At 66.2% G+C, this 451,137-nt stretch carries 428 protein-coding genes, 10 tRNA genes and 6 pseudogenes (2 of these 444 cut by a window edge); 242 read left to right on the top strand and 202 right to left on the bottom strand.

Annotated elements, in window-relative coordinates; genetic code table 11:
- The 12 genes from HZ989_RS09470 to HZ989_RS09415 form a co-directional block, all read left to right on the top strand.
- On the top strand, positions 1-801 hold the 3' portion of the coding sequence (locus HZ989_RS09470; RefSeq protein ID WP_209320601.1) for a UbiD family decarboxylase. The gene continues 726 nt to the left of window position 1, outside the view; the window shows 801 of its 1,527 coding nt (coding positions 727-1,527); its start codon lies beyond the left edge, outside the window; the stop codon is at positions 799-801.
- Positions 802-833: 32 nt separating this feature from the next.
- A complete protein-coding gene (locus HZ989_RS09465; RefSeq protein WP_209320600.1) occupies positions 834-1,373 on the top strand; it encodes a hypothetical protein in 540 nt (179 codons plus the stop codon).
- Positions 1,370-1,948, top strand: a complete 579-nt coding sequence (locus HZ989_RS09460; protein WP_209320599.1) for a hypothetical protein — start codon at positions 1,370-1,372, stop codon at positions 1,946-1,948. Before HZ989_RS09465 ends, HZ989_RS09460 begins: the two co-directional genes overlap by 4 nt.
- Complete coding sequence (locus tag HZ989_RS09455) at positions 1,945-2,517, top strand: hypothetical protein (protein ID WP_209320598.1); 573 nt, start codon at positions 1,945-1,947, stop codon at positions 2,515-2,517. Before HZ989_RS09460 ends, HZ989_RS09455 begins: the two co-directional genes overlap by 4 nt.
- Complete coding sequence (locus tag HZ989_RS09450) at positions 2,514-3,131, top strand: hypothetical protein (protein WP_209320597.1); 618 nt, start codon at positions 2,514-2,516, stop codon at positions 3,129-3,131. The genes HZ989_RS09455 and HZ989_RS09450 overlap by 4 nt, the downstream gene beginning before the upstream one ends.
- A 93-nt stretch (positions 3,132-3,224) precedes the next feature.
- Positions 3,225-4,994, top strand: a complete 1,770-nt coding sequence (locus HZ989_RS09445; RefSeq protein ID WP_371812885.1) for a M14 family metallopeptidase — start codon at positions 3,225-3,227, stop codon at positions 4,992-4,994.
- 3 nt (positions 4,995-4,997) lie between these two features.
- On the top strand, positions 4,998-5,420 hold the full coding sequence (locus tag HZ989_RS09440) for an MAPEG family protein (RefSeq protein ID WP_209320595.1): 423 nt from the start codon (positions 4,998-5,000) through the stop codon (positions 5,418-5,420).
- Between the two features lie 39 nt (positions 5,421-5,459).
- A complete protein-coding gene (locus HZ989_RS09435; RefSeq protein WP_209320594.1) occupies positions 5,460-6,806 on the top strand; it encodes a TldD/PmbA family protein in 1,347 nt (448 codons plus the stop codon).
- Entirely contained in the window at positions 6,803-7,597 is a 795-nt protein-coding gene (locus tag HZ989_RS09430; RefSeq protein WP_209320593.1) for a 3'(2'),5'-bisphosphate nucleotidase CysQ, read from the top strand. Before HZ989_RS09435 ends, HZ989_RS09430 begins: the two co-directional genes overlap by 4 nt.
- Positions 7,598-7,623: 26 nt before the next feature.
- Entirely contained in the window at positions 7,624-7,878 is a 255-nt protein-coding gene (locus HZ989_RS09425; RefSeq protein ID WP_209320592.1) for a DUF4170 domain-containing protein, read from the top strand.
- A gap of 49 nt (positions 7,879-7,927) precedes the next feature.
- On the top strand, positions 7,928-8,158 hold the full coding sequence (locus HZ989_RS09420) for a hypothetical protein (RefSeq protein ID WP_209320591.1): 231 nt from the start codon (positions 7,928-7,930) through the stop codon (positions 8,156-8,158).
- Positions 8,155-8,370, top strand: a complete 216-nt coding sequence (locus tag HZ989_RS09415) for a hypothetical protein (RefSeq protein WP_209320590.1) — start codon at positions 8,155-8,157, stop codon at positions 8,368-8,370. Before HZ989_RS09420 ends, HZ989_RS09415 begins: the two co-directional genes overlap by 4 nt.
- Positions 8,371-8,373: 3 nt before the next feature.
- Here the strand turns inward: HZ989_RS09415 and HZ989_RS09410 are convergent, their stop codons facing one another.
- Positions 8,374-9,039: a beta-lactamase hydrolase domain-containing protein gene (locus HZ989_RS09410; protein ID WP_209320589.1), complete on the bottom strand. Its 666-nt coding sequence runs from the start codon at positions 9,037-9,039 to the stop codon at positions 8,374-8,376.
- A gap of 91 nt (positions 9,040-9,130) precedes the next feature.
- Here HZ989_RS09410 and HZ989_RS09405 point away from each other — a divergent pair, with 91 nt between their 5' ends.
- The 4 genes from HZ989_RS09405 to lpxK are packed head-to-tail and all read left to right on the top strand — an operon-like array spanning position 9,131 to position 13,929.
- Positions 9,131-10,957: an ABC transporter ATP-binding protein gene (locus HZ989_RS09405; protein ID WP_209320588.1), complete on the top strand. Its 1,827-nt coding sequence runs from the start codon at positions 9,131-9,133 to the stop codon at positions 10,955-10,957.
- A 1-nt stretch (position 10,958) separates the two neighbouring features.
- The gene (locus HZ989_RS09400) at positions 10,959-11,645 is read left to right on the top strand and encodes a lysophospholipid acyltransferase family protein (RefSeq protein WP_209320587.1); all 687 of its coding nucleotides are present in this window, start codon (positions 10,959-10,961) and stop codon (positions 11,643-11,645) included.
- Complete coding sequence (locus HZ989_RS09395) at positions 11,642-12,925, top strand: 3-deoxy-D-manno-octulosonic acid transferase (RefSeq protein ID WP_209320586.1); 1,284 nt, start codon at positions 11,642-11,644, stop codon at positions 12,923-12,925. Before HZ989_RS09400 ends, HZ989_RS09395 begins: the two co-directional genes overlap by 4 nt.
- Positions 12,922-13,929: a tetraacyldisaccharide 4'-kinase gene (lpxK, locus tag HZ989_RS09390; RefSeq protein WP_209320585.1), complete on the top strand. Its 1,008-nt coding sequence runs from the start codon at positions 12,922-12,924 to the stop codon at positions 13,927-13,929. The genes HZ989_RS09395 and lpxK overlap by 4 nt, the downstream gene beginning before the upstream one ends.
- On the opposite strand, the gene HZ989_RS09385 is transcribed toward lpxK, so the two are convergent.
- Positions 13,914-15,230 carry an amidohydrolase family protein gene (locus tag HZ989_RS09385; RefSeq protein ID WP_209320584.1) on the bottom strand — a complete coding sequence of 439 codons (1,317 nt, stop codon included), beginning with the start codon at positions 15,228-15,230 and terminating at the stop codon, positions 13,914-13,916. The two genes, lpxK and HZ989_RS09385, sit on opposite strands and share 16 nt — an antisense overlap.
- A 149-nt stretch (positions 15,231-15,379) precedes the next feature.
- Here HZ989_RS09385 and HZ989_RS09380 point away from each other — a divergent pair, with 149 nt between their 5' ends.
- The gene (locus HZ989_RS09380) at positions 15,380-16,033 is read left to right on the top strand and encodes a murein L,D-transpeptidase catalytic domain-containing protein (RefSeq protein ID WP_245162331.1); all 654 of its coding nucleotides are present in this window, start codon (positions 15,380-15,382) and stop codon (positions 16,031-16,033) included.
- Positions 16,034-16,036: 3 nt separating this feature from the next.
- Here the strand turns inward: HZ989_RS09380 and purD are convergent, their stop codons facing one another.
- Positions 16,037-17,314 carry a phosphoribosylamine--glycine ligase gene (purD, locus tag HZ989_RS09375; protein ID WP_209320582.1) on the bottom strand — a complete coding sequence of 426 codons (1,278 nt, stop codon included), beginning with the start codon at positions 17,312-17,314 and terminating at the stop codon, positions 16,037-16,039.
- Positions 17,315-17,362: 48 nt separating this feature from the next.
- On the bottom strand, positions 17,363-17,518 hold the full coding sequence (locus tag HZ989_RS09370) for a hypothetical protein (RefSeq protein ID WP_209323159.1): 156 nt from the start codon (positions 17,516-17,518) through the stop codon (positions 17,363-17,365).
- Between the two features lie 64 nt (positions 17,519-17,582).
- On the opposite strand from HZ989_RS09370, the gene xseA reads away from it, so the two are divergent.
- Positions 17,583-19,172, top strand: a complete 1,590-nt coding sequence (gene xseA / locus HZ989_RS09365; protein ID WP_209320581.1) for an exodeoxyribonuclease VII large subunit — start codon at positions 17,583-17,585, stop codon at positions 19,170-19,172.
- A 15-nt stretch (positions 19,173-19,187) separates the two neighbouring features.
- On the opposite strand, the gene gatB is transcribed toward xseA, so the two are convergent.
- Positions 19,188-20,690, bottom strand: a complete 1,503-nt coding sequence (gatB, locus tag HZ989_RS09360) for an Asp-tRNA(Asn)/Glu-tRNA(Gln) amidotransferase subunit GatB (protein ID WP_209320580.1) — start codon at positions 20,688-20,690, stop codon at positions 19,188-19,190.
- 104 nt (positions 20,691-20,794) lie between these two features.
- On the opposite strand from gatB, the gene HZ989_RS09355 reads away from it, so the two are divergent.
- From HZ989_RS09355 to HZ989_RS09345, 3 genes are all read left to right on the top strand, one after another.
- Entirely contained in the window at positions 20,795-21,187 is a 393-nt protein-coding gene (locus HZ989_RS09355; RefSeq protein ID WP_209320579.1) for a hypothetical protein, read from the top strand.
- Positions 21,188-21,421: 234 nt separating this feature from the next.
- A complete protein-coding gene (locus tag HZ989_RS09350) occupies positions 21,422-21,763 on the top strand; it encodes a hypothetical protein (RefSeq protein WP_209320578.1) in 342 nt (113 codons plus the stop codon).
- 232 nt (positions 21,764-21,995) lie between these two features.
- Entirely contained in the window at positions 21,996-22,382 is a 387-nt protein-coding gene (locus HZ989_RS09345) for a hypothetical protein (protein ID WP_209320577.1), read from the top strand.
- A gap of 5 nt (positions 22,383-22,387) precedes the next feature.
- On the opposite strand, the gene gatA is transcribed toward HZ989_RS09345, so the two are convergent.
- The 3 genes from gatA to HZ989_RS09330 all read right to left on the bottom strand — a co-directional run bounded on the left by gatA (position 22,388) and on the right by HZ989_RS09330 (position 24,763).
- A complete protein-coding gene (gene gatA / locus HZ989_RS09340; RefSeq protein WP_209320576.1) occupies positions 22,388-23,866 on the bottom strand; it encodes an Asp-tRNA(Asn)/Glu-tRNA(Gln) amidotransferase subunit GatA in 1,479 nt (492 codons plus the stop codon).
- A complete protein-coding gene (gene gatC, locus HZ989_RS09335; RefSeq protein WP_209320575.1) occupies positions 23,867-24,154 on the bottom strand; it encodes an Asp-tRNA(Asn)/Glu-tRNA(Gln) amidotransferase subunit GatC in 288 nt (95 codons plus the stop codon).
- Between the two features lie 87 nt (positions 24,155-24,241).
- A complete protein-coding gene (locus tag HZ989_RS09330; protein ID WP_209320574.1) occupies positions 24,242-24,763 on the bottom strand; it encodes a hypothetical protein in 522 nt (173 codons plus the stop codon).
- Between the two features lie 73 nt (positions 24,764-24,836).
- On the opposite strand from HZ989_RS09330, the gene ruvX reads away from it, so the two are divergent.
- The 4 genes from ruvX to pyrC are packed head-to-tail and all read left to right on the top strand — an operon-like array spanning position 24,837 to position 28,505.
- Positions 24,837-25,304 (top strand): Holliday junction resolvase RuvX, encoded by a 468-nt coding sequence (gene ruvX, locus HZ989_RS09325; protein ID WP_209323088.1) that lies wholly within the window; start codon positions 24,837-24,839, stop codon positions 25,302-25,304.
- Positions 25,304-26,227 (top strand): AEC family transporter, encoded by a 924-nt coding sequence (locus HZ989_RS09320; RefSeq protein WP_209320573.1) that lies wholly within the window; start codon positions 25,304-25,306, stop codon positions 26,225-26,227. Before ruvX ends, HZ989_RS09320 begins: the two co-directional genes overlap by 1 nt.
- A gap of 23 nt (positions 26,228-26,250) precedes the next feature.
- Positions 26,251-27,231, top strand: coding sequence for an aspartate carbamoyltransferase catalytic subunit (locus tag HZ989_RS09315; protein ID WP_209320572.1), 981 nt, complete (start codon positions 26,251-26,253; stop codon positions 27,229-27,231).
- Positions 27,228-28,505 (top strand): dihydroorotase, encoded by a 1,278-nt coding sequence (gene pyrC / locus HZ989_RS09310; RefSeq protein WP_209320571.1) that lies wholly within the window; start codon positions 27,228-27,230, stop codon positions 28,503-28,505. Before HZ989_RS09315 ends, pyrC begins: the two co-directional genes overlap by 4 nt.
- On the opposite strand, the gene HZ989_RS09305 is transcribed toward pyrC, so the two are convergent.
- Positions 28,506-29,426 (bottom strand): glycerophosphodiester phosphodiesterase family protein, encoded by a 921-nt coding sequence (locus HZ989_RS09305; protein WP_209320570.1) that lies wholly within the window; start codon positions 29,424-29,426, stop codon positions 28,506-28,508.
- Between the two features lie 132 nt (positions 29,427-29,558).
- Between HZ989_RS09305 and plsY the strand changes: the two genes are divergently transcribed.
- The 3 genes from plsY (at position 29,559) to topA (ending at position 34,049) form a co-directional block, all read left to right on the top strand.
- The gene (gene plsY / locus HZ989_RS09300; protein WP_209320569.1) at positions 29,559-30,200 is read left to right on the top strand and encodes a glycerol-3-phosphate 1-O-acyltransferase PlsY; all 642 of its coding nucleotides are present in this window, start codon (positions 29,559-29,561) and stop codon (positions 30,198-30,200) included.
- Positions 30,197-31,279, top strand: coding sequence for a DNA-processing protein DprA (gene dprA / locus HZ989_RS09295; RefSeq protein ID WP_209320568.1), 1,083 nt, complete (start codon positions 30,197-30,199; stop codon positions 31,277-31,279). Before plsY ends, dprA begins: the two co-directional genes overlap by 4 nt.
- A 136-nt stretch (positions 31,280-31,415) precedes the next feature.
- On the top strand, positions 31,416-34,049 hold the full coding sequence (gene topA / locus HZ989_RS09290; protein ID WP_209320567.1) for a type I DNA topoisomerase: 2,634 nt from the start codon (positions 31,416-31,418) through the stop codon (positions 34,047-34,049).
- A 339-nt stretch (positions 34,050-34,388) separates the two neighbouring features.
- On the opposite strand, the gene HZ989_RS09285 is transcribed toward topA, so the two are convergent.
- Together HZ989_RS09285 and HZ989_RS09280 are read right to left on the bottom strand one after the other, a co-directional pair.
- Positions 34,389-34,778, bottom strand: a complete 390-nt coding sequence (locus HZ989_RS09285; RefSeq protein ID WP_245162521.1) for a tellurite resistance TerB family protein — start codon at positions 34,776-34,778, stop codon at positions 34,389-34,391.
- Between the two features lie 180 nt (positions 34,779-34,958).
- Complete coding sequence (locus tag HZ989_RS09280) at positions 34,959-35,144, bottom strand: YdcH family protein (RefSeq protein ID WP_209320565.1); 186 nt, start codon at positions 35,142-35,144, stop codon at positions 34,959-34,961.
- Positions 35,145-35,638: 494 nt separating this feature from the next.
- Between HZ989_RS09280 and HZ989_RS09275 the strand changes: the two genes are divergently transcribed.
- A complete protein-coding gene (locus HZ989_RS09275) occupies positions 35,639-36,718 on the top strand; it encodes a TerC family protein (protein ID WP_209320564.1) in 1,080 nt (359 codons plus the stop codon).
- 47 nt (positions 36,719-36,765) lie between these two features.
- Here HZ989_RS09275 and HZ989_RS09270 read toward each other — a convergent pair whose 3' ends face one another.
- A complete protein-coding gene (locus HZ989_RS09270; RefSeq protein WP_209320563.1) occupies positions 36,766-37,635 on the bottom strand; it encodes a LysR substrate-binding domain-containing protein in 870 nt (289 codons plus the stop codon).
- A 96-nt stretch (positions 37,636-37,731) separates the two neighbouring features.
- Here HZ989_RS09270 and HZ989_RS09265 point away from each other — a divergent pair, with 96 nt between their 5' ends.
- Positions 37,732-38,703 carry a sodium-dependent bicarbonate transport family permease gene (locus tag HZ989_RS09265; RefSeq protein ID WP_209320562.1) on the top strand — a complete coding sequence of 324 codons (972 nt, stop codon included), beginning with the start codon at positions 37,732-37,734 and terminating at the stop codon, positions 38,701-38,703.
- Between the two features lie 49 nt (positions 38,704-38,752).
- On the opposite strand, the gene HZ989_RS09260 is transcribed toward HZ989_RS09265, so the two are convergent.
- Entirely contained in the window at positions 38,753-39,406 is a 654-nt protein-coding gene (locus HZ989_RS09260; RefSeq protein WP_209320561.1) for a DUF2490 domain-containing protein, read from the bottom strand.
- A gap of 287 nt (positions 39,407-39,693) precedes the next feature.
- Positions 39,694-40,308: a phosphoribosyl-AMP cyclohydrolase gene (locus tag HZ989_RS09255; RefSeq protein ID WP_209320560.1), complete on the bottom strand. Its 615-nt coding sequence runs from the start codon at positions 40,306-40,308 to the stop codon at positions 39,694-39,696.
- Positions 40,309-40,366: 58 nt separating this feature from the next.
- Between HZ989_RS09255 and HZ989_RS09250 the strand changes: the two genes are divergently transcribed.
- From HZ989_RS09250 to HZ989_RS09230, 5 genes are all read left to right on the top strand, one after another.
- Positions 40,367-41,569, top strand: coding sequence for a sensor histidine kinase (locus HZ989_RS09250; protein ID WP_209320559.1), 1,203 nt, complete (start codon positions 40,367-40,369; stop codon positions 41,567-41,569).
- 1 nt (position 41,570) lies between these two features.
- The gene (locus HZ989_RS09245) at positions 41,571-42,191 is read left to right on the top strand and encodes a response regulator transcription factor (protein ID WP_209320558.1); all 621 of its coding nucleotides are present in this window, start codon (positions 41,571-41,573) and stop codon (positions 42,189-42,191) included.
- On the top strand, positions 42,188-44,131 hold the full coding sequence (locus HZ989_RS09240; protein WP_209320557.1) for a PAS domain S-box protein: 1,944 nt from the start codon (positions 42,188-42,190) through the stop codon (positions 44,129-44,131). The genes HZ989_RS09245 and HZ989_RS09240 overlap by 4 nt, the downstream gene beginning before the upstream one ends.
- Positions 44,128-44,556, top strand: a complete 429-nt coding sequence (locus HZ989_RS09235) for a response regulator (RefSeq protein WP_209320556.1) — start codon at positions 44,128-44,130, stop codon at positions 44,554-44,556. The genes HZ989_RS09240 and HZ989_RS09235 overlap by 4 nt, the downstream gene beginning before the upstream one ends.
- A 192-nt stretch (positions 44,557-44,748) precedes the next feature.
- Entirely contained in the window at positions 44,749-45,471 is a 723-nt protein-coding gene (locus HZ989_RS09230; RefSeq protein WP_245162330.1) for an alpha/beta hydrolase, read from the top strand.
- Between the two features lie 3 nt (positions 45,472-45,474).
- On the opposite strand, the gene HZ989_RS09225 is transcribed toward HZ989_RS09230, so the two are convergent.
- Positions 45,475-46,719 (bottom strand): class I SAM-dependent RNA methyltransferase, encoded by a 1,245-nt coding sequence (locus HZ989_RS09225; RefSeq protein WP_209320554.1) that lies wholly within the window; start codon positions 46,717-46,719, stop codon positions 45,475-45,477.
- A gap of 147 nt (positions 46,720-46,866) precedes the next feature.
- Here HZ989_RS09225 and HZ989_RS09220 point away from each other — a divergent pair, with 147 nt between their 5' ends.
- Complete coding sequence (locus HZ989_RS09220; protein ID WP_245162329.1) at positions 46,867-47,433, top strand: glycine zipper 2TM domain-containing protein; 567 nt, start codon at positions 46,867-46,869, stop codon at positions 47,431-47,433.
- A gap of 160 nt (positions 47,434-47,593) precedes the next feature.
- Here the strand turns inward: HZ989_RS09220 and HZ989_RS09215 are convergent, their stop codons facing one another.
- A complete protein-coding gene (locus HZ989_RS09215; protein ID WP_209320553.1) occupies positions 47,594-48,319 on the bottom strand; it encodes a TlyA family RNA methyltransferase in 726 nt (241 codons plus the stop codon).
- Positions 48,319-49,209, bottom strand: a complete 891-nt coding sequence (locus tag HZ989_RS09210; RefSeq protein WP_209320552.1) for a LysR family transcriptional regulator — start codon at positions 49,207-49,209, stop codon at positions 48,319-48,321. The genes HZ989_RS09215 and HZ989_RS09210 overlap by 1 nt, the downstream gene beginning before the upstream one ends.
- Before the next feature lie 126 nt (positions 49,210-49,335).
- Between HZ989_RS09210 and HZ989_RS09205 the strand changes: the two genes are divergently transcribed.
- Together HZ989_RS09205 and HZ989_RS15255 are read left to right on the top strand one after the other, a co-directional pair.
- On the top strand, positions 49,336-49,896 hold the full coding sequence (locus HZ989_RS09205; RefSeq protein WP_209320551.1) for a carboxymuconolactone decarboxylase family protein: 561 nt from the start codon (positions 49,336-49,338) through the stop codon (positions 49,894-49,896).
- Between the two features lie 68 nt (positions 49,897-49,964).
- Positions 49,965-50,096, top strand: coding sequence for a hypothetical protein (locus HZ989_RS15255; RefSeq protein WP_256435869.1), 132 nt, complete (start codon positions 49,965-49,967; stop codon positions 50,094-50,096).
- Here the strand turns inward: HZ989_RS15255 and HZ989_RS09200 are convergent.
- From HZ989_RS09200 to HZ989_RS09185, 4 genes are all read right to left on the bottom strand, one after another.
- Positions 50,093-52,873 carry a valine--tRNA ligase gene (locus tag HZ989_RS09200; protein WP_209320550.1) on the bottom strand — a complete coding sequence of 927 codons (2,781 nt, stop codon included), beginning with the start codon at positions 52,871-52,873 and terminating at the stop codon, positions 50,093-50,095. The two genes, HZ989_RS15255 and HZ989_RS09200, sit on opposite strands and share 4 nt — an antisense overlap.
- A 264-nt stretch (positions 52,874-53,137) precedes the next feature.
- Complete coding sequence (locus HZ989_RS09195) at positions 53,138-53,722, bottom strand: DUF2497 domain-containing protein (protein WP_209320549.1); 585 nt, start codon at positions 53,720-53,722, stop codon at positions 53,138-53,140.
- Positions 53,723-53,848: 126 nt separating this feature from the next.
- Positions 53,849-55,342: a TolC family outer membrane protein gene (locus HZ989_RS09190; RefSeq protein WP_209320548.1), complete on the bottom strand. Its 1,494-nt coding sequence runs from the start codon at positions 55,340-55,342 to the stop codon at positions 53,849-53,851.
- A gap of 132 nt (positions 55,343-55,474) precedes the next feature.
- Positions 55,475-56,104, bottom strand: a complete 630-nt coding sequence (locus HZ989_RS09185; RefSeq protein ID WP_209320547.1) for a protein-L-isoaspartate O-methyltransferase — start codon at positions 56,102-56,104, stop codon at positions 55,475-55,477.
- Positions 56,105-56,262: 158 nt separating this feature from the next.
- Between HZ989_RS09185 and HZ989_RS09180 the strand changes: the two genes are divergently transcribed.
- A tRNA-Cys gene (locus HZ989_RS09180) sits at positions 56,263-56,336 on the top strand.
- Positions 56,337-56,568: 232 nt separating this feature from the next.
- On the opposite strand, the gene HZ989_RS09175 is transcribed toward HZ989_RS09180, so the two are convergent.
- On the bottom strand, positions 56,569-57,375 hold the full coding sequence (locus tag HZ989_RS09175) for an RNA methyltransferase (protein ID WP_209320546.1): 807 nt from the start codon (positions 57,373-57,375) through the stop codon (positions 56,569-56,571).
- Between the two features lie 65 nt (positions 57,376-57,440).
- Between HZ989_RS09175 and HZ989_RS09170 the strand changes: the two genes are divergently transcribed.
- Positions 57,441-57,515, top strand: a tRNA-Asn gene (locus HZ989_RS09170).
- A gap of 21 nt (positions 57,516-57,536) precedes the next feature.
- Here the strand turns inward: HZ989_RS09170 and HZ989_RS09165 are convergent.
- A complete protein-coding gene (locus HZ989_RS09165; protein ID WP_209320545.1) occupies positions 57,537-58,271 on the bottom strand; it encodes a hypothetical protein in 735 nt (244 codons plus the stop codon).
- 84 nt (positions 58,272-58,355) lie between these two features.
- On the opposite strand from HZ989_RS09165, the gene HZ989_RS09160 reads away from it, so the two are divergent.
- Both HZ989_RS09160 and HZ989_RS09155 read left to right on the top strand, forming a co-directional pair.
- On the top strand, positions 58,356-58,961 hold the full coding sequence (locus tag HZ989_RS09160) for a TIGR00730 family Rossman fold protein (RefSeq protein WP_209320544.1): 606 nt from the start codon (positions 58,356-58,358) through the stop codon (positions 58,959-58,961).
- Between the two features lie 144 nt (positions 58,962-59,105).
- On the top strand, positions 59,106-59,426 hold the full coding sequence (locus HZ989_RS09155) for a hypothetical protein (protein WP_209320543.1): 321 nt from the start codon (positions 59,106-59,108) through the stop codon (positions 59,424-59,426).
- Between the two features lie 46 nt (positions 59,427-59,472).
- On the opposite strand, the gene gltX is transcribed toward HZ989_RS09155, so the two are convergent.
- Positions 59,473-60,822, bottom strand: a complete 1,350-nt coding sequence (gene gltX / locus HZ989_RS09150; protein ID WP_209320542.1) for a glutamate--tRNA ligase — start codon at positions 60,820-60,822, stop codon at positions 59,473-59,475.
- Between the two features lie 127 nt (positions 60,823-60,949).
- Between gltX and alr the strand changes: the two genes are divergently transcribed.
- Positions 60,950-61,990: an alanine racemase gene (gene alr / locus HZ989_RS09145; RefSeq protein WP_371812877.1), complete on the top strand. Its 1,041-nt coding sequence runs from the start codon at positions 60,950-60,952 to the stop codon at positions 61,988-61,990.
- 126 nt (positions 61,991-62,116) lie between these two features.
- Entirely contained in the window at positions 62,117-64,093 is a 1,977-nt protein-coding gene (locus tag HZ989_RS09140; RefSeq protein WP_209320541.1) for a M61 family metallopeptidase, read from the top strand.
- Here HZ989_RS09140 and HZ989_RS09135 read toward each other — a convergent pair.
- From HZ989_RS09135 to rpsL, 16 genes are all read right to left on the bottom strand, one after another.
- Complete coding sequence (locus HZ989_RS09135; RefSeq protein WP_209320540.1) at positions 64,090-64,770, bottom strand: type 1 glutamine amidotransferase domain-containing protein; 681 nt, start codon at positions 64,768-64,770, stop codon at positions 64,090-64,092. The genes HZ989_RS09140 and HZ989_RS09135 overlap by 4 nt on opposite strands.
- A 136-nt stretch (positions 64,771-64,906) precedes the next feature.
- Positions 64,907-65,293, bottom strand: coding sequence for a 50S ribosomal protein L7/L12 (gene rplL / locus HZ989_RS09130; protein ID WP_077355097.1), 387 nt, complete (start codon positions 65,291-65,293; stop codon positions 64,907-64,909).
- Positions 65,294-65,358: 65 nt separating this feature from the next.
- Positions 65,359-65,874 carry a 50S ribosomal protein L10 gene (gene rplJ, locus HZ989_RS09125; protein ID WP_209320539.1) on the bottom strand — a complete coding sequence of 172 codons (516 nt, stop codon included), beginning with the start codon at positions 65,872-65,874 and terminating at the stop codon, positions 65,359-65,361.
- A gap of 313 nt (positions 65,875-66,187) precedes the next feature.
- Positions 66,188-66,688 carry a DUF2059 domain-containing protein gene (locus tag HZ989_RS09120; RefSeq protein WP_209320538.1) on the bottom strand — a complete coding sequence of 167 codons (501 nt, stop codon included), beginning with the start codon at positions 66,686-66,688 and terminating at the stop codon, positions 66,188-66,190.
- Between the two features lie 136 nt (positions 66,689-66,824).
- On the bottom strand, positions 66,825-67,514 hold the full coding sequence (gene rplA / locus HZ989_RS09115; protein ID WP_209320537.1) for a 50S ribosomal protein L1: 690 nt from the start codon (positions 67,512-67,514) through the stop codon (positions 66,825-66,827).
- Positions 67,515-67,516: 2 nt separating this feature from the next.
- Complete coding sequence (rplK, locus tag HZ989_RS09110) at positions 67,517-67,948, bottom strand: 50S ribosomal protein L11 (protein ID WP_013269214.1); 432 nt, start codon at positions 67,946-67,948, stop codon at positions 67,517-67,519.
- Between the two features lie 309 nt (positions 67,949-68,257).
- Positions 68,258-68,839 carry a transcription termination/antitermination protein NusG gene (gene nusG, locus HZ989_RS09105; protein WP_209320536.1) on the bottom strand — a complete coding sequence of 194 codons (582 nt, stop codon included), beginning with the start codon at positions 68,837-68,839 and terminating at the stop codon, positions 68,258-68,260.
- A gap of 21 nt (positions 68,840-68,860) precedes the next feature.
- Complete coding sequence (gene secE, locus HZ989_RS09100; RefSeq protein WP_209320535.1) at positions 68,861-69,172, bottom strand: preprotein translocase subunit SecE; 312 nt, start codon at positions 69,170-69,172, stop codon at positions 68,861-68,863.
- 80 nt (positions 69,173-69,252) lie between these two features.
- Positions 69,253-69,328: transfer RNA gene (locus tag HZ989_RS09095), tRNA-Trp, on the bottom strand.
- 117 nt (positions 69,329-69,445) lie between these two features.
- Positions 69,446-70,780, bottom strand: a complete 1,335-nt coding sequence (locus tag HZ989_RS09090; RefSeq protein ID WP_209320534.1) for a hemolysin family protein — start codon at positions 70,778-70,780, stop codon at positions 69,446-69,448.
- A gap of 100 nt (positions 70,781-70,880) precedes the next feature.
- Entirely contained in the window at positions 70,881-71,012 is a 132-nt protein-coding gene (locus tag HZ989_RS15250; RefSeq protein ID WP_256435868.1) for a hypothetical protein, read from the bottom strand.
- 129 nt (positions 71,013-71,141) lie between these two features.
- Complete coding sequence (locus tag HZ989_RS09085) at positions 71,142-72,752, bottom strand: carboxylesterase/lipase family protein (protein WP_209320533.1); 1,611 nt, start codon at positions 72,750-72,752, stop codon at positions 71,142-71,144.
- Between the two features lie 163 nt (positions 72,753-72,915).
- Positions 72,916-74,106, bottom strand: coding sequence for an elongation factor Tu (tuf, locus tag HZ989_RS09080; RefSeq protein ID WP_209320532.1), 1,191 nt, complete (start codon positions 74,104-74,106; stop codon positions 72,916-72,918).
- 54 nt (positions 74,107-74,160) lie between these two features.
- The gene (gene fusA / locus HZ989_RS09075; protein ID WP_209320531.1) at positions 74,161-76,242 is read right to left on the bottom strand and encodes an elongation factor G; all 2,082 of its coding nucleotides are present in this window, start codon (positions 76,240-76,242) and stop codon (positions 74,161-74,163) included.
- Positions 76,243-76,390: 148 nt separating this feature from the next.
- Complete coding sequence (rpsG, locus tag HZ989_RS09070) at positions 76,391-76,864, bottom strand: 30S ribosomal protein S7 (RefSeq protein WP_209320530.1); 474 nt, start codon at positions 76,862-76,864, stop codon at positions 76,391-76,393.
- Between the two features lie 71 nt (positions 76,865-76,935).
- The gene (gene rpsL, locus HZ989_RS09065) at positions 76,936-77,310 is read right to left on the bottom strand and encodes a 30S ribosomal protein S12 (RefSeq protein ID WP_013269204.1); all 375 of its coding nucleotides are present in this window, start codon (positions 77,308-77,310) and stop codon (positions 76,936-76,938) included.
- A 363-nt stretch (positions 77,311-77,673) separates the two neighbouring features.
- Between rpsL and rpmG the strand changes: the two genes are divergently transcribed.
- Positions 77,674-77,841: a 50S ribosomal protein L33 gene (rpmG, locus tag HZ989_RS09060; RefSeq protein WP_013269202.1), complete on the top strand. Its 168-nt coding sequence runs from the start codon at positions 77,674-77,676 to the stop codon at positions 77,839-77,841.
- Between the two features lie 95 nt (positions 77,842-77,936).
- Here rpmG and HZ989_RS09055 read toward each other — a convergent pair whose 3' ends face one another.
- The 3 genes from HZ989_RS09055 to HZ989_RS09045 all read right to left on the bottom strand — a co-directional run bounded on the left by HZ989_RS09055 (position 77,937) and on the right by HZ989_RS09045 (position 80,695).
- Positions 77,937-78,356: a hypothetical protein gene (locus HZ989_RS09055; protein ID WP_209320529.1), complete on the bottom strand. Its 420-nt coding sequence runs from the start codon at positions 78,354-78,356 to the stop codon at positions 77,937-77,939.
- A gap of 584 nt (positions 78,357-78,940) precedes the next feature.
- Complete coding sequence (locus tag HZ989_RS09050) at positions 78,941-80,305, bottom strand: PleD family two-component system response regulator (RefSeq protein WP_209320528.1); 1,365 nt, start codon at positions 80,303-80,305, stop codon at positions 78,941-78,943.
- Between the two features lie 6 nt (positions 80,306-80,311).
- A complete protein-coding gene (locus HZ989_RS09045; RefSeq protein ID WP_209323085.1) occupies positions 80,312-80,695 on the bottom strand; it encodes a response regulator in 384 nt (127 codons plus the stop codon).
- A gap of 118 nt (positions 80,696-80,813) precedes the next feature.
- Here HZ989_RS09045 and HZ989_RS09040 point away from each other — a divergent pair, with 118 nt between their 5' ends.
- Positions 80,814-82,073: a DNA polymerase IV gene (locus HZ989_RS09040; RefSeq protein WP_209320527.1), complete on the top strand. Its 1,260-nt coding sequence runs from the start codon at positions 80,814-80,816 to the stop codon at positions 82,071-82,073.
- A 23-nt stretch (positions 82,074-82,096) separates the two neighbouring features.
- Positions 82,097-82,837, top strand: coding sequence for a polysaccharide deacetylase family protein (locus HZ989_RS09035; protein ID WP_209320526.1), 741 nt, complete (start codon positions 82,097-82,099; stop codon positions 82,835-82,837).
- Here HZ989_RS09035 and HZ989_RS09030 read toward each other — a convergent pair.
- The gene (locus HZ989_RS09030) at positions 82,834-83,760 is read right to left on the bottom strand and encodes a hypothetical protein (protein WP_209320525.1); all 927 of its coding nucleotides are present in this window, start codon (positions 83,758-83,760) and stop codon (positions 82,834-82,836) included. The genes HZ989_RS09035 and HZ989_RS09030 overlap by 4 nt on opposite strands.
- Positions 83,761-83,873: 113 nt before the next feature.
- Between HZ989_RS09030 and HZ989_RS09025 the strand changes: the two genes are divergently transcribed.
- Positions 83,874-84,332 carry a RidA family protein gene (locus tag HZ989_RS09025; protein WP_209320524.1) on the top strand — a complete coding sequence of 153 codons (459 nt, stop codon included), beginning with the start codon at positions 83,874-83,876 and terminating at the stop codon, positions 84,330-84,332.
- Positions 84,329-85,486 carry a GNAT family N-acetyltransferase gene (locus HZ989_RS09020; RefSeq protein WP_209320523.1) on the top strand — a complete coding sequence of 386 codons (1,158 nt, stop codon included), beginning with the start codon at positions 84,329-84,331 and terminating at the stop codon, positions 85,484-85,486. Before HZ989_RS09025 ends, HZ989_RS09020 begins: the two co-directional genes overlap by 4 nt.
- A 27-nt stretch (positions 85,487-85,513) precedes the next feature.
- On the opposite strand, the gene HZ989_RS09015 is transcribed toward HZ989_RS09020, so the two are convergent.
- Complete coding sequence (locus HZ989_RS09015; protein WP_209320522.1) at positions 85,514-86,740, bottom strand: DUF418 domain-containing protein; 1,227 nt, start codon at positions 86,738-86,740, stop codon at positions 85,514-85,516.
- A 241-nt stretch (positions 86,741-86,981) separates the two neighbouring features.
- Between HZ989_RS09015 and HZ989_RS09010 the strand changes: the two genes are divergently transcribed.
- The 3 genes and pseudogenes from HZ989_RS09010 to HZ989_RS09000 all read left to right on the top strand — a co-directional run bounded on the left by HZ989_RS09010 (position 86,982) and on the right by HZ989_RS09000 (position 89,814).
- A complete protein-coding gene (locus tag HZ989_RS09010; RefSeq protein WP_209320521.1) occupies positions 86,982-87,368 on the top strand; it encodes a hypothetical protein in 387 nt (128 codons plus the stop codon).
- An 89-nt stretch (positions 87,369-87,457) separates the two neighbouring features.
- A complete protein-coding gene (mutL, locus tag HZ989_RS09005) occupies positions 87,458-89,311 on the top strand; it encodes a DNA mismatch repair endonuclease MutL (RefSeq protein WP_209320520.1) in 1,854 nt (617 codons plus the stop codon).
- 36 nt (positions 89,312-89,347) lie between these two features.
- A pseudogene (locus tag HZ989_RS09000) lies at positions 89,348-89,814 on the top strand (low molecular weight protein-tyrosine-phosphatase).
- On the opposite strand, the gene HZ989_RS08995 reads toward HZ989_RS09000, so the two are convergent.
- The 3 genes from HZ989_RS08995 to HZ989_RS08985 are packed head-to-tail and all read right to left on the bottom strand — an operon-like array spanning position 89,787 to position 92,663.
- A complete protein-coding gene (locus HZ989_RS08995; protein ID WP_209320519.1) occupies positions 89,787-90,581 on the bottom strand; it encodes a MerR family transcriptional regulator in 795 nt (264 codons plus the stop codon). The pseudogene HZ989_RS09000 and the gene HZ989_RS08995 sit on opposite strands and share 28 nt — an antisense overlap.
- A gap of 18 nt (positions 90,582-90,599) precedes the next feature.
- On the bottom strand, positions 90,600-91,190 hold the full coding sequence (gene rsmD, locus HZ989_RS08990) for a 16S rRNA (guanine(966)-N(2))-methyltransferase RsmD (RefSeq protein ID WP_209320518.1): 591 nt from the start codon (positions 91,188-91,190) through the stop codon (positions 90,600-90,602).
- Between the two features lie 3 nt (positions 91,191-91,193).
- Positions 91,194-92,663: a pseudouridine synthase gene (locus HZ989_RS08985; protein ID WP_209320517.1), complete on the bottom strand. Its 1,470-nt coding sequence runs from the start codon at positions 92,661-92,663 to the stop codon at positions 91,194-91,196.
- A gap of 12 nt (positions 92,664-92,675) precedes the next feature.
- On the opposite strand from HZ989_RS08985, the gene tadA reads away from it, so the two are divergent.
- The gene (tadA, locus tag HZ989_RS08980; RefSeq protein WP_209320516.1) at positions 92,676-93,128 is read left to right on the top strand and encodes a tRNA adenosine(34) deaminase TadA; all 453 of its coding nucleotides are present in this window, start codon (positions 92,676-92,678) and stop codon (positions 93,126-93,128) included.
- Positions 93,129-93,172: 44 nt separating this feature from the next.
- Complete coding sequence (locus tag HZ989_RS08975; RefSeq protein WP_209320515.1) at positions 93,173-93,577, top strand: MliC family protein; 405 nt, start codon at positions 93,173-93,175, stop codon at positions 93,575-93,577.
- On the opposite strand, the gene HZ989_RS08970 is transcribed toward HZ989_RS08975, so the two are convergent.
- From HZ989_RS08970 to HZ989_RS08960, 3 genes are read right to left on the bottom strand one after another with little or no spacing between them, the layout of a single operon-like run.
- Complete coding sequence (locus HZ989_RS08970; protein ID WP_209320514.1) at positions 93,574-94,161, bottom strand: GNAT family N-acetyltransferase; 588 nt, start codon at positions 94,159-94,161, stop codon at positions 93,574-93,576. The two genes, HZ989_RS08975 and HZ989_RS08970, sit on opposite strands and share 4 nt — an antisense overlap.
- Positions 94,158-95,264, bottom strand: coding sequence for a 3-dehydroquinate synthase (aroB, locus tag HZ989_RS08965; protein WP_209320513.1), 1,107 nt, complete (start codon positions 95,262-95,264; stop codon positions 94,158-94,160). Before aroB ends, HZ989_RS08970 begins: the two co-directional genes overlap by 4 nt.
- Complete coding sequence (locus tag HZ989_RS08960) at positions 95,261-95,827, bottom strand: shikimate kinase (protein ID WP_209320512.1); 567 nt, start codon at positions 95,825-95,827, stop codon at positions 95,261-95,263. Before HZ989_RS08960 ends, aroB begins: the two co-directional genes overlap by 4 nt.
- A 101-nt stretch (positions 95,828-95,928) precedes the next feature.
- Between HZ989_RS08960 and HZ989_RS08955 the strand changes: the two genes are divergently transcribed.
- The 3 genes from HZ989_RS08955 to HZ989_RS08945 all read left to right on the top strand — a co-directional run bounded on the left by HZ989_RS08955 (position 95,929) and on the right by HZ989_RS08945 (position 98,155).
- The gene (locus HZ989_RS08955; protein ID WP_209323084.1) at positions 95,929-96,831 is read left to right on the top strand and encodes a tyrosine recombinase; all 903 of its coding nucleotides are present in this window, start codon (positions 95,929-95,931) and stop codon (positions 96,829-96,831) included.
- 18 nt (positions 96,832-96,849) lie between these two features.
- Positions 96,850-97,074 carry a DUF1902 domain-containing protein gene (locus HZ989_RS08950; protein WP_209320511.1) on the top strand — a complete coding sequence of 75 codons (225 nt, stop codon included), beginning with the start codon at positions 96,850-96,852 and terminating at the stop codon, positions 97,072-97,074.
- A gap of 133 nt (positions 97,075-97,207) precedes the next feature.
- Positions 97,208-98,155, top strand: coding sequence for an acetyl-CoA carboxylase carboxyltransferase subunit alpha (locus HZ989_RS08945; protein ID WP_209320510.1), 948 nt, complete (start codon positions 97,208-97,210; stop codon positions 98,153-98,155).
- On the opposite strand, the gene HZ989_RS08940 is transcribed toward HZ989_RS08945, so the two are convergent.
- Both HZ989_RS08940 and lipB read right to left on the bottom strand, forming a co-directional pair.
- Entirely contained in the window at positions 98,152-100,008 is a 1,857-nt protein-coding gene (locus HZ989_RS08940; protein WP_209320509.1) for an ABC transporter ATP-binding protein/permease, read from the bottom strand. The two genes, HZ989_RS08945 and HZ989_RS08940, sit on opposite strands and share 4 nt — an antisense overlap.
- 82 nt (positions 100,009-100,090) lie before the next feature.
- Positions 100,091-100,789 carry a lipoyl(octanoyl) transferase LipB gene (gene lipB, locus HZ989_RS08935; protein ID WP_209320508.1) on the bottom strand — a complete coding sequence of 233 codons (699 nt, stop codon included), beginning with the start codon at positions 100,787-100,789 and terminating at the stop codon, positions 100,091-100,093.
- A 75-nt stretch (positions 100,790-100,864) separates the two neighbouring features.
- Here lipB and HZ989_RS08930 point away from each other — a divergent pair, with 75 nt between their 5' ends.
- The 9 genes and pseudogenes from HZ989_RS08930 to HZ989_RS08885 all read left to right on the top strand — a co-directional run bounded on the left by HZ989_RS08930 (position 100,865) and on the right by HZ989_RS08885 (position 108,165).
- On the top strand, positions 100,865-101,116 hold the full coding sequence (locus HZ989_RS08930) for a FliM/FliN family flagellar motor switch protein (RefSeq protein WP_209320507.1): 252 nt from the start codon (positions 100,865-100,867) through the stop codon (positions 101,114-101,116).
- A gap of 109 nt (positions 101,117-101,225) precedes the next feature.
- Positions 101,226-101,552, top strand: a pseudogene (locus HZ989_RS08920) (four helix bundle protein).
- A 97-nt stretch (positions 101,553-101,649) separates the two neighbouring features.
- A tRNA-Leu gene (locus tag HZ989_RS08915) sits at positions 101,650-101,734 on the top strand.
- Positions 101,735-101,801: 67 nt separating this feature from the next.
- Positions 101,802-103,205, top strand: a complete 1,404-nt coding sequence (gene mgtE / locus HZ989_RS08910) for a magnesium transporter (RefSeq protein WP_209320505.1) — start codon at positions 101,802-101,804, stop codon at positions 103,203-103,205.
- Positions 103,206-103,304: 99 nt separating this feature from the next.
- Complete coding sequence (locus tag HZ989_RS08905; RefSeq protein WP_209320504.1) at positions 103,305-104,885, top strand: lysozyme; 1,581 nt, start codon at positions 103,305-103,307, stop codon at positions 104,883-104,885.
- Positions 104,886-104,926: 41 nt separating this feature from the next.
- Positions 104,927-106,096 carry an isovaleryl-CoA dehydrogenase gene (locus tag HZ989_RS08900; RefSeq protein WP_209320503.1) on the top strand — a complete coding sequence of 390 codons (1,170 nt, stop codon included), beginning with the start codon at positions 104,927-104,929 and terminating at the stop codon, positions 106,094-106,096.
- Between the two features lie 40 nt (positions 106,097-106,136).
- Positions 106,137-106,772, top strand: a complete 636-nt coding sequence (locus HZ989_RS08895; protein ID WP_209320502.1) for an exopolysaccharide biosynthesis protein — start codon at positions 106,137-106,139, stop codon at positions 106,770-106,772.
- 74 nt (positions 106,773-106,846) lie between these two features.
- Positions 106,847-107,482 (top strand): exopolysaccharide biosynthesis protein, encoded by a 636-nt coding sequence (locus HZ989_RS08890; RefSeq protein WP_209320501.1) that lies wholly within the window; start codon positions 106,847-106,849, stop codon positions 107,480-107,482.
- A gap of 59 nt (positions 107,483-107,541) precedes the next feature.
- Positions 107,542-108,165 carry an exopolysaccharide biosynthesis protein gene (locus HZ989_RS08885; RefSeq protein WP_209320500.1) on the top strand — a complete coding sequence of 208 codons (624 nt, stop codon included), beginning with the start codon at positions 107,542-107,544 and terminating at the stop codon, positions 108,163-108,165.
- 407 nt (positions 108,166-108,572) lie between these two features.
- Here the strand turns inward: HZ989_RS08885 and HZ989_RS08880 are convergent, their stop codons facing one another.
- The 3 genes from HZ989_RS08880 to flbT all read right to left on the bottom strand — a co-directional run bounded on the left by HZ989_RS08880 (position 108,573) and on the right by flbT (position 110,338).
- The gene (locus tag HZ989_RS08880; protein ID WP_209320499.1) at positions 108,573-109,400 is read right to left on the bottom strand and encodes a flagellin; all 828 of its coding nucleotides are present in this window, start codon (positions 109,398-109,400) and stop codon (positions 108,573-108,575) included.
- Between the two features lie 183 nt (positions 109,401-109,583).
- Positions 109,584-109,955 (bottom strand): flagellar biosynthesis regulator FlaF, encoded by a 372-nt coding sequence (gene flaF, locus HZ989_RS08875; RefSeq protein WP_209320498.1) that lies wholly within the window; start codon positions 109,953-109,955, stop codon positions 109,584-109,586.
- A complete protein-coding gene (gene flbT, locus HZ989_RS08870) occupies positions 109,949-110,338 on the bottom strand; it encodes a flagellar biosynthesis repressor FlbT (protein ID WP_209320497.1) in 390 nt (129 codons plus the stop codon). The genes flaF and flbT overlap by 7 nt, the downstream gene beginning before the upstream one ends.
- A 339-nt stretch (positions 110,339-110,677) precedes the next feature.
- Here flbT and HZ989_RS08865 point away from each other — a divergent pair, with 339 nt between their 5' ends.
- The 5 genes from HZ989_RS08865 to HZ989_RS08845 all read left to right on the top strand — a co-directional run bounded on the left by HZ989_RS08865 (position 110,678) and on the right by HZ989_RS08845 (position 114,411).
- The gene (locus tag HZ989_RS08865; RefSeq protein ID WP_209320496.1) at positions 110,678-111,550 is read left to right on the top strand and encodes a MoxR family ATPase; all 873 of its coding nucleotides are present in this window, start codon (positions 110,678-110,680) and stop codon (positions 111,548-111,550) included.
- A gap of 110 nt (positions 111,551-111,660) precedes the next feature.
- A complete protein-coding gene (locus HZ989_RS08860; protein ID WP_209320495.1) occupies positions 111,661-112,542 on the top strand; it encodes a methyltransferase type 11 in 882 nt (293 codons plus the stop codon).
- A 158-nt stretch (positions 112,543-112,700) separates the two neighbouring features.
- Positions 112,701-113,294: a YfbR-like 5'-deoxynucleotidase gene (locus tag HZ989_RS08855; RefSeq protein WP_209323082.1), complete on the top strand. Its 594-nt coding sequence runs from the start codon at positions 112,701-112,703 to the stop codon at positions 113,292-113,294.
- Positions 113,295-113,297: 3 nt separating this feature from the next.
- A complete protein-coding gene (locus tag HZ989_RS08850) occupies positions 113,298-114,233 on the top strand; it encodes an NAD regulator (RefSeq protein WP_209320494.1) in 936 nt (311 codons plus the stop codon).
- A gap of 88 nt (positions 114,234-114,321) precedes the next feature.
- Positions 114,322-114,411, top strand: a tRNA-Ser gene (locus HZ989_RS08845).
- A gap of 419 nt (positions 114,412-114,830) precedes the next feature.
- Here the strand turns inward: HZ989_RS08845 and HZ989_RS08840 are convergent.
- A complete protein-coding gene (locus HZ989_RS08840; protein ID WP_209320493.1) occupies positions 114,831-116,495 on the bottom strand; it encodes an MFS transporter in 1,665 nt (554 codons plus the stop codon).
- Between the two features lie 233 nt (positions 116,496-116,728).
- Between HZ989_RS08840 and HZ989_RS08835 the strand changes: the two genes are divergently transcribed.
- Positions 116,729-118,171 carry an alpha/beta hydrolase domain-containing protein gene (locus HZ989_RS08835; protein ID WP_209320492.1) on the top strand — a complete coding sequence of 481 codons (1,443 nt, stop codon included), beginning with the start codon at positions 116,729-116,731 and terminating at the stop codon, positions 118,169-118,171.
- Here the strand turns inward: HZ989_RS08835 and HZ989_RS08830 are convergent.
- Positions 118,159-118,764, bottom strand: coding sequence for a TetR/AcrR family transcriptional regulator (locus HZ989_RS08830; protein ID WP_209320491.1), 606 nt, complete (start codon positions 118,762-118,764; stop codon positions 118,159-118,161). The genes HZ989_RS08835 and HZ989_RS08830 overlap by 13 nt on opposite strands.
- Before the next feature lie 85 nt (positions 118,765-118,849).
- On the opposite strand from HZ989_RS08830, the gene HZ989_RS08825 reads away from it, so the two are divergent.
- The 3 genes from HZ989_RS08825 to HZ989_RS08815 all read left to right on the top strand — a co-directional run bounded on the left by HZ989_RS08825 (position 118,850) and on the right by HZ989_RS08815 (position 123,789).
- Entirely contained in the window at positions 118,850-120,505 is a 1,656-nt protein-coding gene (locus tag HZ989_RS08825) for a GMC family oxidoreductase (protein ID WP_209320490.1), read from the top strand.
- A gap of 37 nt (positions 120,506-120,542) precedes the next feature.
- Positions 120,543-122,033 carry an aldehyde dehydrogenase family protein gene (locus HZ989_RS08820; RefSeq protein ID WP_209320489.1) on the top strand — a complete coding sequence of 497 codons (1,491 nt, stop codon included), beginning with the start codon at positions 120,543-120,545 and terminating at the stop codon, positions 122,031-122,033.
- 97 nt (positions 122,034-122,130) lie between these two features.
- Complete coding sequence (locus tag HZ989_RS08815) at positions 122,131-123,789, top strand: carboxylesterase/lipase family protein (protein ID WP_209320488.1); 1,659 nt, start codon at positions 122,131-122,133, stop codon at positions 123,787-123,789.
- A gap of 5 nt (positions 123,790-123,794) precedes the next feature.
- Here the strand turns inward: HZ989_RS08815 and HZ989_RS08810 are convergent, their stop codons facing one another.
- Both HZ989_RS08810 and HZ989_RS08805 read right to left on the bottom strand, forming a co-directional pair.
- Positions 123,795-124,856: a GntR family transcriptional regulator gene (locus HZ989_RS08810; RefSeq protein ID WP_245162520.1), complete on the bottom strand. Its 1,062-nt coding sequence runs from the start codon at positions 124,854-124,856 to the stop codon at positions 123,795-123,797.
- Positions 124,857-125,313: 457 nt separating this feature from the next.
- Positions 125,314-127,626: a TonB-dependent receptor gene (locus HZ989_RS08805; RefSeq protein ID WP_209320486.1), complete on the bottom strand. Its 2,313-nt coding sequence runs from the start codon at positions 127,624-127,626 to the stop codon at positions 125,314-125,316.
- Between the two features lie 288 nt (positions 127,627-127,914).
- Between HZ989_RS08805 and HZ989_RS08800 the strand changes: the two genes are divergently transcribed.
- From HZ989_RS08800 to HZ989_RS08780, 5 genes are all read left to right on the top strand, one after another.
- Complete coding sequence (locus HZ989_RS08800) at positions 127,915-130,008, top strand: tannase/feruloyl esterase family alpha/beta hydrolase (protein ID WP_209320485.1); 2,094 nt, start codon at positions 127,915-127,917, stop codon at positions 130,006-130,008.
- Positions 130,009-130,115: 107 nt separating this feature from the next.
- A complete protein-coding gene (locus tag HZ989_RS08795) occupies positions 130,116-131,771 on the top strand; it encodes a tannase/feruloyl esterase family alpha/beta hydrolase (RefSeq protein WP_209320484.1) in 1,656 nt (551 codons plus the stop codon).
- 88 nt (positions 131,772-131,859) lie between these two features.
- Positions 131,860-132,894 (top strand): hypothetical protein, encoded by a 1,035-nt coding sequence (locus HZ989_RS08790; RefSeq protein WP_209320483.1) that lies wholly within the window; start codon positions 131,860-131,862, stop codon positions 132,892-132,894.
- Positions 132,891-133,241 (top strand): nuclear transport factor 2 family protein, encoded by a 351-nt coding sequence (locus HZ989_RS08785; protein ID WP_209320482.1) that lies wholly within the window; start codon positions 132,891-132,893, stop codon positions 133,239-133,241. Before HZ989_RS08790 ends, HZ989_RS08785 begins: the two co-directional genes overlap by 4 nt.
- 1 nt (position 133,242) lies before the next feature.
- On the top strand, positions 133,243-134,802 hold the full coding sequence (locus HZ989_RS08780; protein WP_209320481.1) for an NAD(P)/FAD-dependent oxidoreductase: 1,560 nt from the start codon (positions 133,243-133,245) through the stop codon (positions 134,800-134,802).
- A 10-nt stretch (positions 134,803-134,812) separates the two neighbouring features.
- On the opposite strand, the gene HZ989_RS08775 is transcribed toward HZ989_RS08780, so the two are convergent.
- Together HZ989_RS08775 and HZ989_RS08770 are read right to left on the bottom strand one after the other, a co-directional pair.
- A complete protein-coding gene (locus HZ989_RS08775) occupies positions 134,813-135,613 on the bottom strand; it encodes an SDR family NAD(P)-dependent oxidoreductase (protein ID WP_245162328.1) in 801 nt (266 codons plus the stop codon).
- On the bottom strand, positions 135,610-136,836 hold the full coding sequence (locus tag HZ989_RS08770) for an MFS transporter (RefSeq protein WP_245162327.1): 1,227 nt from the start codon (positions 136,834-136,836) through the stop codon (positions 135,610-135,612). The genes HZ989_RS08775 and HZ989_RS08770 overlap by 4 nt, the downstream gene beginning before the upstream one ends.
- Before the next feature lie 99 nt (positions 136,837-136,935).
- Here HZ989_RS08770 and HZ989_RS08765 point away from each other — a divergent pair, with 99 nt between their 5' ends.
- The 4 genes from HZ989_RS08765 (at position 136,936) to HZ989_RS08750 (ending at position 140,729) form a co-directional block, all read left to right on the top strand.
- Positions 136,936-137,964 (top strand): amidohydrolase family protein, encoded by a 1,029-nt coding sequence (locus HZ989_RS08765; RefSeq protein WP_209320480.1) that lies wholly within the window; start codon positions 136,936-136,938, stop codon positions 137,962-137,964.
- Positions 137,965-138,289: 325 nt separating this feature from the next.
- The gene (locus HZ989_RS08760; RefSeq protein ID WP_209320479.1) at positions 138,290-139,366 is read left to right on the top strand and encodes an amidohydrolase family protein; all 1,077 of its coding nucleotides are present in this window, start codon (positions 138,290-138,292) and stop codon (positions 139,364-139,366) included.
- A 74-nt stretch (positions 139,367-139,440) separates the two neighbouring features.
- On the top strand, positions 139,441-139,875 hold the full coding sequence (locus HZ989_RS08755; RefSeq protein WP_209320478.1) for a hypothetical protein: 435 nt from the start codon (positions 139,441-139,443) through the stop codon (positions 139,873-139,875).
- Complete coding sequence (locus HZ989_RS08750) at positions 139,872-140,729, top strand: fumarylacetoacetate hydrolase family protein (RefSeq protein WP_209320477.1); 858 nt, start codon at positions 139,872-139,874, stop codon at positions 140,727-140,729. The genes HZ989_RS08755 and HZ989_RS08750 overlap by 4 nt, the downstream gene beginning before the upstream one ends.
- Here the strand turns inward: HZ989_RS08750 and HZ989_RS08745 are convergent.
- Positions 140,726-141,385, bottom strand: coding sequence for a TetR/AcrR family transcriptional regulator (locus tag HZ989_RS08745; RefSeq protein WP_209320476.1), 660 nt, complete (start codon positions 141,383-141,385; stop codon positions 140,726-140,728). The two genes, HZ989_RS08750 and HZ989_RS08745, sit on opposite strands and share 4 nt — an antisense overlap.
- 163 nt (positions 141,386-141,548) lie before the next feature.
- Here HZ989_RS08745 and HZ989_RS08740 point away from each other — a divergent pair, with 163 nt between their 5' ends.
- Entirely contained in the window at positions 141,549-142,427 is an 879-nt protein-coding gene (locus tag HZ989_RS08740) for an SDR family oxidoreductase (RefSeq protein WP_209320475.1), read from the top strand.
- A 111-nt stretch (positions 142,428-142,538) separates the two neighbouring features.
- Here HZ989_RS08740 and HZ989_RS08735 read toward each other — a convergent pair whose 3' ends face one another.
- From HZ989_RS08735 to HZ989_RS08705, 7 genes are read right to left on the bottom strand one after another with little or no spacing between them, the layout of a single operon-like run.
- Positions 142,539-143,252, bottom strand: a complete 714-nt coding sequence (locus HZ989_RS08735; RefSeq protein ID WP_209320474.1) for an SDR family oxidoreductase — start codon at positions 143,250-143,252, stop codon at positions 142,539-142,541.
- Positions 143,243-144,070 (bottom strand): SDR family NAD(P)-dependent oxidoreductase, encoded by an 828-nt coding sequence (locus tag HZ989_RS08730; RefSeq protein ID WP_209320473.1) that lies wholly within the window; start codon positions 144,068-144,070, stop codon positions 143,243-143,245. The genes HZ989_RS08735 and HZ989_RS08730 overlap by 10 nt, the downstream gene beginning before the upstream one ends.
- Positions 144,071-144,091: 21 nt before the next feature.
- On the bottom strand, positions 144,092-144,904 hold the full coding sequence (locus tag HZ989_RS08725) for an SDR family NAD(P)-dependent oxidoreductase (RefSeq protein WP_209320472.1): 813 nt from the start codon (positions 144,902-144,904) through the stop codon (positions 144,092-144,094).
- Positions 144,904-145,818: a VOC family protein gene (locus HZ989_RS08720; RefSeq protein ID WP_209320471.1), complete on the bottom strand. Its 915-nt coding sequence runs from the start codon at positions 145,816-145,818 to the stop codon at positions 144,904-144,906. Before HZ989_RS08720 ends, HZ989_RS08725 begins: the two co-directional genes overlap by 1 nt.
- A gap of 27 nt (positions 145,819-145,845) precedes the next feature.
- The gene (locus HZ989_RS08715) at positions 145,846-146,604 is read right to left on the bottom strand and encodes an SDR family NAD(P)-dependent oxidoreductase (RefSeq protein ID WP_209320470.1); all 759 of its coding nucleotides are present in this window, start codon (positions 146,602-146,604) and stop codon (positions 145,846-145,848) included.
- Positions 146,601-147,983, bottom strand: coding sequence for an MFS transporter (locus HZ989_RS08710; protein WP_209320469.1), 1,383 nt, complete (start codon positions 147,981-147,983; stop codon positions 146,601-146,603). The genes HZ989_RS08715 and HZ989_RS08710 overlap by 4 nt, the downstream gene beginning before the upstream one ends.
- A complete protein-coding gene (locus HZ989_RS08705) occupies positions 147,980-148,198 on the bottom strand; it encodes a ferredoxin (protein WP_209320468.1) in 219 nt (72 codons plus the stop codon). Before HZ989_RS08705 ends, HZ989_RS08710 begins: the two co-directional genes overlap by 4 nt.
- Before the next feature lie 147 nt (positions 148,199-148,345).
- On the opposite strand from HZ989_RS08705, the gene HZ989_RS08700 reads away from it, so the two are divergent.
- The 3 genes from HZ989_RS08700 (at position 148,346) to HZ989_RS08690 (ending at position 151,350) form a co-directional block, all read left to right on the top strand.
- Positions 148,346-149,722 (top strand): aromatic ring-hydroxylating dioxygenase subunit alpha, encoded by a 1,377-nt coding sequence (locus HZ989_RS08700; protein ID WP_209320467.1) that lies wholly within the window; start codon positions 148,346-148,348, stop codon positions 149,720-149,722.
- A 31-nt stretch (positions 149,723-149,753) separates the two neighbouring features.
- Complete coding sequence (locus HZ989_RS08695; protein WP_209320466.1) at positions 149,754-150,335, top strand: 3-phenylpropionate/cinnamic acid dioxygenase subunit beta; 582 nt, start codon at positions 149,754-149,756, stop codon at positions 150,333-150,335.
- Positions 150,336-150,423: 88 nt separating this feature from the next.
- Positions 150,424-151,350 (top strand): zinc-binding dehydrogenase, encoded by a 927-nt coding sequence (locus tag HZ989_RS08690; protein ID WP_209320465.1) that lies wholly within the window; start codon positions 150,424-150,426, stop codon positions 151,348-151,350.
- 53 nt (positions 151,351-151,403) lie between these two features.
- Here the strand turns inward: HZ989_RS08690 and HZ989_RS08685 are convergent, their stop codons facing one another.
- Positions 151,404-151,952 (bottom strand): glutathione peroxidase, encoded by a 549-nt coding sequence (locus HZ989_RS08685; protein WP_209320464.1) that lies wholly within the window; start codon positions 151,950-151,952, stop codon positions 151,404-151,406.
- Between the two features lie 120 nt (positions 151,953-152,072).
- Here HZ989_RS08685 and HZ989_RS08680 point away from each other — a divergent pair, with 120 nt between their 5' ends.
- Positions 152,073-152,471 (top strand): limonene-1,2-epoxide hydrolase family protein, encoded by a 399-nt coding sequence (locus HZ989_RS08680; protein ID WP_209320463.1) that lies wholly within the window; start codon positions 152,073-152,075, stop codon positions 152,469-152,471.
- Between the two features lie 105 nt (positions 152,472-152,576).
- Positions 152,577-153,857 (top strand): cytochrome P450, encoded by a 1,281-nt coding sequence (locus HZ989_RS08675; RefSeq protein WP_209320462.1) that lies wholly within the window; start codon positions 152,577-152,579, stop codon positions 153,855-153,857.
- Positions 153,858-154,001: 144 nt separating this feature from the next.
- On the opposite strand, the gene HZ989_RS08670 is transcribed toward HZ989_RS08675, so the two are convergent.
- A complete protein-coding gene (locus tag HZ989_RS08670; RefSeq protein WP_209320461.1) occupies positions 154,002-156,428 on the bottom strand; it encodes a TonB-dependent receptor in 2,427 nt (808 codons plus the stop codon).
- Between the two features lie 257 nt (positions 156,429-156,685).
- Here HZ989_RS08670 and HZ989_RS08665 point away from each other — a divergent pair, with 257 nt between their 5' ends.
- Positions 156,686-157,459 carry an SDR family NAD(P)-dependent oxidoreductase gene (locus HZ989_RS08665; RefSeq protein WP_209320460.1) on the top strand — a complete coding sequence of 258 codons (774 nt, stop codon included), beginning with the start codon at positions 156,686-156,688 and terminating at the stop codon, positions 157,457-157,459.
- Here HZ989_RS08665 and HZ989_RS08660 read toward each other — a convergent pair.
- The 3 genes from HZ989_RS08660 to HZ989_RS08650 all read right to left on the bottom strand — a co-directional run bounded on the left by HZ989_RS08660 (position 157,456) and on the right by HZ989_RS08650 (position 161,235).
- Positions 157,456-158,355, bottom strand: a complete 900-nt coding sequence (locus HZ989_RS08660) for a fumarylacetoacetate hydrolase family protein (protein WP_209320459.1) — start codon at positions 158,353-158,355, stop codon at positions 157,456-157,458. The genes HZ989_RS08665 and HZ989_RS08660 overlap by 4 nt on opposite strands.
- Before the next feature lie 18 nt (positions 158,356-158,373).
- Positions 158,374-159,996: an AMP-binding protein gene (locus HZ989_RS08655; protein WP_209320458.1), complete on the bottom strand. Its 1,623-nt coding sequence runs from the start codon at positions 159,994-159,996 to the stop codon at positions 158,374-158,376.
- A 216-nt stretch (positions 159,997-160,212) separates the two neighbouring features.
- Positions 160,213-161,235 (bottom strand): NADPH:quinone oxidoreductase family protein, encoded by a 1,023-nt coding sequence (locus HZ989_RS08650; RefSeq protein ID WP_209323079.1) that lies wholly within the window; start codon positions 161,233-161,235, stop codon positions 160,213-160,215.
- Positions 161,236-161,638: 403 nt separating this feature from the next.
- On the opposite strand from HZ989_RS08650, the gene HZ989_RS08645 reads away from it, so the two are divergent.
- The 6 genes from HZ989_RS08645 to HZ989_RS08620 all read left to right on the top strand — a co-directional run bounded on the left by HZ989_RS08645 (position 161,639) and on the right by HZ989_RS08620 (position 166,560).
- Entirely contained in the window at positions 161,639-162,433 is a 795-nt protein-coding gene (locus tag HZ989_RS08645) for an enoyl-CoA hydratase/isomerase family protein (protein ID WP_209320457.1), read from the top strand.
- Between the two features lie 32 nt (positions 162,434-162,465).
- Entirely contained in the window at positions 162,466-162,864 is a 399-nt protein-coding gene (locus tag HZ989_RS08640; RefSeq protein WP_209320456.1) for a Zn-ribbon domain-containing OB-fold protein, read from the top strand.
- The gene (locus tag HZ989_RS08635; protein WP_209320455.1) at positions 162,861-164,051 is read left to right on the top strand and encodes a thiolase family protein; all 1,191 of its coding nucleotides are present in this window, start codon (positions 162,861-162,863) and stop codon (positions 164,049-164,051) included. Before HZ989_RS08640 ends, HZ989_RS08635 begins: the two co-directional genes overlap by 4 nt.
- A gap of 48 nt (positions 164,052-164,099) precedes the next feature.
- Positions 164,100-165,068 carry a lactoylglutathione lyase gene (locus HZ989_RS08630; RefSeq protein ID WP_209320454.1) on the top strand — a complete coding sequence of 323 codons (969 nt, stop codon included), beginning with the start codon at positions 164,100-164,102 and terminating at the stop codon, positions 165,066-165,068.
- An 83-nt stretch (positions 165,069-165,151) separates the two neighbouring features.
- Positions 165,152-165,592, top strand: coding sequence for a carboxymuconolactone decarboxylase family protein (locus HZ989_RS08625; protein ID WP_245162326.1), 441 nt, complete (start codon positions 165,152-165,154; stop codon positions 165,590-165,592).
- Positions 165,589-166,560: a DMT family transporter gene (locus tag HZ989_RS08620; protein ID WP_209320452.1), complete on the top strand. Its 972-nt coding sequence runs from the start codon at positions 165,589-165,591 to the stop codon at positions 166,558-166,560. Before HZ989_RS08625 ends, HZ989_RS08620 begins: the two co-directional genes overlap by 4 nt.
- Before the next feature lie 10 nt (positions 166,561-166,570).
- Here the strand turns inward: HZ989_RS08620 and HZ989_RS08615 are convergent, their stop codons facing one another.
- Both HZ989_RS08615 and HZ989_RS08610 read right to left on the bottom strand, forming a co-directional pair.
- On the bottom strand, positions 166,571-167,758 hold the full coding sequence (locus HZ989_RS08615; protein WP_209320451.1) for a thiolase family protein: 1,188 nt from the start codon (positions 167,756-167,758) through the stop codon (positions 166,571-166,573).
- The gene (locus tag HZ989_RS08610; protein WP_209320450.1) at positions 167,755-168,645 is read right to left on the bottom strand and encodes a 3-hydroxyacyl-CoA dehydrogenase; all 891 of its coding nucleotides are present in this window, start codon (positions 168,643-168,645) and stop codon (positions 167,755-167,757) included. Before HZ989_RS08610 ends, HZ989_RS08615 begins: the two co-directional genes overlap by 4 nt.
- Positions 168,646-168,903: 258 nt before the next feature.
- Here HZ989_RS08610 and HZ989_RS08605 point away from each other — a divergent pair, with 258 nt between their 5' ends.
- From HZ989_RS08605 to HZ989_RS08585, 5 genes are read left to right on the top strand one after another with little or no spacing between them, the layout of a single operon-like run.
- Positions 168,904-170,055, top strand: a complete 1,152-nt coding sequence (locus tag HZ989_RS08605; protein ID WP_209320449.1) for an acyl-CoA dehydrogenase family protein — start codon at positions 168,904-168,906, stop codon at positions 170,053-170,055.
- Positions 170,055-171,074, top strand: coding sequence for an acyl-CoA dehydrogenase family protein (locus HZ989_RS08600; protein ID WP_209320448.1), 1,020 nt, complete (start codon positions 170,055-170,057; stop codon positions 171,072-171,074). Before HZ989_RS08605 ends, HZ989_RS08600 begins: the two co-directional genes overlap by 1 nt.
- Positions 171,067-171,867, top strand: coding sequence for a crotonase/enoyl-CoA hydratase family protein (locus HZ989_RS08595; RefSeq protein ID WP_209320447.1), 801 nt, complete (start codon positions 171,067-171,069; stop codon positions 171,865-171,867). Before HZ989_RS08600 ends, HZ989_RS08595 begins: the two co-directional genes overlap by 8 nt.
- Positions 171,868-171,874: 7 nt before the next feature.
- The gene (locus tag HZ989_RS08590) at positions 171,875-173,011 is read left to right on the top strand and encodes an acyl-CoA dehydrogenase family protein (protein WP_209320446.1); all 1,137 of its coding nucleotides are present in this window, start codon (positions 171,875-171,877) and stop codon (positions 173,009-173,011) included.
- A gap of 33 nt (positions 173,012-173,044) precedes the next feature.
- Positions 173,045-173,824 (top strand): SDR family oxidoreductase, encoded by a 780-nt coding sequence (locus tag HZ989_RS08585; protein ID WP_209320445.1) that lies wholly within the window; start codon positions 173,045-173,047, stop codon positions 173,822-173,824.
- Here HZ989_RS08585 and HZ989_RS08580 read toward each other — a convergent pair.
- The 3 genes from HZ989_RS08580 to HZ989_RS08570 all read right to left on the bottom strand — a co-directional run bounded on the left by HZ989_RS08580 (position 173,821) and on the right by HZ989_RS08570 (position 175,775).
- A complete protein-coding gene (locus HZ989_RS08580; RefSeq protein WP_209320444.1) occupies positions 173,821-174,804 on the bottom strand; it encodes a fumarylacetoacetate hydrolase family protein in 984 nt (327 codons plus the stop codon). The genes HZ989_RS08585 and HZ989_RS08580 overlap by 4 nt on opposite strands.
- A 9-nt stretch (positions 174,805-174,813) precedes the next feature.
- On the bottom strand, positions 174,814-174,969 hold the full coding sequence (locus HZ989_RS08575; RefSeq protein ID WP_209320443.1) for a hypothetical protein: 156 nt from the start codon (positions 174,967-174,969) through the stop codon (positions 174,814-174,816).
- Positions 174,970-175,124: 155 nt separating this feature from the next.
- On the bottom strand, positions 175,125-175,775 hold the full coding sequence (locus HZ989_RS08570) for a TetR/AcrR family transcriptional regulator (protein WP_209320442.1): 651 nt from the start codon (positions 175,773-175,775) through the stop codon (positions 175,125-175,127).
- 65 nt (positions 175,776-175,840) lie between these two features.
- Here HZ989_RS08570 and HZ989_RS08565 point away from each other — a divergent pair, with 65 nt between their 5' ends.
- From HZ989_RS08565 to HZ989_RS08555, 3 genes are read left to right on the top strand one after another with little or no spacing between them, the layout of a single operon-like run.
- The gene (locus tag HZ989_RS08565; RefSeq protein WP_209320441.1) at positions 175,841-176,572 is read left to right on the top strand and encodes an SDR family NAD(P)-dependent oxidoreductase; all 732 of its coding nucleotides are present in this window, start codon (positions 175,841-175,843) and stop codon (positions 176,570-176,572) included.
- Between the two features lie 24 nt (positions 176,573-176,596).
- Complete coding sequence (locus tag HZ989_RS08560) at positions 176,597-177,895, top strand: acyl-CoA dehydrogenase family protein (RefSeq protein ID WP_209320440.1); 1,299 nt, start codon at positions 176,597-176,599, stop codon at positions 177,893-177,895.
- Positions 177,892-178,956 (top strand): phosphotransferase family protein, encoded by a 1,065-nt coding sequence (locus tag HZ989_RS08555; RefSeq protein ID WP_209320439.1) that lies wholly within the window; start codon positions 177,892-177,894, stop codon positions 178,954-178,956. Before HZ989_RS08560 ends, HZ989_RS08555 begins: the two co-directional genes overlap by 4 nt.
- A 50-nt stretch (positions 178,957-179,006) precedes the next feature.
- Here HZ989_RS08555 and HZ989_RS08550 read toward each other — a convergent pair whose 3' ends face one another.
- Complete coding sequence (locus HZ989_RS08550) at positions 179,007-180,524, bottom strand: amidohydrolase family protein (RefSeq protein WP_245162325.1); 1,518 nt, start codon at positions 180,522-180,524, stop codon at positions 179,007-179,009.
- On the opposite strand from HZ989_RS08550, the gene HZ989_RS08545 reads away from it, so the two are divergent.
- Positions 180,504-180,914, top strand: a complete 411-nt coding sequence (locus tag HZ989_RS08545) for a VOC family protein (protein ID WP_209320438.1) — start codon at positions 180,504-180,506, stop codon at positions 180,912-180,914. The two genes, HZ989_RS08550 and HZ989_RS08545, sit on opposite strands and share 21 nt — an antisense overlap.
- Positions 180,915-180,932: 18 nt before the next feature.
- Here the strand turns inward: HZ989_RS08545 and HZ989_RS08540 are convergent, their stop codons facing one another.
- A complete protein-coding gene (locus tag HZ989_RS08540) occupies positions 180,933-181,769 on the bottom strand; it encodes an IclR family transcriptional regulator (RefSeq protein ID WP_209323077.1) in 837 nt (278 codons plus the stop codon).
- Positions 181,770-181,880: 111 nt separating this feature from the next.
- On the opposite strand from HZ989_RS08540, the gene HZ989_RS08535 reads away from it, so the two are divergent.
- On the top strand, positions 181,881-182,414 hold the full coding sequence (locus tag HZ989_RS08535; protein ID WP_209320437.1) for a PaaI family thioesterase: 534 nt from the start codon (positions 181,881-181,883) through the stop codon (positions 182,412-182,414).
- 61 nt (positions 182,415-182,475) lie between these two features.
- Here HZ989_RS08535 and HZ989_RS08530 read toward each other — a convergent pair whose 3' ends face one another.
- The 5 genes from HZ989_RS08530 to HZ989_RS08510 are packed head-to-tail and all read right to left on the bottom strand — an operon-like array spanning position 182,476 to position 188,661.
- Positions 182,476-183,684 carry an NAD(P)/FAD-dependent oxidoreductase gene (locus HZ989_RS08530; protein WP_209320436.1) on the bottom strand — a complete coding sequence of 403 codons (1,209 nt, stop codon included), beginning with the start codon at positions 183,682-183,684 and terminating at the stop codon, positions 182,476-182,478.
- 34 nt (positions 183,685-183,718) lie between these two features.
- Entirely contained in the window at positions 183,719-185,119 is a 1,401-nt protein-coding gene (gene lpdA / locus HZ989_RS08525) for a dihydrolipoyl dehydrogenase (protein WP_209320435.1), read from the bottom strand.
- 4 nt (positions 185,120-185,123) lie between these two features.
- On the bottom strand, positions 185,124-186,410 hold the full coding sequence (locus HZ989_RS08520) for a dihydrolipoamide acetyltransferase family protein (RefSeq protein WP_209320434.1): 1,287 nt from the start codon (positions 186,408-186,410) through the stop codon (positions 185,124-185,126).
- A 3-nt stretch (positions 186,411-186,413) separates the two neighbouring features.
- On the bottom strand, positions 186,414-187,427 hold the full coding sequence (locus HZ989_RS08515; protein ID WP_209320433.1) for an alpha-ketoacid dehydrogenase subunit beta: 1,014 nt from the start codon (positions 187,425-187,427) through the stop codon (positions 186,414-186,416).
- Positions 187,428-187,431: 4 nt separating this feature from the next.
- Positions 187,432-188,661 (bottom strand): thiamine pyrophosphate-dependent enzyme, encoded by a 1,230-nt coding sequence (locus HZ989_RS08510; protein WP_209320432.1) that lies wholly within the window; start codon positions 188,659-188,661, stop codon positions 187,432-187,434.
- Positions 188,662-188,852: 191 nt separating this feature from the next.
- Here HZ989_RS08510 and HZ989_RS08505 point away from each other — a divergent pair, with 191 nt between their 5' ends.
- Both HZ989_RS08505 and HZ989_RS08500 read left to right on the top strand, forming a co-directional pair.
- Entirely contained in the window at positions 188,853-189,323 is a 471-nt protein-coding gene (locus HZ989_RS08505) for an Lrp/AsnC family transcriptional regulator (protein ID WP_209320431.1), read from the top strand.
- A gap of 235 nt (positions 189,324-189,558) precedes the next feature.
- Entirely contained in the window at positions 189,559-190,833 is a 1,275-nt protein-coding gene (locus tag HZ989_RS08500; RefSeq protein ID WP_209320430.1) for a TadE/TadG family type IV pilus assembly protein, read from the top strand.
- 145 nt (positions 190,834-190,978) lie between these two features.
- On the opposite strand, the gene HZ989_RS08495 is transcribed toward HZ989_RS08500, so the two are convergent.
- The 4 genes from HZ989_RS08495 to HZ989_RS08480 all read right to left on the bottom strand — a co-directional run bounded on the left by HZ989_RS08495 (position 190,979) and on the right by HZ989_RS08480 (position 196,769).
- A protein-coding gene (locus tag HZ989_RS08495) for an IS5 family transposase (protein ID WP_209320429.1) occupies positions 190,979-191,736 on the bottom strand; the annotation gives its coding sequence in 2 pieces (ribosomal slippage) (positions 190,979-191,403 and positions 191,403-191,736; 759 coding nt in all).
- A 505-nt stretch (positions 191,737-192,241) separates the two neighbouring features.
- Positions 192,242-192,934 carry an IS6 family transposase gene (locus HZ989_RS08490; RefSeq protein WP_209320428.1) on the bottom strand — a complete coding sequence of 231 codons (693 nt, stop codon included), beginning with the start codon at positions 192,932-192,934 and terminating at the stop codon, positions 192,242-192,244.
- 91 nt (positions 192,935-193,025) lie between these two features.
- Complete coding sequence (locus HZ989_RS08485; protein ID WP_209320427.1) at positions 193,026-193,412, bottom strand: response regulator; 387 nt, start codon at positions 193,410-193,412, stop codon at positions 193,026-193,028.
- Positions 193,413-193,415: 3 nt separating this feature from the next.
- Positions 193,416-196,769: an EAL domain-containing protein gene (locus HZ989_RS08480; protein WP_209320426.1), complete on the bottom strand. Its 3,354-nt coding sequence runs from the start codon at positions 196,767-196,769 to the stop codon at positions 193,416-193,418.
- Between the two features lie 136 nt (positions 196,770-196,905).
- Here HZ989_RS08480 and HZ989_RS08475 point away from each other — a divergent pair, with 136 nt between their 5' ends.
- Positions 196,906-197,352 carry a response regulator gene (locus HZ989_RS08475; protein WP_209320425.1) on the top strand — a complete coding sequence of 149 codons (447 nt, stop codon included), beginning with the start codon at positions 196,906-196,908 and terminating at the stop codon, positions 197,350-197,352.
- A 3-nt stretch (positions 197,353-197,355) separates the two neighbouring features.
- Positions 197,356-198,636 carry a TadE/TadG family type IV pilus assembly protein gene (locus tag HZ989_RS08470; RefSeq protein ID WP_209320424.1) on the top strand — a complete coding sequence of 427 codons (1,281 nt, stop codon included), beginning with the start codon at positions 197,356-197,358 and terminating at the stop codon, positions 198,634-198,636.
- A gap of 60 nt (positions 198,637-198,696) precedes the next feature.
- Here HZ989_RS08470 and HZ989_RS15190 read toward each other — a convergent pair.
- Positions 198,697-198,915 (bottom strand): annotated as a pseudogene (locus HZ989_RS15190) (IS6 family transposase); the annotation flags it as partial.
- A 281-nt stretch (positions 198,916-199,196) separates the two neighbouring features.
- On the opposite strand from HZ989_RS15190, the gene HZ989_RS08465 reads away from it, so the two are divergent.
- Positions 199,197-200,153: a helix-turn-helix domain-containing protein gene (locus tag HZ989_RS08465; protein ID WP_245162324.1), complete on the top strand. Its 957-nt coding sequence runs from the start codon at positions 199,197-199,199 to the stop codon at positions 200,151-200,153.
- Between the two features lie 6 nt (positions 200,154-200,159).
- Here the strand turns inward: HZ989_RS08465 and HZ989_RS08460 are convergent, their stop codons facing one another.
- A complete protein-coding gene (locus HZ989_RS08460; RefSeq protein ID WP_209320423.1) occupies positions 200,160-202,373 on the bottom strand; it encodes a TonB-dependent receptor in 2,214 nt (737 codons plus the stop codon).
- Between the two features lie 117 nt (positions 202,374-202,490).
- Here HZ989_RS08460 and HZ989_RS08455 point away from each other — a divergent pair, with 117 nt between their 5' ends.
- The 9 genes from HZ989_RS08455 to HZ989_RS08415 are packed head-to-tail and all read left to right on the top strand — an operon-like array spanning position 202,491 to position 213,617.
- Positions 202,491-203,402, top strand: coding sequence for an SDR family NAD(P)-dependent oxidoreductase (locus tag HZ989_RS08455; protein WP_209320422.1), 912 nt, complete (start codon positions 202,491-202,493; stop codon positions 203,400-203,402).
- A 58-nt stretch (positions 203,403-203,460) separates the two neighbouring features.
- Positions 203,461-204,927 (top strand): carotenoid oxygenase family protein, encoded by a 1,467-nt coding sequence (locus HZ989_RS08450; RefSeq protein ID WP_209320421.1) that lies wholly within the window; start codon positions 203,461-203,463, stop codon positions 204,925-204,927.
- A 23-nt stretch (positions 204,928-204,950) separates the two neighbouring features.
- Positions 204,951-206,099: an acetyl-CoA C-acyltransferase gene (locus tag HZ989_RS08445; RefSeq protein WP_209320420.1), complete on the top strand. Its 1,149-nt coding sequence runs from the start codon at positions 204,951-204,953 to the stop codon at positions 206,097-206,099.
- Positions 206,100-206,101: 2 nt separating this feature from the next.
- Positions 206,102-207,790 carry an aldehyde dehydrogenase family protein gene (locus HZ989_RS08440; RefSeq protein WP_209320419.1) on the top strand — a complete coding sequence of 563 codons (1,689 nt, stop codon included), beginning with the start codon at positions 206,102-206,104 and terminating at the stop codon, positions 207,788-207,790.
- A complete protein-coding gene (locus HZ989_RS08435; RefSeq protein ID WP_209320418.1) occupies positions 207,787-209,013 on the top strand; it encodes a thiolase family protein in 1,227 nt (408 codons plus the stop codon). Before HZ989_RS08440 ends, HZ989_RS08435 begins: the two co-directional genes overlap by 4 nt.
- A complete protein-coding gene (locus HZ989_RS08430; protein ID WP_209320417.1) occupies positions 209,010-210,497 on the top strand; it encodes a class I adenylate-forming enzyme family protein in 1,488 nt (495 codons plus the stop codon). Before HZ989_RS08435 ends, HZ989_RS08430 begins: the two co-directional genes overlap by 4 nt.
- Positions 210,494-212,209 (top strand): class I adenylate-forming enzyme family protein, encoded by a 1,716-nt coding sequence (locus HZ989_RS08425; RefSeq protein ID WP_209320416.1) that lies wholly within the window; start codon positions 210,494-210,496, stop codon positions 212,207-212,209. The genes HZ989_RS08430 and HZ989_RS08425 overlap by 4 nt, the downstream gene beginning before the upstream one ends.
- Complete coding sequence (locus HZ989_RS08420) at positions 212,206-213,159, top strand: nitronate monooxygenase family protein (RefSeq protein ID WP_209320415.1); 954 nt, start codon at positions 212,206-212,208, stop codon at positions 213,157-213,159. Before HZ989_RS08425 ends, HZ989_RS08420 begins: the two co-directional genes overlap by 4 nt.
- Complete coding sequence (locus tag HZ989_RS08415; protein ID WP_209320414.1) at positions 213,156-213,617, top strand: PaaI family thioesterase; 462 nt, start codon at positions 213,156-213,158, stop codon at positions 213,615-213,617. The genes HZ989_RS08420 and HZ989_RS08415 overlap by 4 nt, the downstream gene beginning before the upstream one ends.
- A gap of 45 nt (positions 213,618-213,662) precedes the next feature.
- Here HZ989_RS08415 and HZ989_RS08410 read toward each other — a convergent pair whose 3' ends face one another.
- A complete protein-coding gene (locus HZ989_RS08410; protein ID WP_209320413.1) occupies positions 213,663-214,880 on the bottom strand; it encodes an acetyl-CoA acetyltransferase in 1,218 nt (405 codons plus the stop codon).
- Between the two features lie 12 nt (positions 214,881-214,892).
- Entirely contained in the window at positions 214,893-216,413 is a 1,521-nt protein-coding gene (locus HZ989_RS08405) for a carotenoid oxygenase family protein (RefSeq protein ID WP_209320412.1), read from the bottom strand.
- 133 nt (positions 216,414-216,546) lie between these two features.
- Here HZ989_RS08405 and HZ989_RS08400 point away from each other — a divergent pair, with 133 nt between their 5' ends.
- On the top strand, positions 216,547-217,734 hold the full coding sequence (locus HZ989_RS08400) for an acyl-CoA dehydrogenase family protein (protein ID WP_209320411.1): 1,188 nt from the start codon (positions 216,547-216,549) through the stop codon (positions 217,732-217,734).
- Between the two features lie 79 nt (positions 217,735-217,813).
- Here the strand turns inward: HZ989_RS08400 and HZ989_RS08395 are convergent, their stop codons facing one another.
- Positions 217,814-220,132 (bottom strand): TonB-dependent receptor, encoded by a 2,319-nt coding sequence (locus HZ989_RS08395; RefSeq protein ID WP_209320410.1) that lies wholly within the window; start codon positions 220,130-220,132, stop codon positions 217,814-217,816.
- 357 nt (positions 220,133-220,489) lie between these two features.
- Here HZ989_RS08395 and HZ989_RS08390 point away from each other — a divergent pair, with 357 nt between their 5' ends.
- The 5 genes from HZ989_RS08390 (at position 220,490) to HZ989_RS08370 (ending at position 225,306) form a co-directional block, all read left to right on the top strand.
- Positions 220,490-221,848 carry an MFS transporter gene (locus HZ989_RS08390; RefSeq protein ID WP_209320409.1) on the top strand — a complete coding sequence of 453 codons (1,359 nt, stop codon included), beginning with the start codon at positions 220,490-220,492 and terminating at the stop codon, positions 221,846-221,848.
- A complete protein-coding gene (locus HZ989_RS08385; RefSeq protein ID WP_209320408.1) occupies positions 221,845-223,476 on the top strand; it encodes an AMP-binding protein in 1,632 nt (543 codons plus the stop codon). Before HZ989_RS08390 ends, HZ989_RS08385 begins: the two co-directional genes overlap by 4 nt.
- A gap of 31 nt (positions 223,477-223,507) precedes the next feature.
- A complete protein-coding gene (locus HZ989_RS08380; protein WP_245162323.1) occupies positions 223,508-224,446 on the top strand; it encodes a helix-turn-helix domain-containing protein in 939 nt (312 codons plus the stop codon).
- Between the two features lie 93 nt (positions 224,447-224,539).
- The gene (locus HZ989_RS08375; RefSeq protein ID WP_209320406.1) at positions 224,540-224,941 is read left to right on the top strand and encodes a nuclear transport factor 2 family protein; all 402 of its coding nucleotides are present in this window, start codon (positions 224,540-224,542) and stop codon (positions 224,939-224,941) included.
- Complete coding sequence (locus HZ989_RS08370) at positions 224,938-225,306, top strand: nuclear transport factor 2 family protein (RefSeq protein WP_209320405.1); 369 nt, start codon at positions 224,938-224,940, stop codon at positions 225,304-225,306. The genes HZ989_RS08375 and HZ989_RS08370 overlap by 4 nt, the downstream gene beginning before the upstream one ends.
- A gap of 69 nt (positions 225,307-225,375) precedes the next feature.
- On the opposite strand, the gene HZ989_RS08365 is transcribed toward HZ989_RS08370, so the two are convergent.
- The 5 genes from HZ989_RS08365 to HZ989_RS08345 form a co-directional block, all read right to left on the bottom strand.
- Positions 225,376-226,857 (bottom strand): AMP-binding protein, encoded by a 1,482-nt coding sequence (locus HZ989_RS08365; RefSeq protein ID WP_209320404.1) that lies wholly within the window; start codon positions 226,855-226,857, stop codon positions 225,376-225,378.
- 23 nt (positions 226,858-226,880) lie between these two features.
- Positions 226,881-227,717, bottom strand: a complete 837-nt coding sequence (locus HZ989_RS08360; protein WP_209320403.1) for a DUF1295 domain-containing protein — start codon at positions 227,715-227,717, stop codon at positions 226,881-226,883.
- Positions 227,718-227,747: 30 nt separating this feature from the next.
- On the bottom strand, positions 227,748-228,506 hold the full coding sequence (locus HZ989_RS08355; RefSeq protein WP_209320402.1) for an SDR family oxidoreductase: 759 nt from the start codon (positions 228,504-228,506) through the stop codon (positions 227,748-227,750).
- Positions 228,507-228,515: 9 nt separating this feature from the next.
- Positions 228,516-229,046 carry a nuclear transport factor 2 family protein gene (locus tag HZ989_RS08350; protein ID WP_209320401.1) on the bottom strand — a complete coding sequence of 177 codons (531 nt, stop codon included), beginning with the start codon at positions 229,044-229,046 and terminating at the stop codon, positions 228,516-228,518.
- An 82-nt stretch (positions 229,047-229,128) separates the two neighbouring features.
- Complete coding sequence (locus HZ989_RS08345; RefSeq protein WP_209320400.1) at positions 229,129-230,151, bottom strand: hypothetical protein; 1,023 nt, start codon at positions 230,149-230,151, stop codon at positions 229,129-229,131.
- Between the two features lie 139 nt (positions 230,152-230,290).
- Between HZ989_RS08345 and HZ989_RS08340 the strand changes: the two genes are divergently transcribed.
- From HZ989_RS08340 to HZ989_RS08330, 3 genes are all read left to right on the top strand, one after another.
- Positions 230,291-231,253 carry an SDR family NAD(P)-dependent oxidoreductase gene (locus HZ989_RS08340; protein WP_209320399.1) on the top strand — a complete coding sequence of 321 codons (963 nt, stop codon included), beginning with the start codon at positions 230,291-230,293 and terminating at the stop codon, positions 231,251-231,253.
- Positions 231,254-231,365: 112 nt separating this feature from the next.
- Positions 231,366-231,755 carry a nuclear transport factor 2 family protein gene (locus HZ989_RS08335; protein WP_209320398.1) on the top strand — a complete coding sequence of 130 codons (390 nt, stop codon included), beginning with the start codon at positions 231,366-231,368 and terminating at the stop codon, positions 231,753-231,755.
- 659 nt (positions 231,756-232,414) lie between these two features.
- On the top strand, positions 232,415-234,571 hold the full coding sequence (locus HZ989_RS08330) for a TonB-dependent receptor (protein ID WP_209320397.1): 2,157 nt from the start codon (positions 232,415-232,417) through the stop codon (positions 234,569-234,571).
- A 272-nt stretch (positions 234,572-234,843) separates the two neighbouring features.
- Here the strand turns inward: HZ989_RS08330 and HZ989_RS08325 are convergent, their stop codons facing one another.
- Positions 234,844-236,100 carry an MFS transporter gene (locus HZ989_RS08325; protein WP_209320396.1) on the bottom strand — a complete coding sequence of 419 codons (1,257 nt, stop codon included), beginning with the start codon at positions 236,098-236,100 and terminating at the stop codon, positions 234,844-234,846.
- A 265-nt stretch (positions 236,101-236,365) separates the two neighbouring features.
- Here HZ989_RS08325 and HZ989_RS08320 point away from each other — a divergent pair, with 265 nt between their 5' ends.
- The 5 genes from HZ989_RS08320 to HZ989_RS08300 all read left to right on the top strand — a co-directional run bounded on the left by HZ989_RS08320 (position 236,366) and on the right by HZ989_RS08300 (position 242,973).
- Positions 236,366-237,682, top strand: coding sequence for a serine hydrolase (locus HZ989_RS08320; RefSeq protein ID WP_209320395.1), 1,317 nt, complete (start codon positions 236,366-236,368; stop codon positions 237,680-237,682).
- A gap of 126 nt (positions 237,683-237,808) precedes the next feature.
- Positions 237,809-238,849, top strand: a complete 1,041-nt coding sequence (locus tag HZ989_RS08315; protein WP_209320394.1) for a cupin domain-containing protein — start codon at positions 237,809-237,811, stop codon at positions 238,847-238,849.
- 45 nt (positions 238,850-238,894) lie between these two features.
- Positions 238,895-239,968 (top strand): ester cyclase, encoded by a 1,074-nt coding sequence (locus HZ989_RS08310; RefSeq protein ID WP_209320393.1) that lies wholly within the window; start codon positions 238,895-238,897, stop codon positions 239,966-239,968.
- A complete protein-coding gene (locus tag HZ989_RS08305) occupies positions 239,965-240,585 on the top strand; it encodes a hypothetical protein (protein ID WP_209320392.1) in 621 nt (206 codons plus the stop codon). The genes HZ989_RS08310 and HZ989_RS08305 overlap by 4 nt, the downstream gene beginning before the upstream one ends.
- 120 nt (positions 240,586-240,705) lie before the next feature.
- The gene (locus tag HZ989_RS08300; RefSeq protein WP_209320391.1) at positions 240,706-242,973 is read left to right on the top strand and encodes a TonB-dependent receptor; all 2,268 of its coding nucleotides are present in this window, start codon (positions 240,706-240,708) and stop codon (positions 242,971-242,973) included.
- A 66-nt stretch (positions 242,974-243,039) separates the two neighbouring features.
- Here the strand turns inward: HZ989_RS08300 and HZ989_RS08295 are convergent, their stop codons facing one another.
- From HZ989_RS08295 to hisD, 5 genes are read right to left on the bottom strand one after another with little or no spacing between them, the layout of a single operon-like run.
- The gene (locus HZ989_RS08295; protein ID WP_209320390.1) at positions 243,040-243,801 is read right to left on the bottom strand and encodes an HpcH/HpaI aldolase/citrate lyase family protein; all 762 of its coding nucleotides are present in this window, start codon (positions 243,799-243,801) and stop codon (positions 243,040-243,042) included.
- Positions 243,798-244,952 carry a cobalamin-independent methionine synthase II family protein gene (locus tag HZ989_RS08290; RefSeq protein ID WP_209320389.1) on the bottom strand — a complete coding sequence of 385 codons (1,155 nt, stop codon included), beginning with the start codon at positions 244,950-244,952 and terminating at the stop codon, positions 243,798-243,800. Before HZ989_RS08290 ends, HZ989_RS08295 begins: the two co-directional genes overlap by 4 nt.
- Positions 244,949-245,647 (bottom strand): alpha/beta fold hydrolase, encoded by a 699-nt coding sequence (locus HZ989_RS08285; RefSeq protein WP_209320388.1) that lies wholly within the window; start codon positions 245,645-245,647, stop codon positions 244,949-244,951. The genes HZ989_RS08290 and HZ989_RS08285 overlap by 4 nt, the downstream gene beginning before the upstream one ends.
- Positions 245,644-246,681 (bottom strand): LacI family DNA-binding transcriptional regulator, encoded by a 1,038-nt coding sequence (locus tag HZ989_RS08280; protein WP_209320387.1) that lies wholly within the window; start codon positions 246,679-246,681, stop codon positions 245,644-245,646. The genes HZ989_RS08285 and HZ989_RS08280 overlap by 4 nt, the downstream gene beginning before the upstream one ends.
- Before the next feature lie 3 nt (positions 246,682-246,684).
- Entirely contained in the window at positions 246,685-247,989 is a 1,305-nt protein-coding gene (gene hisD, locus HZ989_RS08275; RefSeq protein ID WP_209320386.1) for a histidinol dehydrogenase, read from the bottom strand.
- A 214-nt stretch (positions 247,990-248,203) separates the two neighbouring features.
- Between hisD and HZ989_RS08270 the strand changes: the two genes are divergently transcribed.
- The 3 genes from HZ989_RS08270 to HZ989_RS08260 are packed head-to-tail and all read left to right on the top strand — an operon-like array spanning position 248,204 to position 251,513.
- Positions 248,204-248,932: an SDR family NAD(P)-dependent oxidoreductase gene (locus HZ989_RS08270; RefSeq protein WP_209320385.1), complete on the top strand. Its 729-nt coding sequence runs from the start codon at positions 248,204-248,206 to the stop codon at positions 248,930-248,932.
- Positions 248,929-249,906 carry an ester cyclase gene (locus HZ989_RS08265; RefSeq protein WP_209320384.1) on the top strand — a complete coding sequence of 326 codons (978 nt, stop codon included), beginning with the start codon at positions 248,929-248,931 and terminating at the stop codon, positions 249,904-249,906. Before HZ989_RS08270 ends, HZ989_RS08265 begins: the two co-directional genes overlap by 4 nt.
- Positions 249,903-251,513: a sodium:solute symporter gene (locus HZ989_RS08260; RefSeq protein ID WP_209320383.1), complete on the top strand. Its 1,611-nt coding sequence runs from the start codon at positions 249,903-249,905 to the stop codon at positions 251,511-251,513. Before HZ989_RS08265 ends, HZ989_RS08260 begins: the two co-directional genes overlap by 4 nt.
- A 335-nt stretch (positions 251,514-251,848) precedes the next feature.
- Here HZ989_RS08260 and HZ989_RS15340 read toward each other — a convergent pair whose 3' ends face one another.
- Together HZ989_RS15340 and HZ989_RS15335 are read right to left on the bottom strand one after the other, a co-directional pair.
- Positions 251,849-252,022: a DDE-type integrase/transposase/recombinase gene (locus HZ989_RS15340; protein ID WP_371812868.1), complete on the bottom strand. Its 174-nt coding sequence runs from the start codon at positions 252,020-252,022 to the stop codon at positions 251,849-251,851.
- A 36-nt stretch (positions 252,023-252,058) separates the two neighbouring features.
- Positions 252,059-252,334, bottom strand: a complete 276-nt coding sequence (locus tag HZ989_RS15335; protein WP_371812867.1) for a hypothetical protein — start codon at positions 252,332-252,334, stop codon at positions 252,059-252,061.
- Positions 252,335-252,551: 217 nt separating this feature from the next.
- Here HZ989_RS15335 and HZ989_RS08250 point away from each other — a divergent pair, with 217 nt between their 5' ends.
- From HZ989_RS08250 to HZ989_RS08235, 4 genes are all read left to right on the top strand, one after another.
- Positions 252,552-254,174: an alpha-amylase family glycosyl hydrolase gene (locus HZ989_RS08250; protein ID WP_209320382.1), complete on the top strand. Its 1,623-nt coding sequence runs from the start codon at positions 252,552-252,554 to the stop codon at positions 254,172-254,174.
- Between the two features lie 361 nt (positions 254,175-254,535).
- Entirely contained in the window at positions 254,536-255,597 is a 1,062-nt protein-coding gene (locus HZ989_RS08245; RefSeq protein ID WP_209320381.1) for an alcohol dehydrogenase catalytic domain-containing protein, read from the top strand.
- Complete coding sequence (locus tag HZ989_RS08240) at positions 255,594-256,436, top strand: alpha/beta hydrolase family protein (RefSeq protein WP_209320380.1); 843 nt, start codon at positions 255,594-255,596, stop codon at positions 256,434-256,436. The genes HZ989_RS08245 and HZ989_RS08240 overlap by 4 nt, the downstream gene beginning before the upstream one ends.
- A complete protein-coding gene (locus HZ989_RS08235) occupies positions 256,433-257,875 on the top strand; it encodes an MFS transporter (RefSeq protein WP_209320379.1) in 1,443 nt (480 codons plus the stop codon). Before HZ989_RS08240 ends, HZ989_RS08235 begins: the two co-directional genes overlap by 4 nt.
- A gap of 125 nt (positions 257,876-258,000) precedes the next feature.
- Here the strand turns inward: HZ989_RS08235 and HZ989_RS08230 are convergent, their stop codons facing one another.
- Both HZ989_RS08230 and HZ989_RS08225 read right to left on the bottom strand, forming a co-directional pair.
- Positions 258,001-258,831: a phytanoyl-CoA dioxygenase family protein gene (locus HZ989_RS08230; protein ID WP_209320378.1), complete on the bottom strand. Its 831-nt coding sequence runs from the start codon at positions 258,829-258,831 to the stop codon at positions 258,001-258,003.
- Between the two features lie 84 nt (positions 258,832-258,915).
- Complete coding sequence (locus HZ989_RS08225) at positions 258,916-259,725, bottom strand: AraC family transcriptional regulator (protein WP_209320377.1); 810 nt, start codon at positions 259,723-259,725, stop codon at positions 258,916-258,918.
- Positions 259,726-259,821: 96 nt separating this feature from the next.
- On the opposite strand from HZ989_RS08225, the gene HZ989_RS08220 reads away from it, so the two are divergent.
- On the top strand, positions 259,822-262,005 hold the full coding sequence (locus HZ989_RS08220; protein ID WP_209320376.1) for a GH92 family glycosyl hydrolase: 2,184 nt from the start codon (positions 259,822-259,824) through the stop codon (positions 262,003-262,005).
- A gap of 223 nt (positions 262,006-262,228) precedes the next feature.
- Here the strand turns inward: HZ989_RS08220 and HZ989_RS08215 are convergent, their stop codons facing one another.
- Positions 262,229-262,771: a hypothetical protein gene (locus tag HZ989_RS08215; RefSeq protein WP_209320375.1), complete on the bottom strand. Its 543-nt coding sequence runs from the start codon at positions 262,769-262,771 to the stop codon at positions 262,229-262,231.
- Between the two features lie 127 nt (positions 262,772-262,898).
- On the opposite strand from HZ989_RS08215, the gene HZ989_RS08210 reads away from it, so the two are divergent.
- Positions 262,899-263,237: a type II toxin-antitoxin system RelE/ParE family toxin gene (locus HZ989_RS08210; RefSeq protein ID WP_209320374.1), complete on the top strand. Its 339-nt coding sequence runs from the start codon at positions 262,899-262,901 to the stop codon at positions 263,235-263,237.
- A gap of 1 nt (position 263,238) precedes the next feature.
- Positions 263,239-263,553: a DNA-binding protein gene (locus HZ989_RS08205; protein WP_209320373.1), complete on the top strand. Its 315-nt coding sequence runs from the start codon at positions 263,239-263,241 to the stop codon at positions 263,551-263,553.
- Positions 263,554-264,010: 457 nt separating this feature from the next.
- Here the strand turns inward: HZ989_RS08205 and HZ989_RS08200 are convergent, their stop codons facing one another.
- On the bottom strand, positions 264,011-264,781 hold the full coding sequence (locus HZ989_RS08200) for a nuclear transport factor 2 family protein (RefSeq protein ID WP_209320372.1): 771 nt from the start codon (positions 264,779-264,781) through the stop codon (positions 264,011-264,013).
- Positions 264,782-264,871: 90 nt separating this feature from the next.
- On the opposite strand from HZ989_RS08200, the gene HZ989_RS08195 reads away from it, so the two are divergent.
- Positions 264,872-265,252 (top strand): helix-turn-helix domain-containing protein, encoded by a 381-nt coding sequence (locus tag HZ989_RS08195; protein ID WP_209320371.1) that lies wholly within the window; start codon positions 264,872-264,874, stop codon positions 265,250-265,252.
- Positions 265,253-265,398: 146 nt separating this feature from the next.
- Here HZ989_RS08195 and hflX read toward each other — a convergent pair whose 3' ends face one another.
- The 6 genes from hflX to dusB all read right to left on the bottom strand — a co-directional run bounded on the left by hflX (position 265,399) and on the right by dusB (position 272,794).
- A complete protein-coding gene (hflX, locus tag HZ989_RS08190) occupies positions 265,399-266,709 on the bottom strand; it encodes a GTPase HflX (protein ID WP_209320370.1) in 1,311 nt (436 codons plus the stop codon).
- Between the two features lie 133 nt (positions 266,710-266,842).
- Positions 266,843-267,088 carry an RNA chaperone Hfq gene (hfq, locus tag HZ989_RS08185; protein ID WP_131249128.1) on the bottom strand — a complete coding sequence of 82 codons (246 nt, stop codon included), beginning with the start codon at positions 267,086-267,088 and terminating at the stop codon, positions 266,843-266,845.
- A gap of 110 nt (positions 267,089-267,198) precedes the next feature.
- Entirely contained in the window at positions 267,199-268,062 is an 864-nt protein-coding gene (locus tag HZ989_RS08180; RefSeq protein ID WP_209320369.1) for a D-amino-acid transaminase, read from the bottom strand.
- Positions 268,062-269,468: a sigma-54 dependent transcriptional regulator gene (locus tag HZ989_RS08175; RefSeq protein WP_209320368.1), complete on the bottom strand. Its 1,407-nt coding sequence runs from the start codon at positions 269,466-269,468 to the stop codon at positions 268,062-268,064. Before HZ989_RS08175 ends, HZ989_RS08180 begins: the two co-directional genes overlap by 1 nt.
- A gap of 9 nt (positions 269,469-269,477) precedes the next feature.
- A complete protein-coding gene (locus tag HZ989_RS08170; RefSeq protein WP_209320367.1) occupies positions 269,478-271,739 on the bottom strand; it encodes a PAS domain-containing sensor histidine kinase in 2,262 nt (753 codons plus the stop codon).
- A complete protein-coding gene (gene dusB / locus HZ989_RS08165; protein WP_209320366.1) occupies positions 271,736-272,794 on the bottom strand; it encodes a tRNA dihydrouridine synthase DusB in 1,059 nt (352 codons plus the stop codon). The genes HZ989_RS08170 and dusB overlap by 4 nt, the downstream gene beginning before the upstream one ends.
- Before the next feature lie 64 nt (positions 272,795-272,858).
- On the opposite strand from dusB, the gene HZ989_RS08160 reads away from it, so the two are divergent.
- Complete coding sequence (locus HZ989_RS08160; protein ID WP_209320365.1) at positions 272,859-273,992, top strand: bifunctional 2-C-methyl-D-erythritol 4-phosphate cytidylyltransferase/2-C-methyl-D-erythritol 2,4-cyclodiphosphate synthase; 1,134 nt, start codon at positions 272,859-272,861, stop codon at positions 273,990-273,992.
- On the opposite strand, the gene HZ989_RS08155 is transcribed toward HZ989_RS08160, so the two are convergent.
- Positions 273,960-276,302, bottom strand: coding sequence for a fused MFS/spermidine synthase (locus tag HZ989_RS08155; protein ID WP_209320364.1), 2,343 nt, complete (start codon positions 276,300-276,302; stop codon positions 273,960-273,962). The two genes, HZ989_RS08160 and HZ989_RS08155, sit on opposite strands and share 33 nt — an antisense overlap.
- Before the next feature lie 146 nt (positions 276,303-276,448).
- Between HZ989_RS08155 and HZ989_RS08150 the strand changes: the two are divergent.
- Positions 276,449-276,652: pseudogene (locus HZ989_RS08150) on the top strand (2-C-methyl-D-erythritol 2,4-cyclodiphosphate synthase); the annotation flags it as partial.
- A 9-nt stretch (positions 276,653-276,661) separates the two neighbouring features.
- Here the strand turns inward: HZ989_RS08150 and HZ989_RS08145 are convergent.
- Complete coding sequence (locus HZ989_RS08145) at positions 276,662-278,965, bottom strand: spermidine synthase (protein ID WP_209320363.1); 2,304 nt, start codon at positions 278,963-278,965, stop codon at positions 276,662-276,664.
- An 87-nt stretch (positions 278,966-279,052) separates the two neighbouring features.
- Between HZ989_RS08145 and HZ989_RS08140 the strand changes: the two genes are divergently transcribed.
- Together HZ989_RS08140 and HZ989_RS08135 are read left to right on the top strand one after the other, a co-directional pair.
- Entirely contained in the window at positions 279,053-279,547 is a 495-nt protein-coding gene (locus HZ989_RS08140) for a CinA family protein (RefSeq protein ID WP_209320362.1), read from the top strand.
- Positions 279,548-279,594: 47 nt separating this feature from the next.
- On the top strand, positions 279,595-279,792 hold the full coding sequence (locus HZ989_RS08135) for a sulfurtransferase TusA family protein (RefSeq protein ID WP_371812866.1): 198 nt from the start codon (positions 279,595-279,597) through the stop codon (positions 279,790-279,792).
- On the opposite strand, the gene HZ989_RS08130 is transcribed toward HZ989_RS08135, so the two are convergent.
- Positions 279,758-280,684 carry a YihY/virulence factor BrkB family protein gene (locus HZ989_RS08130; RefSeq protein ID WP_209320360.1) on the bottom strand — a complete coding sequence of 309 codons (927 nt, stop codon included), beginning with the start codon at positions 280,682-280,684 and terminating at the stop codon, positions 279,758-279,760. The genes HZ989_RS08135 and HZ989_RS08130 overlap by 35 nt on opposite strands.
- A gap of 189 nt (positions 280,685-280,873) precedes the next feature.
- Between HZ989_RS08130 and HZ989_RS08125 the strand changes: the two genes are divergently transcribed.
- Positions 280,874-282,193 carry a diguanylate cyclase domain-containing protein gene (locus tag HZ989_RS08125; protein WP_209320359.1) on the top strand — a complete coding sequence of 440 codons (1,320 nt, stop codon included), beginning with the start codon at positions 280,874-280,876 and terminating at the stop codon, positions 282,191-282,193.
- Positions 282,194-282,214: 21 nt separating this feature from the next.
- Here HZ989_RS08125 and HZ989_RS08120 read toward each other — a convergent pair whose 3' ends face one another.
- Entirely contained in the window at positions 282,215-283,465 is a 1,251-nt protein-coding gene (locus HZ989_RS08120; protein ID WP_209320358.1) for a glycosyltransferase, read from the bottom strand.
- 305 nt (positions 283,466-283,770) lie between these two features.
- On the opposite strand from HZ989_RS08120, the gene HZ989_RS08115 reads away from it, so the two are divergent.
- Positions 283,771-286,953 carry an autotransporter domain-containing protein gene (locus HZ989_RS08115; protein WP_209320357.1) on the top strand — a complete coding sequence of 1,061 codons (3,183 nt, stop codon included), beginning with the start codon at positions 283,771-283,773 and terminating at the stop codon, positions 286,951-286,953.
- Positions 286,954-287,045: 92 nt separating this feature from the next.
- Here HZ989_RS08115 and HZ989_RS08110 read toward each other — a convergent pair.
- The 3 genes from HZ989_RS08110 to clpX form a co-directional block, all read right to left on the bottom strand.
- A tRNA-Val gene (locus tag HZ989_RS08110) sits at positions 287,046-287,122 on the bottom strand.
- A 118-nt stretch (positions 287,123-287,240) separates the two neighbouring features.
- Positions 287,241-289,643, bottom strand: coding sequence for an endopeptidase La (lon, locus tag HZ989_RS08105; protein ID WP_209320356.1), 2,403 nt, complete (start codon positions 289,641-289,643; stop codon positions 287,241-287,243).
- Between the two features lie 286 nt (positions 289,644-289,929).
- A complete protein-coding gene (gene clpX / locus HZ989_RS08100; protein ID WP_209320355.1) occupies positions 289,930-291,195 on the bottom strand; it encodes an ATP-dependent Clp protease ATP-binding subunit ClpX in 1,266 nt (421 codons plus the stop codon).
- Between the two features lie 183 nt (positions 291,196-291,378).
- Here clpX and HZ989_RS08095 point away from each other — a divergent pair, with 183 nt between their 5' ends.
- Positions 291,379-292,026 (top strand): HAD-IB family hydrolase, encoded by a 648-nt coding sequence (locus HZ989_RS08095; RefSeq protein WP_209320354.1) that lies wholly within the window; start codon positions 291,379-291,381, stop codon positions 292,024-292,026.
- A 5-nt stretch (positions 292,027-292,031) separates the two neighbouring features.
- On the opposite strand, the gene HZ989_RS08090 is transcribed toward HZ989_RS08095, so the two are convergent.
- From HZ989_RS08090 to tig, 4 genes are all read right to left on the bottom strand, one after another.
- The gene (locus HZ989_RS08090; RefSeq protein ID WP_209320353.1) at positions 292,032-292,352 is read right to left on the bottom strand and encodes a hypothetical protein; all 321 of its coding nucleotides are present in this window, start codon (positions 292,350-292,352) and stop codon (positions 292,032-292,034) included.
- A gap of 149 nt (positions 292,353-292,501) precedes the next feature.
- Positions 292,502-293,143: an ATP-dependent Clp protease proteolytic subunit gene (locus tag HZ989_RS08085; protein ID WP_209320352.1), complete on the bottom strand. Its 642-nt coding sequence runs from the start codon at positions 293,141-293,143 to the stop codon at positions 292,502-292,504.
- A 98-nt stretch (positions 293,144-293,241) separates the two neighbouring features.
- Positions 293,242-294,135, bottom strand: coding sequence for a hypothetical protein (locus HZ989_RS08080; protein ID WP_209320351.1), 894 nt, complete (start codon positions 294,133-294,135; stop codon positions 293,242-293,244).
- 130 nt (positions 294,136-294,265) lie between these two features.
- Positions 294,266-295,609 (bottom strand): trigger factor, encoded by a 1,344-nt coding sequence (tig, locus tag HZ989_RS08075; protein ID WP_209320350.1) that lies wholly within the window; start codon positions 295,607-295,609, stop codon positions 294,266-294,268.
- Positions 295,610-295,788: 179 nt separating this feature from the next.
- Here tig and HZ989_RS08070 point away from each other — a divergent pair, with 179 nt between their 5' ends.
- Positions 295,789-296,490 carry an MBL fold metallo-hydrolase gene (locus HZ989_RS08070; RefSeq protein WP_209320349.1) on the top strand — a complete coding sequence of 234 codons (702 nt, stop codon included), beginning with the start codon at positions 295,789-295,791 and terminating at the stop codon, positions 296,488-296,490.
- A 3-nt stretch (positions 296,491-296,493) separates the two neighbouring features.
- On the opposite strand, the gene HZ989_RS08065 is transcribed toward HZ989_RS08070, so the two are convergent.
- Positions 296,494-296,784, bottom strand: coding sequence for a hypothetical protein (locus HZ989_RS08065; RefSeq protein WP_209320348.1), 291 nt, complete (start codon positions 296,782-296,784; stop codon positions 296,494-296,496).
- Between the two features lie 96 nt (positions 296,785-296,880).
- Between HZ989_RS08065 and HZ989_RS08060 the strand changes: the two genes are divergently transcribed.
- Both HZ989_RS08060 and HZ989_RS08055 read left to right on the top strand, forming a co-directional pair.
- The gene (locus tag HZ989_RS08060) at positions 296,881-297,027 is read left to right on the top strand and encodes a hypothetical protein (protein ID WP_209320347.1); all 147 of its coding nucleotides are present in this window, start codon (positions 296,881-296,883) and stop codon (positions 297,025-297,027) included.
- Positions 297,028-297,125: 98 nt separating this feature from the next.
- Entirely contained in the window at positions 297,126-297,353 is a 228-nt protein-coding gene (locus tag HZ989_RS08055) for a general stress protein (RefSeq protein ID WP_209320346.1), read from the top strand.
- Between the two features lie 65 nt (positions 297,354-297,418).
- On the opposite strand, the gene egtB is transcribed toward HZ989_RS08055, so the two are convergent.
- The 3 genes from egtB to HZ989_RS08040 all read right to left on the bottom strand — a co-directional run bounded on the left by egtB (position 297,419) and on the right by HZ989_RS08040 (position 301,366).
- Entirely contained in the window at positions 297,419-299,578 is a 2,160-nt protein-coding gene (gene egtB / locus HZ989_RS08050) for an ergothioneine biosynthesis protein EgtB (RefSeq protein WP_209320345.1), read from the bottom strand.
- Positions 299,579-299,706: 128 nt separating this feature from the next.
- The gene (locus tag HZ989_RS08045; protein WP_209320344.1) at positions 299,707-300,921 is read right to left on the bottom strand and encodes an acyl-CoA dehydrogenase family protein; all 1,215 of its coding nucleotides are present in this window, start codon (positions 300,919-300,921) and stop codon (positions 299,707-299,709) included.
- 139 nt (positions 300,922-301,060) lie between these two features.
- A complete protein-coding gene (locus HZ989_RS08040) occupies positions 301,061-301,366 on the bottom strand; it encodes an SCP2 sterol-binding domain-containing protein (protein WP_209320343.1) in 306 nt (101 codons plus the stop codon).
- Positions 301,367-301,529: 163 nt separating this feature from the next.
- Between HZ989_RS08040 and HZ989_RS08035 the strand changes: the two genes are divergently transcribed.
- The 12 genes from HZ989_RS08035 (at position 301,530) to HZ989_RS07980 (ending at position 315,592) form a co-directional block, all read left to right on the top strand.
- Positions 301,530-301,621 (top strand) — tRNA-Ser (locus HZ989_RS08035).
- A 411-nt stretch (positions 301,622-302,032) separates the two neighbouring features.
- A complete protein-coding gene (locus tag HZ989_RS08030) occupies positions 302,033-302,725 on the top strand; it encodes a fumarylacetoacetate hydrolase family protein (protein ID WP_209320342.1) in 693 nt (230 codons plus the stop codon).
- 10 nt (positions 302,726-302,735) lie between these two features.
- Positions 302,736-303,365 carry a maleylacetoacetate isomerase gene (gene maiA / locus HZ989_RS08025; RefSeq protein WP_209320341.1) on the top strand — a complete coding sequence of 210 codons (630 nt, stop codon included), beginning with the start codon at positions 302,736-302,738 and terminating at the stop codon, positions 303,363-303,365.
- 9 nt (positions 303,366-303,374) lie between these two features.
- On the top strand, positions 303,375-304,598 hold the full coding sequence (locus HZ989_RS08020; protein WP_209320340.1) for an NAD(P)/FAD-dependent oxidoreductase: 1,224 nt from the start codon (positions 303,375-303,377) through the stop codon (positions 304,596-304,598).
- 204 nt (positions 304,599-304,802) lie between these two features.
- Positions 304,803-306,437, top strand: a complete 1,635-nt coding sequence (locus HZ989_RS08015; protein WP_209320339.1) for a TldD/PmbA family protein — start codon at positions 304,803-304,805, stop codon at positions 306,435-306,437.
- A 22-nt stretch (positions 306,438-306,459) separates the two neighbouring features.
- Positions 306,460-307,791: a TldD/PmbA family protein gene (locus HZ989_RS08010; protein WP_209320338.1), complete on the top strand. Its 1,332-nt coding sequence runs from the start codon at positions 306,460-306,462 to the stop codon at positions 307,789-307,791.
- A gap of 31 nt (positions 307,792-307,822) precedes the next feature.
- A complete protein-coding gene (locus HZ989_RS08005; protein ID WP_371812864.1) occupies positions 307,823-308,530 on the top strand; it encodes a DUF4159 domain-containing protein in 708 nt (235 codons plus the stop codon).
- Positions 308,531-308,558: 28 nt separating this feature from the next.
- Positions 308,559-309,557 (top strand): MoxR family ATPase, encoded by a 999-nt coding sequence (locus tag HZ989_RS08000; RefSeq protein ID WP_209320336.1) that lies wholly within the window; start codon positions 308,559-308,561, stop codon positions 309,555-309,557.
- A gap of 8 nt (positions 309,558-309,565) precedes the next feature.
- Complete coding sequence (locus tag HZ989_RS07995) at positions 309,566-310,453, top strand: DUF58 domain-containing protein (RefSeq protein WP_209320335.1); 888 nt, start codon at positions 309,566-309,568, stop codon at positions 310,451-310,453.
- Positions 310,450-311,604 carry a BatA domain-containing protein gene (locus tag HZ989_RS07990; RefSeq protein ID WP_209320334.1) on the top strand — a complete coding sequence of 385 codons (1,155 nt, stop codon included), beginning with the start codon at positions 310,450-310,452 and terminating at the stop codon, positions 311,602-311,604. Before HZ989_RS07995 ends, HZ989_RS07990 begins: the two co-directional genes overlap by 4 nt.
- Entirely contained in the window at positions 311,601-313,772 is a 2,172-nt protein-coding gene (locus tag HZ989_RS07985) for a DUF4175 family protein (RefSeq protein ID WP_209320333.1), read from the top strand. Before HZ989_RS07990 ends, HZ989_RS07985 begins: the two co-directional genes overlap by 4 nt.
- A complete protein-coding gene (locus HZ989_RS07980; protein ID WP_245162322.1) occupies positions 313,769-315,592 on the top strand; it encodes a hypothetical protein in 1,824 nt (607 codons plus the stop codon). Before HZ989_RS07985 ends, HZ989_RS07980 begins: the two co-directional genes overlap by 4 nt.
- Positions 315,593-315,601: 9 nt before the next feature.
- On the opposite strand, the gene HZ989_RS07975 is transcribed toward HZ989_RS07980, so the two are convergent.
- Complete coding sequence (locus tag HZ989_RS07975) at positions 315,602-317,047, bottom strand: amidase (RefSeq protein ID WP_209320332.1); 1,446 nt, start codon at positions 317,045-317,047, stop codon at positions 315,602-315,604.
- A 131-nt stretch (positions 317,048-317,178) separates the two neighbouring features.
- Between HZ989_RS07975 and HZ989_RS07970 the strand changes: the two genes are divergently transcribed.
- Both HZ989_RS07970 and HZ989_RS07965 read left to right on the top strand, forming a co-directional pair.
- Positions 317,179-317,658, top strand: a complete 480-nt coding sequence (locus tag HZ989_RS07970) for a glycohydrolase toxin TNT-related protein (protein ID WP_209320331.1) — start codon at positions 317,179-317,181, stop codon at positions 317,656-317,658.
- Positions 317,655-317,933, top strand: coding sequence for a hypothetical protein (locus HZ989_RS07965; protein ID WP_209320330.1), 279 nt, complete (start codon positions 317,655-317,657; stop codon positions 317,931-317,933). The genes HZ989_RS07970 and HZ989_RS07965 overlap by 4 nt, the downstream gene beginning before the upstream one ends.
- A gap of 104 nt (positions 317,934-318,037) precedes the next feature.
- On the opposite strand, the gene mntR is transcribed toward HZ989_RS07965, so the two are convergent.
- Positions 318,038-318,472 carry a manganese-binding transcriptional regulator MntR gene (gene mntR, locus HZ989_RS07960; RefSeq protein ID WP_245162321.1) on the bottom strand — a complete coding sequence of 145 codons (435 nt, stop codon included), beginning with the start codon at positions 318,470-318,472 and terminating at the stop codon, positions 318,038-318,040.
- A 227-nt stretch (positions 318,473-318,699) separates the two neighbouring features.
- Between mntR and HZ989_RS07955 the strand changes: the two genes are divergently transcribed.
- The gene (locus HZ989_RS07955) at positions 318,700-320,067 is read left to right on the top strand and encodes a pectate lyase (protein ID WP_209320328.1); all 1,368 of its coding nucleotides are present in this window, start codon (positions 318,700-318,702) and stop codon (positions 320,065-320,067) included.
- Between the two features lie 60 nt (positions 320,068-320,127).
- Here HZ989_RS07955 and HZ989_RS07950 read toward each other — a convergent pair whose 3' ends face one another.
- The 3 genes from HZ989_RS07950 to HZ989_RS07940 all read right to left on the bottom strand — a co-directional run bounded on the left by HZ989_RS07950 (position 320,128) and on the right by HZ989_RS07940 (position 324,641).
- On the bottom strand, positions 320,128-320,619 hold the full coding sequence (locus tag HZ989_RS07950; RefSeq protein WP_209320327.1) for a low affinity iron permease family protein: 492 nt from the start codon (positions 320,617-320,619) through the stop codon (positions 320,128-320,130).
- A 50-nt stretch (positions 320,620-320,669) separates the two neighbouring features.
- Positions 320,670-322,106: an amidase gene (locus HZ989_RS07945; RefSeq protein ID WP_371813000.1), complete on the bottom strand. Its 1,437-nt coding sequence runs from the start codon at positions 322,104-322,106 to the stop codon at positions 320,670-320,672.
- A 306-nt stretch (positions 322,107-322,412) separates the two neighbouring features.
- Complete coding sequence (locus tag HZ989_RS07940; RefSeq protein ID WP_209320326.1) at positions 322,413-324,641, bottom strand: S9 family peptidase; 2,229 nt, start codon at positions 324,639-324,641, stop codon at positions 322,413-322,415.
- 284 nt (positions 324,642-324,925) lie between these two features.
- On the opposite strand from HZ989_RS07940, the gene HZ989_RS07935 reads away from it, so the two are divergent.
- Positions 324,926-325,741: a ferredoxin--NADP reductase gene (locus HZ989_RS07935; RefSeq protein ID WP_209320325.1), complete on the top strand. Its 816-nt coding sequence runs from the start codon at positions 324,926-324,928 to the stop codon at positions 325,739-325,741.
- Positions 325,742-325,888: 147 nt separating this feature from the next.
- A complete protein-coding gene (locus tag HZ989_RS07930) occupies positions 325,889-326,221 on the top strand; it encodes a chorismate mutase (protein WP_209323073.1) in 333 nt (110 codons plus the stop codon).
- Positions 326,222-326,318: 97 nt separating this feature from the next.
- On the opposite strand, the gene HZ989_RS07925 is transcribed toward HZ989_RS07930, so the two are convergent.
- Both HZ989_RS07925 and HZ989_RS07920 read right to left on the bottom strand, forming a co-directional pair.
- Entirely contained in the window at positions 326,319-326,672 is a 354-nt protein-coding gene (locus tag HZ989_RS07925; protein WP_209320324.1) for an Hpt domain-containing protein, read from the bottom strand.
- On the bottom strand, positions 326,672-328,087 hold the full coding sequence (locus HZ989_RS07920; RefSeq protein ID WP_209320323.1) for an amino acid permease: 1,416 nt from the start codon (positions 328,085-328,087) through the stop codon (positions 326,672-326,674). Before HZ989_RS07920 ends, HZ989_RS07925 begins: the two co-directional genes overlap by 1 nt.
- 196 nt (positions 328,088-328,283) lie before the next feature.
- On the opposite strand from HZ989_RS07920, the gene HZ989_RS07915 reads away from it, so the two are divergent.
- Positions 328,284-328,359: transfer RNA gene (locus tag HZ989_RS07915), tRNA-Lys, on the top strand.
- A 110-nt stretch (positions 328,360-328,469) separates the two neighbouring features.
- Here HZ989_RS07915 and HZ989_RS07910 read toward each other — a convergent pair.
- From HZ989_RS07910 to HZ989_RS07880, 7 genes are all read right to left on the bottom strand, one after another.
- On the bottom strand, positions 328,470-328,991 hold the full coding sequence (locus tag HZ989_RS07910) for a hypothetical protein (protein ID WP_209320322.1): 522 nt from the start codon (positions 328,989-328,991) through the stop codon (positions 328,470-328,472).
- Between the two features lie 13 nt (positions 328,992-329,004).
- A complete protein-coding gene (locus HZ989_RS07905) occupies positions 329,005-330,405 on the bottom strand; it encodes an MBOAT family protein (protein WP_209320321.1) in 1,401 nt (466 codons plus the stop codon).
- 1 nt (position 330,406) lies between these two features.
- Positions 330,407-331,174 carry a GDSL-type esterase/lipase family protein gene (locus HZ989_RS07900; protein ID WP_209320320.1) on the bottom strand — a complete coding sequence of 256 codons (768 nt, stop codon included), beginning with the start codon at positions 331,172-331,174 and terminating at the stop codon, positions 330,407-330,409.
- Positions 331,175-331,206: 32 nt separating this feature from the next.
- Positions 331,207-332,091 (bottom strand): DUF459 domain-containing protein, encoded by an 885-nt coding sequence (locus tag HZ989_RS07895; protein WP_209320319.1) that lies wholly within the window; start codon positions 332,089-332,091, stop codon positions 331,207-331,209.
- Positions 332,092-332,184: 93 nt separating this feature from the next.
- On the bottom strand, positions 332,185-333,249 hold the full coding sequence (locus tag HZ989_RS07890; protein ID WP_209320318.1) for a peptidase: 1,065 nt from the start codon (positions 333,247-333,249) through the stop codon (positions 332,185-332,187).
- A 91-nt stretch (positions 333,250-333,340) separates the two neighbouring features.
- Positions 333,341-333,751, bottom strand: coding sequence for a DUF2177 family protein (locus HZ989_RS07885; protein ID WP_209320317.1), 411 nt, complete (start codon positions 333,749-333,751; stop codon positions 333,341-333,343).
- A gap of 10 nt (positions 333,752-333,761) precedes the next feature.
- Positions 333,762-334,796, bottom strand: a complete 1,035-nt coding sequence (locus tag HZ989_RS07880; RefSeq protein WP_209320316.1) for a cyclopropane-fatty-acyl-phospholipid synthase family protein — start codon at positions 334,794-334,796, stop codon at positions 333,762-333,764.
- A gap of 179 nt (positions 334,797-334,975) precedes the next feature.
- Between HZ989_RS07880 and HZ989_RS07875 the strand changes: the two genes are divergently transcribed.
- The 6 genes from HZ989_RS07875 to HZ989_RS07850 all read left to right on the top strand — a co-directional run bounded on the left by HZ989_RS07875 (position 334,976) and on the right by HZ989_RS07850 (position 340,101).
- Positions 334,976-336,337 carry an NAD(P)/FAD-dependent oxidoreductase gene (locus HZ989_RS07875; RefSeq protein WP_209320315.1) on the top strand — a complete coding sequence of 454 codons (1,362 nt, stop codon included), beginning with the start codon at positions 334,976-334,978 and terminating at the stop codon, positions 336,335-336,337.
- A gap of 53 nt (positions 336,338-336,390) precedes the next feature.
- On the top strand, positions 336,391-337,263 hold the full coding sequence (locus tag HZ989_RS07870; RefSeq protein ID WP_245162320.1) for a DUF1365 domain-containing protein: 873 nt from the start codon (positions 336,391-336,393) through the stop codon (positions 337,261-337,263).
- Positions 337,264-337,350: 87 nt separating this feature from the next.
- Positions 337,351-338,055, top strand: coding sequence for a CoA transferase subunit A (locus HZ989_RS07865; RefSeq protein ID WP_209320313.1), 705 nt, complete (start codon positions 337,351-337,353; stop codon positions 338,053-338,055).
- The gene (locus HZ989_RS07860; RefSeq protein WP_209320312.1) at positions 338,048-338,458 is read left to right on the top strand and encodes a carboxymuconolactone decarboxylase family protein; all 411 of its coding nucleotides are present in this window, start codon (positions 338,048-338,050) and stop codon (positions 338,456-338,458) included. The genes HZ989_RS07865 and HZ989_RS07860 overlap by 8 nt, the downstream gene beginning before the upstream one ends.
- Positions 338,458-339,117, top strand: coding sequence for a 3-oxoacid CoA-transferase subunit B (locus tag HZ989_RS07855; protein ID WP_209320311.1), 660 nt, complete (start codon positions 338,458-338,460; stop codon positions 339,115-339,117). Before HZ989_RS07860 ends, HZ989_RS07855 begins: the two co-directional genes overlap by 1 nt.
- 93 nt (positions 339,118-339,210) lie before the next feature.
- Positions 339,211-340,101, top strand: a complete 891-nt coding sequence (locus tag HZ989_RS07850) for a toxic anion resistance protein (RefSeq protein ID WP_209320310.1) — start codon at positions 339,211-339,213, stop codon at positions 340,099-340,101.
- On the opposite strand, the gene HZ989_RS07845 is transcribed toward HZ989_RS07850, so the two are convergent.
- From HZ989_RS07845 to HZ989_RS07790, 13 genes and pseudogenes are all read right to left on the bottom strand, one after another.
- Positions 340,080-340,156, bottom strand: a tRNA-His gene (locus tag HZ989_RS07845). The two genes, HZ989_RS07850 and HZ989_RS07845, sit on opposite strands and share 22 nt — an antisense overlap.
- Before the next feature lie 154 nt (positions 340,157-340,310).
- Positions 340,311-341,015 (bottom strand): energy transducer TonB, encoded by a 705-nt coding sequence (locus HZ989_RS15275; RefSeq protein WP_209320309.1) that lies wholly within the window; start codon positions 341,013-341,015, stop codon positions 340,311-340,313.
- Between the two features lie 14 nt (positions 341,016-341,029).
- Positions 341,030-341,467, bottom strand: coding sequence for a biopolymer transporter ExbD (locus HZ989_RS07835; protein ID WP_209320308.1), 438 nt, complete (start codon positions 341,465-341,467; stop codon positions 341,030-341,032).
- Between the two features lie 5 nt (positions 341,468-341,472).
- Entirely contained in the window at positions 341,473-342,354 is an 882-nt protein-coding gene (locus HZ989_RS07830; RefSeq protein WP_209320307.1) for a MotA/TolQ/ExbB proton channel family protein, read from the bottom strand.
- Positions 342,355-342,759: 405 nt separating this feature from the next.
- Positions 342,760-342,835 (bottom strand) — tRNA-Phe (locus HZ989_RS07825).
- 61 nt (positions 342,836-342,896) lie between these two features.
- Positions 342,897-343,064 (bottom strand): DNA gyrase inhibitor YacG, encoded by a 168-nt coding sequence (locus HZ989_RS07820; RefSeq protein WP_209323072.1) that lies wholly within the window; start codon positions 343,062-343,064, stop codon positions 342,897-342,899.
- 5 nt (positions 343,065-343,069) lie between these two features.
- A complete protein-coding gene (locus tag HZ989_RS07815; RefSeq protein ID WP_209320306.1) occupies positions 343,070-344,098 on the bottom strand; it encodes an RNA-binding protein in 1,029 nt (342 codons plus the stop codon).
- Entirely contained in the window at positions 344,095-344,673 is a 579-nt protein-coding gene (locus tag HZ989_RS07810) for a nucleoside triphosphate pyrophosphatase (protein WP_209320305.1), read from the bottom strand. The genes HZ989_RS07815 and HZ989_RS07810 overlap by 4 nt, the downstream gene beginning before the upstream one ends.
- 7 nt (positions 344,674-344,680) lie before the next feature.
- Entirely contained in the window at positions 344,681-344,902 is a 222-nt protein-coding gene (gene infA / locus HZ989_RS07805) for a translation initiation factor IF-1 (protein ID WP_013269122.1), read from the bottom strand.
- A 149-nt stretch (positions 344,903-345,051) separates the two neighbouring features.
- A complete protein-coding gene (locus HZ989_RS07800) occupies positions 345,052-346,878 on the bottom strand; it encodes an SGNH/GDSL hydrolase family protein (protein WP_209320304.1) in 1,827 nt (608 codons plus the stop codon).
- Between the two features lie 88 nt (positions 346,879-346,966).
- A complete protein-coding gene (serA, locus tag HZ989_RS07795) occupies positions 346,967-348,223 on the bottom strand; it encodes a phosphoglycerate dehydrogenase (RefSeq protein ID WP_371812999.1) in 1,257 nt (418 codons plus the stop codon).
- 156 nt (positions 348,224-348,379) lie between these two features.
- Positions 348,380-348,856, bottom strand: a pseudogene (locus HZ989_RS15330) (HAD family hydrolase); the annotation flags it as partial.
- Between the two features lie 51 nt (positions 348,857-348,907).
- The gene (locus HZ989_RS07790; protein WP_209320302.1) at positions 348,908-350,353 is read right to left on the bottom strand and encodes an SDR family oxidoreductase; all 1,446 of its coding nucleotides are present in this window, start codon (positions 350,351-350,353) and stop codon (positions 348,908-348,910) included.
- A gap of 149 nt (positions 350,354-350,502) precedes the next feature.
- Between HZ989_RS07790 and HZ989_RS07785 the strand changes: the two genes are divergently transcribed.
- Positions 350,503-351,444, top strand: a complete 942-nt coding sequence (locus HZ989_RS07785; protein WP_209320301.1) for an Hsp33 family molecular chaperone — start codon at positions 350,503-350,505, stop codon at positions 351,442-351,444.
- Between the two features lie 8 nt (positions 351,445-351,452).
- Here HZ989_RS07785 and HZ989_RS07780 read toward each other — a convergent pair whose 3' ends face one another.
- The 8 genes from HZ989_RS07780 to HZ989_RS07745 all read right to left on the bottom strand — a co-directional run bounded on the left by HZ989_RS07780 (position 351,453) and on the right by HZ989_RS07745 (position 358,901).
- Positions 351,453-351,866 carry a type II toxin-antitoxin system VapC family toxin gene (locus HZ989_RS07780; protein ID WP_209320300.1) on the bottom strand — a complete coding sequence of 138 codons (414 nt, stop codon included), beginning with the start codon at positions 351,864-351,866 and terminating at the stop codon, positions 351,453-351,455.
- Positions 351,863-352,159, bottom strand: coding sequence for an AbrB/MazE/SpoVT family DNA-binding domain-containing protein (locus tag HZ989_RS15325; RefSeq protein ID WP_209320299.1), 297 nt, complete (start codon positions 352,157-352,159; stop codon positions 351,863-351,865). Before HZ989_RS15325 ends, HZ989_RS07780 begins: the two co-directional genes overlap by 4 nt.
- A gap of 68 nt (positions 352,160-352,227) precedes the next feature.
- Positions 352,228-352,917, bottom strand: coding sequence for a phosphate regulon transcriptional regulator PhoB (phoB, locus tag HZ989_RS07770; RefSeq protein ID WP_209320298.1), 690 nt, complete (start codon positions 352,915-352,917; stop codon positions 352,228-352,230).
- Between the two features lie 13 nt (positions 352,918-352,930).
- Positions 352,931-353,668 carry a phosphate signaling complex protein PhoU gene (gene phoU / locus HZ989_RS07765; RefSeq protein WP_209320297.1) on the bottom strand — a complete coding sequence of 246 codons (738 nt, stop codon included), beginning with the start codon at positions 353,666-353,668 and terminating at the stop codon, positions 352,931-352,933.
- Positions 353,665-354,633: a phosphate ABC transporter ATP-binding protein PstB gene (gene pstB, locus HZ989_RS07760; protein ID WP_245162317.1), complete on the bottom strand. Its 969-nt coding sequence runs from the start codon at positions 354,631-354,633 to the stop codon at positions 353,665-353,667. Before pstB ends, phoU begins: the two co-directional genes overlap by 4 nt.
- 4 nt (positions 354,634-354,637) lie before the next feature.
- Positions 354,638-355,933 carry a phosphate ABC transporter permease PstA gene (gene pstA, locus HZ989_RS07755; RefSeq protein ID WP_209320296.1) on the bottom strand — a complete coding sequence of 432 codons (1,296 nt, stop codon included), beginning with the start codon at positions 355,931-355,933 and terminating at the stop codon, positions 354,638-354,640.
- A complete protein-coding gene (pstC, locus tag HZ989_RS07750) occupies positions 355,926-357,368 on the bottom strand; it encodes a phosphate ABC transporter permease subunit PstC (protein WP_209320295.1) in 1,443 nt (480 codons plus the stop codon). The genes pstA and pstC overlap by 8 nt, the downstream gene beginning before the upstream one ends.
- A 150-nt stretch (positions 357,369-357,518) precedes the next feature.
- Complete coding sequence (locus HZ989_RS07745; RefSeq protein ID WP_209320294.1) at positions 357,519-358,901, bottom strand: ATP-binding protein; 1,383 nt, start codon at positions 358,899-358,901, stop codon at positions 357,519-357,521.
- Between the two features lie 176 nt (positions 358,902-359,077).
- Here HZ989_RS07745 and HZ989_RS07740 point away from each other — a divergent pair, with 176 nt between their 5' ends.
- Positions 359,078-361,363 carry an ATP-binding protein gene (locus HZ989_RS07740; protein ID WP_209320293.1) on the top strand — a complete coding sequence of 762 codons (2,286 nt, stop codon included), beginning with the start codon at positions 359,078-359,080 and terminating at the stop codon, positions 361,361-361,363.
- Between the two features lie 6 nt (positions 361,364-361,369).
- On the opposite strand, the gene HZ989_RS07735 is transcribed toward HZ989_RS07740, so the two are convergent.
- Both HZ989_RS07735 and aceA read right to left on the bottom strand, forming a co-directional pair.
- Positions 361,370-361,579, bottom strand: a complete 210-nt coding sequence (locus tag HZ989_RS07735) for a hypothetical protein (RefSeq protein WP_209320292.1) — start codon at positions 361,577-361,579, stop codon at positions 361,370-361,372.
- Positions 361,580-361,599: 20 nt separating this feature from the next.
- A complete protein-coding gene (aceA, locus tag HZ989_RS07730) occupies positions 361,600-362,880 on the bottom strand; it encodes an isocitrate lyase (protein WP_209320291.1) in 1,281 nt (426 codons plus the stop codon).
- 160 nt (positions 362,881-363,040) lie between these two features.
- On the opposite strand from aceA, the gene HZ989_RS07725 reads away from it, so the two are divergent.
- Genes HZ989_RS07725 through HZ989_RS07715 form a run of 3 tightly spaced genes read left to right on the top strand, consistent with a single transcriptional unit; the run spans position 363,041 to position 365,125 of the window.
- Positions 363,041-364,468 carry a short-chain fatty acyl-CoA regulator family protein gene (locus HZ989_RS07725; RefSeq protein ID WP_209320290.1) on the top strand — a complete coding sequence of 476 codons (1,428 nt, stop codon included), beginning with the start codon at positions 363,041-363,043 and terminating at the stop codon, positions 364,466-364,468.
- A 40-nt stretch (positions 364,469-364,508) separates the two neighbouring features.
- A complete protein-coding gene (locus HZ989_RS07720) occupies positions 364,509-364,847 on the top strand; it encodes a hypothetical protein (RefSeq protein WP_209320289.1) in 339 nt (112 codons plus the stop codon).
- Positions 364,844-365,125, top strand: coding sequence for a type II toxin-antitoxin system RelE/ParE family toxin (locus HZ989_RS07715; RefSeq protein WP_209320288.1), 282 nt, complete (start codon positions 364,844-364,846; stop codon positions 365,123-365,125). The genes HZ989_RS07720 and HZ989_RS07715 overlap by 4 nt, the downstream gene beginning before the upstream one ends.
- On the opposite strand, the gene HZ989_RS07710 is transcribed toward HZ989_RS07715, so the two are convergent.
- Complete coding sequence (locus HZ989_RS07710; RefSeq protein WP_209320287.1) at positions 365,104-365,265, bottom strand: hypothetical protein; 162 nt, start codon at positions 365,263-365,265, stop codon at positions 365,104-365,106. The genes HZ989_RS07715 and HZ989_RS07710 overlap by 22 nt on opposite strands.
- A 318-nt stretch (positions 365,266-365,583) precedes the next feature.
- Positions 365,584-366,594, bottom strand: coding sequence for a YafY family protein (locus HZ989_RS07705; RefSeq protein WP_209320286.1), 1,011 nt, complete (start codon positions 366,592-366,594; stop codon positions 365,584-365,586).
- A 91-nt stretch (positions 366,595-366,685) separates the two neighbouring features.
- Between HZ989_RS07705 and HZ989_RS07700 the strand changes: the two genes are divergently transcribed.
- Positions 366,686-366,910, top strand: a complete 225-nt coding sequence (locus tag HZ989_RS07700) for a hypothetical protein (protein ID WP_209320285.1) — start codon at positions 366,686-366,688, stop codon at positions 366,908-366,910.
- Positions 366,911-366,912: 2 nt separating this feature from the next.
- Here the strand turns inward: HZ989_RS07700 and HZ989_RS07695 are convergent, their stop codons facing one another.
- Positions 366,913-367,332 (bottom strand): DUF1801 domain-containing protein, encoded by a 420-nt coding sequence (locus tag HZ989_RS07695; protein WP_209320284.1) that lies wholly within the window; start codon positions 367,330-367,332, stop codon positions 366,913-366,915.
- Positions 367,333-367,346: 14 nt separating this feature from the next.
- Complete coding sequence (locus HZ989_RS07690) at positions 367,347-368,450, bottom strand: acyltransferase (protein WP_209320283.1); 1,104 nt, start codon at positions 368,448-368,450, stop codon at positions 367,347-367,349.
- A gap of 385 nt (positions 368,451-368,835) precedes the next feature.
- Between HZ989_RS07690 and HZ989_RS07685 the strand changes: the two genes are divergently transcribed.
- Positions 368,836-370,122: a lytic murein transglycosylase gene (locus HZ989_RS07685; protein WP_209323070.1), complete on the top strand. Its 1,287-nt coding sequence runs from the start codon at positions 368,836-368,838 to the stop codon at positions 370,120-370,122.
- Between the two features lie 130 nt (positions 370,123-370,252).
- Here HZ989_RS07685 and cysS read toward each other — a convergent pair whose 3' ends face one another.
- A complete protein-coding gene (cysS, locus tag HZ989_RS07680; RefSeq protein WP_209320282.1) occupies positions 370,253-371,662 on the bottom strand; it encodes a cysteine--tRNA ligase in 1,410 nt (469 codons plus the stop codon).
- A 153-nt stretch (positions 371,663-371,815) separates the two neighbouring features.
- Between cysS and folE the strand changes: the two genes are divergently transcribed.
- Both folE and HZ989_RS07670 read left to right on the top strand, forming a co-directional pair.
- Positions 371,816-372,430, top strand: a complete 615-nt coding sequence (gene folE, locus HZ989_RS07675; RefSeq protein ID WP_209320281.1) for a GTP cyclohydrolase I FolE — start codon at positions 371,816-371,818, stop codon at positions 372,428-372,430.
- A gap of 148 nt (positions 372,431-372,578) precedes the next feature.
- Positions 372,579-373,016, top strand: coding sequence for a biopolymer transporter ExbD (locus HZ989_RS07670; RefSeq protein ID WP_209320280.1), 438 nt, complete (start codon positions 372,579-372,581; stop codon positions 373,014-373,016).
- 62 nt (positions 373,017-373,078) lie between these two features.
- Here HZ989_RS07670 and HZ989_RS07665 read toward each other — a convergent pair whose 3' ends face one another.
- Complete coding sequence (locus tag HZ989_RS07665) at positions 373,079-374,536, bottom strand: mannitol dehydrogenase family protein (protein ID WP_209320279.1); 1,458 nt, start codon at positions 374,534-374,536, stop codon at positions 373,079-373,081.
- Positions 374,533-375,948, bottom strand: a complete 1,416-nt coding sequence (gene uxaC / locus HZ989_RS07660; protein ID WP_209320278.1) for a glucuronate isomerase — start codon at positions 375,946-375,948, stop codon at positions 374,533-374,535. Before uxaC ends, HZ989_RS07665 begins: the two co-directional genes overlap by 4 nt.
- A 261-nt stretch (positions 375,949-376,209) precedes the next feature.
- Here uxaC and HZ989_RS07655 point away from each other — a divergent pair, with 261 nt between their 5' ends.
- A complete protein-coding gene (locus tag HZ989_RS07655; RefSeq protein WP_209320277.1) occupies positions 376,210-378,660 on the top strand; it encodes a TonB-dependent siderophore receptor in 2,451 nt (816 codons plus the stop codon).
- Positions 378,661-378,783: 123 nt separating this feature from the next.
- Positions 378,784-379,806 carry a LacI family DNA-binding transcriptional regulator gene (locus tag HZ989_RS07650; protein ID WP_209320276.1) on the top strand — a complete coding sequence of 341 codons (1,023 nt, stop codon included), beginning with the start codon at positions 378,784-378,786 and terminating at the stop codon, positions 379,804-379,806.
- Between the two features lie 3 nt (positions 379,807-379,809).
- Here the strand turns inward: HZ989_RS07650 and HZ989_RS07645 are convergent, their stop codons facing one another.
- The 4 genes from HZ989_RS07645 to HZ989_RS07630 form a co-directional block, all read right to left on the bottom strand.
- Positions 379,810-381,057 (bottom strand): MFS transporter, encoded by a 1,248-nt coding sequence (locus HZ989_RS07645; RefSeq protein ID WP_209320275.1) that lies wholly within the window; start codon positions 381,055-381,057, stop codon positions 379,810-379,812.
- Entirely contained in the window at positions 381,032-382,009 is a 978-nt protein-coding gene (locus tag HZ989_RS07640; RefSeq protein WP_209320274.1) for an ROK family protein, read from the bottom strand. The genes HZ989_RS07645 and HZ989_RS07640 overlap by 26 nt, the downstream gene beginning before the upstream one ends.
- Positions 382,006-383,829 carry an alpha-amylase family glycosyl hydrolase gene (locus HZ989_RS07635; protein WP_209320273.1) on the bottom strand — a complete coding sequence of 608 codons (1,824 nt, stop codon included), beginning with the start codon at positions 383,827-383,829 and terminating at the stop codon, positions 382,006-382,008. Before HZ989_RS07635 ends, HZ989_RS07640 begins: the two co-directional genes overlap by 4 nt.
- Positions 383,830-383,909: 80 nt before the next feature.
- A complete protein-coding gene (locus tag HZ989_RS07630; RefSeq protein WP_245162316.1) occupies positions 383,910-385,016 on the bottom strand; it encodes a CaiB/BaiF CoA-transferase family protein in 1,107 nt (368 codons plus the stop codon).
- Positions 385,017-385,515: 499 nt separating this feature from the next.
- Between HZ989_RS07630 and HZ989_RS07625 the strand changes: the two genes are divergently transcribed.
- Positions 385,516-386,013, top strand: coding sequence for a nuclear transport factor 2 family protein (locus HZ989_RS07625; RefSeq protein WP_209320272.1), 498 nt, complete (start codon positions 385,516-385,518; stop codon positions 386,011-386,013).
- An 8-nt stretch (positions 386,014-386,021) separates the two neighbouring features.
- On the opposite strand, the gene HZ989_RS07620 is transcribed toward HZ989_RS07625, so the two are convergent.
- Together HZ989_RS07620 and HZ989_RS07615 are read right to left on the bottom strand one after the other, a co-directional pair.
- Positions 386,022-386,447 (bottom strand): DUF305 domain-containing protein, encoded by a 426-nt coding sequence (locus HZ989_RS07620; RefSeq protein WP_209320271.1) that lies wholly within the window; start codon positions 386,445-386,447, stop codon positions 386,022-386,024.
- A gap of 53 nt (positions 386,448-386,500) precedes the next feature.
- A complete protein-coding gene (locus HZ989_RS07615) occupies positions 386,501-386,776 on the bottom strand; it encodes a metal-sensitive transcriptional regulator (protein WP_209320270.1) in 276 nt (91 codons plus the stop codon).
- Positions 386,777-386,877: 101 nt separating this feature from the next.
- Between HZ989_RS07615 and HZ989_RS07610 the strand changes: the two genes are divergently transcribed.
- The 10 genes from HZ989_RS07610 (at position 386,878) to HZ989_RS07565 (ending at position 395,646) form a co-directional block, all read left to right on the top strand.
- On the top strand, positions 386,878-389,232 hold the full coding sequence (locus HZ989_RS07610; protein ID WP_209320269.1) for a heavy metal translocating P-type ATPase: 2,355 nt from the start codon (positions 386,878-386,880) through the stop codon (positions 389,230-389,232).
- A 69-nt stretch (positions 389,233-389,301) separates the two neighbouring features.
- Positions 389,302-389,664 carry a copper homeostasis periplasmic binding protein CopC gene (gene copC / locus HZ989_RS07605; protein WP_209320268.1) on the top strand — a complete coding sequence of 121 codons (363 nt, stop codon included), beginning with the start codon at positions 389,302-389,304 and terminating at the stop codon, positions 389,662-389,664.
- A gap of 1 nt (position 389,665) precedes the next feature.
- Positions 389,666-390,583 (top strand): copper homeostasis membrane protein CopD, encoded by a 918-nt coding sequence (gene copD, locus HZ989_RS07600; protein WP_209320267.1) that lies wholly within the window; start codon positions 389,666-389,668, stop codon positions 390,581-390,583.
- A 72-nt stretch (positions 390,584-390,655) separates the two neighbouring features.
- Complete coding sequence (locus tag HZ989_RS07595) at positions 390,656-390,934, top strand: hypothetical protein (protein WP_209320266.1); 279 nt, start codon at positions 390,656-390,658, stop codon at positions 390,932-390,934.
- Positions 390,931-391,371 (top strand): Spy/CpxP family protein refolding chaperone, encoded by a 441-nt coding sequence (locus HZ989_RS07590; protein ID WP_209320265.1) that lies wholly within the window; start codon positions 390,931-390,933, stop codon positions 391,369-391,371. Before HZ989_RS07595 ends, HZ989_RS07590 begins: the two co-directional genes overlap by 4 nt.
- Positions 391,372-391,444: 73 nt before the next feature.
- Positions 391,445-391,933: a sigma-70 family RNA polymerase sigma factor gene (locus tag HZ989_RS07585; protein ID WP_245162315.1), complete on the top strand. Its 489-nt coding sequence runs from the start codon at positions 391,445-391,447 to the stop codon at positions 391,931-391,933.
- Between the two features lie 130 nt (positions 391,934-392,063).
- Positions 392,064-393,863: a copper resistance system multicopper oxidase gene (locus HZ989_RS07580; RefSeq protein WP_209320263.1), complete on the top strand. Its 1,800-nt coding sequence runs from the start codon at positions 392,064-392,066 to the stop codon at positions 393,861-393,863.
- Entirely contained in the window at positions 393,863-395,011 is a 1,149-nt protein-coding gene (locus HZ989_RS07575; RefSeq protein ID WP_209320262.1) for a copper resistance protein B, read from the top strand. Before HZ989_RS07580 ends, HZ989_RS07575 begins: the two co-directional genes overlap by 1 nt.
- 16 nt (positions 395,012-395,027) lie before the next feature.
- Positions 395,028-395,411 carry a copper resistance CopC family protein gene (locus HZ989_RS07570; protein WP_209320261.1) on the top strand — a complete coding sequence of 128 codons (384 nt, stop codon included), beginning with the start codon at positions 395,028-395,030 and terminating at the stop codon, positions 395,409-395,411.
- Positions 395,412-395,421: 10 nt separating this feature from the next.
- Positions 395,422-395,646, top strand: a complete 225-nt coding sequence (locus HZ989_RS07565; protein WP_209320260.1) for an ammonium transporter family protein — start codon at positions 395,422-395,424, stop codon at positions 395,644-395,646.
- A 64-nt stretch (positions 395,647-395,710) separates the two neighbouring features.
- Here the strand turns inward: HZ989_RS07565 and HZ989_RS07560 are convergent, their stop codons facing one another.
- A complete protein-coding gene (locus tag HZ989_RS07560) occupies positions 395,711-396,010 on the bottom strand; it encodes a toxin-antitoxin system, antitoxin component (protein WP_209320259.1) in 300 nt (99 codons plus the stop codon).
- Positions 396,011-396,391: 381 nt separating this feature from the next.
- On the opposite strand from HZ989_RS07560, the gene HZ989_RS07555 reads away from it, so the two are divergent.
- The 9 genes and pseudogenes from HZ989_RS07555 to HZ989_RS07515 all read left to right on the top strand — a co-directional run bounded on the left by HZ989_RS07555 (position 396,392) and on the right by HZ989_RS07515 (position 405,169).
- A complete protein-coding gene (locus HZ989_RS07555) occupies positions 396,392-396,793 on the top strand; it encodes a hypothetical protein (protein ID WP_245162314.1) in 402 nt (133 codons plus the stop codon).
- 48 nt (positions 396,794-396,841) lie between these two features.
- A pseudogene (locus HZ989_RS15320) lies at positions 396,842-397,474 on the top strand (TolC family protein); the annotation flags it as partial.
- A gap of 416 nt (positions 397,475-397,890) precedes the next feature.
- Positions 397,891-398,154 carry a TolC family protein gene (locus tag HZ989_RS07545; protein ID WP_245162515.1) on the top strand — a complete coding sequence of 88 codons (264 nt, stop codon included), beginning with the start codon at positions 397,891-397,893 and terminating at the stop codon, positions 398,152-398,154.
- Positions 398,151-399,407 carry an efflux RND transporter periplasmic adaptor subunit gene (locus HZ989_RS07540; RefSeq protein WP_209322985.1) on the top strand — a complete coding sequence of 419 codons (1,257 nt, stop codon included), beginning with the start codon at positions 398,151-398,153 and terminating at the stop codon, positions 399,405-399,407. Before HZ989_RS07545 ends, HZ989_RS07540 begins: the two co-directional genes overlap by 4 nt.
- Positions 399,408-399,421: 14 nt before the next feature.
- Positions 399,422-402,598, top strand: coding sequence for an efflux RND transporter permease subunit (locus HZ989_RS07535; protein ID WP_209322984.1), 3,177 nt, complete (start codon positions 399,422-399,424; stop codon positions 402,596-402,598).
- Positions 402,595-403,323 carry a HupE/UreJ family protein gene (locus HZ989_RS07530; protein WP_209322983.1) on the top strand — a complete coding sequence of 243 codons (729 nt, stop codon included), beginning with the start codon at positions 402,595-402,597 and terminating at the stop codon, positions 403,321-403,323. Before HZ989_RS07535 ends, HZ989_RS07530 begins: the two co-directional genes overlap by 4 nt.
- Positions 403,324-403,336: 13 nt before the next feature.
- Positions 403,337-404,047 (top strand): transmembrane anchor protein, encoded by a 711-nt coding sequence (locus tag HZ989_RS07525; protein ID WP_209322982.1) that lies wholly within the window; start codon positions 403,337-403,339, stop codon positions 404,045-404,047.
- Positions 404,048-404,291: 244 nt separating this feature from the next.
- Complete coding sequence (locus HZ989_RS07520) at positions 404,292-404,915, top strand: hypothetical protein (protein ID WP_209322981.1); 624 nt, start codon at positions 404,292-404,294, stop codon at positions 404,913-404,915.
- Positions 404,912-405,169, top strand: coding sequence for a transcriptional regulator (locus tag HZ989_RS07515; protein ID WP_209322980.1), 258 nt, complete (start codon positions 404,912-404,914; stop codon positions 405,167-405,169). Before HZ989_RS07520 ends, HZ989_RS07515 begins: the two co-directional genes overlap by 4 nt.
- Positions 405,170-405,192: 23 nt before the next feature.
- Here HZ989_RS07515 and HZ989_RS07510 read toward each other — a convergent pair whose 3' ends face one another.
- Complete coding sequence (locus HZ989_RS07510) at positions 405,193-406,521, bottom strand: MFS transporter (RefSeq protein WP_209322979.1); 1,329 nt, start codon at positions 406,519-406,521, stop codon at positions 405,193-405,195.
- Between the two features lie 97 nt (positions 406,522-406,618).
- Between HZ989_RS07510 and HZ989_RS07505 the strand changes: the two genes are divergently transcribed.
- Together HZ989_RS07505 and HZ989_RS07500 are read left to right on the top strand one after the other, a co-directional pair.
- Positions 406,619-406,894 (top strand): metal-sensing transcriptional repressor, encoded by a 276-nt coding sequence (locus tag HZ989_RS07505; RefSeq protein WP_209322978.1) that lies wholly within the window; start codon positions 406,619-406,621, stop codon positions 406,892-406,894.
- A 7-nt stretch (positions 406,895-406,901) separates the two neighbouring features.
- Positions 406,902-408,026 carry a nickel/cobalt efflux transporter gene (locus tag HZ989_RS07500; protein ID WP_209322977.1) on the top strand — a complete coding sequence of 375 codons (1,125 nt, stop codon included), beginning with the start codon at positions 406,902-406,904 and terminating at the stop codon, positions 408,024-408,026.
- 165 nt (positions 408,027-408,191) lie between these two features.
- On the opposite strand, the gene HZ989_RS07495 is transcribed toward HZ989_RS07500, so the two are convergent.
- On the bottom strand, positions 408,192-408,434 hold the full coding sequence (locus HZ989_RS07495; RefSeq protein ID WP_209322976.1) for a helix-turn-helix transcriptional regulator: 243 nt from the start codon (positions 408,432-408,434) through the stop codon (positions 408,192-408,194).
- A 378-nt stretch (positions 408,435-408,812) separates the two neighbouring features.
- Here HZ989_RS07495 and HZ989_RS07490 point away from each other — a divergent pair, with 378 nt between their 5' ends.
- From HZ989_RS07490 to HZ989_RS07475, 4 genes are all read left to right on the top strand, one after another.
- The gene (locus HZ989_RS07490; RefSeq protein WP_209322975.1) at positions 408,813-409,301 is read left to right on the top strand and encodes an RNA polymerase sigma factor; all 489 of its coding nucleotides are present in this window, start codon (positions 408,813-408,815) and stop codon (positions 409,299-409,301) included.
- Between the two features lie 10 nt (positions 409,302-409,311).
- Positions 409,312-410,295 (top strand): FecR family protein, encoded by a 984-nt coding sequence (locus HZ989_RS07485; protein WP_209322974.1) that lies wholly within the window; start codon positions 409,312-409,314, stop codon positions 410,293-410,295.
- 93 nt (positions 410,296-410,388) lie between these two features.
- Complete coding sequence (locus tag HZ989_RS07480) at positions 410,389-413,346, top strand: TonB-dependent receptor (protein WP_209322973.1); 2,958 nt, start codon at positions 410,389-410,391, stop codon at positions 413,344-413,346.
- Positions 413,347-413,555: 209 nt separating this feature from the next.
- Positions 413,556-415,793: a prolyl oligopeptidase family serine peptidase gene (locus HZ989_RS07475; RefSeq protein WP_209322972.1), complete on the top strand. Its 2,238-nt coding sequence runs from the start codon at positions 413,556-413,558 to the stop codon at positions 415,791-415,793.
- Here the strand turns inward: HZ989_RS07475 and HZ989_RS07470 are convergent.
- The 4 genes from HZ989_RS07470 to HZ989_RS07455 all read right to left on the bottom strand — a co-directional run bounded on the left by HZ989_RS07470 (position 415,686) and on the right by HZ989_RS07455 (position 419,352).
- Complete coding sequence (locus HZ989_RS07470; RefSeq protein ID WP_209322971.1) at positions 415,686-417,416, bottom strand: asparagine synthetase B family protein; 1,731 nt, start codon at positions 417,414-417,416, stop codon at positions 415,686-415,688. The genes HZ989_RS07475 and HZ989_RS07470 overlap by 108 nt on opposite strands.
- A 23-nt stretch (positions 417,417-417,439) precedes the next feature.
- Entirely contained in the window at positions 417,440-418,078 is a 639-nt protein-coding gene (locus HZ989_RS07465) for a lasso peptide biosynthesis B2 protein (protein ID WP_209322970.1), read from the bottom strand.
- Between the two features lie 58 nt (positions 418,079-418,136).
- Complete coding sequence (locus HZ989_RS07460; protein WP_209322969.1) at positions 418,137-418,481, bottom strand: hypothetical protein; 345 nt, start codon at positions 418,479-418,481, stop codon at positions 418,137-418,139.
- A gap of 73 nt (positions 418,482-418,554) precedes the next feature.
- Complete coding sequence (locus HZ989_RS07455; RefSeq protein WP_209322968.1) at positions 418,555-419,352, bottom strand: GntR family transcriptional regulator; 798 nt, start codon at positions 419,350-419,352, stop codon at positions 418,555-418,557.
- Between the two features lie 87 nt (positions 419,353-419,439).
- Here HZ989_RS07455 and HZ989_RS07450 point away from each other — a divergent pair, with 87 nt between their 5' ends.
- The 18 genes from HZ989_RS07450 (at position 419,440) to HZ989_RS07365 (ending at position 432,982) form a co-directional block, all read left to right on the top strand.
- The gene (locus HZ989_RS07450; protein WP_209322967.1) at positions 419,440-419,946 is read left to right on the top strand and encodes a helix-turn-helix transcriptional regulator; all 507 of its coding nucleotides are present in this window, start codon (positions 419,440-419,442) and stop codon (positions 419,944-419,946) included.
- Complete coding sequence (locus HZ989_RS15315) at positions 419,861-420,274, top strand: helix-turn-helix transcriptional regulator (protein WP_371812989.1); 414 nt, start codon at positions 419,861-419,863, stop codon at positions 420,272-420,274. Before HZ989_RS07450 ends, HZ989_RS15315 begins: the two co-directional genes overlap by 86 nt.
- A 76-nt stretch (positions 420,275-420,350) precedes the next feature.
- The gene (locus HZ989_RS07440) at positions 420,351-420,965 is read left to right on the top strand and encodes a lytic transglycosylase domain-containing protein (protein WP_245162492.1); all 615 of its coding nucleotides are present in this window, start codon (positions 420,351-420,353) and stop codon (positions 420,963-420,965) included.
- Between the two features lies 1 nt (position 420,966).
- Positions 420,967-421,266 carry a TrbC/VirB2 family protein gene (locus HZ989_RS07435; RefSeq protein ID WP_209322964.1) on the top strand — a complete coding sequence of 100 codons (300 nt, stop codon included), beginning with the start codon at positions 420,967-420,969 and terminating at the stop codon, positions 421,264-421,266.
- Positions 421,266-421,448 (top strand): hypothetical protein, encoded by a 183-nt coding sequence (locus HZ989_RS07430; RefSeq protein ID WP_209322963.1) that lies wholly within the window; start codon positions 421,266-421,268, stop codon positions 421,446-421,448. Before HZ989_RS07435 ends, HZ989_RS07430 begins: the two co-directional genes overlap by 1 nt.
- Positions 421,441-421,776 carry a type IV secretion system protein VirB3 gene (locus HZ989_RS07425; protein ID WP_209322962.1) on the top strand — a complete coding sequence of 112 codons (336 nt, stop codon included), beginning with the start codon at positions 421,441-421,443 and terminating at the stop codon, positions 421,774-421,776. Before HZ989_RS07430 ends, HZ989_RS07425 begins: the two co-directional genes overlap by 8 nt.
- Entirely contained in the window at positions 421,769-424,144 is a 2,376-nt protein-coding gene (locus HZ989_RS07420) for a VirB4 family type IV secretion/conjugal transfer ATPase (protein WP_245162491.1), read from the top strand. The genes HZ989_RS07425 and HZ989_RS07420 overlap by 8 nt, the downstream gene beginning before the upstream one ends.
- Positions 424,141-424,869 (top strand): type IV secretion system protein, encoded by a 729-nt coding sequence (locus HZ989_RS07415; RefSeq protein WP_209322960.1) that lies wholly within the window; start codon positions 424,141-424,143, stop codon positions 424,867-424,869. Before HZ989_RS07420 ends, HZ989_RS07415 begins: the two co-directional genes overlap by 4 nt.
- Entirely contained in the window at positions 424,866-425,081 is a 216-nt protein-coding gene (locus HZ989_RS07410) for a hypothetical protein (protein ID WP_209322959.1), read from the top strand. The genes HZ989_RS07415 and HZ989_RS07410 overlap by 4 nt, the downstream gene beginning before the upstream one ends.
- 11 nt (positions 425,082-425,092) lie before the next feature.
- The gene (locus HZ989_RS07405) at positions 425,093-426,013 is read left to right on the top strand and encodes a type IV secretion system protein (RefSeq protein WP_209322958.1); all 921 of its coding nucleotides are present in this window, start codon (positions 425,093-425,095) and stop codon (positions 426,011-426,013) included.
- Position 426,014: 1 nt separating this feature from the next.
- A complete protein-coding gene (locus HZ989_RS07400; protein WP_209322957.1) occupies positions 426,015-426,209 on the top strand; it encodes a hypothetical protein in 195 nt (64 codons plus the stop codon).
- Entirely contained in the window at positions 426,206-426,889 is a 684-nt protein-coding gene (locus tag HZ989_RS07395; protein WP_209322956.1) for a virB8 family protein, read from the top strand. Before HZ989_RS07400 ends, HZ989_RS07395 begins: the two co-directional genes overlap by 4 nt.
- On the top strand, positions 426,886-427,713 hold the full coding sequence (locus tag HZ989_RS07390; protein ID WP_209322955.1) for a TrbG/VirB9 family P-type conjugative transfer protein: 828 nt from the start codon (positions 426,886-426,888) through the stop codon (positions 427,711-427,713). Before HZ989_RS07395 ends, HZ989_RS07390 begins: the two co-directional genes overlap by 4 nt.
- Entirely contained in the window at positions 427,710-428,840 is a 1,131-nt protein-coding gene (gene virB10, locus HZ989_RS07385) for a type IV secretion system protein VirB10 (RefSeq protein WP_209322954.1), read from the top strand. The genes HZ989_RS07390 and virB10 overlap by 4 nt, the downstream gene beginning before the upstream one ends.
- Positions 428,840-429,847, top strand: coding sequence for a P-type DNA transfer ATPase VirB11 (gene virB11 / locus HZ989_RS07380; protein WP_209322953.1), 1,008 nt, complete (start codon positions 428,840-428,842; stop codon positions 429,845-429,847). The genes virB10 and virB11 overlap by 1 nt, the downstream gene beginning before the upstream one ends.
- Complete coding sequence (locus HZ989_RS07375) at positions 429,813-431,630, top strand: type IV secretory system conjugative DNA transfer family protein (RefSeq protein ID WP_209322952.1); 1,818 nt, start codon at positions 429,813-429,815, stop codon at positions 431,628-431,630. The genes virB11 and HZ989_RS07375 overlap by 35 nt, the downstream gene beginning before the upstream one ends.
- Complete coding sequence (locus tag HZ989_RS07370) at positions 431,627-432,232, top strand: LPD7 domain-containing protein (protein ID WP_209322951.1); 606 nt, start codon at positions 431,627-431,629, stop codon at positions 432,230-432,232. Before HZ989_RS07375 ends, HZ989_RS07370 begins: the two co-directional genes overlap by 4 nt.
- Positions 432,233-432,367: 135 nt before the next feature.
- On the top strand, positions 432,368-432,982 hold the full coding sequence (locus HZ989_RS07365) for a class I SAM-dependent methyltransferase (protein ID WP_209322950.1): 615 nt from the start codon (positions 432,368-432,370) through the stop codon (positions 432,980-432,982).
- Between the two features lie 263 nt (positions 432,983-433,245).
- Here HZ989_RS07365 and HZ989_RS07360 read toward each other — a convergent pair whose 3' ends face one another.
- On the bottom strand, positions 433,246-434,244 hold the full coding sequence (locus HZ989_RS07360) for a relaxase/mobilization nuclease domain-containing protein (RefSeq protein ID WP_245162490.1): 999 nt from the start codon (positions 434,242-434,244) through the stop codon (positions 433,246-433,248).
- Positions 434,241-434,762 (bottom strand): MobC family plasmid mobilization relaxosome protein, encoded by a 522-nt coding sequence (mobC, locus tag HZ989_RS07355; RefSeq protein ID WP_209322949.1) that lies wholly within the window; start codon positions 434,760-434,762, stop codon positions 434,241-434,243. Before mobC ends, HZ989_RS07360 begins: the two co-directional genes overlap by 4 nt.
- 217 nt (positions 434,763-434,979) lie before the next feature.
- Between mobC and HZ989_RS07350 the strand changes: the two genes are divergently transcribed.
- A complete protein-coding gene (locus HZ989_RS07350; RefSeq protein ID WP_209322948.1) occupies positions 434,980-436,830 on the top strand; it encodes a hypothetical protein in 1,851 nt (616 codons plus the stop codon).
- Between the two features lie 87 nt (positions 436,831-436,917).
- Here the strand turns inward: HZ989_RS07350 and HZ989_RS07345 are convergent, their stop codons facing one another.
- Entirely contained in the window at positions 436,918-437,214 is a 297-nt protein-coding gene (locus tag HZ989_RS07345) for a DUF736 domain-containing protein (protein WP_209322947.1), read from the bottom strand.
- Positions 437,215-437,651: 437 nt separating this feature from the next.
- Here HZ989_RS07345 and HZ989_RS07340 point away from each other — a divergent pair, with 437 nt between their 5' ends.
- From HZ989_RS07340 to HZ989_RS07330, 3 genes are all read left to right on the top strand, one after another.
- Positions 437,652-438,422: a hypothetical protein gene (locus tag HZ989_RS07340; protein WP_209322946.1), complete on the top strand. Its 771-nt coding sequence runs from the start codon at positions 437,652-437,654 to the stop codon at positions 438,420-438,422.
- A gap of 43 nt (positions 438,423-438,465) precedes the next feature.
- Entirely contained in the window at positions 438,466-439,089 is a 624-nt protein-coding gene (locus tag HZ989_RS07335) for an isoprenylcysteine carboxylmethyltransferase family protein (protein WP_209322945.1), read from the top strand.
- Between the two features lie 61 nt (positions 439,090-439,150).
- Positions 439,151-439,387 carry a DUF2188 domain-containing protein gene (locus tag HZ989_RS07330; protein WP_209322944.1) on the top strand — a complete coding sequence of 79 codons (237 nt, stop codon included), beginning with the start codon at positions 439,151-439,153 and terminating at the stop codon, positions 439,385-439,387.
- 26 nt (positions 439,388-439,413) lie between these two features.
- On the opposite strand, the gene HZ989_RS07325 is transcribed toward HZ989_RS07330, so the two are convergent.
- From HZ989_RS07325 to HZ989_RS07295, 7 genes are all read right to left on the bottom strand, one after another.
- Complete coding sequence (locus HZ989_RS07325; RefSeq protein ID WP_209322943.1) at positions 439,414-440,535, bottom strand: hypothetical protein; 1,122 nt, start codon at positions 440,533-440,535, stop codon at positions 439,414-439,416.
- Complete coding sequence (locus tag HZ989_RS07320) at positions 440,519-441,439, bottom strand: HEPN domain-containing protein (protein ID WP_209322942.1); 921 nt, start codon at positions 441,437-441,439, stop codon at positions 440,519-440,521. Before HZ989_RS07320 ends, HZ989_RS07325 begins: the two co-directional genes overlap by 17 nt.
- A gap of 42 nt (positions 441,440-441,481) precedes the next feature.
- On the bottom strand, positions 441,482-442,879 hold the full coding sequence (locus HZ989_RS07315) for a hypothetical protein (protein WP_209322941.1): 1,398 nt from the start codon (positions 442,877-442,879) through the stop codon (positions 441,482-441,484).
- A gap of 117 nt (positions 442,880-442,996) precedes the next feature.
- Complete coding sequence (locus HZ989_RS07310; protein WP_209322940.1) at positions 442,997-443,845, bottom strand: hypothetical protein; 849 nt, start codon at positions 443,843-443,845, stop codon at positions 442,997-442,999.
- A gap of 112 nt (positions 443,846-443,957) precedes the next feature.
- Positions 443,958-445,460: a hypothetical protein gene (locus tag HZ989_RS07305; RefSeq protein ID WP_209322939.1), complete on the bottom strand. Its 1,503-nt coding sequence runs from the start codon at positions 445,458-445,460 to the stop codon at positions 443,958-443,960.
- Positions 445,461-445,468: 8 nt separating this feature from the next.
- Positions 445,469-445,720, bottom strand: a complete 252-nt coding sequence (locus tag HZ989_RS07300; protein WP_209322938.1) for a hypothetical protein — start codon at positions 445,718-445,720, stop codon at positions 445,469-445,471.
- Positions 445,721-445,805: 85 nt separating this feature from the next.
- On the bottom strand, positions 445,806-446,792 hold the full coding sequence (locus tag HZ989_RS07295) for a hypothetical protein (protein WP_209322937.1): 987 nt from the start codon (positions 446,790-446,792) through the stop codon (positions 445,806-445,808).
- 83 nt (positions 446,793-446,875) lie between these two features.
- On the opposite strand from HZ989_RS07295, the gene HZ989_RS07290 reads away from it, so the two are divergent.
- The gene (locus HZ989_RS07290) at positions 446,876-447,508 is read left to right on the top strand and encodes a hypothetical protein (protein ID WP_209322936.1); all 633 of its coding nucleotides are present in this window, start codon (positions 446,876-446,878) and stop codon (positions 447,506-447,508) included.
- 63 nt (positions 447,509-447,571) lie between these two features.
- Here HZ989_RS07290 and HZ989_RS07285 read toward each other — a convergent pair whose 3' ends face one another.
- The gene (locus HZ989_RS07285) at positions 447,572-449,581 is read right to left on the bottom strand and encodes a ParB/RepB/Spo0J family partition protein (protein WP_209322935.1); all 2,010 of its coding nucleotides are present in this window, start codon (positions 449,579-449,581) and stop codon (positions 447,572-447,574) included.
- A 342-nt stretch (positions 449,582-449,923) separates the two neighbouring features.
- On the opposite strand from HZ989_RS07285, the gene HZ989_RS07280 reads away from it, so the two are divergent.
- Both HZ989_RS07280 and HZ989_RS07275 read left to right on the top strand, forming a co-directional pair.
- Entirely contained in the window at positions 449,924-450,517 is a 594-nt protein-coding gene (locus HZ989_RS07280; protein WP_209322934.1) for a hypothetical protein, read from the top strand.
- A 53-nt stretch (positions 450,518-450,570) separates the two neighbouring features.
- Positions 450,571-451,137, top strand: the 5' portion of a protein-coding gene (locus HZ989_RS07275) for an ImmA/IrrE family metallo-endopeptidase (RefSeq protein WP_209322933.1). The gene runs 549 nt beyond the window's last position; only the first 567 of its 1,116 coding nucleotides appear in the window; the start codon lies at positions 450,571-450,573; its stop codon lies beyond the right edge, outside the window.

Raw genomic sequence — 451,137 nt, 5'->3', positions numbered from 1 at the left:
CCGGTGCCCGATACCCTCAGCGAATACCAGTTCGCCGGCCTGATGCGCGGCGCCAAGGCCGAGCTCGTGGCCTGCAGGACCGTGCCCCTGATGGTCCCCGCCCAGGCCGAGATCGTCCTGGAGGGCCATGTCCTGCTGGACGAGCACGCGCCCGAGGGGCCCTACGGCGATCACACCGGCTACTACAATTCGGTCGAGACCTTCCCGGTGTTTCAGGTCAGCGCCATCACCATGCGCCGCGACCCCGTCTATCTGACCACCTTCACCGGCCGCCCGCCCGACGAACCCAGCGTGCTGGGCGAGGCGCTGAACGAGGTCTTCATCCCCCTGCTGCGCGCCCAGTTTCCGGAGATCACGGACTTCTGGCTCCCGCCCGAGGGGTGCAGCTACCGGATCGCCGTCGTGTCGATGAAGAAGGCCTATCCGGGCCATGCCAAGCGGGTGATGCTGGGCGTCTGGAGCTATCTGCGCCAGTTCATGTACACCAAATGGGTCATCGTCGTGGACGACGACATCGACGCCCGCGACTGGAAACAGGTCATGTGGGCCATGGCCACCAAGATGGATCCCGCCCGCGACATCACCCTGATCGAGAACACCCCGATCGACTATCTGGACTTCGCCAGCCCCGAGAGCGGTCTGGGCTCCAAGATCGGGCTGGACGCCACCGACAAATGGCTGCCCGAGACGAAGCGCGAATGGGGTGAGGAAATCCGCATGGACCGCGCGGTCGTCGACCGCGTCTCGGCCATGTGGGACCGCCTCGGTTTGCCGGGTGACGGCGCGCCGATCTGGAAGTAGCTTCACCGTTCAGGCTGCGGTCGGGGGGCCGGTTGAGCGCGTTCGAATTCGTCTTCACCTTCTACAGCGTCATGCTGGGCCTGGCGGCCGCCAATGTCGCCACCGGCTTTGCCGACATGTGGCGGGAACGTCAGGTGGTGGCCGTGGGGTTCTGCACGCCCCTGATTGCCGGCATCGTTCTGCTGGGCGTTATGAATACCTGGCTCAGGTTCTGGGGCTATCAGGACACTGAGGTCCTGACGCCTTGGCAGTTGATCGGCATCGTCGCCCTCGCCACGCCCTACATCTTTATCAGCCGGGCAATGTTCCCCGTCGGAGGTGCAGGAATCGGTCTCGAGGACCACTATCTGGCGCATCGCCGAACGATCCTGCTGGTCCTCGCCCTGCCCCCTGCGGTGGCGATGATCCGAACCGCGACCCTGCTCGGCGGTCTGGCGCCCGATTGGGACCTGGCCTGGACCGCTTTCCGCTTCCTTGGGCCGCTCGCCTTGATGCTGTTTCCGGGGCGGTCAGCCAACCGACTGGGACTGGCGTTCATCCTTGTCTGGATGATCGTGGGCCTGTTCCGATGAGCGCGTTCGAATTCTTCTTCACCCTCTACGGGCTGGTTCTGGGCCTGTCAGTGGTTGAGGTCGTGGCGGGGATTTCCCGTCTGGTCCACGACTCCCGGGGCGTCCGGATCGGCGTGCTGACGCCCCTGCTGGCCCTTGTGCTGCTCACGGACCTGTGCGGTTTCTGGCTGGCCGCCTACAGACTCTACAGTGATCGTCCGCTGGACTATGACGTCATCGTCCTGAGCCTCGGTGCGGCGTCGCTCTATTACGTCGCCGCCTCGGTCGTGTTCCCCCGGGACCTGTCGCGCGAGCCCGATCTGGATGCGGTCTATTTGCGCCACCGCCGGTTCGTCATGATCGGCATTGCGGTCGCGGGGCTGGTGATGTTCGAAGCGATCCCCGCCCTGACGCCGGCAGGGCGCGCCGAACGCCTCGCCTTCTGGCTGGACCTGTCGCAAAGCTGGCAACCGTTGGGCTTCTTCGCCTGTGTCGCGGCCATTTCGCTGACCCGGAACAAGCCGGCCAATATCGGCCTGCTGCTGCTCCTGATGGCCGTCAATGTCGCCTCTTTCCTGAGATGGCCGCCCCTGTGAGCGCGTTCGAGTTCTTCTTCACCCTGTTCGGCCTGATTCTCGGGCTGGCGGTGGCGGTGGTGATCGGCGGGCTGAGCGACCTGTTGCGCGCCCGGAACCACATCCCCATCGGGCGCCTGACGCCCATGCTCGCCGTCGTGGTGCTGTTCGACGTGGCGGCCGCCTGGATCAGCACCTGGACCGGCCTGTCCGATGTGCGCGTGGCCCACGGACCCTTCTTTGCCGCCCTGGTCGTGGCGGGGCTCTATTTCTTCGCGGCCTCGATGGTCTTTCCCAAGGATGACGGCGAGTGGGCCTCGCTCGACGACTACTATATGGGCCATCGGCGCGCGGTCCTCGGGTCGCTGCTGGCCGCAAACATCGGAGTCGTGGCCATCGAGGCGGCGACGGCCGGGCGCTGGATGGCGATCATCGACCATTTTGCCCGGACAGGACCGGCATCGGCCCTGTGGTGGCTGATCCTGACCCTACTCGTTGTCATTCCGGGTCGACGTTTTCAGCGAGTCGGCCTTGGCCTGCTGCTTCTGATCGACGCCTATGCGGCCGTTGCCCTGTGGAATCCGCAATGAGTGCCTTCGAATTCTTCTTCAGCTTCTACGGCCTGTTGCTGGGCCTGTCGGTCGCCGCCATCGCCACCGGTCTGGCGCTTGCGATCCAGAACCGCAGGACCATGCGGATCGGCTATCTCACGCCGTTGCTGGCAACCTTTGTCGCTCTGGATATCGCCAGCTTCTGGGACTTCGCCTGGACGGTCCTGAGGGACGCTCCGTTCAGCTACGGCCTGCTGGTCATGGGGCTGATCGTCGCCCTGGTTTATTTCGTCGCCGCATCCCTGGTGTTTCCCTATGCGGCCACCGAGGGGCAGTCGCTGGACGACCATTTCTGGGCCAACAAGCGCACGGTGCTGTTGCTGACCACCGTGGCCAATACCCTGGCTCTTTGCCTCGCCCTGCCCTTCGTGCTCGCCGCGCCGGACGGTGCCGTGCTGGCGTTTGGCTATGGCTTCAACCTCCTCCTCTATGTCCTGCTGATTCTGCCGGCAGCCCTGGCCAAAAGGCCGCGCCTGTTCGTCATTCTGACCACGCTCCATATCGGCCTCTATCTGGCGATCGCTGTGACGTCCGTTCTCGCGCCGTCCCTGATGACGATGCCCGAAAGCACGCCGCCTGCTGCGGCAGGCTGACCCTTGTTGTTCACGGTCAATCGCGCGACGACGGTCCCCATGCGCCCCCTGCTTTTCGCCGCGGCCCTTGCGGCCCTGTCCCCGAGTCCCGTGATGTCCCAGTCCGTCTCCAACACCGCCCCCTGGGACCAGCCTTTCCTGCCCCCGGCCCTGGAATGGGACGGAGCCAGTCGCACCTTGCTGGTGGACGCCACCAACCCCTGGATCACGGATTTCGAGCGCGACCCGGCGCATGATTTCAGCCCCGACTACGCGACGACCCGCGCCTGGTTCGACCGCCTCGACGCCGCCTCGGACCTGATCCGTATCGAGCCGTTCGGCACCTCTCCCGAGGGCCGCCCGCTCTATGCCGTCATCGCGTCCCGCGACGGCGCGACCCTCGATCCCGCCAAGCCGGTCCTTCTGGCCCAGGCCGGCATCCATCCCGGCGAGATCGACGGCAAGGACGCAGGCATGATGCTGCTGCGCGACATCGCCTTCGGCGATAAAGGCGACCTGATCGACCATGCCAACCTGGTCCTGATCCCGATCCTGTCGGTCGATGGCCACGAGCGGGCCTCCCCCTACAGCCGTCCGAACCAGAGGGGCCCGCGCATCCAGGGCTGGCGCAACACCGGCACCAACCAGAACCTGAACCGCGACTTCATGAAGCTGGACCAGCCCGAGATGCGGGCCCTGCGGACCTTTATCAACAGGTTGAATCCTGACCTCTACCTCGACATCCACGTCACCGACGGCATGGATTACCAGTACGACGTCACCTATGGCTTCAATGGCGAGTTCGATGCCTACAGCCGCTCGCCCGCCTCGTCCGCCTGGCTGGACGATGTCTTCAAGCCCGCGATCAACGACGCGCTGGAAGCCGCCGGTCACATTCCGGGACCGCTGGTGTTCGGCATCGATGACCAGAACCCGAGGGCCGGCCTGAACGATGGCGGACTGGGCGAACGGTTCTCCAATGGTTGGGGCTCGGCCGCCCATATCCCGACCGTCCTGATCGAGAACCACAGCCTGAAGCCCTATGAGCAGCGCGTCCTGGGCACCTATGTCTTCATGGAGGCGTCGCTGCGCCTGCTGGCCGACCAGGTCACACCGCTTCGCTCGGCCATCACGGCCGACCGGGCCCTGCGCCCCGCCGAGATCCCCGCCAACTTCGAGCCCGACCCGGTCCCGCATCAGACCCGCACCTTCAAGGGCGTGCTTTACGAGACCTACGCCAGCCCCGCCTCGGGCCGACAGGAGGTCCGCTGGCTGGGTCGCCCGGACCCGGTGGAATGGCAGCTCCCCTACTACGGCTCGCGCCCGTCGCTGAGCCTGCACCGACCGACGGCCTACTGGGTGCCCGCCTATCGCACCGATCTGATCGAGCGCCTGCGCCTCCACGGCCTGGCGATGGAGACGCTGGAGGCCGCGCGCACGGTTTCGGTCGAGATGCTGCACCTGAACGACCCGACGCTCGCCCCGCGTCCGAACGAAGGCCACGTCCCGGCCAGAGTCTCGGACGTCACGCCCATGATCCGCGACTGGACGTTCGCGCCCGGCTCGGTCCGCGTCCCGACCGATCAGCCGCTCGGCGACATCGCCGTCCTCCTGCTGGAGCCTCAGTCGTCCGAGAGCTTCTTCGCCTGGGGCATGTTCCCGGAGGTTCTCAGCCGGGTCGAATACATCGAGGGCTATGCCATCGCCCCACTGGCCGAGGCCATGATGGCGGCCGATCCTGCCCTGAAGGCCGAGTTCGAGGCGAAGCTCGCCGCCGATCCCGCCTTTGCCTCCAATGCCGAGGCACGGCTGGGCTGGTTCTATGAACGAACCCCGTTCTATGATGACCGCTACCGCCTCTATCCGGTGGCGCGCGAGAACTGATCCATGGCCTTGCTGACCGAGATGACCGCCGCCCAGGCCACCGCGCTGTGGACCGGCCTGATGGTGCTACTGATGGTGTTCCTGGCCGCGAGGGTCATCACGAGCCGTCGCGCCAACCGCGTGTTGCTGGGCGACGGCGGCAATGCGGAACTGGCCCTGGCCGCACGGGTCTTCGGCAATGCGTCCGAATACATTCCCGCCGGCATCGGAGCCATCGTGGCCCTGACGCTGCTCGGCATCCCCGGCCTGGCCATCCATGTGATCGGTGGCATGCTGTTCCTCGGGCGTCTGATCCACGCCTTAAGCCTCAGCAACAGAAAGCCCACGATCGGGCGGGTCGTCGGCATGAGCCTGACCCTGCTGGCCCTGCTGGGTGCCGGGTCGATGCTGGTCGTCCACGCCTTCGTCGGCAGCCCTCACGGCTAGGGCCGTTGCGGCTGGCGCACGGGTCCGCCATATCGGGCCATGCCTGACAATCTGACGCCCCCCGACCTTCTCCACGACCTGGTGGCCGCCGCCCTGCGGGCCGGGGCCGACGCCGCCGAAGCGGTCACGGCCGAGCGTGCGTCCCTTTCGGTGGGCGTCCGCAACGGCGTGCTGGAAGACGTCGAACGCGAGGAAAGCCGCGACCTCGGCCTGCGCGTCTTCGTCGGCCGCCGCCAGGCCTCGGTGTCCGCCTCCGACCTGTCGCCCGGCACCCAGGCGCGGCTGATCGAGCGCGCCGTGGCCATGGCCCGCCTGGCGCCCGAAGACCCCTATGCCGGTCTGGTGCCCGCCGACCGGCTGGCGCGCGGCCCCTTCGCTGACCTTCAGCTGCACGACCCGTCCGGGCGCTCCGCTGCCGAACTGGAACAGGTGGCGGCCGAGACCGAGGCGGCGGCCCTCGCTGTCCCGGGCGTTGCGCGATCGGAAGGCGGCCATGCCTCGACTTCCTCCAGTCGCTGGCGGCTGGTCACGTCGGAAGGCTTCGACGGCGCCTATGCCGCGACGGGATTCGCCCTCGGGGCCGGCGTCATCGCCGAGAAGGACGGGGCCATGGAGCGCGGCGGCGAAAGCCGCTCCACCCGCTGGCTGTCCGACCTGCCCGGCGCCGGCAGCATCGGTGCCGAGGCCGGTCGCAAGGCCGTCGAACGCCTCTCACCCCGCAAGATCGCCTCGACCACGGCTCCGGTCATCCTCGATCGGCGCGTCGCCGGTCAGGCCCTGTCGCCGCTGCTGGGGGCCATCTCCGGGCCGTCGATTGCGCGCGGCATCTCATTCCTGAAAGACAGGATGGGCCAGCCGGTGCTGCCGCGCGGCGTCAGCCTCGTGGAGGATCCCTTGCGCCTTCGTGGCCTCGGCTCCGCGCCGTTCGACGACGAGGGATCGCCGGTAGAGGCCCGCAATCTGGTCGATGACGGGGTCCTGACCACCTGGCTGCTGAATACCTCTGCCGCCGCGCAGCTGGGTCTGGAAAGCACAGGCCATGCCTCGCGCGGGCTGGCGGGTCCGCCCGGCGTCTCGACGCACAACGTCCATCTGACGCCCGGCGACCTCGACCGCGACGGGCTGATGAAGAGCGCGGGCACAGGCCTGATCATCACCTCGATGTTTGGCCCGTCGCTGAACGCCAACACCGGCGACTGGTCCGCGGGCGTGTCGGGCCTGTGGTTCGAGAACGGCGAGATCGCCTGGCCGGTCAGCGAGATCACCGTCGCAGGCAACCTGATCGACCTGTGGGCCCGTATGGTCCCCGGCTCGGACCTGGAGTTCCGGTCCAGCTTCAACAGTCCGTCCCTGCTGATCGACGCCGTCGCCATCGCGGGCAAATGACCGACCTCGACTCCGACCTTGACCTGATCCGCGCGGCTGCCCGGCGCGCCGGAGCCCTGGCCGAGGCCGAGCGCGATCGGGGACTGCGCATCGATCGCAAGGTCGGCGGCTCCCCGGTCACCAGCGCGGACCTTGCCGTCGATGCCATGCTGAAGGCCGATCTGCTGGCGGCCCGCCCCGACTACGGCTGGCTGTCGGAAGAGACACCCGACACGTCCGACCGTCTGTCGAAATCCCGGATCTTCGTCGTCGATCCCATCGACGGCACCGTCGCCTTCATGAAGAAACAGCCCTGGTGGTGTGTCCCCATCGCCATCGTCGAGGACGGCGCGCCGATCGCCGCCGTCATCCATGTGCCGGCCCTGAACGAGACCTTCGAGGCGACCCTGGGCGATGGGGCGAGGCTCAACGGTCGCACCATCATGGCTTCCGACGTCGATACCCTTGATGACGCCGCCGTCCTGGCCGATGCCCGCCTGATGGAGGGGCCGCACTGGCCCGAGCCCTGGCCGTCCATGCGCTACGAAAAGCGCAATGCCCTGGCCTACCGCATGGCCCTGGTCTCGTCGGGGGCCTTCGACGCCGCCATCGCCCTGACGCCCAAATGGGACTGGGACGTCTGTGCCGGAGCCCTGATCGCCACCGAGGCCGGCGCGAAGGTCAGCGATCATCATGGCCGACCCTGGCGGTTCAACCAGCCGGACCCGCGTCAGGCCAGCCTGGTCTGCTCGGCTCCGGCGCTCCACCCGTTGATCCTTCGCCGCACAGGGCCTATCCCGCTGGCCACCTGATCCGCCGCTCCCCCGGAAAGCCATCCATGACCGACGCGCCCAACTCTGCCGACCCCCAGTTGCTCCACCTCGTCATCGGCGGAGAGCTTCGCCACCTGGACGCCCCCGTGTTCCGCGACCTGTCCAAAGTCGAGTTTGTCGGGGCCTTCCCCAACTATGCCGAGGCCAAGGCGGCCTGGAAGGCCAGGGCCCAGGCCACGGTGGACAATGCCCACATGCGCTTCTTCATCCTGCACGCCCACCGGATGATCGATCCGCGCGGCGAGACGACCGGCGGCTGAACCCTCTTCATAATCGGCGAATGGCCTCTTCGACCAAAGGAGCGACACGATGATCCCGATCCTTATCGTTCTCGGCCTTCTGGCCGTCGGCGTCGCCATCGTCGCCCTCGCCACCCGACGCGCCCCCGGTGCCAGGTCGACCCCGGTCGATCCCGAAACGGGGTGGAACGATCCAACGACGCCCGCGCACGCGGTCAGGACTGACGACCCCTTTGCCCATGCGCCCCCGCCGGAGCCTTCGGTGCCCGGGCCGACCCGGACGTCCGGAGCGCACGCATGACGGTGTTCGGGACAACTCTGGGGGCCGAACAGATCGCCGGCCTCATCGCGCTGCTGGCCACGCTGGTCCTGTGGATCGCCGCACTGGGCCACGAGCGGGGCTATGCCCGCTGGTTCAAGTCGTGGGAAGCGGCGCGCAAGGCACGCCACGATGCCGAACGCGGCATCCAGCCACCCCCCTCCGACAAGCCCCCGACCGGCCCCTGGGGCTGAAGCCTACTCCCGCTTCAACAGCCGCTCCGTCAGCAGGGTCCCCCACCACGACGCCCGGAACCGTGTGCGCATCGCCCGGGGATCATAGGCGTCCGACTCGACCCACTCCAGGAAACCCACGCCGGTCGACGCCACCTCGTCGATGTAGGTCTCGACGAAATAGTCCAGCACGCCGGTCAACCCCTCCCGGCTGTGCAGATACCGCTTCGACAGCTCCTGCCGTGCGACCGAGATCGGCTCGCCCAGTCTGAAATGCCGGTAGAAGACCGCCATCAGCCCGGCCCGGTCCGCGCCGGACTTGCAGTGGATCAGGGCCGGATATTCGATCGAAGCGAACAGGTCCCGTGCCCGGCGCACCCGATCCTTCGACGGCGGATCGCGCGAATCGAGCGGGGCATCGATCAGGGTCAGGCCCAGCCGATCACACGCCTCCTTCTCCAGCCAGTAGTAGCCTTCGTCCCGCGCCCCGCGCAGATTGATGACCGTCCTGATCCCGTGCCGGGCCCAGCCTTCCAGCTGGCGCGGCGACGGCTGATTGGTGCGCACCAGATCCGGCCCGATCCAGTGGGCGTTCGAAAACGCCAGACGCAGAAAGGCGTGATCGTTCCAGAAGAAGTCCCGTCGCGCGGCCGCCAGCCCGTCCGGGGTCGAGACATCAAATCGCGCCATGGCCGTGAAATAGGCGATGGATGGCTCTCCGTCATCCCGTCCCGACGACCGAACGCTTGACTTGCGACCCCGGCCGTCCGACCTCGGGCCGATGAGTTCGCCCGTATCCGACGAGAAGGCCCCTCTGCGCCCTTTGCTGGCGCGGATCTGGCGTGACTACCTCTCGCATCACAAGGCGGCGCTGTTCACCTCGATCCTGTGCGCCGTCGCGGCGGGCGGCCTGAACGCTCTGACGCTGAAGCTGCTGGAGCCGGCCATCAACGGGCTGTTCGTCGATCCGGACGCGCCCATCAGGCTGTGGGGCCTGTTTCCCGTTCCGCCCGGCCAGACCCTGATCTGGATCCCCACAACGATCGTCGCCGTCGCCTTCCTCTGGACCCTCGCTTCGCTGGGCCAGGCCGCCCTGGTCAACCGGCTGGGTCACGGCATCGTCGGCGATATACAGGTCCGGCTGTTCGGGGCCATGATCCGCGCCGACCTGGCCCGCCTGCGCAGCCAGCACACCGGCAGCTTCGTGTCGTCGGTCCTGTTCGACGCCAATCTGGTTCGCGAGGCCTTCACCTCGGGCGTCGTCAACTACACCCAGAACGCGGTGACATTGCTGGCCGTGATCGTCGGCATGGCCTTCATCGACTGGCAGCTGACCCTGGTCGTATTGCTGGGCGTCCCCTTGATCAGCTTCGTGCTGCGACGGTTCTCCAAACGCACGCGCAAGGCCACGGTCGGCGCGATGAAGGAGACCGAAAGCCTCTCAACCGCCCTGATGGAAAACCTCGACGGGGTTCGCCTGATCAAGCTGGAGAACCGCGAGGCCGCCGAACAGGCCCGCGTCGGCGACGTCGTTGCCCGCCGCCAGAAGCACGTCATCAAGAGCGCCGACAGCCGTGCCTTCGCCGGGCCTTTCAGCAACCTCGTGGCCATGATCATCGTCGCCACCGTCATGGCCTATGCCGGCTGGAAGTCCCGCGACGGCGAGATGAGTGTCGGAGCCTTCGCCGCCTTCATCGGCCTGCTGATGCTGGCGGGCCAGTCGCTGCGTCAGGTGGTGAACCTGCAGACCGTGATGATCGAGGGCCTGACGGCTGCGCGTCGCCTGTTCGCCTCGCTGGATATCGAGCCGGAAATCCGTCAGGCCGCATCGCCCGTCCTTCTGCCCGAAGGCCCGGCCACCGTCGTGTTCGACCAGGTCTCCTTCGCCTATTCGTCCACGGCCCCGACGATATCGGACGTAGCCCTGACAGTCGCGCCGGGGGAGACGGTCGCCCTGGTCGGCCCGTCCGGTGGCGGCAAGTCGACCCTGCTCAGCCTCCTTCCGCGCTTCTACGACGTCACCGGCGGCTCCATTACCATCAACGGGGTCGATCTGCGCGACCTCAGCCTGACCGACCTGCGCGCCCGCATCGCCCTGGTGACCCAGGAGCCGTTCCTGTTCGACGACACCATCGCCGCCAACATCGCCTACGGCCGCCCGGGCGCGACGGTCGAACAGATCGCCGCGGCCGCCCGGTCCGCGGCCGCTCATGACTTCATCACTGCACTGCCGGAAGGCTACCAGACCCGTGCCGGCGAGGCCGGCATGCGCCTGTCTGGCGGCCAGCGTCAGCGAATCGCCATCGCCCGCGCTTTCCTGAAAGACGCACCCATCCTGCTGCTGGACGAGGCAACCTCTGCGCTCGATACCGAAAGCGAAGCCCTGGTACAGGTCGCGCTGGAGAGATTGATGGCCGGTCGCTCGACGTTGATGATTGCCCACAGACTGTCCACCGTTCAGCACGCCGACCGCATTCTGGTGCTCGAGGCCGGCCGCATCGTCGAGAGCGGCACCCATGCTGCGCTTGTCAGGAAAGGCGGTCTCTACAGCCGCCTGGCGCGTCAGCAGTCGCTGGACGGCACGCCCGCCGTCGCTACGGTCGCGTGACGTGCGGCCCCTTCGCAACCCGATCATCCAGATCATCCTGTCGTCCGTCCTGGCCGCCTGGATGCGGTTCTGCTTCGCCACGATCCGCTGGTCATACGAGGGCCGCGAGCATGCCGAGGGCGTCTGGGCGGCAGGCGGCGGCGTGCTCTGCACCTTCTGGCATTCGCGCATCGGGCTCTCGCCATCCTGCTGGCCTCTCGACAAGGCACAGCCCGCCAAGGCCCTGATTTCCCTCAGCCCCGATGGCCAGTTCATCGCCAGGGCCGTGGCGCTGCAGGGGTTTCCCGCCGTGCGCGGTTCGTCCGCCAACAAGGACAAGGCCGATGCGGCCAAGGGCGGATCCCGGGCCCTTCGCGACGGGCTGAAACAGCTCAGGATCGGGGCGCTCGCCGTCACGCCAGACGGTCCACGCGGACCGGTGCGGGTGATGGCCGAGGGCCTGCCGCTGATGGCCCGGATGTCCGGGGCACCGGTCCTGTTCATCGGCATGAGCTGCAATCCGGCCGTCCGCCTGAACAGTTGGGACCGCGCCCTGCTGCCCCTGCCCTTCGGCCGGGGAGCCATCGTCTATGACATCGCCCGTTTCCCCCCTGGAGCGGCCCTCTCGGACGTGACCGGCCCGTGGACCGGGCGGCTGACGGCCGTGGAGGCCCGCGCCGACGCGATGACGGGGCTGGAGCGGCTGTGACTTTGCCGCTCGCCGTCTATCGGCTGCTGACCCGCCTGCTGGAGCCCCTGGCACCGCGCCTGCTCGACGCCCGCGTCAAACAGGGCAAGGAGGACGCCGTCCGGGTCGACGAACGCCTCGGGGTCTCGCGTCTCGCCCGACCCGATGGCGACCTGGTCTGGCTGCATGGCGTCAGTGTGGGCGAGACCCTGTCGCTGCTGCCCGTGGTAGAGCGCTTGGTGGAGAGCCGCCCGGACCTGACGGTGATCGTCACCTCCGGCACGGTGACCTCTGCCGACCTGCTGGCCCGGCGCCTTCCGCCCGGCGTCATCCATCAGTTCGCCCCCGTCGATGGCCCGGATGCCGTCGCCGCATTTCTCGACCACTGGAGACCCTCCCTGGGCGTCCTGGTCGAGAGCGAGCTGTGGCCCAACCTGATCCTCGGCGCAGGCGCACGAAGGATTCCGCTGGCCCTCGTCAGCGCGCGGATCACCGAAAAGACCGCCCAAGGCTGGGGCCGCATTCCCGCGTCGGCGCGAGAACTACTGAAGGCCTTTGCCCTGATCATGCCCCAGGACGAGACCTCGGCAGATCGCCTGAAAGCGCTCGGTGCGCGCATCGACGGTCAGGTGAACCTGAAGCTCTCCGGTGGGCCGCTGCCGCACGACACGGCTGCCTTCACCACCCTCAGCGCCGCCATCGGGGATCGGCCGGTGATCGTCGCCGCCTCGACCCATGAGGGCGAGGAAATCGCCATCGTCCGCGCCCTCGATCGCCTCGCCGAACGCCTGTGCCTCATCATCGTCCCGCGCCACCCCGCGCGAGGGCCCGAGATCGCCACCACCCTCACCCGCGACGGCTACCGCTTCGCCCTGCGGTCCCGGGATGCCATGCCGGATGGCGAGACCGACCTCTATGTCGCCGACACCCTGGGCGAACTCGGCCTTTTTCTGCGTCTGGCCGACGTGGTCGTCATGGGCGGCTCGTTCGGCCCGGTCCTCGGTCGCGAGCCCTGGGGCGGACATAATCCGCTTGAGCCCGCCCGGCTGGGCAAACCCGCCGTCACCGGCCCCGACGCCTCGAACTGGCAGGCCGTGACCGCTGACCTGTCCTCAGCCGGTGGCCTGGCCGTGGTCGCCACACCGGGCGATCTGCCGGGCGTGGTATTGCCTCTGCTGAGCGATCCCTCCGCTGCCCGCGCCATGGGCGACCGGGGCCGCCGCGCCGCTGCAGAGGCGGGAGCCGGTCTGGACCGGCTGTGGGAGGCCCTGCAGCCCCTGCTCCCCCCGGTGCGCCGATGACCCTGTCCACGCCACGCTGGTGGTATGAACGGCATGGCCGCCATGGCCGCGTGGCCCGCACCCTGCTGAAACCCGTCTCCTGGATCTGGACCGCCGCCACCGCACGGCGGATCGCCCGTGCCACCCCCGTGGACGTCGGCATCCCGGTCCTCTCCATCGGCAATCTGACCGTCGGTGGATCGGGGAAGACCCCGGTCGCGCGGGAGGTCCTTCGGCTGCTCCGCACCGCAGGTATCGAGGCCCAGGCCCTGTCGCGCGGCTATGGCGGCCGTCTGGACGGGCCGGTCCGGGTCGACCCCGCCGTTCACACCGCCGCCGATGTCGGCGACGAACCCCTGATGCTTTCGGCAGAGGCGCCGGTCTGGATTGCCCGAGACCGCGTCGCCGGCGCGCGGGCCGCCGTGTCGGAGGGGGCTCGGGCGCTGGTCCTCGACGACGCTCACCAGAATCCGTCCCTGCACAAGACGCTCAGCCTGCTCGTCGTGGACGGCGAAACACGCGAGGGCGAATGGCCCTTCGGCGACGGGTCGGTGTTTCCGTCCGGCCCGATGCGGGAACCCATGGCGGCCGGTCTGGCCCGGGCCGATGCTGTCGTCGTTCTGCTGCCGGCCGACGCCCCGCCCGCCGATCCCGAACTGCTGGCGACCTTCGGTGCCCTGCCGACCTTCATCGCCCGTCTGGAGCCCGCCCAGGCCCCGCCCGCCGGTCCTCTGGTCGGGTTCGCGGGGATCGCCAAGCCGTGGAAAGTCGAGCGCGCCCTGAAGGCGGCTGGGGCCGAACTCCCCGACTTCGTGCCCTTCCCGGACCACGCCGCCTACCGGCCCGGGGATCTCGCCTTCCTCGCCGATCGCGCCGCCGTCTTCGACGCCGGTCTGATCACGACCGAGAAGGACTGGGTCCGTCTGCCGCCCGACTGGCGGACCCGCGTCACCTCATGGCCCGTCGCCGCCCGGTTCGAGGACGAGGCGGGGCTCAGGGCCCTGCTGGCTCACTCCTCGCGATAGACGACCCCGCCCTTCATCACGAAGGCCATGTGCTCCAGCCTGGTGACGTCGGTCAGCGGATCGCCCTCGACCGCCACGATGTCCGCAGGCATCCCGACCGCGATCCGACCCGCCTCGCCGGAAATCTGCAGGTGGGCCGCCGCGACATTGGTCGCCGCCTGGATCGCTTCCAGCGGCGACAGACCCGCCCGCACCAGCAGCGCGAACTCCTGGGCATTGTCGCCATGCGCCGAAACCCCGGAATCGGTCCCGAACGCGATCATGACCCCGCCGTCATGGGCCCGACGGGCCATGTCCACCATCTTCGGCCCGACCTCCAGCGCCTTGGCGGTCTGGGCCGGGGTGAAGAAGTTATCCGGCCCCGAGGCGACCCGTGCCACGAAGTCGCCCGCCAGCAGGGTCGGCACCAGATAGGCCCGGTGCGATCGGAACAGCCGGATCGATTCGTCGTCCAGATAGGTGCCGTGTTCGATCGAATCCCCGCCGGCCTCGAGGAAGGCGTTGATGCCGTCGGCTCCGTGGGCGTGGGCGGTCACCTGGCGACCCATCCGGTGCGCCACCTCGACGATGGCGGCCAGCTCGGCGTCCGTGAACTGCTGGGCCAGACCGGCAGCGGTATTGGACAGCACGCCCCCTGTTGCGGTGATCTTGATGATGTCGGCCCCGGCCCGGACCTGCAGCCGAACCGCCCGCATGCAGTCATCTGCGCCGGAACAGACGCTCTCGGGCGACAGCAGGTGCATGATGTCGTCGGTATAGCCGTTCACATCTCCATGTCCGCCATGGATCGATACGGATGAACCGGCCGCGATCACACGCGGTCCCACCACATCGCCCCGCCGGATTCCGTCGCGCAGCGCGAAGACGGCATCGTTGTTGCCGCCCAGATCGGCCACAGTGGTGAACCCGGCCATCAGCGTGCGCCGCGCGAACCCTGCCCCGATGATCGCGCTGTCTGCGGAATCGCGCGTCACGGCGTCCAGACGCCCCGACGGGCTCTGCTGCGACGTCAGATGCACGTGGCTGTCGATCAGGCCGGGCAGCACGAACGAGTCGCGCAGGTCGACCACATGACCCTCGCCGACGAAGCCGTCGCGGATTTCGGTGACCCGATTGCCGACGATCACGAGAGTTTTATCGCGCAGCACAATGCCGCTTTCGGGGTCCGCCAGAAGCCGCCCCGCCTGAACGAACGTGGTTTCGCCCGCCGCGGGTAAAGCCTGTGAGGTGGGGCCCTGCTGCGCCTGCGAAGAGCCTGCGATGGCCATGACGGCCATCGCGGCCACGAGTGCGAACTTCATCGATCTCTCCCCTTTTGTGTGGTCTCGACCATACGCGGGTCGGGAACAGAACCAAGGTCGCCCTTGAACGCGGGGCCGGATTTGTGAAACAAGTCGTTACTTCGGACAAACCGCTACGAGGGCGTCGCATGCGGCTATCGAGACGAGGTATGATTCTGGGCGGGTCGGCGATGCTCGCCGGTTGCGCCTCGGCACCCGCCGCCGTCACGCCGATCGTTCTGGCCCAGGCTCCGGCACCCCGTCCCCTGGCCCCGATCCCGCAGATCACCCCGCCGCCGCTCGACCCCCAGCGCCTGGTCCGCCCCGCCCTGATGGCCAGGGCCATGGCCGCCCTGGACGTCCATCACCCGCGCATCCCGCTGCGCGACCGGATGTACCTGGTCGATTTCCAGAAATTCTCCGGCGAGGAACGCCTCTATGAGGTCGATCTGATCGCCGGACGCGTCACCGCCTTCCGCACCTGCCACGGCCGCGGCTCCGACCCGGACCATTCCGGCTATGCCCGTACCTTCTCCAACCAGCCCGAGAGCTACATGTCCTCGGTCGGGGCCTTCGCCACCGCCGGGGCCGGCTGGGGATCGCAGCAGGGACCCAACGTCCTGCTGGACGGCCTCGAATACACCAACAACCTGGCGCGCGACCGCGCCATCATCGTCCACGGCGCGGACTATGCGGACCCCGCCTTCCTGGCCCGCGAGGGCAAGCTGGGCCGCAGCTACGGCTGCTTCTCCACCGCCCACACCGACCTGCCGATGCTGCGCGAGCGGATGGGCGAGGGCCGGCTGCTGTACGCCGCCGTCTGACGCCTACTTACGCTCCAGCGCCCGCCAGCCGATGTCGGTCCGGTTGAAGCCGCCCGGCCAGTCGATCATCCGCACCGCCTCATAGGCCCGCTCGCGCGCCTCGACGATATCCTTGCCCTCGGCGCAGATGTTCAGCACCCGCCCGCCGGCAGCCGTCAGCCTGCCGTCCGCGTCGCGGTGCGTCCCGGCGTGGAAGACCTGCACATGCGGGCCGAAGTCCTGCTCGGCCCCCTGGATGATCGTCCCCTCGGTCGGGTGGTCGGGATAGCCCTTGGCCGCCATCACCACGCAGATCACCGTCCCGGTCTTGAACACCGGCTCCGGTAGCCCCGACACATCCCCGAGCGCGCAGGCCAGCAGATAGGGCACGATGTCCCCCGCCATCCGCATCATCAGGACCTGGCATTCCGGGTCGCCGAAGCGGGCGTTGAACTCCACCACCCGCGGACCCTCGTCCGTCGACATCAGCCCGGCATAGAGCACCCCGCGATAGGGCGTCCCCTCCAGAGCCATGGCCTCCAGCGTCGGCTGAACGATCCGCTGGTTCGCCGCCGTCACCAGCGCCTCGTCGAACACCGGCGCGGGCGAATAGGCCCCCATGCCGCCCGTATTGGGCCCCAGGTCGCCGTCGAAGGCCCGCTTGTGATCCTGGGCTCCGCCGAACAGGACCGCGCGCTGGCCGTCGCACAGGGCGAACAGGGAGCCCTCCTCTCCCTCCATGAACTCCTCGATCACGACGCGCGCCCCGGCTGCCCCGAACCGGCCGCCCAGCATCCGCTCGATCTCGGCCTCGGCATCGGCCCGATCCGGGCTGATCGCCACGCCCTTCCCTGCCGCCAGCCCGTCGGCCTTGATCACATAGGGCGGCTTGAACACATTCAGCGCGGCCCTGGCATCCGCGACGCGGTCATAGACGCCATAGTGGGCCGTCGGGATCGCGTGCCGCGCCATGAAGGCCTTGGAAAAGGCCTTGGACGTCTCGAGTTGTGCCGCCCCGGCCGTCGGCCCGAAACAGGGAATGCCCGCCGCGTTCAACCGGTCGGCCAGCCCGGCCTCCAATGCCACCTCGGGACCGACCACCACCAGCCCGACCTTCAGCTCGCGCGCCAGTCGCGTCAGCCCCTCGGCGTCGCTGGCCTTGTAGTCCGACAGACAGGTCGCGACCCTGGCCATGCCGGGATTACCGGGCGCGCAGTAAAGCGTGTCGACCAGAGGCGACCGGCTGATTTTCCAGGCCAGGGCGTGCTCACGCCCCCCCGATCCGACGAGCAGGATATCCATGCCCGCGCAATGGCCGCGCCACGCCGGGCGGTCAAGGGCAGTGGGGCGTCAGAGGACTGCGGATGCCACATAGACGACCGCGCCCAGCAGCACGATCGCCATCAGGATCAACCAGATCGACACCGACGGATTGCCGCTGCGCCGGGCCAGATCGCGCTCGCGTGGGTCGTCGGTCTCTCGGGGAGGCATACGTTCATCGCTCATGACCGGGAAGCATAATCCCAATGCGGTGGTTTGCGCACGCGCCAACGCGCCATAGACTGCCCCCATGACCGACGACTACGTCTTCGCCGGGCCCGCCGAGGCCAAGCCTGCGCCCGCACGGGACAACAATCCCCCCCTGTCGATCTCCGAACTGTCCTTCGCCCTGAAGCGCACGCTGGAGGACCGGTTCGGCCATGTGCGGCTGCGGGGCGAGATCTCCAAGGTCAACCGCCACGCCTCGGGTCACATCTATCTGACGCTGAAGGACGACAAGTCCGCCATCGACGGCGTCGTCTGGAAGGGCTCCACCCGCGGCCTGGGCGTCCAGCCCGAGACGGGGCTGGAGGTCATCGTCACCGGCAAGATCACCTCCTATCCCGCCCGGTCCAGCTACCAGATCGTGATCGAATCGATGGAGGCGGCGGGGGCGGGTGCCCTGCTGGCGCAGCTGGAGCGGCTGAAGGTCAAGCTGTCCGGGGAAGGCCTGTTCGAGTCGGGCCGCAAACGCCCCATTCCGCTCTACCCCCGCATCATCGGCGTCATCACCAGCCCCACGGGGGCGGTCATTCGCGACATCCTGCACCGCATCGCCGAACGCTGGCCCTGCCATGTGATCGTCTGGCCCGTGGTCGTCCAGGGCGACGCGGCCTGTGGCCAGGTCGCGGCCGCCATCCGGGGCTTCGACGCCATGAGGCCGGACGGTCCCATCCCTCGCCCCGACCTGCTGATCGTCGCGCGCGGCGGCGGCTCGGTCGAGGATCTCTGGGGCTTCAACGACGAGGGCCTCGCCCGCACCGTGGCCGCCGCAACCCTCCCGATCATCTCGGCCGTAGGGCATGAGACCGACACCACCCTGATCGACTTCGTCTCCGACCGCCGCGCGCCCACGCCGACCGGCGCGGCCGAGATCGCAACGCCGGTGCTGGCCGACCTGCGGGCTGCCGTCACCGACCTCGAGCGCCGCCTCGACCGCGCGGGCGCTCGCCTGCTGGAGGATCGTCGCGTCCGCCTGCGCGCCGTCGCCCGGGGCCTGCCCGCCCGGCCGGAGGAACTGGTCGCTTTGGCCCAGCAGCGCCTCGACCATGCCGCCAGCCGTCTGGGGTCTGGCCTCGGACGCAATGTCGAACGGCATCATCGTCGGCTGGTCGGGGTCGGAGGCCGGTTCTCGTCCCGCCTGCTGGACCGCGCCGTCGAACAGCGAACGGCCCGACTGGACGGACAGGGCGGCCGTCTCGTCGCCGGTCTGGCCTCCAACGCGGCCCGGCATGAGCGTCGGCTGCTGCAGGTCAGCGGCAGACTGTCCCCCGCCCCGCTCCAGCATCGTCTGGAACAGCGCACGACCCGTCTGACGACCGCGACCGCCCGCCTTGATCGCCTTCCGCACCAGATGATCGATCGCGCCTCCGACCGCCTCGCCGCCCTCGCCCGCGCCCTTGCGAGCCTGGACCCCCGTCGTCCCAAACCTGGCTTCGCCCGGATCGATGACGAAACCGGACAGATGATCGCCTCCGCCGCCGCCCTGTCGCCGGGTCAGGCCGTCACCCTGAACTTCGCCGACGGAACCCGCGCGGCGACCATCGATGGCGCTGCGGCCGCTCCCAGATCGTCGATCAAGCCCCGCCCCGGCCCCGTCGACCAGGGCCGTCTGTTCTGATCGGCGAGAAGCCGTCTACAAACCCAGTCTGGCCTTCAGGATTTCGTTCACGCTGGCCGGGTTGGCCTTGCCGCCGGTGGCCTTCATGACCTGGCCGACGAACCAGCCGATGGCCTGGGGCTTGTCGGCGACCGCAGCGGCCTTGTCCGGATTGGCGGCGATGATTTCGTCCACCGCCTTTTCGATGGCCCCTGTGTCATTGACCTGGACCAGGCCGCGCGCCTCGACCACCTGACGGGGCGAGCCCTCGCCGGACCAGACGTGGTCGAACACCTCCTTGGCGATTTTGGAGGAGATGACCCCCTCCTCGATCAGGGCCACCAGCTCGCCGACATGGGCGGCAGGCAGCGGGCTCTGCGAGAAATCCTTGCCGTCCGCCGCCAGCCGCGCCGACAGCTCGTTGGTCACCCAGTTGGCCACCAGCTTGGCATCGCGCCCCCTGGCGGCCGCCTCGAAATAGTCCGCCTTGGCCTGCTCGGAGATCAGCACCACGGCGTCGTACTGAGACAGCCCATAGTCCGCAATCAGCCGCCGACGCTTGTCGTCCGGCAGTTCCGGCAGGTTCGCGCGGATCTCGTCGATCCAGGCCTGTTCCAGTTCAAGCGGCAACAGATCAGGATCGGGGAAATAGCGGTAATCGTTCGCTTCTTCCTTCGATCGCATGGACCGCGTCTCGCCGGCGGTCGGATCGTAAAGCCGGGTCTCCTGAACGATCTTGCCGCCGTCCTCCAGGATTTCGATCTGACGCCGGGCCTCATAGTTGATGGCCTGGGAAATGAACCGGAACGAGTTCACATTCTTGATCTCGCAACGGGTCCCCAAATGGCTGAAGTCACCCGTCGCCTTGAATTTTTCATAGTTTCCAGCGCGGCACACGGACACGTTCACATCAGCCCGCAGGTTGCCCTTCTCCATATCCCCGTCGCAGGTCCCCAGATAGATCAGGATGGTCCGGATCTTCTTGACGTAGGCGACCGCCTCCTCCGGCGACCGGATGTCCGGGCGCGAGACGATCTCCATCAGGGCCGTGCCCGCCCGGTTCAGATCGACATAGCTCTCCGTCGGCGACAGGTCGTGGATCAGCTTTCCGGCGTCCTGCTCCAGATGCAGCCGCTCGATGCCGACGTTGAAGAACGACCCGTCCTCGGCCTCCACTTCGACGACGCCTTCGCCGACGATCGGGAAATACAGCTGGCTGATCTGATAGCCCTGCGGCAGGTCGGGATAGAAATAGTTCTTCCGGTCAAACTGGCTGCGTTTGTTGATCACGGCCTTCAGCCCCAGCCCGGTCTTCACCGCCTGTTCGACGCAGTGGCCGTTCAGGGTCGGCAGCATGCCGGGAAAGCCCGCGTCTATCAGCGATACCTGCTCGTTCGGCCCCGCGCCGAAACCGACGGCCGCGCCGGAGAAGAGTTTGGCCTTCGACGCCACCTGGGCGTGGATCTCCAGCCCCATGACGATTTCCCAAAGGCCGGTGCGGCCCTGGATGAGCCTGGATGTCTCGAGCGTGTCAGTCATCGAACCAGATTAGCGCTCCGGGCGGAAATGCGAAAGTTCCTGTCTTGAGTGCGTCACGATTTCCGGGTCATTCTTCGTCCGATCTCCAACCAGGACCCTCTCGGATGCTGAAAGCCATCCTCGCCACCGCCGCGCTCGTCGCCGCTGCCACCGCCGCCTCGGCCCAGACCGCGCCGGCCACGCCGCCGGCCGACCAAGCCGCGGACGCGGCCCTCGCCACCCTGCCGCCCCTCGACGCCACGCTCAAGGACATCGCCGCCCTGCCGACCATCAACCACTCGATCAAGGCTCTGCTGGCCAATCCGGCCACCGCCTTCGTGCTCGAAAAGCACCTGCCCGGCGTGTCCCAGCATCCCGACCGACCCCTGTTCGAGGGCATGAACCTCCAAGAGGTCGCGGACCTGTCCGGCGGTGCCGTCGTCACCCAGGCGATCATCGCCGCCATCGACGCCGATCTGAATGACCTGCGCGGCCTCTGGAGTGAAATCATTCGGTGAAACCGGACTGGTCCTCAACGCCCGAGGATCAGTCCCTCACCACCAGCGGTCGGCCCTGCCCACGGCCGATTTGCAGGGCCCTGCTCTGGCCCTGGATCAGATTTTGACACTTGGTCCAGGTGTCGGTCGGGGTCACTAGCTGGCCGCGCAGGGGCCGAGGCGGAACGTTCTGTCTTGAGTGCGTCACGATTTCCGGGTCATTCTTCGTCCGATCTCCAACCAGGACCCTCTCAGATGCTGAAAGCCATCCTCGCCACCGCCGCGCTCGTCGCCGCTGCTACCACCGCCTCGGCCCAGACCGCGCCGGCCGCACCGCCGGCCGACCACGCCGCGCACGCGGACCACGCCGCCCTGCCGACCGTCAACTCCTCGATCAAGGATCTGCTGGAAAACCCGACCACCGCCGCCGTGCTCGAAAAGCACCTGCCGGGCGTGTCGCAGCATCCCGCCCGACCCCAGTTTCAGGACATGACGCTTGAACAGGTCGTGCCCATCTCTGGCGGCGCCCTCACCCAGACGATCGTTGACGCCATCGACGCCGATCTGAAAGCCTTGGCCGCCCAGCCCGCCCACTGAGTGAAACCGGACTGGTCCTCAACGCCCGAGGATCAGTCCCTCACCACCAGCGGTCGGCCCTGCCCACGGCCGATTTGCAGGGCCCTGCTCCGGCCCTGGATCAGATTTTGACACTTGGTCCAGGTGTCGGTCGGGGTCACTAGCTGGCCGCGCAGGGGCCGAGGCGGAACGTTCTGTCTTGAGCGCCTCAAGAACCACCTGTCATCCTTCGCTTTGTTTCGAGAGGATACCCATGAGCAAATTCGCCGCCGCCCTGTCCGCCGTCGCCCTCGTGGCCGGCACTCCCCTCACCGCCTCGGCCGTGCCGACAGTCATTGCGACCCAACACGTCTGCTCGGTGGATCATCAAATCGAAGCGACAAAATATCAACCGGTGTGTTGGGCTGTTGTCGAGAGGTACTGGCCCTCCATCAATCGTTTAATCGATGAGAGGTGGGAGGAGTATAGGAAAATGACTATCACTGAGCTTAATAGAAGTCTTGTAAACCATGGACCAGTCTCTGGCGTATTCCCCATGACCTTTGAGCAGTGGCGAGACTTGGACGAAGAATTTCGTCATATGGATGAGTTCGCCTGGCGCTCGTCGATGGAATACCATCATCCTAATGAGGTCCATTAGTGCGCCTACCACCCCGTCTGCGGCCGGACCAAAAATCCGGCCGCGTTTTCCAGCGCCGCGCCCACCTGGAAGACGGTCGCCTCGTCCAGCGCCTTGCCGATCACCTGAAGACCCAGGGGCAGGCCGTTGGAATCCAGACCCGCAGGCACGGAAATCCCCGGCAGGCCGGCCAGATTGGCCGTCACCGTGAAGACGTCGTTCAGATACATCGTCACCGGGTCGATCTGTTTGTCGCCGATAGCGAAGGCGGCTGACGGGGTGGACGGCGTCAGGATGGCGTCCACCTGGCCCCAGACCCTGTCGAAATCCTCGGCGATCCGGCGGCGCACCTTCAGCGCCCGGACATAGTAGGCGTCGTAGAAACCCGCCGACAGCACATAGGCCCCGATCACCAGCCGCCGCTTGACCTCGGTGCCAAAGCCCTCGGCCCGGCTGGTCTCGTACAGATCCGTCAGGGACGAGGCCTTTTCCGCCCGGTGCCCGAACCGCATCCCGTCATAGCGGGCCAGGTTCGACGACGCCTCGGCGGGGGCCACGATATAATAGGTCGGCAGGGCGTATTTGGTGTGCGGCAGGCTGATGTCGACGATCTCGCAGCCGGCGTCCTTCAGCCAGGCCACGCCCTGATCCCACAGGGCCTGGATCTCGGCGGGCATGCCGTCCACCACATACTCGCGTGGCACCCCGATCCGCAGGCCCTTAACCGACTGGCCGACCGAAGTGGTCCAGTCCGGCGTCGGGACATCAAGGCTGGTGGAGTCCTTCACATCGAAAGAACACATGGACCGCAGCATCAGGGCCGCGTCCTCGACCGTCTTCGTGATCGGCCCGGCCTGATCCAGAGACGAGGCGAACGCCACCATGCCGAACCGGCTGGCCCGGCCATAGGTCGGCTTGATCCCGACCGTTCCGGTGAAGGCGGCGGGCTGGCGGATCGATCCGCCGGTGTCCGACGCCGTCGCGGCCAGGCACAGGTCCGATGCCACCGCTGACGCCGACCCGCCCGAGCTTCCGCCCGGGGTCAGGTCTGCGTTCGAGGCCTTTGATTTCCAAGGGTTCAGGACCGGCCCGAACGCAGAGGTCTCGTTCGACGAGCCCATGGCGAACTCGTCCATGTTCAGCTTGCCCAGCATTACCGCCCCGTCGCGCCACAGGTTGGCGGTCACGGTCGATTCATAGGGCGGCACGAACCCGCGCAGCATGTTGGACCCGGCCGTCGTCTGCACGCCCTCGGTGCAGAACAGGTCCTTGATGCCCAGCGGCGCGCCTTCCAGGGCACCGGCGTCGCCCGAGGCGATCCGCGCGTCGGAGGCTTTGGCCATCGCCATCGCCTTGTCGGCGGTCACCTGGACATAGGCGTTCAGCGTCGGGTTGGCGGCCTCGATGTTCGAGAGGAAAGCGCGTGTGATCTCCTCGGACGAAAAGGCCCTGGCCTTCAGCCCGTCGACCGCGGCCTTCAGGGTGAGCTTGGTCAGGTCCGACATCTATTCGACCACCTTGGGCACGACATAGAAGCCGTCGGCAGACTTCGGCGCATTCGACAGCACCGCCTCGACCCGCGCACCGTCGGTGACGACGTCGTCGCGCAGCCGCAGCGGCTGGGCGACGTTCGACGTCATCGGCTCGACGCCCGCCACATCGACCTCGTTCAGCTGGTCGATCCAGGCCATGATGGCGTTCAGTTCGCCGGCCAGGGGCTCCAGCCGGTCGTCGGGGGTCTTGATGCGGGCGAGGTGGGCGACCTTCCTCACCGTCGCGGCGTCGATGGCCATGCGGCCCTCCAGTCGAGAGGTTTAGCGGGCGGGATTAGCCGCCCGCCCCCCGACGCACAAGGACCGCCCCGCACAAGTTGCCGCCCGTCAGGACGCAGGCGTCACCGTGATCGACGTCGGGGTCTCGCCCTCGGCCGGCACGGTCCAGGACACGATCACCTTGCGATGGCGGCTGCCGATCTCGGCCGTCGCCTCGTTCAGGGTGCTCTCGTGCAGGTCAAGGTCGACCCGCCCTGCCGAGGACGACAGCACGGTGTAATCCAGAAAATCGCCCAGCCTGAACACGGCCCATCCATCTGCGGGACTGCCGAAGAAGGCGATGTAGCTGTACAGGCCGTTCATCGCCGGATCGCCGCCGGCGGTGCCGAACATCTTGGCCCCGTCCTCGGCCACCCAGTCGACCCGCACGACGCTGGCGGCCGACATCAGGCCGTCGTCCCCGGCCTCCACGGACAGGGTCTTGGGCGCGCCCGCTGCGGTCAGCGGAGCGGCTTGCGGGGTGGCGGCCGCCTCCGTCGTCGTCGTGACCTTGACCTCCGGCTGGGCATTGCAGGCCGTGGCGGCCATCACGCCGGCCAGGGCGGCGGCCAGAACCCGGTAACGCGACATGGATAGCCCTCCGTTGTGGTTAAGGGCACCCTCGCCTTTGACAGCCGGAATGGCAACGCCTACCGCCCCGACTGTGCCCGTCCTGAATCTCACCGACCTCGCCGCCGCCTGCCCGCCCGACACCGCCTGGATGGGGCTGGACCTGGGGGAGACGACCATCGGCGTGGCCACGTCCGACACCTCGCGCATGATCGCCAGCCCGCTGGAGCTGATCCGCAAATCCAGATTCACGGCCGAGGCACAGGCCCTGTTCAGGCTGATGGACCACAGGAAGGTCTCGGCTCTCATCATCGGCCTGCCGGTCAACATGGACGGCACCGAGGGGCCCCGCGCCCAGTCCTGTCGAGCCTTCGCCCGCAATCTGGAGCGGTTCCGGCCGGTCAACGTGGCCTTCTGGGACGAGCGCCTGTCCACCTCGGCCGTCGAGCGGTTCCTGATCGGGGAACTGGACCTGTCCCGCAAACGCCGTGCGGACGTCGTGGATCGCACCGCCGCCGCCTGGATCCTCCAGGGGGCGCTGGACCGGGTCAGGAACGGCTGATGCTGGCCCTGATCGCCGGCGTCGTCCCGGTCTTTATCCTGATCGCCATCGGATATGGCCTGCGAAAATCCGACTTCCTGCCCGACGCCACCTGGCGGCCGATCGAGAAGCTGTCGATCAACCTTCTGTATCCCGGCTTCCTGATCCCGGCGATCTGGAACGCCGACCTGTCGGGCGCCAGCGCGGGCGCGGCGGGCGGATCGGCGGTCACGGCCGTCCTCATCGTCGGCGCACTGACCCTGCTGGCCAGGCCGCTGCTGAAGATCGACGGTCCGGCCTTCACCAGTGTGTTCCAGGGCACCATTCGCTGGAACAGCTTCGTCTTCCTGCCGGTCATCCAGTCCGTCTACGGGGCCGAGGGCCTCGCCCTGGCCGCTGTCATGATCGCTTGCATCATCCCGGTGACCAACATCGCCTGCGTCGCCGTCCTGGCCCGCTGGGGCACCGACCAGCACGGTGTGTCGCCGCTGGCCCTGGCGAAGGCCATGCTGGCCAATCCGATCCTGGTCGCCTGCCTGACCGGGCTGGCGCTGAACGTCCTCCACGTCCCGCCCATCCCGGGTATTTCCGACACCTTGAAGCTGCTGGGCGGTGCCGCCCTTCCGCTGGGCCTGATCGTCGCGGGCGCGGGCCTGAGTTTCGCCGAGGTGGCGCGGCGCAAATGGACCGTCGTGGGCGTCACCGTGGTCAAGCTGATGGTCATGCCGCCCCTGATGTGGGGCCTGTGCGTGCTCTATGGCGGCGACGAACTGGCCCAGGCGACCGCCCTGCTGTGCGGCGCAGCGCCCGGCGCGGCGGCCGCCTATCTGCTGGCCCGTCAGATGGGCGGCGATGCGCCCCTGATGGCCGGGATCATCGCCCTGACCACGGTCGGCAGCGCGCTCGGCATCCCCGTGGCCCTCGCCCTGTTCCATCTGGCGTAAGACCCGTCTATAGCCGGGCTTTGATGACCCATACCGCTGTCGCCGCCGACCTGATCGCCGACCGGCTGGTCCCGTTTCCGAAACCCCATTTCCTGGCCGCGGGCGACCTCAATCCGCCGTTCACGCTTGCCCTGCTCGATCTCGCCGACGTCTTCGTCGATCTGAACCGCGAATCGACCAAGGGGCTGGACCTGCTGCGCGGCCGCACGGTTCTGAACCTGTTCTTCGAGAATTCGACCCGGACGAGTTCCTCGTTCGAGATCGCGGCCAAACGGCTGGGGGCGGACGTCGTCACCATGCCGGTCCAGGCCTCCTCGGTGAAGAAGGGCGAGACCCTGATCGACACCGCCGTTACACTGAACGCCATGCGCCCCGACATCCTGGTCGTGCGCCATTCGGCCTCCGGCGCCGCCGCCCTGTTGTCGCAGAAGGTCGGCTGCGCGGTCGTCAATGCCGGTGACGGTCGACACGAACATCCCACCCAGGCTCTGCTGGACCTGCTTAGCCTGCGCCGCGCGTTCGGCGATGTCGGCGGCCTGACGGTGGCCATCTGCGGCGACATCGCCCACAGCCGGGTCGCGCGCTCCAATGTCGCCCTGCTGTCGATGATGGGGGCCCGCGTCCGCCTGATCGGCCCGCCGACGCTCGTCCCCGGCGACGCCGATCGCTGGGGCTGCGAGGTCTTCCACGACATGCGCGAGGGGCTGAAGGGCTGCGACGTCGTGATGATGCTGCGCCTGCAGCTGGAGCGGATGGACGGGGCGCTCGTCCCCTCGACCCGCGAGTATTTCCGCTTCTGGGGCCTGGACCGCGAAAAACTCGCCTGGGCCAACCCCGGCGCGAAGGTCATGCATCCCGGGCCGATGAACCGGGGTGTGGAGATCGATTCCGACGTCGCCGACGACCTGACCGTCTCCCTGATCCAGGATCAGGTCGAAATGGGCGTCGCCGCCCGAATGGCCGTCCTCGCCTCCCTCTCGACCCGGCTGGAGGGCGCGGCATGACCAGCCTCTCGATCGTCAACGCCCGCCTGCTGGATCCCGCCTCGGACTATGACGGTCCCGGCGCGGTCCTGATCGAGGACGGCGTCATCACCCATGTCGAGCGCGGCCCCGCGACGCCCACGGCAGATCGCGTCATCGACGCCGGGGGCCTGTGCCTGTCGCCCGGCCTGATCGACATCCGCGTCCGCACCGGCGAGCCGGGGGCCGAGCCCAAGGAGACGCTCAAGTCCGCCAGCCTGTCGGCCGCCGCCGGGGGCGTGACCACCATCGTCATCCAGCCCGACACCGACCCCGCCGTCGACGATCCGGCCATGGTCGACTTCATCCAGCGTCGGGGCGCGGCCCTGAATCTGGTCAACGTCCGCGTCGCCGGGGCCGCCACCCGGGCCCGCGACGGAAAGCGGATGGCCGAGATCGGCCTGATGCACGAGGCCGGCGCACTCTATTTCACCGATGGCGACCACGTCATCGCCGACAGCCGGGTGCTGTCGCGGATCATGGCCTACGCCTCGGCCTTCAACGCCCTGATCGCCTGCCGCCCCGCCGACCCCTGGCTTTCGGAAGGTGCCGTGGCCACCTCGGGCGAACTGGCCACCCGGCTCGGTCTGTCCGGCGCGCCCGCCATCGCCGAACGCATCCAGCTGGAGCGCGATCTCGCCCTTGTCGAACAGACCGGGGCCCGCTTCCTGGTCGACCAGATCTCCACCGAGGCGGCGCTCGAGGTCCTGGCCCGCGCCCGGGGGCGGGGACTGGAGGTCGCGGCCAGCGTCTCGATCAACCACCTGTGCTTCAACGAGATCGATATCGGCGACTACCGGACCTTCTTCCGGCTGGACCCGCCGCTGCGTCCCGAGAGCGATCGCCGCGCCCTGATCGAGGCGGTCCGCGACGGTCTGATCGAGGCGATCACCTCGGCCCACACCCCCGCCCCCGCCGAGGACAAGCGCCGCCCTTTCGCGGAAGCCGCGCCGGGTGCCGTCGGTCTGGAGACCCTGCTGCCGGCCGCCCTCGGCCTGCATCACGAGGAAGGCCTCGACCTGCTCGACGTGCTGCGTCCCCTGACCCACGGCCCCGCGACCCTGCTGGGCCTCGACGCCGGCACGCTCGCCCCCGGAGCGCCTGCGGACCTGATCCTGTTCGACCCCGCCGCCCCGGTGGTTGTCGATGCGGCGACGCTGCGGTCGAAGTCGAAGAACTCTCCCTTCGACGGCCGCCGCCTTCAGGGCCGCGTCGAGATGACGGTCGTCGGCGGGCGGACCGTCTATTCGACCTGACTAACGCGCGCACCGCCCCACTGCCGCCAGTTCCGCACCCAGCACGCCCTTCACCGCCAGAGGCGCGTCGGTCGCGATCACGGTGACGCCCTGCTCGAACAGCGCCCGATACTCCGACACATCCCCATCGGCCGCATAGACGTCGTCCAGCCGTCGCCCCGGTGCGCCCAGGGTTCCGAACTGCGCCTCCACGCCCCGCTCGCCGACCGCTCGCCACAGAGCGGGCCTGGGCTCGCCGGCCCCTGTCCAGGCCAGGATCTGCGCCGCGTTCAGACCGTCCAGACCGGAGACATCGTCCAGTCCGGCCGAGATCATCATCTCGGGGGCCAGGGCCGCCACCGCCCGCGCGCTTTCGGCCGTATAGGTGATCAGGATCACCCGCGCCTGCGCCCCCGAGCGCCGCACCTGATCCACGACCTGACGCGCCAGGGCCAGGGTCGCCGCCTCGCTGGACGGCTTCAGATCGATCGAGGCGATGGCGCCGACCCGCCCGGCCGCCGCCAGCGCCTCCTCCAGCGTCGGCGGGGCGGCATCGGTCAGCGTGCCGTCGGGTGCCCTCAGCCGCGCGGCCTTCACCTGGGCCAGCGTATTGTCCGCGACCCGCCCCCGCCCCGTCGTCGTCCGGTCCAGACTGTCGTCGTGCATCATCACCAGCACCCCGTCCCGGGTCAGGGTCGCGTCCATCTCCAGGATCGCGCCTGGAATGGCGCGCCCGGTCGCCTCGATGGCCTGGATGGAGTTCTCCGGCTGATCCTCGCCCGACTGGGCCCGGTGCGCCGAGATCGCGATACCGCCACGCTCGCGCACGCAGTCGAAATAGGCAGCCAGCTGTGGGGCGGATGCGGGTGCAACCGGCGGCGCGCCAGCACATCCGGCGACGGTCGAAGCCATCAGAACGGTCGCAAGCGAAAGACGGATCATGGCAACACCGGAAGCAGCAGCGGATTGAGGCCCTCATATCCTTCGATCGGATCGCCCGTAACCCCTTCCACCCTTGCTCCGGACCCGCCGCCGACGCATTGTCGCCACGCACGTCTGGCGGGAGTGAATCGGTTGCAGGATCTGGTCGGCCCAGCGCTCTTCACGCTCGGCCTCGTCGCCGTGGGCGGCTATCTGCTGGGCTCCATCCCCTTCGGCGTCCTCATCACCCGCGCTGCGGGGACCGGTGACGTGCGCAACATCGGATCAGGCAACATCGGAGCGACCAACGTCCTGCGCACCGGCCGCAAGGACCTGGCGCTGGCCACATTGCTGCTGGATGCCGGAAAGGGCGCCGTCGCCCTGCTTCTGGCCCGCCATTTCCTGCAGTCGGACGCCGCCGGAGCCATCGCGGGCGGTGCGGCCTTCCTGGGTCACCTGTTCCCCGTCTGGCTGGGCTTCAAGGGTGGCAAGGGCGTCGCTACCTTCTTCGGCCTGATGATCGCCGCCTGCTGGCCCCTGGGGCTGATGGCCGGGGCGACCTGGCTGATCGTGGCCTTCCTGCTGCGCTATTCGTCGCTGGCCGCGCTCGTGGCCGCCGCCGCCGCACCGCTCTACGCCCTGTTGCCCCTCCCCGCCCTCGGCCTGCCCGCTGCCCGGCCGATCTTCGTCCTGGCCATTGCGACCGCTGTCCTGATCTACATCCGCCACCACGAGAACATCGCCCGCCTGCTGAAGGGCGCGGAGCCGCGGATCGGGGCCGCGAAGAAGGCGTGAACCTGCCCGAGGCCGAGCGTTTCGCCCGCCTGCGCCTCGCCCGCGCCGACCGCGTCGGCCCCGTCTCCTTCCGCCAGCTGCTGGATCGCTTCGGCACTGCCGTCCGCGCGCTGGACGCCCTGCCCGACCTCGTCCGCAAGGGCGGCGGTCACGGCTACACCCTGCCCGACCCGACCCGCATCGAGGCCGAACTCGCCGCCGGCGACCGGGCCGGAGCCCGACTGCTGGTCCTCGGCGACCCCGACTTCCCCGCCATGCTGGCCGCGCTCGACCCGCCGCCGCCGCTGCTCTGGACCCGTGGAGACGTGGCCCTGCTCTCGAAGGAGGCCGTCGCCATTGTCGGGGCTCGCATCGCCTCCGCCGGTGGCCAGCGCATCGCGCGTGGCCTGGCGCAGCAGCTGGGCGAGGCGGGCTTCGTCATCGTCTCCGGCCTCGCGCGCGGCATCGACGCCGCCGCCCATTCAGGATCCCTGCCGACCGGCACCGTCGCGGTCCTCGGCGGTGGCGTCGATGATGTCTATCCGGCCGAGAACGCCACCCTCTATGACCAGATCGTCGAACAGGGCTGCGTCGTATCCGAAAGCCCCATGGGGGCCCATGCCCAGGCCCGCGACTTTCCCCGCCGCAACCGCATCATCTCCGGTCTGTCGCGCGGTGTGATCGTGGTGGAGGCCGAGCTGCGCTCCGGCTCGCTGATCACCGCACGGCTGGCGGGGGAACAGGGGCGCGACGTCTTTGCCGTCCCCGGCTCGCCGCTGGATCCGCGCTCCAGGGGCCCGAACGAACTGCTGCGCCAGGGGGCCATCCTGTGCGAGGGCATCGACGACGTGCGCCGCGCCTTCGAGACCCTGCGGACCCTGCGCGAGCCCCCGGCCGACAACCCGTTCCCCGACGACTTGGAAGACCTCGATCCCGCCTTCCTCGATCGCGTCGCCGCCCTGCTCTCGCCGACGCCCACACCGCGCGACGAGATCGCCCGCGCCCTGGGTGCCCCCATCGGCAGCGTCGCCGCCGCCTTGCTGGAGCTCAGCCTCGCAGGCCGTGCCACCCTGCTGCCCGGCGGGTCCGCCTCGACCTGAGCCCGGGTCAGCCCCGCCGAATTCAGTCGCGAGGCGCGACCCATTGTGACGGGAATATCGCGGTGCGGAACAGCCTGATTGACTTAAGGCCCGCGCCCAACCACGTTCTGCCCCCCTCCTCCCAGACTGAGCCGCAATGAATCTCGTCATCGTCGAGAGCCCCGCCAAGGCCAAGACCATCAACAAATACCTCGGCCCGGGCTTCGAGGTCCTCGCCTCCTACGGCCACATCCGCGACCTTCCGTCGAAGGACGGCTCGGTCAAACCGGACGAAGATTTCGCCATGGAGTGGGAGGTCGACGCCCGCGCCTCGACCCGCATGTCGGAGATTGCCGCAGCCGCAAAACGCGCCGATCGCGTCATCCTGGCCACCGACCCCGACCGCGAGGGCGAGGCCATCAGCTGGCACGTTCTGGAGGTTCTGAACAAGAAGAAGGCGCTGAAGGACACGGCCGTCGAGCGGGTCACCTTCAACGCCATCACAAAGTCGGCCGTGCTGGAGGCCATGGCCAATCCGCGCCAGATCGACATGGAACTGGTCGAGGCCTACCTCGCCCGCCGCGCCCTCGACTATCTGGTCGGCTTCACCCTGTCGCCCGTGCTGTGGCGGAAACTTCCGGGTGCCCGGTCGGCGGGTCGGGTACAGTCGGTGGCGCTCCGCATCGTGGTGGACCGCGAGCTGGAGATCGAGCGCTTCCGGCCCCAGGAATACTGGTCGATTGAGGCCGATCTGGTCGCCGACAGCCCGCCCTTCACCACCCGTCTGGTCAAGCACGCCGGAAAGCGGATCCAGCGCCTGGACATCAAGGACGAGGCGACCGCCCACGCCGCAAGGGCGGCCATCGAGTGCGGCGATTTCACGATCCGATCGATCGAGAAGAAGCCCGTCCGACGGTTCCCCTCGCCGCCCTTCACCACCTCCACCCTGCAACAGGAAGCGTCGCGCAAGCTGGGCTTCGACGCCCAGCGCACCATGCGGGCGGCCCAGAAACTGTACGAGGGCGTCGACGAGAGCGGCGGTCTGATCACCTATATGCGGACCGACGGCGTCCAGACGACACCCGAGGGCATCGCCCAGGCCCGCGACGTGATCGGCGAGACCTTCGGGCCCACCTTCGTCCCGGCCGAAGCCCGCTATTACAAGACGAAAGCCAAGAATGCCCAGGAAGCGCACGAGGCGATCCGCCCGACCAACATCGCCCGCCGGCCCGACTCCCTGCGCCTCGAATCCGACCTCCAGCGCCTGTATGAGCTGATCTGGAAGCGGATGGTCGCCTCCCAGATGGAGGCCGCGCGCCTCGACCGCACCACGGTCGACGTCGAGACACCGGACGGCCTGACCGGCCTGCGCGCTACAGGCCAGGTCGTCACCTTCGACGGCTTCCTCGCGGTCTATGAGGAAGGCCGCGACGAGAAGCAGAAGGGCGCCGAGTCCGAAGAGGACGACGACACCGCTCGCCTGCCCGCCCTCAAGGAAGGTGCGAAGGCCAGGGTCGAGGCGATCCGCACCGACCAGCACTTCACAGAGCCGCCGCCCCGCTACTCTGAGGCCACCCTGGTCAAGAAACTGGAAGAACTCGGCATCGGCCGTCCCTCGACCTATGCCTCCATCCTCACCACCCTGCGTGACCGTGGCTACGTCCGCATGGACAAGAACCGCTTCATTCCCGAGGACAATGGCCGCCTGGTCACCGCCTTCCTTGAACAGTTCTTCGGCCGCTGGGTCGAATACGACTTCACCGCCGCGCTGGAGAACCAGCTGGACGAGGTCTCCGCCGGGGACATGGACTGGAAGGCGCTGCTGCGCGAATTCTGGTCCAGGTTGAAGCCCGCCACCGCCGCCGTGCTGGAACGCCAGGGCGTCATCGACGAACTCGACACCGCCATCGGCCCCTTCCTGTTCCCGGAGAAATCAGATGGTTCAGACGCGCGGCTGTGCCCGCTGTGCAAGACCGGCCATCTGCATCTGAAGGCCAGCTTCAAGATGAAGTCCTCCTTCATCGGCTGCTCCAACTATCCCGAATGCCGCTACACGCGCGGCTTCGGCGCGGGCGAGAATGCGGGCGACGAGGTCGGCGGCGACCGCGATCTGGGCATCGACGAAGCGACCGGCCTGGCCGTGTCGCTCAAGATCGGCCGCTTCGGCCCCTATGTCGAAACCGCCAATCCCGGCGAGGACAAGCCGAAACGCTCCTCCCTGCCCAAGGGCTGGTCACCGGCGACCCTGACCCTGGAACAGGCCGTGCGCCTGCTGGCCCTGCCCCGCGCCGTCGGCGATCACCCGGAGGACGGCAAGCCGATCACGGCCGGTCTGGGCCGTTACGGACCCTTCATCCTGCATGATGGAACCTATGCCAATGTCGCGGATATCGATGAGGTTTTTGACATTGGACTGAACCGCGCCGTGGTCCTGCTGGCCGAGAAGCGGGCCGGTGGGTTCAAGGGTCGTGGTGCCGCCGTGGCCCCGCTGAAGGATCTGGGCGCCCACCCGGAAACGGGTGACCCGGTCCACGTCATGTCCGGCCGGTTCGGGCCCTATGTGAAGTCGGGCAAGATCAACGCGACCCTGCCCAAGGGCACTGCGCCCGAGGACATGACCATGGAGATCGCCGTGCCGCTTCTGGCCGCCCGCGCCCTGGTCGCGCCCAAGGGCAAGAAGGCTCCGGCGAAGAAGGCCGCGCCAAAGGCGGCCGCGGCGAGGAAACCGGCCGCGACGAAAAAGCCCGCGGCCCGGAAGCCACCGGCGAAGAAGACGACCACGAAGGCCTGATCCCGCTCCCGGAGGGAGAGGGATCAGGGAATTCATGTTGTTTCGCTGTTCCGTTCAGTCAGAGCAGAAGCGGCGTGTCTTGCGTGGTCAGACCGGCCTGGTCAGGACGTCGTGGGTCAAAAAATCCATGGTTCAGGGCTTCGCCCAGGTTCCGCGATCAGACGCGGATGTCGAAGGTATGCCGGCTGGGCCGGCGGATGAGTGTGTCGGCGGTCAGAGCACGGGGGGCATCGACGGGTCGATCCGTCGCCGTGCTTTGGTGCGCGGCGACCCTTCCGGTCATCTGTGAGAGTTGAACCGCCCAGGCGTAAGCCATCTGGCTCGATGGTGCTCCGACCCTCATCGTCTCTCTCCATCGTTGGGGACCAGGTCGTAGGGCGCCGGATCAACATCCAGGAGTTCGCAGAGCCGCAGGATCACGGCCCGCTCCTCGGCATCGAAGCCACCGTCCGCTTCAGCGACCGAACAGGCGGTTTCGATCAACAGGCGCGACGGACCGGGCTGGCCCCGCAGGCGCGACACGGCGACCTCCGCCGTCGCCTCGCCGTCATCGACATCGCGGTCAAACCTGTGGTTCAGCGCTTCGAACAGGACCAGGACGTCGTCGATGCCGAAAAAGGCGATGGTCGGGGAGCTCCGCATGCGATCGATCATGCGGTTGCGCTCGTCCGACGTGACCCAGCCGTCCGCTTGGGCCACCATGGCGCAGCCGGCCACGACCGCATCCATCTGAATCACGTCGCCGGGGGTCCAGACCTCGTCTGGGTCGATCCGAGGGTATCGACGTAGCGATCTGTTTGATCCGGGCATTCAGGCCTCCTGTCGTGTCGCCGGTGCGTCGGCGATGCGTGTTGATGTTGGGGAGCGATCGGGGTCGGCGGCCGGGGAAAGCCACCGACCCCTCGCTCGCTAGTGCGACGCGGACGACATCTGGCGGTCACCGAAGACGGCAAGCCGGTCCTTGATGGCCAGCTTCTTCTTCTTGATGCCCGCGATGGTGCGGTCGTCCGGGCGCGGTCGCGCCCTCTCGTCGTTTAACGCCATCTCAAGCAGGGCATGAAGTCCCCGCAAACGGCGCGCCAACACGATAGACATGGAGCCTCTCCTTCTCTGAAGGGGAGCGCTCGAAGCCGAAGCCGTCGGTTCGATGGGGGAAAACAACCGGACCCCGTCATCGAGCGCACCCGATGCGATCCGACATCACGATCACAATGATCGTCAGAGGGGCCCGGGCCGCTCAATCACGCTGCGCTACACGCGATGGGAATGCCAATAAGAAATCATGATGGCTGCCATGAGATGGCATTATGGAGTCAGTGCGATGGACCGAAGACTGACTTGTGATGGCATGTTTATAGCCCCATCACGATTATATCCTGACGACAGCGCGCAGAGACTGACAAGAGCGTCAGAAAAACTGACCCGATTCAGTCCAACTGACATCAGGTCTTGACGTAAAGGCGATCTACAGTCATTACCGCGACCTCCACGGGTCCGGGCCCCTCTGGCAGCCGAGGCGTCGGCTGCGATGTCGGATCCCCGAATGGATGGCGCAACGCGGCGCTTTTTGCAGATTTCAGGGGTGCGGGATGTTTGAATCCCTTCCGTTTTTCGATGCGACCTATGTCGGTCAGCCGGTCTGGCTCTGGATCGCCTTCCTGACCTTCATCGGTTTTCTGCTGTGGATCGACCTCGGGGTCGTGAACAACAAGGACGGGGTCGTCTCCGCCAAAAAGTCTGCGGCCATGTGGGCGTCGTTCGGTTCGATCGCTATCGCCTTTGGGGCCTATGTCTACTTCGTGTATGAGCCCGATCCGGTCTACTACATGAGCCCGGATAATCTCAATCAGCAAGCCCTTCTGCAGTATTTTACGGGCTATCTGCTGGAAACGGCGCTGGCGTTCGACAACATCTTCGTCATCGGGATGATCTTCACCTTCTTCGCGGTACCACGCCAGTATCAGCACCGTGTGCTGTTCTGGGGTATCATGGGTGCGATCGTGTTCCGTGCGATCTTCATCTCTCTCGGCGCGGCCATCGTGAATGAGTTCACATGGGTGCTGTTCATCTTCGCCGCCTTCCTGATCTTTACGGGATGGAAGATGATCTTCGGCGGCGATCACGAGATGGACCTGAATCAGAACCCCGTCCTGAAGTTCCTCAGGAAGCGGATGCGGATCACCGACACCATCGACAACCATAATTTCTTCGTCAAAAGGCCCGATCCCAAGGGCACGGGTCGGCTCGTCCTGTTCGCGACCCCGCTGTTCCTGGCCCTGGTCATGGTCGAGGTGGTGGACGTCATCTTCGCGGTCGATTCCGTGCCGGCGATCTTCGCGGTCACGAAAGACCCCTTCATCGTCTACACGTCCAACATCTTCGCGATCCTGGGCCTGCGGTCGATGTATTTCATGCTCGCCGAAGCCGTCGCCCGCTTCAAATATCTGAAGTACGGACTGTCGATGGTTCTGGTGCTGATCGGGGTCAAGATCATCTGGAACTTCGGCCTCTACAAGGCATGGAAGGACATGACCGGCAAAGAACTGGTGCCGTATCTCGAGCCGCAGTGGTCCCTGATCGCGACCCTCGCCTTGATCGGCGGCTCGATGCTCTATTCCTGGATCAAGACGCGCGACACCAGAGATCAACCGGACCGTCCGGCCCATTGAGGTTCCCTGTCGTGGCCGGGATCGTCCCGGCCATGACAGTCCCCGCGTCAAGACGCCGATGGGCCGCGCTCCAGGGCACGAAGAACCTCCTGTGACAGCAGCTCGGCCGGGCCACCCATGGAGCGGGTGGACACCAGGGCGATCTCGCTATCGCTGAGCGGCGGCAGGGGCTCTCGCAGAACAGTCAGGTCCCGCGTTGCCATGGCGGCCGGCAGGACTCCGACCCCGAGGCCGGCTCTCAGCGCCGCCATCTGGCCCGCGAGACTGGGCGAGGTGAAGGAGGCGCGAAACGCCAGGCCGGCCCCCTCCAGCGCCCCCAGCGCCCGCTTGCGATAGATGTCCGGCGCGGGGGCGATGATCAGCGGCAAGGGCGAGGCTTCCAGGATCGAGGGGTCCAACGCCACCCAGACCAACGGCTCGCTCCAGACCCGTACGCCGAGTTCGGGCCCGACCGGCTCCCGCTTGATCAGGGCGAGATCGAGCAGGCCGCGCGACATCTGGTCGAGCAGATTCGCCGTGTAGTCGCACGTCACCGCCAGCTTGATGCGCGGATGGCTACGCGCGAAGGCACCCAGAATGCCCGGCAGATGCATGGTCGCGACGTCCTCCGGGGCCCCGAACCGCACCTCCCCCTCGAGATCGCCGTCGCCCAGGGTGGCGACGATCTCGTCATTCACCCGCAACAGATGGCGCGCCTGCGGCAGCAGCCCGGCTCCCTCGGTGGTCAGGGCGAGATCCTTGCCGCCTCTGGCCAGAAGCGGGGAGCGCAACTGATCCTCCAGTCGCCGGATCTGCAGACTGATCGCGGGCTGGGTGCGTCCCAGCAGGGCCGCTGCTCGGGTGAAGCTCCCGGTCTCCACCACGGTCACGAAGGCGCGCAGGAGGTCCAGGTCGAGATTGACCAGTCGTGAAGGCACGGCATGAGCCTTGGTTATGGGTCCTATAAGTCGAATAAACTGGCATGCTGAACGCGTCGAGGCCAGAGGAAGCGACCTTTGGAACCCGCCGCCCACATGCCCGACCTCACCGCCAGTCTTGCCCTTCTGACCTCGCCCGCGATTCTGTTCTTCTTCGTGGGCGCTCTTGCCGCGTTCGCACGATCGGACCTGGCAATCCCGGAACCCATCGCCAAGGCCCTCTCGCTGTATCTGATGCTTTGTATCGGGTTCAAAGGCGGGGTCGAAGCGCGCGCGGCGGGACTCGACGGCGACTTCCTGAGCGCCGCCGCCCTCGGCGTTGGACTGAGCGCCCTGATGCCCGTGGCGGCGCTGGAGGTGCTGCGCCGCCTGCCCCGGCTTGACCGCGCCACCGCCTGCGCCCTCGCCGCCACCTACGGTTCTGTCTCTGTGGTGACCTTCGCGGCGGGCCAGGATCACCTCACTGCGGTCGGTCTTCAGCCTGGCGGCTATATGGCAGCCGTCCTCGCGCTCATGGAGACGCCTGCGATCCTCACGGCCCTGATCCTTTTGAACGGAGCCGGGCGCGGAGAGCCGGGTCGTCGCCGGGCGGTGCTGCGCGAGGTCTTCGTCGGTGCCGCGACTGTCATGCTGCTTGGCAGTTTCGCCGTCGGCCTCGTCTCGGGCGCGCCGGGGCTCGTCCGCCTCGAGTTGTTCGTCGGCCCGTTGTTCCAGGGCGCGCTCTGCTTCTTCCTCCTCGACATCGGTCTGATCGCGGCGCGCCGCCTGATGGAGGGAGGACGAAAGCTCAACGCCGGAATCGTCGCCTTCGCCCTCCTCTTCCCGGTCGCATCGGCGGCCGTCGCCTTGGGTCTGGCCTGGATCATCGGTCTGGGCGCGGGAGACGCCGCTCTGTTGACCATCCTGGCGGGCTCGGCCTCCTATATCGCCGTACCGGCAGCCATGCGGCTCGCCGCACCGGAAGCGGACGCCGGCGTGTTCGTCACCGCCTCGCTGGCGATCACCTTCCCGTTCAATCTCACTGTGGGCATAGCCCTCTATACGGCCGCCGCGCTCTGGCTCTGGTAGTCCTCGAGGCGGTCCAGGTCTGGAAGCGTCCGGCGATGGGACGCCAACCTCAAAAGTTGACGGTCAAACCGACAAAGGGCGCATGACCAACGCGGTCCTCGGCCCCGTCGCGGATGTCCTGCTGGCGAAGATAGCCCAGGCTCACGTCATATCGGCCGTAGCTCCGTTCGAAGCCGACAAAGGTTCTCAAGCCGGTCAGACCCGTTTGCCCGCCAGGCTCGGTGTTGCGGAGCGTCACAAAGACCTCTGCGTCCCCGGTCAGCGCCCATCCGTCCTCGCTGTCTGTCAGAGGTATCGTTGTCCCGACACGCTGTCGCAGCCTCACGCCCGTCTGAGGGTCGACGTCGATGAAGCGCTGCTCAAGCCTCGTGCGAAACTCCAGCGGCCCCCAATCGTAGCCCACCTGTTGCAGCAGCCGTACCTCCCGCACGTCGGGACCGTTCCAGCGCTGCTCGACACCCACGCTCCATTCGCGGCCCGCGCCATCCTCCCGGTTCAGCCACAGGCGCGCGAAATAGGTGTCGTCGCGCGGGTCCTGGCGCAGTCGCTGGGCCGTCTCCAGTTCGACGGAGGTCCGATCGTCGATCGGCTTGACGAAGGCCGGGTTGAACCAAAACTCGCCGTCCTCGTCCTGGGCGACGGCGGGAGCCGCCGCGACCAGAAGACCGCCGACGGCAAGAAGGGTGACCTTGAACGCATGCATCGTGATGTCCTGAAGAACGGAACGGCGGAAGTTGGAGAGAGCGCCGTCGCTGGGAAGGGGTGGAGCCGGAGGGGTTTTCCCTCCGGCCCCGGACCTTGGAAGCGGGAGCTGACGCCCGCGCTGATGACCCAAGGATTGAGAGCGTACCCGGAGCGGCGGCGTGGGCACCCACCTCATCGTTGAGGATGGAGACATGCGTCACGCCGGCGCCAACCCGGAGCCTGAAGCCGCCGTCCATGGCCCGGTGATATCCGGCCATAACCGTCGCGGGCAGGATGATCGCGTCGTCAGTTCGGCGCGTAGGGGAGCGAGGAGTGGTGCAGGACGATGCGAAGGGCACCGTTCGCGTCGCGCACCCAGCCCCAGGTCTTGTTGACGGTGGTGACCTCGCCAGCGTCATTGGTCAGCATGACGTTGCCAGTCGAGATGGCCGTGGTGCCATTAATGACGACGACAGCGTTGTCGATCTCATAGGAGCGCCAGCCTTTGAGCGCGAACCCGGTGTCGCCAGGGAAGCGGCTGTTGCCGCCGACGAAATAGGCCAGAGCGCTTTCACGGGTGGCGCGGAAGGTCGTGTCGCCATAGGCAAGCGTGGGCTTGAAGGCCACCGGACCCAGATTGTAGCCATAGGCGGTATCGAGGACCTGACCCGCGAGACGGGTCGCGGCGACCTGACCGTTCGCCTTGTACTCGGTGGCGATTGCGACCAGGGCGTCACCCCACGCGCGCTGGGCGGCCTCGACCTCGGCCACGGTGATCGGCGCGGCGGCCGGGGCGGTGGTGATGGTGGCCACCGCATACGAGTCCGTCCGGGAGGCCACAGACGAAGCGGTCGGTTGGGCAAGGGCGGAGCCGGCCACCAGAAGCGCGGTCAGGGCGGTGAGGGTGAAGGTCTTGCGCATCGGAACGTCCTTTGAGGGAGCCGCGGGTCGCGGCGACTGACGGAAGATGTCGACAGCCATGCTTGCGCACATCAGCCGGTCGGCAGGCCAGATGACCTATGCCGTTCGGCATATGACGGCTCCCCGGATCTCGGCTAGAATCCCGGGCTACCGCTGGAGATTTTCGCGCTTGTTCAACGATGCCACCTCGCTCGGCCTGGACCTCCGGTCGCTGTTTCGCGACTCCGAGGCCCGCGCGGCCCGTCTCAAGCTATTGATCGAGGTCAGCCGGGATCTTGCCACCGCCGACGTCGGCAATCTCGACGACGCCGTCGCTCGCGCCGCCCGGAGAGCGGCGTTGTTCGCAGGGTATGCGGTCGGTAGCGTTCAGGAAAAGTCCGGGCCTTCAGAGAACGACGCCTTCGTGGTCCCCCTGACCACATTGGCCGAACGTGGCCGTCCAGACGTAAGCCTCGTGTTCACCACGCCGATGAACCCGAACGCGGTCACCACCCAGGAGGACGGCGACACCTTGCGGCTGATGGTCGAGATGATCGAGGCGCGACTGACCGTGGACCTGCAGCGACGCAAGGAAGCTGAATTGCTTGTGCGCCTCGAACGGCGCGAAAAGGAACTGGAACAGGTCCTGGCGCGCGTGGTCAACACCCAGGAGAGCGAGAGGGCTGCAATCTCTGCAGACCTGCACGACGGCGTCGCCCAACAGATCGCAGCACTTCACCGCCGGCTGGAACTCGTCCATCTGGACCTGGCTCCGATCGACAGCCGCGTCGCCAGGGACGTTGAGACACTGATCGGCGTCTCCCGCAAGGCGGTGACCGACCTCAGAGGGGTCATCGCCGGTCTGCGTCCGCCCAGTCTGGACGACCTCGGTGTCGCGGCGGCGCTACGGGAAGAGGCGCGTCGACTCCAGGGTGCCGGCCACAGGGTCGAGGTTTCCGAGCGAATAGGCGGGCGACTGCCACCCTGGCTCGAGACCCTCCTTTTTCGCGTAGGCCAGGAAGCCTTCAACAACATCGCCAAACATGCTCCGGGTGCGACCGTGGCGCTCAATCTCACCACCTTGCCCGACCAGAGTGCCATCGTGCTCACCGTCGAGAACGTCGGCGGTTTTGCATCGGACGCCAGAGGCGAAGGCGAGACACCGCGTTTCGGGCTCGAGATGATGAGAGAGCGATTGCTCTCCGTCGCCGGGACCCTCGAAGCGGGTCCAACCCCAAACGGCTTTCGCATCAGCGCGCGCGTTCCCCTGGCGGGCGTCTGAGATGCGTATTCTGATCGCCGACGACCACGAACTGACCCGCGCGGGACTTCGCGCCGTCATCGATCGCGAGCCGGACCTTGAGCTCATCGATGAAGCGGATACGGGCGAAGCCGCTGTGGAGCGATGCGCCGAAGGCGACGTGGATGTCGCGATCCTCGACATCCGGTTCGGCCCCGGGATGACCGGTCTGGAAGCCGCGCGGCTGATCCTGGAACGCGCAGACACGCGCGTGCTCCTGCTGACCTTGCACGACACGGCCGAATATGTCCGCAGCGCCCTCACGGCCGGTGTGACCGGATATGTTCTGAAGGACGCCGGGCGCGAGGAGCTGCTCCACGCCATCAGGGCCGTGGGTGAGGGTCGAACGGCCCTGCCCGGCGACCTTCTGCGCCTGGCCGTGTCGCCTGCTACCGGGCCCAGCGACAGTGACCTGGCGCGTTTGACCCCCCGGGAACGAGAGGTCCTCGCCCTCATCAAGGAGGGACTGACCAACAAGGCGATCGCGCGCGAGCTCTGCATCAGACCGGGAACCGTCAAGGTTCACGTCGAAAAGGTCATCGCCAAGCTTGGCGTCAGCGACCGGACCCAGGCTGCGGTCTTCGCGGCGCGAATTCTGCCGTGACGGCCGCCTCGATCTGGACGAGAGGCGGTCGGGCCTGGGCCGATCTGGGGCTCGGGCTGAAAGGCTTTATCGTCGTCGCCCTGCCCCTGGCGATCCTCCTGGCCGGCATCGGTGCCCTGCATCTGTCGGCCCGCGCCGAGGCGGAGGCCGAGGCGCGGGTGCGTCTGACCTTCGCCATCCAGCGCGACATTCACGAAGTGCATGCCCTTCTGGCCGAGGCGGCGAGCGGCGTGCGCGGCTATCGCCTGACCGGCCGCCAGGCTTTCCTGGAACCCTACATCAAGGCAGAGGCCCTTCTGCCCACCACTCTGGATCGTTTGCGCGGAACCGCGCGGGATCCTGAAATCCGCCGCCGTCTGGCACGGGTCGATGACCTGGTGGTGCTCAAGCGCGACGGGCTTGCCCAGCTCGCCTCCATGCCCGGCGCGGGGACCGCGATCGGGATGGAGACGCAGGCCGTGACCCGCGCTCTGATCGCCAACAAGGCGGTGCTTGACGCGCTACGGGCCGAAATCGAGGCCATGCAGCGTCGTGAGGTCGAACTCCTTGCGGAACGCCAGGCGCGAGCGGACGCGGAGCGCAGGCGGACCTGGACCCTGACGGCAGTCCTCGCAGGGATCGGTTTGTTGGGGGGATTGGCCGCGGCCCAACTGCTATTCACGGGGATCGTCCGTCGCGTGAGGAGTCTGGAGCGCGACGCCGAGCGGCTGGAACGCGGCGTCCCATTAAGTTTGGTCGATGAGGCCCAGGACGAGATCGGTCGGCTGGCCCGCAGACTGGTCCAAGCCGGCAACCTGCTGCGGTCGCGCGAGGCTGCGCTTCGCGAGGGCGAGGAGCGGTATCGCCGCGTGATCGAAGGCGTTCGCGATTATGGAATCTTCGCTCTGGACGTCGACGGTCAGGTCGTCAGCTGGAACACTGGAGCCGAGCGCATCAAGGGTTGGACGGCTGAGGAGATCCTCGGTCGCCACTTCTCGAACTTCTATCCCCCGGAGGCGCGCGAGGAGACACCCGTCCGGTTGCTGGAGATCGCCAGCAAGGACGGCCGGGTCGAGGACGAAGGCTGGCGGGTGCGCCGCGACGGCGGGCGATTCTGGGCCAATGTCGTCATCACCGCCCTGCGCGATGAGGATGGAACCTTGACCGGTTTCTCCAAGGTCACGCGCGACATCACCGAGCGGCGCCGCGCTGAGGAAGCCCTGGGCCACGCCCGGGCAGAGGCAGAACGCGCCAGCCGCGCCAAGAGCGAGTTCCTGTCGCGAATGAGCCATGAGCTGCGCACGCCTCTGACCGCTATCCTTGGTTTCAACCAGTTGCTGGGCATGGACGGCGAGACCATGACGGACGACCAACGCCACGCCGTGGATCAGATCGCCAATGCCGGCGGGCACCTTCTTGCCATGATCGAGGAGGTACTGGACATCGCCCGGATCGAGGCCGGGGGACATGCCCTGACGCTCGAGGCGGTCACCCTGGGCCCTGTCCTGGACGACGTCCGTAACCTTATCGGCCCCCAGGCCCAGGCCGCGGGCGTGGACATCCGCATTGAGGGCAAAACAGGTGGTGTCGCCCGAATTGATCGCCGGGCAACCGTACAGATTCTTCTCAACCTGCTTTCCAACGCTGTGAAGTACGGACCTGCGGGAGGAACCGTGACGGTCGGCGTCGTCGATGAAAGCGACCGCCTTCGCGTCGAAGTGGTTGATGAGGGCCCGGGCGTTCCGGACGCTTTCATCACCCGGCTGTTCACGCCGTTCGATCGACTGGACGCCGAGCGCTGGAGCGGTGCCGAAGGGTCGGGCCTGGGACTCGCCCTCTCGCGCGGACTGGCCCAGGCCCAGGGGGGCGACGTGGTCTATCGTCCTCGCGGAGATCGGTCCGGCGCAGTATTCACACTGGACCTGATCAACGCCTCATCCCTGACCGGAGACGCCGAATGAGGATTGTGCCTGATGATGCCGCGCTGAAGTCGAGGCGGATCCTGGCCGTCGATGACGAGGCGGCAAATCTGAGTCTGGTCGACCGGGCGTTTCGAAGAGAGGGGTTCACCAACATCGCGACCTTCCTCGACGCCAGGGACGCCCTGGCCGATTTCGCGAAAACGCCGCCGGATCTTGTCTTGCTGGATCTGATGATGCCGGGCTTCGACGGTTATGAGCTTCTCGAGAGTTTTCGTCGCCTGACTGCGGAGACCGACTATCTGCCCATCCTCGTGCTGACGGCGGATTCGACGATGAACGCGAGGCTGCGGGCGCTGTCGCTGGGTGCGAACGACGTTCTGCTGAAGCCCTATGATGTGGCGGAACTGCTCATGCGGAGCTGGGTGCTTCTGGACACCCGGCGCAGGTTCAGAAGGCTGACTTGATCCCGCCCCGCAATGTGGACACCCGGATAGCATTCTGTTGCTATTCCAAGCTGAACCCGGATGGACACCATGTTGAACTTCGTCGTCAGGCCGTTGTCCGCTCTACTCCTTATCGGTCTCGGCGGCTGCCTCTCTGTCAACGTCCCTGAGGATAACTTCTTCTACCCCGACACGCGAGTTCGGGCTGCGGGCATGACCCTGCCGAACGCCCCGCCGCCGCCGGGTTCCGAGAGACTGACCTGGTCGTATGCGGGCGGCTCCATCGGGGCGACCCGCGTGCGGATGACGGCTGCGCCGCGCCCGCTGATCCTGTTCTGCGGTGGCAATCTGTTTCGGCGGTCCAGCGGCGGGGCCGTCGCTGCGCGCGAGCTGAGCCCGTTCGGCGATGTGCTGATGTTCGACTATCCCGGTTATGGCGAGACCGTTGGCACGGCCGACTTCGCCGGCTTCGAGGCGGTCGGCCGGGCCGTGGCGCGCGAAGCAAGGACCATAGCCGATACCGAAGGCCGCCCGCTGATCGCCTGGGGCCATTCGCTGGGCGGCATCGTCTGCGCCGCCATCGCCAATGAGGTAAATGCCGAAGCCCTGGTGCTGGAGACCACCACGCCCACGGCCCGCGCCGCGATCGACGAAATGGTCGGACTGGCTCGCCCTCTGGTCCGTGTTCGCATGGCCCCGGCCCTGACGGCCGTCGACGTGCCTGGTTCGCTGGACGGCTATCAGGGACGAATCCTTGTGCTGGAGGCCGGCAAGGACACGACCCTGCCGCCCGCCCTCAGCCGCCGACTGGCACGGGACCTGGGCGCGCGCGGCCATGAGGTCCAGACCCTGGTCTTCCCGGAGGCCGGTCACTCCGACATCGGCCAGCAGCCGGACTATGAATCGCGCGTCGCCGCCGCCCTGGCCGGCGACTGAGATTCAGCGCCGGAACACGCCCACCAGCTCGACATGGCTGGACCACAGGAACTGATCGACGGGCGTCACCTTTTCCAGCCGGAACCCGGCATCGATCAGCACCCGCGCGTCACGGGCGAAGGTCTGGGGGTTGCACGACACCCCCACCACGACCGCCGCCTTCGTTCCGGCGATCTGGGCCGTCTGCTCGATCGCCCCCGCGCGCGGAGGGTCAAAAACGATGGCCTCGCAGGCCTTCAGGTCGAACGGCGTCAGCGGTCGCCGAAACAGGTCGCGCGCGTGGGCCTCGATGGGCTTCATGCCCTTCGCCGAGCCGATCCCGACCTTCAGCGCCGCTATGCCGCCCGCCGAGGAGTCCGCCGCGATCACACGTGCCACCGTCGCCAGAGGAAAGGTGAAGGTGCCCGCCCCGCAGAACAGGTCGGCGACGACCTTCGCACCCTTCACCGCCGCCACGGCCCGCGACGTCATCGCCGCCTCCGCCTCCGGCACGGCCTGCAGGAAGCCGCCGGCCGGCAGGGGCACGGTCGCAGGCCCGAAGACCACCCTCGGCTGTCGCGCCATGACCAGGGTCTCACCCGCCAGGCTCAGCCGGGCAAGGTCACCCTCACCCGCCGCCCGGATGGCCTGCAGCTGCCGGTCGGCCGACAGTCCGCCCGATCGTCGCTCGACCCCCGTCACATCGACATCCAGCCCGTCCAGCGTCCAGGTCACATGCAGGGTCGGGGCCGACTTCGGACGCTCCAGTAAGGCCGCCGCCACCCGGGCCAGTACCGGAAACGCGTCCACCAGCCGGGGATCGGCCACCGGACAGGCCGTCACCTCGACCAGCCGCCAGGACTTGCGCGCCTTGAACCCCAGCACGACCCGTCCATCCTCCAGCCGACGGGCATGCAGGGCCAGCCGTCGCCTTGTGCCCGCCGGCACCGCCACCGTCGCCTCGACCTCGGTCTCGATCCGCTCGCGCGCCAGGGCCGCAATGACCTGATCCCGCTTCCAGTCCAGATAGGGCCCGCTGGCCCAGTGCTGCAGGGAACATCCGCCGCAATCGCCATAGTGCGGCGAGACCGGCGGGACCCGATCGGGACTGGCCTCGACCACCTCCGCCCCGTCCATCCGCCCGTCACGGACCTCGCCCCGCACCGTCTCGCCCGGCAGGGTCAGGGGCGCGAAGACCGGACCGCCCGGCGTCTCGGCCGCGCCGTCCCCCTGCCCGGCCACGCGGGCGATCTTCAACGTCGTGCTCATCGCTGGCTTCTAGACGGCCGGACGCGCATCGCGAAACCTGAACGAGGATGAATGACCCGCTCAAAACGCGTTCAGGTTCGAACGCCTAGAACCGGAGCATCAGATCGGAGCCGCACCCCGCGTCTCCCAACACAGGGGATCTTCCCGTTGTCCGTTTCGATAAAGAGTTCAGTCGCCGCCGTCGCCGCCGTTCTCGGTGCCGTCAGCGTGATGCCCGCCGCCGCCTCGGCCCAGTCCTATGGCTACGGCAATGGCTACCAGAACCAGGGCTACAGCCAGCCCTATGGCAACACCGGCTACCGCGATCGCTGCCAGACCCTGAGCCAGGGTCGGACGGGCGCGGGGGCTCTGATCGGCGCCGGCGTCGGTGCCGTGGCCGGCTCGCAGATCGCGGCCCGTGGCAATCGCACCGAGGGCTCGATCATCGGCGGCGTGCTGGGAGCCATCATCGGATCCCAGGTCGGCCGCGCCTCGAACAGCACCTGCCAGTCGAGCCCCTATCAGGGGTCCGCCTACGCCCCGCCCGCGACCTACTACGATGAGCGGGACCGCTACGACGACCGCGCCCAATCCTACGGCCGTTACGACGACCGCCGCAATGACGCGCGTCGCCACGACAGCCGTCGGGAGGATCGTCGCTATGACAACGGCTACCAGGTCAGCGCCGACGGCTACTACATCTACGATCCCCGCCGCGGCTGGGTGCCCCGGTAAGGGTCACGGAGATCGCGGCGTCGGTCAGTTTTCAGCCCCCCTGTCGACCGACGACGTGACGGGAGCCGCCGGTGGAGTCATCCATCGGCGGTTTTCATCGACCTGAAGGGTGTCGCTGTCACCAACCAGCGCCGTCTCGCGGCTTGATCGACGGTTGTCGCTACGACTTTTTCGCCCAGATCAGGAACTCGACATTGCCATCGCCGCCGGTGATCGGGCTGTCAGTGGTTGCCTGAACGACCCAGCCGACGCTGGCCAGCCAGGCCGACACGCCCTCGACCGCCGCGCGGTGGGCCTCCGGGTCCTTGACGATCCCCTTCTTGCCCACGGCGGACGGCCCGGCCCCCTCGAACTGGGGCTTGACCAGGGCGATCAGATCGGCCCCGGCCTCCGCGAGTTCCAGCGCCACGGGTAGCACCTTGGCCAGGCCGATGAAGCTGGCGTCGCAGACGATCAGGGCGGGTGCATCAGGGATCAGGGTCCGATCCAGCGACCGGGCGTCGGTCCGCTCCAGGCTGACGAGGCGAGGATCGGCCTCGATCCGCTCGTGCAACTGCCCGAACCCCACATCGACGGCAAACACCCTGGCCGCACCGCGCTTCAGGCAGACTTCGGTGAACCCGCCGGTCGAGGCCCCGACGTCCAGCACCACGCGTCCCTCGACCGCGACCGGCCAGAGGGTCAGCGCATGGTCCAGCTTCAACGCCCCGCGCCCGACCCAGTCATGAGCCTGTATCACCGACACGACGGCGTCGTCACCGAAGGCGCGGGACGCATTGGTCACCACAATGCCGTCCACCGTCACGCCCCCGGCCTCGATCGCCGCCTTGGCCCGGGCGCGGCTGTCGATCAGTCCTTTGGAAACCAGCAGTTGATCGAGTCGCATCAGCGGTCATCCAGTGTCAGAAGCGGCGACAGATAGTCCAGGAATACGCGCCCCTTGCGCGGCAACGCCCGATGACTCCATAGCGCCGACAGGTCGATCGACGGACCGGACCATTCGGGCGCGACCCGAACCAGTCGTCCGCTAGCCAGATCGGCGCGGACGGCAAAGGACGGCAGTAGTGCCACGCCCACCCCGGCCACCGCCAGGCCATGCACGACGGCTCCCGCACCGGCCGTCAAAGGTCCCGACGCCTCGAACACCACCGGATCGCCCGGGCCATCCAGCCGCCACCGCATCCCCAGCGTCGATCCCGAATAGACGATGCAACGGCCCCTCAGCTGGTCCTCAATCGAGGCCCGCGCGTCCAGACCCTCTGCCACCCCCGGCGAGGCGACCAGCCATGGCTGATAGGCTCCAAGCCGCCGCCCGGTCATGCCGCTGTCGGCCAGCGAGCCAAGGCGCAGGATCAGGTCTACCCCCTCGGCCACTGCATCGACACGTGCATCGGTGGCCGCCAGATCCAGGCGCACGCGCGGGAAGGCTCTCAGGAAGCCGCCGACGTGCGGCGCCACCTCGTCTGTTGCAAAGGCGACCGAGGTCGAGACCCTCAGCCGCCCGACGGGTTCCCGGTCCGCTCCCGCTGCCGCCTCCATAAGGGCCGCATCTTCGTCGAGCATCCGAAGTGCCTGCTCATAGACCCGCTGTCCCGCCTCGGTGACCGACAGCCGACGTGTGGTGCGAAGCAGAAGCCGTGCGCCGAGATCGACTTCCAGCGCCGCGATCGCCCGGCTGGTGGCGGACTGCGAAAGGCCCGCGTCGCGTCCGGCACGCGAGAAGCTGCCGGTCTCTACCGTGCGAATGAACAGGCGAAGGGCGGAAAGGCGATCCATTGCGCCTGTTTTCATGCGTAAAACGCATAAGTCAAAGTCAATTCCTGTGACTACTGCGCGGAAGGCGGCGGGCGCACGTTCGCCTTCGACGACGCATCCCGCGTCCGCCAATCACCGGAGACCAAAATGACCCAGTTCCCGATCCACACCCTGGACACCGCCCCCGAGGGCTCGCGTCCCTATATCGCCGCTGCCAAGGCCGCCTTTGGCCTCGTGCCCAATCTCGTCGGCGAGTTCGCCGAAAGCCCGGCCGTTATCGAGGGCTATCTGTCTCTCGCTGCAGCCTATCAGAAGTCTGACCTGACCCCGCTGGAGCGTGAAGTCGTCCTGATCGCCGCCGCGGTCGAGAACGCCTGTCATTATTGCGTCGCCGCCCACACCACGGTCACCCAGGGCCAGCGTCTGGATCAGACCGTGATCGCGGCCGTACGCAATGGCGGACCGATCGCTGATGCCAGGCTGGAAGCCCTGCGCGATTTCGCGACGCGTGTGGTGCGTGAGCGCGGCTGGGTGTCGGACGCCGACGTCAACCGTCTGATCGGTGCCGGCTATACCGCCGCCAATGTGCTGGAAGTGGTTCTGGGCGTCGGGCTGAAGACCATTTCGAACTACGTCAACCACATCGCCGAAACCCCGGTCGATGCGGCCTTCCAGGCCAACGCCTTTACGCCCCGCAAGGCGGCCTGATCTTCATCCGTAACCCCCGGGCGGTGTCGGGCGAAGGCTCGCTCGACGCCGCTACAGGAGATAGAACCATGCGAATCCTGACTGTCCTGTTTGCCCTCGGCATCCTGGCCACCGTGGTCCTGATCGTCCCAACGACGGGCCGCCGCATGCTGATCAAGGCCCAATCGATCAGCCCGACCATGCCCGCAATGCGCGGCTAGAGGCTTTCCAGCCGCGCCAGAGCGGCTTCCAGCCGTGCCTTGCCGGCTTCTGCCTCCGCCAGCTTGGCCCGCTGTTCGTCGATTACGGCCGGAGCCGCCCGTTCGACGAAGTTCGGATTGCCGAGCTTCTTCATCACATGACCGATGTCGCTGTCGAAGGCCGCGACCTCTTTGGTCAGGCGCGCGCGTTCGGCGCCAAGGTCGATGATCCCGGCCAGCGACAGCGCAGCAGCCGTCGCACTGGACACGAAGGTCACCGCTCCGGCCGGGGCTGCGTCAGCCGTCGTAGCCTCCGACACCCGGGCCAGCGTGAGGATCAGATCGCGGTGCCGCATCGCCCGCTCCGCCGTCACCGCGTCCGGCGCGACGAAGGTCAGCGGGGGCTTGGCCCCCGGCGGCACGTTCATCTCGGCCCTCAGAGCCCGGACATCGGTGACCAGATCGACCAGCCAGCCGATCTCGGCCTCGGCCCCCGGATCGATGAAGGCGTCAGGCAACGCGGGCCATTCGGCCCCGATCAGCATGGGCTCGTCGCGCGCCGCGCCCTCCTGGCCCAGCTCGGCCCACAGTTCCTCGGTGATGAAGGGCATGACGGGGTGCAGCAGTTTCAGCGTCTGGTCCAGCGTCCAGGCGGTCATGGCGCGGGTCTCGGCCCTGGCGGCCTCGTCAGAGCCCTGGAAGACGGGCTTGGCCAGCTCCAGATACCAGTCACAGAAGACGTTCCACACGAACCGGTAAAGGGCCGAGGCCGCGTCGTCGAAGCGACCGCCCTCGATGGCCTCGGAAACCTGCCGTTCGGTTTTCGTCAGCTCGCCCCGGACCCAGCGGTTGATGGTCTGGTCGAGCGTGGCGGGATCGAAACCCTCGACGCGGCGGGCCTCGTTCATCTGACTGAAGCGGGCCGCGTTCCACAGTTTGGTGCCGAAATTGCGATAGCCCTCAATGCGCTGGCGGCTCAGCTTGATGTCGCGCGTGCCCGACAGGATGGCCATGGTGAAGCGCAGGGGATCGGCCCCAAGCTCGTCGATGATCACCAGAGGATCGATCACGTTCCCCTTGGACTTGCTCATCTTCTGGCCCTTCTCGTCGCGGACGAGGCCGTTGATGATGACGCGCCTGAAGGGCACCGCGTCCATGAAGTGCAGCCCCATCATCATCATCCGGGCGACCCAGAAGAAGATGATATCGGCGGCGGTGACGAGGTCGCTGGTCGGATAGAACCGCTTCAGGTCGTCGGTGTTCTCGGGCCAGCCCATGGTCGAGAAAGGCCACAAGGCCGAAGAGAACCAGGTGTCGAGGACGTCCTCGTCCTGGGTCAGGGCCTTGCCGCCCGCCTGGGCAACGGCTTCCGCCTCCGTCTCGGCAACGTAGATGTTTCCGTCGGCGTCATACCAGGCCGGGATGCGGTGCCCCCACCACAGCTGGCGGCTGATGCACCAGGGCTCGATGTTGCGCAGCCATTCGAAATAGATCTTCTCGTAGGACTTCGGCTCGAACACCGTGTCGCCCTGCTCCACCGCCTTCAGCGCCGGCTGGGCCATGGTGTGGGCGTCGACGTACCACTGGTCCGTCAGCCAGGGCTCGATGACGACGCCGGAGCGGTCGCCGTGCGGCACAACGTGGCGGGTCTTCTCGATCTCGCGCAGCCAGCCTTCGGCCTCGGCGCGCGCGACGATGGCCTTGCGCGCGGCAAAGCGGTCAAGCCCCCGCAGATCTGGCGGAATGGAGTCGACCAGGTAGGACTCGGCCGAGTCGTGATGTTCTTCAGCCACCTTGCCGGGGTCAGGCGCAGGAACATCACCCCAGTCCAGAATGCGAGCGAAGGCGTTCATGATGTTGATGGCCGGCAAGCCCGCCCGCTTGCCCACCTGGAAGTCGTTGAAGTCATGCGCCGGCGTAATCTTCACGGCCCCCGACCCCTTGGTCGGATCGGCATATTCGTCGGCAACGATCGGGATGGCCCGGCAAGTCAGCGGCAGGATGACCTGTGCACCCACGATCGAGGCATATCGCGCGTCGTCCGGATGGACCGCCACGCCCGTGTCGCCCAGCATCGTCTCCGGCCGGGTCGTCGCCACAACGATGAAGTCGCGTGTCTCCCATGCCGTCGCATTGCCCTCGTCATCGAAGGCGATCGGATGCTCGTAGGTGACGCCGTCGGCCAGGGGATAGTCGAAATGCCAGTAGGTGCCCTCGACCTCGCGCTGCTCGACCTCCAGATCGCTGATCGCCGTCTGGAACTGCGGGTCCCAGTTCACCAGCCGCTTGTCGCGATAGATCAGCCCCTGCTGATGCAGCTGGACGAAGACCTTGCGCACCGCCGCGTTCAGCCCTTCGTCCAGGGTGAACCGCTCGCGGCTCCAGTCGCAGGACGCGCCCAGACGGCGCAGCTGCTGGACGATCGTGCCGCCGCTCTCGGCCTTCCAGTCCCAGACCTTCTGCACAAAGGCCTCGCGGCCCATGTCGCGGCGGCCGACGTTGCCCGCCGCGGCCAGCTGGCGCTCGACCACCATCTGGGTGGCGATGCCCGCGTGGTCCGTGCCCGGCAGCCACAGCACCGACTTGCCGCGCATCCGGTGATAGCGGGCCAGGATGTCCTGCAGCGTATTGTTCAGCGCATGGCCGATGTGCAGCGAGCCGGTCACGTTCGGCGGCGGGATGACGATCGAATAGGCCTCGGCGGCGCCGTCGGTGCGTGGGGCGAAGGCACCGGAAGCCTCCCAGCGGGCATACAGGCGCGGCTCGGCGGCCGTGGGGTCGAAGGTTTTCTCGAGCATGGTCCGTCGTTTCGAAGGAAGGTTTGCGTCTCTTTCGTCATCCTCCGGCGGAGCGAAGCGGAGACCGGGGGACCCAGCGGCGCGCGGCAGCGCGAACCTGCCGCGAATTACGCCGCGTCCGGCATCCTGACTGAACAGGTCGCCTTCGGCGCCGCTGGGTCCCCCGGTCTGCGGCGCTGCGCGCCTTGCCGGAGGATGACGAAAGAAAGGGGCGGCCCCGTCGGAGCCGCCCCTCGTGGTCTTAGGGACTGGTGACGCCGAGGGCTAGGCGGAGCGGGCGATCCGTTCGACTTCCTTCTTGACCGCCTCCTCGACGATTCCGGGCAGATTGGCGTCCAGCCATTCCTTCAGCATCGGCCGCAGCAGGGCCCGGGCCAGGTCGTCGACAGTCGGGCCGGTGCCGCCGGTCGGGATCGGCTCGGGCTGGCGGAAGGCAGCGCTGAGCCCCGCGAAGGCCGAAGCGGCACTCGCTGAAGCCGTTTCGCCGACCAGGGCCTCGTGATCCACGAAAGAGGAGCTGGGCGCAGGTTCGGGATGCACGGGCTCGGGCTCCGCATGGAAGGGGGTCGGAAAGGGTTCGGGCTCAGCGTCGGCCATGCCGATATCCAGATCACCGATCGACTGGGCGGCAGGCGCTTCATAGCGATCGGTCAGGTCGAGGATCTCCTCGTCCTCGGGGGCCGGTTCCGGCTCGATCGCCGATGGGGTCGGGTCGGCGAAGGCCGCAACAGGTTCAGCCTCTGCGGCCGGCGCGGCCTCGGCCGCCGGGGCGTCGTCTTCCGAAATGATTCGGCGAATCGACGCGAGGATTTCTTCCATCGTCGGTTCTTGGGCGGTCGTGTCGGTCATGGTCTGGCCTTGGAAGAACCTACGCAGGCGATGAGGGAAATCGTCGAGGCCGGATGCGCGCCCGACCCATAGCATTTCGTCGCATCTACGTCCTTTGGAATCAACGGGCCTTTTTCGCCTGTCGAGTTAATTGGCCCCCGTCGGGGCCGTCTGGACGATCTCGGACTTCAACTGTGTGTCGATCGGCGCGTCCTCTGTATCGACCGCAGGCGTGACGGTCGGCGCGGCGATCCTGTCGAGCGTCTCGATCAGACCTTCCCACGGAAGCGCCCCGCGAAGGCTGACGCGGTCGCCGTTTGTGGCGGGATCGTAGAGCTCGATCGCGGGGTCCAGCTCGCGAGCCCCCAGCCGACCCATGGCCGCCAGCAGCTGGGCCTGGGCGACATACTGGTTGCGACGTGCGCTCGCCAGGTTGATCTCGGCGTTGCGCAGTTCCAGCTCCCCGTTCAGCACGTCCAGGGTGGTGCGCAGGCCGACCTGCTGTTCCTGACGCACGCCCTCGGCCGCAACGGTCGCAGCGCGCACGCCCGCCTGACCCGCCGTCAGCTGCGATCCGGTCGAGATGACCTGGGCATAGGCGCTGGAGACGTTCTGCAGCACCGTCCGGCGCTGGCGCTCGATCTCGATCTGGGCGGCATTGGCCTGTTCAAGGGCCTGGACCTCCTTGGACCTGTTCAGCCCCCCGGTGAACAACGGCACCGAGATCGAGGCACCGGCCTGGAAGCTGGTGCGATCCGCCAGATCGAAGTCGGTCAGGTCGCCGGAGCCGCCGTAGGAGGCCGTGGCCCGCGCGGTAGGCAAAAAGGCGGACCTGGCCTGGGCATGGCGCGCCTCGGCCGCCTGCAGGTCGTATTGGGCGGCGGTGATGCCGGGGTTCTCGGCCAGACCGATGTCCAGGGCGACATCGAAGTCGTTGGGGATGCCCGGAAGGACAGGCGGCTCTTGCAGACTGGCAGGGGCCTGACCGACCACGGCGGCATAGGCGGCGCGCGACACCGACAACTGGGCCTGTGCCCCGGCCAGATCGGCCTGGGACTGGGCCAGGCGGGCCTCGGACTGGGACACGTCGGTACGGGTAATCTCGCCGACCTCGAAGCGCGCGTTCGATTCGTCCAGCTGCCGACGCAGGACCGCGACATTGGCCTCGCGAATGCGCAGAATCTCGACGTCGCGCTGAACGTCGACATAGGCCTGGATCACCGAGGCCAGCACTTGCTGCTCGATGGCCCGCAGCGATTCACGACCGCTCAGAACGTTGGCGGTGGCGGCATCGATGCCGTGGACGATGCGCCCGCCGGCGTACAGCGTCTGGGACACGTCGATACTGGCAGCACCGGTATCGGTCTCCGTCGTCGGGAAACCGCCGCTACGCGTGCGGGCATAGCTGGCTGATCCACTGACGCTGACCTCGGGGCGCAAACCGGCGCGCGCCTGGGGGACGACCTCGTCCAGGGCCCGCTGGTTGGCGCGCTGCTGCTGCAGCGTGGGGTTGGTGCGGTAGGCCAGCGCGATGGCTTCCTGCAGCGTCTCGGCGAAGGACGGTCCGGCCAGGCCGACCGCGACGGCGGTCACCAACGAAATCCGGGCGACTGTACCGAGCGCGCGCGAGCGTTTGAACATGGTCATATCCTGATGAGCTCCGCGAACGTTGCCGTTAGCCTACTGGAACGGGGTAGTGAGGGCGTCCGGTCCCTGACGCCAGTTAAGTTTTTTTCACCCGACCGCCAGACCCTGACTGCAACAAGGCGATGATCACAGGGCGAATGATGGCGCGGGTGTCATTTCAGCCAGGACGGGAGGTGCCGCATCGAAAAGTTCGCGCCGGGAATAGCCTTCGCGACCGCGCACATACAGCACCGCGCGACCATTCGGCCCGGCACGCTCCACGACGGCCAGACGACCACCGACACGCAACCGCTCCAGCCATGCGATCGGACGCGTGGCGACGGCCCCTTCGCTGACGATCAGATCCCAGTCCTGACCCGTCGGCGCGGTCAGGGACGCGACGTGCATTTCAACGCCGGCCTCCTCCAGCGCAGCGGAAACCACCCCGGCGACCGCTGCATCGGCTTCCTGGGCCGTGACCGTCAGGCCCAGCTCGGCCAGGACGGCGGCGGCATAGGGTGCAGCGATGGCCAGGGCGGTCTCGCCCGCGCGCGCATCCAGCGCCTGCAGCAGCTTGGCGACCTCGCGCGCCTGCATCAGGCGGCGGTCACCCGCGATCTCGACCTCGACCTCGCCATAGGCGGCAAAGGCGCGCCCGGCCGCGCAGAAGCGCTCGCGCTGCACGGTCAGCAGTGCCGCCTGCAGTCCCCGGTCGGTGACGTCGTTCACCCGCACCTGGGAATCGACCATGACCTTGCGTGCGGCGGTGAAATCCATTGTCCTATTCGTCCCCTGGCCCGGCACCGCCGGAATCTGGCGCTTATAGGTCTGCGCGCCACGCCCGACAATCATTGCGGCGGACAATCATTGCAGGGCACGGGTCGATCTGTTAGCAACCGCCCCTCGCGATCTGGGGGCCCTTCTGGCGGTCCTATGGCCTGATGGCGGAGTGGTGACGCAGAGGACTGCAAATCCTTGCACCCGGGTTCGATTCCCGGTCAGGCCTCCATCGCGACCCTTTAAGGACCCGCGGACTACAGCGGCGCGGTGATCCAGCCGATCGCGCCTGCGGCACCGACGCAACCCGCGACGATCGCCGCCGCAAGCGCGATGCGCAGATTTCGGCTCATGAAGCCCAGAATGCCTGCCATTTCTCCGCCTCCCCGCGCCGACAGAGCGCCACAGATTTCGTAGCTCATCAAGCTGGGCGAACCGTTAATGCGTTGAATTTTTAGTGACTGTCACGTCGTCGGCTGCGTGAGTTGATAGAGTCCGAGCGCACTGGTCACCGCCACGTTCAGCGAATCGAATCCGCCCGCCATCGGGATGCCGACGGCCCGTGTGCGCGCCATTGCCCAATCGGGGAGCCCGGGTCCTTCGGATCCCAGAAGCAGGGCCCTGCGACCACCGGGCTTCAGCGCGTTCAACGGCTCCCTGGCGGACGGCGACAGGGCGATGACCTCAAACCGGGCCGCCTCCAGCACGTCGATCAGGGCCGCCAGCGAGGGCGCGACGGCTCCGGGCACCCGCAGCACCGCCCCGACCGACACCCGGATCGACTTGCGATAGAAGGGATCGCCGCATCGCTCGTCCGTCAGCACGGCCGCTGCGCCGAAGGCGGCCGCATTGCGATACAGCCCGCCGATGTTGTCGTGATTGCCGATCCCGGACGCGGCGAGGACCACGGCATTGTCCTCCAGACGATCGAGAACGCTCTCGACGGTCGCGGTCTGCGGCTTTTCGCCCAACGCCAGTATGCCCCTGTGCAGCGGAAATCCCGCTATCCCGTCCAGCACGGCCTGGCCCGCAGCAAAGATCGGCACATCGGGAGGTAGGTTTCCCAGTAGCAAGGCCAGAGCCTCCACCCGGTTGGCGGCGATCAGCACCGATCGCGGCCGACACAGCGACGCCGCGGACAGCAGGGTGCGAAGAACGACCTCGCCCTCGGCAATGAACAGACCCTCCCTGCCCGTCAGGTCGCGCTCGCGGATGTCGCGAAAAGGTGCGACCCGCACATCCCCGGGGTCTTCGATGGTCTCGATCCGCATGGCCGACATTTCCCGTTGCACCGCCGATGCGGCCGCTGCTATAGGCCCGCCTCCCGAGCCTCTGTTCCGCGGTAGCTCAGTGGTAGAGCAGCCGACTGTTAATCGGCTGGTCGTAGGTTCGAATCCTACCCGCGGAGCCACTCGGCCTTTCCAGGCCCTGTCTATTGAGACCGGTCGGGAAGCCAGGTGACCTGGCGTGCTCCGTCGGGACCGACCCAGCCGATCCGCCAACCCTGTCCGGCCCGGACCAGACGACCGCTCGTTGCCTCCTCCATCGCCGGCGGGATGAAGGCACGGTCACCGATCTGGATCGGTGCGCCCAGGTCACTGCCGATCGCCAGGGTCCAGCGTCCCCGCGGATCGCTGGCCGCGGTCAGGCTGGTCCCGTTGCGGACGACCGTCACGTCCGTGTTCGCCGTGGCCCGCCCTGACAGAAACCCGGCCCGGCCGTCCGCATCGACGGCATCCAGCGCACCGGTCCCGTCCAGACGTCGTGTCGGCGCTCCGATGCCCAGAAGGGCGATCGGGCCGCGCGGGTCGGCAGAGACCAGCAGTCGGCCCGGCGCGGGGTAGGCGATCTGACCGACCTGGGCCTCCACGGCCAGAAGGGCATCCGTACCAGGGGCCGGCAGCCGGATGTCGAAATGCCCTGCCTCGTCCGCCCCGGCAGCATAGGCCACGCCATCGGGTCCGGTCAGAACCACGCGTCCGAAAGGGGCAGCCGTGCCGCTGACCCGAATATCGCCGGCCGCTCGCAAGACCTGGTCCACCTGCGGCCCGGTCATCCAGCCGTCAGTGGCCGCCTGGGGTCCGGCCTGTTTTTCCGTCGGTGCCCCGCACCCGGTCACGATCAGCGCGATGCCGAACACAAGATGGATTGCAAAGGGGCGTTTCATCGGGCTCGCCACGACTATAGGACAGTCATCCCGATAGCCCGTCCGCTGGCGCGCTGTCTCGCCTCACCTTGCCATAGAGAATCCATGAGCCTTCCGGAGTCCCGCATCGCCCCCTTCGATGGTTTATCCGTCTGCCTGTTCTGCGGCTCGTCCGATGCGGCCGATCCCAAATACACCCGGGCCGCCGCCGATTTCGGCCTGGCCACGGCTCAGGCGGGCTGGCGTCTGGTCTATGGCGGCGGCGGTGTCGGCCTGATGGGGGCCTCGGCGCGCGCGGCGCACGAGGCGGGCGGCCGTGTCCTCGGGGTCATGCCGGGCTTTCTGCGCAGCCGCGAACGCCTGTTCGACGAGGTCGAGACCCTGGTCGTCACTTCCATGCATGAGCGCAAGCAGATCATGTACGACCAGTCCGATGCCTTCGTCGTCGCACCGGGCGGGATCGGCACCCTGGAAGAGGTCGTCGAGCTGCTGAGCTGGAAGCGGCTGGACCTGCACGGCAAACCCGTGATCTTCCTCAATGTCGATGGCTTCTGGGACACCTTCTTCGACCTGATGCGCCATAGCGTCGCCTCGGGCTTCACCCCGGAAACCTTCCTTCGGGCGTGGACCGTCGCCGATACGGTGGAGCAGGCGATCGACCAGATGACGCCTGGCCCGGACACGATGCCCTTGCAACATGATCGGCGATAAGTGATCATTGCTCAGTCACGCCGCGCCGACCTGCCGGATCCATCTGTTTCGAAAACGCGGGTTGACAGTTTCTAAAAAAGACGCACTAGTCGAGGCGCTGACACTGAGGGCCGATCCGGCCCGGTCCCATCTCGGAGCCTCCCCATGCGCGCTGTCCTCCTCGCCGCCGCCCTCCTGCTCGCCCCCGCCACGGCCACCCAGGCCCTTCCCGGCACCACCAGCAGCTTCACGCTGCAGAACGTCGCCTTCACGCCCCAGGAGCCGCTCCTGATCGACGGCGTCAACTGGCGCTGCAATGCCGAGAACGTCTGCGTCGGCACGGGTGGTCAGTCCCAGCCCGCCAGCCGCGCCTGCCGTCGCGTCGTCGCCCGTGTCGGCGTCGCCCTGGCCAGCTTCACCTACAAGGGCACGACCCTGAGCAGCGACGAACTCGCCGCCTGCAACATCGCCGCCGCCAACGCCTGATCGATCCGTCGCCTCCCCGTTCGCGCAGAGAATGGGGAGGCGACGGCTATGCCACGTCGCCTCTCAGCCGCCTTTCGATCCGCTCGCGTCCAATCAGCGGAACCATCGTCGCCATGTCCGGCCCATGCGCCTGTCCGGTAAGGATCAGCCGCAGCGGCATGAACAGCGTCTTGCCCTTGGCCCCGGTGGTCTCCTTGACCGCATTGGTCCAGACCGACCACGCCCCCGCATCGATCGTCTCCGGCAGGACCGCCAGCGCCGCCGCCGCGAAGGCCGGGTCCTCGATCACCGGCGTCACCGGGCCCCGCACGATCCTGGCCAGATCCGCGACATCGCCGAAACGGGTCAGGTTCGCCCGCACCGCGTCCCAGAAAATCTCTCCCAGATCGCAATCCAGTGCCGCCAGCCGGTCCTTCGCCGCCGCATAGGGCATGGCATGCAGCGTCTGGGCGTTCAGCCGATCCAGGTCCTCGGTGTCGTAGCGAGCCGGCGACCGGCCCATCTTGTCGAAGCTGAAGCCCTGCCCCAGGGCCTCGATGCTGTCGGCGACCTCCAGCGGGTCCGAGGTCCCGATCCGGCCCAGGTGGCTGGTGATGGCAATGGGCTCATAGCCCTGCTCGCGCATCTCGGACACCGACAGTGACCCCAGACGCTTGGACAGCGCTGCGCCGTCCGCCCCGACCAGCAAAGGCATGTGCGCAAACGTCGGCACGCTCGTGCCCAGCCCGGCTGCGATCAGCGCCTCGAAAATCTCGATCTGCGCGCCGGTGTTGGTCGTGTGGTCCTCGCCCCGGATGACATGGGTGATGCCCATGTCGATGTCGTCGACGACCGACGGCAGGGTGTACAGATAAAGCCCGTCCTCGCGGATCAGGACCGGATCGGACATCGAGGTCGTGTCCACCTCGGCATGACCGCGCGACAGGTCCTCCCAGGCGACGCGGCGGCCGTCCAGTTTGAAGCGCCAGTGGGGTTTCCTCCCCTCGGCCTCGAACGCGGCCTTTTCCTCATCGCTCAGCGCCAGGGCCGCGCGGTCGTAGATCGGCGGAAGGCCACGCGACAGCTGCACCTTGCGGCGGCGATCCAGCTCCTCGGGCGTATCCCATGCCGGATACAGCCGGCCCGCCGCCTTCAGCCGCCCGGCCGCATCGTGATAGCGGTCGAACCGCTTCGACTGATTGTATCGCTCGTCCCAGACCAGCCCCAGCCAGGTCAGGTCGTCCTCGATCCCCTGCTCGAACTCGGGCGTGGACCTCGCCAGGTCGGTGTCGTCGATCCGCAGCACGAACGACCCGCCCTGCCCTTTCGCGAACATCCAGTTGACCAGGGCGGTGCGGACGTTGCCGACGTGAAGCTTGCCGGTGGGCGACGGGGCGAAACGGACCTTGACGGACATGAGACAGGCGACCTTGAAAGCGAGGCGCACAGGTCGTTCACCCGGTCCGCCAAGTCAAGGACGGCCGCCCGGACGCGACAGTCATCGCTTTTCGGCTTCCCGCGCAACGATCTTGCGGCATAAGGCGATGATGACAGCCACTGCGACCCTCACCGTCGATCTGGACGCCCTGGCGCACAACTTCCATGCTCTGGAAGCCATCTCCGGCGCGCCTGTTCATCCGGTGGTCAAGGCCGACGCCTATGGCCTCGGCGCCATCCCGGTCGCCACCCGGCTGCTGGCCGAGGGAGCCAGGACCTTTTTTGTGGCCCGTCTGGCCGAGGCGATCGCCCTGCGCAAAACCCTGGGCCCCGCGCCCACGATCTATGTGCTCGACGGCTGCGTGGGCGACGCAGCTTCGGCGCTGAAGGCCGCTGACCTTCGCCCCGTTCTCAACCACGGCGAGCAACTCATCGCCTGGCGGGCGGCGGACGGCGGGGCCTTTGCCTTGCAGATCGACACCGGCATGAATCGCCTCGGCTTCCGGATCGAGGATGCGCCCGAACCGTTCGACGGCCTGTCTCTGGTCATGAGCCATCTCGCCTGCGCCGACGAACCGGCCCAGCCGATGAACCGGCGACAGCGCGACGCCTTCGCCGCCGTCGCCACCCGCTATCCCGGCACTCTGAGGTCCTTCGCCAACTCCGGCGGCTGTTTCCTGGGACCCGACTACGCCTTCGACGCGGTCCGCCCCGGGATCTGCCTTTACGGTGGTGGCCCGGAAGGCCGTCCGGATGACCGGATCAGGGCCGTCGCAACCCTGACCGCCCGGATCCTTCAGGTCCGCGACGTTCCGGCGGGCGAAAGCATCGGCTATTCGCGCGGCTTCATCGCCTCCACGCCCCGCCGCATCGCCACCTGCGGCGCCGGCTATGCCGACGGCATCCTGCGCAGCCAGTGCCCGGAAGGCCAGGTCCAGGTCGCGGGCACGCTTCGCCCCATCCTCGGCCGCGTCTCTATGGACGTCATCGCGGTGGACGTCACAGGCCTCGACGTGGCGATCGGGGATGAGGTCGAACTGTTCGGCCCGAACAGACCGCTCGACGACGCAGCCGCAGCCGCGAAGACGATCAGCTACGAGCTTCTGACCTCGGTCACGGCCCGCGTTCCCCGGCGATATGTCGGGTAGTAGAGCCGTCGGACCCATTTTGGCGCGCAGCGGGAGGCGAGGCTGCTCCACCACCTTGACCCTTGACGTCCCTGCCCCACCGTCGTGATCTCGCCTCCCGCATCAGTCACCTTCCGGATCCCGCCCATGTCCCGCCTGCTCGCCACAGCCTGTGCCGCCGCCCTCCTGATCGCAGCGGCCCCGGCGATGGCCCAGAGCATTGGCACCGGTTCCGGACCGACGGCTCCGGACATCGGCGGCTTCCCCGACAGTCCGGCTATCCCCGCCCCGACCCGGACCGCTTATCCGGGCACGATCCGCTACGAAGCCGACATCACCGACCTGGACCGCCGCGTGATTTCTGTACGCGAGATCATTCCGGTCAGTCCCGGCCCCCTGACCCTGCTGTATCCGAAATACCTGCCGGGCAACCACGCCGACTCCGGCCCGATCCAGTTGCTCGCCGGCGTCGTCATCACCGCCAACGGACAGCGGATCGAGTGGCGGCGGGATGCCGTGGACCCCTACGCCTTCCACCTCGACGTGCCTGCAGGCGCGTCTGAAATCGAGGTCAATCTCCAGTGGCTGACCCAGTCCGACAATGCGAACTGGCGCGTCGTCATGACCCCCTCGATCGTCAATCTGCAGTGGGAAAAGGCCATCCTCTATCCGGCCGGCTACGTCGCGACCGGAATCACGGTCGAGGCGTCGGTGAAGCTTGCCGCCGGCTGGAACTACGGCACGGCCCTCACAACCGTCAGCCATGAGAACGACGTCGCCCGGTTCGAGCCTGTCGACCTCTACACCCTGGTCGACAGCCCCATGTTCGCCGGGGCCAACTATCGCCGCATCGACATCGACCCGACGGGTGAGGACGTCCATCTGAACATCGTCTCGGAAGAACCCGGCAACATCGCCCCCACCGCCGAACAACTGGGCTTCTACGAGACCCTGGTGACCCAGGCCGACCGTCTGTTCGGATCCCGCCCTTACGACCGCTACGAGTTCCTGCTCGCCCTGACCGACCAGCTGGGCGGCATCGGGCTGGAGCATCACCGCTCGTCGGAGAACACCGCTGCGCCCGACTATTTCACCAACTGGGGCAGGTCGATCGGGAACCGGGCGCTGCTGCCCCACGAGTACACCCATTCCTGGAACGGCAAGTTCCGGCGCCCCGCCGACGAGCTGACCGCCAACTACAACGTCCCGACCGAGAACAGCCTGCTGTGGGTCTATGAGGGACAGACCGAATACTGGGGCGATGTGCTGTCGGCCCGCAGTGGCCTGCACACCCTCGACCAGACCCGCATCCTGCTCGCCAACCGCGCGGCCTTCTATCAGAACCAGCCGGGCCGGGCATGGCGCAATCTGCAGGACACCAACAATCACAACCTGCTGGGTTACCGGATCCCCGGGCAGTGGGGGTCGTGGATGCGGGGCACCAGCGACTACTACGACGAGGCGGCACTGATCTGGCTGGATGCGGACACCCTGATCCGCGAGCGGACGAACGACCGCAAATCGCTCGACGATTTCGCCAGGGCCATGTTTGGTTCGGGCGTCGAAGGCTCCGACGGCGTCTGGGTGCCGAACGGCTACACCTTTGCCGACGTCGTCGCGGCGCTGAACGGCGTCACCGAATACGACTGGGCGACCTTCCTGCGAACCCGGCTGGACGCCAGCGGCCCCGGCGCTGCCGCGCCGCTGGATGGCATTGAGCGCGCCGGCTACCGCCTGATCTACGTCGATATGCCCTCGGCCGAAGAGAAGGCGATGAATTCCGGCTGGGGATCGGACTTCCAGTATTCGCTGGGCTTCAGCCTGCAGGGGCCGAACAACCGGATCGGCGGCATCCGCTGGGGAGGACCGATCTACGAGGCCGGCATCGGCGCGGGCTGGGACCTGATCGCCGTCGGCGATAAGGCCGCCTCGCCCGAAGTGCTGCGCGATGCCGTCACTGCAGCCAGGGGCGGAACGGCTCCCATCCGCCTGACGCTGAAGAGCGGCACCCGTATCCGCACCCTCGACCTCAACTGGACGGAGGGTCTGCGCTACCCCCGCCTGGAGCGGATCGAGGGCACGCCGGACCGCCTTGCCGACATCCTCGCCCCGCGCCGACGCTAGGCCTTCAGCAGCCCCAGCAGGGCCTTCGCGGCCTCTTGCGAGGACGCGGGGTTCTGGCCGGTGATCAGCTTGCCGTCGGTCAGCACGAAGGGCTGGAAATCAGCGCCCTTCTCATAGAGCCCGCCGTTGGCCTTCAGCATGTCCTCGACGAGGAAGGGCACGACGTCCGTCAGGCCCACAGCCTCTTCCTCGCCATTGGTGAAGCCGGCGACTTTCCTGCCCTTGACCAGATAGTCTCCGTCCGCGCCCTTCACGTGACGCAGAACGCCCGGCGCGTGACAGACGGCGGCCACCGGTTTGTCGGCCTTTGCAAAGGCCTCGATCAGGGCGATGGAGCCCGCGTCCTCGGCCAGGTCCCACAAGGGGCCATGGCCACCCGGATAGAAGACCGCGTCGAAATCCGCTGCCTTCATGTCTGACAGCCGGTGCGTGCTGGCCAGTTGCGCCCCGGCGGCCTCGTCGGCCTTGAACCGCTTCGTGGCCTCCGTCTGGGCGTCCGGCTCGTCGCTCTTGGGGTCCAGCGGCGGCTGGCCGCCACTGGGCGAGGCCAGGGTGATCTCCGCGCCCGCATCTTTCAGCGCATAATAGGGTGCGGCGAACTCCTCGAGCCAGAAACCGGTCTTCTTGCCCGTATCGCCCAGTTGATCGTGCGAGGTCAGGACCATCAGGATGTTCATGGCGGAGGCTCCGTTCAGACGAGGGGATCGCGGCAGGCTTTGCCGTCGTGGGGACTGAACGCAAAAGGGCCCGGCGGTTTCCCGCCGGGCCCCTCGAAAAGCGTTCCGCGACCCAAAGGCCGCAGGCGTTTTCCGCTTACTTGATCTGAACGGTCGCGCCGGCTTCCGTCAGCTTCTTGGCGACTTCGTCGGCGTTCTGCTTGGAAACGTTCTCGACGACGTTCTGCGGAGCGCCTTCGACCAGGTCCTTGGCTTCCTTCAGACCCAGGTCCGAACGCACGCCACGGACTTCCTTGATCACGTTGATCTTCTTGTCGCCACCCGAGACGAGCACGACGGTGAATTCGGTCTGCTCTTCGGCGGCTTCAGCCGGAGCAGCGGCACCGCCACCGGCGGGCATCGCCATCGCGACCGGAGCTGCGGCGCTGACGCCCCACTTTTCTTCCAGCAGCTTGGACAGTTCGGCGGCTTCGAGGACGGTCAGCGAGGACAGGTCGTCGACGATCTTGGACAGGTCGGCCATGGTCAGTTTTCCTTCGGAGGATTGGGTTGGTTAGAGAGGGATTGCAGAGATGGAAGTCAGGTCGCTTATGCGGCTTCCTTGGTGGCATAGGCGTTGAACACCCGGGCCAGTTGGGCAGCCGGGGCCTGGACGACACCGGCGATCCTGGTCGCGGGCGCGTTGAGCAGGCCGAGCAGCGAAGCGCGGATCTCGTCGAGCGTCGGCAGTTTGGAGAGGCTCTCCACACCCTTCAGATCGACGACGGTATCGCCCATGAAGCCACCGACGATGACGAAACGGTCATTGCCCTTGGCGAACTCGGTCGACACCTTGGCGGCCGTCGCGGGGTTCTCGGCGTATGCGATGCCCACGGGACCCTTGAACAGGCCGTGGTACTCGCTGCCTTCGGCCGCTTCGAGCGCCTTCAGCGCCAGGCGGTTCTTGACCACCTTGAACGCTCCGCCGGCGGTGCGCAGACGGCCCCGCAGGTCTTCCATTTCCGCAACGGTCAGGCCCAGGTTGTGGGCCACGACCACGCTGCCGGCCTCTGCGAAGACGCCTTTCAGCGACTCGATCGACTCGGCTTTTTGTGCGCGATCCATTGCGGTCTCCAGTCTTGAGGTTCGCCGCCGGGCTTATTCCCGACGCCGAGATTGGCCAAAGCGCCGCGCGTCGCCGCGAAGCGTTCAGGCCGGGTAGCGATGTCCGAAGGAGGCTCTGACAGGGGTCCGTCCCGGATACCGGGCCGACCGTGCGTCGTCTGCGTCCCCATCTCCCCACGGCGCTGGAGGGCTCTCCAGCATTTATGGCCCGGGTGACCCCCAGACCCCGAAGTTCTCGGACAGGACCGTCGGGACCGGGGTCTCGACGGAAGAGCGCGCTCTATACAGGAGAAGCGCAGGAAATCAACCGGGATCAGTCCTTGCCGCGATTGAACTGATTGGTGGCCGACGGACAATCGAATGCCGCGCAATACTTGGCACGGTAGTCGGCAAAAAAGCCACGCATATAGATCAGCAGCTCCTCGCCCATTTCGACGCCCAGTTCATTTTGTTTGTTGGCGATGACGCGTCCGGCAGGCGACTCATAGAACTCGACCAGAGCGCGCAACTCGCGAACCGTGAACCGCTCGGCGTACAGCTCCTCCGTGCGATCGATCATGGCTTCGAGGTTCTGGGCCAGAAGGTCGGGAACATTGGCTCTCGTCCAAGCCTGTTGTTCTTCGGTCGATTCCGACTGCGAGGCCAGCATCTGCTCCGTGGCGTCGGACAGCATCTTGTCGAGATTGTCGCGTGCAGTAACGGCGATCAACCGTTCGGCCAGTTCCGCCCTCACATCAGCGTCGCTCGTTTGCGCCTGTGCGGCTGGAGCCAGCCCAAGGAAAAGAAGCGCCCCTGCAAAGATCAAGAAACGCACGAGACCTCCTGAAGAGCACAGCCAAAAGTCTGAGAGAACCGTTCGCGACTGCCTAGGGCAAAACTGCAACGCAGACGCGAAAAAGGGCGGCGACCCTGCGGCCGCCGCCCTCATTTCGTGTCCGGCCGTGCCGGGATCAGGCCGTGACGGAGGCCGGATCGATCTTCACGCCCGGGCCCATGGTGGACGACAGGCTGATGCGCTTGACATAGGTGCCCTTGGCACCGGTCGGACGGGCCTTTTGCAGGGCGTCGACATAGGCGCGGACGTTGGCTTCCAGGGCTTCCTGGGTGAAGGAGGCCTTGCCGATGCCGCCATGGGCGATGCCGGCCTTCTCGACGCGGAACTCGACCGCGCCGCCCTTGGCGTCCTTGACGGCCTGGGCCACGTTCGGGGTCACGGTGCCGACCTTGGGGTTCGGCATCAGGCCGCGCGGGCCCAGCACCTTACCCAGACGGCCGACCAGGGCCATCATGTCCGGGGACGCGATGACGCGATCGAAGTCCATGAAGCCGCCATTGATCTTCTCGTACAGATCCTCGGCACCCACGACATCGGCACCCGCGGCCAGGGCCTCGGCGGCCTTGGCGTCCTTGGCGAAGACGGCGACGCGGACGTCACGGCCCGTGCCGGACGGCAGGTTCACGACACCCCGGACCTGCTGGTCGGCGTGACGCGGATCGACGCCCAGGTTGACGGCGATCTCGATCGACTCGTCGAACTTGGCGGTGGCGTGGGCCTTCACGGCCGCGATGGCGTCGGAGACGGTCATCAGGGCCTGGGTGTCGGCGGTGAACGCCTTGATGCGCTTGGTTGGCTTGCTCATGATCAACGCTCCACGATGTTCAGGCCGATGGCCTTGGCGGAACCTTCGATGATGCGCGCGGCGGCATCCAGATCGTTGGCGTTCAGGTCCTTCATCTTCTTCTCGGCGATCTCGCGCAGCTGGGTGCGGGTGATCGAACCGACCGTCTCGCGGCCCGTCAACTTGGCGCCCGAGGTAATGCCCACGGCCTGCTTGATGTAGTGGGTGGCCGGCGGGGTCTTGGTGACGAAGGTGAAGCTCTTGTCCTGATAGACCGTGATCACGGTCGGCAGGGGCGTGCCCTTCACTTCCTTTTCGGTGCGGGCGTTGAACTCCTTGACGAAGCCCATGATGTTCACACCGCGTTGGCCCAGTGCGGGCCCGATGGGCGGCGAAGGCGTGGCCGAACCGGCCGGCACCTGCAGCTTGATATAGCCCAGAATCTTCTTGGCCATTGGTCTCTCCTGTGAATGACCCCGAAACTAATCGGGGCCGGTGAGCCGTGGTGCGGCATGGCGGCCTCCCACGGATTTATCCCGGGGCCGGAGCCACGGGAGGCGCGCGTGTAGCAGGATGGAGCGAGTGAGGCAATGCGCCTCTCCCTCCCCTGCGGGGGAGGGTGGTCGGAGCGAAGCGGAGACCGGGTGGGGCGGACAAGGCAACCCTCCACCGCCCGGCAAAAAGGCGGCCCGTCGCCGAGCCGCCCCCACCCGGTCGCCAGGGCGACCTGCCCTCCCCCGAGGGGGAGGGAAAACACCTTGCGCCTAAGCCGCGTTCTTCTCGACCTGGCTGTATTCCAGATCGACCGGCGTCGGACGGCCGAAGATCGACACAGCGACGCGCAGGCGGGCGGCGTCCTCGTCAACGCTCTCCACCTGGCCGTCGAAGCTGGCGAAGGGTCCGTCGATGACCTTGACGGTCTCGCCGATGTCGAAGCGGATCGTGGGCTTGGGACGCTCCACGCCCTCCTGCACCGCGCCGATGATGTTCTGGACTTCACGCTCCGAGACCGGCAGCGGCTTGGTGCCGCCCGCCGCGCCCAGGAAGCCCGTGACCTTGGGCGTGTCCTTGACCAGGTGATAGGCGTCGTCGGTAAGCTCCATCTTCACCAGAACATAGCCGGGGAAGAATTTGCGCTCGGAGTTGACCTTGCGGCCCCGGCGGATCTCGATCACGTCTTCGGTCGGCACCAGGATCTCGGAGAAGCATTCCTCCAGATCGCGCTGCTTGGCCTGGTCGCGGATGTGCTGGGCGACCTTCTTCTCGAAGTTCGAATAGGCGTGGACGATGTACCACTTGTGGCGGGGGTTCGAGGCGGCTTTCGTTTCGGGCGCTGCATCCGTCATGGGGCGCGTCTTCCTTTTTTCTTATTGTCCGATGGCCAGAACCCAGGTCGAGGCAAAGCCCAGAGCCGTGTCCACCACCCAGAAAAATACCACCGCGATGGCGACCATCAGGAACACCATGACCGAGGTGATCCAGGTCTCCTTGCGGCTGGGCCATACGATCTTGCGGCCCTCAGCCTGAACCTGACTGATGAACTGGCCGGGCGAGGTCCGCTTCCTGGGGGCCGGCGCGTCCACAGTCACGGTCGAGGCGGCTGCGGGCGTCGCCATCTGCGGCTTGGCACGGGCAGCGGGATTGCCGGTGCGACGGCCGGGGAAGTGGGGCTTGGCCATGATCGTCTAAGGGTCTCGTTTCGAACGTGTGTCCGGTCCCCGCAGATGGGGAGGCCCAGGCTGCGACGACAGGGGGGAAATGGCAGGAGTTGGGGGATTCGAACCCACGACCCCCGGTTTTGGAGACCGGTGCTCTACCAGCTGAGCTAAACTCCTAGACAAGTCAGACGCGCCGTAGAGAAGTCTCCACGACGCGTCCGTCCGCCAGACCGGGGGCTATGCCTGACACGGCGGGCCATTTCAAGGCCAATCCTCCCCCGTCGGGGGAGGCTTTCAGTGGTCCAGGTGCGCGGCGACCGCGTCGGCCTCGTCCTGCTTGTTCACGACCTGTTTGAACAGCAGCTTGTCGATGCGGCGGTCGTCCATGTCGATGACCTCGACCTCGAACCGGCCCAGCTGCAGGATCTCTCCCTCGGCCGGAACGCGCGACAGCTGGTGCAGGACCAGACCGGCGATGGTGTGGAAACCGTCCGCCTCGCCGAAGTCCTCACCCAGTTCGTCGGCCAGCTCGTCCAGGTCGGTCTGGCCATCGACCAGCCACGTGCCGTCCTCGCGCTGGCGGATGTTCACCTCCGCGTCATCGTGACCCTCGTCGAAGTCGCCGGCGATCATTTCCAGCAGGTCGGTCGCCGTCACTACGCCCTCGAAGGCACCGAACTCGTCGACCAGGAAGGCCATGTGAACCTTGGAAGACTTCAGGATCTCCAGCGCCTTCAGCACCGACGTCGACTGGGGGATGAAGGCGGGCGTCTGGACGTGCTTTTCGATATTGAACTCGCCATTGTCCAGCAGGCTGTCCAGCAGGTCCTTCTTGTGGACGACGCCCAGCGGGTTATCGACGTCATTCTCCCTGGCCACCACGATCCGCGAATAGGGGCAGGTGCGGACCTCCTCGCGCAGGACCTCTTCCGAATCGTTCAGGGCGACCCAGAAGACTTCGTGGCGCGGCGTCATGGCGACCCGGATCGGTCGGTCGCCCAGCCGCAGGATCTCCTCGATCATCGTCTGTTCTTCGGGCTCGATCAGACCCGAGGCCGTGCCCTCGGCGATCATGGTCTCGACCTCCTCCTGGGTGACGTCGGACCCGTCGCGGTCCTTGACGCCCATGACCTTCAGGATGGCCGAGGTCGAGGCCGTCAGCAGCACCACGAAGGGATGCAGCACGATGGCCACGGTCGAGATCGGGGCCGCCATCTTGGCCGCAATCGATTCGGGGAAGATCAGTGCCAGCCGCTTGGGCACCAGTTCGCCGACGATCAGCGAGACGTAGGTGATCCCGATCACGACCAGGGCCGTCGAGATGATCTCCGCATAATGGCCCGTGAACGGAAACGAGGTTTCCATGATGCGGGTCAGCTCGCCCGCGATGGCCGCCTGACCATAGGCACCGGCCAGAATCCCGATCAGGGTGATACCGACCTGGACCGCCGACAGGAAATGGGTGGGGTCTTCCGACAGCTTCAGGGCAGCCCTGGCCCCCCGGTCACCGCGCTCGGCGCGGCTTTGCAGCTTGGATTTCCGGGACGAAACGACCGCCATCTCGGTCGCGGCGAACAGGCCGTTGAGCACCACGAGGAGCAGAACGACGACGATGGCGATGAGTAACATCTAGGGGGGAGTGGGACCGGCGCGGCGCGACAGTCGGCGTCCGCCCCCTATCGTTAGACGAATGTGGCCGCTTTCGCCACGATTTCCTTGCAGGCCGGGATCAGCCGGTCCGACCGGCGTCCGCGGAACCATAGGCCCCCCGCTGCGGGCCATGCCCGTCATGGGCCGTGGCGCAGGCGGACACCCCGATCAGGGTGCCGATGAAAAGGCCGATGTGCAGGGCGCGTCGCATGAAGGTTGCCGAAATCCTAACGTCAGGATCCGAACCTACACACCCGTTTCCGGTTCCGGACAAGCGGGCACCCGCCGCCGGTTGTGCGACACGGTAAACGCGCATGGACCGGCGGGAGCGAGGCCTCGATTATCCCCCCGGTTCGACCGGCCCCAGCGCCGTCCCGCCCCAGAAGTCGCACTGGTGACGGTCATGGAAGGTGGTGTCCACACGGTCCCCCGCCGGGTCGAACACCACGACCGGTCCCCCGCCCTCCGAAACCCGGGGCCAGCGGGCGTCGAAGTCCGCATCGTGGCCGAACCCGGCCCAAAGGGCCATCATCCGTCCGGACAAGGCCCTCTGCCCGGCGGTCCAGCGCTTCGTGTCGGTGAAGATCCACGAGGTGCCGAACACATAGGCCAGCTCGCTCGCATGATAGGCCCCCATGTCCAGCCCGGTGACCCAGTCCGGCAGGAGGAAGGGCACCTCCCGGTCCGCGAACTCATAACCATAGACCGGCACGTGGCGCGCCAGCAGCCGGCGCAGGGCGTCTGCCGGACATGAGAACCGGCTGTCGGTGAAGCTCCGGGCGATCGCCGCGGCCGGCCCCTCGGCCCCGACCGGGTATCGCTCCAGCACCCGTCTGCCCGCGTCGCCGTACAGCCAGTGCGTCTCCTTCTCGTAGCGATCCCTGTCGCGCACTTCGACGGCGAACAGGCGTCCTTCGTCCGTGTTCGACCCCACGATCACCGGCACCCGGGTGAAAGCACCCTTGGCAAAGGCCTGCGGAGGGCTGAGCGGCACCAGGGCGTCGCCATAGACCGGCCCCCACGATCCCGGCCCGTTGATGCCCGACCGCGTCGAGGCTCCCCGCGCGATCCGCCACGCCGGTGTCCGTCTCAGGCACGCCGCCACGTCGGCCCCCTCGCATCCCAGACTGGCAGCGAACCGTAGACCAGGCTCGGCCTGATCCGCCGCTGCGTTCAGCGACGACGGCTCCAGACACGGCCCGCTCTGCAGGATCACGCGGCTGTACAGCCCCGCCGACCCTGGCGAGGTCATCAGATAACAGGCGCTCCAGGCCCCCGCGCTCTCCGCGAACAGGGTGACATCCGCCGGATCGCCCCCGAAGGCTGCGACATTGGCCTGCACCCAGCGCAGCGCTGCCTGCTGATCCATCAGGCCCCAGTTGCCGCCGACGCCCTCCCCCTCGGCCGCAAACGCCGGCAGCGCCAGCCACCCCAGCGCGCCCAGCCGGAAATTGACCGTGACCACCACCCGGTCCTGTTCGACCGCCAGCCGGCCGGGGTCGTAGTTGGCCCCCGCTCCGATCGTGAAGGCTCCCCCGTGCAGATAGACCATGACGGGTTTCGGACGCGCCGCCGCCCCTGCCGGTCCATAGACATTGACGAACAGACAGTCCTCGGACCCCACCACCAGGCCGCCGCCCCCGCCCAGGATCGCCTCGCGTCCCAGGGCCTGGGTGCAGTCGGAGCCGATGCGCGTGGCGTTGCGTACGCCGCTCCAGGTCTCGACCGGTCTCGGGCTTCGCCAGCGCAGGTCGCCTGTCGGAGGCGCGGCATAGGGCACGCCCAGAAAGGCCCGCACGCCCGCCCCTTCCACGCCCCGCAGGACGCCCGCGTCGGTCACCGCCGTGACGAAGGTCCGGTCCCGCGCAAACCGCACCTGATCCACCCCGCCGGGATGGGTCGCACAGGCGGACAGGGCCAGGAGCATCAGGATGCAGAGACGGGACAGCATCCGGCCTTCTATCCCGAGCCCGGCCCCGCGTGCCACCGGACCGCACGGGGCGTGTTGCACCACAAGGAAAAAGGCCCCCGGCTTTCGCCGGAGGCCTCTTCCAACTCAATCCGCGCTCAAGCAGCGAACGACCGCGTCGTTCGCGTTAGCGCCACCACCTGGCTCAGGCGATGATCTTCGCGACGACCCCGGCTCCAACCGTGCGACCGCCTTCGCGGATGGCGAAGCGGAGCTTCTCTTCCATCGCGATCGGGGTGATCAGTTCGACGTTCAGCTCGGCATTGTCGCCGGGCATGATCATCTCCACGCCTTCCTTCAGCTGCACGATGCCGGTCACGTCGGTCGTGCGGAAGTAGAACTGCGGGCGGTAGTTGGTGAAGAACGGCGTGTGACGGCCACCCTCTTCCTTGGTCAGGATATAGGCCTCGGCCAGGAATTTGGTGTGCGGGGTGATCGAGCCCGGCTTGCACAGGACCTGACCGCGCTCGACGTCCTCGCGCTTGGTGCCGCGCAGCAGCACGCCGACGTTGTCGCCCGCCTGACCCTGGTCCAGCAGCTTGCGGAACATTTCCACGCCCGTGCAGGTCGTCTTCTGGACCGGGCGGATGCCGACGATCTCGACTTCCTCACCGACCTTGACGATGCCGCGCTCGACGCGACCCGTGACCACGGTGCCGCGGCCCGAGATCGAGAACACGTCTTCCACCGGCATCAGGAACGGCAGGTCCACCGGACGCTCCGGCTGCGGGATATAGTCGTCGACCGTCTGCATCAGGGCCAGAACCTGCTGCTCGCCGATCTCCGGGTTCACGCCGTCGGTCGCGGCCTTGGCCGAGCCCATGGTGATCGGAATGTCGTCGCCCGGGAACTGGTAGGACGAAAGCAGCTCGCGCACTTCCATCTCGACGAGCTCCAGCAGCTCCTTGTCGTCGACCAGATCGACCTTGTTCATGAACACCACCAGGGCCGGCACGCCGACCTGACGGGCCAGCAGGATGTGCTCGCGGGTCTGCGGCATCGGGCCGTCGGCCGCCGACACCACCAGGATCGCGCCGTCCATCTGGGCGGCACCGGTGATCATGTTCTTCACATAGTCGGCGTGGCCGGGGCAGTCGACGTGGGCATAGTGACGGTTGGCCGTCTCATATTCCACGTGCGCCGTGTTGATCGTGATGCCGCGCGCCTTCTCTTCCGGCGCCGCGTCAATGTCGGCATAGGCCATCGCCTTGGCCCCACCGGCCTTGGCCAGCGTCATCGTGATCGCCGCCGTCAGCGTCGTCTTGCCGTGGTCCACGTGACCGATCGTGCCGATGTTGCAATGCGGCTTGTTACGTTCGAACTTTTCCTTGGCCATTCTCTTCTCTCCGTCCCCTGAACAGGGGGCTTAATCCAAAATTTCAGGGGTTAGTTAGGCGGAATACTTCTTGATCACTTCGTCGGCGACGTGCTGCGGCACCGGCTCATAGTGGTCGTACTGCATGGTGAAGGCGGCGCGGCCCTGCGACATCCCGCGAAGGGTGTTCACATAGCCGAACATGTTGGCCAGCGGCACGAAGGCGTTCACGACGGTGGCGTTGCCGCGCATGTCCTGACCCTGGATCATGCCGCGACGGCCGTTCAGGTCGCCGATGACCGAACCGAGGTAATCCTCGGGGGTCACGACCTCGACCGCCATGATCGGCTCGAGCAGCTTGGGTGCGCCCTTTTCCTTCAGTTCGCGGAAGGCGGCGCGGGCCGCGATTTCGAAGGCCAGCACGCTCGAGTCGACGTCGTGAAACTTGCCGTCCGTCAGGGTCGCCTTGAAGTCGATCAGCGGGAAGCCGGCCAGCAGACCCGAGTCCTTGATGGAGTTCAGACCCTTTTCGACGCCCGGGATGTATTCCTTGGGCACCGCACCGCCGACGATCGAGTTCTCGAACACAAAGCCCGAGCCCGGCTCGCCGGGTTCGAAGGTGATCATGACGCGGGCGAACTGGCCCGTACCACCGGTCTGCTTCTTGTGCGTGTAGTCGATGTCGACCTTGCGGCCCAGCGATTCACGATAGGCGACCTGCGGCGCGCCGATGTTGGCCTCGACCTTGTAGGTGCGCTTCAGGATGTCGATCTTGATGTCGAGGTGTAGTTCACCCATGCCCTTCAGGATGGTCTGGCCCGACTCGTGGTCGGTCGAGACGGTGAAGGACGGATCCTCCGACGCCAGCTTGGCCAGGGCGACGCCCAGCTTTTCCTGGTCGGCCTTGGACTTGGGCTCCACCGAGATCTCGATCACGGGGGCGGGGAACTCCATCTTCTCGAGGATGACCGGCGACTTCAGCGGATCGCACAGGGTGTCGCCGGTACGGGTTTCCTTCAGGCCGGCCAGGGCGACGATGTCGCCGGCAAAGGCTTCCTTGACGTCCTCGCGGTTGTTCGAGTGCATCTGCAGCATCCGGCCCACCCGCTCGCGCTTGTCGCGCGAGGAGTTGAGCAGGGACTGGCCGGTTTCCATCTTGCCCGAATACAGGCGGCAGAAGGTCAGCGAGCCGACGAAGGGATCGTCCATGATCTTGAACGCCAGGATCGACAGGGGCTCGTCGTCCGAGGCCTTCCGCACGACAGGCTCTTCGGTCTTGAAGTCGATACCCGGGGTCGGCGGGATGTCCATGGGCGACGGCAGGTAGTCGACGACGGCGTCGAGCAGGGTCTGAACGCCCTTGTTCTTGAAGGCCGAGCCGCACAGGATCGGATAGAAGGCGCCGGTCAGGACGGCCTTGCGGATGCATTTCTTGAGCACTTCGGTCGAAGGCTCGGTGCCCTCGAGATAGGCTTCCATCGCTTCGTCATCGAGTTCGACCGAGTTGTCGATCAGGTACTGGCGAGCCTCGACGGCCTTGTCCATCAGGTCGGCCGGGATCTCGCCGACCTTGAAGTTGGCACCCAGGGCGTCGTTATCCCAGACGACCGAGGTCATGGTGACCAGGTCGACCAGACCCGACAGGGTGTTTTCCGAACCGATCGGGAACTGGATCGGCACCGCCTTGGCACCCAGGCGGTCGCGGATCGACTGCACCGAGGCGTCGAAATCGGCACCGATCTTGTCCATCTTGTTGACGAACACGATCCGCGGAACCTTGTACTTGTCGGCCTGGCGCCAGACGGTTTCCGTCTGCGGCTCCACGCCGGCGTTACCGTCCAGCACCGTCACGGCGCCGTCGAGGACACGCAGCGAACGCTCGACCTCGATGGTGAAGTCCACGTGGCCGGGGGTGTCGATGATGTTCAGGCGCTTGCCCTGCCAGAAGGCCGTGGTCGCAGCCGAGGTGATCGTGATCCCCCGCTCCTGCTCCTGGTCCATCCAGTCCATGGTGGCTGCGCCATCATGCACTTCGCCGATCTTATGGTTCTTGCCGGTGTAGTACAGGATCCGCTCGGTCGTCGTCGTCTTGCCCGCGTCGATGTGGGCCATGATGCCGAAGTTGCGATAGTCCTGGAGCGCGTGTGTGCGGGCCATGAAAGCGTGCCTTGAGTTTTATCAGGACGCGAAGGGCGCCCTCGGGGAGATCGTCGATGCTGCGAATAAGCGGGCGCGGGCGATTTAGCGGAAACCGCCCGCGCCGGATAGGCCTAGATAGTGTCGCTGTTTGACGCTTTGAAGGCGGCTACCAGCGGTAGTGGCTGAAGGCGCGGTTGGCCTCGGCCATCTTGTGGGTGTCTTCGCGCTTCTTGACCGCGGTGCCGCGGTTGTTGGACGCGTCCAGCAGTTCGGCGGCCAGCTTCTCGGTCATGGTGTTCTCGCCACGCTTGCGCGCGGCATTGACCAGCCAGCGGATGGCCAGGGCGCGGCGACGGTCGGGGCGAACCTCGACCGGGACCTGATAGGTGGCCCCGCCGACGCGACGCGAGCGAACCTCGACCGACGGCTGGACGTTTTCCAGGGCGGTGTGGAAGGTCTGGACCGGCTCGAAGTCCTTCTTCTTCTCGGCCAGGATATCGAAGGCGCCATAGACGATGTTCTCGGCGACGGCCTTCTTGCCCTCGTACATGACGTAATTCATGAACTTGGTGACGATCAGATCCTTGTATTTGGGATCCGGCAGGACTTCGCGTTTCTGGGCGCGGTGACGACGTGACATGAGTTGATCTCTTCTTTGATTTCTGGATCCCGGCCTGCGCCGGGATGATCTTTTTCGCTACGCTCTCAAGATCACTTCGGACGCTTGGTGCCGTAGTGCGAACGGCGCTGCTTGCGGTCCTTGACGCCCTGGGTATCGAGCACGCCGCGCAGGATGTGGTAGCGGACGCCGGGCAAGTCCTTCACGCGGCCGCCGCGGATCAGGACCACCGAGTGCTCCTGCAGATTGTGGCCCTCGCCGGGGATGTAGCACACGGCTTCGTAGCCGGACTTGGCCAGACGGACCTTGGCGACCTTGCGCAGCGCCGAGTTCGGCTTCTTGGGGGTCGTCGTATAGACGCGGGTGCAGACGCCGCGGCGCTGGGGCGAGCCTTCCAGGGCCGGCACCTTGTTGCGCACGGGCTTGGGCTTGCGGGGCTTGCGGATCAGCTGGTTGATCGTAGGCATATAAAGACAGTCTCGACTTCTGATGGAGGCGTGTGCCTGTCGGCCGGGGCGCCTCGGTTTCCTTCTTTTGAACGTCTCCGACGGAGGCGCCCGGGATCGTTCGAGACCGGATCGGTGACCCAAACGAAAAAACCGGAACGCGCGCTTCGGGCGTTCCGGCGGGCACAGCCCGTCCGTTCAATTGTCACGATCAGGATGGGGCAGGCCCCGCCTCGAAAGTCCGGCGCGTTTACGCGGGCGGGCCACGGGGGTCAAGGGGTGTGGTCAAGATGTTCAGAAACGGCGTTGACTTGCCGGGCGCGCTGAGTATGTTCCGCGCCTCTTATTTTCACGGCTCTTCCGCCGTCGCAAAGGTAATTTCCGATGGCCAAGCCCGCCTCAATCAAGATCCGTCTGAACTCGACCGCCGACACCGGCTTCTTCTACGTCACCAAGAAGAACGCCCGCACGATGACGGAAAAGATGGTGGTCAACAAGTACGACCCCGTCGTGCGCAAGCACGTCGAGTTCAAGGAAGGCAAGATCAAGTAAGGCATTCCCGTTGGGCTGACGCGCGGTCGCGCTGCTCTAGTCCGGAATGAGATTTCAGAGCCCGGTCAGTCATGACCGGGCGTTTTTCTTTGGGCCTAAAGCCGCAGGTCCGCGATCGCCGTCTCGATTCTGGCTGCATCCTGCGGGCGTTGGGCTTTCAGCGCGTCACCGTCGGCCACGACCGTATCGCATCTGTTGTCTTCGAAAGCCTGATCGATCTGGGCCCGGCGCGCGTCGTCGAAGGGTTCCTCGCCACCGAAATGGATACAGAGCTCGGCGCGCTCGATCACGCCGGTCACGGGATCGGCTGGGGCGCGCGCTCTCTGGGCCGCCTGCTCCTGCAGCTGCATGTCCTTCATTTCCTGGCTTTCCCGCGACGCAGATGCCTCAGCTTCTGTCGTGGCCCCAGCCTCCGCCGATGCAGCCGGCGCAGGGCCCTCATCCGTCTGTCGACATGCGGTCAGCGCGGAGGCTCCCGCCACAAAAATGAACAGCGCAGTCGCGGCGGACTTCATGATGCGGGCTCCCAGCTTGGCGTCGAGACACCGGGACGTTCAATAGAGCATCCGAGGCCGGACCGGCACAACCATCGAAACCTGTCAGGGACGACCGCAGGCCGCTGGATCGACGTCAACGCCTGTTTATGGCGTCAAAGGCGGCCACTCATCCGTCTCGCTCCGCGCCCTCCGGCGGTCCGCAGGTGCCCGTCGTCGCGTCAGCGGGACAGGATTCGTGGGAGTTGCACTCCGAAAAAACCGGGTGCAAGGAGTCCAGATCCTGGGGGGCCGTGTCGATAGTTTCGGATACGGCTTTCAAATCGTTCAGGTTCCTCTCCCCGTCCCCGACCAGCCGCAGCGCGTCCCTTCTGGACTCTATCGCCGGAGGGACGATGTCGGCGAGGACCTCGGGATTGATCTGATGGCGCCTGGCCATGCGGGGAGCATCGCATGAGCCTGCGTCAGAATCGGACGTGGCTTGTCCGCGCCTGGCCTGATCCGTCAGACGGGACCAGAGCGCATCGGAATCATGATCTGCGGCCAACCTTCAAGTGGACGATCGGGTGTGGAGCCCCTGGCCCCGCGTGTCGGGAGGAAGGGCTTCAGGCCGCGCGCGCGATGACCCGGTCGCGCCCGCTGGCCTTGGCCTCGTAGACGCCCTCGTCGGCGCGTTTCAGGAGGGCGTCGGGGGTGTCGTTGGCACCAGCGGACGCGGCGACGCCGATAGAGATGGTCACGGACAGGTGCTCGCGACCGCCCATCACGCGGAACGGCGTCGCGCCCACATCGCGGCGGATGCGTTCAGCGATGCGGTGCGCGTCCTCGATCGAGGTGCCCGGCATAACCACCACGAACTCCTCGCCGCCAAGACGACACGGCAGGTCTACCGCGCGGACGTTGGTGGCCAGACGCACGGCGAACTCGCGCAGAACCTCATCGCCGGCATCGTGTCCGAAGCCGTCGTTGACCTTCTTGAAGTGGTCGATGTCCAGGAGCAGGACGGAGACGGGCTCGCCACCCAGCACGGCGCGACTGACGAAGGCCTGCAACTGCCCGGCCATGTAGCGGCGGTTGTGCAGACCGGTCAGCGCATCGGTGACAGCCATCTCGAGGCTGTAGTCGAGCTTCTCGCGCAGGAAGTCCGTATAGCGCTTGCGCCGGACCTGGGTTCGCGCCCGGGCCGATAGCTCTTCCGGATCGACAGGCTTCATCAGGATGTCGTTGACACCCAGCTCAAGCGCCTTGACCAGTCGGGGCCGGTCGGCCGGATCCACCACCGCAAGGATCGGCAGGTGCCGCGTCGTCTCGGCCGAGCGCACCTGGGCGATCAGGCGCAGGCCGTCGAACTCTGCCGCCGCCACATTGACGATCATCAGATCGATGGGGGTCCTGGAAGAGATCAGACCCGTTGCGGCGTCCGTCTCGATCACCGGACGGTGCTCGCGGATCAGTTCCTCGGCGATCCTGGCCGCCTGACGCGCATTGTCGTCGACAATCAGGACGCGACCGCCCGAGCCGCGCAGACGCCCGGCACCGTCGGTGGTGACGCCCAGTCGCCTGCCGCTTTCCTCGCGCTCCCGAAGCTCGTCCATGACCAGCTTCAGTCGCGTCAGCGACCGGACACGCGCGAACAGGACGACGTCGTCCAGGGGTTTGGAGACGAAGTCGTCGGCCCCCGCCTCCAGCCCCTTGATCCGTTCCTCGCGGCCGTCCAGCGCCGTCACCAGCACGATCGGGATATGGTTGGTGACGGGGTCCAGTTTGATCCGGCGACAGGTCTCGAACCCGTCCATGCCGGGCATCATGACGTCCAGGAGAATGATGTCCGGTTTCTCGGACGCCGCCAGCCTGATAGCCGTCGCCCCGTCGCAGCAGGTCAGGACGTCGTAGTATTCCAGCGTCAGCTTGGCCTCGAGCAGGCGAACATTCGCCTCCAGATCGTCGACCACCAGGATACGCGCGGTCATCGGCCCCTACCCTGCCAGGACCGGGGTGCTGATGTGTTTGCGTACCGTCTCCAGGAACGGCATCACCGAGATCGGCTTGGAGATATAGGCCTCGCAGCCGCCCTGACGGATGCGTTCCTCATCGCCCTTCATGGCGAATGCGGTGACGGCGATAATCGGGATGTGGGCCAGTTCCTCGTCGTCCTTCAGCCATTTGGTGACTTCCAGGCCGCTGATTTCCGGCAGCTGGATGTCCATCAGGATGAGGTCGGGCATGTGCTGACGCGCCAGGGCCATCGCCTGCAGTCCCTCGCGGGTCTGAAACGTCTGATAGCCCTGGGAGTCGAGCAGATCATGAAAAAGCTTCATGTTCAGCTCGTTATCCTCGACGATGAGGACTTTCTTGGACATCATCACCCGGTCTGCGGCCTCGTTTGACGCGCGATCTGCGCATTGAGGCATTTCGCCCTCTTCGATTGGGATTGTGCCCCGGGCAGTCTTAAGTTGGGGTGAAGTCGGAATCCCGGGCGTGGCCATAACCACAATCTGTCGAGAATGCCTGTGGGCCGGAGCGGACGCGGTCGCGCGCTGCCCGGCCTGCGGTTCACCGCGCGTCGTCGGCGACCCCGAGCTTTCCAGCCTGTCGATTGCCCATCTGGACTGCGACGCCTTCTATGCGTCGGTGGAGAAGCGCGACCGGCCCGAATTGCGCGACCGCCCGGTGATCGTGGGGGGTGGCGTGCGGGGCGTGGTCTCGACCTGCTGCTACATCGCACGGATCTATGGCGTGCACTCGGCCATGCCGATGTTCAAGGCGCTGAAGGCCTGTCCCGACGCGGTCGTCATCAAGCCGAACTTTTCGAAATATGTCCCTGAATCGGAACGCATCTTCGGCATGGTGGGCGAACTGACGCCGCTGGTGCAGACGCTGTCGCTGGACGAGGCCTGGATCGACCTGTCGGGCACCGAGCGGCTGAACGGCGGTCCGCCGGCGCTCCAGCTGATCCGCCTGCAGAAGCGGATCGAGGAGGAGACCGGCCTGTCGGTCTCGATCGGACTGGCACCCAACCGCTTCCTGGCCAAGGTCGCGTCCGAGCTGGACAAGCCGCGAGGGTTCTCGGTCATCGGGACGGCGAATGCCGAGGCGCTGCTGGCGCCGAAATCCGTCCGCATCCTGCCCGGCGTGGGCCCCGTTTTCGGCAAGACCCTGATCAGCGACGGCTTCGCCACGGTCGGCGACCTGGCCTCGGCTGACGTCCGCGATCTGGTCAAACGCTATGGCGAGACGGGCCTGCGGCTGCACGACCTGGCCCACGCCCGCGACGCGCGCGCCGTGAACCCGGAGCATGACCGGCGCGGCATGAGCGCGGAGAACACCTTCAACACCGACCTGACGACGCAGGAAGAGCTGGAAGCCGAGCTGTGGCCCCTGTGCGAGAAGATCGCCGCCAAGGCCCGTCGTGACGGCGTCGCCAGCCGCATCGTGGTGTTGAAACTGCGACGCACCGACTTCCGGATCGTCACCCGCCGCACCACCATGCCCGAGCCGGTCCAGACGGCGCGCGCCCTGTTCGCCATCGGGCGCGACCTGCTGAAGCCCGAACTGGGCCGCCCCTATCGCCTGATCGGCATCGGCCTGGCCGACATCCAGGACGCCGAAGACATGCCCCCCGCCCTGTTCGATACCGGCGAGGCGCGAACCCTGAAAACCGAGACCACGATCGATGCCCTGCGCGAGAAGTTCGGTGCCGGAGCCGTGGTGGCGGGCCGTGCGTTGAAGCGTCCTTAAGGCGGTTCGGGCAGACTGCGCCCATGTCTGTCCTCCTCGACAAGATGCGTCGCCGCGCCGGGCGCTATCTGGATGTTCGCCCAGCGCCGATCCGGACCGGGCGCGGCACCTTCAGCCTGTCGTTCGACGACATACCCGCCACTGCCTGGACCGAGGCCGGGCCGATTCTGGCCGGACACGGGATCAAGGCGACCTATTTCGTCTGTGGGGGACTGGAGAGCGGGTCGAACCTGGACCGGCCGCAGTTCACCACGGCGCATCTCCAGGCCCTGTTCGAGGCGGGTCATGAGGTGGGGTGCCATACTTTCAGCCACGCCAATGCGTTGCGGATGTCGGCCGCGGACTATGCCGTCGACCTGGGTCGCAATGCGACCTGGGTCGCCGAGCGCCTCGACGGCCACCGCATGACCGCCTTCGCCTGGCCGTTCGGCGATGTGGCGAGGGCCACGAAGGCCGTCGTCGCGGGCCGCTTCGACCTGGGTCGGGGCGTCGGTGACGGGGTCAACGCCGGCACGGCCGACCGTACAAACCTGAAGGCCATCGGTCTGGAGAGCCGCCGCCTGCCCGGCTATGATCTCGAAGCCCTGATGGAAAGAACGGCCGAGCGGAAGGGCTGGCTGATCGCAAGTGGCCACGACGTGATGGACCGGCCGACGCCCTACGGCTGCACGCCCGAAGATCTGGACCGGGTGATCCGGCTGGCGAGGGCAGCGGGGCTGGAGATCATGCCGATCGGCGCGGCCTGGGCACGGATGGAGGGCTAGGCGGCCTTCGCCATCTCCAGCGCGACCTTCCGCTGCCCGGCCCACGGGATCAGGGTGCTGCGGGGCCAGGCGACCAGCCAGGAACTCGGCGTATAGTCCCCGCTCTCGATCAGGGCCTTGCGCGTCGGCGAGGACGCGCTGGCCCGTTCGGAATGGATCGGGGCCGGTCCCTGGTGGATGATGAAGGCCCCGCCCTTCAGGGGGTTCAGCCGCAGATAGGCCAGGCGGGGGCTGATGGTTTCCAGCGGGGGATCGAAGAACCAGCTCGATCCGAACATCCCGGCCAGCTCGGGCCGTGTCTTGCAGATGGCTGCGCCCGTGGCCCAGGTGCGGTCCCAGCCGGCCTCGTTGAAATCGATCAGTTGGCGGCCTTCGGTGTGGGTTTCGAGCCAGGTCCGGTCCCAGCCGCGGGCCTGCACATAGCGAATCAAGGCTGCCCATCCGTGACCGTGAAGTCCGTTCCGGACCACCTGACCCGGTCCCAGCGGGGACGACAGATCGATGTTCTGCGTCAGGCTGCCGGGAACACTCAGGACGAGCGCCAGGCGCACATCCTTGGCCCAGTGGTCGGCGTCATAGCGCGCGTCGCTGTCGCCCGCCGACGTCAGGAACTCGGCCATCCTGTCGAGCCAGTAGGGATAGAGCTCCATCACCTCGCCCGGCAGGGCCGCCTGTTTCGCCCGACCGGGCAACTCCAGCGCCCAGGTGGCGACGAGCGCGCGGCGTATGGCGTCGGTCGCATCGGGACCGAGAGCCTGATCGGCGGCGTGGGCCGGCAGATCGAAATTCCAGTGCCGCGCGGCGGTCGCTGCCGGTTCCACGGCCTCGACCGAGGCGATATCGACCCGCGTCCGCTCTTCGGCGGTCAGGCGGGCCCGGACGGCGTTGAATGCCGCGACCTGGCCAGGAGAAAGCGTGTCCATGGCATGGACGATGCCACACGCCGGTTAATGTCTCATCCCCATGCGACGCATGGGGAGGAGACGCCGTGCGCGACCCGCGCTAAACCCCCGCCGACCCCTCTCTGGAGCCCGACATGTCCATCACTGCCCGCCTGGCCGAACTCGGCATCGCCCTGCCCCAGCCCGCTGCGGCCGTGGCCAACTATGTGCCCTTCGTGCGCACCGGCAATTTGGTTCACATCTCGGGCCAGCTGTCGAACGATGCGTCGGGCGGCCTGAAGGGCACGGTCGGCGAGGACGTCACCCCGGAACAGGCCCATGCCGGTGCCCGCCTGTGCGGCATCAACCTGCTGGCCCAGCTGAACGCCGCGCTGGACGGCGACCTGGATCGCGTCGTCCGTATCGTCAAGCTGGGCGGCTTCGTTCAGGCCGGCCCGGGCTTCACCGCCATTCCCGCCGTCATCAACGGGTGTTCGGACCTGATGGTCGAGGTGTTCGGCGACGCCGGTCGCCACGCCCGCTCGGCCGTCGGCGTCTATCAGCTGCCCCTCGGCTTCGCCGTCGAGGTGGACGCCGTCGTCGAGGTGCGGTGACCCCTCAGCCCGAGTTCACCCTCCAGGTCCACGACACCATCGCCGCCATCGGGCGCGAGGCGTGGGATGGCTGTGCCGGCCCGACCGGCGATCCGTTCGTCAGCTTCGACTTCCTGCACGCCTGCGAGGTCTCGGGCAGCGCGGTCGCGCGTCAGGGCTGGGGTCCGCGCCATCTGACCCTGATGGGGCCGGACGAGGCGGTCCTCGGGTGCATGCCCCTCTATCTGAAGGGCCACAGCCAGGGCGAATACGTCTTCGACCATTCCTGGGCCGACGCCTATCAACGGGCGGGCGGTCAGTACTATCCCAAGCTTTTAGGGGCCGTCCCCTTCACCCCCGCGACCGGACCCCGGTTCCTGCACGCGCCCGGGACGGACGAGGCCACGGTCCGCGCCGCCCTGATCGAGGGGGCCCTGACCCTGACGCAGCGGCTGGGCGTATCATCTCTGCACGTCAACTTCCCGACCGAACCCGAATGGTCGGCCATGGGCGAGGCCGGAATGCTGCGTCGCCAGGACATGCAGTTCATCTGGAGGAACGACGGCTACCGGACCTTCGACGACTTCCTGGCCGCCCTGTCGTCCAACCGGAGGAAGACCATCCGGCGCGAACGCCGCGACGCCCAGTCCGATCTCGACATCCGCGTCCTGACCGGTCCGGACATTCTGGAGGCCCACTGGGACGCCTTCTTCGACTTCTATCAGGACACGGGGGCCCGGAAATGGGGTCGCCCCTATCTGACCCGCGCCTTCTTCGAGAGGATCGGGGAGACGATGGCCGACCGGATCGCCCTGGTCATGGCCTTCCGCAACGACACGCCCATCGCCGGGGCCCTGAACTTCATCGGCCGCGACGCCCTGTATGGCCGTCAGTGGGGCGCGCTGGAGGAGGTGCCCTTCCTCCATTTCGAGCTCTGCTACTACCAGGCCATCGAGTTCGCCATCGCGCGCGGCCTGTCCCGCGTCGAGGCGGGGGCCCAGGGCGAGCACAAGATCGCCCGCGGCTACCTGCCCTCCCCCGTCTATTCCGCCCACTGGATCGCCGACCCGGCGCTCAGGACCCCGGTGGCGCGCTATCTGGAGCAGGAACGGGCGGGCGTGGCGGCGGAGATCGCGGCGATGACGGAAGAACTGTCGCCGTATCGGGCCTCGTGAGGAGACAGCAGGCCTGACCGGCCTCCCTCACATCCCATTGGCGATGCGCGGATCCGGTCGTTTCCAGGACTGGACCGACCCGTATGTCAGCGACCGCCATGCCCATTCGAAGGGTCCATACCGGTAGGACCTGAGCCAGAAGGAACTGGCGATAACCTGCAGAAGAAAAAGGAGAATGGAAACGCCGAGCCCCGCGGACACCCCCAGTCGTCCCATCAGTCCCGCGCCATAACCATAGAACAGCAGTCCAAGGACGACCGATTGCAGGATGTAGTTCGTGAAGGCCATCTGCCCTGCCGGAGCCGCCCAGTCCACGAGCCATCCGAGGCGACTGGACGAGATGACCCATATGAGCGCGGCATAGCTCACCGCCAGCAGTACAGGCGCAGCGCCCGCCAAAACGGACCCGATCCATCCGGGTGCCACGCCCGGGATCGCGGTGATCGATGCAACTGCCCCGAGGACGACCAGAACGGCACCCGCGCTCAGGATCGGTGACCTTGCGCCATGGCCGGGCTTCAAGACGCCGGATCGCCAGATGAGCGCGCCCAGAAGCATCAGGGCGACGGTCCTCGGAAACACATAGGCATGCAGTTTCGCGATCTGTGGCAACTCCTCGATGCGGAACCGCAAGACCTCAAGGAACGAGCCGCCGCCGTAGACGGCGCGGGCCGTGCTCACATGAGCGTCTATCCAGTCCGCAGAGGGAAAGCTGAACGGCAAGGGTATCCATGGCACTGCGAGATAGAGCAGCATCGCGCCCGCGGCCGCCACGCCGAGGGTCAAGCGGGAGCGACCCAGAAGCGGAATGACGACAAGTCCTGCGATGGCATACTCGGTCAGAATGTCGCCATTCCAGACCAGGGTCAGGTGAATAACGCCGAACATCAAAAGGACGAGCAGGCGCCGGACCAGAACACGGCTTCGGCTGCTCTCGCGCAGACGGTCGAACTGCATCGCAAGGCCGATGCCGAACAACAGGGAGAATACGGCGAACGCCTTGAACTCGATCAGGAGGCCGAACAGCATCGAGACAAGGCGATCGAACGACGATGATGCGGCCGCGAGCGCAGCAGGCTGAAACTGCTCGAACAGCGTCACCCGGAACTCGCTGTCGAGATTGATGATCAGAACGCCGAAGAGCGCCAGACCACGCACCGTGTCGAGGCCATGGATCCTCGCGCCGTGAGCAACCGGTCCATCCCCGGGCAACGTTTGTCCTCGCAGGTCGGTCAGTTGGGTGCCGGGTTTCATCTTCAATCTCCCCCACCCCCGTGCACCCCGGCGCAGGCCGGGGTCCAGAGGGCAGATACGCCTGACCGGATCAGCACGCCAAGCGCCAAACCCTGCCATCGCGCCCGTGATCTGGACCCCGGCAGAGGCGGCCTGGGTCGCGGCTGAGGAAGCCCGGACGGAGGTTGGCTGAGGCCTGTGCGGACGTTAACCTTGCGTTGACAGGAATCTCCGGACCCTGCTCCCGCACAAGGAGCCGCCAATGATCCGCGTCGTACTCATCGCCGCCGCCCTGCTGACCGCCACCTCCGCCCTTGCCCAGGAGCCGACGACCCCACGCTACCAGCTGGAACTTTCCGTGGTCCAGAACGGCGTCGAGGTGGTGTCGACCCGCACCCAGATCGTCGAGGACATGCCCGCCAGTGCTTCGGCCAGCGCCGGCGGCGTCACCTATGATTTCGAGGCCAATCTGTTCGCCGACCAGAGCGACGGCGGGGCGACCCAGCTTCAGCTCGAGGCCAATCTGTCGCGCGGCGAGCAGCACATGGCGTCTCCCCGCCTCACCTTCCTGCGCGGCGAAATGGCCGCAGTCCGTGTGGGCGACGAATCGGGCGACCTCCTGACCATGACCATCACCCCGATCACATAGGTCGGGCGGCCAGCGCCGGTCTTTCCCGTTCGAACCCGCACAACATCGCCTTCTTGCCGGGGCCGGATCGCGCCATACTTGCGAATCCCATGCCCATCCGCCGCCTCCCGCCCGAGACCGTCAACCGCATCGCCGCCGGCGAGGTGGTCGAACGCCCGGCCAGCGCCATCAAGGAGCTGGTCGAGAACGCGCTCGACGCCGGGGCAACCCGGATCGAGGTCCAGGCCGACGGCGGCGGCCTGTCGCGCATCCTGATCGCCGACGACGGCCACGGCATGGCCCCGGACCAGCTGGCCCTGGCCGTCGAGCGCCACGCGACCTCCAAGCTGGAGCCCGACGACGCGGGCGACGTGGACCTGTTGCGTATCTCCACGCTTGGCTTCCGGGGGGAGGCCCTGCCCTCCATCGGTTCGGTGGCCCGGCTGACCATCACCAGCCGGAGCCCGGGCGGCGAGGCCCATCAGATCACGGTCGAGGGCGGCGATACGCGCGCCGTCGCCCCCGCCGCCTTCCCCGGCCCGCACGGGGCCCGCGTCGAGGTCCGGGACCTGTTCTATGCCACCCCGGCCCGGCTCAAGTTCATGAAGTCCGAACGGTCCGAGGCCATGGCCATCTCGGAGGAGATCAAGCGCCAGGCCATGGCGCATGAAGGGGTGGCCTTCACCCTCGATCTCGACGGCCGCACCACCCTGCGCCTGCCCGCCGAACACCCCGGCGACGAGGGCCGCCTGAAACGGCTCGCCGCCCTGCTGGGCCGGGATTTCGAGGCCAATGCCCTGCTGATCGACCAGTCGCGCGAGGGCATCCGGCTGTCCGGATACGCGGGCCTGCCGACCTACAGCCGGGGCAATGGCGGGCACCAGTATCTGTTCGTCAACGGCCGCCCGGTCCGCGACCGGCTGCTGCAGGGGGCCCTGCGCGGGGCCTATGCCGACTTCCTCGCCCGCGACCGGCATCCGGCGGCCGTGCTGTTTCTCGAGATCGATCCCCTGTTCGTCGACGTCAATGTCCACCCGGCCAAGGCCGAGGTCCGCTTTCGCGACCCCGCCCTGGTGCGCGGCCTGATCGTCGGGGCGCTGCGCCACGCCCTGCATGCTGCCGGACACCGCGCCTCGACCACGGTGGCGGACAGTGTGCTGGCGGGGTTCACGGCCCACACCGGGGCGGCGTTCAGCCCGACCTCACCCTCCGCCCAGGGCTTCAGTGGCTGGACCGGCTGGGACCGGCCGGCCGCCGCGGCCCAGGAGATCCCCGGCCTCTCCGAACGCTCCGCCCGCTTCGAGCCCCACTGGGACACCGCCGCCAGCGGCCTCGCCACTCACCACTCGCCACTCGCCACTAACTCAGCCCCCGACCCCATCGACCAGCCCCTGGGGGCCGCCCGCGCCCAGGTCCACGGCACCTATATCGTCGCCCAGACGCGCGACGGCATCGTCGTGGTCGACCAGCATGCCGCCCATGAACGCCTCGTCTATGAGCGGATGAAGACCCAGATGGCGCAAGGCTCCGTCACCCGTCAGGCCCTCTTGACCCCCGAAGTCGTCGAGCTGGACCCCGCCGAGGCCGACCGCGTCGTCGCCCGCGCCGACGAACTGGCGCAACTGGGCCTGATCGTCGAGCCGTTCGGCGGCGGGGCCGTGCTGGTGCGCGAGACGCCCGCCTTCCTCGGCGACACCGACGTCCGGGGCCTGATCCGCGACATCGCCGACGACCTGGCCGAACACGGCGCGGCCCTGGCCCTGTCCGAGCGCCTCGGCGAGGTCTGCGGCACCATGGCCTGCCACGGCTCCGTCCGCGCCGGTCGCGTCCTGTCCGCGCCGGAGATGAACGCCCTGCTGAGACAGATGGAGGCCACCCCGCACAGCGGCCAGTGCAACCACGGGCGGCCGACCTATGTGGAGCTCAAGCTGGCCGATCTGGAGAAGCTGTTCGGGCGGCGGTGACGTTCCTGTCGGGCTGTCGCTGCGCTACTGGAAGCGATGCCCTCCGTCCTGTTCGTCTGTCTCGGCAACATCTGTCGCTCGCCGCTGGCGGAAGCTGCCCTGCGCGCCGAGGCCGAACGGCTGGGCTCGACCTGGTCGTGGACTCGGCCGGCACCGGTGACTGGCACATCGGCGATCCGCCCGACCCCCGCGCCCGCGCGGTTGCCGCCCGCCACGGCATCGACATCTCCGGTTACCGGGGTCGGCAGGTGAAGCCCACCGATTTCCGACGGTTCACCCATATCGTCGCGCTGGACCTCGACATCCTCGCCAACCTGCGCCGGCTGGCCCCCGCCGACGCGGTTGCAGAGCTCAGCCTCGCGCTGGACCATGTGCCGGGTCGGGAAGGCCAGGCCGTGACCGATCCCTGGTTCGGCGACGACGACGGCTTCGACGTCACCTGGGAGGAGGTCACGGCCGCAGCGGTCGGCCTGGCTCAGGCGCTCAGGGCCCGTCGGCCATAGGCCGCCATCGCCTCTGCCATCCATTCCGCCAGCCCCGGTCGGATGCCCTCGTAGCGCGCGTGGAAGTCCGGATTCTCAACATACATCCGGCCCAGCCCCGCATAGGCCTCTGCCGTCGGCCCCATCTTCCAGGTCTTCGCGACCCAGGCGTGATGCCGTTGCAGCAACGGATCCAGGGCCGGGTCATCGGATGCCGCCCCCTCACCCATCGCGCGCGCGAAATCGGCCTCCATTCCGGCGACCTCGGCCAGCCAGCTGTCGCGCTCTGCCTGCGACAGGGCTGCCATCGCCGCCTTGCCCGCCTCGATGCGGTCCTGAGCCGGTTGGCCGTATCGTTCGATGATCCAGGCCTCGTATCCGGCCTGCTTTTCCGGGCTGAAGCCCTCGTATAGCTGCTTGTCCATCACAGTCTCTCGTCCTTCCAGTTCGGCGATCGTGCGGTCGATCGTCCGGGCCAGACGGCGATAGCGGTCCGCTTCCTGCTCCAGCCGCGCCCGCTGCTGTCGCAGGGCCGTCAGCCGGTCGGAGTCCCCGGCCTCCAGCAGGGCCGGAATGTCGCTGAGCGGCACCCCGAACTCCCGATGGATCAGGATCTGCTGCAGACGCAGCAGCTCCGTTCGCCCGTAGTAGCGGTATCCATTCTCGCCGACCGTCGCGGGCTTCAGCACTCCGATGGCGTCATAGTGGTGCAGCGTCCGGACCGAGGTCCCGGACAGCCTGGCCAGCTGGCTGACGGTGTGGAGGGCGTGGCGCGCGTCGTTCCGCATGGACACCCCTATGGGGTCTCACGCCACGTCAGGGTCAAGCCGCAAAAACAGCACCCGCGCCGCCCCATAGTCCCGTGCATCCAGCCGCTCGTAACCGGGCGTCTCGATCTCCGGCTCGTCCGACCCGCGCTCGAACACGACGAGGGCCCCGGGCTTCAGCCAATGGCCCTCCAGCAACCGTTGCAGGGACTGCTCGCCCGGATTCGGTGAAGACGGGCCCTTGCCATAGGGCGGGTCGAGGAAGGCGAGGTCGAAGGCTTCGCCGTCCGATCCCGGCCGCGCGCCCAGATCGATCGCGCTGCGTCGATGCACGCGCGTCGCGCCCATGACCCCGAAAGTGTCCGCGTTCTCGCGGATCGCGCCGCGCGCCGCCTCGTCCGTCTCCACGAACAGACAGAAGGCGGCCCCCCGGCTCATGGCCTCGAACCCCAGGGCCCCCGAGCCCGCGAACAGATCCATGACCCGCGCGCCGGCCAGGGGCTCGGCCCAGGCGGCATGCTCCAGCACATTGAAGATCGCCTGACGCGCGCGGTCGGAGGTCGGGCGCGTCCTCTGCCCTTCCGGAGCCACAATAGCGCGACCCTTCAGCTTTCCGGCGACGATCCGCAACGGTTAACCGCCCGAACGGGGTCCGCGCGGCCCGGACGGGCTGCGGGGTTTGGCCGGGCCGGAGCCGCGCTTGGGCCCCGTCTTGTCGCCATCCCGCGCCCAGGTCGCGGACTTGGGCCCGATGATCTTGTCCTCGCGCGGCTTGAACATCCGCGCCGGGCGTTCGCCGGCCGCCGCGCCGTCCTCGCGGGGCTTCCAGGGCTTTTTGGTCGAGGGTCCGCGCGGGTTCGGCGGTGCGGCCTTGGCCCAGCCGGCTTTCCTGGGCGGACGATTGGCCCGCTCGGCTCCCTCGACCTGGGCGGTCGCGGCGGCGCGGACGCGGCTGGGCTTCCTCGACGGATCCGACATGGCCGAGCCCGAAGTACCCGTGACCTTCGGCGCGCCGGTGCGGCGGCCGGGGATCGGCGCGGGCGTCTCGACCGTATGGCCCTGGGGCAGGTTGTCGGGGCGGATGTGTTCGCCCAGCAGTTCGCGGATCACGCGGGGACCGACCTCCTCGACCGAGCCGGTCGCAAGGGTGCCCAGCTGGAAGGGTCCATAGGCGAGGCGGATCAGCCGGTTGACGGTCAGACCGACCGATTCCAGCACCTTCCTGACCTCGCGGTTCTTGCCCTCGGCGATCTGGACGCTGATCCACAGGTTGGCGGCCTGACTGCCGTCCTCCTTGGTCGTCGCCTTGTCGATGGTCGCCTCAACCGGGCCGTAGCGGACGCCGTCGACGGTCACGCCGTCCTTCAGCCTGTCCAGCTCGCCCTGGGTCACCCGTCCCCGTGCGCGGGCCCGGTACTGGCGCACCAGGGCCGTCTCGGGCAGCTCCAGCGCCCGGCTCAGCTCGCCGTCGTTGGTCAGCAGCAGCAGACCTTCGGTATTGATGTCCAGTCGCCCAACCGAAATCACGCGCGGCAGACCGCTGGGCAGGGCATCGAACACGGTCGGCCGTCCGGCCGGATCATTGTGCGAGGTCAGCAGACCGACCGGCTTGTGGTAGCGCCAGACGCGGGTCGCCTGGGCCGCCGCGATCGGCTTGCCGTCCACGGTGATGACGTCGTCGCGGGTGACCAGGGTCGCGGGCGTGTCGAGGATACGGCCATTGACCGCCACCTTGCCCAGACCGATCAGCCGCTCGACCTCGCGGCGTGACGCGATACCGGCCCGCGCCATGGCCTTGGCGATCCGTTCGCTGCGCTTCGGTTCGGCGGGCGCGGCGTCCTTGCCGGGCTTGCCGCCCGGCTTTCCGCCCGGGCGAGGCCCCTTGGCCCGGGGTTCCGGCCGCGCCCCCTTGTCGGCCGGATAGGCGCGGCCGCTGCCGGAGCCGCGGCCGCCTTCGGGCGTCCTGGCGCTGGACTGGAACAGGGCAGCGGAGGCCGAGCCGGGGCGCGCGGAGCCGCCTTTCGGGCGATCCCCGGGCTTGTGCGCCCTCGGGGCTTGACTGGGGCGGGGCTTCTTGTCGTTGTCGTCGGTATGGCGGGCCATGATGAGCGGTTCATGCGCATGGCACTGGACCTTGCGCAAGCGGCGGCGGACGCAGGCGAGGTTCCCGTCGGGGCCGTGATCGTCGACGAAGCGACCGGCGAGGTCGTCGCGACCGGCGCGAACGCCCCGATATCAGGACATGATCCGACCGCCCACGCCGAGATTCAGGCGATCCGCGCGGCGGCCTCGGCTCTGGGCAATTATCGTCTGTCCGGCCTGACCCTCTATGTCACCCTGGAGCCTTGTGCCATGTGCGCGGGGGCCATCAGCCATGCCCGAATCGGCCGGCTGGTCTGGGGGGCCGACGATCCGAAGGGTGGCGCGGTCGTCCATGGACCCCGTCTTTTCGACCAGCCCACCTTGCATTCGCGCCCCGCCGTCGAGGGCGGGGTCCTGGCAGAATCGTGCGGTGAAGCCTTGCGCGCCTTCTTCCGGGCCCGGCGCACCGGAACGCGAACCGGCTGAGCCCGTTACAGCCAGGCCTGACCGCCAGCGTTGCCGGAGTTGCCATGAAGATCGTCGCCCCCGTCGCCCTGCTGGGTCTGGCTCTGCTCGGCGGGTGCGGTCAGGCGCGGTCGGCTCCCGAAAGCGCCGACGCGGTTCAGCAGCGGGCCATCGACGCCCAGACGGCGCAGCGTCGGACGGGCGCCGAGATTCAGGACCGCGCCCTGAACCGCGTGATCCGCACCGTCTATCTCTGCGACAACGGCGAGCGCCTGACGGTCGATTTCGACAATCCCCGCGCCATGGCGACGGTCCGGAACTCGCACGGCGAGGCCGCCGACCTGTTTCAGGAGCGGACTGCCGACGGCATCTGGTACCGGGCGGGCCGGACCGAGCTGCGCGGCAAGGGCATCCTGGCCACCTGGACCGCCGACGGCCGCGCCGACACCCGGTGCCGGGCGATCGATTAGGCGAATGCGTTCAAACGGGCATCCAGCCGCGCTCGGACCTCGGGCCAATCGCGGGCCAGGACGGCATAGAGGGCCGTGTCGCGACTGCGGCCGGTCCAGGTGATCTTGTAGTTGCCGAGCACGCCCTCGAAGCGCGCGCCAAGCTTTTCGATGGCGGCCCGGCTGCGGGCATTGAGCGCGTCGGTCAGGATCTCGACGCGCAGGGCCCCCGCTTCGAAGGCGTGCGCCAGAAGCAGTCGCTTGCAGGACGGATTGACGACACCGCCCCTGGCATCCGGTCGATAGAAGGTCGCGCCCAGTTCGCAGCGCCGGTGTTCGGGCCGGATGTCATACAGGCTCGTCGTCCCGACCAGCGCTCCATCGGACAGGCGACGGACGGCATAGGCCACCTGGGTCCCGGCAGCCGTCCGGGTCAGGGCCGCCTGCCACCAATCCTCGAAATGCTCGCCCTGACCGGTTCCGGCCATCATGGCCCAGACCTCGGGCTCGATGTCCAACGCCGCCCGCAGATCGTCCTTCAGCGGCAGCACCCAGGGCTCGAGCCGGACCCAGGCGTTTTCGAGGACAACAGCCTCGATCTTCAAGTCGCGCCCTCCTGTCCAAGGAAGTCCAGAATCGGGCGCGCATCGGTGAACTGGCGGGTCAAGGCCTGGCCGATCCCGGACGCAAGGATCAGGGTGACCGCGCCGCCCTCGGCCTTCTTGTCGCCCGCCATCCGCGCCAGCAAGGCCTCGCTGGAGAACGTCCCGGCCTGGGTCAGCCGCGTCGGCAGACCGGCCGCTGCGACAACCTGTTCGACCCGTGCGGCGTCCGCAGGATCGCACAGTCCCTGCCCGGCCGAAAACCGGAAGGCCATGCAGCACCCCAGCGCCACCGCCTCGCCATGCGCGAGCGCTGCCGCCTCGAACCCGAGCTCCGCCTCGATCGCGTGGCCGAAGGTGTGGCCCAGGTTCAGCAGGGCGCGGCGACCGGCTTCCTTTTCGTCCTCGCCGACGATGGCCGACTTGATCTCGACCGAGCGGATGACGGCCCGGGTCAGGGCCTCGGGGTCGCCCCGGGCCCCGGCCGCGCCATCGCCGGTCAGCCAGTCGAAGAAGGCCGCGTCGCAGATCAGCCCATGCTTCAGCACCTCGGCCCAACCCGAGCGCAACTGCACGTCAGGCAGTGTGCCCAGCACATCGATGTCGGCCAGCACCAGACGCGGCTGGTGAAAGGCCCCGACCAGGTTCTTGCCGCGTGCCGTGTCGATCGCCGTCTTTCCGCCGACCGAGGAATCGACCTGGGCCAGCAGGGTCGTCGGCACCTGGATGAAGTCGATCCCGCGCATGTAGAGCGCCGCCGCCAGCCCGGCGAGGTCACCGACCACGCCCCCTCCCAGCGCCACGATCACATCCTTGCGGTCCAGCCCCGTCGCCAGCAGCCGGTCCATCAGCCGTTCCAGCTCGCCGAAGGATTTGGATGCCTCACCCGCTGGAACGGAAACAAATTCCGTTTTTATACCAGCCTCTTCAAGCGATGATTTGAGAGCAGGACCGTGCAGGGCGGCGACCGTTTCGTCGCTGACGATCACGGTGCGGCCCCTGGCGAAGGGCGCGATGCGGGACCCGGCCTCGCGCAAAAGACCCCGCCCGACGACGACATCATAGGGCGTGAAACGCCCGCCCCCGACAGGCACCACGGTCGTCATCGCACGCCCTCCCCCGCCCAGTAGGCCTCCAGGGCCTCAAGGATCGCCTCCACGGCCTGGGCGTGGGCTCCCGCGCCGACCTCCACAGTCACGTCGGCGGTCGCATAGACCGGATCGCGCACCTCGGCCATCGCGGTCAGGGCGGCGAGCGGATCCTTGCCGCGCAGCAGGGGCCGCGTGTCGCGCCGCTGGACGCGCGCGGCCACGACCTTGATGTCGGCCCGCATCCAGACGGACGTCGCCTTCGCCTTCATCAGGGCCCTGGTGTCGGGGTTCAGCACCGCGCCGCCGCCGGTCGCCAGGACGATCGGCGGTCCTTCCAGCAGGCGTCGCATCACCCGGGCCTCGCCCGCCCGAAACTCGGCCTCGCCCAGCTGGGCGAAGATTTCGGACACCGTCATCCGGGCCGCGGCCTCGATCGCGTCGTCCCCGTCGACGAACGGCAGGCCAAGGCGGTTGGCCAGGCGACGACCCACGGTCGATTTTCCCACGCCCATCAGCCCGACCAGCGCTATGATGCGGGTCGGTGCGGGAATCGATGGACGGGACGTGTCTCGGCTCACCGGACGGTCGCGTTGGGCAGAGAGGCTTGGACAGGCATGATCGGGTCGATCTCTACACCAAGCCGCCCGGTGTGCCACCGGAACACGCCGATCTGCGAACGATGACGACGCCCCAGGTCGAGGCCTTTCTGGAGATGATGGCGGTCGAGCGCGACGCCTCGCCCCACACCCTGTCCGCCTATGCCCGCGATCTGGCCGATGTGGAGATGGCATTGGGCAAGGTCGGGCTGCTCGGTGCCGATGAGGGCGCGATCGAAGCCTGGTTCTCCGGACTGTCGACGCGAGGCCTTTCGGCCGCCACCGCCGCACGACGCCGATCGGCCGTGCGCCAGTTCTATCGATTCGCCCTGGGCGAGGGTTGGCGTACCGACGACCCGTCCCGCCGCCTCGATGCGCCGAAACAGGGCCGCCCCCTGCCCCGGACCCTGACCCGCGAGGAAGTGGTTGGCCTGCTGACGGCCGCTGCGGGTCGTGAAGGGGGGGCCGGTGTGCGCATGATCGCCCTGGTCGAACTGGCCTATGCCTCCGGCCTGCGGGTATCGGAACTGCTGTCCCTGCGCGTCGAGGCCGTCCGTCGCGATCCCGCCTATCTGATCGTGCGCGGCAAGGGCGGCAAGGAACGGCTGGCCCCCCTGAATGCCTCGGCGCGGGAGGCCGTGAAGGCCTGGCTGGTCATCCGCGACGCCCGGCGACCGGAAAAGGGCCCCGACAGCCCCTGGCTGTTCCCGTCCGGCGCGGCGTCCGGCCACCTGACGCCCCGTCGCTTCGCCCAGATGCTGGACCAGGCCGCGATCGACGCCGGGATCGAACGCGCCCGCGTCAGCCCCCACGTCCTGCGCCATGCCTTTGCCACCCATCTGCTGGAAGGGGGCGCAGACCTGCGCGTCGTCCAGACCCTGCTCGGCCACGCCGACATCGCCACGACCCAGATCTACACCCACGTCGCCACCGATCGCCTGACGCAGGTGGTCAACCGTCACCATCCCTTGGCGAGAGACGACTAAGAGCGCATATTCAGGCCCATGAGCCAGTCCTTCTACGTCAAGGCGATCTGGGATGCCGAGGCGGCTGTCTGGACCAGCGAGTCCAACATCCAGGGGCTGGTGCTCGAAACCGCGACCCTTGCGGAGTTCGAGTATCTGGCACGCCACTTTGCCCCGGAGCTTCTCGCGGAGAACCTCGGCATCCACGGCCAGGTGCCAGTTCGATTTGAGGCCTTGGGCGGTTTCGACGTCATCGCGGCATGACACGGCCAACGGCGTTCTCAATCAGGCTGGCCTTTCCAAAGCTTTCTGAACCCCGCTTGCCCCCCGGCGTTGACCTCTCTAGGTTCCGCCGCCTTGCGACAGGGCCTGTTTGCCCGCCCCTCCCGGACGCCTCATGGCCACTCACTATCTCGATTTTGAAGAGCCGATCGCCGATCTGGAGGCCAAGATCGAGGAGCTCGGGCTGCTTGCCGCGACCTCCGGCTCTTTCGAGACCGAGATCGAGGGCCTGAAGAAGAAGGCCGAGCAGCTTCGCCGGAAGACCTATGCCGAGCTCGACCCCTGGAAGAAAACCCAGGTCGCGCGCCATCCGCAACGCCCGCATTTAGTCGATTATCTGGATGCGCTGTTCACCGACTATGTCGAACTGCGCGGCGACCGCCAGTTCGGCGACGATCAGGCCATCCTGGGCGGCCTCGCCCGCTTCCGGGGACAGGCCGTCGTCGTCATGGGCCACGAGAAGGGCCACGACACCGCCACCCGCCTGACCCACAATTTCGGGATGGCGCGGCCCGAGGGCTATCGCAAGGCCGTGCGCCTGATGGACATGGCGGATCGCTTCGGCCTGCCGGTCCTGACCTTCGTCGATACGGCCGGTGCCTATCCGGGCCTGGGGGCCGAGGAACGCGGCCAGGCCGAGGCCATCGCCCGCTCGACCGAACGCGGCCTGATCCTGACCACGCCGATGATCGCCACAGTCACCGGCGAAGGCGGCTCGGGCGGTGCCATCGCGCTGGCCGCCGCCAACCGGGTGCTGATGCTGGAGCACTCGATCTATTCGGTGATCTCGCCCGAGGGGGCCGCCGGCATCCTGTGGCGCGACGGGGCACGGGCACGGGATGCGGCAAACGCCATGAAGATCACCGGGCCGGACCTGATGGCCATGAAGATCGTGGACCGGGTGGTGCCAGAGCCGGTCGGCGGTGCCCATGCCGACCCGCAGGCAGCGATGAAATCCGTCGGCGATGCCGTGTGGGAAGAGCTTCAGGCCCTTCTGCGCCTGACACCGGCCGCGCTGCGCAAGCAGCGTTCGGACCGCTTCTACGCCATCGGGCGCGCCTAGTTTCCCACGTCCGCGGCGGTTCTTGCCCCGCGCGTCTGTTTTTTCCACAGCGCCGCATATTCGCCTCCGACCCGGGCCACCAAATCATGGTGTGCCCCGCGCTCGACGATACGGCCGGCCTTGAGCACCAGGATCTGATCCGCATCGGCGATGGTGGACAGGCGGTGGGCCACGACCAGGGTGGTGCGACCCGCCTTGGCCTTCCGCAGGGTCTTCTGGATCGCGGCCTCGGTGCGACTGTCCAGTGCGCTGGTCGCCTCGTCCAGGATCAGGATGCACGGGTCGGCCAGCAGGGCGCGGGCGATGCCGACGCGCTGACGCTCGCCCCCGGACAGCTTCAGGCCGCGCTCTCCGACGCGGGTCTCCATGCCCTCCGGCAGGCTGCGTATGAAGTCGGACAGCTCCGCCGCCTCCGCAGCCGCCTCGATCGCCGCTTCGTCCGCGTCCGGCCGGGCGAAGGCGATGTTGACGCGCAGGGAGTCGTTGAACAGCGCCACGTCCTGCGGCACCAGGGCCACCGCCCGGCGCAGCGACGCCTGGGTCACGTCGCGCATGTCCGAGCCGTCGATGGCCACGCAGCCGGTCTGGGGGTCCAGCAGGCGCAGCGCCAGTTTGACGATGGTGGACTTTCCCGCGCCGGAGGGGCCCACCAGGGCGGTCGTCGTGCCCGGTGCCACCTGAAACGACACATCTTCCAGGCCGTTGGCCCGCGTGTCATGGCGGAACGATACGTCCTCGAACGCCAGAGATCCCCCGCGCTGATCCTGGGGACGCACCAGGTCGATAGCTCCCGGCGCATCGGCGACCTGCGGCGATTGACGTGTGACCTTCAGCATCTCCTCCATGTCGATGAAGGACTGGCGGATTTCGCGATAGGCGAAGCCCAGGATGTTCAGCGGCGAATAAAGCGAGATCATGATGAGCACGGCGGCCGTTACGTCACCCGGCCCCATCCGCCCGGCCGCCGCCTCGAAGCCCGCCATCACGGCCATGACCCCCAGACCCACATTCATGATCAGGGCCTGGACGGCATTCAGAAGCGCCAGCGAGCTGTTCGCCTTGAGTGCCGCGGCGTTATAGACCCCCAGCGCCCGGTCATAGCCCTCGGCGGCGCGGCCCTCGGCCCCGAACGACTTGACGGTCTCGTAGTTCAGCAGGGCGTCGACGACCTGACCGGCCGCCTCGGTGTCGGCGGTGTTCATCGTGCGTCGATGCTCGATCCGCCAGTTGGATATGGCGAAGGTCAGACCGGTGTAGAGAACCACCACGACCACCGCGACGCCCGCGAACCGCCAGTCGTACTTGCCCCCCAGCACCGCAGCGGCGAGGGCCAGCTCCAGAACCGTCGGAGCCAGGTTGAAGGTCAGGATACGCAACAGGAAGTCGACCGAGCGCGAACCGCGGTCCACCGTCCGGGACAGGGCGCCGGATCGCTTGGTCTGGTGGAAATCCAGCGACAGGTTCAGCGCATGGGCGAAGGTCTCGGTCGCAGCGCGCCTTTGGGCCGCCTGACGCACAGGGGCGAACACGACGTCAGAGAGCTGTGGGGCCGTCGAGGAAAAGAAGCGCACGATCGCCCAGCCCACAGCGAAGCCTGCGAAGCCCAGACCGACCGAGACGCCCGCCGGTTGATCCCTGGCCAGATGGTTGACGGCAGCCCCGAGCACCAGCGGCGCGACCACACCCAGCGCCTTGCTGACGATGATCAGTGCGATCGAAGCCACCAGCCGAAGGTGCAGTTGCGGCGCACCCGATCGCCCGACCAGCCGGGCCAGGTCGATCAGCGCCGGGATCGTCCGGGGTCCGTCGGCCGCGTCATGCGCGACCCCCGACAATTGCGCCTTGGCTTCCATCGAGCCGCCCCGTTGTCCCGATCGTTCGCCACGTGCCATGCCACGCATATGCACTGCGCAGCCACAGTCCGAAAGACGTGGTTCAGGCGACGCTGCCGAAGACCCGACGGAAACTGGCTTTCAAGGCTCCGTCTGCTTCGTCCATGCCGGCGATGACACCCAGATCCAGCAAGCTCGTCACCCCGTGCTCGCTGATGCCGCAGGGGACGATGCCTTCGAAGTGGGCCAGATCGGGCTCCACATTCAGACTGATGCCGTGAAAGCTGACCCATTTTCGGATCTTGACCCCGATGGCCGCGATCTTGTCTTCGCGCGACCATCCCGGCCCCTTGCGCTCGACCCAGACACCGACCCGGCCCTCGCGCACGCCGGCCTCGATGCCGAACTCCGCCAGCGCTCCGATCAGCCAGGCCTCCAGCCCCCGCACGAAGCCGCGCACATCCTTCCCGCGTGCGTTCAGGTCCAGCATCACATAGGCCACGCGCTGGCCCGGCCCATGATAGGTGAACTGCCCGCCCCGGCCGGTCCGGTGCACCGGGAACCGCCCGGCATCCAGCAGGTCGTCGTCCCTGGCCGACACCCCGGCCGTGTAGAGCGGCGGATGCTCCAGCAACCAGACCCGCTCGGCCGCATCCCCGGCCGCGATCGCCGCCACCCGCATCTCCATTTCGGCGACGGCGGCCTCATACGGCACATAGCCGGGCGCGACGATCCATTCGACCGGGCGGCCATCGGAACGAATCAGTGGTGAAACGGCGGCGCTTAACGGCTCGGCAAGCATGATGGGATCAATGTGTCCCCGGGAGCAGCCAATGCAAGTCCAGACGTCTGTACCTCCCGCGTATCCGGAGTTCCCTTGAGCCAGATTGAAGCCGTCGACGTCGAATTGTCCGTCGTGCTGGGCCGCTCCGTGCTGCCTATGTCCCAGCTGTTGCGGATGGGTCGCGGCGCCGTGATCCCGCTCGATGCATCGGAAAACGACGAGGTCTGGATCCTGGCCAACAACCATCCGGTGGCCCGCGGCATGATCGAGATCCGCGAAGACCGCATCGCGATCACAGTGACTCGCCCGGCCGACGTCTACGACTTCATGGCCGGAGCGGCCTAGACGAGCGATTGGGCAGTAGGCAGTAGGCAGTAGGCAGTAGGCAGTAGCGAGGTCGGTGCCGGTGGATACGGTCAACAGCTATCGCGATCTGAAGGTCTGGCAAAGGGCCATGGACTTGACCGTGCTGGTCTATGATTTGAGCCGCGGCTTTCCCAAGGAAGAATAGTTCGGTCTGACGTCACAGATCAGACGCGCATCCGTCTCCATCGCGGCGAACATCGCGGAAGGCTACGGACGCTCCACCACGGGCTCCTACCTCAGCTTCCTGCGCATCGCTCAGGGTTCCCTCAAGGAAGTTGAGACGCACCTGATCCTCGCCGGCCGCGTCTCGATCTGCTCCGAAGCCAGGACAAGCCCGATCCTGGCCCAAACCGACGAACTCGGCCGGATGCTCCGCGCGCTGATTGCGCGTCTCGAACAACACCAGGACCCTTGAAACCCACCTTCTACGACCCACTGCCTACTGCCTATTGCCTGTGTTGCCCCCCTTCCCTTCCCTCCGATCCTCCGCTACAGCCCCCGCTCCGATGCGAGCGGTCGTGGCGGAATTGGTAGACGCGCAGCGTTGAGGTCGCTGTGGGGCAACCCGTGGAAGTTCGAGTCTTCTCGACCGCACCATCTGACGTAACAAGGGATACGATCGGCGCTACCGGCTGATTCACATCGAGAGAGGGAGGCCCCCCGCGTGAGCGAACGAACCGCCACTCTCGACCCTGTCGTCACCGAAGACCACGAGGCGCTGGACGAGGACTACGTCCTGACGGCGTCCTTTGTCGAAAAGGTCGTGGACGCCGCCGATGACGGCGACGGCCTGCGCCTGCGGTCGCTGCTGGAAGACCTTCACCCCGCAGACGTCGCCGACCTGATGGGCTTCCTGACAGCCGACCACCGGGGGGTCGTTGTGCTGTGGCTGCCGCCGGAGCTGCTGGCCGAGACCCTTCCCGAACTGGACGATGGCATCCGCGAGGAGGTGCTGGAGGGTGTCGCGCCGGGAACCCTGGCAGAGGCGCTTCAGGAACTGGACTCCGACGACGCCGCTGCCGTGGTCGAGGATCTGGAAGACGATCAGCGCGAAAAGGTCCTGGCCGCGATGCCGGCCACCGACCGCGCCGCGATCGAGAACTCGCTGGGCTATGCCGAGGACACCGCCGGACGCCTGATGCAGCGCGAGGTGATGGCCGCCCCACTGTTCTGGAGCGTCGGCGACACCATCGACCACGTGAGGGCGCAGGGCGAGGACCTGCCCGAGCTGTTCTTCGACATCTACGTCGTCGACCCGCACAACAAGCCTGTCGGCGGCATTCCGATCAGTGGCCTGCTGCGCGCGGCGCGGACGGTGAAGCTGTCGGACCTGATGGAACCCGTGAACGGCATCGCCGCAGACACCGACCAGGAAGAGGTCGCCTACATTTTCGAAAAGTATCACCTTATCTCGGCGCCGGTGGTGGACTCGGCCGGGCGGCTGGTCGGTCAGATCACCGTCGATGACATCGTCAACATCATCCAGGAGGAAAACCGCGAGGACATCCTGCGCCTGGCCGGCGTGTCTGACGAAAGCCGGGGTGCCGGCGTGTTCGGCGTGGTGCGGTCGCGCATTCCGTGGCTGGTGGTGAACCTGGGCACGGCCCTGTTCGCATCGATGGTCATCGGCCAGTTCGAGAACGAGCTGAAGGCCCTGGTCTATCTGGCCATCCTGATGCCGGTCGTGGCTTCAATCGGCGGAAACTCGGGCACCCAGGCCCTGACCGTGGCCGTGCGGTCGCTGGCTTCGCGCGAGCTGACCTCGGCGAACGCGCCCCGCATTCTGGGTCGGGAGGTCATGGTCGGACTGTTCAACGGAGTCACGATCGGCGCCCTCCTCGCAGGGGTTGCCTGGATCTGGTTCAGGGAGCCCCTGCTGTCGCTGACGATTGGCCTGGCCGTCCTGATCAACCTCGTCGCTGCCTCCCTGGCGGGAACACTCGTGCCCCTCGCCCTGGACCGGCTGGACCGGGACCCCGCCGTGGCTTCGCCGGTGTTCGTGACCTGGATCACCGATACTGTGGGTTTCCTGTCGTTCCTGGGCCTCGCCGGCATCATTCTGCTGTAGAATGCCCGGGCGGCCCGCGCCTTGCTCCCTCCCCTGCGGGGCGAGCGCGCTCCGTCTCGTTTTGGGTCAATTCCAGTGTCCGACGCCGCCAGACCGACCATGAAGATTTCCCGCGAGGGCATCGTCCTGATCAAGAGCTTCGAGGGCTTCCGCCCCCGGGCGATCCGTCGCGAGGACGGTGGCTGGGTCATCGGTTACGGCCACACCCTGTCGGCCCGCGAGGGCGCCAGCGTGTCGGAGGCCGATGCCGAACTGCTGCTGCGCTACGACCTCCTGCCGGTCGAGACGTCGGTGAACGAGGCCGGTTCCACGATCCTGAACCAGCACCAGTTCGATGCCCTGGTCAGCTTCGTCCACTCCGTGGGCGTCGATCGCTTCCAGTCCTCGGACGTCCTCGCCCATCTGGTCGAGGGCGACGCGGATCGGGCGGCAGACGCCCTGATGGGCTGGCCCGAGCCCGCCCGACCGCAGGCCCCGCTGCGTCGCCGCGTTGCCGAGCGCGCCCTGTTCTGGGCGAACCCGGATACGGACGTGGTGCTGTCCGATCTCCTCGCAGCGACGCCGGATATCGTTGCGCCTACCGCGTCCGAAACGAACCCGGAGACACCGACGGCATCACCGGAGATATACCCCCCTGCGACCGAAACGCCCCCCGCGATCCAGACGGACCCGGACGATGCGGAGCCAGGGACGGTGGCCGTTTCCATGTGGCTCGGAGAAACCGATGCCGCGGTCCTTCCGGGCGTCTCGCCGCCCCCTCCGGTGTCCGAGGTCGCTGCGGAGAGCGATGTCGGGACGAACGCCTTTGCCGTACCGGCCAATGACGTCGCCGCCGATGGGCCGACAGCGCCTGCGATTCCTGATCCCTTCACCTCCACCGAAATCACGGCGACACAACTGCCGGAGCCGGAGCCCGAGCCGGAGGCCGAGCCCGAGCCCGGTCCCCTGCCCGAAGTCACGGACGATGCCGGCCCGGCCGCCGCAAGCATGCCGGAAAAGGCGACGGTTCCGACGGATGCATCGATGCCGTCAGCCGCCTTGCCGGCTGAGCGCATCGCCGTCACGCTTAAGCGCTATAGTCCCTACGGGGCCGCCATGATCGGCCCCCTGCCCTTCCTGCAGCCAATGCAGGACCGGGTGATCGAGCCCGAGCCTGGGGTCACGCCGGCCATCGACCCTCAGCGTCCAGCGACGCCGACGGAGGTGCCGGTCGTCGCGGATAGCGAGCCGGCGACGGAGACTTCGCCGATCCAGGAGGCGATCGAGGTCGAACCGCTCATCCTCAGTCCGGATGACGATGCGCCGACGCCAGCGCTCTCGCGCGAGCCGTGGACGGTCGAGGAGCGCGTGGAGCTCAGCGACCCGAGCGAGGCCGGCCTGTTCGGCGAAGACCTGTCGCTGACCCAGGGCGGCGCGCCCATTCTGCGCCACGGCGACCTCGAAATCCAGGCACCCGCTTCGTTCGACTGGAGCGAAACGGGGGCTTTCATCATCATGGGTGCCGTCGGGCTGACGGCGTTCGGAGCGGCCATGGCCGCGTTCCGACTGGCAGCGGAGCCGTCGGGTGGCAACGAAACGGCCATCATCGCCTGGGTTCTGGCGCTGATCGGCGCGGGCTGCGTCGGGGTTTCCTCGTTCAACCTGTACCGTCGATGGGGCCTGCCGGGCGGCGACAACTAGCGCATTGGCGAACCGGCCCGGCCAGTGCTACGCCGCTGCCCATGAGCATTCCCAACGCCCCCCAATCGATGGAATTCGGCCTCGGCGAGACGGCCGACGCCATCCGCGAGACCACCGCCCGCTGGGCCGCCGACCGGCTGGCCCCGATCGCGGCGGAGATCGACGAGACCAACACCTTCCGCCGCGACCTCTGGCCCGAGATGGGCGACCTGGGCCTGCACGGCATCACGGTCGAGGAGGAATGGGGCGGGCTCGGACTCGGCTATCTCGAACACGTCGTGGCGATGGAGGAGGTCTCGCGCGCCTCCGCCTCGATCGGCCTGAGCTATGGGGCCCACTCCAACCTGTGCGTCAACCAGATCCGCCGCTGGGGAACGGACGGGCAGAAGGCGAAATACCTGCCCAAGCTGATCAGCGGCGAGCACGTCGGTTCCCTGGCCATGTCGGAGGCCGGTTCCGGCTCCGACGTCATCTCCATGCGGACCCAGGCGCGCAAGGTCGGCGACCGTTACGTCCTGAACGGAACCAAATTCTGGATCACCAATGCCCCGTCGGCCGACACCCTGGTCGTCTATGCCAAGTCCGACCCCGAGGCCGGGTCCAGGGGCGTAACCGCCTTTCTGATCGAAAAGGGCATGAAGGGTTTCAGCGTTTCGAAGAAGCTGGACAAGATGGGTATGCGCGGCTCCGACACGGCCGAACTGGTGTTCGAGGACTGCGAGGTTCCCGAAGAGAATGTCATGGGCCCGGTCGGCGGCGGCGCGGGCGTGCTGATGAGCGGCCTGGACTATGAGCGCGCCGTACTGGCGGCTGGTCCGCTGGGTATCATGCAGGCGGCCCTGGACGTCGTCCTGCCTTACGTCCGCGACCGCAAGCAGTTCGGCAAGCCGATCGGCTCCTTCCAGCTGATGCAGGGCAAGATCGCCGACATGTATGTCGCCCTGAACAGCGCCCGGACCTATGTCTATGCCGTCGCCAAGGCCTGCGATCAGGGACTGACCACCCGCTACGACGCGGCGGGAGCGATCCTCCTGGCGTCAGAAAATGCTGTGAAGGTGTCGCTGGAAGCGGTTCAGGCCCTTGGCGGCGCGGGATATACGAAGGACTGGCCGGTCGAACGCCTTGTCCGCGACGCCAAGCTCTACGACATCGGTGCGGGCACAAACGAAATCCGCCGCTTCCTGATCGGGCGCGAGCTGCTGGGAGCCTAAACCGCTCGAAAGCGTCATCGTCCCCCTCTAGGCTTACAGCATGAGCCTGACGGTGACCTCGACCGGCCGACCGATGCGCTTCTCCGATACCCTGGAGCGGCTTGGGAGCCATGGCGGCGAGAAGCTGTTCCTGGGCGAGATCGTCGAGGCGTTCGGGGAGCGGGCGTTCGGAGCGGTCATGCTTCTGTTCGCCATCGTCAACATGTTGCCATGGCCCCCGGGTGGCACGACGCTGACCGGTGCGCCGCTGCTGTTTCTGTCCGCCGAGCTGGCCTGGGGGCGCGACACCCTGTGGCTACCGCACTGGCTGGGCCGGGCCTCGGTCGGCCGCGAGACCTTTCGCAGGATGAGCGGCCGGCTGATGAAACTGATCCGGTTCAGCGAGGCCCTGTCGAAGCCGCGCCTTTATGTCCTGACCGGCCGGCTGGGTCAGGGCCTGATCGGACTGGCCTGCCTGGTGCTGTCGGCCATTCTGGTGCTGCCGGTGTTCGGCGGGAACCTGATCCCGGCCATCGCCATCGGGTTCTTCGCGCTCGGCGTCATGCAGCGGGACGGTCTGGCAGTTCTGCTGGGCTGGATCACGACCGGCATCACGGGTGCCGTTCTGATCTTCGCCTGGACTCTCGTCGTCGCCGGGTTCCGGCTGGGCTTCGGCTGGTTTGGACAGGTTTTCTGAAAATGGCCGAATGTTAAGTGGCGAGCGTTGGTGGACGTGCCTAAATCCGGTCGAACCCTTCAGAGCCCAGCCCGATGCCTGATTATGATTTTCAGAGCGACCACCGCCCATTCTCGACGGTGCTGGACGACATCGGGGCCAAGGACGATCCGAAGCTCTATCTCGGCGAATTGATCAATGCCTTCGGAGAGCGCGGTTTCGGGGCGTTGATGGTGTTCTTCGGGCTGATCAATGCGATCGCATCTCCCGTTCCCGGCACGACGACCGTCCTGGGCGCACCGCTGTTGCTGATCTGCCTTCATCTGGTGATCCGGCGCGACCAGCTGTGGATGCCCGCCTGGGCGTTGAAGAGCAGCCTGCCGCGCGACAGCTACCGCGCCACGATCGCCAAGGTCAGAAAGCCCCTGATTCAGATCGAACGTCTGTCGCGTCCACGCTTCAGTGTCATGAGCAGCGAGGTATCGGAGGTCCTGATCGGCGTGGTGACCAGCCTGCTTGCGATCATCGTCATGCTGCCGATCTTCGGCGGCAACCTGTTCCCGTCGCTGTGCGTCGCCCTGTTCGGATTTGGTCTTATGCAACGGGACGGTGCCCTGATCGCCGCTGCCTGGCTGGGCGTCGCGGGGTTGGGCATCTTTGTCTGGGCGGCCTGGAGCCTGATCGTCGCCGCCTTCCAGACCTCTCTGCAGTGGGTCCAGCAGCTGGTGTAATCGCCGGTGGCGCGGGCCGGGGTGTCCGCCTAAAGCTGGCTGGCCCTTCCGGATGACCCATGCCTTCTTCGCAGTCCCACGCCCGCACCTTTTCCGAAGTCCTCGAAGACCTCGGCCGCGGGGAGAACTCGAAGCTGTCCCTGCATGAGGTCGTGGACCGTTTTGGTGAGCGCGGCTTCGGCGCGCTGATCCTGGTGCTGGCCCTGGTGGCCATGATCCCGTGGCCCCCGGGCGGCAAGGCGCTGTTCGCCCTCGCCATCATCCTGATGGCCGTTCAACTGACCCTGCTGCGCCATGAGGTCTGGCTGCCGGTCTGGGCGGGCAAGGCCTCCGTGTCACGGAGCTTCTACAGGAGCGCCAGCGGCAAGATCATGGGCATCGTGCGTCGGTTCGAAAGCCTCTCGCGCCCGCGTCTGCTGTTCATGACCGGCAAGGTCGCCGACATCCTGATTGGCGTCGTCGCGGTATTGATGGCGCTCATGATGGGCACGTCCGCCCCGTTGATCGATGTCCTGCCCGACCTGGCGCTGGTGCTGTTCGGACTGGGCCTGATGGCGCGCGACGGGGTCATCCTGATCGGCGGCTGGGTGATGGTCGGGGTCAGCATCCTGACCTACGTCCTGGCCTGGGAATCGCTGATCGCGCTGTTCCACGGCGTGAGGCATACACTGCACCTGGGGTAGCAAAAAGGGCCGCCGGATCGCTCCGACGGCCCTCATTGTCTGACCGCGTTACGGTCGAACCGATAGCTTCAGCCTGAAAGGATCAGGCCCGGACCTCGTGGGAGGACCAAGTTTCAGTCACCGTAAGGGTTTGGGACAATGAGATCACTTGATCACCTCCTTTCGCTGTTGAACAGGACGTCGAAGGTAGGACCGCTTCGGCCCGTCCGCAAAGCCCCGATGCCGACTTCGTGATACCGGCTCCTGGTGGCGGGCAGACCTTCCACCTGCGTTCGACCAGGGAGCGACCGTGTCGCGAGCATCAGCGCATTTCAACCTGCTCCAGCACCGAGGATTCGCGAGCCGCAGGTCAGGGCCCTTCACCCATGCAAAAACACCGGGAAGCGAGCTTCCCGGTGTCCTTGTGTCTACTGGAACAGCGACAGGAGAATCTGTGGCGACTGGTTGGCGATCCCCAGAGCCTGAACACCCAGCTGCTGCTTGGTCTGCAGCGACTGGAGCTTGGCGCTTTCCTTTGCCAGATCGGCGTCCACCAGATTGCCAACACCGGATTCCATCGCGTCCGTCAGTTTCCCGACGAAGATACGATGGGTATCCAGCGCCTTCGACTTGGTGCCCAGACGCGCGAGCGCAGCCGAGACCTTGTCGAGGGAGGCGTTCACCAGACCCAGGGCCGTGGAGGCCAGGGTCGCGGTGCCGATGGTCGTGGTCGCGGCCACGGTGACATTCGTCGATCCCAGGGCCAGCACCTCGGCGCCGACCGTCAGGGTCGTTGTACCCGCCGCATTGGCCAGGGCCTGGAAGCCGGTCGCTCCCGCCTTCAAAAGGTTGACCCCGTTGAAGTCGGCGGCGTTGGCAGCCGAGGTGATCTGGTCGCGGAGGGCCTTGAAGTCCTCGTTCAGCGCGCTCCTCGATGACGTCGACAGCGACTTGTCCGTCGCCGCCAGGGCCTTCTCCTTCATCTGGACCAGCAGGTCCGAAATGCTCTCACCTGCCGCAAGACTCACGTCCACCGCCGATACGCCGCGGTCGAGCGAGGCTCTGACCGCCCCCAGGGCGCCGATATCGGACCGTTGACCCTGGGCGATCGCCCAGATGGCCCCGTTGTCCTTTGCGCTGCCGACCTTCTTGCCGGTGTTGATCCGGGATTGGGTCGCCGACAGCTCGGCATTGGTGGCGTTCAGATTTTGCAGCGCGACGAGGGCGCCAAGGTTCGTATTGACCGAGTTGGCCATGAGAAAGTCCTTCCATTCTGGTCGGGGGGAGACGGCCTTCTGGCCGTTGAACCGGTTCTGGTCCTGCGCGCATCAACGCAAGGACCGAGCCGAACTCATCCGATTGAAAAGACTATGGTAAATGTAGAAGCTTTGCCGTAGCCCGGCAAAATCTGGCAGGCTACGGTCAAGGTTGCCGGGCGGCTAGGATGCCTGGGCGGCCGGCTGCCCCTGGGGAGCCAGGCCCTGCATGATCGAGCGGTTGATGTCGATCAGGGTCTCGAAGTCTTCCTCGCCGCGCATGACGGCCGACGAGTGGCGGCCCACAAACAGGCTGATCGAGATGATCTGGGCCTTCAGCGGATTACTCAACTGGTTCTGCGAATCCGAGCAATCGGTGGCCAGTACGGACCAGAGGCGCCGATTCCAGTCGAGGGCGTCAATGCGGGTCTTCACATCGCCGGGATCGACGGTCGAGGCATGAATCAGTGCCCGGGTGACCTGGCCGAACAGCCGGTATTCCATTTCCCGCGGCGTTTCCGTCCGCGTGGAAGCCTGTGCATACGCGCTCAGCATCCGGTCAGACTTTCCTCGTAGTCCACCAGTTTCCGTGCCGCCATCAAGGCCTTGTAGTACTCCCGGGCCAGGACATGCTTGGAACAGGCGACGCAGTCGGTCATGGCGACCGGATTGCGGGTCGCGCCCATGAACTCCGAAAGCCGGGTCACGAACTCGTCGTAGACCTTGGGCGCCGCGCTCTCGTCCAGATACATCATCATGACCGGGAAATAGATGCGCTTGGCCGGGCTCGTGACCTCGTCCAGCTGCATGATGTCCTTCTCACGCAGAACCGAGGCCTTGTTCTGCAGGATCAGAACACCACGACGGTCGCCGTTCTGAACGACCGCGCCGTTCAGAACGAACTTCTCTCCAGGCTTCAGCGACAGCTTCAACGGCATAGATGGGGCTCCTTCAACCCGTGCGATCCTGACTACGCGCGGGGTGACTGACACATGCTAAACACCCGTGGTTAATCAGGTGTTCTATGGCAAGCGGTATCTGGGTCTGGGCGCATCAAACAAATCGAGTCGTCCATGACCCACGTCGTCCCCTCGCCCGCAGATCTGGTTCCGGCCGAGCTTGCACTCGGCCACATGCCGATGGCCCAGGGCGCAGTCGGCGACGCCGCCTCCCCCGTAAGGGACCCGGTGTCGGTCAAGGCATCCCCTGAGGCAAACTGATCGTTGTTAACCGGCCATGTCATCGGCTAGGCGTGGTGCGAACCCACGGAGCATCCGATGACGCGGCCGACCGACCGGTTCGAGGGAACCTCGAACTACATCGCCACCCAGGAACTGAAGATCGCGGTCAATGCCGCTGTCGCCCTTGAACGCCCCCTGCTCATCAAGGGTGAGCCCGGCACGGGCAAGACGGTGCTGGCCTACGAAATGGCGGCCGCTCTGAAGGCACCGCTCATCACATGGCACATCAAGTCGACGACCAAGGCCCACAACGGCCTTTATGAATACGATGCCGTCAGCCGCCTGCGTGACAGCCAGCTGGGCGACGAGCGCGTCCATGACGTGCGGAACTATCTGAAGCCCGGCAAGCTGTGGGAGGCCTTCACCAGCCCCGTGCGGCCCATCCTTCTGATCGACGAGATCGACAAGGCCGACATCGAGTTTCCCAACGACCTGCTGCAGGAGCTCGACCGGATGGAGTTCTTCGTCCAGGAAACCGGTGAGACGATCCGCGCCGCCGTGCGCCCCATCGTCGTCATCACCTCGAACAACGAAAAGGAGCTGCCCGACGCCTTCCTGCGCCGCTGCTTCTTCCACTACATCCGCTTCCCCGACGACGAGACGATGAAGGCGATCGTCGACGTCCACTTCCCCGCCATCAAGCCTCGCCTGGTGTCCGAGGCGCTGAAGACCTTCTACGAGATCCGCGACACGCCGGGTCTGAAAAAGAAGCCCTCCACGTCCGAACTGCTGGACTGGCTGAAGCTGCTGATGGTCGACGACGTCCAGCCCGAAACCCTGCGGGAAAAGTCGCCCAACAAGCTGATCCCGCCCCTGCACGGAGCCCTGCTGAAGAATGAGCAGGACGTGCACCTGTTCGAGCGGCTGGCCTTCCTGAACCGGCGCGAAGGCGCTCGCCCGGGCGGCTAGCCTGCCGTCATGCCGACACCGCGCGAACAGATATCGTCAGGCCGGTTACCGCGATTTCACTGGAATGGCCGGCTCTTTCGATCAGGATGGACGGCGAAAGGAACATTGTTATGCGTCTGCCCCTTCTGGTCACCCTCTGCGCGGCTTCGGCCCTCGCGACCGGCTGTGACGGCGAGAACGGCGTGCGCATCTCCAGCAGCACGACGTCATCGGACGCCAAGGGGGTGCTCAAGGTCGTCGAGACCCTGCAATGCCCCGAGACCCTGGGCGTCCTGACGCGCAAGGGCACCGCCCGGGCCGGCGGCACCGTCTGCACCTACTCGGGGCCCCGCGGAGCCGAGGTCTCGCTCCATCTGGTGGCGCTGGACAAGGAGCCGGTGGACACGGTCCTGGCCCGGTTCCAGTCCAGGCTGGCCGCGGCCATGCCCCGCACCTCGGCCGACCTGAGGGCCTCGGCCGACGCCGATCGGGCGCAGATCGCGGCCGATGCGGCGCGGGTCCAGGCGGACGCGGCAAGGGCCGATGCAGAGACTGCGCGCGCAACCGCAGAAGCGGCCACGGGCGAGCGTGTCACCGTCCAGGGGCCGGGTGTGAACATCGACAGCCAGGGCGACCAGGCCGACGTCAGCCTGCCCGGACTTCAGGTCAAGGCCGACGGCGACCGCGCCAGTGTCCGCATCGGCGGCCTCAGCATCAACGCCGACGATTCCGCAGGCACGGCCGACATCCGCTCCAGCGACGACAGCGTCAGCATCCAGGCCCATGACGACGCCGCCGAAATCCGCACCCGCGCGCCCGGTGACGCCACGCGGACCACCTATATGCTGACCGACAGCAGGCCGGCTGACGAGGGCTGGCGGCTGGTCGGTTACGAGGCGCGTGGACCGGTCGGTGGCCCCCTGGTGATCGCCACGGTGAGGGCCAGGGATCGCGACAGCGACGGCGTGTTCGACTCGGCCAAAGACCTGGTCACCCTGAACGTCGGAGAATAGTCCCCGCGCCCGAAGGCGTTCGCGCTTGATCCCGGCGGCGGGATGGGTCACCTGACCTGCCGTTCGCCGCTGGACCCTGCCCCTTGGACGATCTCGCAAAGCCCACGCCCGCACGATCGCGCAAGTCCGCGGCGCCCGCCCCGCGCGCCTGGCAACGGATGCTGTCGGGTCGCCGGCTCGATCTGCTGGATCCCTCCCCCTTCGACATCGAGATCGAGGATATCGCCCACGGTCTGGCCCGCGTCGCCCGCTGGAACGGTCAGACGATCGGCGAGCACGCCTTCTCCGTCGCCCAGCACAGTTGCGTGGTCGAGGAGATCGCGGCCCACTTGAAGCCGGGCCTGGAACCCGGATGGCGTCTGGCCGCCCTGCTGCACGACGCATCCGAATACGTCATCGGCGACATGATCTCGCCCTTCAAGGCGGCGCTGGGCGTCAGCTATAAGAGCTTCGAGGCCCGGCTGGAGGATGCCATCCACGTCCGCTTCGGCCTGCCGCCCAGGACGCCGCAGCCGATCAGGACGCTGATCAAGGCCGCAGACAAGGCCTGCGCCTTCTTCGAGGCGACCCAGCTGGCCGGCTTCACGGAAAAGGAATCGCTGCGCTTTTTCGGCGCACCGCCGGCCGATTACCACCTCACGATTGACCCCCTGCCCGCCCCGGCCGCCCAGGCGCGGTATCTGGAACGCTATCGCGTTCTGGCGGAGGCGACCGGCGGCCTGCCGGGTCCCGACGCCTGGCACACGGAATAGCCGATGTCCTGGGGCGGAGAGCACGGCGTTCGCATCAGCCTCTCGGCGGTTGTCATGGCCGTGCGCGGCGGCCGTCTGTCGGTGCTGACGACCGAGGATGCGAACGGCGACCTGGCCCTTCCTTCCGGCCCTTTCGATCCCGTCCATGACCGGACGTTCGAGCGCGCGCTGCGGGCCTTCGTGACGGATCAGACAGGCTTCGGGCTTGGTTTCGTGGAACAACTCTACACCTTCGGCGACGCAGGCCGAAGCGCGCCGCGCGCGACGCCGGGCCCGGACCAGCAGCGCGAAATCTCGGTCGGTTACCTGGCCCTGACCGCCGATGCCGTCGATGTCGCTCCGCCCGGGGCCCGATGGACCTCGGTGCTGGAGGTCTTTCCCTGGGAAGACCGGCGCCAGGCCGGCACGCCCGAAGTCCTTGGCGCTGCGCTCAGGGCCTGGGCCGAGGCCGATGCCCGTCGCGAGACCCGCTACGAACCCCTGTTCGCCCCCGGCCCAAACCTGCGATGGGACGAAGGGGCCGTACTCGACCGCTACGAGCTGTTGTATGAGGCCGGGCTGGTGGCAGAGGCCCTTCGCGATGGTCAGGATACCACCCCACCGACGCTCGGCGACCGGCCGATGTCCTCCGATCATCGCCGCATCCTGGCCACCGGTCTGGGTCGGTTGCGGAGCAAGCTCCGCTATCGCCCGGTCCTGTTCGAGCTGATGCCGCAGACCTTCACCCTGTCCGGCCTGCAGGCGGCGGCCGAGGCCGTCGTCGGCCTCAATCTGCACAAGCAGAACTTCCGTCGCGGTGTCGAACGCACCGGCCTGGTCGAGGCGACGGGCCGGCTGTCGACCGGCACGGGAGGCCGTCCGGCCGAGCTGTTCCGGTTCACGGGCGCGGGCGTCCAGGACGGCCAGGCCCCCGGTCTCGCCCTGCCTGCGCTTCGCTGACAGCGGCCTTCATATTCCGGCTTGCGGTCCAGCCCCCGCCCCATTAGAGAAGCCGCTCGCTTTCGACCGAGCGTTCCTACGGCCCCGCGGAGAGGTGGCAGAGTGGTCGAATGTACCGCACTCGAAATGCGGCGTGCCTGGAAGGGTACCGTGGGTTCGAATCCCACCCTCTCCGCCACTTCCTGAAAAAAGACCGTAAAAACAACGGTTCAATTCAGATCTTGTTGGCCACCACCGATAACTGGTACCATCTAATGGTCCACATAGTTCGCTGTGGTGACGCCTTTCACTTCGGGTCGAGCCCAAAGTGACAGACCTTGGGGTTCGCCGCGTTTCGCGGAAGCCGTCCCCGCACCTTCTTTGTAGAAACGGCATCTTCGGTGTTGTCAGCGTAAGTTTCAAAGCCTGTACTTAGGCCCATTTCGGAGGCGGTGAGCCCACGAAAAAGCGAAAAAATTCAGCAGACGATGATCAGTCAATCGACCCGAACAGCTTGCCTGTTAGGCCCAAAATTCAACTGAAGTCACCAATTGTGGCTTTACCCTGACAACACCTCTCGGCCCACCCCCGGGTGAACAACCTTCATGGCGTCGACAGCTAGGGTAGCGGTCCACGACTTTCAGAAAGCAGATCGGTGCCACGATCGGGCGAGGCGTCCTTCCAGCGTACCGAGCCGACGGGACGCTCCAGCATACGTCTGATCCGAACAGGCGTTTCCGGATCCAGTAAAGCCCGGCTTTCGTCCAGCCCCTCGCGGCCGGATCCCTCGCCCCGGTGAACCAGGTGCTGGTAGTCGTTCCAGGTCGGAGCATGAAAGCGCTCTGTCCAGAGTGTCGCGTCTGTAATGTCGCGCGCGATCGACCAGCCGTAGCCTCCGGTGCGCTGGCGATAGCGACGGACCTTCTGCATCACCTCGTAGAAGGCCCGGGCGTTCTCGACCGGTACGACATAGTCGAGCTCGATCACGATCGGCCCGCTGCGAGGCGTGATCTCCAGGCCGATGACCGGGGCAGCCCGGTCGAGCGATCGCTCCTCAGGCGCGCGAGACAGATCGGGCAGGCGCAACCAGAAGCCGACCAGCACCGATGCGATCATCAGGCACCCGGAGATTAGGAGGGTCTGGCTGACGCCAACTTCCTCTGCACACCGGCCCCAGGCCCAGGCCCCCAGTGCGACGCCACCTGCGACCGTCGCCTGAAAGATCGCCAGGGCCCGGCCGGCGACCCAGCGCGGTGCCGCCACCTGGATCGAGATGCTGTAGAGCGTCAGGACACTTGTCCAGGCCACCCCTGCGATCAGCAATGCAAGCACAGTGACCGCCTCGTTTCGGCTGACGGCCGTCACCAGTATCGCGGCTCCCGTGATGCCTGCCGAGAGCCGGCTTGAGGTTTCGGTCGTGAACCTTCTGCGCAGGTCCGGCAGGATGATGGCCCCGCCGACGGCACCCATGCCGAACGCCCCCAGCAAAACGCCATAGACCGGCGCGCCGCCTTGCAGGAGTTGACGAGCGATCAGCGGCATCAGGGCCGGAACGACGCCACCGATCAGCCCGAACAGGGCGGAGCGGGCAATAAACATGCGGTGCGAAGGGGCGTAGCGGATGAACCGGACGCCAGAAACGATGGCGCGCCAGAACGTCTCCGGTGCCAGTCTTGAAGGCTCCTGCTGCCGTTTCCAGAACACCAGGACGATCAGCAAGGGCACATAGAAGACGGCGTTTGCCACGAAGGCGCCGATGGCACCCACAGCAGCGACGATGACGCCGCCGATAGCAGGACCAAAACTTCTGGCCACGTTGAAGCTGATCCCGTTCAGCGCGATGGCCGACGGCAGGGCCTCGTTCGGCACCTGTTCCGACACGGACGCCTGCCAGGCCGGGCCGAACACCGCCATCCCGCAGCCCACAATGAAGCAGAAGCCGAGCAGGATCGGCGGCGTCAGCAGACCCAGCAGGGTGACAACGCACAGACCAATCGCCCCGGCCAGGGCGAAAGACAGGGCCCCGATGCAGACAAGACGCCTGTCAAACATGTCTGATAGCGCGCCGGCCGGCAGGGCGATCAACATGATCGGCAGCAAGAGGGCGGTCTGGACCAGTGCCACCATTGTGGCGTCATCGGTCAAGCGGCTCATGCTCCATGCGGCGCCTACGCCCTGGATCAGAATGCCGAAATTCGAAAGCAGGCTGGCTGACCAGATCCGCCGGAAGACCGGCACACGCAGAGGCGTCAGCAGTCCTTCCGCCTGCATTGCGCTGACCATACCGTTCCTTCCAACGCATTGCTCAAAGAGCGGAAATTGCGAACCTAGCGCACTCTGACGGTACGCTTGGAAAACATCAGACAGCCGGAAAGCGTGGTCGACGACGAGCTGTCAATCCAGGACCCTAGCATGACAAGAGGCGTTGAACGGAACGCTCTCGGCCATCTTTTGTTCTGATTGACGTCTTTCGTTCTGATATCAGTAGTTGAGCCGAACCATTTCCAGGAGTGTCAATGGCCCCTTCACCCCCCGCCGAGCGCGATACTGACCTGGTCAACGGCAGGCCTCGCATCAAGGGGCCCATCGATGGACGTCCGACATTGATGCTCACGGCGTTCGATCTCGCCGCCCTCGGGTACCAGGTCGACGAATACGAGATGTCGGGCATAGCCGCTTCCTACAGGATGCAAGGCCCGAGGCGGCGTCACGGTCACTGGAACGTCGGCCCCCACCGCTCCGCGCCCTACGCGACGCGCATCGTCGTCATTCGACCGACCAGGCTGTCAGACTTCAACGGGACCGTACTCGTGGAGTGGCTGAACGTCAGCGCCGGCGCCGATACCGCGCCAGAATGGGGATATCTTCACCGGGAGATCGTCCGCAGCGGCTATGCGTGGGTCGGCGTGTCGGCTCAAAAAGCGGGTATCGACGGTGGCGGGTTGATGTCCTTTCCAGGGATGGAGCCGCTGAAGAAGGCCCAGCCCGAACGGTACGCGGACTTGAACCATCCCGGTGACGCTTTCTGCTACGACATCTTCACCCAGGTCGCGCATGCTCTGCGCAACGAGCCGGAACGCCTGCTTGGCTCCCGGGAAATCAATTCGCTGATCGCTGTAGGCGAATCCCAGTCGGCGGGACGCCTGACGACCTACATCAATGCCGTTGCGCCTCTCGAACAGGCCTTCAACGGCTACCTCGTCCATTCCCGTTTCGGGGGTGCGCCCGGGCTGGGCAAGTCATCAGTGCTCTCGGCGTTGCTTGGCGCGCTGCAGCCCGTGCATCTGCGAACCGACACACCCGTGCCAATCCTGAATTTCATCACCGAGACCGACCTGATGATGAAACGGTTCGGATATCTTCCCGCCCGTCAGCCGGATCACGACCGATTGAGAACCTGGGAGGTCGCTGGCACAGCCCACGCCGACACCTATGTCATGGGCGCATCGCTGATCGACAGCGGGACATTGTCCCCGGAGGACATGGCAGACGCCATGGCACCGACCCGCAATCTTCTGGGTCTGACTCTTCCCGGAGACATCAACGCCGCTCCGCAGCATCACTACATCATGATGGCGGCGCTCTCGGCGCTGAACCAATGGGTCACGACAGGCGAAAGTCCTCCAGCAGGGGAAAGATTGACACTTGAGGCCGGCCAGTCTCCCAGACTGAAGCTCGACCGTTTCGGCAATGCCCTTGGTGGAGTCCGCTCGCCCTGGATGGATGTGCCGACCTGCCGATTGTCCGGTATGGCGATTGAGAAGAGCCGGATGGGGGCCCTGTTCGGCTCGACGGCGCCCCTCGATCCCGCCAGCTTGTCGCGGCTCTATCCGGCCGGTCGCGCGCACTATCTTGCGAAGTTCAGCGAGGCGCTGGCAGCCGCGATTTCGGCGGGCTTCATCCTGTCCCGGGATCGCACCGAGATCGAAGCCCTGGCGGCGGCCAGCTATCCCGGTTGATCAGAATCCAGCGACTTACCGTCCGCGTCGGAGCGGATGCCTTCCAGCAGCAGTGTCAGGATGCGCGGTGCTCGGACCCGGCGCTCCTCAAGTCCCCATCGCCTCAAAGCCGATCCCGCCATAACCGTCAGATCCAGCAGGTCGGTCTCGTCCAGATCCTGACGGACAACGCCTGAACGACGCGCGGCCTCCAGAGGACGCCGACAGATCGCGACGAACCGCGCCAGTAATGGAGCCGGCACGATCAGGTCGCTGTCCAGCAGCGGCGCGACGTCGACATCCTGGTTGATCATGGTGCGGATCAGCGCCAGCAGCCCTTCCGGCTGGTCCGCGAGATCGGCAGCCTGAGCTTGGAGCTCGTCAAGATTGCGTTCCAGCAGAGCCACGACCAGGTCGATCCGCTCCGGGAAATGCCGATACAGCGTGCCTCGGCCAACGCCCGCCCGTCGAGCGATCTCGACCAAGGGAGCTTCGATGCCGTCTTTCGCGAACACCTCCGTCGCTGCGTCAAGCAGGGCGGCCCGGTGACGGATCACGTCCCTGCGGATCGAAGATTTCGGAACAGAGGCCGCACTTTTGTTCAAAACGGACATTGATGTACTATTTTTTCGGGTGGATAGTCGTCGCTTGGAACCACGACCGGCGCAAGCGTCGCGGACCACACAAGGGACGGAAACCGTGCAGGACCAATTCGACTACATCGTCATCGGTGCAGGGTCGGCAGGCTGCGTGCTCGCTAACCGATTGTCGGCCGACCCCGCCAACTCGGTGTTGCTGGTCGAGAGCGGGCCATCCGACGACAACCTGTTTGTCCGCATGCCGCGCGGGATCGGCGTCCTGCTGACCCCGGGAAACGAGCGGCTTTTCACCTATGAGGCACGCCAGGGCGGCAATCGCCGATCCGAGACCTGGGTCAAGGGACGGACGCTCGGCGGATCAAGTTCGGTCAACGGGATGGTCTACATCCGCGGCGCGCCGCGAGACTTCGATGGCTGGGAGGCCGCTGGCTGCACGGGCTGGGGCTGGGAGGCTATGCGTCGCCGGTTCATCGAACTCGAAGACCACGAGCTCGGCGCGGGTCCGGATCGCGGCGTGGGAGGCCCCCTCAAGATAACCGTGCCGGAGTTTGGTGATCCCATGAGCGAGGCCTTGATCTCGGGCGCGGGGGAGCTCGGCACGCCACGTTCGCGCGACATCAATGACCTGGCTTCCGTCGATGACGGCGGGTTCGGATACCAGCCCGTCACAATCCATGGGGGATCGCGCTTCAGCGCGGCCCGGGCCTTTATCCACCCCATCCGCAAACGTGCCAATCTGACTATCGTGAGCGAGACCCATGCCGTCCGGCTCCTGTTCCAGGGAACGCGCGTGGTCGGTGCCCGGCTGCGCTCCAAGGACGGCGAGCGCGACGTGACCTGCAGGCGCGAAGTCATTCTCAGCGCGGGTGCGATCGAAACGCCCAGGCTACTGCAGCTGTCAGGAATCGGTCCACGTGAACTACTGACCTCACTGGGTATCGATGTCGTCGTCGAAGCGCCCGAAGTCGGCAAAAATCTGATCGAGCATCGCTACCTCTCGCTCCAGTATCGGAGCCGGGCACCGAGCCAGAACGAGAAACTGCGCGGGCCGGCGATGCTGGGCGGCCTCCTGACCTATCTGTTCGCGGGCAAGGGCCCCATGACGCGTGGAGCCTATGAGGGCGGGGGCTTCATCAAGACCGACCCTGCGCTGGAACATCCCGACATCCAGATCGGCGTGGGTCTCTTCTCGATGGCGGAGATGGGCCTGTCACTTGACGGTACCAAGGCAACAAAGCCAGGCGAGACGCCCAAGCCACCAAAGTTGCAGGTCGATTCTGCTCCGGGTGTCTCTGTCGGCGGCTATTTCACCCAGCCCAGGAGCCGCGGCGAGATGCGGATCCAGTCTGCGGACCCGGACACGCCCCCGATCATCGACGCCAACTATTTCGCGCACCCCGACGACCGCCGACACTCGATCGCGATGGTTCGGTGGATCCGGCGCCTGATGGAGACCGAAGCCGTTCGCCCTCTGATCGTCGAGGAACTGGTGCCCGGACCGGCCTGCCAGACGGACGACGAGATCATCGATGCTTTCCTTGATCTTGGCACGACAGCCTTTCACGTCGCGGGCACCTGCCGGATGGGGTCAGACGCACAGTCCGTGGTCGATCCCCGGCTTCGCGTCCGCGGTGTCAGCGGACTGCGTGTCATGGACACCTCGGTGATGCCTACCCTGGTGTCCGGCAACACCAATGCCGCCACCCAGGCCATGGCCTTGAATGCGGCCGACCTGATCCTCGAAGACGCGGCCTGAAGCGAGCCCCCTGCCCCATTCTCTGGAGACTGCGACCGTGGCCATCCCCTTCACCGATATCACCAGCCTCTACATCGACGGACGATGGGTACCGGGCGACGAACCGGCCGAGGCGGTCCTGAACCCCGCGACGGAAGAGATCATCGGCCACGCGCCGGTCGGCGGCGTTGGCCTGGCTGACGCCGCCGTCGATGCCGCCCGGCGGGCCTTCGACAAGGGTCCCTGGCCCTTCATGTCGATGGCGGAGCGGGTGGCTGTCATGACGCGCCTGCACGCCGCCCTCGAGGCCCGAAAAGCCCGGATCGCGGCCCTTATCGTTGCCGAGGTCGGATGCTCTCAGGGCATCACCTGGGCCATGCAGGTCCAGGCTCCGCTCGACCATTTCCGCGACGCCATGGTCCATGCCATGCGGGACACGACCGTCCAGTTGCCGATCGAGGCCACTCCCAATCCGATGAACCCGGAAGGCCCCCAGATCCTGGGCGGAACGACTGTTGTGCGCGAACCCGTCGGCGTGATCGCAGGGATCACCGGCTACAACTTCCCCTTCCTGTTAAACTTGTCGAAGATCGGCCCGGTCCTGCTGGCCGGCAACACCCTGATCCTGAAACCCTCTGCCTTCACGCCGTTCTCGGCCCTGCTGTTCGGCGAGGCGGCTGATGAAGCGGGTCTGCCCCCCGGTGTGCTCAACATCGTCAATGGCGGTCCCGAGGTCGGCCAGTTGCTGACCACTGATCCGCGCGTCGACATGGTCAGCTTTACAGGTTCCGAAGCCGTTGGCGCCGCGATTATGGCCCAAGCCTCGCCCACATTGAAACGCGTCCACCTGGAACTCGGCGGCAAATCTGCGCTCATTATCCGCCATGACGCCGACGTGCAAAAGGCGGCCATGACCGTGGTCGGTATGCTGTCGGTCAATGCGGGACAGGGATGCGCCCTGCTGACGCGCCTTCTGGTCCACAACAGCATCCGCCCGGCCTTCGTCGAAACCGTCAAGGCCTTCGCCGCCATGTGGAAGATCGGCGATCCGGCCGATCCCAGCGTCATGATGGGGCCGCTGATCCGCGAATCCCAACGCGCCAAGGTCGAACATTATATCCAGATGGGTCTCGATTCCGGAGCCCGATTGATCCACGGCGGCGGACGACCGGCGGGCCTGGACAAGGGTTTCTTCACTGAACTGACCCTGTTCGACGACGTCGATAACAGCTCGGTCATCGCCCAGGACGAGATCTTCGGACCCGTCGGCTGCATCATCGGCTTCGACACCGACGACGAGGCGATCCAGATCGCCAACGATTCTCGCTACGGCCTGAACGGCGGCATCGAAACCGCCGACGCCGCGACCGGATACGCCATGGCGCGTCGCATTCGGGCCGGCAGCGTGATGATCAACGGCGGCACCGGCAAGATGAGCTTCGCCCCTATCGGCGGCTACAAGCGGTCAGGTGTCGGTCGCGAATACGGGCCGGACTGGCTCAAGGAGTTCACCCAGGAAAAATCAATCTTCTATCCGGTCGGTCGCTGAGGCGGCGCCCGCGACAAGGCTCAGGCCCCGCCGGCCATCGGCGGATCAAACGAGGCGCGAGGCCGACCCAATGGCCCGCCTAAGGGAGACTGAAGACATGGCTGACCCTTTCGCCGCGCCGAACCGGCGCACCCTGTTCGGTGCAGCGGCCCTCGCCGCCGGCGCTGCACTCTCGACCGAGGCCATGGCCTCCTCTGGAACTGTGGCACAGACCACGCTCGACGCCCCGTCCAGCCCGGGGTTCCCGATCGTTGACACCACTTCCGGCAAGGTGCGCGGCCAGACCAACGGCGATGTGCGTCAGTTCAAGGGCATCCCCTATGGCGCGCCGACCGGCGGTCGCGACCGCTTCATGCCGCCCCGCAAGCCCGAGCCCTGGACAGGCGTCCGTGACGCCCTTGGGTTCGGCCCGGTCAGTCCCCAGACCCTGATCGACCTGCGTGCCGACCTGGCCATGCTGGTGCAGTGGGACCGTCAGGAAGGCGGCATGGGGGAGAGCCCTCTGCACCTCAATATCTGGACCCAGGGTCTCGACGACGGCAAGAAGCGGCCGGTGCTGGTCTCGATCCATGGCGGCGGTTTCGAGAGCGGATCGGGCAATGCGCCCGGGTTCGACGGGGCCCAGCTGGCCCGCTACGGCGATGTCGTTGTCGTGACCGTAAGCCACAGACTGGCCAGCTTCGGCTATATCAACCTTGCCGATAACGGCGCGCCGGCCGAGTTCGCATCGGCCGGTGTGACCGGCATCATGGACCTTGTGCTATCGCTGGAATGGGTCCGCGACAACATCGCGGACTTTGGCGGGGATCCGGCCAATGTGACGATTTTCGGCCAGTCCGGAGGCGGCTACAAGACGACCGTATTGCTGGCGACGCCCGCCGCCAAGGGCCTTTTCCATCGGGCGATGGTTCAGAGTGGCTCGGCCTTGAAGCTGACGGAACGTGAAGCATCGGCCCGAACCGCAGCGGCTCTGCTCAACCACCTGGGGATCGACAGGAGCCGCATCGCGGATCTTCAGCAGGTGCCTTGGACGACTTTGCTTGAGGCCCAGACGGCGGTGGCGGCCATGCCGACCGGCGGGCGGTTCTCACCGGTGCTCGACGGCGCGTACCTGCCTCACCATCCCTTCGATCCGGGCGGCCCGGCGGAGTCGGCCGACATCCCCATGATCATCTCGACGACGCTCGAGGACGGGGGCCTAATGAGCTTCAACTGGGATCTGGATGAAGCCGGCCTGAAGGCCCAGATGGCAGCCAGGCTCGGCCCGCTGGGCGATCAGGCCGTTGCCCTCTATCGCGCCCGCTATCCGAACAAATCGCCCTTCCTCATTCAGGCCCAGATCGCGACCGATGCCGGTTTCCGCAAGAACGCCATCCTCCAGGCCGAGCGCAAGGCAGCCCAGAGCCCGGGCAAGGTGTGGATGTACCAATGGGACTGGGAAACGCCGGCCTATGACGGAAAATTCGGCGCCATCCATGGGATCGACGTCTCGGCCTCATTCCACAACTACCGCGACGGCATGGTCGGGTGCGGCGTGGCGTCGGGGCGGCTGATGTGTGACCGGCTGGCCTCAACCCTGATCGCCTTCGCCCGGACGGGAAATCCAAACAACGACCAGATCCCGGTCTGGCCCGCCTATGACGCCCGGACACGCGCCACGATGATTTTCGACAACGAGATGCGGGTCGAGAACGATCCACGATCGGAGATCCTCGGGTTCTGGAACAGCCTGCCGGCGCCGACCGCAGCACGCTGAAAGTCTCAGGGTTCGTCGGAGACCCGTGTCCATTCCAGATAGATGCGCCGCGCGCGCGGCGCATCGCCTTTGGAAAGAGCCTCAAACAGAAGTTTCGGCGAGCGGACTACCCGCTCCGCCGACTGCGGAGATGCGACAGATACAATCGACAGAAAGAGCTCCAGCGCGCCATCTCCCGACAGGGCACCCAGTTGATCAAAGACGTGAGACGACGTCGCCTGTTTCAGCGTGCAGTCGCGATCTCCCGGCGCGCGTTCACAGAAAGCGCTCAGCGACTTGAGTATCAGTTGACGACGAAACGACGCCAGGTCCTCCGGCGCGATCGCCGTCTGTCCGAGGAATTGCGTTGCGCGTTCGATCGCTTTTGATGAATCGGGCATCGTGATGACGAGGCCGCCGGATCGTCCTCTGTCCATGCGGACGACAGAGTTCTGCTCGAGGATACGCACAGCCTGTCGAAGTGTGCCTACCGTCACCCCGTATCGCGCCAACAAGTCACCCGCCCCGCCGATCCGTGCGCCAGGCTGCCAGCCCAGCCGACGAACGTCACGCAACAACTCGCGTGCGAGGCGCTCGGCCGGGCTCGACGGACCTCGCGTTTGCGGGTCCGATTCGATCGGGGGAACGAGACGATTGTCTCGATCCATGGCGCTCCAGGCGTCCTGGCTCTCGCGGATCACGTCCAGTTGTCGACGACGCAGGTCGAACAGGGCGGCGACGTCGCCCGCCATCTGCGCTTCGACCATCTCCAGCAAGGCGTCCCACCAGGCGCGCTGGAAGTCCTGACCCCCAGCAACAACGCTGTCGGGTGCCAGATCCTGGCCATAGTCGGCAGTCACCTGGTAGGCGAGACCGGCCAGCGGGTCCTTGACCAGCCGTCTGATGGCACCCAGCAGATCCTTGATTTCGTTGGCGCGCGGCAGGCTGGCTGAAGCATTCTGGCTGAGCCGTCTGGCAAGGTGACGGACGCGTTCGCATTCAGCCAGATCGAGCCGAGGCGTCGACGTCAGAAAGACGTGGGTGTCCGTCGCGTTCAGCAGGCGATCCAGGGCATGCGGTCCCTGCATCCGGCTCTCCAGCAGGATGGCGAGGGCGCGACCCGCAGACTGTGGGTCGGGAGGCGAGACGATCAGTCCCCCGCCCGCCCCGCGTTTCATGGTCGCTACGCCGCGTTCGTCGAGGATGCGAACGGCCTGACGCAGGACCGAGCGGCCGGTATCGTGTCTGGACCGCAGGTCCTGCTCGGACGCGACAAGCTGACCCGCTTTCAGACCCGATGCCCGGATCATCTCCGTCAACTGGAGGGCGAGCTGGACTGCGGCAGGATCGGTGGGCACGCCTGCGGTTCTTCGTCCGTTTCCGGTCAGAGGGGTCAACACCTTATCGAACAGGACGCCAACGTACCCATCCCCGATCGTCAAGGCATCCGACGAAACACTGAAGCCGCCGATCGATATGCCATCCGGGACGACCCGGAAAGCAAATATCGATCGGCGGCCTCAGGCCGGTGCGCCTGAGATCAGATCAGTTGCCGAAGTCGTACCGCAGTTCCACGCCGAAGAAACGCGGCTGTCCGTAGAGATAGGAGGCGGTGCCGAACTGGCTGGTCAGTTGGTTGTTGGTGCCGGTGATATACTCCTCGTCCGTAAGGTTGCGGACGTAGGCAGCGACGCTGACGTTGCTGTCGTTCACGTTGCGCCAGTCCGCGCGCAGATCCACTTTGGTATATCCGTCAACATTGGTGCCCAAGCTCGACAGGGCAACAAGCGCATTACCGTTGGGCACGTTCGCCGGATCGGTAGCGATACCTGTCTGGTAGTAGATCGGTGCGGAAATCGACAGGTCGCCCATCCCGTTGGCCAAAGCGAATTCAACCCGCGGCGTGAACGTCAGCTGATGCTCGGGCGTGTTGGGGAACCGGCTACTGGAGAGATCTCCCAGTAGCGCATCGGTGTAACTGTCGTATTGCGCATCCAGGTAGGTGTATTGCAGGGTCGCACTGAGCCAGGGAGTCGGCGCGACGATAAGATCGAGATCGATGCCTGCGATGGTGCCCGCCGCCGCGTTCCGCGTCACGGTCGATGCGGGCACTGTGGCCAGGTTAACGAACCGCTGGATGTCGGTGTAGTCATCGTAGAAGATGTTGACGGCATACCGGACTTGCGTATCGCCGAAGAACTGCTCGCCCTTCACCCCGACCTCGTAGTCGGTGACTTCTTCCGGTCGGAACTGCGCGTCGGCCGGATTGATGGCGTTGGCATTGAAACCGCCGCTCTTGAAGCCACGTCGCACCGTCGCATAGACACTCAAGTCCGGGCTGAACTCATACCGGGCTGCGACGTTCCAGGTAGTGGCCTGGAACTCCACGGCCAGCCGCGGCCCTGCCGCCGCAGTCAATCCTGTAGGATAGGGCGTCAAGGGCGAGAACAAGAGGAAGGTCTGACCGGGACCACTGGTCCGTTCATCGGTCGTATCGCGCACGCCGGCGGTCAGGGTCAGTTGATCTGTCAGGGCAATGTCGAACTGCCCGTAGAAGGCCTCGCTTCCCGACGTGGACTGGTTGAAGTTCACCGCACCGATAACCCCGCCAGCTGGCAGAAGGCCGGGAATGCGCACAAACTGCTGGGTGTCGAAAGCGATCCGAAGCGGACTGCTGTTGTCCTCAGTAAAGTAGCCGACGACGCCGTCGATGCGCCCGAAGTTGAACTGAGCCTGAAATTCCTCGGTTGTGCTTGTATTGTCAGGTCCGGTCGGGTTGGTGACGTGGAGGACAGTTAGGGGGCTGCCGTCGAGATCGTAGGATTGACCTTGGGCGAAGTCCCGTTTGCTGTAGATGTTCTTCAGGGTCAGATAATCATTGATCCGCCAGGTCGTTGTGTTGATCCAGCCTTGGCTTTCCAGGCGGATAAAGTCGGGCTGATAGTTGGCGGCCAACCTCCGGGGACCCCAGGCGATCTGCTGAGCGACAGCGCCCTGAAGCTGGGCGAAGATATTCGCGTTGGAGAATGTCGGCACCGCGACGCGCAGTTGCAGGCCCGAACCTCCCTCATCGACGCTGACATCTTGATACAGGAACGTGTTCTCGAACCCGTCAAAAGGCCGAGCTGTCAGGCTGATGCGCCAAGCTTGGCGGTTCTCGTCGTCAAGATAGTCGCCGTTGACGGTGTTCTCCGTATAGCCGTCTCGGTTCAGGAACTGGCCGGCGACCCGAAATGTCAGACGATCACCCAGGATCGGCCCGCCGACACCGAACTCCAGATCCCGTCGCTGATAGTTGCCAGCGCGGGCGATCACGTAGCCGTTGAAAGTATCTGACGGGGCTTTCGGCGCGAAGAGGATCGCACCGCCGGTGGTGTTCCGGCCGAACAGGGTGCCCTGCGGCCCCTTCAGGACCTGGATGCCCTGCAGATCGAAGATGGCGTCGCCAAACGACGGCACTTCGGCGAAATACGGCACGACGCCGGGGGAATTCTGACCAAAAGTCTGGCCTTGGCCGCGGATTGAATAGGTGATGTTGTTACGGTTGGCGGTCGTGTTCTGGACGCTGAGGCCGGGCGCGACCTGTCCGAGGTCATTGGCCTCGCGAACTCCTTTTTCCTGAAGAACTTCCTCGCTGAGCGCGGTAACGGCCAGCGGTACGTCCTGAAGATTCTCCTCGCGGCGACGGGCGGTAACGACGACGTCGTCCAGTCTGGAAGCTTGGCTGGGCTCGTCGGTCGCGGGCTCTGCTTGCTGAGCGACCGCAAGCGACGGGGCCGTGAGACAGGTCGCGAACATAAGACCGGCGAGACCAGCCTTTCGCGCAATGTACCATTTATCGGTGACGAAAACGTGCATAATTATCTAATCTCCCCGTGCCGGCCGCGCCCCTATGGACGTTTGGTGAGATGATCCCCCGCCGTGCATTGAACAAAACTGTCTCATATGTTTAGAAACTCGGCAAGAACATTCGTCTGGCATCAGAATTCCGATTTTCCAAACTGACGGCCCGGCGCGCCTATGCGGTCACCCTTTCAGCTTTGTTCCGATGAGAGAATAGTTGACCGATGTCAGAATGACTGCATAGAGTGGGCCATCGGTCGCAGATCCGGGGCCCAAAGCGGTCACAGATTGGGAAGAACGCTCATGTTGGATGCTGCCGAAAAGCTGGCGTTGGACACCCGGGGGTATGTCGTTCGGGACAGCTACTTCGGAGCTCCGTACATCGATCGCGACGAGTGGCGCGAGAAGCCCTACCCCCATCGCAACGTGCATGGCGGATTCGAGAACACCGACACCCGATTCACCTTCTACTTCCCGGCTGTAGAGGAATGGGGGGGGCGGATGTATCATCCCCTAGAGGGGGCCCATGCCGGTCACGAGGAAGCCTTCGCAGGGGCCATGGGTGCCCTGCTCGGCGGCCTCGACATGATGGTCAAGCTGGGCGGTTACATGGTCGAGTCGAACTCGGGCCACATCGGCGACGACATTGATCCCCGGGCGGGCATCGACCCCGGTCTCTACGGATATCGCGCCAGCGTCGAGAGTGCGCGGTTCTCGAAGTACATCTGCAAACAAGTTTTAGGCCGCGAACCCGACTACAGCTACGTCTGGGGCGGCAGCGGCGGTGGCCGCCGGTCACCGCTGTGCCTGGAGTATGGCGGCGGAGTCTATGACGGTGCCTTGCCTTTCATGGGCGGCGGAAATGTAGAGCCGCATGGGACGAACTCGCGGGTCCGCAGCGAACAGCCGTTTTCATTCGGCAGCATGTTCAATGTCCAGCGCCTGTTGCGCGGCGACAAGCTGGAGGGCGTCATCGACGCCATGGCTCCCGGCGGCACAGGCGATCCCTTTGCGGGCCTGACCCAGCACGAACGCGAGGAACTGGCCAACCTGTACCGGCTCGGATACCCGCGCGGCGACGAGTTCATGATCGCCAAGCCCATGGGCCAGATCTGGCTGTGGTGTTCGATCGCCGGCATGTTGCTCGAGGAAGACGCCGACTATTTCACCAACTTCTGGACCCAGCCTGGCTACATTGGCCACGACCGTCCCGAGGTGGTCGCAGACGACCTGATCGACGTCAACCTTCCGATCACCCGCATCATCACCGCCCAGGACCTGATGGGCGAGGAGTTCGCCGGGGCCGAGTACGCCGACTCCAAGGCGATGATCATGCTGATGGCGTCCAGCAGCGGCGCCTGGGATCTGCCGGTCGCGATCGAGGTCAAGGGCCTGACCGGCGGCTACAGCACCGGATGCGGCGTCAGGATCGACAGCGGCGCCGTCGCGGGACGGCAGCTATTCTGCACCCGCGCGGTCGGCGACATCTGGTTCTGCGACGGGCGCGCAGACGCCAACATCCTGCGCTTCCGCGGGGTCGAGGTCGGCGACAGCGTCCACCTCGACAACCACGCCTTCCTCGCCTTCTGCTACGCCTACCGGCACCATCTTTCCGAAGACCCGCTGAACGATTTCCTGCGCGTGGACGGCCAGCCGATCTATCCCCAGCACGGCGTGCCGGTGCAGTCGCCCCTGATGGGCGTGCCCTATTCCGGTCAGTACGAGGGCAAGTTGCTGTGGGTTCACCACACCCACGACGCCTCGCTGTGGCCGCCCCAGGGCGTGATCTACAAGCGCGCGGTCGAAGAGGCGCAAGGGCCCGACAGGCTGCGCGAGAAGTTTCGCCTGCAATGGACCCAGAACGCCGAACACGTTCCGCCGATGCTGCTGCCGACCAATCCCAAACGCGCCACGACGACCTGGTTGATTGATTACATGCCCGTGATCGAACAGGGACTGGTCGATCTGGCGGCCTGGGTCGAACAGGGCGTGCCTCCGGCCGAGACGACCTATGCCTTCTCCGACGGCAAGGTCACCCTGCCCCCCTCTGCCGGGGAACGCGGCGGTATCCAGCCGGTCGTCGAGGTCACCGCCAACGGCGCCGTCCGAGCGGACGTCAGGGTTGGCGAGCCGGTTACTCTGACAGTCCACGCCGAGGCGCCCGAGGGTGCGGGAACCTTTACCCAGGCGCAGTGGGATCTCGACGCCAGCGGCGCCTTTTCGCTCAAGGCCGACGTGGCACCCGGCCAGACCGAACTGACCCTGTCCACGACGACGGCCTTCGACAAGCCCGGCGTCTATTTCGTCACCTGCCGGGTGCGGCTGAACCGTCACGGCGATCCGGCGGCCCGCAGACAGATCGAAAACCTCGCCTCGGCCAGGGTCGTGGTCACCTGAGTCCAAGACGGCGGACGGGTCCAAGGCGGCCCCGATTTTTTCCAATACCCGGCTACGCGTCCAATCAAGAGGCGCGATGCCGGCAAGAACGTCCAGGGAGGACAATCGTGAGTCTATCTATGAAATCCAGGCTTTTGGCGTGCAGTGGGGCAGTCGGGGCGCTGGCGCTATTCTACGGATCTTCCGCTTCGGCCGGAACGTGCGAGACCGCCGCGATTCAGGCCAGCGCACCCGCAGACACCACGATCACCTCGGCGACTCCGACAGCGGCCCCTGTGCCGCACTGCCGGATCGAGGGCTATGTGACGACCAACAACCCGGGCCCGAACACGGTCAATTTCCGCCTGCAACTGCCGGACACCGGCTGGCAGAATCGGTACTATTTTATCGGCATGGGCGGGGCGGCGGGCTATGTGCCTTCTGACTCCCAAATTCCTGCCGGCAATCCGCTGGTTCAAGGCTTCGCCGTCGCCGGCACCGATACGGGCCATACCGGTCACATTCTAGATTGGAGCTTCCTGGCCGATCCGGCCAAAGCCCGCGACCACATCGATCGCGGGGCTCACGTCACTGCCGTGGCGACGCAGCAGATCACCCGCGCCTATTACGGCGGGCAGTCCTTTTATCGGTACACATCCGGCTGCTCCGGCGGCGGGCGCATGAGCACCGAAGCCATCGAGCGGCACCCCGAGGACTATGACGGCGTCCTGCTCGGCGCACCCGGCGGACGCAGTTCGGCGACCATGCTGGCCTTCATCAACGCGGCCCAGCAGATGGCGCGCGAACCCGGATCGTGGGTCTCGCCTGCCAAATTCGCCATGCTGGACGCCAAGGTCACCGCCGCCTGCGACGAGATCGACGGTGCCAGGGACGACATCATCCAGGATCACACCAGATGCCTCTTCGACTTCGACACGGTCGCCTGTCTTGACGGTGACAAACCCGACTGCCTGACCCAGCCCGAGCTCAAGAGCATCAAGGCGATCGTGGCGGGCCCCCGCAGCCCCGCCGGACAGATCAAGGTCGGCTTCCCGATCTCCAACATGACCGTCTGGGCCGGCTTCATGGGGCAGGTGCCGCCGCCGTGGTCAGACGCCCCAACGGTCGAAAACATGGCCCGATCCTCACCGGGCTATGTGATCGGCAGCTCTCTGGCCAAGGTCCTGTTCGGCCCTGACTTCGACGTCATGACGATGGACCTCAACGACCAGGCCACCATCGACCGCTGGTGGGAAGCGACCAAGAAGCTCGATTTCGGCTGGCCATACAGCGCCAATCTCGCGCCCTATCGCGCCGCCGGCGGCAAGGTCCTCATGTGGAATGGGGTCAGCGACCCCTGCTGCATCGACACCGAGATGGAGCAATACTACGCCGACGCCGCAACATCGGTCGACGGCATGGACAACCTGCGCCAGTTCGCCAGCTTCTACAGGATTCCGGGCATGGGCCACTGCGGCTCAGGCACCGGCCCTGGCGATGCGCCCGACGTGCTGATGACCGAGCTCATCAACTGGGTCGAGAACGGAGAAGCCCCTGGCGCCGTCGTCGCCCACCGCGGCATCGATCGTCAGCAACTGCTTTTCGCCGATCCCGCGACCCGAATGGTGTCCGGTGTCCTCGTGCCGCCGCCGACAGGAACCTCGCGCGACTTCATGCTGTGCCCCTATCCGGAGGTCGCGGTGTTCGATCGCACCAAGGCTGGCATCCCGGATGCCGTCTACGACGCCGCCAACTGGACCTGCCAGGCGCCACCACGCATGTGATGAGGTCTTGACTGATCGGACGCCGCGCCCTGCCCGGGGCGGCGTCCACGTCATGACACAAGGCAGAAACAGGAAAAGCATACAAAACATGCGGACGTTCAATCGAGCGATGCCCCGCGCGGACTTCAACTATCAGGTGCTGGTCGCGCCGATGGACGTCAGCGCCCCGGCCATGAATGATGCCCGTGGCTTCTTTGGCCTGGTGTTGAACAAGACCATGCCCTTTGGCGTGCTCAGGGATGGCGAGGGACACCTGTATGCGCCGGTTCGCGCTCTTATGGCCCCGACCGGAACGCCCAACCCCACGACCTTCTTTTATCAGTCCACGCGGCTGGGTCAGGACACCCTGGTGATGGACACGCCTCGCATGGCTGCTCAGGCGCAGACGGCACTGCCCATTCAGACGCTGGAGGGCGACACCGTCATGTGGCGGTCGCTGGACAGCGACGCCGGAAACGCCTGGCGGGTGACGGCCTCTGCCGGACGTTTTTCCTGGGTCGAGGATGGATTGTTCGACATCAGCGGCACGCTGCTGGGATGCGGAATGCAATGGTATCTTCCGGGTGTCGACTGGGGAACATTCTACACGGCCCAGATGTACGAAGTGACGGGCCACTGTGACGGCCATGCGGTCAAGGGCGTCATCTCGCTGGATCAGGCGTATCTCGCCGAGGGCGGCGCGATCCACTACAAGAAGGATCTGATCGTCAACAACGGCATGCATGTCATCTGGTGGAATTTCGCCACCGTGTATGTTGACGGAACATTCGACGTCGGCTCCTTTTGCGTGGGCCATGACATGCTCGGCTATGCCATCTTCCAGAACGAGAAGGGCGAGATCCGGACCACGACCAAGATCGAGGGCGTGTCGCACCACCCGGACGGGGACTATTTCTGCGACACGGCCCGCATCATCCTCGACGACAGCGAGGAGTGGGAGTTCCTGCCCGATCCCAAGGGACGGATGGTCAGCTTCCTGGGCGGCTTCCCGATCACCGCCCAGCAGGAGGGCCGCTGGCGTCGTGTCGGCGATACGCGCGAGCCGTCACATTGGCTGGGCTGGGGCGAGACGGACCGGCGCAACGGCACCTCCCGCAACGTTCGAGGATCGGACATCGCATGACGATATCGAGAGCCGAGATTGAACGCTTCCTGCATGGGCAACTCGAGGCCTGGAATACCCATGACCGCACGGCCTTCTTTGAACTTTATCGAGAGTTCGGAAGCAACGGCCTGACGATTGACTATGTCGGCAAGCCCCGTCGTGACGCCATGGAGATTCTTGAAGCCATGTGGGCGGACCATAATGCGGGCATGCGACTGGAGGCCGTCAAGTCCGTGATCAATGGACATGAGGCCGCCTGCCATCACCGGAACCACATCGTCGCTGCCAATGTCGTGATCGAAACGATGGAGCTCTACGACTTCGGTGACCGTACCCTGGCAATCCGCTACTTCATCGACGCCTGACATGATCGACCGCTATGACGTCGTCATCCTCGGTGGCGGCCACAACGGCCTGATCGCCGGAGCCTATCTGGGCAAGGCCGGAAAACGGACCCTGGTCGTCGAGCAGGCCGCAATCGCAGGGGGGCTGTCGCAATCCGAAAGGGTGATCCCCGAGGCACCGCACCATATGATCAATACCGGCACGGCCGAGTTGATCCACATCCGCGCCTCTCCCGTGATGCAGGACCTCGACCTGCAAAGCCATGGCTGGAACACGGTCGAGACCGATCCCATGTACGCCTACCTCGATCCGGACGGTGGCTCGATCGCAGTGTTTCGGGACCCGCGCCGGACGGCAGAGGACATCGCCCGGTACTCGACAGCCGATGCGCGCGCCTATCTCGAATTCATTGAGCTGATCGACGCCTTGATGCAGTTCGCGGGGGCCATGGGCAAGGGCGACCCGGGCGTCCGGACCGTCGGAAACTATCTCGATCTGGCCAGGGTATCGATCCGCAATCGCGCCCTAAAGACGAAACTGCAGCTTATCAGCACGGCCCCGGCCGACCAGCTGGCAGCCGAATGGTTCGAGCATCCCGCGACCCGGGCTCTCCTGCTCGGTATCGTTGCGGGCGCAGGTCCGTTCGATACCGATGGCAACGGGATTGCCTATGCCCTGTTTGGCCTGCTGCATCGGGTCGGCGTGTCCAAGGCCGTGGGTGGAATGCGGATGTTCGCCGATGTGCTGGTGAGCGCCTATGCGGCTTCGGGCGGTGAATTGATGTTGAACGCCGAGGTCGCGGAGATTGTCATCCGCGACGGGACCACACAGGGCGTGTGTCTGGTCGATGGCCGGATGATTGAGGCAGATGTCGTGATCGCCACCTGTGACCCCATCAGCGCCGCGCGCTTGGCGACTCAGGGTGGGCTCGACCGGGTCACGCGCACCCGCCTCGAGTACGCTCCGGCGCACCGGGCCAACGTCGGGCCATCGCTCCTGAACGTGGCCTCGTCCCAGCCCTTCAGGCTCAAGCGACACAGGCGCACCGACGGCGTGGACCTGAACCAGGCGGTCGGCCTGATCGGCACCGCTGACGAACTGAGACAGGCGTTGGTCCAGGCGCGACGCGGGCTGGTTCCGATGACGCCGGTCTTTTCCCTGTCGCCGATGACCAACTGGGATCCGTCGATCGCGCCGGACGGTCAGGGCGTGGCCTACATCTATCTGCCGGTTTTCCCGGTCGATGTGAACGCTGGCTGGGACAGCGCCAAGGCCCCGGCGGCCAATGCCATCATCGCCCGAGCGGCAGACTACTACGACGGTTTCGACGGCGAACTGGGCCGGTGGTTCGAGACCTGTTCCGACCGCGAGACGCGCACAGGCCTGACCAAAGGCTGCGTCACCCACGTTGACTTTGGCGCTCAACGAACAGGAGCCAAACGGCCTGCGTTCGGCCTAGGCGGGCCTGAACCCCTCGCTCGTGGCTTGTTCCTGGGCGGTGCGGGCATCCACCCCGGCGGTGGGGTGTCGGGCGGTCCCGGTCGGCTGGTGGCGAAGCGGGTGCTCGACTACCTGACCTGAGGGTCTGCGATCACATCATGACGCCGGAATGCAGCGCCAGCTGACCACCGTCGCTGTTCAGGATCACGCCGCTCAGATAGGAAGCCTCATCCGACGCCAGGAAGGCGATGGTCTCCGCCTGTTCCTGAACCGTGCCCATCCGGCTCAAAGGGACACGCCCGACCCGGGCCTTGAGCCTTTCCGGTTCCATGCCGGTCGGACCCGTCGTCATTTCGGTCGCGGTGATGCCTGGACAGACGCAGTTGACCCGGATGCCGTATCGCCCCCACTCGACCGCCAGCGATCGGGTCAGGCCGACGACGCCGTGCTTGGACACGACATAGCCGATCTGGTTCGGTACGGCAGCCAGACCCGCCATGGAGGCGACGTTGACGATCGCGCCCCGCTGCGTCGGGATCATCGCAGCCTTTCCCACTGCCCGCGACCAGAAGAACTGGGAATAGAGATTGGTCCGGATCACCCGATCCCAGGCTTCAAAATCCTCGGCGGGTGAGCTCACGGAGATGCCGGCGTTATTGACCAGGATGTCGAGACGGCCGCACAATCCCATGACCTCGGCGACGGCATCATCGACAAAGGCTTCGTCTGCGGCATCACCCGCGATAGCCAGTGCCTGACCGCCCTCCCCTGTGATGATCGCGACCACGGCGCGGGCAGCAGCAGGATCCAGGTCGTTTACGGCGACGATCGCCCCCTGCCCGGCCAGCAGCCGGGCCGTACTTTTTCCGATGCCGCTCCCTGCCCCTGTGACGACCGCAACCCTGTCCCTGAACCGCATGACGGCATCTCCCTGAACGATGGATCTCGTCATGACCTGAGCAGCTCTGCATCCGGTCGCTCTATTGCCCGCGCCAGAACAACAGTTGGCCGACCCGCGATCAGGCCTGTGACGACGAGGCCAATCCCGATGAGTACCACCATCCCGGCCACCGCTTCGAACCCGCCCGTCCACTGATGCAGCAGGCCGATGCCGAGGGGGGCCAGAGCCGCTGGCAGATAGCCCACGCCCTGCGCCATGCTCGAAAGATGAGAAGCCACATGGGAGTCGGGCGATCGCAGCAGGACCATGGTCAGGGCAAGCGAGAAAAGCCCTCCCTGCGCCAGGCCCTGAACAATGGCCCAGACCCAGACCCCCGAAAGCGGGGCCAGCAGCAGGCCTGCAAGACCCGCTGTGGCAGCAACGGATAACAGGGCGGCAATCACCCGCTGGCCCGCCTGGCGGGTTGCGATCGACGGAACCGTCAGCGATGTCAGAAGCTGGACGACGATCAGGACCGACAGCACCAGACCCGCGGTCACGGCATCCAGCCCCCGGTCCCTGAGGATCGGTGCCAGCCAACCCAGCACACAGAAGGCCAGCGCCGACTGCAGTCCCATGAACAGGGACACACTCCAGGCCAGCGGATCACGCCACAGCCCCGCGACCGGAAGCACTGCTCCGATCTTCCTTGACCCCCGGCGTCGCTGTGGTGCCCATAACAACAGGGCCAGCGCGACCGGTACGGCCCACATGGACAGGCCAACCTGCCATCCACCCCCTAGCCAGGTTTCAACGGGGATGGTGATAGCGGCAGCCAAAGCCGCTCCGCCCGAGATCGCCGTCACATAGGCCCCGGTGAGCAGGGCGGTTCGATCTTCGAAATCGCGCTTCACAAGTGTCGGCAACAGCACATTGGCGATAGCGATCGCCGCGCCTGCCAGGATGGAGAACGAGAACAGCGCCCAGACCGGCCCCAATGCCCGGCAAGCAGTTCCCAGTCCGATCAGCATCAGCGATCCCGCCAGAACCCGCTCCGTGCCCCAACGTCGGGCAAGGCGCGGTGCCAGCGGTGCACAGAGGCCGAGACAAAGAACTGGCAGGGTCGTCAAAAGCCCGACCTGCCAGGGCTCCAGCCCTGTCGCGCGTACCACCTCGGGCAACCGCACCGACAGGCTGGCGAACAGCAGTCTCAGGCAAAACGCCGTGCCGATGATGCCGGCTGCCATAAGCAGCCGATGGCCGCGTGCGCCCCGTGGCTGCGTCATGGCGACCATCGTCCTTTCCTCCCGCGAAAGCCGATCGGACCGGGATGACTTGCCACAGACCATTCGACAGTGAGAATATCAATCTAATAACAGATATTGGGGAAGCCTATGCTGATCGACGTCCATGCTCACCTGTTTACGCCTGGGATGCTGAATCGACATCCGTTCTGGGGGCCGTTCATGAAGCCGCAGGGACTGACCGTCGGCCATTTCTCGCTGGGCACCAAACAGCCGGTAAAGGCCGCGAACGACGCCGAGGCAGAGGCCAATCTACTGGCCCGGATGACCCACGCCGCCAGGCTCGAGATCATGGCCCAGCGCGGGGTCGACAAGCTGGTGCTATCCACGCCGTCGCATGCGTTCATGTATTGGGCCGGCGAGTTCGGGAACGAATACGCCCGGATCTGCAATGACGAACTGTCCGCCTTCTGCCGCGTCATGCCTGACAAGTTCGACTTCTGGGCCCATGCCAACCTGGCCGACCCCGAGGCGGCGGTGGAGGAGATCGACCGCGCCGTAAGGGTGCTGGGCGCCAAGGGGCTGTGTGTCGGCGGCACGAATTTCGCCGGCATCCAGACCTATGACGAGCGCCTGTTCCCCGTCTGGGCCAGGCTGGCCGAACTGGACGTGCCGATCATGGTCCACGGTTTCAATCAGTCGATCTATCTGGGCGAGCGCCATCACGAGGACCGGTTCGAAACCAGTTCGATCATTGGCGACTGCGTCGATGAGACCCTGTTCTTCTGGTACCTGATCTGCAGCGGCGCTCTGGATGCCTATCCCTCGCTCAAGACCTACATCACCCACGCGGGCGGGATGGCGGTGTTCCAGCTGGGCCGACTGTCGGATCTGAACAGCGTCATGGCGCCGGACTCGAGGAACCAGCGCCCGGTGATGGACTATATGAAGAATTTCTATTTCGACCTGGATCTCCACCACCCGGCCCTGCGCCGTGCGGTGGCCGAGGTCGTGGGGCCTGATCAGTTGCTCTACGGAACCAATTTCGGCGGGGCCTATGACTACGGCGATCTGACTGCCGGTATCGACCTGTCAGACGCTGACCGCGAGAAGATCCGCAGCGGCAATGCGATCAATCTGCTCAAGATCGAAACGCCCCAAGCTGCGGAGGCCGCTTGAACCTCCTCTGCTCCACCTTCAAGCGAGGTGTAAGACCTCGATCTTCCCGGTTTTTCGGGTCTGGAGATGCTGCTTCAATCCTGAACGGCTGAGCCAAGGGCCCGAAAGCAGGATCTTCGAGCCAAGACCCTCGGGGGCACAGGGCAGGCCGAGCCCTCCCAGACCCGTCGAGGTTTGTTTTGACACCCGAATGGAATTCGCCGTACAGAATGAACTGAACACTATCGACCAGATCGTTCAGAATATGCGATGGTCGGCGTCCAGGGAACGTCATTTGTCTCGAAGAGTCCCGCCAAGGGGCCTCGACGCAGGAAGGATATCGAACATGCTGATCGATCTTCACGCCCACGCCCCGCTGCCGGGCTACTACAATCAGGATCCCCACTGGGGCCCCTTCTTCGAGAAGCATGACGACGGCCATATCCGCCTTCGGGTTGGCGACTGGATCCTGAGCCTTGGGTCGCCCGAGCGGCGCGCTGCGGTCCGCCGGGGCGAGACCATGGAAGTCTCCGAGTTCATGTCGAAATGGAACGATCCCAAGCATCGCCTGGCGGGCATGGATGCGCTGGGCCAGGACGCCCAGGTTCTGTCGGTGCCGTCGCACTGCTATATGTACTGGGCCGATCCGGCATTTGCGAACCGGTTTTCGACCACCGTCAACGACACCCTCGCCGACTACTGCGATCGCTCGGGCGGCCGGTTGATGATGTGGGCCACGGCGGCCCTGCAGGATCCGGTCAATGCTGCCAAGGAAATCCGTCGCGCCTGTACAGAACTTGGCGCGAAGGGCCTGAGCGCAGGCGGATCAAATTTTGGCGGCATGGAGTTCGACGATCCACGCATGGATCCGATCTGGGAGGTCCTTTGTGACCTCGACCTGCCGATGTTCGTCCACGGCTACAACCAGTCCGTGACCTGGGGGGCCAAGGCCAATACCGACAAATATGAGACCACGGCCATCGTCGGCATGAACTATGACGAGACCAAATGCTTCTGGTACCTGATCTGCGGCGGCGTGCTGGACCGGTTCCCGAACCTGAAGGTCTACATCACCCACGCCGGCGGATTTGTGCCCTACCAGCTGGGCCGACTGGCCCAGACGATCAAGAACCTCGACGTGGTCCACAACAAGAAGGACCTCGAGGAGTATTTGCCGAACTTCTGGTTCGACCCGGAACTGCATGAACTGCCGATGCGCCAGGCCCTGGTCGAGGTCATCGGCGCCGACCGACTGGTCTATGGTACGAATTTCGGCGGATCGGACGCGATCCGGGGCGATCTGACGACGGGGCTGCGGGTGTCACCCGAGGACCTCGAGAAGATCCGCTGGAAGAATGCGACCGAACTGCTGCACATCGACCTCGAAAAGATGGGCCGGGCCGCCAAGCCGCTCGCCGCCTGATCCCTCGTCACCCAGCGCGGCGGCTCCAGCGGGGTCGCCGTTCGTCGTTATGGGCCCCATCGGCCAGGAGTTCCATGACCGCTCACCCTGGATGCAAGATCTGCACGATGCTGGACGTCGCTGCGCCAGGGGACGTCGTGCTGGCCGGCGACGTCTGGGGCGTCGTCGCCATGCAGGACGTTCCGGGGATGCTGATGGCCTTCACCCGCGACCACGACGGCGGCGTCGGCACGATCCAGGACGCCGCAGCAGCCGAGCTTGGTCCCTTGTTCAAGTCCCTGTCGGCGGGGCTGCTCGCAACCGGCGATTTCGAGAAGGTCTCGGTGATCTATCTGGGCGACAACGCCATCCATACCCATTTCATGCTGCTGGGCCGCAAGCCGGGAGACGCGCCGGTGTTCGACAATGCGCCCCTCCTCGCCCGGTTTGCGAACAAGGATCGGGACCGAGCCCGCGCCATCGCCGATCAGCTGCGCGACGCCTTCAGCCCATCAGGAACACACCCATGAAACTGGCCCGATGCACCGACGGCGGCGCGCCCTTCTGGGCCATGGTCGATCCAGAGACCGACGCGGCGCGGCCGATCGTGGGCGGCATGGCGGACTGGGGTCCGGCTGTGACTCGCGGTGATGGCGAGGCCGCGCTGACATTTGGGGGCCCTGCCCTTACCCTTTCCACCCTGCGGCTGATGGCGCCGTGCGAGAACACCAGCAAGGTCGTGATCGCAGGTGCCAACTACAGCAGACACCTGGTGGAATTCGGTGTCGCGCCGCCGACCCAGCCGATCGCCTTCCTCAAGGCCTATGGTGCCTTGATCGGGGCGCATGATCCCATCCGCTACCCTCCCCTGACAGAACAACTCGACTATGAGTGCGAATTGGTCGTGGTCATCGGTGACGAGACCGTCGATCTGGATGATCCCCTCGCGTCGGTCCTGGGATACACCGCCGGCAATGACGTCAGTGCGCGCGATCTGCAACGCTCTGGCCCGCCAGGCATCGGAATGGACCTGTATGCCGCCAAGAGCCAGGACCGGGCCACGCCGGTCGGGCCGTGGATCGTCACGAAGGACGAATTTCCGGCCGGCAGTCCCGCCCTACGGCTGTCGACCACGATCAACGGCGAGCTGCGCCAGGACGGCACAAGCGCCGACATGACCTGGGATGTCTGCGAACTGATCCGGTTCATCCAGCCGAGAGTAAGCTTTGGAGTTGGCGATCTGCTGTTCACCGGTACGCCGGAGGGCGTGGGTCAGGGCTCAGGCCGATACCTGAACCCCGGCGATAGGGTCGAGGTCATGGTTGAAGGCGTCGGCACCTTAAACAATATCGTCGGGCCCAGAACACTGCCGCCAAAGGCCTAACTGCGCAGGGCATCCAGAATGACGTCGATCGTGCTCTGAAGCCGCAGGGCCAGAGGCTTGCCCTCGGCCGGAGGCACAACGGTTTCGCTGAGGGCGAGGCGAACCATCATTTCGGCAATGGCGGCGCGATCCACGGGTGTGCCGATATCAGCCTCCCAGGCGTCGAAGACCGGATCCAGGGCCGTAAGAACGCGCTGGATGAAATGCTCGAAATTGGACTGGAAATACTGGATGACGAACGCCGGTTCGACATGCAGGAATTGGGATCCCCTCCGGGTCTCGTTGTTGGAGACGCTGTACTTCAGAAAGGCAGCGAACCGCTCGGTCGGGGTCTCGCAGCCCTTCATCGCGTGGTTCAACTCTTCATCGGTCTCGGTCCGGAGTCTCAGAACCACAGCCTCAAGGACCGCCTCCATCGAAGGAAAGTAGCGGTAAAGCGTACCCCGAGAGACACCAGCCGAGTCGCAGACCTCCTGGGCCGTCACGCGAGGCGTACCATGGTTCATCATCACATTCTGGGCGGCATTGACGATGTTCTCGATCGTCTTGGCCGCACGGGGGTCCGGCCGACGCGCACGGACGTCATGCGATGGAATAACGCCGGGTGGACGATCGTTCCCTGACGACGGGCGTGCCCTTCGGGCGCTGACGGTCATACCTTGTCCACTCCGGGAATCCCCGCCCAGACAGTAACTTGCCGAAGTTCAATCGGCAAACAGCCGCCAGCCGTCTGATAAAAAAAACAAGACACAATCGCGTATTCTGACTAGAAAATATCATTCTGGCTGGCTCGCCAGAAGCGCTCTTGTGGACATCAGCATGTACATCGATCTCAGCACAAAACGGGTCATCGTGACGGGCGCGAGCCGGGGAATCGGACATGCCACGGCAGCAGTCTTTGCGCGCGAGGGCGTGCGGCTGGCGATCTGCTCACGGTCACCAGAAGCGCTCGGTGTCGTCGCCGAGGAGATGCGGGCGCTCGGGGCCCGCGACGTGATCGCCGTCGCGCTGGACGTCCGCAACACGGCGGCCGTCAGGGCTTTCGTGGATAAGGTCGCCAAGGCGTGGGACGGCATCGATGTGCTGGTCAACAATGCGGGCCAGGGCAAGGGCGGCAGTCTGGAAACCCTCGAGCCCGAGGACATCCTGGACCACGCCAACAATATCCAGATCGCGCATTTCCGCTTCGTCCAGGCCGTTGTCCCTCATATGCGCAGACAGAAATGGGGGCGCATCATCAATATCAACGCCCTGGCCGGAGCCTTGCCGACACCGGACGGGATCCCCTCGGTGACCAATCGCGCCGCAGGGATTGCCCTGTCAAAACTGCTCGGGCAGCAACTCGCAAAGGACAATATCCTGGTCAACAGCCTGAACCTGGGCTGGATCGACACCGGCCAATGGGATCGGCACTACAAGGAGATGCCCTCGACCATAACGCGTGAGGAGTTCCTGGACATGGTCACCAAGATCGTGCCGCTCGGCCGGCTTGGACAGCCCGAGGAGATCGCCAATGTCTGCCTGTTCCTGGCCAGCGATCTTGCGACCTTCCTGAGCGCCGCTTCGATCGATGTCTCCGGCGGCCTTCAGGGCGCGATTGCCTATTATCCCACGCTGAAGCGCGAGATGCAGGAGATGGGAAAAGATCGCGAAACGGCCCTGGCTGAGCTGGCGGCATCCGGTACCGAGGCGGAGTAGGCCGGAAGGGCAGTCCGTCCCCGGGAGGGGTGCCGAATCCGCATTCGCGGAGCGGCGGGAGCATCAAAGGGCCCGGGGAATCTCGATCGGATTCCCTGCGACGCTCCCTCTTCAGTGACCCTCGCCCTGCGGATAGAGGGCCAGTCGCGCGATGTTGGCCCGATCCGGCTGTTCGAGCATGAAGCGGATGGCGCGAGCCACGTCCTGCGGATCGAGGGCGACGGGTGACTCGACCTTGGCCGCTGCCATCATCTTGTCGAACATCTCGCTGGAGGTGGAGCCCGGCGCGATGGTGCCGACCTTGACGCCGGTACCCGCCAATTCGATGCGTAGTGACTGGGTGAAGGCTTCCAGCGCGTGCTTGAGCCCGCCATAGACCCCGCCCGCGCGCGAGATCAGATAGGCGCTTATGCTCGACACATTGATGATCGCGCCCGACGACTGCCCGCGGAACTCGCGCGCGAAGACGTAGGAACTTCGGACAACCGCCTCGAAATTCACACGGATCATGTAGCTGACGGCGTCCAGGTCGATGGTGTCCATCGTGCCCACAGCCATGACGCCGGCGTTGTTGATGACCACATCGGCACGGCCAAACCGTTCCTTGGCAAGGGCCAGAAGCTGCTCCGGTACGCCTGGCTCGGCGATGTCGGCGGCCAGAAGCGCGCTGGGGCCCGGCAAGGTGGCTGCGAGGGCCTCCAGCTTGTCCATCCGGCGGCTGGTCAGGACCAGATTGCAGCCGGCCTGGCTGAGTTCGAGCGCTGTGGCGGCGCCGATGCCTGCGGACGCCCCCGTCAGGACGACGGTCTTTCCGTTCAGCTCCATTGGCCGGGTGCCTTCTTCATGCCGTCGATGATGGGTCGCATATCGGCCACGCTGGGCAGATGGGCGGTGAAGCCGCCGTCGACCGAAAGGATCTGGCCGGTGACATAGGCGCTGAGGTCCGACGCCAGGAAGACGACCATATTGGCGATATCGCGCGGCACGCCGAGGCGCGGCACGAGGCAATGGCTGAGAAAGATGTTCTGGATATGCGCTGGCAGCCGCTGTTCAAGGCCGGGCTGGATGATGAGGCCGGCGGCGATGGCATTCACCCGGATCCCCCTGGGGCTGTAGCCTGTTGCCATATGCCGGGTCAGGGCATTGACCGCCGCCTTGGAGGCCGCATAGGCGAAATTGCTGACATCGCCCGACAGGGACTGGCCCGAGGAAATGTTGATGATCGATCCGCCGCCGCGCGACAGCATGGACGGGATCGTATATTTGCAGAACAGCATCGGCGCGCGAACATTGATGGCCTGGACCTGATCCCATAGCTCGACAGGCATGTCGGGAATGTCGAGATCGCGCGAAGAAAAGCCGGTCGCGCCGGCGTTGTTGTCGAGAATGTCCAGCCCACCGAACGTCTGTGTCGCAAAGTCGACCACCGCCCGGATGTCTTCCTCGGCGGTGATGTCACCGGCCACAGACGCGACGTCGTAACCCTGCCCCTTCAGTCTGTCGGTCACAGCCTGAAGCTCGGGAGCCCGCAGGTCCGTCAGCACGACGCGCGCACCCTGTTCGGCAAGGGCGAGGGCCGTCTCCGACCCGATCGAGCCCGCCGCTCCGGTGACAAGCGCCACCTTCCCGTCCAGCGATCCCATGGTTTCTCTCCCCCGTCGGCTTCAGCAGCCCTGTTGTTCAAGCTCGGCAACATTGGCGGGCCGTGACTGATAGCCCGGCATGTGCAGCCCCCCGTCAACGTTGATCATCTCGCCCGTGACGAAGCGCGACATGTCGGATGCCAGAAACACGGCGACAGGCGCGATGTCCTCCTCGGGATCCCCGTTCCGCAACAACGGCTTGCGCGACGCCGCCATCTCGGCGAAGCCGGGCATGGCCTCGGCCATGCGGTGAAACACTGTCCCCATGGCTGCCGGCGACAGCAGGTTCACCCGGATGTTGAACCGTCCCCACTCGTGCGCCGCGCTGCGGGTCAGGCCGCGCAAGGCCGACTTGGTGATGTTGTAGTCGGAGTTCAGCCAGGCGGCCGTCTCCACGTCGATCGAATAGAAGTTGATGATCGACCCGCCGCCACGGGCCACCATGTGAGGCCGCGCTGCCTGCATCGACCACCAGCCGGCCCAAAGCCCCGAGTGCAGGGTGGCATCCAGCATGTCGTCGGTCTTCTGCTCGAGCAGCACCTTGGGACTGAGCGTGAAGGCGTTGTTGACCAGGATATCGATGCCGCCGAACAGGTCCACGGTCCGTTCGACCGCACCCTGGATCTGTTCCTTGACGCGAACATCTGCCTTGATGACCTCGGCGCGGCCGCCGAGCTCTACGGTCAGTTCCTGCTTGATCGAGGCGCAATACTCATCGTTGAACTCGGCAACGACGACGGTCGCCCCCTCCCGGATGAATTTGCGGGCGATGCCCCGTCCGATGCCGCCGCCGCCGCCGGTGACCAGGGCGACCTTGCCGTCCAGCAAGCCCATCAAAGCACTTCCGCGGGCGTACGCACGGTCGAGCCGAGGATCGGCCCGACGAGATCGTGACCCCAATAGCTCAGGCGTTCGGCATTGAGTTCGAACGGATCGCCCGGCCAGGGGTGGGTCTCGGCGATCACCTCCACCGCAAATCCCGAAGGGCTGAAATGATAGAAGGAGAAATGCGGGTCCTGGGTGTGCTGACCCAGCGTCATCTGGACAGGGATCTGACGCTTGTTGACGATGTCCCATGTCTCGCCGACGTCCCGCAGGTCACCGGTCAGCAATCCGATGTGCTGGATGCCCATTCGACCAGGCGCGAGGCCATAACCGATGTCATGGCTGGTCAGATTGTTGAGTCCGGCGCGATAGAAGCCCGTCTTGCCCTTTCCGGCACCCGACCCGTACCATTGGAAGCCCATGAGATTGACGAGGAAATCGTCGAGTTCCGGTCCATACTCGGGCGTGATCAGAACGACGTGGCCAAAGCCCCTGCCATAGGTGTTGAAGCCGCCATGACGACGTCCGGGCACGAAGGAATCCGGTTCACCCTTCTGGCCGTAGAAGAGTTCGTACTGATAGCCGACCGGGTCCTTGAACCGGACCACATCGCGGACGGCGCGGCGTGCCTTCAGGTCGTCGCTTCCGAGCTCGACGGCGATCCCCGCGTCCTGGAGCCGCTTCACCGCCTTTTCGAAGGCGATCCGGTTGATGCACTCCCAGCCGATATAGGCGATTTTGTCGATCGGTCCGGGCTGGAAGGCAAACCGGTAGCGACGGTCGTCCATCTTCAGATAAAGCGCATCCGGCTCGTCTTCCGGAGACGGCGCGATGGCAAGGCCCAGCACCTCCGGGCCGTAGCTGCGCCAGGCTTCGATGTTGGGGCTTTCAAAGCCCAGATAGCCGATACCCCGGATATCCATGGTCAGGTCCTCATGTCGTTGGTTTGGCTAGCAGGCGGTCGTGCCGCCATCGATGATAATGTCGGCACCCGTAATGAAGGCAGCCTCGTCCGAAGCCAGGAATGCCGCCATGCCAACCACGTCCTCCGGCTCGCCCGGGCGGGCCAAGGGGATCGAGCCGGTAAGCTGTGCGCGGACAGCGGGATTCTCGACAAAGGCGCGGGTGCCCGGAGTGATGATGAAACCCGGGCTTATGGAGTTTGCCCGGATGCCGTGCGGGGCTCCCTCCAGCGCCATCTGACGGGTCATCGCGATGACTCCGCCCTTGGTGGCGTTGTGAGCGATGGTTCCATTGCCCCGCGAGCCCTGCCAGCCGGCGGTCGAGGCGACATTGATGATGGCGCCTCCCTGTCTGGAGAGGTGCGGCCAGGCGTATTTGGTCGTCAGGAACACGAGGTCGAGCTCGTTCCGGATCGTGAATCGCCAATCCTCGACCGACAGGTCCATGATCGATCCAAACCGCGCTGCCGAGGCATTGTTATAGACGATATCGATCCGGCCATGATCCGCGATGGCCTGATCGATCCACGCTTGCGCACCCTCGGGATCACCAAGATCGCAGACTTTGGTCGTCATCACGCCGCCGGCCGCCTGCACCAGGCGCGCGGTCTCTGCACCAGCATCGCCATCCACATCGCAGCCCACGACAATGGCACCGTCCTGGATGAACCTCAGTGCCGCTGCACGCCCCTGCCCTCCCCCGGTGCCGGAGATCAGAGCGACGCGGCCTTCCAGACGCCCGCTCATGCGATCACCTCAGATCGGGCATCACGGGCATCAAGCTCGGCTCGGATAACGGCGTGCCTGTCCCGGGTCAGCGGATAGGTGAAGGCCAACCAGGCACCGAGAAGGAACAGCAGGGCCGAAGGGCCCGCGAACACCATCTCGAGGCCCGCAATCGCCTCGGGCGTGTTGTTCATCATCAGGGCGGGCTTGTAGCCGACAAGGGCCAGCGCCACGAAGGAGAGACCAACCGCAAGCGCGCCCCCCAGCTTCCAGCTGCTGATCAGCAGGGCAAAAAGGACCCCCGTCTGGTCAGACCCGCTTTCGAGCCGCAGCTCATCGCCTGCATCCGCCATCATGGCGCGAGGCAGAAGATTGAAGGCACCGAAGGACAGTCCCCAACCCATCATGCCCAGCGACACGGCCAGAAGGCTGCCGTCCGGCACAAAGACAAACGCCACGCTGACGATCGCAGCCAGCAGGCCGGAGATGCCGAGGGCGATGTGCTTGTCCAGCTTCCGGGCAAGCAAGGCCACGGCCGGCACGGTGATCATGGCCGTGACGACCTGCGCAATCAGGACAACGCCAACCGCGCTGCGATCCAGACCCTTTGCGGCCGTTACAAAGAAGACAAGCATGGCCGACGCCGTGCCGAAGCCAAGCCCAAACAGAAGATCGATTGCGGCGATGCGGAACACGGCCTTGCGCCTGACAACGGCCAGATACTCCTTCAGGCCAACGATGTGTTTCTGGGCGACCAACGCGGCTTCCGGGACACGCCAGGCAGCGAGAGCCACCGCAGGAGCCATCAGAATAATGATGATCCAGCCCATGATCTGGGTCGGTGCCATCCCGGTGTCGCCGATGGACTTCAGCAGCAGCGGAAAGCCCATCACCGTCAGAATCCCGAGTAGCGACGCGAACTGCAGCCAGGCATAGACCTTCGACCGGTCATCGTAGCTGCCGGCCAGTCCCGACGCGAGGGCCAGTTGGGCCAGAGACAGGATCGACCAGCCAAGGAAAGCCGCTGTCAGGGTCAGCAGCAGATAGATCGGACCGACCCCAGGGCTGGCCATGAACAGGAGATAGACGGCCAGCATCAAGGCCGGGGCTCCGAAAATGAGCCAGGGCCGATAGCGACCCCACCGGCTCCGCGTCCTGTCCATGGCCGCGCCCAGCAGAGGGTCGACGACGATGTCGAAGATGCGGACGCTGGTGAAGATCAGGCCGACCACAGCCAGCGGCAACCCCAGCACCGTGGCATAATGCTCAGGGATCATGACCACCAGCGGCAGGGAAAGGGCCGTCAGGGGAATCCCCATGAGCGAAAGGGACAGCAGGCCTTTCGGCTTGCCCTTGGCGGGGGCTGTAGCCGGAGAGCCTGAGGCAGTGGCTTCGGTCATGCCGCGACCGGTTCCACGACGATGGCCGACTGAGGGCAGGACTCGGCACCCTCGATGGCGCGCTCGAGCCATTCCGGCGGCACCACATCCCGGGTCAGGACGATCAGTCCGCCCTGGAGTTGATACAGCTCCGGGCAAATCTCGACGCAGGTCCCATAGCCGCAGCAGGCGCTACGATCAGCGACGACACGATGGGCGATCGCTTCTGAACTCATCATTTTCCTCCTTGCCGGGTGTCCCTTGGGGACTTCTCCGGGGACCCAGGGTCTGTCATTCCTCACTGAATCGAAGAGTTGCATTTTCGATACAGAAATGCCACCTCTGTTCAAAATTATATGGCGCAAGACGCTGCGGAGGACAACATGCTGGACCGGACACGGACGACGCTTTCGGACGGGACGACAATCGACGACCTGATCAACGTCCAGACCCGGGAAGTGCAGTTGCGCGCGATCTCTGATCCCGAGCTTTACGACATCGAAATGCGCAAGGTGTTCGGGAAGACTTGGCTACTCCTGGGCCATGAAAGCGAGATTCCGAACTCGGGCGATTTCATCACACGGCTGATGGGTTCGGACCCGGTTCTCATCACGCGTCAGAAGGACGGAACCATCAAGGTGATGCTGAACGTCTGCCCGCACCGGGGCATGCGCGTATGTGTAAACGACGCGGGCAACGCCAAGGTCCACACCTGCATCTACCACGGCTGGGCCTTCAAGAATGACGGCGACTTCATCGGTGCCCCTGTTGCCGCCGAACAGATGCATGGCTCAATGCTGCCCAAGGAAAAGCTCGGACTGACCCAGGCACGGGTCCACCTCTACGGCGGGCTGATCTTTGCCACATGGAATTTCGAGGGGCCGTCGTTCGACGAGTTCCTAGGCGAAATGAAATGGTACTACGACATGCTGTTCTGCCGGACGGACAAGGGGCTTGAAGTCCTGGGGCCTCCGCAGCGCTTCACCATCAAGGCCAACTGGAAGACGGCCTGCGAGCAGTCCGCTGCAGATGGTTTCCACACCCTGACCCTGCACCGCTGGCTCGGCGAATTTGCCAAATTCGGCGACGGCGACCTGACCACCTCGATGTACGGCACCGAGGTCGGTTCGCTTCAGGGCCATGCCCTTCGCTGCATGCCGGCCGCCAACAAGTTCAAACAGGCCGCCGGATTCCGCGACGGCAATCTGACGATTGCCGAAAAGCTCGCCATCGTACCCCCTCCGGGTGTCACCAAGGAGATGCTGCCGGAGCTGATGCGCAACCTCACGCCCGAGCAGCTGGGCCTGCTGGTCGACAGCCCTCCCCAGGTGGGCGGCATGTTCCCCAACGTGCTGATCGCCTTCATCTATGTGCCGCAGCCAGATGGGGAAATCATCGGCCTCACCTCGTTGCATACCTATATTCCCAAGGGTCCGGACGAGCTTGAGTTCTGCAACTATATCCTGGCCGAAAAGGACGCGCCTGAAGAACACAAGCAGAAGGCGCTGCAGTTCGCCGTCAGGATGCTGGGCACCTCGGGCATGGTCGAGCAGGACGACTCGGATACCTGGCCCCACATCACCCAGACAGCCAAGGGGGCAGCGGCACGCAATATCACGATGAAGTACCAGGCCGTCTGCACCACGCCACCCCGGCCCGACTGGCCCGGCCCGGCCCTTGTCTATGAAGGCTTCACCAAGGACGACACGCAGTGGAACTGGTGGTTGGCCTATCGCGACCTGATGAACGCCCCCGCTTGATCATCGCCGACATCATCAGGATCACATTGTCATGACCATGAACGCCGTCATCCCCACCGACGTCAGCGTCGCCGAGGAGGCCCCGTTCCGACCCAACCGCGTTCCGGTCGGATCGGCTGCCTATAACCAGATTGCCGAGTTCCTCTATGAGGAGGCCTGGCTGCTGGACGAGATCCGCCTGAAGGAATGGGTCGCACGGCTCGACACCGACCTTCGCTATACCTGCCCGGTGCGCCAGACCCGGTCTCTGGCCCAGCACGCGCAGTCGATCGTCCGGACCGTGATGCATTTTGACGAGACCTATGCGTCGATCCGGGGCCGCGTCGGTCGCATTACCGACACCAAGAGCGCCTGGGCGGAAGACCCGCCCTCGCGCACCCGGCGGCTGGTGACCAACATCCTCGTCGAGTCCACAGACGATCCGGACGAGTTCGAGGTGAAAAGCTACCTGCTGTGCAGCCGTAGTCGTTTCGACGAGACGACCCTGCTGATGCTCAGTTGCGTCCGGCATGACTTGCTGCGTCGCTATGACGATGGCTTCAAGCTGGCGCGCCGCGAGATCATCGTTGATCAAACCGTTCTGGGATTCCCGAACCTCGCCATCTTCCTCTGACCTGAGGGCCTGCAGGGTCGGAACCGCCGGGTTCGCCGGGCGGATGCCGACGCGCGACCCAAACCCCCCGATCCAAGGACTCCCAGCCATGCGCGCTGCCGTCATTTCAGGCAATGGAATCGCCCCGGTCCTGCAGGACTTTCCGGACCCGACGCCTCAGGAGGGATCGGTTTTCATCACGGTCGATACGGCCGGGCTCGGGGGATGGGACGTGCTGGGGGCTTATCGCCTTGGCGTTCAGTATCCATGCGTGATCCGCGGCGAAGGCGTTGGCCGGGCCGAGGATGGACGTCGTGTATACTTCGGCGAGCGATCCGTCGCGCCCTGGGGGGCATGGGCCGAAAAAACCATCGTTCCCGTCGCCGAAGTCTGGGATGTGCCTGACGACATCGACGACCGCACTGCGATCACAATGGGCATTGCGGGAACAGGCATCCTGATCCCGCTGGAAGCAGCACAAATCCAGCCGGGCGAAAGCGTTCTGATCCTTGGCGCCACGGGTGTGCTTGGGCAGATCGGACTGCAACTCGCCAGAAGGCTTGGTGCCGGTCGGGTTGTGGCTGCGGCCCGCAGTCAGGCGGGTCTGGACCGTTTGATGGAACGGGGCCTTGCGGACGCTGTCGTGGCCATGGGTGGCCAGAACGACACCGAAACCCTGAAGGCTGCATCGGGCGGAGACGGGTTCGACGTGGTCCTCGATCTGGTGTTCGGCCAGCCCTTCCTGTCCGCAGTGAAGGCCACCAGATGGGGGGCGCGCCTGATCACGATCGGGACCGGAGCCGGTCGCACTGTTGAACTGAATATCGGCGATCTGCTGTTTCGAACCCTGACCTGTATCGGCACCGGGCAGCGACCGCCTGCGGACCGCGAGGCGATATGGCACCGGCTGCTGGCGATGCAGAAGGACGACGCCATCACTGTGGACTATGTCGACTACGACTTTGTCGACGCCGCCGAAGCCTGGGCGGCCCAGGTGGCGGGTCCCCACGCCAAAATCACGGCAAGGCTGCGCTGATGATCGAGGCGGAGGGCACATCCAGCCTCCGCCATGCCCATTCGGCTGCAGGGTCAGTCGATGGACAGCGCCCTGTCGATCGACTCGACCAGGCGCGGGTCGGTGGCAGCGATGTCCGGCGCAAAGCGATCAATGACCCGCCCGTCACGTCCCACCAGGAATTTCTCGAAATTCCACACCACTTCGCCGCGTTCCCCAGTAGCGATGCCATAGCCGTTCAACCGTTCGCGCATCGGTCCGTCGCCGACCGCGTCGGGTTTTGCTGCCGTCAGACCGGCGTAGAGCGGATGGATGTCATCGCCTTTGACGCTGATCTTGGAATAGAGGGGAAAGGTGATATCGAAGCTGGTCTGGCAGAAGGTCGCGATCTCCTCGTCGGTCCCCGGCTCCTGGGCATTGAAGTTGTTGGCCGGAAACGCCAGCACCTCCAGACCGTCTGCCGCCTTGGCCCGGTACAGGGCTTCCAGCCCCTCGTACTGCGGCGTCAGCCCGCATTTGGACGCGACGTTGACGACCAGCAGGACCTTGCCGGAATGGTTCGCCAACGTGTCGGTTTCGCCGTCGTTGCGGGTCAGGGGAATGGCGGTAATCGGATCGCTCATGTCGGCTCCATCAAGTCTGGACGGCGAGTCGCCACCGTGTCCGGAAACCCTAGCAAAACGACCGTCAGACTGCGCTCCAAATCCGGCCCGCCACGCCCGAAAACGAAGGAAAATCATGCGATGAAACGTGCTCCGATCGACATCATCGGCGAGTTCCTCGACATCTGGTCGGCCGGACCCGAACCGCTCGAAAAGGCGATCCGCGAACTGTTCCGGCCCGACACCGAATGGGTCAATATGGGCCTGTCGAAAACCGTCGGCGCGGACGAGGCCCTGGCCATGGGCGCGAAGTTCGAGGCCGCCATGGGCTATGCCAAGATCCTGGTCGAGACCCTCCACATCGCCGCCCACGGCAATGTCGTGCTGACCGAACGGCTGGACCGGCTGGTCGCCGCAGACGGGCGCGAGATCGGCGCCTTCGCCATCGCGGGGATCTTCGAGCTGGACGACGACGGCAAACTGATCCGCTGGCGCGACTACACCGACCCATCGGCCATCGCGCTGATTCACGGCCACTGAACGTAGCGATCGTCTCCGTCCGGTGGACATTTTTATCAGAATGTTATTCTGTATTTGAAATAGATCGCGCCCAGGAGGCCGGCTAATTCGCGGGAAGGAAGACCCATGAGCAACGCCCAGATGACCCCCAACAAGGACCTCGCCGAGGGCTTCGCCCACGTCGGCGCCCTGTTCGCGGGTGACGACCGGAATATCGAGGAAATCTACCGCGACCACCGCGCCAACATGCCGGTGATGAAGGGCGATATCTGCGCCGAACTGGGCGCTGCCTCCTTTGCCGGTGATACCGGCCGCCCGATCTATACGATCTTCAAGCACGCCGACGTGATGAAGGTGCTGCGCGACACCAGGACCTTCACCAGCGGTATCCTGATGGAGACGGGTCTGGGCCAGTTCCTGGACGGACTGATGATCACCGGCCTGGACGGCGACGAGCATCGTCAATTGAGGGGCATTCTCCAGCCGTCGTTCACTCCGGCGGTCATGGAAGAGTGGCGCGAAACCTATATCCGTCCGCTCATCCAGACTTCGTTCGTCGAGCCCCTCATCTCGCTGGGCAAGGCCGAACTGGTTTCGACCGTCGGCGTGATGTTCCCGATCCATGTTGTCTATGCAGTGCTGGGTTTCCCTGATGACGATCCGGCTGCCCTTGAGACATTCGCCACCAAGGCCCTCAGGGTCCTGGGTGGCATGGCCAATGATCCCGAGGCCAAGCGCGCTGCCTTCCATGCGTTTCAGGAACTCTATGATCCGACCCTGGCCGCCGTCCAGGCGCGACGCGCATCCGGTGCCGAGGGGTCCGATCTGATCAGCCGCCTTATCCGCGCCGAATTCGAAGGACGCACGCTGAGTGATCACCAGATCACCAATTTCGTCCGCATGATGCTGCCGGCTGCATCGGAAACCACCTCTCGCACCTTCGCGATCATGATGACCCACCTGTTCGACCACCCCGAGGTGCTTGAAAGACTTCGCGCGGACCGATCTCTGATGCGCAAGGTCCTCGACGAGAGCCTCCGTCATGATGCAGTCGCGACCTTCAAGGTGCGCGAGACCCAGACCGAGGTCACGATCCAGGACGTCACGATCCCGAAGGGCTCGATCATCTCGGCCTGCGTGGGTTCTGCAAATCGGGACGAGACAGTGTTCGAGAACCCAGACGTCTTCGATATTGACCGCAAGCAGATGGCGTCATTCGGGTTTGGTTTCGGTGCCCATATGTGCATCGGCATGTGGCTGGCCAAGGTCGAGATCGAGGAGGCCGTCGGCCTGCTGCTCGACAAACTGCCCAACCTGCGACTCGATCCGGATTATCCTCGCCCTGTTGTGCGGGGCGTACACTTGCGCGGACCCGAGGCTGTTCATGTCATCTGGGACACCCCCTGACACCATAAGCGCCTGCCCCGTCCGGCGTTCAGGCCAATCGCAGACCAAACCTCTCCGCCTTTCCGGGCCGCTCCAGTTTCCGCAAGAAAAAGCCGCCGACCGGGAAACCGGTCGGCGGCGAAGTTCATCAGGAGCAGGGTAGTTCTAGAAACGCTTCGTCAGTGAAGCACCGTAGGTGGTTGGCTCCCCGATGAAGGCTGTCGCGAAGCCGAGGCCTGCAGAGTAGACGTCGGCAAACTGTCGGGTGTTGTATTCCTCCCCGGTCAGGTTCTTGCCGTAGAGGGCGAGCTCGATGTTCTGGGCATCGAATTCGACTGCGACGCGGGCGTTCAGCAGGCCATATCCGGGAGTCCGGGTAATGTCGTTCGCCGCTGCATAGATGGCCTGGGTTGCAGCCGACTGGTTTACCGAGGGCGTAACCGGGTTGAAGAACTGCCGCCCCAGGTAGGAATAGTCGACGTGCAGGGTCACTGCGCCGAAGGACGTCGGCACGACCTGGGTGGCTCCGAGGTTGTACTGGATCTTCGGAAGCTGGGGCAGTTCCTCGTTGCTGCGGTCAACCGGGCAGATCGAGGCTGTGCCCGCCGGGTTCAGCGTGCAGCCCGCAAAGCCAATACCGGGGACCGCCTGACGTTCGATGAAGGATCCACTCTCGTATTCGCCGTTCATCAGGCTGATGTTGGAGGTCAGCTCCATGCCGGTCCATGGGCGGAAAGCACCCTCCAGTTCAATGCCGTAGACCCGGGCATTGCCGGCGTTGACGATGAACTGGGTACTCGCTCCGGCCGGGGTCAGTGCAGCGGCATTACGCTGGACGTCCGACTGCCAGGAGTGGAAGACCGCGACGTTGGTGCGCAGGCGGTTCTCCAGCCAGGTCGCCTTCAGGCCTGCTTCGAGATCCTTGACGGTTTCCGGCTCGAAGGCTGGCAGGCCACCGGCGCGGGTGTTCCAGCCGCCAGACTTGGACGCACGACGGGTCTGGACATAGGCAAACACATCCTCGTTGACCTGCCAGTCCACGCCCAGGGTCCAGGCCGGGTAATCGAAATTGACCTTCTGTGTCTGGGTGCAAACCCCGGGCACATCAGGTGTCGGCACATTGCAGGTCCCGGGCAGGCCCCAGACCGTGAAATTGTGCAGTTCGGTTTCGCGGCTGTCCCAGGTCCAGCGCAGCCCGGCAGCGATTCGGACCGCATCCGTCAGCTGGTAATAGCCCTGACCGAAGACACCGGCAGACCGGTTGTGCACATCGGCCATGTTCTGTCCGGCAAGGCCGGCGTTGGGGCGGGACACGGCATTGTAGGGCAGGAAGCCGAAATTTTGCGACCGGCTGAATTCGACGCCGGTTTCGTCAGAGAAATAGACACCCGCGATATAGGTCAGCTTCTCGCTGAAGCTTCCACTGATCTGGAGTTCCTGGGACCACTGGTCGGAACTGTAACCAGCCCAGGTGGTCAGGATCGGCACTGGCGTTCCATCCGTGTCGATGATGCCGTCCGTGTCGCTGTACCGGTAGGCCGTGATCGACTTCAGGGTCGCGTTGCCCAGATCAAGCGAGGCGTTCAGACTGAATCCGTAGGCCTCCAGCTGGTTGCCCAGGGGTCGGCTGTAGAGGGCCCGCACCTCTGCCGGCAGCGTTGCAAATGTCGGCGTGTTCGGCACCAGATAGCCGGTCGCATAGGTGTCATAGAAACCGTTGCGGTTGTGGAGTGCAGTGTTCAGCGTATTAAACAGGCCGAACGGGCCGAAGGATCCGGTCGGGCCGAACACCTGGGGTGCATAGGCGTGCAGGGCCGTGAACTGGCCGTTGTCCTCGATCTTGTTGTAGTCGCCGGAAAAGACGAGCGACAGCCTGTCGCTCTCATACTTGAGCTTGGCGCGTACGAAGTCGCTGTTCTGGTCCCAGATGTCGCGTCCCAAGGGAATGCTTTGGCCATACCCACTGCGACTCTTGGTGCTCGCGACGATGCGGGCCGACAGCTGGTCGGTGATCGGGCCCGTGACCACGAAGCTCGCGCCGAACTGATCGTAGTTTCCGGTCTCGACCCTGGCCAGCCCTCCGAAGGTCTGGCTGGGATCAGCGCTCAGGATGTTGACGGCACCGCCGATTGTGTTGCGTCCGAACAGCGTGCCTTGTGGTCCGCGCAGCACCTCAACGCGTTGCAGATCGAACAGATCCGTCAGGCCCTGCGACGGGCGTGGGATGTAGACACCATCGACATAGATGGCGACGGCCGGGTCATTGGAGACCAGCGCCTGGAGGTTTCCCTGGCCGCGCATGGACACGAAGGCAAAGCCCGAGGAAGAAGGCGCTCCGGTGGCGATTGAAAGGCTGGGAGTCGTCCGCTGCAGGTCGGTAACGTCGGCGACCTGCGCCCGCTCCAGCGCCTCGGCCCCGATTGCCGTAACAGCGACTGGGGTCGATTGCAGGTTTTCCTGCGTACGGCGCGCCGTGACGACGATTTCTTCGAGTTGATCAGACTGAGCCTGCGGCTGGGCGGTCTGCGCTATGACCGGAGCGGTCAGTGCAGTACAGGCCAGAAGCCCGAGGGCTCCGCTTCGCCGTACCAAACAAGACAAACGTCGGCTGTCAGAAAATCGCATTTTGGTCTCCCCGGTGGGGTCTAACGCCCCGCGTTTCGCAACTGCCATCAAGCGCCGCGCTGTCGTAAGGCTAAACAGAATTGGAAATCTGTCGCAAGAATAAAAATCTAGGGTAAGAATGGCTTTGCGCCAGGTCGATGCCGCGTGACAAGAATCGCACGGTTCTGGATGGCTTACCTTGGCCGTCCGCGAGCGAGGGCAACTGCTGCAAGGGAGTGAACGTCATGAGACCCACCAACGCCTTGTCCGAAAAGCGCATTATCGTCACCGGAGCGGCCCGGGGCATTGGAGCCAGCGCAGTCCGTGCCCTGGTCGCGGCCGGTGCAACGGTGACGGGGCTCGACATTACCGAACCGCTGGAAAACGGAGCCCCGGTTCCGGGCGACGGGCGACTGACCCATCATCTTTGCGATGTTTCATCCCGCCAATCCGCGAGTCTGGCCTTTGACAGCGCCGTGAAGACCATGGGCGGGCTGGACGTCCTGATCCATGTCGCTGGCATTCAGCGATACACGCCAGCAGAGAGCATCACCGACGACGAGTGGGATCTTGTCATGGGGGTGAACGCTCGTGGCACGATGATCACGAACCAGGCCGCGTTTCCGCACCTGAAGGACCGGGGCGGGCGGATCGTCAACTTTGCTTCCGCCGCCGGAGCTATGGGCTTGCGTGGCTGCGCCCATTACGCTGCGTCAAAGGGCGCTGTCCTGGCCTGGACGCGAACCATAGCCCAGGAGTGGGGCCAATATGGTATTACCGCCAACGCCATCGCGCCCGGAATGTGGACTCCCATGTACGAGGCGACCCGCTCCGGCATGACCCCCGAGCAACTCGTGGCTCACGACAGGGGAATGGCGATGATGATTCCCCTCGGCGGCAAACTCGGCGACCCCGATACCGACATGGCACCCGTCCTTGTCTTTCTTGCCAGCGATGCGTCGCACTTCATCACCGGGCAGACCCTCGCTGTCGACGGCGGCCTGATGATGGTGCGCTAGACCAACCGAACATCCAGGTCGGAACGAATGCGCGGCGCGTCGGCGATCGGGTTCGTCAGAATGCCGACACCTTCGATCTCGACCTGTACGACATCGCCAGGCACGAGCCATTTCGGGTTCGGGCGGCCAGCCGCGACTCCCGACGGCGTACCGGTCGCAATCAGATCGCCAGGGTACAGGGTGAAGATGGTCGACATCAGATGCACCAGATGCGCCACGTCCCAGTGCATCTCGGCAATGTCCGCGCTCTGGCGCAGTTCGCCATTGACGTGGGTCGTAAGCCGCAGCCCCTTGCATCCGGGCGGCAACTCGTCGGCGGTGACGATCTCGGGTCCAAACCCGCCGGTATTGAGGAAATTCTTGCCCGCAGTGACCGCTGAAGGAATGTAGTTGTAGGCCCGCACACTGCCGTCGTTGTGGCAGGCATAGCCCGCAACATGCGACAGCGCCTCATCGCGCGATATCATCCGCCCTCCCCTGCCGATCACGACCATCAGTTCGCCTTCGTAGTCGAGCGTTTCGGAGGCTTCCGGTCGCCAGATCGGCTGATTGTGGGCCACCATCGAGTCGGGGACGCGAAGGAACATGCCCGGGAAGGACTGCACGTCGGCTTTCATCTCGTCGACATGCTTCATGTAGTTCTTGCCAAGGCCGATGATCTTGTCCGGCAGGGCAATCGGTGTGAGATACCGCAAGCCTTCGACCGGATAACGTGCCTCCGCGCCTGCGCCGGCCGCAGCCTTTTCAACACCGGGCAAGGCCTCGGGACCGAGCGCCAGCAACGATCGGATATCACGCGGCAGGTCGGGTGCAGCGACACTCAGGTCAACGACCTCATCCCCCAGGCGAACGCCCATGGTTGCCGTGCCATTGCGCTCAAACGACAGCAGTCGCATCGATGTCTCCATGCATTGTCATCGGCCAGGCTTGATGTCTGTGGTTTCGATGTCCCATGTGGTGAGTGTCGCGCCCTCGTCCCGCAACTGGAACTTCAGGACGCGCCCCTGGGGATTGACCGGCAGTTCCGCCCGAAACTCGATGTAGCGGGGCACGGCATAATAGGGGACACGCTCCATCAGCCAGCGGCAGAGCTGTTCCTCGGTCAACTCCGCGTCCGGCTTGAGCTTGGCGGTGACCTTCAGATCGTCTTCCTGCATGTTTGACGGCACGGCATGGACAGCCACCTGCTCGATCGCCGGATGCGTCAGGATCGAGGTCTCCATTTCGAAGCTGGAAATGTTCTCGCCACGTCGGCGCAGATAGTCCTTCTTGCGATCTACGAAATAGAAGAACCCGTTCTCGTCGAACCGGCCGATGTCGCCTGTGTGGAACCAGAGATTGCCCCAGACTTTCAGCGTGTCCTCAGGTCGACGCCAATAACCCTTGAAGATGATGTCCGGCAGCAACGGCCGACATACGACTTCGCCCGCCGTGCCGACGGGAACCTCATTGTCGTTGTCATCAAAGATGCGGACATCGAGCTCGGGAGCGGCCTTGCCTGAAGAGCCCTCGGCGTAGGAACCGTCCTCGGGCATCGACGTGAGCAGGCCTTCAGTCAATCCGTAGACATTGGACCCGATTTTCTTCGCTCCGAACCGGTCGCGCCAGATCGCCTTGATCTCCTCAGGAAAGGGGTTGCCCTTGACGGTGTGGACTTGGCCGAAACACCGCGCCATGGCCTCGTGGTCGTCGGCGCGGGCCAGCATGGTGCCCAGTGATCCGAGGATCGATACCACCGTGGCCCTCGACTTCTCGATGGCAGGCCAGAATCCCGAAACCGAGAATTTTGGCGCGAACGAGATCGTCGCTCCGACCAGCATCACAGAGACCACACCGGTTGCCAGGGCGTTCATGTGGAATAACGGCAGAGGCGTCCAGTAGATGTCGTCTGGTCCAAACGGTGCCGAGCGCGTGAGCATCCGCGCGAAATGACACATCTGGTTTCCGGTGATCATGCAGCCCTTGGACGGGCCCGTCGTACCGGAGGTGTAGATCAGGGCATTCAGCGCTCCGGGATCAGGCAGATGCTCGAAAGCGCTGTCATCGCTTCCCCGATAGTCGTCCAGCGGCAGCAGGGTCAGGGCCGAGCCGGACGGGGCTTCGAATGCGCCCCGCACCAGAACGGTCTTCAGCGTCGTCAGCTGATCCTCGATATCAACGACCCGTTGGAGATACTTCGCCTCGCAGACCAGAAGGCTCGCTCCGGCATCCTCGATCTGATGACGCAGGAACTGCCCGATCAGGGCGGTATTCAAAGGTACGCTGATGACCGAAATCTTGTTGGCAGCGATCCAGGTCGTGACCGCATCGACATTGTTGTCCAGCATCGACACGATCGGCGTGCCGGCGACCAGTCCGAAATCCTGCAGAACGTGGGCAAAGCGGTTGCTGGTCCGGTCGAACGCTCTGTAGGTGTGCGTTTCACCACTGAAATCCAGGAAAACCTTGTCCGGATGCGCCTCGACCGCGCGACGCAGGGCGGCGATCGGTGTGTCACGAGGGCCTGTCCGCCAACCTGGCTGCGTGGAAGTGTTCATCGCGTTCCTTCGTCCACTCTGGCGAAGACGAGTCGTTGGGTCGTCCGGGGCGAGGCCCACGACACCTGCGACACGCCTCGCCTTGATCGTCCCTCGGGTCCTGCCGACTCGCGCCGGTTCGACTTGGCGGGCGGACAGGTTCCTTATCCGGTCTTGCTGGGCCGGTTCAGGGGAACCTAGCCGGGCCACCCCAAACGGTCCAGCTGTATTCTGGTGTTAGTCGTCTATTCTGTTTTCAGAACCCTTGATCTCGACGACAATCTTGCCGCTCACCCCGCGCGAAGCCAACCTCGCGATCGCCTCTCCGCCCCGTTCGAGCGAGAACCGTTCCGAGATGCTCGGCCGGATATGGCCTGCCGCATAGAGCGCCATCAAGTGTCGCATGTCCTCGGCCCCTGCCAGTGGGTCGCGCGCCATATGGGCACCCCAGAAGACCCCGATGACCTGGGCACTCTTCAGCAGGATCCGGTTCAATGGAATTGAGGGAATACCGGCGGCAAATCCCACAACCAGATAGCGCCCTTGCCAGGCGATCGATCGGAATGCGAGTTCGCTGCAGGCTCCCCCAACAGGATCAAGGATGACGTCGACGCCGCCCTCGCCGCACGCGGACCTCAAAGCCCGGGCAAATGCCTCGGCTGAATCTGTTCCCGAAAGATCGGGATCATAAAGAAGTCCTGCATCGGCACCCTTTGCGAGGGCAGCGTCGAGCTTGTCCTTTGAGGATGCCGCGGCAATCACCCGCGCGCCAAGCGCCTTGCCCAACTCCACCGCCGCAAGTCCGATCCCCCCTCCGGCTCCGAGAACAAGGAGGGTATCGCCCGCGCGGATGCCCCCTCGACCGACCAGGGCATAGTAGACCGTCCCATAGGTCACCTGGAACGCGGCCGCCTCGTCGAAGGGCATGTTGTCCGGGATAGCTGTGCAGCGATCTGCCGATACGACCACGACTTCAGCCATGGCTCCGAATGGCAGTGAGGCCGACACGCGCTGGCCGACGATCGGCCACGTCACCCCGTCGCCGACAGCATGCACAATCCCTGACAGTTCGCTGCCAGGCGAGAAAGGCCGGATCGGCTTGAGCTGATACCGGTCTTCGATCACCAGCAGGTCCGGAAAATTGACACCGCAGGCATGGACATTAACGGCCACCTGGCCTGAAGCCGGGACCGGTTCATCGACCTCACGAACCATAAGCGTGCCAGGACCACCCGGCGTCAGACTCTGCAGGGCTCGCACGGCACCCACCTCCATCGCGTCACGGACCGAGCCGTACACCCTGTCCGCCTATCGGCCAGCGACCCGACTGACAAGCAAATCCGTTCTGATAACAGAACGTCATTTCGCTTGCCGAATTGCGCCGATCGGCATAGCGTCGACAAAACAGACGTCGCCTCAAGCGCGCCTGGAGGATCGCCGTGCTTATCAAGTTTCGCACCATCGCGACGCCGGCTTCAGGCTGCAAGGTCGCCCTGTAGTCATGCCCGAACACACCTCGACACCACTTGCCGGAGGGGCCTGGTTTGCCGCCCGGCACTCGGAGCGGTTCACGGAAGGCTTGGTCATTTGAGCGCGGCCGGTTTTAGCCCTCAACACCCGGTCGTCCTGCACAGCGTGGCCACAAACCCGACGGAGCCTGTCCATGGCGGATGAAGCCATCGAACGCACAGTCCAGATCGAGCGCATCAATCGCGTGGGCTGGGTCGTTCTTGATCGTCCAAACCAGATCAATGCGATCAACCCCGCGCTTCGGACAGACGTCACACAGGCGCTGGAACGGCTGGATCAGGATCCGGACATCCGGGTGATCGCGCTACGCGGATCCGGCGACCGCGGATTCTGCGCCGGTGCCGACATCAAATTCCAGAGCGATGCCTCCTCCCTGCCAGCCCTTCGCGACGGCATGACTCCGGGATGGATCGAGGTTCTGGACCGGATCAGGAAGCCGGTCGTGGCCGCCATCCATGGCTTCTGCCTGGGCGGCGGGGTCGAGATCGCGCTGGCTTGCGATATCCGCATTGCGGCGCCCAACGCCGTGTTTGGCCTTCCCGAGACCGGCCTTGGCCTGATCCCCGGCGGCGGCGGAACCCAGCGCCTGCCTCGTATCGTCGGGCTTGGGCGCGCGCTTGACCTGCTTCTGACGGGCGACCGGATCGACGCGACCGAGGCTCTCAGGATCGGCCTGGTTTCGCGTCTGTCGGCTTCACCCGAGAGCCTGATTGAAGAGGTTCAGGCGATTGCCGAACGTATCGCCTCAAAGCCAGCGACCGCCTCGGCCTTCGTCAAGGAGGCGGCACGCGACGGGCTTGAACTCGACCTGCGCGCCGGACTGAAGCTCGAGAAGGATTTGTTCGTCCTTCTCATGTCGACCGAGGACCGCAAGGAAGCGGCCCGCGCCTTCAAGGAAAAGCGCCCGCCAGCGTTCACGGGGCGCTAGATGGGCTGTGGTCAAGGTCCGGAGGCCGAACGGTGAGAAAACTTCCGCTGCTCAGTGCAGAAACACGTCCGTTCTGGACCGGCGGGGAAGTCGGAGAGTTGCGGATACACCGTTGCGACGACTGCACCCTGTACTTCCACCCCCCGGCACCGATCTGCAGGCATTGCAGCAGCCTGAACGTCACGCCGACGCCGGTGTCCGGCCGTGGCCGCGTGGTGACCTTTACGATCAATCATCAGCCCTGGTCGCCGGCGCTGACCGAGCCTTACGTGGTCGCGATCATCGAACTGGAAGAGCAGACCGGCCTCCGTTTCCTGTCCAACGTCGTGAACTGTCCGGCCGATGAGGTAGCGATCGGCGCGCCTGTGACCGTCGTGTTCGAGAACATCGAGGACGTCTGGATTCCCCTGTTCGAACGAGCGGCCCGATGAACACCCGGTTTCTGGAAAAGAACGTCGCCATCACCGGCATCGGCCAGTCCGAGGTCGGACGCCCTTCTTCTCGCTCGGCGATGCAGCTGACGGTGGACGCGGCGCTGGAGGCCATCGCCGATGCGGGCCTGAGCCCCAAGGACATCGACGGGGTGTGTTCCTGGCCCGGCGACAACTCAAACGGTTCGAGTTTTTCGCCGGTCGGCCCGCTGTCGGTCATGACCATGCTCGGGCTGAACTGCAACTGGTTCAGCGGAGGTTACGAAGCCGCCGGCCCCCTCGCCGGGGTCATGAACGGTGCCATGGCCATCGCTGCGGGAATGGCGAACCACGTCCTCGTCTTTCGAACGATCACGGAATCCAGCAACCGGTCGAGCGGTTCAAGGGATCAGAGCCTCGCGGCCAAGTCCGGACCCCGCGACGGGAATTTCATGTGGCAGTGGTGCACGCCCTTCAACGTGCTGTCGGTCGTCAACATCACAGCGATGTACGCCGCTCTCCACATGGAGACCTATGGAACGACGCCTGAGCAGCTGGCGCAGATCGCGCTTACGACGCGTCGCAATGCACAGCTGAACCCCAAGGCCGTCATGCGCAAACCGATGACCATGGACGACTACTTCGCGTCGAAGATGATCTCAACACCGCTCAGGATGTTCGATTGCGACGTCCATTGCGACGCTTCGACTGCCATCGTCCTTTCGCGCCGCGACCTGGCGAAAGACCTGAGACATACGCCGATACGCATCGAAGCCATCGGTGCGGCCATGAACCAGCCCTATCTCTGGGACCAGGTTGATCTGACCGCCAATGCCATGCCGGACGCGGCCAGGGCGATGTGGGCGCGTACCGACCTGAAACCTTCCGATGTCGATACGGCGCAGCTCTACGATGGCTTCAGCATCCTGACCATGATGTGGCTCGAAGGCCTGGGTCTGTGTCCAAAGGGCGGAAGCGGAGCGTTTGTCGAGGGCGGGCACCGCATCGCGCTCGACGGCGAACTCCCGCTCAACACCAATGGCGGCCAGCTGTCGGGCGGACGCACCCACGGCATGGGCTATGTCCACGAGGCCTGCACCCAGCTGTGGGGCCGCGGGGGCGAACGACAGATCCGGGACCCCCATGTGGCCGTCTGTGCCGCCGGTGGCGGCCCGCTCGCAGGCAGCCTGCTTCTGGTCAAGGACTGAAATTGATCCGGCAAGCGCCCGCGTGCAGCCGATAACAAGGAGAACGAGATGAGCCTCTATGACCTGCTGCTCAGCGGCGATCTGATGGTCCACGATGCCGACCATACGGCCCACCAGATCGTCTCCAAGCTGGAAATCCACGGCCACGCGAACTGGCGCCAGGCCTTCCCCGGCCATCCCTATGTCGCCCACTTCCTGAGGGTTCATAAGTCACTGGCCATTTCACCCACCCGGGTCGAACCCCAGGGGCATCTGGATCTCCCCAATACCGGCGATCCCATGTTCCCGGGATTCCTCAAGAGCCTGGAAGATTTCCAGGGGCCTTTCCGTCCGATCAAGACGCACGCTACCGTCCTGGTCTCCGACAATATCGGTGGCGTGGTCGAACATCTTCTCAGCAAGAACCAGCCCTTCCGCCTCGCCCAGCTGACGCCGGAAATGCCCTTTGACCGGCTGTGGGTGGGATGCACGCCCGAGAACCCGGTCTATGAGCCCTCGGTCGACGGGGGTCTTTGCATCGAGGTCATTCCGCTGCAGGCGATCCAGATGCCTGCTGAAGCCTTCTCTTCCCCTCCCCCACGGCCACGTGATCCCCGGCCAGGCGACATGGTGCGCGTCGTCGGCCGCGGTTTCCTCGTGCGCGATCTGGACGACGTCCTCCGCCGCCTCGACGCCAACCTCGACCTCCAGCCCGGTGGAGCGGTCCAGCAACTGGACAGGGAGGGTTACAAGGTTGCCCAAGTCGGCTTCAACCTCGGAACCAGTGCCACGCTCGATGTGATCCAGCCGACTCGGTGGGACAGCCCGACGGGTCGATATCTGCACAACTGGGGCCCGGGGCCACACTATATCCGGATCTCGGTCACGGGCCTGGATGCCAAGGCCGAGCGGCTCAGGGCCCTCGGCGTCAGATTCGAGCGGATCGACGACTGCGAGGCCGTGGGTGGTGCAATGCTTCGGGTCGATCCGGCTGAACTCGGCGGCGCCATCTTCGAGTTCTGCGAAGACCAGACCTGACCATGGCCAGAGTCGCCCCCTTGCCGCTCGAAAGCTTGTCCGAGCCCCTTCGCGCAACGATCGCTCAAGGACAGGCAACGCGGATGCTGTCCAGCACCCTGCCGGTCCAGATCTGGGCCCGAAGGCCGGCCGCAGCCAATGCCTGGCTTGGAACAATGGCCGAGATCCACGAACGTGGCGTCCTGCCCGAACGGTTGCGTGAACTGGTCCGGCTGAAGATCGCCTCGATCACCAACTGTCCGATCTGCCAGGTCGCCCGCAAGTCCGATGAGGTCTCAGAGGCCGATATCATGGCGTGCAGCGACTGGTCTGACCCGCGCTTCAGCCCGCCAGAACAGGCGGCCCTGCGTTTCGCCGGGCTTTTCGCCGGTGACTATCTTTCCATTGGCGACGAGATCTTCGACCACCTCCGCGACCATTTCTCAGAGGACCAGATCGTCGAACTGCACCTGTTCAGCGGTCTGATGCTGGCCGGAGGGCGGATGACCTATGTGCTCAAGGGTTACGAGGACAAACCGGATTGAAGGCCGGCTTTGCGCGTCTGTCGCCCAATCTGCAGGGTGCGATCTGGGTGCTGCTGTCAGGGGTAACCTTCGTCACCATGACGACCCTGGTGAAACATCTGAGTGGTGACTACCCGTCCCATGTGCAGAATTTCTACCGCCAGACGGGGTCGCTGATCGTCGCCGTTCCTTTTATGCTGCGCAGTCCACGCAGCGTCCTGTTCGTGCCCAGATCGACCATTCCCGCACTGTTCCTGCGCGCCTTGCTGGCGACGATCGGGATGATCCTTCTGCTCTATACCTACGAAGCCCTGCCTATGGCCGAGGCAAACGCCCTGTCCTTCACCCGGCCCCTATGGGTCGTGCTGCTGGCAGCCCTGTTCCTCCGCGAAATGATCGGCCCCGGTCAGATCGTGGCCGTAGCTCTCGGGTTCGTTGGCGTCGTCATCATCATGCGACCCTGGGGTGCCGAGCTTGCCATCGGCTGGCCCCATCTGGCTGCTCTGGCGTCGGCCCTGTGCCTGGCGGGCACGATCACGGGCGTCAAATCCCTGACACGCAACCTGTCCGCCAGTTCGATACTGGTCTGGTCCAGCATCATTGGCGAAATTCTGGCCCTTCCATTTGCCCTGGCGGACTGGCGCTGGCCCAGCCCGGGCGACGTTATTCCGCTCTTTCTGATCGGCCTCCTCAGCGCAGCCAACCAGCTGCTGTTCATCAAGGGTATGGCGGTTGGAGAGGCGGCGATCCTCGCGCCCATAGACTATGCACGGCTTGTCCTGTCGGTCATTGCGGGCCTGATCGTCTTTGGCGAATGGCCTGACACCTTCACCTGGCTCGGTGCCGGCGTAATCGTCATATCAACCCTCTACATCACCGTTCGCGAGATCCGGTCCAAGCGAGCGAGAACGCTGGCCCTGGATGTCGGGCAGCCGGAATCTGTCACACCGCCGGGCCTCGTCCGAAAGGAGACTGACACCCCGGCCTGACAATCCGAAATCAGTTCTCAGGCTTCGGCATCAGGTTCTCATAGACCGTCGCCGTGGCCAGGCCACCCGAGCAACAGATCGCCTGGAGCCCGTACCGCTGTCCTGTCCGACCCAGTTCGTGGATCAAACTCGTTGCCAGTCGCGCTCCGGTCGCACCCAGCGGATGTCCCAGGGCGATGGCCCCTCCGTTTACATTCAGCCGGTCGGCGCCGACACCCGTCTGCTGCATCCACATCAGGGGAACGCTGGCAAAGGCCTCGTTGATTTCAAACAGGCCGATATCATCGAACGACAGTCCGGCAGACGCCGCGGCCTTCCGACTGGCAGTAACGGGTCCTTCCAGCATCAAGACCGGGTCGGCCCCCACCACTGCAACAGACACGATACGGGCCAATGGCGTCAGCCCATGCGTCCTGACGGCGGCTTCGGAAGCCAACAGGACGACCGCTGCCCCATCCGAGATCTGTGAGGCATTGCCGGCTGTGACCCGCCCTGGATCGCGGAAACTGGGCTTCAACGTGGACAGCTTTTCCCGACTGGTCTCGCGGCGGATGGTCTGGTCGACGTCAAGCGTTTCGCGCGGCCCTTCCCAGTCCTTCTCGGCCAGATCGTCGACTGGCACGGACACGGTTTCGGGCCGGAAATATCCAGCATCTGTAGCGGCCGCGGCGCGGCGATGGCTTTCGGCGGCGAAGTCGTCGAGCGCGTCGCGGTCGAAGCCGTATTTGTCGGAAATCCGCTCGGCCGCCTCGCCCTGGGACGTCAGTTCATACCGATCCGATACCAACCATCCGAACGCTTCGCCATGGATGGCGCGGTTGGACCCCATCGGCACCCGCGACATTGCCTCGGCTCCGCCCGCGACGACCAGATCACTGACGCCAGCCGCGATCTGCGCTGCGCCGATATGGATTGCCGCTTCCGACGACCCGCATTTGCGATCAACCGTCATAGCCGGGATCGTTACGGGCCACCCTGCACCCAGCAGTGAGGTTCGCGCGATATTGGCGGACTGCTCACCAATCTGAGTCACATTGCCGAAAATGACATCATCGATGCTGCTGGCGTCGACCCCGGCACGCGCAATCAGCTCATTCAGGGCATGGGCTCCCAGATGGTCGGCGCGAACCCCGGCCAGAGCCCCGCGAAACTTGCCGATCGGCGTACGAACCGCTGCGACCACATAGACCGGGTTCATAGGCTTGTGCCCTTCATTCCCGACCCCGGCACCTTGATACCGTTCTCGTATTTGTAGACGCCCCAGCCGACCTTGCGGCCATAACGGCCCGCCTTGACCATCTTGATGATGAGCGGGCACGGCCTGAACTTGTCGCCAAGCGTCGCATGCAGATAGTGCAGGACCGACAGCCGGGTGTCCCAACCCGTGAGGTCCCCCAGCTCCAGCGGCCCCATCGGATGGTTGAACCCAAGTCTCAGGGCTGTGTCGATATCTTCGGCGGTCGCGGCCCCCTCTTGAAGCATGTACATAGCTTCATTGCCGGCCATGGCCGACATCCGGCTGGTGGTGAGGCCCGGGGTCTCGTTGACCACGATCGCCGTCTTGCCCAACTGGGCCACATAATCCCGACAGGTCGCCACGGCCTCGTCGGTGGTCGCCAGACCACGCACCAGTTCGACAAGTTTCATCTTCGGGACGGGGTTGAAGAAATGCATGCCGATCACCCGCGTCGGATCCTGACAGGCTGCCGCAATCTCGGTGACGCTCAGTGCAGACGTGTTGGTGGCCAACAAACTCTTCGGGGCCATGACGGCCTCGGCCTTCCTGACGACATCAATCTTGGTCGCCAGGTTTTCGGAGACGGTCTCTACCAGCAGGTCGGCGTTCAAAGCCCCTTCATCCACGCTTTCGGACGTGGACAGCCTTGCCAGCGCTGCAGCCGCCGCCGGCTCCTCGACCTTGCCCAGCCGGACACCGTCCGAAAAGATCCCTGCGATCGTCGTTCGCGCCTTCGACAACTGTTCGCTGGACAGATCGATCAGACAGACCGTGTGTCCCGATGACGCAAACGCATGAGCGATACCGACGCCCATCAGGCCGGCCCCCACCACTGCAACCTTCGCCAATGTTCAATACCTTCTTCCTGGGCAGGAACGCCGCGTCGAAACAGGACCGGTTGCGTTTTGCGCACCCACTGAATCGGGCCGCTCCTGACGCCTCGGGCCTCCCCGCACGCGACGGCCCGGCCGTCGTCATCGTTGCCCGGACACTAAAGGGAAACAGGATGTCGCGGCAAACAGTATTCTCTGGTCAGAACGATATTCTGGAATGTATAGCTCCATGGGCTCGATGAGAGCGTGTGTTGAAACGTCCGGGATGCCTTTGTGAATCTCCTCGATCAATTCGGTCCACCCGTCCTTCCGTCAGGGCTGAGCCCTCTTCGCAAGGCCGTCCGGGGTTTTCTTGCCGACTGGACGCCAACCTCGACTCCAGAAAGCCGCGCATTGTCCTGGATGGGTTTCGACGCTGATTTCAGCCGACTTATCGGAGCCCGGGGCTGGTTGGGCCTGAGCATCCCCCGGCGCTATGGCGGGCACGATGCCTCGCCGTTCGACCGGTTCGTGGTCAGCGAGGAGCTGCTGGCTGCCGGCGCGCCCGTCACCGCCCACTGGATCGCCGACCGCCAGAGCGCGCCGCTGATCCTGCGCCACGGCACGGACGCCCAGAAGGACCGCTATCTGCCGGCAATCTGCGCCGGTGAAATGTATTTCTGCATCGGCATGAGCGAGCCTGCATCCGGCTCGGACCTCGCTTCCGTGCGCACGAGGGCCGACCGGCAGGCTGACGGGTCGTGGCTGTTGAACGGCCGAAAGGTCTGGACGACCAATGCCGACCGCTGCCATTTCATGATTGCCCTTGTTCGGACCGACCCCGCGAGCGAGCGCCAGGCAGGGCTGTCACAGATCATCGTTGACCTTTCCCTGCCCGGGGTCATGATCCGGCCGATCAGGGACCTTTCGGGCCATGAGCATTTCAATGAGGTCACGTTCGAAAATGTTCATCTCGACTCTGACGCTCTGATCGGAGTCGAGGGCGACGGCTGGGCGCAGGCAACGTCCGAACTGGCCTTTGAACGCAGCGGACCCGAACGGTTCCTGAGCGCCCTGACCCTGTTTCGATGTTTGGCCGGGGCCGTTGGTCCAAATCCTGACAGCCGTCAGGCCGTGGAACTCGGACGTCTGGTCGCCTGGCTGATCTCGCTCCGGTCGATGTCGATCTCGGTGACTGCGCAACTGGCGGCTGGCGATGACCCGGTGTGGGCTGCCTCCTGCGTCAAGGATCTCGGCACCGGCTATGAACAGGACACCGTCGAGGTCGCCATGAGGCTGATCGATTCCCTGCCCCCCGGCGAGCAGGCCGCCACCACCCGGCGAGTTCTGGCCATTGTCCAGAGTATGGCCCCGTCGTTCTCACTTCGCGGCGGCACGCGAGAAATCCTGCGCGGCATCCTCGCCCGCGGACTGGGAGTCCGCTGATGCGAACTCTGCTTCAGGAAACAATCGAGCGACTGCTAGCCGACGCGGTCACCCCCGACCTTCTGCGAGCCGCGGAGAACGGGGTCTGGCCAGCCGACCTGTGGAACGAGATCGAGGCCCTCGGGCTGCCGCTCGCTGCCGTCCCGGAACATCTCGGTGGAACCGGCGCAAGCTGGACCGACATCTTCGTCATCATCCGTGCCTGTGGGGTCGCCGCCACGCCGGTTCCCTTGCCCGAGGCCATTCTGGCCAACAGCCTTCTGGCCTCCTGCGGTCTGGCACCGCCGGCCAGCGGCGCGATCGTCTTCGCCGCTGGCCCCGCCGATCAACCGATCGCCGAGGTTCCATGGGGCCGACATACCCAGTGGCTGGTTCTGCAGGATCACGTCTCCGGTCTCATCGCGCTGCACTCTATGTCCGGAGCCGAGATCATCGCTGGCACGAATGTGGCCGGCGAACCGCGCGACACCGTCTCGCTCGCGCCCGGGTCTCTGGTCGCCGAGGCTGCCCGTCCTGCCGCTGTGGACGCTGTCTTGCTAGGAGGGGCTATGCTCCGGTCGGCCCAGATGGCTGGTGCGCTCGGCCGCCTCACGGAATTGAATGCCGACTATGCCAACGAGCGCGTGCAGTTCGGACGTCCCATCGGCAAGTTTCAGGCGGTGCAGCAGCAGCTCGCAGTTCTCTCCACCCAGGCTGCGGCCGCATTGGCCGCTGCGGAAGCCGCCTTCCTCATGGCCAGTCCGGCCTCCGCCTTCCTGACCACCGCCTCGGCCAAGGTGGTATCGGGTGAGGCCTCCGGAACGGGGGCGGCGATCGCCCACGCGGTCTTTGGGGCCATCGGCTTCACCCACGAGCACAGCCTTCATTTTCTGACGCGTCGTCTCTGGGCCTGGCGCGCCGAATACGGGTCAGACACCTTCTGGGCAGAGCGGCTGGGGCTAGCCGTTGCGTCAGCGGGTGATGACGGCCTCTGGCCCCTGGTGACCGACGCATTCACGGAGACCGTGGTCCATGACTGACTTCCTGCTGAAGACCCGCGATGGCCCGGTTGCCATCTGGACCCTGAACCGGCCCGAGGCTCGCAATGCCTTCTCCAAGCCCGAGGACATGTTCGAGATCGAGGACGCATGCGACGAGGTCCGCGCCGACCCCTCGATCCACGTCGTCGTCCTGACCGGAGCGGGCGCGTCCTTCTGCGCCGGTGGCGACATCAAGGCGATGCAGAACCGCACCGGCATCTTCGAGGGCTCACCGTACCGCCTGCGCAACCGCTACCGCGACGGTATCCAGCGGATCCCCATGGCGCTCTACGAACTGGAGGCCCCGGTCATCGCGGCGGTCAACGGCCATGCCATCGGGGCCGGTCTCGACTTCGCCTGCATGGCCGATATCCGCATCGCCTCAACCACCGCGACCTTCGCCGAGAGCTTCGTAAAGCTAGGCATCGTCCCGGGCGATGGCGGAGCGTGGCTGCTTCCAAGGATCGTCGGGATGCCGCGCGCCAGTCACATGGCCCTGACCGGTGACCCACTGGATGCCCGGACAGCGCTGGACTGGACGCTGGTGACACAGTTGACCGCGCCGGAAGACCTGATGAGCACGGCCATGGCACTGGCCCACCGCGTGGCCTCCAGCCCCGGCCATGCACTCCGGCTGACAAAGCGACTGTTGCGCGAAGGCCAGCATATGCGGCTGGCACCCCTGCTGGAATTGTCGGCCGCCTACCAGGCCCTCGCACATCACACCAACGACCACGCCGAGGCCGTCAATGCGATGATCGAAAAGCGCACTCCCACCTATACAGACAGCTGAGCGAGCCATGTCCAAGCGCAAGGTCTTCCGCGACGACCACGAGATGTTCCGCGATCAGGTCCGGCGTTTCGTCGAGACCGAGATTGTTCCCCATCATGCCGAATGGGAGCGCGACGGCATCGTGCCCAAGTCGCTCTGGCTGCGGGCCGGTGAGGAAGGTCTGCTATGCGTCACTGCGCCTGAGGCCTACGGTGGCTCCGGTGGAGATTTCGGCCACAGCGCCGTGCTGATCGAGGAACTGGCGCGTGTGAACGCCACGGCAGTCGGGTTCACCACCCACTCCGACGTCGCAGTGCCTTATCTGGTCAACTACGGGACGGACGATCAGAAGGCACGCTGGCTGCCGCGGCTGATCTCCGGTGAGTTGATCGCCGTCATCGCCATGTCCGAGCCCCAGATCGGCAGCGATCTGCGGGGCATGAAGACCAGGGCCGAGCGCGACGGTGACCATTATGTGCTGTCAGGCCAGAAGACCTTCATCACCAACGGGATCAACTCTGGCCTTGCGATCGTCGCGGCCAAGGTCGAGGGCCAGGCCAACCCCAAGGACATCACGCTGTTCTGTGTCGAAGAGGGCATGCCGGGGTTCGAAAAGGGAAAGAAGCTCGAAAAGATCGGCCTGCGCGGTCAGGACACTTCGGAACTGTTCTTCTCCGACGTCCGGGTGCCGGTCGAGAACAGGCTGGGAGAGGAAAGTGGCGGCTTCACCTGCCTGATGACCGAACTGGCCAAGGAGCGGCTGGTCATCGGCATTCGTGCCGCCGCTTCGCTGGAGTCCATGCTCGACAAGACCGTGGCATACACCAAGGACCGAGTGGTGTTCGGCAAGCCCCTGTTCGAGTTCCAGAACACCCGGTTCAAGCTGGCCGACGTCAAGGCGCGGACCCAGATGCTGCGGGTGTTCATCGACGACTGTCTGCAACAGTTGCTCGACGGCGAACTGACGCCCGAGACCGCGGCAATGGCCAAGCTGACAAGCGCCGAGCTTCACGGCCAGCTTCTGGACGAACTGCTCCAACTCCATGGCGGTTACGGCTATATGAGCGAATATGATGTCGGACGGGCCTGGGTTGATGCGCGCGTCGCCCGCATCTATGCGGGCACTTCGGAGATCATGAAGGAAATCATTGCCCGCACCCTCTGATCGCGATCAGGAACCCTCTCCGGGAACACGGCTATGGATTTTGGCATCACCGGCAAGCGCGCCCTGATCTGCGCTTCTTCGGCGGGACTCGGAAGGGCCTGCGCCCAATCCCTGTCCTCTGAGGGTGCCGAAGTCTGGATCAATGGCCGTGACAGCGCACGGCTTGAGGTGGCAGCGGCCGAGATTGAAGCCCTGACTGGCCAGCGGCCCCATACCGTTCTCGCCGATATTGACACCAGCACGGGCCGTGACGCGGTGATCGCCTCCTGCCCGCGACCCGACATTCTCGTCTGCAACAGCGGTGGTCCCCGCCCGGGACGCCTTCATGACTGGACCGAAACCGCCTGGTCCGAGGCGGTCGCGGCCAAGATGATCTCGCCGATCCTTCTGATCCAGTCCCTTATCGGGGGAATGCGCGAACGCGGGTTCGGGCGGGTCGTTGTCATCACCTCGGCAATGGTCAAGACGCCGAAGCTTCCCATGGCCCTGTCTACCGGACCCCGCGCCGGCTTGACCGCCTTCTGCAAGGCTCTTGCCGGAGAGGTCGCGGCCGATGGCGTGACAATCAACTGCCTCCTGCCAGAAAAGGTCGAGACCGATCGCCTGGCCCAGATGACCCGCTCCCTGGCGCGCGCTCGCAGCATTGACCTTGACGAAGCGCGCGCGGAAATGGTCGCCTCAATCCCGGCCGGTCGTTTCGGCCGACCGGGCGAGGTCGGCGATGCCTGCGCGTTCCTGTGTTCGGATCGCGCTGGCTACATCACCGGTCAGAACCTGCAACTGGACGGCGGAGCCTATTCCGGTCTTGTCTAGGTCTCCCGCACGATCCGGTTGACCAGGGTCCCGATCCCGGAGACCTCAAGCTCAATCTCGTCTCCGGATTTCAGGAACCGTTGCGCTTCCAGACCACAGCCATTTCCAACCGTTCCCGAACCCAGGAACTCTCCCGGATAGAGGGTCTCCGAGCGCGAGATGAAGGCGATCAGGTCCTCGAAAGTCCAGTGCATCGTCCCGGAATTGCCCCTGCCCCACTCCTCGCCATTGACCCGCGCAATCATGGTCAGATCGTAGGGATTGGGGATCTCGTCCGCCGTTACGAGGCACGGCCCCATCGCGTTTCCGGTATCGAAATCCTTGCCCTTGGAGGGGCCCAGCTGGCCGATCATCTCGATCGCCTGCGCATCACGCGCGCTGAAGTCATTGTAGATCGTATAGCCGAAGATGTAATCGCGGGCGTTTTCGACCGACACGTCCTTGGCCGGCTTCTTGATGTAGCAGCCGAACTCGAGCTCGAAATCCATCATCCTCGAATAGGCCGGCCAGATCACGGTCTCGCCGGTCCCGATCACCGAGAACCGGTTGGCCTTGTAGTAAAGGGGCTGTTTGACGAAGAGGTCCAGGATCCGCTGTTCGGCCTCTGAAGGTCCGGTGTCCGCGATGACGTCGACGCCCTTCGCCCTGGCCCTCATGGCGCGGCCCGCGGCATAGGCCTGGCGCTGGTGCAGTTCGAATGTGCTGCAGTCTCTTATTTGCGGCGGCGGCTGGATCGGGGCCCTGAGCCTGACGTCTTCCCGGCGGCGAACAGCAGTGACGGGCGCAGATTTCACCGCCTCCATAGCCATGTCGAGGGCGTCGTCGCCGCCTTCGATCAGGGCCAGAATATCGGCCAGCGCCGGTGCGACAACGCCGTGCTTTTGCCGATGGGCTTCCGCCAGGTCGACGACGCGGTTGTCCCCCTCGATGAAGGCTCCGGCCCGGCGATGGCCTTCATGCTCGAATGTGACCAGGCGCAAGGGCTTACCTCATACAGAGTGGGTGATTTCGGGGCCAATGAAGGCTTCTCGCGAGCCAAAGAGAAGCACATGATTGGTCGAGGTGATCGCAAAGATTCTGTCCAACAACGCCTTCACGCCGAAGACCAGAGCCCAGCGCGACACTCCGGTCTTGCTGAGGATCATTTCGTGCGCTCCCCCGCCCACGCGTCCTTGTCGGAATCCGAAAGAGCCAAAAACGGGGTCCAGCAGACAGCCTCCTGCCGTCCGGACGTTATCAGAGACTGGAAACGGAGCAACAGATAAATCTGATATCGGAATACCGTTCTGGAATGCGAACTCTACTCGCCGCCGTCTTCGGTTGACGGCGCATCCGCATCGGAGACCGTCACCATGCTCACGAGCGTTGCGACCAGATCGTCCAGGGTCGCAGCCGGTTGCCAGAACGGGTGAACCGGGTTCACGGCCAGTGCGGCCTCGCGTGCCGTCATGACGGCACGCAGGCCCAGACTCAGGAACACAAGCCTGCGTTCCAGCGCGTCCGGCCTGGCGGAGGACAGACGGCGAATGTGGTCGAGACATCGCTGATATCCGCGGTTCCAGACGTCCCCGACGATGGCGTCGAAGGCGACACGGTTCTGCAGGCTGAATGTGGATATGAAGCGAAGGTAGTCGCCCTCCCCTCCCTCGAGGCCAAGCTCGGTGGACGGCAGGATCAATACCTCCATGACCTCCCGCAGCGAGTCGGGTCCACCGGCGGCTTCCAGCGCATCCAGCTGCGCCATGCGCCGTTCGTCGATCAGCCTCGCTCCGTCGATGACCAGTTGCGCCACGAGCGCATCCTTGGAGCCGAAGTAGTAATGCAGCGAGGCTCCATTCCTCTGGCCCGCTGCTGTCAGGATCTCACGCACCGAAACGGCATCGACGCCGCGTGCAGCGAACAGACTCTGGGCAGCCCGTTTGATGGCGTCCCTGGCGACATCGGCTTTCATGGGTTGACGGTCTAGCCCGACCATGCAAGCTAAAACAATCGTTTCATTCTTTTGATTTATGTGTCGTGGACCTCGATTTCGCTGGCAGGAATGTTCTCGTCGTCGGCGGAACCAGCGGTATCGGGCTGGCCTGCGCCGAGGCCTTCAGTGCGCGCGGTGCCAATGTCGGTGTTACTGGCACCCGGTCGAGCAAGGCCGCCTATGGTGACGGTGCCCTGGCGCTGGAGCCGTTCGTCTTTTCAACGCTGAACGTGGCCAAGCCAGGTGCGGTCGAAGCCTGGCGCTCGCCCTTTGAAACCCTCGACGTCGTCATCCTGTCCCAGGGCACCGTGCAATACCGTCGCCAGGAGTTCGAAGCCGAAGCCTTTCGACAGGTTGTCGAGGTCAACCTGACCAGCCTGATGGCCTGCGCGCAGAAGCTGGCGCCTGCCCTGGAGGCCAGCTGTGGCAGCCTGATCATCATCAGCTCGGTCGGCGGCCTGCGCGCGACCCGCGGAAACCCGGCCTATTCGGCATCGAAGGCCGGTGCCATCCACCTGACCAGGACGCTCGGCGATGCCTGGGCGGCACGCGGCATTCGCGTCAACGGCATCGCCCCAGGCCTTGTCGCCACCCGGATGACGGAGGTCACGACTTCAGATCCCGTTCGGCTACAGGAGCGGCTCAAGGGCATTCCGCTGAACCGGCTGGGTCGCCCGGAAGACATCTCAGGCGTGGCGCTGTTTCTTGCGTCGCCGCTTGCCGCCTACATCGTCGGCGAAACAATCGTCGTCGACGGCGGCCGTACCCTGTCCTGAAACTGCACGAGAACGGAAGAGACGATGGCCTGGGACTTCGAAACCGATCCTGATTTCGCCGAGCAACTGGCCTGGATCGACAACTTCGTGCGCGACGAGGTCGAGCCGCTTGACCTGATCCTGCAAAGCCCGTTCGACGTCGACCACCCCCTTAACCGGAAATTCGTCCGCCCGCTGCAGCAGCAGGTCAAGGATCGCGGGCTCTGGGCCTGTCACCTAGGTCCTGAACTGGGCGGTCCCGGCTATGGTCAGGTGAAGCTGGCCCTCATGAATGAAATCCTAGGTCGATCAGTCTTTGCCCCGACGGTGTTCGGTTGCCAGGCCCCGGATTCGGGCAATGCAGAAATTCTGGCCGTGTATGGAACGGCTGAACAAAAGGCGCGCTACCTGCAGCCCCTGCTGGCCAATGACATCGTCTCATGCTTCTCGATGACGGAGCCCCAGGGCGGTGCCGATCCGACCACCTTTTCCGCCCGCGCCACATTGAAGGGCGACCGGTGGGTCCTCAACGGCGAGAAGTGGTTCGCGACCAACGCCCGCTATGCCAGCTTCCTTCTTGTCATGGCCGTCACTGATCCCGACGCAGAGCCCCATCGCCGGCTGTCGGTCTTCATCATTCCGAAGAATGCCCCAGGCCTCGAGATCGTTAGAAACGTCGGCTATGGCGACCGCGATCCCTCGCATGCCTATCTTCGCTTTACCAATGTTGGTGTGCCGCTGGATCACATGCTGGGCGGTCAGGGCGATGGCTTTGTCGTCGCCCAGGTGCGGCTTGGCGGCGGTCGCATCCACCATGCGATGCGCACCATCGGCAAGGCGCGGCAGGCCTTCGACATGCTGTGCGACCGCGCCCTGTCGCGCGTCACTCGCAATGAACCTCTGGCCAACAAGCAGATGGTCCAGGAAAAGATCGCCGACAGCTGGATCGAGCTTGAACAGTTCCGTCTTCTCGTGCTGCGCACAGCCTGGAAGATCGATCGCGAAAAGGACTACAACAAGGTCCGCGGTGACATCTCGGCAGTCAAGGCCGCCATGCCCAGAGTGCTTCACGACATCGCTGCGCGCGCCGTCTATATCCACGGCAGTCTGGGCCTGTCGAACGAGACTCCGCTCGCTGCCATGGTGCTCGACTCCTTCCAGGTCGGTCTGGCCGATGGCCCGACCGACATCCACAAGGTAACCCTTGCGAAACAGGTGCTTCGCGGTCGCAAGCATTCTCAAGGCCTCTTTCCCGATTATCACCTGCCCGCCCGGCGTGAGGCGGCCCTGGCAAAGTTCGGTCTCACCGGCGAAGAGGCCGGTTTGCGGCAGCCCCCGGCGTGACCATCGATCGTCCTCACGGGCTTGAGCTGGTCGATCTCGATGTCCTCGCGACCTGGATGGACAGCCAGGGCCTTGGGGCTGGCTCGATCGTCGATGTGGTGCAACTAACCGGCGGCTCCCAGAACGTCCTGTTGCGTTTCAGGAGAGCGGACCGCGAATACGTTCTTCGGCGCCCCCCGCTCAACCCACGCCACGACGGCAGCGATACCATGCGGCGCGAGGCTCGCGTCCTGAAGGCGCTCAAGGGGTCGGACATCCCCCACGCCGGTCTGATCGCGGCCTGCGACGACGCCTCGATCCTCGGCGCGGCCTTCTACCTGATGGAACCTCTTGATGGGTTCAATGCCGCTGTCGGCATGCCACGACTGCACGCCGGATCACCGGCGGCTCGCCATGCCATGGGCCTGTCCGTCATCGAAGGCCTCTCGCGGATCGCCCTGATCGATCATGAAGCCGTCGGCCTTGGAGACTTTGGCAAACCCGAGGCGTTTCTGGAACGCCAGTCACGGCGCTGGATAAAGCAGCTGGAGGGCTACGGGGAGTTCCCGGGATGGCCAGGAGCACAAGGCCTGCCGGACGTCCACGCCATTGGCGCATGGCTCGACCGGCATCGCCCGCAAAGATTCAGGCCCGGACTGATGCATGGCGACTTCCATCTCAAGAACGTCCTCTTTTGCCAGGACCGGCCAGCCCTTGAAGCGATCATTGACTGGGAGCTGTCGACCATCGGCGATCCCCTGGTCGACCTCGGCTGGCTGCTGGCAACCTGGCCGGGCCCGGGCGGCGACATGAGCCAGACGACCATCATCGTCCAGCCCTGGGACGGCTTTCCCGAAGCCGAGGAACTGGTCGAGGTCTATGGTCGACTGACCGGTGCCGACCTGTCGAACCTGAACTGGTATCGCGTGTTCGCCTGCTACAAGCTGGCCGTAATCCTGGAAGGATCGTGGGCCCGTGCCTGTGCCGGCAAGGCGCCGATCGAGATCGGCCAGCGGCTGCACAGCAACGCCGTTCGTCTGCTGGCTCGCGCCGGTCGCTGGATCGAGGGCCTGGCGACATGAAAACGCCCGCCGGGTGCTGACCCGGCGGGCGTCTCAGGGTCAACCGGGTCCTAGCGGCGCCCTGAAACCGTGGATTCTGCCGACGCGTTCTCGAACATCCTGTTGATGTCGCCGGAGGTCACCGGTTTGCCCGCTTCCCGCTTGGGTGCGGCACCGCCAAGGTTCAGCAAGGGGTCCGTATCAACAGGGACCGCAGCAGCAGAGGCCTTCAAGGCCCCCACAGTGCAATCTTCCTTCCTGAGGACCGAGAAGGGGTCATAGGAGAATTCGCGTATCGCATTGATGTGGGTGATCTTGTCGATCGTCTCAGGCGACAGGTGCTTGACGTCGTTCCAGAGCTTCTCGGCCGAGTGGGGCCAGACCGAGTCCGAATGCGGGTAGTCGCATTCGTACATGACCATGTCCTCGCCGATATAGTCGAGGTTAGCCAGGCCGAACCGGTCCTCGATAAAGCAGCTGATGATGTGCTTCTTGTAGATGTCGCTCGGCATGACGCCCGGACCAAAGTTGGAATTCGTCCAGGCCTTGTGATGACCGTGGGTGAAGTCGGCCCGTTCCAGCAGATAGGGAATCCAGCCGATTCCGCCTTCCGACAGCGCCATCTTCAACGTGGGGAATTTCTTCCACATCGGTCCCCAGATCCAGTCGGCCGCCGAGTTGGCGATCGAGATCGGCATCGACGTGATCCAGGCATCGATTGGCGACAGGTCCGAAGCGTGCTGCGCTGCCGACCCCGTGCCGATGTGGCAGCAGATAACCACCTTGTTGTCGGCACAGGCCTTCCAGAGCGGATCCCAATACGGATCGTGAAGCGAGGGCCAGCCCGACAGGGCAGGATTGTCGGAGAACGACAGTGCGTGGACGCCCAGTCTGGCCATCCGTTCGACCTCGGCCACGGCCGCCTGCATGTCCCAGAACGGCGTCAGCATCAACGGGATAAAGCGGCCGGGCGCAGCGCCGGCCCAGTCATGCACATGCCAGTCGTTGTAGGCACGGATCGCTGCCAACGCCACATCGGGGTCCTGCCGGGACGCTGTCTGGAAGCGTGCGCCCGCAAAACCGGGAAAGGTGGGGAAACAGATCGACCCGAGAATGCCATTGGCATCCATGTCCTCGACGCGTGCCTTGATGTCCCAGGTGCCGCGGCGCATCTGCGCATAGTTGAGCGGCTCCATGCCGTACTCTTCCTTGGGGCGCCCGACCACGGAGTTCAGGCCCATATAGCCGGCGGCCTTTTCCTCGAACATCCAGACGTCGCGCCCGTCGCGCTGCTCGATTTTCGGCTGCCGACCCTTGAGCCGCTCGGGCCAGTGGCGATCGAACGCGTTCGGCGGTTCGATGACGTGATCGTCAACGCTCACCAGGATCATGTCATCAACGTTCATCCGGCTCTTCCTTATTTCCCAGGGCAGCTTGTCGCCGCCTCTAATCCCGGCGCAGTCTCGCGGGCCACGCCATTCAGAATATCTTTCTATAACAAAAATGCAAAAAGTGTCTAGAAAATATGCTGCGTCATCTGGACGCCGCAAGCCCGCAGGAACCGTCAGATGATCCGTCGCATGGACCATTTCACCGTCGTCACAGAAGACCTCGCGGCGACGCTTGCGTTCTATGATCTCCTTGGACTCGTCCCGGGGCCTCGCCCGGATTTCGGCGTCCCGGGGGCATGGCTTTATGTCGGTGAAAGCCCGGTGCTTCACATCGTCGAGACCAACCGGATGCCGGAGCCTCGCCGCGGAGCCCTCGATCATATGGCATTTTTCGCTGAAGACCTGTCCGGGACGGCTGAGCGGATACAGACAGCGGGCCTGGATTACCGGATTATCCGGACGCCGCGCCCTTTCAGCCGCTGGCAACTGTTTTTGCTTGATCCCAACGGCGTCGATGTCGAACTGGACTTTGCGCCTGAAGAGACGCCACCCGCCGACTGGAAATCCCGCGCTGGTCTGGCCGCATAAACCCGAGACCCACGGCGATCAGGTCAGGGCAGTGGTCAGACGGAGTCCTGTGTCACGCAGGGCAGCCCCGATCTCGTCAAGCTGGCTGTCCTCATGCTGGCCCAGCAGCATCACGCCCACGATACTGAACGCGATATCGCGGCCCCGGTCGAACACCGGGGCCGCAATGGTCTGCACACCCTTGGTGAAATAGCCCTGGTCACTGGCCCAACCGCGCGCCTCGGCAGCCTCGACCTGGTCCCAGTACTCCTCGAACGTCAATGGCGTCTGCCAGCGCAGCGCCTTGAACGCGGCCTTCAGATCCTTGCGCGACCAGCCAAGATGTGGAGCCATGATCCGGCCGGTCGACGCCATCAGAACCGGCAATCGCTGCCCCTCTGCCATCTCGATGCGCACATTGGCCGGGCTTGCGACACTCTTGATCAGAACGATCTTGTCAGGCCCAAGACGTTTCCACAGGGTCATGGTGATGTTGTAGCGATCGGCCAGATCACGCATCAACGGGGTCGCCGCCGCCACACGCTGGCCTTCGGTCAGCAGATTCCCGACCAGCGTCGTCAAACCGACACCGACGGAATAGGTCTTGGCCAGGGGATCGAACTCGACCACATCCTCGAGCACCAGCGTGCGCAGAATATTGAAGCAGGTGCTGGCGTTCAGGCCGAGGCTGCGCGAGATGGTCACGGATCGCGTTGGACCGCCGGCCTCGACCAGAAATTTCAGGATCCGGATCGCGTTCGCCGCAGGTTTGACGATCACCATCTTCTCGGCGGCATCACTTGCGGTCGCAGACTCGACAACATCCGCGGTAATGACCTCTTCGCTGACGGCCCTTCCTGCTGCTGATCGCGCCATGCGCACTCCGTCAATTCGCGCGGCAAGGCCGCGATATCTGGGTCTGACTAGCAGGCATTGATGCCCATGCGAAACCGGAAACGCTACCCACCATGCCCCGGGAAGCATGGGATGCACGGTTCTGGCTTGAGAACCGACAACTCCATACAGTCAATTCCTGGTGTGGGGTTCCAAGGATATCCAGTGACGGATCAGATTGCGCGTTGCCGAGGATGCCGTGTCGGGAGCCGGTCCTGCCGGTTCGGCGCCGATGATTTCGTTGCGGTGGGGGCCAGTGAGGGGCTGGTGTCGCTGACCTGCCCGTCCGACTTCCAGGGTGGCCCGGAAGTCGCGCATGGCGGATGGATAGCCGCCGTCTTTGATGACGTCCTCGGTCGATTCCTGACCCATCGCGGCCTGTTGGCGGTCACGGCGACCCTGAAAGTCGACTACCTGATGCCCGTTCCTGTCGAACGCCCGCTGGTCCTCAGCGTCCGGATCGAAGCAGAAGAGGGGCGCCGACGTGTGATGTCAGGAGCCCTGCGCCTCATGGGCGAGGATCAGGACCGCGCGACAGCTCAGGGCACCTGGGTCGAGCGCAGACCCGACCATTTTGATCGGCACAGGGCTCAGATCGCTGACCTCGGGCCGCAGCGACAGAGCTGATGTAACGCCGACAACGATTGAACCCGGATCAGCATGGCCGGGCCGGTCGAGCTTCTTCGCTTCAGACTTCCTTGATCGGAACCGCCGGGTCAGCGAGGCGGGTCGTGTCGATCTCGCGACGCGAGGCCAGCCACTGACGTCCGACCATGAACTCCGGCGGCGCATTGATCGCCTCCACCGCCTGGACCCGCTTGCCCAGCAGGTGAAAGACCGCGAATTTGCGCGTCATTGGCTCGCCCCGAACCACAACTTCGTCCACGTCAAAAGGCACGCCCGCAATCTGCAGCTTGAGATCGTACTGGTCGGACCAGAACCACGGTGTCTCCGGCTTTGGTTCTGCGGTTCCGCAGATGGCTGCTGCCGCCTGGCGCGCCTGCTCGAGAACGCTGGGCACGCTTTCCAGACGATGCGAGCGCCCGTAATGTGGCATAGGTCTCTGCGTCATGTCGCCGATCGCGAAGATGAAGGAGTCGGACGTTCGCGCTTCTCCATCCACAATGACCCCGTTGTTGCATGCAAGGCCTGCGTCCCGGGCAAGATCATCGTTCGGGATGGCTCCGATCCCGACCAGAACGGCGTCGCATTGCAGCACCGACCCATCCGCCAAACCGATACCCGACACGTGGCCGTCCAGACCCTCAAATCCTGCCACCACCGTACCAGTATGTATGCGGACGCCATGGGCCTCATGAACCCCGCGAAAGAAGTCGGACAGGACAGGCCCCGCGACGCGGGCGAGCAGCCTGTCTTCACGCTCGACGAGATCAACGCTCGCGCCCAGAGTGCGCGCCGAGGCCGCGACCTCTAGCCCCACATAGCCTCCGCCGATGATCGCTAGGCGGAAGCCCGGCCTGAGCCGCGCCTTGATCGCCTGCGCGTCCTCCATGGTCCTCAATTCGAGAAATCCCGTCAGATCACTACCCGGCAGGACGAGCTGTCGCGCACGAGCTCCGGTGGCCAGCACCAGGGTGTCATAGGCCGCGACTTCGTCGGTCGACAGGATCACCTGCCTCGCCGCTCGATCGATCCGGGTTACGCGTGTCGAGGTTCGCAGATCAATGCTCGCGTCGACGTACCAGTCCGGTTGGCGAAGCAACAAGCCCGCAGCCTCCACGTCTCCCTTCAGCCACCCCTTGGACAGTGGCGGCCTCTGATAGGGAGGATGCGGCTCCTCACCCACGAGCATGATGGCTCCCGTATATCCGTTCTGACGCAGATTTGCGGCCAGGGCACCGCCCCCGTGTCCGGCACCTACGATGATCGTTGTCATGCGTTTTGCTCCAATCGTGACTCCGACCTGCGAGTCAGACATGGATCGCGTGGCCCAGCGCCCGCAGGCTGCTCTCATGGATCGCTTCGCCCAAGGTTGGATGGGCATGAACAACGCCTGCCACATCTTCAAGAACAGCACCCATTTCCAGCAGGGTCGCAAACTCGCCGGCCAGTTCGGAGACATGTCGGCCAACGGCCTGGATGCCGAGAATACGATGGTCCGATTGTCGCGCCACGACTCGCACGAAGCCACCGATCTCGCCGGCGTCCATCGTCAGGGCACGCCCGTTTGCCTGGAAAGGAAACTGCCCGGTCATCACCTCGACACCGGTCGGCACCTGTTCGGGGCCGAGGCCGATACTCACGATTTCCGGCTCCGTGAAACAGACGGCCGGAATCGCGACGGGATCAAACCGGCGTCGCTTCCCCGCAATGATTTCGGCCACCATCTCACCTTGAGCAGATGCCTTGTGGGCCAGCATCGGCTCCCCTACGAGGTCCCCGATCGCCCAGACGTTATGCGTCGGGGTGGCGCAGCGATCGTCCACCTGGACGAACCCACCGCGCGTCTTCAACGCCATGGCGTCGAGACCCCAACCCTCCGTCAGAGGTTTGCGGCCAACGGTGACAAGCAGCTTGTCGGCAGGAAGGTCCAGTGCGGGCCCGTCTTGTGTCGCGATCCTGAGGGTATTGGCTTTGAATGCGCCGGCCTTGGCCCCCAGGTGAACCCGGACGCCGTGCCGTTCCAGCCACCGGCGCACCGGCTCCGTCAACTGGGCATCATACAGGGGCAGAATACGGTCCTGTGCTTCGACGATCGTGACTTCAGCCCCGAGCTTGCTGAACGCGATACCGAGTTCCAGACCGATATAGCCGGCACCGACCACGACCAGTCGCCTTGGCACCTCATCCAGGGACAAGGCCTCCGTAGAGGAGAGGACGTCGCCGCCGAACGGCAGGTTCGGCAGGGCGACAGGATCCGATCCCGTCGCCAGGATCACATGCTCCGGGCGAATGAGGACTGGTCCCTCGGCGGTCGCGACGTCACAGGTCTTGGCGTCGGAAAAGGTTGCCCAGCCGCTGACCACACGCACCTTCGCGCGCTTGAGAAGGCCGGCAACTCCATGGCTGAGCCGATCGACGATGGCGTCCTTCCAGCCGATCGTTTCGCCGAAATTGAGGGTCGGGACGCCACTGACGTGAATGCCGAACCGGCCGCCGGTCGACCAGGCACCCATGGTATCCTCGAACAGCCCGGCTGCGTGAATCAGGGCCTTCGACGGGATGCAACCCCGCGTCAGACAGGTGCCCCCCAGACGGCCATTTTCGGCCAGCACAGTGTCCAGTCCCAGTTGACCGGCCCGAATGGCAGCGACATAGCCGCCGGGTCCACCGCCCACGACCAGGACCTTGGGTGTCAAAATCTCGGCCATCGCATCAGTCCATGAAGATCAGGGCGGGATGTTCGAGCAGCCGCCTGATCCGCTGCACGAAAAGCGCGGCGTCATAGCCATCGACGATACGGTGATCGAAGGCCGACGACAGGTTCATCATCTTGCGCACGGCGATGAACGACCCGTCGATCACAGGCCGACTCACCAGCTTGTTCGGATTGAGGATCGCCACCTCGGGATGATTGATCACGGGGGTCGAGACGATGCCGCCCAGAGGTCCCATGCTGGTCAGGGTGATGGTTGAGCCTGAAAGTTCCTCCCGCACCGCCGTGCCGTCACGCACGGCCTTGGCCAGGCGAGCGACCTCCCGCGCGCAGTCCCAGACATCCAGCGCCTCGACATGTCGCACCACAGGCACAATCAGCCCGTTCGGTGTCTGGGTGGCGATCCCGACGTGCACACCCTCGTGGGCCTGCAACACCCCGTTATCGTCGTCGTAGAGGGCATTGATCTGCGGGAAGTCCGGCAGAGCCCTGGCCATAGCCTGCATGATGAACGGCAACAGGGTCAGTTTTGGCTGGTCGCTGGTCCGGTGCTCATTGAGATCCAGCCGGAGCGCCTCGAGTTCTGTCAGATCGCATTCCTCGACATAGTTGATATGCGGGATGCGGCGCTTGGCCTCCTGCATCTTCTCCGCAATCTTGCGACGCAGGCCGATGATGCGGGTGTCGTTGACGCCGGTGCGAGCCACCCGCGACGAACCGCTGGCAACAGGGTTTGCATCCCGCACCAGAAAGGCGTCCAGATCGTCGGGTGTGATCCGTCCGGCAGGTCCGGTTCCCGGCACCTGCGTCAGAGACACGCCCAGATCGAGGGCACGCCGACGCGTCGAAGGCGATGCCAGCGGCGCTTCCTCCAGGGCTGTGCTGGACGGTGTGCCGGATAGGGGAACGCGAGTCTGCGCCATGATCTTGTTCGGGGCAAGCCCGGCTTCTGGCTCGCGGACCGGCTTCTCGATTGAAACTGTCTCAATAACAGGCGGGCCCTCGGCCCTCGCGGAAGCCGACGCAACGGCCGTATCGTGCCCCGCCTCGCTCTCGAACTCGACCAGCACGGCGCCGACGGGCAGCATGCCGCCGACTTCGCCGTGGATGGCCGTGACCGTGCCCGCCACCGGCGAACTGATCTCGACCGTGGCCTTGTCCGTCATGACCTCGGCGAGGTTCTGGTCTTCCTCGACCTCGTCGCCGACCTTGACCAGCCAGGCGACGATCTCGGCCTCTGCGACGCCCTCGCCGACATCGGGCAGGCGGAAAAGATAGAGCCCCATGGCCTAGTCCTCCATCGCGCGCTTCAGCGCCTCAGCAAGCCTCGCGGGACCGGGGAAATAGTCCCACTCGAAGGCGTGCGGGTAGGGTGTGTCCCAGCCCGCTACCCGCTGAACCGCGCTTTTCAGGTGATAGAAGCAGCGCTCCTGGACCAGGGCGGACAACTCGCCGCCGAAGCCGCCGAAGCGCGACGCCTCGTGCAGGATGACGCACCGGCCGGTCTTCCGGACCGAGGCTGTGATGGCCTCGACATCCAGCGGCACGATGGAGCGGAGATCGATCAGTTCGGCATCGACACCGCTGTCCTCGATCCCGGCAAGGGCCACGTGGACCATGGTGCCATAGGCCAGGACGGTCGCCTCGGTCCCTTTGCGGACGGTCGCCGCCTTGCCGAGTGGCACGGTGTAGCGCCCGGCCGGAACCTCAGCCATCGGGTCGCCCGCCCATGTCTTCAGCGCCTGCTCGTGCCGCCCGTCGAACGGGCCGTTGTAGAGCCGCTTGGGCTCCAGAAAAATGACCGGATCGTCGTCCTCGATAGAGGCGATCAGCAATCCCTTGGCGTCGTAGGGGTTGGATGGAATGACGGTCTTCAGGCCCGTGATGTGGGCGAAGATCGCCTCCGGGCTCTGGCTATGGGTCTGCCCCCCGAAGATGCCCCCACCATACGGCGACCGGACCGTGATGGGTGCCCAGAACTCGCCGTTCGAGCGGTAGCGCAGCCGTGCGGCCTCCGACACCAGCTGGTCGAATGCCGGCAGGATGTAGTCGGCGAACTGGATCTCCGGAATCGGCCGCAGGCCGAACGCACCCATGCCGATGGCGGTCGCGATGATCCCGCCCTCAGAGATGGGGGCGTCGAAGCATCGGGTCAGGCCATGCTTCTTCTGCAGCCCGTCGGTCACCCGGAAGACCCCGCCGAAATAGCCGACGTCCTCGCCGAAAATGAGCGTGTCGGGGTCCTCGGTCAGCATCACGTCCAGGGCGGAGTTCAGCGCCTGGATCATGTTCATGGTGGGCATGGCGTCAGATCCCCAGCTCGCGGCGCTGTTCGGTCACCCGCCAGTCCGGGTCCTTGAAGACGCCTTCGAACATTTCCTTGACGCTGGGTTTGGACTTGCCGAGCGTGCCGACGGCCTCGGCCTCCTTGACCGCGGCGCGGACTTCGGCGTCGAGCTCGGCGATCAGTGCGGCGTGACGTGCCTCGTCCCAGGCCCCCAGACCGATCAGGTGGGCTTTCAGCCGTTCGACGGGATCGCCCAGCGGCCAGGCTTCGGCCTCGTCGGCCGGTCGGTATCTGGTTGGATCGTCCGATGTCGAATGGCCCGACGCCCGATAGGTGTAGAGCTCGATCAGGGTCGCACCGAGATTGTTGCGCGCCCTCTCAGCCGCCCATTCCGTCGCCGCCCAGATCGCCAGGAAGTCATTGCCATCGACTCGCAGACCCGGGAGACCATAGGCCAGGGCCTTGGCCGCAAACGTTGTCTCATTGGCCCCCGCGATGCCCGAGAAGCTCGAGATGGCCCACTGGTTGTTGGTCACGCACAGAATGACCGGGGCCTTGTAGACACTGGCGAAGGTAAGAGCCTCGTGGAAGTCGCCTTCCGCAGTCGTGCCCTCGCCGATATAGGCGAGCGCGATCGAGTCACCCCCCTTGAACGCCGACGCCATGGCCCAGCCGACCGCGTGGCCGAACCGGCTGCCGACATTGCCGGACAGGGAGTAGAATCCGTATTTCCGCGCTGAATACAGGATCGGCAGCTGCCGGCCCTTCAGCGGGTCGTTCGCGTTCGAAAAGATCTGGTTGCACAGGTCGATCAGCGGATAGTTCCGCGCCATCAGCCAGCTGAGGACCCGATAGGTCGGGAAACACATGTCGTCACGATCGAGGAACAGCGACTGGGCTGCACCAATGGCCTCCTCGCCGGTCGACTTCATGTAGAAGCTGGTCTTGCCTTGGCGGTGCGCGCGAAACAGACGTTCGTCGAAGACGCGGGTCAGAAGCATCGCGCGCTGGCCAGCCAGCAGGGTCTCGACCGGCAGATGGGGGTTCCACGGTCCGGAGGCTTCGCCGGCGTCGTTGAGCACCCGGACGAGACCATAGGGAAGGTCGCGCATATCGGACTCGATCGCTGACGTCTCGGGTCGACGCGTGTCGCCGGGTTCCGGAATCAGGGACCGGTCGAACGCCGGTGTGTCGCCAGGCCGCGCCAGGGGCTCGGGTATATGCAGGCGAAGGGGCAGGCGGTTCTTCATGGCGGCGACCAACAGGGTGGGGCCGCGATTGTGCCGTCTGGTATCAGAAATTTTATCGTCTATTTAGAACGCCATCCAAGGCAAACTGGATTAGCCAATGCGCTGATCGGGCAATAACCGGTCTATCATTCCAATCCCGGCTTAGAAAGCCAACGAGCCATGTTCCGCTAGACAATGCAGGAGAAGGCATTTTGACCGCCGCAGATCTCGACGAAACCGACCTGAAGATTCTCGACGTGGTCCAGCGCAATGCGCCCATGACCACCGCTGAACTCGCCGAAAGAGTCGGCATGTCGCAATCACCCTGCTGGAGACGCCTCACACGCCTCAAGGACGACGGCTATATCGTCGATCAGGTCACGCGCCTGTCGGCCGAAAAGCTCGGCCTTCGCACCAACGTTTTTGCAAACGTCAAACTGTCGGCTCACGGCCGAACCAATCTCAATGAATTCATCGAGGCCGTTTCGCGAATTCCCGAGGTCCTCGAGGTTCATCCCACGATGGGGCCGTTCGACTTCCTGCTGCGCATCATCACCCGAGATGTGGAGGACTACCGAGAACTGGCGTTTGGCCGCCTTCTGACGCTGCCGACTGTCCAGGAAATCAATTCCACGATGTCGCTCGGGCCCGTGAAACTCACAACGGCGCTGCCGATACGATAGATCATTCGATGGATTGCGCGGTCGGCGCAGCGATCCGGAACCGACAGCCGGTGGTCCGACAAAGCGGCCATTCAAGAGCACTGCAACGCCGCCGATCAGAATGATGAGCACCAAGCCAGGCGGAGACGAGTTCGCATTAGACTGCCACCACCAGCAGGCGCATTGCCTTAGCTTGGCCTTAAGACCCTTCATGTTTCCCGGAGATTGGAAGTTTGAAGACCGTGGAGGGCTTCGCGTGAACGGTGCCCCCGGTTGGCTCAAGAGTCTTCACCATGACAAACGCGGTTCAATCGCCGTAAAGTTCGCATTGGTCGTGCCGGTTATCGCGACGTTGAGCGCCGGTGCCATCGATCTCATGGCCGTCAGCTCGTCAAGGTCCAGACTGCAGTCCATCGCTGAGAATGCCGCTCTGGCCGGCGCCCGCTCCCTGACCCTCGCCGCAGACAGTGTCACGGCCGAGCAGGCGGCAGAGAATTTCGTCAAGGGCGAGATGAGCGAGTGGTCGACGGCGCCGACCTATACAGCGGCCTATAGCGTGACCGAGACCAAAGACGGCCGCCGTCTGCAGGTGAGGCTGACAGGCCACCGCCCCTCCTTCTTTGGCAGCCTGCTCCCCCCCGGGGGCTGGCATTTTTCTGCCGACGCCACAGCCTCACCGGTCAGCCAGACACCGCTTTGCGCCATCGGGACCGGTAGTGGCACGAATTTGAACGCCCTATCCTCTATCGGAGCCTCGCGACTGACGGCCCCGGAATGCATGGTGCATTCGAACAGCAACATTCTGACGGGCAACACAGCCACAATCACGGCGCTCGCAGTCCAGGCGGTGCGAGGTGTGACCGGGACCGGGATCTCGCCTGCGGCTGGCGAAGGTGCGGTTCCGATAGAGGATCCCTTTGCCTCGATGGTCTTTCCGTCGCTCAACGACTGCAAGACCCAAAACAAAAACTCCGGTCAGGAATGGCCAATCGTCTACCCTCAGAACACGACCTATTATCTTGATCCCGGGCTCCATTGCCGACCCATAACCATCAGAAATTCGACCACCCTGATCCTGAGACCAGGCGTTCATCTGTTCTACAAAAACCTGTCCGTCCTCAATTCCGCGAGGCTGATCGGTGAGGATGTCTTTCTGTTTTTTGACGAAGGGGCCGGCCCCGTGTTTACAGGATCGAGCATCCAGATCGATCTGTCCGGGCGCAAGAGCGGGCCCTATGCGGGTATGGTGATGGCCACCATCGCAGGGGACGAGCCAGACATCATCATCCCCGGGAGACAGGTCAAACGATTGCTTGGCGTCGTCTATGCTCGCAATGGATTTCTCAGGGTCGGCGGCATTGGAATTGCAGCTCAGGACAGCGACTGGACAGTCGTGGTCGCGAATGAGATCCGGTTGGAGCAAGACGCATCACTCCGGATCAATGCCGACTATGAGAACAGTGACGTCCCGGTCCCTGCCGGCGTCGGCCCCAACGGTGGCATCAGGGCGAGCACACGCTTGTTGAACTAGAGCCTGATCGGCTGAGGTGGAATCGCTTCGCGATTCCGCCGATGCCGTGAATCAGGCTCCAGATATGAGCGAGGGCATGATTCACGCTTTCGGCTGGACCCACGACGTGGGTCCAGCTCAAACGATCATGCCCTAGGGTCGGGACTCATTTGGCCCAGTAGCAGACGGTCGCGGCGATGAGCACGCCGGAGAGGTAGTTTGCTGCGAGCTTGTCGTATCGGGTAGCGACCCGGCGATAGTCCTTAAGCCTGGACCAAAGGCGCTCGACGGTGTTGCGCTGGCGATAGGCGACGACGTCATAGGGGATGGGTCGTTTTCGCGATGTTGTGGTCGGGATGACGGCCTCGGCGCTTCGCTCGGCCAGGCGCTTCCTGAGGTGGTCGGCATCATAGCCCCGATCAGCCAGCAGCTTGCGGAACGGCCCGGCGGCCTCGATCAGGGCGTGGGCCATGGTGATGTCGTTGGTGTTGCCGGCGCTGAGCAGCAGCACGCGAGGCCGTCCCTGATCATCCACCAGCCCGTGGATCTTGGTCGTCCGACCTCCTCGCGACCGGCCTATGCTCTGGACGAAGGCCCCCCTTTAGCGCCCGCCGCCGAGCGGTGGGCCTTGACCGAGGTCGAGTCGATGGCGGCGCTGGAGTAGATGCCGCTGTGGCCGGTCAGGGCCTTGAAGATGTCGTGCCAGATGCCTTGGCGGCTCCAGCGGTTGAACCGGTTGTAGACTGTCGTGTACGGCCCGTACTCGGCCGGGCAGTCACGCCAGCGCGCACCCGATTGAAGCATATGGATGATTCCGGAGATCACACGGTGATCATCCACTCGTCGCGCGCCGCGACGACCGCGAGGCAGATGGGGCTCGATCCGTGCCCACGCTTCGTCATCCAGCCAATAGAGCTTCCGCATTCAAGGACTCCTTCCGGAATCCTTGAATCAGAACAACTGAAAGACGGCCAGGACTTATTGAGTACGGACCCTAGGCGTTGTTGACCTGGCCCCGAAATCTCGGACCGATCTGAGCTGGAGTTTTCTCGTTTTGTGACCTTGACCCCGATGGTGGACCGGGCCGCGCAGGCACGTCCCGGTGTTCAGGTGCGGGGCGGGCCATATGGCAGGGTGCCGTTCATGAGCTCGACCGGGCACTGGTCGCCGATCGCGCTGTGGGTTCTTTCCTCGCTTTAGTCTCTGCGCCAACTCTCGCATTTTCGACGGGCGTCGTCGCGGGAGAGGAACCAGGCCGAGAGGGTTCACGCTTCAATCGGGCTTGGCGATCATCACCCAGATGCCGGCGACCAGCGGCACCGTCTCAACAAGGCCCCAGATGATCCAGCTGCGGCAGTCGCGTCGGTACTGCTCGGGGGGCCTGTCAGGGTAACTTCGCCGAGTCGAAAGCGCCCTGCCCCGCCGCCCTTCAGGCAACCGCAGTCGCCCATGCGGCATCAGCCTCGGCCCGGAAGCGGCGAAGTGTGGGTCTGCTGATCAAATGGCGCTGGATGCTGAAGGTGTTGTAGATCGCCGCGTGGGTGGTGAGAAATCTCCGGGCTGAGGCCTGGGATTTGAACCACTGCTGCTGTCGTTCTCGTCGTCGGATCGGCAGGTGGGCGTTCTCAGAACGGCTGTTTTCGCGAAGGCACCCCGGCCTGTGAAGGTGACGCAATTCCAGACGGTCGAGCGCTGCCCCGTACGATAGCAGGCCGTCCGTCGTGATCGACTGCGGCTCGGCCGGCTGATTGTGTAACAGGCGTCGGAGAAGCCTCAGCGCCGCCTCCGTATCCCGCCGGCGCTGGACCAGGAGATCGAGGACCTCGCCTTCGTCATCGACGGCCCGCCATAGAAACATCCGCTTGCCACCGATGTTGCAGACCACCTCGTCCAGGTGCCAGCGAGGCGACGGGGCCCCTCGCCGCTTCTTCAACCGCCGGGCGATCAAGGGGCCGAACTTGATGGTCCAGCACCGGATCGTCTCGTAGCGGACCTCGATCCAGCGCCGGGCCATCAGTTCCTCAATGTCGCGAAAATTGAGGCTGAAGCGAACGTACAGCCGGACGGCATGGCGGATGACGTCCGCCGGGAACCGGTGGTGGCTAAACGAAAGCAGCTTCACGAAACATCTTCTCAGCCAGCAGCTTACTGCCGAGCTGCCGGAGACCTTTTGTCGTTCGCCTGACAGCACCGCGGCGACCGCTCAGCGCCTGTCAGGATGCAGGATTCCTGGCTTTGGTCAGGGCCGCTTCGACCGTCGACACGAGTGTGTCGCGCAGCAATGGCTTTGGCAGAGTGACGTCGGCCCCAAACACGACCGCGGGTCGCAAAAGGATCGAACGTTCCATGCGCCCACCGCTTGAAATGGCGACGATTGGAATCGTCGACCCCGCTGCTCGCAGCGCCATGATGGTCTCCAGACCATCCACGTTTGGCATGAGCATGTCGACGATGAGCAGATCGACCACGACGGCAGCAATGAGATCCAGAGCCTCCCGACCATCCGCGGCTTCAAGGACGGTGTGACCGACTGCACCGAGGAACTCGCAAACGGTCAGCCTGAGGATTGGATCGTCGTCTGCGATGAGAATCTTTGCCATCGACTATGCCGCCCTTGCTTCGGGGAACGGCAGGTTCGCAAGGTCGGTCGGGCGGTGGAAGAAGTACCCCTGCATCATGTGAACGCCAGCGATCCGGAGGAACTCCGCTTGTTCGGCTGTCTCTACGCCTTCACTGACGACGGTCATACCCATTGCGCGTCCCACGCCGATAACCGCGTGGATGATGGCAGCGGAGGCGGAATCCTCAGTGCAGGATTCTACGAAGCTGCGGTCAATCTTGAGCGTGTTAAAGCGGAGCGCCTTCAACGCATGCAGGCTCGTGAAGCCTGTTCCAAAGTCATCCAGCGCGACCGAAACGCCTTCCGTCCTGAGGGCATCGATCGTCCTTGCGGCGGCGGTTACGTCCAGCATGGCTGTTTCGGTGACTTCAATCTCCAGACGCTCCGCCGGGAAGTTGCCCGTGTCGAGGGCGCGCCTGATCCGGCGCGCGAAGCCCGGGTGCTGGAACTCGCGGGCGGAGGCATTCACTGAAACGCGCATGCCGGGTCGATCGTTCATGTCGCGCATAACGGTGCTCAGGACATGATCGGTAAGGGCATCGATCCCTCCGGCCGCCTCCAACGCAGGGATGAAGGCGTCGGGTCGGCGCATGCCATCGACCGGATCGATCCACCGGACCAGTGCCTCGGCCTTGCCGGCAGGGTTTCCGCGACGGTCAACCATGGGCTGGTACGCCAGGGTGATGTGTCCCTGCGCGATGGCCTTTGCCAGTGCGTCTTCAAGACTGGCTGGTGCCACAGCAGGGGATAGATCATCGTTCAACGCCGCGAACGTTTTCTGAAGCAGAGCAGCGATCGCGTCGATCCTCTGAACCTTGGCCTCTCCGGCCTCCGATGCGAGCTCCAGCGTCTGGGCTGCCTGGGCAACGGCTGAGGCCCCGAGGCTCAGGCTCATGGATCGGAGCGCGTGGGCCGCGCGCCCCACACCGGTCTGATCGTCCTGACGCAGGGCATCGATCATGTCCTGTATGCGTGCCGGCGCGTTCTCAGCGTAGAGCTTGTGAACCTTTTCGACGAAGTCACTTCGCCCGTTCGCCTTCATCGCCATCAGTTCGGCTCTGACGACCGGATCGAACAGGTCGTGATCGACCATGGCATGATCGAGGCTCATGAACTCGGGAGACGGGACGGTCGTTGAATAGGAACTGCAGTGGCGCGCCAGTTCGCCCGCGATGTCGGCCAGGGAGAAGGGCTTGTGAATCTGGCCATCCATGCCGCAACCGCGCCATGCGTTCGCCGCAGCCCCGACCACGTGCGCTGTCAGGGCGACGATCGGCACACGCGCTCGACCGCTCTGTGCTTCTTCTGCCCTTATCCTGCGGGTTGCCTCGAACCCGTCGAGGCCCGGCATGGAGCCGTCCATCAACACCAGATCAAAACCCTGCGACCGCACACGCTCGAATGCCTGGAGGCCGTCCTCTGCGGTTTCTACTGTGACGGCCAAACGGGTCAGGGCCTCCGAAGCGACCTCGCGATTGACGTCTGAATCATCAACGACGAGCACACGGGCACCTGGATAGAGCGTCCGCGCCGCGCTGGCCGCGGCGGATTCCTCCAGTTGTGGGCTTTCCCCACGCTCCAGTTGTCCAAGCAGAACCAGAAGGTCGGCGCGGCGAAGCGGGCGGACCACAGTGCAGGCGTCAGGATGTTTGCGTACCACCTCTGCGGCTTGCTCGTCGTCCGAGCACACAGCGATGGTTGACGAGTCCTCAAATGCGAGAGCCGAACCGAAGCCGGACAGGGCTGTATCGGCGCATCCGATGCCAAGGGCCTGAAGATAGCGAGACAAAGCCTCACCGGTAATCCCGTCGATATCCTTGACGTGCACAGACCAGTTGGTCGGGAACGAGGGGAGACCGGGCTCTCCGACGCAGGGCAAGGGTGCCACAAAGGCAAAGACCGAACCTTTCCCCACCGTGCTGGTCAGGTTCCAGGTCCCTCCCATCGACCTGACAAGGCGGTCGCATATGGCCAGCCCCAGTCCTGTCCCGCCGTGCTTGCGCGTGGTGGTCTGGTCTTCCTGGGTGAAGGCGTCGAAAAGGGACGGCAGCCGATCAGCCGGAATCCCCGGTCCGGTATCCGAAACAGCGACGCGGACTCCGGCAGGATCCTGGGTAATCGAGACAAGAACGCCGCCTGACTCGGTGAACTTGATTGCGTTGTTCACCAGGTTGCCGATGACTTGCCGGAGTCGAACCGGATCTCCCAGAACGGTTGACAGCGCCGGGTCAACGAAAACAGCAAGGTCGAGGCCCTTTTCACGGGCCTTGGCGGCAAACAGGCTTGCGACATCCTCCGCAGCCTCGGCCAGGTCCAGCTCTATAGACTCGAGATCAAGTTTGCCGGCCTCTACCTTGGAAAAATCAAGTATATCGTTGATGATACTCAATAGAGACTGGCCAGATTTTGATATTGTTCCCGCGTAACGATTGAGGCGCGGCGGAAGTTCAGACTGGGCCAGCATCTCGCTCAGCGCGAGGATTCCGTTGAGCGGTGTTCGGATTTCATGGCTCATGACCGCCAGGAAATCCGATTTTGCGGCATTGGCCATTTCTGCGGCGTCTCTTGCCACAACAAGCTCTGCGGTCCGGGCTTCAACCTCGCTCTCGAGGCCGGCGACATGAGCCGCGATCTGCGCGTCCCGCTCTCGGATGCCGACAAGAAGCGTGTCGAAGCCATTCACAAGATCAGCGACCTCCCCGTCGGCCTGAACGGCTACGGGGACAGAGAAATCGCGGGTCGTATGCAGCCGCTTGACCAGGCCGGCCAAGGTCACGATGGGGCGCGTGATGCGATGCGCCAGCTGAAGCGCGACAAGCAGGCCAACGCCAACGGCAGCGAGCGCTCCGGCGAGAGACGCCCATACTGTCGAGAACAGTCGGGATTGAAGGTTCGGAATTCGTGAGAACAGTGTGATCGAGCCGACGGTCTGACCCTCGCTCACGACAGGCGCGGTCACTTCCAATGAGCCGGTCCTGAGAATGCTCCAGAGGGACGGACGATCGTCGTCTGCGGAAACCTGTGTATCGCTCAGGAGTCTTGCGCCGCCGCCCGTCTCTGCCAACAGCCCGCCGGCCCCTTCGAGGCGCGCATAACTGATGTCGGGCATCTGGCTCACAGCCCGTATGGCGACGAAGGCTCCTTGCTGATCCTGCTGCTGAACAGCCTTTGCGGACAGGGAGGCGATGACGTGAGCCGTCTGGGTCAAGCGGTCGGTCTCAAGGTCCGCCTGACGCCTCAGCTCCATCCAGGTAGAGACCAGTGCTGTAGTCACGAAGGAGATCAGGAGCGAAAGCAGCACGGCTCCGGCCAGCTTTCTGGCCAGCCCAACCTTCATGAATCGGAATTGAATGGTCAGGGGCTTGCACTCGGTGGATCACGCGATTGCAACGATACTCGACGTTAATGACTAAGCGCTTAAGTGTGTTCATCGATCTTTTTGGGACGCTGTAAGTCAGCTGTGAGACACGCAGATGTCGGGCTTTTTCTACGTTCTGAGCGAGGAGGCGCGTCTGCTGTTCGTCGACGACGATCCGATTCTGAGGGAGTTCGCTCAGGTCAACCTGTCGTCCGCACTCGCCGAGGTAGACGTCGCCGCTGACGGGATCGAAGCCCTGGAAGCCTTGTCGCGGCGTCCGTACGATGTGTTGCTGGTCGACCTGCACATGCCTCGGATGGATGGCTTCGCCTTGCTCGCCGCCATCCGCAATAATCCGGAGACCATCCATCTCCCCGTGATCGTGGAGACCGGTCGCGAAGATGTTGAGGCCATTGATCGTGCCTATCAGGCCGGAGCGACCGCCTTCGTCACCAAGCCGTTGAACTGGCGGTTGCTCAGCTACCAGATCCGCTACACGCTCCGAAGTGCCCGTGCCGAAGCGGCGCTCCGCGCCGGGCTCGAAGCCAGCAGGGCGGACTAGGCGATGTCTGGCTTCACGGAACTCTGGAGGCGCGTGACGGGTTTTGCCCGACACGAGGGCGGGCAGGTGGCGCTCATCTTCGCTCTCGGGCTGCCCGCCCTTGCCACGTTGGTCGCCGGTGCCATTGACCTCAATCGGGTCGTGGCGGACCAATCGCGATTGCAGGACATGGCGGACGCAGCCGCTCTGGCGGGGGCTGCGGAACTCGCCTTTGCCGTCAATAGCAACGTAGCGGTCCAGCGGATGGGAGGCCGGGTCGAAACCGAAATCACCGAGTGGGCCAACGGACCAAAAATCACCGAAATGTCCCGGGTCATAGACAAGGACGGGCAACGCATCATGGAGGTGCGGCTGAACGGTGTCTCGCCGTCCTTCTTCATGAACCTGCTGCCGCCGGGCGGATGGAAATACTCGGTCGTTTCGAGAGCGGTTTCGGTCGCACAGACACCACTCTGCGTCCTTGGGACCGGGACTTCCGGCCAAATGATCTACCTCGTGAACAACTCCAACATCAAGGCCCCGGACTGTGGCGTTCACTCCAACGCAGACATCCGGGTCCTGGGCGCTGGGCGCATAGAGGGCCGCAGGATCCAGGCGGTGCTGTCTGCAACCGGCGGGATCATGACACCGTCGCCCGGGGATGGAGCCGCCCCGATTGCCGACCCGTTCAGCGCCATGAGTTTCCCGTCGACAGACTCATGTCCCTTCTACGGCAACGGACAGGCTAACCCCGTAATCTATGAGGTAAATGGCAGCACTTCCTATCTCGAACCGGGGATCCATTGTCGGCCCATAATCGTGAAGAACCAGGCCACCCTGGTCCTAAGACCCGGAGATCATTTCTTTCGAAAAAGCGTTACGCTACAAGGTAATGGTCGCCTGGAAGGAGAGGACGTCTTTCTCTTCTTTGATCACGGCTCGGACCCACTTTTCGGTGGCATACGCGCGAAAGTGAACCTGTCCGGTCGCAAGCGAGGTCCCTATGCGGGCATGGTTATGGCAACTATTGGTGGCAATACTCCAGACATTATTCTCCCGGGAAGCGTTGTGGAGCGACTTCTGGGGGTCGTTTATGTTCGGAACGGATTTCTCAATGTCAACGGCAGCGGCGTCGCCGCCGAGGACAGCGCCTGGACGGTCATCGTGGCCAAGGGGATCAGACTCCAATCCCCGGCGACGATTCGGATCAATGCCGACTATGAAAACAGCGACGTGCCTGTCCCCAACGGGGTTGGCCCGAATACTGAAGGAATGGGCGGGGACCGGACCCAGCTTGTCAACTAGGTTTTCCGTCCCGAAGTGCCCATTGGTCCATGGATGGCAGGGTGGGGACGGCGGGCCCCGCCGCTTCTTCAATCGCCTGGCGATCAGCGGTCCGAACGTGATCGTCCAGCACAGGATCGTCTCATGGCTCACGTCGATCCCGCGTTGCGCCAGGAGCGCCTCGACGTCACGAAAACTGAGGCTGAAGCGGAATTACAGCCAGACGGCATGCCGGATCACATCGGCGGGAAAGCGGTGACGCCTGATCGAAATCGGCTTCACGAAATCTGCCCCCGTCATTGGCTTACGCCACAAATACCGGAGACCTTTCATTGTTCGCCTGACAGCGCAGGCCGTCCACAGATGAAAACACGATCTCCACGCCTGCCTTCCCGAACCGGACTGGACGACACGGCGCAGCAGTCAGGTCGATGGTGGAAATCGCTTCAGTCATAAGGCACCCCAGGCTCGGAAAGGTCACTTGCAAATCGAGATTTATCCATGGGCGACGAGCGTCTCCATCCGGTGCTAGGATCGACTCGACCCGTCGCAGATCGGGCCGAAGACAAAGACGATACTGCGTGGCGCCTCCCTCCACCCGCGACCTTATCATGGGCAATCCCGTTGCCCGCGCCTTCGCTGTGACCGGCGACGCCTGGACCCAGCTGATCCTGCGCGAGGCCTTCTATGGCGCGCGACGCTTCTCCCAATGGCGCGAGCGGCTGGGTATGCCGAGGAGCGTCCTGACCGACCGGCTGAACCGGCTGGTCGCCGCAGGCCTGCTGGAACAGCGCGAAGCCAGGGGCTCGGCAACGCGGATGGAATATCGGCTGACCGAGATGGGGCTCGACATGTTCGGGGTCGCGGTCATGCAGGGCCAGTGGGAGCGAAAATGGGCGCGTTCGCCGCTGCAGGAACGCTACGCCCTGGCCTTCTACGACCGGGAAGCCGGTGGGCGGGTCGAGCCCGCGGTCTTCGACCACGAGGGCGGTCGACCTATCGAAATGCATAATGTGCGCTGGGAGGCGCGCGAGGGGCTGACGCCGATCGCGCCGCCGACCTCCCGCCGCCGCCGGACCCAGCCGATCGAGACCGACCGGGCCATTATCGACCGCTCGACCGACATCATGGGCGATTACTGGAGTTGGGCCGTTTTGGCCGCCGCCTTTTTCCGCCTGCGCCGGTTCGACGAGATCCACGAGGCATTGGGAGTGGCGACCAACATCCTCGCCGACCGGCTGAAGACCATGGTGCTGCAGGGGGTTCTGGAGAAGCGGCTCTACCAGAAGGCACCGCCGCGGTTCGAATACAGGCTGACCGAGGCAGGCCGCGATCTCTATCCGATGATCATGGCCATGCATGGCTGGTCGGAGCGCTGGCTGTGCCCGGGCGGCTCACCCGTGAGGCTGATCGAGACCGGGACGAACGAGCCGATCGCGGCGGTGGTATGCGACCTGGCGACGGGCAGGAAGATCGATCCCCGCGCCATCCGCTGGGAAGTGGAGGCGGCGGCACCGGTCGAAACCAGCGCCGCCTGAACTCGATCAGAAGCTGCGGCTGAACGTGATGCCCCATGAGCGCGGTGGGCCGAAGACGCTGAAGCCCACGCCCACATTCTTGATGATGTGCTGCTGGTACTCCTCGTCGCCGAGGTTCTTGCCGTAGACGGCGACCTTCACCCCGTTTGCGGCTTCCCACGAGGCATAGGCGCCGATCAGGCTGTGGGCCGGCGACCGGACCTCGGGGTTGTTCGAAGGGTCGAAGAAGAAGTCGTCCGTCCATTGATAGTCGATGCGGGCCGCAAGCTCACCGCCCCACATGTCCCACTCGCCATCGGCATAGAGGGTGTACTGGCTCTCCGGCGAGCGCGGCAGGGTCAGGCCGTTGTACAGAAGGATCGAGGCGCCCGACACAGCGTTCGACGTGTACTGGGCATCAAGCGATGTGTAGGAGCCGCCTATCGTCACGTTGTTCGTGACCGCAAACGCGCTCTCGATCTCATAGCCGTTGACCTCGGCCTGGGCATTGGACGTGACCAGGTTCAGACCCAGCAGTTCATAGACCTGCAGATCGTCGTACTCGAGCCGGAAGGCGGCGGCGTTGAACCGGAGCCGGCCGTCCATCACAGTCGATTTGAGCCCGAGCTCGTAGTTGTCGAGCAGTTCCGAGCGCAGCGGCCTTCCGGCCTGGACGCCCGTCTGTGCGGTCGACGGGAAAGATCCGGCCTTGTAGCCCCGGTCATAGGATGCATAGAGGCGCACGTTGTCGAGCGGCTCGACGGCCAGGGCCAGCTTCCAGGTCGGTTCCTCGAAACTGGCCTCGGCCCGAATGTTGTAGGGCGAACCCGTCGGCCCCAGCGGGATGCCGACGGGCGGGTTCAGCCCGAGATCATTGTCCAGCGCGACCTGATGGATCTCGCGCTCATCATGCGTCCACCGCGCGCCAAGGGTCAGTTCCCAGATGCTGGCGAACGGAATGGTCGCCTGGCCGAAGGCGGCATAGCTCGAGTTCGAAGCCTTCTGGTTGAAGGTGGTGTCACCGCCGAATGATGGCGGGGCGATCGGCAGGGCGGCCTGAACGATGAAGCGCTCCGAACGGTCCACGTCCTCGCTGAAGTAGTAGACGCCGGCGACCCAGCTGATGGCCGAATCTGGCTTGGAAACCAGCCGTACCTCCTGGCTGAACTGGCTGGCGTCTTCCGTGGCCCGGTCGTCGACCATCAACGGGAAGTTGGGGAACGGCAGGCCGCCCAGATTATCGCGCCAGCTGTATTCGTTATCGCGATAGGAGGTGAGGGAGACGACGTCGAACGCCTCGGCCGCATACTCAGCCCGCACAGTGGCACCCCAGTTATCGCGGTTCTGATAGTTGTCCGCCGAGGAGTAGCTCTGGCGAACATCCAGTCCGGTGCGCAGGCTGTTGACAAGGGCGACGAAGGCCGGAGCGGTACGCGACGTTGTGACCGGAATACGGGCATGGCCGTCCATGCGGTCACGGGAAACATCGACCGATCCCGTCAGCGTCCAGGGTCCGGCCTCGGTCAATAGCGACACGCGTGCGCCGAGCTGGCGGCCGCCTTCCAATCCCCGTCCCGAGGGTACATTCTCGGCATAGCCGTCGTTGGAGTTGACGCGGACAGCCAGGCGAGCGGCCGAATTCTCGCCCATCATGCGGTTGATCACCGCTTCGCCGCCCCATTCGTTGAAACTGCCGTAGCGCAGCAGCGCCATGGTCGAGTCTTCCAGTTGGGGCTTGCGGGTATAGACGTTCAGCGCGCCGCCCGAGGCATTGCGGCCGTAGAGGGTCCCCTGGGGGCCGCGGAGGACCTCGACCCGCTCGACGTCGAGAAAGGCCAGGGAACTGGCACCCGCACGACCGATAGACACTTCATCGATGGAGATGCCGATGGACGGGTCGCTGGCGGCCGAGTCGCTGGTGGTGCCGACGCCGCGGATGTAGAGCTGGGGCTCGCCGATGTTGAACTGGGTCAAGGTCACCCCCGGTGCCTTGGACGCCACGTCCTGGATGCCCTGGGCCGCCGTGCGCTCCAGCGTCTCGGCGTTGAAGGCCGTTATGGCGATCGGCACGTCCTGCAGTGACTGTTCGCGACGCTGGGCGGTGACGATGATGTCGTCAAGCGAGGCGGCGTCGTCCTGAGGTGCGGCCGTTGCAGTGCTTTGAGCGAAGGACGGCGTGGCCAGGCCGGCTGCGAGAATCAGCACGGCGGCAGACACAGTTTTCCCGATGATAGTCTTCATGTTGGCGGTCCCGTTCCCATGATTGGCTTCCTGTTTGCCGGAAGCTCTGCCGAGAGGCTTGCGCCAACAGACCATATTTGCAAGTCCTTTTATGCAAGCGTTGTGCGAGGAGGGTTCATGGTCGACCGTTCGTTGGAGAACCGTGTCGTCATCGTCACGGGCGCGGGGCGCGGCCTGGGACTGGCCTATGCGCTGGATCTTGCAGCGCGCGGCGCGAGCGTGGTCGTGAACACCCGGCCCAAAGCACAGGGCAAACCCGCCTCGGCCGATGCGGTGGCCGAGCGGATTCGCGACGCGGGCGGCAGGGCCGTGGCCTGCGCCCTGGCAGTCGAGCAGGACGGCGCCGGAGACCGGCTTCTGGCTGCGGCGCTGGAGGCGTTCGGCCGCGTCGACGGGTTGATCAACAACGCCGGCGTGCCCGAAGCGATGAGCCTGCACAAACAGAGCGTCGAACAGGTCCGCAGCGTTTTCGACATCAACTTCTTCGGGACATTGACGGCGACCCTGCCGATCTACCGGCACATGCGCGAGCAGGGCGCGGGACGGATCGTAATGACCACCTCTGCTGCCGGCCTGCACGGAGTACACGGCATGGCGGCCTATTCGGCGTCGAAGGCGGCGGTGATCGGCCTGATGCGGGTCATCGCCCTGGAGGGGGCGTCCAAAGGCGTCCACGCCAATGCGGTCGCGCCCTACGCCCTGACCGCCATGACCGAGAAATACGTCGATGACGCCACCGCCGCGGCCATGCCGGCCGAACTGGTCGCGCCTGTGGTCAGCTGGCTGGTCAGCGAGCGTTGCCTGTTGAACGGAGAAACGATCGTCGCGGGAGCCGGGCGTGTGCGACCGACCTACAGAATCGAAGGGCCAGGTCTGGATTTCGGGCCCAACACCGATATCCCGTTGGCCCGGTTTGATGCCGTCCGGGAGACCCTCATGTCCGCCGAGACCTGGACCTGCCCCGGTGACGGCATCACGGCCTTCGAGGAATTCCTGACGGCGAAACCCCCACTCGCCGCTACCGCCTGACTTGCGTTAAGATACCTCCACGCGTAACTTGCCTTTCTGGATGGATGGAGCTTGAGCCATGGCCGACGATGCCGCCGTAGCCCGCAGAATATCAACCGGCGAACTGACCGGCCCGAATACTCTGAACCCTTATCTCCAGGGCCTTTACGAGCCCGTCGCCGCCGAGACGACCGCGCTGGAGTTGACGGTCATGGGTGAGATCCCGAAAGATCTGCACGGATCTTTCGTCCGCAATGGTCCGAATCCTCACGAGACACCGGTGGGGATGCACCACTGGTTCGATGGCGACGGCATGGTCCACGCCGTCTATTTCGAGAACGGAAAGGCCGAGTACCGCAACCGTTATGTCGGCACCGCCGACTATCTCGCAGAGAAGGCCGGCAAGGTGATCGGCGCCGGCGGAGTCCTGATGCCGTCAGCGAAGTCCCGGGCGGATTCGACGCGGGGAGAGCTCGTCTACAAGGACACGGCCAACACGGACCTGGTGTTCCACAACGGCTCGCTGATGGCCCTGTGGTATATCTCCGGCAAGCCGGTTCGGGTCGATGCGCGCACGCTCGAGACCCTGGGCAACGAGACCTTTGGTGGGGCCCTGCCGCGCCATGTCTCGGCCCACGGCAAGGTCGACCCAAGGACGGGCGAGTTCTGCTTCTTCGACTATTCCCTGACCGAGCCGTGGATGAGTTGGGGCGTGGTGTCGAAAGACAACGTCCTGACCAACTTCCAGCGCGTCGATCTACCTGGTCCACGCCTGCCGCACGACATGGGGCTGACCGAGAACTACATCATCCTGCATGACCTGCCGGTGGTCTTCACCGAGGGCGGGCTGCGCAATCACATGTGGCAGATCAAGGTCGCCGATCAGCCGGCCCGGTTCGGCGTTGCGCCGAAAAACGGCACGGGCGACCAGATCAAATGGTTCCAGACCGAAACCTGCTACATCTATCATGTCGTCAATTCCTGGGAGGATGGCGACGAGGTGGTCATGACCGCCTGCATGATGCAGCCGAACGGCTTCCCGCCGAACCCGGCCTATGGCCCCTACGCTTCGATGGTCAATGTCCTGGCACTGAATGCCGTGCCCGTCGAATGGCGGATGAACATGGTCACGGGCGAGGTGAAGAAGCGTCAGCTCGACGACCGCATCGGCGAGTTCCCGGTGATCAACCTTGACTACTCCGGTGCCCGCTCCAGGTGGTCCTATCATGTGTCGATGGCACCGGAGGAGTTGCAGCGCTTCGACGGGCTCCTGAAGTATGACCTCGTCACGGGGCAGGCACAGGAACACAAATTCGCTGATGGCGTCGGGGGCTCGGAACCGGCCTTCGCGCCGCGCATCGGCTCGACCTCCGAAGACGACGGCTATGTCATTGTCTTCGCCACCGCGCCCGACGGGACCTCGGAGGTTCAGGTTCTGAACGCGCAGGACTTCGACAAGGGGCCGATTGCGCGCATTCCCCTGCCGGTGCGCGTACCCGCGGGCTTCCACGGAACCTGGGCACCCGGCGACCAGATCGCGGCCTGAACCGGACCTCGGGAGAGTAGCTTGTGACCGCCTATATTCTCGACGCCGTACGGACGCCGCGCGCCAAGGCCCGCCCCGACGGCGGCCTTGCCTCAATGAAACCTCACGAACTGGTCGGGGGCCTGATTGACGCTCTGGACGCCCGCAACAATGGTCAGGCAAGGAAGGTCGATGCCCTGATCCTGGGGGCCGTGGGTCAGGTCGGGGCGCAGGGCGCGAACGTGGCCCTGGTCACCAAGATGTACGCCGGCCTCCCGGACGACGCCTATGCCTACTCGATCAACAACTACTGCGTCTCGGGCCTGACCGCGATCGGCCAGGCGGCGCAGATGATCGAGGCCGGCGGGGCGAAGACCGCCCTGGCCGGAGGGGTCGAGATGATGTCGCGCGTTCCCTTCATGGGCGACAAGGCCGACTATTACGAGGACGCCAGCTTCCCGCCGCGCACGCGCTACATTCCCGTCGTCGTCGCCGCCGACCGGCTGGCCGAGGACATCAACGTGACCCGCGAGGAGATGGACGCTGCGGCCCTGACCTCCCAGCAGAAGACGGCGGCTGCCGAAGGGACGCCACTGGTCAGGTCGCGCATCCCCCTGAACGGCCTCGACAAGGAGGAACCGGCCCGCGCCTCCACCACCGCCGAAAGCCTGGCCGCCATGCCCGCCGCCTTCGGGGCCCTGGGTGAACAATATGCCGAGGCGCTGGAAGGGCGGGTCATAGACCACCGCCATACCGTCGCCCACGCCCCGCCCATGTGTGACGGCGCAGCCCTGGCCATCGTCACCGGCGAGGCGGTGGGTGCCCGTGCGAAGATCGTCGCCTATGCCGAGGCCGGAGGCGATCCGGCGGCCTCCCTGACGGCCGGCTTCACAGCCATGGATCGCGCTCTGGCCAAGGCCGACCTGAGCCTCGACGACATGGACCGGATCGAGTTCATGGAGGCGTTCGCCGTCACGATCGTCAAGTTCATGCGCGAAAGGAAGGTGGATCCGGACAGGGTCAATGTCGGCGGTGGCCACATGGCCAAGGGCCACCCGATGGGTGCGACCGGCGCGATCCTTCTGTCGTCGCTGCTGGATGCGCTCGACGTCTGCGAAGGCCGCTACGGCATCGTGGTGGCCCATGGCGCGCAGGGCGTGGGCTCGGCCATGATCGTCGAGCGAATAGCCTAGGGATGGACGGGTCCGCAACCAGCCTCGACGAACGCCGCTGCGCCTTGATCGCGCGCCATGCGCCGACGCTGGCGGCCGCAATCGACGCGGTCCAGACCCGCAAGAGCTGGAGCCCCTGGAGCGACAGCCCCTCCACGAAGGTCCATGGTCCCGACAAGCCAGGTGCCGGCAAGGCGGCGTTCGAAGCGCGGCTCGGGACGACCTTTGATCTGGGCCAGCCCGGCGTCGTCGGCGCGGTCGGCGAGGAGGTCTCGCCCTTCACGCAACTACCGTTGAATATCCTCTATCCGAAGAGCGATCCGGGGGCCCTGGTCGCTGCGGCTGTCAGCGCCATGGGCGACTGGCGCGAGGCCGATTTCGAGCTGCGTCTGGCCCTCTGCCTGGAGATGGCGGCGCGGCTTTATGACCGCAACTTCGAGATGGCCCATTCGGTCATGCATGTGGCGGGCCAGAGCTACACCCAGGCATTCAGCGGCTCTGGCCCCAACGCCCTGGATCGGGGCGTGGAGGCCCTTGCCTACGCCGCCAAGGCGATGCGGGATGTGGCACCGTCGGCAACCTACCACCGCAACTTCGCCGGCGAAGCTGTCGCGCTGGAGAAGACCTATGTGCTTGTCCCGCGCGGGGTCGGGCTGGTGATCTGTTGCGCCTCCTTCCCGACCTGGAACGCCTATCCGGCGATGTTCGCCAGCCTCGCCACCGGCAACCCGGTTATCGTAAAGCCGCACCCCATCGCCATCCTGCCTATGGCCATTGTGGTCGAGACGAGCCGGGCCGTGCTCACCGATTTCGGCTTCGACCCCAACCTTGTGACGCTCTCCGTCGACAGCCTGGCCGAGCCTGTGGCGCAGTCCCTGGTCGATGACCCACAGGTGCAGATCATCGATTTCACCGGCAGCCCCCGGTATGGCGGCCATCTTGAACGCACGGTCGTCGGCAAACAGTTGTTCACCGAGACAGCGGGCGTCAACACCGTCGTCATCGAGAGCGTGTCCGACGTCGATGCCGTCGCCCGCGCCGTGGCCCGCTCGTCCAGCCTGTTCTCGGCCCAGATGTGCACCAGCCCGCAGGTGATCTATGTCGCGCCCGACCTTTTCGACCCGATGTCGAAGGCGGTCGTCGAACAGATCGACATGATTGCGAACGATCCGGCGATGGCCGCCGGGATCATGGGCGCGATCCAGGGCGCTGTGTCGCTGAAGGTTGTGGCCGAGGTCCGCGCTGTGGTCGCGGATCTGACCGACGTGCGGATGCTGCGCGAAGCCGCCCCCTATGCCCATCCGGAGTTCCCGGATGCCCGTACCCTGACGCCGCTGGTCATCGCGATCGAGGCCGGCGAACATGTTGACCTGTATGCAGAGGAACACTTCGGTCCAGTCCTGTTCCTGGTGAAGAAGGACGCCGACGAGGCGGTCATGGAGGCGACCTGTCTGGCCCGCACAAAGGGGTCGATCTCCTCCTATCTCTATTCGACCGACGAGACCTTCATCGACAGCGCAACGCCCGCCTACGAAGCCGCCGGGGCTAATCTGTCGATCAACCTGACCGGCGCAATGTGGATCAACTTCGCCGCCGCCTACAGCGATTATCACGTCACCGGGCTGAACCCTGCAGGCAACGCCTGTCTGGCGGACCTCGCCTTCGTCGCCTCCCGCTTCCGCATCGTTCAGCGACGCCGGCCCGCCGCGTGACGTCGGACGTTTTCATCGCCGGGATCAGCATGACCCGCTTCGGCAAACGGCTGGACGACAGCGTCAAGTCGCTCACAGCGGAAGCCGTGATGGCGGCGCTGGCCGATGCCGGTGCCGAGGTCAGTGATATCGAAGCGGCGTGGTTCTCCAACACCCGCCAGCCCATGCTGGAGGGCCAGAACACCGTGCGCGGCCAGATCGCCCTGCGCCCACTCGGCCTGACCGGCATTCCGGTCGTCAACGTCGAAAACGCCTGCGCCTCGGGATCCACCGCGCTCCTGTCCGCCCTCCACTGGATCAGGGCCGGCGAGGGCGACATCGCCCTGGTCGTCGGGGTCGAAAAGATGGTCTGGCCAGACCGGCCGGAGCGGGTCGCTGCGGCCTTCGCCGGAGGCACGGACATCCATGACCGCGATGGCGTGGTCGCCTACATTCGATCGATGGGCGGAGAAGATCCTGGTCCTGACCGAAGTCTTTTCATGGACCTCTACGCCGCCCAGGCCCGCGCCCACATGGCGCGCCACGGCACGACACAAGAGGACTTCGCCCGCGTCGCATCGAAGAACCACACGGCCGGAGCGCTAAACGAACGGGGTCAGTATGGTACGCCGATGACCGTCGATCAGGTCATGGCGGAAAAGCTCGTGGTCTTTCCCTTCACCCGCGCCATGTGCGCCCCGGTCAGCGACGGGGCGGCGGCAATGATCGTCTGTTCGGCCGCCGGTCTGGCCCGACTGGCCGGACCCGATCGCGCGGTTCGCGTGCGCGGATGCGCCCTGGTCAGTGCGGGCGACCGGGCGGCAAATGACTTCGACAACCATATCGGCCGTCGGGCGGCGACCAGGGCCTACGAGCAGGCCGGCATCGGTCCTGAAGCCGTCGATGTCGTCGAGGTTCACGACGCCACCAGCTACGCCGAAGTGCAGCAGATCGAGAACCTCGGCCTGGCGGAGCCCGGTACGGTCGGGTCGCGACTTGAAGCCGGCGATTTCGCCCTCGGCGGCCGGACGCCGGTCAATCCTTCGGGCGGCCTGGTGTCCAGGGGCCATCCGGTCGGAGCCACGGGCATCGCCCAGCTGTTCGAACTGACCACGCAACTGCGCAACGAGGCTGGCCCCCGTCAGGTCGAGGGTGCGCGCATCGCGGTGGCCGAGAACGGCGGCGGTTTCCTCGGCGTCGAGGAGGCGGCGACAGTCGTCACCATTCTGGAGCGGGCGGCATGAGCCATCCGATCCGGGCCCTTTACGACAACCTGGCGGCCAAAGCCGACCGCCCTGCCCTGTTCGACGGCGGCGTCACCCTGACCCACGGCGAACTGATCGCGATAGTCGAGGCGGCGGCCGGCGACCTTGGGGAACGCCGTATCGGTCCCGGCGATCGGGTGGGACTGTGTGCCCGGAACAGCTGGTGCCATGTCGTCGCCTATCTGGCGATCCTGCGCGCCGGCGCAGTCTGGACGCCGCTCAATCCGCGAAATGGTGCCCGGCTGAACAGCGATTTCCAGGCGCGAGCGAACCTGGCCCTGACCCTGGTCGACGCCGCCTCGGAAGTGGCGGCGGGCGTCTCGGCCCGGCCCGTCCCGCTGGAGGCATGGCTTGGTGGCCTCGGCGTCCCGACACCGCCTCTTGTCGCGGACGACCCAGATGCTCCATGGGCATTGAAATTCACCGGCGGTTCGACGGGCGTGCCCAAAGGGGTGGTCCAGAGCCAGGCCAGCGGGGCGGCTGCACTGCGATCGCTGCAGGCCTTCTACGGCTTCACCGCGGACGATGTGAATCTGGCGGTTGCGCCCCTGACTCACGGGTCATCGCACTACGTCCTGCCGGTGCTGGCGGCGGGTGGAGCGCATGTCCTGCTGGCTGAACCTGACCGCGGCGCGATTCTGGGCGAGCTCAAGTCGCGCGTCACCACCGTCTTCATGCCCCCGACCCTGATCACTGTGTTGATGAGTGAGGCGAATTTCACACCCGGGGATTTCCCGCGTCTGCGCCACCTGACCTATTCCGCCGCTCCCATGTCGCCGGACAGGATCGCCCAGGCCATTCAGCGCTTCGGCCCGGTCGTCTCGACCCTCTACGGCCAGACCGAGGCCCCCATGACCATCGCCGGACTGTCGCCGGAGGAAATGGCGGTCCCTGACAGTCGCGCCAGCGTCGGCCGACACTTCGCCGGCACGCCCGTGCGCCTGCTGACCCCCGACGGCGACCTGGTCGAACGCGGCGAAGGCGAGATCGTGGTCGGCGGCGACCTCGCCCGGACCCACTATCTCGATGCGCCCGGTCTGACGGCGGAATCACGCCACCAGGGCTGGCTGAAGACGGGCGACATCGGGCGAGTTGGCCCAGACGGCCTGTTGCACCTGATCGGCCGCTCGAAGGACCTGATCATCACCGGCGGCCATAATGTCTATCCGGGAGAGGTCGAAGCGGCGCTGAACCAGCACCCGGCGGTGCGCGAGGCCTGCGCCTTTTCCGAGCCCGATGACGTCTGGGGCGAACGGCTGGAAGCGGCGGTGGCGATCGCCCCGGGCGCGGACGCCGCCGATATCACAGCCTTCGTTCGCGACCGGATCGGCCCGGTGCGTGCGCCCAAACGTCTGCACCTGGTGGACGCCCTGCCCCGCAACCCGGTCGGCAAGGTGGTGCGCGACGACGTCCGCGCCCTGTGCCGGCGATTCCAATCCCGACCGCTGGAGCTTGCCCGATGATCGTGATCCCCAGGGACCGCATCAAGGAGATGAAATCGAAGGGCTGGTGGGGTGACCAGACGCTCGACGATCTGTTCCTGAAACACGTCGCCGCCCATCCGGATGCTGAAGCCCTTGTCGATCCGTTGAACGCGGCGGACGTCATCGGGGGGCAGCCCGACCGCCTGACCTGGCGCGAGACCGCCCACGCTGTCGATCGACTGGCGGCAGTCCTTGTCGCCCATGGCATCCGCAAGGATCAGGTGGTGGTCATCCAGCTGCCCAATATCGCCGAACTCAGCATCGCCTATCTGGCCTGCCTGCGGCTCGGCGTGATCGCCTGTCCCGCTCCTGTGCAGTATCGCGAAAGCGAGCTGGCCTACATTATCGAGCGCACCGATGCGGTCGCCGCCATCACGGCGGATCGGATCGGCAAACAGCAGCACGGCGAGATGATCGTCGCCCTGAAGGCGCGCTGCCCGACGCTGAAGACCGTCTTCGTCCTCGGCGAGACCTGCCCGACCGGAGCGCTCGATCTCGAACCCCTTATGGACGGGGTGACGGGCAAACAGCACCGTATGGCGGTCAAGGCGGCGAAGGACGCGCGGATCACCGCCGACGACGTCTTCACCATATGCTGGACCTCCGGAACGGAGGCCCAGCCCAAAGGGGTGCCCCGCAGCCACAACGAGTGGATCATCATGGGTGCCGGGGTCGTCGACGCTGCGGACCTGGAGCCCGGTGCCCGGCTACTGAACCCGTTCCCGATGGTGAACATGGCCGGCATTTCGACGGCCTTCGTTGGCTGGCTGCTGCTGGGCGGGGTCCTGATCCAGCACCAGCCGTTCGACCTGCCCGTCCTCTTGCGCCAGATGCGCGAGGAGAAGATCGACTACACGGTGGCCCCGCCTGCCGTGCTGAACCTGCTGCTTCAGAACGAGGCCCTGCTGGAGGGCATCGACTTCCGGCGGCTCAAGTCAATCGGCTCGGGCTCCGCGCCCCTGTCCGAATGGATGGTAAGCACCTTCCACGAAAAGCACGGCGTGCAGATCGTGAACTATTTCGGCTCGAACGAGGGAGCCTCGTTCGTCAGCGCGATGAAAGACCTTCCGGTCGCCGCCGACCGTGCGGGCCTATTCCCTCGCCTGGCCGAAGGCTTCCGATGGAACGCGGTCCTGCACGACCGGATCTTCACCCGTCTTGTTGACCCGGACACCGAGCAGGAAATCACGGACGCCGACAAGCCCGGCGAGCTGCGGGTCAAGGGTGCCACGATCTTTTCGGGTTACTGGCGCGCGCCGGAGATCAATGCCCGGGCCTTCGACGCCGACGGTTGGTTCCGCACTGGCGACCTGTTCGAACTGGCCGGCGATCGGCTTCAGCATCTGAAGTTCGTCGGACGGCTGAAGGACATCGTCATCCGGGGCGGAATGAACATCTCGTCCGAGGAGATCGAGAACCATCTGGTTGCCCATCCGGCCGTGGCCGAGGCCGCCGTGGTCGGGGCACCCGACCCGAACCTCGGCGAGCGGCTGGCGGCCTTCGTCGTCTACCGGCCCGGCCTGACGGCGACCCAGGACGAGATCAACCGGTTCCTGATCAGCGAGCGTCAGGTCGCGGTCTACAAGCAGATCGAACGGCTGGAGACGCTGGACGCCCTGCCCCGCAATCCGGTGGGGAAGGTGCTGAAACGCGACCTGCGCGCCGCCCTCAGAGAAAACGAGACCGCATGACCGCCGCCTTCGACAGCCTGCGCCTTCCCGTCTTCGCAGCCCCCATGTTTCTGGTCTCGGGACCGGAGATGGTCATCGCCGCTTGCAAGGCCGGGATCGGAGGGGCCTTTCCGACGACCAACTGCCGAACGGTCGAGGACCTGGACGGCTGGATGTCCCGGATCACCGAAGCCCTGAAGCCCGGCGACGCACCCTGGATCGCCAACCTGATCACCCATTCGACCAATGCGCGCCTGGCCGAGGATCTACGCCTGGTGGCACAGTACAAGCCGCCGGTCGTGATCACCGCCCTGGGGTCGCCGAAGCCGGTGATGGAGACGGTCAAGGCCTACGGCGGGCTGGTCTTTGCCGACGTCATCTCGATGACCCTGGCGAAGAAGGCCGCGGCCGCCGGGGTCGACGGCCTGGCCTGCGTCAGCGCGGGTGCGGGCGGACACACCGGCCACCTGTCGCCCTTCGCCTTCATCTCGGCGGTGCGGGCGTTCTTCGACGGCTATATTGCGGTCGGCGGGGGTGTCGGGGACGGTGCCGGCATCGCGGGCGCGGTCGCGGCCGGAGCGGACTTCGTCTACATGGGCACCCGCTTCCTTGCGACCACCGAGAGTATGGCCCAGGCGGCCTACAAACAGATGGTCATCGACTCGGGTCCGGACGATCTGGTGGTATCGGACTCGGTCACCGGCACTGCCGCCTCGTGGCTCAAGCCATCGCTGGCGGCTGCCGGTCACGACCCGGGCAATCTGGGCGGCCCGGTCGAGCGCAACTATGCATCCGGCGGCGACAACAAGCGCTGGCGCGACATCTGGGCGGCCGGACAGGGCATCGAATCGGTCAAGGCGGTGGAGCCGATTGCCGACGTGGTCGCCCAGTTGGAGCGGGAATACGTTGCGGCGCTTGAGCGGTTCGAACGCAAGACGGCCGCATTCACGACCCTGCGCGGGGCGGCGTGAGCGAACCCGTCCGTTTCAAACTCGATCCGACCGTCGACGGGCTGGAGCTCGTTCGACGCTGGATCGCGGCGGGCGATGGCGTGGGCGGCTTCCTGAAGCGGCTGGGTTCGCATCCGGTGGAAGCGCGCGAGGGCTTCGTGCGGCTGGCGCTGAACATCGACCCTGGCCACGCCAACTTCATCGGCCTGATTCACGGCGGGGTGACGGCGGCCCTGATAGACATGGCCGGCGGGGCGGCGACGATGAGCATCCTGAAGCAAGGCCAGACGCTGGTGACCTCGGATCTGACGATGCGCTTCCTCAACGCCGCGCCCGGCACCACCGCGCGGCTGGAAGCGACCGGGACGGTGACCTGGCGTGACGACCGGAAGGCCGTGGTGACGGCCGAGGTGACCACCGATGCGGGCGTGGTGGTCGCCCAGGGGACGGTCGGCGTGGCGATCCGGGCGGCGAAATGACTTTCGCTCATCCCCGCATTCGCGGGGATGAGCGGAGTCCGTTAATCAGACCCCCACCACGAAACTGACCGTGGTCGTCGTGGACCCGCCGATGTTCAAGGTCTGCACATTCCGCGCACCCTCGACCTGATAGTCGCCGGCCGTGCCCGTGGTCTGTTTGAAGGCGTCCAGGGCCATCCGCACTCCGGTCGCCCCGACCGGATGACCGCAACCGATCAGACCGCCTGAGGCGTTGATCGGCAGCCTGCCCCCCATCTCGATATCGCCGGCCTCAACCGCCTTCCAGCTCTCGCCCGGCGCAGTCAGGCCCAGGTGATCGATGGCCATGTATTCTGTCATGGAGAAGCAGTCGTGGGTCTCCACGGCGTCGATACCCGACAGGTCGAGACCGGCCCGGGCACGGGCGTCATCGATGGCGCGCTTCACCTGGGGGAAGACGTAGGGCTGGCCCTCGCTGGCCTTGATCTTGCGGCTGTAGTCGATGGGGGCATTGCGGTGGCCCCAGCCCTTGATGCGGGGAATGCTCTCCAGCGCAATGCCGTGCTTACTCGCATACCTGGCGGCCCGTTCCGGCGAGGCCAGGATGATGGCGGCGGCGCCGTCGGTGACCTGGCCGCAGTCAGTTTTGCGCACCCGGCCCTCGATGACCGGATTGGCCTCGTCGTCGTCGGTGAAGCTGGCGTTGGAGAAGCTGTAGTTGCGGGTCTGGGCGTTCGGATTACGTCGCCCGTTGTCGAAATTGATCTGGGCGATGCGCCGCAGGTGCCTTTCGTCGATGCCGTAGCGCCGGTCGTATTCCTCGGTCAGGTCCGAGAAGGCGCGCGGCCAGGCGTAGGTGGCGTCCAGATACTCGTGCCCGGCCCAGGCAGCGGCACCCAGGTGCTCAGCTGCGGTGACACCCGGGACATTGCGCATCATCTCGATGCCCAGGACCATGGCCGTGCCGTAGCGTCCCGACTCAATATCGGCCGCAGCGGCCATGATGGCGAGGCTGCCCGAGGCGCAGGCGGCCTCATGACGCGAGGCCGGCATGCCGGTAAACCGCTCGTCGGTCATGGCGAAGAAGCCGCCCAGCATCCCCTGTCCGGTGAACAGGTCGCCGACGAAGTTGCCGACGTGGCCCACGTCGATGTCCTCAGGCTCCAGACCCGTCTCGGCGAGGGCACCGTGGACGGCCTCTGCGAAGCCGTCGCCGATCTCCAGCCCCTCGCGCGCATAGTTGCGCCCGAAGTCAGACTGCCAGCCGCCGAGGATGTAGGTCATGTCAGCTTATCCTTACGCTGCAAGCGCCGCCTTCGACGCCCGAATGGTCTCGCCCTGCTCCCAGGTCGCATGGGTTCCGCTCGATATCCGGCCGGGCAGGATGATGCGCGCTACCGGACCGTCGGAGAGTTTCCGCGCATCATAGATCACGCATTCGGACCGGTCCTCGATAATGTCGGTGACATAGGTGATCAGATAGCCGTCATCTTCCTCGGTCGCCCCCACGCGAGGCGCGAACCCAGGCTCCGAGCCATAGCGTTCCGGCCCGAAGTCAACGGCCCAGCTGTCCAGCGTCTCCATGTCGTGCTTGACGAGCCCGGTGAACAGGAACCAGCCAGGCTTCGACACGGCGGAGTAGGCCCAGCGATACTTCACGCCCGCGAACTGGTTGTTGATGATACCGAACTCCAGCACCCGGTCGTCCAGCCGCTGTTCCGTGGTCTCACCCGTCTTCAGATCGAAGCGCCAGCGATGCAGCTTGGGCTGGAGCATGTTCTGATCGAGGAAGGTCATGATCCGCTCATGCCCCGGCCAGGCGTCCGGGCTGGTCTTGGGCACCGGATTGTCCTGGAAATAGCCGTCCAGAACGATGGTATCGCCGTCCTCCCATGCATTCAGGAAGTGCAACACATAGGTGGCGTCACCCTCGAACCATCGGACGTCGGCCTCGCCGCCGAAGCGGGGGATCAGGCCAAAGCGAGACTTCATGTCGGGATGGAACCGGGCCACATGGAAGCCCTTGGGCAGCAGGTCCTGTTCCCAGAACAAGGGGAAGTCGTTGAGGATCGACCAGTGGGTCGTGAAGGCCATGTCGTGCGGCAGGCGCGGCCCGGGCAGCGGGACTGGCGTCAGATGCTTCAGCCTGTTGTCGGAACCGACCACCCCGTAGTGCATATAGGGCGCGGCCTTGGAGTAGTTGAAGAACAGCAGCTCACCGGTCCTGGGGTCGACCTTCGGGTGGGCCGAAATGCCCTCGGGCGGACACCAGCCGTCCGTCCCCATCGGCTCCAGCGTGTAGGGATCGATCCGGTAGGCCTCGCCACACTGGTAAAAGGTCGAGAGTATGGCTCCGGCGTGGATGATGACGTCGGTAGAGGACGAATCCTTGAGCCCCCCATGGGCGCCCCAGCCGGGCCTTTCCGACAGGGAAGGATGCTCGGCCAGACCGGCCCAGAGCGCGCGCCCCGCCGCCTGTTCCGCATCGAAGCCAGCGGTGCGGACGAAGCGGTTGCGATAGCTGGCCTTGCCGTCCCTGAAGCTGATTGCGTGCAGCATGCCGTCGCCGTCGAACGGATGATAGCGGCCCAGCGGCTGGTGGATCGGGTTTTCGGTGTTGCGCACATAGACGCCGTCGATGTCGATCGGGATCGTCCCGATCACCGTCATGTCGTCAGCGGTGTGTTCCTCGTTCTGGGGCGTCCATGCACCCTGCATATAGGGATGCGCCCGATCGGTCAGCGTCACCTTCAGGGCCGACGTTGTCCTGCCCTCGGTGAATGCGGTGCGGGCCTCGCCCGTCTGTTCCTGTCCCATTGATCGCTCCTCATTCCACAAGGACTACGCCTAGTGGGTTGCGTTAACATACCATGCTTGCGGCGAAAGGCGAGAGAGGATTAGTATGAAAGTGAAAGCGACGCCGGATCCGCCGGCGCGACAGGGAACGACCATGGCCGATCATGCCCCCCCCGCAATGGACTTCGACGGCCTGAGGCCACCCAGTCCCTTCATGACGCCTGCCCATGAGGCCTGGCGGTCCAGGCTGCGCGGTTTCGTGGATGGATATATCGCGCCGCATCTGGATCAGTGGGACGCGGCGTCCGATTTCCCCGACAGTCTCTACAAGGACGCTGCGCGGGAAGGCATCAGCGGCATGGGATTCCGCGAGGATCTGGGCGGCACGGGTGAGAACATCGACCTGTGGGATCGAATCATCTTCGCCGAGGAGTTTTTCCGCATGGGTTCGGGCGTGGTCTTCGCAGACCTCGCTACACCCTGGATCGCCTTGCCGCCCATCATCAACGGCGGCACGCCCGAGATGCTGGACCGCGTCGCCCGGCCGGTGCTGGCGGGTGAAAGGAAAATCGCCTTCGCAGTGACCGAACCCGGCGGCGGATCGGACGTCTCGGGGTTCACGACGACCGCCGAACGAAAGGGCGATGTCTTCATCGTCAACGGCGGCAAGACACTGATCTCCGGTGCCATGAAGGCGGACTATCTGCTGACGGCAGTGCGGACCGGCGGGCCCGGCATGGGCGGCCTGTCGATGCTGCTGATCGAGACGGACCGCCCGGGCGTGACGCGCGGTCCCCTGCCCGGGCTGCAGTGGTACAATCGGAACAACGGATGGCTGAACTTCGACAATGTCGAGGTCCCGGTGACCAATCTGGTCGGGGTCGAGAACCGGGGCTTCGCCGGTCTCGCCAGCCAGTTCAACATCGAGCGGTTCTCCGGCATCGCCGCGACCCTGGCCATGACCCGCACCTGTGTCGCCGAGGCCATCGCCTTTGCCCGGGAGCGTCAAACATTCGGCAAGCGACTGATCGACCATCAGGTGATGCGTCACAAGATCGTGGACATGGTCCAGCGCATCAAGGTCGCCTACGCCATGCTGGACATCCTGGTCTGGCGCTTCGGTCGGGGCGAGGTCCCTGTCGCGGATCTGGCCCTGCTGAAGGTGCAGGCGACGACGACACTGGAGCACTGCGCCCGCGAAAGCCTGCAGGTCCTGGGCGGCCGCGCCTATACCGGAGGAAACCGCGTCGAACGTATCTATCGCGAGGCCCGAATCTTCGTCATCGGCGGCGGATCGGAAGAGATTCTGCGCGATCTGGCGGCGAAACAGATGGGGTTCTGAGCCGCATGCAAAAAAACCCCGCTGCTTTCGCAGCGGGGTCGAGGCGTGTCAGGTCAGGAAAACCTGGAGTAGATGCGGCTCAGAAGTTGCGCCGCAGGGTGACCCCGTAGGTGCGGGGGTCGCCGAGGAAGGCCGAATAGGAGCCCGCCTGGAAGGTCGCGGGGATAACGCGACGATAGTAGTCCTGGTCGAAGACGTTCCTTGCGAAGATGTCCAGCTGCCAGGCCTCGTTCGCGCCCCGGAGGGAGAAGCGAACATTGGCGGTGGTGAAGCTGTCCTGGATGCGGTTCGGATCGAACCCGCCAGTAAAGAACTTCGATGAATACCGGGCGTCCGCATAGGCCACGCCGGTCAGGCCGTCGCCGATCGGAAACTCCCAGGTCACCGAGGAGACATTGACCCAGTCCGGGGACTGCTCCAGCTCAAGGCCCGAATACTGACGGTTCAGCACGTTCACCGGATAGTAGGCGTCGGTATAGCTGAGGCCGTTGGTCATGGTCAGCCCGGGAGTCGGCTCCCAGGTGAGCTCGAGCTCGGCACCCTTGGTAATGACCTCGGCCAGAGAGCGGACCACGAAGCTGACGCCCGTGAACTCGATCAGCTGGAAGCCTTCGAAGGTCTGATGGAAGGCCGCGAAGTTGGCCCGCAGGGTCCTGTCAAGGAATTCGCCCTTGATGCCGATCTCATAGGCGTCGACCGTTTCCTCGACGAAGGCCAGATCGCGGGCATTCGGCGCTGCGCGGTTGGTGAAGCCGGCCCGATCGAAGTTGTAGCCACCCGACTTGTAGCCCCGCGAGTAGGACGCATAGGTGTTAAGCGACTGGTTGACCCGGTAGGCGATGTTCGCCGTTCCGGTCGTAGCCTCTTCGGTGCGGGCGTCGCTATCGCCCGCCGGGTTCAGCCGGGTGTCCCAGAACGGGGCGCAGAAGCGGGTGATGCCGGGGGCGTCACTGGTCAGCACGGCGCTGTCGCAGGCCGGGTTGAAGTTCTCACCCCGGTAAGTGATTTCCTTGTCGTTCTGCGTGTAACGCAGACCGGCGGTGATGCTGAGGGCTTCCGTGACGTGGAAGACGTTGTGGGTGAAGAAGGACAGATCCTGCCCGCTTTGCTCGCCGATGCCGCGGGCACCGTCGCCGGGCCTGAACGCGGCCAGGGTTGAGGCCTGAAAAGTCGCCGCCCCGCCGTAGATCAGCGGATAGTCGGCACCCATCCGATACGCGCTGTCGTTCAGCACAGTCTCATCCGCGTAGAACAGGCCCACCAGCCAGTCGAGACGACCGTTCTCCCCCTGTAAACGCAGTTCCTGGGTCAGGACGTCGAAGCCCTGGTGCAGACCGTCGGGGGCGAAGAAGCCCAGGTCGGCGCCCGAGTGGTCGAAGTCCTGGGACCGGAAGGCTTCCCAGCTGCGGAAGGCACTGACCGAGTTCAGCGTCGCCCAGCCCAGATCCCATTCTGCAGAGGCGGACACACCCATATCCTCGATGTCCTCCTGGTTCTGTCGGATCTTGTTCTTGGAAGCGCGGCGGTCGAACGGATTGGTCGAGGAATAACCGATCCCGCCGCGTGCGGCGGCCAGCTGATTGACCAGATTGTAGGTGGGGCCGGCGATGGCGAGGAGCGCGACACAGCAGTTCTCGTCGCGGTTCGTATAGTCGGCCGTAAAGGTCCAGCTGAGGGTTTCGGACGGACGCCACAGCAGCTTGGCGCGTACGAACTGCCGGTCGAGATTGTCCAGGGTCGCGTTCGAGTTGGCGTCAGAATGGAAGCCGTCACGCAGCTCGTAACTCCCCTCGATGCGGAGGGCCAGTTCATCGTCGACCAGCGGGAAGTTCGCGGCACCAGAAATCCGGCGGTCGTTGAAGCTGCCGTAGGAGCCGGAGATATTGCCGCTTATACCATTGAAATCAGGCTGTTTCGTCGTGACATTGATAATGCCTGAAGATGTGTTGCGGCCGAAGAGCGTGCCCTGGGGCCCGCGCAGGACTTCGATTCCCTGCAGGTCGCCGAGTTCCGAAAGGGCTACCCCCGTACGGGCCCGGATGACGCCGTCGATGATCACGCCGACGGACGATTCGAGGCCGGGGTTGGTCGAGGTCGTGCCCACACCCCGGATGCGGATCGAAGAGTCCGAGCCGCCGCCAGGAGTCTGGAACTGAACACTCGGGGCCAGGCTGGTCAGTTCGCGGATATCGCTGACGCCGGAGTTATCCAGTTGTTCGCCACTGATCGCCGTAACGGCGACCGGTGCCTCGATCAAGCGCTGCGCGCGGCGGGTGGCCGTAACGATGATCTCATCGACGACCGTTGCCTCCTGCCCGGACTGTGCGAGGGTCGGCGTCGCGGAAAGCGTCGCGGCGATGACCAATGCGGATATGCTGACTGTGCCTCTGATGTTCACGCCCAATCCTCCCATGAGCCCTCGTTCACCGAGGTGCTTCTGCGCCCAATGTGTCACTGGCGAATTGAGACTGTCAAATAGCTTTTGTAATCAGACCGACATGTGTACTTCTGTGTGAGCACGGCGACACGGTCCAGCCACGCCTGGGCCGTCCGGAGACCGCGCGAGCTCAAGTTCGACGAAGTTTTTTGAGGTTAAATCTCGTATAATTAGGGAGTTAGTGGCCATCTATCGCAAGTCGCACTGGACAGAACCCCGCAAGGAGCTCGCTTACCTTGACGCGAATGCGAAAGAAGCAATCCACTATCTCGCAACTGCGAAGGTCACTTTCATCTTGAGATTGAACAAGGTTACGGCATGAGCGCGGTTGAGGATGTGACGGGCGTGAAGCAACCGTCGGAGCCGGGACTCTGGCCCCATTCGGGCTGGGCCTGGTTCGCAGTCGCCGGCTTGATGGTGGCCTATACGTCCAGCTTCATCGATCGCCAGATCCTGACCCTGCTGGTGCAGCCGATCCGGGCCGACCTGACGATTACCGACACTCAGTTCAGCCTTCTGGCCGGGATCGCCTTCTCCCTGTTCTACACCGTCATGGGCGTGCCGCTGGCGCGACTGGCGGACCGGGGCAGCCGGCGCTGGATCATCTTCTGGGGTATCGTGGTCTGGAGCGTGATGACCGTGGCCTGCGGCCTTGCCAACAGCTTCTGGGCGCTGTTCGCTGCCCGCATCGGCGTGGGAATCGGCGAAGCTGCCCTTTCGCCCGCCGCCTATTCGATGATCTCCGACTACTTCCCGCCGCGACAACGGGCCCGTGCCCTGGCCGTCTATTCGATGGCCCCCTATCTGGGTGCCGGTCTGGCCCTGATGATCGGCGGCGCAGTCATCGACATCATCGCCCAGGCCGGGGCGATGAAACTACCCTTCGTTGGCGAACTGGCACCCTGGCAGCAGACCTTCGTTCTGGTCGGTGCCCCGGGCCTGCTGATCGCCGCACTCTTCGTCATCGTGCGCGAACCGCCGCGCCAGGGGGTGGTGAAGTCGGGCGTCCAGGCGGGCGTCCTAGGATATATGTGGTCGCGCAAATCGACCTTCTACATGCTGATCTTCGCCTTCTCGATCTTCGGCATGGCCGGGATTTCCTATCTGGCCTGGGCACCTGCGGTTCTGATCCGCCAGCATGGGATGACCCCGGCCGAGGTTGGCTTCGCCTATGGACTGGTTCTGCTGGCCGCCGCCACGCCAGGCGTACTCGTGGGCGGCTGGCTCACCGACATGTTCGCCGGCAAGGGCCGCACAGACGCGCCCGTTCGGGTCGCCATCCTGGCTCTTGTCGCCAGTATCCCCTTCGCCATAGCCATGCCCCTCATGCCCGACCGCGATCAGGCTCTTGCCGCCCTCGCCGGCTTCAGCTTTTTCGCGGGCGTGATGAACAGCCTGCCGGCCACGGCGCTACAGGCCGTCGCGCCGAACCAGCTTCGGGCCCAGATCACCGCTATATACTTCCTGATCGGCAACCTGATCTCGCTCGGCCTCGGCCCCACCGTCGTGGCTGCCATCAGCGACAATTGGCTCGGCGGTGACCAGAGGATCGGCCTGTCCCTCGCCATCGTCAGCGGGGCGACCATCACCGTCGCCGCCCTGATGCTCACCCGCGCGCTAAGGCCTTTCCGCGACAGTGTCGAGGAAGCCAGGGCGTGGCAGGAGCCTGCCCAATGAACGATGCGCGCCTGACGGTCCCGTGGTTCGACCCCGCACCGCCGGCGGCCGAGGACTGTGTCATCCCGCTGCTGATCGACCGCTGGGCGGCCGAGACGCCGGACACGGTCTTCATCCGTTTCGAGACCGGCGAGACCTGGACCTGGGCCGAGACCCGCAGGCGCGCAGTGTCCACCGCCGCCGCGCTTCAGGCGCGTGGTGTCAAGGGCGGGGACATCGTCGCGGCCTGGGCGCCGAACGGCCCGACCCTGCTGCGCGCCTGGTTCGGTGCCAACTATGCCGGCGCGGCGCTCGCCCCCATCAACACAAGCTTTCGCGGCAAGCTGCTGGAACACGCCATCGGCAAGACCGGTGCCAGGCTGCTGATCGTCCACCCCGACCTTGCGCCACGTCTGGAAGGTCTGTCGCTTGGTGTGGCCGAACGGCTGATCCTGACCGGGCCGTCAGAACCACCGGCCTTGCCCGTCGTGATCGAGGAGGCTTCGGCCCTCGACGGCGATCCGACTGACTTCATGCCTGTGGAACAGCATCCCTGGGATCCGCCGGTGATCATCTTCACCTCCGGCACAACAGGCCCTTCCAAAGCAGTAGTCACCTCCTACGTGCAGGAATGGACGACGGCCAGGGTGACCTATGGCTACATGGTCCAGTCCGACCGGATGCTGGTGAATCTGCCGATGTTCCATGTCGGCGGCATCGCGGCGATCACGGCGGCGGTGGCCTGCGGCGGCTCGGTCGCCCTGTTCGAGGCCTTCGACACCCGCCGATTCTGGGACACCGTGCGCGAGACCGGCTCAACGGTCTGCTCCGGCCTGATCGGTGCCCTGACCTCCTTCCTGATGAAGGAGCCGCCGAAGCCCGACGACGCCGACAACTCGCTGAGGATGGTGACCCTGTCGCCGATCAACGAGGACACCGTCGCGCTCGCTAAGCGGTTCGGCTTCGACTATCTGTCGGGGTTCAACATGACCGAGGTGTCCGGGCCGCTGATCAGTGCGGTCAACGAACCGGTGATGCGCTCCTGCGGCCGTGTTCGTGTCGGCATGGAGTGCCGCATCGTCGACGATCACGACAACGAGGTCCCGCACGGCGAGCCGGGCGAACTGGTCATCCGCTCCGATGCCCCCTGGACCCTTTTCAGCGGCTACCTCGGCGATCCGGAGGCGACGGCGAAGGCCTGGCGCAACGGCTGGTTCCACACCGGCGACCTGATGTGGCGCGACAGCGAGGGCTGCTTCTTCTTCGTCGATCGCAAGAAAGATGCAATCCGCCGACGCGGCGAGAACATGTCCTCTCTGGAAATCGAGCTCGAAGTCATCGCCCACCCCTCCGTGCGCGAATGCGCCGCCTACGGCGTCGACCTGCCCGGTGGCGAACAGGAGGTCATGGTGGCCGTGGCACCGATCGACGGTGCCGAGATCGACGCGCGCGAACTGCTCGAATGGCTGATCCCGCGCATGACCCATTTCATGGTGCCACGCTACGTCCGGGTAGAAGCTGCCCTGCCCAAGACCCCAACCAACAAGATCCAGAAGACCGGACTGAGGGACGAGGGGGTCACAGCCGGGACCTTCGACCGTGAAGCGGCAGGGCTGGTGATTCGACGCCAGAAATTGACGGTTGCTTGATAAGACCTAATGGCGATGCCTAAGAGGGGGGATGCCCCGCGTCCCGCCGAGAACTCGTCTGGTTCCAAAGAGCTCGGTCAACCGCGCCCTTAACGCTCTCGGCGATCGATGGAGCCTGTTGGTCGTCCAGGAGGCCTTTCTCGGCGCAACGCGGTTCGAGGAATTTCACGCCCGCCTCGGCGGTGCCCGGTCAACACTCTCAAGCCGCCTCGCGGCGTTGGAAAGGCACGGCATCCTGGTCAAGAAGCCCCACAAGGATGAGGGCGCACGTATGGCCTACCATCTGACGCCGCGCGGACTGGGTCTGTTCGATTCCATGATGCTGATGTGGGGCTGGGGCGTGCGCTGGGGCGTGACCGGCGGCCGGGCACCAACGGTCTTCACTCACACCGAATGCGGCAAGCCCATGTTGCCCGAGCTCCGCTGCGGTGGCTGCGGCGAGCCGCTGACGCTTCACACCTGCTCCTTCACGCCCGGCCCCGGTCAGGGGATGGAGAAGCTGCCGGTCCAGCGGATGCACCGTCGTCGCCAGCCCAACGATGAGGCCCCGACCATCGAGCTTGTTGACCTGCTGGGCGATCGCTGGACCGCCCTGGTGGTCAGTGTGCAGTATTTCGGCCTGCACAAGTTCGACGAGATCCAGAGCATGCTTGGAATCGCGTCCAACATTCTGACCGACCGGCTGCGGACGCTGGAGATGTCGGGCATTTTCGAGAGACGCCTTTATGAGATGACGCCGCCCCGGTATCAATACCGGCTGACGACCAAGGGGCGCGACCTCTATCCCCATGCCCTGACCATGATGACCTGGGCCGATACCCATCTGAAGGACCGCGCCGGACCGCCTGTCAGGATCAGGCACGCTTGCGGTGAACCTCTGAGCCCTCAGGTCTCCTGCAGCGCCTGCAAAGGCAGGCTGACGCTGCAGAACGTTCTGATGAAGGCTGGCCGGATCAAGCCGACGGCGTAAAGAAAGTTCGCTTTTGAAAGTGACCTTTCGGCGCTTGCACTAGCAGACCTATGGCCTTAGCGTTCGATCAGCAGGAACGCAGGGAGACGGGCCGTGGGTCAAAAAATGCAGGTCGTGGAGGCCATGATGGCCGCCTGGAAGAAGCGCGATGTGGAGGGCTTCATTGCCACCCTCGCCGACGACATTGAGTACCATTGGCACCCCACCAAACGTCCGGCCGTGGGAAAGGACAAGATGCGCAAATTCCTGTCCAACTACGAGGCCGGCTTCGATCAGCAGGAGTGGCGGGTCACCCACTCGGCCGAGAACGGCGAAGTTCTGTTCGTCGAGGGGATGGAGGTCCTGGTCGATCGTGCTTCGGGCGCGAAGATTGACAACCCCTTCGTCCAGGTTTTCCAGGTTCGCGACGGCCTGATCTACCGGATGCGCGACTACTACGACACATCGCAGGTCCATGCGCCGGCGAAGCCGGACATCGCGAAAGCCTCGGCATGAGTACGCCGATCGAACGCTTGCGCGCGCTGATGGCGGCGTCGGAGATGCGCGACAAACCCGCCTTCCTCGACTTCTTCGCCGAAGACGTCGAATACCACTACCATGTCGGCACCCGCCCCCTGATCGGGAAGGCGTGGGTCGACCGGTTCATCACCAGATACTGGGCCAACCATTCGGCGACGAAGTGGACGCTCGTGAACTGGGCCGAAAACGGCGAAAAGGTGCTGACCGAGGGGCAGGAGGACTATGTCAACGCCGATGGCGTCAGCGTCTCCCACCCTTATATGGGCATCATCGAATTCCAGGACGGAAAGATCGTGGCCTGGCGCGACTATTTCCAGATGAAGGACCCGGCGGCGACCTAGGGCATGATTGGAGCCTGATTCACGGCATCAGCGGAATCGCGAAGCGATTCCACCTCAGCCGATCAGGCTCTAGGTGTCCGCCGGCATCCGCGCCGCTCTCAGCGCAGAGCGGCGCACCTTGCCCGCATCATCGCGGAGCCGTTCGGTGGTCACCTCCAGCGACCGAGGCCGCTTGTAAGGCGCGATCCGCTCCATCAGAAATGCGTTCAGCCCGGTCCGATCCAGAGCCCCGTCTGCTGTCTCAACGATGGCGTGCACCCGCTGGCCAAGGTCGGCATCCGGCAGCCCCACCACCACGCTGCACAGGACGCCGGGGAAGCTGTCGATCGCCGCCTCGACCTCGGCAGGATAGACGTTGGCCCCCCCTGAGACGATCATGTCCACGCGCCGATCGGCCAGGTAGAGCCAGCCTTCCTCATCGACATAGCCCATGTCGCCCAGCGTCTCGAACGTCCCGTTCGCACGCGGCTCGGCACCGAGGTATCTATAGGTCGTCCCCTGCCCGCGCAGCGGCATGAAATAAATCTCTCCGACCTCGCCGGGAGCACAGGCTTCGCCGGCCTCGTTCAGCACCTTCATCTCAAAGCCAGGCAGGACCTTCCCGACCGAGCCGGGATGATCCAGCCATTCGACGCCACGAATACCGGTACCGCCGAGAGCCTCGGTGCCAGTGTAGATTTCCCAGACCGTCTCGGGGCCTACCCACTCGATCCATTTCTGTTTCAACCAGGGGGGACAGGCGGCGGCGATATGCAGGACGGCGTCCAGCGACGAGACGTCATGTTTCGCCTTCACATCGTCGGGAAGGGTCCAGATTCGATGCATCATCGTCGGCACCTGGAACAGCCAGCTGACCTTGTACCGGTCGATCAACCGCAGGGTTTCCTCCGCATCAAAGCGCGGCATCAGGACGATGTGCAGCCCCCAGCCCATGGCGAAACAGGTCATGCCGAACGGGGCTGCGTGATAGAGGGGCCCGGGGTTCAGCAGGACATCCTCCGGGATCATGCCGAGCAGCAGGACGTCTGGGTCGACCATCGCCGGTGCCATGTCGACGATGACCTTGGGCCGCCCGGTCGAACCGCCGCTGGCGATGGCCTTCAGGTGTTTCGATACGATCTCCGGAAGGGGCGATGCATCGGCCATGGCGTCCCAGGTCTCCGCCTCCGACAAACACCGCGTATCGCCGACCTTGGCGGCGTCCTCGATAACGATCAGCCGCGGCTTCAACAGGTCGAGAATGCCCGCAAGCTCGGGTGCCGGCAGCTTGTGAGACAGGGGTGCAGGCGTCGCGCCAAGCGCCCAGACCGCAAAGGCCAGCTCCAGAAAGGCGGGGCAGTTCGGCAGGGCGATGGCGACAAAGTCACCCTCGACCACTCCCGCCTTCTGCAGCGTGCGCGCCCGCTGGTTGACCCGTTCCGCCAGCTCTCTCCGCGTAAGGGTCTCGCCCTCAAACGTCAGGGCCGGGCGATCAGGATCGCGCGCAGCATGAACATTCAACAGGGAACCGACCGCCCGGGGCGCGGGCATGGCGACCCCGGGCGTGGACATCAAGCGTGGCCTGGCTGGACGGATCATGCGGCGGACTTCGTCTCCACGATGGACGCTTTCTTCGGCGGCCAGGGGATCATCAGGCTGGTCCGGGCCATATAGCCCTCATAGCCCGGGCGCGTATGCTTCAGGCGCTTTTCGTATGACACGCCGCCGCTGTACTTCAGGAACATCACCATCAGCAGCAGTGGCCCGACAATCGAGGCGGTGCCGAGCAGGCCTGTCTCCGCCGCGATCAGCCACAGGCCGAACCAGACGCACAGGTCGCCGAAATAGTTGGGATGCTGGGTATAGCGCCACAGACCCTTGTCCATCACGGTTCCGGCCGTGCCCGGCGTTTTCTTGAACCGCACCATCTGCCAGTCGCCCAGGCTTTCGAAGATGATGCCGAAGACAGTCAGCCCGGCACCGATCCAGCCGATGAGGCCCACCGCGACCGGCGACGACGACAACTGGCCCAGCTGTACAGGCAGGCTGACGATGAACAGGATCGGCGACTGCAGCTGGAACACCAGGACCCAGGCAGCCTTGGGATAGCTCATGCCCTTCGCCTGGGCCCGCTCCAGCATCTTCACATAGCGTCTGTCCGGCCCATGATCCCGCCAGCGCCACAACATATAGCCGCCCAGCCGCAGGCCCCAGACGGAGACCAGCACGAGGATCAGCTGCATCCGCTGGTCCGAGCCGTCGGCCATGAAGAAGGTGGTCACACCCATGAAGGCCAGCCCCAACGCCCACCAGGCGTCGACGAAGGTCACGTCCCGGATGGCGACGCCAATGCCCCACAGGATGACGAAGGACGCGACGCAGATCGCAAAGTTGATCCCGAGAATGGTCAGGATTTCGGTGATGGGCGGCATGGTTTGGTCTCCCCCTTGATCGTCCGACGTCTAGCGACCGGTCGACAGTTCCTTGACGTGCAGCATCCTGGCCATGGCCCGCTCCATCCCCTTGGGATCCCGGGCCAGGGCGGCACGACTCTCGATGGCGAACCGGTCGGTGTCGATCTCGTCGATGCCGCGCGTGATCCCCTTCAACGCCGCGCGGGCGATGTCTTCGGGCTGCTCCTTGGCACCCTTCACATGTGAGGCCATCCGGGTGTCGACCGAACCGACGATCAGGGAAGTGACACTGGTCCCCTGCCCCGCCAGCTCGGCGCGAATGCAGGATCCCGCTGCCCGCATGGCGAACTTCGACGGGCTGTAGCCGCCCATGTTCGGCACCGCGACGATGCCCCCGACCGAAAGCACGTTCAGGATCGCTCCTCCACCATTGGCTTTCAGCACCGGGGCGAAGGCGCGCGCCATCTGCAGCGGTCCGAAATAATTGACCTCCATCTCGTCGCGTGCAGCGGAGATGTCGTCAGAGCCGATCAGAAGCTTGTTGTGGAAGGCACCGGCGTTGTTGACCAGTATCGACACGTCGGGACAGGCCGCGGCCGCGGCCTCGATCTCGTCCGGTTTGGACACGTCGAGCCGCACAGCAACGACCTTGCCGGGATATCGGTCCTCAAGATGTCTGGCCGATGCCGGATCGCGGGCACCGGCATAGACCCTGGCAGCCCCGTGCTCGATCAGCACATGCACAAAGCCTTCGCCTATGCCCCGGTTGGCCCCGGTGACGATGGCCGCTGAGCCCTCGATGTCCATCCGCTCGCCTCAGGCTGCCGTATAGAGGATGTCGTCAGGCCTCTTGGCCCCGCGCCGAAGCTCCGAGGCATCCCGAGTGATTGCCCCCCGCGCCCATGTCTCGGAGAGCTCGCGCTCCTCGTTCCATTCCCAGCACATGGTGCGTCTGAAGATGCGCCATTCGTCGCCGCGCTTCTCCATCTGGTCCACGCAGCGGGCCAGGGTCCGGGTATCGAACTCCTGCCCCTTCACCGTCAGGCGCGAGGCGGTGAGGATGTAGCATTCTGCGGTCGCAGTGGTCGCCGACTTCAGATCGATGACCATGTTCATGGCCAGGTGATTCATCAGACCGGCCTTGGAAAGCCGCTCCTTGACCACAGCCACCCATTCCGACGCCGGGCCATCGAAAGTGCCGCCGTGATCCTCCCATCCGTCGGGCCAATAGGCGCGCTCGACCAGGTTCGCATCGCTGCGATCACAGCCGCGGAGGAACTTCAGCAGCACCTCCTCGATCGCCTTCTTGTCGAGCAGCGCCTGGACCTCGGGGTCGCGGTCGGCCATCCTGTCGTCCTCCGGTCGTCTCATTTAGTCTTTAAACGAAAGTGACATGGCTTGCGTTAGCGGGCAAGTCTGTCCGGCGACGTCACAGCCGCAGCAGACCCGGGGGTGCGACGATCACGCGGGGAATGGCCTGCAGGACCATGGCCGCCACCGCGAACTGTTCCGGCTTGGTGCGCACGCCGACCGGGGCGGTGTCGACAAGGTCCATGGCGATCCTGACCCCGGGCAGGCCGTCGATCTCGATTTGCCAGTGAGGCTTGCCGGCGAACGGTGCCTGGGCCGGATCCATGATCCAGTTGACCTCGTGGGTGATGCGCCTCACCCCGTCGATCAGACCATGCACACGCCAGGTCGTGGCCGAGACCGTGCCCTTGGGAATGATCCCCGCCGCGATGGTCAGATCGCGCTCCGCCACGCGAACCGCGTGGTCCGGTTCGAACCGATCCAGGTCCAGGTCTAGCCGCGCTGCCAGTCCCTCCACGCTCTGCGAGAACATGGCCGTAAAGGTCTCCGCCAGCGGCCCGCTCAGCAAGTTGACCCTGCCCGGTGCGGTCCCGAAACCCAGGGCACCGAAGACATAGTCCGGGTTTGGAACCGTTGTGCAGTCAATGATCTCGCGAGTCGCGATGTTCCGGTGCGACAGGCACAGGGCCGTGGCGTTGACCGCCATCCGCTCCGCGACCCAGCCGGGATTCACTCCGGTTCCGGCAAGGGTGGCACCGCCCTTGCGCGCGCTCTCGGCCAGCCCGTTCGCATAGTCGATACCGAGCGCGGCGGGCTCGAAATAGTGGTTGATGCTAACGACATTCTTGCCGGACTCCAGCAGTCTTCTCACGTCCGCATCATGTCCGTCGTAGGGCGCAGACAACATCGGCGTGTGGATCACCACGTCTGCGTCCAGCGCCAGGATCTCGTCAATGGAACGGGTCGCAGACACCCCCGTCTCCGGCCGACGCGCGATCTCTCCGGCGTCGCGCCCGGCCTTGGCGTCGCTATAGACCAGCAGGCCGACCAACTGGAACCGGTCGTCGTCCAGAACCGCCCGCAGGCAGGCCTTGCCCATGGAGCCGGTCGCCCACTGGATCACCCGAATGGGTCTGGTCATCACGCCTCCCGACGCTGTCGCGGCGTTTCCATGGCCCAACGCTGACTGCATAAGTCCAGAAACGCAAGCTGCTTGCCAAGCGCGGCTGAGCGATTAGTGTGTTTACGCAAGCGACAGTGGATCGCGTGGAGAGACGCCCATGGCCGAGCCCCCCTTCTGGCAGGCACTTATGAAGTCGGTCAACTTCTACGCTCGCTTTGCCCCGTCCTTCACCCGCGTAGGCTATGTCGCGCGCGGCCTGCCGTTCAAACCGGTCAAGGCTGACTACTCAGGCCAGAAATGGCTCGTCACCGGCGCGACCGGCGGCCTCGGCAAGGCCACAGCGCTGCGGGCCACGGCCAAGGGCGCGACCGTCTACGCCATTGGCCGCAATGTGAAGGCTCTGGGCGAACTGGTCCGCGAGGCCAGGGGGCCGGGGTCCATCGTGGCCGTCACCTGCGACCTGTCGTCGATGGCCGCCGTCGCCGGCCTGTCGAACCGTCCCGAGATCGCGGCGGTAAAGTTCGACGTCCTCGTCAACAACGTCGGCCTGCTGATGCGTCACTTCGAGGCGACGCCCGAAGGACTGGAGACCTCCTACGCCACCAACCTTCTCGGCCACTGGATCCTGACAGAGGATCTCCACAAGGCCGGCAAGTTGAAGCCAGGCGCGAACATCATCAACGTCGTCTCCGGCGGCCTCTATAACCTCGGCCTGAACAAGAAGCTGCTGAACATACCCGAGGCGCATTTCAACGGCTTCGCCGCCTATGCTGCCCACAAGCGGGCTCAACTGGCCCTTGCCGAACACTGGCGCACCGCCTGGGCCGCCGACGGGATCAGGACCTATGCCGTCCACCCCGGATGGGCGGACACCGCCGGGGTGAAGACCAGCCTTCCCAAATTCCGCAAAGTCCTGGCCCCCATCCTGCGCAATGACCACGAGGGTGCCGATACGATCGATTGGCTGGCTGCGACCCGCCCCCCCGAGGTCGTCGACGAGATCTGGTTCGACCGCAAACCCCGAACCGCACACGCCTATCCGCACACAAGAAACCCGCGCACATCCATCGCCGAGGTGGTCGCCTTCCTGGACGCAGACCGAAAGCGCCTGGCCGTCTGACGGCAGGGCCTGGAGTTTCACGCAGAGGGGCCGGTCACACGATGCCCGGATGTAGCAACAGACGCCTGACTTGATGGCCGCAACTGGCCCTCATTGCACCTGGGAGCCAACCATGAGTGACGAGAAGGACATCCACGAGTTCTCAGACCGCTTCTCGGCGGCTCTTGGGCGCGGTGACAGTGAGTCTGCGCGCACCTTCTATGCTCCGGACGCAAGGATCTGGCACAATTTCGACGACCACGAACAGTCGGTCGAAGAGAACCTCAAGACGCTGGCCTGGATGCATCGCAAGCTACCGGTCCGGAAGTACAATATCCTGCGCCGGGAGATCCTCCACGATGGCTGGATTCAGCAGCATGTCCTGGAGGCCACCCTGCCTGACGGCCGCCTGTTCCGCATGGCCGCCTGCTGCGTGGTCCGGATGAAAGACGGTCTGATCACACGGCTGGACGAGTATCTTGATCCGGCCCAGGCAGCCGTGCTCAAGGACATCAAGGGCTAGGTCCCGGCCGCGGCACCCGCCTTCAACCGACCGGGCACCGCAACCCTGATCCCGGTCAGTCGGCTGATGGCCGTCCACGCGGCTCCGACCCCCATTTTCCGGCCCTGTCCTGCGGAGACATGAGGTTGTCGAGGATCCGCACCGGGGGCCTCGGCCGAGGGGTCCAGCCGGTGGCCGGCCCCTGTTTGACCCTATGGCAAGGTCGCATCTTTCTGCCTGATCGACAGCGGCCGGGCCGGTCGGGGCCGAGGAGACCGGAGACCGGATTCGCAAGGGTGCAAACGGCCGATCGGCTGTCTGCCAAATCCCGGGCTGGATATTTTGCAGCGCACAACAGTCGCAAGATATTGAGGAAACTTAGGAAAAGGTCTGTTGACGCAAGTTTGCTGAAGCCACCTTGTCCATTGACTTGCAATTATGGATTTATTGCCGGACTGTCGGCGTTGTGAAGTTCGGCAGGACCCATAAGGGCCCTCCTGTCTGCACCGCCCGACGGACGTGCCACGTCGCGCCGGAATGGCCGATGACCGACGATCTCGTCGGTTGGGGGATCAACAAAAAGGGCGAAGCCCTGGGAGGGAAATCGAATGCGCAGACTTACCTTGGCTTGGCTTGCATCCACTTCACTTACAGCCTTGTGTGCGGTCCCCTTGTCCGCGATGGCCCAGACGGGTCCACAGACCAGTCAGGCCGAAACCGCGACTGCGATCGAGGACGTCATCGTCACCGCTGATCGTCGCGAGCGCCGCCTGCAGGATGTGCCCAGCGCGATCACGGCAGTGACCAGTGAAACTCTGGACCGGCAACGGATTGTCGACCTCAGCAGCCTGGCCGGCAGTGTGCCGTCCTTCAGCCTGACCGAGGGAACGCCGCTCGGGAAGGAATTGAATATCCGCGGCATCACCAGCGTCCGGATCATCGATGCCAGCGCCGAGCCCTCCATCGGTACGTTTGTGGACGAGGTCTATATCTCGCGGATGGGGTCTGCATTCACGGATTTCTATGACCTTGAGCGCATAGAGATCATCCGCGGACCACAGGGCGTGCTGCTCGGCAAGAATGTCGTCGGCGGTGCTATCAGCGTCATCACCAACAAGCCGAGTTTCGAGCCCTCAGGCCGCATCACAGCGGGCCTTGCCAGCTACAACGGCTTTAACGCCGACGGTTACATGACCGGGCCACTGAGCAGTGACGTGGCCGCCCGTTTCGCCTTCCAGGTCCGCAATCGCGATGGTTACGGTCGCAACGTCCTCCTGAACTACGACATGGATGACCTGACCGCGCATCAGGCCCGGGCCGAGTTTCTTTACCGACCCGAAGACAGCGCGCTTCGCGCTCTTCTGACCGTGGACTATGGCTCGTCCAAGGCGACCCCCGGGGCTCGCACGATGACCGACGACCCGTTCACTGCCGGTATTGGCGCGGTGACCGCCTATCGAACCGCGCGCAATCTGGGTCCACGAGAAAGCCTGAGCCCCCAGCGGGACTACTCAAACCGCACGACCTTCGGGGCCAGCCTGCGTATTGACTATGACTTCGACCAGGCGCGGCTGACCGCGATCACAGGCTATCGCAATTCATCCGGCGAAATGGGCTTCAACCAGTTGGGTGTGGGCTCGCCCCCCGGGCTCGCAGACACCTTCTACTTTGCCGAGGACGAGCCCGAGACGCTCGCGCAGGAACTTCGGCTGGTGTCGACCAACCCGGACAGCCGGTTCAACTGGATCGTCGGTGCCTTCATCCAGCACGACAATGTGGATCGCTTCGACGCCAACAAGGCCACGACCAACACCACCATTGCGGCGCTCAGCGGCGAATATCTCTACACGAACGCCGCCGAACTCGACACTGCAGCGGTCTTTGGACAGATCGGTTACGAGCTGACAGATCAGCTGACGGCCACGATCGGGGCCCGTTTCACGCGGGACAAGAAGGGCGGCCACAGGGTTGCTCGCTGTCTCAGCGATGGCGGGGACGGTCTGTGCGTCGCGGCGCTGATCCTCGCCGCCGGGCAGAGCTTTACGGTCGACTACGAGCAGGAATGGGACGCCTTCACGCCCCAGGGTATCATCGAATACCGCCCCAACGACGACATCATGATCTATGCCAGCGCCGGCAAGGGCTTTAAGGGCGGCGGCTGGGACCATATCCCCGGTACGCGTGCCGGTGCCGTGATCAGCTACGATCCCGAGGAGGTTATCAACTACGAGATCGGGGCCAAGACGGACCTGTTTGATAATCGCGTCCGTCTGAACGTCGCGGCCTTCCAGATGGACTATACCAACCTGCAGTCCCAGCAGCTGATCCTGGAATGCCTGTGTACGGTCACAAGCAACGCCGGCGCGGCCGACATCAAGGGCTTCGAGGCTGAACTGACCTGGGCCGTCACCGACGACTTGCTGATCAACGCATCCGGGTCTCTGATCGATGCCAAATATGTGGACTTCATCAGCTCGGCCGGCGTGGTCTTCAGCGGCAAGCGGATCCAGCGCTCGCCCGAGAACAAGTTTAACCTCGGCGTCTCCTACGATTTCGGGGAGGGGGCCTGGGATAATGCGTTCAGCTTCAAGGCGAACTATACCCATACGGGTGAGAGCTTCTGGACACCAGCCAATACGATCAAGCAGGAGGCCTTCGGGCTGCTTGATGCCTCGCTGCGTTTCCAGGCACCCAATGCCGACTGGAACGTCACCGTCTGGGGCAAGAACCTGACGGATGAACTCTATGCCGTGGCCGCTCAGACCTTCTTCGGCGACCTGATGAACTACTACGGTGCGCCCAAAACCTACGGCGTCGATCTGAGCTACGCCTTCTGATCAACGCTCCTTCCGTCCCGACCGACTTCGCCCGCGATACTCTGCAAGGAGGATCGCGGGCGCTTTTCTTTGGTCACCCGAACGACGGAGCGGCGGGCGACAGGTTCGCGTCCCTGTTGGCTTCGGAAACCCATCGGGATCACGGCTCAGGACAGGGCGCGCAGTCCGCGCGTCCGCCCGGGTACGGTCCCAAGCGGACTCTGCAATGAAGGTGTAGCTGTCTGGCTGGCCCCTGAAGCGCGCCGCGACGGCAGTCCGTCAGGAAAATGGGGTCAGCCCTCGCCGGCCTCGAAAACCGATGCCTCGATGAAACTCTTGCGGGCCGCGAGCAAGGACAGCAATCCAAGCGGTACCACCACGGCGGACATAATCGCCACGGCGACCCCGATCCGTGCCGAGTCCTTCAGCCAATAGTCGCTGATAAGGGCCACTCCGGTCGGGCCGACCGTAAAGGCGACGATGTTGCCGATCAGCAGGTAGAGCGCCATGACCCTCGCCCGCAGGCGGTTCGGTGCAATGGCCTGGAGGCTCGGTGCCGGCAGTCCCTGTGTCAGGCCGAATGCGAACGACATCGCGGCGATCATCGACATGGCCAGCACGCCGCTTGAAGCGAACGGGGCACCCAGGGCGAAAGGCAGGGCGACCGCGGCCCCCGTCGCAGCAACCCGCAGAACCGCATCCTGGGCTCCCCGCGCAGCCATCCTGTCGGACCACCACCCACCGACAAGGATCCCGCCGGTCCCAAAGACCAGAAGGACAGTTCCGTAGGCTGCGCCCACCTGACTCATCTCCCAGCCGAAACGCCGAACCATGAAGGCCGGGGTCCAGGTCAGATAGGCGGCGACCGCTACACCGATCAGAGAGTAGCCAACGGACAGCAGGGTGAAGGATTTCCAGCGACGACGCAGGAAGGCCATGAACGACGGGCGCGTCTCGCCATCCGCCAACGCCTTCTCCTGGCGCTTGGGTTCATGCAGGGGCAGCATGGCCAGCATCAGGATCGGTCCCGGGAGACTGACGATCAGGAAAGCCAGCTGCCAGCTCTTGAGCTCACCCAGCAAGGGCAGACTGACCGGCGGCGCGGTCATGGCCCACTGGATAACGGCCCCGCCGATGATCAGGGCAAGCCCGACCCCGCAGATTGATCCGATCGCATAGACGCCAAGCGGGCGCGCGCGCCTGGCCGGGGGAAAGTTGTCCGCGATCATGGAGTAGGCGGCCGGTGAGAGCCCGGCCTCGCCCACGCCGACACCAATGCGCGCCAGGAACAGCGTCAGAAAACTGCTGGCCATGCCACACGCCGCGGTCATGAGTGACCAAAAGCCGATACTGGCAATGATCAGGTTGCGGCGTGAACTCCGATCCGCCAGCCATGCGAACGGCAACCCCATGACGGTATAGAACAGGGTGAAGGCGAGACCGCTGAGGAGACTGAACTGGGTGTCGTTGATGTTGAGGTCTCGACGAACAGGCTCAACCAGCAGCGTCAGGATCTGGCGATCGACGAAGGCCAGCGCGTAGGCGGCCATCAGGACGAAGACCGTGACCCAGGCACGCGAGGGGTTTGGCCAGGGGGCTGCGGTCGGATCCTCCCCTGGCCGGTGCGTTCGAACGGGCTGATCCATGGCGTTTCCAGAACTGTGTCGGGTGAATGATTTTGCTGTTTGGTCCAACATTGCAAGTCATTTCGCGATGGACGCGCCAGTGAGCCTGGCGAGCGGAAACCACAAAGGTCTGTTTACGCAAGTAAAGAGTTCCGATAGGCTGTGGTCCGTACCGTTCCGGGAGCCTGCAATGAAACACTTGCCGATCATGATGGCGGTCGCCCTGCTGGCTCCCGCGCTTGCCAACGCACAGTCGCCGCAGGCCGTCCCGGACGCTGCTGCGACGGATCCCGTCACCCTCGGCTGGATGGTCGGTTCCCCCCCGTCACCCGACCGGCTGATCCGGTTCGAGGATCAGAGCCTCCTGCGCTTTCCCCAGGTCCGCTGGAGCTTCTCGCACTGGCGCGAACTGATGCCGACTGCCGAGATCTCGCGCGGTGATGGTCCGACAAGCGTCTTGCCCGTGGCCCTGCGCGATGACCTCGACGCCGTCACCTTCACCCCGATGGGGGGCACGACTCCCATGACCTGGGAACAGTCCCTGGCCGCCAACTACACCGACGGCATTCTGGTCCTGCACAGGGGCGAGATCGTCTATGAGCGCTATTTCGGGGCCCTGACTGCGCAGGGACAGCACATCGCCCACTCGGTGACCAAGTCGTTTGTTGGAACCCTGGCGGCGATGCTGATCGCTGAAGGCCGGCTTGATCGCGACGCCCTGGTCACGCAGTACCTCCCCGAACTGGCTGACAGCGCCTTCGCCGACGCCACGGTGGGTCAGGTGCTCGATATGACAACCGGCCTCGCCTACACGGAAGTCTATACCGATCCGGACTCCGACGCCTTCCACTTTGTCCGTGCGGTCGGAATGCTGCCTCGGCCCCCCGGATATTCGGGTCCGACCACCGGCTATGACTACCTCACGACCCTGAAAAAGGCGGGCGAGCACGGCAGGGAGTTCCACTACAAGTCCGTCAACACAGAGGTCGCAGGCTGGCTGGTCTCACGCGTCAGCGGCATGACCCTCGCGGCGGTCATGAGCGAACGCTTCTGGCGACCGATGGGAATGGAGCGCGACGCCTATATCCAGGTCGGTTCGAACGGGGCTGGCTACGCCGCGGGGGGGCTCAACCTGCAGCTTCGGGACTTCGGCCGGTTCTGCGAAATGATGAGAAATCGCGGTCGCTTCAATGGTCGCCAGATCGTACCCGAGACCGTCGTCGCCGACATCGTGGCGGGCGGCAGCCCTGCGGCCTTCGTCTATGGCGGGTACAGTACTTTGCCAGGCTGGAGCTATCACGATCAGTGGTGGGTCTCGCACAATCCCAACGGCGCTTTCATGGCGCGCGGCGTCTTCGGCCAGGCCTGCTACGCCGACCCGAAAGCCGAAATGACCATCGTCCGTTTCGCTTCCGGTCCCAACGCCGGGAATGCGTTGATCGATCCAACTTCACTTCCCGCCTACCAGGCGATCAGTGACCACCTCCTGGCGGTGCCAGCAGACTAGGACGAATCGACATTTACCGCATCCAGATCATGGCTACGGCGATGAGGGTGAAGTCAGCGTTCACGCCATGTCGCGCGACGGTTGCAAGTCCACGGAAACTCGCCGCCAGAACTTTGTTGCATTCGAATGCAGGACGCGTTCAATAGCGGAATGCTGAAACGTTCCGGCCCATCGCTTTCTGATCGCATCGTCCGCTATCGTGACCTGCTTCCTTGTACGACAGCATTCATCGATGCGCGTACCCCGGGTTCAGACGCCAAAGAGAATTTCACCATCATAGGGCCGGGCGTGGCGGAAAATCCGGACCAGCACGTCCACATCAGCGAACTTCACGGCTTCAACATTGGCGGCGCGCGCCAGCCCCCGGGGTGCGTGAACTCCCAGCATTTCCACGAAACGGCTGAGGTCTTCTTCGTTCATTCCGGTCGCTGGGCCTTCCGTACGGGAGAGCATGCCGAGGACGCCGAAGTGATCCTGGAGCCCGGCGACACCATCTCGATCCCGGTCCATGTGTTTCGCGGATTCGAGAATGTTGGGACCGGGGTCGGGTTTCTCTATGCCGTGCTGGGTGGGAATGATCCCGGTCGGGTCGTCTGGGCCCCGGACGTGCTGGAGAAGGCGCGCGGCCACGGTCTCGTCCTGCTCGAAAGCGGCCGTCTGATCGACACCCTGAAACAATCTCTGCCACAGGGGACAGACGCGGTCGTGGAACCGGAACCGAGGCAAGCCCTGGAGCGAACCGTCCGCCGCATCGACGCCACGGGGCTCGAAGCGGTCGTCGTCCGCAATGGAACCGCCCTGCCCAAAGTTTCAGCTCAGAGCCCGGGCGTAGACGAAAGTGCGATCCTGGGGAGCGAGAACCCCGCTGAAAGCATGCCGGCATCCCCGTTGAACTGGCCCCACGGCTTTGTCTGCCGGAGGCTTCAGCTCTCGCCCGGCGCGGCCACGCGCAGCGTTCGTCGGTACGAACCGGAGGTGGTTTTCGTTCACTCGGGAGTCCTGGACGTCGAGATCGACGGCGAGACCGAACGACTGGGTCCGGGGGACACGTTGACCGTGCCCGTCGGCACCGTTCGCCGTTACGCGGCCGATCAAGGTGCCGACCTGTTCGTGACACGGGGCGGCGATCGGCCCGAGCCGCCGATCGTAGTTGAGACGACGGCGTGACGCGGCGGCATTTCACATCCCTCCCGGGTTCCGCCGGAGATCGTCATGCCCTGGTCTCCTGACCTGACAGCCCCGTCCCCCGCCGGAAGGTCAATCGAGGACCTGCTGGCACTTCGGCCGCGGCGACAGGCGCTGGAGGGCTTTGAACCGATCTATTCCGACATCGTCGACTACATCATCCGCTGCACGCACCGGATCTGGGAGGAAAAAAATGTCGGCCTGTGCCGCTCCCACTATGGCGCGGACTGCCGCATCCATACTCTGGCCGGGCCGGTCAGCGGGGTCGAAGCGGTGGTGGCCAACACCCTGTCGACGCTTGCGGCCTTCCCCGATCGCACCCTGATCGGCGAGGACGTGATCTGGAGCGAAGACTCACCTGGCCTGTTTCACACCTCACACCGGATCGTCAGCTTGATGACACATCTGGGCGACGATTCCTTTGGTCCGGCGACGGGCCGTCGCGCCCGGGTGATGACCATCGCCGATTGCCTGGTGAAGGAGAACCGCATCATCGAGGAATGGCTGGTGCGCGACAACGCCGGCCTGGTGCGCCAGCTGGGTCTCGATGTCTGGGGTCTGGCCCGCTCCCAGGCAGAAGCCGACAGGGCGGTCGACCCTGAGGCGCACCTCTGGCGCATTGCGGATCTGGAACGCGTCCGCCGGGGCACGGCGCTCGCCCCCCCTCCATCCTCCGATCATCCCGCCGCCGCTCCGATCGCGATGCTGGAACTCGCGATCAACGGGAGCCAACTGGGCGACGCAGCATCCCCTCTGGCGGTCGCCGCCGAAGGGACATGGCCCTCGGGCCGCCGATGGTTTGGACGCGGTGGCTGGATCGGAGCGGTCAATCAGTTGACCGGCGCGCTCGCCGACCCACGGGTCGTCGTCGATCATTGGGCGGCGACGGGTCTGCCGGACGGCGAAGTCGCGGTCGCGCTGCGCTGGACGCTGGCGGGACGCCACGTCCGGACCGGCGTCTATGGACCTCCGACGGGTCGGGATCTCCTGGTCCTCGGGGTCTCCCACTACCGCTTGCGACGGGGTCGGATCGTGGAGGATTTCACAGTGTTCGACGAACTGGCGATCCTGCGGCAACTGGCTGGCGGGCTTGGCGCATGACCCGCTTGCCGAGTCCATCGGGTGGACTTCAGACGTGCCGGCTGGAAGGGGGGGGCCTTGACCTCTACGGCCGCGAAGACGTCGGGGAGATCCTCGCGGATTTCGCCCTGGATGAAGCGGAGGTTTGGCTGGAAACCGATCGCGTCCGAATCCAGGTGATACCGCACGGGATAGTGTGGCTGGAGTGCTCCGATCACGGCGTGTCGCGCGCATGGGTCGTGAGAGAAGGCGGGGTCAGGACGGGTCTGCAGCCCCGGATCGACATTCCGGCCGATCCGGACCTGGCCCAGGCGAACGGAGAGCTGCGGTTCGATGCCGCAGATCATCCCGGCCTGACCCGGGACGGCGCAGCGATGATCGCAGGACACGCCGGGACGTGGCGCGACCTGGCGATGCAACGGGTCCGTCCTCTGGTGCTCAGAGCCACGAGCGACGCGGCCAGAACGGCGGCCCTGGTGATGATCGAGGGTGAGGTCGGGCGGCTGCAGATCCCCCGCCAGTGTTGGGCGATCCTGCTGATCGACCGCGAGACTGTGATTCGCAAACACGATCAGACAGGTCTGGATCAGGACGTGCGCAGACTGTGGACGCCCCGATTCCAGGCCTCGCCGGCGTAAACTGTGACCGAATAGCGACGCCTTTCTGCATTCGAATGCAAAACCCGTGGACAAGCTTGGCATTCGAATGCAGTCTGAAATTCTGTGATCCGAAGACGGACAGCTAAGGGGGCTATCACGATGGCGAACAAGTACGGCTTGGTGGGTGTTTCGGTTGCGGTTTTGACCCTGGCGGCCCTGCCCGCCATGGCACAGACGGCACCGGACCCGGAGACTTCGAGCGTCGAGGATATCGTCGTCACAGCACAGCGCCGCGCCGAGAATCTTCAGGATGTGCCGCTGGCAGTCACGGCCCTTTCTTCGGAAACGCTCCAGAAGAACGACATCCGCGACCTGTCTCGGGTCGAGGTCCTGACACCCGGATTCACCTTCGGAAGGTCTGGCTCCGACGCCCGACCTGCGATCCGCGGCGTCCGAACCGAAAACGTGGGCGTCTCAGGCGATCCCTCGATCGGCTACTTCACCGACAACGTCTATCGCAGCCGCGCCTCCCAGGCCAACGAGCCCTTCGTGGACGTCGCCCGCGTCGAAGTTCAGCGCGGCCCCCAGGGCACCCTTTACGGACGCAACACCTTTGGCGGCAATATCGCCATTTCGACCAACGATCCGACGACGGAGTTCGACGCCGGGTCCAGCCTGACGGTCGGCAGCTTTAACCGCTTAGCCGTCGACGGTTTCGTCAACGTCCCGGTCAACGACATGCTGCAACTCCGGATCGCTGCGCTTCGCGAGACCATGGACGGCTATGTCGAAGGGGTCACCGACGATCTGGATATCTTCAACCGTGACACCAGTTACGCTCGCGTGGGCGTCCGTTTCGCCCCGACTCCACAGCTCGAGGCCATACTGCGCTACAGCCACTGGACCGAGCAGGGCACCGGCGGCGCGGCCTTCGGCTACCGGGTCGGCGGCATATTCGTGAACCCGACCACGGGCAGCTTCGACATCAACGGCCGGCCCTATCTGCTGCGGTATGACCTGCCGCGCACCGGCCGGCCTCTGACCGAGGGCATCCCGATCAACCCCGATCCACTCTTCTACGGCGGCGACACCAAGCTGGTTCAGGACCTGACCCAGGACGCCTGGAGCGCCAACGTCTCTTATGACTTCGGTCCGGTCATGTTCCGCTCGATCACGGGCTACACCCAGTACGAAGTCTTCCGGAACGCCGACAATGATTTCTCGCAGCGCCTCGGCTCGGTCGATGGGCAGGAAGACGTGCTCGAGAGCCTCAGCCAGGAGCTCCAGCTGGCCTCCAACGGCGACGGTCCGCTGGACTGGATCGTGGGCTATTTCTACTTCAACGAGGACGTGACGGCCTCGTTCTTCTCCAGCTGTCCGACTCTGGCGCGCGACACGCCGGGTTGCGCCTTCGCCGCCGGTCTGCCGGAGACCACATCAAACGCCGTCTTCGGTCAGGCCTCCTACTGGCTGATCCCCGATCGCCTGCGCGTCACCGGCGGCATTCGCTACACCGAAGACGAGAAAGTCATCCGCCGGGCCAACGCCACAACGAACGGCTCGCAACGGCTCACCTCTGTCACCCCGACCGGGCAAGCGTTCGACTTCACCTTCAGCGAGACGACCTGGCGGACCAATGCCGAGTATCATCTCGACAACGGCAACATGCTGTACGCAACGATCTCGACGGGCTTCCGCTCGGGGGGGTTCAACGCGGGTTTCTTCACCAACCCGGCCCTGCCGGGAGCCTTCGGGCCCGAGACGGTCACCGCCTATGAGCTCGGCTCCAAGAACCGCTTCTGGGACGACCGGCTGCAGATCAACCTCTCGGCCTATCGCAATGAGTTCGAGGACCTGCAGGTCCAGAACCAGTTCCTGATCGTCACCCCAACCGGCACCACGACCACCTCGGTAATCCTCAATGCCGCCAAGGCGCACAGCCACGGCCTTGAGGTCGAGGTTCAAGCGGTGCCGATCGACAACCTCAATATCGCCTTCTCGGCCACGCTGATGGAAGCCCAGTACGACGACTATCGCAACGTCCCGGCACCGGCCAACTACACCGGGTTTCTCAACTACACAGGCAATGACGTTCCTTACAGTCCCAGCATGAAACTGACCGGCCAGATCGGTTATGACTTCGTCCTGAGCGATGGATCGGTCATCACTCCTCAGGCGACCGTGCTATATTCGGATGATTACTATCTAACTGACACCAACACTTCGCTTGACCTGCAGGAGGCGTTTGCCAAGGTCGACCTGCGCCTCAGCTGGGTCGACGCCAGCGAGCGCTACCGGTTCGACGTCTTCGCCAACAACATTGGCGACGAAGTCACACTGAACCGCGCCACATTCGGGTCGCGCGGCCTGAACCAGAGCTATGACGCGCCGCGCATGTACGGGATTCGCTTGAGCGCGGCCTACTGATCAACTCGACACTACACCCTGAGTACACTGGGGCGGCTTCGGCCGCCCCTTTTCCTTGCCCGACGCTCAGAAGCCGACGTCGGCCCGCAGCTGGGTCGCACCGCCGCGGATGAAGCCGTGATCCGCGCCCAGCAGGAACAGGCCGGCCCCTTCGGCTCGCCAGCGCGCGATCTCGCCCAGGTCCGGGGTGAACATGCCAACCGCACGACCGGCGGCGCGACATGCGGCAACGATCTCCGACACCGCCGTCAAGACTCTTTCCGCCTTCGGATCAGTTTCACCCAGCGCCACCGTCAGGTCGATCCGGCCGATGAAGATCGCATCCACGCCGGCCACCGCCGCGATGGCGTCAAGGTGGTCGAGCGCCTCGACGTCCTCGATCTGGAGGATGACGCTCGTCTCTGCGCGGGTCTGGATCAGGCGTTGGCCGATCGCCGGGCTGACATAGCCGGACGCCCGCGTGCCGCCGGCATAGCCACGTCCTCCAGCGCCATAGTGACAGGCCCGAACCGCCGCTTCGGCCTCCTGCGGCGACCGGATATGGGGAACGATGACACCGACCGCGCCGAGGTCCAGCGCATTGAGGATTTCGTGCGGAGCGCCCGATGCGACGCGGACCAGGGCGGCGATCCCGCCCGCCCGCGCCGCCATGATCCCGCGATCGAGATCGACGCGATCGAAGGGCGCGTGTTCGGCATCCAGGCACAGACAGTCGAGCGATGTCTGAGCCAGAATCTCGACCACCGAAGGGTGCGGCGTCTTGACGAAGGTGCCCAACAGCGGCTCGCTCGCAACCAGCCGCATCTTGAAGTCGGCGGCGACGCTCATCGTGACTTCCACAGCCGGTCCGAGGCGATGGCCGCGCCCTCCACCAGCGCGCCCAGCTTGGCCCAGGCAATGTCGGGATCAACCGGACCAAAGCCGGCGAAAGTGCCGAACCCGCAGTCAGCCCCCGCCACCACCCGCTCGCGCCCCACCAGTCCGGCATAGCGTTCGATCCGCTGGGCCACCAGTTCGGGGTGCTCGATGAAATTGGTGGTGGAATCGATGACACCGGGGATGATCATGAGGTCATCGGGCAGGGCGTTGTCCATGAACCACGTCCATTCGTGGCCGTGGCGCGGGTTCGCGGCCTCGAACAGGATGGCACCCACCTTGGCCCGTCGGGCCAGGCCAAAGACGGTGTCGAACGGCGCGTCGCAGTGGTGCGGCCCCTCATAGTTCCCCCAGCAAACATGCATCCGCACCCGGTCGCGGGGAATGTCGTTGAGCGCTGCGTTCAATGCCTCCAGATGCCCCTCGCAGGCCCTGACATAGTCGGACTCGGGAAGAGTCTTGAACATCATGTGGCGGCCGACGCCCAGATCCGGGCTGTCGATCTGCAGGACGAAACCGGCCGCGACAATGGCATCGTATTCGCTCTTCATCGCCGCTGAAAGCGCCTCCAGATAGGCGTCCTGGGTCGGATAATGACCGTTGGGCTGGAACAGGGCGATCACACCCGGAGAGGCCGCGTTCAGAAAGGCTTCGCCGGGCCCCGAAGCCTCGACGGCGGCGGTCATGTTGGCAATGTCCGCCTCCAGCGGGCCGTTGTCTATGACCGCAATTGGGCCGATGCACATGGGCCGACGATAGGTCGGTGTGCCGCCACCGGACGCCTGGCGGGCCAGAAAGCCCGGAAACTGCTCCAGATCCTGGGGAGCGCGTCGCGGGCTGTCGCCGCCGAAGCCGCTGAGCCGGTCCTTCACATAGGTCGCGTACGAAATCTTGCTCATCTCCCCGTCCGAGACGATGTCCAGGCCGATGTCGACCTGGCGTGCCACGACGGTGGCGACTGCGTCTGTGACGACACCGGAGAAGGCTGCCGGGTCGAAGTCCGGGTTTTCGCCCTCGCGCGCGAAAAGACCGTCAGCGACGAGGGCCGGGCGAGGCAGGCTTCCCACATGGGTCGTCAGGATACGGTCGCTAGAGGTCTTCATGCGAACTCCGGTTTGCAGCACAGGCGGTTGATTTCGGCGGCCACGACGGCAGGGGCCTCCAGCGGTGCCATGTGCCCACAGTCCGGGACGAGCACGAGGCGGGCATCGGCCAGCCGTTCCACCAGATGACGCGCCGCCAAGGGCGGGGCCAAAGTGTCTGCCTCGCCCGTGACCACGGTCACCGGCATCGTGAGGGTGCCGAGCATCGCGCCAGGGTCCGGCCGCGCCATCAGCGCCTCGACGTGTCGCCTGAACTGTGGCGCGCCTGCGTCCAGTGCCATGTTCCATACCAATCGGCGCTCGCCGCCGCGCCCGTGCGCATCGGCGAAATAGACCGGCTTGAGTTCTTCGCGCACGAGCCGTTCGAACCCACCAGAGTCGGCCGTGGCGATCTGGCGTGCCCGACGCGTCGAGCGGTCGGGTGTTTCTGGCTCTGCATGGGTGTCGATCAGGACCAGGCCAGCGATCCTGTCCGGGGCCCGCGCTGCTGCCGTCATCGAAGCCATCCCGCCCATGGAAAACCCCGCCAGAACGAACCGATCCGGGCCTTCCATCAGGATACGGTCAGCCATCGCATGGATAGTCTCATCGTCGGTGAAATCCACGATGACCACCTCGCCCTTCAGCATCGGCCGGACCAACGACCAGAGCCGGTCATCACACAACAGCCCGGGGGCCAGGACGACCGGGATCACCCTCCGCCGCTCGGGGCCAGCCTGGCCGACCGTCCCGGCACGATCTCGCCGCTGAACAACCGACGCTCGGGTGCCATGTCGGGATCCGCGATCCGCGCGAACAGCATCTCGACCGCGGCCGCCGCCAGAGCGCCGATCGGCTGGCGCACGGTGGTCAACTGATAGGCCAGCCAGCGACCGGCGTTGAAGCCATCGAAACCGGCGACAGAAACGTCCTCCGGGATGCGCAGCCCGTGCTTGAGCCGGGCGGCGTCCATGGCGCCCAGGGCCATGGCGTCGTTCGCACACAGGACGACGTCGAACCCCTCGCCTTCGGACCACAGGCGGCCAAAGGCCTCGATCCCGCTTTCGTATCGGTAGTCGCCTGGCGTGACGGCAGTGATGCAACCGCCCAGTCGCTCCAGTGTCGTGCGGGCACCCGCGGCGCGCTGCTGTGCGACTTCTGAATCATCCGGGCCGGTGATCATGGCGAAGCGACGGTGCCCGGCCTGCCAAAGCCTTTGGACCAGTCGGCTCTCGCCATCGACCTGATCGACAGCAACCGAGTTCCCGGCATGGTGCGGCGGCGGCCGATTGTAGAAGATGACGGGCGTCCGGTGCAGCTCGAAGTCCTCGAGCTGGGTGGCCGTCATGGCTGTGGCGGCGATCACACCGTCGACCTGAAAACTCCAGAGGCCCTCCAGGGCCGCCCCGACCTCGGCGGCGGTATCGACCGTGATCAGCAGGACCCGCGCCCCGCGCCGCGCGACCTCGGCAGTGATCTCCACCATGATCTCGGGATAGTAGAGGCTGGCCATCGCCGGCAGGATCAGCCCTACCAGGTTCGATCGCCGCGTGATCAATCCGCGCGCGATCGCGTTCGGCCGATAACCAAGGCCGCGCGCGGCCTCCAGGATGCGCTCTCGCGTTTCCCGGGATACGCTTCCGCCGGGTGAGAAGGCTCGGCTGACAGCCGACTGGGACACTCCGGCCACCTTGGCGACGTCATAGCTGGTGGCGCGGCCGGCGCGGCGTTCAGGGTCGCGTGGGGCCATGGGTCAGGCGGCGTCCTTCTGGCCATAGCGGCGGACCCGGATATCGGCCTGTTCCTTGTGGCCCGCAAACCCTTCAATGGCGCACAAGCGCGAACAGTATTCACCCACCATGACGCTGGCGGCCGGGGTGAGTATCTTCTGGTAGGTGCAGGTCTTCATGAACTTGCCCACCCACAGCCCGCCCGTATAGCGCGCCGATCGCATGGTCGGCAGAGTATGGTTGGTCCCGATCACCTTGTCGCCATAGCTGACATTGGTCAGGTGCCCCAGGAACAATGCGCCGTAGTTGGTCATATTGGCCAGGAAGTAGCCGGGGTCGCGTGTCATCACCTGAACGTGTTCGGACGCGATCCGGTCGGCGATCTCGACCATCTCCGCATCGCTGTCGGCGAGGATGATCTGGCCATAGTCGCGCCAGGCGACCGAGGCGATCGGCGCGGTGGGCAACCACTCCAGCTGACGCTCGATGGCGGCGACCGTGTCGCGCGCCAGTTTCTCGGAGGTGGTCAGCAGGATCGCAGGGCTATTGGGTCCATGCTCAGCCTGGCCCAGCAGGTCAGCGGCGCACAGTTCGCCGTCCACGCTGTCGTCGGCAATAACCAGGGTCTCGGTTGGGCCGGCCAGCAGGTCGATGCCGACCCGACCGAACAACTGGCGCTTGGCTTCAGCGACAAAGGCGTTGCCGGGCCCGACCAGCATGTCGACAGGCTCAATGTCGCCGCCTGCCGCGCCTTTCGCCCCCAATGCCATCAGGCCGATGGCCTGCACTCCGCCCAGAGCCAGAATTGCGTCCGCGCCGGCCATGTGCTGGGCTACGACGATGGCTGGATTGGCCTGGCCGCCATAGGGCGGTGCCGCCGACAGGATACGCTTCACGCCCGCCACCTTGGCCGTGACCACCCCCATATGCGCCGAAGCGACCAAAGGATACTTGCCGCCCGGGACATAGGCCCCGACCGCATTCACTGGCGTGTTCTTGTGGCCGAGGATCACGCCCGGCAAGGTCTCAACTTCGACGTCCCTCAGCGCATCCTTCTGAATCTGGGCGAAGTTGCGGACCTGGGCCTGGGCGAAGCGGATGTCGTCGACCGTGCGCTCGGGCAGGGCGGCGTAGGCGGCGCGGATCTCGTCCTCGCTCAGCCGGAAATCCTCGCGGTCCCATTTGTCGAGGTCGCGCGAGTAACGACGCACGGCCTCCAGCCCCTCGACTTCGATGTCGCCCAGCATCCGCTCGACGGTTTCGCGCACGCTCGCGCTGTCCGCCTTGACGGCTTCGACCGAGCGACCTTCTTTCAGCCAACGGGCCATCGAGACTTCCTCCTGGATCGCTCTGGGAGCTTGCGCGCCACTTCGAATTGAGGGCAGTCTAGATTTGCTGCATTCGAATGCAAGAGGCGTTCGAATGCACGGAGGGTGCGATGAACCGGTTTCTGCCGACAGTGTCCCGAAGAACGGACTGTGCCACGGACGTGGCGGGTGGCGCGATGGCGAGACGCGGCGCTCGTAAGAACCCCCACACCTCGTGAGCGACCTGACAGGCCTTCGCGTTCTGATCACCGGGGCCGGACGTGGCCTCGGCTACGCCTGTGCAAAGGCCGTCGCGGACGCTGGCGGAGACGTCATCGCCGTCGCCCGCTCGGCCGCCGATCTCGACGACCTGGCCGCCTTGTGCCCGGGCCGGATCGAGCCCTGGGCCATGGACGTCACCGACCCCGCCTTCTCCGGCCGCGTCGCCGGCCTGCCGCGGCTGGACGGTCTGGTGAACAACGCCGGCTTCAACCGTCCCCAACCCTTTACCCAGGTCGATGTCCAGACACTGGACGGCATGCTGGCGCTCAACGTCCGCGCCGCCTTCCTGACCGCCCAGGCGGCGGCGAAGGTGATGGTGGCCCAGGGATCCGGTGTCATCGTCAACATGACGTCCCAGATGGGACACGTCGGTTCGCCCGGCCGCACTGTCTACTGCCTGACCAAACACGCCCTGGAGGGGCTGACCAAGGCCGCAGCCGTGGAATTGGCACCCCACGGCGTCCGCGTCGTCAGCCTCGCACCTACCTTCATCGAGACGCCCATGACCGCCCCCATGCTGGCCGACGAAGCCTTCGGCAAGTTCGTGCTGGATCGCATCCCTCTGGGTCGCGTCGGAACGGCGGCCGAGGTGGCGGCGGCCTGCGTCTTCCTGTTGTCGCCCGCAGCCTCGCTGGTGACGGGCTCCAGCCTGCTCGTCGATGGAGGCTGGACCGCCCAATGACCGATGCTGACCGTAAACGCCTGATCTGGACCCTGTTCCAGCGCCTGGACGTTGCCGACCCGACCGAGGCCACAGCCCTGTGGCGCGCAGCCCTGAGACACGACACCGTCTTCCACGCCGTCCATCCGATGAACGACCTTCACGGTGCAGAGGGACTGATCGCCGGCCTTCTGGGGCCGCTGCGCGCCGCCATCCCCGACTTGCAACGCCGCACCTATGCCCTGATGGCCGGGCAGTTCAAGGACGCTGACTGGGTCTGCGCGCTCGGCGTGTTCGAGGGCACGATGAGCGGCCCCTGGCTGGGCATCCCCGCGACCGACGGCCTGGTTAACCTGCGCTTCGGCGAGTTCTACCGGATCGAGGGCGACCGCATCGCCGAGGTCTATGCCATCCACGATCTGATCGACTTGATGCGTCAGGCCGGGATCAACCCCCTGCCCGCCCCGCCCGCCGGCGTGCCGGACATCTTCCCCGCCCCGATCACCCAGGACGGCGTCCGCTTCGATCCGGCCTCGCAGACCGAGACCGACGCCTCCCTGGCCCTGGTCGAAGCCATGATCTTCGGCTTGCACAAGTTCGCCGAGGGCGATCTGAAGCGGATGGGCATGGAGCAGTACTGGAGCCCGCAAATGCTTTGGTATGGGCCCGGGGGCATTGGCTCGAACCGCGGCCTGAAGGGCTTCCAGCGCTTTCATCAGCAGCCTTTCCTGACGGCCTTCCCCGACCGCGTCGGGGGCAATCACAAGGCGCGGTTTGCCGATGGAGCCTATGTCGCCTCCACCGGTTGGCCCAGCATTGCCGCCACCCACGCCGGCCCCTGGCTCGGCGTGCCGGGGACCGGCCGTCAGATCACCATGCGGGTCATGGACTGGTGGCGGCGCGAAGGCGACGCCCTGAAGGAAAACTGGGTCTTCATCGACGTGCCCCACGTCATGCTGCAGTCCGGCCACGATATCTTCGGAGACCTCGGATGACCTTTTCCCCGCTGGACTGGGGCATTGTCCTGGTCTTCATAGCCACCAACCTGGTCATGGGCTTCTTGCTCGGCCGCAATGTAAAGACCGCCAAGGAGTTCAACGTCGGCAGCGGCAAGACCCCCTGGTGGGCCATCGGTGTGTCCGTGATCGCCACCTACATCAGCGCGCTGTCCTTCCTGGGTGCGCCGGCCTGGGCCTATTCCGACGGTCTGGCGGCTCTCGCCATCCATCTGAACTATCCGATCGTCATCCTCGGGGTGACCGCGTTCTTCCTGCCCTTCTTCTACAACTCCGGCGTCGCCTCGATCTATGAGTACCAGGAGAAGCGCTTTGGAGCGACGTCGCGGGCGGTCATGTCGACCATCTTCCTGGTGACCCAGGGCCTGTCGACGGGTGCCATCCTGTACGCCACCGCGCTCGTGCTGCAGTTCATCACGGGCATTCCAATCCCCTGGGCCATCGTCGCCATCACCATCCTGGCACTGATCTATACGACCATGGGCGGCATGCTGGCGGTGATCTGGACCGACGTCTTCCAGGCCGTCGTCCTGTTCGGCGGAGCCATCGTCATCATGGTGGCGATGATCGTCCTGATGCCCGAACCGATCGGCGAGGTCCTCGCCAACCTCAAGGCCGCGGGGCGGCTCAGCGCGATCGATCCAACCCTGGACGCGACCATCCCGACCACAATCTGGTCCGGTCTGATCGGAATGACCTTGTTCCACGTCACTGTCTATGGTGCCAACCAGATGATGGTGCAGCGGACGCTGGGCGCGAAGTCCATCGGCGACGCCAAGAAGTCGTATCTCCTGATGGGATACGCCGCCTTCCCGATTTACTTCCTGTTCTTCTTCATCGGCGTCCTGGCCTGGGGATACTACCAAGGGCGTCCGTTCGAGAACACGAACGAGATCATCCTTCAGTTCGCGCTCGATTCGGGCATTCCGGGCCTGCTGGGCATCCTTGCTGCGGCCGTCCTTGCCGCCTCGATGTCCACACTCAGCTCGGCCTTCAACAGCATGGCCACGGCCAGCGTCGTCGACTTTTACGAGCGGTACTTTCGAAAGGGGGCGGGCGACGCCCACTATCTCGCGGCAACCCGGGTGATGACCCTGGTCTGGGGTGCGATCATCATCGTGCCGGCTATCCTCTATGCCAACTCCTCGGGCTCGATCCTGGAGGTCTTGTCCAAGATCGGCAGCTATTTCGTGGGGGCCAAGCTGGGCATGTACGGCCTTGGCTTTTTCTCCAGGCACACCACCGAGCGCGGCCTGCTGGTCGGGGTGTTCGTCGGCTTCATGGTTATCTGGGCAGTTGCGACAATGACCCAGATCGCCTGGCCCTGGTACTGCCTCATCGGCGGTGGCGCGACCATGTCGGTGGGCTGGATCGCCAGCCGCCTCCTGACCGGCAAGCAGGCCGAATGGTCCCCCTATTCCATCCCGGGCCAGCGCGCACGGTTCGAGGCCTCCGGGGCTCCGACCGCGATCGATGGATGGAGCACCGTGCCCGGCCGCATCGATCGCCAGAGTCTCTGGTTGATCGTGTATCTCGGCGCGACGATTGGCGGGCTCGCCCTGTTTGAACGCCTCATCGGTTCTTAGGCTCAGGACCCATAGCCAGAAGAGCACAGTCGCCGCGAGGGCGATGGCGGACAGGAAGACGGGTTCTGTCCTCCTTGGACGGCCCCGGCACCGTAAGGCTGACTTCCCCAAGGCGCAAGTTGCCCTTCCTGTTCCTCGATCAGGTCACGACGGCCGCCCAGGCGTCATCGGCCTGGGCCCGGAAACGCTGAAGGGTCGGTTTGCTGATCAGATAGCGTTGGATGTTGAAGGTGTTGTAGATGGCCGCCTAGGTCGTGAGGAAGCTCAGCTCTGAGGCTTGGGATTTGATCTTCTGCTGTTGCCGCTCCCGTCGTCGGATCGGCAGATGGGAGTTCTCAACGCGGTAGCCGGCCGGGTCGAGGCAGATGCCTCAGATCCAGGACATCGAGCGCCGCGCCATAGGAGGCCAAGCCGTCCGTCGTGATCGTCTGCGGCTTGACCGGCTGGTTGTGAAGCAGCCGGTCAAGCCGCTTCAAAGCAGCCTCTGTGTCCCGCCGACGCTGGACCATGAGGCCGAGGACCTCGCCTTCATCGTCGACCGCGCGTTAGAGATACATCCGCTTGCCGCCGAGCCAGCAGACCCTCTCGTCCAGGTTCCAGCGCAGCGACGGGGCCCCTCGCCGCTTTTTCAGCCGCCGGGCGATCAAGGGGCCGAAATTGATGGCCCGACATCGGATCGTCTCGTAGCGGACCTCGATCCCGCGCCGCGCCATCTGTTCCTCAATGTCGCGAAAGCAGAGGCTGAAGCGAAGGTACAGCCGGACGGCATGGCGGATGACGTCCGCCGGGAACCGGTGCTGGCTAAACGAAATCGGCTTCACGAAACATCTTCTCCGCCAGCGGCTTGCAGCCGAGCTACCGAAGACCTTTTGGCGTTCGCCTGACAGCACCTGGTCGAGGCATTCGCGATCAAGCCATCGTCCAGTCGCACGAAAGCGACAGTGTTTGACCGAGCGCGTCCACGCCGTTCGTCTAGTCTCGCGAGTGGAGGTGGTCTGACGAGCGCCTCGGCTCTCACCACGGGCGGCAGACGTTCTCATGCATTATGATCCGGTCAGAACGCCGTGGTGGCATGGAGCCGCGATCTACCAGATTTATCCGAGAAGCTTTCTCGATACGAATGGCGACGGGATCGGCGATCTGCCGGGGATCACGAAAAAGCTCGACTATGTCGCAAGCCTGAAGGTGGACGGGATCTGGCTGTCTCCCTTCTTCACCTCGCCGATGCTCGACTTCGGCTACGACGTCTCCGACTATCGCGGCGTCGATCCCATCTTCGGTTCGATGGACGACTTCGACGCGCTGGTGGCGCGCGCCCATACCCTGGGTCTGAAAGTCATCATCGACCAGGTCTACTGCCATACGTCGGATCTCCATCCCTGGTTCTCGGCAAGCCGCGGATCGACATCGGGCGAGATGGCGGACTGGTACGTCTGGGCCGACCCCCGGGACGACGGGTCGCCACCCAACAACTGGCAGTCGGTGTTTTCCGGCCCGGCCTGGACCTGGGACAGTCGGCGAAGGCAGTACTACCTCCACCACTTTCTGAAGCAGCAGCCGACGCTCAATCTTCACAATCCCCGGGTCGTCGACGCGCTGGTCGACGTCGGGACGTTCTGGATCAAACGCGGGGTCGACGGCTTCCGCCTCGATGCGCTCAATCTGGGCATGGTCGATCGGCGGCTGCGCGACAACCCCCCCGGCCCGGCAAGGTCCGAAGCATCCCGTCCGTTCGACATGCAACGTCATGTCTACAGCATGTCACAGCCTGAAATGATCCCGCTGATCGAACGGCTGGCCGCCGAGTTGCGAAGCGCGGCCGGGGAGGAATTCTTCACGGTCGCGGAGGTGGGCGGATCGGATCCTCACGCGACGATGGTCGACTACACGTCGGGTTCGAAGCGGCTCTCGTCCGCCTACAGCTTCGACTTCATCGGTGCCTCGGCGTTTGACGCGGCTCACATCCGATCCGTTGTCGAGCGGTGGAGCGGCGACCCCGACGCCGGCTATCCGGGGTTCGCGTTCTCGAACCACGACTGCGCGCGGGTCGCGAGCCGATGGCGCAACCTGGCCGCGCCGAAAGGTCGGATCGAACGGCTGCTGCTGTTGTTGCAGGCGTCGCTGAGCGGGGCGATCTTCATCTACCAGGGCGAGGAACTCGGCCTGCCTCAGGTCGACATCCCCTTCGACCGACTGGTCGATCCCGAGTCCATCGCCAACTATCCGAACGGCAGCCAGCGCGACGGCGCCCGTACGCCGATGCCCTGGTCGGCGGCCGGCCCGCACTGCGGCTTCTCGACCGGGGAACCCTGGCTGCCTCTCGGCGATGAACACCGCCGCCTGGCCGTCGCGACACAGGACGACGACCCTGACAGTATCCTGAACCTGTTCCGCAGGGTCATGCAGTTACGGTCATCCAGTCCCGCCTTGCTGCGAGGATCGATCAAGTTTCTTCCCTCACCCCCGGATACGCTTCTGCTTGTCCGCCGGACTGCGGGTGGCGCGGCAGCATGGTGCGGCGTCAATTTTTCCGACCGTTCCGTTGCCATGTCGCTCCCCATCGAGATGGCGGTGCCGGCCGATGTGATGATCGGAGGCGTGAGATATGAAGACGGCGCGTGGCTGATCGAACCGTTTTCCGGAGCGCTCCGGGCATCCTGATCCCAGGCCTTCAGCCTGCTTGCGACCCCCGATCCCTCCGGCTCGACCCCCAAGGCCACCCACCGGCCGGGACAGTCCGGTGACAAGAATGCGATAGGATTTCGAACGGCCGCCGCTTGCGCGTTCCACTAGGGTCTCGCCAGGAAGAGTATTCCGGACGCGAGGCCATGCCACACACCCACGCCGTGCCGCTCGTCATCAATGAGGTCACAGCTGCGCGGGTGGTTGGGCGACTCCATGACCGACGCCTCGCGTCCGACGCTTCATGACCGGGCCGCGTCCGGACAGTGAGCCCTGGCCGCGGACCTGCAACGCCATCGTCGCGGATGGCCAGGGAGGCTTTGCGCTGTCTGACGTCCAGATGGCGCGGCCAGAGGGCCGGGAAGTCGTCGTCCGCATCATGGCCGCCGGGCTGTGCCACACGGACGTGGACGCAATCCGCACGTGGAAAAGCCCCTTCATCGTGGGACACGAAGGGGCCGGCGTGGTGGAAGCCGTCGGGGCGGAGGTCACGCGCCTGCGCGTCGGCGATCGGGTGGTCCTGAACTGGGCGATCCCATGCCGGACCTGCGCCATGTGCGAGCGCGGTCTCATGCCGCTGTGCGAAATCAGCTCTCCCGCCAATGGCGACGGGCGGTCAGGCAAGCCGCGAGCGACTGCGGTGCGATATCGCGGAGAACCCGTTCAGAGCGCGTTCAACCTCGGCACAATGGCCGAGTTCGCCATGGTGGTGGAGGACGCCTGTCAGCCTCTGTTCGACACGGTCCCGTTCGAGGCGGGAGCGATCATGGGCTGTGCGGTGATGACGGGGTTCGGCTCGGTGATGAATGCGGCCAGGGTCCCGCCCCGCGCATCGGTCGCGGTGCTCGGCTGCGGCGGGATCGGGCTCAACGTCATCCAGACCGCCCTGATCGCCGGGGCGGATCGGATCATCGCCATCGATATCGCGGAGGACCGGCTGGCCCGAGCCCGCGCGTTGGGTGCCACGCACACCCTGCTCAACGATCCCGCGCACCCCGGTCTGTCCCGGCTGAGCGAGCGCCTGAACGCCCTCATCCCGGGCGGAGCGGACTTCGCCTTCGAATGCACCGGCGTCCCGGCCCTGGCACCGGCCCCGCTCGCGCTCGTCCGGCATGGCGGCACGGCCGTCCAGGTCAGCGGGGTCGAGCAGACCGTGCCTTTCGATTGCACCCTGTTCGAATGGGACAAGACCTACATCAATCCGCTCTACGGGCAGTGCGACCCGGATCGCGACTTTCCGCTTCTTCAACACCACTATCTGTCCGGTGCCCTGGCGCTCGATCGGATGATCTCCCGCGCCTATCCCCTGGCCGAGCTCGAGGCCGCGATCGACGACCTCGCCGCGGGGCGCATCGCCAAGGCGGTGCTCCATCCGCATGCCGGCGAGGGCCGCACGGCATGACCGGTTTTCCCACTCTGGAAGTCTCGGACGCCGACCTCGCACCGGAGGGCTTCAGCTTCTGCACAGTCCGCTCGCCCGCGCTGGGACGCCGCGCCGACGTGGTGATCTACAATGCCGGGTGCCCGACCAGCGATCTTCCGGTGATCGTTCTGCTGCACGGGGTCTATGGCGGCGCATGGTCCTGGGCGTTTCAGGGCGGCGCGCACCGGATCTATCACCGGCTGCGCTCGGGCGGCAAGATCGGTGACTTCGCCCTGGTAATGCCGAGCGATGGGCTGAGCGGCGACGGATCGGGCTATCTGAACCGCGCCGCCGGGCGTTTCGGCGACTGGATCGCCGACGACGTCATCGCGCTGGCTCGCTCGCGAATCCCGCACATGAGCGCCGCCTCTCCGATCTACCTCGCTGGACTGTCCATGGGCGGCTTCGGCGCGCTGCGGCTGGGCGCGCTTCATCCCGACACGTTCCGCGCGGTCAGCGCCCATTCGCCGATCTGCGATTCCGGGGACTTCCGACATTTCACGATTGAAGACCTGTTGTCCGACGCGACGGAGCCGACGGTGCCGGTCTCGATCGCCGAACTCTATGCCGCGAGGGCCGGGGCGACGCCGCCGATCCGGTTCGATTGCGGCGATGCGGATGTGCTGAGGCCGAGCGTCGAGCGGCTCGCCGGCCGTCTCACCCGGGCCGGGATCGACCATCGCTACGAGCCGCTCAGCGGCGGCCACAACTGGGACTACTGGTCGAGCGCATTCGTGCGGACGCTGAAGTTCTTCGACACGATCGGCCGATCCGCGCCGAGGCGAGAGCAGTCCATCACCGGCGGGAGGGAGAGATGACGGAGGATTCCGGGCGCCCCGACGAGCGCCTGTGCGCGACCGAGAAGGTCGGCTACGGCGTCGGAGACATGGCGGCGAACCTCTACCTCGGGTTCTTCGGCCTTTTCACCCTGTACTTCCTGACGGATGTCTACGGCGTTGCGCCGGCGGCGGTCGCGACCATGCTGCTGCTGACCAAGATCATCAATGCCATCACCGATCCGGCGATCGGACTGCTCGCCGACCGGACCCGGTCGCGCTGGGGGCGCTATCGGCCCTATCTGCTGTGGTGTGCGCTGCCTTATGGTTTGACCGCCATTCTGGTCTTTGCCGGTCCCGATCTCTCCGACAACGGCAAGCTCATCTACGCCTACGTCGTCTATCTTTTGGCGATGCTCGGCTACTCGCTGGTCAACGTTCCCTATTCGGCACTGCTCGCAGTGATCTCGCCCAGCGCGAGTGAGCGGACCAAGGCGACCCAGTATCGGTTCATCTTCGCGGGTCTCGGCACACTGGTGGTCGGGGCCACGGCGAGGCCGCTGGTCGACTGGCTCGGCGCCGGAGACGAGGCCAGGGGGTTTTTCTGGGCGTCGATCCTGTTCGGCGTCGCCGCCGTGACACTGACCTGGATCACCTTTGCGACGACCCGGGAACGGACAGCCCCGCAGGCAGCGCAAGCCTCGGGGGTCAAGGACGATCTGCGCGCTCTTTTCTCTAACGTATCCTGGGTGGTGCTCTCGATCGGCGGCGTCCTCCTCGTCGTCGGGCTGGGCACGCGCCTCGGATCGCTGGCGCTCTACCTCAAGTATTTCATGACAGCCGGACCCGCCGATGTGGCCGGGCCTGTGTTCCTGTGGATGGACCGGTTCTCGGTCTTCATCACCCTGGGCGTGATCGGTCAGATCCTGGGAACGCTGTCGGCACCGAGCCTGACCCGCCGCTTCGGCAAGATCCGGCTGATGATCGGCATGAATGCCATTCACGGCGTGCTGTTGATCGCGGGCTTCTTCCTCACCGCCGATCAATTCGCGCCCGCGCTCGTGCTGCATGGATTGGGGATGATGACCTTCGGCGTCGCCCTGACGCTGCTGTTCGCCATGTTCACCGACTGCGTCCAGTTCGGCGAGTGGCGAACGGGCCGCAACACCGCCGGGCTGACGGTGTCGAGCTCCCTGTTCATCCTCAAGCTGGGGAGCGGCCTGGGTGCCGCAATCCCGGGCTACATCCTCGCATCGACCGGCTTCGCGGCGAATGCCGAGCAGAGCGCCCAGACGCTGTCGGGGCTCAGGATCATCACCTGGATCGCGCCGGGCTTCCTGCTTCTCGGCGCGGCCGCCTGCATGACGCTCTACAAGCTCGATCCGACCCTGCTGCACCGGATCGAGCAGGACCTTCGAAAGATGCGACAGGAGGGCCGCGGCGGCGGGGCCGCCGAGCCGGTTCTGCCGGGCAAGGCTTGAGGCGATATCCTCGACGACGCGCCGGTTTTGCTCGCCGGGTCAGCGAACATCCGGCCGCCCTGCGCAGCCGGATGTCGGGGATGATCGGTGACTTTGGTCGCCTGTGGGCGAGCCCGGCTCCAGTCTCAGGCCGAGGTCGCCACCGCATCATCGGCGGCCCAGATGATGGGGTTGATCTCGGACGCGGCGACGTCGCCGGGCTTCACGCCCGGGATCCATTGGGCCAGATCCCCCGCCTGCATGGCATTGCTCGGCTCGATCACCCTCATGTCCGCGTCCATATAGATCATGGTCATCACCGAGCGTGGCCGGTCGCTGTGGTTCGGTCCGGCCCGGTGGAAGGTCCAGCCGGCATGGAAGCTGACGTCGCCCAGGGCGTACGGGGTCTCGTCCAGCGCAAAGCCGCGTGCCTGCATCGCCTCGGTGATCAGCCGCTCGCTTTCGTCGGAAATCTCCAGGTCGCGACCGAAGGCCTCGCGATGACTGCGGGCGAAGAAGGCCAGGGGGCCCATGTCGAGCGGCACGGGCTGGAGCGGCACCCAGACGGTCACGCACCGGTCCGAAGCGAAGGGCCAGTAGTACTGGTCCGCATGGGCCGGGGTGAAGCCGCCGGACGGCTCCTTGTAGAGCGACTGATCGTGATAGAGGCGGACGGCTTCGACCCCCATCAACTGTGCCGCCACGCTGGCGAGACGCCGGCCGAGCACGAAGCGTCGAACGGTTTCGGAGTGACGCCACAGGTTCATCACCTGCAGGAAGGCGCGGTCATAGGTGGAGCGCTCCTCGAGCGGTGTGGTCTGGGTGTTCAGCGCCAGCGTCAGCCGCGTGATCTCCGCGCCATAGGCTTCCAGTTCAGTGGCAGGCAGGGCGTCGGCGAGGCGCAGGTACCCGGTCTCGCGGTAGGCTGCGATCTGCCCGGGCGAGAGATGCAGGGGGGTATCGAGGGTCTCGGTCATGGCGGCAGTCTAGTCCCGATGCCTTCAGCCCGGCGCCGCCCGGCGCTGCAGCCGGCCCGGCGAACGCCTGTCACCTCCTTGCGTTCAGCGATCGGCGCGGGCGCGGAATTCCGACGGCGTCGTCCCGAACCGACGCCGGAACCGCTCGGTGAAATAGGACGGCGACTCGAAGCCGACCTCATAGCCGATGGATGAGACGGGCGCGGCCTCTTCCAGCAGTCTGCGCGCCGCCCGGTTGAGCCGCAGGCCTTCGACATAGGCCGCGTAGCCGACACCGAACGCGGCCTGGAAACGGCGGGAGAAATAGGCCGGCGAGAGGGCGCATCGCGTCGCCGCGCCGGTCAGGTCGGGCGCACCACGGGGATCATCCTGCAATCGTGCCACCAGCGCGCGGAAGCGTTCGGGACCTTCGACGCCCTGAGCGGCCTGGAGGTGCGGCAGGTCCCGGATGATCCACAACACCGTCTCCAGCCCGGCCGCCGCTCCGGGCGTCGTCGCAGCGCCATCGGCCAGCCAGTCCGACAGGGCGATCAGCGCGGTCCAGGCGGGCGCTCCGGGACGCGCGGCCACAGGCACCGTCGGCACCGTGACGCCCCCGCGCTTCAGGGTCGGGTCGAACTGGATCAATCTCCAGGCCTTGGCCCCGGGGGCGAGGGCGAAATCGTGATAGGCCAGCGGGGGAATGTAGACCGCCATGCCGTCTGAAAGCTCGACGGGCGTTTCGCCCAGGATCAGCTGACCTCCGATGCGCTCGAACAGGACAATCTCGGCCAGATCGTGGAAGTGGTTCAGCCGGGCGTTCGCGGGAGATTGAGGACCCAGCGCGACCGTCTCGACCCGCAAGGCCGCCCCCGGAGCCAGCCGGACGGGTTCGCAGAGGGGGGCGCGGTCCATGACAAGATAGTTACAGCCTTGGCCCGTCACTGCAACAGGATAGGGCCTGCGCCGACATCCACTCTGCCCTAGGATCGACCGGTAGACGGACGGAGGATGACCATGCGCTCCACCCTGGCGTTCATCATCGGCTGCATCTTCCTGGGTGTCGGCGCGCCGGTCGCGGCGCAACCGCTGACGTCTTTCGTCAATCCCTTCATAGGCACGGACGGCACCGGCCACACCTTCCCCGGTCCGGCCTGGCCGTTCGGCATGGTGCAGCCCGGACCGGACAATGCAGACCGGGGCTGGGAGTACACCTCAGGCTACCAGTACCGCGCCCCGCGCATCCTGGGCTTCTCCCAGACCCGCGCGAGCGGCACGGGCATTCCGGAGCTGGGCGACGTCCTGCTGCAGCCGGGCCTGGAGCCGCGCGAGGACATGGCGAGCACCTACGACAAGACCACCGAAAGCGCGCGTCCCGGCTATTATGCGGTGGAGCTGGCCGACAACGGCGTGCGGGTGGAGCTGACCACCGGCGAGCGCGTGGCCCGGCACCGCTACACCTTCGCGCGCCCGGGCCGCGTGTGGGTGCTGGTCGATCTGCAGCACGGCCTGAACTTTATGGACCGGCAGCCCGTGCTGTCGTCGGAGGCCCGCGTGACCGAAAACGGAGTCGAGGGCGTGTCGCGACGACGCAACTGGACGACCCGCACCGTCGCCTTCGTGGTCGAGTTCGATCGCCCCGTCGCCGAGGCGCGGCGACTGGCTCCCCGGGCGGGCGATCTCGCGGATCGCTACCTGCTGGGCTTCGACGTCGGGGACGACCGCACGCTTGAGGCGCGGGCGGCCCTGTCCACCACCGATGTTGCGGGTGCGCGGCGAAATCTCGAGTCCGGGCAGGATCACTCCTTCAACCAGACGGCGGCGGAGGCCGATGCGGCCTGGGAGGCGATGTTGTCGCGCATCCGGATCGAGGCACCGGACTCCCGCAAGCGGGTCTTCTACAGCGCCCTCTACCGCGCCCTGATCCACCCCAGCCTGATCACGGACGCGGACGGCCGGTGGCGGGGTCCCGACGGCGAGATTCGCCAGGCCGACGGGCCGCGCTATTCGACCCTGTCCCTATGGGACACCTTCCGCGCCTCGCATCCGCTGTTCACCCTGGTCGCGCCCGAGCGGGTGGACGACTTCGTCAACAGCCTGCTGGACCACGCCGACGCGGCCGGCCGCCTGCCGATGTGGACCATCTGGGGCGGGGAGACCGGCACGATGATCGGCGAGCCCGCCCTGCCGGTCATCGCCGATGCCTGGGCCAAGGGCTTTCGCGGCTTCGACCCCGATCGCGCGCTCGATGCCATGATCCGCACCCAGACCGAAGATCATCATCTGTCGGAGTGGTCGATCCTGGAGCGCTATGGATACCTGCCCTTCGACCGGGTCGAGGGCGAGGCCGTGTCGCGCACGCTGGAGGCGGGGATCGGCGACGATGCCCTTGCGCGGTTTGCGCGCGCGCTGGGCCGCGAAGAGATCGCCGACCGTTTCGCCGCGCGCAGGCGGACGTGGCGCGCCCTGATCGATCCGGAGACGCGGCTGCCCCGGGGACGCGACAGCGAGGGCCGTTGGCGCACGCCGTTCGATCCCCTGAAGCCCACCTCGCCGCTCAACAACCCCGGCGACTACACCGAGGCCAACGCCTGGCAGTACCTCTGGACCCCGGCCCTGTTCGATGCCGAGGGGCTGCGCGACGCCCTGGGCGGCCCGGCCGCCTTCGCGGAGACACTGGACACCTTCTTTTTCGGACTGCCGCCCACCGAGGGCGCGGCCTTCCTGGGGCAGGAGGCGATGATCGGCCAGTATGCCCACGGCAATGAGCCCAGCCACCATGTCGCCTGGCTTTACGCCCTGACCGATCGGCCCGCGACCGGCCAGGCCCTGGTGCGCCGCATCGCCGAGAGCTTCTATCTGGACCAGCCCGACGGCGTGATCGGCAATGACGACGCCGGTCAAATGAGCGCGTGGTACGTCTTCGCCACCCTCGGTCTTTATCCCGCCGTACCCTCCAGCGGCCGCTATGTTCTGGGCGCGCCGCTGGTCGAACAGGCCGTCATCGCTGCGCCGGGCGTGGGACCGGTGACGATCCGATGCGAGACGACCCCGGTCGCGGTGCCGTCCGATATCGCCCATGAAGACCTGATCGCTCGCCGCGCTCTCGCCCTGCCCTGTTCGGCCCCCGCGCACGAGGGGGCCGTCACGTCCAGTTGGCACCGGCCCTCCCAGCAGAGCCCCCGCGTCCAATGATATGGATCATTCGCCGGGTGGTACGCTCGCCGCCCCGAGCGGGGACCGAGGGGTCGTAGTCCAGCAAGGCGGCCGAGCAGAATTGGGAGCGCCAGGCCGGGTGGAGACCCTGTCGCGTTCGCATGACGGCACCTGTCCGCCTGCTGGATCACGGTGTGAAGATGATCGGCTTCGTCGTCTGGTACAGCCTGAACCCGATCGGGCGGCGGGCGATGCCGACGGCCTAGGAACTGGACTCCGAAAAAACCGGGTGCAAGGAGTCCAATTCCTGTGAGTCCGTGCCGGAACCTTCTGCCACTGCGTTCAAATCGTTGAGGTTCCCCTCCCCATCCCCGACCAACCTCAGCGGCTCCCGTTTGCACGCGATCGCCGGAGCGACGATGTCGGGCAGGTCGGCCATGACCTGGGCGCGGGCGCGGTCGCAGAGCCGGTCATAGACGCGCATCCAGGTCGAGGCCTCCGACGCCCGGCCCATGCCCAGGGCGCGGCGGATGTTCAGGAAGGCCTGGTCGGCGAGGTCGGCGAAACTGACCTCATCGTCGGGGTGGAACTCGCCCGCCTCCGGCAGCACATCGCCGATCGGCTGATCGATCCGCCGCCACTTCCCGGCCCGCGCATGCATCCGGAACGAGCTGAGCGAGATACCCCACTTCTGGCAGATGTGCGCCGCCTTGACCCCCGACAGATACTCCCGCCGGATATGGTCCCACATATTGCCGCCGAGACCGTCGAGGTCGTCGGGGTTGATCTGATGGCGCATGGTCATGCGGGGCAGTGTGGCATGCGGGTGCGTCAGAATCGGACGTGGCGAACCTGCGGTTGCAGAGGATCTGGTTCGGGTCTCATGATGCAAACCCCACCCCACCCTCGCGCCTTGAATCGCGGTATCGTATATGTTACCATCAGACCGGTTGATTGAGGAGTATATTGACGCCTCCGGATACAACGCCTTCGCGGAATGGTTTGACGGCCTGGACGCAGGCGCGGCGGCCAGGGTGCGTGTTGCGGTCAGCCGTCTCGCTCGTGGGGCGCACTCCAATGCCAAGGGGGTGGGAGGAGGCGTGCTGGAGTATCGGATCGACACGGGTCCGGGTTATCGCGTGTATTTCGCACGGCACGGCGAGCAACTGATCCTGCTGCTTGGCGGCGGGACCAAGCGCAGACAGGATGAGGACATTGCCGCCGCGAAACGCCGGTGGACGGCATTCAAGGCAAGGATAAAGGAAAGCTGACATGGCCCTCACCCGCTCCTTTCGAGACACTGTTCAGGCCCGCCTGACCCGTGATCCCGCCTTTCGGCAGGCGCTGCTGGCCGAGGCCGCGACCGCGCTGCTGGAAGGCGATCTGGAGACCGGCAAGGACGTGCTGCGTGACTTCATCAACGGCACCATCGGCTTTCACGATCTGGCCGAGGAGACAGGGACGCCCGCCAAGAGCCTGATGCGGATGCTGGGGCCGCGCGGAAATCCGACCGCGAGCAACCTGCTGGCCATCGTGGGGGCGCTGCAGCGGCGATCCGGGATCACGCTGGAGGTGCGGGCGGCGTAGACGGGAATGGGCGGCGATGCCGCGAGGCAATTTGAACCGCGTTTGTCATCCCGGACGACGCGCAGCGGCGATCCGGGACGGGCAGTGTTCCCTGAAAGATCCTCCCGGAAGGCGCAAAGCGGCTGTCCGGGAGACGGGTGGCCGCGAAACGGGCCTTCCGTGCGGCCCGGCCGGCCGCCCGGCTCGGCCCTTCGGGCCGTCCGGGCGTCGAGGGCGCCCGTTGGCTGCCGTCCCGGCTCTCCGCTTCGCTGCGGCCGGGATGACAAGGGCAGTCGTACTGGCCTGACGTCCCTACCCGAACTGCCGCTCGAACCGCCCCATCGCCTGCGGGTCGAGCCGGACGGTCTTGTTCCGGACCTCGAGGATGCGGCGGGGCTTGCCTTCTGCCTGTTCGATGTCGGCCGAGGCGAAGGACGTGCAGGATCCGGTCGGCCGCCAGACAGGCAGGCGGCCCGGATCAGGCCCGGTCGCTGCCGGACGGCTTTTTCTCGGGGATGGGTCCGATCGCGTCCCAATGCTCGACGATCAAGCCATCCGACAGTCTGAAAAGATCGAAGAAGGCCGTGGGCGTGCTTCCGAGCAGGCCCTCCGAGGCGGTGAAGACGAAATTGCCTTCGGCCACGACGATCGGTGTGCGCTCATACTTCATGGCCTTGCCCGCCGCCGCAAAGGCCGCCATCGCCGCGCCGAGACCTTCGAGGCCGTCGCCGACACCGGGATTGTGCTGCGTATAGGAGGTGGTCGAGATATAGGACGTCACCGTCTCGGGAGCCGCGCCCTGGAGCACATCCCGAACGAAGCGTTCGACCAGAGCCTTGTTTTCCTGAGTTTTGTCGCGGTCGACAATCTCCGTCGGGCCGTCCGTCATCCCGTTCCCGGACACCGTCTCGGTGACAAGGGGCTGAAGGGTGTCACAATGCTCGATCACGCGCCCGTCGGCGACCCGGAAGACATCGAACCCGACAAGGGTGTCGCTTCCGAGGGCCTGGGCGTGCTCATAGGTGACGTGCAAGGCAACCATGTCGCCTTCCTCGATCACCCGATGGATTGAGAGCTTGATTCCGCTCGTTTGCAGAGCCGGGATGATAGCGAGAATAGGAGCGGCTCCCTTGGGAACGGGGACACCTTGATGTTTGTAGTCTTCCGCCACGAGAGACCGGGCTACCTCAACGTCGAAGTCTGTGAAAATAGCGCGCATAGCGCGAATAATAATTTCTTTCGGCGTCATTGATTATCCTTTGGCTCGAATGCCGTTATATTGAGATATTGAACCAATCGCTATAATTGGTGTCAATAACGCACCGAAAAGGAACCTGGTATGCTTCCCATTACCGTCCAAGCCGAAGAGGAAAGCGGGCTCTGCCCCGTGCGGGCCATTCTCGTCACAGTGACGGGCAAATGGAGTTCGCTGATCTTGCTCGCCCTTGAGGACGGACCGCAGAGATTCTCGGCCATCAAACGGCTGATTGGCGACATTTCCCAACGTGTACTCACCGAAAACCTGCGAGCGCTGGAGCGCGATGGCTACGTCAGGCGTGAGGTCGTCCCCGGCTCCCCGATAGAGGTCCGCTACCAGCTCACACCGATGGGGGGCGATCTGTTGAGCCGGATTATCCCGCTGGTGACCTGGGCTACGAACCACCACGCGGCCGTGCAAGCCGCGAGGAACCGGTACGACGCGGATGAAAGGGTTTCCTGAACGTCTGGAGCCTGACGGCCGACTCGGGCCGTCCGGGCGTCAAGGGTGTCCGTTGGCTGCCGTCCCGGCTCTCCGCTTCGCTGCGGCCGGGATGACAAGCTTCGCTGCGGCCGGGATGACAAGGGCGGTCGTCCTGGCCTGACGCCTTAGCCGAACTGCCGCTCGAACCGCCCCATCGCCTGCGGGTCCAGCCGGACGGTCAGCCGCATCCGACCCTGATCGTCCGTGTCGCGCGCCGTCACCCGCCCGTGCTCATACAGCCAGGCCAGGGCCTCGCCCTGTGAGGGCTGCAGGACCAGTTCCGTCTCGGGGTCGTCGTCGATCAGGTCGGTGATGGCCTGGCGCAGGGTCTCGATCCCCTGCCCGGTCCAGGCGGAGACGGCGACCGCCGTGTTGCCGGAGCGGGCGGCCTGGCCCTCAAAGGCCTCACGGGTCTCGGGGTCCAGCAGGTCGGTCTTGTTCCAGACCTCGAGGATGCGGCGGGGTTTCGCCGTTCCATCAGGATTGGGGGGTTGTTCGATCTGTTTCAGGACGTCCTCGACGTCCTTCGCCTGGGCCGCCGTGTCGGCCGAGGCGATGTCGCGGACGTGCAGGATCAGGTCGGCCTCGCCCACCTCTTCCAGGGTCGCGCGGAAGCTCTCGACCAGTTCGTGCGGCAGGTCGGAGATGAAGCCCACGGTGTCGGCGATGATGGCGGGGCGGCCCTGCGGCAGGCGGATGGTGCGCTGGGTGGTGTCGAGGGTGGCGAACAGCAGGTCCTTGGCCAGCACCTCCGACCCCGTCAGCCGGTTGAACAGGGTCGACTTGCCGGCATTGGTGTAGCCGACCAGGGCGACCGCGGGGAACGGGGCCTTCTTCCTCTGTTTCCGGTGCAGGCCGCGGGTGCGGCGGACCTCTTCCAGTTCGCCCTTCAGCTTGACGATGCGGTCGGCGATCAGGCGGCGGTCGAGCTCGATCTGGGTCTCGCCGGGACCGCCGGTCGAGCCGGTGCCGCCGCGCTGGCGCTCCAGGTGGGTCCAGGTGCGGACGAGGCGGGATTTCTCATAGTCGAGCCGGGCCAGTTCGACCTGCAGCCGGCCCTCCTTCGTCCGCGCGCGACGGCCGAAGATCTCGAGGATCAGACCGGTGCGGTCGATGACCTTGCAGTCCCATTCCTTTTCCAGATTGCGCTGCTGGACGGGCGTGAGGTCGTCGTCGACGACGGCGGCCTCGGCCTCGGCGGCGCGGATCAGGGCGGCCAGTTCCTCGACCTTGCCGGTGCCGAACAGGGTCGCGGGCGTGGTCTTGCGCAGGCGCACGACCTCCTCGGCGCGGACGTCGAGGTCCAGCGCGCGGGCGAGGCCCGAGGCCTCCTCGAGCCGTTCCTGTGCCGGTCGGGACGATCGCTCGCCCATGTCGGGATGGATGACGACCGCCCGGATGAGCGGCACGGAATGGTCGATGAGTCTGGAGGTCAAGGCGTCTCGGAGTGGCGAGTGGTGAGTGGCGAGTGTCGAAGGGCGTAAATCGCTCAGAACCGCATGTAGTTACGAGCCGGCGTCAGCGCATCACTTTCGTTCGTCACTCGTCACTCGCCACTCGCCACTGAACTCAGTCCTCGTCGGCGTCCGGCTCGTACAGTTGCACGGGCGCGGACGGCATGATGGTGGAAATGGCGTGCTTGTAGACGAGCTGGGACTGCCCGTCGCGACGCAGCAGCACGCAGAAATTGTCGAACCAGGTCACGATGCCCTGCAGCTTGACGCCATTGACCAGGAAGATGGTCAGGGGGGTCTTGGTCTTGCGGACCGAGTTGAGGAAGGTGTCCTGAAGGTTCTGACGCTTGTCTTGCGACATGGCAGGTTTGTCCTGTTCTTTTGTTGTTCGCCGCGCTCGGGGGGAGGAACGCGGGGCCGGTTGAGCCCGGCCTTGTCAGCCTAGACGACGCAGTTGCCGCGTCGCAACATCTAGATGGCCTCGCGTTTCGCCTCTTCAAGGTAGCGGGCGCGCAGTTTCGTCGCGATCGGGCCGGGTTTGCCGTCGCCGATCTTCACGCCGTCGATCGAGATGGCGGGCATGACGAAGGCCCCGGCGGCGGTGAAGAAGGCTTCCCGGGCCTCCTTGGCCTCGTCGACGCTGAAGGGGCGTTCGTCCAGCTCGATGCCCTCGGCCTCGATCATGGCCATGATGGCGGTGCGGGTGATGCCCTTCAGGATGTTGGCCTGGGTGTCGCGGGTGCGCAGCTTTCCGGCCTTGTCGACGATCCAGGCATTGGTCGAGGAGCCCTCGGTGACCAGACCCATCTCGTCGACCATCCAGGCCTCATAGGCCCCCTTGTCGCGCGCGGCCTGTTTGGCCAGGACGTTGGGCAGGAGACCGACCGTCTTGATGTCGCAACGGCCCCAGCGGATGTCCGGGTGGGTGACGACGGCGACCCCCTTTGCGGCCTGGGCCTGGGAGCGGGCGAAGGGGATGGATTTCGACGTCACCACCACGCTGGGCGGGGTGCCGGGGGCCGGGAACGGGTGGTCGCGCCGCGCCGTGCCGCGCGTGACCTGCAGATAGACGATGCCGTCGCGGACGCGGTTCCGACGGATGGTCTCCTTGAGCACACGGGTCAGGGCCTCGGGCGTCATCGGAATGTCGATGCGCAGTTCGTTGAGGCTGCGGTGCAGCCGGGTCATGTGGCCCTCGAAATCGGCCATCCGGCCGCCGAAGACGGACCAGACCTCATAGACGCCGTCGGCGAACTGGAAGCCGCGATCCTCGACATGGATCGTCGCCTCCGCGTGGCGCTGATAGACCCCGTTCACATAGGCGACCCGCGACATCAGTCGATGCTCCCGTCTTCGTCTTCGCCGCCGCGCGAGGGCGAGACGCCCAGCGACTTCAGCTTCCTGTGCAGCGCCGACCGCTCCATGCCGATGAAGGCGGCGGTGCGCGAAATATTGCCCCCGAACCGCATGATCTGGGCGGCCAGGTATTCGCGCTCGAACACCTCGCGCGCCTCGCGCAGCGGCAGGGCGATGGTGCGCTCGGTGCCCATGCCGGAGCTGCCGGTCGATGCCACTTCCTGGGGCAGCATATCGGCCGAGATCGGGTCGTTCAGGTCGCCGGTGGCCAGAATCAGCAGGCGTTCGACGTTGTTGCGCAGCTGGCGGACATTGCCGGGCCAGGGATGGACCTGCAGCACGGCGATGGCGTCGTCGCCCAGGCGTCGGCGCGGCAGCCCCTGGGACGTGCTCAGCGTTTCGATGAAATATTCGACCAGTTCGGCGATGTCCTCGCGGCGTTCCGACAGCGGCGGGACGCGGATCGGGACGACGTTCAGGCGGTGGAACAGGTCCTCGCGGAAGCGGCCCTCGGTGATCTCGATCTTCAGGTCGCGCGAGGTCGAGGTGACGACGCGGACATCGACCTGCACGTCCTGTTCGCCGCCGACGCGGCGGAAACGCTGCTCGACCAGCACGCGCAGGATGCGGCTCTGGCTCTCGCGCGGCATGTCGCCGACATCGTCCAGATAGAGGGTGCCGTTGTGGGCGCGCTCGAACACCCCGATCTTGCGCGGGCGGCCGTCGTGGCCCTCCTCGCCGAACAGCTCCAGGTCCAGCCGCTCGGGCGTCATGCCGGCGGCGGAGATGGCGACGAACTCGCTCTTCGCCCGCGGACTGGCCTCGTGAATCTGGCGCGCGACCAGTTCCTTGCCCGAGCCGGGCGGACCGGAGATCAGGACGCGGCTGTTGGCGGGGGCGACCTTGGTGATGGTCGTGCGCAGGACCTGGGCCGCAGCGGAGCGACCGATCAGCCCCGTCGGCGTCATCGCGATCCCCCGCAGACGGCGGTTCTCGCGCTTCAGCGAGGCCGCCTCCAGGGCGCGCTCGATGACCACCACCAGCCGGTCGGACTTGAAGGGCTTCTCGATGAAATCATAGGCCCCGCGCTTCAGGGCGCTGACGGCCGTCTCGATATTGCCGTGCCCCGAGATCATGACGACCGGCAGGTCGGCGTCCAGAGTCTTGACCAGGTCGAGCAGCTCCAGCCCGTCCATGCCCCCGCCCTGCATCCAGATGTCCAGCACGATCAGGCTGGGCTTGCGGGCCCGGATGCCGGCCAGGGCTTCCTCCGAACTGGACGCGCAGCGCACGGAATGTCCCTCGTCTTCCAGCAGGCCGGAGACCAGGTCGCGGATGTCGGCCTCGTCGTCGACGACCAGGATGTCAGCACCGTTGGAACGCATATCGCCTCGCTATTCGGCCGCCAGCGTGCGGGAGCTTTGCGGCTCCGGCGCGCGGTCGGCTTTGCCGGTGGGGATGAGGGGAAAGATCAGACAGATTTTCGCACCGCCCAAGGTGTCGGCATCTGACAGTTTCAGGTCGCCGCCGTGGTCCTCGCAAATGCGCTTGACGATCGCGAGACCGAGGCCGGTGCCCTTCTCGCGCGTCGTGACATAGGGCTCGGTCAGGCGGTCGCGGTCGCGGACGGGCAGGCCCTTGCCGGCGTCCTCGATGATGAAGGTCGCGATGCCGTTCTCGATCTCCAGCCGCGCGCTGATGGCCACGTCGTCCTCGTTGGCGGGGGTGCCCAGGCGGCGCGCCGCGACGGCCTCTCCGGCGTTCTTCAGGATGTTGGCGAGGGCCTGACCGACCATCCGGCCGTCGGCCTTCATCTTCGCCCTGGGCAGAGGTTCGATCAGTTCGACGACCATGTCGGGCGCCGCGACGCGCTGGGCGAAGACGGCTTCGCGCAACAGCTCTGCCGGGTTCTCGTTGGTGAAGCGCGGCGCGGGCATTCGGGCGAAGGACGAGAACTCGTCCACCATCCGGCCGATGTCACCGACCTGGCGGATGATGGTGTCGGTGCAGCGGTCGAAGACTTCGACATCCTCGGTGATGGCGGGGCGGAATTTACGCTTCAGCCGCTCGGCCGATAGCTGGATCGGGGTCAGGGGGTTCTTGATCTCGTGCGCGATGCGGCGGGCGACATCGCGCCAGGCGGCATTGCGCTGGGCCGTGACCAGCCGGGTGATGTCGTCGAAGGTCAGCACCATCTCGCCGCCCACGCCGCCCTCGATCCGGACGCGCAGGCGGCGCATCTCGCCCTCGCGCGAGACGTCGATATCTTCCTCGATGTGGGCCTCGACCCGCCGCACCAGTTCGCCGAGCTCGGGCGCCACGTCGGCCAGACCCTGTCCGCGAACCTCAACCTCGGAGATCGAAAGCAGCTGCAAGGCGCTGTCGTTGATCGCGGAAATCCGGCCGCGCCTGTCCAGGCCGATGACGCCCGCGCTGACGCCCGACAGCACGGTCTCGATGAAGCGGCTTCGATCCTGGGCCTCGTCGCTGGCGGTCTTCAGGGCGGCCTGCTGGGCCTGGAGGTCGCCGGTCATGCGATTGAAGGCGCGAGACAGGGTGGCGATTTCGCCGGGTGCGCCGTCGGCCTCGACGCGGGCGGACAGGTCGCCCGCAGCCACCTGATCGGCCGCCTTCACCAGCCGTCCAATGGGGGCCGAAATCGCGCTGGCCGCCGACATGCCGAGCCAGACCGCGCCGACCAGGACCAGCAGCGCCGTTTCCAGATAGCTGAGGGCGAAGGCGGCCTGCAGCCGGGCACGGCTTTCCTCCGCGACCCGATAGGCCTGGATCGACTCCTCGCCATTGCGCATCCGGGCGACGATGCCGGGGGCCAGGGGCCGGACGACATACAGATAGGCGTCGCCATAGTCGGGCAAGGGATAGACGGCGCGGACGGTGTCGGGATGCTCCGTGACCGTGACAGGAACCTCCTGACCCTCGGCGGCGGTTTCGAACACCTCGCGCGGGGGCGCGACGTAGGCGGGTGCGCCGGGCAGTTCGCCGCGCGCCAGCACCTGACCCTCTCCGTTCAGGATATAGACCGCCGGATAGCCGAAGAACTCGGCAATCTGCGTCAGGGCGCCGGAGAACTGGATGCGGTTGCCGAACACATCCCGCACCCCGCCGAGTTCGATGGCCATGGTGTTGAGATCGCGGGTCAAGCCGCCACCGACATCGTCGACATAGGCCCGCCCGATCGTGGCTCCATTCTCCACAGCCGAGCGGACGTTCTGGCTGAACCATTGGTCCACCCCGCGATTGACCAGCAGTCCGAACACCAGGGCGATCAGTACGGCCGGGACCACCGCCACCAGTGAAAACAGCGTCACGAACCGAAGATGCAGGCGCGCGCCCGGATCGTCCGCCCGGCGCTGCGACAGGCGCAGCACACGGCTGCCGATCACGGCACCGAGGCCGCCGATCAAAACCAGGTTGGCGATGAGGATGTAGAGGACCGCGCGGCTGGCCGTGGCGCGGGCGTCATCTCCGGCGGCCGCGCCCGGCGCGACGGCGACCAGCCAGATCGCGGCACCGGCGATCAGAAAGGCCAGGGCATAGGCCGCGCCGAACGCCGCGCGCATCGGTCCGGCCTCCAGCCTTCCCCAGAGGGATGGCTCGCCTTCTGTCGCGCCGGTCTGGACCTGTGTGTCGCTCATATCACGACAGCTTCAACTACCTGTGGCGAAATTTCAACAGCGTCGTTGCGGAAATGCTTCGGAAGCCTCACGCCCCACAGGGCCGCCAGCGACCCTGCGACCGCGTTCGGGTCATCAAGGCGGCAGATCTGGCCTTTCGCGGCGCGCCGATCCTCGGGCGAGGCGGGCCAGGGAGCCTGCTCGACGTACCAGCCGAGATGCTTGCGGAACATCTTCAGGCCCAGCCCGGCGCCATAGAAGGCGATGGAAGCATGCAGATGATCGACGACGATCGCGAACCGCTCGTTGCGGTCGGGTTCGTGCAGGACGGTGCCGTCGGCAAGGGCGCGCTCCAGGTGAGCCGCCAGCCAGGGACGACCATAGACGCCCCGTCCCAGCATCAGGCCGTCGGCCCCCGACCTGTCCAGCGCCTCGCGCGCCTGCCCGGCCGTGACGATATCCCCGTTGACGATGACGGGGATGGCCACGGCGCGCTTCACCGCCGCAATGGCATCCCAGTCGGCGTGGCCGGTGTAGAACTGCTGGCGGGTCCGGCCGTGGACGGTGACCGCCTTCACGCCGAGAGCCTCCGCGCGCGCCGCCAGTTCCGGCGCATTGCGGCTGTCGTCGTCCCAGCCCAGCCGCATCTTGACCGTGACCGGCCGCGAGGTCGCGGCGACCACCGCCGCCATGATCCGCCCGGCAAGGTCCGGGGTCCGCATCAGGGCCGAGCCCGAGGCCGAGCCCGTGACCTCCTTGGCCGGACAGCCGAAGTTCAGATCGACGATATCGGCCCCCGCCGCCTCGGCCATGCGCGCGCCCTGCGCCATCGCGGCCGGATCGCGGCCGACCAGCTGGATGACCGTCAACGGCAGGCCATCGCCGACGGCCGCGCGCCGCACGACATCAGGCCGGGCGCGGGCCAGCTCGGCCGCGGCCACCATTTCGGTGGCGACATAGACGGCGCCCAGTCGACAGGCGAGCTGGCGGAACGGCAGATCGGTGACGCCGGTCATGGGAGCCATCAGCACCCGTCCGGGGATCGTCACATCGCCGATCTGCAAGCCTGTGCTCATCCGTTCGTCACCATCCCATGCGGAGCCTCTCGTCAACCGCCATCGTGGCCCCTAGAAGGCCGTCATGACCTTTGCAGCGATCGTGGTGGCGGCCGGATCCGGCTCCCGGGCCGGTGGAGACAAGCAGTGGCGGCGGTTGGGCGGCAAACCCGTCGTGCGCTGGTCCGTCGAGGCGATGCTGGACTCCGGGGCCGATCAGGTCGTGGTCGTCGTGGCTCCGGGCAGTCAGGACAGGGCCGCTGAGGCCCTGGCCGGGCTGACCCACTGGTCGGCGATCGTCGGAGGGGCCGAGCGCAGCGATTCGGTCCAGGCGGGTCTCAGGGCCCTGACCGGTGCGAAGGATCAGGTCGTCCTGATCCACGACGCCGCGCGCCCCCTGCTTTCTGTCGAAGTGATCGGGCGCCTGCGCGCGGCCCTGACGGGGGCCGATGGAGCGATCGCTGCCCTGCCCGTCTCAGACACCCTGAAGCGCGGCAGCGACCGCATCGAGGCCACGGTGGATCGCGCGGGCCTGTGGCGCGCCCAGACGCCCCAGGCCTTCCGGGCCGACAGACTGCTGGCCGCCTACGCCGCCTGGCCCGACGGCGCGCCCCCGACCGATGACGCCGCCGTGGTCGAGCGTGACGGCGGCTCGGTCCGTCTTGTGCCCGGTGATCCGCGCCTGATGAAACTGACCTATCCGGAGGATTTCGACATGGCCGAGGCCCTGATACCACGCCAGACCCGGGTCGGTTCCGGCTTCGACGCCCATCGCTGGGGCCCGGGCGACACCGTCTGGCTGTGCGGCGTGGCCATCCCGCACGATCAGACCCTGATGGGCCATTCGGATGCCGATGCGGGCCTGCACGCCCTGACCGACGCCCTGCTGGGGGCCATGGGCGACGGCGATATCGGCGATCATTTTCCGCCGACCGATCCGCAGTGGAAGGGCGCGGCGTCGGACCTGTTCCTGATCCATGCGGTCAAGCGGCTGCACGCCCGGGGCGGTCGGCTGGTCAATGTCGACGTCACCCTGATCTGCGAGCGGCCAAAGGTGAAGCCGCACCGTCAGGCGATGCGCGAGCGCCTGGCCGAAATTCTTGGCCTGCCGCTGGATGCGGTCAGCGTGAAGGCCACGACGATGGAAGGCATGGGCTTTACCGGCCGCGAGGAAGGGCTAGCCGCCTCAGCCATCGCGACGATCGACCTTCCCGCCTGATCCGTCGGCTCCCTGACTTTTGATGTGACGCCACAGCGAACCGAACAGGTTCACATAATCGTCGGTCCAGGGCCGCACTCTGGTGTCTGCGATGGTTTCCCACTGCGGCTGCTGACGCAGTTCCGCCAGACCCGCCTCGGTGGGTGACAGGATCAGGGCCTCGGTCGAGGTCTCTGCCATATCGGGCCGTTCGTTCCCTTCCACGTAGAACTGATGCAGGTTCGGCACGCCGAGGGCTTGGGCCGCAGCGGCCGCCGGCAGGACGACGTCCAGGTTCCGGTTCGACAGGTGCAGGATCACCACGCCATCCGGCTTCAGCAGCTTCAGATAGCCCCGGATCGCCTCGACCGTCAGCAGATGCGTCGGCACAGCGTCCGACGAGAAGGCGTCGATCAGCAACAGATCGTAGCTGCCGGCCGGCTCCTGCGCCATCGTCAGCCGCGCGTCGCCCAGCACGGTCCGGATCGGTCCGTCGGCGCAGTCCGAGATGAAGGTGAACCAGCGGGGATCGCGCGAGAGCTGATCGACCAGCGGGTCGATCTCGAAGAAGGTCATTGTGTCCCTGGCGCGCTTGTAGCCCGCCATTGCGCCCGACCCCTGCCCCACCACGCCGATGTTCAGGCCGGGTTTGCGCCTCTGCAGCGTCTCGGTCGTCTGACCGATCGGGGTCGAGGGCGCATAGTAGAGGGTCGGCATGCAGGCGAAGGCCGGGTTGCGCGGCTGGGCACCGTGCAGGGTCGTGCCATGCATCAGGATGTGGACCTCGCCGCCCAGTCGGGGATCCTGGGTCCGGCCCACCTTCGTCACGCCGAAAAAGCTGCGCTCGGTGAAGGCCGATTCGTAGCCGCGCGCGATGTATTGGGTCGAGATGGCGATCAGGGCGGCGATGATGACGTAGGCCGGCATACGACCCCGGAGCAGGAAACCGATAATGATCGGGACCAGCAGGATGAACTGGGTCAGGCGCGGCATGTCCGCCGTGACGGTCTTCGAGAGCCATCCGGCGAAAGCCCAGTTCGCCTGCAAGGCCGCCGACAGCAGAGGCGGCACGGCGCACACAAGCACGGCGGCTGAAAACAGATAGACCTCGTAGGTCCGGATCGGCGATCGGTCCATGGGCCGGGCCAGCCCGACCAGAACAAGTACGAGAGGATACTCCCAAACGGCATTGAAGATGACGGGTGCCAGAAGCGCGGTGAAGGCCCCGCCCACCACGCCGCCCAACGACATCAGAAGATAGAACTCTGTCAGCCGGTCCGGCGGCGGTCGCCGCGCGGCCAGCCGCTGGTGGCACATCAGGGCCAGGAAGAAGAAGGTCAGCAGGTGCAGGCCGAACATCAGCGGCCAGGCCCCCATCAGAAACGCCGTGAACGAGAGGGTCAGAAGGCCGATGGCGCCGCCGATAGTCAGCGTCAGGGGCAAGGGGATCAGCGGCCTTGCCTGAAACGCAATGACGAAGGTCAGCAGGTAGAGCGCCAGCGGAATGACCCACAGAAACGGGGCGGACGCCACGTCGGTGGACAGGTGGGTGGTCACCCCCAGCATCAGGCTGGACGGCGCGGCAGCCAGCAACACAAACACGACCTTCTCGTGCCACGGGATGGCGGGGCTGACCGGCAGGGCCTCGACCGGCGCGACGCTCACATGGGCGCGCCGCCAGGCGACTGCCGCCAGGACGATCACCATCAGCATGAACAATGCATAGCCGCCGCTCCAGCCGGCTCGCTGGCCCGACAGGGTCGCGAGCGGCTCGATCAGAACCGGATAGGCCAGAAGCGCGATGAAGCTTCCCAGGTTCGAGGCGGCATAGAGCACATAGGGGTTCTTGCCGTCGGCATGGCCCGCGCGGACCCGGGCGTACCAGGCCTGAAGCAGCGGTGCGGTCGCTGATAGCACGGCGAACGGCGCGCCGACCGAAAGGGCGAGCGTTCCCAGCAGCCAGGCGATCGGTGCATCGGGGCTGGGATCGCCCAGCAGGCCGCTCATTCGCAGCGGCAGGAACAAGGCGGCCAGACTGAGCAGCCCCAGGTGAACAGCCATCTGACCCCGCATGGAGCGCAGTCGCTGCAGCAGGTGAGCATAGGCATAACCGCCCAGCAGCGCCGCCTGGAAGAACACCATTGCGGTGTTCCACACGGCCGGCGAGCCGCCCAGCATCGGCAGGACCAGCTTGGTCACCATCGGCTGGACCACGAAGACGAGGGATGCCGAGGTGAAGATGGCCAGGGCGAACAGGACCGGCATGACCCGGTCGTCGGGGGCCCCATCCCGGGATGAGCCGATATCCTGCGTCACGGTGGCGTCGGTCATGAAATCCCCCGAATGTCGCGCACCGGTCGACAGACCCGCGCCCTGAGCCGAGCCTAAGCCGACTCGCTGCCGGTTCGAAAAGGCCCATGTTTCCAGACGGTGTCAAAGCCGTGGCACGCGGCGGTCGGTGCGGAGACAGCGTTCGTCTGGTCAATGTCGACGTCACCCTGATCTGCGAGCGACCGAAGGTGAAGCCTCACCATCAGGCGATGCGCGAGCGCCTGGCCGGGATCCTGGGCCTGCCGCTGGACGCCGTCAGCGTGAAGGCGACCACGACCGGAGCCATGGGCTTCACCGGTCGCGGCGAGGGTCTGGCCGCCCAGGCCCAGGCCACGATCGAACTGCCCGCCTGGGCGTCCTCAGCCCTCCCCCCTGAAATGTCGCCACAGCGAACCGAACAGGTTCACATAGTCGTCGGTCCAGGGCTTGACCTTCGTATCCGGCAGCACGGCCCAGCGCGGATCGGACCGGAACCGGGCCAGGCCCGCCTCGGTCGGTGACAGGATGATCGCCTCGGTAGAGGCCTCCGCCATGTCCGGTGTATCGGGCCGTTCGGCATAGAGCTGGTGCAGATAGGGCACCCCCAGCGCCACGGCCGCCGCCTGGGCCGGCCGGGTGATATCCAGATTGCGGTTGGACAGGTGCAACAGCAGCACGCCATCGGGCTTCAGCAGTTTCAGATAGCCGGCGATGGCCTCGACGGTCAGCAGGTGGGTCGGCACGGCGTCGGAAGAGAAGGCGTCGATGACAAGGTAGTCGTAGGTGCCGGCCTTCTCGTGGGCCATCGACAGGCGGGCATCGCCGAGCACCGTCCGGACCGGTCCATCGGCGCAGGTCGAGATGAAGGTGAACCACTGTGGATCGCGCGACAGCCGGTCGACCATCGGGTCGATCTCGAAAAAGGCCATGTTGTCCTCGGCACGCTTGTAGCCCGCCATGGCTCCGGACCCCTGCCCCACAACACCGACGGTGACGCCGCGGCCCTCGTTGCGAAGCTGCAGGCCCTGCATGACCTGCCCGAGCGGCGTCGACGGCGCGTAATACAGCGTGGGCATGCAGGCGAAGGCCGGGTTGCGTGGCTGGGAGCCATGAAGGGTCGTGCCGTGCATCAGGATGTTGACCTGCCCGCCCAGGCGCGGGTCCTCGGTGACGCCGATCTTCATCACGCCGAAGAAGCTGCGGTCGGTGAAGGCGGCCTCATAGCCGCGCGCGATATAGGCGGTCGACAAGGCGATGCCAGCGGCGATGATGACATAGGCCGGGGTGCGGTCGCGCAGGATGAAGCCGGCCAGGATCGGTGCCAGCATGATGAACTGGGTCAGGCCCGGCATGCTGCCCGAGACATTGTTGTTGAGCCACCAGCCGAAGCCCCAGTCGGCCTGGGCCGCCGCCGACAGCAGCGGCGGCAGGCCGGTGGCGAGCACTGCGCCGACGAACAGATAGACCTCCCAGTTCCGGATCGGCGCCTTGTTGAACGGCCGCGCCAGCCCCGCGAGGACGAGGACCAGCGGGTATTCCCACACGCCGTTGAACAGCACGGGCGCCAGAAGGGCCGTGAAGGCGCCGCCGACGACCCCGCCCAGCGACATCAGCAGATAGAATTCGGTCAACCGGTCCGGCGGAGGACGCCGCGCGGCCAGCCTCTGGTGACACATCAGGGCGAGCAGGAAGAAAGTCGCCAGATGCAGGCCGAACATCATGATCCAGTCACCGGTCCGGAAGGCGGTGAAGCTGATGCAGACCAGGGTCACGGCACCCGAGATCACCAGGGTGATCGGCAGCGGGATCCACGGCCTGTCCTGGAAGGCGATCACGAAGGTCAGCAGATAGAGGGCCAGCGGGATGACCCACAGGAAGGGCGCCGAGGCGACGTCGGTGGCCAGGTGGGCGGTGACCCCGAGCATCAGGCTGGACGGCGCGGCGGCGAGAAGCACGAGGATGAACTTCTCGCGCCAGGGGATCGGCGCGCTGGTCTCCAGGCTGGCGACCGGCGCCCCGCCGATCTGACCGCGTTGCCAGGCCACGACGGCGAGGGCCACGACCATCAGCATGAAGGCGGCATAGCCTCCGCTCCAGCTCACGCGCTGGCCCGACAGGGTCATGAGCGGTTCAAGGATGAGCGGATAGGCCAGCAGGGCCAGGAAGCTGCCGAGGTTGGACGCCGCATAGAGGACATAGGGGTTCTTGCCATCGGCATGACCGACGCGAACCCGGGCGTACCAGGCCTGCAGCAGGGGCGCCGTCGCCGACAGGACGGCGAAGGGCGCGCCGACCGACAGGGCCAGGGTCGCCAGCAGCCAGCCGATCGGGGCGCTCGGATCGGGGTCGCCCAGCACTCCGTTGATCTTGAGCGGCAGGAACAGGGCCGCCAGCAGCAGCAGGACCAGATGGGTCGCCATCTGGGCCCGCATCGAGGTCAGGCGTTGCAGCAGGTGGGCGTAGCAGTAACCGGCCAGAAGAGCGGTCTGGAAGAAGACCATGGCCGTGTTCCAGACCGATGGAGAGCCGCCGAGCATCGGCAGGACCAGTTTGGTCACCATGGGCTGGACGACGAAGACCAGGGCCGCCGAGGTGAAGATGGCCACGGCGAACAGGACCGGCGTCACGCGATCGCCGCCCTCCGTCGAAGGCGCGGCGTCGTCCGGCAGGGCTGTGTCGGTCATGGGGTCCCCGGTCTGGCGCGCGTGCTATCGACAGACGCACACCACCGGATCAGCCTAGACTGACTCGCGCACGGATCGGAAAGACCCATGTTCCCGAATGATATCCAGCGACTGGCGGCCTCGGTGATCGCCGCCGCCTCGGCGCGAGGCTGGACGGTGGCGACGGCCGAGAGCTGCACCGGCGGCCTGGTCGCGGGTGCCCTGACGGCCGTGGCCGGGTCGTCGTCGGTCGTCGACCGGGGCTTCGTGACCTACAGCAACGCGGCCAAGTCGGAGATGCTGGGCGTGCCGGCCGCCCTGATCGTCAGGCACGGCGCGGTGTCGGAGCCGGTGGCGCGGGCCATGGCGACGGGGGCCCGGGAGGCCGCGAAAACGGCCCTCGCCGTCTCGATCACCGGCGTCGCAGGCCCGGGGGGCGGCTCGGCCGAAAAGCCGGTCGGGCTGGTTCATTTCGGCTGCGCAACGCCACAGGGGCTCGTTCACGACAAGCGACTGTTCGGAGACATCGGGCGCGAAGATGTGCGGCTGGAAAGCGTGCGCGTCGCCCTGGCTCTGTTGCTCGCCGCCTGCGAGGCGGGGTGAGCGAAGGCGCGCCCATCGTCGTCGACGCGCGGGAGCACCGTTGTCCGGTGCCAAGCCTGCGTCTCCGAAAGGCGCTGGAAGACCAGCCCGGGATCGAAGCCTTCATCCTGTTGGCCACGGACCCCATGGCGCGGATCGATGTGCCGTTTCTGATGGGCGAACTGGGAGGACGGGTCGTCTCGGTCGAGGAGACCGACGGCGTCCTGACGATTACCGTCGAGAGGCGCGCCGCTCCGACAGGTTGACGACGGAACCGGAGGCTTCAGGTTCAATGTCCGGTGCGCCCCGCGCACGCCAGGCGATCTCCATCTCGGTGGCGAACGCTCCGCCATAGAAGATGGCGTTGACGTTCCACGACAGCCAGATCAGCAGCACCACCACCGCCCCGACGGAACCGTAGGTCGCGCCCAGCTGTGCGATCTGCTCCACATAGATGGCGCAGAGCCAGGACGAGACCATCGACATCAGGGTCGCCACGACGCCTCCCGTGATCGATGGCCCCCAGGCGACGGGATCGCGATGAGACATGGCGTATCGATAGAGCAGGGTCAGCCCCACCCCGAGACCCAGCGCCGGCCACAGACCATCCAGGGGCATGAAGGCGCTTTCCGCTGCGACCGGTCCCGTGTGCTCCAGCAGACGGGACGTCACGACGGCTCCGGACACGACCGTGAACAGGGCAAAGGCGAACAGTGCGACGAAGAAGGCCAGAAGGTTGAATTTGAAGAAGCCGTGCGGCTCGGTCTCGTCATGGATGAGATTCAGCCCCGCAAGCAGGGCCTTGAACCCCCGGTGCGCGGCATAGGCACCGACGATCAGGGCGAAGGCACTCTGGGTCGAGACAGTACGGGCAGAGGCGTTGGACAGACGCTCGATCTCGGCGCGGAAGATGGCGCGGGCCGCATGGGGCATGACATCGGCCAGGGCAGCCGCCTGTTCGCCGACCTGCGCGATCGACAGCACGGCCTTGTAGAAGCCGATCAGGATGGCAATCGCCGGAAAGACCGCCAGCAGGGCAAAGAACGACACCCCGCCCGTATAGAGCATGACGTCACGGCCCCAGCTGCGGGTAAAGGCCCGCACCGAAAGCCTGCCCCAGAAGCCCGGGGATGCGATGTCCGTTCGATATCCGCTCAAGCCGGTTCCCGCCGCAGCCCCTGTTTTGTGACCCTATCGTAAAACATCCCTGTGTGAAGCGTCCACAACCCGACCGTTTTCGCCTGTGGCGGGTATCAGCAACATTGCGCCGACCATGGCAGCATCGATATGATACCAATGCCCGCGAGGGCTCGTGGGCGCTCGGCCGACGCATGAGGAGACGTCGCCTTGAGTCAGGAGCCGCGGGTACTGGTCGTCGCCGCGACCGATGAACGGATCGGTGAACTTTGCCGGGGGCTGGATTCGCTGGGGTGGCGGACCATGACGGCGCGTACCGGCAACGCAGCCGTGGCCACCCTGACCGATTTCACGCTGGAGGTCGCGATTCTGGACGCCGACCACCCCGAGATCGCAACCCTGCCCAATGCCCTGCGACGCGCCGCCGGCGCGCGTCGCCTTCCCGTGGTCGGCATCGGCGAGGGACTGGTGGAAGGCGGCGACTTCGACATGGTGGCCGTCCAGGCCCCGCATCCCGCCCAGGCCGCCCTGCGCATGGAACAGCTGGTCCGTGCCGCTATCGCCGAAGAGGAATTCCGCCTGCGCCAGGCGACGTTTGCCCTGCATGGCGCGACCCTGGATCCAGGGGCACCGGATCCGGCCCCCCTCAAGATCCTGATCGCCGGAGCGCCGGACCACCGGTTTCTGGCCCTGGCCAATACCCTGACGACCGCAGGAGCAGAGGTGATCGCGGCACCGACGCCCTATACGGCGTTCGACTACCTGCACGAGACCTCGTTCGATGCGGCGGTGCTGTGGGGTGCTCCGGATCACGCCCCCGCCCTGTCCATCGCCTCGGGCATGAAGCGGAATACCCGCCTGTATCACATACCGCTGGCCCTCTATCTGCGCAGCGAAGGCGAGATCAATCTGAGCGAGTTGTTCAACCGGGGCTTCTCCGACGTCGCCGCGGCCGACACGCCGGAACCGGACACGGCCGCGCGGGTGCTGTCACTGGCCCGCACCCATCGTCTCCATCTGGCCATCCGCAAGGCCCTGGAGGGCGCGCGCGGAGCCGGGATCATGGACCCGTCCACGGGCCTGTTCACCCCGACGCTGTTCGCCAGCCATCTGGGCCGGGTGGCCGAGGCGGCGACAGCCCGCAGACGTCCCCTGTCAGTCTGCGTCCTGCGTCTGTCGGACACAGACGCCCTGACGCGCGCGCGCGGCGGGGGCTGGCTTGACCGGGCCATGCCGCAAATCGGAGCCATGGTCTCCAGACTGGTCCGGGTCGAGGACACAGCCGCGCGCCTGGCCCCGGAGGTTTTCGCCCTGGCCCTGCCGGCCACACCGGCAGCGGCCGCCCGTCTTGCGGCCGAGCGGATCGCGGCCGTCATCGGCTGCACGGCCTTCGATGCAGGCCCCGACCGATCGCCTTTCGTCGCCGAGTTCCATGTCGGCGCGGCCGAACTGATGCCGGGCGAAAGCGCGGCTGCGGTGCTGGAACGGGCCTCGGCCGACCTCTACGCCGGGCGGTCGGCCCTGGCCTGAGCGGCCCGTCCCGCGTGGAGCCTAATGGACGGGCAAGGCCTCGGCGGGCGTCACGAACTCGGCCTTCCCGCTGACCTCGCCATAGGTCATGCACAGATCCTCGAACACGCGGTTCCAGGCGAACTTTTCGACGGTATGAACCCGGGCGGCCGCACCGATCGCCTCGATGTCGCGTTCAAACAGCGCTTCGACCGCCTGCGCATAGTCGTCCGGGTCCGCGCTGGGGGCCAGCTGGCCGACCTGATCGGTCACGGTCTCCGCCACGCCGCCTGCGTTGACGCCGACGACCGGTCGGCCACAGGCCATGGCCTCCAGCACGATCAGCCCGAACGGCTCCTTGTCGTTGGCGTGTACGAAGGCGTCGCACGACGCGATGATGCGAGCGACCGCACGGGGATCGCGCTCGTAAGGGAGGGCGATGACGCGGTCCTCGGCGGGCATGCCGGCTCCGGCCCCCACGAGCACCAGATAATAGGGTGCGCCCAGCTTCTGGACGGACTCGATCAGGACATCGATATTCTTCTCGCGGGCCGGTCTCCCCGCGAAGCAAAGCAGCCGCGCATCCCTGGGCAGCCCGAGGCGCTTCAACAGCCCGTCCCGATCACGCCGGTCCGGGCGGAAGGTGTCGATCTCGACCCCCAGGGGCCGGATGACAATGTCGCGCACGCCGGCTTCTTCCAGCCTGCGGGCGATGAAGCGGCTGGGCGAAATGACCCGGTCGAACTGTCCAAAAAGGCGGGCCCACCGTTTCTCCACCGGCTTCTTGGCCCACTCGCCGAAATGCAGCGCCGCCAGTCCGGCCGGGTCGGAGTGGCAGAAGCCGACGACGGGACAGCCGGCGCGCTGGCCGGCCTCCAGTGCGCCCTGCCCCGGGGTATAGGGGTCGCCGGCCTCGATCAGCGACGGTTTCATCGAAGCCACCCAGGCCCCCCAGCGCTTGACCGAACTGGGCCAGCGATAGCCATCGCCGAACGGCAGCTTGGTGGCGTGCAGCTTGATGATGCCGTCCTTGCCCGCTTCATGGCGTGCGCCGGGCACGACGAGGGAGTGGGCGACACCGGGACGGTTCGCCTCGATCCACGCCTTCTTCGACAACAGATACCGCTTCACGCCGCCGGATCGCGGGGCATACAGCATGGTCGTATCGACCATGCGCGGGCGAGGATCGGCGGTCGACGCCTTCAGAAATCTCAGCGTCTCGGCGACCTCTTCGTCCAGTCCGGGGATAAGGCGAAGTTCGCCCTCCTGAACGTCCAGATCGGTCATGCTCATGGACGGTGTCTCCGGAGACCGGCGCGAAACGCGGGGTCGGGACTTTTGGGTGCGTGCGGACGATTTGCGCGGGGCCATTGAACGCCCCTACGCCCGGTGAACGTCAAGCTCAAGCCGGTTCGCCCCTCGATGGCTGCGTCATGGAGGCTGTCTTGCATCACGCCAGGCAAACCCGTGCTACATGGCAAGGCGGGCCGCTTTAGCCTTGCAATCGCCTCAAATTCGCGAAACTTGAGACAGGTGGAGGCCCTCCTGCTAGAAGGCCCCGCGCCTGCCGGCGTGTCCTTCTGGGGTGAATTTTGCGAATGCGTAGACTGCTTGCGACCGCGGTGGCGCTTGCCCCTCTGATGGTGGTCACCGCCGCGCGGGCCGAGGTCGTGATTTCGACAACCCGCACAACGCCGATCCAGACCTCGAACGCAACGGGAACCGGGCGCGACGATGTCCGATTCGCGTCGGGCGGTTCGATCACCGTGACCAGTGGCGTGGCCGTCACCGTCGATTCCAACAACAGCGTCGATCTGGACAGCGGCTCCAACATCACCCTGCCGGCGAGCGCCGATGGAACCACCGCGATCCTGGTTGGCCCGGGAGCCAATACGGCCAATGTGACGGTCGGCGGGACGATCTCCGTCACCGACAACATCGACCCCTATCCGGACACCGACAGCGATGGCGACCTGGATGGTCCGCTGGCCAATGGATCCAGTCGGTTCGGCGTGCGCCTGACGGGAACCACGGCGCTGACCGGCAATGTGCTGGTGGAAAGCTCCGGCAGTATCCTCGTTGAAGGGGCCAACGCGCGAAGCATCTCGGTCGAGCGCGCCCTGACTGGCAATCTGACCAACTTTGGCACCTTGCGCGCCGTCGGGACAAACGCCGCGGCGGTGGCCACGACCGCCACCGTGTCGGGTGGTGTCAACGTCTCCGGAACGGTCACGGCCCAGGGTCTGGACGCCAACGCCGTCAACCTTCAGGGCGATGTCGGCGGTCGCGTGACGCTGCAGGGGCAAATCTCGTCGACGGGGTACCGGTACTCTTCGCGTCCCACGGCCGCACAGATTGCAAAGCTCGATCCCGACGATCTGTTGCAGGGCGGATCGACCGTTGTCGTGGCAGGCAATGTGGTCGGCGGTGTCGTGGTGGACATCCGCCCGGCCGACAATGATGCCAACAACACCGACGAAGATGGCGACGGCATCGCCGACGCGACAGAGGGCAATGCCGAGATCAACGCCTTTGGCAGCGCTGCGGCACTCACGATCGGGTCGTCGACGCGTGGTGTGACCCTGGGCGTGGCCGGGACGAATAACAATGCCTACGGCCTGATCAATCGCGGTTCGATCAACGCCAACGGCGTCTATGACGGCATCAGCGCGACCGCGGTCCAGGTGGGTGTCGCTGGCGGCCAGACGGTCGCGATCAACGGCGGCATTCGAAACGAAGGGGCCGTCGCCGCCATCGGGACCGAAGCCGGGGCCACGGGCTTTCGGATCAACAGCGGCGTGACGACGCCCCGTTTTGACAACATCGGTTCCCTCACCGCCGGATCGCTTGCGACCAAAGGGGCCCAGACCATCGTCGGGCTGGATATCGCCGCCGGGGCCAATCTGCCGGCCGTGACGAACAGCGGCTCGCTGCTGGTGTCCGCGACCGGGGGACTGGCATCGACCACGGCCCTTCGCGATGCATCGGGCACCCTGACATCGATCACCAACACCCGGTCGATCCAGGCCCTTCTGGCCCCGAACGACACGACCGGACTGACCACTGGAACGACGACAGCGATCGATGTGTCCGCCAACACCACAGGCGTCACCTATCGCCAGTATGGCGTGGCCAGCACCGCCAGTACGGCCGATCCCGACACGGACGGCGACGGCGTGCCGGATTCGCGCGAACCCGTCACGACGGGCGCGATCCGCTTCGGATCGGGTGCCGACATCCTTGCCGCAGAGAACGGCACGATCGTGGGTGACGTGTCGTTCGGCGCGGGCGCCGACCAACTGACCATCACCGGCGGTGCGCGCGTCCAGGGGGCGATCACCGACAGCGACGGCCGTCTGACCGTCGACATCACCAGGGGGACGCTGGACGCCCGCCAGACCAGCGTCACCAATGTCACCCGACTGAACATCGGCACCGACGGCGATCTGATCGTCACACTGGATCCTGCAACGGCTACCAGTTCCGGATTCCGTGTCAACGGGACCGCAACACTGGCCAACGGCGCGGGGCTGGGTATCCGGTTCAACTCGCTGATCACGTCCGCCCAGCGCTATACGATCATCGACGCCAACACCCTGGTGGCCGGAACGATCGACCAGACGGCGGTCCAGTCCAACTCGCCCTATCTGTTCATCGTCACGGCGGGCACCGACGTCGCGGCCGGCGATGTCTATATCGACGCGCGACGCCGGACGGCGGCCGAAGCGGGACTGATTTCCGTAGAGGCCCAGGCGTTCGACGCCTTCTATGCCGGTCTGGCCGGCAGCGGTGCGCTGTTGAACGCCTTCACAGCCCAGGGCACGCGCGCCGGCTTCATCGAGCTTTATGAACAGGTCCTGCCCGACCACTCGGGCGGGCCGCTGCTGTCGCTCGCGTCCGGCGTCGATGCCGTGACACGCGCCCTGACCGGCCGCAACGCCACGGTCGCGCCGGGCGAAACCAGCGCCTGGGTTCAGGAAATCAACTTCTACGCCGACAAGGACAAGACCGACTCCTACGGCTTCCGCTCCGAAGGCTTCGGCGTCGCCGGCGGTATCGAACGCGGCTCGTCGCTGGGGGCCCTGGGTGTATCACTGGCCTTCACTTCCTCGGATATCCAGGACCCGGAAGCCGAGGCCGAAGAGGTCCTGACCGCCAACCTGGTCGAGCTGGGTCTGTACTGGCGGGCCCAGGGACAGGCGTGGACGACGTGGGCGCGGGCGGCGGGCGGCTACGCGACCTTCGATTCGACCCGTCAGATCGTGACGACCGCCATCAACATCCAGAACACGTCGAGCTGGAACGGCTTCACCCTGGCCCTGGCCGGAGGGGCCTCTTACGAGCGTGAATTCGGTCGTTTGAGCATCCGTCCCGAAGTCTATGCCGAGTATTTCTCGCTGAACGAGGAAGCGCACATCGAGGAAGGCTCCAACAAGAGCTTCAACCTGGATATCGAAAGCCGGGACGGGCACATGTTCTCGACCGTGGCCGCGGTCAACATCGGCTACGGCTTCGGCCAGGACGGCTGGATCCGACCGGAGGTCCGGCTGGGCTGGCGCCAGAACATCTCCGTCGATCCGGGCGAGACCATGGCGCGCTTCGTGTCGACCGGGTCTTCGTTCAAGCTGACGCCCGATTCGATCGAGGGCGGCGGCCCGATCGCGGGCTTCAGCCTCAGTGTGGGCAACGATCTGGGCAAGCTGTCGATCACGGCAGACGCAGAGAAGATCGAGGACTACATCCGCTACAGCCTGCTGCTGCGGGCCAGCTTCAAGTTCTGATCGGGCAGGATCGGAAGGTTATCCCGCCCGATCCACCGACGCAGGGAACGACAAAGGCCGCCGGATCGCTCCGACGGCCTTTTCGATGCGATTGGTAGGCGGCGACGGGTTCGAACCGCCGACCCTCTCGGTGTAAACGAGATGCTCTGACCAGCTGAGCTAGCCGCCCATCCAGGGGGTCTGTTTGCCCGTTGATTGAGGCCGCGTCCAGAACCCCTCCGTCACGGCCGTGAAGAACGGCCGTGACGCCTCCCCGTTCGCCTTGCGAACAGGGAGGAGACCGTTGGTCAGTGGCTGACGACAGCCGTGCCGTCGATCGGCGGAACGGCGGCGGGCGCGGGATTCAGCGGCTCGGCCACCTCGTCCCATTCCACGGCCGTAAGCGAGCCGGTCAGGGCCCACTTCAACGCCTCGTCGGCCGTAGAGATCGGGACGATCTCGAGCGCGCCCTTCACATTGTCGGGCACATCGGCGAGGTCCTTCTCGTTCTCCTGCGGGATCAGCACGGTCCTGACGCCGGACCGCAGCGCCGCGAGCAGCTTCTCCTTCAGGCCGCCGATGGCGGTGACCCGGCCGCGCAGGGTGATCTCGCCGGTCATGGCGATGTCCTTGCGGATCGGCACGCCGGTCAGGACCGAGACCATGGCGACGGTCATGGCGACACCGGCAGACGGGCCGTCCTTGGGCGTGGCGCCGTCCGGGACGTGGACGTGGATGTCGGTCTTTTCGAACACCGGCGGCTTGACGCCGAAGCTGAGCGAGCGCGCCCGGACGTAGGAGGCGGCGGCGGAGATGGATTCCTTCATCACCTCCTTCAGGTTGCCGGTCACGGTCATGCGACCGCGGCCCGGCATCTTGATCGCCTCGATGGTCAGGATGTCGCCGCCGAACTCGGTCCAGGCCAGGCCGGTGACAATGCCGACCTGATCCTCTTCGTCCGTCTCGCCATAGCGGTATTTCCTGACGCCCGCGTAGTCGGCCAGTTTGGCGCTGTCGACGGTGATCGAGAGCGTCTTCTCCTTCGACATCTCGCGAACGGCCTTGCGCGCCAGTCCGCCCAGGGCGCGTTCCAGCGAACGCACGCCGGCTTCGCGCGTATAGTAGCGGATCAGTTCGCGGATCGTGTCCTCGGGCACCACGAACTCGACAGCCGTCAGGCCGTTGTCCTTCGTGACCTTGGGCAGGACGTGCCGCTTGGCGATCTCGACCTTCTCGTCCTCGGTGTAGCCGCTGACCCGGATGATCTCCATCCGGTCCATCAGGGGCTGGGGCATGTTCAGGCTGTTGGCCGTGGTCACGAACATGACGTTGGACAGGTCATAGTCGACCTCGAGATAGTGATCGCCGAATGCGTTGTTCTGGGCCGGATCCAGCACCTCCAGCAGTGCGCTGGACGGGTCGCCGCGCCAGTCGGCCCCCAGCTTGTCGATCTCGTCCAGCAGGATGAAGGCGTTGGTGGTCTTAACCTTCTTCATCGACTGGATGATCTTGCCGGGCATCGAGCCGATATAGGTCCGGCGGTGACCGCGGATTTCCGCCTCGTCCCGCATCCCGCCCAGCGACATGCGGACGTATTCACGCCCCGTCGCCTTGGCGATCGACCTGGCCAGCGAGGTCTTGCCGACCCCGGGCGGGCCGACGAGGCACAGGATCGGCCCCTTCAGCGAGTTGGTGCGGGCCTGGACGGCCAGATATTCGATGATGCGTTCCTTGACCTTCTCGAGGCCGTAGTGGTCCTCCTCGAGGATGGCCTCGGCCTTGTTCAGGTCGATCGGCTTCTGCTTGGCCTTGCCCCACGGAATCGCCAGCAGCCAGTCGAGATAGTTGCGCACCACCGTCGATTCCGCTGACATCGGGCTCATGTTGCGCAGCTTCTTGACCTCGGCCTCGGCCTTGGTACGGGCTTCCTTTGACAGGCGCGTCTTCCGGATGCGCTTCTCCAGCTCCATGATCTCGTCGCGGGCGTCGTCGGTCTCGCCCAGCTCGCGCTGGATCGCCTTCATCTGCTCGTTCAGGTAATATTCGCGCTGGGTCTTCTCCATCTGGCGCTTCACGCGCGAGCGGATCTTCTTCTCGACCTGCAGGACGCTGATCTCGCCTTCCATCAGGCCATAGACCTTCTCCAGCCGCTGCGGCACGGCGATGGTCTCCAGCAGAGCCTGCTTGTCGGCGATCTTGACCGACAGATGGGCCGCGACGCTGTCGGCCAGCTTGGACGCGTCGGTGATCTGGGGGATGGAGCTGAGCGCCTCGGGCGGCACCTTCTTGTTCAGCTTCACATAGTTTTCAAACTGCTCGGCCACGGCGCGCAGCAGCGCCTCGGCCTGGGCGGGTTCACCCAGGTCATCCTCGATCTCGACGGCTTCGGCCTCGAAATATGCCTCGCGGTCGGTGAAACGGGTCAGGCGAGCCCGGCCCTTGCCTTCGACCAGAACCTTCACGGTGCCGTCGGGCAGTTTCAAAAGCTGCAGCACGGTGGCCAGCACGCCGACCGGATAGATAGCGTCGGGCGACGGATCGTCGTCGACGCTGTTCTTCTGGGTGGCCAGCAGGATCTGCTTTTCACCCTTCATGATTTCATCGAGCGCCCGCACGGATTTCTCGCGCCCTACGAAGAGCGGCACGACCATATGGGGAAACACGACGATGTCCCGCAGAGGCAGGACGGGCAGGATCTTTGACTCGGACATGATGCGCTCCTGGGCCATTGACGATCTCCGGCCCGCCTCCCCCGACGTCCCGCGATATGCAGCGACACCCTGGAGAAGCCCGTCGATTCCGACGGCGTTCGGATGAGTATGTGGCCCCTTGCCCGCGCGGTTCAAGCGTTGCGGACGATCGGTCCACGGAACCCCTCCGGATGCACCAGACGGGGTCGTTCCTTGCCCGCGCACCACTGAACGAAACAGCCCCGGAGCCTTTCGGCTCCGGGGCTGCAAGATTCAACCTCGCGCCAGTGCGGCGAGGACGGCGCGATCAGGCCGCGCCGTCGGCCTTCTTCTTCTCGGCATAGATCAGAAGAGGCTGGGCATTGCCCTCGATAACCTCGGCGTTGACGACCACCTCCTCGACACCGTCGAAGGTCGGCAATTCGAACATCGTCTCCAGCAGAATCCCTTCCAGGATCGAGCGCAGGCCCCGCGCACCGGTCTTGCGCGTGATCGCCTTCTTGGCGACAGCGTTGAGCGCATCGTCGGTGAAGGTCAAACCGACGTTCTCCATCTCGAACAGGCGCTTGTACTGCTTGACCAGGGCGTTCTTGGGCTCGGTCAGGATGGTGACCAGGGCCTTCTCGTCGAGGTCTTCCAGGGTCGCCAGGACGGGCAGACGACCGATGAACTCGGGGATCAGGCCGAACCGCATCAGATCGTCCGGCTCCACGCCCTTGAGGATGTCACCCGTGCGGCGCTCGTCGACTTCCTTGACCTTGGCACCGAAGCCGATCGAGGCCCCGGCTCCACGCGCGGAGATGACCTTTTCCAGACCGGCGAAGGCCCCGCCGACGATGAACAGGATGTTGGCTGTATCGACCTGCAGGAACTCCTGCTGCGGATGCTTGCGCCCGCCTTGCGGAGGCACGGAAGCCACGGTGCCTTCCATGATCTTCAGCAGGGCCTGCTGCACGCCCTCGCCCGAGACGTCGCGGGTGATCGAGGGATTGTCGGACTTGCGCGAGATCTTGTCGATCTCATCGATGTAGACGATGCCGCGCTGGGCCCGCTCGACATTGTAGTCGGACGCCTGGAGCAGCTTCAGGATGATGTTCTCGACGTCCTCACCCACATAACCGGCCTCGGTCAGGGTCGTGGCGTCGGCCATGGTGAATGGCACGTCGATGATACGGGCCAGCGTCTGGGCCAGCAGCGTCTTGCCCGAGCCCGTGGGCCCGATCAGCATGATGTTGGACTTGGCCAGTTCGACGTCGTTGTTCTTCGTCGCGTGGTTCAGGCGCTTGTAGTGATTGTGGACGGCAACCGAGAGAACCTTCTTGGCGTGGCTCTGGCCGATCACATAGTCGTCGAGGACTTCGCGGATTTCCTTGGGCGTAGGCACGCCATCGGCCCCGGCCTTCTTGAAGCCGATCTTATGCTCTTCGCGAATGATGTCCATGCACAGTTCGACGCATTCGTCGCAGATGAACACGGTCGGGCCGGCGATGAGCTTGCGCACCTCGTGCTGGCTCTTGCCGCAGAAGCTGCAATAGAGGGTGCTCTTGGCGTCGGTGCCGGCAGCTTTGGTCATGGACCCTTCTCACTCTCGCGCCCCGGAGAGGGAACGCGCTGTCTTCGCAATGATTCCATCACTATGGAGGCGAAGATATTCAAAAAATGACAATCCCCCATCCGAACCGCCACGACAACCCCGCCGAAGCAGAGTGCACGCGACAGGGCGTGGACGATTCACAGTGGGAGAGGATCAAGGCGAATGGGTGACATGGGAACCACACGATCGTTTCGCCAGTCGCCCAAACCGGGCCAGCCCATCGTCGCCTTCGATTTCGACGGCACGCTTACGATCCGGGACAGTTTCACAGCCTTTCTGAAGTGGAAGGTCGGCCCCGAACGCTGGCGCACCGGGCTTCTGGCCATGGCCCCACAACTGGCCGCCTATGCCCTGGACCGCGACCGTCAGAGACTGAAAGAGGCTGCCGTCCGTCGTTTTCTGCCCGGAATGGGTGCCGTGGCGCTGGGCTTGGAAGCAGAACAATTTGCGCACGAGCAGTGGGACAGACTGATGCGGCCGGATGCCCTGTGCGTCTGGAATGACTGGGGCCGACGCGGCGCATATCGCGCAATTGTGACTGCCTCCCCTGCCCTGACGGTCCAGCCGTTCGCCGATCGGCTGGGCGCGGACGCCCTTCTGGGGACCGACCTGGTCACCGACGCCAGCGGCTGGTTCACCGGGGCCTTCGCGGGTCCCAACTGTCGCGGCGAGGAAAAGGTGCGGCGTTTGCGGGCTGCGTTCGGACCGGAGGTGCGGCTGGCCGCCGCCTATGGCGACACCTCGGGCGATACCGAAATGCTGGCCATCGCCGGGATCGCGGGCTTCCGGGTCTTCAAGGGCAAGCCCTGATCGCCTCAGTTGCCGTCAGCGTCCACGTCGAAGACCACGACCTTGCCGCGTGATGTCGGGTTCCATCCGGCCGCGATGGCCGAGGCGACCGCGTTCCTGATGCTTTCGACATTGATGCGCTGGCGCTCGAAGTTCGGGATGCCGCTGGCCCGCATGACCATGGGAAACTGCACCAGGGCCTCGCGCTGGCCATCGACCAGCCTGAGCGCGATGCCGATGCCCTGCCATTCGTTGCCCGTGGTGCGCTGGGGCTGGCGCCGGACTTCCCATTCGTAGTCGTCGCCGTCGACGGTGACGACGCCCTTGAGGTCTCGTGTGTGTTGCATGGGTATTCCTCCCCCATCTGGGGGAGGGGGACCACGAAGGGGTGGACGGGGCTGACCCCACACACCGTCTTTGCGGCTGGCCCCCTCCACCGCCGCGCAGGGGCGCTGCGGTCCCCCTCCCCCTGCGCTAAGCTACGGGGAGGAATAAATCAGACGGTCTTGACGCCGTCCGCATCGGCCTGATCGCGCTTGTCGTAGACGTGGTCGACGATGCCCCATTCCTTTGCGGCCTCGGCGTCCATGAAGTGGTCGCGGTCGAGGGTTTTCTCGACCTCTTCATAGGTCCGGCCGGTGTGGTGGACGTAAATCTCGTTCAGCCGCCGCTTGGTGTAGCGGATGTCGGCAGCGTGCAGTTCGATGTCCGAGGCCTGACCCCGGAACCCGCCCGAAGGCTGGTGGACCATGATGCGCGCGTTCGGCAGGGCGATGCGCTGACCCGCCTGGCCAGCTGTCAGGATCAGCGAGCCAGCCGAGGCGGCCATGCCCATGACCACGGTCGAGACCGGCGACTTGATGTACTGCATGGTGTCGTAGATCGCGAGCGCCGAGGTCACCTGACCGCCGGGGCTGTTGATGTACATGCTGATTTCCTTCTTCGGATTCTCCGATTCCAGGAACAGCAGCTGGGCGCAGATCAGGCTGGCCATGCCGTCCTCGAACGGGCCGGTCAGGAAGATGATCCGCTCGCGCAGCAGACGCGAGAAAATGTCGAACGCCCGTTCGCCCCGGCTGGATTGCTCCACGACCATGGGGACGAGGTTGGATTGCAGATAGTCGATCGGATCGCGCATTCAGGCCTTCTCGGATGCTGTCGGCAGCGACTCGGGCGTCGCGCCGTTCTTTCAGCATATCGCGTCCGGGCACCGCCTATGCAAGCGAGCCGATCCGATCAGTCGCGGGATTCGCCCGAATCCGGCATCGTACCGGACCGCATCGCGCGTTCGGCCATCCGTTCGGCGATGTCGGTGGCCTGCTGGACGTACCGGAGCTGATCGCCTCGCGCGCGATACAGGGCCTGCAGATAGGACTGGTCCCAATCGGTGATCCGCTGTCCGGGCGACCCCGCGAACAGGTTCAGCACGCTCTGATAGCCGGTCAGGTCGGCCCCCGGCTCGACCTGGGCCAGGGTCACCACGCCGAGGTATTCGCCGAGAGCACCGAACGAGACCTGGCGGATCTGGTTGGCATCAACGATGATGATGGCCCGCTGAAGGGCTTCCCGCGTGCTGGCACCGATGCGCGAGGCGTTCGGCGCGTTCATGATGGCAGGGCCGTCTTCCATGCCCATCATCACCTCGCCGGTCAGGATGCTGACCGGTGCGCTGACATGCCACCAGCGAACCGGCGCATCGGAGTGTTGAAACTGCTCCAGCGCGGCCTCGCCCCGGTCGGTCGCGCCATAGCGTACGGGCCGGAAGGTCTCCAGGTCCTCGTCGATCAGCCGGCCGGCCGCCGCATCCGGATCGGCCGTAAAGATGATGAGAACGTCCGGCCTGCAGCCTGCCTGCCCGGGATCGAGTCCGACGGACGCGCCGACGGCCGTGACCCGATCGACGATGAACTGGGCATAGGCGGCGTCGAGGCCGGCGACGCTGACGCACAGGCTGCGCTCCCACCGGGCCAATCGACGTCCGCTGGGTGGGGCCGCGACCCGGTCGATGAAGCCGAGCGCTCTCGCCTCGTTCGGCGGCGCATTGACGATGATGTCGCTCAGGATTGTCGGCGCCGGATCCCGAGCCTGACCTGATCCCAATGCCAGGGCGGCGACCAATCCGATCAGCATGAAAATCCTCCCGATCTCATCCTCGGGAAACCTTCGTCGCGAATCGTGTTCGGGTCAGGGCAGGGTTGTTTCGGCCGCGATACCGGGCCGCAACACTGCCGCGCGCCCGTCGCGACGCGCGGTTTTGTCGTCAGCCCTCGTCTTCGTCCTTGAGCAGGTCTTCCTTCGTGATCGGCGTGTCGGTCACGTCAGCCAGGCGGTAGATCAGTTCGCAGACCTTTTCCTCGTAGATCGGCGCGCGCATCGAGGCGGCGGCGTTGGGGTTCTGGCGATAGAAGTCCAGCACCTGACGCTCCTGACCCGGATAGTTGCGGGCCTCGGCCATGATGGCGTTGTTCAGTTCCTGGTCCGTCACGCCGACGTTGTTGGCGCGGCCGATCTCGGCCAGCACCAGACCCAGGCGCACGCGGCGCTCGGCGATCTTGCGGTATTCGGCTTTCAGGTCCTTGTCGGACTTCTTCGCATCTTCCTCGGGCAGGTTGCCGGCCGCCTTGTCGGCCTCGACCTGTTGCCAGATGCCGTCGAACTCGGCATCGACCATCCTGGGCGGCAGGTCGAAGCTGTGGGCGGCATCCAGAACGTCCAGCAGGCCGCGCTTCAGCTTGAAGCGCGCCTGACCGGCATACTGCTGGTTCAGGTTGTTGCGCAGCAGTTCCTTCAGCTTGTCGAGGCTTTCCAGCCCGATACGTTTGGCGAAGTCCTCATCGACGACGGCGGGGGCCTCGGCCTTGATGGCCTTCACCTTGACGTCGAACGTCGCCAGCTTCCCGGCCAGGTTCGCCGCCTGATAGTCAGCGGGGAAGGTGACCTCGATGGTCTTCTCCTCGCCGACCTTGGCCCCCTTCAGCTGCTCTTCGAAACCGGGGATGAAGCGGTTGGATCCGATCACCAGGTCCGCGTCCTCGGCGGTGCCGCCCTCGAAGGGCTCGCCGTCCAGCTTGCCCAGGAAGTCGATGGTCAGCTGGTCACCGTCGGCGGCCTTCGCGGCCTTGCCCTTCTTGTCCACATAGTTCTTGGCCTGTCCGGCCAGTTCGGTCAGGGCCTCGTCCAGATCGGCATCGGACGCCTCATAGGTCGGGCGCTCCAGCTTCAGGGTCTTCGGGTCGACCGGGGTGAATTCCGGCATGACTTCCACCGCCATTTCGTAGGCGAGGTCGTCGGACCCGGCCAGGACCTTGTCCATGTCCGAGGTCAGCTTCATGTCGGCCGGGGCGGCGGGGCGCACCTTGATCTCGTCAAGCGCCCTCTGGCTGGTCTCGTTGATCGTGTCGTTGACGATCTCGCCCATCATTTCGCGGCCATAGGTCTTGCGCACGTGCGAGACCGGCACCTTGCCGGGACGGAAGCCCTTCAGCTTCATCTTCGGCGCGAACTCGGCCAGCCTGGCGTCCAGCTTGGCGCTCAGCTCGGTGGCGGGCACGGTCACGGTGATGACGCGGCTCAGACCTTCGGTGGACTTTTCGACGACTTGCATGGCGGAATCTGACGCTCTGGGGCGGCACATCTGAACGGTGCGCGCGCAGGGATGGGTAAAGCAGAAAGGGCCGCCCCTGTCGGAGCGGCACCTCGAAGCCCGCCCTTATGTCGAGAGGGACGCCAAAGGTCAACGCGAAGGCGGTTTCGCAAGGCGGCACGCTTCGCTATCTCTCGGCCATGACCCAGCCCCCCTCCCCCGTCGGTGTCTTCGTGACCCCGGTCACCCCCCTGCAACAGAACTGCACGACCGTCTGGTGCACGGCGACAATGAGGGCGGCCGTGATCGATCCGGGCGGCAGTGTCGATATCGTGCTGGGCGAGGTCGCGCGTCGCGGCCTGACGCTGGAGCAGATCTGGATCACCCATGGCCATCTGGATCATGCCGGGGGTGCGGCGGAGATGGCCGAAAAGTCGGGCGCGCCCATCGTGGGGCCGCACCCCGCTGACCAGTTCTGGATCGACGGCATCCCGGGACAGGGACAGATGTACGGCCTGCCGGAAGCGCGCAGCTTCGTCCCGACGCGCTGGCTGGACGACGGAGACGTCGTCACCCTGGGCGAGACGAACTGGGACGTTCGCCACTGCCCGGGACACACCCCGGGCCATGTCATCTTTTACAACGCGGCCGCCCGCTTCGCCCAGGTCGGCGATGTGCTGTTCAAGGGCTCCGTCGGACGCACCGATTTCCCGCAGAGCGACCCGGACGCCCTCGTACGGTCCATCGTGGAGAAGCTGTGGCCGCTGGGCGACGACGTCACCTTCGTCCCCGGCCACGGACCCATCTCGACGCTGGGCGAGGAGCGGCGGACCAATCCCTTCGTGTCCGACGCCGCCCTGACCGGAACGCGGCCTGTGCGGGCGGCATCCGGCCCGGCCTGACGGCTACCGACGCAAGAGCACGCCGATCAGCACACCGATGCCGAGGGCATAGAGCGTGGCTTTCAGCGGCTCTTCCTCGATCCGGCCCCGCGCCCGGGCTGCCTGCCGGCGCGCCCAGTCGCGACCGGACTCGATGTCGCTGCGGACCGCGTCACGCAGGCCCTGATCACGGGCGAACGAACGGGTCTCGCCGCCCTCGCTCCAGCGGTCGCCTGAGCCGTCCGGGCGGGCGCGCTCGCGGTCCACGTCCTCGACAATGTCGTCGATCGTCGGGTTGGACTGGATGTCGGTCATGGGTCGTCCTCAAGCAGGTTTGATCCTGCGGCAATGAACCCGAGGCGCTCGACGCGGTTCCCATGACAGGCCGCTTCCGGCCCCGGAGGACCGCGCATGACAGACCCGACCCCGCAACCCGAGATCCCGCCGATGGACCCGGTCCCGGTCCAGCCTGAAATCGATCCCGCCGGAACGCCCGACGAGGTCCCGCACCAGCCCGGCGACAATGACGGCGACTTCGACCGTCCCGGTGCCATCTGATTCGCACGGGCTTGGAATCGCGGCCCTTTGGGAACCTTGGCCGTCCGGTCGGGTTAGCTGTTCAACCGTCAGCCCAGAGACAGTAGAGGACGTTCAGAATGGCCCAGGGTCCGTCAACCCGCCCGTCCGGCGTGTCCAAACGGGGCTTCGCCTCCATGGATCCGGAGCGCCAACGCGAGATCGCCCGCAAGGGCGGTGCCAGCGTTCCCAGCGAGAAGCGCAGCTTTTCCCAGGATCGCAGTCTGGCCGCCCAGGCCGGCCGCAAGGGCGGCGAGGCCTCGCACGGTACCCGTCGTCCCGACGACGACGAGGCCCAGGCGGAATAGCCGCTTCGCAGAAGACATGGAAAAGGCGGCCGGTGGATCACCGGCCGCCTTTTTGCGACTTTCGCTCAGTTCGAAAGCAGGGCGATCGCGACCGAGGGTTCGTCGCTGACCTCGAAGGCCTGCACGGTCCATCCCGCCGCTGTCGCCATGGACGACACGCTGTCCCGGGTGAACTTGCCCGAGCTCTCGGTATGGATCGTTTCGCCCGACACGAAGTCGAAGCTGCGGTCCCCGATGCGCACGGTCTGATCGCGGGTCGCCTCCAGATGCATCTCCATGCGCGACCGTTCCGCGTTCCAGATGGCACGGTGACGAAAGCCGGTCAGGTCGAAGTCGGCCCCGAGCTCACGGTTGGCGCGCAACAACAGGTTCATGTTGAACGCCGCGGTCACGCCCTGGGCGTCGTCATAGGCCGCGATCAGCAGATCGGCGTTCTTGACCAGATCGACGCCCAGGATGAACAGGGCGCCGGGCCCCAGACGGTCGCGGGCATTGGCCAGAAAGGCGATCGCCTGCTGCGGTTCCAGATTGCCGATGGTCGAGCCGGGAAAGAACCCGATGCGTCGACCGCGTCCCAGCTCCGGCAGCGGCGGCAGGGTCAGAAAGTCGCCGACAACCGGCACGACCTCGATATCGGGATAGGACTGCGATATCCGCCCGGCCGCTGCGTTCAGCGCATCGGGGCTGATGTCGATGGGCAGGTAGGTCGACAGGTTCGGAGCGGCATCCAGCAGAATGCGCGTCTTCTCGCTGGCCCCCGAGCCGAACTCGACCAGGACGGCATTGTCGCCAAAGCCCGCTGTCAGCCGGGGTGCCATGATCTTCAGCAGGGCCGCTTCCTGGCGTGTGGGATAGTATTCCGGCAGTCGGGTGATGTCCTCGAACAGGTCCGAGCCTGCGGCGTCGTAGAACCATTTGGGAGAGACCGCCTTCTGCGGCCGGGACAAGCCCGCGATCAGTTCGGCGCGGAAGCGCGCGGTCTCGACGTCCTCGATGCGGGGTCGTCTTGCGGCGGGCGCGTCGGCCGCCAGTCTCAAGCCCATGAAGGCCCACCTCTGCTGCGGATAGAAGAAGTTGCGGTAGGTCGCCCGGGCATGTCCCGGCGGCGTGGCCAGGCTGCCGCCCCTCAGCACGCGCTGATTGGCCATGAATTTCCCGTTGTATTCCGACGCCGTGCCCTCGGTCGGGCGAAACCCCGGATAGGGGGCGTAGGCGCTGGAGGTATGTTGCCAGACCTCGTTGAACAGGTTCGAGAACACGTCCGGCGCGGTGGTGACGGCGCTTTCCCACTCGGCCTCGGTCGGCAGGCGCCGGCCCGACCAGGCCGCGAAGGCCTCGGCCTCGTAGGCGCTGATATGACGGACCGGGGCATCCGGATTGACCGGCGCGCGCCCCGTCAGTCCCAGCACGGTCCAGACACCGTCGTCCTCACGCCAATAGAGCGGCGCGGTCCAGCCCTCGGCCTTCACCGTGGCCCAGCCGTCGGCCAGCCAGTGTTCCGCGCGGCGATATCCGCCGTCGGCCATGAAGGCCATCCACTGGCCGTTGGTGACCAGGTCGTGGTCGAGCAGGAACGGCTCCAGCCACACGCGGTGTCGAGGCCCCTCATTGTCGAAGGCGAACCCCCGGCCGTCGTGACCGATATCGACCAGCCCGCCCTCGAAGCGCGTGGTCCCGCCGCGTGCCGACTGCATCGGCCCACCGGGACGCGGCTCCACCGGACAGGCTGCCGGGTCCAGCGGAGACCGTGACATCAGGTGCAGCAGATCCATCAGGAACAGCTCCTGGTGCTGCTGGTCGTGATGCAGGCCCAGCACGAACAGATAGCGATCCATATCGCCGCCCAGGCCAGCCTCCAGCCGCGCCTCCATGCGGCGGTCGATCTCGCCCCGATAGGCCATGACGTCGTCCAGCGACGGACGCGTCATCAGCCCGCGCTCGCCGCGTTCGACCCGCCGACCGAGGCTCTCGTAGTAGGAATTGAACAGCGGCTGCAGCCGGCCATCGACCGGCACATAATCCGGGTCAGCCGCCAGAATCATCGCCTCGAAGAACCAGCTGGTATGCGCCAGATGCCATTTGGACGGGCTGGCGTCCGGCATGGACTGGGCGGTCAGATCCTCCACCGACAGGCCCTCGGCCAGCGCGGGCATGGCCGCCCTTACGGCCCGGAAGCGCTGGACGTCGTCATTGTCGCGAGCCGCGATCCGGGGTGAAGACGTCATCGGACCCTGCTCCGTGGGGCGCTGGACGGCCGCGCTGGCCGTCCGAGCTTACGCTAACACGGTCGGTCCGGTTTCGTTGCCGGAACGAGAGGCCGCAGACGCCGTGGCCGACGCCTGCTGTCAACCCCCTACCGGACCGGACGACCACCGTGTCTGGCGTATTCCAGCCGGGCGATCGTGCGATTGTGCACCTCATCCGGACCGTCCGCGAGGCGAAGGGTGCGGACGGCTGCATACATCTCGGCCAGAGGAGTGTCGCCCGAGACGCCCGCGCCGCCGAACGCCTGGATGGCGTCGTCGATGATCTGCAGCGCCATCCTGGGGGCTGCGACCTTGATCTGGGCGATCTCGGACTTCGCGTTCTTGGCCCCGCCATTGTCCATCATCCAGGCGGCCTTCAGCACCATCAGGCGGCACATCTCGATATTGGTGCGGGCCTCTCCGACGCGCTGTTCCCAGACCGAATGTTCGGACAGGGTCTTTCTGAAGGCGGTGCGGTTGAGCAACCGCTGGCACATCAGCTCCAGCGCCTTTTCCGCAGCGCCGATCACCCGCATGCAGTGGTGGATGCGGCCCGGCCCCAGACGCCCTTGCGCGATCTCGAAGCCCCGGCCCTCCCCGGCAATCAGGTTCTCGACCGGGACCCGGACGTTATCCAGGACGACCTCGGCATGTCCGATCGGACGCTCGTCATAGCCGAACACGGTCAGCATCCGCTCGACCCGGAAGCCGGGTGTATTCGTGGGCACCAGGATCTGGGACTGCTGGGCGTGAGTGGCGGCTTCCGTGTCGGTCTTGCCCATCACGATGGCGATGGCGACGTTCGGATGGCCCATGTTGGTCGACCACCATTTGCGGCCGTTGATCACATACTCGTCGCCCTCGCGCACGATCGAGGTCTGGATGTTGGTCGCGTCCGAGGAGGCGACGGCCGGCTCGGTCATCAGGAAGGCCGAGCGGATCTCGCCCGCCATGAGCGGCTTCAGCCAGCGTTCCTGCTGGGCCGCATTCCCGTACATATGGAGCACCTCCATATTGCCGGTGTCGGGGGCGTTGCAGTTGAAGACCTCTGGCGTCCACAGACCGGCCCGTCCCATGGCCTCGGCCAGCGGCGCGTATTCGAGGTTGGTCAGGCCGGTGCCGTGCTCGCCCGGCAGGAACATGTTCCACAGGCCGGCATCGCGCGCCTCGGCCTTCAGCGACTCCATGGTCTTCGGCTGGACGGTGTGGTCACGATGAACCTCGGCCCAGTAGTCGGCGGCGCGCGGCAGCACCTTGTCGTCGAGGAACCGGGTGACCCGCTCCTGCCAGTGCAGGGCCTTGTCGGAATGCTTGAAGTCCATGGATAATCCTCCCCCATTGGGGGAGGGGGACCGCGAAGCGGTGCACGGGGTCGCCCCGGACACCGCGCTCGACGTGAGCCCCCTCCGTCAGCGCGAAGGCGCGCCGCGCCACCTCCCCCAGAAGGGGGAGGATTGATGTCTAACGCTTCAGCAGCGGAATCAGCTTCTGCGCGATCATCATGTCGCCGGCGATCTTCAGCTTGCCCTGCATGAAGGCCATCATGCCGTCCAGCTTGCCCTCGGACATGGCGATGAAGTCGTCCCACGAGACGGTGACGGTGGTGTCGGCGGGCTTGTCGTCGTTGGTCACGGCGTTCGGCACCGACGCCCCGTCGATGAAGATCTTGCCCGCGTCGCCCATGTCCAGCTTGACGGTCTTGCCCAGACCGGAGTTGTCGCCGACAGCGGCGCGGATGTGATCGGTAACCTGAGCCAGATCGGCCATTTTGCTCTCCCGGGAAGCGATGGAGGCAAAGCCCTATCCCTCCGCGACGACGGTCACAAGATCACGTCGGGGAAAGTCGTCCTTCGCTCTCGCGCGGTGACGCGCGGATATTCATCGGGCGGATTGCGCCTTCGCCCGCCCTCGGCTATCGAGCCGTCCTGCCGGAGACGTGGCCGAGTGGCTGAAGGCAACGGTTTGCTAAATCGTCGTACCCTGTAAGGGGTACCGAGGGTTCGAATCCCTCCGTCTCCGCCAGAACCATAAAAATATCAGGAAAACAGACCCTTACGGGCAAGCCTTGGCGATTTTGCGACAAGACGCGTGACACCGGTCGCGCCGTTGATAATCGGAACAAAGACAGCGCTTTCTATTGCCTGGCCTGATCGTCCCCCTCGATATCGATACGGGTCGAGTGGGAGTATGCCATGCGATCGGATGACATCAACGCCCACCTTCCGGACGCGCCCAATGGCATCGATCTCTCACGCGCCGATGGGCGCATCCGGCCCGGCGAGATACTCCAGCAAGCGGAGGGCAAGATGATGTCCCTCGAACCAGAAATGAAATAACGTCATTTTGCGAAGACCCGGGTCCGGCGGCTGGATCGAAGTCGTGACCCGACCAGGCCTGCCGGGAAACATTGAGCCTTTACAAGGAAGACAACGCGTGACCTTGACCTTCGCGCCGCCCCCCGCCGTTCTGGCCCCGACCACCACGGGCGAGCGCTTCCCCGTCCGTCGCCTGTTCTGCATCGGCCGCAACTACGCCGCCCATGCCCGCGAGATGGGCAAGGATCCGGATCGTGAACCGCCCTTCTTCTTCACCAGCTGGGCCGAAACCGTCGTGCCGGACGGCAGCACCATCGCCTATCCCCAGGCGACCTCGGATTACCAGCACGAGATCGAGCTGGTCATCGCCATCGGCCAGTCAGGCCGCGAGGTCACGGAGGACCGGGCCATGGACCTTATCTATGGCTATGCCATCGGCCTCGACATGACCCGCCGCGACCTTCAGTTCATGGCCCGCGACGCCGGCCGCCCATGGGACGTCAGCAAGAATGTCGAGGAATCCAAGCCGCTGGGGCCCATCCATCCGGCCGCCGGATTGGATGTATCGAAGGGCACCGTCACCCTTGCGGTCAACGGCGTGACAAAACAGACCGGCGACCTGGCGGACCTGATCTGGTCGGTGCCGGAAGTCATCGCCCATCTGTCCAGATTCTATCGCCTCGAGCCGGGCGACCTGATCTATACGGGCACACCGGCAGGGGTCGGCCCCGTGGTTCAGGGCGATGTCCTGGTCGGGGCGATCGACGGGCTGGGCACGCTCACGGTCACCATCGGCCCGCCCGCCCGCTGAGACCGCGACCATGATCCTGCACGGCTATTTCCGCTCCTCGGCCGCCTGGCGGGTCCGCATCGCGCTGCATTTCAAGGGGCTGACGGTCGAGCACCGGCATCAGCACCTGCGCAAGGGCGAACAGTTTTCGCCGGAGTATCTGGCGCTCAATCCGCAGGGCCTGCTGCCCAGCCTGATCCTGGACGACGGCGCGGTCCTGACCCAGTCGCTGGCGATCTGCGAGTATCTGGACGAGACCTATCCCGATCCGGCGCTGCTGCCCGCGGATCCCCTGGGCCGCGCGCGGGTGCGCGCCTTTGCCCAGGTCATCGCCTGCGACATCCACCCGGTGCAGAATCTGCGCGTGCTCAAGGCGCTTCAGGCGCGCGGTCAGACCCAGGACGATACCAACGGCTGGGCCCGGGATGTGATCGCCAGCGGCTTCGACGCGCTCGAGACGCTCGCCGCCGGTCAGTCCGGACCCCATGCGTTCGGGGACACGCCGACGCTCGCCGACATCTGTCTGGTGCCGCAGATGGCCAATGCGCGCCGCTTTGGAGTCGCGCTGCGCTGGCCTCGGCTCGCCGCGATCGAGGCGGCCTGCCTGGCCCTGCCCGCCTTCGCCGAAACCCACCCCGACCTGCAGCCGGACGCGGAATAGGGCACCATCATGAAGGTCGTCATCGTCGGGGCCGGTCACGCGGGCGGGTCCGCCGCATCCCTGCTCAAGGCCTCCGCCTTCGAGGGTGAGATCGTCCTGCTGGGCGAGGAGCCCGTCCCCCCGTACCAGCGCCCGCCCCTGTCCAAGGCCTGGCTGAAGGGCGCGGCGGACCTTGAGTCCCTGCTGCTGCGCCCCGAAAACTATTACGCCGAACAGGGCATCGACCTTCGGACCGGCGTCGTGGTCACCGCCCTCTCACCGGCCGAGCGGACCGTGACCCTCTCGGACGGTCGTGCGGAGGCTTACGACGCCCTGATCCTGGCCACCGGCTCGACCGGCCGCCGCCTGCCGATCCCCGGGGCGGACAGACCCGAACTGATCGAACTGCGCACCCTGGCCGATGCCGAACGCCTGAAAGGCCGGCTTGGTCCCGGCCGCAGGCTGGTCATCGTCGGCGGCGGCTATGTCGGGCTGGAAGCGGCGGCATCCGCCCGATCGTTGGGGACCGACGTCGTCCTGCTGGAACGGCTCGACCGGGTGCTGAAACGCGTCGCCTCCGGGCCCTTGTCGGCCTTCTTCACCGACCGTCACCGCGCCGAGGGCGTCGATATCCGGCTGAACGTCGAGGTCGCGGGCTTCGAGGACGGCGGCGTGCGTCTGGCGGACGGCAGTCTGGTGGAAGCAGACGTGGTGCTGGTCGGCGTCGGGGCCGTGGCCAACGACGGTCTGGCGCGTGCGGCCGGGCTCGCCTGCGATCCGGCCGGGTCCGGCGGCATCGTCGTCGACGAGACCGCCCGCACCTCCGACCCGCACATCTATGCCATCGGCGACGTCACCGTCCGGCCCATCCCCGTTCACGGCCTCACCCTGCGGCTGGAAAGCGTCCCAAACGCCCTCGAACAGGCCCGTCAGGCCGCCAACGCCATCGTCGGTCGTCCCCAGGCCGCGCCGGAGGTGCCCTGGTTCTGGTCCGATCAGTACGACGTGAAGCTGCAGATCGCAGGCCTGCCGAACGAGGCCGACAGCACCGTTGTCCGTGGCGAACCGGCGACCGGCCGCTTCGCCGTCTTCCACCTCAGCGGCGACCGGATCGTCTGCGTCGAGGCCGTCAGTGCGCCGCCGGAGTTCATGGCCGGCAAACAGCTGATCGGACGTCGAACGAGCGTCGATGTCGGCAAGCTGACGGACCCCGCCATCTCGATGAAGGCCGTCGCTTTGGAATCCGCGACCTAGAAGCCAGGGCGCGCCCCGGCAGAGGAGAGACCCGCGCCAGGTCGGCCCCCCTGAATCTGTCGTGAGTTTAATGATTCATCGGTTTGACGCCCCGTGATCCCGCGTCAAAGATGACGACTTCGCGACCAGTGCGTGGCCTTCGTCCAGCACGGTCGCCTGCCTTGGTCGTCGTCCGCGGGGGCGCATTGTCGGTGGAGAGAAGCCTTGGATAGACGTTCGTTCCTCGCCGCGTGCGGCATCGGTGCGGGTGGCCTGCTGCTGCCCGGGTTCGCGGGTCGCGCCATCGCCGCCTCGCAGCTGGTCGAGACCATCGACGTCGCTGTCAAGAAGCGGCTGGCCGATGCAGGCCTCAGCGCCGCGTCCGCCGCCGGAGCCAGCTACTGCGACGTGCGGGTCGGCCGCTATCTGCGCCAGTTCGTCATCACCCGCGAGGCCAACGTCCAGAACATCGTCAACACCGAGTCGACCGGCACGGGCGTCCGGGTCATCGCCGACGGAGCCTGGGGCTTCGCCGCCACCAATGACATGACGCCCGAGGCCGTCGCGGACGCCGCCCGTCTGGCCACCGCCATCGCCAGGGCGAATGCGAAGAACCAGACCCGGCCGGTCCAGCTGGCTCCGACACCCGGCGTCGGCGAGGTCAGCTGGAGGACGCCGATCCGCCGCAACGCCATGGAAGTGCCGATCGAGGAGAAGGTCGAGCTGCTGCTGGGCGTGAACGCCGCGGCGATGGCGGCCGGTGCCAACTTCGTCAATTCGCAGCTGTTCCTGGTCAACGAGCAGAAATATTTCGCCAGCTCGGACGGCTCCTACATCGATCAGGACGTGCACCGCATCTGGGCACCGATGGGGGTCACGGTCATCGACCAGTCGACCGGCAAGTTCCGCTCGCGTCAGGGCCTGTCGGCTCCGATGGGCCTCGGCTATGAATATCTGGACGGACGGCCGGAGGACAAGCTGGAGTCCGCCCCCGGCGTCATCAGCTACGGCATGTCCTACGACATGAAGGAAGACGCCATTGCCGCCGCGCGCCAGGCCCGGGAAAAGCTGACCGCCAAGTCGGTGGAGCCGGGCCAGTACGACCTGGTGCTGGACCCCGACCACCTGGGCCTGACCATCCACGAGTCGGTCGGCCACCCGCTCGAGCTCGACCGCGTGCTGGGCTATGAGGCCAACTACGCCGGCACCAGCTTCGCCACCCTCGACAAGCGCGAGGCCCGCTTCCAGTACGGCTCGGAGATCGTCAACCTGTTCGCCGACAAGACCCAGCCCGGCAGCCTCGGCGCGGTCGAATACGACGACGAGGGCGTCAAGACCAAACAGTGGGATCTCATCAAGGACGGCAAGCTGGTCGACTATCAGGCGACGCGGGATCAGGCGCACATCCTGGGCAAGACCGCCTCGGACGGCTGCTCCTATGCCGACAGCTGGTCGACGGTGCAGTTCCAGCGCATGGCCAACATCTCGCTGAAACCCGGCACCCGGCCCATGACCCGCAAGGACATGATCTCGAACGTCGAGAACGGCATCTACATCCTGGGTCGCGGGTCCTTCTCGATCGACCAGCAGCGCTACAACGCCCAGTTCGGCGGCACCCTGTTCTACGAGATCAAGAACGGCGAGGTCACCCGGCCGCTGGAGGACGTGGCCTATCAGATGCGCACGCCCGAATTCTGGAACGCCTGCTCGGCCATCTGCGACCAGAGCGACTACCGGATGTTCGGCTCCTTCTTCGACGGCAAGGGCCAGCCCAGCCAGGTCTCGGCCGTCAGCCACGGCTCATCGACCACCCGCTTCGACAAGATCAACGTCATCAACACCGCCCGTTCGCTCGGCTGATCGGCTTTAGGGAAAAACTCAGATGAGCATCATGACGGAAGCCGAGGCCAGGACGATCCTCGACAAGGTGATCGCGCTGTCGACCGCCGACGAATGCACCGCCCAGCTGGACGGCACAATCGACGGCAACATTCGCTTCGCCCTGAACAACGTCTCGACCAGCGGGGTCATCACCAACACCGAGCTGGGCGTCCAGGTCGCCTTCGGAAAGCGCGTCGGCACGGCCTCGATCAACGAGTTCTCCGACGACGCCCTTGCCCGGGTGGTGAAGCGGGCCGAAGATCTGGCCCGGCTGGCGCCCGAGAACCCGGAGTTCATGCCTGCGGTCGGACCCCAGACCTACACGCCGACGGACACCTTCACGGCGGCGACGGCGGCCATCACGCCCGAGAACCGCGCCGAGGTCGCCCGCGCCTCGATCGAGCCTTGCAAAAGCCAGAACCTGATCGCCGCCGGCTTCCTGAACGACAATCAGAGCTTCACCGCCTTCGCCAACTCGAACGGAGCCTTTGGTTATCAGCGCTCGACCAGCATGGATTACACCTGCACGGTGCGGACCGAGGACGGGCGCGGCTCCGGCTGGGTCGGACGCAACCTGCAGGACGCCAGCCGCTTCAACGTCGACAACGACATCCAGATCGCCATGCGCAAGGCCAGCGCCTCGGCCGAGGCCCAGGCCCTGGAGCCGGGCAAGTATACGGTGATCCTGGAACCTGCGGCGGCCGCGGGCCTGATCTCCTTCATGTTCAACTTCTTCGACGCCCGTTCGGCCGACGAGGGGCGCAGCTTCCTGTCGAAGGCCGGCGGCGGCAACAAGATCGGCGAGCAGGTCTTCGATCCGCGCGTCAACGTCTACTCCGACCCTGCCTATGCCGAGTCCCCCGCCCTGCCCTGGGACGGCGACGGCCTGCCGCGCGGACGCGTCAACATCATCGAGAACGGTATCGTCCGCAGCCTGCAGTACTCGCGTTACTGGGCCGAAAAGCAGGGCGTGCCGCAACGGGCGCAACCCGGCAACACCATCATGGAAGGCGGCACCAAGTCGACCTCCGACCTGGTGCGCGAGACAGAGCGCGGCGTGCTGGTCACCCGCACCTGGTACATCCGCATGGTGGACCCCCAGACCGTGCTGCTGACCGGTCTGACCCGCGACGGCACCTTCTACATCGAGAACGGCGAGCTGAAGTATCCGCTGAAGAACTTCCGCTTCAATGAGTCACCCGTCATCATGCTGAACAATATCGACGAACTGGGCCGCTCGGTCCGGGTCAAGGCCGATGAAGGCGGCTCCATGATGATCCCTCCGATGCGCCTGCGCGACTTCACCTTCACGTCGCTGTCCGACGCAGTCTGATCCCGGATCAAGGCGCGTGTCGGGTTCGAGCATGACACGCGCCGACTGTCTCAAGCTGCTGATCGGCGGTGGCTTTGGGGCCATGCTCACGGGACTCCCCCGGTCAGCCGGCGCCCAGGCAACCTACGATTTCTGGTTCACGCGTCTGCGCTACGATTCCGGCGACTGGGACGTGGATCAGCGAATGCCCGCCAATCTGCTGACCTCGCTGGTCGACTACACCAATCTGCGGGTCGATCCGGAAGAGCGGGTGATCGACCTGGCCGACCCCGCCATGCTGACCGCGCCCTTCTGCTACCTGGCCGGTCACAAGCTGGTGGAGTTCAACGCGGCCGAGGCCAGGAACTTCGAACGCTATGTTCGCAACGGCGGCTTCGTCTTCGTCGATGACTGCAACCACGACATCGACGGCCTGTTCGCCACCTCGTTCGAACGCCAGATGCGCTCGATCTTCGGTGAGGACGCTCTGAAGAAACTGCCCGACGACCACGGGATCTATCGCAGCTTCTTCCGCTTCGAGGACGGCCCGCCCGCGACCAGTTTCGAACTGAATGGCTGGGGCGACGACCTGGTGCACGACTATCTGAAGGGTATCGAGATCGGGGGTCGCCTCGGCCTGCTCTATTCCAACAAGGACTATGGCTGCGAGTGGGATTATGACTGGCGCAACAAGCGCTTCCTCGCCGAAGACAATACGAAATTCGCGGTCAACATCGTCATCTACGCCCTGACCGCATGACCCGCCTCTTCTCCTCCCCGGAGCCTGTATGACCACGCCGACCCTATCCGAAATCGACGCCCGTCTCGGCCAACTCGGCAAGCTGAAGGCCGCGATCGGCCAGGCCATCGTCGGCCAGACCGAGGTCGTCGAGCAGCTGCTGATCGGCCTGCTGGCAGGCGGTCACTGCCTGATCGAGGGCGTGCCGGGGCTGGGCAAGACCCTGCTGGTCCGCACCCTGGGTCAGGCCCTGGCGCTCGAGTTTCGCCGCGTCCAGTTCACCCCGGACCTGATGCCGTCCGACATCCTCGGAACCGAGGTGCTGGAAGAGGACCACGGCACCGGCCACCGGTCGTTCAGGTTTCAGCCCGGCCCGGTCTTCACCAACCTGTTCCTCGCCGACGAACTGAACCGCACGCCGCCCAAGACCCAGGCCGCCCTGCTGGAGGCCATGCAGGAACACACCGTCAGCTACGCCGGGGTGACCCACCGGCTGAACGAACCGTTCTTCGTGCTGGCGACCCAGAACCCGCTTGAACAGGCCGGGACCTATCCCCTGCCCGAAGCCCAGCTGGACCGGTTCCTGCTCAACATCCGCGTCGGTTATCCGACCGCCGACGAGGAACGCGCCATCCTGGTCCAGACGACCGGCGGCGCCGACGGTACCGTGCCCCAGGTGATGACCGGAGCCGACGTCGTCGCCCTGCAGGGCTGGGTGCGTCAGATCTATGTGGGCGAGGCCCTGCTGACATGGATCACCGCCCTGGTCCGCGCGACCCGCCCGTCCGCCGACGCGCCCAAGGCCATCCAGGACTATGTCCGCTGGGGGGCCGGTCCCCGCGCCGGTCAGGCGCTGGTGCTGGCCGCCAAGGCCCGGGCCCTGCTGAACGGCCGTCTGGCGGCGACGCGGGAGGACGTCGTGGCCCTGGCCGCTCCGGTGCTTCGCCACCGCATCCTGCTGTCCTTCGCCGCCGAGGCGGAGCGAAAGACGGCCGACGACGTCGTCGCCGCCCTGCTGGCCGCCCTGCCCCCGCCCCGTCCGGACTGACGACGGCCATGTCGCCGCTGGACCTGCCTCCCGAACTGCGGACGCGCCTTCGCGCCCTGTCCATCGTCCCGCGGCGCGCGGCGGCGCTGGCCAGCGCGGGGATGCACGACAGCCGCAACCGCGGCGGTGGCCTGGAGTTCGCCCAGTACCGGGCCTATGAGCGCGGTGACGACCTGCGCGGCATCGACTGGAAGCTCTATGCCCGGTCCGACAAATTCTTCGTCCGCGACGCCGAGCGCGAAAGCCCGATCGCCGTCTGGTTCGTCCTCGACGCCAGCGCCTCCATGGGCCAGGTCGATCTGGCCCGCCCCGACTGGTCCCGCTTCGATGCCGCGCGCCGTCTCGTCGCCAGCCTGGTCGAGATCGCTCTGTATCAGGGCGACCGCTTCGGTCTGATCGTGGAGGCAGCGGATGGCCCCCTCGTCATCGCGCCCGGCGGCGGCGGGCGTCACCGCGACCGGCTGCTGCTGACGCTGGCCCCGATTCAGCCCGAGGGCATCGCCCGGTGGGAACGGGACGTCCCGGTCTTTGGCGAGCAGATAGGTCGCAACGACCTGATCCTGCTGGTCAGCGACGGCTTCGACGAGGCCTGCATCGCCACTGCCGAACGCCTCGCCATGTCGGGCCGCGACGTCGCCCTGTTCCAGGTCCTGACCGCCGACGAGCGCGATTTTCCCTTCGCTCATGGCTATCGCTTCCACGACCCCGAGACCGGCCGGGAGATCGTGGGCGACGGCCGCGCCCTGCGTCAGGACTTCAACGCCCGCTTCGCCGACGCCCGCGCCACCCTGTCTGCCCGGCTTGAGGCGCGCGGCATCCGCCACGTCGAGCATTTCACCGACGAGAGCGCCGACGTCCCGATCCGCACCCTGTTCCGAAGCGCAGGCCGCGCATGAGCCCCGCCCTTCTGGCCCCCCTCGGCCTGCTGGCCCTGCTGGCCCTGGCGATTCCGGTCGTCATCCACATCGCCCGGAAGACCGAGACCCGGACGATCGCGTTCGCCGCCCTGCGCTGGCTCGAGGCTCGTCCGAACCCCCGGCGCAGCGTGACCGTCGACGAGCGCTGGCTGCTGGCCGTCCGTCTGCTGCTGTTGACCCTGCTGGCCGTCTGGCTGGCCCGCCCGGTGCTGTGGAACGCCGGGGACAGCCGACCGGTCGTCGCGATTGCGCCCGGCGTCGATGCCGCCACCCTCGCCTCGCTGACGGACCGTGAGGAACGACGGGTCTGGCTCGCGCCCGGATTTCCCGCCGTCGGCAGCCCCGCCCCTCGTGCCGGTCCGGACATCGCCAGCCAGATCCGGCAGCTCGACGCGGAGCTGCCGCCGCAGACCCCGCTCGCGATCGTCGTGCCCGCAACCCTGGACGACGTCGATACCGAACGGCCCAGACTGTCCCGCCGTGTCGACTGGCGCGTCGGGCCGGAGGCGACCGCAACCGCGACACCGGCACCGGTCCCGCCGCTGGCCCTGTCGGTCCGCTATTCGCCAGGGACCGAGGGGGCCGTCCGCTATTTCCGGGCCGCCGCCACGGCCTGGACGACGGCCGACGCCCGGCCGGATTTCGAGGCCGCAACGACGGATCAGCCCCTCGGACGCAACACCCGTGCCCTCGTCTGGCTGGCGCCGGGTCCGATTCCCGACCGGATCGTCACCTGGGTTCGCGACGGCGGGACCATTCTCGCGGCCGTCGACGCCGCTGTTCCGGTCGAGGGCGAAACCACGCCCGTCTGGCGCGACGCGACCGGCGCACCGCTCGCGCTCGCCGGAGCCCTGGGGCGTGGCCGCGTCGTCCGCCTGACCCGTCCCCTGGAGCCGGCCTCCATCCCGGGTCTGGTCGAGGCCTCCTTCCCCGATGCCCTTCAGGCGATGCTGCGACCCACACCGACCCCGGCTCGCGTCGCGGCCGCCGCCTGGACGCCCCTGACCGGAGCGGTGCCCTACGACCCGCCGCCGCTGGACCTGCGTCCGTGGCTGGCCCTGCTGATCGCTGCCGCCTTCGCCTCCGAGCGATGGATGGCCACCCGGCGGCAAAGGGCGGTCGCGCCATGACTGCTGTCCGTGTGCTTCTGGACCGCCAGCGCGAGGCCCAGTGGCGGAGCGTCGCCGACACCCTGGCCATCGGCCTGCCCGCCGTCGGCGTCGCGTCCGCGCTCGGCTGGCGACTGTTCGGCCTCGCGGGGCTGATCGCGGCGGGTGTTTTCGGCCTGGGCGTCCTTTCGGTCTTCGCCATCGGCCGCGCCCGGCGGCTGGACCGGGACTGGCTGATCGGCGCGCTGGACGCCCGCCTGCCAGGCTTCGAGGACAGCTCGGCCCTGCTGTTCCGCGACCGCGACGACCTGCCCGGTCTCGCAGGCCTCCAGCGCGCCCGCATTGAAGGCCGCATCGGCGACGCCCGCGCGGTCGATTTGCGCCCCGCGTGGTCGCTTCGTCCGATCGCCGCGAGCGGGGCCGCGGCGGCGGTCCTGACTACGTTCATCCTGGTCTGGCCCGCGCCCGGCTCGAGCGCCCGCACGACAACCGATGGCCCGCCCGCGCCCGGCGCTGCAGGCCCCCCCGCGATCACCGCCGTGCGCCTCAGGATCACGCCCCCCGCCTACACCGGCCTGCCGGTCCGCGAGCAGACCGCCCTGGACGCCAGCGTGCCCGAAGGCTCGCGCGTCGAATGGATCGTCGATTTCGCCCCCCAGCCGACAACGGCCCGCGTCGATGTGCCGGATGGGCGCGCAACGCCGCTGCTGCGCGACGGCTCTCGATGGACGGGCAGCCGCCCGGTCGACCGACCGACCCTGTATCGCATCGCGGCAGAGGGCCTGCCCCGCCAGCGCCTGCACCGGCTCGACGCCGTCGCCGATGTCGCCCCCGTGGTCCAGCTGATCGAGCCCGATCGCCAGCTTCTGCTCGTCACCCCCGGCCAGGCCCGCTGGACCCCGGTGTTCGAGGTCAGCGACGACTATGGCGTGCTCGACACCGCCACCCTCAGGATCACCGTGACCAGGGGCGACGGCGAGACCATCACCTTCGAACAGCGATCGACCGCGCTGACCGCCACGGGCGAGGCGCGCCGACGCCGCTTTTCCACGACCCTGGACCTGGCCCGCGAGGGGATGGCCCCCGGCAGCGACCTGATCGTCCAGCTGGTAGTCAGCGACAACCGCGCCCCCGAACGCCATATTGTCGAGGGGCCCAGCGTGATCCTGCGCTGGCCGACCGACCTGGGTCTGGCCGACGGCCTGGACAGCATGGCCGCCCCCGTCCTGCCCGTCTATTTCGCCAGCCAGCGCCAGATCATCATCGACATGGAAGCCCTGATCGCCGAACGGCCCCGGCTGGATCCGGCAAGGTTCGTCAGCCGCTCGGACGCCATCGGCAACGATCAGGCCCGTCTGCGCAACCGCTACAGCCAGTTCATGGGCGGAGAGAACGAGGTCGGCGGCTCGACCGGCGGCATCGCCCTGCCCACCAGTGACGCCCCGCCTGCGCCTGCCCTGCCGACAAACGATGCGCCTGCGGCATCAAGGTTCGAGCGCCCTGACGACCACCCCGACCACGAAGGCCACCAGGAGGGCGACACGGCCCCCTCCGGCATCGGCCACGCGGAGGACGTCCTGCACGCCTTCGGCCATGCCCATGACGAGGGCGACGCCGCCACCCTGTTCGACCCCGGTACCCGCTCGACGCTCAGCCAGATGCTGAATGCGATGTGGAGCTCCGAGCGCGCCCTGCGTCAGGGCCGACCCGAGGATGCCCTGCCTTTCGCCAACATCGCGCTGGAGCTGCTGAAACAGGCGCAGCAGGCGACGCGCATCTTCCTTCGTCGGACCGGCTCGGACCTGCCGCCGGTCGATCTGTCCCGCCGCCTGAGCGGAAGGCGCGACGACATCGTCGCCGAGGATCCGCCTCCCCCCGTCCGAACGCCGGCCGACACCGTCGTCGCAGAGGCCTGGCGCGCCCTGGATGAACGGCCGACGTCGGGACGCAGGCCATCGCTGGCTCTGGGCGCTCTGGAGCGCTGGGTGCGCGAGAACCGGGGCCGGCTGTCCGATCCGCTGGCGCTGGGGGCCGCCATCGACACGGTGCGCAACGAGCCCGGCTGCCTGGACTGCCGCCGCCGCCTGCGCGCGCTTCTCTGGAGCGCGATGGAGCGCCCGCCCGTGGCCGTGCGCCGTCGCGAGGCCCCCGGCACACGCGGCCAGCGTTATTTGGATGCCCTGCGATGATGGCCGGCGCCTTCGATGCCCGCCTGTGGGTGGCGCTGGTCCTCGTGGTCGGGGTCGCAGCAGGCCTGCTGCGGGTCTGGCTCTGGCAGCGCGCGGCGGTCGAGGGGGACAGGGCCCCACGCTGGCGTCTGCTGACGCTGGCGGGGCTTCAGGTCGCGGCCGGGGCGCTGGTCTGGTTCACCCTGTTTCCCCCCGCGGCCATCCTTCGCTCCGGCACCCTGATCGTCGCCACCGCCGGATCGCCCGCGACGATCGCCATGTCGCCCGGCGATGTGCGCGTCGCCCTGCCTGAAGCGGGCGAGATCGCGGGGGCCGAGCGTGTCCCCGATCTCGCCACCGCCCTGCGCCGCCATGCCTCGGCCAGCCGAATTCGCATCGAGGGCGGTGGCCTGATCCCGCGCGACCGGACGCCCTTGCCCCGGCCCGTCGACTTCGATCCGCCGCCAGTCCCGGCCGGGCTGATCGACCTGACCCTGCCCGAGCCCGCGGCCCCCGGGGCGACGGTCCAGGTCGGCGGACAGGTCGGCCGTCTGCCCTCCGGCGTGGTCGAGCTGATCGATCCGGCCGACACGGTCGTCGACCGCGTCCGGGTCGTCGCCAACCAGCGCTTCGTCCTGACCGCCAGCACCCGGGCGCCCGGCCTCGCCCTGTTCGACCTGCGCCTTCGCGACACAACCGGAAAGGTCGTCGAGCGGATCGCCATTCCGGTCGAGACCCGGGCCCAGACCCCGCCCCGCATCCGCCTCCTGGCCGGTGCACCCGGTCCGGAAACCAAATACCTCCAGCGCTGGGCCCGGGACGCCGGAATCGATCTGGGCCTCGACATGGACCTGGGCGCCGGCATCCGCCTGGGGGATGAACCCCTGAGGCTCAACGCGGCGTCGCTCGACGCCGTCGATCTGGTCGTCATCGACGACCGGCGCTGGGAGGCGCTTGGGGCCGGTGGCCGAGCCGCGCTGGCCGGAGCCGTCGATCGCGGCCTGGGCCTGTTGCTGCGTCCTACGGGCCCCCTGTCGGCCGCGACACGCCGCGACTGGGCCAATCTGGGCCTGACGCTGACCGGCAGTGGCGAGGTCCTGCCGCTCCGGCTCGATCCCCCGACGGCCGGATCGGCCGCCCCGGAGTCCCCCGGACCCGACGAAGAGGCCCTGCCCGACCTCGGGCGTCTGGACACGACCCCCACCGGCACCGACGCCGTCTCCATCATCAGGGATCCGGAAGGAACCCCCCTCGCCAGCTGGCGCGCGCGAGGCCGGGGGCGGGTCGGCCTGTGGACGGTGACCGACAGCTATGCCCTGGTCCTGACCGGGCGGTCGGATCGATACGGCGACCTGTGGAGCGCCCTGTTCTCGGACCTCGCCCGCGCGGGCGATGCCACCCGCGCCTCGGTGTCCGGCATCCCGCACGCCGGAACGCGCTTCGCCATCTGCGGCCTTGCAGGACAGGCCAGCGTCATCGGACCTGACGGGTCTGAACAACCCCTTCGCATCGACCCGATCACCGGCGATCAGGCCTGCGCCGGTGTCTGGCCCGAGCGCAGCGGCTGGCATCTGGTTCGCGACGGGCGCGGCCGCGAGACTAGTGTCTACGTCCAGCCCGCAGAGGCGACCCCCTCGCTCGTAGCCGCCGAGCGCAGAACCGCCACCCTGGCCATGATGCACGCCGCCTCCCCGACCGCGTCATCGGCGGCCCCGATCCAGGCAGAGGGCTCACCCTGGCCCTGGTTCATCGCGCTGCTGCTGACCCTGACAGGCCTGTGGTGGCTGGAGCGCAATCGCACCGTCGCCCTGCCCATCCGGGCAGAACGGTTCCGGCGCTAGGGTTCGCACTTACGGCATAGGCGGCTTCGGCGGCCGAGGCGTGTGCTGCTCATAGGCATAGCCCAGCGACAGGATCCTGGCGTCGTCCCACTTGCCGCCGATGAAGCTCAGCCCGATCGGCATGCCGCGGTCGAGCCCCATCGGCACGGTCAGGTGCGGATAGCCGGCGACGGCGGGCAGGCGGCTGGCGGATCCCTGACCCCGGTCGTCATCGTTGGGATCGTTGGTCCAGGCGCGGGATGTGCTGGGCGCGATCAGGGCCACGACCGTGTGTTCGGCCATCATCCGGTCGATGCCCTCCGGCCCGGCCTGACGCAGGGCCGTGGCGCGCGCCTCCAGATAGGCCGGATCGTCCAGCCCCTTCGTTGCCTCGGCCGCGATGAACAGTTCCTGGCCGAACAGCACGGTCTCGCGCGGCTCGGCGTCATTGAAGGCGATCAGATCGGCCAGTGTCCGGCTGGGGACCTGTTGCGGATCGGTGGAGGCCAGATAGGCGTTCAGATCCGCCTTCAGTTCGGTCATGAGGGTGGCCAGTTCACCCGCGCCCACGCCCGAGGTGTCCGGGGCCGTGGTGATCTCGACCAGCTCGGCCCCCTGTTCCCGCAGCGCCACCAACGCCTGTTCGAACGTCGCCTGCGCCTCTGTCGAATAGTTGCCCACCAGATAGCGCAGGACCCCCAGCCGCGCGCCCCTCAGCGACCCGGCGTCCAGGGCGGCACGGAAGTCGATCCTGTGCGTATCGGCATCGGCGGTCGCCGGATCGGCGGGATCGGACCCGGCCATGGCGGTCAGAACGGTCGCAGCCGTCGCCACGTCCATGGCGATGGGACCCGCCGTATCCTGCGAATGGCTGATCGGCACGATATGGGTGCGGCTGACCAGCCCGACCGTGGGCTTGAAGCCGACTACGCCGTTGACGGAGGCCGGACAGGTGATCGATCCGTCTGTTTCCGACCCGATCGCCGCCGGGGCCAGGCCGATGGCCACGGCCGCCGCCGACCCGGCCGACGATCCGCACGGCGTCCGCGCGAAATCATAGGGATTGCGCGTCTGCCCCCCGACCGCACTCCAGCCCGAGATCGAGGCGCTGGATCGGATATTGGCCCACTCCGACAGATTGGTCTTGCCCAGGATCACAGCCCCGGCCTCGCGCAGCCGCGCCACCAGCGGCGCGTCCCGCCCCGGCGCATTGTTGGCCAGGGCCAGCGACCCGGCAGTCGTCGGCATGTCCCGCGTCTCGATATTGTCCTTCAGCAGGATCGGCATGCCGGCGATCCCGTCCGCCGGTGTCCACTCGACCTGACCGACCGCCGGGTTCCACAGGATCACGCTGTTGGCCGTGGCCTCGTCCCGCGCCGCCGCCGCCGAGCCCCAGCTCTGTGCCGCCGCGCCGGATGCCATCGACAGCGCCACCACCGAGGCCGAAACGGCCCATGCGATCTTCGTTCTGAACATGATCGATCCCCCGCGCAGATCGCGCCTGACCCGACCCTAGCCCGACCCTCCGGGTCCTGGACAGGACAGCTTGCCGCACCCTTGTCCGGGCAAGGAAGCGGTGTAGCCTTGCAGCCAACACGGAGGGCTTCATGACAAACCGGATCGATCGAACGGGCTGGCGCGCAAGGCTGCAGCGGTGGCTGACCACGCCCCTGATGCTGATGTCGATGACCCTGACGCTGGGCCTCGCCGCCTGCGCCACGCCGACCGGCACCCCCGCCACGCCACCGACCGCCGCCGTCATGGTCGAGGCCTGGATCGGCCCGGTCGAGGAAGTCCGCACCGACCGGATCATGACCTTCTACCGGGCCTATGGCGGAGGCGCGAACCGGCTGGGGGCCTGGCTGTCACCAACCCTGCCCGCCTCCCGCCAGTCGGTGCGCGAAAGCCTGGCCCTGCCGCCCCAGAACACGGCCGAGTTCTATTCCGTGGTCACCGTCCCCGCCGGTACCCTGATGAAGGTCGGCACGGCGGCCCCCGCCTTCGACCAGCCCGGCGGAGGTCGGCAGGTGCAGCTGCTGGAGCTGATTCCACCCGAAAGCTTCTCCGACCCCATGCCCCTGCCATGAGCCACCCCGATGAAGCGGCCGCCATCGACCTGCCCGGTGGCGACCGGCTTGCCCTCTATGCCTTTTCCGCCGGCGCAGCGGATCGCGGCACGATCGTCCGCCTGAATCACCGGCGTCGTCTCTGGACCGCCAGCCCGCCGGACAACGAGGCCCCCGACGCCTTCGTGTCGCTGGATTACGAGGGGAGCGTTGTGATCGCCGACACCTGGCAGGGTCTTCGCGTCCGCATCGACCCGGACACGGGCGCGATCCTGGACAGCACCTTCGTCAAATAGATCGGTCCCAATCGGTCGCGGACGGCGCGGAGGGTCTCGACACCAAAGGATTCAGCCTGGGCGAAATCCCCGCAAGCCCGCCGGGCCTTCGAGGTGCAAGGAATTCAACTGCCGCTGCGTAGCCGCTCGGTCATCTTCTCGAACAGGGTCAGGGTCTCGGGGCTGACATGGTGCTCGATGCCCTCGGCATCGGCCTCGGCCGTCTCCCCGCTGACGCCCAGGGCCGTCAGGAATTCGTGCACGATCCGGTGCCGCTCGCGCGACGCCGCCGCCATCGTCTCTCCGGCCTCGGTCAGGGTGATGGCACGATAGGGCCTGGTCTCCACCAGCCCATCCCGCTGGAGCCGCTGCAGCGCCTTGGCCGCCGTCGCCGGGGCCACGCCGAGACAGTCGGCCAGATCGGTCAGCCGCGCCGAGCCGTGTTCCGCGATCAGGTCACCGACCAGTTCGACGTAATCCTCCGCCACCTCGCTGGAGCGGGCATCCCGCATCCGTCGAAAGGCGGCGGCTCGTCTGGCGGCACCGGGAACCTGGACCACGTCTGTCACTCCACTGGCGGCAGAACCGCGAAACATCGACAGCTTTAGCCGATCCGGTCGAATTGCGAAGCCGTCCTCATACCAGGCACTGGCGCGCGAAGGCTCGTGTCCGGACCGGGTCTGCGAGCAGATCCCCCGGTGTCGCCGGGGTCCGGGCCGATTGACACCGGTATCATCGCCGCGCGAAACAGGCTCTGACACCGGTATCAGAACGCGAGCCTATCCCGATGACGCACACCGTCACCAGTCGTATCCTGTCCACGGGCACGGGTGTGGCGGCCCTCATGGCGATCGCGGCCTGCGCGCATGCCGGTCCCCGGCCGACACCGGCAACCGAAGCCGTCGTCGCCTTTCCCGGGGCTGCGGGGGCCGGCCGCATCTCGATGGGCGGGCGCGGCGGCGCGGTCGTCCGCGTCACCAATCTGAACGATTCCGGCCCGGGCAGCCTGCGTGCCGCCGTGGAGACCGAAGGGCCGCGCACCGTCGTCTTCGACATCGGCGGAACCATTCACCTGCTGACACCCCTGCGCATCCGCGAGCCGCGCATCACCCTCGCGGGCCAGACTGCGCCCGGCGGCGGCATCACCCTGCGCGGCCAGCCGCTGCTGATCTCGGCCGACGATGTGGTGGTCCGCTATATCCGCTCCCGCCTCGGTGACGCCGACCGGGTCGAGACCGACGCCGTCACCATCGACCGGGGCAGCCGCATCATCCTCGACCACGTCTCCGCCTCCTGGTCGGTGGACGAGACCCTGTCGATCGGCAGCCGGGACCGGGTCATCGACGCCGTGACCGTCCAGTGGTCGATCATCGCCGAGAGCCTGAACCTGTCGACCCATTCCAAGGGGGACCACGGCTATGGCTCTCTCGTGCGCGGCAATCGCGGGGCGCACTTCACCTTCCACCACAATCTGTGGGCCAGCCACCGGGCGCGCATGCCCCGCCCCGGCAACTATCTGACGCCCGACGTCGATCCCGTCGGCCCGCGGTTCGAGTTCACCAACAACATCTTCTACAACTGGGGCCAGGGGCACGCCGGCTACAACTCCGACACGGATCCCGCGACCGTCTCGACCTATGTCTTCGTCGCCAATGCCTATCGCCGGGGACCGGACTCGACCGGCGCGATCATCTTCGAGGAAGAGAGCACCGCCGCCCACGCCTGGTTCGATGCCAACAGCGTCGACGGCGTCGTACCCGGCGATCCATGGGACCCCGTGACCGGCGACGACACGCCCGGCTACCGTCTGACCGCCCTGCCCGACTGGGCCACCCCCGCCACCGAAACCGCCGAACAGGCCTGGACCTCCGTCCTCGCCCGCGCCGGAGCGTCCCGTGTCCGGGATGCGGTGGACGTCCGCGTCGTGGCCGGAGTCACAGAGGGCACCGGTCGCATCATCAACAGCCAGACCGACGTCGGCGGCTGGCCCGACCTCGCCCCCGGCACACCCTGGACGGACACCGACGGCGACGGCATGCCCGACGACTGGGAGGCCGCTCACGGTCACGATCCGCGCGTTGCCGACGGCGCCGCCGACAGCGACGGCGACGGCTACACGAACCTCGAAGACTGGCTGAACAGCCTGGCGGGCTAGCTTCCCATCTCTTCGGGATCCCCGTCCCGGAACCGCCACTTCATGTGGCGATCCAGCCGCTCACCTCGAGGCCTTCGGACGCGCGCGGGCGGCGGGCTTGCGTTCGGCCGGGGTCGCGGCTGGCGGCTGGGCTGCCTCCACATCCTCGGCCCGGACGGCGGGCTTGCCCCTGATGGCCCGCGCGGGCTCGCCGGCGTGGACTTCCTGGGCCCGATGCTCGACCTCCTCCAGGATCTTGTCCAGCTCGCGTTCGGTCAGGTGCTCGATGCCGATGAACCGCGCATCGGCCTTCTTCACCGCATAGACCAGCTCGTCCAGCTTGGCCTGCATCGCCGCCCCGTCGCGGTTCTGGGTGTTCTGGATCAGGAACACCATCAGAAAGGTGATGATGGTCGTGCCGGTGTTGATGACCAGCTGCCAGGTCTCGCTGAACTTGAACAAGGGCCCGGTCACGGCCCAGAACAGGACGATCATCAGGCAACCGATGAAGGTCCAGGGCTTGCCCGCGACCTTGGCGGTCAGGGTGGCGAAACGAATGAACAATCTTTCCATGGCGTCCTGACTGCACCGCCTGGCGGTGGTTCCTGGTTCGGCGCGCCGACCTAGCGCCCGTGCGGCGCCAGTAGCGGGGCCAGGTCCGGCAGGTCGTCGGCCGAGCGCGCAAACGTCGGCGGCCGGATCGCCCGGGTCGCCTGTTCATAGGCGTATCCCAGCGACAGGATCCGCGCGTCGTCCCACTTCGTGCCGATGAAGCTGATCCCGACCGGCAGCCCCTGAACGAAGCCCATCGGCACCGTCAGATGCGGATAGCCCGCCACCGCCGGCAGGGTGGACGCCGCCCCCAGATAGTGGTCGCCGTTGACCGCATCGATCGACCAGGCCGGACCCGTCGTCGGAGCCACCAGCGCCACGACATTGTTCTCGCTCAACATCTTGTCGATACCTTCGACCCCTGCCAGCCTCAGCGAGGTCTCGCGCGCCGCGAGGTATTCCGGCGTGTCCAGCCCGGTCGTGGCCTCGGCCGCGATGAAGGTCTCCTGTCCGAACAGGCCCATTTCGCGCGGCGTGGCGTCGTTGAAAGCGATCACGTCGGCCAGGGTCCGGGTCTTCACCTGCGTCGGATCGGTCGAGGCCAGATAGGCGTTCAGGTCGGCTTTCAGCTCGTAATGCAGCACGGTGCCCTCGGCCTCCCCGATGGCCTCCATGTCGGGGCCCTCGGTAATGTCGACCAGCACCGCCCCCGCATCGCGCAGGGCCTGCAGGTTCTGTTCGAACACCCGGTCCGTCCCGGCGGAATAGCCCGTCAGGAACCGCGCCACCCCGATCCGCGTGCCCCTCAGCGATCCGGCGTCCAGCGCCACCCTGAAGTCGACCTTCCTCGCATCGGCCTCCGCCGTCGCGGGGTCGGTCGGGTCGGTGCCGGCGATGACCGACAGCACGATGGCCGCATCCTCGACCGTGCGGGTCATCGGCCCGGCCGTGTCCTGCGAATGGCTGATCGGCACGATATGGGTGCGGCTGACCATCCCCACCGTGGGCTTGAAGCCGACGATGCCGTTGATGGCCGCCGGACAGACGATCGACCCGTCCGTCTCGGTCCCGATGGCCGCCGGCGCCAGCCCCGCCGCCACCGCCGCGCCACTGCCCGAGGACGAGCCGCAGGTGTTGCGGTCCAGCGCATGCGGATTGCGCGTCTGTCCCCCCACCGCGCTCCAGCCGGACACGGAAGCCGACGAGCGAATGTTGGCCCATTCCGACAGATTGGTCTTGCCGACGATGATGGCACCGGCCTCGCGCAGGCGGGCGACCAGAGGCGCGTCGCGACCGGGGGCGTTGTCGAGCAGCGCCAACGACCCGGCCGTGGTCGGCATGTCGCGCGTTTCGATGTTGTCCTTCAGCAGGATCGGCAGGGTCCGCAGCATTCCCCGCATTTCGCTCGGTTCAGGATAGTCGTCGGGGTCAGCGAGCGCGATCACGGCGTTCAGCGGGATGGAAGACCTTCGCGTTCGCCCTGCGTCCCGATCGTCAATGAACGAGATCGTTCCGTCCGCATCAAAGAATGCCGTCCGGTCTGCAACCTGGGCAACCGTGACGAAGTCGATTGGCGCAATGGGTCGGGCATCCGAAGCGCTAACAACCGTTGTCCTCGGCGTGGCGCATCCCGCCACGATCAGGGCGGCCAGCAGCCCCGCTATCGCTCCCCACCTCCGCTCATCCCCGCGAAAGCGGGGACCCAGTCCTTTGGGCGATGACTGCCATCCGGTTCGGTTGGTCATTGATCCGGGCCACCCTGCTTGAGCGAAAGAACTGGGTCCCCGCTTTCGCGGGGATGAGCGGAAGAGAGGTTAGGGAACCGCCCGCGACCCGATGGTCCGGTCGAGGAAGTCGAGATAGGTCCGCCACTGCTGAAGCTGGCGCTCGTTGCCGCGCACCCCGTGACGCTGGCCCGGATACAGCATCAGCTCGAACGGGACGCTTTTTGCCTGCAACGCGTCGATCACCCGGGTCGAGTTCTCCAGGATCACATTGTCGTCCGCCATCCCGTGAAGCAGCAGCATCCGGCCCGTCAGATTGTCCAGCCGGGGAATGGCGTCCGACGCCGCATAGCCTTCGGCATTGGCCTCCGGCGTCGACATGAACCGCTCGGTATAGTGGGTGTCGTACAGGCTCCACTCGGTCGGCGGGGCTCCCACGATGGCCGAGGTCAGGCCCATCTTCGGCTCGGTCAGCGCCATCAGGCTCATGAACCCGCCATAGGACCAGCCCATCATCGCGATGCGGGCGTCATCCACATAGGGCAGCGTTCTCAGATAGTTGGCGGCCAGAACCTGATCCTCGATCTCCGGCTGGCCCATCCTCAGGTGCAGAGCCTGTTTGAACGCCGCCGAACGATAGCCCTCGCCCCGGTTGTCGAGGCGGAACACGATATAGCCCGCCTCGGTCAGCAGCTGGGTCGTCGCCGGCTGCCAACTCGCCCGCACCCCGCCGCCCGACGGTCCGCCATACACCTGCATGATGACCGGATAGGTCCTGGTCGGGTCAAAGCCATAGGGCTTGGTCATCATCCACTGCAGCGTCTCGCCGTGGCTCTCCAGCGTCCCGAACTCCGGGTCCATCCGCCGCTCGCGGTACGGCCAGAAGGGATGATCCTCATCCAGCCTGTTTTCCTCGATCCAGCGCACGAAGGTCCCGTCGGCCCGGTAAAGCGCCGTCTGCGGTGGCGTATCGACGTCGGAATAGGTGGTCACATAGGCTGTGGCCGTGTCGTTCAGATTGAACGCGCCGCTCGTCTCGGTGACCGCGACCGGCGCGCCGCCCGCCAGCGCGACACTGAACAGCCGTCGCTCCAGCGGGGCCTCGACCCCGTCGCGCATCGAGGCGGAGAAAAAGACCTGGCCGGTCTCCTCATTGACCCCGTCCAGCGTCTGGACCGGCCAGTCGCCCGCGGTCAGGGCGCGCACCTTGCGGCCCGAGGCGTCGTACAGATACAGGTGCCGCCAGCCGGTGCTCTCGTCCGACCAGATGAAGCCCCCGTCTTTCAACGGCTTGAAGTCGTCGGTCAGCTCGACCCAGGCGTCAGAGGTCTGGGTCGCGATCACCCGCGACGCTCCGGTTGCCGGGTCGACACCCAGCAGGTCCAGGGTCTTCTGGTCCCGGCTCTGACGCTGGACGTACAGGGTCCTGCCGTCCTGCGACCAGTTTACCCGCGCCAGATAGATGTCGGTGTTGTCGCCAAGGTCGACCTTGACGCGCCGGTTGGCCGTCACGTCCTGAACATACAGGTCGACCACCGCATTGGGTCGGCCGGCGCGGGGATAGCGCTGCTCGACCACGCTGGCCCCGCCCCCGGAGATATCCAGCCGGGGCACGATGTCCACCGTCGACTCATCGGTGCGCTGCAGCGCGATGAACCGTTCGTCCGGGCTCCACCAGTAGCCGGTGTCGCGGTCCATCTCCTCCTGGGCGATGAACTCGGCCGTGGCCCAGGTGATCAGACCCTCGCCATCCGTCGTCACCTCGGTCTCGCCGCCGGTGGCCAGGTTCAGCACCACCAGGTCCTGGTCGCGCACATAGGAGACATAGGTCCCCTTGGGCGACACCCTGGCGTCGATCTCGTCGGCCGGCGTCTCGGTCAGACGGCGCACCTGCCCGCCCTCGCGGCTGGCCAGGAAGATGTCGCCCTCCAGCGGGGCCAGGATATAGCGCCCCTGCTCGTCCCAGGAATATTCGACCACGCCGCGCTGCGAGATCCGCATCCGCTCGCGCCGGGCCTTCTCGGCCTCTGACAGTTCGCCCGCATCGGGCACCAGGGCGCGCGCGTCGATCAGCTTGAACGGCTCGCCCGGCCCCGTCGGCGCGGCCCACAGGTCCAGCACCGACACATCGTCCGGCCGCGCCCTCAGAAACGCCACCAGTTCCCCGTCGGGCGACAGGCTGACCCCCTGCGCCACCGGCCCGTTCAGGCCGGGGTTGGCGAACACCCGCTCCGGCGTCAGCACGGCGGGATCCGGCGCTTGAGCGAGCGCCGATCCGGCGGTCAGGGCGAGGGCGGAGACGAGAAGGACTGTGCGCATGGGCGGACGGTAGAGAATGATTTTGTCGCCGTCACTCCCCTCTCCGCACCCACGTCTTCCCTCTCCCGGAGGGAGAGGGCTTGAGGCTCGCAGAGCGCAGCGATGCGCCTTGGCCGAAAGGGTGAGGGGTGTTGCCCTCACCGGTTCGCACCGTAAACCCTCACCCTTTCGCGCGAAGTCCGATCGCCTGACGGCTCCCGGGCGCTCAAGCCCTCTCCCTCCGGGAGAGGGAAGATGTCGCGCCGTCTTTCCCGATACGCTATCCCCGCCTAAGACAAACCCCGATGACCGACGCCGCCCTCGCCCCGCCGCCGCCGAAACCTTCGGCCTTCCATGAGTTGGAGGTTCTGTCCGTCCGGCGCTGGACCGAGGGTCTGTTCAGCTTCCGCGTCGCCCGGCCCGAGGACTTCCGCTTCCGCTCCGGCGAGTTCGTGATGATCGGCCTGCCGGGCGAGGACGGCGGCAAGCCGATCCTGCGCGCCTATTCGATCGCCAGCCCTTGCTGGGACGAGGCGCTGGAGTTCCTCTCCATCGCTGTGCCCGACGGCCCCCTGACCTCGCGTCTGGTCAGGATCGAACCGGGCGACACCGTCCTGATGGGCAGGAAGCCCACAGGCACCCTGGTGCTGGATGCCCTGACCGGTGGCCAGACCCTGTGGCTGATCGGCACGGGTACCGGCCTGGCCCCCTGGCTCAGCGTCGCGCGGGATCCCGACACCTATGCCCGCTTCGGCCGCGTCATCGTCTGCCATACGGTGCGCAACGTCGCCGACCTCGCCTACCGCGACTTCTTCACCTCCGGGATCCACGACGATCCCCTGATCGGCGAGGCGGCGGCGGCTCAACTGACCTATTATCCGACCGTGACCCGCGAGGCTTTCGAGACGCCCGGCCGCATCACGGACCGCATCGCGTCCGGCGCGGTCTTCGCCGATCTGGGCCTGCCCGCAGGGTTCTCGCCGGAACGAGACCGCGTGATGCTGTGCGGCTCCATGGCCATGATCAAGGAAACCGCCGAACTGCTGGAAACCTTCGGTCTGAAGGAAGGCTCGAACGCCGAGCCCGGCGACTATGTCCTGGAGCGCGCGTTCGTTGGCTGAGTGTTTTTCTCCCGCTCATCCCCGCGAACGCGGGGACCCAGGGCTTTGGGCGATGAACGAAACCGATTTCGCACCGCTGCTGATCCCCGCCGCCGTGCCTCACAACAGGACTGGATCCCCGCGGTCGCGGGGATGAGCGGAGACATGATGCACAAGCCGGCTGTGGTCGCGGTCGATCCGCGTATGGACCCGAACGATTGCCAGTCGATGGCCGAGGTCCGCCAGGGTGTCGATGCCCTGGACCGCGCCCTGGTCGCCCTGCTGGCCGAGCGCCAGCGCTATATGGACGCCGCCGCCCGCATCAAGCCGGACCGCGATGCCGTCCATGACGACGCCCGGATCGAGGATGTGGTGTCAAAGGTGCTGGCCGCCGCCGACGCCTGTCATCTGTCGCGCGACATCGCCGAACCCGTCTGGCGCCTGCTGATCGACCGCTGCATCGCGCACGAGTTCGGAGTCTATGACCGGACCCGGAGCTGATCCGGGCCTGCCGGTCTTGCCGTCGGGGTCTGTTCGACAGAGTGACCCTGAACCACGCCGCGTGAGCCACCCTGACCCAGGTCACCCCTTGCGGAGATCACGGCTTCAGGGACCTCAGCCTCAGTTCGTGCCGCCAGGCCGCGACGTCGGCGAGGGCCGCGTTCAGCGCATCACGCACGTGCTCCAGCTTCGTCGGGACGACGTCCCTTTCCGCCGCCTCGGCTTCCGCGCAGACCCCCGCCAGCGCACCGGCCCCGATCCCCGCCGCCGCACCCCGGATGGTGTGCACAGCGTCCTTCCAGCCCTCCTGACGGGCGTCCAGCATCGGTGCCCACATCCCGGCCTGCTGGACGAACAGGCCGAGGACCTCTTCGGCCACTTCGTCGTCGCCGCCCGTCGTCCGGTCCAGCACCGAAAAATCGACCGCCCCGGTCAGGTCGCGCCGCGACATCAGGCGGCCTGTTCCGGATTCTTGGCCAGACGCGCGTTCCGCGACGACCACAGGAGATAGATCACCAGCCCGAAGGCGTTCCAGTACAGGAAGTACAGCTGCGTCCGCGCCTGCAGGCTGAAGAAGAAGACCACGCAGCCGATGATTGTGATGGCCCCGACCAGCCACCACAGGGGTGCCCGGAAGGTCCGGGGTCGGTTCGGATCGCGCAGCCGCAGCACGATCAGGCACACGCCCACCGCCGCGAAGGCCGCCAGCGTTCCCGCATTGGCCAGCGATGCCAGCTCGTCCAGCCGCATGACGCCGGCCAGGGCCGCCACCACGATGGCGGTGAACACCGTCACCACCGCCGGCACGCCCCGGCTCGAGATCTTCGCCAGCGAGGTCGGCAGCAGCCCGTCCCGCGCCATGCCGAGGAAGATCCGGCTCTGTCCGAACAGGAAGGCGAGCAGAACCGTCGGCAGGGCGATGACCGCCGAGGCGGCGAGCCACTGGGCCGCGGCTCCCTGGCCCATCTCGCGCAGGATCAGCGCCAGGGGTTCGGGGCTGGCGGCGAAGCTGGCGACCGGCCGTGCGCCGATCGCCGCAGCCGCTACCAGCAGATAAAGCGCCGTGCAGATCACCATCGATCCCACGATACCGATGGCCAGATCCCGCTCGGGCTTTTTCGTCTCCTCCGCCGCCGTCGAGATGGCGTCGAAGCCGTAGAAGGCGAAGAAGATGATGGCCGCCGCCGCCATGACCCCGGTCTGGACGAAGGGCGCGCCGAAGCCATTGGGCATGAAGGGGGTGAAGTTGGCTGCGTCGAAGGCCGGAAGGGCGATGGCCACGAACCCGATCAGGGCCGCGACCTTGATGACCACCAGAACCGCGTTCAGCGTCGCGCTCTCGCGCGTGCCCAGCAACAGCAGCCCTGTCACCACCGCGATGATCGCCACGGCCGGCAGATTGACCAGCCCGCCCGGGACGTGTGGCCCGACCGTCAGCGCCGTCGGCAGATCGATCCCCAGCCCGGTCAGGAACCCGACCGCATAGCCGGACCAGCCTACCGCCACGGCCGAGACGACCAGCGAATACTCCAGGATCAGCGACCAGCCCACGACCCAGGCGATCACCTCGCCCAGCACCGCATAGGAATAGGCATAGGCGCTGCCGGCCTGCGGCATCATGGTCGACAGCTCGGCATAGGCCAGGGCCGCGCAGGCGCAGACCAGACCCGCCAGGGCAAAGCTGATCATCACCGCCGGTCCTGCCAGTCCGGCCCCCACCCCGATCAGGGTCAGGATGCCGGTGCCGACGATCGCGCCGACGCCCAGCGCCAGCAGGTGTGGCCAGCTCAGCGTCGCCCTCAGGCGCGGCCCATCGGAGGCCTGATGCATTGCATCGATGGACTTTCGCCGGTTCCAGAACGCCATGCCCGATCCTCCCCACGCCCGATCCGGGCGATTCCGCTTCGGATGCTAGCGGCTTGCGACAGGATGCGGAACCGGCGCAAAGGCCCTTGCATCTGCGAGCCATTCTCTCTATCCCGCCCGTTCGCCTGCGGCGTCCAACGACGATACACGCAAAGGTAACGCAGCGATGCCATCGTTTGCCACGGCGAAATGGTACGGGTGATTAGCTCAGTTGGTAGAGCAGCTGACTCTTAATCAGCGGGTCGCAGGTTCGAACCCTGCATCACCCACCATCGTTCCCTCCGGGACCTGTTCCACAGATCAAGGCTTGTCTGAACAGGTGGCGCACCGGCCGCTGAATCCGGTTCAGATACCCCCCGCCTGACGCTGTGTCCGCCGTCGATCATCGCGTCTCGTTCAGAGGCCAGTCCGCGTCACGCCCCGCCTCATAGCCGTCTCTCAGCGCTTGCCGTGGCTGGTCGGCTCCCAGTTGCGAGGTCTGCTCGACCCAGACATCGGCCAGGCGGCGCACCGTCGTCGTGACCCATCCCGGCGCCTGCTGGCGCGACCAGTTCTGGATCGACACGGCGTTGAAGATCAGCAGAAAGGCACCCGCAATGACGATCGTGCGGCTGGCCCAGCGCCGGTCGCGGGCGGCCACGTCTTCGTCTTCGGGCGGCGGACCGGGCGGAAAGGCGAACCGGCCCAGCGCGATCAGCGGGGTCAACGCCGCCATGACGGCCGGCTCTGCCGTCGGCAGATCGTGAGGATCGGCGGTTTCGATCCAGTCGCTCGCCGGGTCGGCCGCGGCGCTATCCAGATAGGGTTCGGTGCGCTCACCGTCCAAAGGAGGAAAAGGCGACACCGTATTGGGCACAGGAAACGGACCCAGCGGTATCTCGGGCTCATGGGGATAGTCGGTCATCGGCTCACCTCCCTCAGAACTGGAAATAGATGAAGGGGGCCACGCCGTCCGGACGCACGGCCTCGACCATCAGGATGGCGGCGCCAAGCAGCAGCCCCATGGTCAGGGACGGCGCGGGCTTCAGCCAGGTCGCCACACCCTCCACCGCGCGCGGGGGCAGCCAGTGCATGGCCAGCCCGCCGACGATCAACACCAGCAGGAAGGGCGTGACCATCGTCGATGCAGACCAACGACCGAGGCCTGCGAGCACCTCCATCGCCATGGGGAAGCTCTCGGCCCTGAACAGGATCCAGCCCAGGCACACGATGTGGAAGGTGATCAGCACGCCCAGCCAGGCGGGCGGCCCCCTGCCCGGCCCAAGGATGGACCGGCCGAGCCGCTCGACCACCTGGACCCCGCCGTGCAGGGCGCCCCAGGCGACGAAGGTCCAGGCCGCCCCGTGCCACAGCCCGCCCAGCAGCATGGTGATGAAGACGTTCAGGCAGGATCGCACCAGCCCCTTCTTGCCGCCCCCCAGCGGCACATAGAGGTAGTCCCTCAGCCAGCTGGACAGGCTGATGTGCCAGCGCCGCCAGAACTCCTGCATGGAACTGGCCCGGTACGGCTGGTCGAAATTCCTCGGGAAGGAATAGCCGAGCAGGGCCGCAAGCCCGATCGCCATGTCCGAATAGGCCGAGAAGTCGCAGTAGATCTGGACCGCATAGCCATAGACCGCTGCCATCAGGTCCAGCGTCCCATAGGCGGCCGGGTCGAAGAACACCGGATCGACCAGCCGGATCGACAGCTCGGACGCGATCACCGTCTTCTTGAACAGACCCCAGACGATCAGCAGCAACCCGAGCGTGGCCATTTCGCGCGTCAGCCGGGGCACGCGCTCGAACTGGGGCAAGAGGTCCGACGCCCGCACGATCGGACCCGCGACCAGGTGCGGAAAGAAGCTCATCAGCAGCATGACGTCGAGCAGCGACTTCGCCAGCGGCGTCTTTCCGCGATGAACGTCCACGACATAGGAAATGCCCTGGAAGGTGAAGAAGGAGATCCCGACCGGCAGCACGACCTGCAACAACGGCAGATCCCGCTCCCACCCGAACCGGATCAGAAGGTCGCCCGCCTGTTCGACGAAGAAGCCGTAGTATTTGAAGAAGCCCAGGATCAGCAGATTGCCCGCGACGCCCAGCCCGACCAGCCAGGCGCGGCGGTCGGCCGGCCGACGCGCGATCAGGACCGCCACGCCCCAGTTCAGGATCGCCGAGCCGATCAGCAGGCCGACGAACCGCCAGTCCCACTGGGCATAGAAGAACCAGCTGGCCAGCAGCAGGAACAGCTTTCTGCGTCCGTTCTCGCGGTCCAGCGACCAGGCGGTGAAATAGACGAACAGGAAGAACACGCCGAAAGCCAGCGTCGGGAACAGCACCTCAGAACCCCCGCCGGTCGTGCGCCGTCATCAGGTCGCCGAACAGCAGGGCACCGATCCAGTCGCCGCCGGCCCGGGTGAAATGCACGTGGTCGCCGCGCATCAGGGGCGCGTTCCCCAGCGTCAGGGCGAAGGCCGAACAGTCTCCCCCCATACGGCCCTTCCAGTCCCAGAACGCGACGCCCGTCGACGCGGCCACCCTGTGCTGCACATCCCGCACCACCGACAGCATGGCCGGCGCCTTCCAGCGCTGCTCCGTGTCGCCGGGACAGGTCCCGCCCCCGTCCCCGCGCATCGCCTCGGGTGCCCCCAGGATGAGGACGGAAGCGCCGGGTGCCGCGCGCCTGACCCGGTCGATCTGGCCCCGCAACAGGGCCTCATAGGCGGTCGGGTCCAGCAGGTCGTCGAACCCTTCGTTGGTGCCATAGGCGATCACGACCAGGTCCGGCATCTCGTCGGGGTCCGGCAGCGGCTCGGTCGCGGCCATGGCGTTCAAGGTCGCGCCAACCCGCCCACGGGCGTCCAGGATGATCTCGCGCCCTTCGAACCGCCCCCTCAGCCGCCACATCAGCGAGGCCGCGATGTCGCCGCCCGCCGTATGGCTGTCCCCGAACTGGATGATGCGCACGATCCGTCCCGGCTGTTGCAGGGCGCGAAAGAAGGATGCCAATGCCCGGGGCTGGCAGATGCCGTCCGGACAGGTCGCGCTCACCGGCGACGGCAGGGCGACATAGGGTCTTTCCTGCGCCTCAACTGCCCCGGCGAGCATCGAGAGGCTCCCTGCGATCAGGGCGGCGCGGATCACGCTCCGGCGGCGGGTGGCGGGGGCACCGCGACGTCCAGGCCCGCGTCACGCTTCAATCGCGCGGCGACCGGCTCGGCGATCCTCAGATAGCCCGCCATCGACATGTGGATCCCGTCGTTGGCCCGCATCAGGCGCCGCCGCCCGGTACCCGTCTCGGCCAGATAGGCGTCGTAGTCGCCGTCCGCGTTCTCGGTGAGGCTTTCAGTCTCGATAAAGGGCACGCCCAGCGCCGTCATCCGGGCGGACACCACCTGGTTGATCAGGGTCATCCTGGCGTCGAACCCGGCTCGTTTCATCCTGGGCAGGCCGACCCAGTAGACGGCGATGTCCCGGCCCCGCAGCATCGCCACCAGGTCGTCGACCCGTTTGGCATAGGCGGCCTTCCAGCCCTCGGTGCCGAAATCGTGGATCTCGCCGTCCATGCTGATGCCCTGGGCATCGTTGGTGCCGAACAGGATCACGGCGACATCGACCGGCTGTTCCGCGATCTGACGCGCCGTCCTGGCCTGGATATCGACATAGTCGTAGCGGCTGAGGCCCGTGGAGACCTGGCTGAACTTGGTGACACTGACGCCCGGCTGCGTCCGCAGGTCGCGGTAAAGCGCGGTCCATAGCCCGTCGCCCATGGAATCGCCGAACACCCCGATGCGAAGGCTTCCTCGCGCGGCCTTCTCCTGCAGCGGCGTCAGGGTCGGCAGCACGGGCCCCGCATCCGGCAGGGCGGCCGGCGCGCCGGGTCCCGGCCCCGAGGAGGCACTGGCCACTCCGCCGAACATCAGGGTCGGATGGCGCAGCCAGGTACGACCGTCCGGCGTCAGGACCAGCCCGATGCCGATGCCCACGAGCAGAGCGGCCGTCACGGCATTGATGCCCGCCTTCACCCCGATACGCCCCCAAACGCAAACGACCCGGCTTCTATAGCCGGGCCGTCCAGCGCCGCGCCATGGCGCACGCGTCACGCACGAGTGAAAACGTTAACGCAGCTCGGTGAAGAACAGCTCGGCCGGGAGGCTGTCGCCGCCGTACGATCCGACCCAGATGTCATAGACACCCGACCGGGGCCGCTGGAAGGTCAGTTCGGCATCGTTGCTGCCGCCCGAGTCGTCGTCGCAGTACCACTGGCCATCCGGCCCGTTGACGACCAGGGTCACGTCACCGTTCGAGGTCGCCCCGATGGTCAGCGGCAGGCTGCCTGCATCGTAGGTGATCTGGAAATCCGGAGCCGAGGCGATCCGGCCCGCGCAGCTGTCATCGACGATCGAGGCGTCGATGCTGCCGCCCGCCAGCACCGACACGGTGTAGGGATCGCCGCGGAAGCCCGAGCTCAGATCGATCTCGCCATAGGCCGCCGTCGCCGAGCTGTCGGGATAGGTGCTGCCATAGTCATCGTTACGACCGTTGTTGCGGTTGTCGTTGTCGTAGAAACCATTCCGGCGGTCGTCGTCGCGCCAGCCGTTTCCACGGTCGTAGCTGTTGTTGTCGCCATAGTTGTTGTTGCGACCGTAGTCGCTGCCCAGCTCGGTCACGAAAAGCTCGGCCGAACCGCTGTCTCCGCCGAATGCGCCGACCCAGACGTCATAGGTGCCGGACTGCGGGCGCGAATAGGTGATTTCCGGATCGGTCCCGCCACCCGAATCATCGTCGCAGGTCCAGCGCCCGTCGGGGCCGTTGATGACGAGGGTCGTATCGACCTGACCATTGACGCCGAACGTCAGGGGCAGGTTGCCGGCGTCATAGGTCAGCTGGAAGTCGGGGGCTCGCGCCACCATACCGGTGCAGCCGCTGGCGATCGCCGACGCATCGATGCTGCCCCCCGAGGTCACCGAAACCCGGTAGGGATCCTCGTCGAAGCCGGAGTCCAGATAGACCTCGCCAAAGGTCGCAGACGCGCTGGCATCCACGCCGCCGCCATACGACTGGCCGTATCCACTGTTGCCGTACTGGCCATAGGGCGAGGTCGTCCCATAGGCGTACGGATCGACCGCACAGCCCGCCAGGCCGATCGCAGCCGCCCCGCCCAGTACCAACCAGAGTTTCATGACCCGTCTCCCCCGGACTTCTCGTCCCCAGGTGCAACAGATATCATCGCCCGGTACAAGACAATGCCTCCGGCCAAGCTGTCTGAAACCGTCAGGTGCGGCCAGCCACCGCGCGGGTCGCCAGGTAACCCAGGGTCGCCGCCGCCGTGGTCAGGAAGGTGCCCCAGCACAGGTCAATGATCGTCAGCTTCCACTGCCAGACCGCCAGCGTCGCCTGGTTGGTCAGGTCATAGGTGGCATAGGCCACGAACCCCAGGGCTGCGCCGTTGATCGCCGCCCGCGTCCAGGCCCCCTCCTTCAGCGCCGGGGCGACCGCCAGGAAGACCACGCCGCCGATATAGATCAGATAGAAGGCCACCGCTGCGACCATGTCCGGCTGGGGTGTCATGATCGGTCCGATGATCGGCTTGTACAGCCGGTCGGTCATGGTGGTCAGCCAGCCAAAGTCCACCACCGCCATCGCTGCGCCGGTCGCCAGATAGGCTACGATCCATTTCAACATCGAACAGTCCTCAAACGGGTTTCAGGCGATAGTGGGTGACGGCCCAGGTGTTGCCGCCGTCGTTTCCGAACAGGCCCGCCGTCGCCAGATAGAAGCGGCGCCAGCGACGGACCCACAGCCTTGCGTTCTCGCGGCCATAGGTCTCCTGCATCAACTCCAGAACGCGGTCCGGGTTCGCATCCATCCTGGCCAGCCAGTCCTCGGCCGTGCGGGCATAGTTCTCGCCGTTCCAGGTCCACTGCTGCTCGATCGCGAACAGGTCGGGAAACTGGTGCATCAGATCCCGGCTGGGCATCACGCCGCCGGTGAAGAAATGCCGGGCGATGAAGTCGCCGTTGTCGGTGTGATCGAACCGGTAGGGCGCGTCGCGGTGCGTGAAGATGTGGATGAACATCCGCCCGTCGGGCTTCAGCCAGCCCCTGGCCCGGGTCAGCAGGGCGCGCCAGTTGGCCATGTGCTCGAACATCTCGACCGAGACGATCCGGTCATAGGTCCCGGCCGCCGGGGCCTCGAAATCGTTCATGTCGCAGGTGATGACGTTCAGGTTCGTCAGACCCCGCAGCCGGGCCTGTTCCTCGATATGGCCGCGCTGTCCGTGGCTGTTCGAGACCGCCGTGATCCGACTGTTCGGATATTTTTCCGCCATCCACAGCGACAGCGATCCCCAGCCGCAGCCGAGTTCCAGCACGCTCTGCCCATCCACCAGTTCGGCATGGGCGCAGCTTTCGGCCAGCGCCTTCTCTTCGGCCTGATCCAGCGTCTCGGCCCCGTCGCCGTACAGGCAGCATGAGTATTTCAGCCGCGCGCCCAGACAGATCCGGAAAAACTCCGGTGGCAGTTCGTAGTGCTGGTCGTTGGCGGCGTCGGTGTGTTCGGCGATGGCGCGCACCGCCATCTGGCGGGCGAACGCGGCAGAATCGTGCGGCCCCTCGCGGTCCAGCTTCTTCCTCGCCTCTGTCACAAGGCTGGCGATCGCCGGGCGGGTGACGAAGTCGGGAAAGGGCGCATCCTGCAGCTGGCGAATGGCGACATTGGTGAGGTTCATGCGGCGATCCTGACATTGCGTGGGCGCTCGCGGCCCATTACGCCTGAGATCAGGTGTAACGGCTCCGCTGCGGAAGACCACCCAGCTACGCGGCTTCAGGCGCGGCGGATGATCTCATCCACGCCCTGGTCCGCGCCGTAGCTTCGGGCCGAACACCCCGCCTGCTGTCCGGAGACCCCATGAGCGCCCACCTCGTCGCCTCGACCGATCACCCCGTCGCCAGAAAGCGCATCGCCGTGGTCGGGTCCGGCATCGCCGGCCTGTCCTGCGCCTGGCTGATGTCCAGGTCGCACGACGTGACCCTGTTCGAGGCAGACGACCGCATCGGTGGCCACTCCAACACGGTGGAGGCCCCCAGCCCCTCTTCGCCCGTCGCCGTCGACACCGGCTTCATCGTCTATAACGAGGACAACTATCCGAACCTGAAGGCCCTGTTCGAACACCTGTCGGTGCCGACCAGGGCCGCCCACATGTCCTTCGCCGTCAGCATGGACGACGGGGCTTTTGAGTATTCCAGCCACGGCATCGCCGCCCTGTTCGCCCAGAAGCGCAACTACGCCAGCCCCCGCTTCTGGGGCATGATCGGCGACCTGCTGCGGTTCCAGAAACAGGCCCCCCGGGACCTGCCGGAGATGGAGCGGTCGGGTGAGACGCTGGTCCAGTACCTCGACCGCAACCGCTACGGCCGTCTGTTCCGCGACGCCCACCTCCTGCCCCAGGCCGCCGCCATCTGGTCCTCGACCCTGGACCAGATGACCGGCTATCCGGCTGCGTCCTTCGTGCGGTTCTACATGAACCACAACCTGCTGACCTATGACCTGAAGCCGACCTGGCGCACGGTGGACGGCGGCAGCCGGGAATACGTCCGCCGCCTGCACGCGGACTTCGCAGGCGAGACGGTTCTGGGCGCGGGGGTGGTCGGCATATCGCGCAGCGCGCCCGGCGCCTCGGTGCGGTTCGTCGACGGTCGCACGGAGCGGTTCGACGACGTCGTCCTCGCCACCCATTCCGATCAGGCCCTGCGCCTGCTGGACCAGCCGACAGCGGACGAGCGCCGCCTGCTGGGTGCGATCGGCTATCGCCCCAACCGCGCCATCCTGCACCGCGACACAGCCCTGATGCCGAAGCGCCGCAAGGCCTGGGCCGCCTGGACGCACAAGGGCTATTCCGACCGCGCGGGCGAAGGCGGCGTCACCTACTGGATGAACGAGCTCCAGTCCCTGTCCGGCCCGCCCCTGTTCGTCAGCCTGAACCCGGCCAAAGACCCCGACCCGGCCCTGGTGCTGGGCGAATGGGATTACGAACACCCCGTCTTCGACACCGCCGCCGTCCGCGCGCAGAATGAGCTCTGGTCGTTGCAGGGCGAAGGCGGCGTCTGGTTCGCCGGCGCCTGGTTCGGCTCGGGTTTCCACGAGGACGGACTGCAGGCCGGTCTGGCCGTGGCCGAGCAGCTCGGCGGCGTGCGCCGGCCCTGGTCGGTGGCCAACGAAAGCGGTCGCATCGTCCTGGCGGCACCCGCCGCCCTTTCCGAGGCGGCGTGACGACCATCCAACAATCCTCACCCGCGCAGCGGGGGAGGGGGACCGCGCGAAGCGTGGTGGAGAGGGCGGACGCACGCACCGTCTCTGGGGTCGCCCCCTCCACCGCTTCGCGGTCCCCCTCTCTCGTTTCGCTGCGCTACTCGGGGGAGGATTTTTCGAACGCCCTCTACGTCGGCGAGGTCGTCCACCATCGCGTCTCCGGCATCCAGCACACCCTGCGATACAGCCTCTACATGCTGCTGCTGGACCTCGACACGGCCGAGGACGCCATCCGCCCCCTGCGCTGGCTCCGGACGGGTGCGTTCGGCCTGATGACCTGGCGCGCCCGCGACCACGGCGATCGCAGCGACACGCCCCTGCGCACCCAGGTCGAGCATCACCTGTCCGCCGCCGGCATCGACATTGCGGGCGGCCCGATCCGGTTGCTCTGTATGCCCCGCATCCTCGGCTACGGCTTCAACCCGCTGGCGGTCTATTTCTGCCACCGTCCCGACGGCAGCCTGGCCGCCCTGCTCTATGAGGTGACCAACACCTTCAACGAACGCCATTCCTACCTGGTCGCTGTGCCCGCAGAGGCCAGGCCGGGCGTGGTTCGCCAGACGACCGACAAGACCTTCTTTGTCTCGCCCTTTATGGACATGGCCCTGACCTACGACTTCATCGTCCATGCGCCGGACGAAGCGGTTTCGGTCGTCGTCGCTGTCCGCCGGGACGACACCCCGATGCTGACCGCGTCCTTCGCCGGGACGCGCCGCCCCCTGACCGATGCAGCCCTGTTGAAGGCCTGGATCACCCATCCCCTTCTGACCTGGAAGGTGATGTTCGGCATCCACTGGGAGGCCTTGCTTGGTCTGTTCAAGGGGGCGCGCTATCGCGAACGCGGCAGGCCCCCTGCCCATCCGGTAACGGTGGGCAAGGCACGCTGATCCGGCTATCCCTTGCCCATCGGGCGTCGCCGATCTAGAGACGACCCGACGCCGCGTTATTCATCAGACGGTGAAAAAGGGGAAGCGATGCGCAAGATCTACGCCGATGCCAGAGCCGCACTGGAGGGTCTGACCTTCGACGGCATGACCGTCATGTCCGGCGGGTTCGGCCTGTGCGGCCTCCCGGAGAATCTGATCGCCGCCCTGCGCGACACCGGCGTCAGGGACCTGACCGTCATCTCCAACAATGCGGGCGTCGATGGCTTCGGCCTGGGCCAGCTGCTCGAGACGCGCCAGATCGCAAAGATGATCTCGTCCTACGTCGGCGAGAACAAGGAGTTCGAACGCCAGTACCTGGCCGGCGAGCTGCAGCTGGAGTTCAATCCCCAGGGCACCCTGGCCGAGCGCATCCGCGCGGGCGGGGCCGGCATCCCGGCCTTCTTCACCGCCACCGGCGTCGGCACCCTGGTGGCCGAGGGCAAGGAAGTCCGCACCTTCGACGGCCGGGACTATGTCATGGAGACCGGCCTGGTCGCTGACCTGTCGATCGTCAAGGCCTGGAAGGCCGACGCGCGCGGCAACCTGGTGTTCCGCAAGACGGCCCGCAACTTCAACCCGATGATGGCCACGGCCGGCAAGGCCTGCGTGGTCGAGGTCGAGGAGATCGTGCCCACGGGATCGCTGAACCCGGACCACATCCACACGCCGGGCATCTACGTCGACCGCATCATCCAGGGCAGGTTCGAGAAGCGCATCGAACAGCGCACCGTCCGCCAGCACGCCGATGCCTGACACCGACCCGCGCGCCCAACGCGGCGCGGCCTATATGGCGACGCTGGATCCCGGCCTCGAGGATGCCCTGCGCAGGGGCATGGCCCCGGTCGCGCCCGACTTCGCCGACATGATGGTCCAGTTCGGCTATGGCGAGATGATGAGCCGTCCCGGCCTTGATCCTCGCGGTCGCCAGCTGGTCACCATCGGGGCCCTGACCGCGCTCGGCCACCCCGTCGATCAACTGAAGGGCCACATCAACGGCGCCCTGTCCATCGGCGTCACGCCGGCCGAGATCGTCGAGGCGATCATGCAGGTCGCCCTCTACGCCGGCTTCCCCGCCGCCACCAATGGACTGCGCATCGCCAGGCGCGTCTTCGCCGACCGGGGCGTCAGCCCCCTGCCCGCAACCGGAGAACTCTGATGCCCCGCACCCGCGAACAGCTCGCCGAACGCGCCGCCCAGGAACTGCAGGACGGGTTCTATGTGAACCTGGGCATCGGTATCCCGACCCTGGTGGCCAACTACATTCCCGAGGGCATGGAAGTCACCCTGCAGTCCGAGAACGGCATGCTGGGCATGGGACCCTTTCCCTATGACAACGAGGTCGATGCCGACCTGATCAATGCCGGCAAGCAGACCATCACCGAGATCCCCGAGAGCTCCTATTTCAGCTCCGCCGACAGCTTCGCCATGATCCGGGGCGGGCACATCAACCTGTCGATCCTGGGGGCCATGGAAGTGGCCGAAAACGGCGACATCGCCAACTGGATGATCCCCGGCAAGCTCGTGAAGGGCATGGGCGGGGCGATGGACCTGGTCGCGGGCGTCAAGCGCGTGGTCGTGGTCATGGAGCATGCCAACAAACACGGCCAGTCCAAGGTGCTGAAGGCCTGCACCCTGCCCCTGACCGGGACCGGCGTGGTCAGCCGCATCATCACCGACCTGGCCGTGTTCGACGTCAAGCCGGACGGCGCGGGGCTGGAACTGATCGAACTGGCCGACGGCGTCACCCTGGACGAGGTCGCGGCAAGGACCGAGGCCCGCTACACGGTTTCGCAAACCCTGAACTCTGCGCCATAGTGAAGCCGGATGCCGGACCCGTCAGAGGTCCGGGCGATGGAGGGGGTTATGGGTCGATCGAGGTCTGTCGGTTTGCCGGGCGATGGAGCCCCCGTGCCGGACGCAGAGCGCGTGGCCGCGATCCGCTTCACCATTCTGGACGACGCTGACGCCAGCGCCACCTTCGCCCAGGCCCCGCACGACGCCCTGACGGCCATCCACCGGCAGCAGGACGACGACCCCGTCGCCTCGGCCCTGGCGGCCTGCAAGTCAGCCCTGACGCGGCTGAAGGCCGATGTCGAAGCCCTGGACATCACCACTCTGCAACCCCGCAAGGGGCTTGCGGGCCTTTTCGACAGTCGGGCAAGGCGGCTTGTGGCCTTCAGGGCAGCCTATGGCTCAGCGGCGTCGGCTGCGACCCAAATGGCCGGTGACATCCGTCGCCACGCCACGAGCATTGCCGACCGCTCGCACGCCCTGAACGCGCTGTGGGACGAGGCGCGCGACGCCATCCTCGAGCTGGATGCCCACATCGCCGCCGCCCGCGCCTGGCTGGAGGACAGGGCGGACCCGGGTCTTCCTGTTACCGAGGCGAGCGAGCCCGGACCGGAAGCGGACCCGGCTCCGGACCCGGCCGCGCCGCACGGCCTGGCCATCCGTGTCGAAGACCTGGCCACATCGAGGCCGACCGCCATTGCGCGGCTGGCGGAACTGCGCGCGGCCCAGAACGCCGTGTATGGGGTGCCGGCCGTCCTGACGGCGCTGCACGACCAGGTCGAGGCCTGGCGCGCGGACTGGACGGACGCCCTGGGCTTGTCGGGCAGGAAGCCCCGCAAGGTGAGACCGGCGGCGGATCGGTTGGTGGCGGCGCGGGACAGCCTCGTCCTGCGCATCTCGGCCGCCCTGGCCGAGATCGCCACCGCCACGGAGCGACGAACAGAGATCACGGCCCGCGGCCTGAAGACCGGCCCGAAGGCCGAAGATGGTACCGCCTCTCAGGCTTGAACTGAGGACCTCCGGTTCCACAAACCGGCGCTCTAACCAACTGAGCTAAGGCGGCGCAGCGGCCCTGTCGGGCAACGCGAGGGGCGTTCTCTAGCGGGACTGACGGAGCCAATCAAGGCCGCATTAGGTGTCGCCGCTCCGGTTCGGGAACGCAAAACGCCCCGGGATTTCTCCCGGGGCGTTCTGTTCTTTCTCGGCAGACGTTTCGATCAGTCCGGCAGATTGAACCGGACCGTGAAGCGAACCTGCCCCCCCGTGGCCACACCATCGACCGAACGGGGCGACAGACGGGCGCTGCGGGTCGCAGCGACAGCAGCACGGCCGAAGCCTGCCCCTGCCGGCGTCTCGCTGACGACCGAACAGCCCGTGACCGAACCGTTGGCCTGAACCTGGCAGCTCAGGTCCGCACTACCCGAAATCCCGCGCTCAAGAGCCCGGTCCGGATACTGCGGCACCGGCTGACGCGACCAGCTCGGGTTCGTGATCACCGGCGGACGAACCGGAGCCGGCGGAGCGGGCGGAGGCGGCGGACCGGGGACGATCACGGGGGGACCCCGATACTCGACACGGTCTTCCTTCTTCGTCGGCTCGATCGGCAGGGTGACCGGCGGCGGCGGGGCCGTCGTGTTGATCACCGGCGGACGGACCTGCAGCTTGGGCGGCGGCGGGGTGTCCGGCGGAGGCGGCGGCGGCGGCGGCGGAGGCGGAGGGATCGGTTCGACGATCTCGACCTGAACGGCGTCGTCGTTGAACTCCATCTTCTTCAGTTCGAACTTGGTCTTCTGAACCCAGAAGATCAGAACGCCGAAGAGGATGGTGACCACGCCGAGAGCGACAGTCCAGACGACAGGCGACTGCTTTGTGCGCGGCGCATCGTACCGGCTGCGATGATATTCAACGGGTGTATCTGTCATGTGATGTCCCGTTCCTACTGCGGCGCTTTATCTTCGCCGACCAGGGCGACGCTGTAGAAGCCAGCGTCCTGAAGCGCGTTCATGGTCTGCATGAAGTCACCATAGCGCGTCTGCTGGTCGGCGCGGATGTAGATCCGCTCCTTGGTCGGATCCCGTTGACCGATCTGTTCGGTCAGCTGGGTGCCGAGCGTATCGAAGCTGGTCTCATAGTCGCCGATGAAAACCCGACCGTCCGTCTGAATCGAGATGAAGACGGGCTTCGGGGGATTTTCTTGTGGCGGCGCGAGGGCAACGGGAAGTTTCACCTCAATCGACACGGTGGCGACCGAAGACGCCACCATGAAGATGATCAGCAGAACCAGCATGATATCAACGAATGGCGTAACGTTGATATCAGCTGTTTGTTCGACGTGATACTTACCGCCGCCAGAACCTCCGAGTTTGGCGGCCATCTCGCTTAAGCTCCCTTGTCGAGCTGGCGGGAAACACCGTTCAGCAGTTCAGCAGCAAAGCCGTCCGAACGCGTGCCATAGGCCGAGATGCGGGTGTTGAAGTAGTTGTAGAACACCACCGCCGGGATAGCGGCGAACAGGCCGATGCCGGTGGCCAGCAGAGCCTCGGCGATACCGGGGGCGACGGAGGCCAGGTTGGTCGTGTTCGATTCCACGATGCCGATGAACGAGTTCATGATCCCGTAAACGGTACCGAACAGACCCACGAACGGGCCGGTCGAACCGACCGACGCCTGGAACTGCTGACCACCGGAGAGACGCGCGGCCAGGCCGGCCTGAACGGCGGCAACGGCCGATTGGGCACGGAACAGGGCCGAGTCGCGATGCTCGCCGGTGACCGACAGTCCGGCCTGACGCGACAGTTCGACTTCTTCGGTGGCGGCGGCGGCCATGTCGGCCAGCGGGTTGCCGTCATAGTCGTCCGACGTGGCCACGCGGCGCATGTCGGCGATGGTGCGGGCACCGCGGAACTCTTCCAGGAAACGGTCGGTCTTGCGGTTCAGGCCGCCGAACTCGAGCAGCTTGATGATGAGCAGGGTCCAGGAGAAGACCGCAGACAGCAGCAGGCCGATCATGACGACCTTAACGACCGGGGTCGCTTCCATGAACATGGAGACGGGGGTGATGCCGCCACCGTGTCCGCCGGCAGCCTCTTCGGCGGGCGCAGCGGCGTCCGCGGCAGGCGCGGCCGTATCTGCCACCGGGGCGGCCGTCGTCGCGGCGGCCTCGGCCGCAGGGGTGGTCGCCGGTGCCTGGGCCAGTGCCGGCGAGCCCGCCATCAGCACGGCAGCGCCGGCCAGAGCGAGAAAAATGTTGGTCTTTTGCATGTGTCGCCAGTTCCTGCTTTTTGGTCTGACTCGTGGAACCCTGGAACCACAACGCGTCAGCACGCTGGGGCCCCTGATGAAATCGGTTTTGTCCCGCCGTCGGCCGGAATGGCCTTGACGTCGAAACGCCTTCTGTCGCGTCCGGTTGCCGAAAGGCCCCATCGGCGGGTTGGTCGGACGAGCGTCAGACAAGAATCCGGCGATCGTTCGGCCGCTCACGCAAAGAAAGCGGTCAAGCTCCTTTGGCGAAGCGATAACGGAGCGTCAAGGGTTCAGGGGTGCTTTTCACCCCTTGGGCGAGCGCTTACGCCAAATGCCTGCAATGTCACGCCACTGCTGCATTTCATCGTTAGATTAAACTCCCCGCAATCCGGGATATCGGACCTGACGGATGGCGGGGAAAGGTGGTGCCTGGGGGCGGATTCGAACCACCGACACGCGGATTTTCAATCCGCTGCTCTACCAACTGAGCTACCCAGGCGCGCGCATCGAAATGCGGAGCGGGGTCTATAGGCGAGGCGAAACGGGGTGTCCAGCCGGGATCAATCGTCGTTTTCGGGATCGGCGTCAGGCAGGCCTTCGTCCGTGTCCGGCAGGACGTAGGCCCCGACCAGCCAGCGCTGCAGATCGAGATCGGCGCACCGTCTCGAACAGAATGGCCGGTAGGCGGCGACCGTCTGGTTTTTGCGGCAGATCGGACAGAGGGGCATGGCGTTCATCCTTGTTCCACCGCCGTGTTTCCGCGGATCGCCGACGGATCGACGATCAGCGAGGCGCGTGGACCCAGCCGCGCCACCAGCGCGCCGGCAGCTTCGGCTTCGACAGCGGAGCATCGGATCCGGAGCCGCGGACTGGCCGTATCCAGTAGCAGCGCCAGGCGGAGCCGGCGGGTCAGATCGACGGCGCGGCTGGCAATCGAGGGGCGACCACTGGCGTCCAGCAGCACATCGTCGATCGGACGTCGCCGCCAGGGCAGCGACAGCTGCAGCAGGCCGAAACGACTGACCGGGCCGATCGTCGCCTCGCCCCCGAAAGCGGAACGGGCCATTCCGGATATCGCGCCGGGGTCGACAGCCGTGCCGACCAGGTCGACAGCGACGAGCCCGGCCCACCCCTTCAGGCCGATCAGGCGCGCGGCCTGGATCAGACCCTCGCCATTGGCGCGCTCACGGCCCTTGCGCACATCGCGCCCCGGCAGGTGGGCATAGTCGATATCGACGGCGATCAGGGCCCGTGTGCGCTGAACGGCCAGATCGAGGGCGAAGGCCGGGAAGGCATGTACGCTGCCCAGGGCTTCGTCTTCAGCCTCCAGGCTGGCCCGGATCGCCTCAACGCCGGTCATGGGCGTGATGCCGGGTGCCAGGGTGCCGAGCACCTCGCGCACAGTCGGTCCCTCAGACAGAAGTCGAGGTTGCCCCTCCCCTGCCCCAAGCAGGCGTAGCACCGGCCCCTTGGCCTCCCGGGGTTCGGCGGCGACCTCGACCTCGACCGCCTGACCCTCCGCCAGGCGAACGGTCTTGGAGAGGGGCAGAAACCCCATCGGGCCCGCGCCGCCCAGATCGACGAAGGCGGCGCGAAAGGCGGTATCGATCCGCGCGATCCGCCCGACGGACACGGCCCCCAGTCGATGCGCGGCCGGATCCGTCTCGCGATGCACGATCAGGTGTTGGTATCGGCCATTCCGCGCGACGATGCCCCGGACTTCCCCCGGTGTGTCGTCCAGAAACACCTCGACGTCGGTCATCGACGCCAGCCGGCCCCGGCCAGCAGATTGACCGTTTCCGGCAGGGGCAGGCCCATCACCGCCGGATGACTGCCGATGATCTTCAGGACGAAGGCCGCAGCGGGCCCCTGAATGCCATAGCCCCCGGCCTTGCCGCGCCAGTCTCCAGCGTCGACATAGGCATCGATCTCGGCCTGCGACAGGCGCTTGAAGGCCACGCGCGTATCGACGCAGCGATGCAGGATCCGGTCCCCGGCGGCCACGGCCACGCCGGTGAAGACGCGATGGTTGCGGCCGGAGAGCAGTTGCAGAAACCGCCTGGCCTCATCGGGGCCTGCGGGCTTTTCGAGCAGGCGGCGGCCCACGGCGACAACGGTATCGGCGGCCAGGACGACGGCGTCCGGTGCCCGGGTGGCGACGATCCCGGCCTTGGAGCGTGCCAGGCGCACGGCAAGACGCGCGGGCGTTTCATCCTTCAGCGGAGTCTCGTCGATGTCCGCAGGGTCGATTCGATCGGGCGTGATCCCGATCAGCGCCAGAAGTTCGATGCGGCGCGGACTGGCCGAGGCCAGAACCAGTTCGGGACGGACGCGCACCAACGCCTTACTTGAAGCGGTAGGTGATGCGGCCCTTGGTCAGGTCATAGGGCGTCATTTCGACCAGCACCTTGTCGCCGGCCAGCACCCGGATACGGTTCTTGCGCATCTTGCCGGCTGTGTGGGCGATGATCTCGTGGTCGTTCCCCTCGAGCAGCACGCGGAACGTGGCATTGGGCAGCAGTTCGCTGACCACGCCGGGAAACTCGAGCAGTTCTTCCTTAGCCATGCGGCCTCTCGCGCCCGGTGAATACGAAGAAAGGCTCGCGCCGGGCGAAAGCGCGAGCCGTAACAGGTGGGCGCTAATGCACCAAAACGTTCGGTTAGTCGAGTTCCCCTCCCCGCCGATCGTCGGCAAGGAGGGGAAGGCTTCGATCGTTACAGCGGCAGGGTGAAGGTGATGCCACCCATGTTGCTGTCCGCATGGTCGCCGAAGCGACCGCGATAGGACAGCTCGACCTTGACCGGACCCAGGTCGCCCGACACACCGGCCGAGGCCAGGATCTGACCGCCGAACGGGTCGTCGTAGCCGCGCGCCAGCGTCCTGGCCGGGTTACCCGCGATGCCGACACCCACGTTGGTGGTGTTGTCGTCGACGTTGTCGCGATAGCCGCCCTCGACATAGACGCCAAAGCCACCCATCTGGCCCTCGGCGCGAACCGAGGCCTCGGCCGTCACCGCGTGGACGGAGCGATCATCATAGCGGTAGGAGGCCGCGACGCCCTGTTCGGTGTAGCCGTCCACATTGGCCGTCACATAGCTGACGGCCGCGCGGGGGGAGATGGCGATGCCGCCCAGGTCCAGCCACAGGCCACCCTGCACACGCGCGCCGGTGCTCTGGCCGCGCGTCTCGCCCATCATGACGATCGGCGCGAGGGAAGAGATGCGCTCGATCTCGTTGTAGTCGTCGCTGGCCACGCCGGCGGCGGCGTTCACGAACAGATCGCCCGACCGGAAGCCGGCATAGACGTCCAGGCCGATCGACTGCAGGGCGAAGCGGTTGCGACCCGATTCGACATTGCCCTCGCGATAGGTGCCGGCCAGGCCGAACCGCATCGTCTCGGTACCGGCTTCCAGCGCGCCGCGCACGACTGCGCCATCCGACGTCGCCTCGGCGACGTTTGTGCGTGCATCGGTCTTGGTCTGGTCATAGCCCCCGGTGACGGAGATCGACGTCCCTGCAGCCCAGGGACCACGCCCCGACAGGCTGTCCGTCGCCCTCGACAGGGTGTCTTCGTGTTGACGGAAGGCCGTCTCGCCCTGCAGCGTGCTGCTGGAGCCCAGATTGCCATAGTACAGGTAGTCGTTCGACAGGGCCGCGATCAGCCGGTGCCCGGCAGCGGTCGGGTGGACGCCGTCCCAGAACAGGTAGCTATCCGGCGTGGCGCAGACCGTCGCGCCGACCAGGCAGGAGCTGGACGCGTTCGTAAGTCCGAACCGGCCGGGGTTGGCCGCCAGGGTGTTGCTGACCTTGGCCAGGTCGAACAGTATGATGTTTGTGCCGGGACGCGTGGGGGCCAGGGTCAGCAGCGCGCTCTGGAGCCTGCTGTTGAACTGATCACCGGCGTAGTCGGCCAGCGCCGCCAGGGGGGTCGGGCTAAACTGCGGCGTCGTGCCCAGACGTGGCAGGTTGGTCACCAGGATCGTCCCCGCGCCGCGCGCTGCGATGTCGTTGACGATAAAGTTCATGTCCGCAACAGCGGCGTTGATCGTGGGATCGATGAAACCGGTCGGGTTCAACTGCGAGGTCGGCGGCAGGACCGAAAAGACAGTGAGCGACTGGAAGATGTTGTTGGCACCGCCCAGAACGCTGACCAGGTCGCGCGAGCCGAACGTGCCGCCGGCCGTTGTATAGGTCGTCAGCTGCTGGCGCATGCCCGGCGGGAAGGCGACGGTGTTGTCCGTGCGCGAGCCGCCGTAGGCATAGTTGATGCTGCCCGAGACGGGCGCCCCTGCGGCCGAGACACCGGCGGTGAAGCCGAGCAGTTCGGTGAATACCGGACCGTTCGAGAACCGGCCCTGGAAATACGGTGGCGACGTCGGCTGGGTGTTGAAGGTCGAGCGATAAAGGTTGCCGTTGTCGCTCAGGCTGTCGCCGAACACGACCAGGCGATTGTACGATTGCGCCGAGGCGGCACCCGCCAAGGTGACGGATGCGGCGAGGGTCAGCGCAGCCAAGGCGGCACCGCGAAGAAGTCCTGACATATAATCCTCCATCGGCCGGCTGATCGCGACCGTTGGGAGACAGTCTGATCCGGTTTCGCGCGGACGCAAGATGCCGCCGCGTCAGCTTTCAGTGGAGGAGGCGGAAACGAAGCGTTCCGGCAACACTTTTCAGCACACGGAGCGCCTGCGGATCATAGTCGCGATCGACATCGGTGATGACATAGCCGGTCCGTTCGTCGGTTTTCAGGTGCTGGCCCAGGATGTTCAGTCCGGCCGCCGAAAGCTCGCGGTTCAGCTCGGCCATCACGCCCGGCTGATTTCTGTGGATGTGCAGGATGCGATGCCCGCCCGAAACGTCGGCCAGCTGTACGTTCGGCAGATTGACGCAGAAGGTCGTGTCGCCGCGATTGAGGTAGCCCAGCAGGCGCTCGGCCGCGAACTCGGCAATGGCTTCCTGGGCTTCCTCGGTGGACCCGCCGATGTGAGGCGTCAGGATGACGTTCCTCAAGCCTCGCAGGGGGCTGTCGAACGGGTCGGCATTGGTGCGGGGTTCCTCGGGGAAGACGTCCAGCGCCGCGCCACCGACCCGACCCGATCCAATGGCCTGCGACAGGGCCCCGATGTCGACGACGTGACCCCGCGACAGGTTCAGGAACAGGGTGCCCGGCCGCATCGCCTGAAACTGCGCGGCCCCGATCAGATGGGTATTTTCCTTGCGCCCGTCGACGTGCAGCGACACCACATCGGCCTCGGCCAGCAGGGCGTCCAGATTGCGCATCCGCCGGGCATTGCCCAGCGCCAGTCGCTCCGACAGGTCGTGGAAGATGACCCGCATCCCCAGCGCCTCGGCCAGAACCGACAGCTGCGACCCGATGGCACCATAGCCGACGATACCCAGCGTCTTGCCGCGCAGTTCGCGCGAGCCGTCGGCGGACTTGTTCCATTCGCCGCGGTGCATGGCGGATGATTTGTCGGCCACGTCGCGCATCAGGGCGATGGTCAGACCGATGGCCAGCTCGACCACGCTTCGCGTGTTGGAATAGGGCGCGTTGAACACCGCGACGCCCTGCGCTGCCGCCGCGTCGAGATCGATCTGGTTGGTGCCGATGCAGAAGGCCGCGATCGCCATCAACCGGTCTGCCTCGGCCAGCACCCGCTCGGTGACATTGGTCTTGGACCGGATCCCCAGGACGTGGACTCCCTTGATCGCCGCAATCAGGTCGTCCTCATCGAGCGCCCCCTTGCGGGTCTCGACCGAATAGCCCGCCTCCTCCAGACGCTCGACTGCGGCGGGGTGGATGTTTTCCAGCAACAGCATCCGTATGCGGTTGCGAGGATATGACCAGCGCCCGGCCAGACCCTCGGCATGCAGCAGTTCGTCCATCGAGGTCGCCTCGCCGACCGCGACGGCGACGACCCTGTCGCGTCGTGCGATCTCGGTGAAGGCGTAGAAGCGGTCGGCGGCACCGGCCAGCTTCACCTCGGCATCGTTCCATCCGTCCCCGACCATGACGACCGGACCGGCCAGACGCAGTTGCCGGATCACGACCGGCTTGCCGTTCTCGCGCGCCAGGGGATTGGCCTCGTCGACGCCCGTCACCCGGCCTTCGGCGTCGTAGATCAAGTCGTTGCAAAGCACCCGATCGGGCGCGATGCCCAGTCGTTCGGCGACAGGGGCGATGATTTCCCGAAAGCCGCCGGACAGGATGTAGATGTGGTCCGCGTGCTCGTTGAAAAAGCGCAGATTGCGCCGGACCGACGGCGTCCCCTCGTCCAGAATGCGATCGGCCAGCGCCCGGACGTGGTCGCGCGTCAGCGGCAGCATCGCCAGACGCGCTTTGAGCGCGGCCCCGAAGTCGAGCTCACCGGACATGGCCTTGTCGGTGATCGCCGCGATTTCCTTACGGATCGAATCGGCCCCCTCGATACCCGCCAACGCGATGTCCGCCAGCGCTTCCAGCGTTTCGATGCGCACCAGGGTCGAGTCGAAGTCGAAGATCAGCGTCGGAGTGGCCATGCCCCTCTTTCGCCGACCTTCGCTGTTGCAGCAATGATTTTCGCGAGACGCTCAGAGGCCGGTGATGCGACGCACCCGGCTGTCGGGACACCGGCTTTCCAGCGCGGCGGCACCGATGGCGGCGGCGATGGTCGCAACGGCCAGAAGCGCCCCGCCCTCGACGGCGTGATCCTTCGCGTACCGGCCGGCGTCATCCGCGTAGCGACGGGCCGAGCGACCCGTCTGCTCCGCATAGCGCCGCGCTTCACGCGCATATCTACGGCGCTGCTTGTCCGACATGGCGCGCTGGCTGCGCTTGAGCGCCTTCCTGGCCTGATGGCGCGCGTCGTCGCCCAGATCGCTGACCGTCTCGCCGAACTCGCCCGCACGCTCCGTCAGGCTGCGCGAAATGTCGTCGAACCGGTGACGCAGCGCCTCGGCGTCCAGCCAGCCGCGCGGATCCAGACGGCCGCGCAGGGCCTCATGGCGGGTGGAGCCCGTCCGCCGGGTCAGCAGATAGGTGGCCAGGGCCGCCGTCGCGACGATGGCGAGCGAACCCGCGGTGATGCCGGGGTGCTTGCGAGCCTCGGCCAGAGCACTGAACTGTCGAACCATGGGATAATGAACCTCTTCGTCGAGGCCGTCGTCGGAGGGCTCGTAGAGCCCGTCGTCGTACGGCTGGTCGGCGGAACCTCTGTCCCGCATCGCAACAGGAGCGAACCGCGCGAAAAGTGGTTCCGCCAGGCCGGGCAGCAGGGAATAGAAAGATGCGATCAGGCGACCGCCGCCGCCCACCGTGATCTCGCGAATCGGATGGGTCGCGCACCACAGGATCGTGTCGGCCACGACGTGGGTGGCATAGACCGGCTGCGGGTTCCGCATCATCCGGCCCGTCAGGTTCCGGGCATGGCGGTTGCCCGGCGTATCCACCGCCGACGGCTTGACCAGGCTGACCGCCACCGGCGATCCCTCGCGCATCAGTTCCATGCGGAAGGCGTTGGTGAAGCCCTTCACCGCATGCTTCGACGCCGAATAGACGCCCTGCGCCGGGATCGGCGCATCGCCCAGAACCGAGCCGACATTGATGATGGTCCCGCCACCCGGTTGGGTCCTCAGATGTTCGGCGGCGACCAGAGACCCATTCACCACGCCCCAGTAGTTCGTCTCGAACACCCGGTGCTGATCCTCCAGCGTCGTATCGCGAATGGGGCCATGGCTCGACACGCCGGCGTTGTTGACCCAGGTGTCGAAACCACCGAACAGCCGCCGGCATTTGTCGGCCGCAAGGGCCAGATCATCGTGATCGGCCACATCGGCGACGGCATAGGCGACGCGCGCACCCTCTCGCTGCAGTTCCTCAACGAGGGCCTTGAGGTCCCGCTCGCCGCGCGCGATCAGGAAGACACAGGCTCCGGCGGCGGCTGCGCGCCGGGCCGTCGACAGTCCGATCCCCGACGTCGCCCCGGTGATGACGATGGCCTGCTGGTCCAGGCGTTTCAGGGTCGGTCTGGTCGGCATGATCGGCTTTCAGCGGCGTCTGGATCGAAAACGAGGCGGCCCCGGGGGCGGTTCCGATGGATAGCACGCCCTGCCCCACCCTTACCAAGTCGCGCGCGGTTTCCTATCTTGCGCCCTTCTCGACATTTCGCCCCGCTCAAGGACACGCCGTGACCGATCACGAGCCCGCCGCCGCGTTCACCTCCGGCGACCACCCCGCCGACGATCTGGCCGCCGCCTTCCAGATCGAGGGCTGGCCCGTGCGCGGGCGTCTGGTCCGCCTGGGCGAGACGATCGACACCATCCTGTCGGCCCATGCCTATCCCGAGCCGGTCGCCGCCCTGCTGGGCGAGGCCTGTGCACTCGCGGCCCTGGTGGGTTCGGCGCTGAAGTTCGAGGGTCGACTGATCGTTCAGGCCCAGGGCGATGGCCCGGTCCGCTATGTCGTCGCCGACTATGACACCGGAGGGCACCTGCGCGGCTACTGCCGCTTCGACGAGGCCGAGGTGGCCGAAGCCTCGAAGGGTTTCGTCCGCCCGGGCGCCAGGGCTCTGCTGGGTCAGGGGGTGTTCGTCATGACCCTGGATCGCGGGCCGGACTTCGAGCGCACCCAGGGCATCACCCCGATCGAGGGCGAAAGCCTGTCGCTGGCGGCCGAGCATTATTTCGTTCAGTCCGAACAGGTCCCGACCAGGGTGCATCTGGCCGTCGGCTCGGTCACGACCGAGGCCGGTACGGCCTGGCGCGCCGGCGGGGCGCTGATCCAGCTGATCGCCGCCGACGATGCGCGCGGCTCAACCGAAGAAGTCTGGGACCGCACCCGCGCCCTGTTCCAGACCCTGGGCGACGACGAGCTGATCGACCCGACCGTCACGCCCGAGACCCTGCTGTTCCGCCTGTTCCACGAGGACGGCGTGCGGCTGGAAGACGCGCGCGCCCTCAAGGCCGTTTGCCGCTGCTCGGCCGACCGCATCCAGTCCGTCTTGGGGTCGTTCTCGGAGGCCGAGCGCGCCGACATGATCGAGCCGGACGGGAAGATCCATGTCACCTGCGAATACTGCGCCAGCGTGTACAAGCTCGATCCGGAGGCGGTGGCGGCAGAGGTGGGGTGACGTCAGACTCAGGCTGTATCGGGAGCGACCAGCTCTACGGTAGGAAAGTACGTGCGATATCGGCGGGCATCCCGCGTCAGCAGTGTATGCCCCATGGCGGCCGCATGGGCACCGATGAAAAAGTCCGGCAGGGGTGACGTGCGTTCCCCGCCCCGCGACCGATAGGCTTTGAAAGCCCTGCCAGCGAGGAATGCGGCTGCCCATGGCAGGTTTTGTTTCTGGAAACCACTGTCATCCAGCAAGACATCGACCTCCTGGGCCGTAGCGAAACCCACGGAGACCTCGGCGTAGATCATCGGGTTGATCAGCAGCAAACTTGTTTCTGCGATGGCCGACAAGGCCGAGACGGACCACTCCCGCCAGACGCTGTTCGGGATTGCGATGTCGAGAATGACATTGGTGTCGACCAGGACAGTCTTCATGTCTCGCGGAAACGCCTGTCGGGTTCATGGACGCCGGTAGAGACATGGGGATCGCCTACGTCGTCGAGGGGACCACGCGTCAGTTCCATAACCTCGTCCGCTGTCCTCAATGCACCCGCGCCAGCCTGACTCAGCCGTTCCACCAGGCGCTGGCCCCGGGTCAGACCGTCGGCGGAACGCAGCACCACCTTGCCGTGCTCCAGAACGAACTCGACTTCGGTGTTTGGCAGCAAACCGGCCTGTCGCCGGATATCGACGGGTATCGTGACCTGGCCCTTTGATGTGATCCGCATGGCAGCCTCGGTAATACATCGAAAAGTATTACCGAGGCCGGGTCCGAGAGCAAGGGTGCCTTTCGAGCCTACCCTTCCAGATCCAGCGAATAGCCCGCCGAGCGCACCGTCCGGATCGGGTTGGCGCTTTCCTCGACGTTCAGGGCCTTGCGCAGGCGGCCGACGTGGACGTCGACGGTGCGGGCCTCGACATAGACGTCACTGCCCCAGACGGCGTCCAGCAGCTGTTCGCGACTGAAGACCCGGCCCGGGTGGCGCATGAAGTGGTCCAGCAGGCGGAACTCGGTCGGGCCCAGATGGACCTCCTTGCCGGAGCGTTTCACCCGGTGGGCGACGCGGTCGATGACGATGTCGCCGTGACCCACCCGGTCATCGGCCAGACCGGGGCGGATGCGGCGCAGGACGGCCCGGATGCGGGCGATCAGCTCGGTCATGGAGAAGGGCTTGGTCAGATAGTCGTCGGCACCGGTATCCAGCCCGCGCACCCGATCCGATTCCTCGCCCCGCGCGGTCAGCATGATGACCGGCAGGTTGCGTGTCTCGGGGCGGCCCCGCAGACGACGGCAGACCTCGATGCCGGACACCTTGGGCAGCATCCAGTCCAGCAGCACCAGGTCCGGCTGGCGCTCGTCGATCTGGACCAGACCCTCCTCGCCATCGGCGGCGACGACGACGTCATAGCCCTCCTTTTCGAGATTGTACTGAAGCAGGGTCGCCAGGGCGTCCTCGTCTTCCATCACCAGGATATAGGGCTGCACTCAGGTCTCTCCGTCAGTGTGTCGGCGGCGTCGGCAGGTGGCCGGTATCGGCGTCCCAGTCACCGGGCGACGGCGTCCAGCGGGGCCGTTCTCCGGTCATCTCGTCGCCGGTGATCTCGTAGTGGATGACCTCGGCGATGTTCGTCGCATGGTCCCCGATCCGTTCCAGGTTCTTGGCCATGAACAACAGATGGGTGCAGGCACCGATTGTTCGCGGATCGCCCATCATATAGGTCAGCAGTTCGCGGAACAGGGCGTTGTAATGCTCGTCGACCTCGTCGTCCGAGGCCCAGACGGCCATGGCCCGGTCGATCTCCGAGGCGGTATAGGCGTCGAGGACGTCGCGCAGCCGCAGCGATACCAGCTTGCCCATCCGCTCGATCGAGCGGGTCAGGGGCTGCATCGGCTCGGTCTCGGCCAGGCTCAGCGCCCGCTTGGCGATGTTCTTGGCCAGGTCGCCGGTGCGTTCCAGGTCCGTCGAAAGCTTCATGGCCGACAGGGTCTTGCGCAGGTCCGAGGCCACCGGCTGGCGCAAGGCGATCAGGCGGATGGCCTTTTTCTCGATATCGCGGTGCATGGCGTCCAGCTTGACGTCGCGCTCCACCACGGCGCGGGCCAGGGCGATGTCGCGGCGGGCCACGGACTCGACGGCATCTGCGACCTGGGCCTCCGCCAGGCCGCCCATGCGGGCGACCTCCGCCGTCAGCTGGTTCAGTTCGTCGCCGTAGGCCTTGACCGTATGCTGGTTCAACCGAAGCGTCCCGTGATGTAGTCCAGCGTGCGCCGTTCGCGGGGATTGGTGAAGATTTCCTCGGTATTGCCGTGCTCGACCAGTCGGCCGAGGTGGAAGAAGGCGGTGCGCTGCGACACTCGCGCGGCCTGGGCCATCGAATGGGTGACGATGACGATACAGTACTGCTCGCGCAGTTCGTCGATCAGTTCCTCGATCTTGGCCGTCGCGATCGGATCCAGGGCCGAGCAGGGCTCGTCCATCAGGATCACTTCGGGCCGCACGGCGATGGCGCGGGCGATGACCAGGCGCTGCTGCTGGCCACCCGAAAGGCCCGTGCCGGCCGAGTGCAGGCGATCGGCGACCTCGTCCCACAGACCGGCCTTTTTGAGCGCGCTCTCGACGATGGCGTCCATCTCGGCCTTCGACGAGGTCAGGCCGTGAATGCGCGGGCCATAGGCGACGTTTTCATAGATCGTCTTGGGGAAGGGATTCGGCTTCTGGAACACCATGCCGACCTGGGCCCTCAGCAGGACAGGATCGACCGATCTGGCGTTGATGTCCTGTTCGTCCATCAGGATCCTGCCGCTGACCCTGGCGCCCTGGATCGTGTCGTTCATCCGGTTGATGCAGCGCAGGAACGTCGACTTGCCACAGCCGGAGGGGCCGATGAAGGCGGTCACGGTCTTGTCGGGGATATCCAGGCTGACGTCGAACAGGGCCTGTTTCTCGCCGTAAAAGACAGACACGTCGCGCGCGGCGATCTTGATCGGCCCGGCGGGCGCGGCGGGCGACTTCACCGACGGCACCCGTCCGGCCGGGGCACCCGCCGTGTCCGCCCCCGGCGTCCCACCGGATTCGTCGTGTGCGCTGTCCGCCGGGGCCTCTGCCGCAGGCAGAATCTGCTCCTCCGCCATCGGCACGTCGGCCGGATCGGCAGGACCACCCTCACGGCCGTCAGGCGCGCGGAAGAAAGGGAATTTCATTGACTTACCACCGGCGTTCAAAGCGCCGGCGCAGAAGGATCGCGGCGGCGTTCATGACGATCATGAAGGCGAGGAGGACCAGGATGGCCGCAGCCGTCCGTTCATGGAAGGCGCGCTCGGACGCGTTTTCCCAGATATAGACCAGCGACGGCAAAGCTCCGGCCGGCGCCGTCACCGAATCGGGAATGCCCGGCACGAAGCTGACCATGCCGATCAGCAGCAGCGGCGCGGTCTCGCCGAGCGCATGGGCCATGGAAATGATGGTGCCCGTCAGGACGCCGGGCATGGCGAGCGGCAGGACGTGGTGGAACACGGTCTGGGTCCGGCTGGCCCCCATGGCCAGGGCCGCCTCGCGGATCGAGGGTGGCACCGCCTTCAGGGCCGATCGGGTGGCGATGATAATGGTCGGCAGAGCCATCAGGGCCAGCACCAGGCCGCCCACCAGCGGAGAGGACCTGGGCAGATGCGCCCAGTTGATGAACAGCGCCACCCCCAGCAGGCCGTAGACGATCGACGGCACCGCCGCGAGATTGTTGATATTGACCTCGATCAGATCGGTGATCCGGCCCTTCCTGGAAAACTCCTCCAGATAGACCGCCGCCCCGACGCCCAGCGGGATGGCCAGGCCTGCGGTGACCATCAGCATCAGCGCCGACCCCACGACGGCACCCAGAACCCCGGCCAGCTCCGGCTCGGTCGAGTCGCCGTTGGTGAACAGCAGGGTGTTGAAGGTCGTCGAGACCGCGCCGTCGCGTTTCAGCCCGTCCAGCCAGGCCATCTGTTCGTCGGAGACCTTGCGCTGGTCGGCGGGCGTCTCGCGGGTGACCTCACCCTTGTAATACAGGTCCGCCTCGTCCGAGACGGGCGCGGTGACGGTGACCGTCTGGCCGATCAGGGCCGGGTTCTGGCGGATCATGGCGGCGGCACGGAACTTCAGTTCCGAAGACAGCAGGGCACGGTAGGCCGTTGCCTTCGAGCCGCGCTCGTCATCGGTGACGCCCAGCCTGGCCAGCGACTGCTGGGCGACCATCTGCTGGAAATTGGTGCCCTGCGGATAGGCGCGGTCGATGCGGGCGGGGTCCATATAGACCGGCACGGTGATCTGGTTGGCGTAGAAGGCCGTGTGGCCCTGCTCGACGATGCGGCCCAGCAGCAGCATCAGGAAGCCGATCGCAACACCGATGGCCAGCAAGCCATACAGCCTGAACCGGCTCTCGCGGGCATAGCGCGCCTTCAGGCCCCGTTTCAGCAGGCTGTCGCGGGCGTCTCCGGCCAGAACGTCTGATGTGACCTCAGTCATACTGTTCCCGATAGGTCTGGACGATGCGCTGGGCGACGATGTTGAGGACCAGGGTGACCAGGAACAGGGTCAGGCCCAGGCCGAAGGCGGCGAGCGTCTTGGGACTGTCGAACTCCTGGTCGCCGGTCAGCAGGGTGACGATCTGGACGGTCACCGTGGTCACCGTGTCCAGCGGGTTCAGCGTCAGCCTGGCCGCCAGACCCGCCGCCATGGCCACGATCATCGTCTCGCCGATCGCCCGCGACATGGCCAGCAGCAGCGCCCCCGCGATGCCCGGCAGGGCGGCGGGCAGCAGCACGCGCTTGACCGTCTCGGACTTGGTCGCGCCCATCGCATAGGAACCGTCGCGCAGGGACTGGGGCACGGCGTTGATGATGTCGTCGGACAGGGAAGACACGAACGGGATCAGCATGATGCCCATGACGGCCCCGGCCACCAGCGCCATCTGGTTCTGGACCAGCAGCAGATACTGACCGATCCCGTCCAGCGGGCCGCCCACCAGCAGCGCTCCGATGCCGTTGAAAAACTGGCGGAATGCCGGCCCCACCGTCAGGGCGGCGAAGAAGCCGTAGACCACGGTCGGGACCCCGGCCAGGATTTCCAGCAGCGGTTTGGCGATCCCGCGCGACAGGCTGCTGGCGTATTCCGACAGATAGATGGCCGAGAACAGGCCGACGGGCGCGGCCACGACCATGGCGATCAGCATGATCAGGAAGGTTCCCGCGAACAGGGGAACGGCACCAAAGGCACCGGACGATCCCACCTGATCGGCGCGGATCGCGATCTGCGGGCTCCACTGGGTGCCGAACAGGAAGTCGGTGACCGGCACGGCCTGGAAGAAGCGAAGGCTGTCCCACAGCAGGGAGAAGACGATGCCGACGGTCGTCAGGATCGCTACGGCCGAACAGGCGAACAGCACGCCGGCGATCCAGCCTTCGACCCGGTTCCGGGCCCGCAAGCCGGGCTTGATCTGGCTGTAGGCGAACAGGCCACCCATGATCGCAGCCAGGATCGCGGCGGCGACGGCGCCCCAGACCAGCGTGTCGTGGATGCGGCCGGCACGGGCGGCTTCGGTCACCAGCGCCTGACCCAGGTCACCGGGCCAGGCCTGGAGCGCGCGTCCGCCCTCGCCCACGACGCGGGCGTCGTTCATGAACGCTTCGCGGCGGAAAGGCTCGAGCGCGCTCACCGCTTCGGGCGATCCGGCTGCGATCAGAGTGTGTTCGATGGTCCCCGAGAAGACGCCGGCCGCGATCACCACGACCAGCGCCGGCACCGCGACCCAGATCAGGGCGTAATAGCCGTGCTGCTGAGGCCGCGAATGGGGGCTCTGACCCTTGGGCACATCGCGGGCCAGGCGCTGGGCACGACTGCGCCCGAGGCCATAGGCCAGGGCCGCCATCACAGCCAGCACGGGAAGGAAGAACCAGATCATCACGCCCCAGAACACCGCATTCTGGACCCGTACGCGCCAGAATCAGACCGCGCCGAGGATCGGCGGGTGTCGGCGCGGAACCTGCCCGCGGATGGTCAGCGGATTACGACGACTGGATGACAGTTCTGCAACGACGTTGGCCGGACGGCTTCAGGACGCCCGTCTTTCAAGCAGCAACGGGAAATAGGCGGTGAACAGCGCGCCCTCGCCCGGCGCGCTTTCGACGATCAACCCGCCCCGGTGGCGATTGACGATATGTTTGACGATGGCGAGGCCCAGACCCGTTCCCGCCCGTTCGCCGCTCTTCTGACCCTCGACGCGATAGAACCGCTCCGTCAGACGCGGCAAATGCTCGCGCGCCATGCCGGGCCCGTGATCTCGCACGGAAATGGCCGCATAGCGGACGCCGACCTCGCGATCCGGGGTCAGCAGCGACAACCGGGTCGCCCCCGGCATCCGCGACGCCGTGACGCGCTCCGCGTCCAGATCGGGCTCCAGGCCAATCTCGACGATCGACCCGGTCGTGGAATATTTGATCGCATTGTCCGTCAGATTCTGGATCACCTGAAGGATTTCGTCCCGATCACCGGTGATGCGGGCCTCGTCGGCGGCGACCAGATGGATGGCGACGCCCTTGTCCTCCGACAGGACGCTCAGGGCATCCGCCACGTCGGCGGCGGCAGCGCCAAGATCGACCCGGCCGGAGGGCGGGATGTGTTCGTTCAGCTCGATCCGGCTGAGCGACAGCAGGTCGGCCACCAGCCGGCTCATGCGTTCGGCCTGGGCGGCCATGATGTCCAGGAACCGGTCCCGCGCGGCGGGATCCTCGCGGGCATGCCCCTTCAGGGTTTCGATGAAGCCACTGAGCGAGGCCAGCGGCGTGCGCAGCTCATGGCTGGCGTTGGCCAGGAAATCGACCCGCATCAGCTCCATGCGACGCACATCGGTTTCGTCGCGCAACCCCAGCAGGGCCAGCGGCGAACCGTCCGGCGACGGCAATGGACGCACCCAGGCCTTCCAGTGGCGCGTACGTGACCCTCCGGCGGCATAGTCGATGGTGCGGCTGATGCCTCCGAACAGAGCCTCGTCGATGGCTTCCAGAACATTGGGATCCCGCATCGCCGAGACCAGCAGCATCCCCTCGCGTGGCACCCGGAGCAGGTCACGCGCCGCGCTGTTGGCCAGCACGATGCGACGCCCCGCAATGTCGTCGGCCTCACCCCCGCTGATGATCAGTACAGGATCGTCCAGGGCCTCGAACACGGCGTCCAGAAGCCGCCCATCCTCGACACGGCCGACCGAGGTCGGCGTGTCGGCGACGGAAGTTTGCCCCGCCGTCTGAGGATTCCGACTGCCGAGCCAGGTCACCAGGGCGACGATGGACGCGCCCCCCACCAGCCAGGCCGCAATGTCCGGGCGGGCTGCGGCGATCACCAGCATCACCACCACCGCGACCCCGCCGGTCGTGCCCGACGTCCACAGGCGCGAAGACGCCGGGGGGGCGACCGGGAATGAGGGATCATCGAACGGCATGGACGGCAAAGCGCTCCAAAGGTCGTCGGCCGTCACGGACCGACGAGCCTGCCTAGCATCATCCGGATACGGCACGATGACGAACCCTCGTCATCGAAACAGGGATTCGCCGGAAACCGACCCGTTTTTTTACCTATTGTGGTCATGCCTATCTTCTGAGTGGAGAAGATGCGCTTTTGCCCTGGATCGTGAACTGTCTGACGGTGATGCATGACGGGCGGCTGACGCTGCTGGCGGCCTCCGTTTGTCTCACCGGACTGGCGACCTGCATCACCCTGGTCGACATGGCCCGCCGCTCGTCGCAGCGGGATCGGGTTGCCTACGGCGCGCTGGCAGGCGTGGTCGGCGGGCTGACGGTCTGGGCGACACATTTCCTGGGCATGCTGGGCTATCGGTCGGCCGAGACCCTGCATTACGACACAGGGGAAATGCTGCTGTCACTGGCCATCGTCATGGTCGGCATGGCCCTGGGCATCGCACTGACCCTGAGCAGCGATTCACGGTTGACCCGCGCCCTGGTGGCCGCCCTGGGGGCCTGCAGCGTCGCCGCGATGCATTTCACCGGCATGGCCGCCCTTCGCATCGACGGAGGCGTCGCGGTCTGGGACGCCACGACGGTGGCGGCAGCGGTGACGCTGAGCGTGCTCATCGCCCTGTGCAGCGCGATCTGGAAACCTCGTGACGGCTGGTGGCGGATACCGGTCCATACCGCGTTCGCCTTCACCAGCGTCTTCGTCCTGCATTTCGGCGGCATGGCGGGCCTGACCATCGTGCCCGATCCGAGCGAGGGCGTTCCGGCCTCGGCGATCGACCAGACAGGCATGCTGGCCTGGGTCGTCGGGGGAGCGACGCTCGTGATCACCATGGCCGCGCTGGTCACCTTGATGAGCCTCTGGGGCCGAAGCAGCTCACTGAGTCAGCTGCGCGAGGCGATCGACACGATGCCGGACGGCCTCGGCTTCTACGATGCCCAGGACCGGCTGGTGATCTGGAATACTCGCTATGCAGAGGTCAACGCCGAGCTGGACTCGGCGTTGAAGATCGGCGTCCGGTTTCGCGACATGCTGCAGGTCGGTCTCGACCAGGGCCTGTACGCCGAAGCGGTCGGCCGCGAGCAGGCGTGGATCGAGGAGCGCCTTGCCGCGCGCCAGCGGCTGTCCAACACCCTGGAACAGAAGGTATCCGGCGACCGGTGGCTACGCGTTCAGGATCGCAGGACCGCCCAGGGCGGGATCGTCACCGTGGTCAACGACATCACCGATCTGAAACGCGACGCCCAGGCGCTGGCCGAGGCGCGCGATGCGTCGGAGGCGGCGAACCGGGCCAAGTCCGAGTTCCTGGCCAATATGAGCCATGAAATCCGCACGCCCCTGAACGGGGTCATCGGCCTGACACAGGCCTTGGCCAGAACGGATCTGACCCACGACCAGCGCGAGATGCTGAACCTGATCCAGTCGTCGGGAGTCACGCTTCAGACCCTGCTGAGCGACATCCTGGACCTGGCCCGCGTCGAGTCCGGGCGGCTGGAGATCGCGGACGAGCCCTTCGACCTGAGACGCGCGATCAATGAGGCTGCGCACCTGTACGGTGCCCCGGCCGCCGAAAAGGGGTTGCAGTTCTTTGTCGAGATCGACCCCGCCGTCTCGGGCTGGGTGCGCGGCGATGTGGTTCGGCTCAAACAGGTCCTGACCAATCTGGTGTCGAACGCGGTCAAGTTCACCACCCAGGGGTTCGTCAGCCTGACGGCCTCGACCGGACACGACCGGACCGGTGCGGCGATCCTGCGCTTTACCGTCGAGGATACCGGCGTCGGTTTCGACGCGGAAGCCAAGGCGCGACTGTTCACGCGGTTCGAACAGGCCGATGGCACGATCACCCGCCGGTTCGGGGGCACGGGCCTGGGTCTGGCCATCTGCCGCCAGCTGGCGGACATGATGGGAGGGCAGCTGGACTGCGAAAGCGAGGCCGGGGGCGGCTCGGCGTTCATCCTGACCTTGCCCCATATCCCGGCCGCGGCCCCCGTGATCCAGCCGATCGAGCCGGTGTCCCCGGTCGACGCGGACGCGCGTCGCGTGCGGGTCCTGATCGCGGACGACCATCCGACCAACCGCAAGGTGGTGGAGCTGATTCTGGGTCAGGCCCCGGTCGATCTGGTCATGGTCGAAGACGGGGCGCAGGCCCTCGACGCCACCAGGGCCCAGCCCTTCGATCTGATCCTCATGGACATGCAGATGCCGGTCATGGACGGGCTGACGGCCGTTCGCGAGATCCGGCTGCATGAAACGACGCAGGGGGCGCCCCGTACGCCGATCGTCATGCTGACGGCAAACGCCCTGCCCGACCACATCGCGGCCGGCAAGGCGGCCGGCGCCGACCGGCATCTGGCCAAGCCCTTCGATGCGGCCGAGCTGATCGCCCTGGTCAGCGAGCTCGGCGGCGAGAGACAGGCCCTCGCCGCCTGACAGGCCCTATTCGTAGCCGTGGGCGGCTTCGTTGATGACCTGTGACGGCATCCGCGAGAAGTCGACGGCGACCGGCATGGCGGCCTTGGCCTGGAAGGTCTTGATGACGTGCTCCAGACGGCGGCGGACTTCCTTTTCGGATTCCGAACCGGGGTCCAGATCCAGGGGGGCCAGGCAGAAGTCGATGATGGCCTGGGGGCGGCTGATCGGGTCCATGGGTGTCTCTCCTGGTGTTTCTATTCGGCCGCGACGAACTGCGCGGTTTCGGTGGATTCCTTCATGGCGGTCGTGGAGGACTGCCCGTTGGAAATGACGGTGGCGACCTGGTCGAAATAGCCGGTGCCGACCTCGCGCTGGTGACGGGTCGCCGTGTAGCCGATGGCCTCGTTGGCAAACTCGCGCTGCTGCAGCTCGGAATAGGCCGCCATGCCACGGTCGCGGTAGCCGTCCGCCAGCTCGAACATCGAATTGTTCAGGGCATGGAAGCCCGCCAGGGTCACGAACTGGAACTTGTAGCCCATGGCCCCCAGCTCGCGCTGGAACTTGGCGATGGTCGCATCGTCCAGCTTGGCCTTCCAGTTGAACGACGGCGAGCAGTTGTAGGCCATCAGCTTGCCCGGATACTGCTTCTGGACCGCCTCGGCGAACCGCTTGGCGTCCTCCAGATCGGGGTGGGAGGTTTCCCACCACAGCAGGTCGGCGATGTTGGCATAGGCCAGACCGCGGGCGATGCAGTGGTCCAGACCCGTGCCTTCCTTCAGGCGGAAGAAGCCCTCGGGCGTGCGGTTGTCGCGGTCGATGAAGGGCTGGTCGCGCTCGTCGATGTCGGAGGTGATCAGCTGGGCGCTCTCGGCGTCGGTGCGGGCGACGGTGATGGTCGGCGCGCCCATGACGTCGGCGGCCAGGCGGGCGGCGATCAGGTTGCGCTCATGCGCCTGGGTCGGGATCAGGACCTTGCCGCCCAGGTGGCCGCATTTCTTTTCGGAGGCCAGCTGGTCCTCGAAGTGGACGCCGGCGGCTCCCGCCTCGATGAAGGCCTTCATGATCTCGAAGCTGTTCAGCGGACCGCCGAAGCCGGCCTCGGCATCGGCGACGATCGGCACGAACCAGTCGCGCTTTGCCCCGCCCTCGGCATGCTCGATCTGGTCGGCGCGCTGCAGGGTGCGGTTGATGCGGCGGCACAGCTCGGGCGCGGCATTGGCCGGGTACAGGGACTGGTCCGGATACATGGCGCCGGCGGTGTTGGCGTCGGCGGCGACCTGCCAGCCCGACAGATAGATGGCCTTCAGGCCCGCGCGGACCATCTGCATGGCCTGGTTGCCGGTCACGGCCCCCAGGGCGTTGATGTAGGGCTCGGAATGCAGCAGCTCCCACAGGCGGTTGGCGCCGCGCTCGGCCAGGGTGTGGGTGATCGGCACCGAGCCGCGCAGCTTCAGCACATCCTCTGGCGTATAGGGGCGCTCGATGCCGTCGAAACGACCGGCGGGGGATGGGACGAGATCGGCGAAGGTGGTCATGGCGCGGCTCTGGGATCTGAGGAGGCCGAAGCGAACGTCGCGGCGGCCCGACCATCAAACACGGGCCTGTCACTTTTGATACACGCAGATGACCGCGTGCGAAGTCATCTTGTCATGATGTGACGCTTGAATTCTTGTCATGTTGTGACAAGCTGGGCCGATGGATGTTTCCGCCGACCGCAAACTGTTCCTCGGAGCCCGGGTCAAGCGGCTGAGGCGCGACCGGGGCCTGACCCAGACGGCCATGGCCGGGGACCTCGGCGTCTCCCCCAGCTATCTGAACCATATCGAGCGCAACCAGAGGCCGGTCTCGGCGCAACTGCTTCTGCGGCTGGCCGATGCCTATGACGTCGATCTGCGGACGCTCGGCCAGACAGGGGTGGCGGGCGAGGCGGACCTGGCGGAGGTGCTGGCCGACCCCCTGTTCAAGGGGCTGGAGGTGCCGCGCCACGAGCTGGTTCAGCTGGTTGACGACGCGCCCGGGGCCGCCGAGGCGATCGTGCGGCTGTACCGGGCCTTTGCCGAGCAGCGCGACAAGACGCGGGCCGCCCTGATCGAAGGTGGACAGGCCGCGGACGCCCCCTCCCCCGCCGACTGGGTGCGCGACCATGTGCAGTCCCGGGCCAACTATTTCCCCGAACTGGACGGACTGGGCGAGACGCTGCACGCGGCGCTGGATCCGAACATGACCGGCGAGGGGTGCGAGGCGCTGGCGCGGGTCCGGCTGGCCACGCGGCACAATCTGGCGGTCAAGGTCATGCCGGCCGAGGTGATGGTGGAATGGACCCGCCGGTTCGATCCCCACCGGCGACGGCTGCTGCTGTCGGAGACCCTGGACCATTCCTCGCGCGCCTTCGCCATCGCCTATCAGCTGGCCCTGGCCGAGCACGACGCCGGGCTGAACGCCCTGGCCGATGCGGCCCGGCCGCCGGATGCGACGACGCGGGCCCTGCTGAAGGTGTCGCTGACCAACACCCTGGCCGCCGCCATCCTGATGCCCTACGCCGCCTTCCAGCGGATGGCCGAGGCGACCGGCTATGACATCGCCCGGCTCCAGACCCGGTTCGCCGTCTCGTTCGAGCAGGTCGCCCACCGCCTGACGACCCTGTCGCGGCCGACCGCGCGGGGGGTGCCCTTTTTCCTGATGCGGGTCGACCAGGCGGGCAACGTGTCCAAACGCTATGCCGCCGGTGCCTTTCCGTTCGCGCGGTTCGGCGGAGCCTGTCCCCGGTGGCGGCTGCATTCGGCGTTTCGCACGCCGGGACGACTGGTCACACAGATCATCGAGACGCCGGACGGCCGACGCTGGTTCACCCTGGCCCGCACTGTCGATCGCCAGGGGCACGACGGGTTCGGCGAACGCTATGACCTGGCCATCGGCCTGGGGTGCGAGCTGAAGGACGCGCATCGGCTGGTCTATGCGCGCGGGCTGGACCTGACGGCCCCCGAGGTCACGCCCATCGGCCCCGCCTGCCGCCTGTGCCACCGCCATCCCTGCGCCGAGCGCGCCGCCCCGCCGGTGGACCGGGTTCTGGCCGTCGACGACTGGTCCAAATCGGTCAGCCCCTATCCGTTCGGGGCGGCGTAAGGCCGTTTTCCGGCGCAACCGGATGTGGTAGGCTTGGACCATGACAACCTCATTAGATCTCACGCTCGGTGATGCCCTGCTGGCCCGCGTTCGAGCCGCCGCCGCCGAGGCCGGAATGTCCCCGGAAGCCTGGGTGGCCGTCGTGATCACCGATACTCTAGCCAGGCAGGGCGTCAGCGAGGACGCCGCACCGTTCGACGCGGCCGGGGAAGACCCCGTCATGCTCGACACGCGCACGCCCGAAACGGTCGCCTTCCAGCACGCGGCCGCCCTGGCAGCGATTGAGGAGTACGACCGGACAGGAGTGTCGCATTCCATCGAGGACGTGATGGCCGAACTGCGCGCGGACCTGGAAGCGCGGCTGGCCGCCAAGGCATGAGCCTTCGGATCATCGTCGCCCCGGAAGCCCGGAGCGACCTCTTTCGATTGAACGCCTTCCTGGCCGAGAAAAGCGAGGGGGCGGCCCTGCGGGCGATGGACGCGGTCGAGGCCGCTTGGCCGGTCCTGGGCGATTGGCCCCTGCAGGGGCGAGAGACAGTGTCTGGTTTGCGAGAGTTGAAGATCCCTTTCGGCGACAGCGGCTATGTCGTGCAGTATCGGGTCGATCCCGAGCACATCGTGATCGCCCGGGTCTTTCACATGCGGGAGGATCGCTGAGGTTCGACGGCGCGCGCCCAGAAGGTGGAGGGCGGGAATCCGAACCGGCGACAGACATGGCTGCCCGTCGCGCCGTTCAGATACATGTCCCGGGCCAGGGTCCAGGTGTCGTCGGGGGTACGGGTCGCGCTGTCGGTCATGCCGGAAAGCCTGCCACGCGCCTGCGTCAGAATCGGACGTGGCCCTGTAACCCCTCTCCCGGCGGGAGAGGACGGAGGCCAGAACCAAACGACATTCAGCCTTCCCGTGGACTTGTCATCCCGGCCGTAGCGTAGCGAAGAGCCGGGACGCGGCATCGTGAGACCGGCCCTCCCGGAAATCGCGCCAGCGATTGTCCGGGAGACAGTCTGACCGCACTCCACCGTCTCCCGGACAGCCGCTTCGCGTCTTCCGGGAGGTCGAAGGAGGGCGTCCTGCGTCCCGGATAATCGCTGGCGCGATTTCCGGGATGACAAGGTTCAATGTCGATGAACCTGGTCCGGCGCGGGAGCCGCCTCCAGCGCCCTCTGCGCCGCCGCCAGTTCTCCCGCCATGACCGCCTTCAGCCGGTGGGGGGCGAGGATCGTCACCTGGTCGCCCCAGGTGAACAGGTGCCAGGCCAGTTCGCGCATGCCGGACGCGCGGAAGCGGACGATGACGGAGCCGTCGGGCTGGTCTTCCAGCGACTGGGTCGGGTGCCAGCGCCAACCCCTCGCCTCGGCCGCCCCTGCCGGGGTGACCGACAGGACCACATCCTCGATCTCGTCCTGATAGATGCCGAAGGACTGGCTGGCGAAGGCCGACAGGTCGAAGGCGGCGGGCGGCGGGGCGAAGCCGGGCTGGGCCTCGACCGCGCTCATCCGGTCGAGGCGAAAGGTCTGGACCTTGCCGCTGTCGCGGTCGGCGGCGACCAGATAGTTGGCGCGGCCGAACATGACACCGCACGGGGCCACGGTCCGCCTGCGCGCCTCCGCCCCGGGCCGGGCATAGATGAAGGCGAGCGGCGACTGGGCCAGAATGGCACCCCGGATCGTGGCCAGCATGGTCTCGTCGGCACCCGGGCGCGGCCCGGCCTGGACGGCGATCGTCTCGGCCCGGACCAGGGCCTCCAGATCGGGGGCCAGGCGGTTCAGGGTGGTCGATCGCATCGCCGACTTCAGTTTCCGCTCCAGTCCCTCCAGCGCCGCCGCGCGGCCCGGCTCGCCCGCCGCCCGCAGGGCCTGGGCGGCCCGGTTCAGCTCGACCAGCTCGGTCGTGGTGGGGGCCTGTTCGAAGGCGGACAGGCCGCCCCGGATGCGCCAGCGCTTCTGCGGCGGATCGGACACCTCCTCCGTCGCCGGAAACAGCGCGATGACGGCGTCGCGCATGCGCTCGGCGGTGCGACGGCCGACGTTCAGGTCCCGGGCCATCTCGTCCAGGCTCAGCCCCTCGGCCGAGGCGGCCAGACGGCGGGCCAGTTCCAGCACCATGGCCGCCTTGTCATGCCTCATAGGCCCGCTCCCAACCGATACGTCCGATTTTGACGTATCACCGTCCTAGACCTCGATCAACGACAAGACATCGCTCAACGGAGATCGTCCCATGGTTCACGCATTCGCCCCTCAAGCCGCCGTCAACGCCACCCGCTATCTGATCGTGCCGTGCGAGGCCGAGGGCTGCGCGGATCTGGCCATCATCTGGGACCGACTGGAGGAACAGGTGATCGACGTCATCGATGCCCGCGCCTCGGCCCGCTATTCGGACGAGGACGCCCTGTGGGACGAGGCGCGCGGCTGGCAGGACGCCGAGCTGCGCCTGGCCGCCTGATTTCAGGCCGGATAGCGGGCCTGAAGCGTCTCGATGCTTCCCCGCGCCATCTCGACCAGAACATCCGGGTCGATGTCGGACAGCCGGTTGACATAGACGCAGCCCTTGCCGGTCTTGTGCTTGCCCAGCCGGCTCAGGACATCGGCGCGGGCGGCCTCGCCGGCGGCCATGTAGAAGACGAGATTGGCCTTGCGCGGCGCGAACCCGACCAGGGGCGCGTCGCCTTCGTGGCCGCTGTCGTAGCGATAGTGATAGCGGCCGAAGCCGATGATCGACGACCCCCACATGGTCGGGGCCAGCCCGGTCGCCCGGGCCAGCAGGGCCACGACCGCCGCCGCGTCCTCGCGCCGCCGGGGGTCCTCGACCGCCGCGATGAAATCCTCGACCGACACGGCCGTCGGTCTGGGCTTTGCCTCCGCCATCAGACGCCTCCTCGTCAGGGCTCCACCTTGGGCCGCGCCGTCCAGCGGTCGATCAGGCGCTGGGCGGGGGTCTCGACCAGGCGGTGCGCGACCAGGGCCAGCAACAGGATCAGGCCGAACAGGGCCACGGCGAACAGATCATTGACCCAGACGGAGCCGAAGTCGATACGCCGCCCGCCGGGCACCCAATCGATCCTGCGCGCGACGATCATCAGCACCGTCAGCACGAACATGTGCACCATGTAGATGGCGAACGACCAGCGGCCCAGGGTGACCAGGGCGGGGTGGTCCAGAACTCTGGACAGGGCCCCCTCCTCGCCCGCGAAGACCCAGACGAGGACGAGGAAGATCAGCGTCACGGCGACGGTGATCGGGCCGGTGGCCCATCCGATGAAGAGGCAGATCGCCATGACAGCCGCCAGTTCCAGCGCCGTCGCCGCGTGCCCGTTCAGACGCGGAATGCGGGTCCAGACGCCCTGGAGCAGACAGCCGAGGAAGAAGCCATAGACCGCTCGCGGCACGGCGAAGTCATAAGTGGTGTTCATCCAGCGCCGGGCCCAGGCGAGGACCATGACGGCCCCGATCAGGGCCAGGATCGCCCCGATCCACCGGAACCGCCGGGGCGCGACCAGCACGAGCCCTGCGAAGATCAGATAGCAGGCGACTTCGGCGCTGAGCGTCCAGGCCGGGCCGTTCCAGGTCAGGAACGGCAGGACGTGCCAGGCCTGGACCAGCAGCAGGTTGGCGAAGATCGCTTCCACCGACCGGTCGCGCACGAACGGCGGCGCGCCGTCGATATGGAACCACAGCCGGGCCAGCTCCAGCCCGATGAAGGCGGCCAGCATCAGGACGTGCAGCGGCCAGACCCGACCCAGCCGACGCACCATGAACCGTCCGGCGTCGCGGGGCGTCTTCAGCCGACCGGCATAGGCGTGGGCGATGACGAAGCCGGACAGGACGAAGAAATAGTCGACGAACAGATAGCCGTGCTGGACCAGGCCCCAGTCGCGCCAGTGGCTGGCGACCGGCATGTGGAACATCACCACAAGCACGGCGCAGATGCCGCGCAGGGAATCGAGGGCCTCGAAACGGCGGGGAATGGCGGCGGCGGCGTTCACGCGGTCGTGATAGCGCCGCAGTCCCGAAAACGGTAGCGCGCAAACCGCGCTCAAGCAGCGAGCGACCGCGTCGCGAGCGGTAGCGCCTGTATTGCGCTCAAGCAGCGAGGCTCCGCGAGCCGAGCGGTAGCGTTCTTGAAAAGGGGATGGAGGCCTGGCCTCCGAGTTGAACGGAGGGTCTACGGGTTTGCACGCCCGTTGCGTCGCCCCTCCGCCACCAGGCCGTGTCCGAGAGCCCGGGCATCATGAACGGCAGGGTTTGAAAGTGTCCTCGCGAACATGGTTGACGACGCGTTCACCCTCTGGCCGCAACGGTTGGCCATAGTGGCGCGCTATTTGTATGGACCATTGGCAGGCCGGACCGGTCGTGGAGACTCAAGATTTCATGCGCTTCGACTATCGCCTTGCCCTGATCGCCTGCGTCTCCGCCTGCGCGCCCATGCTGCCGGCGGCTCCACCCGTCGCGCCACTCGCGCCGGTCCCCGCGAGCCAGCCGCCACGCGGAGCCGGGTCGGCCACGACGCCACCGCCCGCCCCGGCGCAAACCAGCAGCGTGGATCAGCCGGGGTTCGAGGGCTGGAAACAGGGCTTCCTGAACAGGAAGGGCGGTGCGCGACGCGCCCAGTACGAACAGCAGCTGGCCAACCTGACGCCCGACCCCGAGGTCATCCGCCTGGACAGCAACCAGCCGGAGTTCAGCCGCCCGGCCGGCGCCTATATCTCGAACGCCGCCTCGGCCGCGCGAATCGCCGAGGCACGCCGTCGCATCGATGCCGTGCCGTGGGGCGTGACCCGGCAATACGGGGTTCCGGCCGAGATCCTGGTCGCCATCTGGGGCAATGAATCCAGCTTCGGCCAGGTCCAGGGCAACAGCGACGTGATCCGCTCGCTCGCCACCCTGGCCTTCGAGGGACGCCGCCGCGACTGGGCCGAGGGTCAGCTGAAAGACGCGCTGGACATCGTCATCGACGGCAGGCGCGAGCGCGCGGGCCTGCTGGGCAGCTGGGCCGGGGCCATGGGCCAGACCCAGTTCATGCCGGACAACTATCTGCGGCTGGGCGTCGACCAGAACGGCGACGGTCGCGTCGACATCTGGGGCACGGAGGCCGATGCGCTGGCGTCGGCCGCCAACCTGCTGGCCCAGGCCGGCTGGAAGCGCGGCCAGGCCTGGGGCTATGAGGTCGTGCTGCCGTCCGGCTTCGACTATTCGCTGGCCGAGGCGGACGGCCGTCCCTGGAGCGACTGGGCCCGGCGCGGCGTGACCCTGGCCCACGGCGGCGCGCCGACCGCCGAGGAGGCAGCCGAGACGGGCACGATCCTGCTGCCGCAGGGCGCGCGCGGTTCGGCCTTCCTGGCCCTGCCCAACCATTACGTCATCCGGCGCTACAACAACTCGGCCAGCTATGCCCTGGCCATCGGACTGACCGCCGACGGCGTCGCGGGCAAGCCAGGCCTGGTCGGCACATGGCCGAACGACGAGCCCATCTCGCGCGAGCAGCGCTTCGGAGCCCAGACGGCCCTGGCACGCCTGGGCTACGACCCCGGCGGCATCGACGGCGTCATCGGCTCGGGCACGCGACGGGCGCTCAGACAATGGCAGATCGCCAACGGGCGGATCGCCGACGGCTATCTGACGGCCGCGATCGCCGACGAGCTGATGCGGGGAATGTAAGGCCTTTCTCCCTCCCCTGCGGGGGAGGGTGGTCGGAGCGAAGCGGAGACCGGGTGGGGGCGGCAAGGCAGGCCTCACGGACCTGCGTCCGCACCGCCGGCCCTCCCCCGCAGGGGGCGGAAGAAGGGCCCTACTCCTTCAGCCGCCAGGTCGCCCCGGTCGGGCCGTCCATCACCACGACATTCAGCGCCGTCAGCCGGTCGCGGATGCGATCCGCCTCGGCCCAGTTCTTTTCGGCCCGCGCGGTGACCCGCTCCGTCAGCAACGCCTCGACCTCGGCCTTCAGGGCATCGTCGGCCCCGCCCTCGAACCACTGGTCCGGCGTGGACAGAAGCACACCCAGGATGCGGCCCGAGGCCAGCAGCTCGGCCTTGGCGATGCCCACCGCATGGTGATCGCCCGCCGTCATCGCGCGCTCGATCTCGCTGGACAGGGCGAACAGGGTGGCCATGGCTCCGGGCGTGTTCAGGTCGTCGGAGATGGCGGTCAGGAACTCTGGCGACGGCATGTCGCCGAGCGGTGCGACATCGGCGGCCCGCCTTAGCGCGCCGTACAGGCGGTCCAGATTCTTTCGCGACTGGTCCAGCAGCGACTGGTTCCAGTCCAGCGGCTGACGATAGTGGGCGCTCAGCAGGGCCCAGCGCACGACCTCGCCCGGCATGGTCTGCACCAGGTCGTGCAGCAGCAGGACGTTGCCGACCGACTTGGACATCTTTTCCGCATCGACGGTCAGGAAGCCGTTGTGCATCCAGTAGCGGCTGTATTCCGCATGGGCGCGATCGCCATGGGCATGGCCGTGGGCGCAGACCCCTTGCGCGATCTCGTTCTCATGGTGGGGGAACACCAGATCGATCCCGCCGCCGTGGATGTCGATCGGCAGGCCCAGAACCTGTTCGATCATGGCCGAGCATTCGATATGCCAGCCGGGCCGCCCCTCGCCCCACGGTGACGGCCAGGACGGCTCGTCCGCTTTCGAGGGCTTCCACAGGACGAAGTCGTGCGGGTTCTTCTTGTAGGGGGCGACCTCGACCCTGGCACCCGCGATCATGTCGTCCAGGTTCCGGCCCGACAGCGCGCCATAGGCCGGATAGCTGGACACGTCGAACAGCACATGCCCCTCGGCCGCATAGGCGCAGCCCTGGTCGACGATCTGGCCGATCTGCCGGACGATGGCGTCCATATGGTCGGTGACGTGGGGGGCGATGTCGGGCGGCGTGACGTTCAGCGCCGTCATGTCGGCCAGATAGGCGGCCTCGTAGCGGGCCGTGACCTCGCCGATCGGCACCCCTTCCCTGAAGGCCCGGGCGTTGATCTTGTCGTCTACGTCGGTGACGTTGCGGGCATAGACGACGCTGTCGGCCCCGTATTCGCGCCGCAGCAGCCGCACCAGCACGTCAAATACCACCGGCGGCCGCGCATTGCCGATGTGGGCGAAGTCATAGACCGTCGGCCCGCAGACATAGAGGGTCACGCGCCCGGGATCGCGGGGCACGAAGGCCCGTTTCTGGCGTTGCAGGGTGTCGTGAAGGAAAAGCGTCATTTTGAAGCGTTGCAGTTCGTTTTCTTGCGGGATGGAGCCTGCGTCCCATATAGCCGTGTCGGTCCGGCGAATAGCTGCGGCCATGAACAGGGAGAGCGACGCGCGTCAATCCGGGACCTTCGTCCCGGCGCTACTGGTCGCTGAAATCATCTTATGGACGCACACGCCTCCAGGCCGACCCTCGTCGGCAACGATCATCTGACCCGTCCGACGCGCGAGGAGGCCCTGGCGGCCGTCCGCACCCTGATCGCATGGTCGGGCGACAATCCCGACCGCGAGGGCCTGCTGGACACGCCCAAGCGCGTCGTGGACGCCTACGGCGAGTGGTTCGAGGGCTATACCGCCGATCCCGCCAGGGAACTGAGCCGCACGTTCGAGGATGTGCAGGGCTATGACGACATGGTGCTGCTGCGCGACATCGAGGTCGAAAGCCATTGCGAGCACCACATGGCCCCGTTCCTCGGCAAGGCCTATGTCGCCTATCTGCCGACCGAGAAGGTCGTGGGCATCTCCAAGATCGCGCGTGTGGTGGAGATCTTCTCCAAACGCCTGCAGACCCAGGAAACCCTGACGCAGGAGATCGCCGGCGCGCTGGAGGATCACCTGTCGCCGGCCGGGGTCGCCGTGCTGATCGACGCCGAGCACCAGTGCATGACGACGCGCGGCGTGCACCACCGCCACGTCTCGACCATCACCACGCGGTTCACCGGCCGGTTCAAGTCGGATCCGGCCCTGATCGAGCGCTTCCTGAAGCTGGCCAAGGGCTGATCTTCGCCTGATCGGCGAAAACGACGCCGACGGCACCGACGGACGCCCGAGACCGCTTTACAAGGCGGGCGCCAGACGCCAGAAACCGTTCGAACCGTATCGCGCCGCTCGTGGCCCTTGCCCTGAGCCTGCATGGAGAAGACTTCCTATGGCTGCCAAGCTCTCAGGCTCGCAGGGTGGCAAGACCATCCAGCAGAACGCGGACATCAACGTCACGCCGTTCGTCGATATCATGCTGGTGCTGCTGATCATCTTCATGGTGGCCGCGCCTCTGGCCACCGTGTCGATCCGCCTCGACCTGCCGCCGGCGACGCCGCCGGACCCCAGCGTCGAGCAAAAGGAACCGGTCTACATCTCCATCCAGGAAAGCGGCTCGATCTTCATCGCCGACCAGCAGACGGTCCTCGAGACCCTGGTCCCGGACGTGTGCGCGGCCCTGGGCGGCGGCAATCCGGGCTGCAAGGAAGAGCGGATCTTCGTGCGCGCCGAGCCGGAAGTGAAATACAACCAGTTCATGGAAGTCATGAACGCGCTGCAGGAACAGGGCTTCTACAAGGTCGGCCTGCTGAACGAAGACATCGAATAGGCGACCCGCCATCGACCCGATAGAGGCCGCGTTTCGTGAGAGACGCGGCCTTTTTCCTGCGCTCAGCCCAGGGCAGCGACCACGCCCCGGGTTTCGATCCCGGACAAGCCCGCCCCGACGGCGGCGATGAAACGTTCGTCGGTGCCAAGCGGCGCTCGCACGAGGCTGGCCAGACCCGCCACGGCCCGAACCCGCGCATCGGGGTCCGCCGTGCCTCGAAGCGCATCGGCCAGGACATCGGCCATGGGATCGTCGATCCCATAGGTCTCGCCCGCTTCGGTCACGCCCGCCTGCCAGCGAATCCAGCCCGCGACCCCCAGGGCCAGGGCCTCGATCCCCTGCCCGGCGGCCAGTCGGTCCGCGATCGTGGCCAGCAGGCGCTGCGGCAGCTTCTGTGACCCGTCCATGGCGATCTGGCGGGTGCGGTGTTGAAGGGCCGGGTTGAGGAATCGGGTCATCAGGTCAGCGCGATAGGCGGCGATGTCCAGTCCCGGCGGCGGGCTCAGAGTGGTCTGGGCCTCGTCCCAGAGACGCCCGACGAAGGCCGCGAAGGCCGGGACGGCCACGACCTGATGCACGAAGTCATGGCCGGCCAGACCGCCCAGATAGGCCATGGCGGAATGGGCACCGTTCAGAAGCCGCAGCTTGGCATCTTCCCAGGGCGCGACGGCGTCCGTCAGCTGCACGCCCAGGCTGGCGAAGTCCGGGCGAGGTCCACAGAACCGGTCTTCGATCACCCACTGGGTAAAGGGCTCGGTCTTGACCATACCCCGATCCTCCAGGCCGAGCCGCGCCGTCAGGGTCGCCACGTCGTCCGACGTGGTCGCAGGAACGATCCTGTCGACCATGGTGGCGGGAAAGGCCCCCTCTTCCGCGATCCAGGCCGCCAGACCGGCATCGATCCGCCCTGCCATGCCCAGAACCGCGGCCCGCACCCGCGCGCCGTTGTGCGGGAGGTTGTCGCACGACACGACCGTGAGGGGCGGCAGGCCCCGCCGCCTGCGCTGGGCCAGGGCCGCAACGAGGAAGCCCGGAGCGGTGCGAGGCGCACCGAGGTCCGCGAGATCGGCGGCGACGTCCGGATCGGACTCGATCAGCGCCCCGGTCGCCGGGTCCAGCCGGTAGCCCTTCTCGGTGACAGTCAGGGTGACAATGTGGACCTCGGGCGAGGCCATGGCCTCGACCACAGCGGCGGGTCCCTCGGGTGCCACGAGCACGCTCTGGATCGCGCCCACGACACGGACGTGCTCGGTCTCGCCATCGCGGACGACGACGCTGTAGAGGCCGTCCTGCGGCTGCAACTGGTCGCGCACGCCTGCCGAACGCAGCGAGACGCCCAGCACGCCCCAGCGCAAATCTCCGGACCTCAGCGCGTCGTCGAACACCACCGCCTGATGCGCCCGGTGAAAGGCTCCGATCCCCAGATGGACCACACCGATCCTGACCCTGGCCCGGTCGTAGCCCGGGCGTTCGATCGCGCCCGGCAGACCGGCGAGCGTCGCTTCGGACAGCCGCGTCACAGCCTGTATGCCGCCTTGACCAGGCCATAGGTCAGGGCATGGGCGACCTCGTGCGCCTCGTCCTCCTCCAGCCGGTGCTCGACCACCAGTCGGGCCAGATGGCCGCAGTCCATGCGCCGGGCCACGTCGTGGCGCGCCGGGATCGACAGGAAGGCGCGGGTGTCGTCGTTGAAGCCGACGGTGTTGTAGAAGCCGGCCGTCTCGGTGGCCTGTTCGCGGAACCGCCTCATGCCCTCGGGGCTGTCGTGGAACCACCAGGGCGGGCCCAGCCGCAGGGCCGGATAGTGACCGGCCAGGGGGGCCAGTTCGCGGCTATAGGCCGTTTCGTCCAGGGTGAAGACGATGATGGTCAGGCCGGGCTCGGAGCCGAACCGGTCCAGCAGCGGTTTCAGCGCGCGGACATAGTCGGTCTGCGTCGGGATGTCGGCCCCCTTGTCGCGGCCGAAGCGGGCGAAGACGGCGGCGTTGTGGTTGCGGAAGCTGCCGGGGTGGAGCTGCATGACCAGCCCGTCGTCCAGGCTCATCGCCGCCATTTCGGTCAGCATATGCCCGCGGAACAGCTCGGCCTCGCAGGGCGTCACCGGACCGGCCACGACCTGGGCGAACAGGGCGCGGATGTCGGCATCGGACAGGTCGGCTGTAAAGGCCGTCGGGTGGCCGTGGTCGGTCGAGGTCGCGCCATGGGCGGCGAAAAAGGCGCGGCGGTTGCGCAGCGCGGCGAGGTAGCCGTCCCACGTCCGGGTGTCCTCGCCGGTGATCCGGCCCAGTTCGTCCAGATTGGCGTGGAACCCTTCGAAGTCCGGATCCAGCACCGGGTCCGGTCGAAAGGCGGTGACCACCCTGCCCTTCCAGCCGGAGGCCTGGATCGCGGCATGATGGCTCAGCGGATCGAGCGGGCTCTCGGTCGTGGCGATCAGTTCGATGTTGTAGCGCTCGAACAGGGCGCGGGGCCGGAAGGCGTCGGTCTTCAGCGCCGCGTCGATGACATCGTAATAGTGATCCGCGGTCTCGGCCGACAGGCGGACGTCGAGTCCGAAGGCCTGGGTGTAGACCCAGTCATGCCACATCCGCGACGGCGTGCCCCGGAACAGGTGATACCGTTCGGCGAATCGCCGCCAGATGGCGCGGGGGTCCGTCTCCACCGGACCGCCGTCCGCGCGCGGCACGCCCAGATCCTCCAGCGGCACGCCCTGGCTGAACAGCATGCGAAAGACATAGTGGTCGGGGGTGATCAGCAGCTCCGCCGGATCGGCCCAGGGTGCATTGGTGGCGAACCAGGCGGGGTCAGTATGGCCATGGGGGCTGACGATCGGAAGATCGGCGATTTCGGCATGCAGGCGACGCGCGACGGCGCGTGTGTCCGCATCGGCCGGAAACAGCCGGTCGGGATGCAGGTGAAGGGGCTGGGGCATGGGCGAGATCCGGTTCGGGGCGACGACGATGTCGTCCCGTCGGCCCGAGGATTAGCTCGACACCGGTGTCATGGTCCAGTTGCGAAACTCGGCATGGTCAGCGACATGGGGATCGTCTCGTAGGACGAGGCGTGCGCGATCCGGTCATCCGGACCAGGCCGCGGACCGGCGCTGCAAACGATTGTTGCAATCGATTGCATTTTGACTTAGCCATAACACTGCGGACCCGATCGAGAGGTCCGGGCACATGGGGAAGACACGATGAAACGCACGGGAACCGTCTGCGCCGCCGCCTTGCTGGCCGCGCTGAGCACCAGCGCCTTCGCACAGAGCACGACGCCGCAGCAGACCGATCAGGAAGTGACGAACCTTGACGAGATCGTCGTCACGGCCGTCGCCGGTTCCAGCACCACGCTGCGTTCCAGCGTCTCGGTCACGACCCTGAACGCCGAGGCGGTCGAGGACCTGGCCCCGCGCTCGACGGCCGAAATCTTCCGCAGCATCCCGGGCATCCGCTCGGAATCCTCCGGCGGTGAAGGCAATGCCAACATCGCCGTGCGCGGCCTGCCGATCTCGACGGGCGGTGCGAAATTCCTCCAGATCCAGGAAGACGGCCTGCCGATCCTCGAGTTCGGCGACATCGCCTTCGGCAATGCCGACATCTTCACCCGCTATGATGCTACCGTCGCCCGCGTCCAGGCGGTCCGGGGCGGCTCGGCCTCGACCTTCGCCTCCAACTCGCCGGGCGGCGTCATCAACCTGATCACGGCGACGGGCAGCCAGGAGGGCGGCTCGCTGGCCCTGACGCGCGGCATCGACTTCGACACCACGCGCGGCGACTTCCAGTACGGCGGACACATCACCGACGACCTGTACGGCTCGATCGGCGGCTTCTATCGCTCCGGCGAGGGAGCGCGCGACGCCGGCTATACGGGCGAGAGCGGCGGCCAGATCCGCGCCTCGCTGACGAAGGAGTTCACCAACGGCTATCTGCGGGTCAGCGCCAAATATCTGAACGACCGGGCGATCGGCTATCTGCCCTCCCCGATCCGGGTGACGGGCACCAACAGCGACCCGAACTGGGGTCCCCTGTCCGGCTATGACGCCTCGTCCCAGACGCTGCATTCGGCCCTGTTCCAGGTCAGCCCCGGCCTGAACGGCGACAACGGTCCGCGCGTCTCCGACATCAAGGACGGCATGCACCCCGAAGTCCTGTCGGCGGGCGTTGAAGCCAGCTTCGACGTCGGTTCGGGCTGGACCCTGACGGACCGCTTCCGCATCGCCTCTGCCTCGGGCCGGTTCGTCTCGCCCTTCACCGCAGGCACGGGCTCGGTCTCGAGCATCGCCGCCGGCATTGGCGGGGCGGGATCGACCGCACGCTATGCCAACGGGGCCAGCGCCGGACAGCTGGTTTCGGCCAACGCCAACGGCAACGGCCTGCTGGCACAGATCGTCCTGTTCGACACCGAGATCAACGATTTCGGCAACATGGCCAATGACCTGAAGCTGGAGCGCGAGTTCCAGGCGGGCGGCGGCACCCTGAAGACGACCTTCGGCTACTATCGCTCCAGCCAGAGCATCGACATGGACTGGCTGTGGAACTCCTTCCTGCTGGAAGTGAAGGGCGACAATGCCGCCCTGGTCGACGTGTTCAACTCGGGTGGGGTCAAGCAGACCCAGAACGGTCTCGTCGGCTATGGCGCGACCTTCTTCGGCAACTGCTGCCGCCGCTCGTACGACACCGACTATACGATCGACGCCCCCTATGCGGCCCTGAGCTGGGAACGCGGCGACCTGATCGTCGACGGCTCCATCCGGTTCGACAACGGCAAGGCGACCGGCAGCTTCGCCGACGGCATCGTGACGACCCGCGACATCTCGGGCGACGGCGTCATCCAGCGGCCCGAAACCCAGGTCACCCAGATCGATTATGCCAACACCAAGCCGGTCGACTATGACTGGAACTACGTGTCCTATTCGATCGGGGCCAACTACCAGCTGAACGCCGACACCGCCGTGTTCGGCCGGGCCAGCCGCGGGGGCCGGGCCAATGCCGACCGCCTGCTGTTCGGGCCCGCGATCCTGGCGTCGGGCGACATCCGCAGCAGCGACGCCGCGGTGGACATGGTCGATCAGTACGAGGCCGGGGTCCGTTATCGCAACGGCGCGGTCCAGTTGTTCGCCACCGCCTTCCTGGCCAAGACGGAAGAGACCAACTTCGAGGCCACCAGCCAGACCTTCACCGACGCCGAATATGAGGCCAAGGGCATCGAGGTCGAGGCCTTCTATCGTGCGGGCGGGTTCGATTTCTCGGGCGGGGTGACCTACACCAAGGCCGAGATCACGGCCGACCGCCTGAACCCCGCCAATGTGGGCAACACGCCGCGCCGTCAGGCCGACTGGGTGTTCCAGGGCACCGGCAGCTACACCTGGGGGGCCTTCCGCGTCGGGGCCAATGTCGTCGGCACCACCGATTCCTACGCCCAGTTCGACAACAAGCTGGTCCTGCCGGGCTATGTCATCGTCAATCCGTTCGCCAGCTATGACCTGACGGACGACCTGGCCCTGACGCTGAACGTCAACAACGTGTTCGACGAGTTCGCGGTCACCGAGAGCGAGGAAGGCTCGATCGTGCCGAACACGACCAACATCCTGCGCGCCCGCACCCTGAACGGACGGACCGCCAGCGTCAGCCTGCGTTACCGCTTCTAGACCTCCTGAACGCAGCCTCAGCCCTGCGGTCAAACTGTCGCGCGATCCGGCCCCGTCCGGATCGCGCGTTTTTCTTTGTCGATGCGGTTTGACCCCGGCCGCGCGACACCGCAAAGCGGAACGATGAACGACAAGACGGCCAAGATCGGAAGTCTGGCGGATCTGGCCAGGATCGCGGGCCTGTCGACCTCGACGGTGTCGCGCGCCCTGGCCGGCAGTCCGCTGATCCGTCAGGAGACCCGCGACCGGATCGCCGCCCTGGCCCGCGAACACGGCTATCGGCCCAATGTGGTCGGACGCAATCTGCGGACCGGCCGGACCCAGGCCATCGCGGTCATCCTGCCGCTGGGCCACGAGATCGGGCAGCCGGTGTCGGACCCCTTCTTCATCACCCTGCTGGGACATCTCGCCGATGCCCTGACGCGGCACGGCTATGACCTGCTGCTGTCGCGGGTGATCCCGTCAGACGACGACTGGCTGGCCCGGATGACCGATTCGGGGCGCGTCGACGGAGTCCTGGTCATCGGCCAGTCCGACCAGATCGAGACGATCGATGTCATCGCCGCGCGCTACCCGCCGCTGGTCGTCTGGGGCGCGTCCTTCCCGGGGCGGGTCCAGTGCACGGTCGGGACGGACAACCGCGTGGGCGGAGAGATGGCGACGCGGCACCTGCTGGATGCCGGACGGCGGCGGCTGGCCTTTTTCGGCAATCCCGACTTCCCCGAGCTGGGCGAACGCTATGCGGGTTTCCTGGCGGCGCACCACGCCATGGGCATCTCGCCTCCCGCCCATGTCCTGCCCGTCCATCTGACCCCCCAGACCGCCTATGAGACGATCGGCGAGTTCCTGGACGCCGGGGCGACCATCGACGGCGTCGTCGCCGCGACCGACATCATCGCCATGAGCGCGATCCGCGCCCTGACGGAACGGGGCGTGTCCGTGCCCGACGATGTTGCGGTGGTCGGCTATGACGACCTGGAGATCGCCATCCACGCCTCGCCCGCCCTGACCACGGTACGCCAGGACCTGCACGCGGGGGCCGAGGCCATGGTCGACCTTCTGATGCGTCGGCTGGGCGGCGAGCCGGCGGCCTCGGTCGTGCTGCAGCCGGAGCTGATCGTGCGGGATTCGGCCCCGGCCGCCTGATCCCTACCCGGCGGAGGCGGCCTCATAGTCACGGTCGTCGTTGGCGGCCAGGCGCGCTGCGGACGGATCGAACAGCCGGTTCAGCAGCAGGGCCACGAACAGGACCAGCGCAAAGCCGGTCGCCAGCACGAACCCGTACTGCGCCCCGCCGAAGGTGTCGCTGACGGCACCCATGGCCAGGGGCGACAGCACCGCGCTGACGCAGGTGAAGAACAGGATCACCCCGGCCACCGCCCCATGCTGCACCTTCGGGAAGCAGCTGATCCCCTTGGAATTCAGCGTCGGATAGATCACCGACATGAACAGGCCCGACAGGGGCAGCAGCCAGACCGCCGCCCCTTGCCCGCCCGCCAGGGCACCGGCGAAACAGATCAGGATGGCCAGGCTGGACGCGACCAGCACCGTGGTCCAGGCGAACCGACCCAGCAGCCACGCGCCCAGGAACCGCCCGGCCGCCCGCAGCACGAAGAAGATCGACAGGGCATAGGTCGCGATCAGGATGGCCGGGCCGCGATAGTCCGCCAGCAGCGTCGGCATCCAGACATAGATGGCCGTCTCCACACCGACGTACAGCATCGTGCCGAGGCTGAAGGCCAGGGCATAGGGATTGCCCATCATGGCCAGGGTGGCCTTCAGGTCTGCGGGCTTCTGCTGGCCGACCACGGGCCTCGGATAGCGGACCGCGGTGGCCATCGCGATCAGCACAACGGCCAGACCGCCCGCGATGACATACAGCCATTTCCACGACGCGCCGGAGGCCAGCAGAGCGGCCACCACCGCCGGGCCGACGATGGCCCCGACCCCGAAGAAACCCTCCACCGTATTCATCGTCGCCGTGTGGGACCGGGTGGAGGTCGAGATATCGCCGATCAGGGCCAGGGCCGCGGTCTTGAACACCCCGATGGCCGCGCCGGACAGGAACAGCAGCATCACGAAGAAGCCGAAGCTCTGGCCTACCGCGAACAGGAAGGCCGTCACCGCGAACAGGGCGAGGCCCAGGATGATCGCGCGCTTGCGCCCCAGACTGTCGGCCAGAAACCCCAGCATCAGACCCGCCAGGGCGATGCCGCTCATGGTCGCATAGTGAAACGACCCGGCCGCCGTCATGCCCAGGTCGAACTCCTGGATCACGCTCGGGATGATCACGCCGACCGAGTCGGTCGTCATCGCGAACATCATAAACATCATATAGGTCAGGGCCTTGATGACCCCGATATTGCCGGGTCTATCCGTCGGGCTGGCGGCCGTCATGGGGGTCTTCCTCCGGGGTGCCTCGGCTCGCCGGAACATCCGGGGCCTCGGTCGTTTGGGATGGGTGATAAAGCGCCTGCGCCAGGGCGATGGCCCCGAGGACACCGGACCGGTCACCCAGCGCAGGCGGGACCAGAAAGGCGTCGATGGCCTCGGCCGAGGCCAGATGAGGCAGGTATCCGCCCAGTTCGCCGCCCAGTCTCGACCGCATGGCGGCCAGGACGGTCGGGTGGCGGCCGACGCCGCCGCCGATGACGATCCGCCGGGGGGCGGCGACGAAACACAGCGTCGCCATGGCCTGTGTCAGATAGTCGGCCACCCGGTCCCAGACGGGGTCGTCGGCCGCCAGTGTCTCGCCCGGCCGACCCGTGCGGGCCGCCAGCGCCGGGCCGCTGACCAGACCCTCCAGACAGTCGCCGTGGAACGGGCACAGGCCGGGGAACGGATCGCGCGCGGGATCGCGGCGCACCTTGATGTGACCGGCTTCGGGATGGAGCGCGCCATGCAGGGGGGCGCCATTGATGATCAGGCCCACTCCGATGCCCGTCCCGACCGTGACATAGGCGTGGTCGCTCAGGCCCTTCGCGGCACCCCACCGCCCCTCGCCCATCGCCGCGCCCGCCACATCGGTTTCGAACGCCACCGGGACACCGAAGGCCTCTCGCAGGCGGGGACCGATCGAGGCACCACTCCACCCCGGCTTCGGCGTCGGCAGGATCGTGCCCCAGTCCGGCGCGGCCCGGTCCAGACGCGCAGGTCCGAAGGTCGCCACGCCGATGGCCTTCAGACTGCCGTATGCCGCCACGCTCGCGATCAGGCGCTCGACCTCGCCGAGGGTTTCATCCGGCGTCGTGGTCGGGATGCGCACGGGCTCGGACAGGTCGTGGGGTCCGGTGCCGAAGGCGACCATGACCTTGGTCCCGCCCAGTTCTATGCCCGCGAACACGCTCACGGCGTCACCAGCCAGCGAACGGCATAGGGGGCCAGCCGGGTCCCGTCGTCGTCATCCGCCATCCCCAGAACATCCCGGGCCTCCGCATATCCCCGAGGCACCGTCACCGGGACGCTCCGGTCGCTCATATTGGCCAGCAGCAGGAACCGCCGGGACCCCGCCTCCCGCGCGAAGGCCAGCACCGCCGGCGCACCGCCCGGGCCCGGGATGGCCCGGCCGGCGATGCCGAGGTCGTTCAGCCGACGCGCGGCGTCTCCGAGGTGTCGCATCGCCTCGAACAGCCCCTGGCCGACCGAACCCGGCGCGCGCCTCAGCTGCGCCCGATCCCAGTCCATCGTCGGTCGGTGCAGCCAGCGGCCATCGACGGCGCGAAGGGGATCGTCGGCGTAGGCTTCGTCATTCATCAGGCCGATCTCGTCACCCATGTAGATCAGGGGCCAGCCGTCCAGCCCGTGGATGATCGCATACAGCAGGATCAGCCGCTTCGCCGCCAGCCCGTCCGGGGTTGGATCGTCCTCCAGCCCGACCAGCGAGGCCGCCATGCCGTTGGTCGACGGCACGCCGCCGGCCGCCGTCTGGAAGGCGCGTCCGTTGGCGAAACTGCCCCCCTGTCCGTCATAGAAACGCGACCAGCGCGCCAGGTCCTCGGGCGGCGCATAGGCGGCCAGGGCGTTCCAGATCAGGTCGTCGTGACACCGGACGTAGTTCAGCCAGTTGGCCCCGTCCGGCCGGGCCGCGGCCGCGGCGATGAGCTTCGCCGCGATCGCCGCCTCGCCATCGGCCAGAGCCCCCCAGAGCGCCGTCATCACGCCGTTGCTGTAGGCCAGGTCGCAGCCGGGGGCCTCGCCCCCGAAGAACGGCAGGACGTCCTCCAGCCCCTCGATGGCCTCGGCGATCAGCACGACGGAAGGCGCGACGATGGACAGGGCCGCCCGCCAGGCCTCGACGATCCAGTAGACCTCGGGCTGGTTGCGGCAGCTGGTCCCCGGCCGTTTCCAGAGGAAGGGTGCGCTGTCGAGACGAAAGCCCTGAACCCCCTTGCCGGTCAGATACAGCAGGACGTCCAGCATCTCGGCGAAGACCGCCGGATTGGCGTAGTTCAGGTCCCACTGAAACGGATAGAAGGTCGTCCAGACATGGCCGCCCATCTCCGCATCCGGCGTGAAACTGCCCGGGGCCGTGTCGGGAAAGACGTCGATCAGATCCGTCTCCCACTGTGCGACGTCGTCCGGATCCTCGACCGTGATGTAGTAGTCGCGGTATCGGGGATCGCCCGCCCGCGCCGCCTGGGCCCAGGCATGCTCGCGGGCCGTGTGGTTGCAGACCACGTCCAGGATCACCCCGATCCCCCGCCCGCGCATCGCCGTCGTCAGGGCCTCCAGCCCGTCCATGTCGCCAAGGCGCGGATCGATCTGGCGATAGTCCTGGACCGCAAAGCCGCCATCGCTGTCGCCCGGCCTCGGACGCAGCAGCGGCAGCGGATGCAGCCACTTCACCCCCAGGGCTTCCAGATAGTCCGCGCGACCGGCAAGCCCGGCCAGGTCCGTGGCGAACCGGTCGACGTAGAAGGTGTAGACCGACTGTCCCGACGCCGACCGTGCCCGGGGCAGCGCCTGGATCTCTGCATCGAGCGCCAGAAGGTCGGCGCTGCGGCCCGCGCGATGGCGCGACAGGCTGGCCTCGATCCGGGCCAGGATGACCTCGCAGTCCGGATGGTCGCCATACAGGCGTCGAAAGCGGGCGTGCAGGATCCGTGCGCTCGTGTCCGCAGCGCGCGTCGTCGCGGATCGATCGGCAAGGGTCTCGGCCGTCAGGGTCATGCAAGCGTCGTTCAACATCGGGACTGGAAGAGCACGCTAGCATTCCTCCCATCAAATGCAATCGATTGCAGGTCGTGAGGTCAGGGTCGGGCGACCGTCCAGGCCGCAAGAGCCTCGGCCATGGCGCGGGCACCCGATGGCGGCGCGACATCGCCCACACTGTCGGCAAAACGGGGCGCCGGCATCGGGTGGCGGACCCCCTCCACGGTGGAAAAGACGCCGCGTTCGCGCGTCTGCGGGTGGTCTGCCGCCTCGGCGAAGCCGAGCACCGGCGAGACGCAGGCGTCGGTGCCCGCGAAGACCTCCGCCCAGGCGTCGCGGGGGCGGGTCAGAAAGGCGGCCTCGAACGCTGCCGTCATCTCTGGCCAGGCCGCGCGGTCGTGCTGAAAGAAGCGGTCGCGCGCGATGCCCAGGCCGTCCAGCAGCAGGCCGAAGAACTGCGGCTCCAGAGCCCCTACCGCGACATATCCTCCGTCGGCACAGGCATAGCAGCGATAGAAGGGCGCACTGCCGTCGATCAGGTTCGAGCCGCGCTGGTCCGACCACAGGCCGCTGGCCATCATGGCGTGGAACAGCCCGGACAGGACCGCGGTCCCCTCGACCATGGCGACATCGACCGTCTGTCCCCGCCCGGTCGCGCGGGCCTGCATGACGGCCGACAACAGGCCCACGACCGCGAACATGGCCCCGCCGCCGTAGTCGCCCAGAAGGTTGAGCGGCGGTACCGGCGGTCGATCCGCCTCGCCCATCGCATGAAGGGCGCCGGTCAGGGCGATGTAGTTGATGTCATGCCCGGCCGTCGGGGCCAGCGGACCGGTCTGGCCCCAGCCGGTCACCCGGACGAAGGCCAGTTTCGGATTGGCGTCCAGACAGACGTCCGGCCCGAGACCCAGCCGCTCCATGACTCCGGGCCGAAAGCCCTCCATCACCGCGTCGGCCCGGCCGATCAGCTCCACGACGGCAGACCGGTCGTCGGCGTTCTTCAGATCCACCTCGACATGGCCGCGATTGCGATGAAGCACGGTGCCGCCGATGTCATCCCACACCTTGGCCGCGTCGGCCCGGCGCGCGACGCGGATCACCTCGCAGCCCAGGTCGGCCAGGATCATGCAGGCCAGGGGAACCGGCCCGATCGCGTCGAACTCGACGACGCGCAGACCGGCAAGAGGTCGGGACCCAGCCATCATCACATTTGCCTCATTCCGATCAATCACCCGGTGGTCCATGGCTTCAGGGTCGGCCCGTCCTGCGATGGTCCTTGCGGTCGTCAGATCATTCCCACTCGATCACACAAAATGACCCAGGATATTGATTGTCTTGATTTTTTCTCGTTTCACCGAACATGGAACCGATTAGAAAACCGACAGACAGAAAGTATTTTGAAAACATTCGACAATTCTTGATCAATAAAATTTTCGTGAAATCGCGATCTTTCGCGGTCTATCGAACTTTCAGAACCCTCAGATGCAATGCAACCGACCTGATTCCCTCCGCGATCATGCACCATCACTTGGACGTACACTTTACCTCATCCGGAGATTGGTCGTCGAGCTTACCGCCTCGGTCGTATGGCGATTACGTCGGCAAAGCACTGAGGCGGCGCCGGCACGGGGAGTCGCCGGGCTCGCCTACGTTGGAAATGACATCTAGCGTGTGAAACTAGTTCACCGCTTCCGGGAAATTACCATGTCGGCCGCCAAGTGCCTCCTCGCCGTCGTCCTCTCTGTGTCGCTCACATCGGTCGGACCGGCGCTCGCCCATGAACCGCTCCAGGCCGCCGCAGCCTCCGTCGATGATGTGCAGGCCGAGGCGGCCGCGGCGACGAGTGTCGTCGACGCCTTCCACGCTGCGCTCGAACACGGAGAAACAGACGCTGCACTGGCCCTCCTGGCCGACGACGTCCTGATCTTCGAGGGCGGTGGGGCGGAACGGTCGAAGGCCGAGTACGCCGAACACCACTTGGCGGCCGACGCCGCCTTCTCAGCCGCTGTGCCCAGCGTCAGGTCCCGCCGCATCGCGCGCGCCGGTGCCGACAGCGCTTGGGTCGCAAGCGAAAGCCGAACGACAGGCGCGTTCAACGGCCGCCCAATCGACAGCCTCTCGGTCGAGACAATGGTTTTACGCCACGAGGCCGACGGATGGCGGATCACGCACATCCATTGGTCTTCGCACGCGGCGCGCTGATCTAGCGGTCAGGCGGCGGGAGCCGCAGACGCTCCCTTCTCGGCAAGCCAAGCGTCAATCAGGGTGATTTCGCGCTCCTGCGCCGTGATCACCTCCTGGGCCAGGTTCCGCGCTTGGGTGTCCTTGCCTTGCGCGAGTTCCACACGCGCCATCGAAACGGCGGCGACGTGGTGACCACGCATCTGCTTCATGAAGTCGATGTCCGCGTCTCCGGTGAAGGCGGGCATCGCCTCCATCATGGTGTTCATTGAAGCCTTGTAACCTTGGGTGGCGACGGAGTCGCCGGGCGCGGCCGCGGCCATGCCGCCCTCCATCGCGCCATGGCTACCCGCCGTTGCGGCGGCCTCCGGCGCCGCCACGGCGGGCTCTTCGGCTTGCGGGGAACAGGCCGCGGACAGGGCGCAGGCGGCGAGGACGAGGCTGATGCGTTTCATGACGGCTCCTTGATATCCCGACGGTAGCGACCAGGAGGCCTCGTTCGTTCCGTCTACCGTCCGGCCCGCGCCAGGAGTTCGATCAGTTCCCCGGCCTTGGCCTTTCGATCCTCTGGATCGTCGCCAGTCATAGCGCCCATGACGCAATGATCGAGGTGATCCCTCAGCACTTCGGTCTCCACGCGATGAAGCGCGGCGCGAACGGCTTGCAACTGGGTCAGCAGGTCGACGCAGTACCGGTCGTCTTCGACCATGCGCGCGATTCCCCGCACCTGGCCTTCAATCCGGCTCAACCTGTTGAGGACCTTGGGTTTCGTATCGGTTTGCATCTGACCTCGCCTTTCAGAACCCACATATACCCCATGAGGGTATCTTGCGATATACCCCCCACGGGTATATGTGAACGCTTCGGTCAACCGGAGACAGCGACATGTCCACGCATCCTCACAATCATGCCCCGGGTCACGCCTGCTGCGCAGCGAAGGCCTCGAACGGTGCGGCTGTGGTCAAGGATCCCGTCTGCGGCATGTCAGTCGATCCGACGACCACCGCTCACCGAGCCAGTCATGACGGTCAGGACTATTTCTTCTGTTCGGCAGGGTGCCGGACCAAGTTCGTCGGGGATCCGGCGCGTTACCTGAATCCCCGAGCGGAGTCCGAGCCGGCCGTTCCCGGCGCCATCTACACCTGCCCGATGCACCCGGAGATTCGGCAGGAAGGCCCAGGCTCCTGCCCGATCTGCGGCATGGCGCTCGAGCCCGAAATGGTCACGGCGGAAGCGCCGACCAACCACGAACTGATCGACTTCACCCGCCGCTTCTGGGTCGGTCTGGCCCTGACCCTGCCGGTCTTCGCTCTGGAGATGGGCGGGCACCTGACCAACCTACACAGGCTGATCCCGGGCCAGATGTCGAACTGGATCCAGTTCGCGCTGGCGACCCCCGTCGTCCTGTGGTGTGGCTGGCCCTTTTTCGAGCGCGGGTGGACGTCGCTGCGCACCCGTCGGCTCAACATGTTCACATTGATCGCCATGGGGGTCGGCGTTGCGTGGCTCTACAGCGTCGTGGCCGTCATCGCGCCGGGCCTGTTCCCGCCCGCCTTCCTGAAAGCCGACGGAAGCGCACCGGTTTACTTCGAGGCGGCGGCGGTCATCACCGTGCTGGTCCTCGTCGGACAGATTCTGGAACTGCGCGCCCGCGAACAAACCTCCGGCGCAATTCGAGCCCTGTTGGACCTCACGCCCAAGACCGCGCGACGGGTCCGCGCGGACGGCGTCGACGAGGATGTCTCCCTCGACCAGATCGCCGTCGGCGACCGCCTGCGGGTTCGGCCCGGAGAGAAGATCCCGGTGGATGGCGAACTCCTGGATGGCCGGGTCGCCGTCGATGAGTCCATGGTGACCGGCGAGTCCATGCCGGTTACCAAGGAAGTCGGCGACCGGGTCGTCGCCGGCGCTTTGAACAAGACCGGCTCCTTCATCATGCGCGCCGACAAGGTCGGCGCCGACACTCTGCTGGCGCAGATCGTGCAGATGGTGGCCCAGGCCCAGCGCAGCCGCGCACCGATCCAGCGGCTGGCCGATACGGTCTCCGGCTGGTTCGTGCCGACCGTGATCGCGATCGCCCTCCTCGCCGCCGTCGTCTGGGGCCTGGTCGGTCCGGAACCCCGCCTCTCCTACGCCCTTGTCGCCGCCGTTTCGGTCCTCATCATCGCCTGTCCCTGTGCGCTGGGACTGGCGACGCCGATCTCCATCATGGTCGGCGTGGGGCGTGGGGCGCACGCCGGCGTCCTGATCAAGAACGCCGAAGCGCTCGAACGCTTCGAGAAGGTCGATACCCTCGTTCTGGACAAGACCGGCACCCTGACAGAGGGACGTCCGTCGGTAACGGCGATCCTGCCCACCGAGGGCTTCGCCGAAGCGGACATCTTGCGTCTCTCGGCCAGCCTTGAGCGCGGCAGCGAACACCCGTTGGCCGACGCGATCGTCCGGGCAGCCAAGGACCGGGACATCCCCCTTTCCGAGGCCGTGGACTTCGACAGCCCGGTCGGCCGCGGCGTCCGCGGGACGATCGAGGGCCGCCAGGTCGCCCTGGGCAACACCCGGTATCTGGGCGAGCTTTCAATCGACGTCTCCACGCTGGAGTCGAAGGCGGACGCGCTCCGCCACGACGGGGCCACCGCCATTTTCGTGGCGGTCGACGGAAAGGCGGCCGGCGTCATCGGTATCGCTGATCCGGTCAAGGCGACCACGCCTGAGGCGATCCTCGCGCTGAAGGCGGCCGGCCTGCGGCTGGTCATGATGACTGGAGACAACCGAACCACGGCCGAAGCCGTCGCGCGGCGCCTCGGCATCGACGAGGTCCAAGCCGAAGTCCTGCCGCAGGACAAGGCGGCCGTCGTTCAACAGCTTCGTGCGCAGGGTCGGATCGTCGCCATGGCGGGGGACGGCGTCAACGACGCCCCTGCCCTCGCCGCAGCCGATGTGGGCGTCGCCATGGGGGCGGGGTCGGACGTGGCGATCGAGAGCGCCGGCGTCACCCTGCTGGGCGGCGATCTGCAAGGGATCGTGCGCGCACGGCGGCTCTCCCGCGCGGTCATGGGCAATATCCGCCAGAACCTCGTCTTCGCCTTCGGCTACAACGCCCTCGGCATCCCCGTGGCGGCCGGCCTGCTGTATCCCGTGTTCGGCTGGCTTCTCTCGCCGGCCTTGGCGGCGCTCGCGATGGCGCTCTCCTCGGTCAGCGTGATCGGGAATGCGCTGAGACTGCGCGCGGTGAAACTCTAGGCCGGCGAGGGAAAGGGGCGACCGCCGCGTATTTCTGAGACATCGTCTGGATGTCAGTGGAGTCACGACATGCGTTTCAATCGTTTCGTTCCCGCCTTCGCCGTCGCCGCGGCCGTGGTCATGACCGCCGGCGCAGTCAGCGCTCATGCGCGTCTGGTCAGTTCGACGCCCGCGGCGAACGCGACCGTGGCCGCACCCCGGTCCATCGCCCTTACCTTCAGCGAGCGGATGGTCCCGGCCTTCTCGACGCTTGAAGTCGTGAACGCGGCCGGCGCGAAGGCCGCCGTCAGCACGACCGTCAGCGAGGACGGCCGGTCGATCACGGGCGCGCTCGCGCGACCGCTCGCCGCCGGAGGCTATACCGTCAACTGGCAGATCGCCTCGAGCGACGGTCACCGCATGACCGGTTCCTACGCCTTCACCGTTCGCTGACGTGATCGAGGCCTGGGTCATTGGCCTGAGAGCGGTCCAGTACGTCGCGGCCGCCCTGTTGTTCGGTCTGCCCGCCTTCCTGATGTACAGCGCGCGGGCGACCGGACCCCTCCCCCTAGCCTGGCCTCGGCCTGCTCTGTTCTGGGCGGCGCTGGTGCTGGCTCTGGCGGCTCCGGCCGCCCTCGTCGCCCAGACCGCGATGATGGCGGGATCCCTTAGCGAAGCGATGAAGCCCGGTTCGCTGGGCATGATGGTCACCGGCATGGGTCTCGGCATGGCGCTGGCGGTGCGGTCCGCCACTGCGCTTCTGGCCGTGGCGGCGATCGCGATGATCAGACCCGGGCCCCGGCTGTGGTGGGTCTGCGCCTCACTCGGCCTTCTGGTCTCGGCGAGCTTCGCCTGGACCGGTCATGGCGCGGCTACCGAGGGTTCCGGACATGGGATCCATCTGGCGTCCGATATTTTACACGCCCTTTCGGCGTCGCTTTGGGTCGGCGCTCTGGCCGCCTTTGCCGCTCTGGTCGTGTGGCGGCCCAAGGAACCGTCCGCGCAAGACCTGGCTCTGGCGCGCGCCTTGGCCGGCTTCGCCGGTGTCGGCACGGCCGCCGTCGCTGCTCTTTTGCTGACAGGGGTGGTGAACAGCGCCTTCCTGGTCGGATGGAGCGGGCTTTGGACGCTGACCGATACGGCCTATGGCCGCTGGCTTATCCTCAAGATCGTCCTGTTCGGTCTCATGCTGAGCCTGGCCGCCGTCAATCGCTTCCGCCTGACCCCCGCCTTCGAGGCCGCCGGTGCGGATTCCAGTCCGGTGCTTGGTCACCTGCGGCGAAGCTTGGTGGTGGAATTCGCGCTCTCCCTCGCCGTTCTGACCATCGTCGCCGTAATGGGGGCGCTCGCGCCCCCGGCCTCGTTGCCTTGACGGCGCGAGACCTAAACCGAGGGATTTGGCTGTACGACGCGTATGGGACTAGGGGGCCGACAGAGGTGGAACATGACTGAGGACATCGATCGCCTGATCGCGAGCGCCCGGCCGGAGAGCCAGATCGCGCTTTCCGGGCTGGAGTCCGATGTGTGGCGCCGCATCGAGGACCGGGTCGGCGAACGGCGGATGGGTCAGGTTCGCGTCGCCGCTCTGGCCATGGCGCTCGTCGTGGGCGTCGCCAACGGGGGCCTGTTCGCCCTGTCCGCCAGGGCTGAACCTTCCGAAATGCGGGTGTTCAGCGTGTCGGCAGGCCTCTCTCCGATCGGGACTCTCGGAGCCGGCGAATGACGGCGGGGTGGCGGTCCATCGCGATCACGGCGGCGCTGGCCGCCCTTGCCAGCGGCGCGGGGACCTGGGCCAGCACAGCCTGGTTGATGAAGCGGCACGAAACGCCCAGTCTGCACAGCATCGTCCATGACCAGTTGGATCTCACGGCGGACCAGGAAGCCCGGCTAGAGGCAATCGAAGCCCGGTTCGCGTCGCGGCGCGGCGCGCTTGAAGCCGAAGTCCGAACCGCCAATCGCGAACTGGCGGACGCGATCGCGGTCAGCGAGGGCGACAGTCCGCAGGTCCAGGCCGCGGTCGATCACTTCCACGTCGCCATGGGCGATCTCCAGAAGGCCACCATCGCCCATGTGTTCAAGATGCGGTCGGTCCTGACGCCCCAGCAGGCTCAGGTGTTCGACCGTCAGGTCGTCGGAGCTCTCCTGCAAGACGCAGGGTAGAATCAGCGTGGATTCGGGGGTTCCACTCGGAGCACGGGCGGCGAAGGGCGACCGGGCCGCCTTCAGCGCGTTGATGACGGCGACCAAGGGCGACCTGCATCGCTTCGTTCGTCGATATATCGGCGACGACGAAGAGGCCTACGATGTCGTCCAGGAGACCTATGCGTCCGCCTGGCTCGCCATTCGCCGGTATGATCCGGGCCGCAGCTTTTCAACCTGGCTCCGCTCGATCGCCGTCAACAAATGCCGCGACTGGGGCCGCAAGCGCACGGTTCGCCGGGTGGTTCGCGGTGTGATGGGCCTGGACGCGCCCGAAGCCCTGGCGGTCGGGGATGGAGCGGCGACGCCCGAGGAACAGGTGGATGACGGACGGCGTCGGGCGGCGCTGGACCGCGCCATCGCCGATCTACCGGACGCCCTGAAGGCGCCGCTGCTTCTGACCGCCCTGGAGGGTCGGTCCCACGCCGAGGTCGCGCTAATCGTGGGGGCTACGCCCAAGGCGGTCGAGACCCGCGTCGCCAGGGCGCGCGCCAAGCTCGCCGAGGCGCTTCGGCGACTCTGACGTGGTCGTCGTCGCTTGAGGCGGTTCGATGCAAGGGGACCGGCGCGTTCATGCGTATTGGCAGTAGGACCGTCCGTTCTTCCGCCCGGAATGACGAGGTCGAGACAACCTGAGCGAGGACCGAGCCTAGATGTCGATCATGCGACTGGACCGACGCACCCTTCTACGCAGCGCCGCGGCGGGAGGCGGTCTGCTCGGCTTGCAGGGCCTTTTGCCCGCCTGGGCCCAGACCGGCTCAGCGGGTCTTCGGTCGGAGTTGCCGTCCCTCGTCGGCCCGAACATCAACCTCACGGTCGGCCACTCGCCGTTCTCGGTCGGGGGACGCACCGGTCATGCCGTGACGGTCAACGGACTACTTCCGGCGCCGCTGCTGCGCCTTCGCGAGGGTCAGAACGCCCGCCTGTCGGTGACCAACACCCTGGACGAGGACACCTCGATCCACTGGCACGGCGTTCTCCTGCCGTTCCAGATGGACGGCGTGCCGGGCATCAGCTTCCCGGGCATCCGGCCGCGCGAGACCTTCGTGTATGAGTTTCCGGTCAAGCAGTCGGGCACCTATTGGTATCACAGCCACTCCGGGCTGCAGGAGGCGATGGGCCACTACGGACCGATCGTCATCGACCCGGCCGGCGCCGATCCCGTCGCCTACGACCGCGAGCATGTCCTGGTCCTGTCGGACTGGAGCTTCATGCATCCCCACGATATCCTGGCGAAGCTGAAGAAGAGCCCCGGCTACTTCAACCGCCAGCGGACGACCCTGTCCGGTCTGCTCTCAGGCGCGGACGGCATGAGCCTCGAGGAGCGGCGCATGTGGGGTCAGATGCGCATGGATCCGCGTGACATTTCCGACGTGAACGGGACGACCTACACATTCCTGGTCAACGGCCATGGCCCGGAAGAGAACTGGACCGGCCTGTTTCGTCCTGGCGAACGCGTGCGCCTGCGCGTCATCAACGCCTCGGCGATGTCGATTTTAAATGTGCGAATTCCCGGCCTGCCGATGACCGTGGTCCAGGCGGACGGCGATCATGTCCGGCCCGTCGAGGTCGACGAGTTCCAGATCTCGGTTGCCGAAACCTACGACGTCATCGTCCGGCCCACCGAGGACCGCGCCTACACCATTGTGTCGGAAGCGATCGATCGCTCCGGCATGGGCCGCGCCACTCTCGCCCCACGCCTGGGCATGACAGCGGACGTTCCGCCGCTCCGGGAGGTTCCGACCCTGACCATGCGCGACATGGGCATGGGTGGGATGGATCACGGCGGGATGGCGGGCATGGACCATGGCGCGATGTCCGGCATGGATCACGCCGCCATGGGGCAGACCCCGGCCGCCGCTCCCGCGTCCGATATGGCGGGCATGGGGCCGATGAACATGAGGGACCCAGAAAACGCGCCGGCCGACATGGCGGTTGGCGTGGGCGTCGATATGATCGCCATGGCGCCCGCCAACCGGTTGGGCGACCGACCCCTCGGCCTGGAAACCGTCGATCACCGCGTGCTGGTCTACACCGATCTGGTTTCGCTCCAGCCGAACAAGGATCGCCGTCCGCCGTCCCGGACGATGGAAATCCATCTCACCGGCAATATGGAACGGTTCATGTGGGGTTTCGATGGGCGGAAGTTCTCGGAGCTTGTCGAGCCGATCCGCTTCGAACGAAACGAACGGGTCCGCGTAACCCTGGTGAACGACACCATGATGGGCCACCCAATCCATCTGCACGGCCATTTCTTCGAACTGGTGACGGGCGGGCCCGAAGGCCACCAACCTCTGAAGCACACGGTGAACGTCGCGCCGGGATCGAAAGTGACCTTCGATTTGACCGCCGACGCACCCGGAGACTGGGCCTTCCACTGCCACATGCTGATGCACATGCACGCCGGCATGTTCAATGTCGTGACGGTGCGGCCCATGGACGGAGCCGCCTGATGAACCGGCTTGCCCTCACACTCGCGCCCTTGATCCTCGCCGCCAGCGCCTTGAGCGCACAGGCCCAGGACCCACACGCCGGCCATGTCATGCCCGCGTCTCCTGCGCCAAGACCTGCCCCTGTTCCGGTCGCCACGCCTCAAACGCCCGCTCGGCCGCCAGCGCAGGATCCGCACGCCGGTCATGTCATGCCGTCGGCGCAGACGCCGCCCGCGGTCGATCCTCATGCAGGTCACGACATGTCGACCATGGCGCCAGCGCAGGCTGATCCGCACGCCGGCCACAACATGTCCACGATGCAACCCGCCCAGGCGGACCCTCACGCCGGACACGACATGTCTGCCATGAGCATGGGCCCGCCGGATGTCCCGACCAGCGCGGACGATCCCGGCAGACCTCCAGAGGCGGCGGCTCCGGCCGCCGCCCTGAGCGGTCCGACGCACGCCGCCGACCTGATCTTCGGCGCAGAGGCGATGGAGGCATCGCGCCAGACATTGATCGCCGAGAACGGTGATGTGCGCACCACCGCCGTCATCATCGACCGCCTCGAAACCGGCTTCGGCGATGGCGGGGACACCTACTTGTGGGACGTTCAGGGCTGGAACGGCGGCGACATCAACCGCTTTTGGTGGAAGTCCGAGGGCGAAGGCGATTTCGGCGGTGCTCTGGAGGAGGCCGAACTCCAAGCCCTCTACAGCCGCGCGGTCGCGCCGTTCTGGGACGTGCAGGCTGGCGTGCGCCAGGACTTCCGTTCCGGCGGGGACGACACGACCCATCTGGTCCTGGGTCTCCAGGGACTGGCCCCTTACTGGTTCGAAATCGACGCAGCCGCCTTCCTGTCCACAAAGGGCGACCTGACCGCTCGCGTCGAAGCCGAGTACGATCAGCGCCTCACCCAGCGCCTGATCCTCCAGCCGCGCCTCGAAATCGACGCCTCAGCCAGTGATATTCCGGGGCTGGAGATCGGCTCGGGCCTCTCTTCGATCGAGGCGGGCCTGAGACTGCGCTACGAATTCCGCAAGGAGTTCGCCCCCTACGTCGGCGTCGAGTGGAGCCGCGCGCTCGGAAACACCGCCGACTACATCGAAGCCCGAGGCGGCGAGGCGGAAGACACCCGCGTCGTCGTCGGCCTCAAGGCCTGGTTTTAACCGAAGGAGACCACCCATGATCCGCGTTCTCACCCTTACCGCCGCTCTGGCCTTCGCCGGCGCCGCCGCCGCCCAGGACGCGCACGCCGGTCACGCCGGAATGCAACGCCAGGCTCCGGCCGCATCCGGCATCGTCACCACCCCGGCCGACGGCGCGATGACATCCGGTTCGCCCGAACGGTTCAGCGCGACCTTCCCTCACCCGATGATGCTGAAAACCGTGACCCTCACCGCCGAGGGCCAGGCTCCGATCGTCGTGACCGCACCAGCTGCGCCAGCCGCCGCGACTGTCAGCGTAGCGTTGCCGCGTCTCGCGCCGGGAACCTATGCTGCCGCCTGGGCCGCCGAAGGTCCGGACGGACACAAAATGTCCGGCTCCGTCAGCTTCATGGTTCACTAGGAGAACGACGATGAAAGTTTCCAACCTGCTGGCCGCCGCCGGTGCGATCCTCGCCCTGAGCGCCGGGGCGGCTCTGGCCGCCGAGGGCTGCGACTGCTGCAAGGACATGGCTGCCGACGCCGCCATGAGCTGCTGTGACGAGATGAAGACCGATCCTGCGCCGACGGAGCCGGCGCCGCCAGCCCCGGCTCCGTCGGACACGCCGGCGCCCCAGGGTCACGCCGCCCACAACTGATCGGTCCGACCTGGCCCGCCCCCCGGCGATCTCCCATCGGGGATTGCCGGGGGGCGGGCCGGCGTCAGAGTGTTTCATCCCGTTCGTCGGCCTGCTCCAGCCTAGCGGGAGACGGCGCGGCGTTCATCCGGACGAAGCGGACGGTTTCGGCGCGTGTTTGCGGTTCGGCGACGAAGCCGGCGTCCGCAAAAGCGACGTGCTGAGGCATTTCAGGCCCGGACGGGTCCGCTCGCCACCATCCATCCGTGGTCGCGGCCTTCGGCAGAATGCCGCCGACGATCCGTTCGATGTCCCGGAATGTCAGGTCCACTTCGGCCTGTTTCTGGCGCCGAAGGAAGGTTGCGAGGGGCGCGTATTTGGCCATCGGCGTGTTTTCCTCCCCTGCCGCCTTCGGTCAAGCCCGACCTTCGCAACCCGCCGTGAGCGGTGTAGGCTCATCGTCGGCGGGTTCCGGGAACGATAGGCGTCGATCGAGAGCCAGGGGACGCGTCAGCGTCGGCGGCGATCGGCGGCGAAACGCCGGGCTTCCTCACAGAAGTTCCTGGCCCGCCCCCTCCCGCGACCGTTGCGTCACCTCGCGATCGGCCCGGTTGGCCGAGGCTTGATCGAAAGCGGCCGGCGATCCGACGACTGCGGTGCTGCGACGATCCCGCCGTTGCGCGGCACGGCGATTCCCCCTAACCGACGAGAATCGGGGACGTCCATCTTGCCGCCACTGCTCCGCCTCTTCTGCGTCTGTCTCGGCGTGACCATCGTGGTCGCGCTGCAGGCGCATGGCGTGATCAACACCCAGCATCGCATCGAACACGGCCTGCAGTTCCCAGGGGTGTCCTATGCGGCAGCGGCCATGGTCGACCACGATCATAAGCGCGATCAAGGCCACGGACATGAGCACGATCAGCCGGAGCCTTCACCGACCGACGACGCCTTGGCGTTCGAGGTCGCCGAGACGCCCGGGGACGGTCCGATCAAGCATCACCACCACGGTGGCGGTGACGTTCAGGTCGCCTTGGCGACGCCCGCACATCCGATCGAGTCCGTGATCAGGGCCTCCGCTGATCTGGGACCAACGCCAGACCTCACCCCGCCGGGATTCCGAGGTGACGGTCCTTCCCACCCTCCAAAACAGCAGCACCTGATCGTCTGATCCTGCACCGCCGCACGGCCGTGCGCGCCCTGTTTTTGGAGACTACCCTTGAGACATCCCCTGTCCGGTTGCGCCGGATCATGGGCGCGATATGGGGCCGTTTCGGCCCTCGCGCTCACTTTGACGGCTGCCTTGCCGGCGACGACGGCGTTCGCCCAAGCGGCGACGCCTCAGTCGCCGACCAACGCCCCGACACCTTCACTCCCTCTGGACGAAGCGTTGCGTCGCGCCGCCGTCGCGGATCCTGCCCGCGCCGGTCTGGAAGCCCGCGATCGCGCCGGCGAAGCCGCGGTGCGTCAGGCCGACGTCCGCCCCAATCCGACAGTGGGCCTGATGGTCGAGAACCTGCCCACGCTGGGCGGAGGCGACATCATCGACCGGACGGAAACGACCCTGTCCTATGAGCAGCGGTTCGAACGCGGCGGCGATCGAACCGCGCGTGTGGCGCTGGCGCGCGGCGAAGCCGCCGTCGTGCAGGCAGAAGCCGCGATCAGGCGACTGGACCGTCTTGAGCAGGTACAGCGCGCCTGGGCCGAAGCGTTGGCCGCCCAGGCTGAGCTTGAGATCGCGCGGGAGCGCCTCGCCCTGGCCGAGCGTTTCCAGGAAGAGGTGCAGCGTCGGGTCGACATGGCCCGCGACCCCCTGTTCGCCGGCGCCCGCGCCGAGGCCGAACTCGCGCAGGCCCAGATCGATTTCGATCAGTCCGAGATTCAGGCCCGCCTCGCCCGGGCCACTCTGGGGCGCTTCTGGACCGGCGCACTGGATTTCTCCCTCGATCCGGCCGACTTCCAGGACACCAGCGCCGCTCGCGAGGTGGCTGGGGCCGCCGCCGAGATCGACCTGGCGGTTTTGGCCGCGCAGCGTGACGTCGCCCAGGCGCAGGTCAGCCTCGAACAGGCGCGGGCCACGCCCGACGCGACGGTCAGCGTCGGCGTCCGCCATTTCTGGGATGGACAGGATCTCGGCCTGGTGGTTGGCGGCTCCATCCCCCTCGGCCGCTATGATCGGAACCAAGGCGCCATTGACCGCGCCAGGTTCGAGGGCGTCGCCGCCGAGGCCGACATGGCGGCCGCGAGCGGGAAATCGCGCGATTGCAGGTGCTCCTCGCGTCGCGGGCCCTGGAAGCAAGCCGCATCGCCAACGAGACTCTGCCGCAGGCCGAGCGCGCCGTCGTGCTCGTGCGCCAGGGCTTCGCGCGTGGCGGCTTCACCTACAACGACGTCATCGCCGCCCAGACCGCGCTTCTCGCGACGAAGGCGCGGAGGGTCGCCGTTCTCAAACAATTCCACATCGATCGCGCCCGCCTTGATCGGCTGACCGGCGCGCATGCCGACCTGCTCGGCCTGGAGACTCGCTCATGATCCGTCATACCCCATCGCGGCGCGTCATCGCCGCTTCGTTACTGGCCCTCGCGGTCGGACTTTCCGCTTGCGGCCAAGGCGGTTCGGCGGAAAAGACCGAAGAGGAAGCCGCCGCCGGCGACTATGAGCGCGGCCCCCATCGGGGACGGATGCTGCGCGACGGCGACTTCGCGCTGGAGATCACCCTCTACGAAGAGGGGCCTGAGCCGCTGTTCCGGCTGTATCCCTACTTCAAGGACAAGCCGGTCGATCCGCGACAGGTCCAGGCCGCCATCACGCTCAACCGCCTCGGCCCAAAGACCAACCGGTTCGTCTTCGCCGCCGAGAACGACTATCTGGCGTCGTCGGGGGTCGTCTTCGAACCCCATTCGTTCGATGTCGTGGTGACCGCCGCCCATGCCGGCAAGCAGCACCGCTGGGCCTATGCCTCTTACGAAGGTCGCACGACCATCACGGCCGACGCGGCGCGCGCCGGCGGGGTGACGGTCGAACGTGTCGGGCCCGCGACGCTTGGCGAGACCCTGCCCCTGACGGGCCGGGTCGAGATCACGCCCGAAGGCCAGGCCGAGGTGCATGCCCGCTATCCCGGGCGGGTTGTGGCGCTCAACGTCGCGCTCGGGACCCGCGTCTCACGCGGGCAGGTCATCGCCCGCGTCGAGTCCAGCGAAAGTCTCCAGACCTACGCGATCACAGCGCCGATCGCCGGCATGATCGTGGCCAAGAACGTCAATGTCGGCTCCATTACGGGAGGCGGCGAGCCGATGTTGATGATCGGCGATCCCACCCGGCTGCACGCGGAGTTCCTGCTCTATCCCCGCGACGCCGAACGGGTCCGCGCGGGTCAGCCGGTCATCGTCAAGAGTCTGGCCGGCGACTACACCTTCAACGGCCGGATCGAGGCGGTTCTGCCCTCGACCGATCTGACAAGTCAGGTCCTGATCGCCCATGTCGACCTGCCCTATCAGGGCGGCATCTGGCGGCCAGGATTGGGCGTGTCGGGCGAGGTGCAGGTCGGCGCCGGACAGGTTCCGTTAGCGGTGCGCACCAAGGCGCTCCAGCCGTTCCGTGACTTCACCGTGGTCTACGCCCGCTTCGGCACGACCTATGAGGTGCGGATGCTCGAACTGGGCCGCCGCACACCCGAATGGACCGAGGTCCTGAGCGGCATCGATCCCGGCGCCGAGTATGTGGTGGACGGCGCCTTCCTCATCCGCGCGGACGTCGAGAAGTCCGGCGCGAGCCACGACCACTAGGGGCTCGCATCACCATGCTCGAACGCATCATCGCGCTGTCGATCCGTTTCCGCTGGGTCGTCATGGCGCTCGTCCTCCTCGCCTGCGCGGTCGGCGCCTGGAGTTTCCAGCGCCTGCCCATCGACGCCACGCCGGACATCACCAACGTCCAGGTCCAGATCAATACCGAGGCGCCCGGCTTTTCGCCGCTGGAGTCCGAACAGCGGATCACCTTCCCGGTGGAGACCGCGATCGCCGGCATTCCTGGCCTTCAATACACGCGCTCGGTCTCGCGCTACGGGCTGAGCCAAGTCACCGTCGTCTTCGAAGATGGCACCGACATCTATTTCGCGCGTCAGCTGGTCAATGAACGGCTGCAGGCGGCGCGGGGTCAGCTGCCGGAAGGGCTGACGCCCGAACTCGGCCCCATCGCCACGGGTCTGGGCGAGATCTTCATGTACACGATCGAGGCCGAACAGGGCGCCCGACGGCCCGACGGCCAACTGTACACGCCCGAGGACCTGCGAACGCTGCAGGACTGGGTCATCCGGCCCCAGTTGCGCAACACGCCCGGCGTCACCGAGGTCAACACCATCGGCGGCTTCGAGCGGCAGTATCACGTCACGCCGTGGCCGGATCGTCTCGTCGCCTATGGCGTGACCATGGCTGAGGTCGTCGAGGCGCTGAACCGCAACAACGCCAATGTCGGCGCCGGCTATGTCGAACGCTACGGCGAGCAATACCTGGTCCGGGTTCCAGGCCAGGCTGAGACGCTCGAGGATCTCGGCGCCATCATCGTCGCCAACCGCAACGGCGTACCGGTCCGGGTGGCCGATGTCTCTGACCTGGTGATGGGCGAAGAACTGCGAACGGGCGCCGCGACGGAGGACGGCCGAGAGGTCGTGCTCGGAACGGTGTTCATGCTCGTCGGCGAGAACAGCCGCACCGTGGCCCAGGCCGTCGCCGCCCGTCTGGACGAAGCATCCAGGGCCCTGCCCTCCGGCGTCCGGGCCGTGCCGGTCTATGACCGGACCGATCTGGTCGACCGGGCGATCCACACGGTCGAGAAGAATCTGGTCGAGGGGGCGCTGCTGGTCATCGTCGTGCTGTTCCTGCTGCTCGGGAACATCCGGGCGGCGCTGATCACGGCGGCGGTCATCCCCGTCACCATGCTGATGACCATCACCGGCATGGTGCGGACAGACACCTCGGGCAATCTGATGAGCCTGGGCGCGCTGGATTTCGGCCTCATCGTCGACGGCGCGGTCATCATCGTCGAGAACTGTCTGCGCCGGTTCGGCGAGACCCAGCATCGCCTGGGCCGGCTGCTCACCCGCGAGGAGCGGTTCGGGCTGGCGGCTTCGGCCTCCGGGGAGGTCATCCGGCCATCCCTGTTCGGGGTGCTGATCATCACTCTCGTCTATGTGCCGATCTTCGCCCTCACCGGCGTCGAGGGGAAGATGTTCCATCCGATGGCGATCACCGTCGTCATCGCCTTGACCTGCGCCCTGGTCCTGTCGCTGACCTTCGTCCCGGCCGCCGTCGCCATGTTCGTCACTGGCAAGGTCGAGGAGAAGGACAGCTTCGTCATGCGCGGCGCCCGGCGCTTCTATCAGCCGGCGCTGGACCTGGCCCTGCGCTTGCGCGTGGCCTTCGTGGCCGTTGCGGTCGCCCTGGTGGCGATCGCGGCCCTGGGCGCCAGCCGCATGGGGTCGGAGTTCATCCCGAACCTCGACGAGGGCGACATCGCCATGCACGCGCTTCGCATCCCCGGCACCTCCCTCAGCCAGGCCGTGCAGATGCAGACGGCGCTGGAACGACGCATCGCCCAGTTCCCCGAGGTCGAGCGGGTCGTGGCCAAGATCGGCACCGCCGAGGTGGCGACCGATCCCATGCCGCCTTCGGTCGCCGACACCTTCATCATGCTGAAGGACCGCAAAGACTGGCCCGATCCGCGCAAACCCCGCGCAGAACTCCTGGCAGAACTCCAGGCGGCCGTGGCCCAGATCCCGGGCAACAATTACGAGTTCACCCAGCCGATCCAGATGCGCTTCAACGAACTCCTCTCGGGCGTTCGCGCCGACGTCGCCATCAAGGTGTTCGGCGACGATCTCGACGCCCTGCTTGAAGTCGGCAACGCCGTCGAAAGCGTGGTTGGCGGCATCGAGGGCGCCGAGGATGTCTCGGTGGAACAGGTCACCGGCCTGCCGGTCCTGCAGATCAGGCCCGACCGCGCTGCCTTGTCGCGGCTGGGGATCAGCATGGACGATGTCCAGCAGGTCGTCGCGACCTCGATCGGCGGCGTGGTCGCCGGTCAGGTGTTCGAGGGCGACCGGCGCTTCGATGTGGTCGTGCGCCTGCCCGAGACGCTGCGCCAGGACACCGAAGCCATCGGTCGGCTGCGCATTCCCGTGCCCGGCTCAGGCGGCACGGCTTTCGTGCCCCTTGAGGAGATCGCGACCATCGTCGTCGAGAAGGGCCCAAACCAGATCAGCCGCGAAGACGGCAAGCGCCGGGTTGTGGTCACCGCCAATGTGCGGGGCCGCGACCTGGGGTCCTTCATCGCCGAGGTCCAGGAAAAGGTCGGAGCCGAGGTCGAGGTTCCGGCCGGGTCCTGGATCAGTTACGGCGGCACGTTCGAACAGCTGATCTCGGCGGCCAAGCGGCTGCAGTTGGTGGTGCCGGTGGTGCTGCTGCTGATCTTCGGCCTGCTGTTCGCCCTCTTCCGGTCGGTCAAGGACAGCGCCATCGTCTTCTCGGGTGTGCCCCTGGCCCTGACCGGCGGGGTCGCCGCCTTGGCGATGCGCGGACTGCCGCTCTCGATTTCAGCGGCGGTCGGCTTCATCGCCCTGTCCGGGGTCGCGGTGCTCAACGGCGTCGTCATGGTCAGCTTCATCCGCACCCTGATCGCTGAAGGCAGACCCCTTGGAGAAGCGATACGCGAAGGCGCCCTGACCCGGTTGCGGCCGGTGCTGATGACCGCCCTGGTCGCCAGCCTCGGCTTCGTGCCGATGGCGCTCAACGTGGGGGCCGGCGCCGAGGTCCAACGCCCGCTGGCCACCGTCGTCATCGGCGGGATCATCTCCTCGACGATCCTGACTCTGCTGGTCCTTCCCGCCCTCTACAGCCTCGTCCACGGTCGGCCGCCCCGCGCGGACGGCGCACCGCGCCGCTGGCTTCCCCGTCTTCCCTTCACTCGGAGCAACGCATGACCGCCGCGATCCATCGCTGGACGGCCTGGCTGAGGACGCCTGCGGGCGTCCTCCTGCTGGGGCTGTTCATCTTGTTCCTGAACGGCCTGCTCACGGTCGCCCTGGCTCACGGCGTGGCCGAGGGCGACAAGGGCTATATCCAGGAGACGTCCGGCTTCCTGTTCTGGCCCTTCGTCTACCTCGGGGCCAAACACATGGTCACCGGCTACGACCACCTGCTCTTCCTGCTGGGGGTGATCTTCTTCCTCTACCGGATGAAGGACATCAGCCTCTATGTGACCCTGTTCGCGGTCGGCCACTCCACCACCCTGCTGCTCGGCGTGCTGACCGACATCAGCGTCTCCAGCTATCTGGTGGACGCCGTGATCGGCCTGTCGGTCGCCTACAAGGCGCTCGACAACATGGGCGCCTTCCAGCGCTGGTTCGGCTTCCAGCCCGCGACCAGGGCGGCGACCCTGGTCTTCGGCCTGGTTCACGGCTTCGGCCTGGCCACCAAGCTTCAGGACTTCAACCTCTCGCCCGACGGCCTGATCGGCAATCTGATCGCCTTCAACCTCGGCGTCGAGGTCGGCCAGCTCCTGGCCCTGGGCGCCATCCTTATCGTCATGGGCTTCTGGAGGAAGACGACCGGCTTCTGGCGGCACGCCTACGCCGCCAACGTCGTCCTCATGACCCTCGGCTTCATCCTGGCGGGCTATCAGCTCGTCGGCTTCTTCGTCGCCTGACCGGAGACCTCAAATGTACAACGCCAACAAGCCCGACGCCTCCGAACTGCCGTCGACCGCCAAGCTGCTGAAGTCCACCGGCATCGCCGTGGTCGTCGCTTCAGCCCTGCTCGTCACCGTCGTCCTGCCCGCGGAGTACGGGATCGACCCCACGCGGGTCGGCTCTCTGCTCGGCCTGACCGAGATGGGACGGATCAAGCGCCAACTCGCCGCGGAAGCCGCGGCCGAGGAGGCCGGCGCCGCGCCCCAGGCGGTTCCGATCGCCACGACACCTCTGACGCCGCCGATGGAGCCTCCAGCAACCGGGGCGCAGCCAGGGACGGCTGCGCCCCCTGTCGCTCCGCCCGCAGCGCCCCCTGCAGCCGCAGGCCCTGCGCCCGTGACGGCCGCGACGACGCCGGGCACGCCAGTCCGTTCGGACCGCACGAGCCTGACGCTCGAGCCCGACGAGGGCGGTGAGATCAAGCTCACCATGAAGGAAGGGGATCGCGCCGAGTTCACCTGGTCCGCCGATGGCGGGGCGGTGAACTACGACACCCACGGCGACGGGCGCGGGATCTCCTACCACGGCTACGGCAAGGGGACAGACACTCGCGTACAGGGCGTGCTCGTGGCCGCCTTCGACGGCAAGCACGGCTGGTTCTGGCGCAACCGCGGCGATGAGCCGGTCACCATCACCCTGGTGACGAACGGCGCCTACGAGCGAGTCGAATTCATCGAGTAGGCCTCGCCAAGACACGCGCCGGACGCCCGCCCACCAAAGCCTCCCGCGTCGGCCCCATCTCGGAACCGGCGCGGGATCAGCTCTTCTCGAACGCGGGTCGGCGCGTCGGCCGGCCGCCGACAGTGGCCACCACCTCCGACCCTCCGTTCATAGGAGGCGTCGAGCGACGTCTCGACGCCCGCTCGAGAAACAGCCTTGACGCGACTACTTTGTTATACAAACTTATCGCAGAACGGAGACCGCCATGACCGAGACGCCCACGCCCGCCGACCTGTCCTATCTCAAGCGGATCGCGCACGCCGGTCGAGGCCGCCCGGCTCCGTTCCTGCCGGTGATGGCGGTGTTCGGCGCGGGCTACGGTCTGTGCTTCCTTCTGATCTACGCCTCCATCGTCATCGATGGGGCCGATGATCCGGGCGGCCTCTTCTACCCCTGGGTCCACTATATCCCGCCCGTGGCCCATCTTGCCTTCATCGTCATGGCCGTCTGGACCGCATGGCGGACCTTCGTCTCGCGCGGGCGCGGTCTCAGCCGCGCGGCAACCGCCGCCTGGTCGGCCGCCTTCGCGGCCTTTGTGACGGTGATCGTCGCCTATCTCTACGCCGCGGCCCAGCCGACGGGCGATGTCGCCCAGACGGCCTTCATGCTGCCGATGACGGTCCTGGCGCTCTGGGGCGCGGCCTGGTGGGCGACGGCGCTGATGACCGATCGCCGCTGGCTGCTCATCGTCGCCGTCGCCAGCTTCGCCGCCACCCTGGCCGCCGCCGTGGTCGGCAATACCGTCGAACTCGTCCTGCTCGTCGGCCTCAGCCTGCTCGGCCTGGCCTGTTTCCCGGCGATACTGCTGATGCGGGAACGCGCCGGTTGAGCGATCTTCTCGCCCATCACACCAGGGCCGGCGTTCTTGCCTATCTGTCGGATCGCGGCAGCGCCGACTTCACCGAGATCGCCCGTGCGCTGGAGACCGCGAACAATGTCCTGTCGCGGCATCTCGAACGGCTTTCGGAGAGCCAGTTCATTCGCATCGAACGCGGCTTCCTGGGACGCAAGCCACGCACCCGGATCGTGCTAACCCCGGCAGGTCGTCAAGCCTGGGCGGCCTATCTCGATCGACTGACCTGAAGTCGCACCCAGCGAGCCGATCGTCAGTCCGGACGCTTCGGCCACCGCGGATGGCTGTCGTCGATGACGACCGGATGCGCATGCGCAGCCCCGGCCTCGGTCACCTTCGCGTCGGCCAAGTGCGCATCCCCCGCACTCAGATTATCGTGGACGTGCGGGAGGTCCGCTGGATCGTGCGCCGGCCAGATGACAAACCCCAGCACCGTACCGACCGCGCATAGGCCGGCCAGAACGAGGAAGGCCGCGCTCGGATCGACGGCGGCGCTGACCAGGCCTGCCACCGGATAGGCGACCAGCCAGGCGGCGTGCGACAGGGCGAACTGGGCCGCGAACAGGGCCGGCCGGTCCTGGGCGTTGGAGGAGCGACGCAACGCCCGTCCCGCCGGTGTCAGCGTCAAGGAATAGCCCACGCCCATCACGGCCCACAGCCCGAGCAGCACGACATAGCTCGTGGCGAGAACGGATCCCGCGAGCAGGACGCCCGTCATGATGACCGCGCCCCAGAGCATGGCGCTGCGGTCGGAGACCCGCGTGAGCAGACGCGGGAGGGCGACCGCGGCGCCCATGGAGCCGAGCCCGAAGGCCGCCAGGGCCCAGGCGGTGTGCTGGCCCGAGAGTCCGAAACGGGATTGAACCAGGACGACGGTGTTGACGAACACCATCGCCCCGCCTGCGGCCTCGGCGAGGCTGATCGCCATCAATCCGCGCAGGCGTGGGGTGAGAGCGAACAGGCGCAGGCCGCCGGTCAGCCGCCGCATGAAAGGCAGCGGCTGCGCCCGGGACAGGGCGGGCAGGACCGCGCTGACCACGAAAAGGGCCGAGACGACGAAGCCGAGAGCCGTTCCGACGAACAGATTGTTGTAGCTCATCACCGCCAGCAGCAGCGCCGCCGCAACCGGGCTAGCCACGCTCTCCAGATCGGCCGCCAGGCGCGAGAGCGACAGGGCCTTGGTGTATTCGCCCTCGTCCGGCAGCAGATCGGGGATCATCGCCTGAAAGGCCGGAGTGAAGGCCGCCGACGCGACATAGAGAACTGTCATCAGGGCGTAGACCTGCCAGGCCTCGCCGACGAACGGTAGGGCGGCGGCCACGCCGGCGCGGACCACATCAAGCGACACCAACAGAGTCTTCCTCGGCAGCTTCGCCGCCAAGGCGCTCGCGAAGGGCGCGACGCCGATATAGGCGATCATCTTGATCGCCAGCGCGGCGCCGAGGATCTCGCCGGCGCTGGCGCCCGCCAGGTCGTGAGCCAGCAAACCGAGCGCGACAGTCGCCATCCCCGTCCCCAGCAGAGCCGCGACCTGGGCGATGAACAGATGTCGGTAGGCGCGGTGACGCAGGGGAGAGAACACGAGCGACTCCGAGGTCCGGCGCGAGTGCGCGCCAAGCGGACCTTATCCTCCCGGGGAGGATAGTTGCAATATCCCCCCGGGGAGGATATGCGGCGTCATGGCCCACGTCTCCCACGCCTCCCATCCCGAGATCGTCAAACGCCTTCGCCGCGCCGACGGCCATCTGCACACGGTCATCCAGATGATCGAGAGCGGCCGGCCCTGTCAGGATCTGGCGCAGCAGCTTCACGCCATCGAGAAGGCGGTGGCCGCCGCCAAGAAGACGTTGATCCACGACCACATCGACCACTGCCTGGCCCATGCGGCCGAGGGCGATCCGGACGAGGCACGCAAGGCCATCGCCGATTTCAAAGACATCACCAAATACCTGTGAGACGCCGATGACCCCGTTCGCGGACCTGCTGCAGCAGGGCTCGGCCCACGCCTGGCTCTTCATACCCTCTGCCCTGCTGCTGGGCGCCCTGCACGGGCTGGAGCCCGGCCACTCCAAGACCATGATGGCGGCCTTCATCGTCGCCGTGCGCGGAACCGTCTGGCAGGCCATGCTGCTGGGTCTGTCGGCGACCCTGTCCCACACCGCCATCGTCTGGGCGATCGCGCTCGCCGGCCTCTATTTCGGCCGCAACCTCGATCTGGAATCGTCCGAGCCCTGGTTCCAACTGGCGTCCGCCCTGATCATCCTCGGCGTCGCCGCCTGGATGATCTTCGCCACCTGGCGCGAGCAACGCGCCGCGCCCAAGGAACACGATCATGAGCACGACCATGGTCACGCCCATGACGAGACACGCCGCATCGACACCGGACACGGCGTCCTCATCCTCGGCATCTTCGAGGACGACGTCCCGCCCGAGTTCCGCATAACCGCCGAGAGCGGACCGCTGCTGGAAGCCGACGACGTCATCGTCACGACCACCCGGGCGGGCGGCGCGACCCAGAGCTTCACCTTCGAGCGCGACGGCGACCGACTCCGCTCCACCGAGGCGATTCCGGAACCGCACGCCTTCGCGGCACGGCTGACCATCGGCCACCGCGGCCACGTCCACGCCTTCGAAGTGAACTTCAGCGAGGACGGTCACGATCATGGTCACGACCATGGCGGGCTGGACGTCTCCGATCCCGGCTATCAGGACGCCCACGAGCGAGCCCACGCCAATGACATCAAGGCGCGGTTCGCCAATCGAAAGGTGACGACCTGGCAGATCATCCTGTTCGGTCTGACCGGCGGCCTCATCCCTTGCCCTGCGTCGATCACCGTCCTGCTGCTCTGCCTACAGCTCAAGCAGGTCGCCTTGGGGGCCACCCTCGTCCTTTGCTTCTCGATCGGACTGGCCGTGACTATGGTCACGGTCGGCGTGGTCGCCGCCCTAGGCATGCGGCATGCTGAGAAGCGCTGGGCCGGCGGCTTCGCCACCTTCGCCCGGCGCGCGCCCTATGCGTCGGGCGCCCTGATCAGCATCGTCGGGGTGGTCCTGACCTGGCAGGCGATCGTCGCCCTGACGGCGTGAGACGGGCGGCAGGTGCGCAACCTGACGTCCTGCGCTAAAAAGGCAATGGCGGGTTCCGGGAACGATAGGCGCCGATCGAGAGCCAGGGGACGCGTGAGCGTCGGCGGCGGTCGGCGGTGAAACGCCGGGCTTCCTCACAGAAGTTCCTGGCCCGCCCCCTTCGCCTCAGGCCGGATCAATCAATCCATCGCGGACAGCACTCGCGACCGCCTCGATCCGGGTGCGGACCCGCAATTTGGCGCAGACTTTCTCAAGGTAGGAATCCACCGTCCGGGGCGACAGAGACAGAATGGTCCCAATATCAGCGGAGCTTTTTCCGCGACACACCCACTGGAGGCATTCCTGTTCGCGCGGGCTCAGTGAGACAGCGACCGGCTGTCGATCAGGATCTTCGGCAACGGCTTCCATGGTACACCACTGGTTGTCTGACTTCATCCGTACACGGGGGCTTCGCCGGCGGGCAACGTCAATGTTTTGCGGGCCTTCCGCCGCTTTTTTGCGGCCTTCCGATCGGTGCGGGCGGGGTTGAAGCGGGCCTTATTCGCAGAGGATTCCAACGCCCGCCCCCTCCGGCTTGCGTCTGGATTCCGTTTGATTCATGCTCGGGTGTCGGCGTCCGCGCCGACAGGGGCCTGGAATCCCCTGTGCGAAGTCAAACTCAACGACGCGCGTCTCACGCGCCTGTCGCTTGTCAGCGGCCCGAACCCGTGCGCCCGCCCGGGGTGCGGAGCCTGCGCGATCTCGTCTTCGGATTCCCCGTCCCTCCCCGGAGGCCGGAGATTCGCGTTGACCGATGCCAAAGAGCTGAAACCGGAAGCGGCGGAGGGCCTGAACGGTCTCTATCGTCGCTATGCCGGCTGGCTCGATGGGCGGCTTAGGGCGCACGTCGGCGCCGACCAGGCTGCCGACGTGGTTCAGGAGACCTATCTTCGCGCGGCTCCCTATCGGAGCGCGGACATCCGGCATCCTAAGGCTTTCCTGCTGCGAATTGCGCTCAATCTGGTGCGCGACGAGAGCCGACGTCTGAAGCGCCAACGCGAGTCCTCAGGCGATTTCGGCCAAGATCAGAGCGAGTCCGCGTCTCAGGCGGAACAGTTGATGCTGAAGCAGATCATCCTCACCATGCCTCCGCTGTATAGGGACATCTTCGTATTGAGCCGCTTTGGCGGTATGACTTATCCCGAGATCGCTGCGGCGCGCGGCCTCAGTGTCAAGACCGTCGAGTGGCGGATGTCGAAGGCGCTGGAGCACTGCGTCGCTCGGCTGGACGATTAGGCAGGGTATGATGACGGTCGATGGCGACCTCGACATCCGACGGCAGGAAGCCGCTTCCTGGTTTGCTCGCCTCAGCCAGCGGCGCGTGTCCACGGACGACGTCAAGGCGTTCAGCGCCTGGCGACGGAATCCCGACAATGCACGCGCCTACGAACGGGTTGAATCCGTCTGGAACGCCACCAACACCCTGGCGGGCGACCCCGACATCAGCGACTTGACGGCAGAAGCGATGGGCAAGGCCTCGTCCCCCGTCCGCGCGCGAGCCTTGGTGTCCCGGCTCTGGACGCCGCTCGGCGGCGTCGCGCTGGCCGCCGTCGCGGTCGTCGCCGCCGGAGCGCTCTGGGCCGTCAACAGGCCGCTCGACTATGCGACCGCCGTTGGCGAGCAGCGCACCGTGCGTCTGGATGACGGGTCGCGCGTCACCCTAGACACGGGGTCACGGATCCAGGTCCGACTGCGCGACGACCGGAGATCGGTGGCGCTGCTGTCGGGACAGGCCTTCTTCGACGTGACTGGCGACCCGGCCCGGCCCTTCGTGGTCTCAGCAGGCGACACCGACGTTACGGCGATCGGAACCCGTTTCGACGTCCGCCGGATGGGCGACGGCGCGCGCGTCACTTTGGTCGAGGGTCGCGTGTCGGTACGGGAAACCGCCCAAGGCGACGCCGGATGGTCGCTCAACCCGGGCCAGCAAGTGGTCACAGCGGCGCCGCGTCCGGCGGTGGCGACCGTCGACATCGCCCAGGAAACGAGTTGGACCACCGGCCGTCTGATCTTCAGGGCGACGCCGATACGGGCCGCGGTGGCGGAGATCAATCGCTACAGCGACGAGAAGATTGATCTGCGGGCCTCGCACATCGCCGATATCCCCGTCAGCGGCGTTTTCGACACCGGCGACACCGATGGCTTCATCGCCGCGCTGCAGGATCTCTATTCGGTGAAAGCCGAGCGGCGGCCCGATGGCACAGTGATCCTGTCTGGGCCTCCAGCCTGAATTATAATTCGTAAGCGGACTTAGGGGGACCCGCCCTCCCCATCGTCTCTTCCCCGTCCCGCCAACGCGCGGGTAACCTAAGGGGGAAAGAGTATGCGTATGGGTCTGGGTTCAACAGCGCTGTCCGCGCTGCTCCTGGCGTCGGCGACGCCGGTGATCGCGCAAACTGCGGATGCGGTGAGACGCTATGACGTCGCCGCGGGACCGCTCGATCGCGCTCTGACGGCCTTCGCCCAGCAGAGCGGGCAACAGATCCTGTACCCGGCCGCTCTCGTCGCCGGCCGCCAATCGCCGGGCCTCAGCGGGAGCTATCCGGCCGAGGCCGCCTTGGCTGCGTTGCTGCGCGACACCGGCCTGTCGCACCGGCGGACCCGCTCCAATGTGTTCGTCCTCTATGACCCTTCGGCGCGAGCGGACGCGGATGCAGCCGAAGCGACCGAACTCGAGGAAGTGGTCGTCACGGGAAGCCTGATCCGTGGAGCGGGCGATGGCCCGTCGCCCGTCGTGACGGTGACCCGCGACCAGATGGACCGCGAAGGACGGGCGACGGTCGCCCAACTGCTCGCCAGCCTGCCGCAGAATTTCGGCGGCACCGCCAACGAAGGCGCACTGAACAACGGCGCCGACCGATCCGGCACCAATTCGACCTTTGCGAACGGCGTGAACCTTCGCGGCCTGGGCAGCGACGCCACGCTCGTCCTGATCAACGGTCGACGCCTGGCAGGCACCGGGGCCAAGGGCGACTTCGCCGATGTCTCCTCGATCCCCACGGCCGCGATCGCACGCGTCGATGTTCTGCTCGACGGGGCTTCTGCCCTCTACGGCGCCGACGCGGTGGGCGGCGTGGTGAACATCATCCTGCGCGACGATTACGACGGTGCGGAGACCCGGATTCGGCTGGGCGACACCTGGGACGGCGCGAGCGGCGAGTATCAGTTCGGACAGACGATCGGCCGGCGATGGACCGGCGGCGGCGCGATGATCACCTATGAATACTATGATCGGGAGGCGCTGGCGGGGTCGGAAAGGCGGCTCGCCAGCGACGCGGACCTGCGGTGGCGCGGCGGAACAGACCGAAGGCAATACTACAGCAATCCGGGCAACATCGTCGTGTTCGACGCGGCTTCAGGCAGCTACGTTCCGACCTACGCCATCCCGCCGGGTCAGGCGGGCGTCGGCCTTCGGCCCGGCGATTTTCTCGCCGGGCAGATCAACCTCGAGAACCACCGGGCCGGGGTCAATGTTCTCCCCCGTCAAACCCGGGAGAGCGTCTACACTGCCGCACGGCAGGACTTGGGCGACCGCTTCGAGATCAGCGGCGACGCGCGCTACGGACGACGCAACTACGAGACGGTGTCCTTCCCCATCAGCACCCTGTTGACGGTCACCTCGGCCAATCCGTTCTTCGTGTCGCCGGCCGGCGCGCGATCGCACACCGTCGCCTATTCGTTCCAGAAGGAGATTCCGGCTCCGCGCATCAGTGGCGAGGTGGAAAGTTTCGGCGCCACCGTGGGCGGCGTGGCTGATCTGTTCGCGGACTGGAAGCTCGACGCCTATGTCGCCTATTCATCCGAGGAAAGCCGTAATGCAACGGATGGCGCGCTTCAATCGACCTATCTGCGGGAGGCGCTCGGAGCCGTAGGGGACAATCCGGCCACGCCATTCAGCGCCGTGCGGGACGGCTATCTGAATCCCTTTGGCGACGGGCTCATCAATAATAGCACGGTGCTCGATTTCATCAGCTCCGGCTACACGCGGACCCACAGTCGCACGACCGTTTCATCCGCCAATCTCCAGGTCGGCGGCACGATCCTCGATCTCCCGGGCGGCCCGCTGCGGCTGGCTGCGGGCCTGGCGTTCCGGGAAGAAACATTTGAGCGCCAGTTCACCGGATTCACATCCGGGAGCGCGCCGGCCGTGGGCGCAGCGACGGAAACGGACCGACAGGTCTCGGCCGCCTTCGCCGAGGTGCGCCTGCCGCTCTTCGGCGCCGACAACGCTCGCCCGGGATTGGAACGGCTTGAGCTCTCCCTTGCGGCGCGGTTTGAGGACTATGGCGACGTGGGGCAGACGACCAGTCCCAAGGTCGGCGTGCTCTGGAAGCCCACGAACGAACTGCTCTTCAGAGCTAACTACGGCCGCTCATTTCGCGCGCCCGCCTTGCGCGAGCTGAACGATGCGCCCAGCGCCAGTCCCTCCATCCTGCCTCGGGGGTCTCAACAGATCCTCTCGATGATCCTGTACGGCGGCAACCCGGATCTTCAACCTGAGGAAGCCGACACCTGGACCAGCGGTTTCGAGGTCCGGCCAGATGCGGTCCCCGGGCTTCAGTTCGGGGTCAACCTCTTTCGAACCGACTTCGACAACAGGATTGGCCAACCGGCGCTGGAGAGCATTCTCACGGCTTTGGGCGACCCGTCGCTGGCGCCGTTCGTTCGCACGCTCGACCCGATCAACAACGCCGACGATCGGGCAGCCATCCAGGCGATCCTCGATCTGCCGACGACGGGTCTTCGGGACCTTTTCCCCGCCACCGCCTACGGCGCGATTGTCGATGCGCGTTACGTCAACACGGCGCGGGTGCAAGTTCAGGGCGCCGACATCACCGCCGACTACGGCTTCGATCTCGGCCCGAACGCGTTCAACGTGGCGGTGAACATGACCTGGCTGGAGCGTTTTGACGCTCAACCGACTCCGACATCGCCCACCGTCTCTCAGGTCGACCGCCCCAATTTCCCGGTCGGGCTTCGGGGCCGGACCTCGGGCAGTTGGTCGCGCGGATCCTGGACCGTGGCCCCTTCCCTGAACTACGTCGGATCGTACCAGGACCTCGTCGGTAACAGGATCGGGTCATGGACGACTGCTGATGTGCTGGTCCGATACGCCCCGGAGGACGGCGTCCTCGCCGGGGCGATGCTTTCGCTCACGGTCCAGAACCTGTTCGACCGTGATCCCCCGTTTTACGACGCGCCCCAAGGCGTGGCCTACGACGCGGCCAACACCAATGTACTGGGCCGGTTCGTGTCCCTGCAGCTGACCCGGAGCTGGTGATGCGGAGCTCGCTATTGGCGCTCGCCCTGGCGGCGAGCCTGGCCGGAGTCTGTCCCGCGTCAGCCCAGACCGGCCGGCCGTTCACCGTCGATGACCTCGTCGGACACGAAGACACCGGCACGGTTCGCATCAGTCCTGACGGACGGTGGATCACGGTCGAACGACAGGCGGCCTATGATCAGGCCGGCTCCTATGCGCTGTCGACGGCGGTGAACTGGCTGCTGAGCGAACTCGAGGTTCGCCCCGCTGCGGGTGGCGAGCCGAAGGTCCGGCTCGCTTCTTCCGGCCACGATGTCGGCTATGTTTCCGGCCCCTTCTCTCCGGACGGTGCACGGATGGTGGTCTTCCGAGTCACCGAAAACAGTGTGCGCCTGGGCGTCCTCACGCTCGACACCGGCGCCGTCGATTGGCATCCGTTCACGCCGGAATGGATCCAGTTCGGACGGACGGTCGCCTGGCGCTCGCCCACCGAACTGATCTTCGTGGCCCGGCCCTTAGATGATCCGCCCGTGGCGATGCGCGTCGGCTATCAGGCCCAGGCACGGATCGAACGGCTGTGGCGTACAGCCGCGAGCGGCCACGGCGCCAGCTCGGTCTACATCCCCAGCGGCCGGCAGCGCGATAGCCGGTCTCAGGCCCTGGCGTCCAATCTTGTCGCCCTCGACGTCGCCAGCGGACGTTCACGGGCCTTGGCTTCGGGCGAATGGTTCGACCTTCGACTCTCGCCGGACGGCGGCCATGCGGCCCTCCTCGAGGAGGCCGAGGACCTTCAACCCAGTCCCGGCAGGCCATTGCGGGTCGGCGACCCTCTCCGCCGCCGACGGCTGACGCTCGTCGACCTGGAAACAGGCGCAACCCGGCAGCCGCTGCCGGATGAAGACCTGGCCATGTACCTGCTGTCATGGTCGCCGGACTCGAACCGCCTTCTGGTCTTCGGACGCCCTCTTGGCGGCGACTTCGATCAGGACGGACGTTACTGGCTGGTCCGGCAAGACGGCCGCGCCCGACCGCTCACGATGGGCGAGGACTCACCCTGGATCGAGCGGACCTGGGACGGGGTCGCCGTGCCTTTGGCGAGCTGGGATGGCGCTCAACCTGTCGTCCAGGCGCGTTCGCGAACTGGAGGCAGGGTCTGGTTGCGGCCGGAAGCGGCAGGCGAGCCTCGGGTCCCGGTCGTTGAGCCAGCCGAACGCCTCGTGTCGCTTCGCGGACGCGCGGCGATCCAAAGGTCAGACGGCGTCTATCGATTCGGCGGCGACGGCGCCCGTATAGCCGCCGGGCGGCTCTGGGGCCAGGGTGCGAATGGTGATGGCGGAAATCCGGAGCGGTGGAACCCCAGCGCGCTCGAGGCCGGCTCGCACATCCTTGTCGATGGGGCATGCCTGTCACGTCTGGCCGACCGCCGTCAGACTTGCGTGACGCCGTTGCAGCCCGACGAGCGGATCCTTGCGGCCGGCCCCGACGCCAGTTTCCTCGTGACGCATTATCTGACCGATCGGGGCGACAGCGGCCTGCGCGTTCACCGGTCGGGCGGCGCTGAAGCGATCGCTCCCGCGAACGCAGGGTGGCGGGACATCGACTGGGGCCGGATCGTGCCAGTGCCTCACACCGGCCCCGACGGCCAACCCCTGACCAGTTGGCTGCTGCAGCCGCCGGGTTTGCCGGAGGGCGCCCGGCCGCCCGTCGTTGTCGTGGTCTATCCCGGCTCCGCGCCGCGCTCGGCGCCGGCGGCCCTGTCGCCGGGCACGACACAGCTGCAGAATAACCCCGTGGTGCTTGCGGGGGCCGGCTATGCCGTCCTGGTCGTCAGCCTTCCCCTCAAGCCTGGCGGGCCTCCGGCGGCGGAAGGCCTTGCCGACCGCATCCTGGCGATCGTGGACGAGGCCGGCCGACGGGGATTGATCGACGCGGATCGGGTCGCCCTGATCGGACACAGTTTCGGCGGATACGGCGTCCTGAGCGCCGCGACACAGAGCGATCGGTTCCGCGCCGTAATCGCGTCGAACGGCTATGCAGACCTGAGCCGCTCCATGGAGTTGCCCGCCTTCTATCGCGTCGCGCCTGACGAGGGCGTTCCGGTCGGCCAGATGGCAGGCTGGGGCGAGACCGGCCAAGGCTCGTTCGGCTTTTTCGCGCAACGCCCCGAGGCCTATGTAGAGGCCAGCCCGCTGTACCGTGTGGATGACCTGCGCGCGCCCGTTCTCCTGATCGAATCGGACCTGGATACGGCCAGGATGGGCTCGCTTTTCGGCGCGCTCTACCGGCTCGACCGGGAAGCGGCCCTCCTCACCTATTTCGGAGAGGGCCACACCTATGCGAGTCCGGGCAACCTGCGAGACCTACATGATCGGATCCTCGGCTGGCTGGCGCGCTATCTGGGGCCGCCCACGCCGCTCGATCCGCTCGGTCCAGTGCCTGGCCCAGGTCTCGAGGACCGCCAGCAGTAGTGGACGGTTGCTGAGGGGACTCCACACCAGACGCTCCGGCGTCAGTTCGCGCTCCAGATCGACCCGGTCGATCAGGCGGTGTTCACTCAGCAGACCATCGAGAAGAAACGGACGAAGCTCGACCAGGCTGGAGAGGACGACGCGGCCATAGAATTGGCTGAGGTCGCCCTTGTCCCGGCGTTCGAGGATCGAGGGTGGCAACCGCTCGGAGAAGGCGACGCGGGCCAGTCCCCGATCCCTCACACCCAGGATGAGCCGATCCGCAGGGACCGCCATGACATGCTCGATCACCGGCTGGGTGAGCAAAGGGTGGAGCAACTGGGCCGCCCGCGCCCGTCGGCAATCGCTCCAGAACAACTGGCAGTTCGCCAGCCGAAGGATTTGCCCTCTCTTTGCAGGCGGTATGTCATCGGCGTCGGCGAGCCACGGATGACAGCGGCGGTCTCGGGTCGAAGGCCGGGGCGGCCAAAGCGCCAGAACGCCCAGGGTCCAGGCCGAATGGCGCGTCCAACGTCCGACCTCGGCCCAGTAGCGTGGGTCCAGACCACGAAGCCCTTCTCGGCGACGCCGGTCGATGACCACCTGGGGATCCGGAGCCTGGAAAAATACGGCATCCCCGCCCTGTCCCGTGATCAGGGCAGTGGCTCCGACGCGGCCGATCCGTCGGGCCACGTCCTCATCGTAAGCGACATCGACGCCATGAAGCGCGGGTCGGAAACCCCAGCCGAGGGGCTCGAGCATCTGCGGCGTGATGGCCGCGACGGGCTTGCGCGCCATCGTCAGGCGCGCACCACTTTTGTCTGCCGCGGCCTTCGCATAGGCGCGTTCGTCGCCCTCGGCCCAGTCCCCGAAATAGTTGACGTAGGACGCCTTGGACCTTGCACCGACGGCCGCGAGGCTGCTGGAGACGATCGCGGAGTCCAGCCCGCCAGAGATTTCACCGAGCAGGATCGAGTGCCCTTCCGACACGCCGGCCACGGCCCCATCGACCACACGACGCAGGGCGTCGGGCGAGTCGTCCCAGGAATTTACCCGGCAAGCTTCGGCGGGACGCCACACTGTGTGCGCCTCTATCTGATCACCGACCAGGGCGACGTCGCCTGGCGTAACCGAGGTTATTCCACGCAGGGGCGGCCGATCGCTCAGCAGACCAGGTTGGTCGGCGATCTCGCCCAACACTGGCCAGTCGATCGCGACCGTCTCAGGCAGAAGCAGATCGACCTCGGGCGGCAGTTGATCTGCGGCGATACGAAGACCCCCGCGACGCCAGGCCAGGCAATCGATCGCCCCGCTCGGGTCCCGCAGCAGGCCGAGGCGCTCGTCGTCAGCGCTCCAGGCCAGGATGTATCGCCCCCAGCCGGCGCGGACGGCGCTGCGTCCCAGGTCGACCGGGCCACGGCTGCAGCCGATGACGGCGGACAGGGCCCGATCACGCCAGCGGTACTCCCCGATCAGAACATGACGGCGGTGCACGAGACGCACGTTCAGGGGCGAGCGAGGTCCCAGATAGATGTCCAAACCCTCCACCGAGATCGCGCATTTCCACCCAACCGCCTGAAGCGCTCCGCGCGCCTGGTCCAGGACGGCGGCGTCTTCGGCGCTGGGCCGGCTCGTCTGAATCACCAGATACCCGTGATCGGCCCAGGTCATCGGCAATAGATCGGGCTATAGGCGGTCAGCCGTTCCACATCGTCGTTCAGACACAGATCATCGGCCTGGACCCAACAGTGGGCCATGAACGGGAAGAGCCTCACCCCGAAGACCCAGTCGGCCCGCAGTCCGCGTCGGCGAAGAAAACGCATCAGCAACGCCGATCGAACGAGACACTCGCCCTCGATCGGAAGCCAAGGCGCGAGCCGCCAGAAGGTCCGCGCCGCTTCAGCGACGCGGTCCATGGTCCGATCATTCCCATCGTCGGCGGCGCCGGCGAGATAGGCCTCGACCCCAGCCCCTGACCTTATGCGGCGCATCTCGGCCGTGGCGGCCAATGCCGCCCCCCAGTCGAGAAGGCTCGGCGCCCGGGAAGGCCGCCCGTGGATCACGGTCTGTGTCGGCCGGGGCGGCGGCGGCGGCACGCGCGGTCGCGGTCCCTCGGCCAGCAGTCCGGCCTCGGCCAGGGCGCGCCCGACCACCCCGGCGCCAAAGATCGGGGCGCCGTCCGCGCCGCGGATCAGGTCCTCCGCGCCATTGGGCAGGCACAAATAGCTGTCGGCCGCCAGGTCGAGCAGGACCATGGCGTCGCCAACACAGGCGACATGAACATCGCCTCTCAGGTCAGAGCCCATCGCCGCATCCTTCAAGGCAACAAGGCGCCGGCTTCTCGGGCCGACGCCTTGCGACAGGTCAGCGGGCTGCGCCGCCCATTTCCCAGCGCTGCACCGGGATCAGCTCCAGCTGCCCTTCCTCGGAGTCAGCCCGCGTCCGCGTTTCCGCCGCCCCCAGGCGAACGACCTCGGCGCGCACCCCGGTGTCTTCGTAGGTGAAGACGGGGTTGAGCTCGGTCTTCGGGCCTGGACCGGTGGCCCGGGTTTCCAGACCGGCGGCGCCGAGGCGCTGCAGGCCGATGCGACCGCCATCGTCGTCGTAGTGATAGATCGGATTCAGTTCGGCTTTCTCGACGCCGACCTCCGCGCGGGTTTGGCTTTCGGCCGATCCGAGGCGGATCAGGCCAGACAGGGTCTTCAACATGACATTGCCTCCTAAAGCCGGAACGGGATGCTCCGGTCGGGCAGTAAGTCATTCAACATCCTCTATTTTCAATCTATATTTGGTCAATACTTTCTGCTGATTTCCGCATCATGGCGAACACAGGCTGCGCATGCTCCGAACGCTCACTGTGGTATGTCTCGACTAAAGGTATCAGATGATCGAGCCGCGCCTGGGACAGAAGGCCTTCCATGCGATCGACGACCTCCGAGGACAGGGGAGCCACACGCTCCTCAACGACGCGGATCGGCCGTAGCTGCGCCACCGTGCGGCGATGAGCGCGGATAAGAGCTCCGTTTCCGGACGCCTCGACGAGTTGGACGAACAGCCGTTCCAGGCGCTCCTGCGGGGCACCAGCTTTTTCTGCGAGGGGCCAGACGAGGCTGCTCCCGCAACCGATCAGCGCCCAATTGGCCAATCGCCCGTGCAGCTCATAAAGTTCAATGATATCCGACGAACTGGGGCTGGGCGCGAAATATCCGCGCCCAGGTCGATGCTCTATGATGCCCTCGCCCGCTAACCGCGCGAGCGCCTCACGCACGGGCGTCGGGCTCAACCCCAGTTCCTCGGCCACGGCTGTCGTGACCAGCGGCATGCCCCAGCCGAACCTGCCGGCTCCGGCGAACTGGGCGAGGGCCGTCAAGGCGAGGTGATAGGGATCCCTTGTCTTCACGACGTCCCGCCTTCCGTCTCCGGAATCGCCACGCTCAGGAAATCTTTGGCATGGCGGATCATCCCGCGCGTCGCTTGGCGGACGTGGATCGAACGAAAAATCTACAGGTTTCGTTAGCAACCCGCATGTTGTTTGCGCCTTTCCGCAAGCTTTAGACACCGTTTCCTTGGCGCCTTTCATTTGAAGCGTCGTTGGCGCATTTTTCAACCAGTAGGGGTTCTGAGGCGTAAGTCCGGCGGCCTCGAGAACGACGAGGAAAGCCGACCGATGGATCGTGCCGAACGCCAGTCCCAGAGCGAGACCCTGTCGGCTGCGCTTCGGCTGATCCGGACCCATCGTCGGATGAAGACAACCGAGATCGCTCAGGCGATGGGCATGGCCCTTCGATCATACGAACACTTCGAGTCCGGCGGCGGGCGCGTGAATCTCGAACGAATTCATCGCTTCGCCGAAGCGACGGATTGCGACGCCTACGCGATCCTGGCCGCGCTCGCTCTTGGATCACCGGAGTTCGCCTTGCGAACCGCCGACAACAAGTTGATGACCATTCTGATGGTCGCTTTGCAGGAGTTCGATGCCGAGGTCGGCGACGTGCTCGGCGAACTCGACGCACGCACGATCATCAACACCTTCACCAAGGCGCTGAAGGACCTCGCCCTGCAGTCCGTCCGCCGAGACAGCGCCGCCAATGCATGGTTGCAGCAGAGGTTGGGAAAGTTGGTTGCGCCCGGCGACGGCGAGGATGGAGGATCCTCCGGGAATCCGACACCGTAGACGCCCCGCCGAGAACCTGCGGGCTTGCCGCAAACCCACCGTTGGGTCTGTGCTTGAGTCTATGTCCGCGTATTCGTCCAGTAACCCGTTCCCCGCTTCGGACCTGACCGACCGTCTTTCCGACCGGCAGCGCCAATGTCTCGCCCTGGCGGCCCAGGGTCTGAGCTCTCCCCGGATCGCCGAACAGATCGGCATCTCGGGGCGGACCGTTGACGAGCATCTGATGCTGGCTTGCCGCGCGCTCGGCGTTCGCACGCGCATCCAGGCGGTGGCGCGCCTCGCAGGCCAGGCGGGGCGACCTGCGGAACCGCGGACCTTCCTACCGTAGATTTCCGGCGGGAGGGTCGCGGGTCGCCAGCTAAGGGGCCGATCGGGTTTGCTTGGGGCTCCCGATGGAGCCCGCCTTGCTCGACCTCAATCTGATCCTCAGCCTGTCCCAGGCCTGCGCGCCGCAGGTGGCCCCGGAAACCCTGGCCGCCATCGCCTATGCGGAAAGCCGCTTCAACCCGGTCGCGATCGGGGTGAACCGGGGTCCGCGCCCATCCCGGCCTCCGCGTGACGCCGCCGACGCGGCGCGCATCGCCCGCGGCCTGCTGGCGCGCGGGGCGAATCTCGATCTCGGGGTGGCCCAGATCAACAGCGACAATCTGGATTGGCTCGGCCTGTCGGTCGAGGCGGCCTTCGACCCGTGCCGCAACCTCGCCGCCGCCGGCGTCGTCCTGCGCGCGGGCTATCGGCCTGCCGAAGGCGTCGATCGCCAGACGACCCTGAGGGTGGCGCTCTCTCGATACAACACCGGCCATCCGGAGCGCGGCTTTCGTAACGGCTACGTGGGCCGGGTCGAGGCCGCCGCCGCGTCCCTGGGCGTCCTGCCCCTGGGGGACGTTCGACCCGCAACGAACGATAGCCCCCCGCGGCGGGCCGCGCCGCAGTCCCCGCCGCCCGACTGGGACGTCTTCGCGCGCGCCCGGATGAGCGCCGTCCTCACCTTCACAGCCGCCCCAGACACGGAGTTCTGAGATGACCGCACCCGCGACCGTCCGCAGGGCCGGCGCCGCCGGCGCTATCGCCCTCGCCGCCAGTCTTCTCCTGGTTCAGCCGGCGCTCGCCTCGGCCAATGTCGAAGGCCTGCTCCAGAACGTCGTCGATATGCTCACGGGCAATACCGCCCGTCTGTTGGCGGTATTGGCGGTCGTGATCGTCGGCATCCTGTGGATGTTCGGCCTGTTCGACCTGCGCCGGGCGGCGATCGTCGTGCTCGGCATCGTCGTGGTCTTCGGCGCGGCCGAGATCGTCAACCTGATCACCGGCGGCGCCTGATGACCGCCGCCGCGCCCTGGCTGTGGATCGGGTCGGCGTCGTTGTTTCTCGCCCTGTGCCTGATGCTGGGCCTGAGGCTGATCTCGCCCAAACGGTTCGCCCAGATCCTCGCCGGTCTCGGTTCCGGCCTGGCTATCGGCCTGGCCCTGTCGCGCCTGTCTGCGGGAGGCCCCCATGGCTGACGAACGTCTGACGGAGGATCCGCTGTTCCTGGCCTGCACGCGGCCGGCTATGATCCTGGGCGTGCCCATGGAGGCCATGGGCGTTAACGTCATCGTGTCGAGTGTCGTCTTCCTCGTCGGAGGCAGCCTGCTTTACCTGCTCGTGGCCCCGGCCCTGCACCTGGTGTTCCGGGCGATCTGCCGGGCCGACCACAACGCCTTCCGGCTGCTGTTCGTCTATGTCGAAACCAAGGGCCGGTCGCGCAACGCGGCGCTCTGGGGCGGGAGCTCGGCGACGCCCCTCCCCCTCGTCCGCCGCTATCGTCTGGCGGAGCTGTCCCGTGGCTGAGGGCGGCGTTTCTCCCGCGCGGCTGCGACGCGAGGCCGACGCCCGGCCGCACCTGCCCTACGCCCGTCACGTCTCGGACCATGTGGTAGCGCTCGACAGCGGCGCCCTGATGATGGTGTTCCAAGTCGACGGCGCCAGCTTCGAGACCGCCGACACCCGCGATCTCAACGACTGGCACGTCAAGCTCAACCAGGCCTGGCGCAATCTCGCCGACGACCGTCTGGCGATCTGGCATCATGTGGTCCGCCGCCCGGTCGAGCTGGAGCGGTCCGCCGGCTTCCGCTCGGCCTTCGCCGGGGAGCTCGGCGCCCTCTACGACGATCGTGTCGCGGGACGCCGGCTCTGGATCAATGAGCTGTTCGTCACCCTCGTCCTGCATCCGGGCCGGGACGCCGGCGACCGCGCCGCGGCGCTCGCCAAGCGTCTGAGGGCGGCGCGCCGCAAAGACGCCGAAGTCGAGGTCGCCCATATCCAGCGTATCGAGGAGGCCGGACGCGACCTGGTTCAGTACCTCGGGCGCTATGCGCCGCGCCGGCTCGGTCTCTATGAGCGCGGCGACCTGTGGTTCTCCGAGCCGATGGAGGTCATGCGCCTCTTGCTGACCGGGCGCCGGTCGCCGGTCCCGATCGTGTTCGGCCACCTCGGCGCGGCGGTCTACACCGTGCGCGCCATCTTCGGACGCGAGACGCTGGAGCTGCGGGACGCCGCCGAGGCCCGTTACGCCGGGGTCCTGGCCGTCAAGGAATATCCGGCCACGACCCGGCCCGGGCTGTGGGACGAGCTGCTGAGCGTCCGGTTCGGCTTCGTGATCAGCCAGTCCTTCGCCTTCCTCTCCAAGGCCTCGGCTCGCGCGGTGATGGAGCGCAAGCAGAACCAGATGGTCTCGGCGCGGGACCGCGCGGCCTCGCAGATCACCGGCCTGTCGGACGCGCTCGACGACCTCGTCAGCAATCGCTTCGTCATGGGCGAACACCAGGCGTCGATCCTTGTGCACGGCGACACCCCGACCGCGCTGGCCGACTACCTGTCCAGGGCCCGCGCCATCCTCGCGGACTCCGGACTCGTCGTGGCGCGCGAGGATCTGGGCCTGGAAGCGGCTTTCTGGTCCCAGTTCCCCGGAGCCTTCGCCCGCCGCACCCGACCGGCCGCGATCACCTCGCGCAATTTCGCCGCCCTGGCGCCCTTCCACGCCCATCCGGTTGGGAAGGCCCGCGGCAACCACTGGGGCGAGGCCGTCGCCGTGCTGCGCACCACGGCCGGTTCGCCCTTCTGGTTCAACTTCCACGTCGGCGATCTCGGCCACACCTTCATCTGCGGGCCTTCGGGGTCGGGCAAGACCGTGGTCCAGAACTTCATGCTGGCGCAGCTTGAGCGGTTCGACGCCCAGCAACTCTTCATCGACAAGGACCGGGGCGCCGAGATCTTCGTCCGCGCCTGCGGCGGGACCTATCTCGCCCTGCGCAACGGCGAACCGACCGGCTTCGCCCCGTTCAAGGCGCTCTCACCCAGTCCCGCCAACCGCGCTTTCCTCGTCCGCCTGGTCCGGACCCTCGTCGCCCGGCCGGACGAAACCCTGACGGTGCCCCAGGCCCGCGCCATCGATCAGGGCGTGGCCGCGCTGGAGGCCCTGCCGCGCGAGCGCCGGTCCATCGCCGCCCTGCGCAGCCTCCTTGGCCAGGGCGACGCCGGCGGCGTGGGCGCGCGGCTGGAGCGTTGGCAAAGGGGCGGTCCCCTCGGCTGGGTCCTCGACAATGACGAGGACGCCCTCAGTCTGGAGGCCCGCTTCGCCGGCTTCGACATCACTCAGGTGCTCGACCACGACGAGGTCCGTACACCAGCGATGTTGTATCTGTTCCACCGCATCGCCGAGCGGGTCGACGGCCGCCGTCTCGTCCTCGACATCGACGAGTTCTGGAAGGTGCTGGGCGACCCGGCCTTCACAGAACTGGCCCAGGACGGGCTCAAGACCTGGCGCAAGCAGAACGCCCTGATGGTGTTCGGCACCCAATCGCCCGCCGACGCCCTGCGCTCCCCGATCGCCCACGCCATCCTCGAACAGTGCGCGACCAAGATCTTCCTTCCCAACGCCCACGGCCAGGCGCGCGACTACATCGACGGCTTCGGCCTGACCCAGGAGGAGTTCCGTCTGGTGCGGGAGGTCCTGACCCCGGAGTCGCACCGCTTCCTGGTCAAGCAGGGCCACGACAGCGTGGTCGTGGAACTGGACCTGAGCGGCATGGACGACGCCCTGTCGGTCCTGTCCGGCCGCACCGAGACCACCGCCCTGCTCGACCGCCTCCGCGCCGAGGTCGGCGACGACTACGCGCTCTGGCGCGATCCCTTCCATGACCAGAGGAGGTTCCTGTGAAAACCCGCATCCCCTTCGCCGCGGCGGCCGCCGCCTTTGTCCTCGTCGCCGCGCCAGCCGTTCAGGCGCAGCAGATTGTTCACGACCCTCGGGCCCTGGCCCAGATGGTCCAAGAGGCTCGGACCACCCTGGAGCAGCTGAGAGCGCTGCAGACCCAGATCGAGCAGGGCCGGCAGCTTTTCGACAGCCTGAACGACCTGTCCGGCGTCAACGCCCTGGCCGGCGAGCTCGGTCTGCCGGCGGTGCGCAATCCGCTTCCGGACATGCGCGCACTGCGGGCGGCGGCCGACGGCGATCTGTCCGCGCTCGGCGATCTGGCCGACCGGGCCGACGCCATCCGCCGCGACACCCGGCTCTACACGCCGCCGGCGGGCGATCCGGGTTCGGCGGACGCCTATTATCGCGACAGCCTCGAACGCGCCGGCGCACGGACCGCACGGGATCTCGCCATCGGCGAAGCGGTCGGCGGAGCTGCGGATCGCCGCCTGCAAGGTCTGGAGACGCTCCGCTCCGCCCTCGACACGGCGCCCAACGCCCGCGCCGTCATGGACCTCGAAGCCCGCCTCGCGGCGGAACAGGCGCTGATCCAGAACGAGCAGGTCCGGTTGCAAGGTCTCGCCCTCACCCAGGCGGCCGAGGCTCGACTGGAGGAGCAACGCGCCCGGGAGCGGGCCGAAGCCGCCAGGGCGGCGCGCATGGACGTCTACGAAAGGGTGTTCCGGTGAGACGATCGGCGCTGCTCGTCGCCTTCGGTCTGGTCGGCTGCGGTGCGCCCGACCGGACAGCCGAAGACTTCGCCGTCGATCCTCAAGCGGCCGAGGCGGTCGTGGCGGCCTGCGACGCCCGCCGCGAGACGGACGACTGCGAGGCGGCGCGCCGGGGGCTGGCGGACGCACGGCGAGCGGCGCGGATGCGCGCCTATGAGCGGGCCTTCTGAGGACCCCGACGATGAGCTTTCGCGTCTTCGAGCCCAGCTACGACTTCATCGACGAACGGCTCAACGTCTTCCTCGGCGACCGTCTGTCCTCGGTGATCGCCGAGGTCGAGGGGCCGCTGCGCATCGCCCTGGTCCTCTATGTCGTGCTCTACGGCGTCGCTATCCTGAGGGGCGCGATCAGCGAGCCGGTGATGGACTTCGCGGTCCGGTCGCTGAAGCTGGCCTTCCTGTATCTGCTGGCGACCACGGCCGCCTATTCGACCTTCGTCACCGAGCCGCTGTTCACCGGTCTGCCCAACGCCCTGACCCGGGCGGTCAGCGGCGCGGACACCCCCAGCGTCGGCGCGGCCTTCGACCAGTTCTTCGCCTATGCGGCCTGGCTGGGCGAGGACATCTCGCGCGAAGGCTCGGCCTTCAATCCCGGCCCCTGGGTGGTGTCAGCGGCCGTCTTCATCATCGGCGCCCTGGCCGCGGCCCTCGGCTTTGGCGTGGTGCTGGTGGCCAAGCTGGCCTTGGCCCTGCTCGTCACCCTCGGCCCCATCTTCATCGCCTGCGCCCTGTTCGACGCCACCCGCCGCTTCTTCTTCGGCTGGCTCAGTCAGGCCGTGAACTACCTCGTCCTGTTCGCCCTGATCATCGTCATCTTCCAGCTCGTCCTGTCGCTCGTCCGCGACCAGTGGGGCGCGATCCAGGGGTCCGACCCGATGATCGGCGGGCTGATCTTCATCGCCCTGTGTTTGCTCGGGGCGATCTTCTTTCTGCAGACCCCGGCCATCGCCGCCGGGATCGCGGGCGGCGCCAGCGCCGGCCTCGCCGACTTCGCCAACGCCGCCGCCCTGGGCGGGAGCGGCTCGGGCCGCGCCCAGGGTCCCCAGGAATCCAGCCGTCAGCCGCCGAGGGGCGGCGGCTCCATCCGACCGAGAGACGCCTGACATGACCTATCGCTTCCTCCTGCTCGCCGGCCTGTTGCTGCTGGGAGCCTGCGCCCACCGCGGCGATCCCGCGCTGCCGACTTGCGACGGCTCCGCCCGGCGACCGGCCAATCCCCACGGCTCGGTGCTCGCCCCGCAGGCCGCGCCGCAACCCACCGAGCCCGCCATCGGCTCCGGCGCGGGAGGCTGCGCATGAGCGGCGTGCCCTCACCCGAGCTGAAGCGCTACTTCGCCGAGGCGCGGCGCTGGGACCAGGACCGCCTGGCCTCTGCGCTCCGGTCGCGCCGTCTGGCCTGGTCGGCGGCCGCCTTGGCCACGGGTCTGGCGGTGATCGCAACCGGCGCGGTGGCGATGCTTACGCCGCTGAAGTCCACCGAACCCTTCGTCATCCGGGTGGACCAGACGACCGGCGCGGTCGACGTCGTGCGCGGCCTCTCGGCGGAGGACGGGCCGGTCCGCTACGACGAAGCCGTCAGCAAATATTTCCTTGGCCAGTACGTGCGACAGCGGGAGGGCTACCTCGATCCGGCCGCCGAAGACGCCTTCCGCCTCGTCTCCATCCTGTCGGCGCCCGCCGAGCAGCGGCGTTGGGCCGACCTGTTCCGCGGCTCCAATCCGAACAGTCCGCAGAACCTCTACGGGCGGGACGGCGAGGCCATCATCTCCATCCGCGCCATCGGCTTCATCAACGACGGCGTCGCCAACGTCCGCTTCCACCGCACGGTCCGCCAGGCCCAGCAGACGGTGGAGAGCGACTGGATCGCCACCATCGCCTTCACCTACACCCGCGCGCCGATGTCCGAACCGGACCGGCTGAGGAACCCCCTCGGCTTCCAGGTGACGTCCTACCGCGCCGATCCGGAGGTCATTCGATGAAACGCCCCCTTTGTCTTCTGACGCTGGCCGCTGGCCTCGCCCTCGCCGTTCCGGCCGCGGCGCAGACCCCGCTCGACCCCCGCATCCACGAGCTCACCTATGACCCGGCGGCGGTCTACCGGATCGCCGGAGCGTTCCGGACGGCCACCCAGATTGTTTTCTCGCCCGAGGAGACGATCCGTCACGCCGCGATCGGAGACAGCGTCGCCTGGGAGGTGGCCGCAGAGGGATCGGTGCTCTTCCTCAAACCCCGGGAACGCCACCAGGCGACCAACCTTCTGGTGGTCACCGAGCGCGCCGGATCGGCCCGGCACTACGCCTTCGAACTGCTGGCCCGCGAGCCCGGTGAACGCACCGCGATCGCCTATCAGGTCCGGTTCCGCTACCCGGCCGACGAACAGGCGCAGGCGGCACGGGCGCTGGCCGTCCAGGCCGAGGCCGTGGAACAGCGTCTGATCGGTCTGGAGCTGGAGCGCGGGGTAGTCGAGGGTGCCCGCAATCTGGCCTGGTCCGCCCAGGGCGACGGCGCCCTGCAGCCGAGCGAGGTCAGCGACAACGGCCGCTTCACCGTGCTGCGCTTTCCCGGCGTCCAGGCGCTACCCGCCCTGTTCGAGGTCGCGGAGGACGGATCCGAACGGCTCGTCCCCTATGATGTGCGCGGCGAGTTCGTGGTGATCCACGGCGTCGTCCGAGGCTTGCGGCTGAGGCGGGGCGGATCGGTTCTGTGCCTGTTCAACGACGCCTATGACGCCCGCGGTGTCGGCCTCGGCACCGGCACGGCCTCGCCCGCCGTTGATCGCGCGTCGGTCGGAGACCCGTCGTGAGCCCTCTCGATCAGACCCCGCCCGCCGACGATCCGAAGCCGCCCTCGCCGACGAGCGATCGCGGCGTCTCGCCGATCGCCGGACGGCTGGGCGGACGGCAGGGAAAGGTCATTACCCTGGCCGCCCTGGCCGTCGGATGCGGCGTCTTCCTGATCGCCAGCTGGGATCGCGGCGACGCCGACGGCGCCGAGCCGAGCCGGCGCGACGAGCCGCCCCGGCAGACCGCGCCGTTCGAGCCCGCCCGCCGCGAGGCCGCGCCCCTGCTGAGCGACGCCGCCGTCGATCCGGAAGCGCCGACCCTGAGCGACGCGCAGGTCGTCCCGCCGCTGGAGCCGGGTCCTGAAGACCGGGGGTCGCCCCCCTCCGGTCCTTCACCGGCGGAACAGCGGCGGGCCCTGGCCGAAAGCGCCCGCCGCGCGCCGGTTCTCGCCTACAGCCGGGCCGGCGGGGGCGGCCAGTCCGCCACGCCACCGGCCCTGGCGGTGTCGCCGGCCGCGCCGGGCGCCCCGACGCCGCTCGACCAGTTGCGTCAGGTCACGCCGGTCGGCCAGGCGCGCGCCGACCGCCTGCCAGACCGCAATCTGCTGATCACCGCGGGGACTAGCGTGCCCTGCGTCCTTCAGACCGCCATGGACAGCACCACACCCGGCTATGTCACCTGCGTCCTGCCGCGTGACGCCTGGTCCGACAACGGCGCCGTGGTCCTGATGGAGCGCGGCACCCGAGTTCTGGGCGAGTATCGCGGCGGTCTGCAGCAGGGCCGGCGCCGGCTGTTCGTCCTGTGGACCCGGGCGGTGACGCCGACCGGGGTCGGCGTCGCCTTGGCCTCGCCGGCCGCCGACGCGCTCGGACGCTCCGGGTTCGATGGCGTCGTCGACACCCATTTCTGGGACCGGTTCGGCGGCGCCCTGCTGCTCTCCATCGTCGACGACAGCGTCTACGCCGCCGTGGGCCAGGGTGACAGCGGTTCCGCCACGGCGCGTCTGCCGTCCGACGCCGCGAGCGTGGCGCTGAAGGGCTCGGTCGACATCCCGCCGACGCTTCGCAAGGGTCAGGGGGCCGAGGTGTCGATCTTCGTGGCCCAGGACCTGGATTTCGCCGGGGTCTATCAGCTGCGGCCGCGCTGATGGACGACACCTCGGTCCTGGATCACTACCTTGCGCCGCTCCGCCCCTTCCTGGAGCCGGCGACCGTGACCGAGGTCGTCATCAACCGGCCGGGGGAAGTCGGGGTCGAGGCTGACGGGGCCTGGCGCTGGACCGAGGCGCCCGAGTTGACCGAGGCCTGGCTGCGCACCCTGGCGGTGGCGGCCGCAGCCTACACCCGGCAGGATGTCGGACCCGAACAGCCGATCTGCTCGACGACCCTGCCGGGCGATGTGCGTTGTCAGATCGTCCTGCCGCCGGTGGCGGCGGACGGCGGCATTTCCCTGACCCTGCGAAAGCCGTCGCGACGACGCCTGGGTCTGAAGGAGTTCGCGGCGGCCGGCCTGTTCGACCAGGTCGCCGACGCCCAGACGGAGTCCACCGACCCCGTCGACGCCGAACTGGTGCGGCTGCGCCAGACCGGCGACTGGCCGGGCTTCCTGACCCTCGCGGTCGCGGCTCGGCGCAACATCCTGATCTCCGGCGCGACCGGGTCCGGCAAGACGACCCTGGCCAAGGGGTTGATCGAACTGATTCCGGACCATGAGCGTCTTCTGACGATCGAGGATACCCGCGAGTTCGTGGTGCCGCACCGCAATGTCGTCCATCTGGTCTATTCCAAGGACGGACAAGGTCTGGCCAGGATCGGACCCAAGCAACTGCTTGAAAGCGCGCTGCGTATGCGGCCGGACCGCATCCTCTTGCAGGAGCTTCGAGACGGCACGGCCTTCTTCTACCTGCGCAACGTCAACTCGGGCCACCCGGGCTCGATCACGACGGTGCATGCGGATTCCGCCGCCCTGGCCTTCGAGCAACTCACCCTGCTGGTGCGGGAATCCGAAGGTGGGCGCGACCTGCCGCGCGAGGACATCCGCGCCCTGCTGCATCTGCTCGTCGACGTCGTCATCCAGATGAAGAAGGTCGACGGGCGTTTCCGCGTGACGGAGGTCTGGCATGACCCGGTTCGCAAGCGTCAGCCCGGCGGCTAGGGCCGCGGCGGTCGTCGTCGGCGGTCTGGCCGCCGTGACCCTTCTGGCTATTCTCGCCGCCTTGATCGCCTTGATCGGGCTTGGACAGTTCTCTGACGCCATCGACCCCGTCCGCGTCCCCAACTGGCTCTGGTATTATCGCGAGGATCCCGAGGTGCGGCGCTGGTTGGCCGTCGGCCTGTCGGTTTCAGGCTTGGTCGGTGCGGTCCTCGTCGCAGCCGTCCTGCTTGCCCGGCGCCGCCCCCTGCACGGCGCCGCCCGCTGGGCCTCGGGGTCGGAACAGCGGCGCGCGGGGCTGCGGGCGCAGCGCGGCATCGTCCTGGGCCGGGCCGACGGCGGCTTCCTCATCTCCGACGGTCCCGAGCACGTCATGCTCTACGCCCCCACCCGCACCGGCAAGGGCGTCGGCGTGGTCATTCCCAACCTCCTGGCCTGGCCGGACTCCGTGGTGGTGCTGGACATCAAACGCGAGAACTTCCTCGCCACGGCGGGCTATCGCGCCGAGGCCGGCCAGACTGTGCATCTGTTCGATCCCCTGGCGCGGGATGGCCGCACGGCGCGCTTCAACCCGCTGGGCCATGTTGATCGGGCGGACCCGATCGCGGTGCTCGACGAACTGCAGCGCATGGCGGTGATGCTGTTCCCGGGTCACGACCGGGCCGATCCCTTCTGGGCCGAGGCGGCGCGGACCGGGTTCATCGGCGTGGGCGGCTATGTCGCGGCCACGCCCGAACGCCCCTTCACCCTCGGCGAGATCTTCCGCCAGCTCACCGCCGGCGACGCCCGCGCGCGGCTGCCCCGGATCCTCGCGGCGCGCGAACGGGACGGTCGCCCACTCCCCGGACCCGTCGTGGCCGCGCTCACCGACTTCACCAGTTCCAGTGAGAACACCTTCGCCTCGGTGCGCCAGTCGATCACCACCCGGATGGGGCTGTGGCTCAATCCGCGGGTCGACGCCGCCACCTCCGCGTCGGACTTCGACCTGCGCGATCTGCGCGGCGGCAGGCTCTCCCTCTATCTGGGGGCCACGCCGGACAACATGCTGCGGATCCAGCCGCTCTACGCCCTGCTCTTCCAGCAGCTGGTCGACCTGAACAGTCGCGCCCTGCCCGGCCCCGCCGACCGGCCCACCCTGATCGTGCTCGACGAGTTCGCCCGGCTCGGGCCGGCGCCGGTCCTGGCCCATGCCTTCGCCTGGGTCGCCGGCTACGGGCTGCGGCTGCTGGCGGTGCTTCAAAGCCCGTCGCAGCTGAGGGCGATCTACGGCCCGGACGTGGCCGAGGAAGTGATGACCAACTGCGGTGTCGAGATCGTCTTCGCGCCCAAGGAGCTCAAGATCGCCCAGGAGCTCAGCGATCGGCTCGGCGCCTATACGACCGACGGCCGCAGTCGCAGCCGGCCGACGGGGCTCAGCCAAGGTCGGCGCAGCACGACCGTCTCCGATCAGCGCCGCGCGCTGATGCTACCCCAGGAGCTGATGCAGCTGCCGCAGACCGCCCTGATCGTGCTGAAGGCTGGCCTGCCCCCGATCCGAGGCCGGAAGATCGCCTATTTCCGGGAGCGCGTCTTCCTGCGCCGACTGCGGCCCGCGCCTGATCTGGTGCCGGTCGCCGCACCGACATCGCCCCCCGCTCTGGAGGAGGATCCCATGGATTTCGACGTCATCGCGCGCGCCTTTGCCGCCGAAGGCCTGCCGCCGCCTCCGCCCGGGGCGGATGAAGGCGTCGTCGGCGCCTGGCTGGACCGGGTCGTCGATACGGCGGTGCTGGAGCGCGAACCATGAAGACGCCCGACGACGCCGCGCCCTCCAACCGCCTCGGGCCCGCGCCGAGCCCGGCCGGGTCGCGCCGCTCGACCGCCAAGGGCAATGTGCCGGAGGCGGTGCTCGACCGCTATCTGGTCGAACGCGACCTGCGGGGCCGGCCGGAACGCTTCTTTCGCGATCATCGCGCATCCGAGCCGATGTTCCGCGACCGCGGCGGCTCGCTGGTCTCGAACCAGGCCTATCCCGACGCCGTCATCGATATGCTCAAGATCGCCCGCCATCGCGGCTGGGACCAGGTTCGGGTGTCCGGCGATCCGGCCTTCCGGCGCGAGGTCTGGATCCAGGCTCAGGCCTTGGGGATGGAGGTGCAGGGCCATCGACCGCGCGAGCGCGATCGGCAGGCCGCCGGCCTCGATCGTCCATCGCCCCCGCGAGACGCCGAACCGTCGAAGGCGCAGAACGCGCTCGCTGAGCGCTTGGCGCGGGCGGCCATCGTGGTGGCGCGCCTGATCCCCGATCCTGCGATCCAGACGCGCCTGCTCGAGGCCGCCTGGGCGCGCGCGGGCCGACCTCGCCCGATGGAGCGCGAACCGGCGCGCGGGCGCGACCGGCAACGGTAGCGGCTGCAAACGCCGAAGAACAACGTCGCCGATCGTGCCGGTCGGCTCTCACCGACCGCAGACATTCGGACGTGCCCCTCTGGCGTTCCCTCAGCCGCGACCCCAGCTTCCAGGTGCGGTTCGGGAGCAGCGGGGATGACCACCAAGGCCCATTGGGACGGCGTCTACCAGACGAAGGCGGTGGATGAAGTAAGCTGGTATAGTCCTCACTTGGAGGTTTCACTGAAGCTCATCGAACGCGCGACGTCGAACAGCGGCGGCGCGGTCGTTGATGTCGGTGGCGGGGAAGCGACCTTGGTCGATGATCTGGTCACGCGCGGCTACGGTGACGTGACGGTGCTGGACATTTCTCCGGCCGCGATTGAGGTGGCGAGGCGCCGACTGGGGTCGTCGGCTGCCTCGGTTCACTGGATCATCGGCGACATCACCACGGTGGAGTTGGAAGCGGCTCGTTACGATGTTTGGCATGACCGGGCCGTGTTCCATTTCCTGACGAGTGCGGACGACAGAGCCGCATACGTGCGTCAGGTCACCCGCTCGGTTAAGCTTGGCGGTCACGTCATTGTCGCGACCTTTGGGCCAGATGGTCCGGAGAAGTGCAGCGGACTTGAAGTCGTTCGCTACGCCCCCGAGAACCTGCACGGCGAGTTCGGACCGACGTTTCGCCTGTTGGATAGCGTCACGGAGTTGCACGAGACGCCTTGGGGGACGGCCCAACAATTCATGTATTGTTTCTGCCGCATGGAATGAAAAGGCGACATCCGCTCGGCGGAGTCAGCTCGCAGCTATCGGGCTTAAAAATCCGCAGACCTTCTAACTCACTCCCTCCAGGGAGATCTGCAACGGCGATTTGGCGACGATGGGCGCGCCTTCCGGCAACGTCCTGGCGCGGTCGAAGATCTGGTCAGCGAGAAATTGCATTACGGTCTCCGTGTCAGAAAGAGAGTCCAGTTTCTGACACTCGCAAATCCATGCCATTGGAGTGCGGAGAGCATGGGCCGTGGGCCGCGCCCCTATCGATTGCGCCTCCGGCCATCGCCGCGCTGAGGCTCGACCACCTTGTTTCGTAGCGCCTGGTCGCGGGTCATCGCCGCCGGTCGTTCCCGCACGAACCGTTCGACCAACACCGCCAAGGCGCGATCCCCGGGCCGGTCCGATCGCGACAGACGCACGGCCTCGGCCACCAAGGCGCGCCGGACGGCCAACTCTCGCGTTCGGATGGCGGCCAGCCAGGGCCCTTCGCGTCCGCCCCCCGCGAGCGCCGCCCGATAGGCGCCGGCGAGCACCTCGGGCAACGCCCCTTCCCCCGCTGCGAACCGCTCCCGCATCTTGCGTACCGGGATGCGTTCGGCCTTGCGGGTAACGCCGCGCGTGCGGCGAGGCGTCGCTTCGGCATCGATGGACCGATCTCGAAGGGCGTGGGCGAACCCTTCCCGCCAGGCCTGCAGGTCCGCCTTGCGCGGGTTCAGGCGCTCGCCGTCCCGCCCAAGTCTTCGCACCGCCAGATGGACATGGGGGTGTCGTCCCTCGTCGTGCAGGGCGAAGACATAGGGAAAGCGTTCGCCGAACGTCTCCGCCGCAAAGGCCCGCGCCGCATCATGAAGACGGACGGCGTCGGTGCCGGCCGGCATGCTCAACACGACCGACAGGGTGATCGAGGCGTCCCGTCTGCGCCCGGGTTCAAGCGCAAACTCTTCAGCCCAGTCGCGCGCCAGGTCCCGCACCTGCCCACGTCCTTCCAGCCGTTCCCCGTCCGGCCCTGCCAGCGCCAGGGCGCCGTTGCGGCTGATGTAGTCGAGGTGAGCCTTCAGATGCGCGCCGTCCCGGGTTCGGCCGGTGATCTTCACCATCACCTCCGGCGCGCGGCGCGCCACCCGCGTGAACCGGACCGCCGGATCTTCGCCGCCGCCGCGAGGCGGCCGCAACACTGCGGTCGTGATCCGGGCGCGCCGGATATCGACGGGCGGACGCAGCGCCTCCTCGAACCCGCGCGACGACCGAAAATCCGTCACGGCGCCGGGCCCCAGTAGGCCAGGTTGCCCTCGAAGGCCTCGCCGAGCGCATCGACCCAGGCCGCGATCTCGGTCTGGAACGCCCCCAGCTGCTTGACCTCCACATCCAGCACCGCGCCCTCCATCACGGCGGTGTTCAGCGCGCGGGCGATCTGGTTGACGTTGACGCCGATGCGCCTGAGCTCGCGCCGCACTTCGATCAGCGCGAGAGTCTCGGGTCGGCTGAATTGCGGGCGATCGTGAATGCGGCGACGGATGAGCGCCACACTCCATTGGGTTCGCGACAGGCCCCTCGCAGCCGCCTCGGCCTCCAGGAGACGCAAGTCGGCCTCGCCCAAGCGCAGGGTCAGCTTGCCCGAGTGAGGCGCGGGCAGCGCTTCCGTCGGCGCCGGCAGAGATGCCTGAGCGGCACCTTCCATGAGCCGTCGCAGGAGCCGCGACCGTCCGCCCTGCCCGGCCGCGGCGGCGTCGAACCGGCGGATCAGATCGGGCGAGAGGCGAAGGGTGAGGCGGTCCATCGGAAAGCGGGTCTGTCAGACATTGCCGGCGCAAAGCCTATCCTGCCCTAGACCGTTACCACCCTCGCCCCGTAGGCCTCCGGTGCTGCCCGCCCTCCCCTCGGCGTCCGCTTCACGGCCGCTCGCCCGCCGCCCAACGGGCGCCCCAGCCGGCGGGATTGAGTGGACAAAGCGTGGCCCCTCACGCCTAGTTATTGGTCAAGAAGAGAGTCTGCCGATGTCGCCCCACGAGCCTGGGAGCCAGTTAACCTGGCCCCCGCCGCCGGTCCCCGCGACCGAGTTCGATGTCGCGGAGATAGAGGCCCTCTCCGTCGGCATTCCCCATGATGAACCGGGAGCCTTGGAAGCCCGTTTTCTGGAGCGTTTCAGAAACACGTCAGGCACAGGTGGAGCGCCCTGGTTCTGGCTCGCGGGCGCCGTGGGGCTGGTGCTCCGTCCATCCGATCAAGGGGCGCCGTGGGGGCCGCGGGCTATCGGCGTTGGTTGGCGTGCGCCTGCGGTCGAGGACTTCGCGCCCCAAATTGAGGCGTTTATCGAGGTCGCCAGACAGGTCTCGCACATCGGACTCCGCGCGCGCCTCGCTGATATCGCATGGACCAATCACCGAGCTCGCGGGGATGCGGCGCGGATGGCTGTCGACGCCTATTGCGGTTGGGTCGACCGGCTTCTCGCTGGCGTCGTCACTCCGCGGTACGGGGTCGCCGGTCCCGTTGCCTTCGAAACCTTGGACGCGGCGCATCGAGCTCTTCAACTTGCCCGCAGGATCACCAAGCGCGGTCAGCGGGATGCGGTGTCTGGCGATGCGCTGTGCCGACTCTACGAACGAGGCAAGACAAGCCGGGTCGTCACGGTCTTCGGCGCAACAGCGGACCTTGCGCTCTACTACGACTTGATCCCGGCGAAAGCGGTAGCTGCCGACTTGGAGACAGTCGGCGACGACGCTCCTGAACGGTATGATCCACTCGCGGTCAGCCGCCTCTTCGACAGGGCCGCTCAAATCCACCTCCAGGCCGGGAATGAGGATGCCCAGCGCCGGTGTCAGCTCAGCGCCGTCAGGCAGATCCTCAGGATGCGCGGCCAGGTCAGCGGCGCCGGTGCGGAAGCGCACTGGGTTCAGACGGCGCTCCTCGCGCTACGTGGGGTACAGGGCCAGGACAACTGGCGGCGCGAGCTACGGCGCGAGCTCCGGGACCTTCAGGAGGACTCGCTCTCGGAATTCGTCATGACCCGCATTCCCCTCGATTTGGGAGATGAGCGCGATGAGGCGTTCCGAACGTTCGAGGCCTTGTCTCTTGGCGCGGGGATGAAGGAGTTGGCCGTCATCGGCCGGTCGCAGCCGGTCGAAGATTTGCAGGCCGAGGCCCTCCGGTCCCTGGACCGTTTTCCCCTCGGCGCCATGATGTCCAAGCGGCATTCGGACGAGGATGGACGAACCGCCGCCAACACGCCGACGGGTGATCGCGAAGACCCGGACGACGATTGGATGAAAGAGCGCATCAACGAGAGCGAAGGCTTTCGGCGCCGGATCATCATCGAGGGCCGGTTTGATCCGGCGCGGCTGACCTTGGCGACGCGGCACAATCTCGAAGAGCGCCACCTGCTGCCCATCGTCGGGCAGTCGCCCTTCGTCCGCCGCGAACAGGTCGGCCTGATGAGTCTGGGTTTCCTTCGCCTGCTGCAAGGCGATGATCGGTCAGCCGTTCATTTGCTGATCCCCCAACTGGAGCCCTGTCTGCGTCATGTGCTGAGGGTTGCGGGCCATGATCCGACGGTCGAGTTCGAAGATATGACAGAAGAGAATGTGTCGCTTAACGCCTTGCTCGGTCGGTTGAGACCACAGCTGGAAGCCATACTTCCTCCCGCTGTGGTCCTGGAACTCGAGTTGCTCTTCGACTTTCGGGCGGGATCTGCATTGCGGCATTCCGTTGCGCACGGTCGGATCGGCGCCGGCGGCTGCTTCCATCACGACGCCGTCTATGCGTGCTGGCTGATGTATCAGCTGACCTGCTGGCCACTCCTTCGCAACTGGAGCAGCCAGGTCGCGCCGCACATCGATGCTCAACTGTAAAATCCGCCCCGGCCATGGGTCCCGCTCGTTTCTCCGTCAATCCGAACCAGAGGCGGCGGCGCTGTCGGCAGCGCCGCCGCGGTCCGGTCAGCGGGACCAGATCAGGCTGTGTCCGCCGTCGATCTCGACCAGCGAGGCGTAGATCGGAGCCGGGAAGCTGGGATCGTCGAGCTTGACCGACAGGTACTCGCGGTTCTGTAGGCTCGTCTTCTTCCAGGCGGCGCCGAACTCGGTCTGACCGGAAAAGATGCGGAAGTCGGGAGCCTTGTCGTCGGTCTTCTCATTGGCCCGGAGTTGGGCCGCCTTGACGTTGAGGGTCAGGGTCTTGATCGAACCGCTGTAGCTGCCGTCCGCTTGCTGGGTGAAGGTTCCGATGGTGGCCATGGTGGTCTCTCCTTTGCTGTCGGGCCACGCCTGCCGCGGCCTCGATGGCGATCGACGGACCGGGAGACGGACGGCCCGCAGGTCGGAGCGCCGCAGGCGTGAGAGACCCCGCAGCGCATGCGAAGGACCGGGCGGGGCGTGTTTCTTGGCTCGCGCGAGGAGGCCGTCAGGCCGGGGAAGAAACTCGACCCGCCCGGTTGCGGAAGACGGCCGGCTTTCGGTCAGATCAAGCCCTTCGAGAGGCCGCGCGGGCTGGCGCGCCAACGAGAGACCACCACCCCGCCTCGACGCCACCTCCCACGGGACGGCCTGCTCCGGTTCGGCCTTCTGGCCCGCAAACCAAAGCGCCACCCCGGAACGCGCCGATTTCGCCGCAATCGAGGATCACGGTCACGCTTCGACGGCCCAACCGGAACGCCGCCGCCGGAGATCATACCGTGGCGACAACCGAGACCATGACCGAGGCCAACAAGGTCGCGACGGTCACCCTGGCCTTCTGGATCATGAAGATCTGCGCCACCACTGTGGGCGAGACCGGCGGCGACCTCCTGTCGATGACGCTGAAGATCGGCTATGCGGCAAGCTCGGTGGTGCTGTTGACCTTCTTCATCGCCACCCTGGTGCTGCAACTGCGCGCCAAACGCTTCCACCCCTTCCTCTACTGGTCGGTCATCCTGGCCACGAGCACGGCCGGGACGACGATCTCCGACTTCATGGATCGCAGCCTGGGCCTCGGCTATGCGACGGGCGCAACGATCATCGGCGTCACACTGGTGGCCGTCCTCGCGACGTGGCGACTGACGATGGGGTCGATCGCGGTCGATCATATCCGTGATCCCAAGGTCGAGACCTTCTACTGGATCGCCATCCTGGTCTCGAACACCCTGGGCACGGCGCTGGGAGACTTCCTCGCCGACAGCTCCGGCCTCGGCTACGGACTCAGCAATCTGCTGATCGCGGCCGGGATCGGCCTGACGGTCCTGGCCTATTTCTTCACGCGAGTTTCGCGCACGGTGCTGTTCTGGATCGCCTTCGTGCTGACCCGGCCGTTCGGCGCGACCATGGGCGACCTACTGACCAAGACCCCGGACAAGGGCGGGCTGGGGTTCGGCACCATCGGCTCGACAGCGGTGCTTCTGGCTGTTCTGATCGCGTTGATCGCCTTCACCAGTTGGCGGGCCGGCCGCAGAACAGCCGCACCCGCTTAGGCGCACCGACGCTTTCCTCTCACCCGGTCTCGACGGAGTCCTTATGTCGACCACCCAGTCTCTTGATCTTCGACGGGTTCAACTGATCCGCAAGGCGGTCCTGCTGATCGGCATTCTGGCGGTGATCGCGCTCGCGGCGATCAGCCAGTCGCTCGGCGGCGAGACCGAACTCCACGAAGGCCTTGAAACCGTGGGCATCGCCGCGATCGTCGTTTGCATCGTCGGCCGGGCTTGGTGCTCCCTCTATATCGGCGGTCGCAAGAAGGCCGAGATCGTCGATCGCGGCCCCTACTCCCTCAGCCGCAATCCCCTCTATGTCTTCAGCTTCCTGGGCGCCTTCGGCATGGGCGCCCAGACCGGCAGCCTGACGATCGCCGCCCTGTTTGTCCTCATCGCCGTGCTGGTGTTCGCCGCGACGGTGAAGCGAGAAGAGGCCTGGCTCTCGGAGGCTTTCGGGCCGAACTATGCCGCCTATGTCGCGCGCACCCCGCGCTTCTGGCCCGACTTCACCAAATGGCGCGACCGGGAGGTGATCGAGGTTCGCCCTCGCTTCTTCCTGACGACGCTGCGAGACGGCCTCGTCATGTTGATCGCCTTTCCGCTGTTCGAGGGCGTGGAGCATTTCCAGCATATCGGCTGGATCAGGGTGTTGTTGAACTTGCCCTGAGAAGCCCTGTAGGTTGAGCCCAACCGCTGGCGTCACGGGCGGAGAGGGAAGGAGTGATCCCTTGGCGATGCACCCCGACACGATCCAGTTCACGGTGATCCGCGGCGACGGCGACTGGCGCGTTCTCCGCGACGGCCGGAATTCCGGGCATTTCGATTTCAGCGTCGACGCCATCGAGTCCGCGCTCGTGAAGGCGACGACGCTGATCGACAAGGGCGCTCGGGTTGAGGTCTTCGTCCAGGACGCGGCCGGTCAGCTGCGTCAGGTCAATCCAGTCGGCGGCGAAGTGCTGCACTGACGGCCGCTCGCTGTCGCTCCGTCAGCCTAGCCCGCCCAATCCAGTTCGAAATCCGGCGTGAGCGCGAGCAATCCCGTCTCGATCTGGTTCCACGTCAGGCGAAGCGCCTTCAGATCCTCGGGCGTGAACAGGTGCGCATGGTGTGATGCGGCGCGGAGCTTTCCGGCCTGTTTGAGAAGATCGAACACCGCCTCCGGGTCGTCGAAACCGGCCTCGAAGATCGCCTGGAAATGCTCCGGATGGCTCATGATCCGGGCGTAGTGTGTGTAGTCGGCGTGGTCGAGAACCTCGCCTCCCCGATTCTTCCACTTCCCGAGCAAATCCTTGCAGTCGCACAGCGGCAGACGCTCATCCGGCCAATCCTCGCCGTAGGTCTCCGCCATCACCGCATCGAGAATTTCCCGCAGGGTCAGTTCGTAGCGGTGAACAAGCGTCTTGGCGCGCTTCACATGCGGCGGAGCGGAATTGGCCTGAAGACGCGCCTTCAGGCGACGCCGCTTCTCGGCCATGGTCAGAAGACGCCGCCTCGGCCAATGCGACAGCCGCAAGCCGGCGGCGTCGAGGAAATGGCGATAGCCGGCCAGGTTCGCGAACTGCGGCATGTCCGTGATGGAGAAGACGCCGACGGCCTCTCGCACACCGCGGGTCAGCCGGTCGCTCTCGGCGAACATGTCCGCCATCGCCGACGCCCGCGCGAAGGCCTCGATCTGGGCCGGCCGCGCGATCGCCAAGGCGCTGGCGCCAAGACCGCCGTCCGACAGCCGAAGGATGCGATCAACAAAACTGTCCGTCGGCGTCCGGAAGCGTTCAAGGACATCGGGCAAGGCGAACCCCGCCGACAGTTGAGCGATCCTCTCGGCCTGTTCGATCAGGCCGTTTGGAAACGCGGCGCGATAGACGCGGTCCGCGTCCGCCTGGGCCTTCATGATGGCGCCGGCAACCTGCATCCGCTCCAGAAGCGGATTCCGGCCCATCGCCGCGTAGGCGAGCGGGGTGTCCAGCTTCATGCGGTCGGCCAGACCGAGCACTCCGCTCGCGCGCAACATCTCGTCCCGTCGCCGGATGTCCTCGAATGGATCGGCCAGACGCCTCGCCGCGTCCAACGTCGCGGCGAGGTTAGGTGGGATCAGATCACGCGGAAGGGTCATGGTTCGCCGCCTCGCGTAGTTGCGCCAGCCGTTCTTCGCAAACCGAGACAGCCAGTTTGCGCAGCACCTCGACCCTCTGGGTCAGCCAGGCCAGTTCCTCGGCGCTGATCTTGTAGTGCCTGGAGTAGCGCGCCTTCACATAGGCTTCGCGCAACAGCTCGAAGCAGCGACGCTCGAACTTGGTCTCGCGCGGCCAGGCCTCGGCCAGCCGGGCGTCGATCGCCTCGGCCTTCTTGCGCAGGAAGGCGAGGTTGTGGGCCTTGCCGCTGTAGAGCGTCACCACCAGCAGCACGCAGTGGTACAGGTGTTCGGCCGATTGATGCAGGTTGAACGCGGCGAGCTTAGGATCAGCCCCCTCACCCATGTAGAACTGCGCGCCACGCGCAAAGCTAGCCGAGCTTTGCGTCCAATCAGCGAAAAAATCCTCCGCTTCCTTGAGCGCTACTTGAGCTTTCAGATCCGCCGGTTTGCGCAGCTTGGCGCCGGGCGTATCGAAGAGAACGATCCCCTCCCGCACGATGTCCGCCCAGAAGTAGCGACCTCGATCCAGCTGCTCGTTCACGTCGTCGAGGCTGTGAACGACCAGGCTGACAGGCGTGCGGATCAGGGTCTCGCCCGGCATCAGCTTGTTCTCGGCGTCATGCCAGAACTCGCCGTCGGTCAGGTCTTCATGATCGACCACGATCAGCAGATCGAAATCCGAGAAGTAGCGCCCGACCGGATCATGCACCCAGTCGCCGCGCGCGTATGATCCGTAGAGGATGACCTTGAGGATCTTGCCGTTCTTCAGCCGCTCGGCCCTGCGGGTCGAGATGGAGTCGACGAACGACGAGCGGATGACCTCCACGACGCGGCGTAGCTCGGCCTGCTTGCGCAGAGGCAGATGATCCAGGCTCGACTTCATCGCGGGAGTCTCCCCGATGAGGGGCGCCCCGGCAAGGCTGTATTAGTCTTCCTGCACATCTGCGTCAGCCTCGGCGTCGCCTTCAATGAAAACCGCGGTGCGGGAGTAGTAGGGCGGCGGAGCATTCGGCAAGCCGGACATGATCCGGCCGTCCGGTTCGAGAAACTCGTGCGTAGCGCCGGGAAGCAGTTCGGGGTCGAGAGGAATTCTGGCGTGAGGATTGTGTAGGACGACCATGCCTTCGACCCAGGTTTCCGCGTAGCCCGGCGCGTGGACCTGGTCCACGAACGGGCGCGGCCGCGGGTCGGCGTCACCGTCATGACGTCGGATGCCCTTGCGGACCATCCGGACGCGGCGGTCGCCGAAGCCGGCGACGAAGCCGAGGCGGTTGAACTTCACCAATGTGCCCTGCGGATTGACGATCACGGCGCTGACGTTCTCGCCATCGGGCAGGCGGAAGAAGCCGCTCTGTTCCACCATATCGCCACGCCGATGCTCGGTGATCCATTCGATTTTTCGGACGCCGTCCCGTATCGAGTGGCGGACCCCGAAGGCGTACTCAGTCATTGCCGGGACGATCATCGTCATGGCGCCCGGCGCGTGGAAGTCCTGAACCGCAATCGCGAAGGGAACGCCCGCCATTCCTTCCGCCCGCCAGTATGGCCCGGCCTTTCGGAGTTTCTTCTTCAGCGTCCGGGCAAGCTTAATCGGCACATAGTTTTCGAGGTAGTCTTGGAGCGTGTCCGCCGTCGGAGCCGGCGGAACGTCCGCGCCTTGCGGCGGGTTCGCCGTCGTCGCCTCAACACCTAGCGGACCTCGCAGACTGTTCATGACGAAGTCCGGCGCGACGCCGTCGCCTGTCTGTACGAAGCCCAGCTCCGTGAACACCGCAAACAGATAGAGCTCCCATAGACGGGCGTCGAAAGCGACCGTCTGGAACTGTTGGACGAAATTGCCGTCCACATCCTTGTGGTGACGCATCATGGCTGCGATCAACTCGCGAGCCGGCGAATAGCGCGGGTCGTTGACGAGGACCTTGAACGTCGGATGCTGATTCTGTTCCGGCGTGATCGGCGCGAAGAAATCGATCGGCGCGGGCGGTTCGGACGGCACTTCGCCCTCCCCGTCCCAACCCTGATGCATGTCTTCGTCGGGCTCGGCCTGCCACCGCCCCATGGCGGCGAGAAGCGCCTCGCGGGCCTCGTCCGCGGAGCCGAGGCTGGCGTCAACGTCGATCATTCGAAACTGAGCACGCTCGTCGCGCCCCAAGGCGACCCAGGCGAAATCGCGATCGAACCGGTCCCAGGTCAGCACGCCCAGAACGCGACCATCATCAGTCTCAAACCAGGCGAACTCCTGAACAACCCTGACCAGGCCGGGATCGCGAGTGTAACCCGCCAAGGCGGCGAACCGCCGTTCCTCAATCTCGTGAACCGCCATGTCGCCCATCCGCCGGCGCCCGAAGATCGCATCGGACCACGCCCTCCCTGAAAGACAAGCTTGGCGGGATCAAGCGGGAAAGTCAGGCACGCATCAGTTGAAGGGCCCCAAGTCCGGCTAGGTCGACGTCGGTGTATCGCCCGCACAGTCCGCCCCATCTGCCCCGGCCCCAGCCGGTCGGACTGCAAACTGGGTGAAGACCTCTGCTTGTGCGCCACAGCCGGCGCAGGCGATGATCTTGCCGTCGCCGAGTTCGTGTGCCTCAAACTGGCATGTCTCTCCACAGCTCAAGCAGGGAAAGGAATAGCCGTCCGGGACGAATCCGTAGGCCGGGTCGCCTTCGAGTTCCTTGTAGATCCAGTGCCGACCGCATCCGCCGCAGATGACCTGGTCGTCGTGGGACAACACCGAACTACGGCGCTTTACGTGAAAGCCGCAGACGCACTCGAAGGAGATGAACTCGCCCATGTTCACTGAGAACAGGGAGGTGGCGAGAATCCGGTCCAGTTCATCCGCGATCGCGGCGGCCTTCAGACGGGCGTCGGCCTCAGTGGCTTTTCCGGTTTCGGTTTGGCGAATAGTCGGTTCGTGCAGGAAGCTGCCCAGAGCGTTGTGCGCCTTGTTGCCCCACTTCTGGGTGAACCGCCGGTCCTCCCCCAGAAATTGCATGTCGTCGGACGGCACACCCGGCGTCTTCTCGACCCCTATGAATACCGTCGTCGTCTGGTCCGCATTGGGGTCCGCAGCCAAGAGCTCGTCCATCACCTTCTTGGGCGTCCATTGCGCCATGACGCTGTTGGGAGTCTCCGCAAGATAGGCTTGAAGGTTCTGATAGGTCAGGGCCTCAATCGCCATGCGCAGCGCCAGGCAGGCTTGGCGGGCGGCCGCTTCCCCGGCTTCCGCGAGCCGTGCTCTAGCCTCGGCGACGTGTTTCCGCGCCCGGTCGCGATAGTTAATCTTGGCCATGACGACATCTCCACAGTCCAGCCGTCTACTTGCCGCCAGCAAGGGCGGCTATGAATACGCCCGTCGGCATCCGACGCGGTACTCGGTCGGTCGCAGTTCTAGCGGGCCCGGCCTAGCCTTCGTCAGCGCCGTCTCGGGGCCACCGATCCCGCAAATTGACCTCGGCGAAGCGGCGGCCTTGATCGAGCAGCCACGCGAGTTGGCGGCCCCGCTGCCCCTCCTCGATATGGTCTTCCCGCACCGCCTCTAGCTGCCAGAGATCGATATCCGCCGCGCGGTTCGAGCGTAGAAGCCGACGGCGGTCGTAGAACAGGTCCAGGCATCGCCGGCGATGGAGGTCGTAGTCCTCGATCGCCGCCATGGCTTCGAAATTGTCCCTCGCGCGGCGCGCGGCGGCCTGGCGATCGTATTGCGGCCGCTCGTGCGGCGTGACGGCAATCAGCAGTTCCCGGACGTCGGCGACGCTTAGGCAGTCATCCGTCAAGTTCTGGCCGGTCTGTTTGGCGTCCGTGATGATCAGGCGGCAGTCCTTGCAAATCCAGACCGTCTGGTGGTCGCCGAAGGTCAGACCGTGCTCATACCAGCCGTTCCGACGCCACAGTGCGTCAGGATCGGCCTCGACCAGGAACACGCGTCGCCGGTGAGCGCCGGCGGTCCAGAGGCCGCTTTTGGGCGCTTTGCGGAGCATTTCGAAGCGGGATCGGTCACAGGCCGCGCATCGCCAGTCCTCAGCCGGCGCATGCCAGAAATCTCGTTCATGCAAGCCAGCGGTGAACCGCGCCAGGTCATCCGGCGTTGGCACTGGAACGGATTTCTTCGACGGCTTTTTCACCGACGACGCAAAGCCGTCCCGCTGGATAGAGCGCTTCTCGACGCCCCCCGCCAGCCACTCGACCGTGGTTCTCGGATGGCCCGCCGCGCTGAGAATATCCGTCAGGAGCGTGGCCTTGTGGTGGGGCGTGTATCCGGACCCTTCGCGGCTGTGGCGCCCCTCTGCGATACGCCGGGCCATGACCTCCATGAAGGACAGCCGGTCACGCACGTCCTCGGCGACCTCAAGCCAGACGGCCCGCGCGACCTCGACGTCCACCTCATGGGGCCGGTTGGGGGCGATCCGAATAAATCTGGCGATCTCCGACGGAGCGAAACTGAACTCGGGGTGCACCACGCCCGCCAACGCCGACTTGGCCGCCCCGTCAGCGGCGTTGCAGTCGCTGCAGACCAAGGTCTGGTGAAACCTCTCCGCCAGTCCCATGCAAACCTGAATGGCGCTGTGGAGCGCATCCTGGCGCGCCCGATCGGTTTGCTTTTGCTGGCCGCGCCATAGAATGCGCGCACCCTCGTCGCCGAGATGGTCGTGGTGTCGATCAAGTTGGCAAAGAGCGACGCCAGCCGGCGTCAACCGGGCGATCTCGGGCTTGTAGCGTCGGCAGACCGGGCAGGACCAATCGGTCGGCGTGCCGGCCCAGCTTCCATTCAGTTCGAGTTGCTGCGTGCCCAGAGACTTTTGAATGGCCTTGGTCTGCTGACTCCACCTGCCGTCGAACGACGGCAGAAAACGCTCAAGCGTCGGATCGTCGGCGAAATCAAAGTCAGGAAGGTCGAGAGACTGCATCTCTGATCTCAGAACAGATCGACCTCATCCGGACGAGCGTCGCGTTCCTCGACGATCAGGACCACGTAGTCGTCATGTCCCCGGGCCTTGAAGTAGCGCTCCTGGACCTCCCAGAGCGTGCCGGACTGACCGACCTTCGAAGCCACGATGTGGTCGCCCTTCATGGGACATACCCCCGCGCATTCGCTGAGATCGATGTCATGCTGCAGATCCTCCAGGCGCCCTTCGGCGCCGCGGGCATACAGACGGGCAATCGGCATCGGCTTGTCTCCGGTGAAATAGCGACACAATAGGGGTGCGCCTGCGTCATTTTCGGTCGTAGCGGGCGGTGGTTGATACAGGTGCTCAGCGCCAGATGTCTTCCGGCGAGAGCGAAATCGCGCGGCGGCTGGTGATGTCCGCGACGAACCAGTCCCATTCGTCCCGCCCGACGCGAGCGGCGCAATAGGCGGCGGCCATAGCGCTGAACGCCCTGAGGACCACGCGAAGATCATCGACAAACCCATCGACCGATTTCGGCACGGATTTGCCGTAGGCCAGGAAGATCGCATCGCGGTAGTTGGCCTTGCCGCGATACCGCGACGCCTGATGAAGGAAGCAGACGCTCCGTTTTCCGAGCGCCTCGTCCCGGAGCGCGCGCGCGGCCTTGGTGCGAAAATTCTCCACGCCGAGATCGCGAAAGGCGGATGCGCCCCGGACGGCCTGTTCGACGTTCCATTGCTCCCACGACGCGGTCCCCGAAAGGTATTCCGCGATACAGCCCCACGCCTCGTCGACCGAGCCGGGCTGGAGCGTCAGCGGGTGTTTGCCGCGACTGCGCGGCACGCGAAGCGCATCCTCGACATCCGCTGAGCACAGGCGCCCTACGCGATCCGCGAACGGCGGCAGCACCAGGCCAGGAACGGCGAACTGTCGGTCCCACTGTCGGGCGGTGCTGGCGTGGGTCTCGGGAAACGACCCATCGGCCGCCGCGATCATGGCCGAGGCCGCGCCGTAGACGCCATAGTACCAGGCCACGATGCCGACCCGGCTTACGTCGGCCTTGTTCGGGGCAAGCGCCAGGGCGTCCAGGGCTGCGATATGATGCAGTGACAGAAGCAGTTGCTCGTAGATCGAGTTCAGCTGCCGATCGGGAAGGGGCTTGCGCTGAACTCTTTGGTAGAAGGCCCGGGCTGTTTGGAATGAAACGGCTTGCGCCTCGCAAAGGATCGCCAGCCCGCGCATCCAGTGCAACGTCGATGGCAATGCGTAGACGGCGTTGGCGATGTCGCGCGGCGACTCCGTCAAGGTCCCGTGAGCCTGCATCCGTGCGTACAGCGAACCTGTGGGCATTTCTCGTTCCGGTATAGCGACAGTTTTGATCCTAGCCCGCTTCGCGCTAAGAACAATATGCGAACACCAGACAGGAAAAGACGATGATGGAAGTCATGCGCGACCTTGAGGTCCGCGGGACACGCGCGGAAATCGACGCGCTGGTCGACCATATGACACGCGACGCCAAAGCGCCCTGGGCGCGCTCGCCGGAGGGCGAGGCGAACATCGGCGACGACAATTACCGCGTCTTCTCCAGAGAGGCCGACGGTTTGCTTCCGGCGCTGGGGGTGGCCCTGCATCTGGAGCCGGAGGGCATTCAGATTGTGAACATCGTTCCCCGCGATGTCGGAAACCTGGGCCCGACCGTTTACAACGCGACCCTTCAGGAATTCCTCGAGCAATTGGTTCAGCCGGCGGCAGCGGCGCTCTCGCTCTCGGTCGTGACGTCCCTGCCCCGCACCTCGCTCGCGGCGGAAGTCGGCCCCGAGATCGCGCGGCTTCTCGTCCAGTTTTCGGGCGCGGCCAACCAGTCGTCAGGGTCATCGCACCCTGCGGATTTCAAGCGCTGGGCGACCTTCCTCGTCACAGTGCATCGGAGTGGCAAGCGGCTCGACACGGACCTGCTCTATGCGACCCTGCGAGAGCAGGGATGGCCGAAGGAGAAGGCCAGCGATCTCGTCAGCGAGTACGAGTTCGCTCGCGAGCTGCTCAACGTCGCCGACGATGTGAGCTGACGGCTCAACAAAAAAGCCGCGCGCCCCCAAAGGGCGCGCGGCGAGTTTTCGTATCCGGAGACCCTATTCGGCGGCGAACGAATAGGCGTCGCCATCGCGCGGTTCGTCCGCGCCCTCATCCTCCGGCTCGGCTGCATCCGACACGGTTCGCAACGGAACAGGCAGCCACCCCTTCCCTTCCACCAGCCGCTCGGCGGCCTCGGCCATGTCCCCCTTCTTGAACCCGGCGATCCGTCCCGCCTCCTCCGGATTCACCGCCTCGGTCACCGCCTCCAGCACCCGCGCCTTGGACACGCGGGTGAAGTAGCTGACCGCCGTCGCCGTCCACGTCCCGGCCATGTCGAGCCCGACCGCCGTCGCCAGCGTCTCGGCCTGCGCCAAGGCGCCGGGGCGCCGGTCGTGTGGATCGCGCACCGCGTAGAGGCCGACCCCGGCGCAACAGGCCATCAGGTCCAGTTGCTCCGAAGGCGGCAAGGCGACCACCACGCCCCAAAGGTCTTCCGGGCGCTCGGGCAGGCGCGCGCCCCACGCCTCGCACCGGTCGCTGACCCGGCGTCCGGCGGGGCCATCGTCCACCCCCGGCGCCAGCCGCTCCAATCCGGTGGTCGTCAGCCGAAGCTGCAGCGGCGTCCAGACCCCGTAACCCGGATAGAAGACCTGCAAGGCGAGCGCGTGGACCACGGTCGCCAGCGCCGCATTCACATCGGCCTGCACCGCATCGCGCAGCCCCATGGTCTTGTGGGCCGTCAGGTCGATCAGCAGACGATCCGACAGGGCCGACGGCGCCTCGTCCTCGGAGGCCTCCGCTTCGGAGCGGGGCCGGTTGTCCGACCCCCGATCCGCCGCGTCGTCCTCCTGCCACGGCGACGGCGGATTGGCGGGAACATCCTCCGCTCGGACCAGTCCGCGCTCGAACCGGGCGAGGCCGTCGTGACCCAGCGTCACCACGACCCCGGCCCGCGCCCTGGCCTCGTCGGCGTAGGCGAAGTCCGGGCCGAAGGCCTGCAAGGCCTTGTCGATCTCCTCCAGCCGCGCGTCCGCCTCGGGCGACAGACCGTCCACGCTCGCCTCCGAGACGATCCCGTCATATTCCTCGGACAGGACCACGATCTCGGCGGCGTCCGCTTCCGACCGTTCGACCGCGACAGGATAGACCCGCCCGAACGCGGACACGTCGGGATAGTCGAGACTGACCTCGGCCCATTTCCAGCCCTCGCGCTCGCGGGCCTCGTCGGCCAGCCCCGCCAGTTTCTCGCCGACCAGCCGGTCCAGCAGGACCACGTCCTCCAGCCAACCGCCACCGTCCTCGGTGAACAGGTCCCGAAGCACCTCCCCGCCCGCTTCGGCGTAAGCCTCGACGCCGACGAAGCGGACGCGCCGGTCATCGACGCGGACCTTGGCCTCGGTCATGGCGCGACGGATGGCGTAGGCCGGGGTGTGGGGGCCGATCTGCTCGAACACCTGCCGCTGACGGTCCTGATCCGCGCTCACGCAGAAGGCCATCAACTGGTCGAGCGCCAGCGTCCCTTCCCGATAGGCGGCCATCAGCTCCGGCGCCGCCGCTCCCAGCCGAAGCCGCTGACGCACCACCTGAGCCGAGACCCCGAACCGGACGCCGATCTCGTCCGGTCCATAGCCCCTCTCGACGGCCAGCCGCTGGAAGGCCTCGAACTGGTCGGCGGGGTGCATGGCCTCGCGGGTGATGTTCTCGTCGAGGCTGATCTCGTGGGCGTCGTTCTCGGCGTCCACGATGACCCGCACCGGATGGGTGCGCTTGATCGACTTGCGCTTGGCGAGCAGCCGCAAGCCCTGACGGCGCCCCTCGCCGATGGTGACGAGGTAGTTCCCGGTCGGGGCGCCCTCCCCGTCCCGCTCGATCTCGACCACGGGCGGCTGCAACACCCCCTTGGCCTTGATGGAGGCGGCGAAGGCCTCGATGGTCGCCGGGCTGTGCGGGGTCTTCCTCGCGTTTTTCGGCGAGGCCTTGAGCCGGTTGAGCGGCACGGTGATCTCCGCGCCATGCGCGGGGGTGGTCGCCTCGGTCGCGACGGTTTGGATAGCTTGAGCAGTCATGTCTGCCTCCTTTGGGCATGGGTTGCAGGCACGCGAACTGCGCGCCTGAAACCCTGCCCGTCGGCGAGACCGGGGTAGCAAGGGCCAGGGCGGACCGGCCGGAGGGGGATCGCCCGACCTGCACAAGCCTGACTTTCGTGGGAGCCTTTCACCCCGTCGCCGGCGCGGAAGGTCGGGGAGACCGGCCGGTCTGGCGGCGGAGCCGCTTCACCCTGGCCCGCGCGAGGGCGGAGCCCTTAGCGACAGCGGCGTTGACAAATCTACCCACAGCTTACTTTTCCAATGTCAGTTGACGCAGTTCGTATTCTGCCCATTATGAGATTCACCTGCCGGGAGCTCCGCATGACGCCTTGGGAACACCACCCCGCCCTGACCCGCGATCGTCTGATCACGATCGCGAAGCTGATCGAACGCGGCCGGAACGACGCCCTGGATCGGTTCGACCCGAATCTGGGCTGCACGGGCTGGAACGTCGGATGCGACGCCTTCTCGTTCCAGAAGCACCAGATCGAGACCGCCTCGGTCGATATCGACTGGCTCGACATACTGGATCCGTCGATGCAGTTCGTTTTCGCCATCGGCGGCGTGCCGGTCCGCTTCTATCGGGGCGAGCCGGACGAACCCAATGCGCGGACGTTGAAGCAGTCGTATTCGGAACTTCACCAGGCGAGCCTGTTCGGACCCGAGGAACTGATCCAGCTGGCGCCCGAGCCCCTCTATCGGTTCGCGATCGAAACCGATCTCGACGGGTCGATCACGGCGATCACCTTCGTCGTGCTGGACGGCGACGCGCCGGCTCTGACTTGGCGGGTTCCGCTCGACGAACCGGTGACCAAGGTCTCGCCGCTCTGGGTCGCGGGCAGCGACGGCGTCGACCTCCCTGCACCGGCTGTAGGAATCGCGGCAAAGAAAAAGAAGGACGGGACGACCGAATGATCGGCCGACCCGAACGGATCTGGGTGAGGGGCGGTCGCTAGACCGGCCAGGCAATGGAAACGAACTCGAAAATCGCGGGCGAGCAATTGCGGCTCGCCCGGCTGGCGCATGGCTATTCGCTCGAGGAGGTCGGCGACCTCGTGGGCGCCACCCGTCAGTTCATCCACCAGCTGGAGACTGGCTCTCGGTCGCCGTCTGACGAAGTCGTGGACGCCTTGGCCGACGTGCTGGGTGTGACGCCCGGCTTTCTGGCCGAGCCGATTCCGTCGACGGTGCGCCCGGAGCAGTGTCACTTCCGCGGCCACATCACCCGACCCGCGTCGATCACCAGCCAGGTTTTGGCGCGCGGTACGCTGCTCGACAAGTTCGTCGCGGCCGTCGAAGACCATCTCGAACTACCGGACGTGTCATTTCCAGACCTGCCGGCGACGACGGCCGAAGAGATCGAACAGGCGGCAGAGGGCGCGCGACGCCACTGGGGTCTCGGCACCACGGGTCCGATCACCAGCATGATGCGCGTGGTCGAGAACGCCGGGGCCGTCGTGACCTATTTCGGCGACCTGTCGGACCGAGTGGACGCCTTCTCCATGGATCGACGACGACCGATCATCGTGCGGAGT

Origin of the sequence: Brevundimonas sp. AJA228-03, from assembly GCF_017795885.1 — a bacterium.
Lineage (GTDB): Bacteria > Pseudomonadota > Alphaproteobacteria > Caulobacterales > Caulobacteraceae > Brevundimonas.
This window is presented reverse-complemented; position numbering and strand designations above follow the sequence as displayed.

What these genes read in the sequence shown, in the direction of transcription:
- HZ989_RS09460 (WP_209320599.1), top strand. Translation starts at nt 1,370, where the DNA reads ATGAGCGCGTTCGAATTCTTCTTCACCCTCTACGGGCTGGTTCTGGGC.
- HZ989_RS09450 (WP_209320597.1), top strand. Translation starts at nt 2,514, where the DNA reads ATGAGTGCCTTCGAATTCTTCTTCAGCTTCTACGGCCTGTTGCTGGGC.
- HZ989_RS09445 (WP_371812885.1), top strand. Translation starts at nt 3,225, where the DNA reads ATGTCCCAGTCCGTCTCCAACACCGCCCCCTGGGACCAGCCTTTCCTG.
- HZ989_RS09440 (WP_209320595.1), top strand. Translation starts at nt 4,998, where the DNA reads ATGGCCTTGCTGACCGAGATGACCGCCGCCCAGGCCACCGCGCTGTGG.
- HZ989_RS09435 (WP_209320594.1), top strand. Translation starts at nt 5,460, where the DNA reads ATGCCTGACAATCTGACGCCCCCCGACCTTCTCCACGACCTGGTGGCC.
- HZ989_RS09430 (WP_209320593.1), top strand. Translation starts at nt 6,803, where the DNA reads ATGACCGACCTCGACTCCGACCTTGACCTGATCCGCGCGGCTGCCCGG.
- HZ989_RS09425 (WP_209320592.1), top strand. Translation starts at nt 7,624, where the DNA reads ATGACCGACGCGCCCAACTCTGCCGACCCCCAGTTGCTCCACCTCGTC.
- HZ989_RS09420 (WP_209320591.1), top strand. Translation starts at nt 7,928, where the DNA reads ATGATCCCGATCCTTATCGTTCTCGGCCTTCTGGCCGTCGGCGTCGCC.
- HZ989_RS09415 (WP_209320590.1), top strand. Translation starts at nt 8,155, where the DNA reads ATGACGGTGTTCGGGACAACTCTGGGGGCCGAACAGATCGCCGGCCTC.
- HZ989_RS09410 (WP_209320589.1), bottom strand. Translation starts at nt 9,039, where the DNA reads ATGGCGCGATTTGATGTCTCGACCCCGGACGGGCTGGCGGCCGCGCGA.
- HZ989_RS09405 (WP_209320588.1), top strand. Translation starts at nt 9,131, where the DNA reads ATGAGTTCGCCCGTATCCGACGAGAAGGCCCCTCTGCGCCCTTTGCTG.
- lpxK (WP_209320585.1), top strand. Translation starts at nt 12,922, where the DNA reads ATGACCCTGTCCACGCCACGCTGGTGGTATGAACGGCATGGCCGCCAT.
- HZ989_RS09385 (WP_209320584.1), bottom strand. Translation starts at nt 15,230, where the DNA reads ATGAAGTTCGCACTCGTGGCCGCGATGGCCGTCATGGCCATCGCAGGC.
- HZ989_RS09380 (WP_245162331.1), top strand. Translation starts at nt 15,380, where the DNA reads ATGATTCTGGGCGGGTCGGCGATGCTCGCCGGTTGCGCCTCGGCACCC.
- purD (WP_209320582.1), bottom strand. Translation starts at nt 17,314, where the DNA reads ATGGATATCCTGCTCGTCGGATCGGGGGGGCGTGAGCACGCCCTGGCC.
- HZ989_RS09370 (WP_209323159.1), bottom strand. Translation starts at nt 17,518, where the DNA reads ATGAGCGATGAACGTATGCCTCCCCGAGAGACCGACGACCCACGCGAG.
- xseA (WP_209320581.1), top strand. Translation starts at nt 17,583, where the DNA reads ATGACCGACGACTACGTCTTCGCCGGGCCCGCCGAGGCCAAGCCTGCG.
- gatB (WP_209320580.1), bottom strand. Translation starts at nt 20,690, where the DNA reads ATGACTGACACGCTCGAGACATCCAGGCTCATCCAGGGCCGCACCGGC.
- HZ989_RS09355 (WP_209320579.1), top strand. Translation starts at nt 20,795, where the DNA reads ATGCTGAAAGCCATCCTCGCCACCGCCGCGCTCGTCGCCGCTGCCACC.
- HZ989_RS09350 (WP_209320578.1), top strand. Translation starts at nt 21,422, where the DNA reads ATGCTGAAAGCCATCCTCGCCACCGCCGCGCTCGTCGCCGCTGCTACC.
- HZ989_RS09345 (WP_209320577.1), top strand. Translation starts at nt 21,996, where the DNA reads ATGAGCAAATTCGCCGCCGCCCTGTCCGCCGTCGCCCTCGTGGCCGGC.
- gatA (WP_209320576.1), bottom strand. Translation starts at nt 23,866, where the DNA reads ATGTCGGACCTGACCAAGCTCACCCTGAAGGCCGCGGTCGACGGGCTG.
- gatC (WP_209320575.1), bottom strand. Translation starts at nt 24,154, where the DNA reads ATGGCCATCGACGCCGCGACGGTGAGGAAGGTCGCCCACCTCGCCCGC.
- HZ989_RS09330 (WP_209320574.1), bottom strand. Translation starts at nt 24,763, where the DNA reads ATGTCGCGTTACCGGGTTCTGGCCGCCGCCCTGGCCGGCGTGATGGCC.
- HZ989_RS09320 (WP_209320573.1), top strand. Translation starts at nt 25,304, where the DNA reads ATGCTGGCCCTGATCGCCGGCGTCGTCCCGGTCTTTATCCTGATCGCC.
- HZ989_RS09315 (WP_209320572.1), top strand. Translation starts at nt 26,251, where the DNA reads ATGACCCATACCGCTGTCGCCGCCGACCTGATCGCCGACCGGCTGGTC.
- pyrC (WP_209320571.1), top strand. Translation starts at nt 27,228, where the DNA reads ATGACCAGCCTCTCGATCGTCAACGCCCGCCTGCTGGATCCCGCCTCG.
- HZ989_RS09305 (WP_209320570.1), bottom strand. Translation starts at nt 29,426, where the DNA reads ATGATCCGTCTTTCGCTTGCGACCGTTCTGATGGCTTCGACCGTCGCC.
- topA (WP_209320567.1), top strand. Translation starts at nt 31,416, where the DNA reads ATGAATCTCGTCATCGTCGAGAGCCCCGCCAAGGCCAAGACCATCAAC.
- HZ989_RS09285 (WP_245162521.1), bottom strand. Translation starts at nt 34,778, where the DNA reads ATGGATGCGGTCGTGGCCGGCTGCGCCATGGTGGCCCAAGCGGACGGC.
- HZ989_RS09280 (WP_209320565.1), bottom strand. Translation starts at nt 35,144, where the DNA reads ATGTCTATCGTGTTGGCGCGCCGTTTGCGGGGACTTCATGCCCTGCTT.
- HZ989_RS09275 (WP_209320564.1), top strand. Translation starts at nt 35,639, where the DNA reads ATGTTTGAATCCCTTCCGTTTTTCGATGCGACCTATGTCGGTCAGCCG.
- HZ989_RS09265 (WP_209320562.1), top strand. Translation starts at nt 37,732, where the DNA reads ATGCCCGACCTCACCGCCAGTCTTGCCCTTCTGACCTCGCCCGCGATT.
- HZ989_RS09260 (WP_209320561.1), bottom strand. Translation starts at nt 39,406, where the DNA reads ATGCATGCGTTCAAGGTCACCCTTCTTGCCGTCGGCGGTCTTCTGGTC.
- HZ989_RS09255 (WP_209320560.1), bottom strand. Translation starts at nt 40,308, where the DNA reads ATGCGCAAGACCTTCACCCTCACCGCCCTGACCGCGCTTCTGGTGGCC.
- HZ989_RS09250 (WP_209320559.1), top strand. Translation starts at nt 40,367, where the DNA reads ATGCTTGCGCACATCAGCCGGTCGGCAGGCCAGATGACCTATGCCGTT.
- HZ989_RS09245 (WP_209320558.1), top strand. Translation starts at nt 41,571, where the DNA reads ATGCGTATTCTGATCGCCGACGACCACGAACTGACCCGCGCGGGACTT.
- HZ989_RS09235 (WP_209320556.1), top strand. Translation starts at nt 44,128, where the DNA reads ATGAGGATTGTGCCTGATGATGCCGCGCTGAAGTCGAGGCGGATCCTG.
- HZ989_RS09230 (WP_245162330.1), top strand. Translation starts at nt 44,749, where the DNA reads ATGACCCTGCCGAACGCCCCGCCGCCGCCGGGTTCCGAGAGACTGACC.
- HZ989_RS09225 (WP_209320554.1), bottom strand. Translation starts at nt 46,719, where the DNA reads ATGAGCACGACGTTGAAGATCGCCCGCGTGGCCGGGCAGGGGGACGGC.
- HZ989_RS09215 (WP_209320553.1), bottom strand. Translation starts at nt 48,319, where the DNA reads ATGCGACTCGATCAACTGCTGGTTTCCAAAGGACTGATCGACAGCCGC.
- HZ989_RS09210 (WP_209320552.1), bottom strand. Translation starts at nt 49,209, where the DNA reads ATGGATCGCCTTTCCGCCCTTCGCCTGTTCATTCGCACGGTAGAGACC.
- HZ989_RS09205 (WP_209320551.1), top strand. Translation starts at nt 49,336, where the DNA reads ATGACCCAGTTCCCGATCCACACCCTGGACACCGCCCCCGAGGGCTCG.
- HZ989_RS15255 (WP_256435869.1), top strand. Translation starts at nt 49,965, where the DNA reads ATGCGAATCCTGACTGTCCTGTTTGCCCTCGGCATCCTGGCCACCGTG.
- HZ989_RS09200 (WP_209320550.1), bottom strand. Translation starts at nt 52,873, where the DNA reads ATGCTCGAGAAAACCTTCGACCCCACGGCCGCCGAGCCGCGCCTGTAT.
- HZ989_RS09195 (WP_209320549.1), bottom strand. Translation starts at nt 53,722, where the DNA reads ATGACCGACACGACCGCCCAAGAACCGACGATGGAAGAAATCCTCGCG.
- HZ989_RS09190 (WP_209320548.1), bottom strand. Translation starts at nt 55,342, where the DNA reads ATGTTCAAACGCTCGCGCGCGCTCGGTACAGTCGCCCGGATTTCGTTG.
- HZ989_RS09185 (WP_209320547.1), bottom strand. Translation starts at nt 56,104, where the DNA reads ATGGATTTCACCGCCGCACGCAAGGTCATGGTCGATTCCCAGGTGCGG.
- HZ989_RS09175 (WP_209320546.1), bottom strand. Translation starts at nt 57,375, where the DNA reads ATGCGGATCGAGACCATCGAAGACCCCGGGGATGTGCGGGTCGCACCT.
- HZ989_RS09165 (WP_209320545.1), bottom strand. Translation starts at nt 58,271, where the DNA reads ATGAAACGCCCCTTTGCAATCCATCTTGTGTTCGGCATCGCGCTGATC.
- HZ989_RS09160 (WP_209320544.1), top strand. Translation starts at nt 58,356, where the DNA reads ATGAGCCTTCCGGAGTCCCGCATCGCCCCCTTCGATGGTTTATCCGTC.
- HZ989_RS09155 (WP_209320543.1), top strand. Translation starts at nt 59,106, where the DNA reads ATGCGCGCTGTCCTCCTCGCCGCCGCCCTCCTGCTCGCCCCCGCCACG.
- gltX (WP_209320542.1), bottom strand. Translation starts at nt 60,822, where the DNA reads ATGTCCGTCAAGGTCCGTTTCGCCCCGTCGCCCACCGGCAAGCTTCAC.
- alr (WP_371812877.1), top strand. Translation starts at nt 60,950, where the DNA reads ATGATGACAGCCACTGCGACCCTCACCGTCGATCTGGACGCCCTGGCG.
- HZ989_RS09140 (WP_209320541.1), top strand. Translation starts at nt 62,117, where the DNA reads ATGTCCCGCCTGCTCGCCACAGCCTGTGCCGCCGCCCTCCTGATCGCA.
- HZ989_RS09135 (WP_209320540.1), bottom strand. Translation starts at nt 64,770, where the DNA reads ATGAACATCCTGATGGTCCTGACCTCGCACGATCAACTGGGCGATACG.
- rplL (WP_077355097.1), bottom strand. Translation starts at nt 65,293, where the DNA reads ATGGCCGACCTGTCCAAGATCGTCGACGACCTGTCCTCGCTGACCGTC.
- rplJ (WP_209320539.1), bottom strand. Translation starts at nt 65,874, where the DNA reads ATGGATCGCGCACAAAAAGCCGAGTCGATCGAGTCGCTGAAAGGCGTC.
- rplA (WP_209320537.1), bottom strand. Translation starts at nt 67,514, where the DNA reads ATGAGCAAGCCAACCAAGCGCATCAAGGCGTTCACCGCCGACACCCAG.
- rplK (WP_013269214.1), bottom strand. Translation starts at nt 67,948, where the DNA reads ATGGCCAAGAAGATTCTGGGCTATATCAAGCTGCAGGTGCCGGCCGGT.
- nusG (WP_209320536.1), bottom strand. Translation starts at nt 68,839, where the DNA reads ATGACGGATGCAGCGCCCGAAACGAAAGCCGCCTCGAACCCCCGCCAC.
- secE (WP_209320535.1), bottom strand. Translation starts at nt 69,172, where the DNA reads ATGGCCAAGCCCCACTTCCCCGGCCGTCGCACCGGCAATCCCGCTGCC.
- HZ989_RS09090 (WP_209320534.1), bottom strand. Translation starts at nt 70,780, where the DNA reads ATGTTACTCATCGCCATCGTCGTCGTTCTGCTCCTCGTGGTGCTCAAC.
- HZ989_RS15250 (WP_256435868.1), bottom strand. Translation starts at nt 71,012, where the DNA reads ATGCGACGCGCCCTGCACATCGGCCTTTTCATCGGCACCCTGATCGGG.
- HZ989_RS09085 (WP_209320533.1), bottom strand. Translation starts at nt 72,752, where the DNA reads ATGCTGTCCCGTCTCTGCATCCTGATGCTCCTGGCCCTGTCCGCCTGT.
- tuf (WP_209320532.1), bottom strand. Translation starts at nt 74,106, where the DNA reads ATGGCCAAGGAAAAGTTCGAACGTAACAAGCCGCATTGCAACATCGGC.
- fusA (WP_209320531.1), bottom strand. Translation starts at nt 76,242, where the DNA reads ATGGCCCGCACACACGCGCTCCAGGACTATCGCAACTTCGGCATCATG.
- rpsG (WP_209320530.1), bottom strand. Translation starts at nt 76,864, where the DNA reads ATGTCACGTCGTCACCGCGCCCAGAAACGCGAAGTCCTGCCGGATCCC.
- rpsL (WP_013269204.1), bottom strand. Translation starts at nt 77,310, where the DNA reads ATGCCTACGATCAACCAGCTGATCCGCAAGCCCCGCAAGCCCAAGCCC.
- rpmG (WP_013269202.1), top strand. Translation starts at nt 77,674, where the DNA reads ATGGCCAAGCCCGCCTCAATCAAGATCCGTCTGAACTCGACCGCCGAC.
- HZ989_RS09055 (WP_209320529.1), bottom strand. Translation starts at nt 78,356, where the DNA reads ATGAAGTCCGCCGCGACTGCGCTGTTCATTTTTGTGGCGGGAGCCTCC.
- HZ989_RS09050 (WP_209320528.1), bottom strand. Translation starts at nt 80,305, where the DNA reads ATGACCGCGCGTATCCTGGTGGTCGACGATCTGGAGGCGAATGTTCGC.
- HZ989_RS09045 (WP_209323085.1), bottom strand. Translation starts at nt 80,695, where the DNA reads ATGTCCAAGAAAGTCCTCATCGTCGAGGATAACGAGCTGAACATGAAG.
- HZ989_RS09035 (WP_209320526.1), top strand. Translation starts at nt 82,097, where the DNA reads ATGTCTGTCCTCCTCGACAAGATGCGTCGCCGCGCCGGGCGCTATCTG.
- HZ989_RS09030 (WP_209320525.1), bottom strand. Translation starts at nt 83,760, where the DNA reads ATGGACACGCTTTCTCCTGGCCAGGTCGCGGCATTCAACGCCGTCCGG.
- HZ989_RS09025 (WP_209320524.1), top strand. Translation starts at nt 83,874, where the DNA reads ATGTCCATCACTGCCCGCCTGGCCGAACTCGGCATCGCCCTGCCCCAG.
- HZ989_RS09015 (WP_209320522.1), bottom strand. Translation starts at nt 86,740, where the DNA reads ATGAAACCCGGCACCCAACTGACCGACCTGCGAGGACAAACGTTGCCC.
- HZ989_RS09010 (WP_209320521.1), top strand. Translation starts at nt 86,982, where the DNA reads ATGATCCGCGTCGTACTCATCGCCGCCGCCCTGCTGACCGCCACCTCC.
- mutL (WP_209320520.1), top strand. Translation starts at nt 87,458, where the DNA reads ATGCCCATCCGCCGCCTCCCGCCCGAGACCGTCAACCGCATCGCCGCC.
- HZ989_RS08995 (WP_209320519.1), bottom strand. Translation starts at nt 90,581, where the DNA reads ATGCGGAACGACGCGCGCCACGCCCTCCACACCGTCAGCCAGCTGGCC.
- HZ989_RS08985 (WP_209320517.1), bottom strand. Translation starts at nt 92,663, where the DNA reads ATGGCCCGCCATACCGACGACAACGACAAGAAGCCCCGCCCCAGTCAA.
- tadA (WP_209320516.1), top strand. Translation starts at nt 92,676, where the DNA reads ATGCGCATGGCACTGGACCTTGCGCAAGCGGCGGCGGACGCAGGCGAG.
- HZ989_RS08975 (WP_209320515.1), top strand. Translation starts at nt 93,173, where the DNA reads ATGAAGATCGTCGCCCCCGTCGCCCTGCTGGGTCTGGCTCTGCTCGGC.
- aroB (WP_209320513.1), bottom strand. Translation starts at nt 95,264, where the DNA reads ATGACGACCGTGGTGCCTGTCGGGGGCGGGCGTTTCACGCCCTATGAT.
- HZ989_RS08955 (WP_209323084.1), top strand. Translation starts at nt 95,929, where the DNA reads ATGACGACGCCCCAGGTCGAGGCCTTTCTGGAGATGATGGCGGTCGAG.
- HZ989_RS08950 (WP_209320511.1), top strand. Translation starts at nt 96,850, where the DNA reads ATGAGCCAGTCCTTCTACGTCAAGGCGATCTGGGATGCCGAGGCGGCT.
- HZ989_RS08945 (WP_209320510.1), top strand. Translation starts at nt 97,208, where the DNA reads ATGGCCACTCACTATCTCGATTTTGAAGAGCCGATCGCCGATCTGGAG.
- HZ989_RS08940 (WP_209320509.1), bottom strand. Translation starts at nt 100,008, where the DNA reads ATGGAAGCCAAGGCGCAATTGTCGGGGGTCGCGCATGACGCGGCCGAC.
- lipB (WP_209320508.1), bottom strand. Translation starts at nt 100,789, where the DNA reads ATGCTTGCCGAGCCGTTAAGCGCCGCCGTTTCACCACTGATTCGTTCC.
- HZ989_RS08905 (WP_209320504.1), top strand. Translation starts at nt 103,305, where the DNA reads ATGAAGATTTCCCGCGAGGGCATCGTCCTGATCAAGAGCTTCGAGGGC.
- HZ989_RS08900 (WP_209320503.1), top strand. Translation starts at nt 104,927, where the DNA reads ATGAGCATTCCCAACGCCCCCCAATCGATGGAATTCGGCCTCGGCGAG.
- HZ989_RS08895 (WP_209320502.1), top strand. Translation starts at nt 106,137, where the DNA reads ATGAGCCTGACGGTGACCTCGACCGGCCGACCGATGCGCTTCTCCGAT.
- HZ989_RS08890 (WP_209320501.1), top strand. Translation starts at nt 106,847, where the DNA reads ATGCCTGATTATGATTTTCAGAGCGACCACCGCCCATTCTCGACGGTG.
- HZ989_RS08885 (WP_209320500.1), top strand. Translation starts at nt 107,542, where the DNA reads ATGCCTTCTTCGCAGTCCCACGCCCGCACCTTTTCCGAAGTCCTCGAA.
- HZ989_RS08880 (WP_209320499.1), bottom strand. Translation starts at nt 109,400, where the DNA reads ATGGCCAACTCGGTCAATACGAACCTTGGCGCCCTCGTCGCGCTGCAA.
- flaF (WP_209320498.1), bottom strand. Translation starts at nt 109,955, where the DNA reads ATGCTGAGCGCGTATGCACAGGCTTCCACGCGGACGGAAACGCCGCGG.
- flbT (WP_209320497.1), bottom strand. Translation starts at nt 110,338, where the DNA reads ATGCCGTTGAAGCTGTCGCTGAAGCCTGGAGAGAAGTTCGTTCTGAAC.
- HZ989_RS08865 (WP_209320496.1), top strand. Translation starts at nt 110,678, where the DNA reads ATGACGCGGCCGACCGACCGGTTCGAGGGAACCTCGAACTACATCGCC.
- HZ989_RS08860 (WP_209320495.1), top strand. Translation starts at nt 111,661, where the DNA reads ATGCGTCTGCCCCTTCTGGTCACCCTCTGCGCGGCTTCGGCCCTCGCG.
- HZ989_RS08855 (WP_209323082.1), top strand. Translation starts at nt 112,701, where the DNA reads ATGCTGTCGGGTCGCCGGCTCGATCTGCTGGATCCCTCCCCCTTCGAC.
- HZ989_RS08850 (WP_209320494.1), top strand. Translation starts at nt 113,298, where the DNA reads ATGTCCTGGGGCGGAGAGCACGGCGTTCGCATCAGCCTCTCGGCGGTT.
- HZ989_RS08840 (WP_209320493.1), bottom strand. Translation starts at nt 116,495, where the DNA reads ATGGTCAGCGCAATGCAGGCGGAAGGACTGCTGACGCCTCTGCGTGTG.
- HZ989_RS08835 (WP_209320492.1), top strand. Translation starts at nt 116,729, where the DNA reads ATGGCCCCTTCACCCCCCGCCGAGCGCGATACTGACCTGGTCAACGGC.
- HZ989_RS08830 (WP_209320491.1), bottom strand. Translation starts at nt 118,764, where the DNA reads ATGTCCGTTTTGAACAAAAGTGCGGCCTCTGTTCCGAAATCTTCGATC.
- HZ989_RS08815 (WP_209320488.1), top strand. Translation starts at nt 122,131, where the DNA reads ATGGCTGACCCTTTCGCCGCGCCGAACCGGCGCACCCTGTTCGGTGCA.
- HZ989_RS08810 (WP_245162520.1), bottom strand. Translation starts at nt 124,856, where the DNA reads ATGCAGGGACCGCATGCCCTGGATCGCCTGCTGAACGCGACGGACACC.
- HZ989_RS08805 (WP_209320486.1), bottom strand. Translation starts at nt 127,626, where the DNA reads ATGCACGTTTTCGTCACCGATAAATGGTACATTGCGCGAAAGGCTGGT.
- HZ989_RS08800 (WP_209320485.1), top strand. Translation starts at nt 127,915, where the DNA reads ATGTTGGATGCTGCCGAAAAGCTGGCGTTGGACACCCGGGGGTATGTC.
- HZ989_RS08790 (WP_209320483.1), top strand. Translation starts at nt 131,860, where the DNA reads ATGCGGACGTTCAATCGAGCGATGCCCCGCGCGGACTTCAACTATCAG.
- HZ989_RS08785 (WP_209320482.1), top strand. Translation starts at nt 132,891, where the DNA reads ATGACGATATCGAGAGCCGAGATTGAACGCTTCCTGCATGGGCAACTC.
- HZ989_RS08780 (WP_209320481.1), top strand. Translation starts at nt 133,243, where the DNA reads ATGATCGACCGCTATGACGTCGTCATCCTCGGTGGCGGCCACAACGGC.
- HZ989_RS08775 (WP_245162328.1), bottom strand. Translation starts at nt 135,613, where the DNA reads ATGACGAGATCCATCGTTCAGGGAGATGCCGTCATGCGGTTCAGGGAC.
- HZ989_RS08770 (WP_245162327.1), bottom strand. Translation starts at nt 136,836, where the DNA reads ATGGTCGCCATGACGCAGCCACGGGGCGCACGCGGCCATCGGCTGCTT.
- HZ989_RS08765 (WP_209320480.1), top strand. Translation starts at nt 136,936, where the DNA reads ATGCTGATCGACGTCCATGCTCACCTGTTTACGCCTGGGATGCTGAAT.
- HZ989_RS08760 (WP_209320479.1), top strand. Translation starts at nt 138,290, where the DNA reads ATGCTGATCGATCTTCACGCCCACGCCCCGCTGCCGGGCTACTACAAT.
- HZ989_RS08755 (WP_209320478.1), top strand. Translation starts at nt 139,441, where the DNA reads ATGACCGCTCACCCTGGATGCAAGATCTGCACGATGCTGGACGTCGCT.
- HZ989_RS08750 (WP_209320477.1), top strand. Translation starts at nt 139,872, where the DNA reads ATGAAACTGGCCCGATGCACCGACGGCGGCGCGCCCTTCTGGGCCATG.
- HZ989_RS08745 (WP_209320476.1), bottom strand. Translation starts at nt 141,385, where the DNA reads ATGACCGTCAGCGCCCGAAGGGCACGCCCGTCGTCAGGGAACGATCGT.
- HZ989_RS08740 (WP_209320475.1), top strand. Translation starts at nt 141,549, where the DNA reads ATGTACATCGATCTCAGCACAAAACGGGTCATCGTGACGGGCGCGAGC.
- HZ989_RS08735 (WP_209320474.1), bottom strand. Translation starts at nt 143,252, where the DNA reads ATGGAGCTGAACGGAAAGACCGTCGTCCTGACGGGGGCGTCCGCAGGC.
- HZ989_RS08730 (WP_209320473.1), bottom strand. Translation starts at nt 144,070, where the DNA reads ATGGGATCGCTGGACGGGAAGGTGGCGCTTGTCACCGGAGCGGCGGGC.
- HZ989_RS08725 (WP_209320472.1), bottom strand. Translation starts at nt 144,904, where the DNA reads ATGGGCTTGCTGGACGGCAAGGTCGCCCTGGTCACCGGCGGCGGCGGC.
- HZ989_RS08720 (WP_209320471.1), bottom strand. Translation starts at nt 145,818, where the DNA reads ATGGATATCCGGGGTATCGGCTATCTGGGCTTTGAAAGCCCCAACATC.
- HZ989_RS08715 (WP_209320470.1), bottom strand. Translation starts at nt 146,604, where the DNA reads ATGAGCGGGCGTCTGGAAGGCCGCGTCGCTCTGATCTCCGGCACCGGG.
- HZ989_RS08710 (WP_209320469.1), bottom strand. Translation starts at nt 147,983, where the DNA reads ATGACCGAAGCCACTGCCTCAGGCTCTCCGGCTACAGCCCCCGCCAAG.
- HZ989_RS08705 (WP_209320468.1), bottom strand. Translation starts at nt 148,198, where the DNA reads ATGAGTTCAGAAGCGATCGCCCATCGTGTCGTCGCTGATCGTAGCGCC.
- HZ989_RS08700 (WP_209320467.1), top strand. Translation starts at nt 148,346, where the DNA reads ATGCTGGACCGGACACGGACGACGCTTTCGGACGGGACGACAATCGAC.
- HZ989_RS08695 (WP_209320466.1), top strand. Translation starts at nt 149,754, where the DNA reads ATGACCATGAACGCCGTCATCCCCACCGACGTCAGCGTCGCCGAGGAG.
- HZ989_RS08690 (WP_209320465.1), top strand. Translation starts at nt 150,424, where the DNA reads ATGCGCGCTGCCGTCATTTCAGGCAATGGAATCGCCCCGGTCCTGCAG.
- HZ989_RS08685 (WP_209320464.1), bottom strand. Translation starts at nt 151,952, where the DNA reads ATGAGCGATCCGATTACCGCCATTCCCCTGACCCGCAACGACGGCGAA.
- HZ989_RS08680 (WP_209320463.1), top strand. Translation starts at nt 152,073, where the DNA reads ATGAAACGTGCTCCGATCGACATCATCGGCGAGTTCCTCGACATCTGG.
- HZ989_RS08675 (WP_209320462.1), top strand. Translation starts at nt 152,577, where the DNA reads ATGAGCAACGCCCAGATGACCCCCAACAAGGACCTCGCCGAGGGCTTC.
- HZ989_RS08665 (WP_209320460.1), top strand. Translation starts at nt 156,686, where the DNA reads ATGAGACCCACCAACGCCTTGTCCGAAAAGCGCATTATCGTCACCGGA.
- HZ989_RS08660 (WP_209320459.1), bottom strand. Translation starts at nt 158,355, where the DNA reads ATGCGACTGCTGTCGTTTGAGCGCAATGGCACGGCAACCATGGGCGTT.
- HZ989_RS08655 (WP_209320458.1), bottom strand. Translation starts at nt 159,996, where the DNA reads ATGAACACTTCCACGCAGCCAGGTTGGCGGACAGGCCCTCGTGACACA.
- HZ989_RS08645 (WP_209320457.1), top strand. Translation starts at nt 161,639, where the DNA reads ATGGCGGATGAAGCCATCGAACGCACAGTCCAGATCGAGCGCATCAAT.
- HZ989_RS08635 (WP_209320455.1), top strand. Translation starts at nt 162,861, where the DNA reads ATGAACACCCGGTTTCTGGAAAAGAACGTCGCCATCACCGGCATCGGC.
- HZ989_RS08630 (WP_209320454.1), top strand. Translation starts at nt 164,100, where the DNA reads ATGAGCCTCTATGACCTGCTGCTCAGCGGCGATCTGATGGTCCACGAT.
- HZ989_RS08625 (WP_245162326.1), top strand. Translation starts at nt 165,152, where the DNA reads ATGCTGTCCAGCACCCTGCCGGTCCAGATCTGGGCCCGAAGGCCGGCC.
- HZ989_RS08615 (WP_209320451.1), bottom strand. Translation starts at nt 167,758, where the DNA reads ATGAACCCGGTCTATGTGGTCGCAGCGGTTCGTACGCCGATCGGCAAG.
- HZ989_RS08600 (WP_209320448.1), top strand. Translation starts at nt 170,055, where the DNA reads ATGCGAACTCTGCTTCAGGAAACAATCGAGCGACTGCTAGCCGACGCG.
- HZ989_RS08595 (WP_209320447.1), top strand. Translation starts at nt 171,067, where the DNA reads ATGACTGACTTCCTGCTGAAGACCCGCGATGGCCCGGTTGCCATCTGG.
- HZ989_RS08590 (WP_209320446.1), top strand. Translation starts at nt 171,875, where the DNA reads ATGTCCAAGCGCAAGGTCTTCCGCGACGACCACGAGATGTTCCGCGAT.
- HZ989_RS08585 (WP_209320445.1), top strand. Translation starts at nt 173,045, where the DNA reads ATGGATTTTGGCATCACCGGCAAGCGCGCCCTGATCTGCGCTTCTTCG.
- HZ989_RS08575 (WP_209320443.1), bottom strand. Translation starts at nt 174,969, where the DNA reads ATGATCCTCAGCAAGACCGGAGTGTCGCGCTGGGCTCTGGTCTTCGGC.
- HZ989_RS08570 (WP_209320442.1), bottom strand. Translation starts at nt 175,775, where the DNA reads ATGAAAGCCGATGTCGCCAGGGACGCCATCAAACGGGCTGCCCAGAGT.
- HZ989_RS08560 (WP_209320440.1), top strand. Translation starts at nt 176,597, where the DNA reads ATGGCCTGGGACTTCGAAACCGATCCTGATTTCGCCGAGCAACTGGCC.
- HZ989_RS08545 (WP_209320438.1), top strand. Translation starts at nt 180,504, where the DNA reads ATGATCCGTCGCATGGACCATTTCACCGTCGTCACAGAAGACCTCGCG.
- HZ989_RS08550 (WP_245162325.1), bottom strand. Translation starts at nt 180,524, where the DNA reads ATGGTCCATGCGACGGATCATCTGACGGTTCCTGCGGGCTTGCGGCGT.
- HZ989_RS08540 (WP_209323077.1), bottom strand. Translation starts at nt 181,769, where the DNA reads ATGGCGCGATCAGCAGCAGGAAGGGCCGTCAGCGAAGAGGTCATTACC.
- HZ989_RS08535 (WP_209320437.1), top strand. Translation starts at nt 181,881, where the DNA reads ATGCACGGTTCTGGCTTGAGAACCGACAACTCCATACAGTCAATTCCT.
- HZ989_RS08530 (WP_209320436.1), bottom strand. Translation starts at nt 183,684, where the DNA reads ATGACAACGATCATCGTAGGTGCCGGACACGGGGGCGGTGCCCTGGCC.
- lpdA (WP_209320435.1), bottom strand. Translation starts at nt 185,119, where the DNA reads ATGGCCGAGATTTTGACACCCAAGGTCCTGGTCGTGGGCGGTGGACCC.
- HZ989_RS08520 (WP_209320434.1), bottom strand. Translation starts at nt 186,410, where the DNA reads ATGGGGCTCTATCTTTTCCGCCTGCCCGATGTCGGCGAGGGCGTCGCA.
- HZ989_RS08515 (WP_209320433.1), bottom strand. Translation starts at nt 187,427, where the DNA reads ATGCCCACCATGAACATGATCCAGGCGCTGAACTCCGCCCTGGACGTG.
- HZ989_RS08510 (WP_209320432.1), bottom strand. Translation starts at nt 188,661, where the DNA reads ATGAAGAACCGCCTGCCCCTTCGCCTGCATATACCCGAGCCCCTGGCG.
- HZ989_RS08485 (WP_209320427.1), bottom strand. Translation starts at nt 193,412, where the DNA reads ATGGCAAAGATTCTCATCGCAGACGACGATCCAATCCTCAGGCTGACC.
- HZ989_RS08480 (WP_209320426.1), bottom strand. Translation starts at nt 196,769, where the DNA reads ATGAAGGTTGGGCTGGCCAGAAAGCTGGCCGGAGCCGTGCTGCTTTCG.
- HZ989_RS08475 (WP_209320425.1), top strand. Translation starts at nt 196,906, where the DNA reads ATGTCGGGCTTTTTCTACGTTCTGAGCGAGGAGGCGCGTCTGCTGTTC.
- HZ989_RS08470 (WP_209320424.1), top strand. Translation starts at nt 197,356, where the DNA reads ATGTCTGGCTTCACGGAACTCTGGAGGCGCGTGACGGGTTTTGCCCGA.
- HZ989_RS08460 (WP_209320423.1), bottom strand. Translation starts at nt 202,373, where the DNA reads ATGAAGACTATCATCGGGAAAACTGTGTCTGCCGCCGTGCTGATTCTC.
- HZ989_RS08455 (WP_209320422.1), top strand. Translation starts at nt 202,491, where the DNA reads ATGGTCGACCGTTCGTTGGAGAACCGTGTCGTCATCGTCACGGGCGCG.
- HZ989_RS08450 (WP_209320421.1), top strand. Translation starts at nt 203,461, where the DNA reads ATGGCCGACGATGCCGCCGTAGCCCGCAGAATATCAACCGGCGAACTG.
- HZ989_RS08440 (WP_209320419.1), top strand. Translation starts at nt 206,102, where the DNA reads ATGGACGGGTCCGCAACCAGCCTCGACGAACGCCGCTGCGCCTTGATC.
- HZ989_RS08430 (WP_209320417.1), top strand. Translation starts at nt 209,010, where the DNA reads ATGAGCCATCCGATCCGGGCCCTTTACGACAACCTGGCGGCCAAAGCC.
- HZ989_RS08425 (WP_209320416.1), top strand. Translation starts at nt 210,494, where the DNA reads ATGATCGTGATCCCCAGGGACCGCATCAAGGAGATGAAATCGAAGGGC.
- HZ989_RS08420 (WP_209320415.1), top strand. Translation starts at nt 212,206, where the DNA reads ATGACCGCCGCCTTCGACAGCCTGCGCCTTCCCGTCTTCGCAGCCCCC.
- HZ989_RS08410 (WP_209320413.1), bottom strand. Translation starts at nt 214,880, where the DNA reads ATGACCTACATCCTCGGCGGCTGGCAGTCTGACTTCGGGCGCAACTAT.
- HZ989_RS08405 (WP_209320412.1), bottom strand. Translation starts at nt 216,413, where the DNA reads ATGGGACAGGAACAGACGGGCGAGGCCCGCACCGCATTCACCGAGGGC.
- HZ989_RS08400 (WP_209320411.1), top strand. Translation starts at nt 216,547, where the DNA reads ATGGCCGATCATGCCCCCCCCGCAATGGACTTCGACGGCCTGAGGCCA.
- HZ989_RS08390 (WP_209320409.1), top strand. Translation starts at nt 220,490, where the DNA reads ATGAGCGCGGTTGAGGATGTGACGGGCGTGAAGCAACCGTCGGAGCCG.
- HZ989_RS08385 (WP_209320408.1), top strand. Translation starts at nt 221,845, where the DNA reads ATGAACGATGCGCGCCTGACGGTCCCGTGGTTCGACCCCGCACCGCCG.
- HZ989_RS08380 (WP_245162323.1), top strand. Translation starts at nt 223,508, where the DNA reads ATGCCCCGCGTCCCGCCGAGAACTCGTCTGGTTCCAAAGAGCTCGGTC.
- HZ989_RS08370 (WP_209320405.1), top strand. Translation starts at nt 224,938, where the DNA reads ATGAGTACGCCGATCGAACGCTTGCGCGCGCTGATGGCGGCGTCGGAG.
- HZ989_RS08365 (WP_209320404.1), bottom strand. Translation starts at nt 226,857, where the DNA reads ATGTCCACGCCCGGGGTCGCCATGCCCGCGCCCCGGGCGGTCGGTTCC.
- HZ989_RS08360 (WP_209320403.1), bottom strand. Translation starts at nt 227,717, where the DNA reads ATGCCGCCCATCACCGAAATCCTGACCATTCTCGGGATCAACTTTGCG.
- HZ989_RS08355 (WP_209320402.1), bottom strand. Translation starts at nt 228,506, where the DNA reads ATGGACATCGAGGGCTCAGCGGCCATCGTCACCGGGGCCAACCGGGGC.
- HZ989_RS08350 (WP_209320401.1), bottom strand. Translation starts at nt 229,046, where the DNA reads ATGGCCGACCGCGACCCCGAGGTCCAGGCGCTGCTCGACAAGAAGGCG.
- HZ989_RS08345 (WP_209320400.1), bottom strand. Translation starts at nt 230,151, where the DNA reads ATGACCAGACCCATTCGGGTGATCCAGTGGGCGACCGGCTCCATGGGC.
- HZ989_RS08340 (WP_209320399.1), top strand. Translation starts at nt 230,291, where the DNA reads ATGGCCGAGCCCCCCTTCTGGCAGGCACTTATGAAGTCGGTCAACTTC.
- HZ989_RS08335 (WP_209320398.1), top strand. Translation starts at nt 231,366, where the DNA reads ATGAGTGACGAGAAGGACATCCACGAGTTCTCAGACCGCTTCTCGGCG.
- HZ989_RS08330 (WP_209320397.1), top strand. Translation starts at nt 232,415, where the DNA reads ATGGCCCAGACGGGTCCACAGACCAGTCAGGCCGAAACCGCGACTGCG.
- HZ989_RS08325 (WP_209320396.1), bottom strand. Translation starts at nt 236,100, where the DNA reads ATGGCCGCCTACGCGCTGGCCTTCGTCGATCGCCAGATCCTGACGCTG.
- HZ989_RS08320 (WP_209320395.1), top strand. Translation starts at nt 236,366, where the DNA reads ATGAAACACTTGCCGATCATGATGGCGGTCGCCCTGCTGGCTCCCGCG.
- HZ989_RS08315 (WP_209320394.1), top strand. Translation starts at nt 237,809, where the DNA reads ATGCAGGACGCGTTCAATAGCGGAATGCTGAAACGTTCCGGCCCATCG.
- HZ989_RS08310 (WP_209320393.1), top strand. Translation starts at nt 238,895, where the DNA reads ATGCCCTGGTCTCCTGACCTGACAGCCCCGTCCCCCGCCGGAAGGTCA.
- HZ989_RS08305 (WP_209320392.1), top strand. Translation starts at nt 239,965, where the DNA reads ATGACCCGCTTGCCGAGTCCATCGGGTGGACTTCAGACGTGCCGGCTG.
- HZ989_RS08300 (WP_209320391.1), top strand. Translation starts at nt 240,706, where the DNA reads ATGGCGAACAAGTACGGCTTGGTGGGTGTTTCGGTTGCGGTTTTGACC.
- HZ989_RS08295 (WP_209320390.1), bottom strand. Translation starts at nt 243,801, where the DNA reads ATGAGCGTCGCCGCCGACTTCAAGATGCGGCTGGTTGCGAGCGAGCCG.
- HZ989_RS08290 (WP_209320389.1), bottom strand. Translation starts at nt 244,952, where the DNA reads ATGAAGACCTCTAGCGACCGTATCCTGACGACCCATGTGGGAAGCCTG.
- HZ989_RS08280 (WP_209320387.1), bottom strand. Translation starts at nt 246,681, where the DNA reads ATGGCCCCACGCGACCCTGAACGCCGCGCCGGCCGCGCCACCAGCTAT.
- hisD (WP_209320386.1), bottom strand. Translation starts at nt 247,989, where the DNA reads ATGGCCCGTTGGCTGAAAGAAGGTCGCTCGGTCGAAGCCGTCAAGGCG.
- HZ989_RS08265 (WP_209320384.1), top strand. Translation starts at nt 248,929, where the DNA reads ATGACCGATGCTGACCGTAAACGCCTGATCTGGACCCTGTTCCAGCGC.
- HZ989_RS08260 (WP_209320383.1), top strand. Translation starts at nt 249,903, where the DNA reads ATGACCTTTTCCCCGCTGGACTGGGGCATTGTCCTGGTCTTCATAGCC.
- HZ989_RS15340 (WP_371812868.1), bottom strand. Translation starts at nt 252,022, where the DNA reads ATGGTCCAGCGTCGGCGGGACACAGAGGCTGCTTTGAAGCGGCTTGAC.
- HZ989_RS08250 (WP_209320382.1), top strand. Translation starts at nt 252,552, where the DNA reads ATGCATTATGATCCGGTCAGAACGCCGTGGTGGCATGGAGCCGCGATC.
- HZ989_RS08245 (WP_209320381.1), top strand. Translation starts at nt 254,536, where the DNA reads ATGGCGCGGCCAGAGGGCCGGGAAGTCGTCGTCCGCATCATGGCCGCC.
- HZ989_RS08240 (WP_209320380.1), top strand. Translation starts at nt 255,594, where the DNA reads ATGACCGGTTTTCCCACTCTGGAAGTCTCGGACGCCGACCTCGCACCG.
- HZ989_RS08235 (WP_209320379.1), top strand. Translation starts at nt 256,433, where the DNA reads ATGACGGAGGATTCCGGGCGCCCCGACGAGCGCCTGTGCGCGACCGAG.
- HZ989_RS08230 (WP_209320378.1), bottom strand. Translation starts at nt 258,831, where the DNA reads ATGACCGAGACCCTCGATACCCCCCTGCATCTCTCGCCCGGGCAGATC.
- HZ989_RS08225 (WP_209320377.1), bottom strand. Translation starts at nt 259,725, where the DNA reads ATGGACCGCGCCCCCCTCTGCGAACCCGTCCGGCTGGCTCCGGGGGCG.
- HZ989_RS08220 (WP_209320376.1), top strand. Translation starts at nt 259,822, where the DNA reads ATGACCATGCGCTCCACCCTGGCGTTCATCATCGGCTGCATCTTCCTG.
- HZ989_RS08215 (WP_209320375.1), bottom strand. Translation starts at nt 262,771, where the DNA reads ATGACCATGCGCCATCAGATCAACCCCGACGACCTCGACGGTCTCGGC.
- HZ989_RS08210 (WP_209320374.1), top strand. Translation starts at nt 262,899, where the DNA reads ATGTTACCATCAGACCGGTTGATTGAGGAGTATATTGACGCCTCCGGA.
- HZ989_RS08205 (WP_209320373.1), top strand. Translation starts at nt 263,239, where the DNA reads ATGGCCCTCACCCGCTCCTTTCGAGACACTGTTCAGGCCCGCCTGACC.
- HZ989_RS08200 (WP_209320372.1), bottom strand. Translation starts at nt 264,781, where the DNA reads ATGACGCCGAAAGAAATTATTATTCGCGCTATGCGCGCTATTTTCACA.
- HZ989_RS08195 (WP_209320371.1), top strand. Translation starts at nt 264,872, where the DNA reads ATGCTTCCCATTACCGTCCAAGCCGAAGAGGAAAGCGGGCTCTGCCCC.
- hfq (WP_131249128.1), bottom strand. Translation starts at nt 267,088, where the DNA reads ATGTCGCAAGACAAGCGTCAGAACCTTCAGGACACCTTCCTCAACTCG.
- HZ989_RS08180 (WP_209320369.1), bottom strand. Translation starts at nt 268,062, where the DNA reads ATGTCGCGGGTCGCCTATGTGAACGGGGTCTATCAGCGCCACGCGGAG.
- HZ989_RS08175 (WP_209320368.1), bottom strand. Translation starts at nt 269,468, where the DNA reads ATGCGTTCCAACGGTGCTGACATCCTGGTCGTCGACGACGAGGCCGAC.
- HZ989_RS08170 (WP_209320367.1), bottom strand. Translation starts at nt 271,739, where the DNA reads ATGAGCGACACACAGGTCCAGACCGGCGCGACAGAAGGCGAGCCATCC.
- dusB (WP_209320366.1), bottom strand. Translation starts at nt 272,794, where the DNA reads ATGAGCACAGGCTTGCAGATCGGCGATGTGACGATCCCCGGACGGGTG.
- HZ989_RS08160 (WP_209320365.1), top strand. Translation starts at nt 272,859, where the DNA reads ATGACCTTTGCAGCGATCGTGGTGGCGGCCGGATCCGGCTCCCGGGCC.
- HZ989_RS08155 (WP_209320364.1), bottom strand. Translation starts at nt 276,302, where the DNA reads ATGACCGACGCCACCGTGACGCAGGATATCGGCTCATCCCGGGATGGG.
- HZ989_RS08145 (WP_209320363.1), bottom strand. Translation starts at nt 278,965, where the DNA reads ATGACCGACACAGCCCTGCCGGACGACGCCGCGCCTTCGACGGAGGGC.
- HZ989_RS08140 (WP_209320362.1), top strand. Translation starts at nt 279,053, where the DNA reads ATGTTCCCGAATGATATCCAGCGACTGGCGGCCTCGGTGATCGCCGCC.
- HZ989_RS08120 (WP_209320358.1), bottom strand. Translation starts at nt 283,465, where the DNA reads ATGAGCATGACCGATCTGGACGTTCAGGAGGGCGAACTTCGCCTTATC.
- HZ989_RS08115 (WP_209320357.1), top strand. Translation starts at nt 283,771, where the DNA reads ATGCGTAGACTGCTTGCGACCGCGGTGGCGCTTGCCCCTCTGATGGTG.
- lon (WP_209320356.1), bottom strand. Translation starts at nt 289,643, where the DNA reads ATGTCCGAGTCAAAGATCCTGCCCGTCCTGCCTCTGCGGGACATCGTC.
- clpX (WP_209320355.1), bottom strand. Translation starts at nt 291,195, where the DNA reads ATGACCAAAGCTGCCGGCACCGACGCCAAGAGCACCCTCTATTGCAGC.
- HZ989_RS08095 (WP_209320354.1), top strand. Translation starts at nt 291,379, where the DNA reads ATGGGTGACATGGGAACCACACGATCGTTTCGCCAGTCGCCCAAACCG.
- HZ989_RS08090 (WP_209320353.1), bottom strand. Translation starts at nt 292,352, where the DNA reads ATGCAACACACACGAGACCTCAAGGGCGTCGTCACCGTCGACGGCGAC.
- HZ989_RS08085 (WP_209320352.1), bottom strand. Translation starts at nt 293,143, where the DNA reads ATGCGCGATCCGATCGACTATCTGCAATCCAACCTCGTCCCCATGGTC.
- HZ989_RS08080 (WP_209320351.1), bottom strand. Translation starts at nt 294,135, where the DNA reads ATGCTGATCGGATTGGTCGCCGCCCTGGCATTGGGATCAGGTCAGGCT.
- tig (WP_209320350.1), bottom strand. Translation starts at nt 295,609, where the DNA reads ATGCAAGTCGTCGAAAAGTCCACCGAAGGTCTGAGCCGCGTCATCACC.
- HZ989_RS08070 (WP_209320349.1), top strand. Translation starts at nt 295,789, where the DNA reads ATGACCCAGCCCCCCTCCCCCGTCGGTGTCTTCGTGACCCCGGTCACC.
- HZ989_RS08065 (WP_209320348.1), bottom strand. Translation starts at nt 296,784, where the DNA reads ATGACCGACATCCAGTCCAACCCGACGATCGACGACATTGTCGAGGAC.
- HZ989_RS08060 (WP_209320347.1), top strand. Translation starts at nt 296,881, where the DNA reads ATGACAGACCCGACCCCGCAACCCGAGATCCCGCCGATGGACCCGGTC.
- HZ989_RS08055 (WP_209320346.1), top strand. Translation starts at nt 297,126, where the DNA reads ATGGCCCAGGGTCCGTCAACCCGCCCGTCCGGCGTGTCCAAACGGGGC.
- egtB (WP_209320345.1), bottom strand. Translation starts at nt 299,578, where the DNA reads ATGACGTCTTCACCCCGGATCGCGGCTCGCGACAATGACGACGTCCAG.
- HZ989_RS08045 (WP_209320344.1), bottom strand. Translation starts at nt 300,921, where the DNA reads ATGGACTTCAAGCATTCCGACAAGGCCCTGCACTGGCAGGAGCGGGTC.
- HZ989_RS08040 (WP_209320343.1), bottom strand. Translation starts at nt 301,366, where the DNA reads ATGGCCGATCTGGCTCAGGTTACCGATCACATCCGCGCCGCTGTCGGC.
- maiA (WP_209320341.1), top strand. Translation starts at nt 302,736, where the DNA reads ATGATCCTGCACGGCTATTTCCGCTCCTCGGCCGCCTGGCGGGTCCGC.
- HZ989_RS08020 (WP_209320340.1), top strand. Translation starts at nt 303,375, where the DNA reads ATGAAGGTCGTCATCGTCGGGGCCGGTCACGCGGGCGGGTCCGCCGCA.
- HZ989_RS08010 (WP_209320338.1), top strand. Translation starts at nt 306,460, where the DNA reads ATGAGCATCATGACGGAAGCCGAGGCCAGGACGATCCTCGACAAGGTG.
- HZ989_RS08005 (WP_371812864.1), top strand. Translation starts at nt 307,823, where the DNA reads ATGACACGCGCCGACTGTCTCAAGCTGCTGATCGGCGGTGGCTTTGGG.
- HZ989_RS08000 (WP_209320336.1), top strand. Translation starts at nt 308,559, where the DNA reads ATGACCACGCCGACCCTATCCGAAATCGACGCCCGTCTCGGCCAACTC.
- HZ989_RS07995 (WP_209320335.1), top strand. Translation starts at nt 309,566, where the DNA reads ATGTCGCCGCTGGACCTGCCTCCCGAACTGCGGACGCGCCTTCGCGCC.
- HZ989_RS07990 (WP_209320334.1), top strand. Translation starts at nt 310,450, where the DNA reads ATGAGCCCCGCCCTTCTGGCCCCCCTCGGCCTGCTGGCCCTGCTGGCC.
- HZ989_RS07985 (WP_209320333.1), top strand. Translation starts at nt 311,601, where the DNA reads ATGACTGCTGTCCGTGTGCTTCTGGACCGCCAGCGCGAGGCCCAGTGG.
- HZ989_RS07980 (WP_245162322.1), top strand. Translation starts at nt 313,769, where the DNA reads ATGATGGCCGGCGCCTTCGATGCCCGCCTGTGGGTGGCGCTGGTCCTC.
- HZ989_RS07975 (WP_209320332.1), bottom strand. Translation starts at nt 317,047, where the DNA reads ATGTTCAGAACGAAGATCGCATGGGCCGTTTCGGCCTCGGTGGTGGCG.
- HZ989_RS07970 (WP_209320331.1), top strand. Translation starts at nt 317,179, where the DNA reads ATGACAAACCGGATCGATCGAACGGGCTGGCGCGCAAGGCTGCAGCGG.
- HZ989_RS07965 (WP_209320330.1), top strand. Translation starts at nt 317,655, where the DNA reads ATGAGCCACCCCGATGAAGCGGCCGCCATCGACCTGCCCGGTGGCGAC.
- HZ989_RS07955 (WP_209320328.1), top strand. Translation starts at nt 318,700, where the DNA reads ATGACGCACACCGTCACCAGTCGTATCCTGTCCACGGGCACGGGTGTG.
- HZ989_RS07950 (WP_209320327.1), bottom strand. Translation starts at nt 320,619, where the DNA reads ATGGAAAGATTGTTCATTCGTTTCGCCACCCTGACCGCCAAGGTCGCG.
- HZ989_RS07940 (WP_209320326.1), bottom strand. Translation starts at nt 324,641, where the DNA reads ATGCGCACAGTCCTTCTCGTCTCCGCCCTCGCCCTGACCGCCGGATCG.
- HZ989_RS07935 (WP_209320325.1), top strand. Translation starts at nt 324,926, where the DNA reads ATGACCGACGCCGCCCTCGCCCCGCCGCCGCCGAAACCTTCGGCCTTC.
- HZ989_RS07930 (WP_209323073.1), top strand. Translation starts at nt 325,889, where the DNA reads ATGCACAAGCCGGCTGTGGTCGCGGTCGATCCGCGTATGGACCCGAAC.
- HZ989_RS07925 (WP_209320324.1), bottom strand. Translation starts at nt 326,672, where the DNA reads ATGTCGCGGCGCGACCTGACCGGGGCGGTCGATTTTTCGGTGCTGGAC.
- HZ989_RS07920 (WP_209320323.1), bottom strand. Translation starts at nt 328,087, where the DNA reads ATGGCGTTCTGGAACCGGCGAAAGTCCATCGATGCAATGCATCAGGCC.
- HZ989_RS07910 (WP_209320322.1), bottom strand. Translation starts at nt 328,991, where the DNA reads ATGACCGACTATCCCCATGAGCCCGAGATACCGCTGGGTCCGTTTCCT.
- HZ989_RS07900 (WP_209320320.1), bottom strand. Translation starts at nt 331,174, where the DNA reads ATGCTCGCCGGGGCAGTTGAGGCGCAGGAAAGACCCTATGTCGCCCTG.
- HZ989_RS07890 (WP_209320318.1), bottom strand. Translation starts at nt 333,249, where the DNA reads ATGAAACTCTGGTTGGTACTGGGCGGGGCGGCTGCGATCGGCCTGGCG.
- HZ989_RS07885 (WP_209320317.1), bottom strand. Translation starts at nt 333,751, where the DNA reads ATGTTGAAATGGATCGTAGCCTATCTGGCGACCGGCGCAGCGATGGCG.
- HZ989_RS07880 (WP_209320316.1), bottom strand. Translation starts at nt 334,796, where the DNA reads ATGAACCTCACCAATGTCGCCATTCGCCAGCTGCAGGATGCGCCCTTT.
- HZ989_RS07875 (WP_209320315.1), top strand. Translation starts at nt 334,976, where the DNA reads ATGAGCGCCCACCTCGTCGCCTCGACCGATCACCCCGTCGCCAGAAAG.
- HZ989_RS07865 (WP_209320313.1), top strand. Translation starts at nt 337,351, where the DNA reads ATGCGCAAGATCTACGCCGATGCCAGAGCCGCACTGGAGGGTCTGACC.
- HZ989_RS07860 (WP_209320312.1), top strand. Translation starts at nt 338,048, where the DNA reads ATGCCTGACACCGACCCGCGCGCCCAACGCGGCGCGGCCTATATGGCG.
- HZ989_RS07855 (WP_209320311.1), top strand. Translation starts at nt 338,458, where the DNA reads ATGCCCCGCACCCGCGAACAGCTCGCCGAACGCGCCGCCCAGGAACTG.
- HZ989_RS15275 (WP_209320309.1), bottom strand. Translation starts at nt 341,015, where the DNA reads ATGACAGATACACCCGTTGAATATCATCGCAGCCGGTACGATGCGCCG.
- HZ989_RS07835 (WP_209320308.1), bottom strand. Translation starts at nt 341,467, where the DNA reads ATGGCCGCCAAACTCGGAGGTTCTGGCGGCGGTAAGTATCACGTCGAA.
- HZ989_RS07830 (WP_209320307.1), bottom strand. Translation starts at nt 342,354, where the DNA reads ATGCAAAAGACCAACATTTTTCTCGCTCTGGCCGGCGCTGCCGTGCTG.
- HZ989_RS07820 (WP_209323072.1), bottom strand. Translation starts at nt 343,064, where the DNA reads ATGCCCCTCTGTCCGATCTGCCGCAAAAACCAGACGGTCGCCGCCTAC.
- HZ989_RS07815 (WP_209320306.1), bottom strand. Translation starts at nt 344,098, where the DNA reads ATGACCGACGTCGAGGTGTTTCTGGACGACACACCGGGGGAAGTCCGG.
- infA (WP_013269122.1), bottom strand. Translation starts at nt 344,902, where the DNA reads ATGGCTAAGGAAGAACTGCTCGAGTTTCCCGGCGTGGTCAGCGAACTG.
- HZ989_RS07800 (WP_209320304.1), bottom strand. Translation starts at nt 346,878, where the DNA reads ATGTCAGGACTTCTTCGCGGTGCCGCCTTGGCTGCGCTGACCCTCGCC.
- serA (WP_371812999.1), bottom strand. Translation starts at nt 348,223, where the DNA reads ATGGACGAACTGCTGCATGCCGAGGGTCTGGCCGGGCGCTGGTCATAT.
- HZ989_RS07790 (WP_209320302.1), bottom strand. Translation starts at nt 350,353, where the DNA reads ATGCCGACCAGACCGACCCTGAAACGCCTGGACCAGCAGGCCATCGTC.
- HZ989_RS07780 (WP_209320300.1), bottom strand. Translation starts at nt 351,866, where the DNA reads ATGAAGACTGTCCTGGTCGACACCAATGTCATTCTCGACATCGCAATC.
- HZ989_RS15325 (WP_209320299.1), bottom strand. Translation starts at nt 352,159, where the DNA reads ATGCGGATCACATCAAAGGGCCAGGTCACGATACCCGTCGATATCCGG.
- pstB (WP_245162317.1), bottom strand. Translation starts at nt 354,633, where the DNA reads ATGAAATTCCCTTTCTTCCGCGCGCCTGACGGCCGTGAGGGTGGTCCT.
- pstA (WP_209320296.1), bottom strand. Translation starts at nt 355,933, where the DNA reads ATGACTGAGGTCACATCAGACGTTCTGGCCGGAGACGCCCGCGACAGC.
- pstC (WP_209320295.1), bottom strand. Translation starts at nt 357,368, where the DNA reads ATGATCTGGTTCTTCCTTCCCGTGCTGGCTGTGATGGCGGCCCTGGCC.
- HZ989_RS07745 (WP_209320294.1), bottom strand. Translation starts at nt 358,901, where the DNA reads ATGCCGTTCGATGATCCCTCATTCCCGGTCGCCCCCCCGGCGTCTTCG.
- HZ989_RS07735 (WP_209320292.1), bottom strand. Translation starts at nt 361,579, where the DNA reads ATGGACCCGATCAGCCGCCCCCAGGCCATCATCGACTTCTGCCTGGCC.
- aceA (WP_209320291.1), bottom strand. Translation starts at nt 362,880, where the DNA reads ATGACCACCTTCGCCGATCTCGTCCCATCCCCCGCCGGTCGTTTCGAC.
- HZ989_RS07725 (WP_209320290.1), top strand. Translation starts at nt 363,041, where the DNA reads ATGGATGTTTCCGCCGACCGCAAACTGTTCCTCGGAGCCCGGGTCAAG.
- HZ989_RS07720 (WP_209320289.1), top strand. Translation starts at nt 364,509, where the DNA reads ATGACAACCTCATTAGATCTCACGCTCGGTGATGCCCTGCTGGCCCGC.
- HZ989_RS07715 (WP_209320288.1), top strand. Translation starts at nt 364,844, where the DNA reads ATGAGCCTTCGGATCATCGTCGCCCCGGAAGCCCGGAGCGACCTCTTT.
- HZ989_RS07710 (WP_209320287.1), bottom strand. Translation starts at nt 365,265, where the DNA reads ATGACCGACAGCGCGACCCGTACCCCCGACGACACCTGGACCCTGGCC.
- HZ989_RS07705 (WP_209320286.1), bottom strand. Translation starts at nt 366,594, where the DNA reads ATGAGGCATGACAAGGCGGCCATGGTGCTGGAACTGGCCCGCCGTCTG.
- HZ989_RS07700 (WP_209320285.1), top strand. Translation starts at nt 366,686, where the DNA reads ATGGTTCACGCATTCGCCCCTCAAGCCGCCGTCAACGCCACCCGCTAT.
- HZ989_RS07695 (WP_209320284.1), bottom strand. Translation starts at nt 367,332, where the DNA reads ATGGCGGAGGCAAAGCCCAGACCGACGGCCGTGTCGGTCGAGGATTTC.
- HZ989_RS07685 (WP_209323070.1), top strand. Translation starts at nt 368,836, where the DNA reads ATGCGCTTCGACTATCGCCTTGCCCTGATCGCCTGCGTCTCCGCCTGC.
- cysS (WP_209320282.1), bottom strand. Translation starts at nt 371,662, where the DNA reads ATGACGCTTTTCCTTCACGACACCCTGCAACGCCAGAAACGGGCCTTC.
- folE (WP_209320281.1), top strand. Translation starts at nt 371,816, where the DNA reads ATGGACGCACACGCCTCCAGGCCGACCCTCGTCGGCAACGATCATCTG.
- HZ989_RS07670 (WP_209320280.1), top strand. Translation starts at nt 372,579, where the DNA reads ATGGCTGCCAAGCTCTCAGGCTCGCAGGGTGGCAAGACCATCCAGCAG.
- uxaC (WP_209320278.1), bottom strand. Translation starts at nt 375,948, where the DNA reads ATGCCCCAGCCCCTTCACCTGCATCCCGACCGGCTGTTTCCGGCCGAT.
- HZ989_RS07655 (WP_209320277.1), top strand. Translation starts at nt 376,210, where the DNA reads ATGAAACGCACGGGAACCGTCTGCGCCGCCGCCTTGCTGGCCGCGCTG.
- HZ989_RS07650 (WP_209320276.1), top strand. Translation starts at nt 378,784, where the DNA reads ATGAACGACAAGACGGCCAAGATCGGAAGTCTGGCGGATCTGGCCAGG.
- HZ989_RS07645 (WP_209320275.1), bottom strand. Translation starts at nt 381,057, where the DNA reads ATGACGGCCGCCAGCCCGACGGATAGACCCGGCAATATCGGGGTCATC.
- HZ989_RS07635 (WP_209320273.1), bottom strand. Translation starts at nt 383,829, where the DNA reads ATGACCCTGACGGCCGAGACCCTTGCCGATCGATCCGCGACGACGCGC.
- HZ989_RS07630 (WP_245162316.1), bottom strand. Translation starts at nt 385,016, where the DNA reads ATGATGGCTGGGTCCCGACCTCTTGCCGGTCTGCGCGTCGTCGAGTTC.
- HZ989_RS07625 (WP_209320272.1), top strand. Translation starts at nt 385,516, where the DNA reads ATGTCGGCCGCCAAGTGCCTCCTCGCCGTCGTCCTCTCTGTGTCGCTC.
- HZ989_RS07620 (WP_209320271.1), bottom strand. Translation starts at nt 386,447, where the DNA reads ATGAAACGCATCAGCCTCGTCCTCGCCGCCTGCGCCCTGTCCGCGGCC.
- HZ989_RS07615 (WP_209320270.1), bottom strand. Translation starts at nt 386,776, where the DNA reads ATGCAAACCGATACGAAACCCAAGGTCCTCAACAGGTTGAGCCGGATT.
- HZ989_RS07610 (WP_209320269.1), top strand. Translation starts at nt 386,878, where the DNA reads ATGTCCACGCATCCTCACAATCATGCCCCGGGTCACGCCTGCTGCGCA.
- copC (WP_209320268.1), top strand. Translation starts at nt 389,302, where the DNA reads ATGCGTTTCAATCGTTTCGTTCCCGCCTTCGCCGTCGCCGCGGCCGTG.
- HZ989_RS07595 (WP_209320266.1), top strand. Translation starts at nt 390,656, where the DNA reads ATGACTGAGGACATCGATCGCCTGATCGCGAGCGCCCGGCCGGAGAGC.
- HZ989_RS07590 (WP_209320265.1), top strand. Translation starts at nt 390,931, where the DNA reads ATGACGGCGGGGTGGCGGTCCATCGCGATCACGGCGGCGCTGGCCGCC.
- HZ989_RS07585 (WP_245162315.1), top strand. Translation starts at nt 391,445, where the DNA reads ATGACGGCGACCAAGGGCGACCTGCATCGCTTCGTTCGTCGATATATC.
- HZ989_RS07580 (WP_209320263.1), top strand. Translation starts at nt 392,064, where the DNA reads ATGTCGATCATGCGACTGGACCGACGCACCCTTCTACGCAGCGCCGCG.
- HZ989_RS07575 (WP_209320262.1), top strand. Translation starts at nt 393,863, where the DNA reads ATGAACCGGCTTGCCCTCACACTCGCGCCCTTGATCCTCGCCGCCAGC.
- HZ989_RS07570 (WP_209320261.1), top strand. Translation starts at nt 395,028, where the DNA reads ATGATCCGCGTTCTCACCCTTACCGCCGCTCTGGCCTTCGCCGGCGCC.
- HZ989_RS07565 (WP_209320260.1), top strand. Translation starts at nt 395,422, where the DNA reads ATGAAAGTTTCCAACCTGCTGGCCGCCGCCGGTGCGATCCTCGCCCTG.
- HZ989_RS07560 (WP_209320259.1), bottom strand. Translation starts at nt 396,010, where the DNA reads ATGGCCAAATACGCGCCCCTCGCAACCTTCCTTCGGCGCCAGAAACAG.
- HZ989_RS07540 (WP_209322985.1), top strand. Translation starts at nt 398,151, where the DNA reads ATGATCCGTCATACCCCATCGCGGCGCGTCATCGCCGCTTCGTTACTG.
- HZ989_RS07535 (WP_209322984.1), top strand. Translation starts at nt 399,422, where the DNA reads ATGCTCGAACGCATCATCGCGCTGTCGATCCGTTTCCGCTGGGTCGTC.
- HZ989_RS07530 (WP_209322983.1), top strand. Translation starts at nt 402,595, where the DNA reads ATGACCGCCGCGATCCATCGCTGGACGGCCTGGCTGAGGACGCCTGCG.
- HZ989_RS07525 (WP_209322982.1), top strand. Translation starts at nt 403,337, where the DNA reads ATGTACAACGCCAACAAGCCCGACGCCTCCGAACTGCCGTCGACCGCC.
- HZ989_RS07520 (WP_209322981.1), top strand. Translation starts at nt 404,292, where the DNA reads ATGACCGAGACGCCCACGCCCGCCGACCTGTCCTATCTCAAGCGGATC.
- HZ989_RS07505 (WP_209322978.1), top strand. Translation starts at nt 406,619, where the DNA reads ATGGCCCACGTCTCCCACGCCTCCCATCCCGAGATCGTCAAACGCCTT.
- HZ989_RS07500 (WP_209322977.1), top strand. Translation starts at nt 406,902, where the DNA reads ATGACCCCGTTCGCGGACCTGCTGCAGCAGGGCTCGGCCCACGCCTGG.
- HZ989_RS07495 (WP_209322976.1), bottom strand. Translation starts at nt 408,434, where the DNA reads ATGGAAGCCGTTGCCGAAGATCCTGATCGACAGCCGGTCGCTGTCTCA.
- HZ989_RS07485 (WP_209322974.1), top strand. Translation starts at nt 409,312, where the DNA reads ATGACGGTCGATGGCGACCTCGACATCCGACGGCAGGAAGCCGCTTCC.
- HZ989_RS07480 (WP_209322973.1), top strand. Translation starts at nt 410,389, where the DNA reads ATGCGTATGGGTCTGGGTTCAACAGCGCTGTCCGCGCTGCTCCTGGCG.
- HZ989_RS07465 (WP_209322970.1), bottom strand. Translation starts at nt 418,078, where the DNA reads ATGGGCTCTGACCTGAGAGGCGATGTTCATGTCGCCTGTGTTGGCGAC.
- HZ989_RS07460 (WP_209322969.1), bottom strand. Translation starts at nt 418,481, where the DNA reads ATGTTGAAGACCCTGTCTGGCCTGATCCGCCTCGGATCGGCCGAAAGC.
- HZ989_RS07455 (WP_209322968.1), bottom strand. Translation starts at nt 419,352, where the DNA reads ATGAAAGGCGCCAAGGAAACGGTGTCTAAAGCTTGCGGAAAGGCGCAA.
- HZ989_RS07450 (WP_209322967.1), top strand. Translation starts at nt 419,440, where the DNA reads ATGGATCGTGCCGAACGCCAGTCCCAGAGCGAGACCCTGTCGGCTGCG.
- HZ989_RS15315 (WP_371812989.1), top strand. Translation starts at nt 419,861, where the DNA reads ATGCATGGTTGCAGCAGAGGTTGGGAAAGTTGGTTGCGCCCGGCGACG.
- HZ989_RS07435 (WP_209322964.1), top strand. Translation starts at nt 420,967, where the DNA reads ATGACCGCACCCGCGACCGTCCGCAGGGCCGGCGCCGCCGGCGCTATC.
- HZ989_RS07430 (WP_209322963.1), top strand. Translation starts at nt 421,266, where the DNA reads ATGACCGCCGCCGCGCCCTGGCTGTGGATCGGGTCGGCGTCGTTGTTT.
- HZ989_RS07425 (WP_209322962.1), top strand. Translation starts at nt 421,441, where the DNA reads ATGGCTGACGAACGTCTGACGGAGGATCCGCTGTTCCTGGCCTGCACG.
- HZ989_RS07405 (WP_209322958.1), top strand. Translation starts at nt 425,093, where the DNA reads ATGAGCTTTCGCGTCTTCGAGCCCAGCTACGACTTCATCGACGAACGG.
- HZ989_RS07400 (WP_209322957.1), top strand. Translation starts at nt 426,015, where the DNA reads ATGACCTATCGCTTCCTCCTGCTCGCCGGCCTGTTGCTGCTGGGAGCC.
- HZ989_RS07395 (WP_209322956.1), top strand. Translation starts at nt 426,206, where the DNA reads ATGAGCGGCGTGCCCTCACCCGAGCTGAAGCGCTACTTCGCCGAGGCG.
- HZ989_RS07390 (WP_209322955.1), top strand. Translation starts at nt 426,886, where the DNA reads ATGAAACGCCCCCTTTGTCTTCTGACGCTGGCCGCTGGCCTCGCCCTC.
- virB11 (WP_209322953.1), top strand. Translation starts at nt 428,840, where the DNA reads ATGGACGACACCTCGGTCCTGGATCACTACCTTGCGCCGCTCCGCCCC.
- HZ989_RS07375 (WP_209322952.1), top strand. Translation starts at nt 429,813, where the DNA reads ATGACCCGGTTCGCAAGCGTCAGCCCGGCGGCTAGGGCCGCGGCGGTC.
- HZ989_RS07370 (WP_209322951.1), top strand. Translation starts at nt 431,627, where the DNA reads ATGAAGACGCCCGACGACGCCGCGCCCTCCAACCGCCTCGGGCCCGCG.
- HZ989_RS07365 (WP_209322950.1), top strand. Translation starts at nt 432,368, where the DNA reads ATGACCACCAAGGCCCATTGGGACGGCGTCTACCAGACGAAGGCGGTG.
- mobC (WP_209322949.1), bottom strand. Translation starts at nt 434,762, where the DNA reads ATGGACCGCCTCACCCTTCGCCTCTCGCCCGATCTGATCCGCCGGTTC.
- HZ989_RS07350 (WP_209322948.1), top strand. Translation starts at nt 434,980, where the DNA reads ATGTCGCCCCACGAGCCTGGGAGCCAGTTAACCTGGCCCCCGCCGCCG.
- HZ989_RS07345 (WP_209322947.1), bottom strand. Translation starts at nt 437,214, where the DNA reads ATGGCCACCATCGGAACCTTCACCCAGCAAGCGGACGGCAGCTACAGC.
- HZ989_RS07335 (WP_209322945.1), top strand. Translation starts at nt 438,466, where the DNA reads ATGTCGACCACCCAGTCTCTTGATCTTCGACGGGTTCAACTGATCCGC.
- HZ989_RS07325 (WP_209322943.1), bottom strand. Translation starts at nt 440,535, where the DNA reads ATGACCCTTCCGCGTGATCTGATCCCACCTAACCTCGCCGCGACGTTG.
- HZ989_RS07320 (WP_209322942.1), bottom strand. Translation starts at nt 441,439, where the DNA reads ATGAAGTCGAGCCTGGATCATCTGCCTCTGCGCAAGCAGGCCGAGCTA.
- HZ989_RS07315 (WP_209322941.1), bottom strand. Translation starts at nt 442,879, where the DNA reads ATGGCGGTTCACGAGATTGAGGAACGGCGGTTCGCCGCCTTGGCGGGT.
- HZ989_RS07310 (WP_209322940.1), bottom strand. Translation starts at nt 443,845, where the DNA reads ATGGCCAAGATTAACTATCGCGACCGGGCGCGGAAACACGTCGCCGAG.
- HZ989_RS07305 (WP_209322939.1), bottom strand. Translation starts at nt 445,460, where the DNA reads ATGCAGTCTCTCGACCTTCCTGACTTTGATTTCGCCGACGATCCGACG.
- HZ989_RS07300 (WP_209322938.1), bottom strand. Translation starts at nt 445,720, where the DNA reads ATGCCGATTGCCCGTCTGTATGCCCGCGGCGCCGAAGGGCGCCTGGAG.
- HZ989_RS07295 (WP_209322937.1), bottom strand. Translation starts at nt 446,792, where the DNA reads ATGCCCACAGGTTCGCTGTACGCACGGATGCAGGCTCACGGGACCTTG.
- HZ989_RS07290 (WP_209322936.1), top strand. Translation starts at nt 446,876, where the DNA reads ATGATGGAAGTCATGCGCGACCTTGAGGTCCGCGGGACACGCGCGGAA.
- HZ989_RS07285 (WP_209322935.1), bottom strand. Translation starts at nt 449,581, where the DNA reads ATGACTGCTCAAGCTATCCAAACCGTCGCGACCGAGGCGACCACCCCC.
- HZ989_RS07280 (WP_209322934.1), top strand. Translation starts at nt 449,924, where the DNA reads ATGACGCCTTGGGAACACCACCCCGCCCTGACCCGCGATCGTCTGATC.